The following is a 453,824-nucleotide window of genomic DNA, read 5'->3' as shown; positions in this document are numbered from 1 at the left end:
CGAGCAGCGGCTCGGTCTGGACATCCTCGGCCCGGGCCGTGCCGGACGGCAGCACGGCGGCGGCGAGCACCCCGGCCCCGGTGCCGGCGAGGACGGCGCGTCTGGACGGGAGGGGGGCGGGGGAGGTGCGTGAAGCGCTTGCGGACATGGGCAGGCTCCAGCGGAGTGGGGAGGAGTGGATCACTCCAGCATGTCTGATGCTGAGTCAGAAAAGGTGTTCGGGGGATCATGTGATGTCAAGCCATCCGGCATCCCGCATCCGGGCCCGAGGCCGGTCGCCCAGCCCGCACCGACGGGGCCTCGCGCCGCGCCCCGGGCCGTGAACGAGCGAAGTCCCGTGGCGGTGGGAGCCACGGGACTTCGCGTTCAGGGGGAGAGCCGGTCAGCGGGTGCCCACCGCCGCGCGGACCGCTCTGCGGGCCATGCCCGCGTCGTCGTGCAGGCGGCGGAGCAGCAGTCGCTGCTCCTCCCCGGAGGACAGGGCGCCGGCCGCCAGCGGCTGGGCCGGGGCGGTCGCCAGCATCGAGCGCTGCACCGCCGTCTCGGACATCCGGATCTCCCGGGTCAGTACCAGCATCAGGTTGATCAGGAAGGCGTCCCGGGCCACCGGGCCGGCCGACTGCGCCAGCCGGCTGATCTGGGCGCGGGCGGCGGGCGCGTCACCGAGCACCGCCCACAGGGTGGCGAGGTCGTAGCCGGGCAGGTACCAGCCCGCGTGCTCCCAGTCGAGCAGCACCGGACCGGCGGGGGACAGCAGCAGGTTCGACAGCAGCGCGTCGCCGTGGTTGAACTGGAGAGCCGCCCCGGCCAGCTTGACCCCGCGCAGCAGCTTCTGCAGGTCGCCGAGGTCCCGGTCGGTGAGCAGACCCAGCTCGTAGTCGCGGGCGATCCGCCGCGCGTAGTTCATCGGGGTTCCGAACAACTCGGCCGGCGGCCGCCACTGGTTGACCCGGCACACCGCGCCCAGCGCGGCCCGGAGGTCGACCCGCGGCGGCGGCTCCACCGGGTGCCGCTGCAGCGCCGCGACCCGGCCCGCCATCCGCTCCACCACCAGGGTGCAGTTCTCCGGGTCGGCGGCGATCAGCCGCGGCACCCGAACCGGTGGGCGGTGCCGGACGAACGCCCGGTACGCCGCTATTTCGTGCCGGTAGCGTTCACGCCACTCCGGGGAGTGGTCCAGTAAAACCTTCGCGACGGCGGTCATCCGTCCGGTCGTGCCCACCAGAAGGACCGAACGGCCGCTGCGCCGCAGCACCTGCACCGGCGCGAACTCCGGACAGATCCGGTGCACCGAGGCGAGCGCGGTGCGCAGTTGCGCCCCCTGCGGCCCGGAGAGGTCGATTCTTCCGCTGACGGGCTGCGATCCCGTACCCGGCATCCGCCGCGCCCGGACAGTGCCCTGCGCCGGGGCCGACGGGCGGCCGGGGGCGAGGTAGGGGCCGCCGCCGACGGGGAGCGTGCGGTGCGACCGGACCGGTGCGGACACGGAGGACGGTGCTGCGTACATGGTGATACGGATCCCTTCGTGCGCCGACGAGTTGCGTACGCCACCCCGCCGATCCCGTACTTCACCCTGGGGAGTTCCGCCGGTGACCGGGGCGGGGAGGCGCATTCCTACCTGACACCCGGCGCAAGGTGGCGAACCATCGGGCGTGCCCTGGCGAAGCCTGGCGAATAGTCGCTGGGCATCTGACGGGGGGCTACTGTCAACTCAGCCGAGAACCTGGGGGCTTGACGTGAGCAAAGGTCCAAACACCCGCTTGAACGACCTGTTCGGCCTGGCCGGCTGGTCGAAGGGCGAACTGGCGAGGATGGTGAACCGGCAGGCGGCGGCCATGGGCCACCCACAGCTGGCCACCGACACCTCCCGGGTGCGGCGCTGGATCGATATGGGGGAGAGCCCCCGCGAGCCGGTGCCCACGGTACTGGCAGCCCTGTTCACCGAGCGGCTCGGTCGTGTCGTGACCATCGAGGACCTCGGGTTCGTACGGCAGCGGCGCACCTCCAGACGGCAGCCGGACGGGGTTCGCGAGAACCCCGACGGCATGCCGTGGGCGCCCGAACGCACAGCCGCGGTCCTCACCGAATTCACGGGAATGGACCTCATGCTCAACCGTCGCGGTCTGATGGGCGCGGGTGCGGTGCTCACCGCCGGCTCCGCCCTCACCAACGCCATGTACGACTGGCTGCACACCGCCCCCGCCCCGTCGATGCGGGCCCCCGGGCGCTTCGGCGACTCCTTCCAGGCCGACCCAGCGGGATACGACCGCTACGAGGCCGCCCCGATCGGGTCCCAGGAGATCGAGGCGCTGGAGCGCTCCGTCGAGGTGTTCCGGGCCTGGGACGCCTCCAGGGGCGGCGGGCTGCAGCGCAAGGCCGTGGTCGGCCAGCTCAACGAGGTGGGCGGGATGCTCGCCTACCACCACCCCGACCACCTCCAGCGGCGGCTGTGGGGGGTGGCGGCCAACCTGGCGGTCCTCGCCGGCTGGATGTCGCACGACGTGGGACTGGAGCCCACGGCGCAGAAGTACTTCGTCATCGCCGCACACGCGGCCCGTGAGGGCGGCGACCGCCCGCGCGCGGGGGAGGCGCTCTCCCGCGCCGCCCGCCAGATGGTCCACCTCGGCAAGCCGCACGAGGCCCTGGACCTGATGAAGCTCGCCAAGTCCGGGTCCGGCGAGCAGACTCTCCCACGCACCCGTGCCATGCTGCACACCATCGAGGCCTGGGCGCAGGCCGCCATGGGCAAGGGCCAGGCGATGCGCCGGACCCTGGGCGAGGCCGAGGAGCTCTTCGTCTCCGACAAGGGCGATGTGCCGCCGCCGAGCTGGATGCAGCACTTCGACGAAGCGGACCTGCACGGCATGCAGGCGCTCGCCTACCGGACCCTCGCCGACCATGACGCCACGGCGGCTCCGGTCGCCGCGCGCCATGCCAAGGAGGCCCTGCGGCTACGGGGTGAGGGCTACCAGCGCTCGCAGATCTTCGACTACATCTCCATGGCTTCCGCCTGCTTCATCGCCGACGAGCCGGAACAGGCGGACCGCTACGCGCGCCTCGCCCTGGTCTCGATGAACGAGACCTCCTCGCACCGGACGTGGGACCGGTTGCGCGAGATGTACCGGCTCACCGCGCAGTACGCCGGTTACGCGCGCATCGAGGACCTGCGTCAGGAGATCAAGCTGGCGCTCCCCGACGCCCCGGCGCCAAGTGGCCGGCCGGCCACGGGCGTGTAGGCCCCGGCCGCCCCGCCCACGGGTTCCGCATGCCCGCCACGCCCCCCCGCGGCCGGTACCAGGACGAGACCGGCAGGTCGGGACCGGGTACGCCGACGACAGCAACAGGTACGCCGCAAGGCGCTGTGCCCACAGGTACGCAGACGCGAAGGGCCGCGCCCTCCGGCGCGGCCCCGAAGTCCCCACGATCGGCTCCGCGGCCGGCCGTGACCGGACCGGCTATCCGGCGACGCGGGCGACCAGCACGCAGGCGTCGTCCTCCCGCTCGTTCTCGGTGAACTCCTCGATCACGAGCCGCATACAGTCCTGCGCCGACCGCGCCGCACAGAGCCGCGGCGCGAGGGCCAGCAGCCGCTCGGTCCCGTCCGCCCGGCTGAACTCGATGCTGCGCGGTGTCAGGCCGTCGGTGTGCAGGACCAGCAGGTCGCCCACCTCCAGCCGCTCCTCGGCCTGTCCGTACGAGGCCCCTGAGGTCGCGCCCAGCAGCACGCCCTCCGGCGGGGTCAGGGCGCGGCCCGAACCACGGCGGAACAGCAGGGGGGCGGGGTGGCCTGCCTGGGCCCAGGACAGTACCCGGCGCGCGGGATCGTAGCGGCAGCAGACGGCCGAGCCGAGCGCGGGCTGGACGGAGGTCTCCAGGAGCTGGTTGAGCCATCCCATCAGCGGGCCCGGCGCGATCCCGGCCATGGCCATACCGCGCAGGGCGCCCAGCATCATCGCCATTCCGGAGGTGGCCGTCACACCGTGCCCGGTGAGGTCGCCGACCGTCAGCATCGATCCGCCGTCGGGGAGTTCGAGTGCGTCGTACCAGTCCCCGCCGATCAGCGCGCTGGTCGCGGAGGGCAGGTAGTGCGCGGCCACGTCCAGCGTGCCGGTGTCGCTGTGCGGGAACCGCAGGGAGCCGCGCCACGGGGGGAGCACGGCTTCCTGCAGCTCGACCGCCAGCCGGTGCTCGGTCTGCGCGATCTCCCGCTGGCGCTGCAGCGAGTCACGGGACTCGCGCACCGCCCGCTGGCTCCGGCGCAGTTCACTCACGTCCCGCAGTACGGCCCACATGGAGGCCGCGCAGCCGTCGGAGTCGAGTACCGGCTCGCCCCTCATGTGTAACGTCCGGACCCGGCCGTCGGCCCGGACGATGCGGAACTCGCCGTCGATGGGCCTGCCGTCCACGAGGCAGGCGGTGACCCACGCGGTGAGCAGCGGCTGGTCTTCCGAGAACAGGGTGGAGCCCAGTTCGTCGAGGGGGAGCGCACCCGACTCGGGGGACCGGCCGAAGATCTGGAACAGCTCGTCGGACCAGTGGACCTCGTCCGTCAGCAGGTTCCACTCGGCGCTGCCGACGCGGGTCTGGGCCTCAGGTGCCACTTCCGGCGCCGCCCGCGGGAACGCCACCGCCTCGGGGACCGGGGGCAGGCCCTCCTTGAGCTGACCGAGGTGCTCGCGGAGGTCATCGAGGTGGTGCACGGCGAGGTCGCACAGCGCGCGCTGCCAGCGGCCCTGGGCGTCGTCGTCGTCCACGACGGTTTCGCGGCGGACCGCGTCCACGTCTCCCCGCAGACGCCGGGTCTGAGAGATCAGTGCGTCCACCGACCCCGGCTCCGGCGGCTGCGCGGGACGGTCCGCGAAGAGGTGGGACGGCATGAGAACTCCGATACAGGCGCGGCACGGCCAAGTCTGAAGGAAGGACCGGTAACGACTGTTGCACAGGCGGCGACACTGTGTAAGGCGTTTGGCAACATCCGCTACGTTCTTGCTTCTGACATATGCCCGAGTCCTGTCGGGCCCTTCGCGACGTGCGAACGAATCCGGTCAGAGGGGGCTCGGCGGCTCGGTGCGCAAGTCGGCCGGTGGGGCGGGTGGTGCGTCCGCGGCAGGTGGCTGGAATTCGGCCACCCATCCCCTGTGGCTCGATCAAACGCCCGATGTGTGCGAGGTGTTCACGCGGACGTGTGCCCGCGGCAGTCGGTTCAGTGCGCGCCTCGCGATACCCCCGAACGGATGACACCTTCCGAGTGGGGCGACGGTCTCGAGGCTTCCCACCGGCCCGCCCGATCGCTACTCTACGTGCCGGTAATAAACCGGAGGCGGTCCGTACGGTCGTCAGCCACGCCCCGATGGAGACCAACTGCGCCGTCGCGGACGTGCGCGACGACCGCGCCGAGATCTGGTCCGGCCTCACGTCACCCGTCGTCGCCCGCCAGACCATCGCCGCCGACCTCGGACTGCCCTTGGACAAGGTGACGGTGCACGTCGTCCAAGCCGGCGGCTCCTTCGGTCGACGGCTCTTCTTCGACGCCGCCCTGGAGGCCGCCCGGGTCTCCAGGGCCTGCCGCCTCCCGGTCAGGCTGATGTGGACCCGGGTGGACGACACCCGCCATGGGCGGATGCGCCCCGCCACCCACCACAAGATCCGCGCCACGCACCTGCTGGGTGAGGTCCTCAGCTTCGAACACCGTGTTGCCGCGGCCGAGACCGACTTCCGGCACGGGCTAGGCGAGATCATCACCGCGACGGCGGCGCACCTGCCGCCCGGCATCGGCAACGCCACCCTCGCCCAGACCCTGTTCCTGACCACCGTGAAGTCCCCGTACCACTTCGGCCTCACCACCCAGGCGCTCACCGAGGTGCAGACCGGGATCCCCACCGCCTCGTGGCGCTCGGTGTACTCCGCCAACACGCGCGGGGCCGAGGAGATCATGGTCGACGAACTGGCCGCCGCCACCGGCAGGGACCCGTACCGCTTCCGGCGCACCTTCCTGCAGACCGACGCCCAGCGCGCCGTACTGGACAAGGTGGCGGCGGAGGGCCACTGGGGGCGGGCGATGGAGCCCGGCTGCGCGCAGGGCATCGCCTTCCACGAGGAGTACAAGTCCCGCACGGCCTGCCTCGTCGAGATCGACACCCGCGACCGGCGGCACGTGCGCGTCACCAGGGCCGTCATCGCCGTGGACGTGGGCCTTCCGGTCAACCCGCGCGGGTTGGAAGCCCAGATGGCGGGCGGCCTCACCGACGCGATCTCCACCACGCTGCGCGCCGGACTCCACATCGACAAGGGGCTCCCGATGGAGGGCAGTTACAGCCAATTCCACTGGGCGCAGCAACGCGACACCCCGCGGGACCTGCGCGTCTTCGTACTCCCCGCCACCGGCGCGGAGCCGGGCGGCGCGGGCGAGCTCGGCGTGCCCGCCGCGGTCGGCGCGATCGCCAACGCATGGGCCCGGGCCACCGGTTCGAAGCCGCGCAGCTTTCCCCTCGACTTCGACGTCGACTTCACCCCCTACCCCCGCTAGTGCTGTGACCGGAAGAGTTCACCGCCTCACGGCCCCCGGCACGGCGCCTCGCTGTGTCGTCGGACCGCGCGAGTACGCCGAGTACGAGCCGCGGCCCTCTCCGCCGTGCGATGCACCGCACCGGACGCCGCGAGCCGGCGCACCCTTCCGGCCACCGCACTGGCCGCAGAGCCAGGAGTACGCCATGCCGTCGCACACCTTCACCGTCAATGGGCGGAGCGTCACCGTGGAGGCGCCCGACGACCTGCCCTTGCTGTGGGTGCTCCGCGACCTACTGGGTGTACGCGGCCCCAAGTACGGCTGCGGGGTGGACGTCTGCAAGGCGTGCACCAGCCACCTCGACGGGGTGGACGTCCGCCCCTGCGTGGTGCCCGTGTCGGCGTGCGCGGCCGGGCGGTGACGACGATCGAGGGCCTCGCGAACGGGGAGGACCTCCATCCGGTGCAGGAGGCCTGGCTCGAACAGGACGTCGCCCAGTGCGGTTTCTGTCAGCCCGGTCAGATCATGGCCGCCGTCGCGCTGCTCAGGCGCACCAGCGAGCCCACGGACGAGGACATCGACGAGATCGCCAACATCTGCCGGTGCGGCACCTACTTCAGCATCCGGGAGGCCATCCGCAGCGCGGCAGCCAGGATGTGAGCGGCGGATCCCGGCGCCTCCCCCGTGGTGTTTCCTGTGGACCCCGGGACCCGTCCGCTCGTGGACCAACTTATGCGGGAGAGCGCCCGTACGCAGGCTTCGACCTGCCCAGTGAGCGGGCGAGACCGGTATCACAGCGCACAGTGTGCGACGGGTGGTTGAATGCGCCGGTGTCACGGTCCGACGACGTACTGAAAGTCCACCGGCTCGCCCACGGCGGAGGGTCGGCCGCGCTGCTGGAATGGCTCGCCACCCGCCTCGGCGGATGGACCGGGGTGGTGCACTCCGATCCCGCCGCCGAGCACGGCGCCTTCGCCTCGGAAGCAGCCCGGCGGGGGCAGCGGCCGCCCGAGGCCGCCGTCCGCGGCGCCGCCGAGATGAGCGCCCGCGGCGTACGGTCGGCCGTCCTGCACGGCGCCGGATCCGCCACCCTGCTGTTCGCGCTGGACGCCGGGCGCGTGCTGGCCGCCGTACTGCCCGCGTCGCACCCGCCCGACGCGCCCGCGCTGATGGCGGACGCGGCTGTGCCGCTGGCCCTCGTGCTGCGCGCCGAGGACGCGGAGCGGCGGGAGGAGCGCGCCGCCGTCGCCGAGGCGCGCGCCCGCGAAGCCGTGCTCCACCTGCTGATGAACGGCAGGCTCTCCACCGCCCACCAGATCGCCGAGGCGCTGCGGCCGCCGCTGCCCGACCCGATGCGGATGTACATCGCCGAGTGCCGGACCGGCCGGCGCGCCGAAGTGGCGAGGCTGTGCCAGGAGTTGACCGGAGGCCGGGCCTGGATCGTGCGCTGCCCGGTCTACGTGAGCCACCTCATCATCCTGGTGCCCGCCGACGCGGAGGCGGTGTCCGTCGACCACGACCCCCTCGCCGGGGCGCTGGCGGCGGTGGCCCCGGACTGCGCCATCGGGGTCAGCGGGGAAGTCGCCTTGAGCCAGGCGCCGACCGCCTACTCCCAGGCCTTCCACGCCCTGGCGGTCGCCCGCGGCCGCGGTGAACGGCACGCCCGCTTCGGCCCGGGCCCGGAGCTGGCGCTCGCGGCCCACGAGGCCGGGGCCGACTGGGCCGCAGCTCTGCTGGCGCCGCTGCACGCGTACGAGCCCCGGCGTCCGCAGGACCCCGGCGGGCAGGAACTGCGCGCCACCGCCCATGCCTGGCTCGACTTCGGCTCGCACGCCACCCGGCTGCTGAAGGTCCACCGCAACACCCTGTCTGCCAGGATCCGGCTGGTGGAGACGCTGCTCGGACTGGACCTCGCGCGCCTGGGCGACCAGGCGGCGCTCTCGCTGGCACTGCGGCTGACACCGGGAGCCGGGCCGGGCGGCGGCGCGCCGGCCCCGGTGGCCGCCTCCGGGCTCGACGCGGTCCTGCGCGATCCGCGGCTGACCGACTGGGCCCGTGCCCACCTGGGCAGGCTGACCGGACCGGAGGCCCCCGCGGGGGCCCGCGCGACCGTCCGCACCTGGCTGGCGCACGACGCCCGGCTCGTTCCGGCCGCGGCCGCGCTCGGGGTCTCCGTACCCGGCGCCCGCAAGCGGCTGGCACGCATCGAGGCCGTACTGGAGCGTTCGCTGCTGCAGTCCCCGAGCGTCCGGTACGACCTGTGGCTGGCCCACCGGGCCGAGGAGCTCGCCGAGTGACACAGCCCTGCAAAGGGATGTCCACCGGGGGAAATGGACGATCATGCCCGAATGAGGCGAATCCATGCGAAGCGTGTGCTGGTCGGTGAACCCCTCGACACCGCACGGCTCGGCGAGACCCTGCTTCCCAAACGGCTCGCCCTGCCGATCTTCTGCAGCGACCCCCTCTCCTCGGTGGCCTACGCCACCGAAGAGATCCTGCTGATCCTGGCCCTCGGCGGGGTCGCCCTGCTCCACCTCACCTGGTATGCGGCCGCCGCCATCGTCTTCCTGCTCGTCGTCGTCATCGCCTCCTACCGCCAGACCTGCCACGCCTACCCGGGCGGAGGCGGCGCGTACGTCGTCAGCTCCGAGAACCTCGGGCAGACCGCCGCGCTCACCGCGGCCAGCGCCCTCCTCGTCGACTACGTGATGACCGTCGCGGTCTCCGTCGTCTCCGGGGTCTCGGCCATCACCTCGGCGATCCCCGCCCTGACCGAGCACGACGTGATCCTGTCGGTCGCCTTCGTGGCGCTGCTCACCCTGATGAACCTGCGCGGCGTCCGGGAGTCGGGCCGCGTCTTCGCCGTTCCCACCTACGGCTTCGTGCTCGTCATCTACCTCATGTTCGCCGTCGCCGCCGTACGGCTCGGCACCGGTCAGACCATCCGCGCCGAGTCCGCGGACCTGCCGATCGTCGCGGAGGGCACCTACACCGGGCTCGCCCTCGTGCTCCTGGCGATGCGCGCCTTCGCCTCCGGCTGCACCGCGCTCACGGGCGTCGAGGCGATCAGCAACGGCGTCCCCGCCTTCCGCAAGCCCAAGGCGAGGAACGCGGCGACCACCCTTGCCGCGATGGGCTTCCTCTCGGTGACGATGTTCGCCGGCATCACCGCCCTCGCGATGGCCTACGAGGTGCACGTCGCGGCCGACCCCACCGAACTGGGCCTGCCCCCCGGGACCGCGACCTCCACCGCCCTCGCCCAGATCGGCCGGGCCACCTTCGGCAGCTGGCACTTCCTCTTCTACCTGCTCCAGGCCGTCACCGCCGGGGTGCTGATCCTCGCCGCGAACACCGCCTTCAACGGCTTCCCCACGCTCGCCTCGATCCTCGCCAGGGACCGCTACGCGCCCCGCCAGCTCTACAACCGCGGCGACCGGCTCGTCTACTCCAACGGCGTCGTGCTCCTCGCCCTCGCCGCCATCGCCCTCATCGTGGCCTTCGACGCGGAGCTGACCCGCCTCATCCAGCTCTACATCATCGGCGTGTTCGTCTCCTTCACCCTCTCCCAGTCGGGCATGGTCCGGCACTGGCGCAAGGCGCTCGCCTCGCCCGCCACCCCGCGCGAGGAGCGGGTCCACATCCACCGCAGGCTGGCCATCAACGCGGTGGGCGCCACCCTGACCGCCCTGGTCCTCGTCATCGTCCTCGTCACCAAGTTCACCCACGGGGCCTGGCTGGTCGTCATCGCCATGCCCCTGCTCTTCCTCGGCATGAAGGGAGTGCGCCGCCACTATGACCAGGTCGCCCGGCAGGTGGACGTCGCACCCGGCGGCACGCCGCGTCGGCCCGCCCGCCACCATGTGCTCGTCCTGGTAGCCGCCGTGCACGCGCCCACCCTCAAGGCCATCGGCTACGCGCAGGGGCTGCGCCCCGACACCCTGACCGCGGTGACCGTCGCCGCCGAGGAGGCGGAGGCGGCACGGCTGCGCGAGGCGTGGGAGGAGCACGATCCCGGGCTGCCGCTGAAGATCCTCCACTCGCCCTATCGCGAGGTGGTGGGCCCGATCCTGGCGCACGTCGAGGAACTGGCCGCCGACCCGGCCACGGACATCCTGTCCGTGGTCATCCCGGAGTACGTCGTGGGTCACTGGTGGGAGCAGCCCCTGCACAACCAGAACGCCCTGCGGCTCAAGGCGCGCCTGCTGTTCACGCCGGGCGTCGCCGTCATCGACGTGCCGTTCCTGCTGGAGTCGGCGAGGCAACGGAAGGCGGCGGGGGCCGCCGGGCGGGAAGGGTAGCGGGCGCAGGCCCCCGGGGGAGGCCGGAGAGGCCGGGGAGGCGGGGGAGGCCGGAGGCAAGGCGTCCGCTACCGTGGGCAAAGCACTGCACATGCAGTGATCCCGAGTGCCGGGAATCCGGCCGGAAGCCCGCTGGGGAGCCGGCGCCCACCGACCCAGGGAACCGCCCCATGCGCCAGAACCCGCAGCGCCGCACCGCGCTGCTCGACGCCGCCATCGAGGTACTGGCGCGCGAGGGCTCGCGCGGCCTGACGCTGCGCGCGGTGGACGCGGAGGCCGCGGTGCCCACCGGCACCGCCTCCAACTACTTCGCCAACCGGGCCCAGCTGCTCGTGCAGATCCTCCACCGCACCCGGGAACGACTGGTGCCGGACCAGGCGGACCTGACCGGCCCGCTCGACACGAAGGTGCTGCTCGGGCGGCTCCTGGAGCGCATGCGGCGCGAGCGCAGCGTCCACATCGCGATGCTGGAGCTGCGGCTCGAAGGCCTGCGGCGCCCGGAGCTCCAGGCCGAGCTGGCCGCCTTCCACGGCGCGGAGCTGGAGGCGAACATCGACTGGCACCTGGGGGCCGGCCTGCCCGGCGACCGGCAGGGCGTGGTCCTGCTCTACCTGGCGATGCTGGGGCTGATCGTGGACGACCTGACCGTTCCGGCCATGCTGGAGGCCCACCCGGTGGAGGGCCTCATCGAGACGATGGTCGAGCGGCTCCTCCCACAGCGGCCCGCGGACTGACTATCGTGCCGGTGGGGGAAGCATCAGCGTCGCGGCAGGACCGTGGGGAGCGCAGGATGACCGACATCGCCGAGAGCAGGACCTACGGGATCCAGTGGCTGGCGGACTGGGGTGAATGGTTCGCCGGCCTCACCTTCGCCCGGGGTATCGAGCCCGGCGAGCTGGCCGTGCGGCTCGGCGCGGTGGCGGGCGTCCGCCCCGGGCCGCTCGACGCGCCGGCCGCCTGGAACATGGTCGGCGAGACCGAGGACGGCGACGGCGTGGCGCGGGTCGGCAGCTGGGGCGGCTGGTCCTTCGCCGTCGAGCACGGACTGCCGGCCGGGGCGGAACGCCTCGCAGAGGTCTCCCGGGCCGGCGCCGAGGCCGTTCACCTCGACCCGCAGCCCGACCGTCCGCCGAAGCAGTTCGCGTACGCCCGGGACGGCGAGCTGGTGTGCTGCTTCGGGCTCGGCGAGGAGTGCTGGCGCGGCGGCCACCGGCCGGACTTCCTGCTCCCGGAGCTGGTCGGGGCGGGCATCCTGGGCCCCGACGGCGCCGACGCCGGAGCGGGTGATGAGCCGGACGGGGACCGCGAGCGGCGCTTCCTCGCCGTCCTGGAGCGCCGCTTCGGGCTGGCCCTGCCGCACCGCCTGATCGCGGACACCCCGCTCCCCGCGTACGTCACCCGCACCCGCTGACCGGCACCCGGGTCCGGTGATCTTATGCTCGGGTTTACGCGAGTCCGCTGGTTTTGCGGCCTGCGAAGGACTTTGATGGTTCCGCCAGGCGTCGTAACGGAGCAGGGGGACCATTCATGGGGACCGACCGCATCCACAAAGACAGCACACCCACCCTGATCGGTTCCGTGCAGCGGGCCCTGCGGCTCGTGGAGGCGATGCACGCGGAGGGCGGGGCGACCGCCAAACGGCTCGCGCGGGTCACCGGGATCCCCCTGCCGACCGTCTACCACCTTCTCCGCACCCTCAGCCACGAGGGCTACGTCGAGCGGGAGGGCGGCGCGTTCCGCCTCGCTGACGATCTTCCGCTGGCTTCGTGATCAATTTCCGACGCGTTCCGGCCAAGCTCTTACACGCTGAATGGCATGTTCCAGCGGAAAATGCCAGAACGCCCTTTCGCCCTGCCGAACTTGAGTAAGTTCCCTCCTGTCGCGCCGCACAACCGTGCACACCGCACGTCCGGCCGGGAGGGGAGCCCGCGTGCCCGGGATCGACGAATGCCTGCTCGAAGCCATGGCCCTGCCTGGTGCGCGGGGGGCCGCGCTGGTCGACTGGAGCAGCGGGCTGGCTCTCGGCACCATCGGGGAATCACCCGTGGGGGACCACGAGACCACCGCCGCCGAGACCGCCGAGCTGGCCCGTGCGGCCGCGGAGTACGAGTCCTTCGCCCGCGCCGAGGAGGGTCCGGCCCTCGGTGACGTGGTGGGCCCGCCCGGCCCGCCCGTCGAGGACCTGATCGTCACCACCCGCAGTGGCTACCACGTCCTGCGCTTCGTCGAGACGAGCTTCGACAGCAGCGTCTTCCTGCACGTCTGGCTCGACCGGGCCGAGGGCAACCTCGCCCTCGCCCGCCTCAAACTCAGGGCCCTGGCCGAAGGGCTGGTGCTCCGGTGACCACCCCGGCAACGGCCCCGAACGCCCTGGCGGCCGTGTCCCCCCTCCTCACCCGGCTCGCCGCGGAGCGGGCCACCGGTGCCCTGCTCCGCGACCGCGGCACCCTCTTCCTGGAGGACGGCCGAATAGTCCACGCGGAGAGCCCCGCCACCCCCGGTCTCGACGTCCTCCTCACCACCGGTGGCGGCCTCGCCCCCGAACGGTGGCGCGAGGCGGTGGACCGGGCCGGGGCCCGCCGCCAGGTCGCCCGCTTCCTCGTGGACAGCGGCGGGCTGGCCGGCGGGGAGCTCGAAATATGCCATCTCGCCGCCATCTTCGACGCCGCCTTCTTCGCCCTGTCCCCGGGGAGCGGCCCCTCTCGGTTCCGCCGAGGAGCCACCCACTGGATCGGCTCCGTCCGCTCCGTTCCGGCTGCCGCCGTCGAACGGGAGACCCGGCGCCGCCGTGAACTGCTCGACGCGGTCTGGCCGTACCCGCTGCTCGACACCGCCCCGGTGGTGCCGCGGGCGGCCGCGCCGGGTCAGACCGTCACCGCGCGGCAGCGGACCCTGCTGGAGCGGGCGGACGGTGTGCGCACCCCGGCCGACCTGGCCTGGGTACTGGGGCGGCCCGCCTTCCACACCCTGCTCGACGTACGCCGCCTCGCGGCCGCCGGACTGGTCGAAACGCCGCACAGCCCGGCCCCCCCGCCGGTCGACGTACCCCTGCCCGACTGGATGACCCAGGCCCAATCCCCGGACGTGGCGCTGCTCCGCCGGTTACGCGACGCACTGGAGGCAAGCCTGTGAGGCTCCCGCTGCGACCGGCCCTACGCGCCGACCGCTCCGAGCGTAGGCAGCCCGAAAGGAGAAAGGCCGACATGAGTACGGTGCCCCCCGAGGCGGAGGCCGAGATACTCGCCGAGCTCCGCAGGCTGCGGGCCCGCGTACCCCAGCTCACCGGTGCCCTCGCCGCGAGCTCCGACGGCTTCGTCCTCGCCCAGGACAGCGCCGCCGCCGAGGCCGAGGCCGTCGCGGCACTGACCGCCGCCGCCCTCGGCGTGGCCCAGCGGCTCAGTGACAGCACCGGTCAGGGAGCGTTCCGCGAGCTGCTCGTACGCGGCGCCGACGGGTACGTGGCCACCTACGCGGCGGGCGCGGCGGCCGTCCTGACCCTGACCGCCGAGCCGCGCGTCAACGTCGGGCGCCTCCATCTGGAGGCGCGGCGCTCCAGCGTGCGCATCGCCGAACTCATCGAACGCGTGCTCGCGCGCCGGGGCTCCGGCGCCGGGCCGGTCTGATCCGGGCACGGGCCCGACCGCACACGGGCCCCGCCGCGCGCGGGGCGACTACAGCACGTCACATCACATCGCAATCGGTTACAGCACAACGAGAAAGAGGTACCTCTCATGGTCAACGTGGAGACCGCGCTCAAGGAAGCCACCACCCTCATCGAGGGCGCGATCGGCGCGGCCCTGGTCGACTACGGCAGCGGCATGGCCCTCGGCACCATCGGCGGTGGCAAGGACCTCGACCTCTCGGTCGCCGCGGCCGGCAACACCGACGTAGTGCGTGCCAAGGTCCGCACGATGGAGCTCCTCGGCCTGAACGACGAGATCGAGGACATCCTCATCACGCTGGGGAGTCAGTACCACCTGATCCGGCTCATGAAGGGGCGGACGTCCGTGGGCTTCTTCCTCTACCTGGCGCTCGACAAGAAGCGGGCCAACCTCGCCATGGCACGCCATCAGCTGAAGAGGATCGAGGCCGAACTGGAGATCTGAACCGGCCGCCGACCGGGACGGACAGCGTTCCATCGCAGCGTCGAAGTGGCGGACGGCTGAATTCTTTGCCGTCCGCTCCGGCGATCAGTTCCCGATGCCCCATATGGGTGGAGTTTATAGCTCTGTTACAGAGTAAGATGCTGTGAGCTGATCATCGAACAAGCAAAAAAACGCTGGAGAAACCGCCACCCATGCCCCCGCGCCTGAGCATCGTCGTCCCCGTCTACAACGTCGAGCTCTACCTCGACGAGTGCCTGGAATCCATCGCCGCTCAGACCTTCGGCGACTTCGAGGCCATCCTGGTGGACGACGGCTCCACGGACACCAGTGCCGTCATAGCCAAGGCCTTCGCCGCGCGTGACAAGCGCTTCCGGGTTGTCATGCAGGAGAACGCCGGTCTCGGCGCGGCCCGCAACGCCGGCGCCCGCCACATCCACCCGGACAGCGAGTACCTGGCCTTCGTCGACAGCGACGACACCATGCCGGACTACGCCTACCAGCGGCTGATCGAAGCCCTCGACGAGACGGGCTCCGACTTCGCCGGAGGCAACGTCAAGCGCTTTCGCTCGGTCGGCATGAACCCGTCGTGGGGCCACCGGGCCGCCTTCGCCAGGACGCAGTTGCGGACGCATATCTCCAGGTTCCCGGCGCTGGTCACCGACCGCACCGCCTGGAACAAGGTCTACCGGCGCACCTTCTGGGACGAGCACGGCTTCCAGTACCCGGAGGGCATCCTCTACGAGGACGCCCCCGTCAGCATCCCCGCGCACTACTTCGCCTCCAGCGTCGACATCCTCAGCGACTTCGTCTACAACTGGCGCGTCCGCGAGACCGGAGAGCGCTCCATCACCCAGCGCTCCACCGACCCGGTCTCCCTCATCGACCGCGTGAAGTCCGTCCGCCTGGTCCGCGAGTCGCTCAAGGCGAAGCCGGGCGCCACGTACGAGCGCTATCTGCGCGACTACGACCACAACGTGCTGAGCGAGGAACTCCCGCTCATCTACAAGTACGTCGCCGAGGGCGGCCCCGACTTCCGCGCCGCGTTCGTCAAGGAGGTCGGCGGCCTCGTCCGTGAGATCGGCACCGGTCCCTGGTCCGACCTGACCGTCGCGGACCGTCTCAAGGCCTACCTCGCCGGCGAAGGCCGCGTCGAGGACTTCATCGCGCTCCTGAACCACCAGCGCGACTACAGCTACAGCGTGCCGGTCAAGGGCCTCGCCCGCCCGCAGGCCGACTACCCCTTCCTGCAGGGCCGCCCGCCGGTCCCCGCCAGGATCCTCACCCTGGGCACGCGCGAGCTCCGCGTCGTCAGCCGCTTGGAGCAGGCGGCGTGGTCCGACGGCAAGCTGCTGCTGCGCGGCTACGCCCTGCCCGGCCACCTCGGTGCGGAGAGCCGCCTCGGTTCGCGCAAGATGCTGGTCTTCCGCGAGCGCGGCAAGCGGCGCCGCTCCGTCGTCAGCACTCGTACGGTCGCCTCCCCGATGGCCACCGTGAAGTCGCCGCACCTCGCCCTCCGGCACGCCGACTGGGCCGGCTTCACCGCCGTCGTCGACCCCGCGATCTTCCAGTCGGGCGGCAAGTGGCACGACGGGACGTGGACCACATCCATCGCCGTCACCGGCGCCGGCGGCCTGCACCGTGCCCGCCTCCGCGGCGGTGAGCACGACACCGGCCAGAACCCGCCCCCGTTCTGGGTCGCCCCCGACGTCCGCATCGTCCCGGCCGTCTCCGGCGCCCTCACCATCCAGGTCGAGACGACCCGCGCCCGCGGGCTGGACGCCCGGCCCGCCGGTGACGACGCCGTCGAGATCATCGGCGAACTCTCCCCGGGGGTCGACGCCATCCGCCTCAAGGCCGTCCACGTCACCACCGGCACCAGCCTCGAATTCCCACTGGAGACGGGCGCCGCCACCGCCGGCCCGACCCCCTTCACCGCCCGGGTCGGGCTGGCCGACCTGGCCGCCGTACCGGACGCCGCGTGCGAGCCCGGCGGGTGGAGCCCCGAGCCGTGGAGCCTCTCCGTGGTCGGTGCCGACGGCGTCGAGCACCGCCTGGCCCACGACGAGCGCGGCGGCTTCAACGGCCTCGTCCTGCCCCTGCCCGGCCAGAGCGCGGGCCGCGCCCTGTTCGTCAAGCGCGGCAACACCGGCCACCTCACCCTCTCTGTGCAGCCCTCCCCGCCGCTCGTCGACGAGGTCCGGGCCGAGGACGGCACCCTGACCCTGCGGGGCCGTTTCGCGGCGCCCACCGACGAGCCCTACGAGCTTGTCCTGCACAACGCGCACGGCATGGAGTTCAGCTACCCCGTCACCCGGGACGGCGGCGCCTTCGAAGCCACCTTCCGGCCCGTGCTCCCCGAGCCCTTCGCCGGCCGCACCACGCTTCCCGAGGGCCGCTGGTGGCCCACGCTGCGCCCGGCCGCCGAGGGCGGCACCACCGCGGGCCTGCTCGGCGTGGACCGCGGTGCCCCGGTCCAGATGTGCCCCGGGCTCCTCTTCTCCGGTCCGCACCCCGTCACCGTCCAGGGCCGCCGGATGCGCATCGAGACCCGCTTCCACGACCGCATGGCGCTCGTCGCCGACCCGCTGCTGAGCCCGCACGACCGCTCCCGCCACGCGCAGCGCGTCGCCCGCTTCGAGACCTACCCGGCGCAGCGCGCCCTGCCGGTCAAGGACATCGTCGTCTACGACACCTTCCAGGGTTACGGCGCCGGCGACGCGCCGCGCGCCATCCACGAGGAACTGCTGCGCCGCGGCGAGAAGGTCGAGCACGTCTGGTTGGTCAAGGACGGCCGCGCCGAGGTCCCTGCGACCGCCCGCGCCGTGCAGTACGACAGCGTGGAGTCCTGGGAACTCATGGCCCGTGCCCGCTACGTCGTGACCAACGACAGCGTGCCGGCGCTGTTCCAGCGCCGCGCGGGCCAGGTGGTCGTGCAGACCTGGCACGGCACGCCGATCAAGCAGATCGGGCACGACTTCGTGCACGACTACTACACGAGCCCGGAAATCCTGGAGGGGCTCGCGCACGACAGCGCCCAGTGGTCGCTGCTGGCTTCGCCGAGCTCGTACGCGACGCCCGTGCTCAAGCGCGCCCTCGGCTACGACGGAGAGGTCATCGAGGTCGGCAGCCCGCGCACCGACGCGCTGGTGAAGCCGGACGCGCAGCGGATCGCCGAGGTCCGGCGCCGGCTCGGCCTGCCCGAGGGCAAGAAGGTCGTCCTCTACATGCCCACCTGGCGCGAGAACTGCGAGGGCTGGTCCGGCGGCTACAAGCTCGACCAGCGGATCGACCTGGAGCAGGCCCGCCGCGAGCTCGGCGAGGACCACGTCCTGCTGATCCGGGGCCACCACCACGTCACCGAGCAGGTCCGCGAGGGTGTTCGTGACGGTTTCGTCGTCGACGTGTCCCGCTGGCCCGACGCCACCGACCTGCTGCTGGTCGCCGACGTACTGATCTCGGACTACTCCTCCGCGATCTTCGACTTCGCGCTCACCGACCGGCCGATCCTGCTCTTCACATACGACCTGGAGCACTACCGCGGCACGCTGCGCGGCTTCAACTTCGACCTGGAGGAGAAGGCCCCCGGCCCGCTGCTGGCCGACTCGCCGAGCCTGATCGAGGCCGTGCGCAACGTGGACGCGATCGGAGCCGAGTACGCCTCGGCGCGGGCTGCGTTCCGCGAGGAGTTCTGCGACCTGGACAACGGCGACGCCGCCGAGCGGGTCGTCGACCGGATGCTCGCCATGGGCGCGGAGCCCGCGAAGTAGGCCGTACGGTCGCATTCCCGGCCGAAGGAGGACCGGCCCCGGACCCGCCGATGAATTTCGGGTTCGGGGCCGGTCTGTATGGGTGGAGCGCTACCACCCGTCCACCCACCGGCCTGGAGGCAGAGATGAGCGGCAACGGATTCACCACGTGTCTGTGGTTCGACGGCGACGCGGAAGCGGCCGCCGCGTACTACCTGTCGGTCTTCAAGGACGGCAGGCTCGGGCGGATCGCGCGCTACACCGAGGCGAACCCCGAGTCGGAGGGGTCGGTGATGACCGTCGAGTTCGAGATCAACGGGCAGCGGTTCGTAGCCCTCAACGGTGGGCCGCAGTTCCGCTTCACCGAGGCGATCTCCTTCCAGATCGACTGCGCCGACGAGTCCGAGGCCGACTACTACTACGATGCGCTGACCAGGGACGGTGGCCAGGAGTCCGCCTGCGGGTGGGTCAAGGACCGGTTCGGTGTGTCCTGGCAGGTCATCCCGCCGGGGGTCGTCGACCTGGTCAGCGACCCGGACCCGCGGCGGGCCGCCCGGGCCATGGCCGCGATGATGACGATGAAGAAGCTGGACGTGGCGCGGATGCGCCGGGCCGCCGACGCGGATCAGCCCCGCTAGCGCTGTGGCCGGCAAGCCCTCCTGGTCACAGTGTCAGGCCGTCTCTTCCGGATCTTGCCTGATCCGTAAGACCCGAATGCGACAGCCTAGGCGCCGCGCTCGGCGATTCGGTCCAGCAGTGCCGGCAGCGCGGTTCCGATCGGCTCGCGCACGACCTCGTCGGCGAGGGCGTCGTACGGGTCTCCTCCGCGTTCACGATGATCAGCCGGGCCCCGGCCTCCGCGGCCATTCCCACCAGCGAGGCGGCCGGCTGCACCTGCAGCGTCGACCCGACGGCGACGAAGATCTGGCACCCCTTCGCCACGGCCGTGGCCCGTCCCAGCACCACGGGGTCGAGCCGCTGGCCGAACATCACGGTGGCCGCCTTGAGGATCCCGCCGCACGCCAGGCAGGCGGGATCCGGTTCCCCGGCGGCCACCCGGGCCAGTGCCCGGTCCATTCCGGACCGCGCGTGACACGCCGTGCAGACCACCGACCGGGCGGTGCCGTGCAGCTCGAAAACCTTCCGTTCGGGCATCCCGGCGCGCTGGTGCAGCCCGTCGACGTTCTGGGTGAGGACCCGGACCGGGGTGCCGGCGCGCTCAAGCCCGGCCACCGCCCTGTGCGCTGCGTTCGGCCGCGCTCCGAGCGCTCCGATCTCGGCCCGCATCAGCCAGGACCGCCGCCGGATCTCCGGATCGGCCATGTAGTACTCGTACGTCACGAGCTTCTCGGCTTCGGGTTCACGGCGCCACAGGCCCTGTGGTCCCCGGTAGTCCGCGATTCCGGAGTCCGTGGACACCCCGGCCCCGGTGAACACGGCTACGAGTGGCTTCCTCATGCCTCGACCCTACGTACGGCCGCCACCCGCTCGCGAGGCCTTTTGCGGCGCGGGGCCGCAGGGGGCGGGCGTCTGCGGTGAATCCCGGCCCCCACAGGAGTGAGATCCGCGGCGAGTGCTTCCGGGGGACCGACCGGGCGGGTACAGACCGGACATGACGCTGACGTCCCACAGCCTTGGTGCCCTGCTGCTGCCCCTGCTGGCGCTGCCGTTCATGCCGCCCGACCCCGCGGTCGCCGCGCCCACCGTGCCCGCGGCCGTGGTGCCCGCACCCGTCGCGCCCCCGGTCGCCTCGCAAGGGCACACCGCGGATCGGATCGGCCGCTTCCTCACCCGCTTCTACCGGGAGCACGGCCCGTCCGAGCACGACCGCCTCCACCACGTCTCGCAGGTCCTGCGGGACAGGCAGCAGGCGAACGCGGAACGGGACGTCCTGCTCTGCGCGCAGGGCGAACCGCAGGACATCGGCATCGGTCCGGTCACCGTCGCCCCGGCGGCCGGGGTCGGCTGGGCCACCGTCACCACCCACTGGGGCTTGGACGGCACCGACACCTTCACCGCGTACGTACGACTCGACTCCCGGCCCATCCGGATCGACGACGTGATCTGCGCGGGCTGAGCGGTCCGTTCGGCGATCGGCCGCCGCCCCGCCAGCGCGGGCGCGCCTGCCCGCGACGGGCCCGGCGGACGGTGTCCGGTGCGCCGCCGACGAGGACGGCGGCCGATCGGGCACTCCTGCGCACATCATCCGTATCTGGTACAACACGGCTATGACGGGATTCGAGATCATCGGGGCGAGCGCCGCGGACATGGAGATGATCCGCCGCTGGGCCGAGGACGAAGGCTGGAACCCGGGGGACTCGGACCGCTTCGCCTTCGCCGTGGCCGACCCCGAGGGCTTCCTCGTCGGGCGGCTCGACGGGGAGCCGGTCGCCTGCATCTCCGCCGTCCGCTACGGAGCAGGCTTCGGTTTCATCGGTTTCTACATCGCCCGCCCGGCCTTCCGGGGCCGCGGCTACGGCATCCGGCTCTGGCGTGCCGGGATGGAGCGCCTCGACGGCCGGCTCATCGGCCTGGACGGGGTCGTCGAGCAGCAGGACAACTACCGCAGGTCCGGGTTCCGTTCGGCCTGGAACAACATCCGTGTCGAAGGCGTGCCCCAGGGCGGTGACGACGCGACCAGTGAGGAAGGGGGCGAGATCGTGGACGCCGCCACGCTCCCCTTCGGCCTCCTCGCCGCCTACGACCGGCGTTTCTTCCCCGCGCCGCGGGACGCCTTCCTGTCCGCGTGGACCGGGCTGCCCGGCCGGACCGCGCTGGCGGCCGTCCGCGACGGCCGGATCGAGGGCCTCGGGGTGATCCGCCCGTGCAGTGCCGCCCACCGGATCGGTCCCCTGTACGCGGCCACCCCGGCGGTGGCGGCGGCCCTGCTGCGGCGGCTCGCACGGCATGCACCGGGCGGGCTGGTCGCGGTGGACGCCCCGGACGCGAACCCGGAGGCGACCGCGCTCTTCAAGGGCCTCGGGCTGGTTCCGACCTTCGAGGCCGCCCGGATGTACACCGGTCCGGTCCCCGAGCTCGCCCTGGCCGAGCTGTTCGGTGTGACCAGCCTCGAACTCGGCTGAGGAGCCGCCGACTCGGGCGGTGTGCCGGGCGGCGGTCGCACGGCGCCGCCCGGCCGGTCGCCTCACGCGGGATCAGAAGCCGAAGAGGGCGCCCGTGGTGTTCCGCAGCCCGCAGGGGTTGGCGAAGGTGTACGTGTAGTGCAGCCGGCGGCCCTGCCACACCCCGTCGGCCGTCACGGTCATCGGGTCCCACTCCCTCGTGCAGACGGCGTCGGGGGCCGGCGCCGCGAGCGGGTCCAGCTGCGAGCCGACCGCACGCAGCTCACGGCATGCGGTCACCGGGTTCGGGTGGGTTCCGCCGGGCCGGGGCGCGCAGACGAGCGTCACCGCCCGCAGTACCGTGCCGGTGTCGGCGTCCGGGCCGGCCGTCACACTGAGCACCAGCGCGGACGGCGCGTACAGACTCTGCGCGCCGGCCGGCGCGGCGCCGGCCGTGCCGGGCCAGGCCACCGCGGTGAGCGCGGTGAGCGCCACGGCGGCGGAGCCGAGTCCGAGACCCCTTGCAATGGACCGCATTTCGAACACTCCCTTGGGTTGGTGTTTCGGATAGCGGACGCAGTCTTGCCGACGCGGGCCGCGAACGCCCGTTCGCACCTCCAATTTTCGTCACTGATCGTGTGCGAATGACAGCAGACCGCAGCCGTGTGGGAGGGGTGACCTGTGCGGGAGCGGGTCCGTGAATCGGCCGAACACCGACCGGGACATCTCCCCGAAACATGCGGCGGCCCGCCGTAACCGGCCCGCAACAGGGCGGGGAGGGCCGCGTCCGGGGGCTTTCTCCGCCCCGGACGCAGGGGCCTCGACTGCGGCTTCCCTTCGGCGCCGTCCGGAATGCCCGCTAGCCGGCCGCGCCGAGACGCGGGGCGTACAGGTCCAGCAGCCGGGTGCGGGTCTGCTGGAGCCGCATCGCGAGTACGCGGCCGACCCAGTGCCCGATCGCGGACCCGAAGGCCGGGTCGGCGTCCATCAGCATCCGTACGGCCGCCGCGTCGAACTCGTACGCGCGCACCGGCGTCATCGCCTCCGCACCCAGCTGCCAGACGTACGGCGGGAAGAGCCAGGACCAGCCGACCAACTCGCCGGGGCCGAGGTTCTCCACCTGCGCCGGCCGGCGGCCGGCCACCGGGACCTCCAGGGTCACTGTGCCGGAGCGCACGATCCAGAAGGACACCGCCCGGTGGCCCTCGTCGAAGATCCGCGCGTTCTCCGGGAAGTTGACCTCATGGGCCTGCGCCATCAGTCGTCCACGGTGCTCCGCGGACAGCACGGCGGCGATTCGGATGGGGGAAGGTGTGCTCACGACGGCCTCCGATCGGACCCCCCGCGACGCTCCTGCTGCTCCCAGTGTCGCCGAAGCGGGTCGAACGGGCCCTGGCCGTGGCGCTCCTTTCCCGCTGACGCGTGGGCCCCGGGTCGGGGCCGTGTCCGGCGGGGCAGGCGCCGGTCTAGTCCTCCGCGTTCGCCTCCATGCACGCCAGCTCCATCGCGTCCAGCACCGCCTCGTGGCTGCGCCCACTCAGCTCGGAGACGTTCTCGATCTGGGCCGTGGCCCAGGCCGCCAGCGTCATCACCAGGACCCGGAGCCCGTCGGTGCCGAACTCGGCCAGGACCGCGTCGGCCACGATCATGGCCTCCTCCGGGACCTGTTCCGGCGGCTCCAGGCCGGCGAGGCCGCGCAGCATGACGAGGGTGCGCCGGGAGATCTCGGGCGTCATCCCCGCCAGCCGCATGTCCTCTTCCTCGTTCATCCCGCCCCGCCCTCCGCTGCCGAGCCCCCGTTCCCTCAGGGCACGGTAGAGGGGCGCGGCCCCATGCGGGGCCGTTTCCGCAGGGTGGCCGTGGGTGAGCGGGCCAAGGCGGCCGGATCTGGTGGTTCCGGTCCGGGCCGCGACAGCGGTGGGGCTGCACCGAACGGGTTCGGGTGTGCGACTTCCCACGGTGGCGACCCGCCGGTAACTTGACCCGCGGCAACCGCCCGGCCGGGCGGCCGGACCCGGTAGGAGCGAGATGAAGAGCCTGTTACGCACCGCCCTGTGCGCCCTTCTGCTGGCGGCCGGCGCCGTGCCCGCCCAGGCCGCGCAGATCCCGGCGGCAGCCCCGGCGGCCGAGACCGTCACGGCCGCCGGTCCCGGTGACTCCTGGACCCCGCCGCTCTCCACGCGCGGCCGCTACATCGTCGACGCGCAGGGCAACCGGTTCCGCCTGCGCTCCGGCAACTGGGACGGTGCCCAGGGCTCCTGGAACGGCTCCGGCGACCGAAACGACCCCGCCACCCACCACAGCGGCCAGAACGCCAACGGGATCCCCCTCGGCCTGGACCGAGTACCCCTGCCCACCCTGCTCGCCGACTTCCGCGCCCTGGGTCTTAACAGCGTCCGGCTGCCCTTCTCCAACGAGATGCTGCACACCACCACCCCGGTCCCGGACGCGGCCGTGGCGGCCAACCCGGCCCTGCGCGGACGCACCCCGCTCCAGGTCTTCGACGCCGTGGTCGCCGCCCTCACCGAGGGTGGTTTCGCCGTCATCCTCAACAACCACACCGTCACCACCCGTTGGTGCTGTGGTCTCGATGGCAACGAACGCTGGAACAGCGGACGTTCCACGGCCCGATGGGCGGACGACTGGGTCTTCCTCGCCCGCCGCTACCGCGACAACCCGCGCGTGGTCGGAGCCGACCTCTACAACGAGGTCCGCCGGGACGTCTGGGACGACCCCAACTGGGGCCTCGGCGACAACCACGACTGGCACGCGGCGGCCCAGGAGGCCGCCGACCGCATCCTCACCGAGGCCAACCCGAACCTGCTGATCGTGGTCGAGGGCATCAACTGGTTCGGCCTGCCCGTGGACGGCTTCCCGCACGGCCGTCCCGCCCTCACCCCCGCGCGGACCCTGTCGCACACCCTGGTCGTTTCGAACAAGCTGGTCTACTCGGCCCACTTCTACGGCTACACCGGCCCCCGCCACAGCGGAGCCACCGGCATCGGCGAGACCAGCGACCTGCGCTACCAGGACATGACCGCCGCGCAGCTCGAACAAACCCTCTATGACCAGGCCTTCTTCGTGTCCGCGGAGACCGGCGCGCATTTCACCGCCCCCGTCTGGATCAGTGAGTTCGGTATCGGGGCCGACGAGACCGGTGCCGCCCCGCGCACCTGGTTCGACCGCCTCACCGGACACCTGGCCCGCACCGACGCCGACTTCGCGTACTGGCCCCTCGTCGGCTGGAGCACCGCCGCCCACGGCGCCCCCGGCGGGGACACCTGGGCGCTGCTCCGCTACGACGAGGCCGGCCATCGCCGCGGCGTCCTGGACGCGGGGGACTGGCGGACCTCCCGCTGGTCCGGGCTCCTCGCCGCCCCCGGCCGTACCGGGTCCGTCCCCGCCGCCACGGCCTGGCACCAGTTGACCATCGACCACCGCGACCACAACGCCTCGCTGCTCACCCTGGCCGGCGGCGACTGGGACTCGGGCGCCCGCAAGGCCGTCTGCCCCGACGGCTCCCTCCTCGCGGGTCTCGCCCACACCGGGGGACGCGGCCTGTGCACCGGCTCCGGCCTGCGCGCCGCGACCGGCGGGCACACCGTGGTCCGCGACGAGCGGTACGTCCCGGCGGGCGGCGACTGGGCCGGCGGATACACGAAGTTCCAGTGCCCGGCGGGGCAGTTCCTCATCGGCTACAGCGTGCGCGGAGAGCGGGTCTCGGCCGCGCTGTGCGCCCCGGCCCGCACCGCCCTGCCGACGGGCGGGCGTACGCTCTGGTTCGACCGCGGTGACAACCGTCCGGAGGATGGCCCCGGCGGCGACTACGCCCTCGGCCACTACAAGGGCCAGTGCCGGCCCACAGAGTACGCGGCGGGCATCGCCTTCACGACCCGGGTCGCCTCGCGTCCCTCCCCGGCCGCCCTGCTGTGCCGTCCCCTGCCCGGCCCCGAGGCGAACTGAGTCCGGGCCGCCCCACCGCCCACCGGCGCGGAAGCGGGGCGGCCTGCGGAGGCTCTCGGCCCGTTCGGGCGGCACGGGGCGAGCGGACGGGCGTCCGGGGCCGAGCGGCTCGGACGCTCGTGGAGGACCGCACGCCAGCCCCGGTTCTGGCGTGATCTCGTCGCCGAAATGCGCCAAGTGGGGTGAACCGAGCGCCGAACCGATCTAAAGTGCGCCCGTAAGCATCGTCGCGGACACCTGTTCGGCGGTTTTCGGCCATGCCTCGCCAGTGGCGCCTTCCGGCCGCACCGCACACTCAACTGGGGGGTTCATGCGCAGATCCCGTAGGCCGGCGCTCTCTCTCGCCCTGTCCCTGGCCCTGGCCGCCACCGGAGCCGGGCTGGGCCTCGCCGTCGCCCCGCAGGCGGCGGCCGTCACCCCGCCCGTCGCCTTCACCGCCGACGCGCTGTCCGCCTGGCAGCCCAACGGCGTCGTATGGGCCCTCGCCGAGGCAGGCGGACAGGTCTTCGCCGGCGGCACCTTCTCCACCGTGCGACCGCCCTCAGGCGGCTCTGGCAGCGAACGGGAGGCCGTGAACTTCGTTGCGCTGGACGCCGCGACGGGCACGCCGACCTCCTGCGAACTGTCCTTCACCCTGGCCTCCGGCACGGCGACGGTCCGGGCGCTCGCCCTGTCACCTGACAAGACGACCCTGTACGCCGGCGGGTACTTCGGCGCGGTGAACGGCACCGCCGTCTCCAGCATCGCCGCCATCGACGTGGCCAGCTGCACGGTGAAGACGGGTTTCCGCCCGGCGTTCGCAGCCACCGTCCGGGCCCTCGCCGTCACGGGCGACACCGTCTACGCGGGCGGTGACTTCCTCACCGTCTCGGGCCAGCCCCGCCGGCGCTTCGCCGCCGTGGGCGCCACCGACGGGTCCCTGAAGCCCTTCACCGCGGACGCCGACGAGCCCGGCCGCGCCGTCGAGGTCACCCCCGACGGTGAGAACGTGGTCCTCGGCGGTGACTTCTTCACCGTCAACGGCACGAACACGCACGCGCTGGCTGTCGTCGACGCGGCCAGCGGTGCGCTGACCAAGGCCTACCCCGGCTTCATCGAGACCAACTCCGTCGTCAAGGACATCGCGACGGACGCGACCGGCTTCTACACCGCCAACGAGGGCACCGGCGGCGGCGTCTTCGACGGCCGCATCGCACTCGACCTGCCCGGCTTCGGCCAGCGCTGGCGCGACACCTGCCTGGGTGCCACTCAAGCCGTCCTGCCGTACCAGAACGTCCTCTACAGCGCCTCGCACGCCCACGACTGCGCCAGTGTGGGGGAGTTCCCCGACGGCCGGCGCCACCACCTGCTCGCCCAGCCGACCACCGCCGTCGGCAAGCTGGGCTGGTCCCCCGACACCAACGACGGCATCGGCGAGGGCATCGGCCCGCGCGTGATGACGGTCGCTTCGAAGAACGGGGTGCAGTACCTGTGGGTGGGCGGTGAGTTCACCACCGTCAACGGCGCGCCGCAGCAGAGCCTGACGCGGTTCGCCTCCACTGGCGATACGGGCGCCCCCACCGTTCCCGTGGCGAGCGCGGCGAGCTTCGCGCCGGGCGAGGTACAGGTGCGCTGGCGCACCAGTCTCGATCTCGACGACAGCGCGCTGACCTACCGGATCTACCGCAACGGCGCGGCCACCCCGATCGCCACGGTCGCTGCCGACTCGCTCTTCTTCACACGGCCGCAGGCCTCCTGGACCGACACCACCGTTGCGGCGGGCCAGACGTACACCTACCGGGTGACGGCCACCGACGCGGCCGGCAACACCAGCGCCCTGTCCGCCACGGCGAGCGTGACCGTCCCCACCGGGCCCGAGAGCTACCCCAGCCGGATCCGTGCCGACGGGGCCCAGCTGTACTGGCGCTACGACGACGCGATCTTGCCCTACGTCGCGGACTCCTCGGCCGGAGGGAACCAGAACGGCGTGCACATGAACGCCCCCGCCCTGCGCCAGACGCCCGGAGCGGTCTCCGGTGCGAGCACGGCGATCGGCTTCAACGGCACGGACTCCCGGATCTACGCGGACAAGCGGCAGACGGTGGGCAGCGCCTACACCGTCGAGACCTGGTTCAAGACGAACACCACCCGCGGCGGCAAGCTCTTCGGTTTCGGGAGCAACCAGGACCGCGGCAGCTATCAGTACGACAAGCACGTCTACATGACCAACAGTGGCCGGCTGGTGTTCGGCGTCTACACCGGGGCCACCCGCACCATCACCACGAGCGGCGCGTACAACGACAACCAGTGGCACCACGTCGTGGCCACCCAGGGCCCCGGCGGCATGACCCTCTACGTGGACGGCGTCCAGCGCGGAACCCTGGCCGTCACCGCCCACGAGAACTACTCCGGCTACTGGCACGCCGGCGGCGACAGCCTCGGAGGCTGGCCCGACCGCCCGACCAGCGATCTGTGGGCGGGACAGCTCGACGAGAGCGCCGTCTACCCGACCGTCCTGAGCGCGGCGCAGGTACAGAACCACTACGCCCTGGCCACCGCCCCCGCCGACTCGGTGGTCCAGGTCACCGCCGCCGAGGACACCTACGCCAATGCGGGCGCCCCCGGGAGCAACTTCGGCGCCTCATCGTCGCTCGCGGTCCGTGGCACCTCCTTCTACGCGAGTTACCTGCGCTTCGACCTGCCGGCGGCGCCCGCCGGCACGGTACTGAAGTCGGCCGTGCTCAGCGTGAAGACGAGCACGATGAGCGGCGCCGGAACGACCGACACCGTCTCGGTCCTCCCGATCACCGGCACGTGGAGCGAGAGCGGCACGACGTACAACAACCGTCCCGCCCTGGGCGGCCCCGCCCTCGGCGCCTACCCGGGAGTCCCGGACGGCTCGGCGGTGCACACCACCGCGCTGACGACGGGCTCCGTCGCAGGGGCGCTCGGAGGCAGCCTCTCCCTGGCGCTCAGCAGCTCCGGCACGGACGCCCTGTGGCTGTGGTCCTCCGAAGCCCAGGCCAACGACGGTACGCCGCAGCTGACCCTCACCTTCGGCGCACCGTGACCCGAGGCCGACCGGGCGCCGGGGGCGCGGACCACTGCGGTCCGCGCCCCCGGGCGCGTCCGACGGGTGCTCAGTCCAACGTGTAGGTGAAGGCGTACTCGACGGAGCCGGCGCCGTGGCGGCAGGTGAAACCGCCCGAACCCGTCAGGCCCACGAGGTCCCCGGTTCCGGAGCCGGGGACCACCTCGAAACGGCAGACGGTGCCATCGGCGTCGAAGGTGCCGCGCTCCTCCAGCACGAACCGTCCCTCGCGGCCGTCGACACGGCCCGACAACAGCTCCATCCCGCTGTAGCTCCCGGTGCTCTCGCCGGTGTACGCGATCGTGTAGTCGCAGCTGGTGCCGGTTGCCTCGACGCCGCCGGTGAAGCTGTTGGTGACGCGGGCGTGAGCGAGCCGAGGCGCCCCCTCCGCCGCTCCGACGGCGGTCTCCTCCCAGTCGGCGAAGGTGAAGCGGCCGCGGGTCTCCACGGGTGTGGGCATGAGGTCCTCCCGGTGGCCGGACGGTCCCTCCGCCCGGCGCCCTGCCAGGCTGGCAGCCGTACCTGACACCTCCTGTCAGGTACGGCGAGAATGGGCGCCATGCGTGCCGACCGGCTCCTCTCCCTGCTCCTGCTGCTGCAGAACCGCGGCCGGATGACCGCCCCCGAGATCGCCCACGCGCTGGAGGTGTCCACGCGCACCGTTTACCGCGACATCGACGCGCTCGGCGCCGCGGGCGTGCCCGTGCTGGCCGACCGGGGTCCGGCGGGCGGCTACCGGTTGGCCGACGGCTACCGCACGCGCCTCACCGGCCTCACCGACGTCCAGGCGGGCTCGCTCTTCCTGGCGGGCGTCCCGGGGCCCGCCCAGGACCTCGGGCTCGGCGCGGATCTGGCCGCCGCCACGCTGAAGCTCCAGGCGGCGCTGCCCGCCCAGCTCGCCGGACGGGCCCGGCGGGTCCAGGACCGCTTCCACCTCGATGCGACGGCCTGGTTCCGGGATGCCGACCCCGTGCCGTACCTCGCGCGGATCGCCCAGGCCGTCTGGGACCAGCGGGTCCTGTACGCCCACTACCGTCGCTGGAGCGGTGAGGTGCGGCGCGCACTCCACCCGCTGGGCCTCGTCCTCAAGGGCGGCATCTGGTACCTGGTGGCCGGGACCGGGGCGGGGACCGGGACCGGGGCGGGCGCCGGGGGGAACGGGGTCGACAGCGTACGGACCTACCGCGTCGCCCGGTTCCTCGGGGTGGACACCGCCGAGGACGGCTTCGAACGCCCGGCCGGGTTCGACCTCGCCGCGTACTGGAAAGAGTCCACCGGCCGTCTCGACGCAGCCCTGCACCAGCAGACCGCGCGGCTGCGCCTCTCCCCGCGCGGCCGCCGCCTGCTGCCGATGCAGTTCGGAGCGGCGGGCACGCGGGCGCTCGCCGAGGCCGGCCCGCCTGACGCGGACGGCTGGATCCGGATCAGCCTCGCGGTCGAGTCCGAGGCCATCGCCGTCGGCGACCTCCTGCGCCTGGGTACGGAGGTCGAGGTGCTCGGCCCGCCCCAACTGCGCCGAGCCCTCGCCGAAACGGTGACCGCGCTCGCCGCCCGCTACGCGTGAGCGACGGCCCGGCCCGCTCCGGTCAGCGTGGTGGCTCCACTTCCAGAAACCGGCGCCGCCGGGCGCCCCGGTACAGCAGGCACACCCACCCCAGCTCCTCCAGCGCCGCCGCGCAGGCCGCCAGGCGCTCCCGCTCTTCCCCGGCCGCGCCTCCACCTACTGGACCGACCCAGGTCACCTCCAGCCGTCCCGCCCCCTCTGCGACGGCGACCCGGTAGCCCGTCCGCGTACGGCGCCCGTCCGCGTCCAGCGCCGACGGCGTGATCCCGGCCGCCTCCAGTGCGAGGGCCACCGCCCGCAGCGGCTGCCGTACCTCCCAGGGCGCGGGAACCTCCGCGCCCGCGGGGCCGTTGACCAGGCGGCGGATCTGCAACAGCCCCTCGTACGCCGTGCGCACCCCGGCCTCCCGGCGCCCCGGTGGCGCTGCCGCGCCGTCGCCTGTCGCCGGTTCGAAGCCCTGCCCCGGATCCGCCGCCACCCCGCCACCCTCCCGGCTGAGTACCTCACGCCCAACGGCCTGAGTATCCGCCCCGATTCCCCGGAGCGCCGCCGCTGGTCGAATGAGGCCATGAACGACGACGCCCCGCACAGCCCGACCGCCCGTCCGCGCATGCGGCAGGTGACCACCGCCGGGTCGGCCCTGGCCGGAGCTCTGGTCCCGCTCGTCGTCGGCGTCCTCTTCGCCAAGGCGATGGCCGCCGACCCGATGACCCCGGTCAATGCCCTGATCGCGGGCGGCGGACAGCGGGCCGCCCTGCCGAGGGGAGAGTGGAAGCGGCGCGGCCGCACCACCCTGCACCGGCTGCGCACCGCGCGCCGTGACACGGCCCGGCGCTGTGCCCGCGCCCGTGCACGCCGCCCCCGCGGCCGCGTGCACGGAGGCTGAGCTCAGCGGCCGTACTGCCGCAGGCACAGGTCGACCACCGACGGTGGTACGACACCGTCGGCGGCCGCGCACAGCTCGTCCAGGCGGGGCGGCGGCGCCGGCCGGCGGTGCGGGTGCGCGGTCGGGGCCCCGGGCAGCCGGTTGTGTCGCGGCGGGGCCGCCCGCTGCACCCGCGGCCGCTCGCCCGGCGAGGCAGGGGCGGGCGTCCGGTCCGGACCCGCAGCAGGCGCCCGGGCGGTGCCCGGGGCCGGACCGGTCCCGACGGCCGGGGGCAGTTCCCCCAGCGGCAGGGCCGGCGGCGCGGCCCGCTCGGGCCCGTCGGCCGAGGGCACGGACCCTCCTGCGCGGGGAGGGAGCCGCAGCCGGGTCGTGCGGGCCGACGCACACACAGCCGGCGCTCGCCAGGAGCGCGGCGAGGGAGAGGGGGCAGGGCACGGCGTAACTGCATCCGACCACCTTGCCGTACCGCCGGGTGCGGTCCGCCGTCCGCCTCACGCGTCCGGGTGACGGCGGGCGTCTGGCGACACCGGGCGAGGCAGGTGTGGGGGACCGGCACGGACGTACGGGGCGGGGAGGCGCGCCACCGGCCGCCCCCGGGAGCGGAAGACCCTCCGCACGCGGACCGCCGCGCGCGGCCGCAGCGACTCCCGCTCCGCGCGGATCGCCCCCGACAGAAGGGATGGATGTGCGTGTTTCGGGCGTGCGGCTTGACCCGGCCCGTGCCGGACGGCGAGAGTGCGCCCGATCAAGAACCACAGTTCGAGCCGCACCTCGGAGATACCCAGATGTCCATACCGGTTCGCTCCCCCCTCGCCCCGTCCGTGATCTGCGGTTCTCCCGCCCCCGCCGCCCGGCGGCGCAGGGCCTGACCGGCCGGGCGTGGACCGGCACCGCTCTGCCGCGCCGGCCTCCGCTCCCGCCGGGAGACAGCCATGTCCCAGGACCACGATGAGAACGGGCTCGTGCCCGACGACTCCCCGCTCGTACGCCCGTACGTCGCACACTCCGGACCTCCGGTGGGAGCGGAGGCTCCCTCCTGGCCGCAGAGCGGCCCGTTCGCCTTCCCGGGCCCGGCACACGGTCCGACAGGCGGGCCGGCAGACGGCATGGCTGCCGGGGGGCCGGCACCGCTGACCGGGCCCGTCGCGGACCCCGCGCCCGGGCACCGGGGGGCCCGGAGATCCGCGCGAGCGGGCCGCCGCAGCCGGATCCCGGCGGCCGTGGCCGGCGTGTGCGCGCTCGGCGCCGTCGGAGCCCTCGTGCTCCTGCTGACCGGTCCCGACACCCGGCCGACCCGCGCCGACCCGCCGGCCGACCTGTCCCTGCCGGCGCTCCCGGCCCGCAGCCCGGACGCCGGTACGCACGCCCCGGGGCCGGCGCCGTCCGTCCGGTCCGCCGGACCGTCGGCCTCCGCCACCGGTACGCCGGGCGCGACGGCGAGTCCGGGGGTGAAGTCGCAGACCGCATCGAGGACGTCGGCCCCGCGGCCGTCGAGCGCGTTCGTGACCCTGCGCATGGGGGACAGCGGGCCCGAGGTGCGGGCCCTCCAGGAGATGCTCTACGGGCAGGGGTTCACGTACGTCTCCGTGACCGGCGTCTACGACGGCCAGACCAAGCGCGGTGTCGGCCAGCTCCAGCGCGACCGGTCCATCAAGGGCGACCCCCAGGGCGTCTACGGGCCGAACACCCAGGCGGCCATGCAGTAGCGGAGGCGTCGTGGCCAAGGCGGTCAGCCCGGCCTATCCGACCGGCAAGGGCGGCACGGAGTACGAGTGACCAGGCTCCAGGGGTGTTCCTCCGGCCTTGCCCGACCGGTACGCATTCCGGCAGGGTGATCGGATGCCTGCTGCGGATGCCCTGACCCGGGCGCTCGAGACCCCGGGGGAGCCGCTCGTGCGGCCCCTGCCGCAGGCCGTGGCCGGGCTGCGAACTCCTGCGGGCGCACGGATTCCCCGCGCACCTGGCCCGCTTCGCAGCCACCCACGCCACCTGGCACGGGAGCTCCGTGAGCGTCGAGGAACTACTGGTCAGCACTGCCGACAAGGTGTGGAAGGGCAAGCGCGTCCAGGACCTGGAGGACCTCCTGACGGCCCGGCTCGCCGCTGCGACGGGCGTCGAGCGCTGGGCCGCGTACCTGGAGCTGGACGAGGTGCTCGGGCGGATCTCTGAGGGCGCGGACCGGCGGCTCGGGTTCCAGGCCGCCTTTCCCGTGCACCCCTGAGGCCTCCGGGGGCGCCCCCGAGCGGGCGGTGACGGCCGGCCGGCCGTGTCCGAGCAGCCGGGGCGGCGGGAGCGTGGTGGGATGGGCCGGAGCGGGGTCCACCAGCACACGGAGGTCGGGTACATGTCCGAGTCGGGCCGGAGCGGCCAGGAAACCATGCGGGCGATGGCATACGAGACGTACGGCGGGACGGAGGTGCTCTCCGAGACCAGGCTGCCGCTGCCCAAGGTCGGCCCCGGCGAGGTCCTCGTCCGGGTCAAGTGCGCCGCCGTCAACCCCGTCGACTGGAAGATCATGGCGGGCGGGCTCGACCCTCTCATGGACGTCGTCTACCCGGTCGTCCCCTGCTGGGACGTCTCCGGCACCGTGGAGAAGGTCGGCATCGACGTCCCCGAGTACGCCGAGGGCGACGAGGTCATCGCCTACGCCCGAAAGGACTACGTGCACGGCGGGACATGCGCCGAGTTCGTCACCGTGCCCGTACGCGCCCTCGCGCCCAAGCCGGCCTCGCTGAGCTGGGCCGAGGCGGCCGGACTTCCGCTCGCCGGACTCACCGCCTACCAGCTGCTCACCCGCCTCGGCACCGGCAGGGACGACACCGTCCTCATCCACGGCGCCGCCGGCGGCGTCGGCTCCCTGGGCGTGCAGATCGCCCGCGCGCTCGGCGCCCGCGTCATCGGCACGGCGTCCCCGCGCAACCACGACCGGGTGCGCGAACTCGGTGCCGAGCCCGTCGAATACGGCGACGGGCTCGCCGAACGCGTCCGCGCCCTCGTGCCCGACGGTCCCACCGTCGTCGCGGACTTCGTCGGCGGAGTGGGCGGCGTCACCCGGGAGGTCCTCCACGACGACGGCCGGCACGCGTCCATCGCCGACCCCAGCGTGCTCGGATCAGGCGGCGAATGGATCTGGGTCCGCCCCGTCGGCAGCGACCTGGCCGAACTGGGCCGGCTCGCCGACAGCGGACAGCTCAAGGTGCCGGTCGCCAAGACCTTCCCGCTGAACGAACTGGCGGCCGCCTTCGAACTCAGCCAGGGCGGCCACACCCCAGGAAAGATCATCATCGAGGTCTGACCCCGACCACCGGGGCCCGTGGTTCAGGCGACCAGGTCCGGTACCTCACCGCCCGCCGCCCAGGACACCTCCACCCCGCGCAGACCCGCCCGCCAGCGGTCGGCGACTTTGGCCAGCCGCGCGGAGTCCGGCGGAGCGGCGCCCAGGCCGATCGCGTACCGAGCGAGGCCCGGCCCGGACTCGAACGGGCGGGGCCAGGCGTGCACCCCGGTGACACCGGCTTCCTCCAGCGCACCGAGGAGCGCCCGCAGCCGCCCGCGCACCCGTCCCCGCACCTCCTCGAACTCCGCCTCGGCCGCCCGCACGGTCACCACCGCCCAGGCCGCGTGCCGGTGGTGCGGCGCGGGGGCGGCCGAGGCCAGGGCGTCCACCTCCAGCCCCGACTCCAGCAGTTCCCAGGCCCCGTACAACTCCTGCACCAGGAAGTCCCGCAGGCCTGGTGTCACCTGGGCGGTGCAACTGCGCACCGGTTCGGAAGGGGTGAGGACCGTGACCGGATCCGGCCCCGCGGCGGACACCCCCAACGCGACGGGCTCGCGCCAGTCCCAGGCGGCCCACCGCCCGAAGAACTCCCGCACCAGGTCGTCGGCCGGCAGGACCCCCGCCTCCCGGACCGTGCGCGCCGCGAGGACCGACCAGGCCAGCCCCGGCAGGCCCCCGAACGGCGCCGAGTCCAGACCCCTGGCCCGCGCCCACGCCTTCACCCGCCGCGCGAGCCCGGCGAACGCGGCATGCCCGGCGCCGACTGCCTCCCGTACGGCGTCCGCGTCGCTCACCGCGCTCAGCGCGACGGCGGCCGCCTCACCCAGCTCCCCGCGCCGCGCCACCGCCAGCGCCGGGTCGAGGCCGCCGGTGGGGACCACCGCCAGGTCCACGGACAGGGTCCCGACGCACAGGCGCAGGCCCGGCACCCGGGCGCCCGTCACCTCGCGCAGCCCACGGGCACGCGGCAGCGCGGCCGCCACCCGGTCACGCACCAGGGCAACGTCAACGGTCCCCGGCAGCGCCGCCACCAGGTCCAGATCTGCCCCCGGAAGCTCGCAGCCCATCCGGCGCGAGCCGGCCACGTGCACGCGCGCGCCGGGCAGCGCGGCGCCGATCCGCGCCACCACCGCATCGGCGTGGTCGGACCCGCCTTCGGGCCGGGGCCCGGGCAAGGGCTCCGAAGCGCGGCGGACCTCACCCGTCCCCAGCGTCACCACCGCCCGCACCCGCATCGGTCCGTCCCCGCGCCGCGAGAGCACGGCGAGCTCCCCGACCCGCGCGGACACCGCCCCGCCCAGCCTCGCCGCGAACTCCCGGGCCGCCCGCTGCGGGTCGCCGCTGCGCCCCAGCGTCAGGTGCGGGGTGTAGCCCCCGGGCCCGTCGGAGCGCCCGCGGCAGCCGGGAAAGCGGTCCTCCAGCGCTCGCCGGAGCTCCTGCCACGGCGCCTCACCACCAGCCGCCGGGTCCAGCCAGAGGGTGGCCTCCTCGCGGTGGCCGAAGCTGTGCACCCCCTCCAGCCGGACGTCGAACGGAGCGGTCCCCGCAGCGACGTCGGCCAGCAGCGGGACGGCCTCGCCGAAGGAGGACTCCGGTACGAAGCCGAAGAGCAGGTTCACGTGTGCGGGCCAGCGCCCCTGCGCCGGGTCGTGTGCGCGGCGCACCTCCCGCACCGCCTCCGGAAGGCGGGGCGGCAGCCACGCGACGGCCGTCCGCACCGTCGCCGGTACGTCGAGCCGCGCCGGTCCCGCGCCGGGCGACCCGAACTCCACCGTCGCCTCCACGCCGAAGTGGTCGGAGACGAACAGCCCGTCGGGGGCCGGGGTGGCGCCGCGCAGCGCCGCCCGCGTCACCCGGGCCGGGGTCGGGCCCAGCAGGATCCGGTCCAGCCGGGCGGCGCGCCCCGACAGGGAACCCACCGCGGCCAGCGGATTGACCGCCGGGTCGAAGGTCGGTGTGGCGTCCGCCGTCCCGTGCACCTCGCACCAGGCGTCCCGCATGCCGAGCGCGGGTGCGGGCCCCTCGACCCCGTGGCGGCCGTCGTTGAAGTCGCCCAGCAGGGCGACACCGGCTTCGACACCGCCCAGGCCCTCCGCGAGCCGGGCCAGTTCGGCCTCCCGCCGCCCGGCCCCGTTCTCGCTGTGGTCGCTGGTCAGGTGGGTCGCGGCCACCACCAGCGGTCCGGCAGCGGTATCCACCGCCACAGCGGTGACCGCCTTGTGCGGACGCAGGGCGTGCAGGCCCGCCTCGCGCACCGGCAGCCGGCTCAGCACCAGCAGTCCGTACGCGGCGACGTCCCGGCCGCCGGGATCCGTGCCCAGCGTGAACCCGGCCCGCACCCACGGAGCCGCCAGCAGCATGCCGAGCAACTCCGGCTCGACCTCCTGGAGGGCGATCACGTCGGCGTCCGCGGCGGCCAGGTCGTCCAGCAGGAGCGGTCTGCGCCGGGCCGTGGCGATGCGCGGCGCGTCGTAGCGGTCCCACAGGGTGTTCCAGGTCAGCAGGCGCACCGAGGCCGGCGCCGCCGCGGCGTCCACGGGAGCGGCCGGGGCGGGCCGCCACCCGCCGCCGCCCGCCGGATCCCACGCGTACGGGGTCCGCGCGGTGAAGAAGGGGGCCCGCAGCAGGCGCGGGTCACGGACCCGGCCCGCCCCGGTCGCATCGATCAGGTCCACACCGGTGGCCCGGTCCCACACCAGCTCGCCGTCGGCCTCGACGAACAGCACCCGGTGCCAGGGGATGTCCCCGCCGGGCACGAAGGAGGGCAGCGGGACCCGCTTGGGCGCCGCCCCGCGCTGGAGCACGCCGAACACGAACCGCGCCGGATCGAACCGCGGGTCCCAGCGGACCTGGTGGTAGAGCTGCTCACTGGTGCGCATCGCAACCCCCGCCCGCCGTGACCGCGCCGGGAGCGAGGCCCCCGGCCGTGTCCTCCACGTTGCCGCCCGCGCCGACGTACCACGTACGGTGCGCCCGGCCCGCGTACGGCGGGCTGAACCGGTGCAGCTGCGAGGCCAGCACCTGCGCCGGCACCGGGTGCGGGCGCACGCCGTTGCGGCGCTCCAGCTCCCCCTCCTCGACCAGCACCACGGCCTGGGTGACCAGCGCGCCGCGGCGGTGCGCGACCGCACCGACCGGCCCGCGCTGCTGCTCGGTGAGCGAGGTGGCGTCCCACACCACCGTCCCGCCGCGGGCCAGGGCGGCATCGAGCCGGCCCAGGCCCTCGCGCAGCACGTCCGCGTTGGCCCGCTGGTCCGCACGTGAGCCCCGGGCGGCGCGCAGGTCGTCGAGGCAGACGTACGCGTCCACGCCGGGCAGGCCGCGGCCGAAGGTGCTCTTCCCGCTGCCTGAGGGGCCGCACAGCTGCACCAGCCGGGGAAACGATCCGCCGCGCCACTGCCACGTCGCCGCCACGGCCTCCTCCACCGCCGTTCCGGAGATCCTGCCGTCCGCGAACGCGCGTCGGGCCTCCGCCCAGCAGCGGTCGGCCGCGGCCGCCTCCAGCCCGGCGAGCGGCTCACGCAGTGCCTCGCGCAGGCACTCCAGCGGATCCGGGCCGCCCAGCAGCTCCGCCTCCGCGGCCCACAGCGCGGACCATTCCACGCACTCGCGCGCGCCGGGTCCGTCGGCCAGTGCCCCGGCGAGTGCGTGCAGCACGCCGAGATCGGCCGCCGCGGCCAACCGTACGAGCCCGGCCCGCCGGTCGGCGTCGGGGAACGGCCTCTGGAGGCGGGGGTACAGCCCGAGCAGGTCGCCGACGCGCCGGGCGAGCGCCATTCCGGCCGGTCCGGCCGCGAGCCGCGCCGCGACCCGGGCACGCGGTTCGCGGCGCAGCACCGCGGCCAGCACCCCGGCCAGCCGGTCCTCGCCGGTCTTCCCCGACGCGTCGATCCGGGCGGTGGCCTCCGCCACCTCGGCCCCCGCCTCCGCACCGGGTCTCGCCCCGGTGCCCGCAGCCGCGGATCCGGGCGGGCCGACGGCGGCCGACAGGGCCGCGACATCCGGCTCGGCGCCGGAACGCACCGCCCACAACGGGGCCGCCCTCCCGAGCCCGTTGGGCACGACCTGCGCGTGCATCCAGTGCGTGTCGGTCTGCACATGACCGGCCCGCACCCACTTGGCCACGCACCGCCCGAAGTCCGCACGGTCGAAACCGGCGGCCGTGCGCACGACGTAGCCCTCCTGCCGGGCGGTGTCCAGCCTCAGCCTGCGCAGCGCGCGTTCATCGAAGGTGCCGCGCCACAGCACCCGCGGGGAGGGCACACCCAGGCCGTGCAGAAATCGCACGGTCCGGTCCCAGTCGAGACAGCGCTCCCCGTCCCACACCGAGAATCCGTAGAACCAGCTGTCCAGGTCCTCGTACGGGATCGAGTGCCGGGCGTAGAGGTTCTCCCCGCACACCCGCCATCCCGCCGGAATACCGGGGCCGATCCGCCCCTGGAGGCCCTTGACCCAGGCCCGTGAGGGGTGGTGGCCCGAGTCGAGCGAGCGGGCGTGCAGCCCGTCGGCGTACAGGGTGGTGTTCTCCCCGTCGAGCTTCTCGGTGACCACGACCTCCCGGCCGGTCAGCCCCGCGGACCCGACGGCCCGGACGTCGTCCGCCGCGGCCCCCGGCGACCAGGGAAGATGGGGCGTACGAGGATAGTGGGTGCGCATGATCCGCTCCGGCTCGACGACGTGGTGCGCCGTCACTTTAGGTATGCGCGAGCGGGTGGATCCAGCCAATTCAGCGGCAGAGCGCCACGATGGCCGGTGACACCGTGCCCCTGGCCGCCTCGCACAGTGCGGTCATGTCGTACGAACGCCCCGTGGCGGGACGGGACGTGGGCGGCACCGCCGGCTGCGGGCGGGCCTTCCCCCGGGCCGCTGGCTTCGCCGGTTTCACCGTTCTCACGGACCTGGGCGGCTTCGCCCTGCGCGGCGGGCGCACGGGCCGGTGCGGCGCGGACGCCCGCAGGGACGCGGCTCTGTCCGACTCCGACTCCGATTCCGGCTCAGGCGCTGGCGCCGGTTCCGTGCCCGTCACCGCCGGCAGCCGCCCCAACGGCAGGGCGGCAGCGGTGGGTTCACGCGGCAGGCCGCGACTCCCGGCGGCCGGCCGCGGAGTGTCCGGTGAGGTGACGGGCGCGGGACGCACCGTCACGCATCCGGAGGCCATGACGAGCGCGGCAAGGGTCAGGGGCAGGGCCCGGCGCAGCTGCATCCGACCACCCTGCCGTACCGGCGGCGCGCGGACCGCGCCGATCACACGGTCGGGTGACGGTGCTCCCAGGACCCGGAACCCTGCGGAGACCGCTCCTGCACCCCCGTCCCGTGCGCCCGGCGTGCACCGGGCACACACGCTCCGTGGCGCCCGGCCGCCACGCGGGGCGACCGGGGCGGCCGGCACGGGCATCCGGAGCGGAACCGGACGATCGAACATACGATGGGCGGGAACCGGCGCGGGCGGCTCACCGCCCAGCCGGACCGGGACGCCCCTGGGAGACGCATGACACAGGCCGCCGAACCTGCGCGGACCGTCATCCTGACCGTGGACGACGATCCCGGGGTCTCCCGTGCCGTGGCCCGCGACCTGAGGCGTCACTACGGCGCCGGCTACCGGATCGTGCGTGCCGAGTCCGGCGAGTCCGCGCTGGAGGCGCTGCACGAGCTGAAACTGCGCGGCGACCTGGTGGCGGTCATCCTCGCCGACTACCGCATGCCGCGGATGAACGGCATCGAGTTCCTGGAACAGGCCCTGAGCGTGTATCCGGGCGCACGGCGCGTGCTGCTGACCGCCTACGCCGACACCCACGCGGCGATCGACGCGATCAACGTCGTCGACCTCGACCACTACCTGCTCAAGCCCTGGGATCCGCCCGAGGAGAAGCTCTACCCGGTCGTCGACGACCTGCTCACCGCCTGGCGCGCCGGCGACCACCGCCCGGTCCCCGCCACCAAGGTCGTCGGCCACCGCTGGTCGGCCCGATCCTCGCAGGTGCGGGACTTCCTGGCCCGCAACCAGGTGCCGTACCGCTGGTACTCCTGTGACGAGCCGGAGGGACGGCGGCTGCTGGAGGCGGCGGGGGCCGACGGACAGCGGCTGCCCCTGGTCGTCACCCCCGAGTGCACGGTGCTCATCGAGCCCGAGGCGGCCGATCTGGCCGCCCACGTGGGGCTCGCGACGACACCGGCCGCGGACTTCTACGACCTCGTCGTGATCGGCGGCGGCCCGGCCGGCTTGGGCGCGGCGGTGTACGGGGCCTCCGAGGGGCTGCGGACCCTGTTGGTCGAGCGGTCGGCGACCGGCGGCCAGGCCGGGCAGAGCTCCCGCATCGAGAACTACCTCGGCTTCCCCGACGGCGTGTCCGGGGCCCAGCTCACCGAACGCGCCCGCCGCCAGGCCGGCAGGTTCGGCGCCGAGATCCTCACCGCCCGGGAGGTCACGGGACTTGAGGCCAACGGTCCCGCGCGCGTCGTCCGCTTCTCCGACGGCTCGTCCGTCGCCGCGCACAGCGTGATCCTCGCGACCGGCGTCTCCTACCGGCAGCTGCCGGCACCGGGCTGCGACGAACTCACCGGCCGCGGCGTGTACTACGGCTCGTCGCTGACCGAGGCCGCCTCCTGCCAAGGACACGACGTGTACATCGTGGGCGGCGCCAACTCGGCCGGCCAGGCGGCGATGTACCTGTCCCGGGGCGCGAAGTCGGTGACACTGCTGGTGCGCGGGGAGTCGCTGACGGCGTCGATGTCGTACTACCTGATCCAGCAGATCGAGGGGGCGCCGAACATCTCGGTACGCACCCGGACCGTCGTCGGGGCCGCGCACGGCGAGGACCACCTGGAGCGGCTGGCGCTGTACGACACCGCCACCGGTGCGACGGAACTCGTCGACGCCCAGTGGATGTTCGTCTTCATCGGCGCGGCCCCGCTGACCGACTGGCTGGACGGCACGGTGCTGCGCGATGACCGCGGGTTCATCCTGGCCGGCCCCGACCTCACCCCCGACGGTCGGCCGCCCGCGGAGTGGCCGCTGGACCGGCCGCCCTACCACCTGGAGACCAACATTCCCGGCGTGTTCGTCGCCGGCGACGCGCGGGCCCGGTCCGCGAAACGCGTCGCTTCCGCGGTCGGAGAGGGAGCCATGGCCGTGATGCTCGCCCACCGCTACCTGGAGCAGTCATGAGCGGGCCGGACACGCACTGCGACCCGCGGGAGATCGCCTCGCTGTTCCTGTTCGAGAAGCTGACCCCGCAGCAGCTCGGGCAGTTGTGCTCCGAGGGCCGGGTGGAGCGTTTCGCCGCCGGCCCCGTGTACACCGAGGGCGACCCCGCGACCTGCTTCTACGTGATGATCGAGGGCACCGTCGTCCTCTCCCGCCGGGTGGGTGCCGACGACGTCGAGGTGAGCCGGACCTCGCAGCGCGGCGTGTATGCCGGAGCCATGCAGGCCTACCTGGGCGAACGGGTGCCCCAGACGTACACCAACTCGATGCGGGTCACCGAGCCGACCCGGTTCTTCGTACTGCCCGCGCAGGCGTTCTCGGACTTCATGCGGAAGTGGTTCCCGATGGCCGCGCACCTGCTGGAGGGGCTCTTCTTCGGCGCGAGAAACACCCAGCGGGCCATCGGGCAGCGGGAGCGGCTGCTGGCTCTCGGATCGTTGTCCGCCGGTCTCACCCACGAGCTCAACAACCCGGCCGCGGCAGCCGTGCGGGCCACCGCGACCCTGCGCGAACGCGTCGGCAAGATGCGCCACAAGCTCGCCGTCATCGCACAGGGCCACTACTCCCGCGAGGCGATCGCCGATCTCATCGACGTCCAGGAACGCACGGTGGAACGCGTCGCGAAGGCGGTCGCGCTCAGCCCGCTGGAGGCCTCCGACCGGGAGGACGAGCTCGCCGACTGGCTCGACGGCCACGGCATCGCGGAGGGCTGGCGGATCGCACCGACCTTCGTCCAGGCCGGACTGGACGCGGCCTGGCTCGACCAGGTCGCGGCGGCCGTGGACGAGGACATCCTGCCGGGAGCCATCGGCTGGCTCAACTACTCGGTCGAGACCGAGTTGCTGATGGACGAGATCGACGACTCCACCGCCCGCATCTCCCACCTCGTCGACGCCGCCAAACAGTACGCGCAGCTCGACCGGGCCCCCACCCGGGTGGTCGACGTCCACGAACTCCTCGACAGCACCCTGCTGATGCTGTCCGGCAAGATCGGCCCCCGGGTGCGGGTGGTCAAGGACTACGACCGCTCCCTGCCGGAGGTGCCCGCCTACCCGGCCGAGCTCAACCAGGTGTGGACCAACCTCATCGACAACGCCGTCTTCGCCATCGCCGGCACCGGCCGGGACGGCACCCTGACGGTCCGCACGGCACGCGAGGGGGACCGGCTGCTGGTGGAGTTCCGGGACACCGGCACCGGTGTCCCGGCCGACATCCGCGGCCGCATCTTCGACCCCTTCTTCACCACCAAGCCGGTCGGCGAGGGCACCGGTCTCGGCCTGGACATCTCCTGGCGCATCGTGGTCATCAAGCACCACGGCAGCCTCCAGGTCGAGTCCGTGCCCGGCGACACCCGCTTCCAGGTGCTGCTGCCGCTGACCGCACCGGACCCGGACCCGGACAACGCGCCCGGAACCGAGACAGCCCAGGAGCCCGCATGACCGCAATCAAGGGGATCGACCCGACTGTCCCGCCGACCGGCGCCGGCTGCACCGACTGCGACGCGGTGGGCGGCTGGTGGTTCCACCTGCGTCGCTGCGCCCAGTGCGGGCACGTCGGCTGCTGCGACTCCTCGCCCGCCCGGCACGCCACCGCCCACTGGAAGTCCACCGGACACCCGCTGGTGCAGAGCTTCGAGCCGGGCGAGGAGTGGTTCTGGGACTACGACGGCGACGAGATGTACGCGTCCGGGCCCGCGCTGGCCCCGCCGGGTGAACGCCCCGCGGACCAGCCGGCCCCAGGCCCGGCCGGCCGGGTGCCGCCGGACTGGACGCGGCGACTGCACCGCTGACCCGCCCGGCGCCGACCGCTACGGGCGGCCGTGGCGGCGCAGGGCGGCGGGCGTGGTGCCGTACCAGCGCTGGACGGCCCGGCGCAGGGCCCGGGCGTCGGCGTAGCCGCTGCGGGCGGCGATCGCGTCGATACCCAGGTCGGTGGTGTGGAGCAGCTGTGAGACGTGCTCCCGGCGTACGGCCTCGGCCTCGGCGCTCCACGTGGTGCCGTGTTCGTCGAGGCGGCGCTGAAGGGTGCGCGGGCTGACGGCCATACGCCGCGCGACGGTGGACAGGGTCGGAGTGCCCTCGGCCTGGACGGAGGTGAGCGCGCTGCGGAAGAGGTCCAGCCAGTCGCGCAGCGGGACGGCGGTGGCGAGGGTGTGGTCGGCGTGCCGGCGGAGTACGGCGGACAGCCCGGGTTGGGCGTGCGGTGCCGGGGCGGTCAGGTCGCCGGTGCGCAGGGTGATTGAGCTGATCGGCGCCCCGAACTCGATGCTGCGGGTGCCGTAGAGCTCGATGAGCGGCTCGTGCCGGCGGGGCGGCTCGGCGGCCAGGGACACGCGGAGGGGAACCAGGCGCCGCTGCGCGGCCGCGCTCAGCCGGCGCAGGTACAGGCCGAGGGCGCAGGCGCGGACGGCGCAGGCCGCCTCGTGGGCCAGATCGGCCCGGTTGAGGTGGTTGAGGGTGACCCTGCCGGCGTCCTCGGTGATCGCGAGCGTGTCCGTGCCGGTGTCGACGACGGCGGCGAGGTAGCGCGCGGCGTCCCGGATGCCTTCGAGCGGAGTGGGCGCGGAGGTGATCAGGTAGTCCCACACCCCGAGCGTCCCGATGTCCGCCTGCTGGGCCAGCAGCAGGGCCACTTCGGGCCAGGGGGCGTGGACGGTCGCCAGTTCCGCGATGCGGATGCTCGTGACGGCCGGGGGCCGGTACCGGTCGTCGTGGAGGTGCTCGGGCGCCATGCCCAAAAGGTGGGCGTACCCGGTGGGGGGTATCCCGAGCGTCCGCGCAGCACTGACGTTCAGGCGGGCGAGAGCGGAGGACGTTGTCCCCTGGTGAGCATGCGAGACCACAGGGGGTGAGCATAGACCAGCCCGAAATGCCAGCTCATCGCCGCGTTTTGGGTCCCGATGTCCGTCATTCGGCGCGCCGGGTCCCCCCGTGGCGCGTTCGGTCCCCTTGCTGACGTCCGCTGCCATGGGCCGGGTATCCCTCCACGCCCTAGCTTTGTGATCGTTCTCGCGGCGCCCGGCACCCGGAGGCGCACGGAGATCCCGTCCGGTTGGAGTCCCCCCACGGGGGTGGGGGGCTCGGACCCACGGATACGAGGGAGCCGACGTGCCGGCCCCGGCCCGGATCGATCCGGTCACCGGCCACCTCTGGTACGGACCCGAACAGCTCGACGCGTCCCGGTCTAGGCGCGGCCGCCCACCCGCGTGGCCAGCCGCAGGGCGTGTTCCACCGGGCCGCGGCGCAGCGGGCTGTCGGCCCAGATCCGCTGCCAGGCCCACGACAGGACGAGCGCCGCCCCGCTGAAGGCGATCCACGCCGACCAGGATGCGGCACCGTGGGCCGGGCCGGCCAGCACCAGCGCGTGGGCGACGTACGCGCTCAGCGCCATCGCCCCCAGTACCGCCAGCGGCCGCAGCAGCCGGGCGCCGACCGCGTGCCGCGCGGCCAGGGCGCACAGGCCGATGAGGGCGCAGCCGACCCCCGCGTTGCCGAGGGTTTCCAACGGGGTCTGGCTGTAGGGGTCGGCCAGCAGCAGCCAGTGCCAGGACGTGCTCGGCACGGCGCCGAACTGGCCGCCCAGCACCTCCCGCACCGGGTCCGCGGCGGCCGACGCCTCCGGATGATGGACGGCGATCGCCTCCAGCAGCCGCTGCCGAGTGCCGAACACACGGGTGGCCAGCCAGGCCGACCCGTACCCGGCGACCGCGGCCGCCGTCCCCCACAGCGCCATCCGCCGGGCCATCACGCGCTGGCGCACGTCGCACAGCCGGGCGAGGGCCATTCCGGCCAGGACGTACGGGAAGTACGTGGCCAGGGGGTACGCCCCGGTCAGCAGCAGCTCGCACACGGCCGTGCCCAGTCCGGGCCAGCTGGTCAGATCCGCGGCCTCGGGGACCAGGCCGCGCCCGGAGGACCCGTACCCGAAGAGCGGGCCCAGCGCGAACGACAGCAGCGGCCCCGCCACGACCGACGCGCCCGCCACCGCGGTCAGCACCGGGGTGGAGAGCCGGGTGAACGGCTCGGCCGCCAGGAAGTACACGGCGAAGAAGGCGAGGATGACCAGGATCCCCGGCCACAAGGAGGCCAGGAGCAGGCCGAGCAGGGCCAGGACGGCGCAGCGGATCAGCAGGGGCCGCCACCGCGACGCCCAGCCCTCGGGGCGCCGCGCCGGGTCCGTGCCGCGCTGCGCGAGGACCAGGGAGAAGCCCGCGAGGAGGGTGAAGAGCGCAGGCGCCCGCCCGTCGGCCGCGACGAGGAGGTAGCCGGCGCCCTCGGGCCTCGGGCCGGGACCCACATGCACGGCGAACATGCCGAGGACGGCGATGCCGCGCACCGCGTCCACGCCGGCCAGCCGGCCGGAGCCGCCGTCCGGCCCGCGCCCCTCCGCCCCGTTCCCGGCACTGGCTCCGATGCCCGTCCCGGGCCCGGTCCCTGCCGCTGTCCCCGCCACTGCCGTTCCCGCTCCGCCCCGAAGTTGGTCGGACCGGCGGTGTTCATGCCGCCAGTCCGCTCCGGCACCGTACCAACGACGGCGTAACCCGTTCATAAGGACGTACGGGGCGGCGCCGCGGTCGCCCGGCTACGGCCCGGCGCCCGGCGTAACCCGCGGGCCGTGCCCGCTGTTGCACAGGCGACGGGTCCAACCAGGTGAACGGAGTCCCGATGCCGCAGCTGACCGACCACAGCGCGACCGACGAGCGTGAGTGCGCCGCGGGGACCTGGATGACCCCGGAGGACTACGGCGCCTCGCGCGCCGCGCTCTGGACCGCGGCCGTCGTCCTGGTGACCGACACCGACGGCCGGATCCTCGTACAGAGCGTGGACTACCGCTCCGACCGGCTGCTCCCCGGCGGGGCGGTCGACGCGGGTGAGGCGCCGTCCGCCGCGGCCGCCCGGGAGCTGCGCGAGGAGCTCGGCGTCGACGGCCGCTACCCGCGCGGCCTGGCCGTCGACTGGATCCCCGCCGACACCCCCGGCTTCCCGCCGGAGATGCGCTTCCCCGGCGAGGTCCTGCACATCTACGACGGCGGGACCTGGACACCGGAGCGGATCGAAGCCGTCCGCCTCCCGGCGCAGGAGATCACCGGCATCCACTTCGCCGAGCCCGCCGACCTGCCGGCCCTGATGGACCCCGGCGACGCCCGCCGCGCCCTGTCCGCCCTGCGCGCCCGCATCAACGGATGCGGCGCCGCGCTGCTGGAGGACGGCCGCCCCACCGCGCCGACCGCCCTCGACCGGCTCGGTGTGCTCAGCACCCGGCGGATCCCGCAGCACGGTGGCTGGCACCGCGGGCCGGTCCCCGCCGAACTGCCGGTACGGGACCTCTCCGCCTGGCTGTTCGCCCCCGACGGCAGGGTGCTGCTCCTGATCGCCCGGGGCACCGGCACGGCCCACCTCCCGCCCCCGAACACCCCGGCCGCCACGGGCTCGGCCCCGCTCGGCTACCGGTACGGCGAGGAGGGCGCCCATGCCCGCGTTGCGGCCCGCCTCACCGGCCTCCCGCCGGCCGCGGACCCGGCGTACGCCCGGCTGCTCGCCACTCCCGAACAGGTCCGCGAGCTCAGCGACTGGGGCCCGGCCGGTACGGACGAGCTCACCGCGGTCCACGAGGCCCGGGCCCGGCTGGGCCTCCCCGCCCCCGCCCGCACCCCGCTGGTGGAGGTCCCCGAGGAGGGCGTGCGCTGGTGACCCGGGGCGGGGCCGCCCGCCGTCGCCGTGACCGGGAAATCCGCCGTCCGCGGACCACGGTCCCGCAGCATGGGGCCATGAGCGACGACAGCGCGATCACCTACACCCTCTACGTCCAGGCCGATCCGTCCAGGGTCTGGCAGGCCCTCACCGACCCGGCCCTCACCCGCCGGTACTGGGGCCTGAGCTTCGAGACCGACTGGGCGGTGGGGTCGGCGATGGACTGGGTCGAGCGGGGGGCCCGCACCAGCGACCCCGGACAACTGGTCCTCGGCTGCGTCCCGGACCGCTTGCTGTCCTACACCTGGCACACCTTCAGTCCGCAGTGGGCGGCCGCCGTCGGGATCGGCGAGGAGCTGCGGTCGGAGCTGGCGAAGGAGCCCCGTACGAAGGTGACGTACGAGATCGAGCCGGTCGGCGACACCCTCGCCCGGCTGACGATCCGCCACGAGGGATTCGAGCCGGGCGGCACCCTGATGGGCATGTGCCGCCAGGCCTGGCCGATGCTCGCGTCGAGCCTCAAGACCCTGCTGGAGACCGGGGCGGCGCTCCCCGGCCCCGGCCCCGGCCCGGGGCAGGGGCAGGTCTGAGGCGCACCGCTCCTCCGCCCCTCCCGAACGCTGCTCGACGCCTCGGCCGAAAGGCTCCGCCCGCCGCCGGCGGCACGGTCCCGGTGCCGCGCTGGTCGGTGCCCCGCGTACCACCACCGCTCCGCCGCCCGGCGGCCCGCCGCGGGAACGCCGGGGAGCCGGCGCACAGGGCGGGATCCCGTCAACCGGTGCTCCGAGAGCGCCGGAAGGCACCCTGGCCACCGGCCGAGCGCGGTGATCGTGTGGAATGGATGCCATGCGGACAGGCAAGGAACAGCGGCGAGCCGACACCGGTACGCCGGCGGGCGTGCCCGCCATACCGGCGGGCACGGGCCCGGCCGGGACCGACACGGGTGCCGGCCCGACGGCGCGCGCCGGCCAGGGAGCCTCCCGATGAGCCTGCCCGGCCCCGACACGCCTCCCGAGCACTGGCGCTACGCCCGCCACCTGGAGTCCCTGGCGGCGGTGCCGTGCGGCGATGCCCAGGCCGAGGCCGAGGTGGTGAGCGCGGTACTGGGCGACCCCGACCGCGTGATGGCCGAGAGCGCGGTGGTCACCCACCTCGACCGCCGGGCCGCGGCCCTGCTCGCCGACGATAGGTACACCGTCTGGGCGCGGGCCATGTCCGGGGTTCTCGCCGGCCGGGTCTTCCCCGAGCGCAGGCTGCGGGAGTGGAGCCTGCTCACGGCGGTCACCCGTGGCGAGCCCTGGTCCGCGGCCGATCTGACCGGCGCCTCCGACTGGTGCCAGCGCACCGCGGTTCGGCTGCTCACCTGTCACGAGGCGTTGGAGCTGCTGGCCGCCGGGGCCCGCACCCGGCGGGTCCGCAATGCTGCCGCCGAGCGTCTTCGCCGGCGCACCGTCCCCTCGTCGCGGTGACCGTCGTGGCCCGGCGGCCCGGGCCCTGACGCCGAAGCCCTGACCGACCCGAGGCGTCCGGCACCACCCTGCGCCGGGCGCCGTCCGCTGCGGAACGCATCCGACCGCGCTGACCGAGCTGACCGCGCTGACCGGGCGCGTGCCCTCAGATGCCGCGGCGCACCCGGGCGGCACGGCGCGCCTCGGCCTGCTGACGGGCCTCCAACGTCTTGCGGGATTCCTTGCCCTTGCCGGGCCGACCCGGCCGCGTGCCGATGCCGCGGAATCCGAGCTCCGTACCCGACGGCCGGCCCTTGGCATCGGTCGGCGCCGAGCCGGCCAGCGGCTTTCCGGACGGGGCCTTCGCGCCGGTGATCCGGCTGAGCGCGGCCTCACCGGAGCGCACCTGCGTGATCGTCGGCCGGATCCGGGCGTCGGACAGCAGCCGCACCATGTCCCGGCGCTGGTTGGGGGTGACGAGGGTGACGACCCGGCCGGACTCCCCGGCCCTGGCGGTCCGGCCGCCGCGGTGCAGGTAGTCCTTGTGGTCGGCGGGCGGATCGACGTTGACGACGAGGTCGAGGTCGTCGATGTGGATGCCGCGCGCTGCGACGTTCGTCGCGACCAGTACGGTGACCGCTCCGGACTTGAACTGGGCCAGGGTGCGGGTGCGCTGCGGCTGCGACTTGCCGCTGTGCAGGCCCTCCGCCCGTACGCCCATCGCCCGCAGGTGCTTCACGAACTGGTCGACGCCGTGCTTGGTGTCGAGGAACATCAGCACCCGGTTGTCGCGGGCCGCGATCTCCGTCGCCGCCGAGATCTTGTCGGCGGCGTGGATGTGCAGGACGTGGTGGTCCATCGTCGTCACCGCGCCCGCCTGCGGGTCGACGGACGACGAGACCGGGTCCTTGAGGTAGCGGCGCACCAGCTGGTCGACATTGCGGTCCAGGGTCGCGGAGAAGAGCATCCGCTGGCCCGCGTGGTGCACCTGGTCCAGGATTTCCGTGACCTGCGGCATGAAGCCCATGTCGCACATCTGGTCGGCCTCGTCGAGCACGGTGATCCGCACCCGCTCCAGGTGCACGTCGCGCCGCCCGACCAGGTCGCTGAGCCGTCCGGGGGTGGCCACGACGACCTCCGCTCCGGCTCGCAGGGCGCTCACCTGCCGGCCGATCGACAGTCCGCCGACCACCGTGGCCATCCATCCGCAGCCGCAGGGCCGCCGCGTAGGGCTGGAGTGCCTCGGTCACCTGCTGGGCCAGCTCGCGCGTCGGTACGAGGACCAGCGCCAGCGGGCGCTTGGGATCGGCCTGCCGTCCCGCCGTGCGCGCCAGTAGGGCCAGGCCGAATGCCAGGGTCTTGCCGGAGCCGGTCCGCCCGCGCCCGAGGACGTCGCGCCCGGCGAGGGCGTTCGGGAGGGTCGCTGCCTGGATCGGGAACGGCTGGGTGACCGACAGGGAGGTCATGGTCTCCACCAGCTCCACGGGCAGGTCGAGCTCGGAGAACGACTCCACCGGCGGCAGCGCCGGCGACTTCGGCTCGGGCATCGCGAACTCGCCCTGTGGCCCGATGTTCCGGGGGGCCTTGGTACCGGTTCGGGAACCGGCCTTGGCGCCACCCTTCACACCGAAGCGGCCATGAGCTGACGGGTTCCTCATGCAGGACCTTTCGAGGCGGGGGGAGAAGAAGGAAAGGAGGTGGTCAACCGCCCATGGTACCAGCGGGGGGCCGGGCCGCTGGGGCGTCCGGCCGCCCCTCCGAGCCGCCCCGGCCGCGCGGGCGGGGCAGCTCGGGACCGGAGGGCCGTGACATCGCGGCCCGCGCGGGGTGCACCGGCGGTCCTGGCTGCCGGGGGTGGGGCGCCCGATCCCGTGCGGGGCGGGCCGGGTCCCCCGTATCGCGGACAAGGCGACCACACGTGCGAACGTGCGACGCGCCCCGGTTGGCCGCGTCCGGCGTGTGCCGCGGGGGGCGGTTGGGCAGGATTGAGGCGGCCGCGTGTGCGGCCCGCAGTGGACCGTTGTGAAGGATCAGCAAGATGGCAACAGGTGTCGTGAAGTGGTTCAACTCGGAGAAGGGGTTCGGCTTCATCCAGCAGGACGACGGCGGTCCTGACGTGTTCGTGCACTTCTCGGCGATCCAGACCCAGGGGTTCAAGTCGCTGGACGAGAACGCGCAGGTCGAATACACCGTCACGCAGGGTCCGAAGGGCCCCCAGGCGGAGAACGTGGTCCCCCTCTAGCCACCGCCACGAGCTGTGCCGTGAACGAGGCCCCGCCGGTCCGCCGGCGGGGCCTTCCGCGTCCTGGGCCCTATGGTCCGGCCGGTACCGCCCGGTGCAGGGCCAGGAGCAGCAGCCACAGGTGATCCGCCAGGGCGGCCGGATCCGCCGGGATCTCCTCGTGCAGCCAGTCCGCGAGGATCCCGGTGAAGGCCGCGGCGACCGCGGAGGCGACGAGCTCGGGCTGGGGTGCACCCACCGCGACGCGCTCGTCGCGGGCGCGAGCGCGCAGCTCCCGGTGCAGGCGGTCGCCGAGGGGGCCGCCGCCGCCCGGAAGGAGCAGCGTGCGGTAGAGCTGCGCCCGGCCGGCCGCTCCCGTCAGGAAATCGGCCAGCGCGGCCGGGGGCCGTGCCGGGGGGAGCGCGCCGGGGCCGGTCTGCCAGGCGTGTAGGGCGTCGACGGCCGCGTGGACGACGTCCGCGCACGCGTCGACGGCGAGCGCGGTGAGGTCCTCGTAGTGCAGGTAGAAGGTGGCCCGCCCGACGCCGGCCCCGCGGACCACCGCCGAGACGCTGACCTCCGACAGGGGCCGCCCGGCGCATGCGGCCAGCAGGCTGTCCCGCAGCCGGCCCTTCGTCCGGGCCGTCCGCGGATCCTCCGGACTCACGCGGCCAGCAGTGCGGCGCCGAGCGCGAGGGCGCCCGGTAGGGCCTGGACGAAGAGGATCCTGCGGTGGGCGGTCGCCGCCCCGAACACGCCGGCCACGATCACGCAGACGAGGAAGAACACCTGTGTGGCCAGCGAGTCGGTGACCAGCCCCCAGACCAGGCCGGCGGCGAGGAAGCCGTTGTAGAGGCCCTGGTTGGCGGCGAGCGGCGCGGTCAGTTGGGCGGTGTCCGCGTCGAAGCCGTGCAGTGACCGCCCCGGTGGACGCTGCCACAGGAACATCTCCAGGACCAGGAAGTACGCGTGCAGCGCGGCCACGAGGCCGATCAGGATCCAAGCGACCGTCTGCATGGCCGCCTCCAGTTCTGGGGGGGACGAGGTGGGCAACTTCCTGGACAACTGTACAGGAAGTCGTGGTGCTGTCAGGGGGAAACGCGACCGGGTGGGGTCCCCCGCCCGGCACGCCCCCTTCCGTGAGCCGTCCGGCCTCGGAGAGCCGGTTCGTACGGTCCGCCCGGATCCGGCACCCCACGCCGCGACCCGGCGGGCGTCCGTCGGCCTGTGCGCCACCCGGGTGGAGCACACGCCGGTCCCGGAACGGAGGAGCCGTCGCCCTCTGCTCCCGGAGCGTGTTGCGAAAGTCCCGCCCGCCCCGGGGCGCCCGGCACGCCCGCCCCAGCCGTGCCCTGCGGTGCACCGTCCCCGCCGAGAGCGGAGCGCGGCCGGCGGTCAGAGGTGGGCGTCGAGGAAGGCCCGGAACTCCTCCAGGTCCATCGGGCCCGGCCGGCTCGCCACCACCTCGCCGTTCGCGATGAGCACGGCCGTCGGCGCTCCCGTCACGCCGTAGCGCTTGGTCGGCCCCGGGCAGCGGGTGATGTCGGTGCGCACGGCGGTGAACCGCGTCCCGTACTCCCGAACCAGCCGGGCGACGACCGTGTCCATCGCACGGCAGGCCTCCACCGCCTTCGGCCAGGTGCCGCAGAAATAGGCGAGGACGGGCCCCGTCGTCATCGACAGGACGAAGTCGAACTCCTCGTCCTCCTGTGGCCGGTGCACCCCGTGTGCCATGCGTGTCGCTCCTCGCTCGTGCGCCCCTCCGCCGGGAGCGCGGCCCCCATCATCGCCGCCGGTCGGGCGGACGGCCGCCGGGCCGTTGTCAGTGCCTCCTGTGAAGCTGATCGACATGGACGACAGGATGCTCCGGCGCCGGGTCTACGGCGCCGACCACGAGGACCCCGACCCCGGCCCGCGCCCCGGCCGCGCCTACGGCGAGCTGGTCGGCGGGCCGCTCGACGGCCTCCTCCTGGACATCACGGGCTGGAGCGCGCCCCAGCTGGACGAAGAAGCCCGCCTCCCCACCGAGATAGGGCGGTACGGGGCGGGCGGGCGCGCCCACTACCGCCGCCGCGCAGGAGATCCGGGCCACTGGGACTGGACCGGCGACAGCCGCTGACCCGCCACCGGTCTGCGGCCGCCCCCGCCGCCCCGGACGCCGGGTGGCGGCCTCCCGGTGGCTGCCGCGGAAAATTCCTCGAAGGATCTTCCGAGAGCTGTCGATCCGGGCGCCTCCCGTTCGACGTAAGGGTGAGAGGCGGGGAAGGGCCCCGCCGCCACGACCGAGGAGCCACCATGCCGCGCTTCCTGACGATGATCCGCATCGACGAGAAGGACCTTCCCCCGGGCGAGTTCCCGCCCGAGTTCGAGCAGCGGATGGGCGCCCTGCTGGAGGAGATCACCAAGGCCGGGGTCCTGCTCGACACCGCCGGACTGCTGCCCACATCCGAGGGCACCCGCCTCAGCTGGTCCGGCGGGAAGATCAGCTACACGGACGGCCCGTTCACCGAGACCAAGGAGGTCGTCGGCGGCTACTCCCTCAGCCAGTGCAAGGACAAGGCCGAGGCGATCGAGTGGACCCGGCGCTTCCTGGAGATCCACCCGGCGGACTGGAACGTCAGTGCCGAGGTCCGGGAGATCCAGGAGATGTGATCCGGGAGGGGCGATCGCGCCCGCTCGTGCCGCATTTGCCCTGCCTCGTCACGGCTGCTCTGATGGGTGGCCGTGACGGCAGTGGATGCGGCCCGGGCGGTCGAAACGGTGTTCAGGATCGAGTCGGCGCGGATCATCGCCGGTGTCACTCGCATCGTGCGGGACGTCGGCATCGCCGAGGAGATCGCACAGGACGCCCTCGTCACCGCACTGGAGCAATGGCCGGAGTCGGGTGTCCCGGAGCGTCCGGGCGCCTGGCTCATGGCGACCGCCAAGCGCCGTGCGATCGACCTGGTCCGCCGCAAGGAGACCTACGCGCGCAAACTCGCCGAGGTCGGCCGCACCCTGCAGGACGAGCCGCCGCCCGCCGAACCGGCACCCGGCGACATCGACGACGACCTGCTGCGCCTGATCTTCACCGCCTGCCACCCCGTCCTCGCCACCGAGGCCCGCATCGCCCTCACCCTCCGCCTGGTCGGCGGACTGACGACCCAGGAGATCGCCCGCGCCTTCCTCGCCGCGGAGAGCACCGTCGCCCAGCGCATCGTGCGCGCCAAACGGACCCTGGCCAAGGCCGCCGTACCCTTCGAAGTCCCCTATGGCGCCGACCGCCAGGCACGACTCTCCTCGGTCCTGGAGGTCATCTACCTGGTTTTCAACGAGGGCTATGCGGCCACCTCCGGCGACGACCTCGTGCGGCCCGCCCTCTGCGAGGACGCCCTGCGCCTGGCCCGCGTCCTGACAGCCCTCATGCCCCAGGAGGGCGAGGCGCACGGCCTCGCCGCGCTGCTGGAGTTCCAGGCGTCCCGCATCTCCACCCGCACCGGCCCCGACGGCGAACCGGTGCTGCTCGCCGACCAGAACCGGGCCCGGTGGAACCGCCTGCTCATCGCCAGGGGCGCCCGGGCGATGGGCCGCGCCGGCAGCGGCCCGTACTCCCTCCAGGCCGCGATCGCCGGCTGCCACGCGGCGGCCGTCCGCTACGAGGACACCGACTGGGCCAGGATCGCCGTCCTCTACGGACGCCTGGTCCAGTTGACCCCGTCACCGGTCGTGGAACTCAACCGGGCCGTGGCGGTCTCGATGGCCGACGGACCGGCGGTCGCCCTGCCACTCGTCGACGCCCTGACCCGAGAACCGGCCCTGAACTCCTACCACTTGCTGCCGAGCGTCCGGGGCGACCTGCTGGAGCGCCTCGGACGGCCGGGGGAGGCGCGGGCCGAGTTCGAACGCGCGGCCTCGCTGACCCGCAACGAGCGGGAACGCGCCCTGCTCCTGCGGCGCGCCGCCCGCCTCTGATCCGCGTCCCGGGCGGGCCGGGCTCAGCCGCGGCGCGCGAAGGCGGCCACGTCCAGCGGGGTCTTCCGTACCGGCCGGCGCTGCGCGGTCAGGGCGACGGGCCGGCGGAAACCACCGGTGCGGGCGACCTCCTGGACCGTCAGGCGCAGCGCCTCCTGGAAGTCGCGCATGGTCCGCCGGGCCGCCGGGGTGTCGACGTAGATGGAGTTCATGTGCAGCCCGTCCGTGTCGCGCTGGAACCACGAGCACGCGCCGTTGGCCCGCGCCGACCACACATGGGTGGTCGGCCGCCAGTCGTCGTGCCGCTCGGCGCCAGGGCACTTGCGCATGTCGATGTACGAGAAGAAGTTCACCGGGTACGGCCAGGAGCGGGCGGCGAACTCCTCGGGCGCCAGCAGCTCCCACGCCCGCACGAACGGAACGTCGAGATGGGTCATCATCTCGCCGAAACCGGCCCGGACGGAGGCCATCACTTGGGTGAAGTCCCGGCCGGGCGAGGCATCGAACTCGATGGGAAGCGTGTTGACGAACCAGCCCACCGAGTTCGTCCAGGTGCTCCGGCCGCGCTCGCTGACCGGCATGAAGCCCCGGTAGACGCCCGGCCCGCCGGCTTCGCGCAGACACACGGCCACCGAGCCGAGAACGCCCATGAACGGCTTGCCGCCGACGGCCAGGCAGGTCTTCTCGAAGACCTCCGCCTCACCGGCGTCCAGCAGCATCGACGCCTCGTTGACGATGGGGTACATCCGGCCCCGCTCCACGCCGAGGTCGAGGGGAAAGCGCGGGAAGAACTCGCCTTCGGGCCCCATGAAGGACTTCCAGTAGTCCAGACGGCCGTCGCGGGCGTCGATGGACAGGTAGCGGCGGCGCTGCTCCTCGGCGAAGTCGAGATAGCTGGGCGCGGGCGGCAGTGCGACGGCCTCGCCCCGGCACAGACCCTCGTAGGCGGTGAGCACCTCGCGGGCGACGATGGGCATCGACATGCCGTCGCAGACGATGTGGTCGAAGGCCAGGTAGACGGTCGCCGAGTCCTCGCGGACCACCGCACCCATGATGAACAGAGGCCAGGACAGGGTGTCGATGCTCCGCTTGAACCGTTCCACGAGGAAGCCGCTCAGAGCCCCGGCGTCCTCGAAGGTGCCCACCGTGGTGGCGTCCAGGCTGAGCGTATCGGGGGCGTAGGGCTCGCAGGCCACCTCGCCGGCCAGCCGCCGGAACGCACAGCGCAGGACCTCGTGCCGCTGGACGAAGGAGAGCAGCGCCCGGGCCAGGGCCCGTTCGTCCAGCGGCCCGGTCACCTCGAAGGTGACCGCGACCCAGGACGCGACGGGGTCGTCGGCGGCCCGGCTCTCCTCGGCGACGGTGAAGTGCTTGTCCTGGTTGAAGGACGCCTTCCGGCTCGCCGGATCACCCGGACCGTCAGCCTCCGCCACGGTGGACCTGAGCTGCCACTCGACCACCCTGCCGGGTGCCACGTGGTGCGTCTCCAGAGGAAATTGCCGCATACCGTCATCCCTTCGCCCCCGAGTCAACCCCCAGGCCCCTAACGACCCCCGGCCCGGGGAGGTGACGGAATCACCCGTGCGGGGCGGGCGGCCGGGTGGCGGAGGCGGTCCGCCGGCGCAGTGCGGCCTCGAAGAGCGTTCCGCCCTCGATCCCCCCGCCCGACGGTCCGTCGGGACGCCGCCCGCGGCCCCGAACCTCCTCTATCAGGGCCCGGACGGCGAGCGCGCCCCGGCGCACAGCCGGGCCGGACACCTGCGAAGGGGCCGTCACGGCACCCGTCGCGCCATCACGGCCGGCGGCAGCGCGGGGTTGGCGGCCGCGGCCTCCACCACCGCCGGGTCCGGATCGTCGAGCAGTCCGACCACGACCGCTGCCGGGAGCGCCGGATGGGCGGCGGCGCGGACCCGCCACTTCCTGTCGGCCAGGCAGGGCAGCAGCGCGTCGGCCGTCGCGTTGGGGTGCGAGGCGATCTCCCGCAACGCCCCCCGTACCGGCGGATCGTGGCGGGCCAGCTCCGCCAGCAGGTCCGCGGGCGCATCCGGGTTGGCCGCGACCCGCGCGATGACCTGTGCGCCGTGCAGCGACACCATGGCCCGCAGCCGCTCCGGTGACAGCCCCGGATGCGGGGCCACGGCCTTGGCCACCGAGGCGTCCGGATCGGCGGCGAGCCGGTCGCGCAACTCCGGCGGCAGATCGTGCCGGTGCGCCACGAGCATCCGTACGCGCCCCTGTGTCGAACCGGCCGCCTCCGCGAGCTCCTCCGGGGTCGCGGCACAGATCCGTGGCAGCGGATGCGGACCCAGGCGGGTGGTGCCGGTCAGCTGGGCCAGCACGTCGAGCGGAACCCCGGGGTGTCGCGCCACTGATTGCCGTACGTCGTCGTAGGCGTCGGTGGCCAGCATCCGGCTCGCCTCCGCACCGGTACCCGGGTTCCGTGCGACCGCGGCCCGTACCCGGGGCACGGGGTCACCGGCGAGGTGGGCGTATGCCTCCGCCGAGAGGCCGGGATGCTCGGCGACGGCCCACCGCAGCAGCACCGAGGAATGCTCGGCGAAGGTCGCCACGGCCTCCGGGGGAGCAGCCGGATTGGACAGGACCCGTTGCCAGGTGCCATGGACGGTCGAGCCGTGCGTCCCGTCACATGTGGCGTCGGCCGGCAGCTCGCAGGCGGCGTCGGGGCAGTGGGGATCGTGCGTGAAGGGGATCTCCCTGCTGTCGCACACCGAGCAGGAGCGGGCGGGCGGCAGACCGTCTCCGGTGAGCAGCGCTGCCAGCGCGGCGGGTGACACGGCCTCGTTGGCGGCCACCGCCCGCCGGACCTCGGCGTGCGGGTGCCGCGCCAGGCGGTCCGCGACCGGTGTGGGCCTCGTCCACAGGGCGAGTTCGGCGGCCACTTCCGGGTCCGGGTCGCAGGCCAGTGCGTTTTCGACGTCCGCGGGCAGCCCGGGGCAGGCGGCGAGCCGCCCCCGCAGGGAGGGGTCGGGATCCACGGCGAACCGACGGGCCCACGCGGGGAGCCCGCAGCCCTCGTCGAGGAGGGCGAGGGCCGCGAGCGGCCAGACGGCCGGGTCGACGTCGGCGGCCTTCAGATGTCCCGCACGTGCCAGCAGCGCGGCTGTGTCCTCGTCGAGTGCGGCCAGGGACGCGACCTGTACGGGGCCGAGGTCGATGCGCTCGGACAGGCGCTGGACCAGCCAGTCGGCGAGATGCCCGGCGGAGCCCGACGGCACGGGCACCGCCACGGCAAGAGCGACCAGCCGGTCGACCAGCGGCGACGGCAGCGCGGGGTTGGCGGCGAGGCCGCACAGGAGGGGGTTCAGGGACGGGCTCCGGTCCGTGCGGCGGCGGTGGTGGTGTCGGTTGCCGCCGCCGCGAGGGCATCGGCCAGAGCTTCGGCGCCGGCGCTCGCCGGGCGCCGACGGGGCAGGACCAGGCCGATGTGCCGGGCGGGACGAGGGGGTTCGACGCGCACCGTGACCGCGTCCGCGGCGCCGGCCAGCGCGACCTGCGGGACGAGGCAGACCCCGACGCCCGCCGCGACCAGCGTCTGGGCGAAGAAGTAGTCGGTGGTGGACGCCCCCACGCGCAGCTCGAATCCGGCGAGTTCCGCGTAGCGGCGCAGGAATGCCTCCGTCTTGAGACAGCCCAGCACCCACCGGTCGCCGGACAGCTCACCGAGGTCCGCCGAGTCCCGCCCGGCCAGGCGGTGGCCGGGCGGCAGGACCAACCACAGCGGATCCTCCATCAGCGGCCGCCAGCCGAGGCCCGGACGCGTGCCCGGCTGCACCGGCGGCGGCCCGTCGAAGTGATAGGCCAGCGCGAGATCGGCCGCACCGCAGCGCACCATCGGCACGGCGTCCTCCGGCTCGCTCTCCAGTACCGTCAGCTCCACTTCCGGATGCGCCTGCACGAATCGGGAGAGCGCTGACGGCAGCAGGCGCCGGCCCCCGCTGCCGAAGGTGGCGACGGTCAGCCGCGGCCGATCCTGCGCCAGCCGGTCGATCGCCCGGCGCACCTGGTCCAGTTCGGCGGAGATCGTCTCCGCCGCCTCCACCAGCAGCCGCCCGGGCTCCGTCAGCGTGACACCGCGCGTGCTGCGCACCGCCACCGGGTGGCCAAGGGTGCGCTCCAGCGCCGCGACGTGCTGGGAGACGGCCGACGGGGTCAGCAGCAGGGCCCCGGCCGCCTTGTTGAAGCTGCCGTGCTCGGCCACCGCCCGCAGGACGCGCAACCGCTGCACATCGATCATCAGTTTTCCTTACGACCGGTTCAGTCGATGGTCGGTTCCGCTGGGGACGATACAACGCGAGAGTCGGAGCCATGAAGCAGATTCTTGTCATCGGCGGTAGCCGATACTTCGGAAAGTCACTGGTCACGCGCCTGCGCGACGAGGGCAACACGGTCACGGTCCTCAACCGGGGCTCCAGCGCCCCGCCCCCGGGAGTCTCCCGGCTCCTCGCCGACCGCGACGACGAGGACGCGCTGCGCGCGGCCCTGGCCCGGCGCGACTTCGACGTGGTCGTCGACCAGGTCTGCTACACGCCGTTCCAGGCCGCCGTCGCCCGCCGGGTGTTCGCCGGGAGGGCCGGGCGCTACGTGATGACCTCGACGATGGAGGTCTACGACCCGGCCACGCTCCCCACCGGCTCCGCGCCGCACACCGTGCCCGTCGCCGAGGACCACCTGGACCCCACACGCCCGCCGCACGCGCTGCCGGAGCGGTCGAGCCGCCCCATGCCGTCCGAAGCCCACGCCTACGCGGAGGGCAAACGGTCGGCCGAGGCCGTCTTCCTGCGCGAACCGCCCTTCCCGTACGTCAGCGTCCGGACCGCGCACGTTCTCGGCGGAGGCCGGGCGGAGTTCACCGGGCGCCTCGCCCACTATGTGCAGCGGATCGGCGCCGGCACCCCGGTGGACGTCCACGCGACCCCGTACGGCACCTCCTTCATCCACCACCTGGAGATGGCCGCCTTCCTCCACTGGACGGTGCGGCAGACCTTCACCGGGCCCGTCAACGCAGCCTCGCACGGCGCCCCGGACGTCCTCGGGCTCTGCGCGGCGGTCGCCGAACGACTCGGACGACGGCCCAGGTACCGGGTGGTCGCCGCCGGTGAGGAGGCCTCACCCTTCTCCTTCGACCGTGCCTACGCCATGGACAATGGTCGGGCCGCGGCCCTGGGGTTCGCCTTCGGCCGGGTCGCCGACTGGCTGCCCGGCGCGGTGGAGGAGACCGCACGCGCCACCGCCTGACGAGGCTGCTCGCCCGCCCGCGCTCCCTGCCCGGTCAGGACGCCGGCAGGCCGAGGACCTCCAGGATGCCCTCCGCGTACGCGGCCGTCCCGGAGCCCGCGGCGGCGGCCAGCTCTCGGCGGAAACCCTCCGCACCGGTGCGGATGAAGGCGGCGACCTGACCGTGCAGCCCCGCCTCGTGGGTGCCGCCGTCGTCCATGGTGCACAGCAGGGCCAGCAGGGCCCACAGCAGCGCCTCGCGGGTCGCCCGGCGGGGCGGATACGCCGACCACACCGCCATCAGTACGGCGCACACCGCCGGGGCGGGCGGCTTCAGACGCTGGGCGAAGAAGACGTGGCCCTCCAGCGCATGGAACGCGGCGGGGTGACCCTCGGCGGCGTCGCGCACGGCGTCCACCAGGTGGCCGGCGGACCGGCCGCAACCGCATTCGATGCCCTCCCAATCGTGCCGGGCGATCTCCGCCATCACGGAGTCCGGGACCATCGGGCTGCGCGGTAGCGCGTTCAGGCGCCGCAGCGCATGCGACTGCTTCTCACTCCCCCTCATGCGCCACAGTATGAGCCAGGCCGCATCGAGCGGCGAGAGGGGGTGGAACCGGATCACCCGACCGGCCGTCCCCAACCCCGTGTCGATGAAACGAAGGATTCTGATCCTGCTGTTCGCGCTGTTCACGACCCAGGCGGGCGCGCTGATCGACCCCGCCTACGCCTGTGGCTGCGGGGCGATGATCCCCGACGGCCGGTCCCGCATCGGGGTCGAGCGGGAGACCTCCGTCGTGCACTGGGACGGCCGGACGGAGCAGATCGTGATGCGCTTCACCGTCGGAGGGAACGCACAGCGGGCCGCATGGATCATGCCGGTGCCCGGACGCGCCACGGTGGAACTGGGCGATGGGGAGGTGTTCGACACGCTGCGCGATCTGACCCGGCCCGAGCACCGGACCCGGCGCTACTTCTGGCCGCGCGACGGCGACTGGCCTTTCGCACGCACGACGAGCGACGGCGCGGGAGCCCCGGCGCCGGGCGCCGCGCCGCCCGTGGGCGTGGTCGGCCGGGAACAGCTCGGCGACTTCGACGTGGCCCGGCTCACCGCCACCGACCCCGCCGCCCTGAAGAACTGGCTGGAGAACAACGGCTTCCAACTCCCCGACCGCCTCACCACCGAGGTCACGCCGTACGTCGACCAGCACTGGGAGTACGTGGCGATACGCCTCGCCCCGCGCGGCGGACCGGACCGGGTGCTCCGCGGCGACCTCGACCCGCTGAGGATCCGCTTCGACAGCGGCCGACCGGTCTACCCGATGCGTCTTTCCCGCATGGCCAAGACACCCCAGTCGCTCAGCCTGTACGTGCTGGCCGACCACCGCATGGAGCCCGTCGCCAGCATCGGAGGCGACGCACCCAAGGTGACCTTCGCGGGCACCGTCGAGCCGGAGGCCGGCCCGCTGACGGCCCTCACCGACGGAAAACCGATGTTCCTGACGGCGATCGAGCAGGAGTTCCCTGAGCCGGGCCGCATCGACGCCGACCACGAACTGCGCGCGACACCGAAGGACACCCCCTACCGCCGGGTCGTCCACCACGACGAACTGCTGACGGTGGGGAGCGGCATCCCGGTGTGGCTCCTGACGGTCGCCGCGGCGGCCGCGGCGCTCGCGGCCACGGTCCACGCACGGATCCGCGGCCGACGGCGTCGGCCCGCCGCCGCGCTCACCGACCGATAGCGCGGCGGGACGCCCCCCGGCCCGCCGCCGAACCGGGTGCCGCTTCCCGGCTGTACACGCCTCGGTGCATCGCCATCAGCGGGAGGCGTGCTCCGGGGGCGGGCGGTCCGGGGCCGGAGTCCGTCCGGCGGGCGTCCCGTCGCCAGGGGCGTGCAGTGGTGGGGCGGAGCCGCGGGCTGCTGCGCCCCACCGGTTCCGGGGGTGCTACGGGCGCAGGCCCGCGATGAGGGCGGAGGCTACGGCCCGGTCGGCCGGGCCGGTGTTCCAGTCGGAGTTCATCGGGCTGACGGCGATCCGGCCGGCGTTCACCGCCTCGACGTCGCCGCCCCGGGCCGCGGGCCGCAGGACCACCTTCACGGTTGTCTTCCAGGTGCCGTCCCCCGTGTCGGTGAAGTCCGGTTCCAGGACGGTCTGCGGATCCTGGAAGGTCGCGGACACACCGGTGGCCCTACCCGTGCCGTCCGTGCCGACCACCGGGTGGTTGACGTTCAGGCCGATGCCCTCGGGCAGCAGCGGACCGGACCGGGCGCGCGACCGCAGCCGGTCGATCAGCCCGACCGCGAAGTCGAGGGTCGGCCCCATCGCGTTGACCGTGGTGACCGGGTCGGGAACGGACAGGCCTCCCGTGCTCAGGGCAAGGGCGGGCACGCCGTGCTCCAGCGCGGCGATGGCGCCGCCGACGGTGCCCGAGTGGGTGGCGAGCCCGGCGACGTTCGGCCCGAAGTTGGTTCCGGAGACCACCAGGTCGGGCGCGTTCCCGGCGAACACCTCGGCCAGCCCGAAGGCGACGGAGTCGCCCGGAGTGCCGTCGACGGCCCAGACCTTCGGCTCGGGGTGCTTCACCGTGATCGCGGGCGCGTTGGTCACCTTCGTGCCGGTGCCGCTCTGGTTGGTGAGCGGGGCGACGATCGTGACGTCGTGTCCCGCGGCCGTGAGGCGCTCGAAGGCCCTGCGGATCCCCGGCGCGTCGTAGCCGTCGTCGTTGGTGAGCAGAATCCGCAACGGCCCGCCGGGAGCGGCGGGTGCCGGCGCGGTCTGCGGCACCGCAGCCGCGGGCGCCGTGCCGGCCACGGTCGGCGTGCACAGCAGCAGGGCGGCCAGCGGCAGGAGGTGCTTGCGTCTCACAGGGGCTCCTTCGAAAGGGGTGGGAGGCGGGGGAGCGGACGAGGGCGGGGCGGGAGGGGACCGGCGGGCGCGTGACCCTCGGCACGCGCCCGCGGGAGCAACTCGACCGGTTGTGACCCGTCACGACCGGTCGCGGCCGGTCGCGGCCGGCCCGGAGGAGTCCGGAGCCGTGCGGCGCGGTCCGGCACGGGGCAGGCGGTCAGCGCACGCTGCGGATCGGGAGGATCGCGAGCGCGCCGATCAGCGAGAGCGCCCCGCCGACCAGGAAGAGCGGCGTGTAGCCGCCCAGGGCGGTGACCACCGCCGAGGCGACGAAGGGGGCGATGATCTGCGGTCCCGCGTTCGCGACGTTCAGGACGCCCATGTCGCGGGCGGCGTCCTCGGCCCGGGGCAGGACCAGGGTCACGAGCGCGGTGTCCACGGCCATGAAACAGCCGAAGGCGAGGCCGTTCAGCGCGCTGAAGACGAGCATGCCGGTCCACGTCGGGCTGACCACGGGGACCACCATCACGAGGCCGGCGAGCGCGGCTGACACCCCGACGAACGCCTTGCGACGGTTCCAGCGGTCGGACAGCAGGCCGCCCAGCACGGTGGAGGCGGCCATCGAGACCATCGCCACGGGAGTGAGGACGGCCATCGCGGCAGGCGGGGTGAGGCCCTCGGGCAGCGCGATGTGATCGCTGAGGATGTAGAGCTGGTACCCGACGACCGAGAAGTAGCCGAGCACCATCAGGGCACGCCCGATGAAGGCCCACCGGAAGTCGTGGTGGGTCAAGGACGACAGGAACGCGGCCAGTTGGGCGCGCACGGGTACGGATGCGGGCTGCCGGCCGGCCGTCGTTCCGGTGCGCGGCGCGTCGCGGACGAAGCCGGCGAGCAGCAGCGCGGCCACGGCGACGATCGCACCGAAGACGAGGTAGCCGGTGCGCAGGTGCTCCGCGGTCCGGGAGGCGACGAGCACGCCGACCGTGCCGCCGATCGGCAGGCCCAGCCCGACCAGGGCGGACGCGGTGCCGCGCCGGGCCGCGGGGACCCGGTCGGGAACGATCGCGGTGACCGCGGCCTGGTAGGTGTTCATCGTGGCCTGGATCAGACACCAGCCGATGCCGACGAGCAGGGCGGTGGTCACGCTGCCGAGGAAGGCCAGGCCGGCGAGCGAGGCGAGGGCGCCGCCCAGGATCCAGGGGTTGCGGCGGCCGCTGCGGTCGGAGAGGGCTCCGGCGATCGGGTTGAAGGCGGTCGCGAAGACCGAGCTGATCCCGCCGATCACGCCGAGGACGGCGACCTTGTCATCGGGCGCGATCGCGGCGATCTGTGTGGGCAGCAGAACGGATCCCACGCCCATGTAGACGGCCATCAGCGCGGAGTTGGCGACGAGCAGCAGGAAGAGCAGACCGCGGTGGCGGGCGGGGCCCGGGGGCAGGGGGACGGGTGGATCGACGATGTCGTGCGGGGACATGACGACTCCTCGGGACGGAGCGGGGAGGTGGCGGAGGCGTGCGGGAGGGCGGCGCCGCGCGGTGCGGGCGGGAGGCCGGGCGGAGGGCGGAAGCGGTCGTCACCGGGGGTGGGGTGGGCGAACGCATTCCGGAAGGGCGACGCTGTTGTTACACGTGTCACCAAGTGCGTTGAAGACTGTGTAGCACCCATTTCCGGCCATCGCCAGGTCCTGGACCGGGTTGTTGTGCGGATCGTGACCGCCGCGGCGGCCTGCTGGGGGTGTGCTGCCATGACGTGTAACCACTGCGGTGCGGCCTCCGGGCAGGCGGGGTGCGTCGTAGGGCCTCTCGCTCGCTCGGGGTGCGGCAGGGGCGGCCCCGACCCGCCCTGCCTGAACGGGGCGCCGTCGGACCCGAAGAGATCTTGTGGAAGAGTGACGGGCGCCAAAAGTGCGCCATACCTTCGAGGGGCCACGCCCTCGGTGCGCGGCAGTCGCAGAGAGAAGAGGATCGGCCATGCCCCACTCCCCAGACCAGGACCGGCCGGAGGTTCAGCTCCCCGCGGGGCGGCTGCGCGGCACCGTGGAGGGCGGGGTCTGCGTCTTCCGCGCCGTGCCCTACGCCGCACCGCCGGCCGGCGAGCTGCGCTGGTGCCCCGCGCAGCCGCACCCGGGCTGGACCGGCACGCGCGATGCCGCCGTCGACGGTCCCAGCGCGCCCCAGATGTACACGGACGGCGGTGACCCGGTGCTCGGCGGGCACGGGTCGCCACCCTTCGACGAGGACTGCCTCACGCTCAACGTCTGGACGTCTGGACGCCCGCCGCGGACGACGCCTGCCGTCCGGTGCTCGTGTGGATCCACGGCGGCGGCTTCGTGTCCGGCTCGGGCTCCCTGCCCGGCTACTCCGGCGAGACCTTCGCCCGCGACGGAGATCTTGCCGTCGTGAGCATCAACTACCGCATCGGGCCACTGGGTTACCTCAACCCTGACGACGCCGACGAGAGTTCCAACCTCTGGCTCGGCGACCAAATCGCCGCCCTGCACTGGGTACACGCGCACATCGCCGCCTTCGGCGGGGACCCCGACCGCATCACGGTCGCCGGTCAGTCCGGCGGCGCGCTCTCCACCGCCGCCCTCGCCGGACATCCGCTCGCCCGAGGTCTGATCCGGCGGGTGATCCTGCAGAGCCCGCCCCTTGGACTCGACCTCCCCGACCCCGCCGCCTACCGCGAGCGCACCGCCGCCTACCTGGAACTGGCCGGCGCCGAGAGCGTGGCAGAACTGCGCGCACGGTTCTGGCCCGAGCTGATCGGAGCGGCCGCGGGACTCTTCGCCCGGACCGCGACGTGGGGATACTGGCCGACCCCCTTCCTGCCCGTGGTCGACGGGACGTCCCTGTCGGTCCATCCGGCCCTGGCCCTGCTCGACGCGGCCGCCGCGGACATCGACGTCATGATCGGCTGGACGCGCGAGGAGGCCAACTTCGGCCTCGCCCTCGACGAGGGCTATGCCGCCGCCACCCGTGCGCAGGTCACCGACCGGATCGCCGACACCTTCGGGGCGGAGGCCGCCCCCGACGTCTATGCGGAGTACGCGCGGGCCCGCCCCGGCGCCCGCCCCGTCGACGTCCTCATGGACCTGATCACGGACGAGCTCTTCCGGGTGCCCGCCATCCGCCTGGCCGAGGCCAGGGCCGCGTCGGGCCACCCGGTGTGGGCCTACCAATTCGACCTGCCCACGCCCGCCTGCGAGGGTCGGCTCGGAGCCGCACACTGCCTCGAACTCCCCTTCGTCTTCGACAACTTCGACCAGTGGGCGGGCGCGCCCTTCCTGGCCGGGCTGGATCCCGCCGTTCGCGACGGCCTCGCGTACGTGATGCACCGGGCCTGGATCGCCTTCGTCCGCACCGGCGACCCGAACCATCCGGACCTGCCGCGCTGGCAGCCGTACGGCACCCGGGCGCGCACCATGATGCGCTTCGACGCCGTCGTGACCGCCCTCGACGACCTGGCGGGTGCCTCGCGTCTCCTGCACGGGCCCGCCCGCACGTCTGCGCCAGCCCCCCGATCCCGTGGTGTGACTCGTGTAACCTGAAAGGGAAGGAGCACCAGGGAAACCGGAGCACGAGGAGCGTCGAGGGGCGTCATGGCCAAAGACACACGCGTCCCCGCACCGATCACCAGCGCCGACGTGGCCCGGCTCGCCGGGGTATCGCGCGCCACGGTCTCCTTCGTCCTCAACGACACCCAGGGTCACCGGGTCAGCGCGGGCACCCGGGCCCGAGTGCTCGACGCGGCCAAGCAGCTGGGCTACGTACCGCACGCCGCCGCCCGCTCCCTGCGCGCCGGACGCAGCAACCTCGTCCTGATGCCCGCGTCGATCTCGGCGGCCGGCCGGCTCGTCAGCGACTGGGTCGACGACCTGCACAGCGAACTCGACCGCCTCGGGTACACCGCCGTGCTCCACGCGGGTCGCTTCGGCGATCCCGTCGATGCCGCCCGGGCTTGGGCCGAACTGCGCCCGGCGGCCGTCGTCGCCCTGGACGGCGACCGGTTCACGGCCCCGGCGGCCGACCTGCTGACCCGGGCCGGCGTGCGCGCCCTGCTCGCCTTCGCGTCCCACCCCGTCGACGGCGTGCACACGATCGGCTTCGACCACGCCCGCATCGGCGCCACCGCGGCCGAGCACCTCATCGACCGCGGCCGGACCGCGATCGGCGTGGTCATGCCCCGCGAACGCGGCCTGGGCGCCATGGCCGAGCCGCGCCTCGCGGGCGCCGCGTCGGTGGCCGCCCGGCACCCGGCGACCGTCAGCCCCCTGGAGCTGTCCTACACCAGGGAGTCCGCCCGCGAGCTGGCCCGGCGCTGGCCCAGCCTCGGCCTGGACGCGGTCTTCGCCTACAACGACGAGTACGCCGCGCTGCTGCTCCACGCCTTCCGGGCGGAGGGCGTCCGGGTGCCGGACGAGGTCGCCGTCGTGGGATGCGACGACCTGGTGCTCTCCGCGCTTCAGCAGCCCCCGCTCACCACGGTCCGGCTGGACCTGCCCTCGCCGGCGCGGATCGCGGAGGCCGTGCACGAGCTGGTCGAGACGGGGGCGTCGGCGCCGGTACCCGCCGTGGAAGCCGTACTGGTCCACCGCCAGACCTCCTGAAGCGGCGAGGCGGCCGCGCACGTCCGGGCGCGGGGGTCGTGCGCCACGCGGGGCGCCACCGCGGTGACGCCCCGGCGCGGGCGTCCGCCGCGCCGCTGCCCGGCCGTGGGCGCGCGCCCGTGCGTCACCGGACCGCGCCCGTCCCGCCCGCCGCCGGGCAACGGTCCCCGCGGTGGGCGGGACGGGGTGTCAGGCGCCCGCGCCGAGGTGGCGGGCCAGGAAGGCGACGCTCGCCTCGACGATCGCCGCGATGTCCGGGGAGCCGAGGAAGATGTGGTCCGCGCCCTCCACCGGCTGGAGGGTGACGGCGCCTCCGGCGCCCTCCAGGGCGCGGGCGAGGGCCTCGCTCTGGCTGTACGGCACCAGGCCGTCCCGGGTCCCGTGCACCAGCAGGAAAGGCGGGGGAGGTGTCGAGGCCCGGGCGTAGGCCACCGGGCTTGCGGCCCGCGCCAGATCGGGCCGCTCGGCGGGGGAGGCCCCGAGCAGGGCCGTGTACGGGTCCGGGATCTCCACGCCGGACGGCATCGGCGGCATGGGATGGGCGGCCAGGGCGACCAGGTCGGAGACGCCGTACCAATCGACGACCGCGAGCACACCGGTGTCGCCTGCCCCGACCCCTTGGGTGCCCTCCAGCGCGACGACGTCGTCCGGACTTTCCGCGCGGGGTGCGCCGTCCGCAGGGCCGACGAGGCCGGCGAGCGCGGCCAGGTGACCGCCGGCCGATTCGCCCCAGACGCCGATGCGCTCCGGGTCGATGTCCAGGTCCCCGGCGAAGGCGCGGACGTAGCGGATCGCGGCCTTCACGTCGTGCAACTGGGCCGGGAAGGGTGCTTCGAGGCTGTGCCGGTAGTCGATGGAGACGAGCGCGAGCCCGGCCGCCAGCACCGTCCCGTGCAGCAGCGCCGCCGGTACGGTCGGCGGGGGGTATCGGCGGTCGCCGTCCAGCCAGCCCCCGCCGTGGATCCAGACCACGGCGGGGAACGGCCCTTCGCCGGCGGGCACCTGGACGTCGAGCAGCCGGGGGCGGAAGCCGGGGGTCGTCGCGTAGGTGATCCCGTCGAAGCGGCGCACGCCGTCCGTGCCCGTCACGGGCGTCACGGGGGGCCGGTACGGCGGGGGCGGCCAGGTCATGTCGGCGATGTCGAACGCGGTCGGAGGAGTGTGCGTCATTGCGGCCCTTCCAGATCGGCGGGGGTCCCGGCGGGGTGAGTGCAGGCTTCGCGCTGTTTGTCCGAAATGCTTGCGTGGGCAGCCGGGGGAGGCGTAGCGTGTTACACGTGTAATCAAAGACTCTAGCGACGCGTTTCCGCTGCTGACAAGCCGGGAGATGGTCCGGCATCCAGATCGATGACACGAGTCATCTCGGCGGCCGCGACGCCCACCCCCTCCGGGAGCACGTCATGCTCACCACCACCGGCGCGTCCGCCATGCCCGCGACCCCCGTGATCCGGCGCTTCGACCAATGGGTCGCGGATCCGGACGCCGCGAGTGTTTCGCAGGTCCGGGCCCGTGTGCGCGCCACGCTGAGCGCCTGGGCGGTTCCGCTCGACGTGACGGACGTCCTGCTGCTGGCTGTCAGCGAGCTCGTCGGCAACGTCGTCCGCCATGTGGGCGCGGGTCGGATGCGGGTCGGGGTCGCCTCGGGTGCCGGCTGGTTGCGCCTCGACGTCGCCGATCAGGGGGCCGGACCGCCGCGGCTGCCGGCTCCGCGGGTGGACGCCGACCCGACGTCGGAGGGTGGTCGTGGGCTGCTCATCGTGCAGCTGATGGCGGCCGAGCTGGGCGGTGAACTCTGCCTCGTGGTCGACGAGTTCGGCAAGACGGTCCGCCTGTGCGTCCCTGCTGCCCGAGCAGGGGGGTCGTGCGGCCGTCAGGCCTCGCCCGGCGGCCGCCCTGCGCACCGGAATATCGAGAGATGTTGATGGGCGTCAGATATTCGACATATCTTGCTCCCCGTCTCCCCGCTGCTCCCCGATCGAGGTGCCGCCCCATGGAGCTGTCCCCTTCTGCGCATGCCGACTCCTTCTGCCGAGACCGGCTCCCGCCCGTTGCCCTCTGGCCCGAACTCCACTTCGACCTCACGGAGTTGGATTACCCGGACCGCATCAACTGCGCCGGTCGACTGCTCGACGAAGCCGTCGAGCTGCACGGCCCCGACCGTCCCTGCCTGCTCACCCCCACCGAGCGCTGGACCTACGGCGAACTGCGCCACCGCGCCAACCAGGTCGCCCAGGTCCTCACCCACGACTTCGGCCTCCGGCCCGGCAACCGCGTCCTGCTGCGCGGCCCCAACAACCCCTGGCTCGTCGCCGCGTGGTTCGGCGTCCTGAAGGCCGGAGGGGTCGCCGTCACCACGATGCCGATGCTGCGCACCGGCGAGCTCGCCGAGCTCGCCGGTATCAGCCGGCCCTCGCTGGCCGTCTGCGACCACCGCTACACCGGGGAGCTCGAAGCCCTGGGCCGCTCGGGCGTACGGGAACCCGACGGCCCGCACGGACCCGCCGACCCGGCGGCCGGGCCCGCTCTCCCCGTGCTCGTCTACGGCGGGACCGGCCCGGCGGACCTGACCGCCCTCTGCGCGGCCAAGGACGGCCGGTTCGACACGGTGGCCACCGCCGCGGACGACGTCGCGCTGATCGCCTTCACGTCCGGCACCACCGGCCGGCCGAAGGCGACCCTGCACTTCCACCGCGACGTACTCGCCACCGCCGACACCTTCTCCCGGCACGTCCTGAGGCCGCGCCCGGACGACGTCTTCACCGGCACGCCGCCGAGCTCTCCGACGCCCGGGTCGACGTACTCGGCTACGCCTGCTTGGTCGCCATCATGAGCATGGGCCCGGGCTACCACCGGACCTCCGAACAGCGGTTGCACGCCCGGACGGCCGAGAACGGCGCCCCCGCCCCCGTCGTCACCAGTGCCGGGGCACTCGTCCACGGCCTGCACACCATCGTGCTCACCGGCCCGTACGCGAGGGCCCCGCTGCCCGGAGCGCGGCGGGAACCCGGTTACCGCATGGGAGGAGGCACCGTGTAGTTCGGGACCGAACGGTCCTTCGGGTCGAACGGAGTCGGCTTCCACGTCGGAAGCGGGGGCCGTTCGGGCGCCGGCGGCGGGTTCGTACCCCGGTGCGGGTCCTGCGGAACGGCCGCCGGGCCCGCCGGAGTCCGGGTCGGAGCCGGCCCGCCGGTGGCCGAGGGCGTCGGCTCCGCGGTGGGTGGGGAGGGCTCGCCGGCAGTCGGCTCAGGGGAGAGCTCCGACGGCGAGGGGGATGGGGCGGTTCCCGGAGCCCGGGAGACCGGCCCGTCGCCGTCCGGCCCGCTCGCGCCGCCGGAGCATCCGCCCAGCAGCAGGGCGCCGGCCAGCGCCACCGCCACGGCACCTGCACCCGCACCCGCACCCGTAGAACCCATACCCGTTGCCCCCTTCCCGCACGGCCCGTCCGCCGGGGTTGGGCGATCCTAGCCCAGGCAGGCGCGCGGGATCCTGCCGTGCGCCCCCGGCCCGTTCCGTAACGGACGGAAACGGCCCGGTTCGGGCCCCCTGGAGTGACACCGGCGACGGTTCCAGCGCTGTAGGGCATGGCCGCCCTCCGACGGCCGTGCCCCGTCCCGACCACCGACGCCCCGTCGCCCGAACCCCAGAGGCCACGACGCATGCACCCAGCCCCCGGCGCCCCCGACGAGGACACGATGGAGCTCTTCCTCGGCGACATGGGTGCGGCCCGCCCGGCGCAGGGGCCGCCGGACGCCCTCACCGCAGAGGCCCCCGCATGCGTGGCCAGTCCCGTGTTCGTGGACAGTTCGGGGCGCAGGCAGCGTCGCGTGCGCCGGTGGGGCTGCCTGCTGGTGATACCGGCCGCCGCTTACGTGGTCCTGCTCCTGAGCACCCTGATGGGAGGCCCCACCTTCCCGTCGCCGTTCCTCCCCTCCGCCCAGGCCCCGCACACCCCGGCGCCCGACGAGTCGGCCCCGGCCGGCACGGCAGCCCCGTCCCTCCGGGGGACGGCCCGCCCCGGCGCTCCGGCGACTCCGGCCACCTCGCGATCCAGCGCTCCCGCTCCGGTCGCCAGCCCCGCGGCCAGCAGGGCCGCACCCGTCACCGGACCGGGCCCGACGAAGGCCGCCAGCCGACCGGCGGACCCGGTCCAGCCGTCCTCCAGCGGCCGCGGCCGCTTCAGCACGCCGCCCGGCCAGGGCGGCGGCAAGCCCACCGGCCGGCCCTGAGCCCGCGGGCCGGCGCCGCCCACCCCGCCACGCACCGTCCGCCCCCCGCACTGCACCACCCGACGCAGCAGTCAGGAAGTTCCGCCCTCGTGTCGAAGAACCGCCGTCGCCGATCGCAAGGCCGGCACACCTCCGTACGCAACGTCCCCCTGCGCACCCACTGGCTGCTGCTCACCGTCCTGGTGCTCACCCTCTCGGCGGCGCTGCTCCTCAAGGGCTACACCACGCACCTGTTCGACGCCCGCCCGGACGGGGCTGCCCGGGGGCAGGCGGCCGGGACGTCCGTACCGGCGGCGGTGGGTGCAGGGGGGCCGGTGATCGAGGGGGCGGCCGCCCGAACCGCCACCCCGCCACCTCGCACGATCGCTCTGACCTTCGACGACGGCCCCGACCCCGTCTGGACGCCGCGGATCCTCGACGTGCTGCACCGCCATGACGTGCCCGCGACCTTCTTCACCGTCGGCACCCGCGTCGCCGAGAACCCGGACCTGGCCCGCCGGATCGTCGACGAGGGCCACCAGATCGGCCTGCACGGGTTCACCCACACCGACCTCGGCGCCGCCTCGGCCTGGCGCCGTTCCCTGGAGCTGCGCGAGACGCAACTCGTCATCGCCGGCGCCACCGGGGTCACCACGCCCCTGCTGCGGCCGCCGTACTCCTCCACCAACAAGGCGCTCGGTGACGCCGACTGGGAAGCCGTCGTCCAGGCCGGGACGGAGGGCTACCTGACCGTCCTGACGACCCTGGACAGCCAGGACTGGCGGCGCCCCGGCGTCGAACGGATCGTCGCGGGCGCCACCCCCTCGGACACGGCCGGACAGATCGTGCTGCTCCACGACGGCGGTGGGGACCGCACGCAGACGGTCGCCGCGCTCGAACAGCTGGTACCGCGACTCAAGGCGGCCGGCTGGAAGTTCGCCACTGTGGGCGACGCCGTCGCCCTCCCCGAGGCCGTGCAGAGCGCCGGCACCGCCGACCGGTGGCAGGGCCTGGCACTGATCACCGCGATCGGAACCAGCGACTGGATCCTCGACGCGCTGTCGTGGCTCCTGTGGGCGGCGGGCGCGCTCAGCCTGCTCCGCGCGGCCGCGGTGTTCGTCGCCGCGCGGTGGCACGGGCGGATGCGACGGCGGCCCTGGGGCGCTCCGGTCACCGAGCCGGTGAGCGTCATCGTCCCCGCCTACAACGAGAGCGCCGGCATCGAGGCGGCCGTCCGCTCCCTCCTCGCCTCCGACCACCCGGTCGAGGTCATCGTGGTCGACGACGGCTCCACCGACGGAACGGCCGACCTCGTCGAGGCGCTCCGGCTGCCCGGCGTACGCGTCATCCGGCAGCAGAACGCCGGCAAGCCGGCCGCCCTGAACACGGGCATTGCCGCAGCCTCCTGCAACCTGCTCGTCATGGTCGACGGCGACACCGTCTTCGAACCGGACGCCGTCCGCATGATCGTCCAGCCCTTCGCCCACCGCCGCGTGGGCGCGGTCTCCGGCAATGCCAAGGTGGTCAACCGGGGCGGTCTGCTGGGCCGCTGGCAGCACATCGAGTACGTCGTCGGCTTCAACCTCGACCGCCGCCTGTTCGACCTCGCCGAGTGCATGCCCACCGTCCCCGGTGCCGTCGGCGCGTTCCGCCGCGATGCCCTGCTGAGGGTCGGAGGCGTCAGCGAGGGAACCCTGGCCGAGGACACCGATCTGACCATGGCCCTGTGCCGGGACGGCTGGAGAGTGGTCTACGAGGAGCGCGCCAGGGCTTGGACGGAGGCCCCGGCCACGCTCGGCGCCCTGTGGAAGCAGCGCTACCGGTGGTGCTACGGCACCCTCCAGGCCATGTGGAAGCACCGCGGGGCCCTCGCTCAGCGCGGTCAGGCCGGCAAGCTCGGCCGACGGGGCCTGGTGTACCTCCTGATGTTCCAGGTCCTGCTGCCGCTGCTCGCGCCCGTCGTGGACGTCTTCGCCGTCTACGGCCTGGTCTTCCTCGACCCGCTCCGCATCCTCGGACTGTGGACGGCCTTCCTGCTGCTCCAGGTCCTGATGGGCCTGTACGCCTTCCGCCTGGACGGGGAGCGCCCCGGGCCGCTGTGGAGCCTGCCGCTCCAGCAGTTCGTCTACCGCCAGCTCATGTACCTCGTCGTGATCCAGTCGGTGTTCACCGCCGTCGCAGGCTCACGTCTGCGCTGGCAGCGGATGGAGCGCTACGGCAGTCTCCAGGTGCCGGCCGCCCCGGCCGAACCACACACCCGGCAGCCCCACGCCGATCCGGCCGCCGTGCCGTACGAGGGCCACGAGGGGTACGAGGGCCACGAGGGGTACGAGACGGACCCGGCCTGGGCTTCCCACCCGGCGGTACCGGGCCCGCAGAACCACATCTGGCCCTCGCAGGAGTACCGGGGTCCGTAGTCAGGGCGCGTCCTCCCCGGCTCGGGACAGGGCGAACACCCCGGCGCAGACCAGGGCCACGCCCAGCAGTTGGGGGAGCAGCCACCAGCCCGAGCGGAGGTGTTCCTCATACAGGACGACCCCGAGCGCGATGCTGATGCTCGCGTCGCCGAGGGTCAGGGCGGGCTGCGAGGCGATCAGCGGACCGCCCTGCATGGCGTGTTCGAGCAGCAGGAGGGCGCAGATCCCGCTCGCGCCGAAGGCGTAGGTCTCCCAGGAAGTGAAGAACGCGCCGATGCCCCGCTCGTCGAGGACGTGGACGGAGGACTTCATCAGGGCGGCCGTCAGGGCGTAGCAGACGGCGGTGGCCGCGCCGAGGCAGCCGGCCCGCGAGCGGCCGGGCGGCCGTCGCAGGCCGGCGACGGCGAGCAGGGTGACGACCACCGCGCAGGCCGGCAGCGCCACCGCCCACCGCTCGGCCGGCACATCGGTGCGGTTGCCCGTCGGAGAGGCGGCCACCAGCGCGACCCCGAGTCCCGCCACCACACCTGCCACGGCCAGCCACAGGGCCCCCGGCAGCCGCCGCCGGGTCAGCAGCGAGGCGATCAGCAGCGCGAGCGGCAGCTCCAACACGAACAACGGCTGTACGAGGGCGAGCGCGCCCGTGGCCAGCGCCGCGGCCTGACCTGCCCCGGCCGCGATCACGGCCAGGATGCCCACGACCCACACGGGCCGGCGCAGCAGGTCCAGGACCAGACCGAGGCGGAAGCCCTCGCTCTGTGGCACGGTGAGGGCGGCCCGATGCTGGAGCACGGTGGCCAGCGCGTTGCTGAAGGCCGCGAACAGCGCGAAGAAGACCGGCAGCACGACGCCCATGTCCCGATCCTCACCGGGGACGCCGCCGGTCCGTGCCGAAAAACACCGGGTCGCGGGCGCCGCGGCCCCCGCATTCGCCCGTCCGGACCTGCCGCCCGGCCCGAGTCAGCCGCGGCCGGCCACCGCCCGGCGCAGGGCCAGGGCCGCGAGGGCTTCCGGGGCTCCGGACTGGCCGCGGATCCCGGGGAACGCGTTGACGTCCACGATCAGGGGGGTACCGCCGCCGGTGTCGATGATGTCCACTCCGTAGACGTCCAGCGCGAACACCGCTCCGACCCGGCGTACCAGATCGGCCCAGCCGGCGGGCAGTTCCTCCGGGGCCAGCGGGCGGGTCGGGCCGCGTCCCCCGGGGGAGAGTTCGGACCGGCGCAGGGCGGAGAAGACCCGGTCGCCGATGGCCCACAGCTTGTGGTCCCAGCCGTTGTTGGGAGCGTACTCCTGCACCACGACCGGCTCCTGGGGCCAGTCCCGGGCCAACTCCCGCAGCCGCGCGGCGTCATCGGCGCGGGCGACGAGGTCGCCGCGCCGGCTGAGCAGGCTCTTGACCACCACGGGGGCGGACGGCCGCGCCTCGCGCGCCCACGTCCCCAGGGCGCCGACGGTACGGGTCCCGGCGAACGGCAGACCGGCGCGCAGGGCGAGCCCGGCCATCTCCCTCCGGTCCTGGCACAGCGCCGTGGCCGCCGCCGTGTTGACCACCGGCGCTCCCCGGCGCTCCAAGTACCGGGCGAGCCCCAGCGCGTGCGGGGTGCGTGACTTCAGCAGGTACACGTCGGCCAGGGGAAGCGGCACGTCCCCGAGGGTGACCGGATCGAGTGCCTCGACCTCGTGCTCGGCGGCGAGCAGCGCGGTGGTGTCCGCCAGCAGCGGATGTCCTGGCTCCGGGGTGATCAGGCCGATCTTCATACGGAGTCACCCGCCGGGGCGGGGATCTGCGCCGAGGCCTGGGCCGGGATCGACAGGGGGAGCGTGTGCGGCAGCGTCACGGGCGCTGCCGGCGCCGGACCTCCGGCCCGCGCCAGATCCAGTACGGCACGGGCCACCCGCGCCGCCGCGTCTGGCACCTGCCGGAAGCTCGGGAAGTCGTTGACGTCGACGACCACCGGGCCGTCGGGACCCAGCAGCACGTCCACCCCGTACAGGTCCAGTCCGTACGCGGCACCCACCTGCGCGGCGATCGCGGCCACCTCCGCCGACAGCGGCACGCGGCGCTCGCGCACCGACGGATCGGGGTGCAGCGGGGAACAGCGCTCGGTCGCGAACAGCTCCCCGCCGACCGCGTAGACCTTGATGTCCGTACCGGAGTTGGGTACGTACGGCTGGGCGATGAGCATGCCCTCGCCCGCGAGGACGGGCAGCAGCGTCTCCAGTGCCTCGGGCGAGGACACCAGGTGCACGGCCCGGCCGGAGCTGCCGTCGGCGGGCTTGACGACGAGCGGGTACTCGGCTGCCGGAATCTCCCCGAGCAATTCGGGGCGGGCGACGGCGTATGTGGGCGGCAGCGGGAGCCCGCGGCCGTGTCCGATGGCTGCGGCCAGCGCCTTGTCCCGTACGCCGCGGATGGACCGGGCGTCGTTGACGGTGGTCAGCCCGGCCGCGGCGGCGCTCTCCAACAGGGTCAACCCCGGGCCGCCCGACACCGTCTTGAGGACCCAGGCGTCGTGGGCGCCCGCGTCCACCACCTCGGTCATGCGCAGCAGCGAGCCGCCCGGCCGCACGACGTCCACGCGGTGCCCCCACGCGGTCAGCTGCCCGATCACCTCGTTCGGCATACCGTCGTGGCGGTAGTCCTCCTCCACCAGGAAGCAGAGCCTCATCGACCTTCCCCAAAATTCCCGGACGTCCGCCGAATCCGCCCGGCGAGTTGTGACGTCACAGGATGTCATGGACCGCAATGTGATGATCGGTCCGCCTGTGGGTTCCGCCCACCGGAGCGCTCGCGGCGGGCGTCCGACGTCCGGGAGCGGCACCTGCACAACGCCGCGACACGGCAGCCCCGTTCCCGCCGGCGGGGATCGGCCGCCTGCTCGGCGCTCGGGATCCGGGGACCGCCGCGCAGCCGGCCGACTCCGCTCTCCCGCTCGGGAACGAGCACCGGATCCGGGCCGGGCACCGACGCCGGAAAACCGCGTGAATCATCGGACAGGAGGCTGTTAGGTTCATCGCGTGCCGAAGCTGAATCAGATCATCGCAGTCGAAAAGGGCGTCAAGTCCAAGTCCCTCCAGGAGCTGACCCAGGCTCACCACGACGTGCAGAAGCCCGCCCTGCTGGCCGGCATCTCGCGGACGTACCAGCCCAAGGACGAGGAGGGTGAGCAACTGCCGCCCGAGTCCACCCGGGTGCAGGTCAAGGCGGAGGACGTGCTGCGCGCGACGGCCGGGACGCTGACGCGGCTCTTCGACGTGACGGCCACCAAGGACTGGGCGAACCGCACCGCGGCCGCCGACGTGGTCGTCGACGGCAACGTCCTGCTCGCCCAGGTTCCCGTGCCGTACCTGCTCTTCCTGGAGAAGCAGCTCACGGACCTGCACACCTTCGTGCGGAAGTTGCCGGTGTTGGACGCTTCGGAATCCTGGAACCTGGACCCGTCCACGGACGCCTGGAAGACGGACCCGGTGCGCACGATCCGCACCAGGAAGGTGCCGCGCAACCACGTCAAGGCCGAGGCCACCGAGAAGCACCCGGCCCAGGTCGAGGTGTACTACGAGGACGTGCCGGTCGGCTACTGGACGACCGTGAAGTTCTCCGGCGCGCTGCCCGCCCGGCGGGTCAACGAGCTCCTCGACCGGGTCGAGAAGCTCCAGCAGGCCGTCAAGTTCGCCCGTGAGGAGGCCAACGGCGCCGAGGTCACCGACCAGCGGGTCGGGGACGCGGTGTTCGGCTACCTCTTCAGGTAGCCGTCGAGAACCCCTCCCGCATGTCTGCGGGAGGTGCGCGAGAGCGCAAGCTGAAACTGATGTTGAAGCTGAAACAGGGGTGTCAGTTGGGGGTTCGAATCCCTCCCCCGGCATTGCGTGCCGGGGTGGCCCAAGCCGGTAGAGGCGGCCCCTTGAATCTCAGACTATCGCTCCAGTCTCAGTATTCGCCGCCGAACACCGGATCGACCGGGTGCGGACGACCATCGACGGATGGGGGTTCAAGTCCCTCCTGCGCCTCTTTCCATGGCGCGGTAGTTCAAAGGCAGAACACGTCGACCTCAGAATGATCCGCGACTCTTCAACGTGCCGGTGTGCGCAATTGGGTGGCAAAAAGGAGCCCGGGAGCTGGATATGCTCCCGGGCTCCGTCACGTCCGCGCCGAGGTCACCCGGTCAGAGGTCACACCGGGACGGACACGAAGGTCCGGCCGGCCTCGTTCTCGACCAGGACCGCCTTGACGTCGGCCCGGTCCACGGCCGCCGAACCGTCCAGTCCGGCGCCCTTGGCCTCGCCGTTCTCCTGGCTGCCCACGACCCAGCTGCCCGCGGTCGTGCGCTTGCCGTCCTTGGAGACCACGATCAGCCGGCAGCGCTCGCCCGCCGGCACTCCGGTGACCGCCGCCCGCAACCGCACCCACTGGGCGGCCGGCGTCATCTGTACGGTCATCCGCGCACCCGTGCCCGCATCGGTCGCGGAGTGCAGCGTGGTTCCCTTGGGTGGGGGAGAGGGGTCCGCCGAAGCGGTCGGCGATGGGGGCACCGGCAGCGCGACGGGGTCGGGATCGCCCCCGGCCAGTTGCGTACCAGCCCAGAACACGGCGGCCAGCGACGCCGCCACCGCCAGGCCCGTGAGCCCCGCACGACGGCGCGCCGCGCCCGCCCGCTCGCCCCGCATCTGCCGCAGGGTGCGCTGGAGCAGCAGGTCACCGCCCTGCGGCGGTCCGTCGAGGAACGCCTCCTCGGGCACCTCCCCCAGTGCCGCCTCCATCTCGCGCAACGCGGCCACCTCCTCCCGGCACTGCACGCATCCGCTCATGTGTTCCTCGACCCGGCGGACCTCCTCGGCGTCCAGGACGCCGAGCACGTACGGGCCGAGCAGTTCCTCCTCGTGCCGCTGCCGGTTCATGCCACCACCTCACGCAGTCCGGCCGGCTGCTGGGGCGGCCTGCCCGATCCTTTTCCGTCTCTTGTTCCGCCGTCCCGGAAGCCGTCGTCCCTGAAGACGTCGCGTAGGGCCTTGAGCGCGTAGTGCGAACGCGACTTGACCGTACCCGCCGGGATGCCGAGCGTGTCGGCGGCCTCCGCCACGCTCAGCTGCCGGTAGTACAACTCCTTCAGCACGTCGCGGTGTTCCGGGGACAGCCGGTCGAGAGCTCCCAGCACCGTCATGCTGTCCACCACCGAGTCGGCGTGGTCCGCCTCCACCGGGGGAGCCGCCGCGGAACCGGAGACCTCCGGGGGCCGGGCGGCCTTGGCCCGGTACCGGTCGGTGATGATGTTCCGGGCCACGGTGAGCAGCCAGCCGCGTACCGAGCCCTTCCCGTTGACGAGGACCTCGGAGTGCCGCCAGGCACGTATGAGGGTCTCCTGCACGACGTCCTCGGCGGCGGCCCGGTCTCCGGTCAGCCGGGTGGCGTACGCGAGCAGGGCGTGTCCGTGCTCCTCGTAGACCGACCTGATCAGCGCCTCATCGGTCGAGCCCCGCCGCGTGCGGGGCCACAGTGGTCCGGCCATCTCACCCTCTCCGTCTTCCTCGCTTGCGTGGTGCGGTCGGAACACGCCGGCGGCGCCGATACGGTTCATGTGACCTGTGTCACGCGAGGTTTCGGGCCGTCACGTCCGGCAGGCGCGGCCCTCGTTGAGGCACGCGACGACCGCGGCCATCTGCGGCTCGGTCATCGCGTTGACGAACATGGCGTGGTCGGTCCGCGGGCTGTGCCGTTGCTCGGGAAAGGAGTCGATGGCCATGGGCGCCCCCGGGGGGAGCGCGTAGGCGAGGGAGAGGCGGAGTTCGGGCACGGGGAAGGTGTCGGCGGGGCAGACTCCGTTGCCCCCGGGGAACAGCAGGTGCGAGCGGTGCCCGGGGCTCGCGGCGTCGAGGCCGTTCCAGCAGCTCGGGAAGACCAGGGTGCGGGTGACGCGTTCACCCTCGGGGCAGCGCGGGTAGCGGGTGGTGGAGCGTTCGGGGGAACCGGAGCATCCCCAGCGGGCCCGGACGTGGGCGTCGCCGCCGGAGGTGCGGGCGGCCGCGTCGCCCGTCATCGCGCGCAGGAAGGGCGGCATCGCCACGACCTTGCTCACCGGATTGCCCCGGAACTCGACCCGTACCGAGGCCTCCGGCACGATCTCACCGGTGTTCCCGTGTCCGGCGGACGTCTCGTGCGGGCGGGTGCCCGGCCGGTCCGGGCGGCGCAGGACGGGCCAGTAGTACGTCGACCGGTCGCCACCGGCGCAGCTCGTGGCGGCGGCGGCCAGCGTGCGGTCGGCCGACATCGCGTCCGCGGACAGGTTTCCCACGTAGGAGTGCGTGTGGTGGGCGCCGCCCCGCACGCCGGGCGAGACCACGAGGTTGTCCTCGTTGTAGTGCCCCTGCTCGTTGCGGCCGCAATCCACCAGCATGGACCCCGGCGAGCCGTCGCCGCGATCGGCGGGCGTGGCCGGAGCAACGGCGGGGGAGGGCGGGACCTGCCGTATGTCCACGTAGTCGGACGCCGCCGGGGCACCGGATTGCGCCCCGGTACGCGGACCGGCGGCGCGCGTGGCGCCGAGCACCGCGGCGGTCAGCCCACCGCCCAGGCTCAGGCAGATGACCAGAGCGAGCAGTCGGTGTCCATTCCCCATGGCGGTCACGGTTGCCGCTGCCGCCCCCGGCGTCAACCGGGCGACCGCATGGCGGTCGCCGAACCGCCGTTCACAGGGTCTGAGGTGGGGCGATGCACCGCACGGGACCGCAGGGCCGCCAGCCGACCCCGGCACCGCACCGACTGCGGGAGGCGGAGGCCGCCGTGGACGCCGTCGCGGTCCCGAAGGTCCCATGTCCGGCCGGTCGGCGACCGGACACAGTGGGCCCATGACACAGGCAGCGACACCCGCCGAGCTCCTGCACGCATTCGCCCGCACCCGCGCCCGGCTCGACGGCGGCGAGGTCACCTACTGGTGGACCGGCGACGTCCACTCCTGGGCGCCCGGGGAGCCCTACCGGCGACTCTTCGGCTTCGAAGGGCTCAACGTCTCCCGCCTCGTGGCGGACGAGGAGGACGGTGGCTACCGGCTGCTGTCCCGTGAGGCCGCGTTCTACCTGGACCCGGTGACCCGCGAGATCCTGGACACCTGGCAGGACAGGCCCGTCGTCCACGTCTGGAACGACCCGGCCAACCAGAAGTGGCGCCCCTTCCCGGTCCCCGTGACCGAGTTGGGCGACCAGATCTGCTTCAGCCTGGAGATCCCGCTCGCCTATCCTTCCCTGCTGCCCGTCGAGGAGTACCCGGACCACTCCGCCGACGACACCTACCGGGCGCTGGAGCTCTTCCAGTTCTTCGCACCCGCGACCGCCCTGACGGCCGGCGGGGTGAGCGTCCCGGCGACGATGTCCTGGACCCGCATGTCCCCGTGGCTGCCGTGGATGCGGCAGGGAGCACGCCCCGGCGGACTCACCTTCCACTGCCGCGGCCGCAAGCTCGACAGCTACGCGCAGGTGCCCGAACGCACCCGTGCGTACATCGCGGACCAGCACCCCGAGTTCGCCCACGCACCGGAGAGCTGGAGCGAGCCGAACGAGACGAGTTGGACGTACTTCCGCAGGCTCTGCCCGCCGGACCGCGCGCAGTCCTGAACGGCACCCCGGCCCCGCCGGTCCGGCCCCCGGCGGGCGATCTGCGACCCGCACCGCAAAACCCCTGACCACGCCCCCTGACGAGGGAAGCCGGGGGAGCCGCGGGGGGCGGACAAGGGTTTTCCCCGTATCCGGTTCATCCCCGCGTTGCCTACTGTCTGCCCACCGGCGATCTTCCCCGGGCAGGTGGCACACACTCCAACCCCACATGGCGTGTAGGCCTCCCACCGGGGGAAGCGGGCCGGGACCGCCGTTGCCCCTGCCTCGCCGTTGCGGCCGGGGTCAACGTGGCGTGCGGCGGAGGCCGGGGCGAGACCGACCAACTCGCTCCCGGCCCCGCAGCCGCCGGAACCTCCCACACTGCACCGAACCGGCCGGTCCGGCCTGCCCGGAAACGGCCCTCGAAAGGGATCACGTGCACGCAACGAGACGCAGGCTCATATCCGTGGTGGCCATGTCCGTCACCCTGCTCGCCGGCACCGCCACCGCCTCCGTGGCCGTGGCTTCCGAGACGCCCGCCGCGGCCCCCGCCGCCGCTCTCGCCCCGACCACGCCGGTCGAGAACCTGATCGTCGGCTACAAGCCGTCCGCCTCCGAGGCCAGCTCCAACAGCGCCGCCGCCGCAGACGCCGCCGCCAAGGGCAAGAAGGCCGGCAAGAAGGCGAAGTTCGACCGCCGCCTGGGCACCGGTGCCGCGCTGGTCAACCTCGGCGGGACGGTCGCGCCGACCGAGGCCGCCGACGTGATGGCCCAGTTCCGTGCCGACCCGGACGTCGCCTACGTCGAGCCGGACACCCGCGCCTACGCCACGGCCGTGACCCCGAACGACACCGAGTACGCCAAGCAGTGGGACCTCTTCGAGTCCACCGCGGGCATGAACGTCCCGGCCGCCTGGGACAAGACCACCGGCTCCGGCGTCACCGTCGCCGTGATCGACACCGGCTACGTCGCCCACTCGGACGTCGCGCCGAACATCGTCCCCGGCTACGACTTCATCAGCAGCGCCACCTACGCCCGCGACGGCGGCGGCCGCGACAGCAACCCCGCGGACGAGGGCGACTGGAACGCCACCGACGGCGAGTGCGGCGTCGGTTCCAGGGCGAGCAACTCGTCCTGGCACGGCACCCACGTCGCGGGCACCATCGCCGCGGCCACGAACAACTCCAAGGGCGTCGCGGGCATCGCGTACAACGCGAAGATCCAGCCCGTCCGCGTCCTCGGCAAGTGCGGCGGTTCCACCTCGGACATCGTCGACGCCATCACCTGGGCCTCCGGCGGCTCCGTCGCCGGTGTGCCGGCCAACGCCACTCCGGCCAAGGTCATCAACATGAGCCTCGGCGGCCCCGGCGCCTGCGGCACCAGCTACCAGAACGCCATCAACGCGGCCGTCGCCCGCGGCACGACCGTCGTCGTCGCCGCAGGCAACAGCAACGACGACGCGGCCGGCTACTCGCCCGCCAGCTGCAACAACGTGATCAACGTGGCGGCCAGCAACCGCGCCGGCGACCGCTCGTACTACTCCAACTACGGCTCGATCATCGACATCGCCGCCCCGGGCGGTGAGACCCGCCGCGCCACCGACACGCCCGGCACCGTCACCACCCCCGAGAACGCCATCCTCTCGACCCTGAACGCGGGCACCACCACCCCGGGCGCCGAGCTCTACAAGCCCTACCAGGGCACCAGCATGGCCGCCCCGCACATCGCGGGCCTCGCCGCGCTGATGAAGTCGGCGAACCCCGCGCTGACCCCGGCCCAGATCGAGACGGCGATCAAGAACAACGCCCGTCCGCTCGCCGGCACCTGCACCGGTGGCTGCGGCGCCGGTCTCGCCGACGCCGCCGCGACCGTCGCCGCCGTGACCTCGACGCCGACCGGCACGTACTTCGCGAACACCGCGGACTACGCCATCAGCGACTACACCACGGTGGAGAGCCCGATCACCGTCAGCGGCGTGACCGGCAACGCCCCGTCCGCCCTCAAGGTGGGTGTGAACATCGTCCACACCTACATCGGTGACCTCAAGGTCGACCTGATCGCCCCGGACGGCTCCGTCTACACGCTCCACAACCGCTCGGGCGGCAGCACCGACAACATCAACCAGGTCTACACCGTCAACGCCTCCTCCGAGGTCGCCAACGGCACCTGGAAGCTCCGGGTCAACGACAACGCCCGCGGCGACAGCGGCAAGATCGACTCCTGGAATCTCACCTTCTGAGACGACTGACGTCGACTCGGGGTCCGGGCCCAACTCCGCCTGACGGAGCGATAGTACGGACCAATAGAATCCCCGGGCCTGCCGATACTACGGGTATCGGCAGGTCCGCCGGGTTTTCGGTGCCACGTGACTGAATTCTGCGTCACAATGCGGCTCCAGCAGCCGCCCGACCTCGTATTCTCGCCTCTCACAGGAAGGCACAGGAGCCGGGGACCGGAAGGCTGGAGGCGGTGCGTGGCGGCGACGGGGCACGCTGACACAAGCGTCGGACACGGAGAACTGATCAAGGCGGTCGACCGCGCGCTGACGAACCACGGCCGGGCGCTTCTGACCGGACCCGCCGGCGCGGGCAAGACCGAGGTCCTGCGTGCCGTCGCGGCCGCCGCCGGAGCCCGGCGCGAGAGCGTCCTCGCCCTCGCGCCGGAGGCCGCGGACCGATGGATACCCGAGGCCTCCGCCGCGGCCCTCCTCGCCTCCGTCCCCGCGGCCGCCCTGGAGCAGCTCTCCGGCCCCCAGCGCACCGCCATCGCCCTCCTGCGCCGCGAGGCCGACGCGCCCGGTGCCGGACGCGACCACGTCGCCCTGCGCCTGGCCGTCGTCGAGGTGCTCCGCACCCTCGCCGCCCGCCAGCCCGTCCTCCTCGTCATCGACAACGCCCAGTGGCTCGACGCCGAGAGCACGGACCTCCTCCGCTTCGCCCTGCGCCTCACCCCGCCCCGCGTACGGGTCCTGGCCGCCGAACGGGTCCAGGGCGGAGCCCCCCTCGGCGCACCCCTCTGGGGCCCCGGCGTCCCCGCCGTGCGCGTGCCCCCGCTCGGCGCCGACGAGGTCGCCGAACTCCTCCTGCGCCACGGCCTGCCCGCCCGGCTCGCCGGACGCATCCACCAGGCCAGCGGCGGCAACCCGCGCCTGGCCCTGGCCCTCGGCCACTCCCTCGCCGAAGCCGCCGAGGCCCGCGACGGCAGCGCCCACCACGCCGACCCCCTGCCCGTCTCCGGACAGGCGCGCGAGGTCGCCCGCGGGCTCCTCGCCGGCGCCCCGGCCCGGGCCCGCCGCACCCTGCTGCTCGCCGCTCTCGCCTCCCGCCCGACCGTCTCCCTGCTACGACGGGCCGGCCGCCCCGACGCCGAGGCAGAGCTGGCCGAGGCGGAACGGGCCGCGCTGGTCAGGGTCGCGGAGGACGGCGCCGTCGAGTTCACCGCGGGAGCCCTGCCCACCGCGCTCGCCGCCGACGCGGGCTGGCCCGAACGTGCGGCCGGGCACGCCGCGCTGGCCGCCGCGGTCGACGACCCCGTCCAGGCCGTACGCCACCGGGCGCTGGCCACCGACACACCCGATCGGGGGCTCGCCGCCGAGATCACCGAGGCCGCCGCGGTCTGCCGCAGCCGCGGCCAGCGGGCCCTCGCCGCCGAACTGGGCCTGCTCGCGGCCGAACGCACGCCGTTCGGACTGCCCGGCGAGGAACTGGCCCGCCTCGTCACCGCCGCCGAGGACGCCGGCTGGGCCGGCCGCGCCGACCTCGCGAGGCGCGCCACCCGGGCCGTCCTGGCCCGCGACGCCTCGCCCGCCGACCGGGTACGCGCCCGGCTCGCCGTGATCGACGCCGCGGGCCAGGCCCTCGGCACGCTCGACGAGACCTTCGCGTACGCCATGGACGAAGCCGCCGGGGACCCCGCCCTGCAGGCCGCCGTCCAACTGCGGATCGCCTGGAAGCACAACCTCAGCGACGGCGACCCCGTCCGCTCCCGCGACGCCGCCGCCGCGGCCGGCGCCCTCGCCGCGCAGGGCGGCGACCAGACCGCCGAGGCCATGGCGCTGACCGTGCGGGCCCGCATGGGCCGCATCCTCGGGGACGCGGGAGCCGAGGAAATCCTCGACGAGGCCCTCGCCCTGCCCGCGCCCGAGGTGCCGCTCGGCATGCGCAACGCACCGCAGTACCTCGCCGTCCGGCACGCACTCTTCGACGACCGGCTCGCCGACGCCCGCCGCCAGCTGATGGTGCTGCTGCCGGCCGTCCGGCGGACCGGTTCGGCCGAGGACGTCTTCGAGGTGCTCCGCAGCCTCACCGAGGTGGAACTGCGCAGCGGCCGGTGCGAGGCCGCCTCGGCCCACGCCCGCAGGGCCCTGGAACTGACCATCGAGGCGGGCCTCTCGCCCGGCCCCGCCTGGTACGTCGCTGCGACGGCCGAGACCATGGGCGGCAGTTTCGCGCGCGCCGAGAGTTACGCGCGACGCGGCATCCAGGCCTCCCAGGAGGAACAGGACCAGGTCTTCCTCTCCCGCGGGCTGCACGCCCTCGGGCTGATCGAACTGGCCACGGGCGAAGCGGCGAAGGCCGTCGCCACCCTGCGCCGCGTCGCCGAACTGGAGGCCGCCCAGCAGGTGGTGGATCCCTCGATCCTGCGCTGGCACGGCGAACTCGCCGAGGCGCTGATCGCCGCGGACGCACCCGGCGAAGCCGCCGACCTGATCGGTCCCGTCCGCACGGTCGCCCTCGGGCTCGGCCGCACCGGCGTCGTCGCCGCCCTCGACCGGGCCCGCGCCCTCTGCCTGTCCGCGCAGGGCGAGGCGGACGCCGCCGTCCGGCTCCTGGAGGAGACGGCGCAGCGCTTCGACGGGCTCCGACTGCCGCTGGAGCGGGGCCGTACGTTGCTGGCCCTCGCCCGGGTGGAGCGCCGTCGCCGACGGCGGGCGCCGGCCCGGGCGGCGCTCCGGTCCGCGGCCGAGGTGTTCGAGCGGGCCGGGGCCGCGCCCTGGACTGCGCTTGCCCGGGAACCGGCTCCGGGCGACGCGGCGGGCTCTCCGGTCACCGCGGCCGCGACCCTGACCGAGGCCGAGAGCCGCCTGGCGCTCCTGGTCAGCCAGGGCGCGAGCAACCAGGAGGCCGCGGCGAAGCTGTTCCTCAGCGTCAAGACCGTCGAGTCCCGGCTGACCCGCATCTACCAGAAGCTGGATGTACGGTCACGGGCCCAGCTGGCCACCGCGCTGCGCACGCGGTGACCGCACGCACCCCGCGTCAGCAGCTCAGGTTGGCGCCCGGGGTGACGCCCAGCAGCTGGGTGAAGCTCTGGTACTTGGAGATCCGGCTCTGGACCTGGGCGGGGTTGCCGCCGTTGCACTCCAGGGCGCCGTTGATGGAGCGGATGGTCTCGCCGAAGCCCGCGCCGCCCACCATGGCGGCGTGAGCGGTCATCGTTCCCGGCCCGTTCTGCGTGTTCCAGTACCAGAGCGCCGTCTTCATGGCGACGGCCGGATCCTGCTCCACGAGGTAGGGGTTGGCCAGGAGGTTGATGCCGAGGGCGTCACCGGCTGCCTTGTAGTTGAAGTTCCAGCTGAGCTGGATGGGCCCTCGGCCGTAGTAGGCGGCCTGTCCGGCCGGACAGCCGTACGGCTGCGTCGCGTCGCAGTAGTGCGGGTAATTGGCGGTGTTCTGCTCCACGATGTGCACGAGGCCGCCGGTCTCGTGCGAAACGTTCGCGAGGAAGGCGGCGGCCTCGCGGCGTTTGACCGTGTCGTCGCCGGTCCTGGCGAAGCCGGGATAGGCGGACAGCGCCGCGACCAGGCCGTTGTAGGTGTAGAAGGGATTGCGGTTCGGGAACATCTGGTGGAACTGGGCCTCGGAGACGACGAATCCGGACGGGTCCGGGTCCGGGTCGGGGTCGGGGTCCTGGCCGCCCCCGCCGCAGGTGCCCTGGTCCGCCCACACGCCCCACTGGCCGGTGGTGCCGGGCGTCTCGCCCTGGGTCCACCACTTGGCCTGCCAGTTGCGACCGCCGTACGAGGCGCTCATGCCGTTGGTGTAGACGGCCGAGGAGGCCCACGGGGAGGCGCAGGGGGCCGCCGCGGCGGCGGGGGAGGACGGAAGGGCGATGGCGAGACCGGCCGTGACGGCCGCGGCGGCGACCAGGCTGAGGGCGCGGCGGCGAAGCGCACGAATCACGTAACTGCTCCTTCAGTGGGGGGACTTGCCGTGGGGGGCAACAGCGCCCACTGAAACGGAATGGTCTGAACCTGTCAAGGTCTAGACCAAAAGGAGCGCCGGTGTCACGCGTGTCGCGTGACACCGGCGCGGAAGACTCGATCAGCTGCCGGCGGAGAGGTTGCCGGACAGGACCGGGATGTTGCTGGCGATGTGCGAGAGGGACTCGTCGCCCTTGGCCTGGGTGGAGTTCTCCGCGCACTGCTGGTTCTGCGGGTTGGACAGGACGTTGACGTCCTGGACGCCGACGTTGGCGAGGACCGCGACCAGGGACTGGGCGTTGACCTTGGCCGGCAGGCCGACGCAGAGCTTGTTGAGGGAGCCCTGGATCGGGGCGAGCTGCGGGCTCTGGTTCCCGCGGGTCTCCGCGTTGCCGTAGATCTGCGCCGAGTCGTTGCCGTTCACGGTGCTGACGCCGTTGTCGTTGCCGATCGCCATCGCGGGCGAGGCGGCGGCGCCCGCGCCGAGCACGGCGGCGGTGGCGGCGGCGGTGGCCATGAACTTCTTGAGCATCTGGGGGATCCTTCGGTCGCGCTGTCGCATCGGATGGCTGCCCACGGCGGGGCGCGCTGATCAACTGCTGACGGCGCCCGGGGTTATGCCCCGTCACCCGAGTGGCCCAACGGACCGTCGGACCGGCCGGGCTCCGCCGTGGTGGCGGCGGGGCCCGGATCCCGGAGTGGGGAGGGTCAGCCGCTCTTGCGGCGGACCTTCTTGGTCTTGCCGCTCGCGGCGCTGCTGGAGCCCTGTACCTTGGCCCGGTTCTGGTGCGCCTGCTGGGAGTGGGCCTTCGCGGCGTTGCGCTCCAGGGCCTCCCGGAACCGGCGCTTGGCCGCTTCGGCCGGGGACTCGTCCTGCGGGATGCCTGCTTCGTCAGCCATTCGTCCTCCTGGAGTGATCAAGCGGCCCCAGTCTGTCAGTCGCCGTACCTGCTGACCAGCGAGTTCCTGGATGCCCCAAGGGTGCCTTGGGGAGGTTATAAGTTTGAGTTATGGGGGCATAAACCGGCACCGGGTGCCGGGTTAGGTTTACCTTCATTTAGGGTTCCCTTTGATCCGACGTGATCCACCCTGCCGTCGCTCGAAGGGAACCTCTGCCATGCCTCGCCCTCTGCGGGTAGCAATCGTCGGTGCCGGCCCGGCCGGCATCTATGCCGCCGACGCGCTGCTGAAGTCCGAGGCCGCCGTTGATCCCGGTGTGTCCATAGACCTCTTCGAGCGCATGCCCGCGCCCTTCGGCCTGATCCGCTACGGCGTCGCTCCCGACCACCCGCGGATCAAGGGCATCATCACGGCCCTGCACCAGGTGCTCGACAAGCCGCAGGTCCGCCTCTTCGGCAACGTCGACTACCCCGGCGACATCAGCCTCGACGAGCTGCGCTCCTTCTACGACGCCGTGATCTTCTCCACGGGCGCCACGGCCGACCGCGCGCTCTGCATCCCCGGTGTCGACCTCGACGGCTCCTACGGCGCGGCCGACTTCGTCTCCTGGTACGACGGCCACCCGGACGTGCCGCGGACCTGGCCGCTCGATGCCGAGAAGGTCGCCGTGCTCGGCGTCGGCAACGTCGCCCTGGACGTCGCGCGCATCCTCGCCAAGACCGCCGACGAACTGCTGCCCACCGAGATCCCGGCCAATGTCTACGACGGCCTCAAGGCCAACAAGGCCATGGAGGTGCACGTCTTCGGCCGCCGCGGCCCGGCTCAGGCCAAGTTCAGTCCGATGGAGCTGCGCGAGCTGGACCACTCGCCCCACATCGAGGTGATCGTCAACCCCGAGGACATCGACTACGACGAGGGCTCGATCGCCGAGCGGCGCGGGAACAAGCAGACCGACATGGTCGCCAAGACCCTGGAGAACTGGGCGATCCGCGACATCGGCGACCGGCCGCACAAGCTCTTCCTGCACTTCTTCGAGTCGCCCTCGGAGATCCTCGGCGAGGACGGCAGGGTCGTCGGTCTGCGGACCGAGCGCACCGAACTGGACGGCACCGGGAACGTCAGGGGAACCGGCCGGTTCACCGACTGGGACGTCCAGTCCGTCTACCGCGCGGTCGGCTACCTCTCGGACGAACTGCCCAAGCTTCCCTGGGACGTCGAGTCCGGCACCGTCCCGGACGAGGGCGGCCGTGTGATCGACGCCGGCGGCCACATGCAGTCGACATACGTGACCGGCTGGATCCGCCGCGGCCCGATCGGCCTGATCGGCCACACCAAGGGCGACGCCAACGAGACCGTCGCCAACCTGCTCGCCGACCACGCCGAGGGCCGCCTGGGCGCGCCGTCGTCCCCGGAGGCGGAAGCCGTCGAGTCCTTCCTTGCCGAGCGCGGCGTGCGCTACACCACGTGGGAGGGCTGGTACCGGCTGGACGCGGCGGAGAAGGCCCTCGGTGAGCCCCAGGGCCGTGCGCGCGTGAAGATCGTGGAACGCGAGGAGATGCTCGACGCGAGCGGCGCCTGATCGCTGCGGGCCGGGACCGGACGGGCCCGGCCCGTCCGTGCGAGCGGTGGCGGAGGGGAGGCCCGCCGCCGTCCCCCGTACGGGGGACGATTGCGCCGGAACGGAATTGTGGGCCGTGCAAGGGAGTTGGACACGAGCAGGACTCTGACCCCGCAGGCACTGGAGAGCTCATGAAGATCGGCATCATCGGCGCGGGCAACATCGGGGGCAACCTCACCCGCCGCCTCACCGCCCTCGGGCACGAGGTCGCGGTCGCCAACTCGCGGGGGCCCGAAACCCTCACCGCCCTCGCGCAGGAGACCGGCGCCACCCCCGTCACCGTGGCCGAGGCGGCGCAGGGTGCCGAGGTCGTCGTCGTCACCATCCCGTTCAAGAACGTGCCCGACCTGCCGGCAGGCGTCTTCGACGGCGCCGCTCCGGGCCTCGTGGTCATCGACACCGGCAACTACTACCCCCGGCAGCGCGACGGCCGGATCGCCGGCGTGGAGGACGAGGGACTGACCGAGAGCCGCTGGACCGAGCGGCAGCTCGGACGCCCCGTGATCAAGGCCTTCAACGGCACCTACGCCCAGGACCTCCTCGACCGGCACCGCCCGGCCGGTGCCGCGGACCGGATCGCGCTGCCCGTCGCGGGCGACGACGAGGCGGCGAAGAAGACCGTACGCGACCTCATCGAGGAGCTCGGCTTCGACACGGTCGACTCGGGCGGCCTCGACGACTCCTGGCGGCAGCAGCCCGACACCCCCGTCTACGGACTCCGGGAGGGCGTCGAAGGGGTCTCCCGGGCCCTCGCCGAGGCCTCCCCGGTACGCCCGGCGGCCTTCCGAGGCTGAGAGACGGCGGACCGCGGCCGGTAGGCGGCCGGCCGGTGGCAGCGGCCCTGTCCGGGCAACGGGACGGTGTCGGCCCCGCACCGGCTGCGGCAGAGCCCGTCCACGCTGACGCCTCTCGGAGGGCGGTCCGGCAGTGGGGGACACCGGCGGGCGGCGGGTCCGGAACGGGTCTGCGGGGGCTGCCCGGACCGCAGGGCGGCCGACCCGTGCGGGCCCCGTGGGCGGAAGTGGACCCGTAGGGGCTCAGGACGTCCGGCCCCGCTCCAGCACCCCGCGGACGAAGGCCGCCTGGCCCGCGTGCTGGAGGTCGTCGGCGAGCACGCTGACCAGGCGGACTCCAAGGGTGACCGGCGGGTCCCAGCGCTCGTCGACCACCCGGTCCAGGTCGGCGGCCGCGAGCCCCCGGACGAAGCCCAGGGTCTGCTCGTGCACCGCGTCGAAGTAGCCGAGCAGGAGCTCTCCCGCATCCACCCTCACGGCGCCCGCCTGCCGCGCGGAATGGGCGTAGCCGGTGGATTCGGTGGGCAGCCGCAGGGCGAACCGGTCCGCCCAGCCCCCGGCCTCCCACACCTGCTCCAGGCCTGCCGCGGCCGCGATGTGGTCGTCCTGGATCCGGGTCAGGTGCCAGACCAGCCAGGTGACGGAGTTCGCGGCCGGGTCGACGCGGGCGTTCAACAGGTCCGCGGGCGCGCCGTCCACGGCCTCGTACACGGCCTCCCGGATCCGGCCGAACCCGTCCGCGATGACGTCCGTAGCCTTCATGCACCCACCATGCAAGGCCCGGCGGCCCACCCGGTGCGAACGACACGCGGGGGCGGGGCGCCGGGCCGGCGGTCCCGGGTCAGCCGACGGCGTCGGCCTGTGCGGGCTCGGCGGTCCGGCCCGGTCCGGCCTCGGCCGGCCGCGCGGCAGCCGGCGCGGCGGGCCGGTGGCCAGCGCGCAGGCCGAACCGGCCGATCAGCCCGACCAGGGCGAAGGCCGCGGCGCCGATCCCGAAGGTCAGGGTGAACCCGGACTCGGCGGGCAGCGGGGGCACCCCCGCGGGCAGGTGCTCGATGGTGTTGGACGCGAGGATCGTGGTGACGACGGCACTGCCGATCGCGCTGCCCGTCGAGCGGGAGATCGAGTTGATGCCGTTGGCGATGCCGCTCTGGTGCGGCGGGACGCTGGACATGATCACAGCTGGCATGGCGGCGTACCCGAAGCTGACGGCCGCACCGACGACCAGACCGGAGCCGATCACCGAGAACGCGTGGCCGTGGTCGACGGCGAGCCAGCCGAAGCCGGCCGTGCCCAGCAGGGCGGCCATGCCCAGTGCCGTGCGCGGACCGCGATGGCGCACGATCCGGCCGCCGATGGGCGAGGCCAGCAGCGAGACGATCGCGCTGGGCAGCAGGAACTGCACGGAGGCGCGCAGGATCGACGCGTCGAAGCCGTAGCCGGTGAGCGCCTCGGGCATCTGCACGAGGTACGAGACGCCGAGGAAGCTCGCGAACATGCCGAAGCCGACGAGGAGGCCGGCCAGGTTGGCCATCAGGACCGGGCGGTGCGCGAACATCTTCATGTCGACCAGGGGCTCGCGGACCTTGAGCTCGGTCACCACCCACACGGCGGCCATCACGGCGGCGCCGGCGAAGCTGCCCAGCGTACGGCCGGAGGTCCAGCCCCACTCATGGCCCTGCGAGATCGCCAGCAGGAGCAGCAGCAGCGCCGTACCGAGGGTCAGGGCGCCGAGCACATCGGTGCGCCCCCCGGATCCGGTGCGGGTGCGGGGGACCAGCAGGACCACCGCGAGCAGGGCGAGCACCGCGAGGCCGGTCGCCATCCAGAAGGCGTTGCGGTAGTCCGCGTCGGGGCCGGAGGTGAGCAGGCCGGTGGCGACGAGCGCGAGGCCGCTGCCGAACGCGAGCGTGCCGCTGACCAGAGCCATCGCGCCGGGCAGCTTCTGCGGGCGGACCTCTTCGCGCAGCACCGAGAGCGCCAGCGGGAAGATCGCGGTGGCGGCGCCCTGCAGGACGCGGCCCAGGATCAGCAGCGGGAGCGAAGGGGCCAGCGCCGTGAGGACGGAGCCGGCGACCATCACGCCGAGGACGGCCACCAGGGTGGGCTTCTTTCCGTGCTGGTCTCCGAACCGGCCGAGGAGCGGTGTGAAGACCGCCGCGGACAGCAGGGTGGCGGTGGTCACCCAGCTCACGTCGGCGGTCGAGGAGCCGAGGTCGTCGCGGATGAGGCCGAGGATCGGGACCGGCAGGGTCTGCATCATCGACACGACCATCGCGGCGAGGCTCAGGGCGAAGACGACGGCCGTCTCGTGGCGCTGCCGGGAGGCTGCCGCGGCCGGGGAGGGGGTGCTCATGGCTGGGGGGACCTTCTTCGTGTTTCGGAGCTGAGGAGCTTCGGAACCCAGATGTTTGATGTCATCAAGTAACGCGATCGAAGGTAGAGCTCGATATTTCAGGTAGTCAAGTAAACAATTGATAATGTGAAGCAACCTGGGTAGGCTCCTCGCATGAGCGAGACCGCCACCCACACCCCGACGAAGGTCCAGCTGCTGGAGCTGCTCGCAGCCATCGGCACCGCCCAGTGGCGCGAGTTCGCCGCGGCCGCCGCCCAGTACGGCCTCACGCCCACCCAGGCGCGGGTCCTCGCCCAGCTGGACGGCCCGGTGCCCATGCGCGGCCTCGCCGCCCTGCTCGTCTGCGACGCGTCCAACGTGACCGGCATCGTGGACCGGCTGGAGGCCCGCGAGCTCGTGCGGAGGGAACCGTCCGCCGCCGACCGCCGCGTCAAGAACGTGGTGGCCACGGAAGCCGGCCGGGAGGTCATCCGCCGGGTGCGGGAGGAGATGCAGGCGGCCCACGGCGCGCTCGACACGCTCGACGACGCCGAGAGCGCGACGCTCTACGCCCTGCTGGCCCGGCTGAGGCCGTCGATGGAGAAGAGCTAATCTCGACCCCCGTGGACACTCTTCAGCGGATCAACGACGTGCCCGTGCTGATGTGCGCGGCCGAGGGCGAGACCATCGCGGGTGAAAGCGAAGCCCTGGACTGCATCGGCAACGCCTCCTACCTGGGCGCCGAGTGGGCCGTCATACCCGTCGAACGCCTCGACGAGACGTTCTTCCGGCTGAGCACCCGGGTCGCCGGTGGGATCATCCAGAAGTTCGTCCAGTACCGGGTGGGCCTCGTCGTCCTCGGCGACGTCTCCCGCCACACGGAGGCCAGCACGGCGCTGCGCGACTTCGTCCGCGAGTGCAACCGGGGCCGCCAGACGTGGTTCCTCGCTGACACCGACGAGCTGCGCGACCGGCTGACGGGCGCCGGGGCGTGAACGGCGACCACATCCGGATCCTGCGCGCGGCCGACCGCCCCGCCACGGTCTGGAAGAACGGCGGGGGAGTCACCCGGGAGATCGCCGTCTGGCCCGCGGACGCCGACATGGACTCGTTCCGGTGGCGGGCGAGTCTGGCCGAGGTGGCCGCCGACGGCCCCTTCTCGGCCTTCCCCGGCATCGACCGCACCCTGACCCTCGCCGAGGGCGCGGGCATGGACCTCGTGGTGGGAGGCGAGCGCCGGCTCGTCACCGAACGCTTCGCACCGCAGGACTTCGCCGGGGACGAGCCGACGGACTGCCGGCTCGTCGGCGGTCCGGTCGTGAACTTCAACGTGATGTACCGCCGCGGCACGACGACGGCGCGGACCGTCGTCGTCCGGGACAGCCTCGCCCTGGCGGCCGAACCGGGCGAGACCCTGCTGGTGGTCGTCCTGGACGGCTCGGCGGCGCTGGACACCCCGCAGGGCCCGGCCCGCACCCTGGGCCCGTACGACGCGCTCCTCGCCCGGGGCGGGTTCGCCGGACGCGTACGGACCGACGGCCGCGCCGCTGTGGTCCGCTTCCGCTAGGGCAGGGGCCGATCGATCGGGAGCCCGTCCAGCCCGTCCAGCCCGTCCAGCGCGTCCCGGCGGGCTGACGGCGGCACCGGCGAGGGCGGAGCGGCCGACGTCATCTCGCGGGCACGGTGGGGGCCGGGGGGTGAACCTCCAGGACGACCGCGGTGCCGGCCACGGTCCGGTCCTCGTACATCTGGATCTGCTGGCCGGTCTCGACGTGGGTCCAGTGGGCGGGGGTGAGGGGAACGAGGCGGACGGTGGCCCGGCCGCCCGGCTGCAGAAGGGGCATGTCCTCGACCCACAGTCCTGCGATGCTCACCGCGACACCTCCGGTCGGTGAGAGGTTCCCGATGTCCCACAGGGGCCGCAGGACACCGTGACCGGAGATCGGCGTCCTGCGTCGGGCCTCCGTGGTGGGACGAAGCGTCAGATCGGCCCGGACCATTCCGTTGCGGATCTCGGCACACCGCCAGTGGCACCAGGCCCGGCTCTGCTCGAAGCCGAGCTGCTCGGCCGCCTCGGCAAGCTGCTCCCAGAACGCCGAGGGCAGCGGCGGCCCGTCTCCGAGCTCCTCCAGCAGGCCCACGGCCGTCCGCCATTCGTCGTGGGCGAGATAGTCCCAGACGTCCAGCACGGTGAGGTCGTTCTCGGTGGCGAGCTCCTCCGGGACGAGGAGCGAAGCCGCTTCGAGTAGCTCGGTGACATGCATGCAGTCATGGTCCGCCATGCTGTCGGGCCGCGTCGCATCGTCCCGCTCCAGGTCCTGTGCGGCGTCGGGATGACGAGCCCTTCCCGTACACCGCGTCCTGGCGCGCATCGCCCCGCCGGACGGCAGGCGTGCGGTCCGGCGGGGCGGAGTACGTCAGCGGTGGCCCAGTACGTTGACCACCCGGCCGTTGGGGTCACGGACGAAGAACCGCCGCACCCCCCACTCCTCGTCCTGAAGAGGGTGGACGATCTCCGCGCCGCTCTCCCGCACGGCCGTGTAGGCGGCGTCCACGTCGTCCACCTCGATGCTCATGTCGGGAACAACGGGTGCGGTCTTGTCCCGGGACATGATGCTGATCTGCGCCGTCGGACTGGACGGGGACGCGAGCGTCATGATCCAGCCGTGGTTCATGACCTCCTCGAACCCGAGCAGGCCGTAGAACTCGCGGCTCTCCTGTGCAGCCTCCGACTGGACATTGGGTACGACACGTCGCGTGGCCATCGATGTCTCCAAGGTGGGAACGAGCCGGCGTTGGGGCTCCCCAGAGGTACTACGGCCCGCGGGCCGCCGCACGCGCTTTCGGCGCACGCTCCGAACAAGCCGCTGCCGGCCGGTCGCCGATCAGCGGGTGCCGAGCTTGATCCATTTCGCCGTGCTGGGGACGCCCTGCGCGTCGAGCAGGAAGAGCATGTAGGAGCCGGGCGGCGCGTCGGCGGCACCGGGTGGGGTGCGCAGCGCGATCCGGTGGCCCTGGATGTCGGTGATCCGCAGGTCGAGGTGGCGCTGGCTGGTGTTGACCGAGTGCGTTGCCGTCGTCGGGGCCAGCAGTACGGCGCGCCTGACGTCCTCGGCCGTCGAGCTGGACACCTGGAAGGCCGTGTCGTACCGGAGGTCGCCCGCCGGGACCCGGTCGAGCGCCGGCCGGGCGCCCCGGTGCAGGTAGGCGGGCTCGTAGAGCTCGATGCTGCCGTCCATCCCGTCCCCGACGTCGGGATCGTTGGCGATCTGCTGGAGTTCGTCGCCGGTGACCATCATCCGTCCGTCCGGCAGCACCAGGGCGTTGGAGTGGTAGCCGCGCGGCAGCCGTTGGGCCGGTCCCGTCCTCCACCGGCCGCTCGCGTCGCGCACCTCGATCTGTCGGTACTTCGGGTCGGCCTCCGGGTTGAACGGGCCGTGGCCGTAGTCCCTGGTGTCCAGGGCCCCGTTGACAGTGAGCAGCGTGCCGTCCGGCAGGATCAGGGTGTCGTCCTGGGTGCGGCCGAAGGCCCTGGGCTCCTCGGTCGTCCAGCGTCCCCCGGACAGCCGGTATGTGTGCGGGTCACGCGGGTCGCCGCCGAGGACGAGGACGGAGTCCGGTCCCCGGAAGCCCGCCGGCAGCGGCACGGCCGAGCCGTAGCCCCGGAAGTCGGCGGGCCGCCGAGGAAGCTCGCTGCGTACGTCCCCGACCGGGTCGAAGAGCCACTGCTGGTCGGCGTCGCGGCCGAGGCCGTAGATCATCCCGTCGCGCAGCGAGAACAGGTGCGGGTAGTCGTTGCGGAAGGGGGCGTCCGAGCGGAGCCGCTCGGCGGGGACGCCGGCGGGGATGTCGTACGGCCGCCAGGGCACGCGGTGTCCGAGCGCGGGGAAGCGTTCCACCACCGGGGTGGGGGTGCCCGTGCCGCGCTCGGACTGGCCGGACATGATGATCTGTCGGCCGTCCGCCCCGGTCACGACCGAGGGGTACCAGCGGCCGACGGCCAGGTCGCGGTTGCGGAACCACTTCTCGGTCCACGGGTCGAAGACGAAGGACAGCCGGGCGCCGCTGCCGCCCCTGCCGCCGAGGTTGCCGCCGAAGACCCCGACCATCCCGTTGGGTAGGTAGGAGTGCCCGGCACAGAAGAACGGCGCCGGGCGGGGGGAATGGGTGCCGTCGGGCATCAGCACCACCGGCGGCGGTACGTTCCGGAAGGCCCGGGGCCCGGTCCCCGCAGCGGGGTTCCAGAGCCAGGCGCGGCCCGCGTTGGCCGGGCCGACGGTGTTCGTCGGCCCGGTCTCCTTCGTGGGGTCGGACTCCACGCGTTCGAAGGAGAACAGCAGCACCTTCCCGGTGGGCAGCAGGGCCACGTGGACGCCGAAGTCGGGGGAGGGGAAGAACTGCGTGAAGCGGCCGAACCGGGCGGGGTCGAAGCCGGCGTTGACCCTGCGCTGGGACTCCTCCAGACCGGCCAGGCTCGCCGTGCGCCTCGCCTGCGGGTACCCCGTGGTGTCCTGGGCGGCCCGGCGCAGCCGGGCGTGGGCGCGGGCATGCTCCTCGCCCAGGACGCCGGCTTCGTCGCCGGTGTGGTGGACCGCGGCCCGGGCCGGCGCGGGCGGCCCGGCGGTGGGAAGGGCCAGGGCTGCGACGAGGGCCAGCGCCGACAGGACGGCGGACCGGGACGGGCGGGACATCGAACTCCTCACCGCAGGATGGCCCGGAGCGGAGGTCGGGGACGGCTCCGGAAGCCGCTGAGGGACTGAAGGAACCCGCCGATATTAGGGCATAAGTGGAGATATGCCATGGATGACCGGCCCGGCCGATGCTTCTTGAAGGTCTCTTGGGGCCGATTGCCGGGCTATTTGGGGCGATTTATCGTTTCTGCGGTGAATCGTTTCGGCCGTCAAGGTGAGACCGCGTGCCCACCGGCCGGCTCCGTCCGGCGCGGACCGCTATCCATGTCGGTGTGATCAAGTCGCTCCGTACCGGATTCACCGCAGCCGCCGTGACCGCAACGCTCGTCACGCTCAGTCCCGCCGCCGGGGCCTCCCCCTCGGCCCCCCTCGACCAAGTGGCCGTGGATGTCGCCACGGTCAACGGATCGGGCTGCCGTCCCGGCAGTGCCGCCGTCGCCGTGTCGCCCGACAACTCGGCCTTCACCGTCACCTACAGCGAGTACGTGGCCCAGGCGGGCGGCGGCGCCCCCGCCGTCGAGGGCCGCAAGAACTGTCTCCTGTCCCTCGTCGTGCACGTCCCGCAGGGCTACACCTACGCCATCGCGAAGGTGGACTACCGGGGCTTCGGCAGCCTCCAGCCGGGCGCGGTCGGCACGCAGAAGGCCAGCTACTACTTCCAGGGCATGAGCCAGACCGCTTACCGGACCCACCGGTTCGTCGGGGCGCTCGACGACAACTGGCAGGCCACCGACACCACCGGCATCGAAGCCCTGGCCTGGTCGCCCTGCGGCGAGCAGCGCAACTTCAACATCAACACCGAACTGCGTGCGGAGGTGGGCACGTCCGACCCGTCGAGGACCAGCTTCATGGCCCTCGACTCGACGGACGGCAGCATCAACAGCGTGTACCACTTCTCCTGGAAGCAGTGCCCCCAGCGCTGACCGGCAGAGCACGCTGCCGGCCCCGTCGGGGACCGGTTTGCGGCATCGCCTCGCGGACGGATCCGTCCATCGAGCGGCTGTGGCCCGTAGGGCGTGTCCGGCCGTTCATGTGACTACTTCGTGCCCGAGTCGTTCCTGTGGGCATGGGGCGGGGCGATCTCGCGGATGCCGAGTGGGAACGGCTTCGGCCGTTCCCACCGGTCGGCAGCGGGCCTTGTGGCACGGTAGACGCTCCGGTTCTGGCGTCGGGCGCCCGGCGCGTGCCGCTGTCCCCACCCGTGTTGCCGGCGTGCAGGAGAACCTGAAGAGGGTCGGGTGATGCACTCCTCGCCCCGCCCGAGTCGGTGGAGAGCTTCGGCCGTGGTCAACGCCGAGACCTGGTCGTAGAGGTGGGCCTTGTAGGCCCGGGCCTGGTAGCCGAGAGGGACGGCCTCGTCCCGCGTGCTGCCCAGGGGCGGGCGGAGTCGACGGATCGCTGGAACACCTCCAGGGGCGTGTTCGGCACAGCCATGGAGTCTGTGCAGCGGCCGGCACCTCACCGATGGAGCACCGAACAGACCATGGCTCGGCTCGTCGGCTGCCGCCGACTCCACCGCCGCCATGAGCGCAGGATCGAGCACGAAGCAGCGAAGGAGTCCCCGAAAGCGCCCCACAGCGCCTGACCGGCGGGGATCCGGGGCCTGCGTCGGGCGCGGGCTCCACGTCAGGCCGACGCGCGCTCCACCAGGATCGTTTCGGTGATCACCGGCCCCGGCGCGGTCCGGCCCTCGCGGCCGTCTCCCAGCCGCTCCATCAGCAGCCGGGCCATCGTCCGCCCCATGCCCTCGATGTCCTGACGCACCGTCGTCAGCGGAGGGTCGGCGCTCTCCGCCACCGGTTCGGCGTCGTCGAAGCCCACCACCGAGACCTCCCCGGGGACCACCCGGCCGCGCTCGCGCAGCACGCGCAGTGCCCCGGTCGCCATCAGGTCGTTGCCGGCGAACACCGCGTCGATCGAGGGGTCCCGGTCCAGCAGTTCGGCCATCGCGCGGGCTCCGCCCGCCGCGGTGAAGTCCCCCACGGCGACCAGCTCGGACCCCGCGGCCGGGAGTACGTCGCGATAGCCGCTCAGCCGGTCGGCCGCCGAGGTCTGGTCGAGCGGGCCGCAGATGTGCGCGATCCGTCGCCGTCCCCGCGCCAGCAAGTGGCGTACGGCGTCCCGGGCACCCCCGCGGTTGTCCGCGTCCACGTATGTCACCCGGCCGTCCTCCCCGGGCCCGGCGGTCCAGCCCGGACGCCCGCCGTAGACCATGGGCATGCCGATGCGGGCGGCGATGGAGGGCAGTGGGTCGTCGGTGTGCAGGGAGAAGGCGAGGGCTCCGTCGACATGGCCGCCGGCCAGGTACCGCTCGATGCGGTCGTAGTCGCAGTGGTCCTCCACCAGCAGCAGCACCAGCTGGGCGTCGTGCGCGGTCAACTCCTTGCTGATGCCGCGTATCTGACGGGAGAAGAAGGGGTCCCGAGAAGATCCTCGCCTCGGGTTCGGGAATGATCACCGCGACGGCGCCGGTGCGTCGGGTGACCAGTGTGCGGGCCGCGTGGTTCGGGATGTAACCCAACTCCTGGATCGCCGTCTGCACCCGTTCGGCCAGATGCGGGCGGACTCCGTCACCGCCGTTGACCACACGGGAGACCGTGGCCCTCGACACGCCCGCGAGCGCCGCGACGGCCTCCAGGGTGGGACGGCTGCCGGAACGCGGTTCGGGCACGTGATTTCCTCCATGATCAACAGGCGGTGGCCTCGCCGAACAGAAGGGTAACGGGTGATCAACGTCCGGGGTGAGCCCAGGAGGTGGACCGGAGCGGGGAGGGGTGTTCCGCCGGTACGGCCTCCCCGGCACGGACCGCTCCGGCAGGGTGCCGTCGGCCGGGGCCGCGGGCGACGACGCGCCCGTCGGCGGTGACCCGCGGGAAACCGCCCGGTCCCGCGCGACCCGGGCAGGGGCACGCACCCCGCGCGGGCCCCTACCGGGCCGCTACATGTGGGACTGCCCGTAGTAGTGGCCGAACCGGTCCATGAAATTCGGCTCACCGGCGTACTTGGCCTCGTCGAAGTCGGGCGCGTTCCTGATCTGCTCCTTGGTCAGGCTCAGGTAGACCTTCTCCTCGGCCGTGTCGATGCGCTCGACGACGCCGGCCGGCAGGAGGACGTGCTTGCCGAGGATCCAGACGCCCGTGTCGACGACGATGTGGGAGGAGCGGAAGTCGGCGGAGTGCTTGTCGACCTTTCCGATGTGGCCGTCGGTGGCCTCGACCTTGTAGCCGACGAGGTCGATGCCGCTGTGGTGGTCGGCAGCCTCGTGGTATCCCCAGATGTCCTTCTCGGTCACGACTCCCGCCTCTCTGCAACCGTACGCGTAGCCGGCCCCAGGCCCTGCCCGACCGGTGACTCCGGTGAGGAGCCGAGGACGCCGCCCCGGTGGACGGCAAGGAAGGTGGGGGCGCGGCCCGTGGGCGCCCCGTGGCTCCGGTGCACGGCGACCTCCTCAGGTGGAAGGTCGCCGGGGGCCGGCGGGCCGTTCGCCGTCCGGCCCCGTCCAGCGGGTGCCCGGGCCGGACCGGCCGGGCTCGACCGGCCGGTCGAGGCGGCTCGCCTCGTCCGTGTCCGCGGCCCGCGTGGTCCCGTCGTCCCCGCCCGCGTCCCCGGGCGCCTTCCCGGCCCGGGGTGCGGCGTGCGGTGCCCGGTGCCGGTCTTCGTCGCCGTGGTGCAGCGGTACTCCTCCTGCGCCGCCCTGGTCGTCCATGACAGCTCCTTCCATGTCCCCGGAGCCCCCTCACCCGGCGCGTTCCCGGCCGAGGTGACGGGAAACCCCTCTCCATCGCACGGCCCTCGTGTCGTCTCGTGTCATGCGGCCGCCGTTGCCGCCGCCAGGCTGTCGACCACGTCGGCCAGCCGTCCCCGCCGGGCACGGGCGGCCCGCTGACGGCTCGCACCACCGCCCTCCGCACGCAGCCGGTCGAGCAGGGTGTCCACCAGGAGCAGGTCGCCGGCCGCGGCGAGTCCGGGTTCGGCCCGCTCCCGCAGCCGATCGAGCATGTCCCACACCGGCACGTGCGCCCCGCCGACCGGGTCGAGGCCCCATCCGCCGTCCAGCCCGTGCAGGGCCGCGAGCCGGTGCGCCTCGCGCAGCCGCCCGCACTCCAGGAACGGCGCCGGCCTGCCCTCGTCGCGCTCCGGCAACAGCACCCCCGCGAGTCCTCGGACGAGCGCCGCCAGCAGGACGACGGTGTCGAGGCGGGCGTTCACGTCGGCGACGCGGATCTCCAGCGTCGGCACGTGCTCGGACGGGCGGGCGTACCAGTAGATCATCCGTCGGTCCAGCAGGGCCCCGCACCGCACCAGATCATGGGCGATGCGCTCGTAGGCGGCCTCGTCCAGGAAGGGAGCGGGCCCCACCGTGGGCCATCGGGCGTGTTCGACCGCCCGCCAGCTGGCGTGGCCGGTGTCCCGGCCGCGGTCGAAGGGGGAGTTCGCGCTCAGGGCCTGCAGGGCGGGCAGCCACGGCCTGAGCCGGTTGGCCAGGTCCAGGGCCTGCGCCCGGGAGGACACGCCGATGTGGACGTGGCAGCCGCACACCGGCTGGTCGTGGCCCGCCACGGCCGAGGCGAAGCGGACCGCCATGCGCCGGTAGCGCTCGTCCGGAGTAACGGTCAGCGGACGCTCGGGCGGGATCACTGGAGTGCCGGTGCCGACGAGCAGGCAGTCCTGTGCCCGCGCCGCCCGGACCAGCTCGGCCCGCAGCCACGCCAGCTCGGCCCGCAGCACCGCCGTGCTCGACGTCGGGCTCGTGCACGACTCGACCTGTGCGGTGAAGAACTCCGGCTGGACCAGCGGCCCGAGTCTGCCCGAGGCCGCCTCGATGACCCCGGCCGCGCGGCCCACCGGAGCCCTGCTGCGGCGCTCTACGAGCAGGAACTCCTCCTCCACGCCCATGGTCGGTACGGTGGCCGCGGCGGGGCCGCCGCTTCCCGGTCCGACCGGCGCGCGCGGGGACCGGCTCCCGTGACGAGGCGCCGACGTGAACACGGCCAGTGACATCGGGGGTCCTCTCGGTGAGGGTGGGGGCCTCCGGCCTCCGGTAGGAACCGGCATGGCCGAGGCGGTGGTGCCGTCCTTCCAGGCCCTCCTCCTGTGCTTCGCCCACCCGCCGGACCACCCCGCGCGCGGGGGCCGAGGCCGTGGCTAGAGCTCCGGAATGAAAGGGAGGTAGTCCACGTCCCGACCGGACGGGACGACCGCGTAACTGCTCTCGGGGAGTTCGTTCCACACACCCGGAAGGTCACCCAGCGGCTCGGACACCACGATGCGGGTCTCGTCCGACACCTCCCTGAGGTAGTCGATCTCCGGGTAGAGGTGCCGGACCGTGTCGGCCCTGCTGCTGTAGTAGAGCGAGCGCGACCTCCCCTGACTGGAATACCGGAACGCCCACACGCGCTCACCGTCGCTCACCGCCACCGTCATCTGGAGCGGTTCCGCCACGCCGTGCTCCTTGCCGAGGCGCTCCACGAGCCCCGCCATCCTCGCCACCGCGCCCGGGGGGTCCTGGTCGAGCCCGTAGGTGACCGCGAGGTAGAACATCACCTCGGAGTCCGTGGACCCCTCGATGCACGAGAACAGGGCCGGGTCGACGGCCATGCACAGATCGCGCTGGAGCCGGTGGAAGTCCCCGATCGCCCCGTTGTGCATCCACAGCCAGCGGCCGTGCCGGAACGGGTGGCAATTCGTCTGTTGGATCGCCGAGCCGGTCGAGGCCCGCACGTGCGCGAAGAACAGCGGCGAGCGGACGTGCGCGGCGAGCTCCTGGAGGTTGCGGTTGTTCCAGGCCGGGCCGATGTCGCGGAAGACCGCAGGCGTCCCGTTGCCGTCCGCGCTGTACCAGCCGAGCCCGAAGCCGTCGCCGTTGGTCGATTCCACACCCAGCCGGGAACGCAGGCTCTGGTTGATCAGCGAATGCTCGGGGCGGTAGAGCACGGTGTCGAGCAGCACGGGCGTACCCGAGTAGGCGAGCCACCGACACATGCGCACCATCCCTTTCGCGGCCTGCTCCGAGGGTAACTCCGCGGACGGCGCCCTTCCCGCGGGGCGCAGCCGCGCCCGAAGCGCGGCAGGCCCCCGGGCCGCGGCGGGCGGGCCGAGCCCGCACACCGGCTGCGCGCCGTGCCATCCTCGACGTATGACGCACGACGTCGGACCCCCCGGCGAAGGCACCTCACCCGAGGTGCTCGCGCTGGCCAAGGTGGTCGCCAGGCTGCGATCGGAGATCGCGGACCTGGAGGGCGTCTCCGCGTCCACGGCCGTCCTGGAGCGCGCCAAGGGCGTCCTGATGGCACAGGAGGGCATCTCCGCGGACGCGGCCTACGAGAGGCTGCTGGAGCGTGCGACCAGGCAGGGCAGCACCCTCATGGAGGAGTGCTGGCTTGTCCTGGGCCGGGTCGGCCCCGGCCGGCCGCCCGCCGTACCGGCCGGCCCGTCGGTGCCGGCCGCCCCGGACCGCGGTGCCCGGCCGGAGCAGGCCGTCGGCGCCGGGGGCCCCTGCGACGGTCCGCCGGACGCGGACGGGCTGCGCCCGCTGCTGGCCCGGATCGCGGAGTGCCTGGCCGAGGCACGGGACGAGGCAGACGTCGCGGAGCTGCTGCGCGCCGTGCTCGCCGAGGCGATCGGCGTGGACGCCGTGATGATCTACACGGTGACGGTAGCGGGCAGCCTGGACCTGACCGGGCACGCCGGCATCGACGAGGAACTGGCTTGCCAATGGGCCCACGTTCCGCCGCTGAGTGGCGTCGCCGCCCTCGAAGCCATCGCCGCCGGGCACTCCGTGTGGCTCGAGGACCCGGCGCAGGACGCGCGCCGCTACCTGCTGATCGGCAACCCGCCCGAGCGCTGGCCCTCGCGCGCCTGGGTCCCCGTACCGTCCGACGGAGCCGTCAGGGCGGCCGTGGGGTTCCTGCGCACCAGGCCCGGCGTCTTCGACGCAGGTACCCGCACGCTGCTGCGCCAGGCCGTGCGGCTGTGCGGTGCGCTGCTGCGAGCCTTCGGCGCGCCCGGCGGCGGCGCGGCCGAGGGCGCGGCGGCCCCCGACGCCGCGGAACAGGTGCAGCGCATCCTGGACGTGCTGTCCGGCCCCGCGGTCCTGCTCACTCCGCTGCGTTCGGCGGCGGGGGAGATCGAGGACTACCGCATCGACGCGGCGGCGCCGGAGTCGGTCGACGTGGCCGGGCGCCGGGGCAAGGAGCTCATCGGCCGCAAGGTCCTGGAGACGTATCCCACCGTGGCGGGCACCGCACTGTGGGAGGGCTACCAGGACACGCTCGCCACGGGGGCGGTGTACGAGGGGGAGCCCTTCCGGTACCACGACGTGGGGGCCGGATTCCCCCAGGAGTCGGTGTACTCCGTCCGGGCCGCCCGTCTCGGGGACCGCCTGGCGGTCTCCTGGATCCGGCACGACACCAGCGAGCGCGAGATCCGCAGACTGGCCGAACTGCAGCGCCTGGGCAACCTCGGCTGGGCGGCCTGGCACCTGACGACGGACCGCGTCGTCTGGTCCGACCAGGTCTACGCCATCTTCGACCGGGAGCCCGCCCTGGGGCCGATCGGCCTGGAGGAGCTGCCCCGCCACGTGCTGCCTGGGGACCGCGAGGGTCTCGCCGCGTCCGTCCGGCGGCTGCTGAGACTGGGCCACCCCGTGGACCGGCCCTTCCGGATCACCACCGGCGAGGGCGTACGGGACCTGCGGATCGTCGTGGAGGCGCAGACCGCCGCCAACGGCACCCCGGTCGAGGTCCACGGCTTCTTCCAGGACGTCACCGCCCAGCGGGACGCCGAACGCGCGCTGCGGGAGAGCGAGCGGGCCGCCCTGGTCCAGCGCGGGATGCTCCAGGCCGAGCGCGCGCTCGCAGCCCGGCTCCAGTCGACCCTGCTACCCATCCCCGAACAGTCCCTGGAACTCGCCGGCCTGTGCGTCGGAGTGGCCTGCACGCCGGCCGACAGCGGGGCCAACGTCGGTGGCGACTGGTACAGCGCCATCGAACTGCCCGACAGGAGCGCGCTCTTCGTCGTCGGGGACGTGGCCGGCCACGGCCTCGCGGCCGTCGGGACCATGGCTCAACTGAGGTTCACCGCCAAGGGCATGGCCATCACCGGATCGGCCCTCATCGACGTCCTGCGCCGGCTCAACAACCTGCTGCTCCACACCGACGCGGAACCATCCGCCACCGCGACGATGGTCATCGCCCGCTACCAGCCCGAGGACCGGCGCCTGACCTGGGCCCGAGCCGGGCACTTGCCGCCGCTGCTGCTCCGCGGCGGCCGGGCGGGCTTCCTGCCACAGCCCGACGGCTGCCTCCTGGGCGCCGCCCACGACTCCGTCTACGGACAGGCCGTCATCGACCTGCTGCCCGGCGACCGCCTGCTGCTCTACACCGACGGTCTCGTGGAGGAGCCGGGCGAGGACATCGACCTCGGACTGGACCGGCTCGCGCAGGACGCCCTCCGACTTCTGGGGAGCGGCACGGACGAGGAGCTCGCCCGCACGCTGGCGGGGCGGCGTCGGGCGAACCGCGACGACATCTGCGTCCTGGACATCCACCTCCCGGACGAGGCGTGACCCCGTCCGGGACGTGGCTGCCCGGCTGGTGCGAGGGCGGCTGTCGGTTCAGGTGTTGAGGAGCCGGTTGAAGAACGAGCGGTAGTGCTGCAACGCGACCCTCAGGTCCTCCGTCGCCACCTGCTCGCCGCGGTCCCACCGGCCCTCCAGGCCCTGCTTGCGCGTGGAGAAGCTGCCCGCCAGGGCCTGCATGAACGGCGCAGCGCGGCCGGTGCGCACCGGCCGCGCCCGCGAGCGGAAGCGGATCCCGCCGTCCCGTCAGTGGCCGAAGTCGAACCAGTTGACGTTCACGAAGTCGGCCGGCTGGCCGCTGGTGAAGGTCAGATAGACGTCGTGCGTGCCCGTGACCGCGGTGATGTTCGCCGGGATCGTGCGCCAGCTCTGCCAGCCGCCGGTGTCGGCGACGGAGAAGCTGCCCACCGGGGGCGAGGTCCGGCTGTCGAGCCGCACTTCGACGAGCCCGCTGACCCCGCCGGCGGCGCCGCCGGCGACCCTGCCGTGGAACTGCGTCGCCGGGGCGGAGCCGAAGTCCACGCCTCGGAAAAGGGCCCAGTCGCCGTTGCCGAGGGCCGCGAGGTTCTGGCCGCCGCCCGCGTCCGTGCAGGTCTCCTTGGCCACGCCCGACTGGTCGTCGTAGGACTCGGCCTGGATGGCGGCGTACGCGTCGCGGTTGCCGGACGGCGGGGTGGTCGGGGGAGTGGTGGGCGGAGTCGGGCCCCCCTCCGACCGCAGGACGGACACGTAGTCGACGACCATGGAGTGGCCCGGCTCGGTACCGGCGTCGGGTCCGCCCCCGAACGCGTCGGGGAAGCCGCCGCCCATCGCGACGTTCAGGATGATGAAGTAGCCGTGGTTCGTGGCGTCGGCCCAGGTCGCCGCATCGACCTGATCGGCGCGCACGGTGTGGAAGCCCAGTCCGTCGACGGAGAACCGCATCTGCTCGACCGCGGTCGAGCGGTCCCACTCGACGGCGTAGGTGTGGAAACCGGCCTGGCAGCCGGCCCCCGGGCAGGTGCGCTGGCCGCCGATCCCGGACGTCTCGCCGCAGGGGCCGCCAGGGCTCGTGCCGCAGTGCAGCGTCGCCCAGACGGTGTTGAGGCCCTGCACGTTCTCCATGATGTCGATCTCGCCGATGCCCGGCCAGTTCCACCAGTTCCCGCGGTACGGGGTGCCGAGCATCCAGAAGGCGGGCCAGTAGCCCTTGGCCGCCGGGCCGGTGACGTTGGGCATCTGGATGCGGGCCTCGGCGCGGAGCGTGCCGCCCGGCGGGGGCTGGAAGTCGCCCCGACGGGTCTCGACGCGGCCGGACGTCCACCGGCCCGCGGCATCCCGCCGGGGTGTGATGCGCAGGTGGCCCGCGCCGTCGAGCGACACGTTGGCGGGGTCGGCGGTCATCGTCTCGATCTCGCCGGTACCGAAGTTCGCGGGTCCGCCGGGGTAGCTGGTGCCGGTGGTGTACTGCCAGTCGGCGGTGTCCACCCCGGAGCCGGCGGGCCCGTCGAACTCCTCCAGGAACAGCTGGGTCCAGCCCGCGGGCGTGGGGGGAGCCGCGGCGTTCGCGGGCAGTACGGCTCCGGCCGCGGCGGTGGCGACCAGGGCGGTCGTGCCGATCGCGGCGAGGACGGCCCGCCGTAAGGCGGCTCGTTTCCTTCCTGATGTCTCGCGCATGGGTGCCCTCTCTGAAGCGCGCGCCGGGGCGCGGGTGCGGGGGGACGGGGAGCCCGGGTCCATCGTTCTGAGAGCGCTCTCAGAACGATGGCCACTGTGCTCTGCACCCCTGCGGCCGTCAAGAGCCGCGACAGCCGTCTCCCCGCCGGGTACGACCCGGCAGGGAGACGCAGGCGGGAGAACGACCCCTCAGCCGAAGTGGCCGAAGAGGTCGACGACGACGTGGGCGGAGCCCCAGCCGAGATTGGCGAGCTCGACCTTGCCGTCGGTGCCCACCGGTACCGTGACGAGGTTGGCGACGGTCCGTCCGGTCGTCCAGTTGAGGTTGGAGGAGTCGGGACGGGTGGTGCCGGAGGGCCAGACGGTCAGGTGTCCGTCGGACTCCGGGTCGGTGACGGTCACGTTCAGTACGACCGCCCTGGCCCGGCCGAGTTCACCGTTTCCGGAGAGGTCGAGCAGCGTGCTGCCACGGGCGGGCACGGAGCTGCCGGTCCGGGTGTCGAGCACCCGCTGGGGGGCGGCGGCATGGAAGCCGGCGCCGGCCTGGTCCTCGGAGTAGTAGCCGAAGACGTCGGCGATCAGGTGGGCGGTGCCCCAGCTCGCGTTGAACAGCTTCACCGTGCCGTCCGCGCCGACCGGGACCACGACGTGGTTGGGCACCGTCCGGCCCGCCGTCCAGTTGAGGTTGGAGGAGTCGGGCCGGGCGACGCCCGACGGCCACACCGTCAGGTGCCCGTCGTCCTGCGCGTCCGTCACCGTCACGTTGAGCACGACGGCCCTCACCCCGGACTGCGGCACCCCGTCACGGCCGGCCACCTGCAGCGACACCTCGCTGCGGGCGGCGACCGGGGCGGTGCCGGGCCGGCCCACGCCCGTACGGGAGTCCAACAGACGGGCCGGGCCCGCCGGGGTGAAGGTGCTGCCCGAGGTGTCCGCGGAGTAGTAGCCGAAGACGTCGGCGATCAGGTGCGCCGTGCCCCAGCCGGCGTTGTGCAGGGAGACCCTGCCGTCCGCGCCGAGCGGCACCACGACCTGGTTCGGCACCGTCCGTCCGGTCGTCCAGTTGAGGTTGGAGGAGTCGGGACGGGTGGTGCCGGAGGGCCAGACGGTCAGGTGTCCGTCGGACTCCGGGTCGGTGACGGTCACGTTCAGCACGACGGCGTCGGCCCCGGACTGCGGAACGCCCGCCCGGCCCGAGACCTGCAACGACACCTCGCCGCCGGCCGCCACCGGTGCCGTGCCGGGGCGGCCGACGCCCGCCCGGGTGTCCAGCAGCCGGGCCGGGGTCAGCGTGGTGAAGCGGTCACCGGCCTGCGCCGCGGCGATGCCGTTGTTGACGACGTGGATGCGCTGCCCGTCGGCGTCGGTCCACGCGATGTTCGGCCCGGTACGGTCCACCGCCCAGGACCGGTTCGGCCGCCGCTGGAGCTTCCACTCCTCGCCCTGGGCGAGCGTGCGGACCCGCACGGTGCTCTCACCGCCGGACGTCGTGATGCCGTCGTGGAAGTCGAGCAGCAGCAGCCGGCCGGCGGCCAGGTCCTGACGCACCAGATAGCCGTCGCCCAGCAGCGACTCCCGGCCCGAGATCCTGTTGGTCGCGTCGGTGCTCATCACCGGCAACGAAAGGGTCTGGCGGGTCGTGGTGTCGTACACGCCGCTGGTGCGCACCGTGCCCTGGCTGTCCTGGCAGGCCCAGCCGACGTAGCGTCCGACGGCCTCCAGCAGGGTGGCAGGGCAGGGTGTGGTGAAGGTGCCCCGGTCCGCCGAGCCCTGCATGTCCCTGGCGTAGACCGTCCTGTCGCCCTGCAGCGAGAGCCAGAGCGTGTCCCCCTGGATCGCGACGCCGGTCGCCTGCGTCGTGTACACCTGAGCGCGGGCGTCGAGATCACCGATCACGACCTTGTGGTTGGACGTCCAGTTGCCGTTCGCGGTCTGCGCGAGCGCCACGTAGCGGCCCGCGGCGTCGGCGGTCCGGAGGCCGTCGACGTCACCGGTGGGGATGGTGCCCGCCCAGTCGGGGTAGCCGATCCTGCGGAAGACGGCCGCCTTCCGCTGCACCGGCGCCTCCTCCAGGTACCGGCCGTCGCCGGTGGACCGCAGGCCGACGCAACCGGTTGCGTGGCTCGTGCACGTGTTGATGGAGTGCGTTCCGTCGAGGTTCTCGAAGGTCTTGACCGGGGTCGGGTCGTCGGAGATCCGGTAGCTGCGGAATGAACCGGTGGTGTCGCTCGGCTGGAAGCGCACGGTGTCCGACGCGGCGGTGAGCACCCCGCCGCCGATCGACAGGCCGAAGACGGTGGCCGGGGCCGGCGGGACGTCGGTGAGCTTCGCGGCCTGCGGCGTGCCGGTGCCGGTCGCGGTGATCCGCTGGACGGCCACCCGCGGCTGGGTGGCGTACGCGGGCGCCTTGGGGCTGCCGACCGCGATGAGCGAGCCGTCCGGCGCGGGCAGCAGTTGGGAGTCGGCGAGCTCCAGCACGTACTCGACCGCTCCGGACGTCGAGCCGACGGACGTGAAGCGCAGCGGACGGCCCCGATTGTCGCCCGGGGATGCCGAGACGGATTCGGTCACGACCAACCAGTCGCCGAGCAGCCTCAGTTCGCCCGAGAACAGGCCGAGATCGGTGGAACTCAGCACGTTCTGCGGCTGTGCCCGGTCCAGGACGTCCACCATGGTGCCGTCGCCGGTGCGCAGCACTCTGCCCCCGGCCAGCCTGAAGGTGTGCGAGGGCTCGGACCCGTCCCCGTCCGGAAGCGCGCTGGTCTGCCCCGTGACGACGTCGACGAGGGTGGATCGGTGCAGTTCGTCCAGGCGGTGACGCAGGATCAGCGAGTCCCGGTCGCCGTCCTGCACTGTGGTATCGAGGGTCGCGCCGGCCGGCAGCACCACCTTGGTGCGGATCGTGGAGCCGCCGTCCAGCCGGTTCAGGAACCAGCCGGTGACCGCGGAGCTGCTGCCCTCGAACGTCAGCACGGTGCGCCCGTACGTCCCCGCGTAGCTCTGCCCGGTGGGGATCGTGACGGTACCCGCTGCGACGGGCTTTCCGGTGGTCAGGTCGAACAGGTCGACCCGGGCGGGTGCCTGCGCCGCGGCCTCCGTGGGGACGGCGACGGTGTCGGAGGAGGTTCCGTAGCGGTGGTCAGGGGTTCCGCGGTATCCGCCGGCGGGCTGGCCCTGCTCCAGGTCTCCACTGACCGGGGCCGGCAGTCGCAGGCCGGTGTCGGTGGTGGCGCCGGTGTCGTAGCGAGTCCACAGCAGCTGGTCGCCGCCCTCGCGGGCGTGCAGGAGGCCGGTGTCGCCGGCCACGAAGAGCTGGTCCCGGGCGGGGAGGCCGCGCGGGGCAGCGGGCAGTACGAGTTCTGTGGGGCCTCCCGCGGCCGAGGCCCCGGCCGCCGGGGCGGCAGCCGCCCCGGCCGGTGCCGTGGCCAGTAGCGCGGCGGAGGTGACCAGGGCCAGCGCGGCAGCCCCGATCCCTCGGTGCGGGCGTGACGTTCGTCTTGCGGTGGGGTCCACAACCACCCTCTCCTGGGCGAACACGGAGGAAGGGGTCGTCAGGGAGCAGGCCTCGGGCAGCCGCTCTCGCGGGCCGGCCGGCCTGGCTCTTCGTGATCGGCCCCCTCCGATCGTGCGGGAGCATACCAACGGTGATCAATCGATCGCACAGGAGTTCAAGAGAAAGTCTCTACTCGTTCGCGTGTTCGATATCTGGCAAGATGGCTGGCATGCCGATGGAACGCGAAGTCCTCGAAGCCCGCGAAGGTCCTTCGCGGGTCCCTGGCGACCTGCTGAAGGCCATGGAGCTGGCCTACGGTCCGGGCGGATTCACCTGCTCGCCGCCGGTGCCGGAGGCGGAGAGCGCCGACTACGGGGCGTGCGCGTTCACCCTGGACGGTCTCTCGGTCCGATTCCGTGTCGCCCGGACGACCCCGGCGAAGGCCGGCCAGTTCGTCACGGTGTGGAAGAGGTCCGCGGGCGGGCCGATCCAGCCCTTCGATGCCGCGGATCCCGTCGACCTGTTCGTCATCAGCGCCCGTCAGGGCGAGGACTTCGGACAGTTCGTCTTCCCGCGGGAGGTGTTGCGCGAACGGAACGTCGTGTCGACGAACGGCTCCGGCGGGAAGAGGGCGTTCCGCGTCTATCCGCCATGGGCGGCCACCACGAGCCGGCAGGCCCGCAGTACGCAGGCCTGGCAGGTGGAACACTTCCTCCGGCTCTCCGGAGACGGCTCGGTCGACCTGTCCCGTGCGTACGCACTGTGTCACCCGGGGCAGGCTGGATCCTGGGACGTCCGAACGAAATGATCTTCGAGATGGTTGGATCGCTGCGGAAGCGACGATCCGGGATGCGGGGTCACTCGGCTGAAGCCGTGGCGTGTTGACGACGGGTCGTGGGCGGTGATCGAGCCGCTGCTGCCCAAGGTTGCAGGTCGGGAGCGGTATCCAGGACGCAAGCTGCATCCGGACCGGCTGGTGTTCCAGGGTGCTCTGTTCCTCCTGCACGCCGGGGTGAGTGGGGAGCGTCTCCCGCGGGAACTCGGTTTCGGGTCGGGCATGACCTGCCGGCCGAGCTCTGCAGCGTGAGCGCCCTGGACTTCTCCCGGGCACCAGGCGCTGTGGACGGCTCTCGCAACCGGGCGCGCACAGCCGTACGGCTGTGCCGCAGGCCCACATCCCGCCGGGGGCGCCCCGTTAGACTCCCCGAAGCGATCAGTGCGCACGACACTCGTCCAATCGGGGGAACTCATGCCGCAGGAACGTTTGAACCGCCGGAGTCTGCTGCGCGCGGGCGGCGGAATCGGGCTTGCGTCGCTCGGCCTTGGGTACGGAGCGGGAGTTGCCTCCGCGGCGGTGTCCGCGTCGCCGCGCTTCGATCTGACCAAGCCCTCGTATGACCTGTTCCGGCACAAGCCGCTGCACGACGACACCGTGCAGCAGAGCTTCGCCTTCGACAGCGTCAACAAGCGTCTGTTCGTGGCACAGCGGCGGAACGGCACCGACACCAAGGCCGGCGATCTGTGCATCGCCCAGCTGGACTTCGCCGGCAACCATGTTTCGTACATGCATCTCAGCGGCTTCGGCCACGGGGTGTCGTTCGGTGTGGAACCCCGCGGCAGCGAGAGCTGGCTGTGGACCGAGGTGGACGCGAACTCGAACGGCTACGGCACCCGGCTCGGCCGCTTCAAGTTCGTGAAGGGCGGTTCGCTGTCCCGCACATCGTCGGCGATCACCAAGTACAGCCCCGTGTCGGGGGCCGTGGAGTACACCTGCTCCATCGACCCGGTCTACGACAACATGGCCGTCCGTCACCACAAGGACGGCGCGAAGTACATAGCGGTCTACGCCATGTCGGATGCAAAGGCAGGAGACTTCAGCAGTCCCAAGGCCTACTTCAAGCAGCCGTCGATTCGGGGCACCGCGCAGGGCTATACGACTTACGGTCAGCACCTGTACTACCTGACAGGCAACGCGTACTCGTCGAGCAACCCGGTGCCGGGCAACGCCGAGCTCACGAGCGTGAACCTGAACACGGGTGCGATAACGCAGGGTCCGGTTCTGACGAAGGCGGGCGGCACGTTGGAGTTCCGTGAGCCGGAGGGACTGGCGATCTACCGCACGAACGCCGGACAGTCCCGCCTTTTCCTGGGCTTCGCGTCGGGCGCCGCTGGTGACCGGCGCTCGAATCTGTTCTACAAGAACGTCCTGGTATAGCCGCTGATCAGGCCTTGGCAGGCCGGTCCGCACCCGCGCATACGTTCTCGACCGGGAAGCGGCAGGGCCATAGGATCCCCCACGCGCTCGAACGCGTATCCAGGCAGGGGACCTGGATGCGGCAGACCAGTCATGCGGGGGGACCCATGAACACGCGTCTCACCGCGGCCCGCCCTGACCAAGGAGGACCCATGAAGCGCACGATGAATCTGACCGCCAAGGCCGTCACCGCCGGTGCGGCCGCCGTCGGGATGATGGTCGGTTTCAGCGGTCAGGCCGCTGCATCCACCAGCGTGGAGATGACTGCCTACTATGGCGGCAAGTTGGCCGGCAGCGGCTACTTCAACGCCGACCCGTCCGGCTCCGTCCCGGGTGACGCCATCCGGGCCTGTGATCTCTACGCCGACGGCGTGGGCATCGAGGTCCGTATGGACATCAACCCGAGCGGTGCCTGGCACACCGACCGCGTCGCCAGCACCCGCGGCCACAATTCGCCGTACTGCTCGCCCTGGAAGAGCGGCAACATAGCCGAGGAGACCACGGTGGCTCTCAAGATCTGTGCGGTGAAGGGGACCTGGGAGGACTGCTCCCCGGTGCACTACGCCAAGGCGTGAGCCCGCGGCGGCACTGTTCGCCGTGACATCACTGACACGGCCCCGGACCAGGCGTCCGGGGCCGTGTCGCCGTTCAGCGGCGCGTCCGCCGGGCTGCTCGGTCGTGCGCAGCCCGGTATGCGCAGTCATCTTCTGGCGCCGTGCCTCACGGCCGGTCCGGGACGCCCCTGCCCCATAGCCATTCCTGGACGCTCGGGGAGCTGTCCAGCGGTGACGTCCCTCGGCCGCCGCATTCGCCCGCACCCATGCCGGGTCCAACCGCTGGTCGAGGCTGAGCTCGCATGCCCGTTCCTCCAGCCCGACCGGCGAGTTCGTATCGAGGACCTTCGACTCCCGAGGAACCGGCTCATGCGAGTTCATCGCCCCAAGCTGCCCGACAGCAACCCAGCGCCTGCAACCGCCCCTTCGAAGACCATTTCGTTGGGAGTTCTTAATGCCTTGCCGCAGGGAGCAGGGCCGAGAGAGCATCCGGTGCATGGAAGCACCGGCCGAAAGCCTTCGTTCGGACCACGTCGTCCTGCGCCGCTGGCGGACGGGCGATCTCGACGCTCTCGAACAGGCGATCCGCGAGTCGCTCGACCACCTGGTGCCGTGGCTGCCTTGGGCCGCCGACCCCGGCAGGCGGCAGACTGCCGAATACCTCGCCAGGGCCAAGGAGCAGTGGGAGGCCGGGCAGGACTTCAGCTACGCGATCACCTCGGGCGCCGAAGTGATCGGAGGCTGCGCCCTCATGCGCCGCGTCGGAGCGGGCGGCCTCGAAATCGGCTACTGGCTCCACCCCGCGTGGACCGGACGGGGCCTGGTCACCGCGGCCGTCGCCGGTCTGGTCGGCGAGGGCTTCCGGCTGGAGGGCATCGACCGCATCGAGATCCACCACGACGCCGCGAACCAGGCCGGCGGGGCCGTTGCCCGGCGCTCGGGATTCACCGAGATCGGGCGCGGACCGGCGCCCGAAGAACCGCTCGCGCCCGGCGAATCGGGGATCGACGTCATCTGGCGGATGACGGCGGACCAGTGGCGGACGCGGACGGCCGAGGCCGTTGCCGCCCGCCGGTCCGGCTGACCGGCGAACCGGCGCACCGGTGTGCGGCGGGAGCCGGCCGGCGTCCGGCGCGGCTGCACCGACGACCGCTCCCGCTCCACGGCATCCGCGCCCGACCCGGCAGCCCGGGCGCGGGGCGGCAGTGTTCCGTCAGCAGGACCGGGACCCCGGCCGACTCGTCCGCCGCCGGATGCCGGCGGTGGACGGAACCCACCCGTTCGGCCCAGTCCGCCGGACTTCAGCGGCGGGGGCCCAGGACCTCCTCGGCGCCGGGCAGGTCGTGGACGCAGACGCCCCGCCCGGTCAGCGGCAACAGCCCCGCCAGCGGACACGACACCGGCATCTCGTGGTCGACCTCCCATTGCCCGACCTTGTTCCCACCCGTGTGATCCGTCGTGCAGACGGCGTACAGGTGGCCGGCGCACCCCCGGCAGAGCAGGGGCTGGTGGCCGCTCACGGCCGCCCCGCATGGTGCCGCGGACTCGCCGTGCCGCGCCCGGCGGGCGCTTGTACCGTCGGACGCGACAGGGGTCCTGGCGATCCGACCGGACCCCAGAGGCCGGTTCGCGCCTGCGGAAAACGTCCCGTCGGCGCGCCGAGCCACCCGTGTGCCGCCCGCGTCGACGCCGAGCCGGTCCGGCCCGCGCGATGCGACGGGGCGCACGCGCAGCCCCCGTGAGAGAGGCCGTGCCGATGCCGAACGATGCTCCGACAGCGAGCCTGCTGCGTGTGGAACGGGGCGTTGCCGCCCCGGAGGAACTGGCCGCGATCGCGGTCGTCGTCGCCTGCTACGCGAACCGGACCTCCCTCGACCGCGACCGTGGCCGTGACGGCGCGACGGGCGGCGCCGGGACGGGGGCCGGCAGCGGCTCCGGCCGCCGCCCCACCGCCCAGCCCGACGCCGGCTGCTGGGCAGGTTGCTGGACCTGCCGCTGAACCCCGTCCGCCGGCCGCGCGCACGGCCGGCGGACGAGGGGCACGAGTGGTCACGCCCGGCGCAGCACCGTCGAGAGGACCTCGCGCAAGACCGCCGCGGGGTCGGCCGCGGCCCCTTCCGAGCGCCAGGCCACGAAGCCGTCAGGGCGTACGAGTACGGTGCCGTCGGCGTCCAGTCGGTGGACCTCGGTCCAGGGGGCGCCGCCCTCCGGGACCAGGTCCGCCCCCGGACCCGAGCCGATCGCGTACGCCTCCAGCCGCACCCCCAGCTCCCCGGCCACCTGCTCGGCCGCCGCCCGCCACGGCGTACCCGTGGCGCTGAGCAGCACGAAGGAACGCTCGTACAGGTCCAGGGTGGAGATCCGCTCACCGGCCCTGGACAGCCACATGTGTGGGGCGCGGGTCCCGGTGTCGCCCATCGAACCCAGCGTCTCCGGGATGACGGGCCGCCCCGGGTCGCCGCCGACGAGCGCGCCCTGCGGGTAGCAGTACGCCATCGCGGTGGTCAGGACACCGCTGCCCGGCCCGCCGCCCATGGTGGGCGGAGGCGCGTACCCGGGGTGGCTGTGCTCGGCCGAACGGGCCGACGCCCGCTCGCTCGTGGCCCTGGCCACCGGAAGCCGCTCGGCCTGGTAGGTGTCGAGGAGTCCGATGCCCGCCGCCCCGCCGAGCACTGCGGCGATCTTCCACGCGAGGTTGTGCGCGTCCTGGATGCCCGTGTTGGAGCCGAAGGCCCCGGTGGGAGACATCTCGTGGGCGGCGTCCCCGGCCAGGAACACCCGGCCGGACGCATACCGCTCGGCCACCCGTTCGGCCGCGTGCCACGGCGCCTTGCCGCCGATCTCCACGTCCAGATCGGGAACGCCGACCGCCTCCCGGATCTGGTCCACGCACCGCTCGTCGGTGAAGTCCTCCAGCGTTTCGCCCTGGTCGGGGTGCCAGGGAGCGTGGAACACCCACTGGGTGTCGTTGTCCACGGGCAGCAGCGCCCCGTCGGCACCGGGGCGCATCAGGTAGCAGACGATGAAGCGCAGGTCGCCCAGTACCTTCACCAGCCGCTCCGAGCGGAAGGTGACGCTCACGTTGTGGAACAGCTCGCCGTTGCCCGTCTGCGGGATCCGCAGCTGCTCGCGGACGGGGCTGCGCGGTCCGTCCGCCGCGATCAGGAAGTCCGCGCGCACCGTGATGTGCTCGCCCGTGGCACGGTCCTTCACCACGGCGTTCACCCCGGTGGCGTCCTGGTCGAAGCTCATCAGCTCGTGGCCGAAGCGGATGTCGGCACCCTGTGCCCGGCTCTGCTCGGCCAGCACCGGCTCGATGTTGTTCTGGCTGCACAGGCACCACTGCGTCGGGCTGAAACGCGCCAGTGCGCCGGACGGGTCGATGGACTTGATCAGCCAGTTGTGGTTGGCCGTGTCGGTCAGTGACTGCGCTTGCAGAATGCCCTGAATGCCCTCCAGTACGGACGCCGCCCGGCGGATCGCGTGCTCCGCCCCCGCTGTGCGGTACAGCTCCATCGTGCGGGCGTTGATGCCACGGCCGCGCGGGTGCGGGGAGGTACCGGAGTGCTTCTCGACCAGCAGGTGCCTCACTCCGTGGCGGCTCAGAAAAAGCGAGGTGGACAGGCCCACGAGGGAGCCGCCCACGACGAGAACCGGTACGCGAACATCGGCGTTGTCTTCCATCAGCTGCGGGCTCCTGTTTTCTGTGTGGGGGAGTGGACTCTTTATGCCCCCGATCCTGGACGAGGCCCGGTTGATTCGCCGGTTGTCACCCGCTTGATGCGGACATGTAGCGGTACGCCCCTCTCCGGATGACGATGAGCGACAGCGGCTCCCCCGGGACGCGCCGGTTCGTCCTTCCCCCGGTGAGGAGGCCGCCGGCCCGGGCGGATGCCACCGGTGACGGACGAGGGGTCCGTACGCGATGGATCTCCACCCCCCTCAAGAAGGAGTGAGTAGATGACAACCACCCTGCCCGAGCGGGTGTCGCAGTCAGCCTTCGACGGCTCCATGCTCCGGGTCGTCCTTCTGATGGACCTCCACGAGGGGACCCAGCAGCGGTTCTTCGAGGCGTACGAAAAGCTCCGCGACGACATCGCCTCGGTTCCGGGACACATCAGCGACCAGCTGTGCCAGTCCTTCGAGAACCCCTCACAGTGGCTCATCACGAGCGAGTGGGAGAGCGCCCCGCAGTACCTCGCCTGGGTCAACAGCGACCACCACGCCGAACAGGTGCGGCCGCTCGGTGCCTGCGCCCGCTCGATGCGCCCGCTGAAGTTCACCGTCCTGCGCGAGACCGGCCGCGGCTACGAGCAGACGTCCCGCCCTTCCTCGGCGCGTCTGCAGTCCACGCCCCGCCTGGGCGCCGGGATCGTGCGCCACGCCCTCACCTTCACCGTCAAGCCGGGCAGCGAGAAGGACGTCGCGGCCATCCTCTCCAGCTACGCCTCTCCGGCGGCCCGCGTCGACGACCACACCCGGCTGTGCCGCACCTCGCTGTTCATGCACGGCAACCGGGGTGGTGCGGACGGTCGAGGTCCAGGGCGACCTGATGGCGGCCCTGCGGCACGTGTCGGAACAGCCCGAGGTCCGCGCCGTCGAGGAGGCCATCAACCCCTACCTCGAACAGGACCGCGACCTCGGCGACCCGGAATCGGCCCGCATGTTCTTCATGCGCGCCGCCGTTCCGGCCGTCCACCACATCGCCGCACCGGAGCCCGAGTCCGACGAGGTGCAGCGGCACGCGATCTACTACCCGGCGAAGCCCGGCTGCGGCCAGGCGCTCGCCCGGTTCCTGGCCGGGCAGGACGAGGCGGCAGCGCGCAGGTCCACGAGCCCCGTCCGGAGCAGCAGCATCTTCCAGCGCGACGACATCGTCGTCCGGCTGATCGACGTGCGCGGCCCGCTCGACGCCGACCCGGAGACCGTCCACGGCGTCGCGGGCCCCCGCAAGGCCGCGGTGCTCGCCCGCCTGACGGTCGCACCCGGCGGGCGGGGCCGTGCCGCGCACCACACCATGAACCTGATCACCGACCGCCGGGCACCCGCGCAGTCCTGATCCCCCGGGGCAGTCCGGCCCCACCCCCTTCCCCTCTTCCCCACCCTCTCCCCACCCCGATCTCCGTCGAGGCTCTCCCCACACGCCAGGAGGCAACCACCATGACCCAACAGCGCCCACGCATCGTGGACCTGAGCGAGACGCCGCCCAACCGCCGGCGCGGTGGCGACCTGAGGGCCGTACTCACCCCCACCTCGGTGGGTTCGACCAGCGGCTTCATGGGCCTGGCCATCATGGCCCCCGGGGAGTCGATCGCCGAGCACTACCACCCGTACTCCGAGGAGTTCGTGTACGTGGTCAGCGGCCGGCTGGAGGTCGACCTCGACGGGGAACCCCACCCGCTGCGCACCGACCAGGGGCTGCTCGTCCCGCTCAACACCCGTCACCGCTTCCGCAACGTCGGGGACATCGAGGCCCGCATGGTCTTCCACCTCGGCCCGCTCGCCCCGCGCCCCGAGCTGGGGCACGTGGACACCGAGCAGGCCCCGAATCCGGAGGGAACCGCGTGGGAGCAGCCGCCGGACCGCACGGGAGCGGTCTCGTGACCCGCCGGAGGGTGGCCGTCACCGGAGTGGGCGTGGTCGCCCCCGGTGGCATCGGAGTCCGCGACTTCTGGGACCTGCTGGCCGGCGGGCGCACGGCGACACGGGGCATCAGCCTCTTCGACCCGACCGGATTCCGCTCCCGGATAGCCGCCGAGGTCGACTTCGACCCTGCCGCGCACGGCCTCGACGACGAGGAGGCGGCCCGCGCGGACCGCTACATCCAGTTCGCCCTGGTCGCCGCCCGCGAGGCGGTGCGCGACGCCGGACTCGACCTCACCTCGGACGAGGCCTGGCGGACCGGTGTCTCCCTCGGCACCGCCGTCGGCGGCACCACCCGCCTGGAACACGACTACGTCGCCGTGAGCCAATCCGGCTCCTGGTGGGACGTCGACCACAAGCTGGCCGGCCGCCATCTGCACCGCGCGTTCACGCCGGCCACCCTCGCCTCCGCCGTCGCGGAGCAGACGGGAGCACGCGGCCCCGTCCAGACCGTCTCCACCGGCTGCACCTCGGGACTCGACGCCATCGGGTACGCCGTGCACGCCATCGCCGAGGGCCGGATGGACGTGTGCATCGCCGGAGCGTCGGACTCGCCGATATCTCCGATCACCGTGGCCTGCTTCGACGCCATCAAGGCGACGTCGCCGAACAACGACGACCCGGCTCACGCCTCCCGCCCGTTCGACGCCGACCGGGACGGCTTCGTCCTCGGCGAGGGCGGCGCGGTCCTGGTGCTCGAAGACCTGGAACGGGCCCGCGCCCGCGGTGCGACCGTCTACTGCGAGATCGGCGGCTACGCCACCTTCGGCAACGCCCACCACATGACGGGCCTGACCGCCGAGGGCCTGGAGATGGCGAGGGCCATCGAGACCGCCCTCGCCCAGGCCGGGATCGCCGCCGACGAGATCGACTACGTCAACGCGCACGGCTCCGGTACCAAGCAGAACGACCGTCACGAGACCGCGGCGGTCAAGAAGGTCCTGGGAGACCACGCCTACAGGACGCCGATGACCTCCATCAAATCCATGGTGGGGCACTCCCTCGGGGCCATCGGCGCCATCGAACTCGCGGCCTGCGTCCTCGCCATGGTGCACCAGGTGGTGCCGCCGACCGCCAACTACGAGACGCCCGACCCCGAATGCGACCTGGACTACGTGCCCAAGGTCGCCCGGGAACGGAACCTGCGCAGTGTGCTCTCCGTGGGCAGCGGCTTCGGCGGCTTCCAGTCCGCCGTGGTCATGACCCGGCCGAAGGAGGAGGTCTCGTGACCAGCCGTACGGTCATCACGGGCATCGGGGTCGTCGCGCCCAACGGCGTCGGCGCCGACGCCTTCTGGAAGGCGACCCAGTCCGGCGTCAGCGTCCTGGACCGCGTCACCCGGGCGGGCTGCGAGCACCTGCCGCTGCGCGTCGCGGGCGAGGTCCGGGGCTTCGACCCGGGATCCCTGGTCGAGGACAAGTTCCTCGTGCAGACCGACCGGTTCACCCACCACGCCCTCGCCGCTGCCGACCTCGCCCTGGAGGACGCCCGGCTCGGCCGCGCCGACTACGAGGACGACCCCTTCTCCTTCGGTGTCGTCACCGCGGCCGGCTCCGGCGGCGGTGAGTTCGGCCAGCGCGAACTGCAGCACCTCTGGGAGCAGGGGCCGCGCTTCGTCGGCCCGTACCAGTCGATCGCCTGGTTCTACGCCGCGAGCACCGGCCAGATCTCCATCCGCCGCGGACTGAAGGGGCCCTGCGGGGTCGTCTGCAGCGACGAGGCGGGCGGGCTCGACGCCTTCGCGCACGCCGACCGGGCGATCCGCCGGGGCAGTCGGGCCATGCTGGTCGGAGCGACGGAGGCGCCCCTCGCGCCGTACTCCATCGTCTGCCAGCTGGGGTACGAGGGGCTGAGCACGCGGGACGACCCGGAGCGCGCCTACCGGCCGTTCACCGACCAGGCCTGCGGCTACGTCCCCGCCGAGGGCGGCGCCATGTTCGTCGTCGAGGACGAGGACGAGGCCCGACGCCGCGGCGCCACCGTACGCGCCGTACTCGCCGGCCACGCCGCGACCTTCAGCGGCACCCTGCGCCGGGACGAGGCGGGCGAGGGGCTGGCGCACGCCGTCCGCGGCGCCCTCCGGGAAGCCGGCTGCGGCCCCGAGGACATCGACGTGGTCTTCGCCGATGCCCTGGGGACCCCGGAGGCCGACGCGGCCGAAGCGGCCGCGATCCTCCACGCGCTCGGCGACCACGGGCGGAAGGTGCCGGTCACGGCACCCAAGTCCGGTATCGGCAGGGCGTACTGTGCGGCTCCCTCCCTCGACACCGCCGCCGCGGTCCTGGCACTGGAGCACGGAGTCGTCCCACCGACCCCGAACGTCTACGACGTGTGCCACGACCTGGACCTGGTGACGGGCCGTGCCCGCACGGCCGAGCTGCGGACCGCGCTCGTGCTCAGCCGCGGCCGAATGGGATCCAACTCCGCGCTCGTCGTCCGCAAGGCATCCCCGGCGGGCCCCTAGTCCGCCAGTGCGCCGCAACCGAGTGTCCCCCACAGGAAGAGAGCACGCGATGTCCGACCGACTGACAGTGGAGGAGCTGGCGGCCCTGATGAAGACCGCCGGCATCACCGTCGATCCCACCGAGATGGCAAGCCGTCCGGACTCCTCGTTCGACGAGTACGGCCTCGATTCGCTGGGCCTGCTCGGCATCGTCGGTGAGCTGGAGAACCGGCGCGGACGGGCCCTGCCCACCGACGCCGACCGCTGCAAGACCCCCGGGGAATTCCTCGACCTCGTCAACCACAGCCTGATGACTGGAGCCTGACATGCCAGGACACACCGAGAACGAGATCACCGTCAACGCGCCCGTGGAGCTCGTGTGGGAGATGACCAACGATCTCCCCGGCTGGCCGCAGCTGTTCAGCGAGTACGCCTCGCTGGAGATCCTGGAGCAGAAGGGGGACACGACCACCTTCCGCCTGACCATGCACCCCGACGAGAACGGCACGGTGTGGAGCTGGGTCTCCGAGCGGACCGTCGACCGCAAGGGCCTCACGGTCCGCGCACGGCGGGTGGAGACGGGCCCCTTCGCCCACATGGACATCCACTGGCAGTACTTCGAGGTGCCCGGCGGCACCCGGATGAAGTGGACCCAGGACTTCGCGATGAAGCCCGACGCGCCCGTGGACGACGCCTGGATGACCGACAACATCAACCGCAACTCACCGATCCAGATGGCGCTCATCCGGGACAAGATCGAGCAGCGCGTACGCGACGGCCACGCCCCGGCCGCCAGCCGTCTCTGAAACGAAAGGCGAGCACGTCGGATGAACGACACGCACCGCGCTCTCATCGTCGCCCGTATGGCGCCGGGATCGGGCCCCGACATCGCCGGGCTCTTCGCGGACTCGGACGCGGGTGAACTGCCGCACCTGGTAGGGGTCACACGCCGGAGCCTCTTCCAGTTCGGCGACGTGTACATGCACTTCATCGAGGCGGACCGGCCGCCCGGACCGGCCATCGCCAAGGTCACGGACCACCCGGAGTTCCGGATGCTGAGCGAGCGCCTCACGGCCTACGTCAGCCCGCACGACCCGGAGACCTGGCGCAGCCCGAAGGACGCGATGGCCCACGAGTTCTACCGCTGGGAGAACCCCCGCGCGAAGTGACCCGGCGGCCCGGACGGGACCCGCACACCGGCGTGTGCGGGTCCCGCCGCGCGTGGGCCGCGCCGTCCGCCGGTGTGGCGGGGAGGTGCGAAGCGGGAGGGGAGGGGAGCGGGGGAGGGAGCGGCGGCCGGTCCGGCAGCCGAGCAGTCCATAAGCCGAGCAGCCGAGCAGCCGAGCTGGGAAGCAGAGAAGCAGAGAAGCAGGAGGCGGCATGAACCCGACAGACACCGACCATTTCCCGGTGGACCCCGGACGTCCGCACGACGGCGAGCACCCGCGTTCCTCGCTGCGCGTGCTGGTCCTGTCCGGGTCCTCCCGGACCGGCTCGGTCAACGTCCGGCTCGCCGCCCTCGTCGCGGCGATGGTGCGCGAGGCCGGGGCCGTGGCGGAACCCGCGACCCTGCGCGACTTCCCGATGCCGCTCTACGACGGTGACGCCGAGGCCGGCGAGGGGCTGCCGGAGGGCGCCCTGGCCCTGTGCCGGCGGATCGAGGCCGCGCAGGCACTGATCATCGCCTCTCCCGAGTACAACGCCTCCGTGCCGGGCGTCCTGAAGAACGCCGTCGACTGGGTCTCCCGATACCGTCCGCAGCCCTTCAAGGACCAGCAGACCCTGCTGGTCTCGGCGTCGCCCTCGATGGTGGGAGGCAACCGCGGGCTGTGGGCCCTGCGCATCCCCCTCGAACACCTCGGCGCCCGCGTCTACCCCGACATGTTCAGCCTGGCGGGCGCCCACCACGCCTTCACCGGGGACGGCACCCTCGACGACCCGGACCTCGGCGAGCGGCTCGGCGCCACGATCGGCTCCTTCCTCGACCTCGCCGAGGCGGACACCCGCTATCTGTGCCTCCAACGGCGCTGGTACGAGTTCCTCGGCGACCGCACCGACGCTCCGGTCACCTCGCGCGCCCAGGACTGATCATCACCGGTCCGGGGGGTGAGCTATGTTTGGCGCGAGTGACGTGAGAAGGAGGCCCTCCGGTGTCATCGGGGCAGCAGGCACGCGCACAAGCGGCTGCGATCACGCCGAGCGGCCAGTCGTCCGTGGAGGTCCGCCCTCCGGCCGACCGGCTCCTCGCGCTCTTCGACGGCCGCCGCCTGTCCCCGGGCCAGCGGCGCATCGCGCAGTACCTGATCGACCACCTCACCGAGGCGGCGTTCCTGTCGATCACCGAGCTCGCCGAACGGGTGGGCGTCAGCCAGCCCTCCGTCACCCGGTTCGCGTCCTCCCTCGGCTTCAGCGGCTACCCGGCTCTGCGCGACGTGCTCCAGCCGATCGCACTGAGCGCGGTGGCCGGCGCCCCGGACACCCGTGAGCAGATCCGCCGCAATGAGCTGCAGGCGGCCGTCGACGCGGAGATCGAGAACCTGGAGAACGTGCGCCGGCTGCTCGCGGACACCAACCAGGTGCTCGACATCGGCCGTGAGCTGGCCGCCTCGGTCCCCCTGACGATCCTCGGCCTGCGCATCTCGGTCTCCCTCGCGGAGTACTTCGCGTACGCCGCCCGGCGCATCCACCCCGACGTACGCCTCGTCACGCGCGGCGGCAGCGTGGCCTTCGACGCGCTGCTGCAGTCCAGGGCGGCCGGCGGGACCTGGGTCCTGGCGTTCGCCATGCCGCGGCACGCCAGGGAGACCCTCTCCGCCGTCCGGGCGGCCCGCAGTACGGGGCTGCGCGTGGTCCTGATCACGGATCCCACCCTCGGGCCCTTGGTGGACGAGGCCGACGTGGCCCTGACGGCGGCGACCGGTTCCCGCCTGGTGTTCGACTCCTATGCGGCGCCGGGGATGCTCTCGGCGGCCCTGCTGCAGGCGATGGCGGACGCGGATCCCGAGCGGACACAGGCCCGTCTGGAGGACTACGAGCAGGTGGCCGACCAGCACGGCTTCTTCCTGTAGGCGTTCTTCGGCCCCCACGCCGACTTCACCAGGCGATATTCACCCTTTGATGTGCATGAAATTTTTCATGCGCTTGCTTACTCGACGGTATATATGTTTACTGACGACGGCGCTCCTGATCCACCAGATGCCAAGGAGGACGACCCCACGTCCTCTCGAACGCACCGCGGTACGGCGAACCTCCTCCTCACGTCGTGACCGCGGGTCGAGTCCAGGCTTTCGGATCCCGCTGAGCGCCCATGGCGGCCTCGGTCAACCCCTGGGCCGAGGCCGCCCCTCAGACACGTCTCGATCAGAGCTTCGAAACCACTCGGAAGTGACGAGAATGCCCCAGACGGCCACGTTTACGCTCAGCCCGGACTGGCCCCTGCAGGTCAAGGCACCCGGTACGCACGACTGGGAGCGCACGGCCACGCGCTGGCTGCGGGACCTCCTCCCGGCCCGCTACGGCGGCTACCTGACGCTGACCCGTCACCACGCTCTCCTCGCCCGGCACGTCCAGCTCCAGCTGCAGCACGAGATGCGCGCGGTGCGGGCGGCCCTGCAGACGAGCCGCGCGGAGCTGCCCACGATGGGCATCGCCGAATCGGTCATCGAGAACTCGATCAGGATGTACGCCCTGGAGCTGGAGCAGCTCGGCCGGCTCGCCCGCGGTGCCCGGCTGGTCTCCGACGCGCTCCTGGTGGGCACCCCCGCCCAGCGCCGCCGCTGACCGGCGCCCCGCCCGGCGGCTCTCAGGCGGGCTGCCACGACCGCAGCCGGGCGGCGACGTCGAAGACGCTGACGCGCAGCATGCGGATGTCGGTGATGAGCTCGCGCCACTGCTCGTAGGAGGCCTCCACCGCCTCTCCGGAGGCCTCGATGTAGGCGACGGCGACGCCGTAGGCGAAGTACTCGTTCGAGGCGGGCAGTGGTCGCAGCAGTACCAGCGCGTCGAGCAGGGCGGCCGCGCGCCAGTAGGCGTCGGGGTCGTCCACCGCCAGGCTGGGCGTGTTGACCCGGTGCCGGGCAACGGCGGCGACCAGGGCGGAATGGTCGGCCACCGCCACGTCCTTGAACAGCGCCTCCTGCCGCTCCAGCAGCCAGCGGTGATCGATGTGCAGTTCCACGCATCCGAGTATCCCCGCCCCGGGCCCGGCCGTGGGGCTTTTCGCACCGGGCGGCGGACGCGCGTGGGGCCGCGGCGGTGGACGCGGGCCGGGCCACGCGCACGTCCGGGGCGGAGGGCCGCGAGATCCGTCCGCGCAGAAGTGTTCCGCCGCGGGACTTCGCCTCCTACGGTCTGTGCACACAGTTCCGGACCAGGAGGCAGCGTGAAGCGCGAGATCGACATCGACATCGACCAGCTGGTGGCGGCGATGCAGGCGGTCGACGAGGCGGGGCGCCTCTTCGAGGAGGCGCTCGCGGTGTACGAGTCGCGGGGCCTGAAGCGCACCAGCGACGACTTCAAGGTGGCGGGCGGCTCCGTCCAGACGCTCCAGGGCGCCGAGGAGATGGCGCTGGGCACCCGGAAGTTCCTCGCCGAACTCGCGCTGATCCTCGGCTACGCGACGGCCGGCGTCGAGGACCGGGTGCCGGCCCGGCCCGCGGGCGCCCGGGCCGGCTTCACCGGCATCAGCGGCGGCGGCGCCCGGATGGCGAGACCGCTGCTGGACCCGACGCTGCGCGGACTGCGCCTGCTGCTCGGCGTCGGCTTCTTCGAGCCCGCCTTCAAGGCGGAGATCGAAGCGGTCCTCCTGGCCGAGAAGGCGACCTACCCGGACCCGGCCGCCTTCCGCGTCCGCCCGTCGGACGCCGCCGCCTCCGTCGCCAGAAGGCGCTGACCGCCGGGATGCCGGACCGGGCCGTCCCGGCGAGGCTGGGGGTATGCATCATGCGCCCGTCGTCGTGCACCGGATCCTCCCGTCGGGCGGCCGGCAGGTCACCCTGCGGACCGCCGGACGGGAGGAGCCCCTCGGCCTGGCCCGCTCGGACGAGGACGTCATCGAGTTCCTGCGGCGGGCGGGCATGCCGGACCCCGACGACGTCGTCCTCGGCGGCACCGGGCCGGTGGAGTGGGAGTCGGACACTCCGCACGTCTACGAGGCCGACCCGCCGACGGCGGACCTCCCCTGAACCCGTCCCCCCGGACGGCCGCACTGGAGGGGCCCACCGGTCCGTGCACCGCCCCCGCCCGGCCCGCAGGCAGAGCCGGACCCCCAGCGCCGCCTGAGGGGCGGTCAGGAGTCGTCCGCCCGCAGGCACCGCGCGGATCGCGGCGCCTGCGGGTACGGGGTGGGGAGGGGCGGCCGTCGGCGCGAACGGCGCCGTCACCCGGGGGCCTCCGCCGCGAGGAAGCGGATATTCCGGCCCTGGCGCCGACGGGTTCGCGTACTGACGTACATTGTCCAACGGCCCGCTGGGCCGGACGGACAAAACAGGGCGAGTGTGGGCAGGAGTGGCCAGGGCATGGCGCGACGCGGACGTGACGGGGTGGACCGCGGAGTCGGCTCCGTCGAGCCCGCGGTCCCGGGCCCCGAGATAGCCGCGGCGGCCGGCGAGGGGCACCTCGCGCCGGGATGGCTGCGCCTGGGGCGGGACGGCCGGCTGACCGCCTACGCGAGCTGTGCCGGGGGCCTGGTCCGCTGGACCGAGTCGGCGCCCGGCTCGGACGTCTGGCGTGGACCCGAACTGTTCCCCGTGGAGGGGTGGGCCGGCCGGTTCACCCTCAGCCAGGACGCGGGCGGTTTCGTCTGGTTCGCCGGCACCCGCCATCGGGACGGGGCGCCGGACGGTCGTGAGCTGGTCGTCGCCGCCCAGTACCAGACAGGCCGTCCTCTCGGAGAATGGCGAGCGCTGGGCAACCCCTTCCCGAAGGCGGAGGAGGGGGAGGGGCCGCGAGCCCCGCAGGGCGACCCGGTCGTGCTGTCCGACGGCGCCGGCGCACTCCACGTGCTCGCCACCCGGTTCGGGACCGGCGTCCGGGGCAGGACCCGCCGCCCGGACGGCATATGGGGCAATTGGCAGGACTATCAGGGCAAATGGGTGCGCGGTCCGCTGGCGCCGCTCGTGACGGCCCAGGGGCGTGCCGAGTTCCTCGCGCCCTTCCGAGGGGGCGCCTCGTACTGGGGCCAGGGTGGGCCGGGTGCCGCCTTCACCTGGCTCGGCCGCATGGAGGCCGACGCGGTCGAGGGGACGTTCAGCTCCCACGAGACGAGCCCCGGCTGCGGTACCTACTTCTGGCGCCACCCCGCGGACGGGGGAGTCGTCGCCTACCGCCCCCGGACGCCCGCCGGGGCCCCGAGCGCGCTCATGCCGCTGGGTGGTGCCGGGGGCGTCGGCCCCGTCGGCGTCACCCGCGCCCGGATCAACGGCTACGACTGCACGATCCTGCTCCAGCGGGGAGCCGAGGGGTGTCCCGAAATCGCTGCATATCCTACGGAGGGTGAACACTACGGCGCGTGGTGGGCGCCGGTGGGGGAGCGGTGCGCGGGGCTGCCCGCCCTCGCCCGCGACGCGCGGGGCGCCGTCACGATCGCGATGATCGACACGGACGGCGGGCTGCGGATCGCCCGACAGGACCTGACGGACGCGGGCCTCTCCTTCGGGCCCTGGTGTCACGTGGGGTGACCTACCTCACCGTACGCACGGGTGTGATGGCGCCGGAGTGACCCTCCCCGTGCAGGCCGCCGCAACTCGTGGGTAGTTGACGCGTCCAGTACTGCTTCGGCATCGCCGTCCGTTCGCGTGCGTGAAGGTTTGGACGCCTTGAGAGCTTGTGAATAGTTGCTCGTCGTCGAACGGTTGGCCTACGCTGCGCACACCCTGTGAAGGTCGTATAAGTGTGCGGTCACCGCGAGTGCGGTCACAGGCTGTAGGGGGAATCGAGCGTGCGGGGAGCGGTGGTGACCAGATCCCGGGGCGGGTCTGGGGGCGCGCCGCAGCACCTCCCTGCGCGCCGCGAGAAGTGTGTCTATCGAGGAGTTTGCTGAGTGGCAGGTATGCCCCGCCTGAGCGTCGTCGTGCCCTTCCAGGACGTCGAGATCTACCTCCAGGAGTGCCTGGAATCGATAGCCAGGCAGACGTTCCGCGACCTTGAGGTGATCATGGTCGACGACGGCTCGACCGACTCCTCGACCGCGATCGCCGCCGACTTCGCCCGCCGCGACCCGCGCTTCCGGCTCCTGCGGCAGGAGTCGATGGGCCCCGGCCACGCCCGCAACGTCGGCATCCGTGCCGCACACCCGCAGGCGGAGTTCCTCGCGTTCGTCGACGGTGACGACGTCATACCCGAATACGCCTACGAGTTGCTCGTGCAGACCCTGGAGGCCTCGGGCTCCGACTTCGTCTCCGGCAACGTGCAGATGATGAACTCCACCAAGAGGTGGCAGTCCCCGCTGCACAAGGCGCCGATGCGGGCCAACAAGCGCGGCACGCACATCACCAGGCTGCCCGACCTCATCTACGACCGCACCGTCTGGAACAAGCTGTTCCGGCGGTCCTTCTGGGACTACCACTACATCGCCTTCCCCGAAGGCGTCATGTACGAGGACTCCTGGGTGAACATGTTCGCCCACTTCCGGGCCGCCAAGGTCGACATCCTCACCGACATCGTCTACTTCTGGCGCCGGCGCGAGGGCGGGGCCGCGCCCTCCATCACCCAGCGGCACACCGAGTTCAGCAACCTTCAGGACCGCGTCGCCGCGGTGCAGTCGGTCAGCCGCTTCCTCGCCGGGCACCGGGCGCGGTCCTACTCCGACCACAAGCGCAAGTACGACCTCGCCTGCCTGAAGTCCGACCTGATGCTGCACCTGAAGGTGCTCCCGGACGCCGACGAGGAGTACCGCGACGCCTTCATGCGGTGGGCGAACGACTTCCTCGACGAGGCCGACGACGACATCATCCAGGAGCTGCCCGCCGACGCCCGCGTCAAGTGGCTGCTCGTGCGCGAGGGCCGGCTCAAAGAACTGCTCGACGTGGTCGAGTTCGAGCGCAAGGGCGGGCCCATGCCCGTCCAGCGCCGCCTCCACCGCTACCTCAACTACCCCTACCTCGGGGACCGGTCGGTGGGCATCGACAAGAGCGCCTATCGGCTGGACAAGGAGCTCTCGCTGCACGGCTCGCTGAGCAGCGCAGAGTGGGACGACTCCGACCACCTGGTCCTGGAAGGGGCCGCCTACGTCCGCTTCATCAACGTGCACAAGCGGCACATGTCGATGAAGGCGATCGCGCTGCGCAACAAGAAGCAGGGCCGCGTGGTCGTGGCCAAGGCGAAGACCACCTACTACCCGCAGGCCACCGAGTACTCGAACCAGAGCCGCTACTGCTACGACTGGTCCGGATTCCAGGTCCGCTTCGACACCGGCCGTCTCAAGCGCAAGGGCGAGTGGGTCGAGGGCACCTGGGACGTGGCGGCCGGCGTCCTGAGCCGCGGCCTGTTCCGCTACAAGGGGATCGTCCGGGGCGGAGCCGGCAGCGCGGCCAACCCGCCCTACCGGTACGTGGAGAAGAACACCCGCGTGGTGCCCCTCTTCCTCCAGGGCAAGCTCAAACTCCGGGTCGAGCGGGTCCGCTGCCGCATCACCCAGCACCGGATGGCCGGCGACCACCTCGAACTGCGCGGTGTCTACCTGGGCCCCGTGCTTCCCGAGTGGGGCAAGTTCCGGGTGACCAGCATGGGAGGCGCCGGCCGCCACGACGCGTGGGTCCATTTCACGCAGGGCGGCGAGGGCTGGTACACCTTCGTCACCCGCATCCCGGCCAAGGCGCTCGTTCCCGGCCACCGCACGAACTCCTCCGACGGGGTTCCGGAGACCTGGAGCACCGGGGCCAACGGCTGGAAGACCACCCTCCACGTCGAGGGACGCAAGGCCCCCATCTACCCCGTCATGGCCGAGGAGGCCGAGGACGGCCACTACCGCGTGCCGGCCGGGCTGCAGACCGAGGGCGGGGACCGCGAGGTCTTCGTCCACCGCAACGGCTCCGGCTACGTGGTGTTGTTCGAGCGGGACACCCTGCCCCTGGCCAAGTCCGCGACCTGGCTCCAGGACGGCTCCCTCGAGGTCGTCGCCGGCTACGCCGCGCAGGACCGGCTCGACGCGTCCGAGTACGCCACGGCGCACGTCGTCGTACGCTCCCGCGCCCACGGCGCGGAGCGCGTCGTCCCCCTCACCTGGCACGGCAGCGACTTCAGCTTCGTCGTCACCCCCGCCGCGATGCGCACGCTGGCCGGCGACATCCCGCTCGCCGCGGGCCGTTGGGACTTCTTCCTGCGCCGCCAGGACCCCTCCGCCGTCCGGCCCGAGGACCGCTCCGACGACCTCGTGGTCAAGATGACCCAGGAGCTGATCCCCACCCTGCCCCGGGACATGAGCAGCAACGACCGCAGGTACGAACTCCAGTCGGAGGCCTACGACCGGCTCTCGCTCCTGGTCCATTCGGCGATGCCGGACGAGGCCCGCGGACCCTACCGGCAGAAGCTGATGCGCACCAAGACGTACCCGGACGCCCGGCGCAAGCCGGTGACCGCGGCCGTGCTCTTCGACGCCTTCAAGGGCACCCAGTACTCCGACAGCCCGCGCGCCCTGCACGAGGAGATGGTCCGCCGGGGCACCGACCTCGAACACCTGTGGGTGGTGCGCGACGACCAGGTTGCCGTCCCGCCCACCGCCCGTCCCGTGCGCATGTGGTCCCCGGACTGGTACGAGGCCATGGGCCGGGCGAAGTACATCGTCGCCAACAACCACCTGCCCGACTGGTTCGAGAAGCGCGAGGGCCAGGTCGTCGTACAGACCTGGCACGGCACTCCGCTCAAGCGGATCGGTCACGACATCGAGGCCGTGCACTTCGCGGACAAGCGGTACCTGGAGCGCGTGGAGAAGGAGGTGCAGAACTGGGACATGCTGGTGTCCCCGAACAGCTTCAGCACCCCGATCCTCCAGCGCGCCTTCCAGTTCCCGGGGGAGATGGTCGAGAGCGGCTACCCGCGCAACGACATCCTGCGCCGGGCCGACTCCGGACGGGCGGCGCAGGTCCGCCGCCGCATCGGCCTGCCCCCGGGCAAGAAGGTCGTCATGTACGCGCCGACCTGGCGCGACGACCAGTTCTACGCACCCGGCAAGTACAAGCTCGACTTCCGCATCGACCTCGACGACGCCAGGGCGCGGCTCGGCCACGACCACGTCCTGCTCGTCCGGCGCCACCCGAACGTGGTGGACCCGGTACCCGGTGCCGGCGACGGCTTCGTCTTCGACGTGTCCGACTACCCGGACATGGCGGACCTGTCGCTCATCGCCGACGTGATGATCACGGACTACTCGTCCCTGATGTTCGACTTCGTCAACACCGGGCGGCCGATCCTGTTCTTCACCTACGACCTGGACCACTACCGGGACACCCTGCGCGGCTTCTACTTCGACTTCGAGCAGTCCGCACCGGGCCCGCTGGTGTTCACCTCTCCCGAACTGATCGGCGCGATCCGCAACGTCGACCGCATCCAGCACGGCTACGCCGCCCGCTACCGCTGGTTCCAGCAGGAGTTCTGCGACCTCGACGACGGCTACGCCTCGGCCCGGCTGACCGACCGCGTCCTCATCGCGGGCGGGGACCTCGACCCGGCGCGGGCGCAGGCGCCGGCGGTCGGCAGGGCATCGGGCGGTGCGTCGGGCCACACGGTTTCTGCGGACCACCCCGCAGGCCAGCCAGGTCCCTGGAACGCTGGCACCCTCGGCCAGGTGCCGCGCCAGCCGGTGAGAAGAACGGATTCCGAGCATGTCTAAGGCAACCCAGAGCACACGCCGCGTCCTCAGCGGCGTGGACTCCGCCGGAGCGGTGCCCATCGAGTACAAGTTCTCGCACGCGCGCAACGGCAACCGCCATCTGGTCGTCGTCTTCGCGAACCGCTACGCGCCCGGCGAATGGGGGTGGGCGACCGGAAAGCTGGACCTCCTCCGGTCCAACATCCTGTGGATCCGCGACCTGTTCGACGGAGCGAACACCTACTACCTGTGCAAGCGGATGGACTTCTCCCTGGAGCAGTCCGTCGCCGGCGTCATCTCCCGCGTCATGAACGCTCTGGAGCTTTCGCCGGACCAGGTGACCATGTTCGGCAGCTCCAAGGGCGGCAGCGCCGCCCTCTTCTTCGGACTGAAGTACGGCTTCGGGAACATCGTCGCCAGCGTGCCCCAGTTCCAGATCGGCACCCGCGTGGCGGAGGGCAACCCCGACGCGGTGCGGGTGATGATGGGCGAAGCGACGGAGCAGAACATACGCGTCCTCGACTCGGTCCTCCCCGACCTCGTCCGCAGCGGTGCGAACCCGTCGGCCAACATCTACCTGATCACCTCGCCCCAGGACGAGCAGTACGCACGCCAGGTCGAGCCGTTCATCGGGCACTTCCAGGGCCGCGAGAACTTCAACTTCATCTACAACGACTCCTCCCTCATCACGGACCACGGGAAAGTCACCCTGCGCAACCTCCCCACCCTCATGGGACTGCTCAACCTCCTCGTCGAGGGCATGGCCCCCCGCCTGGGCATGGTCCGCAACGGCTACGAGCAGCCGGAGCGCGACAAGTCGGCCATCGAGGCCTTCCTCACGCAGACCTCCCTGGTGCAGTCCGGCGACTCCTTCCCCCGGCCGGTGGTCCGGACCCCGACGCCGGAGGAACGGGTCCCCGCCAACCAGGTCCGCTTCGTGGGAACGGCCGTGGGCGCGGCTCGGGTCAGCTTCTGGGAGGACGGCAAGCACAAGGGCTCCGCGCCCGTCGCCGCCGACGGTACCTGGGTCTGGGAACGCACCACCCCCTGGGCCAAGGGCCGGCACGTCATCAGGCTCTTCGCCGCGGACGTGAACAACTACCAGACCGAGCGCACGGAAGTCGCGTTCACCGCTGTGGAGCACGCCTTCGAGCCGCTGCCCGAGTACGCGGCGGCCCCGCCGCCGCCACCGCGCCCGGTCGAGCGCCTCGTGCTGACGGTGACCGCCCCGGCCGCCCACCAGCAGGTGCCCGCCACCGCCGTGGGATTCGCCGGCTATGCCCCCGGTGCCGTGCGCGTGGACTTCCACGAGGGCGGAGTGGGTCTGGGGACCTGCGAGGTGCGCTCCGACGGGAGCTGGGTGTGGGAGCCCGGCTGGGCCTGGAACGCGGGCGACCACTTCGTCGAGGCCATCGCCGTGGATGCCGTCGGCAACGCCTCCCCGTGGACGGCGGTCCCCTTCACCGCGACGACTGCCTACGGGACCCCGGCCCAGGGCGGTTACTTCAACGCGAGGCACTGACCTGCGGGGTGGCTGACGCCTCGGCCGTCCGGCGTACCCGGATCACCAGGGGCCGGTGGTCCGAGGCATCGGTGTCCACCACGTCGCAGCCGGTGCGGGGCAGCGCGGTGAACAGGTAGTCGAGCTTCGAATCGTCGGTGTGGGTGGGGCGGCCCTTCCGGGAGCCGCCCTTCTGATCGCACTCGCGGAACGTCGTGTACGCCTCCGACGGCCAGATCCAGGCGGACCTGTTCCCGTCGCCCACCGGAGGCGGAGAGTTGAAGTCCCCGCCGAACACCGTGCGGTCGTCCGTCGACGCGGCGGCGACCAGCGAGCTCAGCTGGTCGTCTCGCAGGTCCCAGTCCGGGTGCTCGGCGTCGCTCTTGCGCAGCGAGAGGTGGGCGTTGCACACCCGCAGGCCCTGGGCCGGGACGCGCGCGCACAGGATCCCCCGGTGCAGCCCCACCGTCGGCTGCTCGGTCGGGATCACCTCCACGTCCTGGAGCCGGGAGGCGGCCAGCAGCCCGAAGCCGGCCTGCCCCCGTCCCTGCCCGGTGCACTGGACGGCCGCGCGGGTACCCGCCGAGTCCACGTTGGCGTAGGGCTCGAAGGCGGTGTTCCATTCCGGCCCCAGTCGCGCCGCGGAGGACGACAGGTCCTCCGAGCACACCTCCTGGAGCAGCAGCACGCGCACGTCGGAGTCGCCGATCAGGTCGCGCAGCTGCTGGAACTTGTCCGTCGGGCTGCCCGTCCGCTCACAGCTCCACTGCTGCACCCCGCACATGTTCCAGGTCGCCACGGAGACCTCGTCCGGCTCCGCCGGGCCCAGGCCGGTGCCGGCGACGGGGGCGGACGTACACGCCGCCGCCGTCGACAGGGCGAGCGCCGTCGCCGCGCGGCCGAACCGGCGGCGGAGCGACCGCGGTCCGGTCTGCTTGTGCTTCTGCATTCCGACATCATTGGGTATCCCCCGGTCAGCCGCCGAACCGGCCCCCTCCGAGCCGTTCCGGAACGCGGCCCGAGCCGGTCACCGTCAGGTCTCCTCCGGCGGTGCGGGTGCGGTGCGGGGCGGCGCTGCGCCGCACCGCGCGTCAGCCCAGCGTCCAGGGCACGCGGCAGATGTGCGGAGCCGATCCCTGCGGGCACAGGGCGGTCGGCACGGCCTTGCGGACGGCCCGCCACGTCCGCAGGGAACACCGCAGGCGGACCTCCATGTCCACCGGCTGCCGTGTTCCGCTGCTCCGGCCGGGGTGCTCGATGCGCCACTGTTCCACCAGGAAGTCCAGCGAGTCGTCGTCCGCGTGCGCCACGCTCACGTCGAGGATCCGGGCCCGCCGGGAACCCGCGGCGTCCTCGACGAGCCCCTCGACCCAGGCCAGCCCCTGCTCGTCCGCGTACAGGCCCAGCCTCAGCAGCCGTCTCCTCATCCCACCGCTCCTTCGGGACGGCCGCCTCCGGCGCGGGCGCGGGCGGCGCCCGTCGCCCGGTCGGGCGCGTCGAGTCCGTGGAGCCTGAAGCGGAGGGTCGCCACCGGCGGGCCGGTGCGGCGGGATGGTCCTCCGACGGAGCGGAGCACGTCGCTGTCCATGCCCCCAGCTTGGGGCCTGCCCTCACAGGAGCCACAACCGCCCCCTCCACCCGGACTGGCCCGCGGCCCCTCGCCCACGGCATGATCGGCACGACACGGCCCGGGGTGGCGTGGTGACGAACGAGGGTGTGGGCATGAGCGACGAAGACCGGGTGCTGTACGGGTGCATGGGCCTGGGCGGGAGCTGGGATCCACAGCCGTACGGGTCCGGGGACATCGATGCCGCCGAGGCGGCCGTCGAGGCTGCCCTCGACAGCGGGATCACCGCCTTCGACCACGCCGATATCTACCGGCACGGCAAGTCCGAGGCCGTGTTCGGCGAGGTCCTCAAGAGGACGCCGGGTCTGCGCGACCGGATCACCCTCCAAACGAAGTGCGGGATCCGGCTCGGCGACGAGCACCGCCCGGGCATGTACGACCTGCGCGGGGAGTCCATCACGCGACGCGTGGAGGAGAGTCTCACCCGGCTGCGGACCGACGTGATCGACGTCCTGCTCCTGCACCGGCCCGACCCCCTCGCCGATGTGGACGCCATCGCCTCCGCACTGGCATCCCTGCACCGGCAGGGCCTCGTGCGGCGCTTCGGGGTGTCCAACATGGGCGCGGCGCAGATCGCCCACCTCCAGGCCCGGCTGGACCAGCCGCTCGTGGTCAACCAGCTGGAGATGAGCCTGCACAGCCGGGACTGGGTGGAGGCCGGGGTCCTGCTCAACACCCCCGCGTCCACAGCAGGCGGTTTCCCCTTCGGGACCCTGGAGCACTGCCGCGACCACGGCATCCGCCTGCAGGCCTGGGGCGCGCTGGCCCAGGGCCGCTTCACCGGCCGCCAGCAGACGCCCGCCGAGACGGCCACAGCAGAGCTGCTGGCCGAACTGGCCCGCCGCAAGGGCACGACGCCCGAGACGGTCCTGCTGTGGTGGCTGATCCGGCACCCGTCGCGGATCGCACCGGTCATCGGCAGTGCGCGCCCCGACCGGATCCGTGCCTGCCGCGACGCGGCCCTGAGCGAACCCGACCTCACGCACGAGGAGTGGTACGCGCTCTGGGTCACGGCCCGCGGCGTTCCTCTGCCCTGACCTGACGGCGCCGCCGTTCCGTCGCGGCCATGTCATGCAGTAATCATCCGTACTTGTGGGTACTGCGGCCGAACGGCGCCGGATTTGATAGTTCTGGACAGGTCCGGTGTGAGAAACCTGCGGGAAGGACTGGGCATGTTCGATCTGCTGCGCCCGGAGACCGTCGTGTGCCCCTTCTGCAAGGCCACCGCCGCCGACGGCGCGGCGCGCACGCTGCGGACGGGCTCGGGCTCCCTCTCGGTGACCTGGCACGCCCTGAACTGCCCGCACTACGCGGCCGACCGGATCCTCGCCGAGAAGGAGGGCTGAGGGTCCGCACCCGACCCCGGGGGCCACACCGCCAGGCCTGCCTCCGCACCGCTCGGCCCGGCCACCCGCCCCGGCCACCCGCCCCGGCCATCCGCCCCGGACGGGCGAATCCGGGCCGCGGCGCGTGGCATCGCCGGCCCCGCGTGGCACCCATGGACCATGCCGCCGGTGTCCCCGTTCCTGCGTACGGCCGCGGCGTACGCCTGGCGCCTGCTGGTCGTCGGTGCCGCCGTCTACGCGGTCTTCGCCCTGCTCGGCCGCTTCCACGAGATCGCCGTCGCGGTCTTCCTCGGCCTCGTCGTCACCGCACTGCTGTGGGTGCCCACGCGGCGCCTGACCCGCGCCCTGCCCCGGGCGATCGCCGTCGCCCTGACCCTCATGGGCAGCGCGCTGCTCCTGCTGGGCGTACTGACCCTGGTCGGCGAGGCGGTGGCGGGGGAGAGCACGACCCTGGCCCGGGAGTTCCGGGAGGGACTGGCCAGCATCGAGGAGTGGCTGCAGAGACCGCCCTTCCGGCTGAACCCCGAGGCGCTCTCCGACGTCCAGTCCCGGATCGGCGAGTACCTCTCCAGTCACCGCTCCACGGTGCTCAGCCAGGCGGTCAGCGGGGCCGGGCGGCTCGTGCACGTCCTGACCGTCCTCGCGCTCGCGGTCTTCTGCTCGTTCTTCTTCCTCCACGGCGGCGACCGGCAGTGGGCGTGGTTCTGCGCACAGCTGCCCGAGACGGCCCGGGAGCGTGTGGCGATCGCCGGGCGCGCCGGCTGGCGCACCTTCACCGGGTACACCCGCGGGATCGTGGTCGTCGCGGCGACGAACGCGGTCCTCGTCGGGCTCGCCCTGTACTTCCTCGGCGTCCCGCTGGCCGTCCCGCTGGCCCTGCTGGAGTTCTTCGCGGCCTTCGTCCCCCTCGTCGGGTCACCAGTCGCGCTGGCGGTCGCCGCGGTGGTCGCCCTGGCCTCGAAGGGGCCGCTCGTCGCGGGGATCGTCGTCGCGCTGATCGTGGTCATCGGCCAGATCGAGGGACACCTGCTCCATCCGCTGGTGATGAGCCGCGCGGTCCGCCTGCACCCGCTGGTCGTGGCGATCTCGGTGGTCGCGGGCGCGATCGCCGCAGGCGTGGTCGGCGCCGTGGTCGCGGTCCCGCTGGTCTCCGTCGTCTGGTCGGTCCACTCTGCCCTGCGCGAGGCCCGGGGCACGGCCGACGAGTGACCACGCCCGCGGCTTCCTGCACAATCGCCTGATGAGCGATGACGACCCCTACCTGTGGTTGGAAGACGTATCCGGCGAGGAAGCCCTCGCCTGGGTCCGGGAGCGCAACGCCGAGACCGTGGGCGCGCTGACCGGCGCCCCCGGCTTCAAGGTGCTCGAGCAGGAGATGCGCGAGGTGCTGGACGACGACGGCCGGATCCCGTACGTCGTCCGCCGAGGCCCTCACCTCTACAACTTCTGGCAGGACGCCGACCACGAACGCGGACTGTGGCGGCGCACCACACTGGAGGAGTACCGCACCGACTGCCCGGCCTGGGAGGTCCTCCTGGACCTGGACGCGCTGGCCGAGGCCGAGGGGGAGAAGTGGGCCTGGGCCGGCAGCAGGGTCCTCGCCCCCGAGCACCGGCACGCCCTGGTCCTGCTCTCCCGGGACGGCGCCGACGCCTGCGTCGTGCGCGAGTTCGACCTGGAGGCCCTGGAGTTCGTCACGGACGGGTTCACGGTTGCCGAGGCCAAGACCCGGATCGGGTGGATCGACCACGACCGGGTCTGGATCGGTACGGACTTCGGTGCCGGTTCGATGTCCGCCTCCGGCTACCCGCTCCAGGTGCGCCGGTGGCACCGCGGCACCCCCTTGGAGGACGCCGAGCTCGTCTACCAGGGCCGCCCCGGCGACCTCTCGGCCTCCGGCTGGCACGACGACACCCCGGGCTTCGGGCGGGACTTCGTGCACCGGCAGATCGACTTCTGGAACCAGGAGCTGTTCCTCCTGCCCGAGGATCCCTGCGCCGCGCCCGTGAAAATCGACGTCCCGGACGACGCGAGCGCCTCCGTCCACCGGGAATGGCTGACCGTCACCACCAGGACGCCCTGGCTCGGCCACCCCGCGGGCAGCCTGCTGGCCTTCGACCTCCAGGCCTTCCTGGCCGGTGCGCGGCAGGCCGAGGTGCTGTTCACCCCGGACGAGCGCACCGCGCTCGCCGGATACAGCTGGACCCGCAACCACCTCGTCCTCGCCACCCGGGTCGACGTCTCCTCCGGCCTGGAGCTGCTCACCCCCGGGCCCGGCGGCTGGAGCCGCGCACCACTGCCGGGTCTGCCGCCGCTGTCCACCGCCTCGGTCACCTGCACCGACCCGGACGTCGGCGACGAGTACTTCCACCTCGTCACCGGCTTCCTCCAGCCCTCCACCCTCTACCGGGGCACAGCGGGCGAACAGGACGCCAGCGAGCCCGTCAAGCAGAGCCCCGCGCTGTTCGACACCGCAGGGCTCAGCGTGCGCCAGTTCTTCGCGACCTCCGCGGACGGCACCCGGGTGCCGTACTTCGTCGTCGGCCCCGAGGAGCGGTCCGGCCCCGGCCCCACCCTGCTCTACGGGTACGGCGGCTTCGAGATCTCCATGGTCCCGTCGTACAGCGCGGTCACCGGCCGCGCCTGGCTCGCGCGCGGAGGTACCTACGCCGTCGCCGGCATCCGGGGCGGGCACGAGTACGGGCCGGCCTGGCACCGGGCGGCGCTCGGCGCCCACCGGGTCCGGGCCTACGAGGACTTCGCCGCCGTCGCCCGGGACCTCGTCGCCCGGGACGTCACGACCCCGGCCCAGCTCGGCATCGAGGGCGGCAGCAACGGCGGCCTCCTCATGGGCGCGATGCTCACCCGCGAACCGGAGCTGTTCGGCGCGGTCGTCGCGCACGTGCCACTGCTCGACATGCTCCGCTTCCACAAGCTGCTCGCCGGCGCCAGCTGGATCGCCGAGTACGGCGACCCCGACGACCCGGCGGACCGGCTTCACCTGGAGGGCATCTCCCCCTACCACCGGATCCGGACGGACGGTCCCGCCTACCCGCCGCTGCTCCTGCTCACCTCGACCCGCGACGACCGTGTCCACCCGGGGCACGCCCGCAAGATGGCCGCCCGGCTGCGCGAGGCCGGCCATCCGGTGCTCTTCCACGAACACATCGGCGGCGGCCACGCGGGCGCCACCGACCACCGGCAGTCGGCCTTCAACGAGGCCCTCGTCCACACCTTCCTGTGGGAGCGGCTGGCCCCGCCGAAGTGAACGCCCAGCCGGGCACGCGCACACCGCGTGCCCGGCGCGACCGCGGCGCCCGGTCCGCCCCGGCGGCGTCAGCCCCCGGGGCCGCTCTCCTCCACGTGGTCGAGCTGCTCGTCCAGGGCGAGGGCCGCCGCGATCAGCGACAGGTGGGTGAAGGCCTGCGGGAAGTTGCCCAGCTGCTCGCCGGAGGGTCCCATCTCCTCGGCGAACAGGCCGACGTGGTTGGCGTAGGTGAGCATCTTGTCGAAGGCGTACCGGGCCTCATGCGGTTTGCCGGCCCGGGCCAGCGCCTCCACGTAGACGAAGCTGCAGAGGTTGAAGGTGCCCTCCGATCCTCGCAGCCCGTCCGGGGAAGCCTCCGGGTTGTAGCGGTAGACCAGGCTGTCGCTGACCAGTTCGCGGTCCATGGCGGCGAGCGTGCTGAGCCAGAGCGGGTCGGTGGGGGAGAGGAAACCGACCCGAGGCATGAGCAGGAGGGAGGCGTCCAGCACGTCGGTGTCGTAGTGCTGGACGAACGCCTGCTTGTCCGCGTTCCAGCCGCGCTCGACGATCTGCGCGAAGACGGTGTCGCGCACCCGCCTCCACCGGTCGACGTCGGCGGGGCGGGCGAAGGTGGAGGCGAGGCGGATCCCCCGGTCGAAGGCGACCCACGTCATGAGACGGCTGAAGGTGAAGTTCTGGCGGCCGCCCCGGGTCTCCCAGATGCCCTCGTCGGGACGGTCCCAGTTCTCGGCGAGCCAGTCGAGGACGCCGGCGTACGCCGTCCAGCCCTGGATGCCACCCATGTCGCGGGTCTGGGCCAGGGCGTCGGAGGCCTCGCCGTAGATGTCGAGCTGGATCTGGTCGGCGGCCGCGTTGCCCGCGCGCACCGGCTTGGAGCCCTCGTAGCCGTCGAGGTGGTCCAATACCTCCTCGGTGAGGCGGGCCTCGCCGTCGACGCGGTACATGATCTGCAGGGGTTCGCCCGACGCGGTGCCGCCGGCGGCGAGCCGGTCGAGCAGCCAGCGGCGGAAGGCGGAGGCCTCCTCGACGAACCCGAGGTCGATCAGGGCCCTGACGGAGAGGGAGGCGTCACGGACCCAGGTGAACCGGTAGTCCCAGTTGCGCTCGCCGCCGACCTGTTCGGGCAGCCCCATGGTGAGCGCGGCGATCGGCGCGCCGGTGGGCGCGTAGGTGAGCATCTTCAGGGTGATCGCCGAACGGTGCACGATGTCGCGCCAGCGGCCGCGGTAGGTGCAGGAGCGCAGCCAGGTGTGCCAGAAGCCGCGGCAGGCCTGCAGTTCGGCGCTGATCCCCTCGGCCGACAGCGGAGGTGGCATGGGGCCGTCGTCAGCGTCGCTGGTCAGCACCACGGCCGCCGCCTGCCCGGCCTCCAGGGTGAAGCGGGAGACGAGGTCCTCGCCGTCGCGCCGCAGCACGATGGGGCCGGCGGCGGTGGCGACCTGGAGGTGCAGCTTGGTGCCCGGACCCCGGAAGACCACCGACGTCCGGTCGAGCTCCTCGAACGTGTGGGGGGCGCGGCCGTAGTCGAACCGCGGGCGGCATTCGAGGTCGAAGTCCAGACGGCCCCGCACCACCCGCACCACCCGGACCAGACGGTGGCGCTCGGTGCGCGCGGTGGTGTTCAACGGCACCATGAAGTCGGCGACCTCGCCGACCCCGCAGGGCCCCATGTACCGAGTCACCAGCACGGCCGTGTCCGCCTGGTAGAGCTGACGCACCACGGCTCCCGGCTCGTGGGCGAGATCGGCCGCGAGCCGGCAGTAGCCCCCGCGCTCGCTGTCGAGCAGGGACCCGAAGAGGCTGGGGGAGTCGAACCGGGGGGTGCACCACCAGTCGACCGTTCCCCGCGAGGACACCAGCGCGGCGGTCTGGAGGTCGCCGATCATTCCGTGATCGGCGATGGGCGGGTAAGCGTTCACACGTGCCTCCCTCGCTCGGACCGGGATCCGGCACATGCCGACCGGCGCCTTCCCGGCCCGTGTCCCGGTGCCGCGACAGCCTGGGACCGCCCCGTCCGCGGCGTCCGGGCTGCCGCCGTGCTCCGTCACCCCCAGCGTGCACCGCGGCCGTGACCGCCGCACTTCCGGCGCGGGCCGGGAAACACCGGGCGGACGCCGCCGGAACGCAGGATGGCGGGAGAACGGCCCCCAGGGGTTCCGCGCGGACATCCGATCGGGGGATTCGCGGCCCACGGCGGCGGCGGAAGCCGCTCGGATGCACCACGATCGGCGGGTGCACTTCCGAAGGGAGGACCCCATGAGCACCCCGTTCGCGTCCGCCGCCCCCTACTACGCCCGCTACCGGTCCCCGTACCCGAGGGAGATCCACACGCTGCTCGCGGACCGCTTCGCGCTCGACGGATCCCAGACCGTGCTGGACCTCGGCGCCGGCCCCGGCACGCTCGGCCTGCCCCTGGCCTCCCTGGCCGACCACGTGTACGCCGTCGATCCGGAGCCGGCGATGCTCGCCGAGGGGACCCGGCTCGCCGAGGAGCGAGGCCTGACGAACATCTCGTGGCTGCGCGGCGACGCCGCCCGCGTCACCCGGCTGTGCCTGCCCCGGATCGACCTGTGCGTCATCGGCAAGGCGTTCCACCGGATGGACCGCGGCCGGCTGCTGGCCGACCTGGACGACGTGCTCGCGCCCCGGGGCGGGCTCGGCGTCGTCGTCTCGCTGCGCCGGCCCGGTGATCGGGGACCGGCCTGGCTGGCCGCCGTCGAAGGGGTACGCGAGCGCTTCCTGGGCCCCGGCAGCCCCGGGCAGTCCGACCTCGACGACTGGGAAGACCTCGGCGACCTTCTCGCGAAGTCGCCGTTCTCCCGGGTCGAGACCCACCAGTGCGACCTGCTCGTCCGCCGCACGGTGGACGAGGTGATCGGCCTCCAGCTGTCCTTTCCCTCCTCCAGCCCGGCCGTGCTGGGCGACCGGATGGCCGCCTTCGAGGCGGAGCTGCGCCGGGCCCTGCTCGACCACGACCCCCGCGGCACGTACGCCCGGACCCTCCGCATCGGGGCCGCCGTGGCCACCAGGCCGCGGCGCTGAGCCCGCTCCGGCCCCCGGGGCGACCGATCCGGCTCAGCCGTCGAGCGCGGCGAGGAGTTCGCCTTCGCGGACGGCACTCAGCCCGGCTCGCCGGGTGCGGTCCAAGCCCTCGGAACGCTCCCACTCCAGGATGTCCGCGAGCATCTCCGCACGCGGCCGGTGCCGCAGCCCGGCCGCGTGCGCCGCGGCTCCGCTGCGGGCGCTGAAGCCCGCCCACTGCGGGTCCGGCAGCCACATGGCCAGCGACTCCGGCCCCATGAACGGAGCCACCCCCTGGTCCAGGAGCCACTGGGGGTCCGCCTCCACGACCTCCCCGGCGTGCCCGCCCACACGGCGCGACAGGGCGACCCACTCGTCGAACGGTACGACGGGCCCCACGGCGTCGAAGGTCCCGACCGTGCCCTTCTGCGCGAGGTCGAGCATCCAGCCCGCGAGATCGCGCACGTCCACCACCTGCGTCGGCAGCCCGGGGGAGCGCGGTACGAGCATCGGCCGATCCACCGCGCGGGCGGCTCGGGCCACCCAGTAGCCCGAGCGCCCCGTGTGGTCGCCGGGGCCGCCGATCAGGCCGGCCCGGGCGACCACCAGGCGGTCACCGACCGCCGCGCGCACCGCCGCCTCACAGGCGACCTTGGCCTCGCCGTACTCCTCCCGTCCCACGTACTGCTGCTCGGTGGGTGCCAGCAGCGCGGCCGACTCGTCGGCGCCGACCGTGCCGTGGTCGGCGTAGGCGCTGGCGGACGAGACGTACGTCCAGTGCCGGGTCCGCTCCGCCAGTGCCACGAGCGCGTCGCGAACGAACGCCGGCTGCCACGACACCTCCAGCACGGCGTCCCAGTCGCGGTCCAGGAGCCCGGCGTAGGCGTCCGGGGCCTTCCGATCAGCCGTCACCAGCCGCGCCCCGGGCGCGACGTCACCGCTCTCGCCGCGCGCCAGACACGTCACACCGTGTCCGCGCTCCACCGCCTGCCGCGTGATCTCACGGCCCAGCCACGCGGTCCCGCCCAATATCAGGAGATCCATCGGCCCACCCCAGCACACTGCCGACCCGACCGCGACCCCGGTTCGCGGTCGGCGAAGAGCGGGGCGCGGGCCCAGGGGTCACAGGTCGCGGCGCATGCAGACACGCGGCCACCGGTCCAGGCCGTGTGCCGCCTCACGCGCCCGGATCTCCCGCAGGCCGGGAGTCAGCGTGGCCTCGCCGAGGGGACGGAAGCCGCAGCGGACGTAGTACGGCGCGTTCCAGGGGACTTCGGCGAAGGTGGTGAGCGTCAGCGCCGGCACACCCCCGCCCACCGCGACCGCCGCGAGGCGCTCCAGCAGGGAGCGGCCGATGCCCCGGCGGGAGTGGTCCGGGTGCACGGACACCTGCTCGACGTGGAGGTTGCCGTCCACATGATCGGCGATCAGGTAGGCGACCGGGACGTCCGCCCCGTCCACCGCGACCCAGGCGAGGCCCGCCTCCCGGAAGGCGGCGAGCACGGCGAGCGGCGGCGGCTCGTCGTCCGCGATCTCGGGCATGCCGATGTCCCGGAAGCAGAGCCCCGCGGCCCTCTCGATGTCCTGGAGGGCGGTCAGTTCGTCCTGACGTACAGCGCGCACAGACATGGGGCCATTGTCCGTACGGAGCCGCGCGGGGGCACGCGGGTTTCCGCGGCCCCGTCCGGCCGTGTCCACCCCTTCGCGGACTGTGCTCCGTACGAGTTCACTTCGGGTGCCCGTTCGGCCCCAGGGCCGAGCGCGTGATCATCGGGTTGGCTCCTCATCGGTTTGATACGGCTATGCCACGAATGCGACGCACACGACCGACCACGACGTGGGGCGCGGTGGCTGCGGTGACGGGGGCCATGCTGGTCGTCGCCGCAGCGCCGGGACGGGGGCCCGATGCGGACACCGCGGACGCGACCTCGGCCGGCCCCCCGCGGGAAGCGGCGGTCACGCTGCTGGTGGGAAGGGTGCTGGAGGGGGCCCGCCAGGCCGGCGAAGGGCGGTGCGCGGCCCGGCTGTTCCGCACCCGGCTGTGCGACGGCTGGCAGGAGCAGCGGGTACGGGCCACGGCGCGCGGGGTGGGTTCCGTCCTGGAGGAGCCCGCCGTCGCCGGCGCCGCCTGGGCGCAGGCCCTGCCCACGGACTCCGGCGGGCCGCTGGAGATCGCCCTCACCGAACCGGGCCGCATCACGGACGTGACCGTCTCCGACGCGCACGGCCGCCACCTGTCCGGTGAACTCGGCCCGCACGGTGACCGCTGGCTGAACACCGAGTCGTTGCGCGCGGGGGAGGAGTACACCGTGCGGGTCGGCGCGCAGGACGCGGCCGGTCACCCGGTCGCGGTGACGATGGCCTTCCGGACCGCTCCGCCCGCGGACGGCGGCAGGCTGACCGTCGAGTTCGGGCCGCGCCCCGGCACGTACGGGGCCGGCGAGATCGTGACGGCCGCCCTCAGCCGCCCGGTACCCGCCGACGACCCGGTGGCGCGCGCCCGGCTGGAACAGGCGCTGGAGGTGACCTCGCAGCCGCACGTCGAGGGCGCCTGGCACTGGGTCGACGCCTCGACCCTGCACTTCCGGCCCCGCACCTACTGGCCCGCGCACGCGGTGGTCCGCGTCCGCAGCGGGCTGGACGGGGTCGAGGTCGGGGACGCCCACGGCGGCCCCTCCGAGGACCTGCGTTTCACCATCGGCGACCGGATCGAGGCCGTCACCGACTCCGCCACCCACCGGATGACCGTACGCCGCAACGGACGGGTCATCAGAACGATCCCGGTCACCACCGGAAAGGAGGGCTTCCGGACCCGCAGCGGCATCAAGGTCGTCCTGCGCAAGGAGTCCAAGGTCCGCATGCGCGGCGACACGGTCGGCATCGAGCGCGGCACCAAGGAGTTCTACGACCTGCCCGTCTCCTACGCGACCCGGGTGACGTGGAGCGGCGAGTACATCCACGCCGCGCCCTGGTCGGTCGAGGCGCAGGGCGAGGAGAACGTCAGCCACGGCTGCACGGGCATGAGCACCGAGAACGCCGCCTGGTTCTTCGAAGCGGTCCGCGAGGGGGACATCGTGGAGGTGGTCAACAGCGGGGGACCGCCGATGGCCCCCTTCGGCAACGGGTTCGGCGACTGGAACCTGGACTGGCGCGAGTGGCTCGCCGGCAGTGCGCTGGCCAACGTCGACGCCGCCGCGCCCCGTTCGCCGCTGGCCCCGTCCCGCCTGCACCCCACGACCTGAGCGCGGCCGCCCGGTGCCTGACCTGCCTGACCTACGATCACCACATGATCACAGGTGTGATGTTCGACTTCTCCGGCACGCTGCTGCGCATCGAGTCGACCGAGGACTGGCTCAGCGCGGGCCTGGCGGCCACCGGCGTCCGGCTGTCCGACGAGGAGTTCCGCGAGACGGCCGGAAGGCTCGCGGAGTACGGGGCCCTGCCGGGCGGCCGCGCGCCCCGGAAGGTCCCCGCCGACCTCGAAGCCCTGTGGCACGAAAGGGATGTGAGCGCCCGTCGGCACCGGGCGGCCTACCAAGGCCTGGCGCTGGCGGCCGGCCTCCCGGAGCCGGCGGCCGAGCTGGCCCGGGCGCTCTACGACCGCCACATGAGCCCGGCCGCCTGGCGGCCCTACCCGGATACCGCACCGACCCTGCGCGAACTGCGTCGCCGGGGCATCGCGGTGGCCGTCGTGAGCAACATCGGATGGGACCTGCGGCCGGTGTTCCGCGCACACGGCCTGGACGGACTGGTCGACGTCTACGTGCTCTCCTACGAGCTCGGCGTCCAGAAGCCCGACCCGCTGATCTTCCGGACGGCCTGTGACGGGCTCGGGCTGCCGCCGTCGAAGGTGTTGATGGTCGGCGACGACCGCACCGCGGACGGCGGCGCCGCCGCGCTCGGCTGCCCCGTGCACTTCGTCGAGCACCTGCCGGTCGAGCGGCGGCCGCACGGCCTGGCACCCCTCCTGGACCTGCTGGGGTAGCACTCCGGGCGCCGGCGGCGTTCCGACGGCAGGGCGGCGGCCCGACCGCGCAGGACGCCCGCGGAGCCGTCACCGCGCCGCCGCCTCCGGGGGCGGCCGGAGGCGGAGACGGGCGGCGAGTACGGCCACGTCGTCCTCGGCGTGCCGCGCGTCGAGGCCGGTGCAGACCCTGTCCACCACCTCCGGGGCCCCGCTGCCGGCGGGCATCCTCAGGGCCGCGAGCCGGGCCAGGGACGCGTCGATGTCCTCGCCGCGGCGCTCGACCAGCCCGTCCGTGTAGAGCAGGATCGTCTGGTCCGCGGTGAAGGGCAGGGCGACGGCCTCGTAGCCGCCGATGCCGGTGCCGAGCGGCGGGCCGACGGGCACGTCGAGGAGGGTCCCCGGGCCGTTCGCTGTGAAGGCCGCGGGCGGCAGGTGACCCGCGCTCGCGTACGCAGCCGTACGGCGGGCCGGATCGACCCGGACGAGGAGGCAGGTCGCGGGACGGCGGTCGTCCTCGGCGGCGGCCAGCGTGTCCAACTGGCGCAGCACGCGGTGCGGGGCGAGATCGGTGGAGGCCACGTCGCGCAGGGTGGAGCGGTAGGCGTTCATGTCGACGGCGGCCTCCAGGCCGTGGCCCATGACGTCCCCGATCACCAGTAGGGTGCGGCCGAAGTGGAGCCGTACGGTCTCGAACCAGTCGCCGCCGACGAGGGCGCGCGAGCCCATCGGCAGATAGCGGCTGGCGACTTCCAGGTTCGGGTGCGGCCGGCCGGGCTCGGCGACCAGGGCACGCTGGAGGTCGAGTGCGATCTCCTCGGTGGCCGCCAGCCGGCGGGCGTGCCCGACGTGCGCGCACGCCAGGCGTGCTGCGAAGCGCACGGTCGCCGCCTCGTCGGCGCCGAAGGCGGTGTCCGCGCGGGCCGCGAGCAGCCGTCCGTAGACCTCGCCCCGGCCGGCCAGGGGCACCGGGACGACGTGCGTGGAAGCGGGCGGACCGTGCGGAGGGTCGAGGAGGCCCGCCGTGTCGCCCGCGGCGGCGACCCGACCGCCCGGGCCGTTCCGGCCGCCGGTCAGCTCCACCGCCACGGCGTCGCACGGGCCGCTGACGAGGAACTCGGCGAGCTCCCGCCAGACCGCCACTTCGTCGGAGGACGTACCGATCCGGTCGACGGCCTCCTCCATGGCGCTCATCCGTGCCCGGGGGCCGTACGGGTCCGACGGGTCCGACGGGTCCGACGCCATGGTCCGGTGTCCTGCGCGGGTCAGCCGCCCGCCTCCAGCACGGACAGGACGTTCCCCGCCGGATCCCTGAACCAGGCGATCGGGGGGCCGCCTGCGGTGCGCGAGATGCCCTTCGGGTCCTGTCCGAAGCCGTCGTAGCGCTCGAAGGCCACACCGCGGGCGCCGAGGTCGTCGACGGCCCGGTCGATGTCGGGTACCGGGAAGTTCAGCACGGTGAAGGTGGCCGGGACGTGGTTCTCCTTGGGGTACACCAGCACCTCGGTGTCACCGCCGAGATGGAGGGACAGCATCCCGTTGTCCTCGGAGACCCGCAGGCCGAGGGTCGAGCCGTAGAACTCTCTGGCGGCGTCGATGCTGTCGACCGAAAAGCCGCTGAACGCCCTGCTGTCTCCCAGCATGGTCTTCCTCCGCCCGTCCCGACTCCGGCCGATGCGGCCCTGCCCGCCCTCATCGTCCCTCCGAAGCCGGGCAGCCGCACGGCCGGCGTCGGGGCCGCCGCCTCAGACCGGGGCGTCCCCGGGCTCGTCGCCGCCCATGTCGAGACGGAATGGCGGGTAGGCGTCCGTCATCAGGGAGGCGTAGGCGGTCACCCGGAGCACCCACCGGTTGAGGCCGATGAGCAGGTCGAACAGGTCGCGCGGGTACTTCTCCGTGAAGGCCAGGGTGACGACCGCGATCAGGGCGAGGAGTCCGATCAGACCGCCGGCCGACCAGCCGGAGTGCGCGGCGCCGGTGAACAGGCCGATGACGAGGTACTGCGGGATGGCCAGCAGCCACCACTTCACCAGGACCAGGCCGCGGGAGAGCCGCTCGGGGTAGACGATGTCCAGCCGGGCCGGGTAGTCGGGCTCGGGGCCCAGGCTGAAGGGCGGGTACCGGTCCGTGCCGAGGGCGCCGTAGGCGTAGTAGGAGACCCGCCAGGACCAGCGGAGCACTCCGAGGTTGAAGTCGAACAGGGCACGCGGATAGCGCTCGGTGAAGAGGATCGAGAAGAACGCGATCACGCTGACCACCAGGAACGCCAGCCACAGGAAGGCCAGCACGACGTAGTGGGGGATCGCCAGGAGCCACTTCACCAGCCACAGCCAGCGCGACAGCGGCGTGTCCAGCCTGGCCGACACCGTGACCGGCGGATAGCGGGTCTGCAGGGTCATGGCGCTCACCTCATCGCGTCGCCCGGTTCTCCTCCATCTTCCTTCCCGCCCGCGCGCACCGCACCGTGCGGCCGCCGGATGGCGGTGTGCGCCGGCGTACGCCCTAGGCCGCCGGGAGCGGCCCCGTGCGGCGGGGGCGGGCCCAGCCCGCCGCAAGCGCACGGCGCCCGGCCCGTGTTCTCCCTTGCGCCCCCATGTGCCCCTACGGCGGGTCCCGCCACCGCGCGTACGGTTCCGGGCCATGAGCGGATACGCGATGGAATCGGCCACCCCGGCGGAAATCGGCGCCCAGGCCCTGCCTCCCTCCGACCAGTGGTCCACGGCCCCCGTGGTCCCGGCACCGGTGTGCCGCTTCGAGAACTTCCTCGGCGCCGAACGCGCCGCCACCCTCCTGTCGTACGCGATCTCCCGCGAGGCCGACTTCCGTGCAGGGACGGTCCTCGACCCCCTCTCGGGCCAGGTCTCCCACAAGGGCCGCAGCTCACTCGTCCTGCCCGTCACGAGCTCCGTGTTCAGCGCGCACCTGGCGGACTGCCTGCCGCTCGTCCAGGAGGTCCTCGGCCACCGGGCGGCGCTCACACAGACCCGGACGGTCCTGACCGCGCACGGCGAAGGGGGCCACTACGGCATCCACACCGACGCCTCACGGGTCCGTGACGTCGCGACGGCCCTGTCCGCCGTGTACTACCTCCACCGCGCCCCGCGGGGATTCGGCGGCGGCCGGCTCCGGCTGTACGACACGGTGCTCGCGGACGGCGGCGCCCGGCCGGCGGATTCCTACCGCACCATCGAGCCCGAACACGACACGATCGTGTTCTTCCCGGCCGGCGCCTTCCACGAAGTCGTCCCCTCCACCTGCCCCAGTGGGCACTTCGCGGACCACCGCTTCACGCTCACGACGTGGATCAGCGGCACCGGGTCCGCGGCGACGGCGCCCGACGAACCCTTCCGGATCTGGCCGTGGCTGGCCCAGGCGGCCGAACGCACCCGCCCGCTCGCCGACGTCGAACACGATCACGACGGCGCCGACCCTGTCGCCCTGCCCGTCGCGGACCCCGCCACCCGTCTCACCCTTCCAGCGCCCCGCAGGACGCGTTAGGGCCTGTCCGACGCCCTCCGACTCGCCCGAAAGGTCTCGGGCGCGACAGCATGGAGGGAGAGCGGGCGCTCGGCGGGACGGCGTCGGGAGGAGGCGACACGCGCAGTGAGCAGACATCGCTTTGCGTTCTGCGGGGCGCAGCTCGCCGCCGTCTACGTGGCTGCCGACCAGGACCGGGAACTCCATCTGGCCGAGCTCACCGGCAACCGCGGGGTCCTCTACGGGCTGCCCGCGATCCTCGCCGTCGCAGGCCATTCACCGGCCGCCAACGCCTTCCGCACCGGGCGCCCGCTGTGGTTGACCCCCAAGGAACTCGCCGCGTTCATCGAGGAGGACCCCCACCACTTCCCCAGCCGGGTCCGGGACGGGGCGCCGAGCTCGCCGGCCCGGGTCTCGCTGGGCGCCCTGCCCCTGGGACACGGCGATCAGGAGCTCGGCTGCCTGATCGTCGCGGGCGACGTGGGGGAGGGCTTCAGCGCCGACGACCGCAGTCTGCTGGAGCTGTACGCCGACCAGGTGGCGGCCCGACTCGAATCGGTCGCCGCCCGCTTCGCCGGGCGCCGGGCCCCGCAGGCCCACCTGGTCCAGTCACTGGTCCCCGACCAGGGCGGCGCCTTCATCCTGGACCTGGCCACCGGCCGGATGGAGGCCCACGCGCACGTGCTGGAACTGCTCGGCCTGGCTCCCGAGCAGTTCGACGGACAAGTGGAGACCCTGCTCGCCTGCGCCGTGCCCGACGACATGCCCGCGCTGATGGCGATCGTCGAGCCCGACCGGCTGGCCACCACCGGTCAGCAGCTGGCGTTTCGCATCCGTCGGCCGGGCGGGGAGCTGCGCTGGCTGGGCCTGCGCTGCCGGGTGGAAGTGGACTCCGACGGCGCCCCGCGGCGCGTCCTGGGCGTGGTGGCCGACGCCTCCTATCTGCGGCCCAGCGCGGACGAGGTGTCCCTCGTACAGCGCCTGTCAGCCACCCTCGCGGGGGCCGCGACCATCCGGGAGGTCAGTCGGCTCGCGATCGCGGCCCTGCGCGAGCCGCTCGGCGCGTCCCGCGTCGCGGTGGGCGAACTGGAGCCCGAACACCTCATCGTCACCGCACTCGACCCCCCGGAACCCGATGCCTGGCCGGAATCCTGGCGCGCGGAATGGCGCTCGGAGTGGCCCGACGTGTCACTGGGCGACCTGCCCACCCTGCAGAGCGCGCTCCGCGCCGGTCACATGAGCCTGTGGCCGCCGGGCGCGGCCCTGGAGCCCGGGCTCCAGGGCGTCGGGCCCGGCGGTCTCGCGGTGCTGCCGCTGCCCGCCGAGGGCCGCATGGTCGGGGTGTGCCTGGTGGGCTGGGGCGAGGAGCACCGGTTCGCCCCCGAGGAGCGTTCGCTGCTGACCGCGACCGCCGGCCTGCTGGGCCAGGCCCTGGTGCGCGCCCACGCTCTGGACGCGGGCCACGAACTGGCCACGATGCTTCAGCGCAGCCTGCTGCCCCGTAAGCTCCCCGAGCTGCCGGGCGGGGTCGCCGTCGCCCGCTACCTGCCCGCGACCGCGGGACTGGAGGTCGGCGGGGACTGGTACGACGTCATCCCCCTCGGCGACGGCCACGTGGCCTTCGTCATCGGGGACGTCCAGGGCCACAGCGCCGGAGCCGCCACCATCATGGGCCAGATGCGCACGGCGGTCAGGGCCTACGCCGTGGAGGGGCACCCGCCCGACGTGGTGGTGGCGCGCGCCAACCGGCTGCTCGTCGGCATGGAGACCGACCTCTTCGCCACCTGCACGTACGTGGACCTCGACATGGAGGAGGGCATCGCCAGGGTCGTACGGGCCGGCCACCTGCCGCCGGTGCTGCGCCATCCCGACGGCGTGGCCGAGGAGTTGGCGGTGGAGGGCGGGCCGCCTCTGGGCGTGCTCGCGGAAGCCGCCTTCCCCATGACCGAGACGGGACTGCTCCCCGGAACCCTGCTCGTCCTGTTGACGGACGGCCTGGTGGAGTCCGCACGGCTGCCCCTGGAGGAGGGCATGCACCGGGTGTGCGAGGCGCTCACCGAGTCGGACCCGGTCGATGTCGGAGGGGTGGCCGACGACCTGGTCGCGGGCGTGGGCCGGCGTGACGACGACGTGGCGCTGCTGCTGCTGCGCTACGACGGTACGGGCGGCCGGCCCAGGCGGAGCCACTGGACGGTGTGGCGCCTGCCCAAGGCCGTCCTGCACGCGCGCCGCTTCACGGCGCGCACGCTGCGGTCCTGGGGAGTGGTGGAGGAGATCGACACGGCCCTGCTGATCGTGTCCGAGCTGGTGACCAACGCGATCGCGCACACCCAGGGCGAGGTGGGCATGGACCTGACCCTGTCCACCGACCGGCTGCGGATCGCCGTGAACGACGCGTCGCCGCGCAGCCCCGTCAAACCGGTGTCGGTGAGCTGGGAGTCGACCGGAGGCCGCGGCCTGCTCATCGTCGAGGCGACGGCGACGGCTTGGGGCTCGGTGCCGCTCAGCGGCGGCAAGCAGGTCTGGGCCGAGATCCCCTGGCACCCGCGGACCGCCTGATCCGGCACGGCCGGAGCTCCCCGCCCGCCCCCGGCGGCGGCCCGGACGCCGTGCGGCCGGACCGTCAGCCGGGCCCGGGGCGGCTGCCGGCCACCAGTTCGACCTCGAACCCGTCGGTGTTGACCAGGTACGCGGCATAGGTCCGCTCGCCGCCGGCGTACGGGTGGCGGTCGGGGTACATCAAACTCCAGCCGTGCCGCTTCCCCTCGACGACCAGGAGTTCCACCGACGCGTGGTCCTCCAGGTGGAACGCCAGGTGGTTCAGCCCGGGCCGGCAGCGGTCGTGGTGGTCGTCGGTGAGGGCCGGGGACCGCTCGAACACCAGATAGGTCGCGCCGAGCCGCCAGCTCCGTCCGTCGCCCCAGCTCTGGTACGGCGTGTAGCCCATGGCCTCCAGCAGCCAGCCGAAGGAGGCGACCGCCCGGTCGAGGTCGGGCACCCAGATCTCCACGTGGTGCAGCACTCCGGTGGTCCCGGCCGACGGTACGTCGGACATCGCCCGTCTCCCCCTCCTCGTGTTCCTCCTGCACCGCTGACGGCGCTCCCCATGATGACGGACGTCGGCGGTGCGGCCGTCCGGCGGCCGCTGTGGCAGCCGTCGCTGCCGCGGCTCTACGCCTGCGGCCGCGGGCGTCCCCGTACCGACGCGTCACCGCGGTCGACCGGGATGCCCAGGCGGTCCGCCAGAGTGGTGAGGGCCGTGCCCAGGGGGAGGGCGACACGGGTCACGGCGTGGTGGTCGCCGCGGGTCGGGTCCCGGTTGACGATCAGTACCGGCTTGCCCGCCTGGGCCGCCTGGCGGACGAACCGGAGGCCGGACATCACCGTGAGTGACGATCCCAGGACCAGCAGCGAGGTAGCGCTGTCGACCAGCTCGCGGCAGCGTTCGACGCGCCGAGGGGGAACCGTTTCTCCGAAGAACACCACGTCCGGTTTCAGGACGCCCCCGCACTGTGCGCACGGCACTACGGAGAAGTCCCCGACCTGGTCGTCCGTGAGGTCGGCGTCGCCGTCCGGGTTCAGCCGTGGGGCGACCGGCTCGAAGCCCGCGTTGGCCTCCTCCAGTCGTCGCGCCAGGTCGCGGCGCGAGCCGGAGGCGCCGCAGGCGAGGCACACGACCCGGCCCAGGCTGCCGTGGAGTTCCACCACGTCCTCGCTGCCGGCCGCCTGGTGCAGGCCGTCGACGTTCTGGGTGATCACTCCTGCGAGCAGCCCGTGCCGCCCGAACGCCGTCACGGCGCGATGTCCGGCGTTGGGGGCCGCGCGGCCGAAGGTCCGCCAGCCGAGGTGGCTGCGCGCCCAGTACCGGCGCCTCGCGCGCGCACTCGCGGTGAACTCCTGGTAGGTCATCGGGGTGTGCCTGCGCAGGCTCCCGCCCTCCCCCCGGTAGTCGGGGATGCCCGACTCGGTGGAGAGGCCCGCCCCGCTGAGCACCAGCACGCCGCCGGCCCGCAGCGCGTCGGCGACCGGCCCCGGATCCGCGGTCCCGGGCGGCAGGTCATCGGTGGGAGTCCAGCTCAGAGTGGGGCGCGTGCGCATGCGACCAGCGTACGGAAGCAGCCGGCTGGACACCGCCCCGCCCGCGTGCCGACCGAGGTGGCCGGAACTCGCCCGGCGAAGGTGAACAGAGGTCTACCTACTGGTAACTTGCGCGAGTTGATCAAGGCCAGGGGCGTGGTCGACCCACGCCACGGGCCCAGCCCCCCGGCCGGCCCCCCGGCCCCAGCCACCCCCCAGTCAAGGACCCACATTGGCACGCACCGTCCGGACGACGGCCATCGTCTCCACGTCGGCCCTCGCCCTCGGCCTCTCCCTCCTCGGAGCCGCCGCCCCCGTCCACGCCGCGGAGGCGCCCACACCGCACCTGGACTCGGTCGAGCAGACCCTGCGGCAGGTGTCACCGGGCCTGGAGGGCTCGGTCTGGGAGCGCACCTCCGGCAACCGGTTCGGCTCCTCGGCCCCCGGCGGCGCCGACTGGCTGCTCCAGACACCCGGTTGCTGGGGCGACGCCGCGTGCACCGACCGGCCCGGATCGCGCCGCCTCCTGGACAAGATGCGCCAGGACATCGCGGCCGCCCGGGAGACGGTGGACATATCGACGCTCGCGCCCTTCCCCAACGGCGGCTACCAGGACGCGATCGTCGCGGGTCTGCAGGAGTCCGCGCAGAAGGGCAACCGGCTCAAGGTGCGCGTGATGGTGGGCGCCGCACCCCTTTACCACTCCACCGTGATCCCCTCGTCCTATCGGGACGAACTGCTCGGGAGGCTCGGCCCGGCCGCCGCGGCCAACATCACCCTCAACGTGGCCTCGATGACCACGTCGAAGACCGCCTTCTCCTGGAACCACTCCAAGCTGATCGTGGTGGACGGTGGGTCGGTGATCACCGGCGGCATCAACAGCTGGAAGGACGACTACCTGGAGACCGCGCACCCGGTCGCCGACGTCGACCTCGCGCTGTCCGGGCCCGCCGCCGGCTCCGCGGGCCGCTACCTGGACTCCCTGTGGGACTGGACCTGCCGCAACAAGAGCAACTGGAGCGCGGTCTGGTTCGCGGCCTCACCCGGCGCGGACTGCATGCCCTCCCTGCCCCGGCCCGCCTCCCCGGCGGGCGGCGGGAACGTACCCGCGCTCGCCGTCGGCGGTCTCGGCGTCGGCATCCGCCAGAACGACCCCACCTCGCCGTTCCGTCCCGTACTGCCCACGGCCGGCGACACCAAGTGCGGGATCGGGGTGCCCGACAGGACCAACGCGGACCGGGACTATGACACCGTCAACCCGGAGGAGAGTGCCCTGCGCGCCCTCGTTTCCAGCGCGACCTCGCACATCGAGATCTCCCAGCAGGACATCCACGCCACCTGCCCGCCACTGCCGCGCTACGACGTGCGCCTCTACGACGCCCTCGCCGCCAAGCTCGTCGCCGGTGTGAAGGTCCGCATCGTGGTCAGTGACCCGGCGAACCGCGGCACCATCGGCAGTGGGGGCTACTCGCAGATCAAGTCCCTCTCCGAGGTGAGCGACGCGCTGCGCGGCCGGGTGGTGGCCTTGACCGGTGACGGTGGTCGTGCGCGGACGGCCATGTGCGAGAACCTCCAGCTGGCGACGTTCCGGGCGTCCGACCGACCGACGTGGGCGGACGGCAAGCCCTACGCCCAGCACCACAAGCTGGTCTCGGTGGACGGAGCGGCCTTCTACATCGGATCCAAGAACCTCTACCCGTCCTGGCTCCAGGACTTCGGCTACATCGTGGAGAGCCCGACCGCGGCCGGACAGCTCAGGAGCGACCTGCTGGACCCGCAGTGGCGCTACTCGCAGGCCACCGCGACGTACGACTACGCGCGCGGCCTCTGCCAGGCCTGACGCGCCGCAGGCAGGGCCGACGCGCCACCCCGCACGAAGCCGCCGGGGCACCTCGACAGAGGTGCCCCGGCGGCTTCGTGTGCTGGCGCCCGGCTACAGCGACGGAGGGCCCGAGTGGACCGAGGTGTCGGCGTGCCGGAGCTCGGCGAGCAGTTCGCTCTGGCCCACCAGGAGTTCGGTGAGGATGCGTCGTGCGGCTCTCAGGAGCTCTGCCACATCGCCGCCGGCCAAGGCGTAACTGACCGTGGATCCGTCACGTATGGACACCACGATGCCGGACCGGCGCAGTACCGCCAGCTGTTGCGAGAGGTTGGACGGTTCGATCTCGATTTCGTTCAGCAGCTCGCGCACGGGTACGGGGCCGTTCTGGAGGAGTTCGAGTACGCGGATGCGGACGGGGTGTCCGAGCATCCGGAAGAACTCCGCCTTGGCCTGGTACAGCGGGACCTGCATGTGGCAACGCTCCTACCCGGGTTCCGACCTATGGACGGGGACGGCGTCCGGTTCCGCCGGGCCCGCCCCCGTTGACCATGACCAGCCATTCTCCTGTACCCCGGCTTGGCCCTACCCGGCGCTGACTGAATTCGGATGTGCCGAGTTGAAGATTTCTTCAATTCGTGGGCGAAAAAAGATGCGGGGTACGGGCGGCTAGAGTTCCAGGTCCGCTTCGATGCGCTTGAGCTGGTGCCGGGCCATGGCGAGGTTCGACTTGCCCTTGTCCAGGACGATGTAGAGGAACAGGCCGTTGCCCCCGCGCCCCTTGAGCAGTCGGATGAGGTGGTACTGGCTGCCGAGGGTGATCAGTACGTCCTCGATGTCCTCCTTGATGCCCAGCATCTCCATGGTCCGGGCCTTCGCCCGGATCACGTCGGTGTTCCCCGCTGCCGCGACCGTCAGGTCGAGGTCCTTGCCGCCCCCCAGCATGCCGAGGGCCATGCCACTCGTGTAGTCGACCAGTGCCGCGCCGACGCTCCCCTCGATCGAGGTCATCGCCTCTTTCAGGGACGTCTCCACGTTCACCATTGCAGCCTCCTCGTTTTTTCACGGCCCTGGTCGGCTTCACGTCTCCGACCGGGTTGCAGGAGGGACGCTACGCGCCCGCGGCCAGGATCGTGGCGAACATCAGGTTTCTCGGCAGAATATGGAGCTCGATCCGCTAGTGTGCGGGCCCGTGATCGCCCGACTGCCGGAAAACGTAAGGGAGTCGGGGTCGTGTCGGCAGTCCCCGGCCGGGCCGGCGGGAGCCCCGGTAGAGCGCATCCGTGCAGCTCGGAGCCGGTCGGTGGGCCCACTGCGGCCTCCGGTGCGCCCAAGTCGCGTGCACGGCGAAGCGGTTGGCGGGATTGGCCGAGAGGTGCCGGTCGGCGGGCGGTGGGGCGGTCCGCGCTGCCCGCGGGCCGAAGTCGGCTTGCCCGAGAGGGGATCGGCGCCCGGACGGAGACGGGGGCGCCCACCTGCGGGGCGAGGCGGCGTAACGCGCTCCGCTATCACTCAACGTGTTTAGAGCCGTGGATTCTGGAAACGCTGAGTAGCCACAAGGTGTAAAGGTCAAGGCGAAAGGTGGGATTCATGTCCGTGAGCATTGCAATCATCCTCGTCGTGGTGGCGGCGTCCGTCGCCGCGATCGCACTCTTCCCGGCGGTTGCACCCGCGCCACCCGACCAGACCGCAGACCGGTCCGGTGGGGAGGACCCCCGCGGGAGCGAATCGGGCCGGCCCCCGGCCCGCCGACTGCGCAACATCCCACCGCAGCAGACCAGGGAACGACGGCGAAGCTTCGGCTGATTCGGTGCCCCACCCCACCCCGCCCCACGCGCGTCGTCCCGGGCAGGGCGCGGTGCCGTCGCAGGGGGGCGCGGGGTGGCCGGTGCCGGTGGTGGGCCCGCGGGGCGAGCGGCCCCACCACCGTTGCGTCGGCTACCCCGTGGGGCTCAGCAGAGGGGGCACCGGGCGGCCGTGGCCGGCGGGTCCGAGCGGAAGCCGTGCCGTCCCGGCCGCCGCGCGCAGGAGGCGCTCCACGGCCCGGGAGCGGTGGGTGAGCCTGAGGCGGCGTCCCTGTCGGGGCCACCCGTCCAGAGCCGCCAGGAAGCCGGAGTCGCAGAAGGTGACCTGTGAGCAGTCCAGGACCAGCCCGGTGTGACCGCGGTCGGCCGCCGCGGCCAGAAACGCCCGCAGCGGAGCGGCGCTGAAGTGGTCGATCTCGCCCGCGAGGTGGGCGACCAGGGTGGCGCCGAGGGTGGTGCAGGAGCGGATGAGTATGACGCCGGGCGCGGGGTCCGCGCCCGAATCGTGCACGGTGGGCGGGGCCCCGGTCGCGCGAGGGGCGGGCAGTATCGGGGCGGTGCTTGAGGTATTCACGTCCCCGTCAACGCCTCCCGCAGGGGGTCGGGAAACGACCGGCGGGTTCCTTTCACCCCATGTGATCAGCGGGGATCCCCGGTCGAGGGAAAGATTCCACCCGGACGGGGCATGGGGGCACCCGGGTGCGTCCGCGCGTGGGGCGGCCCGGCCGGCAGACGTCGGCGCCGGCTCCACGACGCGGGAGGCGCTCAGCGGCGCACGCGTGACAGCTGGTCGTTCATCTCGCTCAGGAAGCGCACCACCGTGTGCAGTTCGTCCGGGCTGAAGCGGGCGCGCGCCGCGTCGGTGGACCTGGCCAGCGGCCGGAAGTACTCGCGCGCTGCCGCGCGCCCGGCCGGTGCGTAGTGGATGTGGACCACGCGCCGGTCATCGGCCGCCCGGACCCTTCGGATGTGGCCGGCCTTCTCCAGCCGGTCCAGGCAGGCCGTCGTCGCGCCCGAGGTGAGGTTCATGTGGGCGCCCAGCCGTCCGGGGGTCATGGGGCCCGCCTCCTGGTCCCGCTCGGCGTCCAGCACGGCGATCAGAGCCTGTACGTCGGTCAGGTGCAGGCCCTGGGAGTGCGCGAACTCCTGGGCGATCCGGTTGAACTCGGCGTTCATGGCACGCAGCAGCACCGCGAAGGACTGCAGCCCGATCGGGTCGTCGGGCGGAAGGTCGTTCGGGGGTGTGCCGGCGCTGCGCATCTCCTCAGCATATGATGTCTCGATCGTTGAGATACTTTATGGTCGAGGGAGTGGGAGCTGTGTCCATGAGGAACCCGTCGTGGTGGTTGCGCCGGCTGGTGCCGGCGGTCCTGCTGGTGGCCTGGCTGGCGATCGGCGGCACCCTGGGCCCCTACGCCGGAAGGCTCGGCGAGGTCGCCACCAACGACCAGGCGGCCTTCCTGCCCCGGAGCGCGGAATCCACCAGGGTGCTGGAGGAGCGCCGGGCCTTCGAACGGTCCGAGTCGGTGCCCGCGATCATCGTCTGGCAGGAGTCGGACCGCGGCTCCGTCACCGACGCCCAGCAGGAGGGGGCCACCCGCGCCCTGGCCTCGCTGGCCGGCAAGGCGGGCGTCGTAGCGCCTCCCACCCCCGCCCTGCGCTCACAGGACGGCCAGGCCCTCCAGGCGGTCGTGCCGCTCTCCCCGGACCTCGGTGACGAGCTGCCCACCGTCCTGGACGAGGTGCGCGCGGCGGCGGCCTCCGTACCAGGTCTGAGCGCGCGGATCGCCGGCCCGGCGGCCACGCAGGCCGACCTCGCGGACGCCTTCTCCGGCATCGACGGCCTGCTGCTCGGCGTGGCGCTCGGCGCCGTGCTCCTGATCCTGCTGCTCGTCTACCGCAGCCTGCTGCTCCCGCTGGTGATCATCATCAGCGCGGTGTTCGCCCTCGGCCTGGCCTGCGCCGTCGTCTACGCCCTGGCCGACCGCGGCATCGTGCGGGTAGACGGCCAGGTGCAGGGGATCCTGTCCATCCTGGTCATCGGGGCGGCGACCGACTACGCGCTGCTGCTCGCCGCACGGTTCCGGGAGGAACTCGCCGCCCGGGGCGACCGTACGGCCGCGGCGCTGGCCGCAGTCCGTCGCTCGGCAGGTGCGATCACCGCCAGCGCCGCCACCGTGGCCCTGGGCCTGCTCGCCCTGCTGGCCAGCGACCTGACCAACAATCAGGCCCTGGGTCCGGTCGGCGCCATCGGTATCGTCTGCTCGGTCCTGGCCACCCTCACGTTCCTGCCCGCCGTACTGGTCCTGCTCGGCCGGGCCGCGTTCTGGCCCGCCACGCCCGAGGCCGGCGGAGCTCCGGCCGAGGGACACGGCGTGTGGCGCCGCATCGCGGCCGTCATCGACCGCGCGCCCCGCCGGGTCTGGGCATCGACGACCCTGCTCCTGCTCGTCCTGGCGGCCTTCGCTCCGGCCCTGTCCTCGGGCGGTGTCCCGCTGGACGAGATCTTCGTCAAGGACGCCCCTTCCGTCGCCGCCCAGAAGGCGCTCGGCCGACATTTCCCCGGCGGATCGGGCCAGCCGGCCGTGATCATCGCCGACGCCACCCATGCCGCCGATGTGCAGGCTGCCGTACGCGCGACCCCCGGCGTCGCCTCGGCGGCGGCCGTGACGGCCTCCGGACTGCCGGGCGAAGGCGAGCCCCTCGCCGTCGGCGGCCGGGTCCGCGTCGACGCCACCCTCGAGGCGGCCGCCGACAGCGACTCCGCGCAGCAGACGATCGCCGAACTGCGCACCCGGCTGGCCGCGTTGCCGGAGGCGGACGCCATCGTCGGGGGCTACACGGCCCAGCAGTACGACACCGGACAGACCGCGGCCCGCGACCGAACCGTCATCGTCCCGGTCGTCCTCGGCATCATCCTCCTCGTGCTCGTCCTGCTCCTGCGCTCCCTGCTGGTCCCGGTCCTGCTCGTCGCGACCGTGGCCCTGAACTTCCTGGCCACCCTGGGTGTGTCCGCACTCGTCTTCGAGCACCTGCTCGGGTTCAGCGGCACGGACGCCTCGGTACCCCTGTACGGCTTCGTCTTCCTCGTGGCACTCGGAGTCGACTACAACATCTTCCTGATGTCCCGTGTTCGGGAGGAGTCCCTCGTCCACGGCGTACGCCAAGGGGTGTTGCGCGGCCTGACGACGACGGGCGGCGTCATCACCTCGGCCGGCGTGGTGCTCGCCGCGACGTTCGCGGCGCTGATGGTGATTCCGCTGGCCTTCCTCGTCCAGATCGCCTTCATCGTCGCCTTCGGCGTCCTCCTGGACACCCTCGTCGTGCGGTCCCTGCTGGTGCCGGCCCTCGTGATCGACATCGGCCCGCGTAGCTGGTGGCCCGGCGTCCTGGCCCGCGAACCGCGCTCCGCGCCGCCCGGCACCGGGCAGCCGGGCGCCTCGTAGGGCGTCGCGCGGGACTGCCGGTCCGGTCTCGGCCGAGGTACCGCCGTCACCCTCGTGCCCCACCGCTCCGGCGGCTCAGCCGCGCCCCACCGTTCCGCCGATGCCGCCGATGCCGCCGATCCCGCCGATCCCGTCGATGACGTAACCTGCCGAACGGGCGCGCGATGTGCGCGGTGAGACGGCAGGCTGATGGCGGGGGCGATGGTACGTCGGGAGAACGTCGGTCTGCCGGGCGCCGCCGGACCGGCGGCGCGGGTACGGCCGGCCACCACCTGGGATTCCGCCCTGTCGGCCCGGGAGTTCGCGGCCATCGGCGACGTCGGGTTCGAGCCGGTCGGGCAGGTGCTCGGCACCGCCGTCTTCAACATCGGGTACACCGGTGTCTGGGGCTGCCCCGGTAGTTGGCCCGCGACCGACGACACCAACCGGGTGCCGTCGTCGAGATGGACCTCCTCCTTGTCGCAGCTGGCGCGGACGATGTACGCGGCACGCAGATCGGCCCTGGCCCGGGCGGTGGGTGAATGCGGCGCGCTCGGCGGCGACGGGATCGTCGGCGTGGAACTGCGGGTCGGTGAATTCCCTGCTGGCGGAACGGAGTTCACGGTGCGCGGCACGGCGGTCCGGGCCCGCTCGCGCATTCGGCCCCGTACCCCCTTCACGTCGCACCTGAACGGCCTGGACTTCGCCAGGCTCCTGCACGCCGGGTGGGTCCCGGTCGGACTCGCCTTCGGCCTGGCCCTCGCGACCCGGCACGACGACTGGCGCACCTCCTTCCGCATCCCCCTCACCGCCCGCAACCAAGAGGTCGGCGGCTACACCGCTCTGATCGGCCACGTCCGCCGGGAGGCACGCGAACAGCTGGTCGCGGACGCGCGGAAGTGCGGCGGCGACGGAGTGGTGGTCGACGACCTGGAGCTGCGGGTGGGGGAGAACGAGTGCCCCGGCTACGGATCGACGCGCGACCTCACCGCGCAGGCGCTCTTCGTCGGCACCTCCATCGCCCGGTTCGGCCGCTCCGAACGGCCCGCCGGCACCAGACCGCCACTGACCATCATGAGACTGGAGCGCGAGGGCTGACATGACCGAACGAACGGGGCCGGACGTACGCGGGGAGTCTGCGCCGGCGGTGGCGCAGGACGTGGCCGAGGACGCCATGCGCAGGCTCTCCGGGCCGGAGTCGGGGGAGAAGGGCTCGCTCTTCACCTCGGACCTGACGGTGAACGAGTTCCTGCTGGTGCGCGAGGCCGGCTTCCGCCCGCTCGGCCTGGTCCTCGGGACGTCCGTCCACCATGTAGGCCTCCAGCTCGGCCGGTGGTCGAAGAACCAGGAACTGACCAAGCTGTCACAGGCCATGTACCAGGCCCGCGAGCTGGCGATGAGTCGGATGGAGGCCGAGGCGAGTGCCGTGGGGGCGGACGGGATCGTCGGCGTGCGGCTGGACATCGAGTTCAAGGAGTTCGGCTCGGACATCGCCGAGTTCATCGCGGTCGGCACGGCCGTCAAGGCGGACGGAGCGGACCCGGGGCCGGGCGGGACGTGGCTCAACAACAAGGGCAGGCCCTTCACCTCGGATCTGTCAGGCCAGGAGTTCTGGACGCTGATCCGGGCCGGCTACGCGCCGCTGGACCTCGTGATGGGGTCGTGCGTCTACCACGTGGCACACCAGCGCTTCACCCAGGTGCTGGGCAACGCGGGCCGCAACGTCGAGATCGAACCCTTCACCCAGGCGCTCTACGACGCGCGCGAACTGGCCATGAGCCGCATGCGGGCGGAAGGCGAGGCCCTGGAGGCCGAAGGCATCGTGGCCGTGCAGCTGAAGCAGCACACCCACGGCTGGGGAGGCCACACCACCGAGTTCTTCGCCATCGGGACGGCCGTGCGCCCGCTGCGCGACGCGCACGTCATCGACCGTCCCACCGTGGTGGTGAGCCTCGATGCCTGAGGCGGACGTGGAACTGCTGGCTGCGGCGTTGCGACGGGACAGCGCCGACCTGGAGCTGTACGCGCGGGTACTGTCGGCCAACCTGTCGGACTCACTGCCGGCCGGCGCCGTGCGGGTCCGGCGCAGGCGTTCCCTGGCGGAGCGGGTGGCCGGGCGGGAGGGTTCCGTCGTGGAACTGGACGTCGTGCTCGGAGAACAGAGGCTCGGACTGCGGACGGACCACGGGCGCGTGACCGGGGAGGTCCTGCATGAGGTACGCGGCATCGTGCTCTCCCGGCGCCGGGTCGAACTGGACGAGTGGGTCGACCGTCTGGCCCGAGCCCTGACCGAGGCCGCGGTCTCGAACGCGCGCGCCCGCGAGGCCCTGGAGCGCTTCCTGGCCTGAGAGTTCCCGGTACCGCGATCCGCCCGGGCAGCCGGTTCCGGGCGCTCCCGTGGCCGGGGCGCCCCGCTTCCCGGGCGTGCGCATGCCCGGGCCGAGACCGCCGAAGGGCTCCGGCAGGGTCTGCTGCAGCCCGGTCGGCCTGCCACGGGCTCCCTCGTGGCGCTCCTCCCGGCCCGCGAGCCCACCGGGGACCGGCTCGGCTGCTGCGAGCCGCGGGAGGGCGATGCCGGCGCAGCCCCCCGGTGCCCGCTCCGGCACAGGACCGCCCGCTGGTGCGGGTTCGATCGGCCCCACCTCCTCCGGCGCGGCGTCCCGTGTGCGGCGAGACGGCCCGTGGTGACAACTGCCGCTGTCCCCAACGGTGTTCATAACGGACGGAATGATCTCCTCCGCGGTGGTGCAGCTGCGGAGGAGGGTTTTCGGTCAGGGTGTGGGGTGTTACTCAGGGTAGGGGTGGCCGCCTGTCGCCTCACCAGGCCCCCTTGCCCCCCTTGCCCCACCCGCCCCAGGCCATGTGCGCAAGCGACAGGAATTCACGTCGTCTTACCCCGGGTTGTGCGAAAAATTTCCAGATGCACGCCCGGGAGGCCGCAAAACAAGTCCGAAAGTGACAGGTTTGCTTTGACTCTTGACCGATGGATCCGTGAATGTCGTTCACATGTCCGACACATCCGGAGCCGCCACCGGTGGCCCCATGCGCCAGCGCGACTTCCGCCTGCTGCTCGCGGGAGCCGCCACGGGGCAGTTCGGCGCCCAGGTGACGCTGGTGGCGCTGCCCCTCGTGGCCGTCCTCGTACTCGATGCCCCCGCCTTCCAGGTCGGCCTCCTGACCGCCGCCGAGACCGCCGCCTTCCTACTCGTCGGGCTCCCCGCCGGTGCACTCACCGACCGCATGCGCAAACGCCCCCTGATGATCCGCGCGGACCTGGTGCGCGCGGTGGCCATGGCGAGCATCCCCGCCGCCGCGTTCGGCGGCGTCCTGACCATGGCCCAGCTGTACGCGGTCGCGCTCGTGACCGGAGTGGCGACCGTGTTCTTCGACGTCGCCCATCAGAGCTACCTGCCGCAGATCCTGCCCCGTGACCAACTCGTGGCCGGCAACGGCGCACTGGAGACGGTCCGTTCCACCGCCCACGTCACCGGACCCGGCATCGGTGGCGGACTCGTCCAGCTCGTCGGCGCGCAGTTCGCCGTCATCGTCGACGCCGTCGGCTACCTGCTCTCCGCACTGTTCCTCGCCCGTGTCCACACGACCGAAGAGGCGCCCCGACGCACCGCCGGGGGCTCCCTGCGCAAGGAGATCGGCGAGGGCGTCCGCTTCATATTCGGCCACCCACTGCTCCGGGTCATCGCCTTCACCACCGGCCTCGCCAACTTCTGCACGGCCGTCCTCATGGCGACGCAGACCGTGCACCTGGTCCGCGTCGTCGGCCTGGAGGCCGGCGGACTCGGCCTGGTGCTGTCCGCGTCGGCCGTGGGCGGCCTCCTGGGCGCCCTGTGCGCCGGACGCATCGCCGACCGGCTGGGGCAGGCCCGCGTCATCCTGCTGTCCCTCCTCGCGACCGGCCCGTTCGCACTGCTGTGGCCCCTGTCCGGGCACGGCACGGCCGGGGCGGCCCTGTTCGCCGCCGGATCGGCGGTCGTCTCCTTCGGCGCCGTCGTCTACAACGTCGCCCAGGTCAGCTTCCGCCAGGGCATGTGCCCGCCCCGCCTGCTCGGCCGGATGAACGCCACCCTGCGCTTCCTCATGTGGGGCACCCTCCCGCTCGGTGCGCTCCTCGGCGGAGCCCTCGCCCAGTCCTACGGCTCGCGCACCGCGCTCGCCTGCTGCGCCGTCGGCATCCTCGCCGTACCCGTGCCGCTGCTCCTCTCCCCGCTGCGACGGATGCGGGACCTGCCCGCCCCGCCGGACGCCGACGCCGCCGACGGCACCGCCCACGGGGCACCTTGCGGCACCGTCTCCGCCGGAGACGACGAACGCCCGGCCGTGACACCCGCCGGCTGACCACCGATCCACGGCGCAGGGGGAGCGCCGCCCAGCCGCCGCACCGTGCCACGCGAGCGCGGCCACGACGAAGAGGACCACGTGCCCAGCATCACCAGCCAGTACCTGGCCCGTTACCGGCGTCTCGCCGGCGACCGGTCCGACACCTTGCTCCCGGTCACCGGGGCACAGCGCCGCTTCGTGCTGGTGCGTTCGCTGGACCCGGCGGGACGACCCGACCTGGTACCGATGTTCTTCGCCTTCCCGTCGGGCATCGTCGATCCCGAACGCCTGAGGGCCGCCGCGCGCAGGCTCGCCGCCCGGCACACCGCCCTGCGCTCCCGGCCCTCCGTGGTCCGCGGCACCCCCGTCCTGAGCGTCGCCGCCGACCCGGACATCCGTCTGACCCGGCCGGGGCGTCTCGTAGCGGGGGAGTCGCCCGCCGCCGTGCTCCGCCGCGCGCTCGGCTCCTGGGACGTCCGAGGGCCCTCCCTGCGCCTCTTCCTCGTACCTGACGAGGAGCGCGAGGAGGACATCGTCGCCGTCGTCCTGGACCACGCCGTCTGCGACGGACGCTCGCTGGCGCGCATCGTCGGCGAACTCGGCGCCGCCTACACCGAGGAGGCCACCGGGCACCGCACCGCACCGCGGGAGACGGAAGCCGAACTCACCGCCTACCGCGACGCGGTCCTCGGCCAACTCGCGGCCGAGGAGAAGGCGGAGACGCCCCAAGCGGCCGCCTACTGGGCCGACCGGCTCCGCGCGCTGCGCACCCACGCCCCGGCACCCCGGCCGGACCGGGTCGCCGAGGGCGCGAAGCCCAGCGGCGCCGCGCAGGCCCGGCTGCCCGCGCACGACGGCGGGGTGTCCTTCCCCGGGCTGCTCGACGCCTGCCGCGCGGCCGCCCGCGAGCTGTACGGCACCGGCCGCATCGTCCCGCTGGGCTACCCGTGGGGCGGCCGCCCCACGGGAGCGGAGCCCGTCGTCGGCTGCTTCCTCAACACCCTCGCCTTCCCGGTCGACACCGGCACCGACACGGCTACCGGTCCCGGCCCCGGTCCGGAGGCGACCGCCGATGCCTGGTGGGACGACCTCGACCGGGCCGACGTCCCGTTCGACGCGGTCGTGACTGCCGTCCGGGCCGCCGGTTCGGCCTGGACCGGAAGCCTCGACGGCCTGCTCACGGTGGACGACGACACACGCCGCCCGCCGCTCGTGCTCGACGGCGTCGAGGGGCGGGAAGTCCACGTCGACGGCAGGCCGGTCCGCGGGCCCTTCGCCGTCTCGGTCACCCAGGGAGAGGAGATCCGCCTGCGGATGGTGTGGGACCGGGCGGTGATCGACGACGAGGGCGCGCACCGGGCGTTCGACGCGCTGACGCACGCGCTGCGCCCCTCGGACCACACCGTGCAGTGATCCTGCTGCCCGGGCGCCCCCGCCGCCGCCCGGACGTTCGGCCGCCCCGCCATCCGGGCCGACCGCCGCCCCGCTGGCGCCCCGCGCGCCCCCGGTACCCGACCGCCCCGCGCCCGCCCCCACTCCACCCCACCGCGCCCAGCCGCGCCGTACCGGCGCGGCCCCCCGGACCGCGGCCCCCGATACGCCCGCCGCCGCCCGCACCCCGAGCCCCCACGGCAATCCCCCCCCCACGCAGACAACGGCATCGTGCGACCCGCGATGCCGCCCGCACGACCACCGGACACGACCGTGACCGGCGCGAAGACCGACCCACAACCTCAGGGATCGCCCATGCTTCCCCTCTCCTCCTCGCAGGAGATCGTCTGGCTGCACGAGCAGATGCAGCCCGGCAGTCGCGCCTACAACTTCACCGCCTCACTCGACCTGTGGGGCACGCTCGACCCCGCGGCGCTGCACAAGGGGCTCGCCGCCACGTTGGCGCGCCACCCCGGCCTGCGCCTGGAACTCGTCGCCTCCGCAGGCTCCGTACCGGCACAGCGCGTCGCGCCGCAGTGTGCGCCGAGGCTGCGCACCAGCGACCTCAGCACGGAGGAGGACCCCGAGGCGGCCTTCGCCCGCCTCCTGCGCGCCGAGGCCGAGACCCCGCTGGACACCTTCGAGGCACCGCTGATCCGCTGGACCCTCGTACGGCTGTCCGAGCACCACCACCGGCTGGTCCACGTCGAGCACCACCTGATCCACGACGGGCACTCCTTCGCGATCCTGCTCGACGACGTCTTCCGGGTCTACCGCGCCCATGTGCTCGGCGAGCCCCTGGAGCTTCCGCCCGCCTCGTCGTACGAGGACCACGTCCGGGAGCGTGCCGAAGCCGGGTACGCCGGCGCATCGCTGGACTTCTGGCGGACCGAACTGCTCGACCAGCAGCACGACATGCCGCTGCCGGGCCTGACCCGCCCCGGCGCCCGCCGGCGGCACCACGGCGGACAGCTGCGCCAGACGATCGGTGCCGATCTCGCCGAACGCCTGCGCGAGCACGCCCGTTCCCGGGGACTGACCCCCTTCGCCACGCTCCTCGGACTGTTCGCCGAGCTCCTGCGGCGGCACAGCGGTCGCTCCCGGATGGTCATCGGCACCGCCGTCGGCAACCGTCCCCTCGGATACGAGGACGCCGTGGGCATGTTCGTCAACACCATCCCGCTGGCGATCGTCCTGGACGGCACCGCCCCCGCCCAGGACGTCATGGACGAGGTCACCGACACGCTCATCCGGGCCCTGCCGCACCAGGACGTTCCCGTCCAGGAACTGACCCGGGCCCTCGGCATGCACACCTCCGGCGCCGACAACCCGCTCTTCTCCGTCATGTTCAGCGCCCACGACGCACCCCTTCCCGAGATCGACGTACCCGGCCTCGACATCACCCTCTTCGAGGGCTTCAACACCGGCACCACCCGCTTCGACCTCGACGTGGTCCTGCTCCCGGACGACCGGCGCGGTGTCACCACCCGCCACGGCGCGCCCGGCATGACGCTGGTGTGGGACTACGACGCGGACCTGTTCGGCGAGGACGTCGCCCGTCTGGTCTCCGGCCGCTTCCTCGACCTGCTGCGCGCCTATCTCGACCGTCCCACGACGCCCCTGGCCGACCTGGCCCCGACCGTTGCCGAGCCGGCCGCCGAGGCCCCGACCGTCCCGGCCGACCGCGATCCGCTGGACCCCGCGGCCGCACACCACCCGTCCCTGCCCGCCCTGCTGTGCGGTGCCCGCCGCATCACCTACGGCGAACTCGACGCACGTGTCGGCTCGCTCGCCGAGCGGCTGAAGGACGCCGGTGTGACCCCCGGCCGGCCGGTGGCCGCCGTCCTGCCCAGGGGGACCGACGCGGTCGTCGCCCTGCTCGCCTGCCTGCGGACCGGCGCCGTCTACTGCCCGCTGTCCCCGTCCGACCCGTCGGCCCGGCTCGGCCTGCTGCTGGAGCGGCTCGACCCCGCGATCGTCCTCACCGGTGACGACGCCCCGGACCTGCCGGAAGGACTGCCGACCGCCCGGATCGACGCCCCCGTACTGCCACCCGCACACGGGACCGCCGAACTGCCCGGCACCGCATACGTCATCCACACCTCCGGCTCCACCGGGACGCCCAAGCCCGTCGCCGTCGGCCACGCGGCGCTGGTCCACCATCTGACCGCCACCGCCGACCGGTTCGGCCTCACCACTTCGGACCGGGTCCTGATGTTCGCCCAGCCGTCCTTCGACGTGTCCTTGGAGGAGGTCCTGCCCACCCTGTACGCCGGGGCGTGCCTGGTGCTGCCCGAGCAGGAGGTGCCCACCGGTACGGAACTCGCCGGACTCCTCGCGTCGGCCCGGGTGACCGTCGCGAACCTGCCCACCAGCTACTTCCTCGCCACCCGGGAGGACCTGCGCCCGGTCCTGCGCGACGGGAGCTGGACCCCCGGGCTCCTGGTCCTCGGTGGCGAACGCCTCCCGGCGCAGGCGCTGCGCGGGATCCTCGCCGACACCGACGCCACCGTGCTCAACGTGTACGGCGTCACGGAGGCGGCCATCAGCTCGACCGTCCACGAGATCTCCCGCGACGCCCTCGCCGAGGGGGTCGAGATCCCCCTGGGCACCGAGCTCCCGGGCGAGCGGATCCACGTCCTCGACGCCCACCACCGCCCTCTGCCGTCCGGCGCGGTCGGCGAACTCGCCGTCGCCGGGCCGGGCCTCGCCGAGGGCTACGCGGGCAACGCGGAGGCCACCGCCGCCCGGTTCGTCACCGTCGACGCACTCGACGGGCAGCGCGTCTACCTCACCGGTGACCTGGGCTACCGCGGTCTGGACGGTCTGCTGTACTTCCTCGGGCGGCGCGACAACCAGATCAAGCTGCGCGGTCACCGGATCGAACTGGAGGAGATCGAGGCGGCGGCCTCCGCGGTGCTCGGCGGCCGCTCCTGCGCCGTCGTGCTGGACCGGGAGACCCCCGGCGGCCCCCGGCTGGTCGGCTTCCTCGCCGACGGAGCCGGGGCCGGTGGGGCTGGCGGAGCCGACGGTGCCGCCTTCGACGAGAAGGCCCTGCACACCGAGCTGAGCCGCCGCCTTCCCGGCCCGCTGGTCCCGGCCCGCTGGGCGCGGCTGGAGAGCATGCCCACCCTCGCCGGAGGCAAGCCCGACCGTGCGGCCCTGTCCCGCCGCGCCGCCGCGCTCGAACCCGGCGGGACCGTGGCACCCGATTCCGACACCGGTAGCGGGTCCGGCAGCGAGTCCGACGCCCCGGCCGGCACCGGGCCCGAGCCGACGCCCGCCGCCTCGGGGGATCCGATGACGGCCCTGCTCATCGAAGGCTGGCGCAAGGTGCTCGGCCACAGCCGGTTCGACACCGGCTCCCACTTCTTCCACAGCGGGGGCCACTCCCTGCTGGCCGCCGAGCTGGCCGCCTGGTTGGAGCCCAGGCTGGGCACCCGCCCGCCGCTGAAGGTGCTCTTCCGTAATCCCGTGCTCGCCGACCAGGCCGCCGCCCTCGCCACCACCGCACTTTCCACGGAGTCGTGATGATCCAGTCCCCGACCGCAACAGCCCTTCCCACCACCCCCCACGACACCGGCCTCGACGCCTTCCCGGGCACCGGGCCGAGCATCGCCCAGGGGCCCGCCGCCGCACCGAGCAGCGTCCTCGCCCGCTTCGAGGAGTGGGCCCGGCGCGCCCCGCAGGCCCCGGCAGTGATCGACTCCACCCGGACCTGGACGTATCAGGACCTCGACGTCGCTGCCACGCGGGTCGCGGCAGCCCTGGGCGACCGCGTCCGGCCCGGCGACCTCGTCGGCGTCTGCCTCGACCGCTCCGCCGCCCTGGTGGTGACCGCCGTGGCCCTGGCCCGGATCGGTGCGGTCTACCTGCCGCTCGGTCCCCGCCCCGGCGAACGCCGTATCCGGGCCGTCACCGAGGACCTCGACGTCGCGTGCCTCGTCGGCGACCCCGGTGCCCTGCCCCCGGAGCACCGCGGCGGGGAGCACACCCCGCTGCCGCTGCCCGTCGACGGGGTCAACGCCCCCGCCACCCCGGTGGCGGCCTTCGCCGGCCCCACGGGCGGCACCCGGCGCGCCCCCGACGGCGCCCTGTACGCCGTACTCACCTCCGGTTCCACCGGCCGCCCCAAGGCAGTGGCCGTGGCCGAGTCCTCGCTCTCCGTCGCCCTGGACTGGTACCGGGCCGAGACCGGCCTCGCACCGGGCGACCGCCAGTCCCTGCTCATCGGTGTCGCCTTCGACCCGCACCTGATGGAACTGTGGGCCGCCCTGACCGCGGGAGCCGCCCTCGTCCCCGCCCCGGACGACACCCGCTGGGACTCGAACGTCCTCACCGACTGGTGGCGCGACACCGCCCTCACCCACACCGTGGCGGCCACCCCCACCGTCGAACCGCTGCTGGACCGGCCGTGGCCGCAAGGCCTGAAGCTGCGTCACCTCGTCGTCGGCGGAGACCGCATGCGCCGCCGCCCCGGCAGCGACGTCACCGCCACCGTCCACAATGCCTACGGCCCGGCGGAGGCCACCGTCCTCACCACCGCCCACACCATGCGCGGCACCGACCCGCAGGCCGGCGACCGGACCCCGCCCCCGATCGGCACCGCACTGCCCGGCGTCACCCTCGTCGTCACGGATGCCGAAGGCCGCCCCGTCGCCCGTGGCCAGGAAGGCGAACTGCGGGTCGGCGGCCACTGCCTGGCGCTCGGCTACCTCGATCCGGAACTCACCGCGGCCCGGTTCACCGCGCCCCCGAGCGATCCGGCGCTGTCCGAGGTCGACCGCGTCTACCGCACGGGCGACCGCGTACGGATGAACGCCGACGGCAGCCTGGACTTCCTCGGCCGCCTCGACGACCAGGTGAAGATCAGCGGAGTGCGGATCGAACCGGCCGAGGTGGAAGCCGCTTTCGAGCAGGACCCCCGCGTGCGCACCGCCGTCGTCACGGTGCTGCGCGACAGCTCCGGCCACGGCCGTCTCGTCGCCCATGTACGGCCCGCCGACGGCACCGGCCCGGCGCCCGGCGAGCTCCTCGACGCGGTCCGTTCCTGGCTCCCCGAGCAGGCCGTCCCCGCGGCCGTCCGGATCGTCGACGGCTTTCCGCTCGACGCCAACGGCAAGGTGGACCGCCCCGCCCTGGCGGCCCTGGCCGAGCTGGCCACCGGGGTCCCGGCCGACGCGGCGCCCGCTGCCGGGACCGCGCACGACCCGGCCGAGGCCACCGGCACCGCGACCGAGCTGCTCGTGCTGACCACCGCCCGTGAGCTCCTCGGCCGGCCCGGAGCCGGCCTCGGCCTCGGCGACAACTTCACCGATGCCGGCGGCACCTCCGTCATCGCCGCCCGACTGCTGGCCGCCGTCGAACGCGAGACCGGAGTGCGCCTGCGCGCCCCCGAACTGCTGCGCAGCACCGACCTGCGCGCCGTCGCCGCCCTCATCGACCGCCGCCGGACCCCGCACCCGGAAGGAAACTGACATGACGAAGCCCGCCATGACCCCGACCGCCGCGCAGTCCGCGACCACGCTGCCGGCCCTGGTCGCGCGGCACGCCGAGCTCACCCCCGACGCACTCGCCGTCGTGGACGGCGACACCACCCTCACCTACGGCCGCCTCCTCCAGGCCGGGCACGCCCTGGCCGCACGCCTGCGCGGACACGGAGTGACCCGCGGCGACCGAGTGGCTCTGCTGACGACGCGTTCGTACCGCACGGTCGTCGCCCAGCTCGGCCTCTGGCTCGCCGGAGCCGCGTGCGTACCCCTCGACCCGGCGCAGCCCCGGCCGCGCACGGAGGCGGTGATCGCCGACGCGGAGGTGACGCTCACCGTCGGCGACGCGAAGCTGCTGGACGCGGCCCCCTTCCCCGGCCCTGTCCTCGCCCTGCCCGAGGAGCCGCTGACGGGCAGCCGGGCGGCCGACGGCTGCGACCCGGACGGCGCGGCGTTCATCATGTTCACCTCCGGCTCGACCGGCCGCCCCAAGGGCGTCCTCGTGCCCCACCGGGCCATCGCCGAGCTGGTCACCGAGCCCGACTACGTCACCCTCACCGGCCGCGACCGCGTCCTGTTCCACTCGCCCATGACCTTCGACGCCTCGACGTTCGAAGTCTGGGTCGCGCTCGCCAACGGCGCCGCGGTCGTCGTCTGCACCGAGCAGAGGCCCTCCCTGGAGGACCTCGCCCGGCAGGTCGAACGCCACGGCGTGACGGTGGCCTTCTTCACCACGGCCCTCTTCCACCAACTCGCCGCGCGCCGCTCCCGCGTCTTCACCCAGCTCCGGTCGGTCGTCGTGGGCGGCGAGGCAATGGCCGCCGCACAGGCCCGCGACGTGCTCACCGCCTTCCCCTGGCTGGAGCTCGTCAACGGCTACGGGCCGACCGAGACGACCACCTTCGCGACCGCCCACCGGGTCACCGCGCAGGACTGCGACGCGCAGATACCGATCGGCAGGCCCGTCCACGGGGCCACGGCCCACGTCCTGGACCCCGCCGGACACCCGGTGGCCGACGGGGAGCGGGGCGAACTGTGGATCGGCGGGAGCAGGCTCGCGCACGGCTACACCGGCCTGCCCGAACTCACCGCCGAACGCTTCGTCGAGCACCCCGACGGCGGCGGCCGGCTCTACCGCACGGGAGACATCGCCTCCCGACGCCCCGACGGTGTCCTGCAGTTCCACGGCCGCAACGACGACCAGGTGAAGGTCCGCGGCTTCCGCATCGAACCCGCCGAGATCGAACACGCCCTGCGCGAGCAGCCGGACGTCGACGACGCCGCCGTCACCGTCGACGGCGGCGGCACCCCCGAGGCGCGCCTCGTCGCCTTCGTCGTCGCCGCGCCCGGCCCGGTGCCCGCCGGAGCCGCCCTGCGGGAGCGCCTCACCACCGTCCTGCCGGCCCACCTGGTGCCCGACGCCGTCGCCGTGCTGGAGCGGCTTCCCCTCACCCCAGCGGGCAAGATCGACCGGCGCGCCCTCATCGGGCGCGCCCCCTGCACCGCCGACAGCGCTGCCGGCGGAGAGCCGGCGGCCCGGATGACACCGCTGGAACAGGCCGTCGCCGAGGTGTGGGGGCAGGCACTGGGGATCGAGGTCACCCGCGCCGAGGACGAGTTCCTCCTGCTCGGCGGACACTCCCTGCTCGCCCTCGCCGTCACCGAGGACCTGCGCGAGGAACTCGGCGTGGAGATCCCCCTCGCCGACTTCTTCGCCGCACCGACCGTCGCCGCACAGGCCGCGCTGGTCGAACGCGCCCTCCTGGCCACCCACCGCGACCTCCACCCCGACACCCCGGAGCACAGCGATGCCCACTGACGCCGACCCCGCGGCCCGCGACCGGCAGCAACTCCAGCGGGAACTGCTGCGCCGGGCCCGCGCCGGAACGGCCCGGCGCACGACGGCCGACGCCGGAACCGTCGGGGGCACCGCCCCCGACAGGGTTGCCGGCGCCCCGGCCGCGGGCCGGCCCGGCCGGGCCCCGCAGGCCGAGGGCGCACCCCTGTCCCGTGCCCAGCGCCGCATGTGGCTGATGGAGCGGCTGGGCGGCGCGGGCGACTCCTACCACGTACCGTTCGCCACCCGCGTGCGCGGCCCGTTCGACGCCGCCGCGTTCGCGACCGCGCTCACCTCGCTGGTGGCCCGACACACCATCCTGCGCACCCGCTACACGGAGCACGGGGGCGAGCCCCGGCAGGAGGTGCTCCCGACACCGCACACGGTCCCCGTCCGCGTGGTCGACACCGACCCGGCGCAGGCTGCGGTGCTGCTGCGGCGCGAGGCGGCCCGGCCGTTCGACCTCGCGGCGGGCGACGCCGTACGGGCGCTGGTGCTGCGCCACGGCCCGCAGGACCACACCCTGCTGCTGACGTTCCACCACATCGCCATGGACGGCGCCTCGCTGGAGACCGTCGCCGCCGAACTCGCCGTCCTCTACGCGGCGGCCACCGACGGCACCGACACCCACACGCTCACGGCGGCGCCCCAGTACGCCGACCACGCGCGCCGCGAACACGACGGCCTGCCCGGCCTGGAGGCGGACCTGAGGCGCTGGGGCGACCTGTTGGCGGACGCCGCCCCACCGAGCCTTCCCGGGCCGACGCCGGACGCGGCCGGGCGCCCCGCAGCAGCGCGCAGCCTGCCCCTCGCGCCCACCGTGCCCGAGTCCCTGCGGGCGCTGGGCGCGCAGCGGCGGGCCACGCTCTTCGCGGTGTCCCTCACCGCGGCCTTCGCCGCGCTGCACCGGCTCACCGGCGACGACGACCTCGTCATCGGCGTGGCGGGCACCCACCGCAGCGGAACCGCCATGCGCGGCCTGGTCGGACTGTGCGTCAACACCCTGCCCGTGCGGGTGGAGGTCTCCGGCGACCTGTCCTTCGCCCAGCTGCTGCGACGCGTGAACCACGCGCTCCTCGAAGCCCAGCGCCACCGGCACATCCCCTTCGACCTGGTCCTGGAACGCCTCGGCGCCGGGGCGCGCGGCGCCGACGGGACCGCGCTGGTGCGCGTCACCTCCGACGTCCTCGGGGAGCCGACCGTGCTCCAGCTGCCGGGTACGTCCGCCGAGTACGTCGACATCCCCTCCGACGGCGCGAAGTTCACCCTGTCGTACGGCCTCGCCCTGGGCAGCGCCGACCGGCCCGAGGCGCTCGTCCAGTACGACGCGAACACCCTGGACGAGGGCACGGCGCAGGCGGCCGTACAGGACTACGCGGACCTGCTGCACGCGGTGGCCGCGGACCCGGAGCGGCCCCTCGGCTCGCTGCCCCCCGCCCGCCACGGCCGCGCCCCCGGAGCCGGGGTCGTGGACGCGGACGCGGACGGGCGGAACGCCGGTTCCGCCGCACCGCGGAAGCCGGCGACCGCCGGCCCGGACCACGGCACGCCACGGCCCGCCGGCGGGGAGGAAGATCCGGACCCGGGTGCCGGCGCCACTGCCCGGGACGGCTCGGCGCCGCAGGGCGACCCCCATCCGGCGGCGCAGGCCCTGCGCGCCCACCCGAAGGTCGCCGATGCCGCGGTGGTCCGGCTCCCCCACGGGCTGTCCGTGGCCTATGCCGTCCTCCACGACAGCACCGGCCCGTCCGGTCACGAACTCCTGGGTCTGCTGCGCCGGTCGCTCGCCCCCGAGACGGTACCCGCGGCGGTCACGCTGCTCGACGCGCTGCCGCGGACGGCCGGCGGCGCGCTCGATCCCGCACGGTTGCCCGGGGCGCCGGTGCCGAGCCTCCCGCCCGGCCCCCGGGCCGAAGCGGTCCTGGAGACCTTCACCGGCGTGCTCGGCGTCCGGCCGTCGCCGGACGACGACTTCTTCGGGCTCGGCGGCCACTCCCTCAAGGCGGTGCAGCTCGCCGAACGGCTGCGCACGGACCTCGGGCTGCCGCTCACGGGCCTCGACGTGCTCCAGGCCCGTACGCCCCGGGCACTGACCGCGCTCCTCGACGAACGGGCCGCGCAGCAGAATGCGGCGAAGGCTGCGAGCCGGCCGGCCCCGCGCTCCCGGGACGCCCGCCCCGGGACGGTGCTGGTCACCGGCGCGACGGGCGGGGTGGGTGCCTTCGTGGTACGTGAACTGGTGGCCCAGGGGCGTCCGGTGCTGGCATTGGCCCGGCCCGAGTCCGCCCACCTGATCGCCACCGAGGGCGTCGACGTCGTCGAGGGCGACCTCACCGACCTGGCCGGACTGCGCGACGCCGTCGCACAGGCGGACGCCGTCGTCCACGCTGCCTGCACCTTCACCCGGCACGACGTGGACCTGGCGGCGATGGAGGCGATGGTCGGCGCCTGGCGGCGCGGACCGTTCGTCTTCGTCAGCAGCGTCGACGCCTACGGGCACCCCGGCACGGACCGGGTCGCCGAGGAGGCACCGCCCCACGAGCCGGTCAGCCCGTACGGGAAGGCCAAGCTCGACTGCGAGGCCATGGTGCTGCGTGCCGCGGGCAGCGCGGGACGCGGGGGAGCGAGCGCGGTGCGGTCGCCGATCGTCTGGGGCGCGCACGACCGGCTGCGCGAGCAGCTGCGCTGGGGCGCCATCGGCTCCCTGTACCAGGCGGCCCGTCAGGGTCTGCCGATCGAACTCCCGCGTCCCGGAACCGGCGGACACGACTGGTACGGCGCCGCCTGGGTGCATGCGGCCGCCCTGGCCCGCGCGGTGGCCGAATGCCTGGACCGCCCCGTGCACGGGATCGCCAACGCGTGCAGCGGCCACGTCTCCTGGCGTGACCTCGCCCAGGATCTCGCGGAACTTTCGGGCACCCGGCCGGCCTTCGACGAGATCGGATCCGTCCCCCGCGATCTGGACCACCGCTGGCACTACGACAGCGCTCGCCTGGCCCGACCCCTGCGCCCCCGGGCCGGCGAGGACCGCCGGACGGTCCTCGCCGAGATGACCGCCCCCATGGCCGTGGGCGGCGCCTGACACACCTGCTGCCGTGCCCGGAGCCCGTACGCGGCTCCGGGCGCGGCGCCCGGCAGCGCGGCCCCGGCAGCCTGCGGACGGCACGGTCCTAGCGATTGCGTCCGTGCTGCCAGAGGACGTGGACGACCCGAAGCACCCCGAGGACTCCGCCCATCGACGCGCCGGCCAGTACGAGGAAGTCCTCGAACCCGCCCGGCAGGTCCCACACGGCGACCGGCCCGGCGATCGCCGCAAACACGACGGCGCCGAGGAAGCAGGCGCTCAGCAGCGCGTATCCGATCTCGACCGTCATCGCGTCCCGTTCGGCCTGGCCCCGTCGTCTCGTCGTCATGCTCGAAGGATCGCATGCGGTGGCCGGCGGGCGCCGCGGCAGGGGCGCACGAGGGGGCCGCGGGGGGCCGGACGGGCGGCGGCCGAGCCCCCGGGCGGTGTCGCATCCGTGTCCGGGCGATGAGCGGAACACAGTGAACGGGCGGCGCGGGCCGTATCGGAGCGACATGTGAGAGAGGTGGTCGTATGTCTTCAGCCCTGGAGGCGACGGACGCACTGGTCGTCGGGGCCGGAGTCGCCGGGCTGGCGTGCGCCCGGGATCTGGCCGCGGCCGGCGTGAGCGTACGGGTCGTGGAGGCGGGCGACGCGGTCGGCGGCCGGATGCGTTCCGACCGGATCGGTGGCTTCGTCGTCGACCGCGGGTTCCAGGTGTTCAACACCGCTTACCCCCAGGTGCGGCGCAGGTTCGACCTGAAGCGACTCCGGCTGCGGCCCTTCACACCGGGCTTCCTCGTCCACACCCCGGCCGGTCGGCTCCGCTTCAGCGATCCGACCCGCCGGCCGCGCGCGCTGCCCGGACTGCGCGCGGTCCGCACGGCCGGACCGCGCGACCTGACCGCCCTCGGCCTGCTGTCCGCCCGCGACATGCTGCTGCCCCCCGGCCGGATCAAACGGCGTCCGGACACCGCCACCCGCACCGCACTGGCCGACGCGGGGCTCTCCGAGGAATTCGTCGAGAGGTTCCTGCGCCCCTTCCTGGCGGGGGTCTTCCTGGAGGACGAACTGGAGACCTCCGCCCGGGTGTTCCACCTGGTGTGGCGGAGCATGCTGCGCGGGACCGTGTGCCTGCCGGCCGAGGGCATCGGGGCGGTCCCGCGGGCCCTCGCGACCGGCCTGCCGGAGGGCACCGTACGGCTGGAGACCCCGGCGGCCGGGCTGACGGAGGACGGCGTCCTGACCGCCGAGGGCGCGGAGGTCCCCGCCCGCGCCGTCGTGGTCGCCACCGGCCCGGGGACGGTTCCGGCACTGCTGCCCCAGGTCGCCCTGCCCGACTACCGGATCGTGACGACGTACTACCACGTCGCCGAGCGGTCGCCCCTCGGCGAACCCACGCTGCTCGTGGACACCCGCCGCCGCTTCCTGAACACCTGCGTCCTCAGCGAGGTCGTGCCCTCCTACGCCCCGCGGGGCCGCAGTCTCGTCGCCACTTCGGTGCTCGGCAGGGACGGCCAGGGCCGCGAGCGCGAGCTCCGGGCGGCGCTCGCGGAGGCGTACGGCACGGACACCGACGGCTGGGACCTCCTCACCGTCCGCACCGTCGAGGACGCGCTGCCCGCCATGGCACCGCCCCAGGCGCTGACCCGCACCACGCGGGTGGCGCCGGGCCGGTACGTGTGCGGCGACCACCGGGCCACCGGCTCCGTCCAGGGCGCGATGGCCTCCGGCGCGCGGGCCGCCCGCGAGGTCCTGCGCGACCTGCGGCGCTGAGGCGGACGGGGGATTCAGCCGGTGCAGGTGATCGAGAACGGCACCGGGCGGGAGAGGACCCGGGCGGGGCTCTGGAGTTCCACCGCCATCCCCGTGGTCAGGGTGCCCGTCTTCGCGTAGGCCGCCAGGCGTACGGTGTCGCGTCCGGTCGGGTTGGCCTCGCCGCCGACGGACATGGTGCGCCACTGGGGGTCCACCACCGAGCCGTCGCCGGACACCCAGCGGTAGGAGATCAGCGTGGGCTCGGACGCGCTGAACGTCGCGGTGAACGCCGGGGCCCGGCCCTCGGGAGTCGGGCAACTGCCGCTGTAGGTCGTGTTCGTGCCCGTCACCGACATCCGTACGCCGGCACCCGCCGCGGTGGCGGTGCCGGCGCCGCCACCGTCGCCGCGGGTGAGCACGTGGGCCAGACCGCCGGCGACCAGCAGGCAGGCGGCCGCGCCGGCGGCGAAGGCCGCCGTCCGGCGTCGGCGCGGCGGGCCGGAATCCGCACGGGGCCCGGCGGGCGGCTCGGGCGCGTCCTGCCGCCCGGCGGACACCTCCTCCGGTGCGCGGGAGACGGCGGTGGCCGTCGCCGAGGCCGTCCCTTCGACGGTCTGCGCGGGGGCCGGGACGACGCGGGAGGAGGCCGTGACGGCATCCGTCCCCTGCGCGATGTCCCGCAGGGCTGCGGCGACTTCGGCGGCGGGGGTTCGCTCCGACGGCTCCTTGCGGAGCAGTCCGGCGATGACCGGGGTGAGCGGGCCGGCCCGCGTCGGCGACGGCGGCTCCTGTTCCACCACGGCCCGCAGGGTGCCCAGCACGGTGTCCTGCCGGAACGGGGAGATCCCCTCCACGGTCGCGTACAGCATCACACCGAGGGACCACAGGTCGGACTCCGGGCCCGACGGACGGCCCAGTGCCCGTTCCGGCGGCAGGTATTCGGGGGATCCGACGACCTCGCCGGCCATGGTCAGGGCGGTGCTGCCCTCGACCGTCGCGATGCCGAAGTCGCCGAGTACCACCCGCCCGTCCTCGGAGAGCAGCACGTTCGCCGGCTTGACGTCCCGGTGCTCGACCCCGACGGCGTGCGCGGCGCGCAGCGCGCCCAACACCTCCGCGCCGATGCGTGCGGCGTGCCGCGGGGCGAGCGGTCCCCCGGCACACAGCAGATCCGCCACCGACGGCCCGCGGATCAGTTCCATCACGATCCACGGCCGGTCGTCCTCCATGACCACGTCGTGAACCGTCACCACGTTGCGGCCGCCTATCCGGGCGGCCGCCCACGCCTCCCGCTCCAACCGGCCGTACATCCGTGCGATGTCACCGGCCGGCAGGCCGGCCGGAACCCGCACCTCCTTGACGGCGACCTCCCGGTGCAGGGTCTCGTCGCGGGCCCGCCAGACGGTGCCCATGCCGCCTGCGCCGAGCCGGGACAGCAGCCGGTAGCGGTTCGCGATCAGCACGTCACCGCCCGCCGCGCTCGCTGTCGGGGCGGCAGTGGCGGCCGTGAGTGCGGGCCCCGCCGGGGTCTCGGATTCCTCGTTGTGCATGGGGTGGTTCTCCCTCGTATCGCCGGCCGACGCGAACATCACGTACGGGCGCGGCGCCGGGTTCAGCGGAGCTCGGAATCCGTCGGGTGCCGGGCCGGGGCGATAGGCCGAACGGCCGGGCACACGGTGGGGCGTGCGCGAGAGCGCGCGTGCTTCCGTACGCCCGGCGCGTACCACCGGAAGGGCGTGGAATCCGGCCTAGGGGCCCGGATTTGCCGGGGAGCGACAGCCGTACCGATAGTCACTTTATTCCCGCCTTCGGATGGCTTGGGTAGGTCGGTGGATCTACGCGTGCTTATGCTTCACCCGTTATGACGGAACGTAACGACCCTCACACATCCTGTAGATCGGCCGACGTGGTGGTCCTCGGAGCGGGCCCCGCCGGGCTCGTACTCGGAGTCCTGCTGCACGCCGCCGGGATCGACTGCCTCATCCTTGAACGCGCCTCCCGCGCCCGGGTGCAGACGCGGGCCCGCGCCGGGTTCCTCGCCCCGAACACCGTGCGGATCCTGGACCGCCACGGCCTCGCCGGCGGCCTGCACCGCGACGGCCGCCGCCACGGCGCATGCGAGTTCCGCACGCAGGACGGCCGGTTCCGCCTCGACTACGGAACTCTCGGCCAAGGCGGTCGGCACCACGTCTACCCGCAGCAGAACCTGGTCACGGACCTGCTGACCCACTACCTCGACATCGGTGGACGCATCCGCTTCCACACCGACGCGCTCGCCGTGCACGACGCCGACAGCGCCCGGCCGTCCGTCACGACCCGCGAGCCCGACGGCCGTTCCATCCGGTGGAACGCCCGGTACGTCGCCGGCTGCGACGGCCGGCACGGGGCCGCCCGCCGCTCACTGCGGCCGGGCACCGCCCGCTACCACCACCACGACCACGGCGTGACCTGGCTCGGCCTGCTCGCCGAGACGCCGCCGAGCCTCGACGCCGTCGGATACGCGGTCCACGGCCGGGGCTTCGCCGGACACATGGCCCGCACCGCGGACGTCACCCGCTACTACCTCCAGTGGCAGCGCGGCGCGCCCGCCGACGCCTGGCCCGAGCAGCGCCTCTGGGACGAGCTCGACCTCCGCATGCGCGCGGCGGACCACGGCCCGCTGCAACGGGGCCGACTCCTGGAACGCGGGGTCTTCGACCTGACCTGCGACGTCGTCGAACCGCTGCGGCACGGTTCGCTGCTGCTGGCGGGCGACGCGGCGAGCCTGCTCGCCCCGGCCGCCGCGAAGGGCGCCAACCTCGCCGTCCTGGAGGCCGAGATCTTGGCGGAAGCCCTCGCGGACGCCCTCCTGCGGGGGGACACCGCGGGACTCGACGCGTACTCGGACCGGTGCCTGGCGCACATCTGGCGGGCGCAGGAGTTCACCGGATGGATGACCCGCCTCCTGCACGCGCCACCCGAAGGGAGCCCGGGCGCCGGTGCCGGACCGCACTTCCAGGCGGGTCTCCAGCGCTCCCGGCTCAACTCGCTGCGCACGTCCCGCATCCACCAGGACTGGTTCGCCGAGAACTACGTCGGCGTGTGACCCGCCGCGGCGCACCTCCCCGGTCTCCCCTTCCGCGCCGCCTCCCGCGCCGCCTCCCGTGACGCTCAGCCCTCCGCCTGCTTCGCCCTGCCCTGCTCAGCCCCGTACCGGCCCGAGGACACCCCCACGATGACGACGACCCTGCCCGACAAAACGTTGCTTCCGGACGACGTCGCAGACCTGCGCGCGGCCGCCCGGTTCGTCCGCGAGCACGACAGCGCCGACCTGCTCCCGCTCCTCCTGCCCGGACTCGACGGGCCGGACCTCCGCGCGCTGGCCGGGCGCTGTCGGTTCGCCCACGCGGGGCTGCTGGTCTTTCCGCCTGACGTGGAAGGCCTGCGCGCCCAACTCGCCGCCTGCGAACTAGACATCGACACCCCGTCCCACCCGAGCGTGGTGGTCCGTGAACGGCTCGCCCGCCGCCACGGGCGCGACCCGGCGGAGCTCGACGTCCGGATCCTGCGCCCCCCGGTGTACGGCTCCGCCGGGCAACGGCGCGCGGTCGAGGTGTTCGCCCTGACCGTGCCTCCGCATTCCGGCCTGGAAGGGATCGCCGCCCACGAACGCGCGCGCCGGCACGAGGCGCACCTCGCCTTCGAGATCGATCACCCGGAACCAGTGGCGCTGCGGGGCCTGTGCGCGATCCTCGTCCGCCACGGCGCGAGGCCCGACGGCGGCGGCTACAACCCGCACGAGGACGGTACGGTCCTCTACTTCACCCTCCCCACCGAGGCGTCCTGCGCCTACGGGCGGCTGGAACTCTACGCCCGCGGTGACCACCGGGACACGCTCGCCCATCTGGACCGCCCGGACCGCTTCGGCCGTGCCCGCCCCGATGCCCGACCGCCTGCCGAAACGCTCCTCCACCTGCTCACCGGCGCGTGGACGACCCAGGCACTGGCCGCCTTCGCCCGTCTGGGCCTGCCCGACGCCCTGCAGACCCGTACCGCGTCCCGCCCCGAGGACCTCGCCCGGCGGATGGGCGCGCAGCCCCGAAGCCTCGCCGTGCTGCTGCGCCACCTGGCCATGATCGGCGCCGTCGCCGAGGAGCGGGAGGGATTCCGCCTCACGGAACTCGGCGCTCTGCTGCGGGCGGACGCGCCCGGCTCGATGCGGCCACTGGCCCTGATGTACGGCGGCCCGTTCTACCGCTCCTTCGGCGGCCTCGACCACGCGGTGCGCACCGGACAGCCGGCCTTCGACCAGATCTTCGGGGAGAACCACTTCGACCACTTCGCCCGCGACCCCGAACTCGCTTCGCTCTTCGATCAGTCCATGGCGGCGAGCGCACGGATGTTCCAGCCGCTCCCCACCCACCCGGTCATCACAGCCGCCGCCCAGTCCCCCGAGCCCGCGACCGTCGTCGACGTCGCAGGCGGCAACGGAGAGCTCCTCGGCCGGATCCTCTCCGCTCACCCGCGCCTGCGCGGCGTCCTGCTGGAACGGCGGCACGCCGTCGAGGCCGCCCGCCGCCGGCTCGACGCCGGAGGCTGCGGAGCGCGCTGCGACTACCAGGTGGGCGACTTCGCCGATGTGCCGCCCGGCGGCGACGTCTACGTCCTCTCCCGCGTGCTGCACGACTGGGACGACGACCGCTGCAGGGCCATCCTGCGGTACTGCGCCCGTGCGATGCCCACCCACGCCGACCTGCTCGTGGTGGAGCGCCTCCTGCCCGCCGACGGCTCGCCCTCCCTGGCTACCGCCTGGGACCTGCACATGCTGTGCAACGTCGGGGGGCGAGAACGCCGCGCCGACCACTACGCCCGCCTCCTGGCCGATGCCGGCCTCGAACTCGTCGGCCACAGCTCCCTGCCGCTGGACGCCCATGTGCTGCACGCCCGCAGGGCGGCCGTACCGGATCCCGTCACCCGGCGGGGCTGAGGCTGCGGCGCCGCGCGTACATCCGTCCCGTCTCCGCCTCGGTCCGCCGGCCCGGGACACGTCGGATCCACCTGGTGACCGACGCACCCCGGGGCCGCCGACCGGGCCCGGTCAGTCCAGGACGGCGGTGGCTTCGACCTCCACGAGGTGCTCGGGCACGTCCAGGGCCGCCACGCCCAGGAGCGTGGCCGGCGGGACCGGGGTGACCCCCAGCTTCGCGGCCGCCCGGGCGATCCCCTGCATCAGCCGGGGCATCTTGTCGGGGGTCCAGTCGACGACGTGGACCGTCAGCTTCGCCACGTCCGCGAAGGAACCGCCGACCGCGGCCAGGGCGATGCCGACGTTGAGGTAGCACTGCTCGACCTGTGCGGCGAGGTCGCCCGCGCCGACCGTTGCCCCGTCTTCGTCCCAGGACACCTGCCCTGCGACGAAGACGAGCTTCGACCCGGTCGCGACCGACACCTGCCGGTAGGCGCCGATCTCCGGCAGTCCGGTGGGGTTCATCAGGGTGATGGCCATGCCGTCCCTCTCTTTTGGCTCTCTTGTGGTTACTCAGGAACCGTAGGAGAGTGAACGCTGACGTGGAAGAACGCACTTTTCAGTGACGGGGGAACCTCATGGTGACCAAGCAGTTCAGCGGCTCGCCGGACGAAGCGGACCTGCGGCGCGCGGACTCCCTGGCGCGGCAGATCTTCTCGGACGTCGCCAACAAGTGGGCGCTCCTGATCATCGAGGCCCTGGGGGAGCGGACCCTGCGCTTCAGCGAACTGCGCGACGACGTCGAGGGCATCAGCCACAAGATGCTCACCCAGAACCTGCGCATGCTGGAGCGCAACGGTCTGATCGAGCGGACGGTGTACCCGGTGGTGCCGCCACGGGTGGAGTACGTGCTCACCGAACCGGGTCAGGCCCTGCGGGTGACGATCGACTCCCTGTGCGCGTGGACCCACCGCTACCTCGGCCATATCGAGGCGGCCCGCCACCGCACGGACGGGGCACAGGACGGCCGGTGATCGACTTCCCGGCCGGAGGACGCTCCGCGAAGATGAGGTGAGGGGATCCATCGGGAGGCTGAGGCGTGTGACCGCGGATTCAGAGGACGCACTCACCATCCGCGCCGTCGCCGAGCGGCTGATGAAGGCGCACCCGCAGGTCGACGCAGGCCTGGTGCAGAGCTCGGTACAGACCGCGTACGAGGAGCTCAAGTACGCGCGGGTGCGCACCTACCTGCCGGTACTGATGGAGCGCAGGGCGCGGGACCTGCTTCCTTCCGATGATTAGCGGCCACGGACGGCCGTGCGAGTGACAGGACGAACCCCATGACCATCGAAAGCGTGCAGATCACAGCGGCCACGGGGCACTGGTCGGCGGGCGCCCGGTCGCGGTGCCGGGGTGGCAGCTCCGGCCTCTCCCTCTGGTCCAGGGATTCGGTCCTGTCGATCGGGTCCGTCGGCTCGGTCCTGTCGATCGGATCGGTCGGCTCGGTGCTGTCCGTCGGCTCCGTGGGCTCCGCCCTCTCCGCGGCGTCCGCCGGATCCTCCCTCTCGCTGCTCTCGGCCGGGTCCTGGCTCAGCCTGGGCTCGGTACTGTCCGCGCGGTCCCGCTGGTCGGTGCTCGCCTGGCGCTCGCGCGGCGGTTTCCTGACCGCGGGGGCGGTCACCGCTGCCGCCCTGTACGCGCTGCACCGCCACGGCTGCGGAGACGCGTGAGGTACGACGGGCGGGCGGGCGGGACGGGGCTCGGGCACTGCCTGCGCCCGCCGGGGCACCCGGACGGGTGATGTCAGGGGGTGCGGATACCGTCGCAGGCGATGGGCAGGTGTCGGGGGCCGCGCAGCACCGCGTTGCGGCGGTATGGGGGCGGGTCCTCCAGCAGCCGGGGGTTGTCCAGGCGCCGGGCCAGCTCGCTCAGCGCCAGCTGGGCCTCCAGTCGGGCCAGCGGGGCGCCGAAGCAGCTGTGGATGCCGCTGCCGAGACCCAAGTGCTGGATGTCCTCGCGGTCGGGGTCGAAGCGGTCGGGGTTCTCGAATCGCTTCGGGTCGCGGTTGCCGGACGCCAGGACGAGGGAAACCGTGGCGCCTTTGGGAATGGTGACCCCCGCGACCTCGATGTCGGCGAGCGTACTGCGCCGCGGCAACATGTGCACGGGCGGTTCGTACCGCAGCAGCTCCTCCACGATCGGGACGGACAGGGCGGGGTCCTCGCGCAGCCGCTGCAGCACGTCCGGGTGACGCAGCAGGGTCAGCATCCCGTTCGTGATCAGGTTGACCGTGGTCTCGTGACCGGCGATCAGCAGCAGCGCCGCGGTACTGACGATCTCCAGCGTGCTCAGGGAACCGTCCGGTTCCTCGTCGATGGCCGCCAGCTGGGACAGCATGTCCTCGCCCGGGTGTGTGCGGCGCTCCTCGATCAGCCCGCCCAGGTACATGCCGAGTTCCAGCTGGGCGGCGGACGCCTCACTGCGGCGTTCGGCGGGGTCCGCGCCGGGTGCGGGGTCGAGGCTGGCGGCGATGGTGTCGGCCCAGACGTGGAAGCGCGACTCGTCCTCGTGCGGTATGCCGAGCAGCCGGCAGATCACCGTCACGGGGAACGGGTAGGAGAAGTCTTCGACCAGGTCGATCCGGTCTGGGTTCCCGGAGGCGGCGATGCTGTCGATGAGGCCGCCGACGATGCCGTCGAGCTCACCGCGCATGTCGTGGACCTTGTGCGGGGAGTGCGGGGGCCCGAAGGGACGGTTGGTGATGCGCCGCAGCCGGTCGTGGTCCGGGGGGTCGAGCTTGAGGAAGACCGGAGGCAGGGCCGCCTCGTCCCCTTCGTCCTGCGTCAGCGGATCGCTCGACGGCATGGTCAGGTTGTGGGGGTCGGAACTGATGCGTGGGTCGTGCAGCAGGCCGTGTATCTCGTGGTAGGTGCTCACGAGGTACGGCCCGTCCTCGTCGTGGAACACCGGTGTCTTGCGTAGTTCCTCGTACAGCGGGTAAGGGTCGGCGCGGTTGGAGTAGTCGACGATCTGCCGGAGCATGGCTCTGCCCATGGGATGTCCTCGTGCGGCTCGCGGGGTCGGGGCGTGGAACTGAGCGCGGGCTGGTGGCGCGCCCGGCGCGGCCTGGCGGAGTGGGCGGCTCCGGCCCTGAGTCGGCTTTCGCCGTCCGGTCCGCCCGCGTCCTGCTCGTCGGTCGACTCCGGGCCCGGTCCTACCCAGCATGCACAAAGGCCCCCGGTATCGCCTGCCGGGCGGGGGAGCCGCAGGTCATGCCCTCGTTCGGGCGGAGGGCGGCGCGGCCCCGGGCCCCGGGAGCGCGGCGGGGCAGCGCCGGGCGAACAGGGGCCGGGGCACGGGCTCAGAAGGCGTACACCGGGTTTCCGTTCAGGGTGGTGGACATGATGCACGTGTTGGAGAAGGTGTGCTCCCAGGCCACGCGCCTGCCGTGCAGCACACCGTCCGCGGTGACCGTGACCGGGTCGAAGTACAGGGGGCAGGCCCGCGAGGTGTTCGGATCCGCCAGCAGGCGGTTGAGCTCGCCACCGGTGGCGTTGAGGGCGTCGCACGCGGCCCTCGGGTCGGGGTGGGTGCCCTCGGCGGCGTAGGCGCAGCTGAGGGTGGCCGCGCGCACGGCCCCGTCCGTGTCCGCGGGCGTTCCAGAGGCATGGGCGATGGTGAAGACCATCGCGGACGGGCCGTGCCCGCCCGCGGGTTGGGCCTCGGCGAGCCCCGTGGTGCCTGCAACGCAGAGAAGGCTGAGTGCGGATGTGGCGATGATGCGGCGGCGCATGACAGATTTCCCCTTCGAATCCAGGTCGATGACGGTTCGGCACCTCTGGTCCGGTGCTCAACCGGGGACGAGCCTGGCAGGTTCGAAGGAGGGCCGCCAACGGGCGGTCGTTTTACGGACAGTTCGTTCGGATACCGGTGCCCTCTGCGGTGTTCGCGCAGCTGGCGGGGCACTTCCCGGGCCCGCCGCGCGGCTCAGGGGACGATGTGCGCCGCGCGCCCCGCAGCGCCCGGCCTGGTGGCGGCGGTGGGCGGTTCGCCGGATTGCCCCGCAGGGTGACGGGATGGATGCGCTCGGGCCGCGCCGGACGCCCCGGCGTCGCCGTGCCGGCGCGGCGTCCGGTGCTGCTCCACGAGCGCCACGACCCGGGGGCGTGGTCCTCGCCCGTCACCGGCCTCGGGGCGTGGGCCGCTGCCCGTCACCGGCCGCTCGGTGGGCCGTAGGGCTGGAGGAGCTGGTCGACGGGCGCGTAGTCGTCGGTGAGTGGTCGGGCGCCCCCGGTCCAGGAGGCGAGTTCGGCACCGCTGACGATCTTCCAGCCGCTCTGCCGGGCGTCCAGCGCCTTCTGGGCCGCGCCGAGGTCGACCGGTCGGTCGGACGCGAGGACGACCAGGTTGCCCCCTTTTGGGGCGGCGGTCGGGTCGAGGCCGATGTCCGAGGGCTCGCCGACGAGCGCGACGTGTGCGAAGGTCTCGCCGAGGGTGGCCACTTCGGCTCGGGCGAAGGCCAGAGCACCGTGGTCGATGAGGTTGGCGACGTAGAGGCCGTCCTCGCCGAGCACCCGCCGTACGTCGGCCATCGCTTCCAGCGTCGTGAGGTGCCACGGCACGCTCACGCCCCCGAAGGCGTCACCGACGACGAGGTCGCGACTGCCGGTGTCCAGTCGCCGCAGACCGATCCGGCCGTCCTCCACGCGTACGCCGATGTCCCGTCCCGGCCCCTTCCCGAGCCCGAGCCGGTCGCGGTCGATGCGCACGACCCCGCCGTCGATCTCGGACACGAGGCTGCGCGTCCCGGGCCGCGTGGCCGCGAGGTAGCGGGGGAAGGTGAGTCCTCCGCCGCCCAGGTGGTGGGCGGTCAGCGGCTCACCCGCGGGAAAGGCGGCATCGACCACCGACGCGATGGCGCGCACGTACGCGAACCGGAGGTGGGTCGGGTCGTCGACGTCCACGTAGGAGTGTCGTACGCCGTCCAACACGAGGGTGCGGCCGCTGCCCCGCTCGGGATCCGCGACGACCCGCGCACAGTGGTACCTGGTCTCCATGTCGCAGCCGCCGGGTGCGACGGCGGTGCCGAGGCCGCCTGCGAGGAGCGCGAGGATGAGGGCAGGGGCTCCGGTCCACCCGCGCGATCGCCACTCCACCAGCGCCGAAGCGGTCACCAGGAGTGTTCCGAGTCCGATCAGGATGGCGCTGACGGGCAGCCGCGCGATGAGGACGAAGCCGGTCAGGACCGTGCCGGCGATGGAGCCAGCGGTGCCCACGCCGGAGAGCCGGCCGACGACCGTTCCCGTCTCGGCGAGGCTGGTCAGGTGCAGCTTGGTCACGATCGGCGTGACCGCGGAGAGCAGCGCGCCCGGCACGAGGATGGTCAGGGACGCGATCAGCAGGAGCAGCGCCGGTGCCCACTCCGCGGTGGTGCGCAGCACCGCCGGGGTGAGCGCCACGGCGGCTCCCGACACTCCGAGCGAGGGGCCGATGAGCCGGCGCGGATCGACCTGGTCGGCGATGCGCCCGCCCAGCCAGGAGCCGGCGGCGATCGCGGTGAGGGCGATGCCGATCACCAGCGTGCTGGTTTCGAGGGTGAGGCCGAGGTAGGGAGCCAGCAGGCGCAGCGCGACGATCTCCACCACCAGGACCGACGCCGAGGCTCCGAACACCAGCGCGGCCGCTGTACGGGGACCCGGTCCGCAGGCGCGGGGCGTGCCCTCGGCGATGGGGGAGGAGGACGATCCGGTCACGGCCGACATCCTTGCACGCACCGCAGGGACCGTATGGAGAAAGCGCGCGCTCCGGCCTTCCCGTGGGGTGGCCGGCCGCACCGGCGGTGCCCGGGGCGAAGCGCCGCCACCCCTGCCGCCGTTCTGCCGGTTCCTGCGCTCCGACCACCCGGAACGTCCCGCAGAGCCCTCGGACGGGATGCGCCCGAGGCAGCCGCCGCGCCATCCTCGCCGGGCCCCGGGGGTGCGTCGCCGCGAGCCCGGCCAACTGCCACGATCGAGTGGTGCGGGTTCGCGGCGCGCCCGGCCGAAGCCGTGCGCAGGTGGCAGGGTGGAGACATGTGCGGCCGATACGTCTCCACCCGGGGCCCCGAGGACCTCTCCGGTCTCTTCCGGGCGAGGCCCCCGGACCCCGGGCAGGAGCTGGAACCCAGCTGGAACGTCGCCCCCACCGACGCCGTCTGGGCGGTGCTGGAGCGCGCGGACCGGGAGACGGGTGTGCTGGAGCGCAGGCTGCGGCCCCTGCGGTGGGGGTTGGTGCCGTCGTGGTCCAAGACCCCGTCCGGCGGCGCGAAGATGATCAACGCTCGGGTCGAGACGGTGCACGAGAGGCCCGCGTACCGGCGCGCCTTCGCCAAGCGCCGCTGCCTGCTCCCGGCGGACGGGTTCTACGAGTGGCGGGCCGTCCCCGCGGCGGCCGGCGTGAAGGCCCACAAGCAGCCGTACTTCATCCGGCCCGAGGACGGCGCCGTGATGGCGATGGCCGGGCTCTACGAGTTCTGGCGCGATCCCGGCGTCGCCGACGAGGACGATCCGGCGGCATGGTGGGCGACCTGCACGATCATCACCACCGAGGCGACCGACGGGGCCGGCCGCGTCCACCCCCGTATGCCGCTCTCGCTCGCCCCGGCCGACTACGAGGCCTGGCTCGACCCGTCCCACCAGGACGCGCAGGAACTGCATGCCCTGCTCGCCGCGCCCGGGGGCGGCCGACTGGACGTCCGGGCGGTGTCGACGGCGGTCAACAACGTGCGCAACAACGGGCCCGAGCTCCTCGACGACCCCGCGGACCCGGCGCCCGCGGCGTGGTGAGAAGGGCCCTGCGCCCGCCCTCGGACGGAGGTCAGGCCTTCGGCACGGTGTTCACGTAGTCGGTGCCCGCACTGTAGAAGCCGTCCACCGTCTTCTGGACGTCGGCCTGGGACACCGCCTCGTCGGCCTTGTAGTAGACCCAGTTGACCTTCAGGTCCCACGTGCGGGGACCGCCGGCGAAGGGCAGGTCGATGAACCAGTTGCTGAAGTGGATGTCCATCTTCTCGCGCGGGACGTACTTGCCGGAGCTGGTGAACAGCTCCTTGCCGTCCAGGGAGTAGGTGACCGATCCGTTGACCGCGGTGATCATGAGGATGTGCCAGCCCCCGACGCGCTGCTTGAGCGTGTGGCTGACCCGGTCCGGCGGATCGGCCTTGTACCAGCTGACGTTGTCGAGGCGGGGCCCCGTCGTACCCCAGCCGCCGTTCGGCAGGTACTCGAAGTCCAGTTCGCTGTAGTGCTCCGAGGAGTCCGAGGGGGAGATCGGGAAGAAGGTCTGGACGATGTGGTCGCCGTTGCGGCCGCTCGTGGGCTCGTCGCTGAAGTGGACCCGGGCGGCGAAAGTCCCCGTGAAGAGGTTCTTGCCGGTGCCCTGTATCTCGACCTGCCGGGTGCCCTGCGCGGTGCCGTCGGTGGAGGACTGCAGCCGCAGGACCCTGCCGCCCTGGGCGGTCTCGTCGGAGGGGAAACCGGCGCCGTCCTTGGCCCAGGTGCCCTTGATCCCCGGACCGCCGCCGCCGGTGCGGACCTCCCAGCCGTGGGCGGCGAGCGCCGGGTCGTCGGGGCCGCTGTAGTGGAAGCTGTCGAACAGGGTTCCCGGCGGGCCGGACGGGGTGGGCGAGGCGCTGGGGGCGGGCGCGGAGGCATCGTCGGCGGGGCCGCCGGAGCACGCGGCGAGTACGCACAGCAGGGCAGGCAGCGTGAGCGCGGTCCACACGCGGGAACGGCGGGTGCGGCGGGGCTGGCTCACACAGGGCTCCTTGGAAGGGTAGAGGCGGCACACGGCCCCGCCCCCTGCGGGGGATCGGCTGGTGATCCGGTGCGGGCGTCATCCTAGGCACGCGGTGACGGCCGCAGTGACCGCCGGGTCGGCTCCGGAACGGCTGGCGGAGCCCTGGCGCTCCCCGTTCCGGGGGAGCGACTCGGGCTGACCAGGCACTGGCCAAGGCTCGGGCGCGGGCTGGCCGAACCTACTAACCGGTATTACATATTCCGTTTCGATCTGATCACGACCCCCGGGTAGATCGTTTCAATCCGGACATCCAGCTCAAGTCGCCCTGGTTTGGTGCACTAGCGTTCGGCCTGCGATCCCCACGGTCTACGTACCCTGCACTGAAAGGCCTCGCAAGGTGCGCCCAGTCATCACGCCCGTCCACAACGGATCGCCACGCCAGGCAGAATCCGAAATGTCCGATTCTGCTTCCGGGGAACCCTCCCCCGCACCGGTGTTCGTCGACCAGTCCGGTCTGCGCGGCCGTCTGCTGCGGGGCTTCGGCTGGCCGGTCTCCGTGATCGGCGCCATTCTGGCGGTCGCGATGAGCAGCAGCCTGATCGGCATGCAGGCGGACGCCCCGGCGATGGGCATACCCGTGCGGCCGTCGCTGTCTCCGTCTCCGGTGCCGGCCCCGTCGTCCAGCACGACCGCGTCCCCCGGGGCGGCCGTGCCGTCCTCACCCCGCGCGGTCACGCGGTCCGCGACTCCCAGGGCGAAGACCTCCGCCGTCGCGACGGAGCCCGCGGCGACGCCCTCGAAGTCCGCGGCCGCCCCCTCGAAGTCCGCGGCCGCCCCGACGAAGCCGGCGGTCCCCGCGACGAAGCCCGCGGTTCCCACGCCGGGCGTGGCGAAGTCCTCGGGCCATCCGGCCGAGCAGCCCTGATCACGCTCACCCCCGACCACGCTCACCCCCGACCACGCTCACCTCCGAGCGCCCTCACCCCTGATCACTCTCACCACTGTCTCCAGGAGCGTCATTGTCCCGCCACCAGCGCCGCCGGCAGTCCCTGCTCAGGCCGCGCCGACTGGCCGCGCCGCCACTGCGCTTCTTCATGCCGCTGTCCCTCCTGGCGTGCCTGCTGGCCCTCCTGGTCCTGCGCGGCCTCGCCACGAACGAGGCGTTCCACGACTCCCGTATCGCCATCTCCGTCGACAAGACGACCGTGCCGGAGAACCTGCTCAAGGGCGGTCCGGTCATCGACGCGCGCGGTGCCAAGAACGAGCAGCCCGTCAGCTACCGCATCCCTGACCGCACCGCGGTGCTGAGCTTCGACGACGGTCCCTCCCCGGAGTGGACGCCGAAGATCCTGGAGGTGCTCGCGGCCCGCGACATCCGTGCGGACTTCTTCGTGACCGGGGCGATGACCACCCGCAACCCGGAGCTGATCCGGCAGATCGTCGCGGGCGGCCACGAACTCGGCGTGCACACCTTCACCCACCCCGACCTGGTGTACCAGTCCCGCGCCCGGATCAGCTGGGAGCTGGCGCAGACGCAGCTGGCGCTGGCCGGCGTCGCGGGCGTCCACAGCGCGCTGTTCCGCCCGCCGTACTCCTCCGACGCCACCGCGATGGACGACTGGAACTATCCGGTGATCAAGTACGTGGGTGCGCGCGGCTACCTCACCGCGTTCATCGACCGCGACACCGACGACTGGAAGCGCCCCGGCGTGGACGCGATCGTCAAGGCGGCCATGCCGGCCAAGCCCGGTGCGGGCGCACTGATCCTGTTGCACGACGCGGGTGGCGACCGCAGCCAGACCCTCACCGCGCTCGTGCAGATCATCGACAGGCTGCAGGCCCAGGGCTACCGCTTCACCACCATCTCCGAGGCGCTCGGCGCCTCCAGCGCGACCGTGCCGGTGGACGGATTCCAGCTGTGGGCGGGCAAGGGATTCATCTGGGCCACCCAGGCCGCCGTGCTCACCCTGCCGGTGCTCGTCGGGCTGCTGGCCGTCGTCGGCTTCCTCAACTTCGGGCGGTTCGCGCTGATGCTCGTCCTCGCGCCGATCCACGCCCGCCGCTCCCGACGCGGGGACGCGTGGGGACCGCCCGTCACCGAACCGGTCACCGTGCTGGTGCCCGCCTACAACGAGCGCGAGTGCATAGCCAACACCCTCCAGTCCCTGGCCGCCAGTGACCACCCGATCGAGGTGATCGTCGTCGACGACGGTTCCACGGACGGCACGGCGGACATCGTGGAGGAGATGGACCTGCCGTTCGTCCGGCTGATCCGCCAGGTCAACGGCGGCAAGTCCAGCGCGCTCAACACCGGTATCGCGGCGGCCTCGCACGACATCATCGTGATGATGGACGGCGACACCGTCTTCGAGCCGTCCACCGTGCGCGAGCTGGTCCAGCCCTTCGGGGACCCGGCGATCGGCGCCGTCGCGGGCAACGCCAAGGTCGGCAACCGCGAGAGCCTCATCGGCGCCTGGCAGCACATCGAGTACGTCCTCGGCCACAACCTGGACCGCCGGATGTACGACATGCTGGGCGTCATCCCGACCATTCCGGGCGCGGTCGGAGCCTTCCGCAAGGAGGCCCTGCGGCAGGTCGGCGGAATGAGCGACGACACCCTCGCCGAGGACACCGACATCACCATGGCAGTGCTCTGCGAAGGCTGGCGGATCGTCTACGCCGAGAACGCCCGTGCCTGGACCGAGGCGCCCGCAAGCCTCCAGCAGCTCTGGTCCCAGCGGTACCGCTGGAGCTACGGCAGCATGCAGGCGATGTGGAAGCACCGCCGCGCCGTGACCGCACGCGGTCCGGCCGGCCGCTTCGGTCGCGTCGGGTTGCCGCTCGTCGTGCTGTTCGGCGTGATCGCCCCGCTGCTGGCGCCACTGGTCGACCTGTTCCTGCTGTACGGCGTGCTGTTCGGCGACGCCCCGATCACCCTCACCAGCTGGGGCGGCTTCATCCTGCTCCAGGCGGTGCTGTCCTGGTACGCCTTCCGCCTCGACCGCGAGAAGCCCTGGCACCTGATCAGCCTGCCCATCCAGCAGCTGGTCTACCGGCAGCTGATGTACATCGTCCTGTTGCAGTCCGCGATCACCGCGATGACCGGTGGCCGACTGCGCTGGCAGAAGCTCCGGCGTACCGGCGAGGTCGCCGTGCCGGTGGAGGCCTGAACGTGACCGCATCCATCGACCTCGGACGTTTCCGGGACACCGTCCAGCTGAGGGTTCCCCCCGCTCTGCGCACCGAGGCGGAGCCGGAGCCGGACCCGCAGGCGTCGGAGCCGTCCGGGCGCACGGGCGGCCGTGACCGCTACTTCGACCTGCTTCGCGCGCTGGCACTGGCCCGCGTGGTGCTCTACCACAACTTCGGCTGGTTCTGGCTGCCGCTGGTCTTCCCGTCGATGGGCGTGATGTTCGCCCTGGCCGGACTGCTGATGGCCCGTTCGCTCAGCCGTCCCGCGCTCGGCGTGATCCGCGGCCGACTGCGCCGGCTGCTGCCGCCGATGTGGCTCTTCGGCGCGGTCCTGATCACCCTGCAGGTCTACGCCGGCTGGGGCCCGCACTCCGAGGGCCACCCCACCTGGTGGTGGTCCAAGATGGCGTTCTGGATCCTGCCGCTGAGCACCCCGCCGTACGCGGACGAGCTGTCCGGGTTCTCCTTCGTGGAGCACACCTGGGCGGCGCAGATCACCGTCCCGCTGTGGTACCTCCGGGCCTACCTCTGGTACGTCCTGCTCTCGCCGCTGCTGCTGCGGGGTCTGCGACGTTTCCCGGTGGCGACGCTGTCCGCGCCCCTGGCGATGGTGATCGTCATGAACGTGTTCCTCCTCGACCGGGACCTCGTCTACGGCCGGGTCTGGGAGAACGCCAACGACTTCGCCACCTTCGGCGCCTGCTGGATCCTCGGCATGGCCCACCAGGAGGGGCTGCTCAGGAAGATCCCGCAGTACGTGCTTCCGTCGGTGGCACCGCTGATCATGGTGGCCGGCTTCTGGTACCTGCAGACCCGGCCGGTCGACCCGACCGTGGCCACCGACATCGAGGCTTGGCCGATCGCCCAGGCGCTGTGGTCCTTCGGCTTCGTCGCGATCCTCCTCCACGTCAGTCCGTCCTGGGACCGATGGCCCCGGCCGCTGGAACGCTGGAACGGCCTGGTCGGCCTGCTCAACGCACGCGCCGTCAGCGTCTACCTCTGGCACCAGGTGGCCCTGGTGGCCGCCGTGCCGCTGATCGACCCGCTCTGGAGCGTCCCCTTCGTCTACGCGAACTTCCAGTGGCTGCTGGCCAGCCAGTGGTTCACGCTGCTGGTGGCCATCCCGCTGATGGGACTGCTGGTGCTGGCGTTCGGCTGGGTCGAGGACGTGGCCGCCAGACGCCGGCCGCGGCTCCTGCCGTACGACCGCCGCCAGCGGGGCAAGCGCCGGGCGGCCGACTGACGCGGGCGGACCTGCGTCCGGGGCCGGCCCCGCCCCGACCCCACGGCTCCGGACCCCGCTCGGCGCGGCCGGAGGGGGCGCCGCCCCCGGCCCGGCCGGCGGACGAGCGGCTACGACGTCCGGCAGGCGCCCCGCATCCGGCGCCTCCGCAGCAGCAGGCCCACGCCGGCTCCGGCCAGCGCGGTCACCGCCACACCCGCCGTGGTCCACCAGACGGCGTCCCCGCGGGCGCCGGACGAGGCCTGGGTCCCGGAGGGAGCCGGCGACGACGCGTCCGCGGAGGCCGATGCGGCGGCGTCGGGAGTCGGGGCCGAGACGGCCGGAGTCGCTCCGGTGGACGGAGCGGTGGACGGGGCGGTGGACGGAGCGGGGTCCACCACGGGCACACCGACTTCGAGCTCACCCTTGCCGAGAGCGGGGAAGCCCACCTCGATCGTGACCTTCCACGAACCGGGCGGCAGGGTCTCGGCCGTGGTCCAGCCGGCGGGCGCCGCCGCGGGGTCGCGGACCAGGCGCCAGGGGCCCATCGTGCGGGAACCGTCGACGCTCACCGCGTTCACGGTGGCGGCGACGGTCTCGTCGACGGCGTCCCCGTCGTTCTCCCACGTGATGTCGGCGGTGACGTGGCCGGCGCGCTCCCCGGTCACCAGCACCTTCAGGGTGTCGCCGTGGGCATGTGCGGCAGCGGGGATCAGGAACATGAGACCGAGTGCGGTCAGGGTGGCCGAGAGAACGATTCTTATGCGCATCGTCAGGTGCTCCGGTCGGGATGAGAGGAACCCGGCGGACGGCCGCACGGGGGCGGCCGTCCGCCGGGGGCGGGATCACGGCGTCACGGGGTGGCCCCGGAGCCCCGGCGCGGACGCGCCTGGGCCACCGGGCGTGGCGGGAGCGCTCAGCCGGACTTCTGGAGGGTCCAGGCCTGCGCCGCGCGGCCGTCCGCACGCTGGAGGTCGAGCAGCCAGTACCCGTAGTAGGGGCGGTTGCTGACGGTCAGTGCGAAACCGCCGCTCGGGTCCGTGACGGTCACCGCGCCGCCGCGGGACGTCAGCTTCCAGGCCTGCGCGCGACTGTTCCTGTCGCAGGGCTGCTGCGAGACCCACATGCCCTGCGCGACCGTGCTGCCCGGCTGGAGGCACTTGCCCGAGACCGCGGACCGGATGCGGATCTGGCCGCTGCCCGCGTCGTCGAAGTACCACTGCTGCTGGGCGTAGCCGTTGGCGCGGCCGCCGACGAGCACGGTGCCGTCGGCCGTGCGGCCGCCCCACACCTCCGCCGCCATGCCGGTGCTGCCGTTGCCGAGCGTGTAACGGCTGCCGGGGGTGGTCGTGCCGCCGCCGGCCCCGGTCGTACGGAAGGTCGCGGCCTTGCCGGGGCCGCTGTCGCGGCCGGAGCCGTCACGGGCCGACACGGTCACCGTGTACGAGGTGTTGGGCTGGAGGTTGTAGATGCGCAGCACCTGGGACTGGACCCAGGCCAGGTGCTTGCCGTTCAGCACGACCTGGTACCAGGCGGTTCCCTCGACCTTGGGCCAGCTCACCACGACGGAGTTGGACTGGATCTGGGCCGCGGTCGCGGTCGGTCCGCCCGTGGGCTTCTTGGTCGGGGTCGGGCTCGGCTTCTTCGTGGGCGTCGGGCTCGGGTTCGGGTTCGGGCCGGGGTCCGTGCCGCCGCCACCGCCGCCCTTGGTCTTCATCAGGAACTGGTTGTCGGCGATGTTCCAGTGCGTGGCCAGGTAGCTGCCGGGCTTGGGACTGGTGTGGAAGTAGTCGTCGTGGTTGCAGTCCAGGATGTTCTCGGACGCCTTGTTGGTGCAGATGTTGCGCATCTTCGGGTAGTACGGAGTGTCCGAGTAGCACATGACGTCGTACTCGTCGGTGCAGTGCGCGCCGCGGCTGGTGTTCGGGGCGCTGTTGTTGACGGCGCCCAGGTTGTGGCCGAGCTCGTGCGCGGCGGTGTGACCGCCCCAGCAGCCGGAGTCGGTGCGTCCGTAGGACGGGCCGAAGTTGCTCTGGTTCGACTGGCCGGGACGCTCGTCGCCGGCGAAGGTGCCGATGCCGCAGTAGACCTGGCTGTCGGCGAAGATCATGTACTTGCGGTCGCGGCGGTCCAGGCCCTTGGCGGCGAGCGCCCTGTTGGTCGCACTGAACTCGCCCAGGGCGTTGGCCGGGAGCTCGATGTTGAGCACGGTCGGCGTGCAGTCCGCAGCGGTGACGTAGCGGATGTGGCGTACGCCGCCGGTCTCCTTGGCGCTCGCCGAGTAGATGAGGTCGGCGTCGGCCGCCCACTTGCGGAACGAGGCTACGTACTCGGAGTAGCGGTCCTTGCCGGGGGCGTGGACGTACACGACCTGCACGCGGTTGCCGGTGCTGCCGTCGCCGTCGCACTGGACGGTCTGGCCCGCGGGGCCCGCCGCGACGGCCTGGCCGCCCTCGGTGGCCGCCGGCTGGGGCGCGGTCTCCTTGGTCGCCGCGGCGTCGGCGGCGGGCGCGTCCTGAGGACGCCCGCCGCCTTCCTTGGTGGCCGGGTCGTCGGTCGACGGCTTGGCCGGGTCGGCCGCCGGGGCGGTCTCCTTCACGGCCGGCGGGATGTCCTTGGTGATGTCGACGCCCTTGGGCGGCGCGTCGGGGCCATGGGTGCAGTGCCCGTCCCCGGTGCGGTAGACGCCGACGCAGCGGTCGCCCTTGGGTGCGGGCTGGAGGCCGTCGTAGACCATGCCGCGCGCGTTCTCGTTGGAGGGGGCCGCGGCGAGGGGTTCCGGCTCCTCGTCCCGGGCGGGCGCGGCGGCCGGAGCGGAGGCGGCGGCCTCGACGGTGTCGGCGGCCTGGGCGCCGTCGCCGAGCCCGGAGTAGGCGATGCCCGCGGCTATTACCGCTCCTGCTGCCACGGCGGCGGTGGCGAGTATCAACCGCCTGGGTTTGCGGCGGTGGTCGGCTGCACGTCTGCGACGGCCTGTCATGGGCACCTCAAATCGATGTCGGACTAGCGGGTTCGCGGAAGCCTGCCAGACGAATGCCGCGGAGAATTCGGACAAACGGGGGCGCGGTCCAGGAAATCATTCCGTTACCTGTCGGCATAATTTGACGAACACTCAACTAGCCTTTAAAGCAAGCCAGTTACGCGCGTTGCGCGGTAAAGGTCCAGTCCTTTGGGGCCGGGTTGTTATCAAATCGAGATATGATGCGGAAGCTTGTTGACGGGAATTCAGTCAGGAATTCATCTAATTGCTACCTCCTGAATTCTCTCCGTCACGACCGGTGAGGGGTCGTGCGCCGTTCCCGCCTGCCGACCCGTCGGCTTCCGTGCGGAGTCCGCCAGTTGGCGCGGAGGGGTGCGTGGTGACCGGGGTGGAGGAGGCCCGGCGGCCGCCGATGACGCTCGGTTGGAGGGCGTGACGGGCGCTCGGTGCGCCCCTGGGCGGTGGGGTGTCGAGCGCGATGACCCTGCCTCCCCGGATGGCGAACGCCCCGACCGGTGAGCCCCGGCGGTGGGAGCCGGGACGGCGGCGAGGGCGTCGTAATCCCCGCCGCGGAAGGCGCCGCTGGCCCCGGGAGACGCCGGGGAGGCGCCGGAGACCGCACGCGGGAGGGTCGGTGCCGGATCGGGGTGGGTACGGCGCCCGCATCCGGCGGGGGCTGCGGCCGCCCGGGGTCGTGCGCCCCGGCGGGGCGTCCCCGACCGCCCGGTTCGACGGCGCCGGGCGGCGGGCCGGGCGCGACCGGCCCGGGGGCGCGCAGAGAGCGGCGCGCGGTCGCTCCGTGCCTCGGTCTAGGACCGGGCCGCCGCCTTGCGCAGGTGGCGGTAGAGGCGGTCGCGGTCGTCGTAGAGCCCGCGGCTGTCCGTCGGCACCGGGACGCCGTTGACCGCCATGGTGGGGGTCCCCTCGGCAGGCGACGCGGCCATCGCCTCGTCCGCGGCCTCCACGAAGTCCCGGTGCTTGGTCTCCAGCACGGCCGCGTCGAACTCCGGGCCGCGCAGGCCCGGCACCTTGACGGCCAGGGTCAGCAGCCGGTCCCTGGTGAAACCGCCGGCCTTGCGCACCTTGGCCTGGTGGCGGTACAGCACCTCGTGGTATTTGGCGAACCTGTTGTGGTCCACGGCGGCGCGCAGTGCGTTCGCGGCGAACTTCGACCCCGGGCCGAGGAAGGACCCCAGGGTGAACTGCAGTTGCAGTGCGTCGTTGCGGGCGGCCTGCTTCAGGTACGGGCCGTTGCCTGCCAATTCGAAATCGGCGCAGGCCGGACAGCTCAGGTCCTCGTAGACCCGTACCGACAGGGGAGCGGACGGGTTGCCGATCACGATGGTGGTGCCGTCCGCGGCCAGCGACTCCCGGGCCGCGGGCAGGTTGGCCGTCGCCGACACGTCGAGCGGGTCCGTGGCCTGCGGCGCGCCGCCACGCCGTGCTCCGCAAGCGCCGACGGACGACGCCACGGCGATCGCCGCGGACGCGCCGAGGAATCCACGTCTGGTTCTGACCTGCATCAATACCTTCTCCCCCTGATCAACAGGAAGACCTTACGCGCTTCCGGCCCCGGCCACGCACCGGGTTTTCCACCCGACCGCCGGGCACAGTCCTCCAGGGGTCTCTCGATCCGTGGTGCCCCCCGCCCGGGCCGTCGGGGAAGGGGGCGCATACGGCGCGCGGGAGGCGCGTTCAGTAGAAGATCAATTCGAGCGTGCGCCCGCGGGTGATGTCCGCTCCTTCAAGATCGTCCGGTTGCTAGCGTCCGGGCCATGACTCACACCATCGAGTCCGGCGCCGCGCCGGACCGCTTCGCGCTGCCTTCCGCCCGCGAAGCGAGCGAATCGTTTCGTCCGGTCGTGCTGGACCCCGCACGCCCCGACGACGCCGCAACCCTCAGCGCGCTGAGCGCGTCCGCCCGCCTGCGCGAGGTCCACGACCGGATCGAGGAGCAGGTTGACGAACTCCTGCGCTGCCGGGACCCCCGGGATCCCTTCGGCGGCCGGTCACCGGCCGACGCGGTGGCCGACGTCCTGGGCGAGCGGCCCGCCGCGTACGGCCGCTGGATCTGGTACCCGTGGTCCGGACGCCTGGTGCACCTGCTGCCCGAGGCCGAGTTCCGCCTGGTCCGCACCGACCGCAACCGCGACAAGATCACCCGTGACCAGCAGCAGGACCTGCTCCGCCGCCGCGTGGGCGTCATCGGTCTGTCGGTGGGCAGCAGCGCCGCGGTGACCTGTGCGATGGAGGGCGTCGGCGGCGCCTTCAGGCTCGCCGACTTCGACCGCGTCGGCCTGTCCAACCTCAACCGACTCCAGGTCGGAGTGCACGAACTCGGTCTGGAGAAGAGCGTGCTGTGCGCCCGGCGCATGTACGAACTCGATCCCTACCTGGACATCGAGGTCCACCGCGGGGGCATCACCGAAGAGACCGTCGAGGACTTCGTCGGCGACGGTGACCGCGCCCTGGACCTGCTGGTCGAGGAGTGCGACACCCCCTGGGTCAAGGTCGCCGCCCGCGAACACGCCCGCCTGCGAAGGATTCCGGTCCTCATGGACACGAACGACCGGGGACTCCTCGACGTCGAGCGCTTCGACCTCGAAGGGGACCGCCCGCTCTTCCACGGCCGCATCGGTGCCACGACCGCCGCCGACGTACGCGACCTCGACCGGGAGGCGGCCATCGGCTTCCTCCGCACCGTCGTCGACGAGCAGCGCCTGAGCCCCGCCATGACCGACGCGCTCACCCGCGTCGGCCGTACCCTCTCCAGCTGGCCGCAGCTCGCCAGCGGCGTCATGCTCGGCGCGGCCCTGGTCACGGACACGGCCCGCCGCATCCTGCTCGGCGAGCCGCTGCCGTCCGGCCGCCACTGCATCGACCTCGACGTCCTCGTCCCCGCCGCGCACCCGCTGCCCGCACCGCACGGAGCCACCCGGTGAACCGAGTCCCCGAACTCCGCGGTGACCACCTCCGGCTGCGCGAACTGCACGCCGGCGACCACGAGGCATTCGCCCGGATCCTCACCCACCGCGTGCTCACCCGATATCTCGGCATCGACCGCATGGACCCGGGCCAGGCCCACGACGCCTTCGCCCAGAGCCTCGCCCAGCCGCACACCCATCCGCGCCGCAAGTACACCCTCGCCGTCTGTGCCCCGGAGGACGACGCCCTCGTCGGCACCATGGGACTGCTCGTCGAGGACTACGGCAGCAACGCGATGCTCACCAGCCTGGTCCTGCTTCCCGGCGCTTCCGTCCGCGGGCACGGCCACGAGGCGGGCCGCCTGCTGATGGCCTACGGCTTCGGGCATCTGCGTCTGCACCGCATCTGGGCCGGCCACCGCAGCGACCACCACTTCATGCCTCAGGTGATGCGCGCCGCAGGCCTGCAGCCCGAGGCCACCCTGCGCCAGCTCTTCCGCACCCAGGGCTGCTGGCACGACGTCACCACGTACGCCACGGTCGCCCCCGAGTGGAAGTCCCAGGCCACCCCCGGAGAACTGGCCATCCTCGACGGCGCGGACCGGCTCGACCGCGTCTGACCGCCCGGCCGACGGGGAGTCCGGCCGCGCAACCGGGGAGCACGGGGACGGCCGGGGCCGGCGCTCGCTACAGGCGGATCACGGCCTTCCCGCGTACCCGGCCCTCCCGCAGGTCGCGGATGGCGTCCGGAACACCGGCCAGTGGGTAACTGCGGTGCACGGCAGGCGAGACCGAGCCCGCCTCCAGGAGTTCCGTGAGGGCCTCCAGATCGCCGGCGCGCACCAGGGAGGTGAGCGGGCGGAGGCGGTGGGAGACGAAGGGAGACAGCAGCAGGGCCCCGAGGGACCGTTCGTTCCCGCCGAGCCAGCGCCCGCCGCCCTCCCCGCCGACGATGACGAGGGTTCCGCGCGGGGTGAGGGCGCCGCGCAGGCGGCCGATGGGGCGGTTGCCCGCGATGTCGAGGACGAGGTCGTAGCGGCGGCTGCCGTCGGTGGGATCCGCGACGGCGTAGTCGATGACCTCGTCCGCGCCCAGGGATCGGACGAAGTCGGCCTTGGCGGCGCTGCACACTCCGGTGACGCGTGCGCCGAAGGCCTTGGCCAGTTGCACGGCGAAGGAGCCGACGCCTCCCGAGGCCCCGAGGATCAGCACCGACTGTCCGGGCTCGACCCGGCCGGTCCTCCGCAGGGCCTGCAGGGCGCTGCACCCGGACACGGGCACGGCGGCGGCCTCCTCGAAGCCGAGGTTCCGCGGCTTCGGCGCCAGGGCTCCCTCCTTGGCGCACGCGTACTCGGCGAACGACCCCTCGCCGCTCCCGTACACCTCGTCGCCGGGCCGGAACCGCGTGACGCCCGGGCCGACGGCCTCCACCCGGCCCGACAGGTCCATGCCCCGCACGCGGCTCCGGGGCGCCCGCAGGCCCGTGGCGGCACGCACCGCGTACGGCATGCCCGCCATCAGGTGCCAGACGCCCTGGTCCACGGCGGCTGCGTGAACCCGTACGAGTACCCGGCCGCGGCCCGGTACGGGCCGCTCGGTCTCCTCGATGCGCAGGACCTCGGGCGGTCCGTACACGTCCTGCACCATGGCCTTCACGACGGGTCTCCCTCTGTCTCCGAATACTGGAACACCGCGTCGAGCGGTACCGCGAACACGCGGGCGATCTGGAACGCCTTCTCCAGGGAGGGCGAGTACCGGCCCTGTTCGATGGCGATGACGGTCTGCCGGGTCACGCCGATCCGGCGGGCCAGCTCGGCCTGGGTCATCTCGCCGTGGGCGAAGCGCAGGGCCCGGATCCTGTTGGTCACGAGCGTGGGCCTCACCACGTCTGGAACCCCGTCCGGTAGGCGGCGATCTTCGCCAAGGAGCCGAGCACAGCCGACAGCGCGAAGGCGAGGTAGAGGGTGTTGGCGATCCAGAACTGGTCCGCCTCGGCCATCGCCAGCACGAGCGCGGTCACGCCGCCGATCGCGACGAAGGACTGGCCGACGTGCTCACCGAAGCGGTGGATCTCCCGGTCGCGCTGGTCCTTGGCCCGGTCCTCCTCGGGGGTGAGGAGCGCGGCGGTGATGTGCAGCGCGACCGAGGCGACGACGGATGCGCCGACCGTCCACAGCAGGGCGGCCACGTACGGCGCTTCGGCGAGGGGCTCGCTGCCCGGCCGCCCGAGGACGGCCGCCAGGTAGGCCCCGTACGACGCGAGGGTGACCACGATCATGATCCACGCGCGTTTCTCCTCGATTGCCACGACCACTCCCCATGTAAAGAAAACCGGACATGACCAATGTCAAGCATCCGGCACATCGTGTCAAGAGTTCTTTACATCGCCGTGCGGGTGGTTGCCCCTGGGGCGGGCGGCGTCCGGAGCGGCCGCGCGGGCGGGGCAGCCGGAGCGCGAACGCCCCGTGGCATCGGCGGACCGATGTCACGGGGCGTTCGCGGAGCGGCTGTCCGGGCGGTGGCCGTCAGTGGCTGAGCGACCTGAGTGCCGCCGCGTCGTACGGCCTCAGTTCCTCGAAGCGGTTGCCGAGGACCTTCGCCGCCCAGTGCGGGTCCTGGAGCAGGGCGCGGCCGACGGCGACCAGGTCGAATTCGTCGCGTTCCATGCGGTCCAGGAGGTTGTCGAGGTCGCCGAGCGCGGCTCCCTCCCCGGCGAAGGAGCGCAGGAAGTCGCCGTCGAGACCGACCGATCCGACGGTGATGGCCGGTCGGCCGGTGAGCTTCTTGGTCCAGCCCGCGAGGTTGAGGTCCGACCCCTCGAACTCCGGGATCCAGTAGCGCCGGGTGGAGGCATGGAACGCGTCGACGCCGGCGGCCGCCAGCGGGGCCAGGATCGCCTCCAGCTCCTGCGGGGTCTGCGCGAGCCGGGCGTCGTAGGCGTCCTGCTTCCACTGCGAGTAGCGGAAGATCACCGGGAAGTCGGCGGGGACGCGCTGGCGCACCGCGGCCACGATCTCCGCGGCGAACTTCGTGCGGGCCACCGCGTCGCCGCCGTAGGCGTCGGTGCGGCGATTGGTGCGCTCCCACAGGAACTGGTCGAGCAGATAGCCGTGTGCGCCGTGCAGTTCGACGCCGTCGAAGCCGATCCGCGCGGCGTCCGCGGCGGCGTCGGCGAACGCGCCGATGACGTCGTCGAGGTCGGCGTGGGTCATGGCCCTGCCGGTTCCCTCGGTGCCGTCGACGCGGATGCCGGAGGGGCCGACGGCGGGCGCGTCGGGGTACGGGGCCTCGCCCTGCTTGCGCACCATGCCTATGTGCCACAGCTGGGGCACGATCGCGCCGCCGGCCTCGTGCACGGCCGCGGCGACCTCCGCCCATCCCGCCAGCTGGTCCTCGCCGTGGAACCTCGGAACCCGGTCGCTCTGCCCGGCGGACTCGTGGCCGACGTAGGTCCCCTCGGTGACGATCAGGCCCACGCCGGCGGCGGCCCGGCCGGCGTAGTACGCCCGTACGTCCTCACCGGGCACGCCGCCGGGGGAGAACATGCGCGTCATCGGCGCCATGGCGATGCGGTTGCGCACGGTCAGGCCGTTCAGCGTGACGGGGCGGGAGAGGATCTCGGCCGCGCGGGAGGCGGTGGACGTGGTGACGGTCATGCGGGTCCTCCGGGTTGGGGCTGTGGCTCGTCGGGGTGGGGCGGCGACGAGCCGTGCGAGAAGTGCATAGTACACAGGATGTGTATCATGCATATCGCCGCGGGTGGCGATAATGGAGCGCCGGAAAGGAGCAGGGAGGCGACGTGCTGGAGAAACTCGAACGGGAGCTGATGCTGCTCTCGCGCCACCAGGTGCTCGGCCGGCGTGACCGTGACCCCGAACGCCTGGAGCGCTCGGCCTACCTGCTGCTCAGCCGGATCGACACGCAAGGGCCCATGTCCATCGGACAGTTGGCGGAGGCCTTCGGGCTCGACACCTCCACCGTGAACCGCCAGACGGCCGCGCTGCTGCGCTGCGGACTGGCCGAGCGCGTCGCGGACCCGGACGGCGGCATGGCGCGCAAGCTGCGGATCACCGACGAAGGCGGGCGCCGGCTGGCGGGTGACCGTGAGGTCAACCGCTCCTGCCTGGCCCGCGTGGTCGCCGACTGGTCCCCCGAGGACGTGCGACGGCTCGCGGACGTCCTGGTCCGGCTCAATCGCAGCGCGGAGGCCCTCGAAGGACGGTACTGGCCGCGCACGGAGGGCGAAGCCGCCCGCGCCGGATGCCGCCCACCCGCCGCACCCTCCGACGACTGACACCGTGGTCGCCCGCCCGGGCCGCCGACGTGCCCTGCGGGTGAGTCGGTCCGCCCCGACCCGGTCCGGCGTCCGCCGGGTCAGCCATGGCGGCGGTGGAACCGCAGGGTGGTGAAGACCGCCACGCCGAGCGTGATGTGCATGAGGGACAGGGCCGCGACGGTGCCGCCGTCCGCGTCGGACGACAGCGGGCCGGCGACCGACAGCAGTGCCAGCCCACTGCCCGCGTACTGCGCGATCCGCAGGAAGACCGGCTTCCACAGGGCCAGCAGGAGCGCGACACCCACCCCGACGACCAGCGGCACAACGGACGATCCGATGACGCCGCCGACCGTGATCGGGTGTTCTTCGCCGCCGTCGACGACGACGAGCGAGGCACCGGCCAGCTCTGCGACGGCGAGGACGGCCAGATTGACCGCGGCAGCCCCGAGCGCGCCGCCGGCCAGCGTCTTCCACCAGCCGAAGCCGGAACGGCGGACCGGGTTCTGTACTGCGGCGCGTGACATGAGAGTTCCCCCAAGGTGAGAAGTGCCCGGCTGTGGTCCGGCCGCGGCGTACGAGAAAGCCTCCAACCTGAAGCACACATGAGGTCAAGGCCTCTCCGGACGGCGCCGGAGCGGCCGGCCTCCCGGCCGGGTACGGCCGACTACGCGGTGGGGAGGAGGTCGGCAACGAGGACGGCGAACTCCTCGGGGTCGAGGATGCGGATGCCGAGGTCTTCGGCCTTGGCGCGCTTGGAGCCGGCCTTCTCGCCCGCGACCAGAAGAGTGGTGCGCTTGGACACCGACGACGATGCTTTTCCGCCGGCCCGTTCGATCAGCTCGTTCATCTCGTTCCGTGACAGCGCCGCGAGGGGGCCGGCCATGGAGCCGGTGACCACGACGGCCTGCCCTGCCAGCGGGCCGCCCGCCGCCGGGTCCTCGCTGCCGCCTTCGTCGGCGGCAGGCTCCTGGGGCTCGGCGGCCTGGACGCCGACCTGCTGGGCCTGGAGCTTGTCGAGAAGCGGGGCGAGTGAGGCGAGTTCGGCCGCGATGACACGGGCCTTCTCGGTGCCGATCCCGTCGACCAGGGCCAGCGTCTCGGCGCCGGCCGCCCGCATCGCGGCCATCGAACCGAAGTGCGCCGCGATCCGGCGGGACATGGTGCGCCCGGTGCCACGGACGCCGAGGGCGCAGAACACACGGTTCAGTGCGGCCCCGCGGGCGGTCTCGATCGCGGCCAGGAGGTTGGCGGCGCTGGTCTCTCCCATCCGCTCCAAACCGAGGAGCTGCTCACGGGTCAGCGTGAAGAGATCGGCGATGTCCGTGACCAGACCGGCCTCCACCAGCTGGATCGCGCGAATGCCGCCGAGACCCTCGATGTCGAGCTGGTCACGGCCGGCAGCGTAGATCACCGAGGCCACGGCCTGACAGCTCCGGCCGCGCACGCACCGCCACCGCTGCTCGGAGGCGTCGATCGCGTCGCCGCAGCGGGGGCACACCCCGGGGAAGACGATCGGGCTCTCGCCGCCGGTGCGCCGGTCGGCCAGTGGCGCCTCGACCCGGGGGATCACATCGCCCGCCCGGTACACGTACACCTGGTCGCCGATCATGAGCCCGCGACGGGTGATGTCGGCCGGATTGTGGAGCGTGGCGTAGGTGACCGTCACCCCGTCGATGACCACGGGCTCCAGGACGGCGCGTGGGGCGATGATCCCGGTACGGCCGACGTTCCACTCCACCGACAGCAGGCGCGTCACCTTGTGCTCGGCTGCCAGCTTCCGGGCCACCGCCCACCTCGGGGCACGTGAACCGTTGCCGGCCCGGCGCTGGTCCTCGGCCGAGTCGGCCTTGACGACGACACCGTCGATTCCGAAGGGCAGTTCTGTGCGCAGCCCGGCGATCACGTCGATACGGTCCTGCACCTGCTCCACGGTCTCGCACCGCACCGGCGCCGTGACCGTGCCGGCGGCCGTGTTCGCACCGAGCAGGGCCAGCCGCTCCAGCAGGGCGACGTGACCGAGGCCGTCCAGGCCGTCCAGGCCGACGGCGCCGTAGCCGAAGAACGTCAGCTCGATCCGGTAGGGGCGGTCCTTGGCCCGCAGGGTGCCGGCCGCCCCGCTGCGCGGGTGTGCGAAGGGCGTGGCGGCGTGGGCGAGCCGGATCCGGTTGGCCTCCTCGAACTGCGCGGTCGTCAGCAGCACCTCGCCGCGCAACTCGACGTCGATCGGTTCGGTGAGGCGCGGCGGTAGACCCAGGACGGCCTCGGCGGCGTGGGTGATGTCCTCGCCCGCCAAGCCGTCGCCGCGGGTGAGGAGCTGCACGAGCCGGCCGCCCCGGTAGCGGGCGGCCACCGCGAGGCCGTCGAGCTTCGGTTCCACGCACCACCCGGCCACGGGGTGTCCCAGACGCCGTTCCAGCCCCGCGGCCCATTCGGCGAACTCCTCGGCGTCGAAGACGTTGTCGAGGGAGAGCATCGGCACGGAATGGGGCACGTCCCCTTGGACGGCCCCGCCCGCCACCTTCCCGGTCGGCGACTCGGCGAGCACCGCGTCCGGGTGTGCCTGCTCGTACGTGGCGATGGCACGCAGCAGCAGGTCGTACTCGTCATCGCCGAGCGGGGTGGTTCCGTCGCCGTAGTAGGCGGCCGACGCCGCCACGGCGGTGGTCACGGCCTCGGCGTAGGCGCCGGGCGAGAGCAGGGCACTGTTTTCGGTCATGAAGGTCATCATCCTGCCCACCACTGACAACGCCACGCTTCGGAACCGCCGTCACTGCGAACGGTGCGGAACGACGAGTGGGATGCTGCTGGACGGCGACCCGGGTCGACCGAGGCAGCCCGCGCGCGGGTGCACGGGGCGCCTTCCGTTCCGGCGGGCTCAGGCAGCGTTGACGGGCGGCCGGGGTGCGAAGAGTGCCTGCACGGTTTCGGCTGCCGTTTCGCGCAGCCAGGCGTGGGCGCGGTCGTCGTCGTAGCGCTGGTGCCACAGCAGGTGCAGGGGGACGTCGGGCAGCGGGAGCGGCGGCTGGAGTGTGACCAGGCCGAGTCGGTTGCGGGCGGTGCGGGTGACGGCGTCGGGGAGGGTGGTCACCAGGTCGGTGTCGAGGGCGAGTTGCAGGGCGAAGGCGGCGGTGGGTCCGGCGGCGGTGACGCGTCGTTCGAGGCCGCGTGCGCCCAGGGCGTCGTCGATCCGGTCGCGCAGGTGTCCGCGCCGCGAGACGGTGAGGTGCTCGGCGGCGGCGTAGCGTTCCGGGCTCAGCGTGCCCTCGGAGAGCGGGTGGCCCGGCCGGACGGCGATGACGAGCCGGTCCCTGCCCACGAGCCGGTGGCGGATGTCGGGGAGAGCCGGGGCGCCGGCACTTGATGCGAGGTCGACGTCGCCCCGGCGCAGCTCGGCGTCGTCCGTCCCGGGTTCGGCGGGCAGGCGCAACCGGACGCCGGGGGCGCGGCGGTGGACGGCGGTGATCAGGGCGGTGCCGCAGGCCGCGGTCAGTGCGTCGTGCCAGCGCACGGTGAACACCCGCTCCAGAGACGCCAGGTCGAGTTCCTGCTGCGCGGAGAGGAGCTGGTGGGCCTGCTGGACCAGGGCGTGGACCTGGGCGCGCATCTCCAGCGCCCGGGTGGTGGGCACCATGCTGCGGCCGGTGCGGACCAGGATCTGGTCACCGGTGGCCTTGCGGATGCGGCCCAGCGAGCGGCTCATCGCCGGTGGGGTGACGTGCAGGCGGGCCGCGGCCCCGGCGACGCTGCCCTCTTCCAGCAAGGCGTCCAGGGCCGTGAGCAGATTCAGATCCAATTGCATGGCAGTAACTCTACAAGTGACAAGCATGCACTTGTTGTTAACGATCGGGCGGCCTACTTTCGATGTGCGGGGAGCTGGACAGCCACCCCGCTCCACCCCTCCTCAACCGATCCCCAGGGAGCCCGCCATGAGCACAGCCATGCCCTTCGACGCCGGTACCACGTTCCTGCCCGAGGTGACGGCCGCGGTGAGGACCGCCGGCGCCGCGCTGCGCGACCGCCACACCCCGCACGCCCGGGGCGTGAGTCTGGACGAGGTCGTCGCCGAGATCCACGCCAACGACGACGCCGTACTGGAGGTACTGCGTGAACCGCTGCTGCGGGCCCGTCCGGGGTCGCAGTGGGCCGAGGACGAACTGGCCGGCGGCGCGCTCCCGCCGGGGGAGTGGTGGGTCGTCGACCCCGCCGAGGGCAACATCAACCACGTCCACGGCATGGACGACTGGGCCGTGACCGCCACCCTGGTCCGCGACAACCAGCCGGTACTCACCGTTGTCCACCTGCCGCTGACCGGTGCCACCTACACCGCGGTCGCCGGCCACGGAGCCCACCTCGACCACCGTCCTCTGAAGGTGTCCGCCAAGACCGACCTGGGCGCTGCGCTCACCGGCACCGGCCAGGCCCGGCCCGGCGAGGACGAGCGCACCTTCCGGCGGATCGGCGACTCCGTCACCGCCATGCTCACGAGCGGCCTGGTCGTGCGCGTGTCCGTTCCCGCCACGATGCAACTCATCCACGTCGCCGCTGGACGCGCGGACGCGTTCTGGCAGTTCTCCGACGTCCGCTCCGGCCTGGTCGCCGGTGCCCTGCTGGTCTCCGAGGCCGGAGGCACCGTCACCGACCTGGCGGGCGCCCCCTGGAACACCGCCAGCCGCGACTTCCTGGCCTCCGCGCCCGGCATCCACGCCGCCGCCCTCAAGACCCTCGCGCCCATCGCCTGACCTGCGGTGCCCGCACCGCCCCCGTCACCATCCCGAGACCGCAAGGAGCACCACCACATGACCCGCATCGGCATCCTGGGCGCCGGCCGCGTTGCCACCAACCTCGCTGCCGGGCTCTCCGCAGCCGGACACCACATCACCCTCGGCCACCGCGGCCGGCACGACACCGCAGCCCGCACCACCGGGCTCGCACCGGCGCCGCGGATCGCCTACGCCGACCACCGCACCACAGCCCGCACCACCGACATCGTGATCAACGCAACCCCCGGCGACAGTTCTCTGGACCGCCTCACCGGCCTGCGGGGCGAACTCACAGGCAAGATCCTCATCGACGTCTCCAACGCCACCCGCGACGCCGCGGACGGCCTGCCCGAAGACCTGTGCTATCCGGGTAGTAGCCTCGCCGAGAAGCTCCAGGCGGCACTCCCCGACACCCACGTGGTCAAGACCCTCAACACCATGCTCTTCACGGTCATGACCACCCCTCAAACCCTCGCCACCCCGCCGACCGCCTACCTCTCGGGCGACGACGACCACGCGAAGAAGGCCGTTGCCGACCTGCTCGGCGACCTCGGCTGGCACCCCGGTCAGATCGAGGACCTCGGCGGCATCGACACGGCCCGCGCCACGGAGGCCATGATCCTGATCGTGCCCCACATCCTGCGCCGGCACGGCCTCAAGCCCTTCGCCGTCTCCCTGGCCCGCTGACGGCCATGAAGACCGCGCCACCCCTCGGCGGCCCCCAACGTTGCCGACGGCCCAGCGGCGCGCCCTCGGCTCCTTGCCCTGCTGCGAGAAGCCGCCGGGGGCCGTGCAGCTGCGGAAGACCCCCACCTGCCGGCAGTCGACGCCGGCCGGACGACTGGCGCCGGCCGCCGTCCACGGCCCGACGGCCTCGACCCCGACGGTCCGGCCGCCGGCCCGTGGCAAGCCCGGTCTGAACCAGGTCGCAGCGGACGCCGTCGCGGCGTGCACGGGAGGCCGGGCGCTCGGTGTAGGCGGTGAGAAGGTGGCTGGCTGCCGGTATCCGGCGGAGCGTTATGCTCCGCTCCTGTGGAAGACATCAACGTACGACAGTCGCAGCAGGCCCGAGGAACGGGCGAGGTGGTCCTGCGGTTCAAGGGCAGGGTGGAGAAGAGCGAGCTCCGTGAGGGACTGAAGGTTGCAGGAACGTTCCGGCGACTGCGTTTGCTCGCTGCCGCAGGCGCGTTGGCCATCGCCTCTCTAGGGGTACGCGTCGATGCAGAGGGTGGCTCGGTGAACATCGGCCTCGTGGCCGCGGCCGTCGTCTACGCGACCGTGTTCGCCCTGCTGGCACCCCGGCGGATCGTCACTCATGCTTTCCGCGCCCAGCAGGCCCACGAGGGCGCGGACTGCGTGGTCGACGGCAACGGCATCGCGGCCGTTCTCGACGGCGTGGAGATCAAGCGCTTCGGTTGGCAGGAGATGACGCGGTATCACGAAACCGCGGGACTCTACGTGGTCGTGGGCAAGGTCCGCCTGAGGACCTGGGCGATCGTGCTGCCCAAGCGCCTGCTGACAGCACCCGACGCCGAACTCCTCGGAGCGGTACTCGACTCCCGGCTGTGCTCCCGCACCGGTGCTGCCGTCCCGCCTTCCGCCTGAGGCCGTCACCAGCACGGCGAGGGACCCGGCAGGGGTTCGCTGTCGTGCGGCGCTCCCTGCAATGACCCGTGCCGGAAGGGTACGCGCGGGACAGGCCCCGGCCCCTCGTCCCCGAACGCGGTCCGGCCCGGGGTGCCCCCTTCCGAGGGTGGCCGCGCACTGACGGTGGCCGCAGGCGCCCAGGAGGGGCTTGCGCTGTGCGGGGTCCTGGGTCCTGGATCCGCACGAGCGCACGATCCTGGCCGGTGTCGCTCAACGGGGTTCCGAGCCTCACTCGCGTGACCGGCACCCCGCAACCGGTGAGGGGTGGGCCAAGTGGACGCGCCCGGCCGGTGGCCGGGCGCGTCGTTTCACGTGGTTGAGCGGGCCGATGGGCTGTCTCAGTTGCCGATGCCGGCGGTGCCGATGCCCGAGTTGCCGATGCCGTGGCTGCCGATGCCCGTGTTCGCGATGCCCGCGTTGCCCAGACCCCAGTTGGCGATGCCCGCGTTGCCCACGCCGTGGTTGAAGATGCCCGCGTTGCCCACGCCGTCGTTGAAGGCGCCCGCGTTGCCCACGCCGTCGTTGAAGACGCCGGCGTTGCCCACGCCATGGTTGCCGATGCCCGAGCTGCCCACCCCGTCGGCGCTGGCTGCGCCGACGCCGACGGCGGCCATCACTGCCGCGCCACCCAGCACGGTCGCCACGCGGAGAAGAGTCGCACGCATCTTGATGTACCTCCTGTTTAGCGGACCTTTCCGGTCATATCCCTAACATGTGGTCAGGCTGTACGGGGGGATGTCCGCATCTGGCGTGCCGTCCGGAGACGGGCACCGACGGCACGTGCTCTTCCCGGGCGGCCGCCCGGGAACCGCTCCTGTCCGGCCGGCTGCGGCTTGCCACCCGAGTCCATGGCACCCGCAGGGACCCCGGCATACGCCAAGATCACCCATTTGCCCCTTCCGTCCGGCAGGGACGCGCAAGAACACGGCCCACCGCGCGCTCCGGTCGGGGTTGCCGACGGTCGGCAAGGATCCCGTCAGGCCCACGCCTGCGACCGGTTCCGTAGAAGCCGACGCGCTACCGTTCCCGGTGCTCCTGCTCCGCCGGACGCTACCGGCAGGCGAGGACCGACGCCCGTCGATCCGGCCGAGCATCATCCTGACCTGCGGCGATCGCTGCCGTCGGAGAACGGAGAGGCGCCGGACCAGGGGCATCGGTTACCGTGGACGCATGTCTACGCCCCGAGTTTCCTAGCTGAGGACCCGCTTCCACATCAGAAGTGTGTCCTTTTGCTTTCTCGGAGCGTCATCCCATGATTACCTTTCGTGATGTCGAGCTGCGCGCGGGCGCCCGCCTGCTGCTCTCCGACATCTCCTTCACCGTTTCCCCCGGCGACCGCATCGGCCTGGTCGGCCGCAACGGAGCGGGCAAGACCACCCTCATGAACGTCCTTGCCGGGCGCACCCGGCCGGCTGCGGGCACCGTCACGCACACCGGTCCGGTGGGCTTCCTCGCCCAGGACTCCCGTGCCACGGACCAGCAGGTCACCGTCACCGACCGGATCCTGTCCGCCCGCGGCCTGGACCGGGCGCGGCGCCAGCTGCGAACGGCCGCGACGGCGATGGCCGACGCCGCCTCGCCCGACGTGCTCGACCGGGCGATGAACGCGTACGCCCGCGCCGACGCCGCCTTCCAGGCCGGCGGCGGATACGCCGCCGAGGCCGAGGCCGCCCGGGTGGCCGCCGGCCTGGGGCTGCCCGGCAGGGTCCTGCACGATCCGCTGGGCTCCCTGTCCGGAGGCCAGCGCCGCCGAGTGGACCTCGCGCGTATCCTCTTCGCCGGCCCGCGCGGAGTCCTGCTGCTGGACGAGCCGACCAACCACCTGGACGCCGACTCGGTCGGCTGGCTGCGCACCTTCCTCCAGGCCCATACCGGCGGCCTGGTCGTGATCAGTCACGACACCTCGCTGTTGGCCGCCGTGACCAATCGGGTCTTCCATCTGGACGCCACCCGCACCACGATCGACATCCACAACACCGGCTGGGACACCTACCTCGCCCAAAGGGAGGCGGACGAACGGCGTCGCGCCCGCGAACGGGCGAGTATCGAACGCAAGGCCGCCACCCTGCACGCGCAGGCCGACAGGATGAAGGCCCGCTCGGCAACCGCCGCCATGGCCAAGAGCATGGCCCGGCGCGCCGACCGGATGCTGACAGAGCTCGAACCGGCACGGCGTACGGAAAGGATCGCCAAGATCGCCCTGCCCGAGCCGGCGCCGTGCGGGCGGACGCCGCTGGGTGCGGTCAGCCTGACCAAGTCCTACGGCGACCACCAGGTACTCAAGGGCGTCGACCTTGCCGTGGACCGGGGCAGCCGCCTGGTGGTACTCGGCCTCAACGGCGCGGGCAAGACCACCCTGCTGCGTCTGCTGGCCGGCACGGAACGGCCGGATGCCGGCCGGGTGGTGCACGGTCACGGACTGCGCCTGGGCTACTTCGCGCAGGAGCACGACACCCTCGATTTGGATCTGACGGTCCGACAGAACCTGTCCGCAGCCGCCCCGCACCTGGGTGACGGCGCGGCGCGGCACGTGCTGGGCGCGTTCCTGTTCTCCGGGGATGATGCCGACAAGTCGGCCGGGGTGCTCTCCGGCGGCGAGAAGACCCGCCTGGCACTGGCCGGGCTGGTGCACTCCGGGGCCAACGTGCTGCTGCTGGACGAGCCGACCAACAACCTCGATCCCGCCTCCCGGGGCGAAGTCCTGGCCGCGGTCGGCGGGTACCCGGGCGCGATCGTGATGGTCACGCACGACGAGGGCGCCATCGACGCCCTGCGCCCCGACCGGGTCCTGCTGCTGCCGGACGCGGACGAGGACCTGTGGAGCGAGGACTACCGCGGCCTGGTCACGCTCGCCTGAGTCGGCGCCTCATCCTCACCCGGCCGGGCGGAGGCCACGGGTCCCCGCCCGGCCGAAGTCCGGGGCTGCTTTCACCCGAACGGAGCCGAAGTGCGATGGTTGCCGCGATAGCAGGGAGGTCGTCACCGCCGCCTGCGGAGGGAGGTACGGCTGTCGATGAACGGCGCCTGTGCGGCGTGAGTGCCCCGAATACCTTCCTGACAGGATTGATCATCATGTGGTTGACGTGGGACTCAGGGACGTCGGCGCAAATGTGTCGTCAGGTGGTGCTGGAGGGGTTGGCCCACCGCCGCCATGTCGTGGACGACGGTCATCTCCCCGTCCTGGACGGTGTACCGGCGGCGCGTGGCGGTGACCTCCTTGGCCAGCGGCGTCAGCGAGACGTCCTTGGTCTCGATCTCGAACCCGCCACCGGACACCCGCCCCACGTACGTCTCGACGACACCGGTGGGGTGGGCGAGTACGACCTCCAGGGAGGCGTCGGGAGCCACCCGCCACCACCCCGCCTCGCGCCCCGCCGGCCGCACCGGGGCCCCGGCCTCGTCGATCAGCCACGCCCGGGCCTCGTAGCACAGGAAGGGGCGGCCGTCGTGGCTGAAGGTCACCTCCTGCTCGTAGCGGAAGTCCTTCTCCAGCGTCGGGTACGCGCCGCGGCCGCGGCCGTGCCAGCGGCCCAGGAGCGGCAGCACGGGCGCCAGTAGTGGATGCGGCTGCGGCCCCTCGCCCGGGACGTGGCTGTCGGGGTACGGATTCTCCTGTACCGACTCGGACTTGTTCACCCGGCGTGTCTCCTGTCTGCTCGTGGCCCCGCCGGAACCGAACCGACCGACCGAATCCGCAGCATAAGCGGTGCACCCCCGCGCTCACGGGACGCGGCCCTCGCCCGCCCGCCCCGAAACCGGGGGCGGGCGGGCGAGGGCGGCAGCGGCCCGCGGGTCACCGGGCCGACAGGCCTCCGGCGACCGAGGCGGGTACGGGCGCCAGACCGGCCGGCCGGGTGGTGAAGACGCCCCGGCCCTGGGTCCGGCCGCGGAGCCGGGACGCGTACCCGAACAGCTCGGCCAGCGGCACCGTCGCCGTGATCACCGCGGTGCCGCCCGCGGACGCCTGTCCCGAGACTCGGCCGCGGCGGGCCGCGAGGTCGCCCAGAACGCCCCCGACGCCATCGTCGGGGACGGTCACCGTGACCTCCACGACCGGCTCCAACAGCTCCATCGTGCTGAGCCGCAGCGCTTCGCGCAGCCCGAACCGGCCCGCCGCCCGGAACGCCATCTCCGAGGAGTCCTTGGAATGTGTCGCCCCGTCGGTGAGGGTGACGCGCAGCCCCGTCACCGGGTGACCGCCCAGCGGGCCCCCGGCCAGGGCCTCGCGGCAGCCGGCCTCCACGGCGCGCGCGTACTCCTGCGGCACCCGGCCGCCGACGACCGTCGAGCGGAACGCGAAGACCGGCTCCTCCAGCGGCTCGACGTCCAGCACGACGTGCGCGAACTGGCCCGCGCCACCGTCCTGTTTGACGTGCCGGTGGACCAGGCCGGTCACCCCGCGCACGACGGTCTCCCGGTAGGAGACTTGCGGCCGGCCCACCACGACCTCCACCCCGTGGCCGCGGCGGATCTTCTCCGCGGCCACCTCCAGGTGCAGTTCGCCCAGCCCCGACAGCACGGTCTGCCCGGTCTCCGGGTCGGAGCGCACGACCAGCGAGGGATCCTCCTCCGCGAGCCGCGCAAGCGCCGTCGCCAGCCGACCGGTGTCGGCGTTGCAGCGCGCCTCCACGGCCACCGACACCACCGGCTCGGCCACCGTGGGCGGTTCGAGCAGCAGGGGCGCCCCCGGCGCGCACAGGGTGGTGCCCGCCCGGGCGGATTTGAGCCCGATCACGGCGACGATGTCGCCGGCCACCGCTTCCTCCCTGTCCTCGTGCCGGTCGGCCTGGACCCGCAGGATCCGGCCCACCCGCTCCGTACGGCCCGTGGCCGCGTCCAGTACCGTCGCGCCCTTGCGCAGCGTGCCCGCGTAGACCCGCAGGTAGGTGAGCCGCCCCGGCGCCACGGTCGTCACCTTGAAGGCGAGGGCCGCGAACGGCTCCGCCGGGTCGGGCGCGCGCTCCTGCTCCGCGCCGCCGGCCGTACCGCGTACCGGCGGCATGTCGGAGGGCGCCGGCAGGTACGCCACCACCGCGTCGAGCAGCGCTTCGATCCCGCGGTCGCGGTACGCCGAGCCGCACAGCACCACGACACCGTCCCCGCGCAGCGTCAGCTCCCGCAGGGCCCGGGCCAGGGTCGAGTCGCTCAGCGCCGATGCGGCGCAGAACTCCTCGAAGGCCCCGGTGTGGAGCTCCGCGACCGTCTCCTCCAGCAGCCTGCGCCGCTGCCCGGCCTCCTCCCGCAGGGCTTCGGGGACCGCCCCCGGCGCGATGCCGGCGGAGCCGGACTGCGGGCACAGCGCACGCATCGTCACCAGGTCGACGACGCCGGCGAAGGCGCCCTCGCGGCCGATGGGCAGCTGTACCACCAGGGGTACGACGCCCAGGCGGCGGCGGATCGACGCCACGGCGGTGTCGAGGTCGGCGCCCGCCCGGTCCAGCTTGTTGACGAACGCGATCCGCGGCACACCGTGCCGGTCCGCCTGCCGCCACACGGCTTCGCTCTGCGGTTCGACCCCGGCGACGGCGTCGAACACGGCGACGGCGCCGTCGAGGACCCGCAGCGAGCGTTCCACCTCGTCGGAGAAGTCGACGTGTCCGGGCGTGTCGATCAGATTGATGTGGTGCCCGGCCCAGGTACAGCTCACGGCGGCGGCGAAGATGGTGATGCCGCGGTCGCGTTCCTGCGGGTCGTAGTCGGTGACGGTCGTCCCGTGGTGTACCTCGCCCCGCTTGTGGACGGCGCCGGCCGCGAACAGGATCCGTTCGGTGAGCGTGGTCTTGCCGGCGTCGACGTGGGCGAGGATGCCCAGGTTGCGCAGGGTGCCGAGGGAAGAGGCAGGGGAAGTGGAGGTGCGGGTGCGTCCGTTGGCGCGCATGGCCCGGGGCCTTTCGAATGAAGTGAGGAGATGAAGAGGGCGGCGCGATGTCCCTGACGACGGCCCCGTCACCCCGACCGGCATCGGCCGTCGACGGCCGCCACCCGTGGCCGGAGCAGGGCCGGGCGGGCAGGGCGGTGGCGTACGGAAGGCGGGGAGCGGGACGGACCTAGAGGTGCGTCACGGGTGTACGGTGACGGCCGCGCAGCCGGCACCGGGCGCCACGAGACACCGGGATCACGTCGTACCGGGACGGGGGAGCGTAGGCGGCGCTGCGGTACGTGCACATGGCGCTGCTCCCCTTCTCTTCTCTTCGGACGCGGTACGAGGCGCGCAGTGCCTCTGCGGCAGCGCGTACGGCGAGCTTAGAGAGCGGGCCGGGGCGGACGCACCGCATTTTCCGGGAACGGAACACGCCGTGAGCTGCGGCCCGGTGGGGAGGGAGGCCACTGCTCCCGGTGCGGGTGGCGCCATGTGCCGGCACCCGGCCGCGGCGTCCGTAGGCCCCGCACGGGACGAGGGACTGCGCACCGGCAGGACCTTGCGTCCCCGCCCCACGGGCGCTCCTCGGGCGGCGGAACGAGGGTCGTCCGGTGAGGTCGGCCGTGTCGCCGGCGGCAGGCTGGGCACAAGCGCCGTATGACCCTGCTCCTGCTGTTCCTGCTGCCCCTCGGCCTGGCTCTCGTCCTGCTGACGACCGACCGGCCGCCCAAGCACGGCCGACACCGTCACCTCCGCTGACCCTGGTCTCGGATCCCGATCTCCGATCCCTGATGCCTGATGCCGCCCTGCTCAGGACCGGGACGTCAGCGGCAGCCTGAGCACCAGCCGGGCGCCGCTCGCGCAGTCCTCGGCCGTCAGCGTTCCGCCGTGGTGCGTACTCAGGTCACGCGCGATGGCGAGGCCGAGACCGGCTCCGCCGTGGTCGCGGCTGCGTGAGTCGTCGAGCCGTGTGAACCGTTCGAAGACCCGCTCCCGGTCGGCGCCGGGAATCCCCGGCCCGTCGTCGACGACCTCCAGCACGGCACGTCGCGGTACCGCCCCGCCACCGGTGGTGCGCAGCGTGACGCGCACCTCCTGTACGGCGTACCGCTGCGCGTTGTCGACCAGGTTGGTGACGACCCGGCCGAGCCACAGGGCCCCCGCGGTGACCTCGACATCCGCCGCGAGGTCCACGTGCAGCGGCACCCGGTCGCCGAGCCGGGCCTCCAGCACCTCGCGTACCAGGGCGCCCAGGTCCACCGGCACGGCCGCCACGGGCTGGGCCGCGTCGATCCGAGCGAGCAGCAGCAGATCCGCCGCGAGGCGCTGGAGCCGGTCGATGTCCTCCAGCGCGCCACCGATCAGCTCGGGCCACAGCTCGGGGTCCCGGACGGCCAGCGCGACCTCCAGCTGGGTGCGCAGGACGGTGATGGGGCTGCGCAGTTCGTGGGATGCGTCGGCGATGAACTGCCGCTGGCGGGTGCCGGACGCCTCCAGCCGGTCGAGGGTGGCGTTCATGGTCTCGGCCAGCCGGGCGACCTCGTCGCGGGTGGCCGGAACCGGCACCCGGCGGTGCAGGTCCCGGTCGGAGATCTCGGCCACCTCGGCGCGGATCGCTTCCACCGGCCGGAGCGCGTGCCCGGTGACCCGCCAGGTCACGAGGACGACGGTGGCCAGGAGCAGCGGCATACCGATCACGAGTGCGGCGGTGGTCGTGTCGTCGGCGGCGTCCGCGTCGCGCAGCGAGGCACCGGCGTAGACGGTGGCCGGGCCGTCCGGTGTCTGCGTGACGACCTGTACGACCCGCTGCCGGTGCTCGCCGTCGACCGGACGGACCCGCCAGGTGTGCATCCGGGTTCCCGGCGTACCGGGCGGCGCCGGCGGGAACGGGGGCACCCCGATCAGGTTCGGGCTGGAGTAGAGGACCCGCCCGTCCGCGCTCACCACCTGTACGAACTCCACCGCCCGGCCCGGCGGGCGGGCCCGGCCGAGCTTCCCCGCGGCGGCGAGTTGTGCCACGGTCTCGGCCTGCCGCCGCGCGTCGGTCTCCGCGTTGCGCAGCAGGTTGGCCTCCAACAGGCCGAGCAGGGCGAACGAGGCGAGCGCCAGGGCCGCGGCCACGACCAGGCCCGCGCCCATGGTGGCCCGGGCCCGGACCGTGGTGGGCCACAGCCGGCGCAGGACGGGCCACCGGCCGAGGACGGCACTCCGGAGCGAGTGCAGCCCGTCGCCCAAGCGCCCGCGCAGCCCGTCGCGCACCCGCCCGAGCAGGGCCGACGGTACGGAGGGCTCAGCCACCGTCGGCTGCCAGCCGGTATCCGGCGCCCCGGACGGTCTCCAGGGCCGCTCGGCCGAACGGCGCGTCGACCTTCCGGCGGACGGCGCTGACGTGGACCTCCACGACGTTGGGGTCGCCGTCGAAGGCGGCGTCCCACACCTGCTCCAGGATGTCCCGCTTGGAGACCACCTCGCCGGACCGGCGGCCCAGGTACTCGAGGATGGCGAACTCCCTGGCGGTCAGCCGGACCTCGGTACCGCCGCGGGAGCACGTGTGGCGGGCCGGGTCGATCACGAGGTCGCCGAATCGCATCACCTGCGGGCGCCGGCCACCCGTACGCCGGCCGAGCGCGCGCAGCCGGGCGACCAGCACGAGATAGGAGAACGGTTTGGACAGGAAGTCGTCGGCGCCCGTGTCCAGGGCTTCCGCTTCGTCGTACTCGCCGTCCTTGGCGGTGAGCATCAGGATCCCCGACTCGTTGCCGGCGGCGCGGAGCTTCGCGCAGATCCGATAGCCGTTCAGCCCGGGAAGCATGATGTCGAGCACGATCAGGTCGTAGTCGTGCTCGGTGGCCATCCACAGGCCCTGGGGCCCGTCGTGGGCCACGTCCACCGAGAACCCCTCCGACTGCAGACCCCGCTGCAGGGCCAGGGCGAGCCGCCGTTCGTCCTCCACCACCAGTACGCGCATGCCGAACAGGATCGCAGGCCCTTCCGACGTCCGGCTGAAGAGGTCTTCAGGTGGCTTCAGCTGGGCTTCAGCATCGCCTCAGCATGCTCTGGGGCGAGCCGGGCAGCGCGTCCGGCTGTCCGGAGGAGTAGCCGTATGTCTGAATCCGTTCCGCCGCCCGAGCAGCTGCCCGAGACCGCGCCCGATACCGGCGCCCGCAAGCGCGCGTCGCTGTCCCGTCTGGTGCCCCGCAGCAGCCGAACCCGTTGGGTGGCGGCCGGCGCGGTCGTGGTGGTCGTGGGCGGCGGGGTCGCGGCGGTGGCCCTGGCCGAGCACCACCACGAGCGGGCCCAGCGGGGCCCGCACGCGTTCCGCTTCGAGCCCGGCCACGGGAACGGGCCCCAGCGGGGGCCGCACGGCGGAGGACACGACGAGGACCGCGCGCGGAAGGCTCGCGGTGGTGAGGGCGACGCCGGGGCGCGCGAGCGGTTCGGCCACCCCGGCGTTCCCGGCCACCCCGGCGTCCCCGGTCTCCCCGGCGGCCCCGGTCGGACCGAGCGGAGCGAGGCCTCCGGCAAGGGCGGCCGGGCGCCGGCGCCACTGCCCTCGCTGTCCATCGGCGACGCGGCCGGGAAGGCCGCTGCGGCGGTGCAGGACGGGAAGGTGGAGAGCCTGCGCGTCATCGCCCAGGACGGCGGCGGCAGCGCCTGGCGTGCTGTCGTCCTCGGCCCCGACGGCGTCCGGCACGCGGTCACGGTGTCCGGCACGGACGGCACCATCACCGGCAATACCACCCTCGGCGGATAGTCGGACCGTGCGCGCCTGCCGGGCTCGGGGCCGCTCCACCCGGGTCCCGACGCCCGATCACGCGACCGGTCCCCGGCGCGCCGTCAACGACGTGTTCACCGGCCCGCGGTCGCCGGCGTCGGCGCGGGCGCCGGGGGAGTGGGCCGGGGCGATCCCTGCAGGGCCAGTACGGTGAGCACGACCAGCGCGTCCGTCCAGCCCAGCGGAGCGACGGCGGACGGCAGGCCGGCCGCGTTCACCGTTTCGGGGAGCTCGCCGAGTGCGTTGCGCTTCGACAGCACCCAGTCGAGCACCCGGCCCGCTCTCGCCTGCTCACCCGTGCCGGCCCAGGCCAGGGCGAAGAAGGCGGTGCTGGCCGTCCAGGCGTACGATCCCCAGCTGAAATCTGGGTCGTTGCCGGGCGAGACACCGCCGTTCGGCAACAGCAGCGCCCGGTAGGTCGAGTCCAGCGCCTCCCCGAGGCCGGGCGGGGCGGTGTTGAACGGGGGTGCCATGAACGCCATCGCGCTGTCCCTGCCGTGCTCGCCGTCGACGGTCCGCTGGTACCCCAGCGGAGCGAAGGAGACGGCGATGGCTGCGGACAGCCGCCGCGACGCGGCCGCCCAGCGCTCCGCATCCCCGGCCGCACCCAGCCGTGCCGCCAGGTCCGCCGAGGCGTTCAGCCCGGCCAGGAGGGGAGCTGCGGTGCCGATGTTGGCGGTCGTCGTGTCCAGCTCCCAGTAGTCCGGGGACGCCGGCGGCAACCCGTCCGGGCCGAGGGAGCGGGCGGCGAAGTCGGCTGCCGCCCGCACCATCGGGTAGAGCTCGCGCAGCCGTTCGTCCCGTCCGGCGGCCGGTGCCGCCTGGTACCACTGCCAGGTCGCCCACGGCACCCAGCCGTTCCCGTCCAGCTGCCACGTGCGCGCGTCCGGCGGCCCGCTGCCGTCCAGCTTCGTCCGGGCCTCCCAGGTGCCGTCGGTCCGCTGGGTGCGCGCGTCGTAGGCCAGGATCCGGTACGCCTCCTCGTCGTGCCCGGTCGCCGCGAACGCGGCCGCGGCGAACGCTCCGTCCCGGGGCCACGAGTACTCCCACGGTGGGGACCATGCCGCGGCGAAGGCGCCATTGGGCTTCAGCAGGGCCCGCATCGACAGCAGGGCGCGCCCTGCGGCGGCCCGCTGCCGCGCGGTGGCTCCTGGCACCCGGCCTCTGGCCAGCCATGCGCGGCTCTCCTCGACCTGTGCCAGCGCGCCCGGGTCGTCCGCCTCGACGACGGCCGACTCCGTGGCCCCGGCGGGCAGGTACCGCCAGCGGCCGGAGGGCAGTCGCAGCACGTTGCTCCCCGCGACGTAGGAGGCTCCGACGGCGAAGGACGGCGACACCGCCTCGGTCACCGCACCGTTGGCCAGCAGCCCCGATGTACGGGCCGCGAGAGCGGAGGAGGGTACGTAGCACGGCTCGGTCTCCCCGCACCGCTCGCCGCCGCTGGGGTTGACGCGGAAGGCCGGCCGGGCGGTGTCGTCGGCGTGCCAGCCGCCCCAGTACGCCCGGTCGTAGTTCCAGCTGCTGAGCGAACCGGGCACCGCCCGCCGCGTGCCGTACCAGGCGACCGGCCCGCTCTCCGAGGTCGTGGCCTGGACGAAGAGGTGGTAGGTGCGGCCCGCAGTGATCCCGGTGTCCCCGAGCGGGAATTCCACCCAGCCGGCTCCGGGGCCGCCGAGGGCGGCGAGGTCCACGGTGGCCGAGGCGATCGCCGACGCCGGGTCCGAGCGCACGCGCCGCACCTGGGCGGTCACCGTCCCCGTCGCGGCACCGCTCCCCAGCCAGACGCTCACCCGGGACAGCCGGGTGCCGTCGACCGTGAACTCCTGTGCGGCCGCGTTGTTCGTCGCCTTCACGCTGAAGAGCGCGCTCTCGTGGCGCACCTGCCCGTCGTACGGCACCGCGGCCGCGGCCGCCGCGTCGGGAGCCGCGGCCGGAACCCCGGTCAGCGACAGGCAGAGCAGGGCGGGCAGTACGGTCCTCGCGAACGCCATCCGGATACGGCCCTTCCTCCTCGACGGGACGCGCGTGCGGGGGTGCCCGGCGCCGCATTCCGGACCCACCATGCAGGCAGCCGGCCCCGGGGAGGGGCGCGTCCGTGCGTGTTCCACCGGATCGGGGCACGGAGCCATCCGATCGGGGGCGTGCGCGGGGGGCCGGGGGCGCGCGGAACGGCGAATGCGCTTCGTGGCGGGGATTTCCACGGACCGGCTTGCACGATCGGGCTCGTTTTCCGATGGGGTGGTGATCGGGAGCGCCTGGCGCTCCGCGGCCGCTGGGGCGGGGGCAGGCGGCCGGCCACCCACACTCCACCGGGAAGGTCCGCTCAGACGTGAATGCCGCCGAGACGCTCGCCCTCGTGCTGTTGGCCACCACCGTGGTCGGCGTTGTCACGATCGATGTGCTGCGGGCGCGCACGCGCCCGCCGGGGCCCGGAGCGGGGAGAGCAACCGGAGGGCCGTCCGCCGGCCGACCGCCGAACGCCCCCGCGGCCCGCCGCCGTCGAATCCCCGCCACTGCGACGGACGGCGGCGCACAGCTGTGGGGGAGCGCATGAACGCAGGAGAATTCGATCCGTCGGGATACCGTGCGGTCTCCAGCGAACTCGCCGGCGTGCTGCCGGTGGAGTTCACGGCCTTCCACTCCCAGCAGCACCGTGCCTATCTGCGCTACGCCCACCTGCAGCTGGGGAACCCCAAGGACGCCGAGGAAGTCGTCGACGACGTGTTCACCTTCCTGCTGAAGGTATGGCGCCAGGCACTGAAGGAGGCGAGCCTGCACGGCTTCGCCTGGGCGGTGCTGCGCGAGCACGTCGAGCGGCGGCTGGCCGTCCTGGGACGGCAGGTGGCGATGGTCGAGACGGCCTGGTTCGCCGCACTGCGCCGCTCCTCGCGGGAACGGCTGGAACTGCTGGAGTCGAAACTCGGACTGTACGCGGCGATCGCGGGCCTGTCCGAGCGGCAGTACGACGTGGTGCTGCTCGCCTTCCTGCTGGGCAACGACTGCGACACGGTCGCCCGGATGATGGGGATCGCCCCGGCCACGGTCCGATCGCACATCCGCGGCGCACGCCGAACCCTGTCCCGCAAACTCGGGGTGGACTGGATCCCCGGAGAGGAGAAGGACCAGTGAGCGACAGGCCACGCCACCGAGACAAGCCGCCGTGCGGACTGGACGCGTCCCTGGCGGACGCGACGGTACTCGCGGAGGAGTACGCCGGATACGACGAGGGCGCCGCGCGGCGCCGCATCGCCCGCCGGATCGCCGCGGACCGCGCCCGCGCGGCGGCCGGAACCACCACCCTGGCCGGACCGGCCGCCGCCGCGGGCGGACCGGCCCCCCAGGCCGACACCGACGAGCTGGTCCTCGACGCGGCCTGCCACGTGCGGGCGGCCCGCGGTCTGGACGACCTCGCCTGGTGCCTCGTGGAGAGCCGGGACTTCGCCCAGCTCGCCCTGGCGGTCGACTCCTGGCCCCACGGCGCGAACTCGGCACTCCTCTTTGGCTGCTTGCTGCACCTCGCGGACCGGACGGAGGGCGCGCAGTTCTGGTTCCAGTACGCGGCGGGGGCGGGCTCGCAGACCGCGGCCCGCTGTCTCTACCTGCACCACCTGGCGCGCGCCGAGGTCGCGACCGCCCGGTTCTGGAAGCGCCAGGCCCACATCCTGGCGCCCGACGAACGCCTGCCGCCGCTGCCGCAGATCCCCCACGCGCTCGAAGAGGCCCTCGGGGCCTCCGTCATCTGGACGTCCCCGCCCATCACCACCCAGGACCTCACGTCCCTGACCGGCGGACCGGGCGGGGCCTGCCGGCCGCCGCTGCGGCTCCCGGCGCGCCTGCGGCAGGCCCTGACGGCGCGCCCCCGCAGGGAGCACCCCGACCTGGGGGAGGTCTTCACCCCGGGGCCGCAGGTCGCCGTGGCCGTCGCGCAGAACGCCCGGCTCAACCCCTTGCACCTCACGGAGCAGGCGAACGGGTGGGAAATCGAGGCGCTGAAGCAGCCGCAGCCGACCCGTGCGGCCGCGCCGTCCGCCGGGGGACGGACGGCCCCGGCACCACTGGAATCCGTCCACCGGGCACTGCGCGTCCTGGAAGTCGTCAACCGGCACTCGGGCGGCGTGAACCTGACCCAGATCGCCCGCGAGACGAAGCTGCCGCAGCTGGTCCTCGCCCGGGCGGTGGAGCAGCTCGTCCGCGCCGACCTGGCCACGCCGATCGGACCGGACGCCTATGTCGCCGGCCACATCCTCCTGCTGAGCGAGACGGACGGCGCTGAGGGCCGCCGGCACCTGCGAGAGACCCTGGCCTGGGTGCGGGACGCGGTCGGCGCCGCCGTCTACGTCGCCCGCTACACCGACGGCGAGGTCGCCATCACCCAGTACGCGGACGGTCCGGCCGCGCCCGCGGTGGAGGAGTGGGTCGACTTCCGCGCCGCCGCCCATGCCTCCGCGGTGGGCAAGGCGCTGCTGGCCGAACTGGACCACGACGGCCGGCGGGACCACCTGTCCCGCCACCGGCTCACGCCCTTCACCACCCACACGCTCACCGGTGAGCGGGCACTCTTCCGGCAACTCGACGACCGCCCGCCCAACACGCCCCTCCTCGACCTCCAGGAGTACGCCGTCGGCACGGTGTGCGCGGCGGTGCCGATCACCGCCGGCCCGACCCCGGAATGCGTGGCGCTGTCCCTTCCCGTCCCCGATCCGGGCCGGCTGAAGCAGTCCGCCCGGATCCTGCAGAGCGAGGCGGCGGCGGTCCTGCTCGCGCTGATCGTCGCCGGCAGCCCCCGCCCTGCGGCACGCCGGCCGCAGGACCCCGTCCTCTCCACCTCCGTCTGACCTCGGCCCAGCCCCTGCACCTGCTGGGAGCGCAGGACCCGCCGCGCGGCGCGACGCGGCGGCTCCTGCGCGAGGTCGCGGTCTCCGAGAGGGTGCCGCCCCGGCGACGGCGCGGGACCGGAGGTGGTCAGGGGGCGATCGGCAGCTGCCGCTTGTGCTCGGTGGCCCGGTAACGGTTGACGATGATGTCCAGGGCGGCCGCGTCGACGGGCTTGCCCTCCAGGACGTCGTCGATGTCGTCGTAGGTGACGCCGAGCGCCTCCTCGTCGGCCAGACCCGGATTCAGCGTCTCCAGATCCGCGGTCGGCGTCTTCCAGACCAGCGAGGACGGCGCGCCCAGCGCCTCGGCCACCGCCCGGACCCGGCGCTTGGTCAGACCTGTGAGCGGAACCACATCGGCCGCACCGTCGCCGAACTTCGTGAAGAAGCCCGAGACCGCCTCGGCGGCGTGGTCGGTGCCCACCACCAGGCCCGCGTGCGCGCCCGCGACCGCGTACTGGGCGATCATGCGCTGGCGGGCCTTGATGTTGCCGTGCACGAAGTCCTGGTGGTGCGCGTCGCGGAAGACCGTGCCACCGGCCAGTACCGCCTCCAGCGCCGCGTCGCTGGAGGGCTTCACGTCGACGGTCAGGACCCGGTCGGACCGGATGAACTCCAGGGCCAGCTGCGCGTCGGACTCGTCCGCCTGCACGCCGTACGGCAGACGCATCGCGAAGAACGTCGCCTCCCGCCCGGTGGCGCGGACCCGCTCGACCGCGAGCTGGCACAGCCTGCCCGTGGTCGTGGAGTCCACACCGCCGCTGATGCCCAGCACCAGCGAGCGCAGGCCCGTGGAGACCAGCCGGTCGGCGAGGAACGCCACGCGGCGCTCGATCTCCTGCCGGGCGTCGAAGGACGCGCTCACCCGGAGGTCCCGGGCGATCTCCTGCTGCAGCGATATGGACGCCTGGTCGGTCACGATTGCTCCTCGGTCGGGCCCGCGGACAGTTCGGTTCGCGCCGCGGTGCGGGTCGCGGGCGCGAAGGGGGCCGGAAGAACTCTAGAGGAGGGACCGCGGAGCCCCCGCTCACGGGCGTGGCAACCGAGGCCACGGAGCGGGCGGGGCAGTCGGACGGTGCCCGCCTCCCGGTCATCCCGCCGCGATGAGACCGGGCAGGTCGCGCATGTCGTGGAACACGGTCGTCCCCGGGCCTTCGAGCGCTCCGGCCGGGGTCATCCCGCCCGCGTAGCCCAGGGACCGCATCCCGGCGGCGCGGGCCGCCTCCACACCCGGCCGGCTGTCCTCGACCACCAGGCAGGCCGCCGGTTCGACGCCCATGCGCTGCGCCGCGTACAGGAACAGGTCCGGGGCCGGCTTGCCGCGGGCGACCCCCCCGAGGGCGACCTGGACGCGCGTCGCGATGCGCTCGGTGTCCACGAGCACGCCGTCGCAGTCGAATATGACGAGTTCAATCGGCTTGGTCATGCCCGCAGCATAGGGTCCGGCGAGCGGCGGACGTCGGCCGCGTGCATGAGGTGCCGGGGGCGGGGCAGGCGGAGTGCACGGGGAGAACGCACACCCCGCGCACGACGTACGAAGAAGGACGGACGGCAGGGGAGCGCCCCCGCCGTCCCCCGTCCAACGGAGGAGTTGTTTCCGCGTGACTGAACATGTGTGGAGTTACAAGTCGACCTCGGGCCACCTGGCCGGCACCGATCTGACCGGCTACAAGGTCGAGGCGACCGACGGCGGCATCGGCAAGGTGGACAAGCACTCCGACGAGGTCGGTGACGCCTACCTGGTCGTGGACACCGGTGTCTGGATCTTCGGCAAGGAGGTCCTGCTGCCCGCGAGCACCGTCGTCAGCATCGACCCCGACGAGCGGACGATCTACGTCGACCGCACCAGGGGCCAGATCAAGGACGCACCCGAGTTCCACCGGGACAAGCACCTCGGCGACCGGGACTACCAGCAAGAGCTGGGCTCCTACTACGCCGCCACCCGTTTCGGCCTCCCGCCGCTCTGACCGGCGCGAGTCCCGCCGCTTCGCGACCGTGGGCCCGAACTCGCCGAGTTCGGGCCCACGGTCGTGCCGCGTCCCGGCAGAGCGCAGGCTCCGTCAGTTCACATGCCGTACAGGCGCGTTGTCGCGCAGCTGCCGGGCAGCAGCACAACAGAGCTTTGCGCGAGAGCAATTCCGAGGAGAGGGCAGTTCCATGACGCTGGTACCGCACGCGAACGACACGTCCGTCCCGACCCCGGTGGAGCTCCGCCGGCACGTCGCACGCGCGACCGGCCGACTGCGGGACACCGCCGTGCACGTCGGGCGACTCGTCGAGGACAGGACGCCCGGTCCCGTGCTCGCCGCCGCGTGGCGGACGGCGACCCGCGTCCGGGACACGGCTGCCCGCTCCGGGCGGCTCACCGGGCACCCGCGGCGCGGCCCCGTGCGGGCGAAGGCCGGCCGGGCCGCGAGCCTGGCCCGGTCCCACCGCACCGCGCTGGCCACGGCCGCCGGCGTCCTGACCGTCGCCGTACTCGCGCGACGCTCCCGGCGGGCCCGGCGGGAGCAGTAGGGCGGCCGGAACGCCTACGGCCGGTCCGGCGGTCAGGCCGTGGGCCCGGCCGCCGGCTCCCGCGCCCGTTCGGCGTTGAACTGGGCGCCGGTGAGCAGGGCCAGGTTGGCGAACCAGAGCCAGATCACGAACACGACGATCCCGGCCAGCGACCCGTACAGGCGGCCGTAGGTGTCCAGTTGCGCGTAGAGCGTGAAGAGCCCCGAGGCGGCCAGCCAGAGCAGGGCCGCCAGCACACCGCCCGGCAGGCCCCGCCGGGTGCCCCGCATCTGGGCCGGTCCGGTCCGGAAGAGCACCAGCACCAGGAGCGTCACGACCACCAGCAGCACGGGCCAGCGCAGCAGCGGGACGAGGTCCGGGCCGGCTCCGCCGACGGCCCGTGCGGCCCAGCGGGCCGGCGGCCCGGACACGACCAGGCCCACCGCCCCCACGACGAGCAGCACCAGCAGCAGCCCGGCGTGGACGACGAGAATGTGTGCGGCACGCAGCGGACGCCGCATGTCCGGCACCCGGTGCATGGTGTGCAGGGCGCGGCGGAACACCGCCAGGTAACTGCACGCCGACCACAGCGCGCTCACCACCCCGCCGAGCAGCAGGGCCCACATCGAATGCCCCTCGGGGAGGCCGCCCAGCGCTTCGCGGAGCACCTGCGCCGACTGCGGTGGCGCGTACGCGGTCAGGTCGGTGATCAGCCGGTCGCGCCGCGCCCCGCCCAGCAGTCCGACGACGGACGCGGCGATGACGAGCGCGGGCAGCAGCGCGAGCAGGGCGTAGTAGGTGAGGGCGGCCGCGTGGTCGGCCAGGTTGTCCGTCCAGACGCGGACGGCCGTACGCCGCAACTGGGCGCGGGTGCGTGCCGCGAGGGCGGTGGCGGTGCCGGTGGCGGGAGGGCCGGAACGGCGTGACGCGGTTCCGGTGCTGGGGATGTCGCTCACTCCGTACGCGTGCCCGCCCGCACCGCCTCCATGCGCCCGCGGGGCGCATCCGCCGGACGGGGCCCGGCCGGGACCGCTGCGGGGGAGTGCGGGGGCGTACGGACGGCGGGGCCGGGTTTCCGGCGGATCCGGCCCCGGTCGGGCGGCCCTGAACACGGGGGCCGTCCCGCCTCGCCCGGCTCCGCGGCGCCGGGTGGAAGGGTTCACACCTCGCGCCACCGGGCCATCGCCCAGGAGAACGCCCCGAACAGCATCAGCCCGACGGCCACCACGACCAGCAGCCACGGTCCCACCGGAGTCCCGGCGAACGACCTCATGGTGTCGTCCGTTCCCTTCGCCTGTCCCGGGTCGTAGCGCAGGGCCGCGTACACGACGAAGCCGCCGGCCGCCGTGAACACGGCCCCGCGGGCCAGCCCGCCGGTCACCCCGAGGAAGCCGACCGCCTTGCGCGACCCCTCCCACGACCCCTCCATGGCGAGGTGCCTGCGGAAGCGGCGCCGCGCCGCCTGTACCGCGATGACCACGCCGGCGCCGGCGACGGCGAGTCCCGCGGCACCCACCAGCCACTGGCCGAGGGGCAGACCCAGCGCCTTCGCGGTGATGTCACGGGACTGCTCATCACCGGAACGCCCGCCGCCGCCCGCGGCGAACACGAGGACGGAGAAGGCCGTCACCGCGTAGAACACGCACCGGCCCGCCGAAGCGAGCCGTTTCGTCGGCTTGTCGCCGTCCGGACCGGACGCGCCGAACACGGCCTCCGACAGCCGCCACAGCATCATGCAGACGAGACCGATGCCGACGGCCCAGATCAGGACGGAGCCGAAGGGCTTGTCCGCGAGTTCCTGGAGGGCGCCATGCCGGTCGGCCTCCCGGCCGCCGTCCCCGCCGAAGGCGATGCGGACGGCCAGGATCCCGATCAGTACGTACAGCACTCCGCGCGTCACCAGGCCGCAGCGTGCCGCGACCTCCCGGAGGGTGCCGCCGCGCGACGCGGACCGGGCACCTCTGCTCGCCGCCTGGCTGGTCATGGTGATCAGACCTCGCCGCGCCAGGCGCCCGTCTCGATCCCGCGGGACTCGATGAACAGCTTGAAACGCTTCAGATCCCCGGTGACCTGACGCTTGACGAAGCCGAGCTTGTCGGCCGCGGCCTCGGCCACGCCGTCGGGCACCCAGTTCATGTGCAGCACGACCTTGGTGGTGGTCGCGTCGACCGGCTGGAAGGTGACGAGCCCGGCCTGGCGGGGCTCACCATCGACCGTCATCCACGCCACGCGCCGGTCTGGGAGCTGCTCGGTGATCTGCGCGTCGAACTCGCGCCGGACGCCACCCACGTTCGTCACCCAGTGGGTGAGCGTGTCACTGCGCTGGTCGACGCGCTCGACCCCCTCCATGAAGGCGGGAAAGTCCTCGAACTGCGTCCACTGGTTGTAGGCCGTGCGTACCGGCACGTTGACCTCGACATACTCCTCGACGTGCGACATGCGCATCCTTTCCGCGTCGTCGGCCGTCCCGCGCCCCCGAGGCGCGGGGGCCCGTCCGGACGTCTCGAAGGCGCGGCTACCCGGCCCCGGACCGGCCATGCGCCGGTACGGCGCGGGCACGGCCGAGGGTGCGGGCTCGCGCGGGCGCGCGACCCGGAGCCGGTCAGCCGTAGGCGATCACCACGTCGCGGAAGCCGAGGGAACCGAGCAGCCCCTCCAGCATCGACGTCGTGTTCTTCTCGGTCCGCTCGGCCAGGCCCGCCGTGCGGGCCGCCTCGTCGATGTGCTGTGCGGCGAGCTTCTGCACGGCCTGCTCACCGGCCGGGTTGTCGGAGAACAGGTCGCCGATCCGGTCCAGCAGGCCCCGCTGCTTCGACACCGCGTACGAGCGGTTCGGGTCGAGGGTCGCAGGGCCGAGTACGGCGTGCGGCAGCCGGATCGTGGCCGCGGTGCGGTCCTCGTTCACGGTGACGCTGCGCTCGTCCAGCCCGCCCATGTCGACGTAGCCGCTGACCGTGCCCGCGCCCACGTACAGGGTGCGGGTCCCGCGGATCGCGTCCGGCAGGAAGGGCGCGTCCTCCTCTAGGTCCACGACCACCTGGAAGTTGCCGACGGCGCCCTCGTAACGGTCCATGTCCTGGACCGATTTGAGCAGTGCCGGACCCGACCGGTCCCGGGTGTCGTGGCCGAAGAGGCCGCCGAACGCCGGAACCAGGCTGAAGCGCTCCACGAGCACGATCAGCATCACGACCACCGCCACGCCGACGACGATCCGCCCCCACACCGGGTGCCGCGTGCCGCCCGGCCGATCCGAAGAGGTTTCCATGTCCCGCGGATACCCCGCGGGCACGACTCCACTACGCGGGGACGCCGTCCACCCGCCCTAGTGGCCGGTGGGCCTGCCGGACACCAGCCGGGCGGCGTCGATCTCGGCCCAGACGGCCTTGCCGCCGGGGTGCGCGTCCGCACCCCATCGATCGGACAGCCGCTCCACTATGTGGAGGCCGTGACCGCCCGGTACGCCGCGCCGGGTCGAGGGATCGGGGTGGGGGAGCGTCGTCGAGCCGTCGCACACCTCGATGCGCAGCACCTTCCCGGCCGTGAGGACGAGCTCGTGACAGCCGTCGGCGTGCAGTGACGCGTTCGTCAGCAGCTCGGACACGAGAAGCAGGGTGTCCTCGGCGGTCTCGGTCCCGTACCAGCCCCAGTCGCGCAGGGCCTGTCGCGTGAAGTCACGCCCCTTGGCGACGGAGCCGCGGACGCCCGCCAGGGCGAGCCGGCGGCGCTGCCCCGCGGCGGGTAGGCCGACACTCACAGGATCACCCGTTTCCGGTCCGACGGTCTCCACCGAGCTCTCTCACCCCCGCGTTGACACTGGTCTCTGTCCCAGGCGTATGCCCGGCGCGGGCACGATCGATGTACGGTACCGGCCACGCGTCGCAGACGGCCTCCCGCTCCGCCCGGGCAGGCGCACGACATTGTAGGCGACCGCCGTCTCAGGGCGTGGCCAGGTGCAACCGCAGCGTGAAGCCGGACTCCGTCGCACGGACCTCGACCAGGTCGCAGAGCTGGTGGATCATCCACAGACCGCGGCCGCCGCGGGCCGAGGCCAGCGAGGGGCGGCGTCGTCCGGCCAGGGGGTCCGCCAGGTGTCCGTCGTCGCGGATCTCGGCGACGACCCCCGCCGCGGGCCCCGAGACGCTCCACAGGCGCAGCGTGCCCGTCCCGCCGCCGTGGCAGAGGGAATTCGCCGCGCCCTCACTGATCGCCATGACCAGGTCACCGCGGCGTGTCGCGGTCAGCGCGGTGCCTCGCGCCCACCTTTCGGCGTACGCGCGCACCGAGGCCAGCCCGCCGCGGGCGTAGGCGAGGAGGGCCACCGGGCCGTCGGGCTCGGGCAGCGGGCGGTCCAGGTCCGCCGTGACCCGGGCGGCGTCGGTGTAGGCCTCGCTCGGCAGCTCCCGGCCCTGCTCGATGAGCGTGGGGTGGGTGCGCCGGGCGCCGTCCACCACGGCGGGCTCCAGCCCGGCCACGTCGTACGGGCACAGGACCGTGGCGGGCCGGTCGGCGAAGGCTGTGTTGATGAGGGCCTCGTGCCGGGTGGCCTCCAGCACCTCGGCGGGGGAGCGGCCGGGCCAGACGGGTTCGCCGACGATCCGTGCCGCCCGCCCCGGGTCCCGGTCGGCGAACTCCTGGAGGGCGGCCAGGACGCGGCCCGGATTGCGGCCCAGCTCCGCCATGTCGGTCCAGGTGATGCCGGTGCTCCCGTCCGGGCCGAGGCTGTCGCGCAGGGCGTCCAGGCGACGTCCCGGAACGGCGACGAGCACCGGCTCGTCGGAGGCGAGGGCGGCGCGCACGAATCCGCTCACCCCCGTCACGTACTCGGTGAGGTTCCGGTAGAAGAGGGCGGGGTGGAGGAAGGGTCCGGGCCCGCCGGGCGCAGGAGCGGGGATCATGCTGCGGCCTCCGGCGCGGCGTACTCGTCCGGGAGCATCTCCACCACTTCGTGGTGCGGGTGCGGGTGCGGGTGCGGCAGGTCGTCGGGCAGCGGGCGCCGCTCCTGCCGGCCTGGGTCCACCGAGGCCCGTACACCTGCGGTGACCTCGGCGGGGGCGGGGAGGACCGCGGCGGACGGACCGAGGTGCACGAGGGGCCCGGGTGTCCCGGTCGCGACGCCGAGGACCCCGGGGACGGCTTGCCGGGCGCCGAGGCCGCAGGTGCCGCTCGGGCGCGCGTCGCGCCGGCCCCGCGTCGGCGGGGCGGTCGGCGGCGCGGTCGCGCCCGGGTCCGGGTCCGGCGTCATGGTGCGGGCCTAGGCCGTGAGCATGCCGGCGCGCAGCCGGGTCAGGGTCCGGGACAGCAGGCGGGAGACCTGCATCTGGGAGATGCCCAGTTCGGCGCCGATCTCGGCCTGGGTCTTGTCCTGGCCGAAGCGCATCTGCAGGATCCGGCGGTCGCGTTCGTCGAGCTGGTCCAGCAGGGGCGCAAGGGTGTGGAAGTCCTCGAAGAGCTCCATGGCGGGGTCGACCTCGCCGAGGCGCTCCGCCAGGGGCCGGGTCGTCCGGTTCGCGGTGGAGGGTGCGTCGTCGTCCGCGCCGGCGGCGTCGAGGGAGCCGCTCGTGTAGCCGTTGGCGGCCACCAGCCCGTCGATGACCTCCTCCTCGGACAGCTCCAGGTGCTGGGCGACCTCCTTGACCGTCGGCGCCCGGCCCAGGACGTCGGTCAGGGCCTCCTGTGCCTTGGCCAGTTCCGTGCGGAGCTCCTGCAGCCGTCGGGGGACGTGCACGGCCCAGGTCGTGTCGCGGAAGTACCGCTTGATCTCGCCGGTGATGTACGGCAGGGCGAGCGTGGAGAACTCGACCTCCCGGTCGAGGTCGTAGCGGTCGATGGCCTTGATGAGGCCGATGGTCCCCACCTGGATGATGTCGTCCATGTCGAGGCCGCCGCCGAGCACGCGGGCACGGAAGCGCCGTGCGGCGAACTGCACGAGCGAGAGGTTCATCTCGATCAGGGTGTTGCGGGTGTACTGGTACTCGCGCGTGCCCTCCTCGAGGGACTGCAGCCGACGGAAGAAGTGCCGCGACAGCTCACGTGCGTCGCTGGGCGTCACCTCACGGGCGTTGTCCACCCGGGTCGGCGTTCCGCGCCGTGTCAGGTCCTCGTCCCGCGCCGGTGTTCCCGGGTCCTCCCGGTCACGTACGGGGACGCGCGTGTCGGTTGCGCTAATGGGGCCTACAACGGTGGCCGAGCGAGACATGGTGGGCCGCTCCCTCCCGATTGACTGCGGCTGCCGTCGCGCTTCTGCCCCGGCATCGCGTGTTCACACACTCCGGTTCCAGAGGCTCTCCCGCGCGTCGCCGGCCTGCGGCCGCCGAGGTCCCGGCCGACCCGGGGGAGCGGTGCCGCCCTGGTGAGCAGGCATACTCCCTTGACGAGGACGTACCGAAGCAACACACGTACAGAAGCACACGTACAGAAGCTACAGACGTGCAGGCGGCGATCCGTGGAGGCGGACATGAGCGGATTCGGGGACGCGTACCAGCCAGGTGCGGTGGGGGAGGGCTATCCGGCGGGAGGCGGCTGGGTGGTGGCGGCCCACGGGGAGCTGGACCAGGACACGCTGAACCCGTTGGAAGGGGCCCTCACCGCGGCGGCCGGCCGCCACTCGCTGGTGGTTCTGGACGCCGGCTCCATCACTTTCGGAGACTCCTCCTTCTTGAACCTGCTCCTGCGCCTGCACCACCTCACCGGGCTGCGCATCGCCGCCCCCGGCGAGCAGTTGCGCCGGCTCTTCGCCGTGACCGGGGCCGACACGGTCCTCTCCCTGCACGCGAGCGTCGAGGACGCCCTGGCCGCGTGAGCCCGCGCCGCTGAGCTCCCGGCGTCCGGTTCAGCCGGCGCACGGCTCGGCCCGGTGCGGGTCCGGGCCGCCCGCGGGGCGGAAGCAGGCTGTGATCGCCTTGCCGCCGTGGCACGAGTGGACGTCCAGCGCGTCGGCGAGCGCGGTGACGATGCCCAGCCCGCGACCGGAGGTCGCCGTCGCGTCGGGCCCGGTGCGATCGGCGCGGGGCAGCCGCGGATCGGCGTCGGCGACGCTGACGTGGAGGCAGATGCCGTCCCAGGTCAGTACCAGGTGCGCGGTGCCGGCGGCGTGCAGGTGGGCGTTGGTGACCAGTTCGCTGACGCAGAGCAGTACGGAGTGCACGGTGTCGGCCGCCGCGGCGTTCCACGGCAGGGACGCCAGGTGCGCCGCCGTCCACTGCCGCGCCGCCCGGACGCCGTGCGACATCGGGAACGAACGTGCCCAGCCGACCGCCTTGACCGCCAATGTCCTCACTCCCTTCCGTCGTGGTGCCCCCTCCGTCACCGGTTCGTCTACCCGGAGCCCGCGGCGACATCCGGGGACTTCGGAGCACCGCGGGCGGAAGGTCAGTTCGGGCCGTCCCCCGGCCGGGACGCCGGGCCGGTCCGCTCCTCGGGATTCCGGAGGTACCGCCCTGCGGAGTGATCGAGCGTGCTCCGCCGCCCCTCCGGCGGCGTTAGCCTTCACCGGACCGGTGCCGCGGTGAGGACGGATCCCGGCGGAGCCGGGCGCTCCGGCATGCCCTGCCGTCGTTGGGCCTGTCCTGTCCGCGGATCGGCGCGGTTGTATCGAGAGTGAGGGTGACGAATGGCCGAGCGGGCGGGCGCGGATCCACGGGGTGGCGCTGCGGCGTTGCCGGGTGGCGGAATCGGAGAGTCGGAGCTGCGCCGGTTGCTGGCCGGGCTGACCGCTGTGCGGGACGGGGACTTCCGTACCCGGCTGCCCGACGGGGCGGACGGGCTGCTCGGGGAGATCGCGACCGTCTTCAACGGGATGGTCAACCAGCTGTCGCTGTTTACCTCCGAGGTCACGAGGGTCGCACGCGAGGTCGGCACCGAGGGCCGGCTCGGCGGTCAGGCGGACGTTCCCGGGGTCGGGGGAGCCTGGCTGGACCTCACGGATTCGGTCAACTTCATGGCCGGAAATCTCACCGCCCAGGTGCGCTCCATCGCCCAAGTGGCCACAGCCGTGGCCAAGGGCGACCTCTCCCAGAAGGCCACCGTCACTGCCCGCGGGGAGATCCTGGAGCTGAAGGAGACCATCAACACGATGGTCGATCAGCTGTCCGCGTTCGCCGGGGAGGTGACCCGGGTGGCCCGCGAGGTCGGCACCGAGGGCCGGCTCGGCGGCCAGGCGGACGTCCAGGGCGTCTCCGGAACGTGGAAGGACCTCACGGAATCGGTCAATGTCATGGCCGACAACCTGACGGCCCAGGTCCGATCGATCGCCGAGGTCACCACCGCCGTCGCCCAGGGCGACCTGACGCAGAAGATCAGGGTGGACGCGCGCGGGGAGATCCTGGAGCTGAAGGAGACCATCAACACGATGGTCGATCAGCTGTCCGCGTTCGCCGACGAGGTGACGCGCGTCGCCCGCGAGGTCGGCACCGAGGGCAACCTGGGAGGCCAGGCCACCGTCCAGGGGGTCTCCGGCACCTGGGAGGACCTCACCGACAACGTCAACGTCATGGCGTCCAACCTGACCGGACAGGTCCGGTCGATCGCCCAGGTCGCCACCGCCGTCGCCCGCGGCGACCTGTCGCAGAAGATCACCGTCGAGGCGAAGGGCGAAGTGGCCGCGCTCGCCGGTGTCATCAACACGATGGTCGACACGCTGTCCGCGTTCGCCGACGAGGTGACCCGGGTGGCCCGCGAGGTCGGCACCGAGGGCCGGCTCGGCGGCCAGGCCCGGGTCCCCAACGTGGCGGGCACCTGGAAGGACCTCACGGACAACGTGAACTCCATGGCCAACAACCTCACCGGCCAGGTCCGCAACATCGCCCTCGTCACCACCGCCGTCGCCAACGGCGACCTGTCCAAGAAGATCGACGTGGACGCCCGCGGCGAGATCCTGGAGCTGAAGACCACCATCAACACGATGGTCGATCAGCTGTCCGCGTTCGCCGCGGAAGTCACCCGGGTCGCCCGCGAGGTCGGCAGCGAGGGCCGGCTCGGAGGTCAGGCCGAGGTCGAAGGGGTCTCCGGCACCTGGAAGCGGCTGACCGAGAACGTCAACGAACTCGCCGGCAACCTCACCCGCCAGGTGCGGGCCATCGCCGAGGTCGCCAGCGCGGTCGCCGAGGGCGACCTGACCCGTTCGATCACCGTCGACGCCTCCGGTGAGGTCGCGGAACTCAAGGACAACATCAACTCGATGGTGGGATCCCTGCGCGAGAGCACGCGGGCCAACCAGGAGCAGGACTGGCTCAAGTCCAACCTGGCCCGCATCTCCGGCCTGATGCAGGGCCACCGGGATCTCGCCGCCGTCGCCGAACTCGTCATGGACGAACTGACGCCGCTGGTCGCCGCCCAGTACGGCGCCTTCTACCTCGCCGAGGACGCCCCCCGCGGAACCGTGCTCACCCTCGTCGGCTCCTACGGCCGCCCCGCGGGCAGCGCGGCGGGCACGAGGTTCGCCCTGGGCGAGTCCCTCGTCGGGCAGGCGGCCCGCAGCCACCGGATCATCGCCACCGACCGGGTCCCCGGCGACTACGTCATCTCCTCCGGGCTCGGCCACACGACTCCGGGCAGCCTGGTCATCCTTCCGATCGTCGTCGACGACCAGGTCCTCGGCGTGATCGAACTGGCCTCCTTCAGCGCCTTCACCCCCGTGCACCGGGACTTCCTCGCCCAGCTGATGGAGACCATCGGCACCAACGTCAACACGATCGTCGCCAACGCCCGCACCGACGAACTCCTCGGCGAGTCCCAACGGCTCACCGGCGAACTGCAGGCCCGCTCGGAGGAACTCCAGGTCCAGCAGGAGGAACTCCAGCGTTCCAACGCCGAACTGGAGGAGAAGGCCGCCCTCCTCGCCAGCCAGAACAGCGACATCGAGGCCAAGAACCTGGAGATCGAGCAGGCCCGGCAGGAACTGGAGGCCCGGGCGCAGCAGCTGTCGCTGGCCTCCACCTACAAGTCGGAGTTCCTGGCCAACATGAGCCACGAGCTGCGCACCCCGCTCAACAGCCTCCTCATCCTGGCCCAGTTGCTGGCGCAGAACCCCACCCGCAACCTCACCCCCAAGCAGGTCGAGTACGCGGGCATCATCCACTCGGCCGGCTCCGACCTGCTCCAGCTGATCAACGACATCCTCGACCTGTCGAAGGTCGAGGCAGGCAAGATGGACGTCAACCCCGAGCTGGTGCACCTGCCCCAGCTGCTGGAGTACGTCGACGCCACCTTCCGCCCGATGACCACGCAGAAGAGCCTGGACTTCACCGTCACCACCGCCCCCGACGCGCCCGGCGACCTGCTCACCGACGACGCGCGGCTGCGCCAGATCCTGCGCAACCTGCTCTCCAACGCCGTCAAGTTCACCGAACGCGGCGGCGTCGAGCTGCGCATCGAACCGGCGACGGCCCCGGAGATCCCCGCCGGGGTCTCCCGCCGCGCCCCCATGCTCGCCTTCCGGGTTCGGGACACCGGCATCGGCATTCCCGAACAGCAGCTGGAGTCCGTCTTCGGCGCCTTCCAGCAGGCCGACGGAACCACCAGCCGCAAGTACGGCGGCACCGGCCTCGGCCTCTCCATCAGCCGCGAGATCGCCCAGCTCCTCGGCGGAGCCGTCACCGCCGAGAGCACCCCCGGCCAGGGCAGCACCTTCACCCTTTACCTGCCCGTCAGCCGCGCCGACTACGAGGACGGCCCGCACGGCGAGCCGGCCGGGACGCGCTCGCCCGGGGGCGGCACCCAGGCGTCCGATCCGGGCGGCCGCAGGACCGCCGCGGCGCTTCCGGCGCAGCGCCGCCCCCGTCGTCTGCTGGTGATCGAGGAGCGGCCGGGTGGCCTGCTCTCCCTCGTCGCCGAGAGCGCCGACCGCGACCTCGTCCCCCGTCGGCACGCGGCCGGGGAGCGCGGCGGCATCCAGGTGGTGGGCGCCACCAGCTCGCGGGAGGCGGCCGCCGCGCTGGCGTCCGACGCGTTCCACTGCGTCGTGCTGGAACTGGACATGCCCGGGGGCGAGGCGCTGCGTTTCCTCGACGCGCTCAACGGCGACCCGGCCCTCTCCTCGCTCCCCGTCCTCGCCCATGACAACCCCCGGGGCCGGACCGGCCGGCAGGAGGCAGCGCTGCGCGAGCGGGCCGTCTCGCGCCGGGTGGAACTGCTGTCCAGCCTGGACGAGCTGCGCGAACGCATCGCCCTCCACCTGTCCGCCGAACAGCCTGGGGACGTAGTGCCCCACAGGCAGGCGGACGCGGGGCAGCAGGACGCCCACCTGCCCGACGCCGACCTGGCCGGACGCACCGTCCTCGTCGTCGACGACGACGCTCGCAACCTCTTCGCCCTCAGCGGGATCCTGGAGCTGCACGGCATCCGCGTGCTCCACGCCGAGGACGGCCGCAAGGGGATCGACGCCCTCATCGCCAACGCGGACGTCGCCCTGATCCTGATGGACGTGATGATGCCGGAACTGGACGGCTACGCGGCCACCGCCGAGATCCGGCGGATGCCGGCCTACGAGGCCCTGCCCATCATCGCGGTCACCGCCAAGGCGATGCCCGGGGACCGGGAGAAGAGCCTCGCAGCCGGCGCCAGCGACTACGTCACCAAGCCCGTCGACGCCGACGACCTCATCGCCCGCGTCCGCCACTGGCTGACGCGGTGACCGGGGACACGACACGGCAGGAAGCCGTCCAGCCGCCGTCGGCACCGGTCGCCGCCCGCACCGTCCCGCAGCAGTCCCCGACGCCGCTGGGGCGGCTCGTCGCCACCGTCGAACGGCTGCGCCGGGAGGTGCTGGAGGCGCAGGCCGCCGCGGACGGCCGGGCGCTGGTCGAACTGGCCAAGGGCATCCTCATCGGTCAGCTGAACTGCACCCCGGCCGCGGCGGCACGCCAGCTCGACCTACTGTGCCGGGAGAGCGGCACGTCGCGCCTCGAACTCGCCGCCGACATCGTCAACCAGGCGTCCCGCGACCACGTCAGCGAGATCGCGGCGGCGTTCGTCGACCGTGCCGGTACCGATGACGACCCTGTGGGGCACCCGACGGTCTCGGTCCGGCTGCGTACCGCGGAGAGCGGCATGCTGGCCGCGGCCTCCGACACCCAGGCCGTGGCCGATTCTCTCCTGACCCATGCCCTCGACCCGCTCGGAGCCGTCGCGGTGGCCGTCTGGACCGCCGTCCCCGACGGCTCGCTGGCCCTCGCCGGACACGCCGGGTTCCCGCCCGGGGAGGCCGCCCGCTGGCGCCACGTACCCCCGGGCGTCTCCACCGTCGCCGGTCTCGCACTGCGGGAGCGCCGACTGGTCACCCTGCCCCGCACCCGACGCACCGGCCTCCCCTCGATCGGCCACCTCCAGTGGCCCGACGGCGGACGGATGGCCGTACCGACCGGGACGGGGGGACGGATCCACGGTGTCCTGGAGATCTGCTGGCCCCAGCCCCTGGCCCCGCAGCCGCCGCAGATCGAGCGCCAGGTCGAGGCTCTCGCCGAGCTGTGCGCCCGCACCATGGACGCCGCGCCGCCCGGCGATCCGGCGGTCGGCGACGCGGTGCTCCCGGACGTAGCGGAACTCACCGACCTCGCCGAGGGTCTTCAGGACCCTGCCGTGGTGCTCACCCCGGTCCTCGACTCCGAGGGCCGCCTCACCGACTTCAGGATCCGGCACGTCGGCAGCCGGTTCGTCGATCCCGTGGGACGGCCGCGCGGCGACGTCAACGGGGCGCTGCTGCTGGAGGCCTACCCGATGGCCGCCGCCGAGAACGGGCTGTTCGACATCATCGAGCGCGTCCACGCGACGGGCGAGCCGTTCCGGGCCGAACGCATGAGCCTGACCGCGCTGGTCGACCAGATCCCGCTCACCTCGGTCGCGGACATCAGCGTCAGCCGCCACGGCGCCGCCGTCCTCCTCATCTGGCGGATCGAGGACGAGACGGCCCGACTGGCCAACCTCCTCCAGCACGCCCAGCGCCTGGGCCGCATCGGTGGTTTCGAGGAGAACCTCGCGACCGGGGAGACCACCTGGAACGCACAGCTCTACGCCTTGCACGGGCTCCCGGCCACCGCGGACCCCGTACGGCTGCGGGAACTTCCCGGCCACGCCCATCCGGACGACTCGGCCGCCCTCGGCCGTTTCCTGCGGGCGCTGCTGGGCCACCGCCGCCCCTCCTCGGTCAACTTCCGCCTCCAGCGGCCCGACGGAATCACCCGCCACATCCGGGTGGTGGCCGAGCCCGTCCTCGACGCGGACCGTCGGCTGCACGCCGTACGGGGCGCCTACCAGGACATCTCGGCCCAGCACTGGACCGAGGTGGCGCTGGCCGCGACCAGGGACCAGCTCGCCCACACCGAGGCCGAGTCCGCCGAACGCAACCGGCTGGCGCTCCAGCTCCAGCACGCCATCATGCCGCCCACGCCACCGGCCATCGAGGCCCCGGGGATGCGGGTCGCCGTCCGCTACCGGCCGGCCGAGACCGAGTCGCTCGTCGGCGGCGACTGGTACGACACCGTGGTCCTGCCCTCCGGCCTGATCATGCTGTCGGTGGGCGACGTCGCCGGGCACGGCATCGAGGCCGCCACCGGCATGGTCGTGCTGCGCAACGCCCTGCGCGGCCTGGCCGTGACCGGCGCGGGTCCGGGCCAGCTGCTGTCCTGGCTGAACACGGTCACCCACCACCTGGCCAAGCACGTGACCGCCACCGCCGTGTGCGGCCTCTACGACCCGGGCACACGGCTGCTGCGCTGGGCGCGCGCGGGCCACCTGCCGCCCGTACTCGTCCGCGGAGACCAGGCGGAGGCCTTCCCGCTGATCGAGGGCCTGCTCCTCGGCGCCCTGCCGGACGTCGCGTACGGCGAGCGGGAGGTCCGGCTGGAACCGGACGACACCCTGCTGATGTACACGGACGGGCTCGTGGAGCGCCGGGACTCCTCGGTTCAGGACTCGCTGGGCCACCTGGTGAACGCGGCCGCTGCCGGAGCGGGGGACCTGGACGCACGGTTGGACCGCCTCCTGGCCGGGAGCCGGTCGGACACGGACGACGACACTTGTGTGATCGGTATCCAGGTGGGTTGACCACGATGCCCTACCTGCCGGTAACTTGAGCGCGGCCCAGAAGCGCCGACGGAAGGAACGGGCACGTGCCGAACCACGACCTGACCGGCTTCACCGAAGGTTCGTTCACCCACGACGGCGCGACCCGCCGCGTACTGCGCGCGGGCACGGGCCCTGCCGTGATCGTCATGGCGGAGGTCCCGGGCATCACCCCCAAGGTCATCGCGTTCGCCGAACGGGTGGCCGCGGCGGGCTGCACCGCCGTGCTCCCGGTGCTCTTCGGCGAGCCCGGACGCGACCCGGACCCGCGCAGCGTCGGCTGGGCGAACAGCGGGCGCTACACGGCGTCGACCATGTGGCGGGTCTGCGTCAGCCGGGAGTTCACCCTGCTGGCCACGGGACGCAGCTCGCGGGTCGTGGGCTGGCTGCGGGCCCTGGCCGCCGCCGAACACGAGCGGTGCGGCGGTCCCGGTGTGGGCGCCGTCGGCATGTGTCTGACCGGAGGCTTCGCCCTGGCGATGGCCACGGACGAACGCCTGATCGCCCCGGTGCTCTCCCAGCCGTCGTTGCCCCTGCCCCTCACTCCGGGCCGCGCCGCCGCCATCGACATCAGTCCGGAGGACCTCGCCGTGGTCCGCGGACGCTGCGAGCGCGAAGGGCTGCAGGTCCTCGGACTGCGCTTCCGGGGCGACCGGCTGGTCCCGGGCGACCGGTTCGCCTACCTCCGGCGCGAACTGGGCGACGCCTTCGTCGCCGTCGAGCTGGACGACAGCGACGCGAACCCCGCGAGCCCCCTGCCGCCGCACTCCGTCCTGACGGAGCACCTCGTCGACGAACCGGGCCGGCCCACCCGGGAGGCCCTGAACGCCGTCCTCGACCTCTTCCGCACCCGTCTGCTGCTCCAGGAGCGGCCCACCGCCACCGGCTGACGGCGCGCGCACCGGCCGTGAGACCCCGTCCCGCGTTGCGGCCGGGGTGTCGCAGGCGGCGCGGATCCCCACCGGGAGGGGGCATCGGGCATCCGGTGGTCGTATGAACGGCCGCCGGGATCGCCGCCGGTCCGGTTCGCGGGGTGCGATTCCTGGGGCGCGATTCCTGGGGCGCGTTGTGCAGGCCGGGCGGCAGTCGAGTGGCAATCTGGGACAGAACACCACAAAACCCCGATCCCGTGTGCTGCTCGTCCCGTCCGCGCCGACGTCTCGCCGCCAGTGTGCCGTCGCGCGCCCGGAGCGGCCTCGTGCGCGCGTCACTTCCCCTGGTTCGTGCACGTCGGCGACCGGCGCGTGGTGGGTCTCGAAGGTCCTTCCGGGGGGCAGCGGATCCCGATCCCCGCTGCCGCACCGGGCTCTCGCCTCGCGACGAAGACGGAGTGCTCATGGCCACCAAGAAGAACCTCACAGCCAACCGGGAATCCCTCGTCCACAAGGTTCGCTACGCCGCGAGCCGCCCGCACCGCATCGCCCCGTACCTCAGGCGCGCCGCCCGCGACCGGTGGCTGGCCTTCAAGCACCCCGACCACGTGAGCTACTACCGGGCGGTGATGGCCTCGGACACGCGCCGCAGTCCCGAGGCCGCCGTCGGCAGCCAGACCCACGAACGCTGGCTCGCCCTCGGGAAGATGCAGTTCGACTACCTGCTCGGTCACGGACTGCGGCCCGGGTCCCGGATGCTCGACATCGGCTGCGGCAACCTGCGCGCCGGCTGGCGCTTCATCGAGTACCTCGACGCGGGGCACTACTACGGCATCGACATCTCGCCCGACATCCTCATCGCCGCCAAGCAGACGCTGACCGACCGGGGCCTGCAGGCCAAGGTCCCGCACCTGACGATCACCCGTAACCTGAGGCTGGACTTCCTGCCCGACGGCTATTTCGACGTCGTCCACGCCCACAGCGTCTTCTCGCACTCGCCGATCGAGGTGATCGGCGAGTGCCTGGCCCACGTGGGCCGCGTCCTCGCGCCCGGCGGCCACTTCGACTTCACCTTCGACCGCACCACCGGCACCGAGCACCACGTCCTGCGCGAGGACTTCTACTACCGGACGCAGACCCTCGTGGACCTCGCCGCCCGGCACGGACTTGCCGCCCGCTTCATGGAGGACTGGGAGGAGCTCGGCCACGGCCAGTCCAAGATCCGGGTGAGCGCCGCCGGCGCCGACGTGTGACGACCGGCGGCTCGCCGGGGCCGGCACGGCGGCGACGGGTACGGCGAACCGCGGAGCGGCATCGGTGCCCGCCCCCGGCGGGTGCGCGGCTTCAGGAGACGGCGTACCACTGGCTGGCCCAGCCGGTGTTGATGGTGGCCGTGGACTGCGCTCCGAGGTCCACGGTGGTGGGCAGCGACCTCTGTCCGGTCAGGATGCTGCTGTAGCGCAGGTGAGGCGGCGTCAGCCCGGCGTTGACGGAGATGCCGGCGCCCGTGGACTTCAGGGTGAGGGCGTTGGTGGCCCAGTTGCCGTTCAGCAGCAGCGCGATGAAGTACGTGCCGGGGGCGGCCGTGAAGGGCTTCGCGAGGGGCAGCGGCTTGGCGATGGCGTCGGTCATCAGCTGGGGCGAGATGTCGGCAGTGGATCCGACCAGCGTGCCCTTGGCGTCGTACACGCCGAGGTAGCAGTCGGCCAGCTGGGCGTTCGGGTCCAGGCCGGCCAGCCCCAGCCAGATGTTCGACCAGGTGACCTGCTCGCGCAGGACGATCCGCACCAGCGTGATCCGGCCGCCGACCCCCGCCGACGACTGGGCCGTGACATGGCCGGCGTCATTGGGGTCGCCGGTCCAGGCCAGCAGGTTCTGGTCCTGCGGCCGCGGCCCGTCGAACCCGGCGCCGCCGCCGTTCGGCGCGGCCGGGGCGGACGCCGTGGGACCGGCCTGGGCGGGCCTGCCCCCGTCGGAGGCGGTGCTGCAGCCGGCCAGGGCGAGTATCAGCCCGAGCGCGGTGACGAGGCCGGTGGTGGCGTTGGTGGTGCGGGTGCGCATGGTCCCCCCATGAGGTGCCGGTTGTGCCGACGGACATGATCACACGACCGTCGGCCCGGGCCGGAAGCCGAGGGTCCGGACGCCCGCCACACGAGCGCCGGGCCGGTCCCCCGGGTGCCCGGGGCCGGCCTCCCCGGCCCGGGCCGCACACCCCGCCCCGCCGCCTCCCCCGACCTCGCCGGGGCCCGGGGGCCGGGGGAGCCGCCGAACGGACCAAGGCGCAATCCCGTGCCGAAGCCGCGCGGTGCAAGCGCGCCTATCGTGGGAGGAACCTCACGACCAGGACGGAAGCACACGGACAGGTGGATCGTGAACGGATCCGGGATCGACTACCGGGCGGTGTTCCACGCGCTGCCGGGCGCGGCCGCGCTGCTGACCCCTGATCTGGTGTACCTGGACGTCAACGCCGCGTACCTGTCCGTGGCGGGCCGCACCCGCGAGCAGGTCATCGGCCGCCACATCTTCGACGCCTTCCCCGACAACCCCAACGACCCGGCCGCGACGGGCACCCGCAACATGCGCACCTCGCTGGAGCGGGTCGTGGCCACCGGGGAGCGCGACGCCATGGCCATCCAGCGCTACGACGTGGAGGACCCCGAACGGCCGGGGGTCTGGCAGGAGCGGTACTGGAGCCCGGTCAACGTCCCCGTCCTCGCCCCCGACGGCGCCGTGGCGCTCGTTCTGCACCGGGTGGAGGAGGTCACCGAGCTGATCCGGGCCCGAGGGGCCCGCAGCGGTGAGAGCGCGACGCAGGTGCTGGAGGCCGAGCTCTACAGCCGGGCGCGGGAGCTCCAGGAGCTCAACGAGCGGCTGCGCCGGGCCCACGCGCGGGAACGGGAGGTGGCACTCCACCTCCAGGAGTCGATGCTTCCCGAGCCGAGCCCCCTCGCCCACCACCAGGCGGCCGTCCGCTACCGCCCCGCCGCCGCGGCCCTGAACGTGTGCGGGGACTGGTACGACCTCGTCGACACCCCCGGCTGCACCATCGTCGCCGTCGGAGACGTGGTCGGCCACGGACTGGGCGCGGCCGGGGTCATGGGGCAGCTGCGCAGTGCCCTGTCCGCCGCCTCGCTCGTCGCCGAGGGCCCCGCCCAGGCTTTGGAGGTGCTCGGCCTCTATGCCCGCTCCGTCGCCGGAGCCGAGTCCACCACCGCCGTCTCGGTCTTCATCGACTGGAACAGCCGCACCCTGACGTACAGCAGCGCCGGCCACCTTCCGCCCGCGCTCTGCGGCCCCGACGGCACGGTCGTCTTCCTCGACGGGGCCACCGACCCGCCGCTCGGTGCCCGCCCCGAACACGCGCCGCGTCCCCAGGCCCGTACCGCCTACACCGAGGGCTCGGTCCTGGTCCTCTACACCGACGGGCTCGTCGAGCGCCGGCGCGAGGACATCGACACGGGCCTGGGCAGGCTCGCCGACGCACTGGCCCGCCACCGGGGCGCCGATCCCGCCGTGCTCGCGGACGCCCTCCTGGCCGATCTGGTGCCGCCCGTCGGCGTCACCGACGACACGGTCCTGGTCGTCCTGCGCCTGTAAGGACCGGTCGACACGCCCACCAGATTGCATGAACATGCGTGAGCCTGCATACTCTTCCTATGTCTAAGGTCCTCACCTCCCTTCCCGCCGGCGAGCGCGTCGGCATCGCCTTCTCCGGCGGACTCGACACCTCCGTCGCGGTCGCGTGGATGCGCGACAAGGGCGCCGTCCCGTGCACCTACACCGCCGACATCGGCCAGTACGACGAGCCCGACATCGCGTCGGTGCCCGCCCGCGCGTCGGCGTACGGCGCCGAGATCGCCCGCCTGGTCGACTGCCGCGCCGCGCTGGTCGAGGAGGGGCTGGCCGCGCTCACCTGCGGTGCCTTCCACATCCGCTCCGGCGGTCGGGCGTACTTCAACACCACGCCGCTCGGCCGTGCCGTCACCGGCACCCTGCTGGTGCGCGCGATGCTCGAGGACGACGTCCAGATCTGGGGCGACGGCTCGACCTTCAAGGGCAACGACATCGAGCGGTTCTACCGCTACGGCCTGCTGGCCAACCCGCACCTGCGCATTTACAAGCCCTGGCTGGACGCGGACTTCGTCGCCGAGCTCGGCGGCCGCAAGGAGATGTCGGAGTGGCTGCTCGCCCACGGCCTCCCCTACCGCGACAGCACCGAGAAGGCCTACTCCACGGACGCCAACATCTGGGGCGCCACCCACGAGGCCAAGACCCTGGAGCACCTCGACACGGGTGTCGAGACCGTCGAGCCGATCATGGGCGTGCGGTTCTGGGACCCCTCGGTGGAGATCGCCGCCGAGGACGTGACCATCGGCTTCGACCAGGGCCGCCCGGTGACGATCAACGGCAAGGAGTTCGCCTCCGCCGTCGACCTGGTGATGGAGGCCAACGCCATCGGCGGCCGACACGGCCTGGGCATGTCCGACCAGATCGAGAACCGGATCATCGAGGCCAAGAGCCGCGGCATCTACGAGGCCCCCGGCCTGGCGCTGCTGCACGCGGCGTACGAGCGCCTCGTCAACGCGATCCACAACGAGGACACCCTCGCGCAGTACCACAACGAAGGCCGGCGGCTGGGTCGCCTCATGTACGAGGGTCGCTGGCTGGACCCGCAGGCGCTGATGATCCGCGAGTCCCTCCAGCGCTGGGTCGGCGCCGCCGTCACCGGTGAGGTCACGCTGCGGCTCCGGCGCGGCGAGGACTACTCGATCATGGACACCACGGGTCCCGCCTTCAGCTACCACCCGGACAAGTTGTCCATGGAGCGCACCGAGGACTCGGCCTTCGGCCCGGTGGACCGGATCGGACAGCTCACCATGCGCAACCTCGACATCGCCGACTCGCGCGCCAAGCTGGAGCAGTACGCCGCCCTCGGCATCGTCGGCAACACGCACGAGACGCTCATCGGGGCCGCCCAGGCCGCCTCGACGGGCCTGATCGGCGCGATGCCGGAGGGCGGCGCCGAGGTCATCGCCTCCCGAGGCCGGGCCGAGGGCGACGATGAGCAGATGCTCGACCGTGCCGCGATGGAGTTCGGCACCGACTGATCCACGGCAGTCCCGGCCCGGCGGCGGGCGGCGCACACCTCGGACCCGGAAACCCGGGGAGGGGCGCGCCGCCCGCCGCTTGTCGTCGGGTCGGATGTCGGATGCCGGAATCCGGGTGCTCGATGCCCGACGCCGGCTCGGCCCGTCGGGGATCCGGGCCCCGCGCCGCACCGGGCGGCACTCCGACCCCGTGCGGCTGCCCGCCCGCCCCGGCTCTCAGCCGCCGGTGGGCCGGGCCTCTCCGGGGTCCGGCGCTCCGTCGGCCGACGGCCGCCGCGCGGGGGTGAAGATCCGGTCCAGGTGGTGGCGGAGCACCGCGACGGCCGATTCCGGCCGCCGCTGGCCCACGAGGATGCTGGTGCCCATCGTCGCCGCCATCGCGAGGAGGCTGATCGCCTCGGTGCGCGCGTCGGCGTCCGGATCGGCCAGACCGCCTTCCTGAGCCTGCCGGAGCAGCCCGGTCAGCGCGTCCTCGGCGGCGTCCGGCTTGTCGATGAACGGCTGGGCGGCGAGGGCGTCGTCCGTCACGGACAGGATCGAGTAGGAGCTGTAGAGGAGATGGAAGGTGCGGCTCTCCTCGTCCACGGGCAGGGAGGCCAGGAGGATCGCCTCGACGGTCGCGCGCACCCCGGGATCCGGGCTGACGGCGTCCAGTCGGGCCCCCACCCGCGCGGTGAAGCGGTCGGTGAGGTGCTGCAGCCCGTAGAAGAGCAGCTTCTCCTTGGTCTGGAAGTAGTACTGCACGAGCCGGAGTGACACGCCGGCCTCAGCTGCCACGTCCCTCATGCCGACGGCATGCAGTCCGCGCCGTCCGGCGACCCGGACGAGCGCCTCGGCGATCTGCGTCCGCCGTTCCTCGTGGTCCACGCGCTTCGGCATGTGTCGTCCCGTCTCCGCCCGTCGGTGGTGGTGAGGGCTCCGGCGGCGCCGGCCCTTTTCATGGTACCGCCGTACCATTTTCATGGTACGTTCGTATTACGAAGAACGGATCTTCCCGGAGGTGCCCCGTGCCCCAGACCGCGACCCGACCCCGCGTGCGCCGCGACATCGGCCACTATGTGAGCGACACCCTGCGGGACCGGTACTTCGCCGCCTGTGACGCCCTCTACGCGATGGGCGCGCCCGCCCGCTCCGAGACGGACGTGGAGACGAGCTTCGGCACGACCCACGTCTACCGCTACGGCCCCGCGGACCCGGCCGCCGAATCCCGCACGCCCGTGGTCCTGATACACGGTTCGGGCGGGTGTTCCGCCCAGTGGTACCCGAACACCCGAGCCCTGAGCGCCGACCGGCCCGTCTATGCCCTCGACACGCCCGGCGACCCCGGCCGCAGCGTCCATCGCGAGCCGATGTGGCAGCCCGAGCGCGCGGCCCAGTGGATGGAGGAGGCCCTTGACGCGCTCGGCCTGGACGAGGTCCACCTGGTCGGCTCCTCGTACGGGGGCTGGCTGGTCATCAACCAGGCCCACCTCCGGCCCGGACGCCTGGCCTCCGTCACCGCCCTCGACCCGGGCGGCCTGGAGAAGGTCGGGCTGCGCTTCTTCTTCTGGATCTTCGCCAGCCTCTTCGCCACCTTCGCTCCCAAGGCCTGGCGCCCCCGTCTCGCCAAGTGGCTGGAGCAGCCGGTGATCGTCGTACCCGAACTCCGTGCGTGGGTCCAGGCCGGCGTGCGGGCCTTCCGGATCCGCAGGCCCGCCCCGCTGCCTCTGTCGGACGCGGAACTGGGCTCCATCAGGACGCCGTTCTACCTGATCATGGGCAAGCGAAGCCTGCTCGTGCACCCGAAGCGGCAAGTGGAGCGCGTACCGCGCCTCGTACCCGGCGCCCGGGCCGAGATCCTCGCCGCCACCGGGCACGGGCCGCAGATCGACCACCCCGAGCTGGTCAACGCCAGGATGCTGGCCTTCATGGAGGACGTGGACTCCCGGGGCGCGTGAGGGCCGGGGCGAGGCCCTTCCGGTGCCGTCGCCCTCCTTGTGCGACGTGAGGGGCCGACGTGCGCGGGGTCAGCGTTCGCCGAGGTCCGAGGGGGCCTCCTGAACCAGCCAGCCGTTGCCGTCGGGATCCTCGAAGGAGAGGAAGGAGTTCCAGGTGCCACCCTTGCCGTCTGCCCAGCCCGCGTCGCCGAGATGGCGCACGGGGGAGACGGGCACCCCGCGCTCGGCCAGGGTCGCCCGGGCGGCCTCGATGTCGGTCACGCACATCTGCAGGCCATGCAGGGTGCCCGGGGTCATGACCTTCACGCCGGGCGGTGTGGGCATGCCCTGGAGCAGGGCGACGGAGCACCGTGAGCCGGGCGGCGTCAGCTGGATGACGCGCACTCCGGGGGCGACCTCGTCGTCAAGGTCGACCGCGAAGCCGACCTTCCCGGCGTAAAACTCCTTCGCACGGTCCATGTCGGTGACGGGGACGGGGACGACTTCGATGGTCCAGTTCACGGGGTCTCCTCGGAGACGTTGTCGGTTCGGTCGGCGCCTGTGGCGGGTCCACGGTCGCCGATGACGGTCCGGTCGCGCACGTCGAAACGCCCGTGAGGGGCTGACAGGATGGTCCGGTGAACCCTTGTTCGAGGAAGGTGGGAGGGGTGGCATGATCGGGGGGTGATCGCCGAACCCGCCCGCCCCGGAGCGAAGAAGTGCGTCCTGTTCGACGTCGACGGCACACTGATCGACGCCGTGGACAACCAGCGCCGCATGTGGGGTGAATGGGCGCGCCGCCACGGGCTGGATCCCGACGAGGTGCACCGGGTGGCACTGCGCACCAGGCCGGTGGAGACCTTCGCCGAGGTCGCTCCGGAGCGGGACCCCGAACAGTGCCTGGCGATGCTGCACGCTCTGGAGGACGAGGACGTCCGCTCGGGCACCTACGGCGCGTTCGAGGGTGCGGCCGGACTGTTGGAGGCGCTGCCGTCCGGGTCGTGGGCGCTCGTCACGTCGAACTACGAGCACCGGGTGCGCGGGCGCTTCGCCCGGACCGGCCTGCCCGTGCCGGAGGTCGTCGTCGATGCCGCCTCCGTGGCCGAGGGCAAGCCGTCGCCGGTGCCGTACCTGCTGGCCGCCGCGCGACTGGGAGCAGAGCCGCGGGACTGCCTGGTCATCGAGGACGCGCCGTCCGGAGTCCGCTCCGGGCTGCGCGCGGGGATGACGGTCTGGGGGGTCAACGCTCCCGAAGCGGTGGCCGGGGTGCACCGCCACTTCAGGAGTCTGGGCGAAGCGGCCGCGTCCGTCCTCGCGTTCGCACACGGCACCGGCCCGCACACGTGACAGGCGCCGGCCGCGGCGCGGTGAATGCGCCGCGGCCGGTGGTGTGGCTGGTGTGGGCAGGGCGGTCTCGCTCACGCCGTGGCGAGCACCCCCGTGGTTCGCCACGGCGTGTGCGACGCCGCCCTGGTGCGTCCGTGCGTCCGTGCGTCCGTGCGCGTGTCGTCAGTTGACGGCTGCGCCGTGCGAGTGCGGTGTGCCGGTGGGGTGGAAGCGGGCCATGCGGTCCGTGGGGACGATGGTGGGGAGCAGGAAGTTCCACAGATCGGTGACACGGTGGTGGAGGTCCTCGCGGCGGGTGCGGACGTGCGAGGTGACCTGGATGCCCGTGAACGCGGCGACGAGGAGGGCCGAGAGGGCGCCCACGTCCAGGGAGGGGTGGATGTCACCGTTCTGCTGGGCGGGTGTCAGGCAGGTGCGGCAGGTGTCGATCCAGGCGTCGTACGGCGTCGGGTCGGGGCTGGTGAAGGAGCCGAACTCGATGACCAGACGGATGCCGGCCCGGACCCGGACGTCGGTGCGCAGTCCGTGGGCCATCCGGTGGCTCAGGTCGATGATGGTCTGCAGTCCCGGGTTCTCGATCGCCGGCACGTTCTCCGCGACCCGGAACTGCTCGTCCATCAGCGTGCGGGCGAGGGCCTGCTTGGACGGGAAGTGGAAGTAGAGGGCACCCTTGGTGACTCCGGCGTGCCTGACCACGTCGCTGAGGCTGGTGCCCTCGAATCCGCAGTCGTCGAACGCGATGGCCGCGCCGTCGAGGATGGCCTGACGGGTGATTTCGGCCCGTTCCTGTCTGGCCCTCGCCACGTGGTGGTCCTCCCGGTCGCTGTCGGTGGGGTGTCCGCTGTGGTGTGCCGTCAATGTAATCGGGTGAACCGAAAGAAAACCAGTCGGCAAGTACGTTTGTGTGAGAAGCGAGAAAACGTTCAGTCTGTTGTGGTGCTCCTTGTGCTGCTCTCGTCGGGCGACCCTTGGGCCGTGAAGCGCGAACAGCGACTGTGGTCAGGCGAGTTGACCGGGTGGGACGAGGTGCCCGGGCCCCCCGGGAGGGTTCGCGGGTACGACGACGGGCCCACACCCCCCTCCGGCCCGGCGGCTTCGTCCCGTCCCGCCCCTCGGTCGCGTCCCTGCCGAGCCGTTCCGACGTCCGTACTCCGGTCATGGCGATCGCGGCCTACGTGGCAGCATGAACCCCGCCGCGCCGGTTCCGTCAGTCCGGGTCCGCCGCGTGCCGCACCACCGTCACAACGCTCACAACACGAGGGGGATGGGCTGTGCCTGCTCCACGGATGCGTACGACGCCGCTGCCCGGCATCGGCGTCCAGTACGACCTCACCACCCGCGAACACCGCAACCTGTCGGTCATCGCGCACCGGGACGGCACGCGCACGGTCAGCCTGTACCGTGCGGACGATCCGGACGCGTGTGCCGAGTCGCTGCACCTGACGGGACCGGAAACAGCCTCGCTGATCGACGCGCTGATGCCGGCGCACCACAGTCCGAACCTCCTGCACACCACCGACCTGGGCCTGGTCGCCGAGCGCGTCGAACTCTCCGCGCACTCGCACTGGAACGGCCGTGTGCTGGGCGAGACCCGTATGCGCACCGAGACCGGAGTGTCGGTCGTGGCGGTGCTGCGACGGGCCGAGGCCCGTCCCTCCCCGGCCCCGGACTTCCGCCTGGCCGGTGGAGACACGCTCATCCTGATCGGCACCCGCGAGGGCGTGGACGCCGCCGCGGCGATTCTCGGCAGGGAGTGATCGAGTGCATTCCGCCGTCTTCCTCATCGAATTCGGAGCGATCATCCTGGGACTGGGTCTGCTGGGCCGGGTCGCGGGCCGCCTGAAGTTCTCGCCCATACCCCTGTACCTGCTCGCCGGGCTGGCCTTCGGCACCGGCGGTCTCCTCCCGCTCGGCGCGAGCGAGGAGTTCGTCGCCATAGGCGCCGAGATCGGGGTCATCCTCCTGCTGCTGATGCTGGGTCTGGAGTACACCGCGAGCGACCTGGTCTCCAACCTCAAGACCCAGTACCCGGCGGGGATCGTCGACTTCACCCTCAACGCGCTGCCCGGTGCCGCCGCGGCCCTGCTGTTGGGCTGGGGGCCGGTTGCCGCCGTCGTCCTGGCCGGCGTCACCTGGATCTCGTCCTCCGGAGTCATCGCCAAGGTCATGGGAGACCTCGGCCGGCTCGGCAACCGCGAGACCCCGGTCATCCTCAGCATCCTGGTGCTCGAAGACCTGGCCATGGCCGTCTATCTGCCGATCATCACCGCCCTGCTCGCCGGAGTGAGCCTGGCGGCGGGCAGCCTCACCCTCGCCATAGCCCTCGGTGTCGCGGGCGCGGTCCTGTTCGTCGCCGTCCGCTACGGCCGGCTCATCTCGCGCTTCGTCTCCAGCGACGATCCGGAGAAGCTGCTGCTCGTGGTCCTCGGTCTGACCCTGCTGGTGGCGGGAATCGCCCAGCAGCTGCAGGTATCCGCCGCCGTCGGGGCGTTCCTGGTCGGCATCGCGCTGTCGGGCGAGGTCGCCGAGGGCACCCACACGCTGCTCAGCCCGCTGAGGGACCTGTTCGCGGCCGTGTTCTTCGTGTTCTTCGGCCTGCACACCGACCCGGCGAGCATCCCGCCGGTGCTGCTGCCCGCGCTCGCGCTGGCTGTCGTCACCGCCGGAACGAAGATCGCCACCGGTTACTGGGCGGCCAGGCGGGCCGGTATCGGAGTGAAGGGCCGTTGGCGGGCGGGCGGCACGCTCGTGGCCCGGGGCGAGTTCTCCATCGTTATCGCAGGACTCGCCGTCACCGCCGGCATCGAACCGGCGCTCGGGCCGCTCGCCACCGCCTACGTGTTCATCCTTGTCGTCATGGGGCCGCTCACCGCCCGGTACACCCAGCCCCTCGCGGCCCGGTTCGCCGCGCGCCGGCGTACGGCCGGTCGGTCCGCCGACACGGTGCCGGACACTGCCTCGGCCCTGCCGGAACCGGTGTCGCGGGACCGCTGAGACCGGGGGGCGCGCCGCCTCACGGCAGCCGTTCACGCTTCCGCCGGTTCGTGTCGGAGCGGATGACCGTCACCGCCGCCGCGATCAGCCCGGCCGCGAGGAGTAGTCCGTGAGGCAGGACGGCGCCGGCGACGGCCGAGGCGAGGGCGGCGGTCAGGGCGAGCGCCAGCACGGCCCCGTGTCGGCCGGACCGGTCCCTGGCAGGGCCGCGCCCGCAGCGCGGACGGCCGTGCCCGGTGGCAGACCGCGGCGTGCGGGTCCCGTCCTCGTGGTGCATGCGCCGCTCCTCTCGTGCCCGGGCGCGCCTCCGCGGGCCGGAGGGCGTCGCCCACGCTCAGTGCCGTGGTCCGCTCGACCCGCCGGGGTCGGGGGCGCTGCCGGCGCCGGAGGCCCGTCTCACGACCGGCCCGCGGGCGCCGCTCCGGGTGCCTCGGCGCAGCGTAGGCGGTCGCCGGTCACGGGGGCGCCGTCGGCGATGTTGCGGTCGTAGGTGACGGTCCTGACCAGCGCCGGCTCCGCTCCGACGGCGACGTCGAAGTGCGCGTCGTGTCCGGGCACCGCCTCCGTCCGGGAGCCGGGCAGCGCCGCCGCAAGGGTCGCCGCGTGCTCCTCCTGGCCCGGGGCGTACCGGATGACGGGCGGCCCCGCCGGGCGGACCGGGGGCGCGGACGCGGACGTGTCGGTGACGGCGAAACCATTGCGGCGCAGGGCCGCGGCCACGGTGGCGTCGTCCACCCGGACCGAGACGGCCGCGGGGTTCGTGGGCGCCGGGTTCTCGGCGACGGGCTGGATCCGGGTGTCGCCGGTGATCGGACGGTCCGCGCCCAGGGCCTCCCACAACGCGGCGGCCCGCGTCTCGTCCCACACGAGGGTGGACCCCACGCCGGGCACGCGGTGGTCGAAGAGCCGGATCGGGACGGTGGCGAACTCGGTCCGGTCCGCCCGCAGGCGGCCGAGCGCCCAGCCGATGCGGATCAGGTCTCCCGGGCCCGTACGGGTATCGGTGCGCACGGTCTTCAGCAGGGTGTGTACGGTCCGCGCCGTGCGTGCGGGGTCGGCCAGCGCGCCCTCCAGGGTGAGCCGGGCCAGCAGGTCGTTGACCAGGCGCTGCTGGCGCCGGACGCGGCCCAGGTCGCCCGGCCGGAGGTTGACGTGCCGAGCCCGGGCGTAGCGCAGGGCCTGGTTGCCGTCGGCGTGGTGGCGTCCGGCTCCGATGTCCAGGCCGGAGTTCTCGTCCTTGAGCGGCCTGTCGGTGCACACGGTGGCGCCGCCGAGGTTGTCCACGGTCCGCTCGAAGCCCGCGAAGCCGGTCTCCAGGTAGTGGTCGACGCGGAGTCCGGTGGCCTTCTCGACGGTGGCGACCGCGAGCGGGCCGCCGCCGAGGGCGAACGCGCCGTTGATCTTTCCCTTGCGCGGAGGCATGGCGGTGCCGGCGTACTCGACGTAGGAGTCGCGCGGGATGGAGACGACGCTCGCACGGTGCCGGTCCTCGGACAGGTGCACCAGCATCATGACGTCGGTGCAGTTGCACCCTTTGCCGCCCACGTGGAGCCGGTTCTTCTCGGCCCGGGAGAGCCCCGCGCGACTGTCGATGCCCACGATCAGGATGTTCGTGCCCCGGCCGCCGTCCGCCGCGGTGTGGGCCGATACGGCCTGCGGGCTCACGAGGGAGCCGCAGGAAAGGGCGGTCGCGCAAGCGAGAGCAACGGCGAGTCGACGCAATGCAAATCCCCCAAAAAAGGACGAAATCGTATCGATTAGCGACTTTAGGGGGCGCCGGGAGAGGAGCCGTCGCGCACACGCCGGAGTCACCCGCGCGGCGGTCCGGCGGTCCGGCGGTCGGGTGGGCCCGGGGCTCGGGGGCTACCCGCCGTTGGCGGAGAAGTGCTGGTAGTCCGGATTGGCCCAGCGGCCGCCCCACTGCCAACCCGCCTCGCGGAAAGCCGCGGAGACGGCGTCGTCCGGGTGGATCTGGCCCGCGCGGGCCGGTGACCGCTGCAGGTGGGGGCGTGCACGGGGCGGATGGACGGTCCCGTTGACGTCGACGTACGGATTCTCGGCGGGGTTGATGTCGACGGCGTCGCCCCAGGCGTGCCGTGACAGGCGCCGGGGGTCACCGGTGACGGGGCGGCAGTTGAAGCCCGACGTGTTGTCGTCGGCCATGGCCTGCTCGTCGTTGCGGTACTCGGCCATCACGCGCATCCGGCGGATCGGGAAGCGCGCCGCGAAGGCCCGCTCGAAGACGTGGAGGAGAGGGGTGACGGCGTTCTCGTGGGCGACCATCTCACCCGCGTGGACGCGGCCGTCGAAGCCCCAGTGGTTCATCCGGATCAGGCGGAGCCGCTCCGGCGGGACCGGGCAGCCTGCCCGGTGGGAAGCGCCCAGTTTCGCCTGCGGTACGGCGGTGACGCGCGAGGCGAATCGGGCGGGAGGGACGGGCGGTCCGGTGGGCAGGACCGGCGGGGCGGCCTGCGTGGAGCAGGCCAGTGCGGCCGCGCACAGGGCGGCCGTCAGGGCCGCGGCCGCTGTGGTGTGGCGCACGGGACAACGCTACGACGCGCGCCGCGGGCGGGCATGCCGGAACCGTCCCGGTGGGAGGTGGGACGTGGGAAGCAGGAGGGCGGCAGCACCCGGCCCTCGGCGGGCGGGTCGGGAGGCCGGCGCTCAGCAGCCGATCGGCCCCTCGCCCGTGCTCGCGCATCCGGCGTCGGCGCCCCGGGCGGCCGCCCCGCACAAGGAAGCCTCCACCTTGCCCAGCAGGCGGCCCAGCTCGGCGCGCTCGGCACCGTCCAGACCGTCCAGGGTCTGGCGCTCCAGCTCGCCCCACGCGCGGCTCACCTCGGCGAGGAGCTCGCAGCTCGCCTCCGTCGCCTCGACCAGGGAGGCGCGCCGGTCGGCCGGGTCGGGGCGGCGCCGTACATGGCCGGACTGTTCGAGGCGCTGGAGCATCTTGGTCACCGTGGACGGGTCGAGCCCGACCGCCTTGATCAGCTCCGACTGGCGCACGGCCCCGTTGTCCCACAAGTGCATCATCAGGAACTCCTGGCCCGGATGCAGTCCCAGGTCCCGCAGTAGGCGGCCCGCGGCGATCCGGTGGAGTCGAGCCACCCGGCTGATCGCGTGACTGACCGGGCCGTCCAGCACGGCGCCCGGCACTGCCGCGCACTGCGCGGGCGCGGGCGTTTCCGGGGCGGCTTCCGGGGTCATGGAACGTTCCTCCTGCGTCGTGTGCGTCGGGGTCCCGATGGTGGGGCGCCGCCCGGACCGTCCTCCGGTGCGTCGATCCTACCTGCCACACCGATTTTACCTTGGCCGGCCAATTAATAAGGTACGCTGCACCTCGAAGCCATTACTTGGCCGACCAATTATCCTTGTGAGGCGAAAATGACCAGCGCTTTCGACCCGGTCCGCATGGCCGGCAGCACCCTCTCCAACCGGATCGCCCTGGCCCCGATGACCCGCAGCCGCGCAGGCGAGGGCGGTGTGGCCACCCCGCTCGTCGCCGAGTACTACACCCAGCGCGCCTCCGCCGGCCTGATCATCAGCGAGGGCGTCCAGCCCTCCGTCGTCGGACAGGGCTACCCCTTCACTCCCGGCCTCCACAGCACCGAGCAGGTCGAGTCCTGGCGCGCGGTGACCGACTCCGTGCACGCGGCCGGCGGGCGGATCTTCGCCCAGCTGATGCACTCCGGCCGCATCGGCCACCCGTCGCTGCTGCCCGACGGACTCGTGCCCGTGGCCCCGTCCGCCGTCACCCCCGCCGGTCAGCTGTTCACGGGCGAGGGCATGAAGGACTTCGTCACCCCGCACGAGCTGACCGGCGAGGAGGTGCGGGCGACCATCGCCGACTACGCCGAAGCGGCCCGCAATGCCATCGAGGCGGGCTTCGACGGCGTGGAACTGCACGGGGCGAACGGCTACCTGATCCACCAGTTCCTGGCCCCCGGATCGAACCTCCGCACCGACGAGTGGGGTGGCCCGGCCGAGAACCGCATCCGCTTCGCGGTCGAGGTCGTCCAGGCCGTTGCCACCGCGATCGGCGCCGAGCGCACGGCCCTGCGCATCTCGCCGGGGAACCCGTACAACGACATGTCCGAGCCCGACCCGCGGCCCGTCTACGAGGCGCTGGTCAACGAGATCGACGGGCTGGGACTGGCCTACCTCCACGTGCTGGAGTTCGGCCCCGAGGCCCGGGAGACCACCCTCGCGCTGCGCAAGCAGTTCTCCGGCCTCCTCGTGCTGAACCCGGCAACGGAGGGCCCCACCGATCACCGGGCCCTCGCACTGATCGAGGACGGCACCGCCGACGTCGTCGCCTTCGGCGCCCTCTTCCTGGCCAACCCCGACCTGCCGGCCCGCCTGCGCACCGAGGGTCCGTACAACACCCCTGACACCGCCACCTTCTTCGGCGGCGACGCCCGCGGGTACACCGACTACCCGACCCTTCAGGGCGCCCCCGCACCGATCAGTCCCAGCACCTCGGCCGTGCTGCGCACGTCACCGAACGACCGGTAGACCGTGTGCAGGGCGGCGTTGTGGTCCTGATCGCGCCGGGCCGCGTTGGCGTCGGCGACCATCACCACGCGCAGGCCCGTCGTGGCCGCGTCCCGGGCCGAGGACTCGCAGCAGACGTTCGTGAGCGTGCCCGTGATCAGGACGGTGTCCACGCCGCGCTCCGCCAGCAGTTCCGGGAGCGGGCAACGGCCGGGAAAGAAGGCGCTGTAGGCGTTCTTCTCCACCACCGGATCCTGCGCCCGGACATCGAGGGAGGGCCACAGGCGCGAGCGCGGCGGGCCCTCCCCACCGGTGGCCGCGAACCGTTCGCCGGCCACCGGTCCGTAGAACTCGCCGCTCACACCCCCGAGCGGCGCTTCGTTCGCCGGCACGACCCAGGCCACCAGACCCCCGGCCGTACGCAGCGCCGCGGCGATCCGGTTGATGTGCGGCACGATCCCCCGGGCGTAAGGATTGGCTCCGGCGAAGAAGGGCACCATGTCGATCACGACGAGGGCGGTGCAGGCCGGATCGACGCTCTCGTACGCGTGCCTCCTGCCCCGTCGGGCTTCCTGCCGGGCGTACTCCCGGGGTTCGATCCGCCAGTCGTGGAGCGTGGAATCGGTCCGCATGGGTCTCCTGCCGCCTGCCCGCCTGTGACGGCGGGAGACTGCCCCGCCGCCACCACGGGCAAGCCCCTGCGCGCGTCGGCCGCAGTGCCGGCCTCCGCGGCGCCCCCCTTCGGAAGGCGGGTGCTCCGCGCCCAGGGCGCGCCCGCAGCGCCGGTGCCCGCTCAACCGCGCCGCTCGCGTACGGAGACGGTCACGTGGTCCACCCGCATCGGATGACCCGGCTGAGTGTCCGGCCCCACGTCCCCACCGTCGGCCTGCGGCAGCTTTCCGCCGACCGCCACGTTGAGGATCAGGAACAGCCCGTGGTCCACGGCCCGCTGCCACGTCGCGGAGTCCATCCGGTCGGCCGTCACCCGGTGGTACACCCGGCCGTCCCGATACCAGCGCACCTCCTGCGCCCCCGGGGCGAGGTCCACCTCCACGGCATACGAGTGAAACGCCGTCCGGCAGTCCGGGCACGGCTGGGGACCCGAGGTCAGGCCCACCGGCTCCTGGCACGGTCCGCCCTCCACGACTCCGCAGTGCAGGGAGCCGAAGACGGTGTCACGCCCGTTCACGGACTCCATGACGTCGATCTCCCCCACGCCCGGCCACCCGGTGTAGCCGTCACGCAGCGGTGCGCCCAGGGTCCAGAAGGCCGGCCAGTAGCCGGCCGCCCCGGGCCCGGTCACGTCCGGCAGGGCGATCGACGCCTCGATCCGCAGCACCCCGCCGGGCGGGGGAGCGAAGTCGGAGCGCCGTGTCTCGATGCGCCCCGACCTCCACGCGCCGCCCTCGCGGGTGGGGACGATTTCGAGCACGCCCTTCCCGTCGAGCCGGACGTTGTCGGTCGAGTCCGTCATGGTCTCCACCTCGCCGGTGCCCCACTGCGGCGCCGGGCAGCCGGGATAGCAGGTGCCCACGTCGTGGATCCAGTCGGCGGCCGACGGCGGGCTGCCCGCCGGTCCGTCGAAGTCGTCCCGCAGGAGCCGCGTCCAGCCGTCCGCGCCCTCTTCCGCGCCCGCCGCTCCGGCCGGGCCCGCCGCGGGCAGTGCCCCGGTCTCGGTGAGCAGCCGCTCCAGTCGGTTCGTCAGGACGACCGCCGCCGCATTGGTCAGGTGCGCGTCGTCCCGGTAGAGCAGGATCCGGTCGAGTACCGCCGGGCAGGTCGGGCCCTCACCCGGGCACAGCACCTCGTTGACGCCGACGCTCCGCACGCCCGGCAGCGCACCGGACGCGATCAGCCGCGCCAGGGGGTCGGGCCGCAGGGCGCCGGTACGCCCGAAGGCGCACGCGGCGGGGGAGTCGGGGTGGCCCGATACGCACGCCGGGACGTCCGTACCCGGGACGGGGGTGTCCTCGATGTAGACGATCGGCACGCCCAGGGCCCGCAGCGGTGCCAGGGTCCTGCTCCAGGCCTCGGCCAGGAGCTCTTCGTCCGCCGTGTACCGGTTGAGCGAGGAGACCACGACGAGGCGGGGCCTGCGCTGCTTCCCCAGCCGCTCCAGGGTGTCCGCCCGCCAGGTGTCGCACTCCCGGTAGACCCGGCCCAGTTGCGGGCTGTCCACCGTCAGGTCCGGCAGCGGGCAGCCCTGCTTGACGAATTCCTGTAGCGCCCAGCCCCGAGAGGCGGCCAGCGCCAGTACCGGCGAGAACCACTGCCCGGCGTGCGAGTCGCCGAGCAGGACGATCCGGTCGGGGCTGTCCACCGCGCCGAACAGGCAGTCCGGGCTGCGCGTCTCGGCCGGTGCGACCTCGCAGGGCCCGTCCGGGGGAAAGTCGGCCCGCGCCTGGACGGGGCTGGGCACCACCGGGCCGTCCACGAGCGGCGTCCCCGCGCTCCGGGCCAGCAGGGCGGGACCCGAGGCGGCGCCCGGAGGCAGGCCCTTCGGATCGACCGGGGCGGCGGGACCCAGCAGGTTCAGGGTCGTGGTGCCCATCACCAGCGCGAGCACGACCGGCAGCACGATGGCCGAGACACCCACCGACAGCCCCCGGCGGGGGAGTTCGGAGACGGTACGGCTGCGCCGCAGCGGCTGCTCGACCCACCGCATCGTGCCCAGGGCGGGCAAGACCGCCGCCAGTGTCAGTGCGGTCTTCGCGGGCCAGCCGAGCGGACCGGTCCGGGCCTCGGCGAGCACGAGCACCGGCCAGTGCCACAGGTACAGGGTGTAGGAGAGCCGCCCGAGGGCCCGGGGCGCCCGCCCGGCGAGGAGCCGTCCGACGTCACCGGCACCCGGAGCGTAGCGCTCGCCGCGTCCCGGCACCGCCGCGAGGATCACCGCCGCGGTGGCCAGGGACGGCACGAGCGCCGCCCAGCCCGGGTAGGGGGTGGCGGCGTCGTACGCCACGACGCACCACCCGATCGCCGCGGCTCCGGCCCAGCCGCACACCAGCCGCAGCGGCCGGGGCCCCCGCATCAGGTGCCAGGGCAGCAGGGCGAGCAGTGCGCCCACGCCGAACTGCCAGACGCGTGCGGGCGTGCCCAGGTAGGCGAGGGAGGCCGAGTGCCCCGTCCAGTACAGCGAGAGCACGAAGGACGCGAGGGTCAGCGGGGCGGCGATCAGGACTACCGCGGAGCGCACGGCGCGGCCCCGGCGGACTGCCCGGGCGGCGCCGAGCGCCAGTACGGCCAGCAGCGGGGCCCAGAACAGGTAGAACTGCTCCTCGACGGCGAGGGACCAGAAGTGCAGCAGCGGACTCTGGTCGTGTCCGGCGGCGAGATAGTCCGTCCGCTGCGCCGTGAAGCGCCAGTTGGCGACGGACAGTGCCGCCGCGACGACGTCGTACTCCACATCGGTGCGGCGCAGCGGTACGGTCAGCCAGGCCCCGGCCAGCGCCACCGCGGCCAGCACCACGGCGGCCGCGGGAAGGAGCCGTCGGGCGCGCCGGGAGAAGAAGTCCCCGAGCCGGATCCGGCCCGTGGTGACGGCCTCGCGGACCAGCAGACCGGTGATCAGGTAGCCGGATATGACGAAGAAGACGTCCACGCCCACGAAGCCGCCGGTCGCCCAGGGGATGTCGGCGTGGAAGGCGAGGACGGCGAGGACGGCGACGGCGCGCAGGCCCTCGATGTCGGGCCGGAAGGCGGACCGGTGGGGGCTGGGACCGGACTCGGCGCCGGGGCGGGAGCCCGTCGGCAGCGGGCCGGCCGGAGCGTCGGCGCGTCCCCGGTGCCGGCTACGGCCGGGGGAGAGGAGGAAGGACATGGTGACGGCGCCTTTCAGCTCAGCCAGGGAAGCATCGGGTCGACCCACCCCGACGCCAGCAGGCCGGTGAGCAGGAGGACCGCGGAGGCGGCGACGGTCTCGGGCCAGCGGCGGGGCAGCATCTGGGACGGGGAGCCCGGGCGGGCGCGGAACCCGGCGCGCAACCCGGCGTGGACCCGGGCGCCGACGAGGGCGCGCAGCGAAGTCCCGCTGGCCCGGGCGGGGTTGAGCTCGGCTGCGAGGTCTCGGATCAGCGGGGCGTTGATCTGGAGCTGCACCAGGAGGTAGAGGAGCAGCCCCCAGTTGGGCTCCCAGCCGTTGCGGGCCACCGCCCGTGCGAGCCCGGCGGTCGCCGCTCCGCACGAGAGCACGAGCCACGCCAGCGACACGGCCACCACCCGGCGGGCCATCCCGCCCCGGGAGGCCGCCCCCCGGGCGCCGGTGGGTACCCAGGCGGCGGTGCGGCCGCGCAGCGTGTGCAGGAACGCGGTCGCGGCGGCGACGCTCGTCAGGACGTTCGCCCGGATCACCTCGACCCGCCAGCGGGTCCGGCTGACCCGGGGCAGCAGCACGTGCCACAGCCACAGCGGGGCGAGCAGCGGCAGCACGTGCCAGGGCCGGATGTGGTCCGGGTACCAGAACAGCATCACCAGGGGCGGCAGGGGCGCCGCGAAGGTGTTCACGGCCGTCGTCAGGTAGCCGATGATCCCCTCGTAGAAGCACAGTCGCATGCGCCAGGGAGCCCGCATCCGGCGCAGTACGGGGGTGCCGAGCAGGTGGAGGTTGCCCATGGCCCACCGGTACTGCTGGTTGACGAAGGAGGTGACCCGGTCGGGCGAGGTGCCCTTGGCGACCAGCACCGGTACGTAGAGGGTGCGGAAACCCTTTTCGTGCAGGGCGAGTCCGGTGTACAGGTCCTCGCTGTGGTCGAGCCGGGCGAAGCCGCCGGCCAGGTCGATGGCGGAGCGCCGGTAGACGGCGTTGCTGCCGCAGCAGATGGCGGCGTCGCTGGCGTCCCGGGACGGCTGGATCCAGCGGAAGAACCACTCCTGGGCGGAGCCCGCGGCGCGCTGGATCCAGCTCATGGACCCGTCGGTGTCGAAGCACTGCGGGCTCTGGACGATACCGACGGCGGGGTCGGACAGGTACGGGACGAGATGGCGCAGGAAGTCCGGCCGGGGCGCGAAGTCCGCGTCGAGGATGGCGACGAACTCGGCGGTGCTCAAGGTGAGCGCGTGGTTGAGGTTCCCGGCCTTCTTCAGGTGCCCCCGGTCGGGCCGTACGACGTACTCGTAGCCGTACGAGGCGGCCAGCGCGGCCACTTCGGGACGGTCGGCGTCGTCCAGGACCCACACCGTCAGTGCGTCGGCGGGCCAGTCGACCCCCGCCACCGCGCGGTAGGCGTTGTCCAGGACGGGCAGCGGTTCCCCGCAGGTCGGCAGATACAGGTCGACGCCGGGCAGGACGGCCGGCCGCCAGGCGCGGACGAGCACCTCGTGGGACGGCCGGGTGAGCCGCCGCTGGCGCAGGCTGTTGACGCAGGAGAGCGTCAGTGCCGCGAGGTTGAGGGCGAGGACGGCGAGGAACGCCCAGAGGGCGGGCGTTCGCAGGGCGAAGGCGAACATGGTCGCTGCCGTGAACACGAAGGCGAGCGAGGTGGCGATCAGGACCCAGCGGCGCTGCGGCCCGAAGTACCAGTAGAGCTCCTCGTCGGACGGTGGTTGTGGAAGATGATGGACAGTCACAAAGCCCCCCACGGCTGTGCGCGTACCCGTTTGCGGTGACCCAGCCTAGTGTCAAAGGTATAGACCACTTGCCCGGATCCGGGATGGCGGGCGTAATGAGCCACGGGATTGGCGCGTCTCGAATGGTCCAGACCTCTTGATGATCATTTGACTGGTCGCTCTGGGCCGCTTCGGGAAGTCCCAGGTCACGAGGGGGTGAACAGTCCTGGAACTCCGGTTCGTCCGTGACGAGGAAACCTCACGGCGCGGTGTCACCGCGGTCGCGTTCCTGTCGGAGCAGCTCCGGTAGGTCGCTCAGCCGGTCGAGTCCCCGTACCGGTCCTGCGGTGCGGGCACCCCGGCTCAGCAGGGCCCGGTGCCGGTGGAGGAAGGACCAGTAACCGGCGGTGTAGGGGCAGGCGTCCTCGCCGCTGCGGGAGCCGGGCCGGTAGCGGCACGGCCCGCACAGGTCGCTCATCCGGTCGATGTAGGCGCCGCCCGACGTGTAGGGCTTCGTCGTCATCCGGCCCCCGTCCGCGTACTGCGACATGCCGACCACGTTCGCCAGCATGACCCAGTCGTAGCCGTCGACGAACGAGCGGTGGAACCAGTCGGTGAGCGCGGCCGGGTCCCAGCCCCGCTGGAGCGCGTATCCGCCCAGCACCATCAGCCGCGGAATGTGATGGGTCCACCCGGTGTCCCTGACTTGGCGCAGCACGGTCGACAGGCAGCGTGCGGTCACGGCGTCCGCGTCGAGCGAGAGCCACCACTCGGGCAGCGGGGCGGTGTGCCCCAGGACGTTGGACGAACGGTAGCCCTCGCCGAAGTGCCAGTAGAGGTGCCAGACGTACTCCCGCCACCCGGCGATCTGCCGGACGAAACCCTCGACGGAGTTCAGGGGCGCGGAGCCCGACCGCCAGGCGGCCTCGGCGCGCTCCACGCACTCCGCGGGATCCAGCAGGCCCAGGTTGAGGGAGGAGGACAGCAGGCTGTGGCTCAGCACCGGGTCGGCGGCCAGCATCACGTCCTCGTGGGCGCCGAAGCCGGCCAGCCGGTGGTCGATGAAACGCCGCAGCGCCGTCAGCGCCTCGCGCCGGTCGGCCGGGAAGAGCCGAGGCCCGTCCCTGCCGACGAACGAGACCTCGCCGGCCCGCTCCCACCGGTCGAGGTCCTCCCGGACACCGGCGTCGATGTCGTCCTCACGGGGCCGGTAGGGGGCGGGCGCACCGAGGGTCCGCGCTCCCCGCGGCGGCGGTTCCCGGTTGTCGTGGTCGAGGTTCCACCGCCCGCCGGCCGGCTCGCCCCCGTCCATGAGCAGGTCGTGCTCGCGGCGCACGTGGCGGTAGAAGTTCTCCAGTCGGAGCCCGCCGCCGGAGTGGCCGGCCGCCCACGCCTCGAAATCGTCCCGGCCCACCAGGAAGCCCCGTGCGGGCAGCACGGTCACGTGGCCCAGGGAGTGCACCAGGCCCGCGGCGGCCCGGGAGGTCGGGTGGTACACCGTCACGGGAGAGCGGCCGACGGCCTGGCGCAGGCCCTCTCGGTAGGTGTCGGCCTTGACGTAGACGACCCGGTCCCCCAACTCGGCGGCACGATGACGCATCGCCGAGAGCAGCAGGTGCGCCTTCGCCCGGTGGAACCGGCGCCGCCGGAACACCGCCTGCGATTCGATCATCAGCACGGGGGCGTCGCGAGGGATCCCGCCGTCCCCCGCGGCGGTGAAGGCGGGCCCCAGCTGATCGCCGAAGATCCAGTGTGCGCCGGTCATGTCGCCGCCTTTCCCCAGGTGGTTCGCGTCCTTCCTGCCCTTCCCCGACGACGGGCCCGTCGGACGCACCTTTCGGGTGGTGGGGCGCGGCGCATCCGTTCCTCCCGTTCCGCCCGAAGAGGGGGCGCAGGGGTGTCCGCGAGCAGCGGACGCGGTCCGGTCGCGGAGCGGAGGCTCGATGCAGGGAACCGAGCGGTGGGAGGTCGCGCCCGACGCGGGGCGTCCGCAGGGTCGGGCCTGTGCCCATCGCGACCTGCTGGACGACGTGCGCCCGGTCTCGGACGCACCGTCCGCCGGATGCCAGGGATGCCTGCCGCGCGGGCAGCCCTGGGTGAGACTGAGGCAGTGCGTGACCTGCGGGTACACAGGGTGCTGCGATAGCTCGGCGGGCCGCCACTCCTACGGGCACCACGAGGAGAGCGGGCACCCCGTGGCCGTGTCGCTCGCACCCGACGAGGAATGGGCCTGGTGCTTCACCGACGAGGTCTTCCTCATCCGGACCGGGCGGAACACGGCAGGCCCGCCGGCCGGCGGACCGCGGCACTGACGGGAGATCCTCATGGGAACGAACGGCGCGGACCGGGCCGGGACGGAATCGGTGTGGGACTACCCGCGTCCGCCCCGGATCGAGCCCGACACACGGCACGTGGTGGTGCGGCACGCCGGCGTCGCGCTGGCCGACTCCCGGCGCTGTCTCCGCGTCCTGGAGACCAGCCACCCGCCGGTGTTCTACATCCCGCGGGCCGATGTGCGCATGGACCTCCTCCGGGCCACGGAGCATCTGAGCGTGTGCGAGTGGAAGGGCGCCGCCACCTACTTCGGGCTCGGCCCCGAACTCGCCCGGGAGCCCGACCGGGAGCCCGGACGCGGGACCGTGCCCGACATCGCGTGGAGTTACGAAGCACCGCTCCCGCGGTACGCGCCGATCGCCGGCCACCTCGCCTTCCACGCCGACCGGGTCGAGGCGTGCACTGTGGACGGAGAGCGGGTCCGGGCCCAGCAGGGCGGCTTCTACGGCGGGTGGATCACGGACGAGATCAGGGGCCCCTTCAAGGGCGCGCCCGGGAGCTGGGGCTGGTGAAGGGTCCTGAGGTGATGCCATGACCGGTGAGTCTCCCCACTCTCCCCGAATGACGACCGGAGCCGTCGCGAGGCGTCTGGGAATCTCGCCCACCACGCTCAGGTCCTGGGACCGGCGCTACGGCATGGGGCCGGCGGTCCGCGACGGCGGCCGGCACCGGCGCTGGACCGTCGAGGACATCGCCGTCCTGGAGGACATGTGTCGGCTGACCACGTCGGGAGTGCCGCCGTCCGAGGCCGCCGGTCTGGCGCTGTCCCGGGCCGATCGGTCCCGCCCGGCCGCCGGTGAACCGGCGCCCCCCGCCGACGCGCGCCGCCGCCCGGGCCCGGGACCGGGCGGCGGGCTGCCCCTGGGCGGCATCCGGCAGGAGTTCCGGGGCCTGGCCCGGGCCGCGGTACGGCTGGACGGCCCGGCCATGGACGAGCTGCTGGCCGCGCTGGTGGACGGCCACGGACTCGTGACGGCCTGGGAGGAGGTCATCGCACCGACCCTGCACGCGGTGGGCCGCAAGTGGGAGGCCGCCGGCGACCGCTACATCGAGGTCGAGCACCTCTTGTCCTGGCACGTCTCCACCGCGTTGCGCCAGGTCGTCGGCAACGCCCCGCCGGGCCCCCGGGACGCGGCGCCGGTGCTGATGGCGTGCAGCCCCGGCGAGCAACACTCGCTGCCGCTCGAAGCGCTCGCCGCCGGCCTCGCCGAACGCGCGCTGCCGATGCGCATGCTGGGTGCCGCGGTTCCGGCCGGGGCGCTCATCGCGTCGGTGCGCCGGACGGGCCCCACGGCGGTGGTCCTGTGGTCGCAGTCCAGGGGCACCGGGGACCGCACCCTCGCTCGCCAGGTGGCCGGTACGACCTTCGGGGTCCGCGGCGCCCGCACCCGACCGCTGGTCGTGCTCGCCGGCCCCGGCTGGGGCAACCGGGCCCCCGGCCCCGGCATGATCCGCCCGACCGGTCTGCGCGAGGCGCTGGACGCCCTGTCCCGCCACTGCACGGCAGTGGCGGGCCCGCTCACCGCCTGACGCCGCTCACCGCCTGGCGGGTGTCGCCGAGGCGCGGGGTCTACTGCGGCATCAGTACGGTGTCGACGACGTGGACGGTGGCGTTGGACGTGGCCACGTCGCCGCAGACGATCGCGGCCGTGTCGTTGACCTCGTACGCGTCGCCGCTTCCGGCGGTGGTCAGCGTGCTGCCCTCCAGCGTCTCGAACGATCCGTCCGCCAGGTCGGGCTTGCCGACCGTGGTGCCCACCACGTGATAGGTGAGGATGTCGGTCAGGGCGGCCTTGTCGGCCAGCAGCTTGTCCAGTTCCGCCTTCGGGATCTTCGCGAAGGCCTCGTCGGTCGGCGCGAAGACGGTGATGCCCTCGGCCGTGTCGAGCGTGTCCACGAGGCCGGCCTGCTGCACGGCCGAGGACAGGGTGGACAGGGCGGGGTTGCCGGCGGCCGCCGCGGCGACCGGCTGACCGGCCATTGCGGCCGGGCTGCCCGGGCCCTCCTTCGGCAGGGAGGCGCAGCCGGGGCCGAAGGGGTCCCCGGCGCTCGCGGCCCAGGCCTGGGGGGCCGTGGCCGCGAGGGACAGCGGCAGGGCGACGGCCGCGGCGGCCGCGGCCACGCGGTGGCGTGTGTGTGAGAGTTTCATGACGTGCTCCTTGGCGTGCCGCGGGCTCACCAGCCGGCGGCACGGGCGATGAAGAAGAGGGCGATCAGGAAGGCCCCGACGACGATGAGGACCAGGAACGCCCCGGGGTGCTCCCAGATCCCGCCGTCGCGGCGCTCCTGGTGGGCCGAGGAGATGGATCCTTCGGCCGGGGGAGTCTCCCCGGGGGGTACGCGTGGTATGGACATGACTCCTGCTTTCGGTCGGTGTGCCGGGGGGGGGCCGGCCGGGCCGCGACGCCCGAGCCGGACAACGGCGGCGGTCGGCGGTTCGCGCGGCACCTACCCCCGGCCGGGCCGCGCGGGGACGGACGGGCCCGGCAGGCCGGGGCGGGGACCGTGTGCGGCCGCCGCCTCACGGGCGGCCCGGTCCGGGTGGCGGCGCTGCCAGTAGGGGTTGTCGTGCGGGAGGCCGCCGCTCACGCGCCCGTACATGCCGAACGTCATGATCAGCAGTCCCATCAGGAAGCTGAAGACGACGTTCGACATGCCGAAGTCCAGGACGTTCGCGGGCCGGTCGATTAGGAAGAGGTGGACGAAGCCGCTCAGCACGAACAGCACCCCGACCGTGATATTGACCGAGGAGGCCACGTTGCCCCCGACCACGGCGGCAGCGACCAACAGCAGCCCCACGACGACGGAGACCGTACTGAGCAGGCCGTTGGTGGACAGGCCCGCGACCTGGCGGCCCGCGGTGTCGAAGGCCGACAGGCTGCCCGCGAAGCCGAGGCAGCCGAATACGAGAAGGAGAAGCCCGCACAGGGCCGCCCCGAAACGGTAGAACCGGTTCAGCGGGTGGTCGACGGGCAGTTCGTCACGCAGTCGCACGGAACCCTCCTGGAGAATCACGGTGCACGGATCCCCGAGGCCCCCACCGTCACCCGCCCCGGCGGTCCGGGGCAACTCGCACTGTTTCTGCATCGAAATGCCCGCCCGCCGCCCGGGTGGGGGCAGGCGGGCGGGGAGGGGCCTATCCGCGGGCGTCGACCACCGCGAGGAGTTTGCCACTGGTCGGGCTGCGGTCCAGCGACGCGCCGTCGACTGCTTCGACGACCAGGTCGAGCAGCCGCTCCGCGACCGCGGAACGGAGCTCCGGGTAGCCGGCCAGGAAGACCTCCCGCAGCCGTTCCGGATCCGTCGCCGCGGCGCGTTCCACCCGCACCGTCAGCCGCTCGCGCACGTCGGTGACGTCGAGCCGGACCTGCAGTTCGCCGCGGTGGCCGCCGCTCTCCCCGGCCAGGTCCACGAAGCGGCGCTGGTTCAGGAAGTACGTCGCCACGCGCATCACGTCGCCGGTCCGGCCCCGCAGCTCGAAGCGGGGCGCGTGCCGGCCGCACGGACAGCGGCCGGGGACCTCCCTGCCGAGGTCGCCGATCGCGTACCGGCCCAGGTGCTGGCCGCGCCGGGCATGCGTGGTGAAGACCAGCCGGCCCGTTTGCCCGGGCGGCACCGGGCGGTCCTCGGCCAGGTCCAGGATCTCCATGCTGTGCAGGTCGGCGTGCAGGTGGTGGACGCCGCCGGTGCTCTCGGTGCACTGGTAGCCCAGCGGCCCGAGATCGGTGCTGCCGTAGGTGATCGAGCGGATCACCTCGATGCCGAAGGCGTCCCGCAGGGTCCGCCGCTGTTCCGGGGTGAAGTGCTCACCGCCGTAGAAGACCTTGCGCAGGCCGCCGTACGCCCGCAGCGCGTCCGCCTCGGCGTGCAGCAGCTGCCACAGGTAGGAGGGCATGCCGAACAGGGTGTCGGCTCCGTGGTCGATGAGCGCCTGCGCCGTCGCCCGGTGGTCGGGCCCGGCCGACAGGGGCAGTTGCACCCCGCCGAGCCGTTCCAGCACGGAGAAGAAGCTGATGAAGCTTCCGTACATGGCGCCGCAGTAGAAGAGGTTGGCGGTGCGGTCCGCGACCGGGTCGTAGCCGGCCGCCAGCAGGCCGCGCGCCGCCGCGTGCATCTGGGTGTCGTAGTCGTCGTAGCTGAAGATCGACAGTGCGGGTGCCCCGGTGCTGCCGCCGCTGCGGAAGTACAGCTCGGCATCGGCGCGTGCCACCTGCCGGCCCGGCTCCTGGAGGTCCTCCTTGCCCCGCAGCGGACCCGCAGGCCGCGGCAGGACGACGGGCCGGGCCAGGTCGTCCAGGCAGGCGGTGGTGGCGAAGAGGACCGGATCGGCCCGGACCGCGACGCGGCGGCTGTAGCGCTGGAGGGCGTACACGCCGTCGTGCGGCTCGCCCGCGTAGCTCTCCAGCATGGCGCCGACCGGGGTCACCCGGGTGACGCCCGCGGCCAGCGCGGTCCGGGAGAGCTCGGCGATATCGGTCCGGCTGCCGGCGAGGCCTGCCGTCTGCAGGTAGCGGCGCATCGGGCGCAGGGTCGCGACCATCCGCTTCCGCGGGAGCGGCTTGACCCATACGCTGCGGTGCAGCGGCGAGGCGGTGAGCGGGGACCGGGTGTCCGCCATGACCCGCCACGAGCCGTCCGGCGCGGCGAACACCCGTGTCAGGCCCAGGTGTTCCTCCAGCCGGGCCACCAGCTCGGTGGTGGTCAGCTCGGCCGCCTCCGCCGGGTCCGGCCCGCCCGCCGGCGACGCGCCGGACACCGGCGGCCGGGCGGCGAGCACGGTCGCGAACCGCTCCGCGAAGGCGAACACCTCACCCTCGTCCTCGGTGTCGAGGTAGACCACCTGGGGGCTGGAGCAGGCCTGCTGCTCATGCAGGGTGACGTCGTCCGCCAGAGCGCCCAGCGTCACCGCGTCCGACCAGGCGTCACTCGTCAGATAGGCGAAGGAGATCCGGTGCCCCCATTCCACCAGCCGGCAGCCGGACGGCACGTGGGCCGCCACACCTGCCACGGCGTCCTCTCCGCCCCACACGGCCACGGCGTCCGCGGGCGCGCACATCATGCGCAGCCACTCCTGCCGCGACGACGGGAACCGCAGCACGACGATCCGCGCGGCCAGCGCGCCACTGGGGTCCAGGGCCGCCAGCTCGGCCATCAGGTGCTGTGCGAGCAGGGTGTCGGCACTGCTGGTCTTGAGGATGTTGACGTTCCCGGCGAGCAGGCCCTCGACGATGCTCAGCGGTGCCACCGTCGCCGCGTTGCCGGGGGCGATGTGGGCGACCAGGCCGACGGGTGCCCACGCCTCGTAGACCGTCTCGCGCGGATCGGCCCGGTTCAGCCGGCCGGGAGCCGTGTCGCCCAGTTCCCGGCGCAGCTTGCGGGTCAGCTCACGCCGGCCGAGGAGGGAGCCGAGCTCGGCCAGGACCGTCGGGTCCTCGCCCTCCGGCAGGTGCCCGGCGAGCCGCCCGTGCACGGGATGGGCCGGGTCGCACAGCGCGGTGGCGAGGGCGTCGCAGGCGGCCAGGACGGTCTCGGTCTCCAGTTCCGTCGCCAGCGCGGCCTCGACGGCGGCCGGCAGGTCGGCCAGCCGGCGCCCGGCCTCCTCGTCGCCGACGAAGGAGCCCTGCCAATAGTGGTGGTGCATGCTCATGCTCACGCCATTCCCTTCATCAGTTCGGCCGCGGCGACGGCACAGCTGCGGTTTCGACTCACCCCGGCACGGCCGTGGACGGTGAACCAGGGCGTCCCCAGCCCGCACCCGCAGGCCTCGCCCGGCTGCAGGGAGGCGAGGTCGCCCATGACCACGCTCTGCGCCGGTACCGAGGTGATGTACGGCGACACGAGGTGCAGGTAGCCCCGCTCCCCGTAAGGCACCGGCTCCAGGTCCCGGGTGGAGCGGATCGTCACCCGGGACCAGACGGGGGCGTGCAACCGGTGGTGGTCGCACTCGATGTACGGGATGCAGTGCTCCACCGAGCCGAAGGTGTCCCGGATCCGCTCGCCCGGGATGCCGAGCTGTTCGGTGACGCGTGCGTACAGCTCGTCCTTCTCGACGCGCCGGTCGGCGTGGCCCTTCCAGCCGCCGCCGAGGACGACGAGCGAGCCCTCGGGCAGGCGCAGCGGCGCCAACCCCATGGCCCGCATCCGCTCCAGTGTGAAGAAGAGGAAGGCGGGGAAGCCGAGGATGCGGACCGGGGCGTCCTCGCGCTCGAAGCGGCGCAGTGCCGCGATGCAGCCGAAGGGGTCGAACTCGTGGTCGCCGCCGGTGTTGCGCAGCGCGTACGCGACACTGCGCGCCGGGGCGAAGTCGCACAGGTAGTTGTCGGTGAAGGCGGTGCCCAGGTTCAGCGAGGGGGCCGGCTCGTAGCTGTACAGGAGGTAGTTGACCTCCTGGTCCGGGGTGATCCAGCCGTTGCGCTCGAAGATCCTGGCGACCATGCGCTGCGCGGCGCGGATGGTCCAGCGGTCGAAGAACATCTGTGACTTCTGGCCGGTGGTGCCGGAGGAGGTCAGGTGCAGTTCGACCTCCTCGCGCGGGACGGAGAGTACCTCGTGCCGCTTGAAGAAGTTCGCGTGGACGAGCGGCGTACGGTACGGCTCGGCGGGGGGCGTGGCCTCGTACAGGGAGCGGAAGAACGGGGAGCGTTCGGTGTGCCAGGCGTTGGTCTCCGCCATGGCGGCGGCGAACAAGGAGTCCACCGCGGGCCCGTGGGCGTAGGGGTCGGTCAGGTCGCACAGCTGTTGGACGTGTGGCAGGAGGGCCGGGTCGGGGACGGCGACCGGCGCGAGATGGGGGTTCGTTCCGTTCATGGGGCAACCTCGGATGGTGTGGGCAGGTGCGCCGACGCCCAGGCCGACGCGTAGCAGTCCAGATAGGGCTGGAGGGGCGGTTCGACGGTGACGCCGCGGAAGTCGATCCGCTCGCTGGAGCGGGACACGACGGCGTAGTCGTGGAAGCCGTCACCGTCCGCGCGCATCGCGGGGTAGAGGGCTCCGGCGATGAAGCCCTGGGCCAGGAAGGCGGAGAGGGCTTCCGGGCGGGCCAGCGGAACGAGTGCCTCCACGTAGCCGGCGCCCACCCGGGCCAGCGCCCGGGTGACGGCTTCGAGGTGGGCGGCGGCGGCCGTGGGCTCGGGGTGGGCGGTCAGCAGGGAGCAGTACCCGCCCGTCCGGTTGAGGTAGGCGTAGACCTCGAACCGGCCGTCTTCGGGCGTGAGCAGCACGTTCGGGGTGTGCAGAGGGTAGAACCAGCCCTCCGCACCGGGGAACCGCTCGCGGAAGCGGCGGCGCACGAAGGCCGGGGCCTCGATCACCTCCAGCCGTTCGACGGCCCCTCGCGGTGCGTGCGCGGGGGGCGGGCCGGACACCGTGCGCACCTGCGGGTAGTCGATGCCGAGGGCGTCCCCGGCCGTGCGCAGCAGGGGCAGCAGCACGGCGGGCACCTCGGTGACGGGGATCCGGCGCTCCAGGACGCCGGGGGAGTGACGCGCGTAGAGCGCGAGGCTCTCGCGGCTGCTCAGATCCACGGCGTTGGGCAGGATGCCCAGCGGGCGGAATCCGTTGCGCGCGACGACCCGCTGTGGACCGGACCCGACCGTGCGGACGGTCGCGTACACCGAGTCCAACCGGCCCGTGTCCAGCATCTCGGCGCACAGCGCCCCGGTCAGGGCCGCGGCCAGGCCGGCCGATCGGTGCTCGGGGTGCACGGCGATGCCCTCCAGCCGGGCGATACGGCTACCGGCCTCGCCGCGGATGGCGGCGGACGCGGTCAGCGTCCCGGAGGCGGCGCAGCGGGCGACGAGCCACAGCGAGTGCGGATCCGCCATGAGGCGGGCCATCTCGGCCGGGTCGGTGCCGAGCGCCACGGGGTAGTGCGGGCCGTAGACGGCGTAGTAGAGCTGGCGCAGTTCGGCGATGTCCACGCCGGCAGCCGGGGTGATGACGGCGTTCACCGGGCGCCTCCGAGGGCCTGCGGCGCCTCCGGGCGCCCGGGTTCGGCCGTACGGGACCCCAGCAGGGCGAGCGCGCAGGCGGCGGGCAGCAGGCCGACACCCTGCACCAGGCACAGGGTCTGCGGGGAGAACCGGTCGCCCGCGGCGCCGAACACCAGGGACGCCACCGGCAGGGAGGCGCCCAAAACCGCCTGCATCACGGCGAAGAAACCGGGCTTGTCGGCGGTGGGCACCAGCCGCTGGAACAGGGACACGAACCGGACGCTGACGGCTCCGGCGCACCAGCCGGCCACGGCCAGGCAGCACGCGATGACGAGTCGGTGGGCGAACAGGCCGGGCAGCGCCAGCGCGAGGGCCATCAGGGTCACGCACCAGGCCCCGACGGTCGCGGGCCGTCCGGGCACGCGGGTGCCGGTGAAGGCGCCGACGAGGGCGCCGGCGCCCAGTGAGGCCTCCAGCAGGCCGACCGTGCCACCGCCGCCGTGCAGGACCGAGCGGGTGTAGAGGGGGATCACGACGAACACGGCGGCGGTGAACAGGTTCGCCGCGGTGAAGCAGACCAGGATCCGCCGCACGTAGGGGAGTTCGCCGAGGATCCGGCGCAGCGGGCGCCGCGCCGGCGGTGCGGCCGGTCCGCCGCCGGGAGGCGCCGGGTCGCGGAAGCGGGCGCTCGCGACGAGGACGGCTGCGGCGCCGTAGGCGGCCGCGCAGCCCGCGGCGAGTCCGGCCACACCGGCTCCGTCGACGGTCAGCGCGCCGAGCAGCGCCCCTCCGAGGCCGGCGAGGGACTGGGTGGACAGCTCGAAGCCGGTCGCGGTCTCGATGTCGGCGTCGTCGACGAGTTGGGGCACCGAGGTGGTCAGGCAGGGGTCGAAGAACGCCTGGCAGGTGGCGAGCGCGAGAGCGGCGGCGTACACGCCCGCGAGCGGCGGCCCGCCGCCCTGCGCCCACAGCGCGAGGCCGCCCGCGGTGGCCGCGGCCAGGCCGGCGGCGGTCCGCAGCACCGAACGGTGGGCGAACGTGGCCACGGTGCCGGCCACCACGGGCGCCAGCACCACGGCGGGCAGCGTGCAGAGGGCCATGAACAGGCCCGAGGCCAGACCGCGCGCGCCCTGTACCGCCTGGGCGACGATCCACCAGGCCACGCCGACCTGGAACATGCGCACGGCGGCCTGGGTGAGGACCTGCCCCAGCCACACGGCGGCGAAGGCGCCGTTGCGCAGGACCAGCGGGGTGCGCCTGCCGCCCGGCGGGGGCGCGGGCAAGGGGGTGGGTGGGGGAACGGGTGGGGCAGCGGGTACCGGTGTGTTCACGCCGTCGGCCTCTCGTCGAGGACCCGCACGAGCTTGCCGGAGCGCGGATTGACGGCGAGGTCGCGGTGGCGCGTCCACTCCACGGACAGCGGGTGCACGAACCCGGCGCGCACGCTGTCCGGGTACAGCGGCCGGGTGTCCTCCAGCTCCGCGACGACGGCCCGGGCGAGGGACTCCCTCCGGTCCGCGTCCGGTTCCTCGCCGGGGGCGGCCGCCAGGCGCAGGACGAGTCCGTCGCGGCCCTCCCAGCGGCGGACGACGAGCTGCATCCCGACGACCTGCCGGAAGGTGTCCGCCGCGGCCACGGCATCCTGCGCGTCCTGGGTATAGAGGGAAACGGGGCCGACCCGTACGCCCTCCTCGGCGCGGCCCAGGATCCGGAAGTGTCCGGGTCCGGTGCCGGTCCACTCGGCGCGGTCGCCGGCGGGGTAGCGGATGATCGGCATCAGGCGGCGGAACAGGCTCGTGACGACGACCCGTCCGGGCCGGCCCGGCTCGGTGACGGGCTCGTCCGTGGAGTCGTCGAGGATCTCGACGACGGAGTGCGGCGTGAAGGCCCGGTGCACCCGGGCGTCGGGGCCGGGTACGGGGCGGCCGAGCAGGCCCGCGTCCACGCTGGCGTAGCCGACGGAGCGGGCCTCGGCTCCGGGGAACGCCGTGGCCAGCAGGCGCCGCTGGTCCTCGAAGAGCGCCTCGCCACCAAAGAGGAGCAGCTCGACGGAGTCGAGCCGGACGCCCGACGTGACGACCTGCTCGGCGAGCCGGCACAGGGTGGTGGGCGTACCGGCGACCACCTGAGCCGCGAGATCGCGCAGCGTGGGGATCGTCGACTCGGGCGGGGCGCCGCCGCCGATCGGCAGGCGGACGTTGTCGACCGGCGCGTGGGCGAGCGAGTCGAGGACGAACAGGAAGCTGGCGTACAGCTCACCGGCGTAGAAGAGGTCGGCGACCCGGTGGCCCGGGCGCAGTCCGGTGTCCACGAGTCCCTGCCCGAAGGAGGTGACGAAGGTGCGCCACTCGTCCCGGGTGTAGACGGAGAACTTGGGGGATCCGGTGGTGCCGCCGGTCTTGTAGACCGTGGCCTCGCTGAGCGGGCCGGTCAGCACACGGCTGTCGTGCAGGGTATTGGCCGCCCAGAACGCCTGTTGGTCGACCACCGGAAGGTCGGTGAGGCGGTCGGCGTGCGGTGGCTGGGACGCGTAGAGGTCCCGGTAGAAGGGCGAGTTGTGACGGGCGAAACGTATGAGGTCCGAGAGTTGCTGGGCGGACATGGGCCTTTGCCTAGGTGACGGAAGTGGGACGGGAGCCACGGCGGGGCACGGCGAGTACAGGAACTCGCGTGCCGCATCTACCGGTATGAACGGGGGACCCCCCGGCGCCCCCGCCTCCTCGACGCACGCCCAAAGCTGACGTGCAGTCATGATGATGAAACATCAGTGCACAAGTCACCAAATTGAGCGAATAATCCCAGCCAATGTGGCAGCATTCAACAATTCTTGCGTCTATGGCGGTAGGGGTGTGATGTTCGGTGACTGCCGTGCCGGCGGGCCCGGCTCGCCCTGGGCGCCGACATGTCAGTGGGCTCTGGCAGCATCACGGCCATGACCGATATCGATGACCTTGTGGAACGTGTTGCCACCCGGGCCGCATCGGACAGCAAGGACCTTCCCGCCCCCGTCGACAATGCCCAGATCGCGGAAGCCGACAGGCAACTGGGCTTCACGCTGCATCCACTCCTTGCGCGCCTGTATCGCGAGGTTGCTGACGGGGGCTTCGGCCCTGACTACCGACTGCTGCCACTGCTTGGTCCGGGCTCCAGCGTCGTTGGTGAATACCTGACACGACGTGAGGCGTCGGTTGGAGTGGAGCACCCGGAGTGGCCCGAAGGCGTCGTACCGATCCTGACCTGGGGCTGTGGCATGTATGCAGGGGTTGACTGTCTCAGTGAGGACGGGCAGGTCCTGCTCTTCGAGCCGAACCCGTACAGCGGCGGATCGTGGGATGAGTGTTGGTTCCTCGACTCCGCCAGCCTCGGAGCGTGGCTGGAGGCATGGCTCGCGGGGAGGGGCTGGTTCGAGGAGGACGCCGTCGACGGGGGCGACGTGGTCGAGCCTCAGCCATGGGAACAGGCCGCGGGGCGGCTGTCGTCCGGCGCATAGCGAAGCGGCAACGCTTCGTCCCGTTGGTGCAGGCCCGTCGACCCGAGCGTGCTCACGGTCCCCCTTCGCGGAGGGCAGAACGGCCGCCGGCTCTATCAGGTCGTCCCGTGACACGGTGGTCAGCCACGTGCAAGGCGTGAAGCCTGGACGCGGGAACGCGAGCCGTAGCACGCCTTCGAACGGCACTCCTTCACCGGCGCCCACCGTCACTTCGATGCCCAGACCGTCAAGGTCGACGCCCGCCGGAGCGACGACCTGCATCACCCGGATCCCGGAGGCGTCGTCTCCCGACAGCAGCACGACCAACCTCCTCGTCGAACCAGACCCACCAGACTTCGCCATGTTGCACAAGCCTCCAGACACCGGACGGGAGACAGACGCTGCGCGACCCTGACGCGCTGTGGAGACGGGTGCGGCCACCCTTGATCACCGGTGTGTGAAGACTCACGATCACGCGGTGCCCGCAGGTCACAGCGGAACTGCCCTGTTCGCAGCAGGCGTTCGAGGGCCTGATGAGCCGGATGGCGGAACGGCCCACGCGGGTCGATCCGCCGCCGAGCAAGGGCGTCGGTACTCGGCCTGCCGTCGGACCTGCCGCGCAAGAACTGCTGGACCATTGCCGAGTGGGCCGGGGCAGGACCCCGGACGGCATGCAGCACCTGCTCGGGCGGGCGGAGTGGGACGCCGACCGGGTCCGCGACGACGCGCGGGCCTACGTGTGGAGCATCTGCACGACGACGGGGCGGTGTTGGTGGTCGGCGAGACCTGCGCCGTGATCCCCTGCAACACGAAGTGGAAGGGGGAAGGCCTGTGCATCGCCCCGCAGGGCTCGTCCGGCGCGTTCAGGCCGGTATCCGGCAGGGTACCGGCCTGGCGCGGGTCAGTTGGCGGACGGAGTCCAGTCTGCGGGTAGGCCGGACTGGCTGAGCACGGCGGCCAGACTGTAGTGGTCCTGGTCGGAAGCGATCCGGCGGTGGTTCCTGCCGAGGTCGAGGACGGTGGTCATCGGTACGGCGAACGGCTTGGGAGCACCCTTGAGATGGCCGGAGTAGACGGCCTGGACGGTCACACGGTGCCCGTCCAGGCGGGCGGTGCGGACGGTGACGTGGACGCCGTCGATGAGGGAGTCCGCGCGGGCCTTCCACCCGGAGATCTCCTTGCGGCCGCGGAAGGTGATGCCCACGGCTTCGTCGGTGTAGGTGCCGTCGGCGGTGAACAGGGCACCGAGGGCCCTGGGGTCGGTGCCGTTCCAGGCGTCGGCCCAGGCCGTGACGACCTTCGGCGTACACCGGCCGGTGTCCTGCGCGGCATGTGCGGTGGTCGAGGTGGCTGCGCACAGCGCGACGGCAGCGGTCAGCGTGCTGACGGCGCGGAACGGGCGGGATGCCATGAGGGGACTCCTTCGGGGTGCGGGTGCGGGTGCGGGGGCCGGTCGAACGCGTCGCTGCGCTGCCTCGCCCCGTGATGCAGCGTCGCTCCGAGCCGTGTCCGCTTTCCAGCCCCGGCGGCGCCGTCGGGTGCCCACCACTGTCCACCCGTGTCCGCGCCGCACGTGGCTTCGGAGGGCGGCCCGCCGGCCACCGCGCCGGGATGGCGGAGGCTTCCGGTGCGGTCACCGATCGACACCCTCCTCCCTCCTCCCCGCGTAGACGCTCGCGTATGCGGATGAGCGTTTCGGCTATGTCGCGTCTCGTGCGGCTCGTCTTGACTGAGGTCATGACGAAGACGACGAAGACGACGAAGCACGACACGCAGACCACCGGCCAGGCCATCACCCTCGTCATCGGGGGAACCGGCAAGACCGGCCGCAAGGTCGCCGAGAAGCTCACGGCCCAGGGGCGGCCCGTGCGGGTCGGTTCCCGCGGCGGGGAACCGGCTTTCGACTGGAACGAGCCGGCGACCTGGATTCCGGCGCTGGAAGGCGTCGATCGGGTGTACGTGACGTACTACCCCGACCTGGCCTTCCCCGGCGCCGTCGAGCAGGTGGGCGCCTTCGCCGAGGTGGCGGTCGCCGCAGGAGCACGCCGTCTCGTGCTGCTGTCCGGGCGGGGCGAGGAGGCCGCGCAGCGCAGCGAGGAGCGGCTGAAGGAGTCCGGGGCCGACTGGACCATTGTGCGGGCGAGTTGGTTCAACCAGAACTTCGACGAGAGCTTCTTCCTGGACCCGGTGCTGGCCGGCGTGATCGCCCTGCCGACCGCGGACGGGGCGGAGGCGTTCGTCGACACCGGGGACATCGCCGACGTGGTGGTGGCCGCACTGACCGACGCCCGCCACATCGGCCGGACGTACGAGCTGTCGGGTCCGCGGCTCATGAGCTTCGCGGATGTCGCCGCCGAACTGTCGAAGGCCACTGGCCGTGAGATCGTCTACGTTCCGGTCTCCGACGAGGCCTACCGGGCGGAGTTGCGCGAGCACGGCCTCCCGGAGGACTTCGCCGAGTTGTTCACCCTGATCCTGGACGGGCGCAACGCGCACCTGGTCCACGGGGTGGAAGAGGTCCTGGGCCGCAGGCCCAGGGACTTCGCGGACTTCGCCCGCGAGGCGGCGGCCACCGGCGTCTGGGACGTCCCCTCCGCCTGATGCGACCCGACCGGCCCGACCGCACGTCACCCCGGAGCGGTGGGGCGGAGAAGATGTGCACATGGACATGCTGACCGGCCTGCTCGCAGGCCCGCAGGCCCGGGGTGCCTTCCTCCTCAAATCCGTCCTGAACCCGCCGTGGGCCATGCGGATCGAGGACCGTGCCCCGCTCTCCGTGGCGACGATGGTGCGCGGGTCGGCGTGGATGCTGCCCGACGGGGGCGAGCCGGTGTTGATCGCCCCGGGCGACGTGGCGGTGGTGCGCGGGCCCGACCCGTACACGGTGGCCGACGCCCCGGACACTGCGGTGACGGTGACGGTGGGGCCGGACCAGCGGTGCAGCACGCCGGAGGGCGAGGACGTCACGGAGTCCATGGCACTGGGCGTACGGACATGGGGAGCGGCCCGCGAGGACGCTGGTTCGGCGGTGATGCTCAGCGGTACCTATCAGGCACCGAGTGAGATCGGCCGCCGGCTGCTGGACGCTCTGCCCACACTCCTGGTCAGGCCGGCGGGAGCGGCGGACACGACGCTGATCGACCTGCTCGCCTCCGAGATCTCCAGCGAGGCGCCGGGCCAGGAGGTGGTGCTGGACCGGCTGCTGGACCTGCTGCTGATCGGGGTCCTACGAGCGTGGCCCTCGGCCGCGGACTCGAGTGCGCCCGCCTGGTTCCGGGCCCAGAGCGATCCGGTGGTCGGCCCGGCCCTGCGGCTGCTGCACGACAGCCCGGCCCACGGGTGGACCGTGGAGGAACTGGCCGTGCGGGTGGGGGTGTCGCGGGCGTCGTTGGCACGCCGGTTCAAAGAGGTGATGGGGGAGCCGCCGGTCGGCTATCTGACGGGCTGGCGGCTCGCGTTGGCGGCAGACATGCTGCGGGAGCCGGAGGCCACGGTCGAGAAGGTGGCCCGCAGGGTCGGGTACGGCAGCGCCTTCGCCCTGTCCGCGGCCTTCAAACGGGTCCGGGGGACGAGCCCGCAGGCCTATCGCGCGCACGCCTCGGGGCCCGACGCCGGCCCGGCGCCGGGGTCAGGGGGCACGGTGGTCCTCAGCCGGCCGCAGGCGCGGCGGCCGGGTCCAGGGTGAGGACGCCGACGCGCTCCTCACCGATGAGCTCGCCGGTGGGGACGAAGCCAAGGCCGAGGTAGAAGGGTTCGGGGCTGCCGGAGCCGCCGTGCCAGCTGACGTGCGCCGTCCGGTGGGTGCCGCGGCGCCGGATCTCCTCGATGACGGCACGGACGGCGAAACGGCCGTAGCCCTTGCCCTGACGGCCGGCGTCGATGTTCAAACGCCAGATGCCGCTGCGCCGGTCGTCCGGGTCGACCGCCGGATTCCAGACGATGTCGTGGAAGGCCATCACGAAGCCTACGACGTCGTCGCCGTCGACGACGGCCCGCGGCCAGGCGGCGGCGGGGTGGACGTAGGCCTCGGCGAGCGACTTGACCACGGGGGAGACCAGGTGTGCCTGGTCGGGGCGCACGTGCACGGCGCACACCGCGTCGAAGTTGTCGGCAGTGACGGGTTCCAGTCGCAGGGTCCGCTGCGACGGGTCGATCATGGCGGGCATGGCCTCACCCTAGCGCCACCGCCGATTCCCCCATCCGGGGGAGACGGTCCCCCCGGCAGCGGGAGGCCCGGACCGGGACGAGCCGGAACCATGGAAAGCGTCGGACCAGCACCCGACACCCCACTCCCGCAGGAGGTCTGACCGTGCGCACGCTCGTCCCCGCCGGTGCGCCGCGTGCGGTGGTCCGCGGACCTCCCCGACAGCAGCCCGCGTCCCGCCGGCGTGGCCTCGGGCAACCCGTCGTCCGGCGTTACCCCGGAGGCCGCACGGCACTTGTTCCGGGTCACCGGCCGCCGTGGCTGACATGATCGGCGTACGACACAGGACACACCCGATCACGACGGGGAGGCGAGCGCCATGGGTCTCAAGAAGGCGGTCTACGAGCAGGAGCTGTTGCGGCTGCAGACGGAGCTGGCCAAGCTCCAGGAATGGGTGCGTACGGAGGGCGCCCGACTCGTCGTGATCTTCGAGGGGCGCGACGCCGCGGGCAAGGGAGGAACGATCAAGCGGGTCTCCGAGCACCTCAACCCGCGCGTGGCCCGCATCGCGGCCCTGCCCAAGCCCACGGAACGCGAGCGCGGCCAGTGGTACTTCCAGCGCTACGTGGAACACCTGCCGGCCGCCGGCGAGATCGTGCTCTTCGACCGCAGCTGGTACAACCGTGCCGGCGTGGAACACGTGATGGGCTTCTGTACCCCCGCGGAGCACCAGCGCTTCCTGCGCCAGTGCCCCGTCTTCGAACGCATGCTGGTGGAGGACGGGGTCCTGCTCCGCAAGTACTGGTTCTCCGTCAGCGACGCCGTCCAGGAGGAGCGCTTCCGCCGCCGCACGGAGGATCCGCTGCGCCGCTGGAAGCTCTCCCCGATGGACCTGGAGTCCCTCACCCGCTGGGAGGCGTACTCGCGGGCCAAGGACGAGATGCTCGTCCACACGGACACCGAGGACTGTCCCTGGTACGTGGTCGAAAGCGACGACAAGCGCAGCGCGAGACTCAACATGATCGCCCACCTGCTCTCCTCGGTCCCGTACGAGGACGTGGCCCTGCCGTCGCTCGCCCTCCCACCGCGGCCCCCGTCGACGGGGTACGTACGTCCGCCCAAGGATCTCCAGCGCCCCGTCCCCGACCACGCGGCCACCCTCACCCGCTAGCGAGCCCGTTCGGTTGCGATGAAAAGGCGGCCTGCACAGGGGCCTTGCGTCAGGTCGTCGAGGCGTGAAGGTGGAGGCTGCCGCCGAGGTGGCTCGCGGGCGCCTTGGACATCCTGTTCCGGTGAACGATCAGGCGGCGCGGCGCGGCGCGTCGCTCGTCAGGCCCGGGGATGTCGTAAGGGTCGGTCGGGCGCCGCGTGGCCCCCTCCCGCCGGACGTCGCCCGCGGGCCCGGCGCCGTCGAGCGGACGACGCCGGACCGGCCCCCCCTCAGACGCCGGGGATCTCTCGGGCCGCGAAGGCCGCGCGGACCTGCTGCGCGGCCGCGGCGCCGTACATCCGCTCAGCGGTCGCCACCGTCGTCCGCGCCGCGTCCGCGAAGCTGGTGTCGGGGGCGAACCCGAACTGGGCGTTCACGATGATCCGGTCGGCCGTCCGGGCCCCGAGCGCACCACGGATGTCGAACAGGGCCCGGGACCAGATCTCGCCGTCCGCGTGGACCTCGCCGACGCGGTCCGCGTAGACCTTCGAACCGTCGATCCTCCGCAGGCAGTGCGGGGCGGCGCTGTAGCTGGTCGCGTCCCAGTCGGCGACGCAGCCCACCTCGGTCCGGCGGGTCCATCCGTACCGCGCGACGGCGTGCTCCCCGACCGTGACGGCCAGGTAGTCGCCGAAGGCCTCGCCGATCGCGCCGGCCTCGGGCGAGGTGCCGAAGCCGGGCACCTGGGCCTCGTGCACCGCGTGTCCGTACTCGTGGACGATCACCTCGGCGTCCTCGGCGTCGTCGACCCCGCCCTTGCCGAAGCGGATCTCGTCCTTCTTGTCGGTGAAGAAGGAGTTGTCGGCGCCCCACTGGTTGATGCGAACGTGCTGCACCCGGTCGTTGGCGCCCCGCAGCTCGGTGCCGAAGCCCAGGGACTGGAGGTACTCCTGCGCCTCGTTGACCCAGAAGTAGGCCATGACCTGCTCGAAACGGTCGTCGTGGCGGCTGTACCCGGCGGCCTCGCCGGTTTTGGCCGAGGGACCGGTGTCCGAGCGCACGGAGGCCCAGCGGCCGTGCAGCCCGCCGTCGCCGTCCAGGTTGCGCAGCGCTGCCAGGGCGTACGCGGCGGCGGGGACGGCGGAATCGGCGTCCTTGCCGTCGGTGAGCGTCTGGTCGCCCGTGGACTGGACGGGGTTGACCATGAAGATCCGGCCCTGCGGCGCGGTGGAGCCGGCCGGCGGGGTCGAGGGCTGCGCGGCGGCTGGGCCGGCGAGCGAGAAGAGCGCCACGGTGGCGGTGGCCGCGGCGAGCATGCCGCGGGGTGTGCGGCGGGTCATGGACATCCTCCGGGGGTGGGAAGGCGTGGTGGGGAAGGTAACGGGTGGGGCGGCCGTGATCCTCGCCCATCACCACCCGGCTTGAACAGACCCTGACAAGATCCGATCGGTCCCCGCCTGCCCGGCCGCCCCCGGGCCGGCCGCCGCGAACGCCGCCGAAACGCCGCCCGAAGGCGCACCAGTCATATCTGACGCCCCAACAACTTGTCGTCCGTGCACGGCGATTACCGGACCGCATGTCGATTGTGGGCCGCGTCACGTACCGCCAGAGTGGCCCGCCTCACGTCGGGACACCCAGCACGAGCGGAAGAGGACGACATGTCCAACGGTTCCACCGGCACCCCCCGATCCACCCGGGCGGCCCGCCCCGCGGGCGAGGTCCAGCGCCTCAAGGCCAACTCCGTCGGCCTGGTCGGCGTCGTCTTCATGGCCGTCGCCACCGCCGCCCCCATCACCGCCATGACCGGCAACCTCCCCATCGCGGTCGGCTTCGGCAACGGAACCGGCGCCCCCGCGGGGTACCTCTTCGCCACCGCCGTCCTCACCGTGTTCGCGGTCGGCTACGTGGCCATGGCCAAGCGCATCACCGCCGCGGGCGCCTTCTACGGGTACATCTCCCACGGACTCGGCCGCATCGCCGGCATGGCGTCCGGCATGCTCGCCGTCCTCGCGTACGTCGTCTTCGAGGCCTCGATCGTCGGCGTCTTCTCCTACTTCGCCCGCACCACGGTCCACGACCAGCTCGGGATCGACCTCCCCTGGGTGCTGTACGCGGCCGGGATGCTCGCGGTCACCGCCGGTCTCGCCCACTTCGACATCACCCTGACCGCCAAGGCACTCGGCGTGATGCTGGTCGCCGAGATCGCGGTCCTGTTCGCCGTCGCCACCGCCGTACTGGTCGCCGGCGGCGGCCCCGACGGGATCCCCCTAGAGCCGGTCGACCCCCGGAACGCCTTCACCGGCACCTCCGCCGGCCTGGGCCTCTTCTTCGCCTTCTGGTCCTGGGTGGGCTTCGAGTCCACCGCCATGTACGGCGAGGAGTCCCGCAACCCCAAGCGGGTCATTCCCAAGGCGACGCTCATCTCCGTCGTCGGAGTCGGCCTCTTCTACATCTACGTCTCCTGGATGACCGTCGCAGGCAACGGCCTGACCGGATCCGTGGAACTGTCCACCTCCGCCAACCCCCTCGACCTCTTCCTCGCCCCCACCCGGCACTTCATCGGCGCATGGGCCGTGGACGCCTTCCAGTGGCTGCTGCTCACCGGCTCGTTCGCCTGCGGAATGGCCTTCCACCAGTGCGCCGCCCGCTACCTGTACGCCATCGGCCGCGAGCGCTTCCTGCACCCGGCGCTCGGCCGGACCCACGCGCGCCACGGCTCCCCGCACGTCGCCTCCCTCGTCCAGACCGTCATCGCCGTGACCCTGGTGGCAGGTTTCTGGCTCACCGGCCAGGACCCGTACCTGCACCTGTACACGCTGCTGGCGATCCTGGGCACCATGGCGATCCTAATCGTCCAGACCCTGTGTTCCTTCGCCGTCATCGGCTACTTCCGCCGCAACCACCCCGAGGACCGGCACTGGTTCAGGACCTTCACCGCGCCCCTGCTCGGCGGGATCGCGATGACCGTCGTCGTGGCCCTGCTCGTCGTCAACATGGAGACCGCGGCCGGAACCGCCGCCGATTCCGTCTTCTTCAAGCTGATCCCCTGGATCGTCGGCGCCGTCTTCTTCGGCGGACTGGGTCTCGGCCTGTGGCTCAAGGCCAAGGCGCCCGAGCGCTACGAGGTCATCGGCCGCATCGTTCTGGAGGACGCCGCGGAGCGTACCGACGACGACACCGCCCCCGGTACCGGCGGAACGGCCTCCGGCCCGTCCCCGCACCACGCGAACACCTGATCCGCCCAGGCGTGATCCACGCGCGCCCGGCCCGCAGTCGCCCACCTCGCGAAGGAGTCCCCGTCATGGCCCGTACGCCCCTCATGCACGCACTTCGACGGCTCACCGCCGAACACGCCGCCGCCCACCGGCTGCGCCTGCCCGTCGCTGACGTACGCGGCCTCGGCCGCCGGGACCTGATGCGGCGGGCGGCCGCCCTCGGCCTCGGCACCGCCGTGGCGTGCGCTGCCACCCCAGCCTGGGCTACCACCCCGGCTCGCGCCGCCACCCCCGCCCCCGACGGCAGAAGGCCCCGACCGGCACGCGTCGCAGTGGTCGGTGCGGGCATCGCCGGCCTGACCGCCGCCCTCACCCTCCAGGACGCGGGTATCCCGTGCACCGTCTACGAAGCCAACCCCGACCGCGTCGGCGGCCGGATGTGGACGCAGCGCGACCACTGGGCGTACGGGCAGACCTCCGAGGTGGGCGGCGAACTGATAGACACCAGCCACAAGAAGATGCTGGAGCTCTGCCGCCGCTTCGACCTCCCGACCGAGGACTTCCTCGGCGGCGGCCCCAACGGGGCTGAGGAGGTCCTGTGGTTCAACGGCTCCTACTACTCCCGCACCCAGGCCGACAAGGACTTCAAGGCCGTGTACCAGCAGCTGCGTCGCGACCTCCAGGACTCCGGCGAGGTGTCCTGGAACTCCACCACCCCCGTCGGCACGGCCCTGGACAACATGACCCTCTACGCGTGGATCGAGAGCCGGGTCCCCGGCGGGCACGACTCCCCGCTCGGCCGCTTCATCGACGTGGCCTACAACGTCGAGTACGGGGCCGACACCACCGAGCAGTCCGCCCTCGCCCTGGTCCTGCTGATGGGCTACCAGCCCAACCCCGGGAACTTCAACGTCTGGGGCCTGTCCAACGAGCGCTACCACATCGTCGGCGGCAACGACCAGCTGCCGAACGCCATCGCCGCGGCCCTGCCCGTCGGTTCGATCGTCATGGGCCGCCGGCTGGTCGCGGTGCGCGCCGGTGCCGACGGCACCCAGACCCTCACCTTCGACGACTCCGGCGCCACCCGTACGGTCGTGGCCGATCACACCGTCCTGTGCCTGCCGCTGCCGGTACTCCAGGGCGTCGACACCTCGGCGGCCGGTTTCGACCCCCTCATGAGAAACCTGCTGCGCGACGCCCGGATGGGTGTCTGCACCAAGCTCAACATGCAGTTCACCGCCCGCCCGTGGAGAGGCACCGGCCCCTGGCCCGGGGTGTCGGCGGGCGACTGCTTCACCGACTCGGAGGTCCAGCAGACCTGGGACACCACCAAGCTCCAGCCCGGCACCGGCGGCATCCTGCTCCAGTACGGCGGCGGGACCCTGGCGCGCGCCCTGACACCCGCCACACCCTTCGCCACCGAGTCCGACCCGTACGTGCGACGGCTCGCCGACCGCATGCTCACCGGGATCGACGCGTTCTTCCCGCAGACCAAGGCCGTGTGGACGGGGCGAGCGCAGCTCTCCGCCTGGCACCGCAACCCGTACTCGCTGGGCGCGTACTCGTACTGGCCGACTGGATACCTGCACCGGTACGCGAAGTACGAGGGCACCGCGCAGGGCAACGTCCACCTCTCCGGCGAGCACTGCAGCTACGACTTCCAGGGCTTCATGGAGGGCGGTGCCACCGAGGGCGAACGCGCGGCGCGAGAGGTGATCGCCGCGCTCACCTGAATCGGCGGACCGCGGGGGACGCCACCGCCCCCGAGGGGGGCGGTGGCGTGTGGACGGAGGGGTGTCGGGCCTGCGCGAAGAGCTGCCGATGCTGTCCTTCCGCATCGTCGTCCGGCAGCACGTCACCGAGCCGACCCCGGAGGAAGTCCAGCACGCCGTCCCGCTCCACCACCCCGTCAACGCTCACGCCGATCCGGCGATGGGGCTGCGGCCCGGGACGTCCGCTTCGCCGTCCGAAACGGTGGCTTGACTCGGTGGCGGCGGGACGAAAGCCTTGCCTGGAGTTACCGGTAGGTAGGGGGCGAAGGAGTGGGCATGGACAGGGACGACGCGGAGCTGATGTTCCAGGGAATCGAGCGACAGGCCGAGCTGGTGCGCCACGGCAAGGTCACCTCCCGGGCCCTCGTCGAGGCCGCCCTGCGCCGCATCGACCGGTTCGACCCCTCCCTCGGGGCCTTCCGCGTCGTACTCGCCGAGGAAGCCCTGGCCGAGGCCGACGCTCGGGACGCGCACACGCACACCGAAACGCAGGCCGCACCGGATCCGGCACGGGGTCCGCTGCACGGCGTGCCCGTCGCCATCAAGGACGAGTTCGACGTCGCCGGGCAGGTCACCACCTTCGGCGGTGCGGCCAACCACACCCCCGCCACCGCCGATGCGGAGGCCGTGCGCCGCCTGCGCGCCCGCCGGGGCCGTCGTCATCGGTAAGACGACCATGCCCGAATTCGGCCAGTGGCCCTTCACCGAGTCCGACACCCACGGAACCGCCCACAATCCCTGGGACACCACCCGCACGCCCGGCGGCTCCAGCGGCGGCCGCGGCCGTGGCGGCCGGAATGGTCGGCGCTGCGCTCGGCGGGGACGGCGGCGGGTCCCTCCGTATCCCGGCCGCCTGCTGTGGCCTGTTCGGCCTCAAGCCACAGCGTGGCCGCGTCTCCACCGCCCCGAACGCCCACCTCTGGTACGCCCTCGGCACGGTGGGACCGCTGACCCGTACCGTCCGCGACGCCGCCCTGCTCTACGACGTCCTCGCCGGCACCACCCCCGCCGACCGCTGGAGCGCCCGCCCCGTCACCACCGGCTGGCGGCGGGCCCTGGAGACCCCGCCCGGCCGACTGCGCATCGGCTACTGCGCAAGGCCCGCGGTACCGGGGGTGCGCCCGCACCCCGAGCACGTCGGAGCGCTGCTGGAGACCGTACGCGCACTGCGTGAAATCGGCCATGACGTACGGGAGGTGAACCCCCGCTATCCGGACGCGACGGTCCCGTTCGCGGCGCAGTTCTGCGGCGGGGTGCGTGCGGAGGCCGCCGCCGTCGAACGCCCCGAACTGCTTGAGCCGCGTACCCGGAGCACCCTCGCGCTCGCCCGGCTCGTCCCCGAATCCGCGGTGGAACGCGGGATACGGGCGGGAGAGCGGCTGGCGGCGCGTGCCGACCGGATGTTCATCTCCATGGACCTGCTCCTGACCCCGGTCGTCGCCGCCCGCCCTCGCCCGGTGGGCGCGCTGGAGGGTGCCGGGCTGCTGACGACGCTGGCACGCTCGCGCCCGATGGTCGCCTACACCGCGCTGTGGAACGTCACCGGACACCCGGCGGCCTCTGTGCCCGCGGGCCACGGCGCGGACGGCCTGCCGCTCGCCGTGCAGTTGGTGGGCCGCCGCGATGACGAGGTGTCCGTCCTGCGGGTGGCGGCGCAGTTGGAGGAGGCCCGGCCGTGGGCCGCCCGCCGTCCGCCGCTGATCGCATCCTGAGGGGCGCGCGGACGCCTCCGCATGGGTACGGGTACCCATGCGGAGGCGGTGTACGGGCCTGGTCCGGCCGGTGCTACTTCACCGAGCCCGCCATGACACCCTGGACGAAGTGCCGTTGGAAGGCGAAGAAGACGACCAGCGGGACCACCAGCGACAGGAACGCCCCCGGTGCGAGCACGCCGATGTTGCTGCCGAACTGCCGCATCTGGGACTGCAGCGCGACTGTGAGCGGCTGTGAGCCGGTGTCCGCGAAGAGCAGTGCCACGAGCATGTCGTTCCAGACCCAAAGGAACTGGAAGATGGCCAGGCTCGCGATGGCCGGACGCCCGAGCGGCAGCACCAGCCGGGAGAAGATCCGCCACTCGCTGCCGCCGTCCATCCGGGCGGCCTCCAGCATTTCGCGCGGGATCTCGGCGAAGTAGTTGCGCAGGAGGAAGATGGCGAACGGCAGTCCGTAGGCGACGTGGAAGAGGACGACACCCGAGACGGTCCCGAACAGGCCCACCGCACCGAAGAGTTTCGCCACGGGCAGCAGCCCGATCTGCACGGGTACCACCAGAAGCCCGACGACCACAAGGAAGATGCCGTCCCGGCCGGGGAACTCCAGCCAGGCGAAGGCGTATCCGGCGAGTGCCGCGATGACCACCACCAGGGCCGTGGTCGGCACGGAGATCAGCACGGTGTTCCAGAAGGCAGCCCCGATTCCGGAGTCCTTCAGCAGGGCACTGTAGTTGTCCAGGGACAGCTGGGAGGGATCGGCGAGTGCGGTCCACCAGCCGTCCGTGGCGTTGTCCTGCTCCGAGCGCAGCGACGACAGGAGCAGGCCCGCCAGCGGTGTGATCCATACGAGGGCGACCAGGACCAGGAGGCCCTGGACGGCGGAGCTGCCCAGGAGGCGCGAGACCCGGCCCCCGCGACGCCGTCCGGGCGTGGACGACGGGGACGCGGAGGACGCGCGGGGCGCGGGTGTGAGGGTGGACGGGGACGGGGACGGGGAAGCGGACGCGGCGGCGGTAGGCATCGCCGTCGTCCGCCGGGACGGGCCGTTCCGCTCGGCGGTGCTGTGGCCGCTCATGCTCCACTCCTTCGGAATCGCCGGACGTTGAAGACCATCGCCGGGACGACGAGCAGCAGGAGCACCATGCTGAGCGCGCTGCCGAGCCCCTGGTCGTTGCCGCCGCCGAAGGAGACCATCCACATGCGCGTGGCCAGCACGTTCGCCTCCTCCTGGACCGGTCCCGGCGCGATGATCCACACGAGGTCGAAGACCTTCATCACGTTGATCACGAGGGTCACGAACACCACGGTGAGCACCGGCGCGAGAAGCGGCACGGTGATCTTGCGGAAGATCTGGCCCTCGGTGGCGCCGTCCATGCGTGCCGCCTCCAGCGCGTCGCGCGGGATGGCGGCCAGGCCGGCGCCGATCAGGACCATCGAGAAGCCGGTCCAGACCCACAGGTAGGCGCCGATGATGGCGGGCGTGACCAGCGCCGGACCGAGCCAGCTCACACCCTGGTACGGGGCTTCGAAGTTGGCCGCGGGCAGCCGGACGGTGTAGGCGCCGTCGGCCAGCCCGGCGAACCGGAAGGAGCCGTCATCGGCCGTGGTGGCGGTCGCGGCCACCCGGCCGTCCCGTACGGCCTCGACGGTCATGCCGGGCAGACCCTTCTCACCCGGGTCGACCCTGCCCGGCGTCCCCGCACCACCGGGTGCGAAGTCGAGGTGGACGACGCCTGAGATCGTGTCGGGGCCGGGTGCGGCACCCGCCGGGGCGGCCGGATCGGACGCGGCCCCGGCACCGGCCGGTATCGCGTCGGGAGCGATCCCGATGAACCCGAGGCCGATCGAGTCCCCGGGCCGCAGGGTCGCCTCCGTGGTGTACGGGCCGCCCGCCGGGCCCGTCAGGCCGTAGCCCTCCCGGACCCGGGCGGTCGGATACGCGGCGGCGTCGTCGAAACCGTCGTGGACGGCCACGGCGGCGGCGTTGAGGACGCCCCGGTCCGGGTCCTGGTCGTAGGCCAGCCGGAAGATGATGCCCGCGGCGAGGAACGACACGGCCATCGGGAGGAAGAGCACCAGCTTGAAGGCCGTCGCCCAGCGCACCTTCTCGGTGAGCACGGCGAGCATCAGGCCGAGTCCGGTGAGCAGGGTGGGCGCGACGACGACCCAGACGGCGCTGTTGCGGATGGCCTTGAGGGTCGCCGGGTCCTGAACGATCGCCGCGTAGTTGGCGGCGCCGACGAACCGGTTGCCGTCGGCGTCGAAGAGGCTGCGGCCGAAGGAGAACAGGACGGGGTAGACGACCAGCGCGCCGAGCAGCAGCAGGGCCGGCAGGACGAAGACCACCGCGAGGCGGCGTCTCCTGCGCTGGGCCCGACGCCGCCCGTCGGCCGCGGGGCGGCGCCCGGTCGCCGGACGGGCGGTCACGGTGTCAGCCATGGCGTCGCCTCAGTTCCCGTAGGCCTTGGCGGCTTCGGCCTCGAGCTTCGTGGCGGTGCCCTGCGGGTCCGAGGGGTCGCGCAGGAAGTCCTGGAGGAGCTTCCACTCGCCCGCGCCCTTGGTACCGCCGAACGCGGCCGGGGCCTGGTCCGACATGTCGAAGCGGATCGAGTTGCCGGCCGCGATCAGGGAGTTGGCGGTGCTGCGCGTGGTGTCGTCGCCGTACGAGGCGAAGTCGACCTCGTTGTTCGGGGACAGGAATCCGCCCGCGCCCGCCCAGACCTCGGCGGCCTCGGAGCTCGCGAGGAACTCGACCAGCTTCATGCCCGCCTCGCCGTTCTTGCCGTCCTTCAGGACGACCGCCGCGTCACCGCCGCTGACCACCGGCGCCCGGCCGCCGTCGACCGAGGGGAAGGGGAAGAACTTGGCGTCCTGTCCGAGCTTCTTGCCGAACTGCCCCTTGGCCACGCCGCCCACGAAGTCGCCTTCGTAGACCATGCCGGCCTTGGGCTCCGGGCCGAAGACCTGCGCCACCGACGAGGGGAAGTCGGTGCCGAGCGCGGCCTGCGCGCCGCCGGCCACGAGCTGCTTGTCCTTGAACAGTTCCCCGAGCGTCGTCAGGGCCCGCACGACGCTCTCGTCGGTCCACTTCAGCTTGTGCTGGGCGAGCTGGTCGTACTTCTCCGGTCCGGCCTGGGAGAGGTAGATGTTCTCGAACCAGTCGGTGAGGGTCCAGCCGTCCTCGCCGGCTATGGCGAAGGCCGGGCGGCCCGAGTCCGCGAGGGTGCGGCCGACCTTGAGCATGTCGCTGTAGCTCTTGGGCTCGCCGACGCCGGCCTGGGCGAACGCCTCGGGGGAGTACCAGACGGTCGACTTGTGGGCGGCCTTGAAGTAGAGGCCGTAGTAGGTGCCGTCGACGGTGCCGTAGTTCTTCCACACCGGAGCGAGGGTGGACCCGGCGGTCTTGGCGGTCTGGTCGGACAGCGGCTGCAGCCAGCCCTCCTTCGCGAACTGCTGGAGCACCCCCACCTGGGGAACCATGACCACGTCGGGCGCGTTGCCGCCTTCGATCTTGCTTCCGACGAAGGTGGAGACGTTGTCCCCGGAGGGCACGAAGACCGTCTTGGCGCCGGTCTTCTGGGCGAAGGCGTCGAGCACCTTCTTGAAGCTGTCCTGCTCGGCGCCGGTCCAGACGCCGGCCACGGTCACGGTCTGGCCGCTGAGCTCGCCGCTGCCCGCGGGCCCGGCGGCGCCGCCGCAGGCGGTGGTTCCGAGGGCGAGGGCCAGGGCCGCGGTGGCGGTGGCGGCACTGCGGCGGGTCGTCTTGCCGGTTCGTCGCATGAGGGGTCCTTTCGGGGAGATCCGGGGTTGGGGAGCGGCTGCTCGGGAATTGCGGGGTGACAGGGGCTGCGGGGTGCGGGGCTGTGCGCCGAGGGGTACGGGCCGAGGCCTGGGAAGCGAGGGCCTACGGGCCGAGGGGGTGGGGCCGCGGGGCGGCCGGGCCGGGGACCGGGTACTCGCCCGCCCACCAGGCCGCGGTCGCCGCGGGGAGCACCCCGTCGGGGCAGGGGCCGCTGGCGAGCAGCGGAGTGCCGGGAACCGGCGCGGGCACCGGCTCCGTGCCGAAGTTGACCGCGCAGACCAGGCCGTCGCCGCGGGCGATGGCCAGTACCTGCGCGGGTGCGTCCAGCCACCGCAGGGTGCCCTCGCCGAGCTGCGGCAGGGTGCGTCGCAGCTGGAGTCCTTCGCGGTAGAGGTGCCAGAAGGAACGGGTGTCGGCGAGCGCGCGGTCGGTGGCGTGCTCGGCGAACCAGTCGGGCTGCGGCAGCCACGGCTTGACGCCGGCCGTCTCCTGGCTGAAGCCGAAGGGCGAGGCGTGCCCGGACCAGGGCAGGGGGACGCGGCAGCCGTCCCGTACGTGCTTGCGGCTGCCCGTGCGGCGGAAGATCGGATCGGTGAGGACCTCGTCGGGCAGGTCGAGGACTTCGGGGAGGCCGAGCTCCTCGCCCTGGTAGACGTACGCGGCGCCGGGCAGGGCGAGCATCAGGAGGGCCGCTGCGCGGGCGCGGGCCGCGCCCAGCCCGCTGCCCTCCACCCCGGGCTCGCCCGCGTAGCGGGTGACCGTGCGGACCTGGTCATGGTTGTTGAGGACCCAGGTGACGGTGGAGCCGGTGCCGGCGATGTCGCGCATCGCGTCGGTGATCGTCGTGCGGAAGGCCTCGGCGTCCCAGGGCGCGCTGAGCAGGTCGAAGAAGAAGGCCTGGTGCAGCTCGTCGGGGCGGACGTACTCGGCGTGCTCGCGTGCGGTGGGCACGGACACCTCGCCGACCAGCAGCCGCTCGTGGCCGTCCCGAGCGGTGTACTCCTCGCAGATCGCGCGCCACCGGCGCCACACGCCGTGCACCTCGGGCTGGTTCCAGGCCAGCTGGTTGACGGCGTCGCGGGCCCGCTCGTCCGCTCCGGGGTCGTCCGAGTCGGGCAGCTCGGGGTGCTTGAACAGCCCGGCGGCGACGTCGATGCGGAACCCGTCGACGCCTCGGTCCAGCCAGAAGCGCAGCACGCGCTCGAAGTCGTCGCCCACGACGGGGTCGCGCCAGTTCAGGTCGGGCTGCTCAGGCGTGAAGAGGTGCAGGTACCACTCGCCGGGAGTGCCGTCGGCCCCGGTGGTCCGGCTCCACGCCGGGCCGCCGAACATGGCGCGCCAGTTGTTGGGCGGCTCCTCGCCCTGCGGACCGCGGCCGGCGGCGAAGTGGAAGCGGGATCGTGCCTCGCTGCCGGGGGCCGCGGCGAGCGCTTCGCGGAACCACGGGTGCGCGCTGGAGCAGTGGTTGGGGACGATGTCGAGCAGCAGTCGGAGTCCGAGCCGGTGGGCGTCGGCGACCAGCCGGTCGAACTCGGCGAGATCGCCGTAGACCGGGTCGACGCCGCAGTAGTCGGCGACGTCGTAGCCGTGGTCGTGCTGCGGCGAAGGGTAGAAGGGGCTGAGCCAGATGCCGTCGACGCCGAGCTTCCTGAGGTAGGGAAGTCCGGCGCGGACGCCGGCGAGGTCGCCGACGCCGTCCCCGGTGCTGTCGAGGAAGCTGCGGACGTAGACCTGGTAGATCACCGCGTCGCGCCACCACGGGGCGGAAGGGGCGGCGCTGCGGGAGGGGTGACCGGTACCGGCCGGAAGGGTGCTGAGCATCTCGCGTCGACCTGTCTTTGAATGCGAGAGCGCCCTGGATCAGGTGCGCTGTTATGCATGCATGTTAAGTAGCGGCGACTGGAAGATGTCAACGATGTGTCCAGAAACGGGTCAAAGCTGGGGTGGTTTGTCCGTGAGTCGCCGCGTATGCGAAAGAGGGCTTCTACTTAACATGTAAGTAGAAGCCCTCAGAGAGATGCGGAAATGTGATCAGCCCGTGCGGGCAATGGCCGCGAGCTCGCGCGCCAGCCGCTCCACCGCCTCGTCAGGCGTCTGACGCAAGGCCAGGACGTCCTGCCCCACGGCCTGCACGGCGAGGCTCACCTGGTCATAGCGCGGGCTTTTGGGGCGCGGTGCCGCAGACAGCACGCTCTGCCGCAACGTCGGCAGATAGGGATACGCGCGCACCAGCGCGGGATCCTCGTACAGCGCGGCGCGCACCGGTGGCAGCGCCCCCTCGGTGAGGACCCGGCGCTGCACCCGTTCACTGGTGAGGTACGAGATCAGGTCGGCCGCCGACGCCGGATGGCGGGCGTGGGTGCTGACAGCCAGGTTGGAGCCGCCGAGCACGCTGGTGCCGGGCCCGTCCGCTCCCGGCAGCGGTACGGCACCGAACCTGCCCGCGACCTCCGACCCGGCCGCGCTCGCGTCCGCGTACACGTAGGGCCAGTTCCGCAGGAACAGCAGCCGTCCGTCCTGGAACGCCTTCCGGGACTCCTCCTCCTTGTAGCCGAGCGCCTCGCGGGAGATCCATCCCTCCCGCACCCCGTCCGCGAGGAACCGCAGTCCGGCGCGCGCCCCGTCCGAGTCCACGGCGACCCGGGCGCCTTCGTCGCGCAGGATCGCGCCGCCCGCCGAGTGCACGGCCTCGGTGACGTTGACGGTGAGTCCCTCGTACGGGAGGAACTGGCCCGCGTAGCCGTCCAGCCCGTGGAGCGGGGCGAGCGTGCGCGCCTGGCGGGCCAGTTCGGACCAGGTCCGCGGGGGCTTCTCGCCCGCCAGGTCCAGGATGTCCTTGCGGTAGTAGAGCAGGCCCGCGTTCGTGACGTACGGGACCGCGTACAGTCGTCCGTCGAAGGTCGCGGTGTCCACGACCGGCCGCAGGAAGGCATCCAGCGGGAACCGGTCCCGATCGAGCGGTGAGATCCATCCGGCGGCCGCGAACTCGGAGGTCCAGGCGACGTCGATGTTCAGCACGTCGAACCGGTCGCGGCCGGACCGCAGCTCGCTGATCATCTGGGCCCGGGTCTCGTCGGCCGAGTCGGGCAGCTCGACGAGCGTGACGCGTTCGCCGGGACGGCTCGCGTTCCAGTCGTCGAGGACGGGGCCGAGGTAGTCGGTCAGGTCGCCCGCCGTCACGAGCGTCAGGGGGCCTCGGGCATCGGAGGCGGCAGTACCCGCGCCGGGGCGTACGCCGAGACCGGCGTACCCGGCCAGCAGGACCGCTGCGACCAGGAGAGCTCTACCCGCGGCACGCATCCACCGCATAGATTCCTCCCAGAACACGATCCGGCTGCACTGCCGACCATCGTGGCCTATATATACCCGTTAGGCATGGGCGATACTAGACGTCCAGGCAGACAAGACGGACTCCGGCCACATCCGGCCGAGCACAAGTGAACGGTTGACTACGGAGCGGGAAGGAGGGGCCGAGTGCGGCTGGCGCTCCTTGCGCTCCTCACCCGTAGCCCTGCGCACGGTTACGAGCTCAAGCAGGACCTTGAGAAGCTCCTGGGCGCCGCGTACCCTCAGCCCAACGTCGGCCAGATCTACGTCACCCTCGGAAGGCTGGAGAAGAGCGGCCTGATCGAGGGCGAGGACGTCGAACAGTCGGGCCGCCCCAACAAACGCACGTACAAACTGACGGACGCCGGGCGCGAAGCCGTACTGGCGTGGTTCGAGGACACCGCCGAGGAACCCCGCGTCCGGGACGAGTTCTTCATGAAGCTGGCGCTCGCACCGCGCTCGGGCCTGGCCGATCCGATCGCCCTGATCAACAAGCAGCGGCGCCAGTACCTCAACACCATGCGGGACCTGTCGAAGCTGGCCGCGGCCGAGGACCGCGACAACAAGATCTCCCAACTGCTGATCGAGGGCGCCATGCTGCACCTGCAGGCCGACCTCGACTGGCTGGAACGCTGTCAGGAGGAGCTGGAATGAGCGACGACGCCACGGCCGCTCCGGCCGTGCCGCCCGCCGTCCGCCCCGAGGTGCCCCTCGTCCGCGCCGAAGGCCTGACCAAGACGCACCACGGCGAAGGCGCGCCGGTGCCCGCGGTACGCGGTGTGGACCTGTCCGTCCAACCCGGGGAGTTCGTCGCCGTCACCGGACCGTCCGGAGCAGGCAAGTCCACACTGCTGCACCTGATCGGCGGGCTCCAGCGGCCCGACGGCGGCCGGCTGTGGCTCGACGGGGAGCGGGTCGACGCATACCGCGAGGCCCGCTGGGCCGTGCTGCGGCGCCGCAGCATCGGCGTCGTCTTCCAGTTCTTCAACCTCGTCTCCAACCTCACCGTCGCCGACAACGTCGAACTGCCCGCCCTGCTCGCCGGCGCCTCCCCGAAGGCCGCCCGCGACTCCCGCGCCGAACTACTCGCCGAGCTCGGCCTCGAAGGCCGTGAGCGGTCCATGCCCGGAGAACTGTCCGGTGGCGAACAGCAGCGGGTCGCGCTCGCCCGCGCCCTGGTCAACCACCCCCGGCTGCTCCTTGCCGACGAACCGGCCGGCAGCCTCGACAGCAAGGGCACGCGTGAGGTGCTGCGGCTGCTCACCCGGTTCCACCAGCGCGGACAGACGATCATGATGGTCACGCACGACGCCCGGATGGCCAGCGCCGCCGACCGCGTCATCAGCTTCTTCGACGGCCGCATAGCCGACGACGCACCGCTCGGCGGCGGACGCCCCGGGCCGGCCGGCGGCGTCACCGGCGTCCTCGAACTGAAGGAGTGAGCGTGCGGGCCACCCTGCGCTGGGCGCAGGCCGACTTCCGCGCACACCGCGGCGAAGCCCTCTTCGTGGTCCTGGCCAGCGCCGGGGTCATCGCCTCGCTCCTGCTGGCCGGCGCGCTCTTCGGCTACGCCGCGAACCCCTGGCAGCGGGTCTTCAACCAGTCCCACGGTGCCCACATCTGGCTGCACACCCGCGCCGGTGCGGACACGGGGGCCCTGTCGGGTGTGGAGGGGGTCCAGGCACTGGCGGGGCCCTACCGCACGGCGGCGACGACCGTCGAGTCCCGCGGGGCCCGGGCCGGGGTGACGCTCCGCGCCGCCCCGGCGGAGCCGCCGCGAACCGGACGGCCGCTCGTCGGCGCCGGCAGCTGGCTCACCGCGCCGGACGCCGGCGGGGGCCCGGACGCCGGATCCGTTGTCCTGGAGACCTCGGTCGCCCGTGCGCTCTGGGCGGAGCCGGGCGACACCGTACGCGTCACCGGGCCGGACGGCGCCGCGCACCTGCTGCGGGTGAGCGGAACCGCCGACGTGGCCGAGCCCCGCTACCAGCCCGGCGGCGTGGCGGGCATCGGCTGGGTGCTCCCCGCCACGCTCGACGGGATCGCCCGTGCGGACACCGGGCAGAGCGTGGGGCTGCGCCTGGAGGACCCGGCCGACACGGACTTCATCGTCCAGCGAGCGGTCACCGTACTCGGCGCCGACCGGGTGGCCGAGGTCACCAAGTGGCAGCAGGCTCGCGCCGACGCGGGCGGCGACGACCGGCTCCTGGGCGCGATGTTCGCCGTATTCGGCCTCGGCGCCCTGCTCGCGGCCGCCCTGGCCGCGTCCGGCGCGATCGGCGCCCGTGTCCGGGGCCAGCTGCGGGACATCGCCGTGCTCAAGGCGATCGGCTTCACCCCCGGCCAGGTCGCCCGTGGCTTCCTCGTGCAGCACCTGGCCTTCGCGCTCCTCGGCGTGGCCCTCGGCACCACGGCGATCGCCCTGCTCGGCGCCCGCATACCGGGGCGGATCGGGGAGGCCGCCGCCGTGTGGCAGGACCTGCCCGGCCATACCGCTTTGATGATCGGCATACCCGTCGGCGCGGTGCTGCTGATCGCGGCCTCCACGGGGCTCTCGGCCTGGCGGGCCGGACGGGTGCCACCGGTGCCGGTCGCCCGGGCCGCACTCCCGTCCGCCGCCCCGATGACCGCGCTCGGCAAGCGGGCGCTCGGCGTGCGTGTCCCGCCCGCCCTGGTCCTGGGGTGGCGCGCGGCCTTCCCCCGGCGCGGACGGACGCTGGTGCCGGTCGCGCGGCTCGCGCTTCCGCTGGTGCTCATCACGGTCGCCCTGGTGGCTTGGTCGACCCTGGACCAGTTCCGCAGCCGGCCCGCGCAGATGGGGCTGGCCGCGGCACTGACCGTACGCGCCGAGCAGCCCGCCGGGCCGTCGGACGCGGAGCTGGAGGGCATCCTCGCGGCGGCCGAGGACGTCGAGGCCGTCCACCCGGCCGCCGAGATGGCGGCGCTCGTCCCCGGACAGACCGGAACCATCACCCTGCGCGGCCTCGGCACGGCGCTCCGGCCCTACCCCTCCGCGGTGGTCGAAGGGCGCGCGGTCGCCGGCCCCGACGAGGCGGTGGCCGGGCAGGGGCTGCTGGACCTCCTCGGCGTACGGGTCGGCGACTGGGTACGGATGACGGTCGGCGGACGGCCGCAGATCCTGCACCTCGTCGGCCGCACCATCGAGCCCGAATCCGGCGGCCGGGTGATCACCACGACCCTCGACGCGCTGCGCGAGCGCGACCCGCAGCTGCGGCCCGCCTACCACGCCCTGGAACTGCGCGAAGGCGCCGACCCCCGATCGGTGAGCAGCGCCCTCGCCGCTGCCGCCGGAGCGGCCCTCGACATCCGCGAGACGCCCAACCCGGCGGACCGTCTGGGACCGGCGCGCGGGGTGATCGGTGCCCTGATCGCCGTACTGGCCCTCATCGGGCTGATCGAACTGCTGACCCTGATCGGCACCGGTGTGCGCGACCGGGGCCGCGACCTGCTCGCGCTGAAGGCGATCGGGCTCACGCCCCGGCAGATCGGCGCGATGATCGTGACGGCCGCCGGCCTGACCGCGCTCGCGGCCGCACTGGTGGGCACGGCCGTGGGTGTCCTGTCCGGCACCTGGCTGGTGGACACCCAGGGAGCGTCGAGCGGCATCGGCGCGGGCATCGCCCAGCTGCCTCCGCTGCCGGTGCTGCTGACGGTGATCGCCGGATCGGTGGTGGGCGCGGTGTCGGCGGCCGCCCTGCCCGCGACCCGAACGGCCCGGCGCCGCTTGGCGGACTCGCTCAGTGAGACCCTCTGAGCGGCCAGACCCTCGACCGGCTGTAGTCCGTGGTCAGGGGCACGGACTACAGCCGGCCGCCGCTCATCCAGAGCCGGGACATCGCATCGGCCAGGGCCGGGTACCGGGCGGCCTCGCAGAGCATTTCCGAGAGCACGAGCATTCCGTAGGCGGTGCTCTGTGGATCGCAGTTCTGGTGCAGCCGGATCACGGCGAGGCTCAGGGCCCGGCGTCCGATCAGGATCCCGGCGCGCCGGACGGCGGCAGCCGATTCCAGGTCGGCGCGGGCCCCGCCGAACGGCAGGGTCTCCGTCCGGTGGAGGCCCTGCGGTACCGCCGAGTCGCGCACGTGGTGCACGTACGAATCCGGTGGGGTCTGTCCGTTCTCCACGAGCTTGCGGAATCCGGCGATGCGCAGGCTCGTATTGCGGGGGCGGAGTTCGATGAAGAGCTCGACGAACAGCCCCCGCAGTCCGAGGCGGAGCGGAAGGAACGGCATTTCGCCCTCCTTGCGCCCGGCGCCGCCGAAGAATCCCTGCCCGTCTTCCGCCTTCGCCCGGATGGTCGACGTCAGGGAGCGGTACTCGTGGGCCGAGGCCTGCGCGGGAGAGAACAGGATGGGCATCAGCATGGCCGGCCTGCCGGGGAAGAGGTCCGGGAACCGGACTGGGCGACAATGGTCCCGCCGCAATCGCTCGGGCCGGACTCAGACATACGCTCACCGCCTTCGCCGTCATTCCGACCACCGACGGGTTCCGCACCCTCATCGGGGGTCGGGTTCGGTCTGATGCGATCCTTTCTAGTCGTTCGTTGACGGACCAGGAGAATTGTTGGCTTCCCCTGCTAAGAAATCAGCGCGGGGAACTCGGGCGTCGAGTGCCGGATGTTGCTGAAGGTCTCTCACTCATGCCGGTGATAGGCCTTGTTGGCGATGCGCCAGCCTTCGTCGACGCGGACCAGAAGGAAGACGTCGGTGAACGTGGCCGCACCGTGGCGAAGCGTCATGGTCGCGGTAGCGACGGTGCCGTGGACGCCGACGGTGTCGATCCGACGGGACCGGGCCGCCTCGTCGGGAGCAGGCCGGCCGGGGAAGAGGGCGCAGTAGTCGTCCAGGCGCCACGAGACGAACGCGCCGTCCCGGATCCCCTCGACGTGGGCGGTGGGCAGGAACGCCTGCCGGAAGTGGGCCGGGTCGCCGGTGGCGTGTCCGCGGACGTAGGCGTGGAGCGGTGCGAGCACGGCGCCGGGCACGGCGGGGGAGTCGGCGGTAGCTTCGCCACCCAGGTGGGCAGGGTCCGTGTCATGAGCGTGCGGTGAGGTCATGCGCGCCACACTGGTGCACCGTGACGGCTTCGACAAGCGAAGATGTCGCAGGTCAGCCCTGCGCGATGCGCATACCGGCTGGCTCGCGGTACGAGCCCGCGCCCCCTCGCCCGGTCCGACGCGGAGCCCGCAGGAGTCGGCGGGGCGCACGGGCCGGGCTGCGGGCGTTGTGGTCGGAGGCCGGCCGGAGGACGTCTCGCGGCCGGCCTCAGCGCGCGAGGGTGTAGGCGGTCGGTTCGGACTTGTAGGGCGCGAAGCCGGCGTTGTCCTTGCAGCCGAGCCGCTCCCAGGTCTTCTCGTTGGTGACCGGGTCGGATCCGGTCAGCCGGTACTTGCACGCGCCCTTGATGAAGTTACCCCCGACGCCGCCGGGGAAGTCGATCTCCTTGTTCCACAGGTACGGTGACTGGTAGTTGTTCACCCGCGCGGTCGCGTTCACGTCGATGCCGCCGGGCGCGTAGATCTCGTACACCCAGCCGGTCTGCTCCGCACCGTAGGTGGCGAACCTCTTCGCCACCGATACGTCGCAGCTGGTGCTGAGGTGGGCGCTGAGCTGGCCGCCGCCCTTGACGATGTACTCCGCCAGCGGGGTGAGCCGGTCGCCCCGGGGCGTGAACCCGGTGCGGAAGATCTCCTCGACGGTCTCCCTGGTGTCGCCGCGCCACAGCGTGTTGACGTCATTGCGCCACTGCCAGCGCTCGTTGGACGCCTGGGCCGCGACGGAGCGGGCGATCTGCGGAATGGTGGTGGTGCGCCACCAGTCGACGGCGCGGTACTCGACCACCGGTCCACAAGGGGTGGTGGTCTCGTCCTCCGCCGCGGGCGCCGCCGAGGCGGACGGAGCGAGGGCGGCGGAGAACAGGAACGAGGCGGCGAGGACCGGGAGAGCGACCTTCAGCATGACGTGACGACCCATCAGGCGAACGGTGGGGTGAGCGACATCACCTGTATATAGAGGGCCGTGCGCCACCGGACATGGGCGGGCGGACGATCCACTCGCATGGGTGGATCAGTCATATCGGGATCGCGGCCACTGCCGCGAGCAGGGCGGACATGACGTTCACAGGAAGGGGTGGCCCTCCTGCGCGGTGGTGTCGATCCGTCGCCACGCGAACGGTGCGACGGATCGACACCCCGCTGTCCGGGTCTTGCGGGACGGGGTCAGTCGTTGCGGATGCTGAGCAGGTCGCCGGGTTGGCAGTCCAGTTCGCGGCAGACGGCGGTGAGGGTGGAGAAGCGGATCGCCTTCGCCCTGTCGTTCTTGAGGATGGAGAGGTTGGCCACTGTCACCCCGACCCTGGTCGCCAGTTCGGACAGGGTCATGCCGCGCTCGGCCAGTAGTCGGTCCAGGTGGACCTGGACCCGATGTTTCTCTTCCGGGGGCATCAGACCAAACCCTCCGTGTCGGCGCGCAGCTTCGTTCCTCGTCGGAAGACTTCTCCCAGCCCCAGGACGAGGAACGCCAGCAACACGTACTCGCCGGTGAAGGTGACCGAGAACGGAACCTGCTCGGCCATGGGGGTGTCACTCACCAGCACCTCCGTGGTGAGGGTCGCCAGGACCGGGGCGAGGAGGGCGTGCACCAGCACCGCGAGTCCTATGACGCTGAGGCGGCGCGCGTTCACCAGCACGAAGACGTCGCCGCCGCGCAGGGTCCGGGCCATCGTGAAGAGGAGGGCCAGGACGAGGAACAGGAGCGCGCTGTCGACGATTTCCGGCACGGCCAGCAGCAGGCGCTGACCCAGGTCCGGGTTGGCGAAGACGAGTTCCGCCTGGTGGGTGCCGGTGAGAGTCATGCCGTGTCCCGTCACCGCATCGGTCACGATTGCCGGCACTCGGGTCGCTGTCGCGGCCTCGACCTCGCGGGTGTCCATCGGATCCATCAGCCCCGCCACTCCGAGGGCCGGAAACAGCACGCCGAAGGTGCCGACCAACAGGGCAGCCAGGCCCAGAGCTGCCTCCAGCAGCCGGCTGTCGGTCTGGCTCCACCAGGACTTGGCGTCCATGAATTCCCCTCACCCGCTCTGCGCGTATCAGCGTATCGTTTATCAATAGCATCGATAAGCGATACGCAGCCTGTCAAGGAGGGGCGCCTGTACAGCGAGCCTGTGCAGTCCAGCGGTGACGCGATCTCATTCGGCCGACACCAACGTGGGACGGATGCCGGAAGGCGGGTAGGCGCCACCCATGAACACGGAAGCCCTGAGCCCCGCGAAGGTCGGCCTCGCGCTGAACGCAGCCTCCGGACGGTGGCTGACCACCCTGAACCGCATCGAACGGAGCACCTTGGCCGATCCGGCGATCCGCATCCTCCAGCGGGGGATCCGCTCGCTCCCGTTGGGCGGGACGAGGGACCTGCTGAAGGGCGCGCCGCTGGGGCACCCACTCCACCCCGTCCTCGTGCAGGTGCCCATCGGATGCTGGCTCTCCGCCGCGGTGCTGGACTCCGTCCCCGGCGAGCGGCGCGCAGCCACGACCCTGACGGCCGTCGGCCTCGCGGGCGTGGCGCCGGCCGCGATCGCCGGCTGGGCGGACTGGGCCGACCTGCCGCCCGAACAGGCCCGGACCGGCCTCGCCCACGCCGTCTCGAACGCGGCGGCCGTCAGCTGCTACGCGGTCTCCCTGGCGGCACGCCTGAGCGGACACCCCGCGAAGGGCAGGCTGTGGGGATGGGCCGGTCTGGCGACGGTGGGAGTCACCGGAGCCCTCGGCGGCCGCGTCGCCCACCGGAGGGCCGGCGGAGCCCGTCCCGCCGCCTAGGATCTGTCCGGGCCGGGCCCGTGGTCCCGATCAGCGGCCCCAGCGCAGCGCAGGGGTCTGCACGGGGGCATCCCACAGCCGGAGGATTTCCTCGTCGGCCCGGCACAGGGTCACCGAGCACCCCGCCATGTCCAGCGACGTCACGTAGTTGCCCACGAGGGCCCGCGCCACCGGCACGCCCCGGTCCGCCAGCACGCGCGCCACCTCGGCGTGGAACCCGTACAGCTCCAGCAGGGGCGTCGCACCCATCCCGTTCACCAGGGCCAGGACCGGCCCGTCGGCCGGGGCCACGGCGGCGGGGTCGTCCAGTACGGCGCCCACCGCGAACTCCGCGATCTCACGGGCGGACATCATCGGGCGGCGCTCCCGGCCGGGCTCGCCGTGGATCCCGATGCCGAGTTCGAGCTCGCCGTCCGGCAGGTCGAAGGTGGGACTGCCCTTCGCGGGCGTCGTGCAGGCGCTCAGGGCCACGCCGAAGCTGCGCGATGCCTTGCCGACGCGCTCGGCCACGGCGGCGACCCGGTCGAGCGGAGCGCCCTCCTCGGCGGCCGCTCCGGCGATCTTCTCGACGAAGAGCGTGGCTCCGGTGCCACGCCGGCCGGCGGTGTAGAGGCTGTCGGTGACGGCCACGTCGTCGTCGACCAGTACGCGCTGGATCCGGATGCCGTCCTCCTCGGCGAGTTCGGCGGCCATGTCGAAGTTCAGGACGTCCCCGGTGTAGTTCTTGACGATGAAGAGCACCCCTTGGCCGGAGTCCACGGCCTTGGCCGCCCGCAGCACCTGGTCGGGCACGGGGGACGTGAAAACCTCTCCCGGACAGGCGGCGGAGAGCATGCCGGGCCCGACGAAACCGGCGTGCAGGGGCTCGTGCCCGGAGCCGCCGCCGGACACCAGGCCGACCCGACCGCCCTCGCGCGCCCCCTTCCGAACGACGACCCGCGCTTCCGGGTCCACGTCCAGGTCCGGGTGGGCGGCGGCCAGCCCGCGCAACGCATCGGCTACCACGGTCTCAGGGCTGTTGATCAGCATTTTCATGTCTGTCTCCCGGTGTGCTGGCAGGTGGCTGTGCGTCCAGTGTCGGGCAGTGGGACCGCCGGACACCGGATATCGGCGCCCGGCGGTTCCTGGTGCCCGTGACGCGACCCTGCCCGCCACGGGGCGTCCCGGCGCGTCGAACGGCCCCCGGCCGCCTCGACGCTCCGCAGTCAGGAAGGGCGGTGCCACCGCTGTTGTTCACGCCTCCGGACCCTGATCACGTAGAGGTCGACCAGAGCCACGAGGGCGAGCAGGAAGCAGCACACGGCGAGAGCCGTGTAGAGGCCTCGCGGGGGGCTCGCGGTGCCCGTAGCCCCGGACCCGAGAAGCAGCATGAGGACGCCGATCAGTGCGAAGAACGGCGCGAAGAGCAGGGAGAGCAGGCGGCGGAGCCGCAGGTCGCTGCGGGCCCACCGGGGTTCGCTGCCGTCGTGCCGCCAGCGAGCGGCTGCCGCGCGCGCGTGCCGGTCGGCCGCCCGCCCACTGCGGTAGTGCTGGTGCCGGTGCTGGGATGCCATGACGATCGCCCTCCTGCTGACGAGGGTCCGGGTGCGCGGGACCCGACGGGCGGCGGGCCGGTGCCTCGTCCGTCCGCTCCCGGCGTGGGTCTCCTGCCCGGGGCGCGGCGGCTCACACCCGCCTGACCGGCGCGACGAGCCAGCGCGCCCGCCCCGGGGTTCACTCCGCGGCACCGGGCGGCCGCTGTCGGGGCTGCCGCGTGGTGGGCTCCCCGTCGGCGGCCGGGGCGCCGGGGACCTCGGACTCGGCCCCGGGAACGGGGGTCGTGGACTCCGCCGGTGCCGCCGCGGGTGTGACCCCCGCCTCTGGGTCCGATGGCCGGCCCGGTTCGGCTTCCGGCTCCGGCTCCGGCTCCGACTCCGGCCTTCCGTCCTCGTCGGAAGGGGACCGCACATGCACGATCACCGTGTTCGCCACGGCCACGAGCGGGACGGCCACGACCGCACCGCCGATGCCTGCGACCAGTCCGCCGGTGGCGACGGACAGGGCGACGGCCAGCGGATGGATCCGGACGGCCCGCCCGAGGATGAACGGCTGCAGGACGTGCCCCTCGATCTGCTGCACGAGGAGCACCACCAGCAGGGTCATCAAGGCGGTGAAGACGCCCTGGGTGACCAGCGCGACGATCACGGCGAGCGCGCCGGAGGCGATGGCGCCGATCAACGGTACGAACGAGGCCAGGAAGATCACCACGGCGATCGGGACGGCCAGGGGGACGCCGAGGAAGTAGATCCCGATCCCGATGAACACGGCGTCGATCAGGGCCACGATCAGTGTCCCGCGGATGTAGGCCGTGAGCGTCCGCCAGGCCGGTGGGCCCGCGCCGGCGACGCGGGGCCGCACGGCGACCGGCAGCAGCCTCAGCGCCCACTCCCACACCCGCCGCCCGTCGTAGAGCAGGAAGAGCGTGATGAACATCGCCAGAAGCATGCCGGTGATGACCTCGATGAGGACGGTCACTCCCTGGAGACCGGTCGAGGTGATCTCGCTGGTGCTGGTGCCGATGGCATCGCTCAGCCGCTCGGTGACATCGTTGATCTGCTGCTCGGTCACGTGGAACGGACTGTCGAGGAGCCACCGCTTCAGTTCCGCGATGCCCTCCTGAAGCCGATCGGACAGGCTGTCCAGGTTGTCGAGCACCTGCCATACGACAAACCAGCCGATCAGCCCGAGCGCGCAGAACCCGCAGAGCGCCGTGACGACGGTGGCGAGCCCCTGGGGGAGCCCCCGACCGCGCAGCCGGGCGACCGTCGGCTGGAGCAGCGCGGTGACCAGCAGCGCGGCGACGAAGGCCAGCGCGACCAGCCGGACGGAGCCGATCACCCGCATCACGACCCACACGGCGCCGGCGAGAACCAGGAACCGCCAGGCGACCTCGGCCGCGACCCGCATGCCCCAGGGCACCGCACGGGACGGGTCCGGAACCCGCTCCGGTGCCCGGGCCGGGCGTGAGCGCGCCGCCCGCGCCCGCTCGGCCGCCTCCTCGGCGTCGTGTCGGGCCAGCGCCTGCGCACGCCGCTCACCGACCGCGGTCGCGGCGCCCCTGGCACGGCCGAACACGTCGCGGATCCAGGTCATCCTCGGACCTCCCTCCGCCCCGTTTGACCGTCTGCCCCGGTTTCGGTCCGGTCAGACGACGGGACGGCAGGAGGTGTGGCCGGGGGCTTCCGCTCCTCGTCCGTCCGCGCCGGGTGGTCACCGGTGTCGGCGCGGGTGCCGGACCGCGGCGGCCCGCGAAACCGGCGCCCCAGCGGCCGCGCCCCGGGCATCACCCAGGGGACCGGCCCGTGGAGCGCAGATGCCAGCGGCGTTCGGCATAGGCCAGGTCGTCCCGCCACAGCCGGGCCGCCGCAGAACGCATCACCGGGCGAAGGACCGGGGCGGCCCAGCGGGCGAACAGGAAACCCGGCCGGTCGGAGGCCGCCACCACGGCCTCGGTCACCGCCGTGCGGGGACGGCCGAGCTCATCCGGCCCCAGAGGCGTCGCGTGCGTCTCCACCACCGAGCCCGCGCCTTCGCCCTCGGTGATGCGCATGACGACGGTACGTGGTTCCGGAGCGGTGAAGACCGCCCGCACCGGTACCACCAGCCGCCCGGCCACCTTGAAGGAGACGGCGACGGTGAAGCGGTCCTCGGCGTCGTCCCCGCCGGGCGAGCCGACGACCGTGAGATCCACGAACGAATACGGGTGGAACCAGGCCCCGTGCCATGGATCCAGGCGATTGGCCACGATGTCCTCGGGTTCGCACAGCCCCGTGCCCTCGTACACCGCGGTCACCCCCCGAGCCGGAGCAGGCCGGACCGGTACCACGGGGGCGTCGAGCGGTTCCTCCCCGCCGACCTCGTCGAGCCGCACCCACAGGAGGACGCCGTCGTCGAAGGCCGGCAACGGCTCCCAGCCCGCGAACGACGTGCCGTCGAGAGCGAGTCCGTGCCAATGACACACCAGCGTTCCGCACCGGACCGGGCTTTCCGCGAGGGGTGCCCCGAGGTGCGGACAGGCACCCGGGCCGGCGCGCAGCCGCCCGTCCGTACCGCGCCAGAGCACGACCTCCCGGTCGGCCACGGTGCGGGCCACGGGGCGGTCACCGCCGAGTGAGGAGGACGCCCCCACGACGAACCAGTTCCCCGACGGCCGGGCCTGCGCCCGCTTCAGCGCCTGCGCGATCAGGCTCGGCCTGGCGGCGCGCCAGGTCGGCTGCTGCTGCTCCCACGGCACGGGTCTGCGGCGCAGCGACAGCGGCAGACGGGCCCGCCATGCCGAAGGACCGGGCTTCATACGACCTCCTCGGATACCGGCCGGGCCGGTCCGGCCGGCGGCACCGGCGGCGCCTGCACCGGCGCTCCGCGCCGACGGCGGTGGCGCAGCCTGATCGCCGTCAGCCGGGCCAGTGCCCCCGCCGCGACCGCGGCGCGCTTGCGGCGCGGCACCACGGCACGGCGGTGCAGCACCGCATAGCCGTCCCGGGCGACGGCGTCCAGGATGCTCCCGTACAGGACGTACGCGGTGCGGATGCAGGGCCGGGACACCGGATCGAGCAGGGCGAGGCCGGGCTGCGCCTCCCGGTAGACGCCGCGGGTCAGTGCCCCGAACTCCCGCAGAGCGGCCAGGACACGGCGGTCCTGCCCGCCCGTGTCCCGGCACCGGTGCAGCAGCTCCCGGTCGACCCCGTGCGCGGCCAGTAGGTCGGCCGGGACGTACACGCGCCCACGGTCGAGGTCCTCGCCGACGTCCCGCAGGAAGTTCGTGAGCTGGAAGGCGACCCCGAGCGCTGCCGCGTACGGCTCGGCCTCCTCGCGCCGTACCACCGTGCCCAGCACCGGCAGCATCTGCAGGCCGATCACGGCCGCCGAGCCGTGCATGTAGCCGTACAGGTCCGCATAGGTGGGATAGCCGGTCACCACCAGATCGGACCGCATCGAGGTCATGAAGTCCTGGAAGAGGCGGTGATCGATGGCGTATCGGCGCGCCGTGTCGGCCAGCGCCGCGACCACCGGCTCGCCGCCGCCTCCTTGCCGCAGGCCCTCGTCCAGACACCGCTGGAGCGCCGCCAGCCGCGCACCGCGCAGACCGTCGTCCGCACCGCGATCCGTCGAGTCCACGATGTCGTCGGCCCACCGGGCGAACCCGTACAGCGCGTGCACGGCGGGCCTGCGCTCGACGGGGAGCAGGCGGGTGGCCAGGAAGTACGTCTTTCCCGTGCGCCGCGTTGAGCTCGCGGCAGCGCCGGTACGCCGCGCGCAGCACCGGGTCGGTGATGCCCGCGGCGTCGAGTTCGCGCCGCCCGGTCACCGCGCCGCCCCGCTGGCCCGGGCCGAAGTGCGCCGGGCACCGCCCGTGATCCTGGCCGCCGCCAGCTTCCCCGACACCAGGGCGGTGGGCACGCCCACGCCGGGGGTGGTACCGCAGCCGGCCAGGACGGCGTTCGATGTGCCCCGCACCAGGTTGCGGGGCCGGAACGGACCTGTCTGAAAGAAGGTGTGGGCGGCCGAGAAGGGGGTGCCCGCCGCATGCCCTTGATCCGCCCAGTCGGCCGGCGTGACCAGGCATTCGTCCTCGATGGCGGACGAGATACCGTCCAAGCCGCGCCGTTCCAGCTCGCGCAGCAGGTCGTCCCGGTAGCGGGGGCCCCAGTTCGCCCCAAGCAGCCCCTGAGGGGCCGATGTCGGTGTTCGGACAGGGGGCGAGGACGTAGTGCAGATGGCGACCCGGCGGGGCGAGCGCCGGGTCGGTGGCCGTGGGCCGGGTGATCAGGAGGGACGGATCGCCCATCAGCCTTCCCTGTCGGGTGAGTTCGTCGAAGGTGCTTTGCCAGGCGGCACCGAAGGAGATCGTGTGGTGGGCCAGCTGCGGCCACGTGCGGTCCGTTCCCGCGTGCAGAACGACGGCGGAGGGGGAGTGCCGCAGCCGCACCGGCCTGCGAGGCCGGCGGCCGAGGAGCCGGTAGGCGACGGGCAGGTCCGGCGTGAGGACGAGAGCGTTGCAGGGGATGCGGTCTTTCGCGGTGACGACGGCGGTGATCCGCTCCCCGGAGCGCTCTAGCGCGGTCACCGGCTCGCCGAACCTCAGCTCCGCGCCCGCGCAGGCCGCCGCGTCCGCCATGGCCTGAGGCAGGGCGTGCATGCCCCCGCGCGGGAAGTACACGCCGGCCACCGTGTCCATGTAGGCGATGACGGCGTAGGCGGCCAGCGCCCGGGCCGGCGGCACGCCGGCGTACAGGGCCTGGAAGGAGAACACCCGTTGCAGCCGCTCGTCCTTCAGGAAACGGGCGATGCGCCGGTCCAGCCGCCCGAAACCGCCGAGCGCCGCCAGCCGGGCGAGGTCACCGGTCAGCAGGTCCAGCGGTGAGTCGAAGTTCGCGTCGATGAACCGGCGCATCTGTACCCGGTAGAGCCGCTCCAGCCAGGCGCGCAGCCGCAGGTACCCCGCCGCCTCACCGGCTCCGGCGAACCGCTCGACCGCTGCCGCCATCGCCTCGCCCTCGGTGTGCACGTCCAGGGTGCTGCCGTCGGCGAACGACGCCCGATAGGCCGGGTGCAGCGGGATCAGCTCCACCCACCGCTCCAGTCTCTCGCCGACCGCGGCGAAGGCTTCTTCGGCGAGGCCTGGCATGGTCAGCACCGTCGGGCCGGTGTCGATCCGGTAGCCGCCGCGCAGCAGCCGTCCCGCCCGCCCGCCGGGCAGCTCCTCGCGCTCGACGACGGTCACCCGGCGCCCCGCGCCCAGCAGGTGCAGAGCAGCCGACAGGCCGGCCAGGCCGGCGCCGACGACCACCACGTGGTCCGTGCGGCCGCTCACGGTCCGGGTCATCGCCCGCCCTCCGCCGCGCCGGAGGCCGTGACGGCGGCGGACGTCGGACCCGAGGGGGCCGGCGGATCGTCCACCGAGCGGGAAGCCGCCTGGGCGGTCAACAGCCCGCGCAGCCGGCCCGCGGCGTCCGCGGTGAGCCCGGCGCCGTCGAAGTGACGCATGCCCTGGGCCGACAAGCGCTCGATCCTCGCCTCGACCGCCGCTCGGGCACCCGTCCGCACCAGCACCTCCCTTACCTCGTCGAGGCCGTCGTGCGAGAGGTCCTCCTTCCCGAGGGCGTGTTGCAGCACTTCCAGAGCCCGCCGGTCGGCCGCGGCCTCGGCGCGCGCGACCGCGAGCGCGGCCAGATAGGTCGGCTTTCCCGTGCGGATGTCGCCCCCGCAGCTCTTGCCGGTGTGCCGTGGATCGCCGAAGACGTCCTCGAGGTCATCGCGCAGCTGGAACGCCATGCCCACGCAGCGCCCGGCCGAGCACAGGGCCCGCCGGGTCCGGCCGTCCGCGCCCGCCACCGCCGCACCCAGCGCCAGAGGCCGTTCGACCGAATACAGGGCGCTCTTGAGGCGGGCCGCCCGCAGGGCCTGCGCCGGCGAGCGCGACCCGGTCAGCTGGCCTCGGAGGTCGAGGAACTGACCTGCCACCATCTCGGTGCGCATGTCGCTCCAGACCTCGCGCACGACGCTCGCCGTCCACGGATCGAGGGCCGCTTCCGCCATCACGTCGTCCGCCCACGCGAGGGCCAGATCACCGGCCAGGACCGCGACCGCCTCACCGAAGCGGGCGGCGCGGGCCGGTGCCGCGACACTGCCGCAGCCGTCCCGCACGTCGGCGTGGAGAGCCGGCCGGCCGCGCCGGAGCGCCGATCCGTCCATCACGTCGTCGTGCACCAGGGCACAGGTCTGGAGCAGTTCGAGCGCCGCGCCGATGCGCAGGGCGGCCGCGGCCGTCGGCCCGTCGTCCCCGCCGCAGGCGCGCATCGACCACCAGAGGAGCTGCGAGCGGGTGCGTTTGCCGCCCTCCCGGGTGAAGCGTGCGACGCGCGCGGCCAGTTCCCCGGCGAACTCGGCGTCCAGCACACCGGACCGGGTCAGCCGGTCGCCGAGCACCTGCTCCAGCGCGCTCCCGATCGCGGCGGGCACGTCCGCATCCACGGCCGCGGGGTCGACCGCCGAGGCGATCCCGTCCCGGGCAGGCGAGCCCTGCCCGGTGCCGACGCCCGCCGAGCCGGTCGGGCGGCGCCGCGCAGCGGACCCCGAGGGGGCCACGAGGCGGGGGACGGGCGGCGGTGCGGCCGCGGTCTGGTCCTTCGCCTGGGTGCGGCGCATCCCGGTTCCTCTCGTCGTGGTGTCGATCGCTCCGAGCGTGTGTCTTCGGTCTTTTCCCGTGATACGGATGCGCTCCGGAGCGGATACCCGAACGCGCGGGATTGCCGTCGTGCGGACGCACCTGATCAGGTGACCTCGGCACCAGAGCGCATCCGATCGCACCCTCCGACGGGAAGCCCTGCCCAGGAACGCCGAACCGGGGATGGAGGCAGCGCCGTGCTGAAGGCGGACGTGGCGGTCATCGGGGCGGGCGCCGCCGGCCTGTCCCTGGCCCACCGGTTGAACGGACACGGCGGCCCGGCCCCGTCCGTGGTCCTCATCGACCCCCCGCCCGGTCCGCTGCGGCCCGCCCCCCGCACCTGGTGCTTCTGGGAGTCCGGCCACGGCCGCTTCGACGCCGCGGTGCGATCACGATGGAGCCACCTGCGCGTGAGGCCGCCGGCCGGCCCTGCGATCGAAGCGGACATCACACCGCTGCGGTACAAGATGATCCGCTCCGACGACTTCGAGTCGCTGGTCGGGCAGGACCTCGCGCACAGCTCCAACGTCCGGCGCCTGGAGGCGACCGTCGACACCGTCGAGGAGGCCCCGTCCGGGCCCCGGGTCCTGATGACCCGCGCCGACGGCAGCGGGGATGCCCTGGAGGCCCGCTGGGTGTTCGACTCGCGTCCGCCGGGAAGCCTTCCGGCCGCCCGGACCACCATGCTGCAGCACTTCCGCGGCTGGTTCGTCCGGACCTCCCGGCCCGCCTTCGACCACACGACCGCCGAACTGATGGACTTCCGCACACCGCAGCCCGCCGAGGGGCTCTCCTTCGGCTACGTCCTGCCCACTGGGCCGCGGGAGGCGCTCGTCGAGTACACCGAGTTCTCCCCGTGCGTGCTCACGGGCAGCGGCTACGAGGCCGCGCTGCGGCACTACACCACGGACGTCCTGGCCCTCGGCGACCTGGAGATCCTGGCCACCGAGACCGGCCTCATCCCCATGACGGACGCCCCCGTACCCCAGCGGGTCGGCGCTTCGGTGTTCCGGATCGGCGCCGCCGGCGGCGCGACCCGCCCGTCCACGGGCTACACCTTCGCCGGACTCCAGCGCCAGACCCGGGCCGTCGCCGCCGCGCTGCGGCAGGGTCGCGACCCGGTGCCCCCGGCCGCCCACTCCTCGCGGGCCCGTGCCATGGACGCGGTCCTGCTGCGCGCCCTGGACACCGGCCGGGTCGACGGCCCCGACCTGTTCTGCCGGCTCTTCACCCGCGTCCCCCCGTCCCGGCTGCTCCGCTTCCTCGACGGCCGCACCAGCCTGCTCGAAGACCTGTCCGTGGGCCGCCACGCCCCCGTCGGCCCCATGTTGCGCACCGCCGCCGAATTGCCCCGCCTGCCCCGCCGCCCCTTCCCCTGACCCTCGACCGCGCCACCACCCGTCTCTGGAGAACGTATGACCCTGCTGCGCGACGAGGACCTCGCCGCCGCCTTCGACCACGCCTCCCGCACCTACGACGCACTGGTCGCGGCGAACCCCGGCTACCACGCGCACCTGCGGCGCTCGGTACGCCGCCTCGGTCTCACCGCGCCGGGGGCCGGGTTGAGGATCCTGGACCTCGGCTGCGGCACCGGGGCCTCGACGGCCGCGATCCGCGCCGTCCTGCCCGCCGCGGACGTCACCGCCGTCGACGCATCCGCCGGGATGCTGGCGAAAGCCGCCGCAAAACCGTGGGCGGGCGGTGTGCGCTTCGTTCACGCACCGGCCGAGCATCTGGCGGACGCGGGCGTCCAGGGACCGTTCGACGCCGTCTTCGCCGCGTACCTCTTCCGTAACGTCACCGACCCCGACGCCGTCCTCCACACCGTCAGCAGCGTGTTGCGGCCGGGCGGCAGGCTCGCCGCGCACGAATACAGCCTCAGCGGGCGCCGCACCGACCGCGTCGTGTGGACGGCGGTGTGCCGCGGCATCGTCCAACCCGCGGCCACCCTGCTGGGCGACGGCCCCCTCTACCGCCACTTGTGGCGCAGCGTCGTCCACTTCGACCCGGCCGACCGGTTCGCCACCCGCATCCGCGAAGCCGGTTTCGAAGCGGTCCGGGCCCTGCGCCTGCCGGGCTGGCAGACGGGCATCACCCACACCTTCGTCGCTGCGCGCCCGGCAGGCCCGCGATGACCGCGCCCACGCCGACCGCGGCGCGCCGTGGCAGGGACCGGCGGGCACGCGTCCTGCCCGCCGCACCAGGAGCCCGCCGCGCACAGGGCCGCCCCACGACAGCCGTGATCGGCGGCGGGATCGCCGGCCTCGCCGCCGCCACCGCACTCGCCGAACGGGGCGTGCAGGTGACGCTCTACGAGCGCGAGCCCTACCTGGGCGGCCGGGCGGGCGGATGGCCGACCCGCCTGCGCGACGGCAGCACCGTGACGATGAGCCGCGGCTTCCACGCCTTCTTCCGGCAGTACTACAACCTGCGGGGCCTGCTCCGCCGAACCGACCCCGGCCTGGCGGGCCTCACCGGACTCCCCGATTATCCGCTGCTGCACGCGGACGGTCTCTGCGACAGCTTCCGGCGCGTACCGCGCACCCCGCCGTGGAGCGCGCTGGGCTTCGTCGCACTCAGCCCCACCTTCCGCCTGCGGGACCTGCGCGCCATGAATCCGGCCCCGGCCCTGCCGCTGCTCGACGTCCGCGTGCCGGACGTGTACCACCGGCTCGACGGCACCAGCGCCCACGACTTCCTGGAGGCCATCGGCTTCCCCCAACGGGCCCGGCACCTGGCCTTCGAGGTGTTCTCCCGGAGCTTCTTCGCCGACCCGAAGGAGCTGTCCGCGGCCGAGATGGCCCTCATGTTCCACATCTACTTCCTCGGTTCCGCCGAAGGACTGCTGTTCGACGTGCCCCGCTCGCCCTACCCGGCCGCGCTGTGGGCCCCGCTGGCCGCCTACTTGGAACGGCACCGGGCCGAAGTACGCACCGCAAGCCCCGTCGACCATGTCCGGCCCACTCCGGCCGGCCTCTTCGAGGTGACCGGGAGCGCCGCCACGTCCCGGTACGACGCCGTGGTCCTCGCCCTGGACGCCGGCGGCCTGCGGTCGCTGGTGGCCCGTTCCGACCGGCTGGCCGACCGGCCGTGGCGGGAGCGCGTGGCGCGGTTGCGGTCCGCTCCGCCCTTCCTCGTCGTCCGGCTCTGGCTCGACCGTCCCGTCGCCCCCGACCGGCCGGGCTTCCTGGGCACCAGCGGCTTCGGCGGTCTCGACAACATCAGCGTGCTGAACCGCTGGGAGGACGAGGCCGCCCGCTGGGCGGCGCGCACCGGAGGATCCGTGGTGGAACTCCACGCCTACGCCGTCGACCCGAGCGTCCCCCGCCCCGTTCAGGAGCAGCGACTGCTGCGGCAGCTCCACCGCGTGTACCCGGAGACCCGCGCCGCCGAGGTCGTCGACGTCCGCAACGAGTGGCGTGCGGACTGCCCGTTGTTTCCGGTGGGCGGCTACGCCGACCGCCCCACCGTCCGCACCTGCGATCCCGGACTGGTCCTCGCCGGAGACGTCGTGCGTACCGATCTTCCGGTCGCGCTGATGGAACGGGCGGCCACGACCGGCTTCCAGGCCGCGAACGCCCTGCTCGAACGCTGGGGCCTCCACGGGCAGACCCTGTGGACGGTACCGGACCGCGGTCGCGCCCCCGTACTGCGGAAGGCGGCCGCATGGGCGGGGCGGCGAGCCACCTGATGCCGCCGAACACCGCGGGTCCCCCCGGCCCGGGAGCGTCCTGCGCTCCCGGCACGGTCACGGCTCCCGGCTGCGGTCCAGATCGGTGTACAGCACGTGGTGGTCCGAGTACCGGCTGGGGCGCACGTGGTGCGGGCCCGACACGACACCGCGCAGGAACACGTAGTCGAACTTGCTCTCCCAGTCGGTGGTCGCCGTGCAGTCGTCTGCGTCCCCGCCGGCATCGCCGGCTTGGGGACGGCAGCCGGGGTCCGCGTCCGGGGCCAGAGCCCACAAGGGGGCCAGTTCGGGCGCGTCCGGTACGGCGTTGAAGTCACCGAGGACGATCGCGCGGTCGTGCCGGGCCACCGCGGCGGCGAGCACCTCGACCTGGCCGGCCCGCACCTCGCCCTGCCGCCGCTCGGCGAGGTGGGTGTTGAAGATGCGGACGGGCCGGCCGCCCACCAGTGTGGTGACGGCCAGGTAGCCGCGGTCCTCGGAACCGCCGTCGGGGTACTCGACGCTCACCCGGTCGGTCATCGGCGCTGCCGAGAGGATCGCCTGGCCGTAGCCGCCCGGCCGCCACGGCAGCCCCCCGCAGCGGTTCCAGTTGCGCAGGACTGTTCCGTAGCGGACGTGGTAGGCCAGCCCGTAGACCTCCTCCAGGTATGCGCGGATCCGCTCGACGTCACGTACGCAGGCCTCTTGCAGGCCGATCACCTGCGGCGCGTACGTGGCGATCTCCGTCGCACGGCCGTAGTCGTTCCCGCTCCCGCACGGATTGCAGATGTTCCACGTGCCGACCCGGTCGGGCACGACCTCCTTGGCCGCGCCGGGCGGCAGCCGTCCGGCACGGGGGACGCCCCCGCCCGGCGTGGCCGGGCCGAGGAGCAGCAGCATGCAGACCGCGGCCGTCGCGCCCGCGGCCCCTCGCATGCCCCTGCCCGGCACGATCGCCTCCCCGGAGTGGATGCACAGGATCACACGGGCCCCGGGCCCGGTATCGGGGTGCTTCCCGGCCGGTCCGGCCGGCACCGTCGCGGCCGGCCAACGGACGGGCCTCGTCGACCGCTGGGATCCGACTACCCCCGACGGGGCGGAGCGGAAACTCCCCGGAGCGCACGAACCGGCCCGGGGCGCCGGGCACACCGCGCACCCTGCCGCCCGGAACCGCGGCGGACGGCGCCGCCCACGGCGGTGCGCGCCGTTCCACGATCGGGGGAATGGTCGTCCGCGGTGTTGACGCCCTGCTGCCCGGTGCGCGGGCCGTTCCGGTAGCCTGCCGACGTCACACGGCAGGTCCGGGCCGAGAGCCCGGTGGGATGGAGACGCGGCCATGGCCCTTCGATACGACTGCTCCACGGATTCGGCCCGGGCCGAGGGGCTGACCGCCGCCGCACTGGCGGTCCGGCGGGGCGACCTCGTGGTGCTCCCGACCGACACCGTCTACGGCATCGGTGCGGACGCCTTCAACCCCGACGCGGTGGACAGCCTGCTGGGAGCCAAGGGCCGCGACCGTGCGATGCCCTCGCCGGTCCTGGTCGCCTCCCCGGACGCCCTGCACGACCTCGTGGCCGATCTCCCGAAGCAGGGATGGGCGCTGGTGGAGGCCTTCTGGCCGGGCGGACTGACCCTGGTCACCCGCCACCTGCCCTCGCTGACCTGGGACCTCGGAGAGACGGGCGGTACGGTCGCCGTCCGGATGCCCTCGCACCCCGTTGCCCTCGCACTGCTCGCGGAGACCGGGCCGATGGCGGTTTCCAGCGCCAACCTGACCGGTCGCCCCTCCCCCCAGGACTGCGACGCCGCACAGGACATGCTGGGCGACTCCGTCTCCGTCTACCTCGACGGCGGTCCCACCGAGGCGGCCGTCGCCTCCTCGATCGTGGACCTCACCGGACCGGTTCCGGTCCTCAAGCGGGCCGGAGCCATCGGCGTCCACACCCTGCGCTCCGTCGTGCCCGACCTGCTGGAGGCGTGACCCTCGGTGGGTGGAGGCCCGGGCGGCGTCGTAGCCTGCGGTCATGAGTACATCGCTGTCACCGACTCCGTCCGAGGCCTTCGAGCTGCTGCTGGCCGGCAACCGGCGTTTCACCGCGGGTGCACCTGAGCACCCGAACCAGGACGCGGCACGCCGTACCGAGACCGCGCCCGCCCAACGTCCCTTCGCCGTCCTCTTCGGCTGTTCCGATTCCAGGCTGGCGGCCGAGATCATCTTCGACCGCGGGCTGGGCGACCTCTTCGTCGTCCGCACCGCGGGCCACGTCGCGGGAGCGGAGGTCCTGGGCAGCATCGAGTACGCCGTGAGCGTGCTGGACTGTCCGCTGGTCGTCGTGCTCGGCCACGACACCTGCGGTGCGGTCGCCGCCACCCGCGCCGCCGTGGCGGACGGGGTCAGCGCCACCGGATACGTGCGCGACGTCATCGAACGCGTGACCCCCAGCGTGCTGGCCGCCCGTGCCGCCGGGCTCACCGACGAGGACGACATCATCGCCGAGCACATACGACACACCGTCGACCTGCTCCTGGACCGCTCCCGGGTCCTCGCCGACCAGGTGGCGGCCGGGAGCGTGGCAGTGGTGGGCCTGTCCTACCGGCTGGCCGACGGCAGCGCCAGGGTCGTCACCACCCGCGGCATCCCGCACGAGGTGCCGGCCTGATCTCGCGGTGACGGACTCCTGCCGGTCACGGGCCGGCCGGGGCTCCACGGGCTGCGCCCGCCGGGGACAGGCCGGTGGTGACGTACGCAATGCCCGTCCGGCGCATACGTCACCATCCGTACCGGCCGTCACCCGGATGCCCGAACGCCACCGGCGGGGCTCGCACCGGTCCGGCGGGGCTCTGCGGCCCCGCCGGCGGGCCTGCTCAGCCGGCGGCGGGTTCGGACGCCTCGCCGACCAGCTCCTCCAGGACGTCCTCCATGGTGACGAAACCGACCACGGCGCCGTCGACGCCGGTGACGGCGGCGAGGTGCGTACCGGCGGCCCGCATGGCGGACATGGTGTCGTCAAGGGGGGTCGAGACCGGCACCTCCGTGACGGTGTGCAGGCTCGCTCGGGGGAAGGGGGCCGAGCGATCGGCCGCACCGAGGGCGTCCTTGATGTGCACGAAGCCCAGGATCCCGCCCCCGGAACCGGTGACGACCAGCCGGGAGAATCCGTGCTCCGCGGCGGTGCGCTCCAGCCCGCGCGGCGTGACGTCCTCGCCGACCGTGACGAAGTCGGATCGCGCGATCATGATCTCGCCGACCGTGCGGGTGCCGAGTTCGAGCGCGTCCTGGAGACGTTCGCTGTCCTCCGGGTCGAGCAGACCGGCGTCGCGGGAGTCCGCGACCAGCCGCGCGAGTTCGTCGTCGGTGAAGACGGCGGCGACCTCGTCCTTGGGTTCCACCTTCAGCAGGCGCAGCAGGGTGTTGGCGAAGGCGTTGATGCCGAAGATCAGCGGGCGCAGCGCCCGGGTGACGGCGACCAGGGGCGGTCCGAGGAGCAGCGCGGTGGGTGCCGGGGCGGCCAGCGCGATGTTCTTCGGGACCATCTCGCCGATCAGCATGTGGAGGTACGTGGCCAGGGTGAGCGCGATGACGAAGGCGATCGGGTGGACGAGCGCCTCGGGCACGCCGATCGAGGCGAACGGCGGTTCCAGCAGGTGCGCGATGGCCGGCTCGGCGACGGCGCCGAGGACCAGCGAGGAGACGGTGATGCCGAGCTGGGCGGTGGCCATCATCGCGGAGAGGTGCTCCAGCCCCCACAGCGTGGTCCTGGCCCGCCGGTCGCCCTTGAGCGCGGCCGGTTCGATCTGGCTGCGGCGTACCGAGATCAGCGCGAACTCGGCGCCGACGAAGAAGGCGTTCGTGATGAGGGTGAGTGCGCCGATCAGCAGCTGGACGGTGGTCATCGGGCATCCTCCTCGTGCGTGTGGGTGGCGGCGGGCATGGTGAGCGTCACCCGGTCCGCCCGGTGATGGTCGACGTCGAGCACGGTCAGCTGCCAGCCGTCGACGTCCACCGTGTCCCGTTCGACGGGGATGCGTTCGAGGCGCGTGGCGATCAGGCCGGCGAGTGTCTCGTAGGGACCCTCGGGCACGGTGAGGCCGATCTCGGCCAGCTCGTCGAGGCGCACACTGCCGTCGGCCTCCCACACCTTGCGGCCGTCCTCGTCCGGGGCCTCGATCAGGTCGGGGACCTCCATCGGGTCGTGCTCGTCGCGCACCTCGCCGACGACCTCCTCGACGATGTCCTCCACGGTGGCCACACCGGCGGTGCCGCCGTACTCGTCGATCACCACGGCCATCGTGCGGGCCCTGCGGAGGCGACCCAGCAGGGTGTCCACGGGCAGCGAGTGCGGAACCAGCAGCGGTTCGGTCATCAGGTCCACGATCGGGGTGAGGGGCCGTTTGTCCTCCTCCAGGGCCAGCACGTCCCGGACGTGGACGGTGCCGACGACCTCGTCCAGCGAGTCCCGGTAGACCGGGAACCGCGAGATGCCGGTGGCCAGGGTCAGATGGGCGGCGTCGAGCGCGGTGGCGTGGGCCTCCAGGGCCCGCACGTCCACGCGGGGCGTCATCACGTTCTCGGCGGTCAGCTCGCCCAGGTGCAGGGTCTTCACGAACAGTTCGGCGGAATCGGCCTCTATCGCGCCCTCGCGGGCGGAGTGCCGGGCGAGCGCGACCAGTTCCTCCGGGGTGCGGGCCGAGGCGAGCTCCTCGGCGGGCTCCAGCCCGAAGCGGCGCACCAGGCGGTTGGCGGTGTTGTTCAGGTGCCGGATCAGCGGGGCGAAGACGGCGGTGAAGGCACGCTGCGGACCGGCCACCACCTTCGCCACGGCCAGCGGGCGGGAGATCGCCCAGTTCTTGGGGACCAGCTCGCCGACGACCATCAGGACGACCGTGGACAGCGCCACGCCGAGCAGCGTCGCCGTGGTGGCGACGGCCCCGTCGGGCAGTCCGGCCGCGGTCAGCGGCCCGCGCAGCAGGGCGGAGACGGACGGCTCGGCGAGCATGCCGATGACGAGCGAGGTCACCGTGATGCCCAACTGGGCACCGGACAGCTGGAAGGTCAGCTTTTTGGCAGCCTTCAACGCGCTCTCGGCTCCCCGTTCACCGGCGGCGGCAGCGCGCTCCAGCTCACTGCGCTCGACGGTGGTCAGGGAGAACTCGGCGGCGACGAACACCGCGCAGGCCAGCGTCAGGGCGAGCGCGAGGAGCAGCAGCAGGATCTCGGTCACCGTGCCACCCCCGCTCCCGGATCGTGAACCCCACGGGTCTTCGGGCAGGACGTGGCACGGCAGGGACTGGGAGGTTCACCCATTGCGGGCTGCTGCTCCATTCGCTTCTCGGGCGGACCGCTTGGGTCCGGACGGCTGTTCGGTCACGGACAGTATCCGCGACTCCTTGGTAAAGAGCAAGCAAAGCCCATCCGCCCTGCCGGCGGCGCTTTCGCGTCGTTCTCGCCCGGTTCCCGCGGCGACGCTTCGCGATCCTCCGGTTACTCCTATGCTTCTACATGCGTGTAGATTCAACCATGACTGAAGGAGTGGACGCCACGATGGTGTTCAAGCGACTGCTCGGCTCGATGGGCGTCGGCGGTCCTGCCGTCGACACGGTCCTCGACCCGGTGAGCCCGGTACCCGGTGGCAGCCTGTCCGGCGAGGTCCGGCTCACCGGGGGCCGCGCGGACTGCGACGTCGAGTACATCACCCTCGAACTCGTCGCCCGTGTCGAGGCGGAGACCGAGCACGGCGAGCACGACGGCGTCGCCGTCTTCGAGCGCTTCACCGTCGGCGGCGGCTTCCGCCTCCACGAGGGCGAACAGCGCAACATTCCGTTCACCGTCGCCCTGCCCTGGGAGACCCCCGTCACCGAGCTGCACGGCCAGGCCCTCGGCATCGTCCTCGGGGTGCGCACCGAACTCGGCGTGTCCGGAGCCAGGGACAAGGGCGACCTCGACGCCTTCACCGTCCGTCCGCTCCCGGTCCAGGAGGCCGTGCTGGAGGCCCTGGGGCAGCTCGGCTTCGGCTTCAAGTCCGCCGACCTCGAGTACGGACACATCGGCGGCACCGGCCAGCAGCTGCCCTTCTACCAGGAGATCGAGCTGAGCCCCGCCCCGAGCTACGCCCACCGGGTGAACGAGATCGAGGTCACCTTCCTCGCCTCCGCGGCCGGCATGGACGTCGTCCTGGAGGCGGACAAGCGCGGCGGGTTCTCCGGCGGCCACGACGCCCTCGCCCGTCACACGGTCCGCCACGACCAGGTGGCCCACACGGACTGGAACGCCGAAGTCGACGGCTGGATCCGCGCCCTGGTCGAGGCGCACGGCGCGCACGCGCCCCACGCCTCCTACGGGCACGACCCCTACGGCCACGCGGGCCACAAGGACGATCACGGCCACGGAGGCCACCGGTCCGGCCCCGGCATGGGAACGGTCGTCGCCGCCGGTGCGGCCGGACTGGCGGTCGGCGTGGTGGGCGGCATGGTGGCGGCCGAAGTCATCGACGAGGTAGGCGACTTCTTCGAGGACGACGAGGACGAGGGCGACGACGAAGCCTGACCCCGCGGCGTACGCGGTGGAACAGACGGGCCTCACCGGCCCGTTCGTCACAACAGTGAAGGAGCGGATCATGCTCGACGGTCTGAAGGGTCTGGTCGGCAAGGCGACCGAACTGGCGACGGAGCACCGCGAGGTCCTGGCACAGGGCCTGGAGAAGGCGGCCGACGTCGTCGACGAGAAGACGGACGGCAAGTACGCCGACCACATCGACACCGGGGTGGACAAGGCCAAGGGCTTCCTCACCGGGCTGGGGGAGAAGGCGTAGTTCCGGCCCGGCCGGCCCGTGACCGCGGGCCGGCGCCGCGAGCCGCCGCTCAGGCGGAGAACGTGGCCGCGTGCAGGATGAAGTAGAGGGTGACGGCCGCGTTCGCGGAGGACAGCGCCGAGGCCGTCGCCCCGCCGGCCGCGGTCCACACCGCCAGGCCGGCCCGGGTGAAGGCGGGCGGCCAGGCTCCCCCGGCGGGGGCCGGGCCCAGCAGCGCGGCCACGCGGCGCGGTACCGGCCCGGCCATCGCGAAGTGCGCCGCCGCGACCGGCGGCCCGCCGGGGGAGACCAGGGCGGCCTTGCCGATGGCCCGAGCCACGGTCCGCCTGCTGCCGATCTGCGCAGCGGCCTCCTCGTCGGCCCACCGCTCGCAGGTGTAGGCCACGGCCGTCCGCAGCGGCAGCAGGAAGGGATTGGCGTGTGCCGCGAGCCGGACGGTGAGCAGGAACCGGTGGTGACGGCCGGACAGGTGGGCCCGCTCGTGTGCGAACAGGGCCCGTCGCTCACGGGAGGTGAGCGCCGCGAGCATGCCGGTGCTGACGACGACCCGGTCGAGTCCGCGGCCGGGCAGCGCGTACGCGTACGGAGCCTCGTCCGGCAGTACGGCCACCGGCCCCGGGCGGGCCGTGCGCAGTGCCTCCTCCGTGCGCCGCCGGACCCTGTGCTGCCGCCAGACCGCAGCGGAACAGGACGTCAGTACGGTCAGCAGCGCCGGGATGGCGATCCGCCCGGCGACCTCGTCGTACGGTACGGCCTCCCGGACCTCCGGGTCCGACCAACTGTCGGGCAGGGGATTGCCCGGCAGTTGCGCGGTGCCCACGACCATGACGAGGGCGAGGCACAGCGTGCTGCAGCAGGCCAGCACGGCCGCGACGGCCGTCAACAGCCCGGTCGCAGTGCGCGGGTGGAGATGTTGCTCCGCCAGACGGGCGATCGGCCAGGCGGTCAGCGGAAGGACGAGCGGCAGGAAGACGAAGACCCCCATGGCGTCAGTCTTCCTCCTCCTCGGCCGCCTGGGCCAGCAGGTTGCGGAGCAACTGCTCGTCCCCGGGCGGCAGGGCCGTGACGAAGCGGGTGAGCACCGCCTGCCGGTTCTCCTCGCCGTCCAGCACCTTGCGCATGCGCAGCGCGGCCAGACCGGCCCCGTCCGCGACCGGTGTCCACTGGAAGGACCTGCCCTCCCGCCGACGGGTCACGGCGCCCTTCGCGTGCAGCCGGGTGAGGATCGTGATCACGGTCGTATAGGCGAGCCCGCCGCCCAGGCGCTCCTGCACCCAGGGCACGGTCACCGGACCCGGTGCCTCGCCCAGGGCGGACAGGACGGCGATCTCCAGCTCGCCCTGACCGCGTCGGCGCGGGTGCTGCCCGGAGCCGCCCCTGCGCTCGCCCGTCATACCGCTGCCCTCCAGTCCGCCGGCCCCGCCGGTGCCGGATCGGTTCATCGTACTGACCGGTGGCACCGACTCCGGCGGACTCTCCCGTACGCGGCGGCTGCCTGCGTCCGGTCGGCTACGCCCGGATCTCCAGAACGTCGGAGACCGGACGGCGGGGCGTCCCCGGGCCTTGAGGGCCGTATCCCAGGCGCACGACCATCTGCACGTGCCCCATGGCGTCGAGCGGGTCACGGGCCGTCCATCGCAGTTCCGGCCAGTCCAGGGGCTGCGAGGTCATCGAGGTGGCCAGGCCGTCGGCGGTGGCCTGGAGGAGGACGCGCTCCAGGGCCTGGCCGGCCCGCAGCCAGTCGACCCGGGTGTCCGCCGGGGTGCCGAGCAGCGCGAGCTGGGGCCGCTTCTCGAACACGGCCCAGCCGCGGTCCGCCATGGGGTGGTCCCGGCCGAAGTCCCGCACGGGGGCGGCGCCCGCGGAGCTCCGCGGACCGAACGCGTCGGCGGGAACGCCGTCGCGGCGTGCACCGGACGCGGTGCGCGCGGGCGAGGCCCAGGCCGAGGTCTCCGCGCGGACGAGCGGGTCCATGTCCTCCCGGTGTTCCGCGTCCCGTACCAGGCCGAGCACGGTATCCAGGTGCCAGTCGCCCGCGACGGCGAGCCGGCAGCCCTCCAGCAGCGCGGCGCCCTTCAGCCCGTCCAGGAGGGCGTCCGGTACCGGTTCGTCACTGAACGGGAAGCGGCTGGTGTGCCGACGGCGGAGCGCGTCGTGCAGCACGGCCAGGTCGAGGTCCTCGTCGGACGGTGCGCCGAGGGCCGCGGTCGCCAACAGCCACGGCTGCGAGGCGTCGGGCAACAGGCGCACCCGTGCCCGGAGTCCGTGCCGGACCGCGGACACCCGGAGGTTGAACAGGGCCGCCGCGCAACCGAGGTGGAGAGCACGGTGGTCCGGATCGGTGCGGGGCATGGAGCGTTCCGCGTCGCCGTACAGCTCGATGACGCCGTCGGCACGGCGGAAGACGAACTTCCACGGCTGGGCGTTGTGCATGGACGGGGCGGTGACGGCGTCGCCGACGAGCCGGGCGACGGTGTCGGAGTCGAGGGTCGGGTGTGCTGCGGTCATGGGACTGTCCAGTGGGTGCGGTGCGTCCGGTGCGTCGCTGCGTTCTCGCGTGGGTGCCGCCCGGCCGTGCGCCGTGACGGCGAGCGACGGGGGGCGGCGGGTCGGGTCCGGCGCCTGGTCACCACATCACCGTACGGCCGGCGCGGCCCGTGCGGGCGGCGGAGGTGTCGTCGGTGCGGGCCGTGACGTGGGACGCGACGGCGACGACTCCGTCGAGCTGTTCCACCAGACGCACCAGCACGGGGAGCAGGCTCTGCCGCTCGACGCTGCCGTCCAGTGTCACGATGCCGTCCACGACGTGGACGGCGACGTCGCCGAGCGGCACGTCCAGTACCTCGGCGAGGACCTCGTCGGTGACCCGCCGGCGTATTTCGGAGTCCGGACGCACGAACAGGCGCAGCAGGTCCCTGCGGGTGACGATGCCGACCAGCCGTTCCTCCTCGTCCACCACGGGCAGCCGCTCGACGCCCCGGCGGGTCATCAGCCGGGCCGCGTCACCGGCCGTCACCTCGGCGCCGACGGTGACCGCAGGGGCGGACATGACGTCACCGGCCGTGGGCGGCTCCGCCACCTCGCCGGGTTCCTGCGGGGGGTGCGATGCCGGTGCCAGGTGGGCCAGGAGGTCGGTCTGCGACACGACGCCCACGACGCGGTCCTCGTCGTCGAGGACGGGCAGCCCGGAGACGCCGTACTGGGCGAGGAGCTTGGCGACGTCCTTGAAGGCGGTCTCCGGGGCCACCGAGACGACCTCGTCGGTCATCAGATCCGCCACCTTGATGTGCTTCATGACGTCCTCCTGCTCCGGCGTGTGACGCGAGGAACGTGCGTCCTGGTCGGGGTGTCCCCCCACCATCCGCCGGTTCCCGCCGGTGTTCGAGGGCCGAACGGCCCCCACCGGGGGCCGTAAGGGCCATCGGGACCCTGAGGTGCGGACCGCGCCCGAAGGACGGCACCGCCGCCTCCGGGCGCGGTCCGCACGGAGGAGGTCCTCTGCCACGGTCACAGGTAGCTGCCGCTTCCGTACGGCGCGTAGAGGTCGAGCAGGCGCACTCGGGCTGCCTGCAGCCGGTGGGCGAGCACCTGTCCGACCCAGTGACCGAGGGCCGCGCCGAACGCGCTGTCGGCTTCCATCAGCTCGCGGACGCGCACGGCGTCGAACTCGTGGGCGCGTACCGGTGTCATGGCCTCCGCGCCCAAACGCCAGGTGTACGGTGCGAACAGCCACGAGCAGCCGACCAGCTCACCGGCGCCGAGCCGCTCGATGACCGCCGCGCGTCGGCCCGGCACATGGACGTCGAGGGTCACCGTGCCCGACCGGACGATCCAGAACCGGTCGGCGCGACCGCCCTCGCGGAACAGATGCGCGCCCTCGTCGAAGTTGACCTCACCGGCCATCTCCATCAGGCGGTTGCGGCAGTCGGCCGGCAGCGCCGCGTTGAAGCGGATCGAAGAGGTGGAATCCATCGGAACGGCCTCCTGGTTCAGGTCATGCTCGACGCCCGACCGGCAGCTCAGTGCCTCGGCGCGGCCTCGCCGCCGTTCCCCTGGTCGTGGACGTGCGCGGCGATGACGGCTGCCTGTACCCGCCGTTCGACGCCCAGCTTTCCCAGCAGCCGCGAGATGTGGTTCTTGACGGTCTTCTCCGAGAGGTAGAGCCGCTTCGCGATCTGGCGGTTGGTGAGGCCGTCCCCGATCAGTTCGAGTACGGCCCGTTCCCGCTCGGAGAGCGCCGCCAGGCGGGTGTCCTCGGGTGTCCCGACCGGCTCCGGGGCACGGAGGGAGCGCATCAGGCGTGCGGTCGTCGCAGGGTCGAGCATGGACTGCCCGGTGGCGACCGTGCGCACCGCGGAGACCAGGTCGGTCCCCTTGATCTGCTTCAGCACGTACCCGGCGGCCCCTGCCATGATCGCGTCCAGCAGGGCGTCCTCGTCGTCGAACGACGTCAGCATCAGGCAGGCCAGGCCGGGCATCCGGGAACGCAGCTCCCGGCAGACCGCGATCCCGTCGCCGTCGGGCAGCCGGACGTCGAGGACGGCCACGTCCGGGCGGAGCGCCGGCCCCCTGGCCAGGGCCTGGCCGGCCGTCGCCGCCTCGCCCACGACGGTGATGTCGGCCTCGGCGTCGAGCAGGTCGCGCAGCCCCCGCCGCACCACCTCGTGGTCGTCGAGGAGGAACACCTTGATGGGAGCCTCCGCGGAGGCTCCCGGTACGTTGGACATGATCGCCGCCTGCTCCGGGTGACGCCGTAGGTGCTGGTGCGCTTCCACCGGAATTGTCTCAGGAGGGGGCCGGGCCCACCCGCCGGTAGATCCCCCCGACCGCCTCCGTCACGCAGGGCGACCGCCGGGGAGGTCGGGGATGCACGGGATGCCGGGGCGTGCCGGAGCGGTAGGGCGCCCGTTCAGCACGGCCAGGACCAGTCCGCCACCTCAGGCAGGTCCGTGCCGTGCGCGCGGATCCAGTCGTGGTGGCGGACGCGCTGGTCGGCCATGGCGCGGCGCAGCCCTCCGGCGCGCTCCGCGAGGCCGGGGACGCGGTCGATGACGTCCATGACCAACCGGTAGCGGTCCATGTCGTTGCGGACGACCATGTCGAAGGGGGTGGTCGTGGTCCCGGACTCCTTGTACCCGCGCACGTGCAGCCGGGCGTGGCCCGTCCGGCGGTAGGCCAGGCGGTGGATGAGCCACGGGTACCCGTGGTAGGCGAAGATCACCGGGCTGTCGGTCGTGAAGAGGGCGTCGTACTCGGCGTCCGTCATGCCGTGCGGGTGTTCCTCGTGGGGCATCAGACGGGCGATGTCGACGACGTTGACGACGCGCACGGCCAGCGAGGGGAGGTGCTCGCGGAGCAGGGCCGCGGCCGCCAGCACTTCCATGGTGGGCACGTCGCCCGCGCAGGCGAGGACGACGTCCGGATCGCCGGAGCCCTGGTCGGTGCCGGCCCAGTCCCAGACGCCGGCGCCGCGCGCCACGTGCTCACGGGCCGCGTCGATCGGGAGCCAGTCGAAGCAGGGCTGCTTGCCCGCGACGATCACGTTCACCCGGTCGCGGCTGCGCAGGGCGTGATCGGCCACGGCGAGCAGGGTGTTGGCGTCCGGCGGCAGGTAGACCCGCACGACCTCCGGGCTCTTGTTGAGGACGTGGTCGACGAAGCCGGGGTCCTGGTGCGAGAAGCCGTTGTTGTCCTGACGCCAGACGTGCGAGGTGAGCAGGTAGTTCAGGGAGGCGACGGGCTCGCGCCAGGACAGCTCGCGCGCGGTCTTCAGCCACTTGATGTGCTGGCCGGCCATGGACGCCACGATGTGCGCGAAGGCCTCGTACGTGGAGAACAGGCCGTGGCGGCCGGTCAGCAGGTAGCCCTCCAGCCAGCCCTGGCAGACGTGTTCGGAAAGGATCTCCATGACCCTGCCGTCGCGCGACAGGTTCCGGTCGGTGGCCTCCGTGATGCCCTGCCAGGCCTTGCCGGTGGCCTCGTACAGGCCGTCCAACCGGTTGGAAGCGGTCTCGTCCGGGCCGACGACCCTGAAGTCCCTCCGCCCCGCGGTGTCCCGCATGATCTGTGTCAGGAAGCTCCCCAGGACGCGGGTCGGCTCGTGCAGGCCGCGCCCCGGCTTGGGGACGGGGACGGCGTGCGCGTCCAGCGAGGGGAGCGGGAGCGGCCGCAGCAGGCGGCCCCCGTTCGCGCAAGGCGTCGCCCCGAGGCGGAGTCCGCCGTCCGGGACCCACGCCAGGACCTGCGCCGTCGGACGTCCGCGGGAGTCGAAGAGCTCCTCGGGTCGGTACGAGCGGAGCCAGGCCTCCAGCTGTCGCAGGTGCTCGGGATTCTCGCGGACCCCGGCCAGCGGGACCTGGTGGGCACGCCAGGTGCCCTCGACCGGCTCACCGTCCACGGTCGCCGGTCCGGTCCAGCCCTTGGGCGTGCGCAGCACGATCATCGGCCAGCGGGTGTACTCGCGGCCCGGATCGGCGCCCGCCGTCCTGGCCTCCCGCTGGATGGCCGCGATCCGGTCCAGGGCGTGGTCCATCGCGCGGGCCATGGCCTGGTGCACCAGGGCGGGCTCGCTGCCGGTCACGTACAGGGGTTCGTGCCCGTAACCGCGCAACAGCGCGTCGAGCTCGGCCTCGGGGATCCGTGACAGCACGGTCGGGTTGGCGATCTTGTAGCCGTTGAGGTGCAGGACGGGCAGGACCGCGCCGTCGTGGACCGGATCGAGGAACTTGTTCGAGTGCCAGGACGCGGCCAGTGGCCCGGTCTCCGCCTCGCCGTCGCCGATGACGCAGGCGACCAGCAGACCGGGGTGGTCGAACGCGGCCCCGTAGGCGTGGGAGAGGGCGTAGCCGAGTTCACCGCCCTCGTGGACGGACCCGGGCGTCTCCGGAGCCACATGGCTCGGCACCCCGCCGGGGAAGGAGAACTGCCGGAACAGCCGGGCCATGCCGTCGGCGTCCCGCGCCACGTCCGGGTAGACCTCGCTGTACGTCCCCTCCAGCCAGGAGTTGGCCAGGACGGCGGGTCCGCCGTGCCCGGGGCCCCAGACGCAGAGCGCCTGTAGGGACCGCTCCCTGATCACGCGGTTGAGGTGGGTGTACACCAGGTTCAGACCGGGCGAGGTGCCCCAGTGGCCGAGCAGCCGCGGCTTGATGTGCTCCGGCCGCAGCGGCTGGGCCAGCAGGGGATTGCCCATAAGGTAGATCTGGCCGGCGGCCAGGTAGTTCGCGGCGCGCCAGTGGGCGTCCAGCTCCGAGATCGATTGCGCGGTCAACGCGGTCATGTCCGCTCCTGCGTGCCGGGGTCCGGGGCGTTCGTCGACTGAGCCGATGCCGACAGCCTGCGCCCGTGCGCGGGCGGCCCGCAGGGGAGGACCGTCCCTCGGTGAGGGCCGGTCGGCCCTTCCGTGCGCCTGCCCGTCCCGGGCACGGTGAATGGCGCGGCGGCCGGTCCTTCCCCCGGCCGGCGCGACCCATCCCTGCGGGAGATACCGACGCCCCGCGCGTCAGTACGGAGGACAGACCTGTGAAGCGAACCCTCGTCGTCGGAGTGGACGGCTCGGCGGAGAGCAGGGCCGCTGCCGACTGGGCCGCGCGGGAAGCCGTGCTCCGCAATCTGCACGTGCACGTGGTCCACGCCTGGCTGTGGCAGCCGCTCGCCGTACCGGTCGTCCAGGACCGCGCGACCGAGGCCCGCCGGGCCCAGGAGATCCTGGAGGAGACCGAGGCCGAGCTCACCCGTCGCCATCCCGGGGTCGCGCTCACCGCGGAGGTGGTGCCGGACGTTCCGGTGCCGGCCCTGCTGCGCGCCGCCAAGGGGGCGGAGATGCTGGTGCTCGGCTCCCGTGGGTACGGCGCCGTGGCCGGCTTCCTGCTCGGCTCGTACGGGCAGCAGCTGATCGCCGCCGCCGAGTGCCCCGTCGTCTCCGTCCGGGCTGGGCGGGACGGGCCGGTCCCGGCGGCCGGCGGGGGAGAGGTGGTCGTCGGCCAGCAGGGCGGCGTGGAGGAGTCCGCCGAGGTGCTGCGCTTCGCCTTCGAGGAGGCCGCGGCCCGCAAGGTGCCGCTCCGGGCCGTCCGGGCCTGGAGCCTGCCCCCGATCTACGGCTACAGCCCCGGGTCGATGTGGATCGCCGACCAGCTGGGCGGCCTGGCGCCGTACGAGCAGGAAGCGCTGGAGCAGGCCCTGGAGCAGTGGCGGGCCCGGTACCCCGAGGTGCAGGTGGTCGAGCACGTCGAGCAGGGGAGCGCGGGCCACGCGCTGCTGTCCGCCGCTTCGGACGCAGGGCTGCTGGTCGTCGGCCGGCGGGTCCGCGAGTCGGCGCTCGGGGCGCGCATCGGTTCGGTGGCCCACGCCGTGCTGCACCACGCGGTCTGCCCCGTGGCCGTCGTCCCGCACCGCTGACGCTCCACGGCCGGCTTCCGCGCCCCTGCCACGACGCGACTCCTTCGGCCGGGTCCGTCGCGGACGCACGCCCACCGGCCTTCCGCAGCCCGGCCGGCCGGTCGGACAGGACCCGATCGGCCCGCACGGGAGGGCCGCTCCGGGGCGGGTACCGGCCGGCCCTTCGGACAGGGACCTTCGGCCCTGTCCGAAGGGCCTGCCGGGCCTTTTCCGGGGCCGGCCGCACGAGGTGCACTGAGGGCGCACGGCAATGGCGCGACTCGACGGAGCCGCACGCAGCGCGGAGGACGACATGAGGACCGCCCTGATCGACCTGAGGACCGTGGCACGCGACGATCGCGGCCTGAGAATAGCCCTGGCCGGGGAGCTCGACTTCTTCACCGTGGAGCACGTGGCGCCGCGCCTGCGCGAACTCGCCGGCTCCGGCCACCGCAACCTGATCCTGGACCTGCGCGGCCTCTCCTTCTGCGACAGTGCGGGCATCGCCTTCTTCACCCGACTGGAACGTCACTCCCGCGAGGCGGGAACCCGGCTCCTCCTGTGCGACGTGCCACCCCAGGTGATCAAGTCCATGCGGGTGCTCGCCGCCGACCGCGACCTGAACCTCGTCGTCTCGTGATCACGCAGCCGCCCCGGTCCGCGGACCCGCGACGGATGCGGGAGCTGGACAGGGCCGAGGCACTGGGACTCCTCGCCACGGTGTCGCTGGGACGCATCGTCTTCACCCGGCACGCGCTGCCCGCCGTTCGGCCGGTGAACCACCTCGTCGACGGCGAGGACATCGTCGTCCGCATTCACGGAGGCGGGGCGCTCGGCTCGCTGGCGGCACCGACCGAGGCCCCTGGGGTGGTCGTGGCCTACGAAGCGGACGTCATCGACCCCGACACCCACCTCGGCTGGAGCGTCGTCGTCACCGGCTACGCGCGCCCGGTGGCCGATACCGCCGACGCCGACCGGTACGCGGACCTGCTGCGCCCCTGGGTCGGAACGCCCATGACCGGTGCCCTGCGGATCCACCCGGACCTCGTCACCGGGTTCCGGCTGGAGGAGGCGGCACCGCACCCCGCGCCGGGGGCCTGAAGCCGACCCGTCCCCGCGCTCAGCTCCCGCCGGGCAGCGGTGCCCGCCACACCAGCCGGCTGCCGCCCTCCTGCGGGTTCTCCACGGTGAAGGACCCGCCGACGGCCCGGGCCCGTTCGTCGAGGTTGCGCAGACCGCTCCGGCGGCCCTGCGCCGGAATGCCGGTGCCGTTGTCCGTGACGGCCAGCACGACTTCGCCGCTCCCCGCCCTGAGGCTCACGCCGACCCGGGTGGCCCGCGCGTGGCGGGCGGCATTGCTGAGGAGTTCCCCCAGGACCGCCATGATGTGGTCGGCGATCTGGGCCGGTACGTCGGTGTCGAGCAGGCCCTCCATGCTCAGGCGCGGCGGATGGCCGAGCGGGGTGGCGGCTTCGCCGACGGCACGGGCCGCCCGCGCCCGCAGGCCCGGGCCGTTCTCACGGTCCTTGGTACGCAGTCCGAAGATCGTCGATCGGATGATCTTGATGGTTTCGTCCAGGTCGTCGACCGCCCGGCCGACCCGCTCGGCGGCTCCTTCGTGCTCGACGAGCCGGGCCGCGCTCTGCAAGGTCATCCCGGTGGCGAAGAGACGCTGGATGGCCAGGTCGTGCAGGTCGCGGGCGATCCGGTCACGCTCCTCCAGCAGCGCTATCTGCTCGGCGTCCCGGCGCCGCTCCGCCAGCTCCAGGGCGAGCGCCGCCTGACCAGCGAAGGCCACCAGCGGCTCCAGCTCGCCCTCGCCGAACGCCGGTTCGCCCGCCGCGCGCGCGAGCAGCAGCACGCCCCGGCTCTCCCCGCCCGCCGTGCTCAACGGGACGGCGACGGCCGGCCCCAGCCCCGCCCGCTGCCGGACCTGGGCCTCGGCCGGGTAGTGCGCGTCGTCCGCCCCCGTCATGGCCGTGACGGGTCGGCCCGCCCGGTACGCGGCTCCCGAGAGCGTCTCGGCGAAGGGGACGACGAGTCCCTGCCGTTCCGGTCCGTCCGCGCCGGCAGCGAACTCCACGACCAGGCCGTCCACTCCGGCCACCGGCATGGCGATGTCCGCCAGGCGCGCCGCGGTGATCTCCTGGGCCCGGCGGGCGATGAGTTCCAGCACCGTCGGGCGCGAACAGCCGGACAGCAGGCTCTCGGTGATCTCCGCGTTGGCCCTGAGCCATCGCTGCTGGCGCTGCGACCCCTCGTACAGTCGCGCGTTGTCGATCGCGACACCCGCCGCCACCGACAGGGTGGAGATCACGGCCTCGTCCTCGGTGTCGAAGTCCAACCCGCCCCGCTTGTCGGTGAGGTACAGGTTGCCGAACACCTCGTCGCGGACCCGGATCGGCACACCCAGGAACGTACGCATCGGCGGGTGATGGGCCGGGAAGCCGTACGACGAGTGGTGCGCGCCCAGGTTGGTGAGCCGCAGGGGCTCCGGATGGTGGATGACCTCCCCGAGCAGGCCGTGGCCGGCGGGCAGCGGCCCGATCCGTGCGATCTCCTCATCGGTGAGCCCGACAGTCAGGAACCGGGCGAGCGTGCGACCGTCGGGGCCGATCACGCCCAGCGCCCCGTACTCGGCGTCCACGAGCAGGGCGGCCGCCTCCACGATCCGCCGGAGCACCTGGGCGAGATCGAGCTCCCGGCCGACCGAGACCACGGCCTCGAGCAGGCTGTGCACCCGGTCGCGGGTGCCGCGAACGGCGTCGATGCGCGCCTGGAGTTCGTCCAGCAGCTCGTCCAGCCGCATCCGCGGTACCTGCGTCAACGGATTGCCCGTACCCACGTGTTTCTCCTCCGCCCAACGACCGGTCCTCGCCCGGGCAAGCGTATCGACCCGTCAGGGCCGGAAAGGACGATCCCGCAGGACATCGTCGCCCGTCGGCCTGAAACGGGTCAGGTTCCGACTCCGCATCCGGCTCCGGCGCCGGGGCGGGCCGCCGGGGCCCCCGCGCCGGGTACGGACGGGTCTGCGCCCTGGGCATCGGCGCGCGCCCGGTCGGAGTCGCTGCGCAGGACGCAGAACTCGTTGCCCTCGGGATCGGCGAGAACGGCCCAACCGGACCCGTCGGGGTTGCGGTGGTCGGAGACGAAGGTGGCGCCGAGACCGAGCAGCCGCTCCACCTCATCGTCACGCGTGGTTTCCGGGCGCAGGCACAGGTGGATCCGGTTCTTGACCGTCTTGTGTTCGGGCACTTGGTTGAAGTAGAGCACCGGCCCCTCCGCCAGCAGCACCATCGTTTCCCGGTCGCCCGGTTTGGCGTCCGGATGCATCGGGCAGCCCGTCGCAACGCTCCAGAACCGGGCCAACGCGTAGGCGTCCACACAGTCGACCGCCACGTTCTGCACTATCGAGACCATGCGCGAGATCCTTCCCGATCTTGACCCCGAGTACCAGCGGTGTGCGGGAACAACGAGAGGCCGCTGACCGTTTGTCTTGATGCGGGGCGCAGGAGGACGAAGCCCCCGGGCCCGGTGCGGTGCCCGCGTCGCCGCCGCCGGGAGGTCACACGGGGTCCTTCCCGCTCCCGCTCGTGAACGCCCTGGCCCGCCTTCCCCCCCGGCCGGCTGGGGCCGCCCCGATCGGCCATCCCCCCCGGCCGGTCGGGGCCCTCGTGCCCGCGCCGCCCGGCAGGGCGGAGCCCCACCCGTTGCGGGCAGCGGCGCCCGCCCGGACGGCGCCACCGCCGGATACGGGAACCGGCCAGGCCGGGCCCACGGGCCTACCTCGCCGGTGGCGGGGTAGGCGCCGCGCAGCAGGTGCCGTGTCCCACGGCGGCTACGACCTTCGGGAGGACCGATGACCCGACGAGTGCACGAGGTGATGACGCGCAACCCGGTGGCCGTGGAGCGCCTGACCTCACTGGCGGAAGCGGCGCGGGTGATGCGGGACGCGGGCATCGGGGACGTGCTGGTCGTCGACCAGGGCCGGCTCTGCGGCATCGTCACGGACCGCGATCTCGTCGTCCGCGGGATGGCGGAGGACCGTGACCCCGCGGAGACGACCGTGCACGCGGTCTGCAGCACCGAACCCCTGACCGTCGGGCCCGACGACCACGTCGACGAGGCCGTCGACCTCATGCGCCGGCACGCGCTGCGGCGCCTGCCCGTGCGCGACGCCGGGGGTGAGCTCGTCGGCATCGTCACCCTGGGCGACCTGGAGGTGGAGCGGGACCCCGGCTCGCCCCTCGCCTCCATCGCGGCTGCCGAGGAGGCGGCCCGCGACCGGTGACGGCCGCGACGGACTCCGCCCGCCCGGTGCCCATCGGATCGCAGGGACGTCGAACGGAGCCGAACGGAGCCCGACGGGCCGCGTGGCGGCCTCGCCTCCGGTCGTCCCGCGGCCGGCCGCGTCGTCCTCTACAGGGTCGAACACCGGGCGCGGCGGCTTCACATGGGTGCCCCGGGCCGGTTCCCGGCCCCGCCGACCGGAGGCGCAGCGTGCGTGCGCACTGCGACCCGTAGACCACATGGTGCGGAAAGTAACCGGCTGTGTCAGCGTGGTGGAGAGGAATCCTCGGAATCCTCCGTCCCCGTCAGAAGGAGTCTGCCGTCATGGGCGGAATGAAGGGCAAGCACCGGGAGCCGGGCAAGGGCCGCGAGGACAAGCAGCGCCCGCTGCCGCCCGGACTGGACCCGGTCCATCCCGAGCCCCGCCAACCGTCGCGTCGGCCGGGCCGTCAGGGCGCGCCCCGTGCGAAGGGCCCGCACGCAGACGGCTTCTGACCGGAGCGGCCGGGCGTCCGGGATTCGGGGCAACACCCCACGCACGCAGGGCCCGGCCGGAGCCGCAGTCGCCCCGGCCGGGCCCTGTCCCATCCGAGGCGGCTCCGCCCGAAGGGCGGCGGAACGAGGGAGGACCGACGTACCCGCAGCGGGGCGAGAGCGCCGCGCAGGACCTGCCGTCCTTCGCGCGGGACCGTCCCGTACTGCGGTCAGACAGAGGACTCGGGGCAGTTCGAAGCCGGCCTTCGGCCCGGCGGGAAGCGGGCATCCATGACGGAGCGCCTCCATAGATCGGGTCTGGTCGGCGAACTCTTCGCCGAATTCGCCGGCACCATGATCCTTATCCTCTTCGGTTGCGGTGTGGTGGCCCAAGTGGTCGCGGGCGGGGCCCTCACGGACCCCGCGGGCGGTCTCGGGAACCACGACAGCATCGCCTGGGCCTGGGGCCTCGGCGTGACCCTGGGCGTCTACGTCGCGGCCAGGTTGAGCGGTGCTCACATCAACCCCGCGGTGACGGTCGCACTGGCCGCGTTCAAGGGCTTCCCGTGGAAGAAGGTGGCCCCCTACGCAGTGGCCCAGGTGGCCGGAGCCTTCGTGGGGGCCCTGATCGTCCGCTGGAACTACAGCGAGGCGTTGGCCAAGGCCGACCCCGGTCACACCATCAAGACGCAGGGGGTCTTCTCCACGCTCCCGGCGAACGGCAACACGAACCTGCCGGTGACCGAGTGGGGTGCGCTGCGCGACCAGATCATCGGGACCGCCATCCTCCTCTTCCTGGTGCTGGCCATCACGGACATGCTCGGTACGCCCCCCGGCGCCAACCTCGCCCCGTTCATCGTCGGCCTGATCGTGGTGGCGATCGGCATGGCGTGGGGCACCAACGCCGGCTACGCGATCAACCCGGCCCGTGACTTCGGCCCCCGCCTGGCGAGCTTCCTCACCGGCTACGGCGGGGCATGGCGAGATCAGTACGGCCATCTCTACTTCTGGGTCCCGATCATCGGCCCCTTCATCGGGGGCGTGCTCGGAGCGGCTCTCTACAAGCTCCTCGTCGGCCGGTTCCTGCCGGACGCCGAACCCGAGCCCCCCGGACGGGTACCGGTCCCGGACGAGAGCTGAACCGCACAGAGCTGCCCGCACCCGGGACGGACGCGCATCGGCGCTCCGTCCCGGGCGCCGGCCCCATTCACGGCATTCCCCAGAGGAGGCGGCATCCCATGGCTGACTTCGTCGGCGCAGTGGACCAGGGCACCACCAGCACCCGATTCATGATCTTCGACCATGCCGGCAACGAGGTGGCCAGGCACCAACTGGAGCACAACCAGATCCTGCCGCGCTCGGGATGGGTCGAACACGACCCGGTGGAGATCTGGGAGCGCACCAACTCGGTGATCCAGAACGCCCTCCGGCACGGCAACCTCGACGCCTCCGACCTCGCGGCCGTGGGCATCACCAACCAGCGCGAGACCACCGTCGTCTGGGACCCCCGCACCGGGCGCCCGTACTACAACGCGATCGTCTGGCAGGACACCCGTACCGACTCCATCGCTGCGGCGCTGGAGCGCGGCGGCCAGGGCGAGGTCATCCGCCGCAAGGCGGGGCTGCCCCCGGCCACCTACTTCTCCGGCGGCAAGATCCAGTGGATCCTGGAGAACGTCGACGGCGTGCGGGAGGCCGCCGATAAGGGGCACGCCCTCTTCGGCAACACCGACTGCTGGGTGCTGTGGAACCTCACCGGAGGCCCCGACGGCGGCGTCCACGCCACCGATGTCACCAACGCCAGCCGCACCATGCTGATGGACCTGGAGACCCTCGACTGGGACGACGAACTGCTGGGGTTCTTCGGCATTCCCCGGTCCATGCTGCCCACGATCAACCCGTCGTCCCATCCCGAGGCGTACGGACGGACCCGCACGTCGCGGCCGTTGCGGGAGGCGATCCCCATCACGGGCGTGCTCGGTGACCAGCAGGCGGCCACCGTGGGCCAGGTCTGCTTCGCGCCCGGCGAGGCGAAGAACACCTACGGAACCGGCAACTTCCTGGTCCTCAACACCGGCACCGAGCTCGTCCGCTCGCGGCACGGCCTCCTCACCACCGTGGCCTACCAGTTCGGCGACAGCCCCGCGGTCTACGCCCTCGAAGGCTCCATCGCGGTCACCGGCTCCGCCGTGCAGTGGCTGCGCGACCAGCTGAAGATCATCACTGACGCTGCCGAGACCGAACGCCTGGCCCGTACGGTCGAGGACAGTGGGGGCATCTACTTCGTTCCGGCCTTCTCCGGACTGTTCGCCCCGTACTGGCGCTCCGACGCCCGCGGCGCCATCGTCGGCCTCGCCCGCTACCACGACAGCGGCCACTTGGCGCGGGCCACCCTGGAGGCCATCTGCTACCAGAGCCGCGACGTCGTGGAGGCCATGGAGCAGGACTCGGGTGTGCACCTCGACGTGCTCAAGGTAGACGGCGGCGTCACCGCCAACGACCTGTGCATGCAGACGCAGTCCGACGTCCTCGGCGTACCGGTCAGCCGCCCCGTCGTCGCCGAGACCACCGCGCTGGGCGCCGCCTACGCGGCCGGCCTCGCCACCGGCTTCTGGCGGGACACGGACGAACTGCGCACCCACTGGCAGGAGTCCAAGCGCTGGGAGCCCCAGTGGTCCGAGGAGCGGCGCGCCGAAGGGTACGAGGGCTGGAAGAGGGCAGTGGAACGCACGCTCGACTGGGCCAAGGTCGAGTAACCGCCCGTCCGCGCCCCCTGGCCGGCGGCACTCGCCACCTGGCGCAGACGGGATGACCGCCGGCCTCTCGCATTCTCCGCCGCGCCGAGGGCCTGCCTCCCCCTCTCGGAACCGGCCGTTCGGAGACGGGGAGGCAGGTCACAGACCTGGACCCTTATGGACTTCTTGCTCCGTATGTCACCCTGACCGTCAACCGGGTCACCCACCTGCCGCTCGGCCCGGGCGACGACCCCCACGGATGCACCCATGCCCCTGCCGTTCCCGTCCCGAGCCGTCCCCGCCGTACTGGCCGGTTCCGTGACCGCCCTGCTGGCGGCCTGCGGGCCCTCGGCCGCCGCCGGACCCGCGGCGGGGCCGCGGACGACGCAGGTGCCCACCACGGCCCCGGCCACCGGTCCGGCGTCCGCCGGGGCCGTCGAGCCCGCGGCCACGCCCGCGCGGGATCCGGTCGATGTCCGCACCCGGGAGTCGAACCTGTCCATACCCTCCGCGGGGGTCACCGGGCTCCGCGTGGTCCCGTACGAGGGCACCACCGACGACCGGCCCGGAACCCTCATCCAGGACCGCGGGATCGCAGCCAGCCCGTACGGGGAGCGGGGTGGGGTGGGACCCGGCCAGGTGGGGAACTTCCTGGTCACCGCGCACCGGCTGTCGGCCGGCGGCCCGCTGCGGGACCTGCCCGCCGTCGGCGTGGGCGACCCGGTCGTCGTGACCGCGGACGGGGCCGAGTACACCTACGAGATCATCGCCACCCGCAGGACGTCCTTCCGGTCGCAGCGCTCGCTCGACGAGCAGCGCGCGCCGGTCCCCGGGGCACCCGGCGCGGCCCCCACCCAGGCCATGATCACGATCTCGACCTGCGCCACACCGGAGGACCACGCCGAGGGCAACTTCTGGAGCGACGCCCAGGGCAACCCCGAGCACCGCATCGACAAGATCGGGGTGCTGCGCCGGACAGCGACCTCGACCTAGGGTTCGACACGGAAGTGGATCGTGTTCGTTTCCGATCATGTCTTGCGGGACGCGGGGTCTGACGAACGGGCGGCGTGTCCCCGGCTGGAGTCGCTGCCGCCGCGCGGCAGCAGGCCGGTTCGACCGGATGCGACGGGACGCGGGGTGCCGTCGCCGCCCTCGCCGGTCGCGATCTCGTACGGGTTGGTGGTGGCCCCGTGCCCATCCCGGTGCCGGCGGCGGCGAGGAGTGTGGTGATGCCCCGGTCGGCGGCCGAAGAGTGGCCGGGGGAGTGGGGCGTGCCTAGGTTCGTCGCATGGATACCGAGGGCGCGGCGACCGAGTCGCGGAAGACGACAGCGGTGGAGGACGTCGCGCATCACTTGGTGCGCTGTCTGCGGGCGGAGGGCGTCGAGTACGTCTTCGGGATCCCGGGGGAGGAGAACATCCGCTTCGTCGACGCGCTGAACGACTCCGGAATCCGCTACATCCTGGTGCGCCACGAACAGGCCGCCTCGTTCATGGCGGAGATCTACGGACGGCTGACCGGCCGGGCCGGCGTGTGTTCGGCGACCCTGGGGCCCGGCGCGATCAACCTGCTGCTCGGCACCGCGGACGCCACGACCAACAGCGCGCCGCTGGTGGCGCTGGCCGCCCAGGGTTCCCTGCGCCGCATCCACAAGGAGTCCCACCAGGTCATCGACCTTGTGTCGATGTTCGCTCCCGTCACCCTGTGGTCGGCCCGCATCGAGTGTCCGGACGCGGTGCCGGAAATGATGCGCAAGGCGTTCAAGACCGCTCAGAGCGAGCGTCCCGGTGCCGTGTTCCTGGCGGTGCCGGAGGACATCGAAGCGGACCGTCCCGTCGAGACCCTGGGCTCCTTGCAGATCGATACGGTGCGCGCCGATGCGCCGTCACCCTCCCAGATCGCACGAGCGGTCGAGGTTCTCAGCACGGCCCGGAATCCCATTGTCCTGGCCGGCCACGGCGCCGCGAGAGCCGGGGCCTCGGCCGCCCTGCTGCGGTTCGCCGAGCGGCTGAACATCCCGGTCGCGACCACCTTTCACGGCAAGGGCGTCTTCCCCGACGACCACCCCAACGCCCTCGGCGCGGTCGGCTTCATGCGCCATGACTACGGCAACTTCGGTTTCGACGCGGCCGATGTGCTGCTCTGCGTCGGCTACGAGGTCCAGGAGTTCGACCCTGCCAAGATCAACCCGAACGGCGACAAGCGCATCGTGCACCTGCACCGCTTCCCGGCCGAGGTGGACGCCCACTACCCGGTCGCCGTCGGCGTCGAGGGGGATCTCTCGCAGGCGCTGGACGCCCTCGCGGCAGCACTGCCCGACGGCCTCGCCTACGACGCGTCGAGCAGCACGAAGATTCGTTCGCTGCTCGACGAAGAACTTCGGTACGGACGCGACAACGAGGCCTTCCCCCTGGTGCCGCAGCGCGTGGTGGCGGACGTCCGCACGGCGCTGGACCGCCACGACATCGTGCTCGCCGACACCGGCGCCGGGAAGATGTGGATGTCCCGGCTCTACCCGACCTACGAACCGAACACCTGCCTGGTCTCCAACGGACTGTCCACCATGGGATTCGCGCTGCCGGGCGCCATCGCCGCCCAACTGGCCCGGCCGGACCGACGCGTCCTGGCCATGATGGGCGACGGCTCCTTCCTGATGAACTCCCAGGAACTGGAGACCGCCGTCCGCGAACGCGTCCCCCTGGTCGTCCTGGTCCTCGTGGACGAGGAGTACGGCCTGATCACCTGGAAGATGGAACTGGAGCTCGGCCGCCACAGCCACACCCGGTTCACCAATCCGGACCTGGTCGCCTACGCCGAGAGCTTCGGCGCACGCGGCTACCGGGTCGAGTCCGCAGACCAACTGCTGCCCACGCTGCGCCGCGCCCTGGACGACGACGGCGTTTCCGTGATCGCCTGCCCCGTCGACTACTCCGAGAACCTGCGCCTGACCGACCGGCTCGGCACCCTCAGCGGCCCGTTCTGAGATGCCGGGAAAGCAATCTCAGCGTCTTCCGAGCACATCGGGGGCCGGTTCGCGTTGCGAGCCCGGGCCCGGGCCCGGTCGCGGACGGCATCGGTGCGACGTCGGTTTAGGTCCCGAGCTGACGGATGTCGCGCGGGGGCACTCGGGCGGGCCGGACCGGGCGGCGTCCGACCGGGCGGGAGATTGATCTAGTAGGGAGTGGCGCGGCGGATGCGGGCTAGTACCAGGACCGTGTCGTCGGTCGGCTCGGCGGGCAGCAGGCTCGCGATGATCCGGTCGGCGGCCTCCTCCAGCGGCCCGTTGACCGTGCGCAGCTGCTCCCGCAGGGCGTCCAGACCGGCCCCGATGTCCTGGCCCCGCGCTTCGATGAGGCCGTCGGTGTAGAGGGCGAGCACCGCTCCCTCCGGCAGGTCGATCGCCGACGAACGGAAGGCGACGCCCCCCACCCCCAGCGGGATTCCCAGGCCCTCGCCGATGGTCTGGACGGTGCCGTCGGGGTGGCGCAGCAGTGGTGGCGGATGGCCCGCGTTCGCGATGCGGGCGCGGCCGGTGTGCGGGTCGTAGACCAGGTAGAGGCACGTGGCCAGCTGGATGCCGGAGTCCTGCGCGCACGCGTCGAGTTCGGCGAGCAGTGCCTCGGGTGTGCGGCTGTGGGCGGCCACCGCCTTGGCCGTGATGCGTAGTCGGCCCATCGACGCGGCGGCTGGAATCCCGTGCCCCATGACGTCCCCGACGACGAGCGCGACCTGGTCGCCGGGCAGGTTGATCACGTCGTACCAGTCGCCGCCGACCTCGGTGATCCTGCTGCCCGGGAGGTAGCGGTGGGCGACGCTCACGTGCGTGCCGGATGCCACGGCGCTGGGCAGCAGGGCGCGCTGGAGGGTCAGCGCGATGTCCTGGACCCGGCCGTACAGGCGGGCGTTGTCCAGGCACAGGGCGGCGCGCGAGGCCAGTTCGCCGGCGAGGGTCACGTCCTGTTCGGTGAAGGCCGGGCGGTCGACGGACCGGCCGAACATGGCGATGCCCTGGACCGTGCCCCGGGCGACGAGGGGGGCGAGGACGATGCCGCCCAGGCCGCTGTCGAGCAGCAGCCGGGCCCGGTCCCGGTGGGCGGCCGTGCGGGTCGCGAACGCCTCCTCGACCACGACCGACAGCGGGCGGCCGCTGCTCAGCATCTGGTGGATGCCCGATCCCGGCGGGTACGTCACCCGCTCCAGGCCGCCGACCAGCTCGGGGGCGGGCGGCGGCAGGACCGTGCCACCGGCGATCCGGCGAGTGGTCAGGGGCAGAGCCGGGTCGAACCGCTCGTCCTCGTACATCCACTCGACCATTTCCACGACGGCGCCGTCGCAGAAGTCGGGCATCACGGCGTCGACCAGTTCGCGGGCCGTGACCTCCAGATCCAGGGTGGTTCCGACCTGGGCCGACGCCCGGTCCAGGAGGTCGAGCCGCTGGCGGGCGGCTGTCGCTTCGAGCAGCGCCCTCTCCCGGTCGGTCACGTCGACGAGCAGTCCGCCCAGGCCGGTCCGGGTGTCCCCCGCCCCGCTCAGTGGGAAGAAGCTCACGGAACGGACCTGGTCCCGGTCGGGCCGGCCCGGCGTGCGCAGTCCCACGAGCGCACCCACCAGAGGGTCCCCTTTCTCGGCCACGGCCCGGAGGCTGCGTTCGTATTCGCCCCCGTCGGACGTGATCATGATGTCGGTCATGCGCCGCCCGAGGTGCTCGCCCACGGGAAGTCCGTCCATGTCGGCCAGCACCTGGTTGAGGTGGACGTACCGGAGCTCGTCGTCGAGCATGACCAGGCCGATCGGACAGGTCTCGAAGAGCGCGTCGAGGAAGACGAGGTTCGTCTTGACCCGGTCGAGCTCATCGCCCCTGCTGGCCAGACCCATGACGACCGAGTCGTCCCCGGTCCCGGTCACCGGGAACACCCGGAAGCCGCAGTCGAAGACGCCGCTGTCGCGGTGCCGGGCGGGCATCCGGACCCGCCAGTAGCCGAGGCTGCGGCCGCGCTCCACCAGCCGCGCGGCCCCGCCGGGGTGTCCCGGGACCGGGTCGGGGAAGAGGAGCGAGGCCGGCCGGGACAGCACCTCTTCGGCCGGGTATCCGAACAGGTGGCGTGCGCCGGGGCCCCAGTAGCGGACGCGCTCCTGGTCGTCCAGACCGAACACGGCCACCGACACGTGCTCCAGCAGCGACCCCGGCTCGGACCGGATCGGACCGGGGGCGTCGGCATGCTCACCCCCTGGCCGGTCCGATGGCATCGGAGGTCCCCCTTCGATCGAGGTCTCTCCTCATTGTGCCCGTCATCGGGGAGGCGGACCTCATGGTTCGTCCCGCCCCGGCGCCCGCGCCGTACCGACCGGTAATTCAAGCCAATTATTGCCATGCACCTGACAGGCTCCTGACACTTCGAGGTGGCTGTGGGACGCTCCCGGCACGCACTCCGCACCCCCCTGAGAGGCCCAGAGCCTCGCCCATCCCCACCAGCACGTGGCATGGAGGAGCGACCCATGAGGCACACCACGCCCATCTCCCGCACCACACGACTCGCCCGTGTCGTCGGAATCGCGGCACTCGTCCTCGCGGCGGGTTCGTCCGGTACCGGTACCGCCCTTGCCTACGGCTCCGCCGCCCCGGCGGCCGACCAGAAGGCCGACGGCGTGATGGTCGTCGCCGGCAACAGCTGTGGCTGGACGAACGCGAGCACCAGCGCCGCCGCCCCGAACGCCCTCACCGTCGACCGCACCACGATCAACGCGCCGGGCGGCAACCTCGCCTGCGGTGGCGGTATCGCCGCCACCCTCAACAACAACCCCGCCTTCACGTTCGACGACGCAGCCGGCACGGCCCGGACCGATCTGATCGACATCACCGGCAAGCAGAGCTTCATCTCCTGCCGGTACAAGGCCACGAACATCGTGTGGGACCGTGACGGCACCAGCCGGAAGTACGTCAACCGGGCCTTCACCGCGACCAAGGCCTCAGGCAGCTTCCTGTGCCCGGGCTCGGTGTCCACGCCGAGCGGGGATGCGTCCATGCTGTTCCACTGAGCCGGTCGCTCCACTGAGCCGGTCGTTCCGGTGAGTCGGCCGGGCTCCCTGGCCCACTGGGCGACATGCCCGCGCCCGGTCCGCCTCCGCGTCCCGCACTCGGGGGCGGACCCGTCCCCGGCGCTCCGGAAGGCGCCGGGGAGTTCGTCCACGACCAGAACCACCGGTACCAGGCGCGCGTGGCCCGGGCCGGCCGCCGGGACGGCCGGTTGCTCCACCGTCCTAAGGTGGCCCCATGGATCTTCAGGGCGAACTGCTAGAGCACCCCCACTCCGTCTATGCCCGGCTGCGTGACACCGCGCCGGTCTGCCGCATCACCGGCACCGACGGCACCCCGGCATGGCTGGTCACGCGGTACGACGACGTACGCGCAGCGCTCGCCGATCCCCGGATGTCCCTGGACAAGTCCCGTGCGGGAGAAGGCGGTTACCGGGGGCTGTCGCTGCCGCCGGCCCTGGACGCCAACCTGCTCAACATGGACCCGCCCGACCACACCCGCATCCGCAGACTGGTGAGCCGCGCCTTCACCCCGCGCCGCACCGAGCAACTCCGCACCCCCATCCGCGCGACTGCGGACCGCCTCCTCGACGTCCTCGGCGAGGCCGGGACCGCGGACCTGGTGGCCGCCTACGCCGCACCGCTGCCCATCGTCGTCATCTGCGACCTGCTGGGCGTCCCGGAGGACCGCCGCCTCGACTTCCGCACCTGGACGGACGCACTCATCGCCCCGGACCCCGAGCGGCCCCGGGCCGCCGGCGAAGCCGTGGTGGCGATGCTCGGCTTCTTCACCGAGCTCATGGCGCACAAGCGCAGCAGCCCCGGCGACGACCTCCTTTCCGACCTGATAGCCGTCCGGGACGGCAACGGCAACGGCGACGGCGACGGCGACGGCGACGGCGACCGGCTCAGCGAGGACGAGTTGATGTCGCTCGCCTTCCTCATCCTCTTCGCCGGGTACGAGAACACCGTCCAGCTCATCGGCAACGCGATCCACACGCTCCTGGAGCACCCCGAACAACTCGCGCGCCTCCGCGACGACCCGTCAGGCCTGCCGGCTGCCGTCGAGGAGATCGCCCGCTACGAGGGACCGGCACCCCTCGCCATCCGACGCTTCCCGACGGAAGACCTCACGATCGCGGGGGTCACCGTCCCGGCGGGGGAGACCGTCCTGCTCTCGCTCTCCGCGGCCAACCGCGACCCGGACCGCTTCCCGCGCCCCGACCTCCTCGACCTGGACCGCGACACCTCGGGTCACCTCGCGCTGGGTCACGGCATCCACTACTGCCTCGGCGCCCCCCTGGCCCGAGCCGAGACCGAGATCGCCCTGACCGCCCTCCTGGAGCGCTACCCCGTGCTCGAAGCCGCGGCTTCCGCTCCGCGCTGGCGGCCCTCCCTGCGCGCCCGCGGCCTGACGGAACTCCCGGTCCGCTATGACACGGAGCCCGCCCGGAGCTGAACCCTGCCGCATCAGAGCCGATGCGGTGGCCGGTGGTGACGCACGGTTGGCGCTGGGCCGTCCGGCGGGGTCCAGGCGTGTACGCGTGTCGCGCGGAGAGGGACGATGAGAGGGCTGGGAGGGTAGGGCGGCAGTCCGCGGCGGCCGGAAGGAGGGCTCGCAGATGGGAGCGATCGAGCCCTCGCACGGCGATCCCGACGGGGGGCGGCCCGCCGAGTCCGGACCGGGCGGCCTGCTCGATGTGCTACGCGTGGCCGCCGTGCTGCTGGATGCCGACGGCCGGATCGATCTCTGGAGCCCGCAGGCGGAGGAACTGTTCGGCTACACCGCCGACGAGGCGCTCGGGGAGTACGCGGGCCGCCTGCTGCTCCACGAGGAGCACCTTCCGGTCGTCCTGGACATGTTCGCCGAGGTCATGCGGGACGGGGTCAGCTGGGTCGGCGTCTTCCCCGTCCGGCACAAGGACGGCAGCACGCGCATGGTCGAATTCCGCAACATGCGGCTGCTGGACTCCCAGCAGGAGTACTACGCCCTGGGCCTGGCCGCCGACCAGGCGACGGTCCGGCAGGTCGAACGAGACCTGGCGCTGTCCGCCCGCCTCGTCGACCAGTCGCCGGTCGGGCTCGGCGTCCTCGACACCGACCTTCGCTACGTCTCGGTCAACCCGGCGGAGGAAGCCCTCAACGGGGTGCCCGCCGCGGAGCACATCGGCCGGCACGTCCACGAGGTGCTGCCGGCCGTGGACCCGTCCTTCGAGGCCGCGATGCGCGAGGTCCTGGCCACTGGTGTTCCCATCGTGGACCAGTACACCGTCGGCCGGACCCCGGCGGACCCGGACCACGACCACGCCTGGTCGATCTCGTTCTACCGGCTCGAAGCACCCAACGGGACCGTGCTGGGGGTGGCGACCGCCAGCGTGGACGTCACCGAGCGGCACCGGGCCGTCGAAGAACAACGCCACACCGCGCTCACTCTCCAGCGCAGCCTGCTGCCGCGCACCCCGCCGCGGCGGCCGGGCCTGGAAGTCGCCACCCGCTACCGTCCCGCCCAGGCCACCATGGAGATCGGCGGCGACTGGTTCGACGTGATCCCGCTGAGCGGCGACAAGACCGCCCTCGTCGTCGGCGACGTGATGGGCAGCGGAGTCGGGGCCGCGGCCAGCATGGGCCAGCTGCGCACCGCCACCCGGACACTGGCCGATCTCGACCTCGACCCCGCACAGGTCCTGCACCACCTCGACCACGTCACCGAGGGCCTGGAAACCATCGCGACCTGCGTCTACGCCGTCTACGATCCCTGCGCGGCGCAGTGCCACCTCGCCCTGGCCGGGCACCTGCCACCGGTCCTGCTGCGCCAGGACGGTACGCGTGAGCTCCTCGACCTGCCCACCGGTGCCCCGCTCGGCGGTGTGGGGGTCGCCTTCCGCACCGTGAGTGTCCCGGTCGGGGCGGGCGACCAGCTGGTCCTCTACACCGACGGCCTCGTCGAGACCCGCGACGACCCGATCGACAAGCGCCTGGACGTTCTCCTCGAAGCCCTCGACGACCCCGGCCGCCCGCTGGACGAGACCTGCGACCTGCTGCTGGACACCATGCGCCATCCGGGAGTCCACGACGATGTGGCCCTCCTGATCGCCCGGGCCAGTCCGGGCCCCGGACGCCCCGGCTAGGATCCCGCGGATCGGCGGCGCGCCGATGCCGCGGCCGTATCCCCGCCTGCCACCGCCCGCCGGTCGACTGGCTACGGGGTGGTGCGCGCGGGGAAGGTGAAGTGGTAGCCCTGCGCGGTGAGCCAGGGCAGGTACTGCCCCAGCGCGGCGACTGTTTCGCTGCGGTCGCCGCCCCCGTCGTGGAACAAGACGGTCGGCTGCTGCGGGAGATCGCTCTCGACCGCGGAGATGATCGCGGGCAGGCCCGGACGGCTCCAGTCCTTGGGGTCCACGCTCCAGCCCAGCGGCCGCATCCCGCTCGCCGCGGCGATCGCCCGGCTGTCGGGGGTGAACGCGCCGCCCGGTGCCCGGTAGTAGCCGACCGGGACCCCGGGAGCGGCCTTCTCGATCATGGCCTTGCCCTCGAGGATCTGCTGCTTCTGGTAGGCGACCGGCTTGTGGTCCATGGTTACGTCGTGGTCGACGGAGTGGTTACACAGGCGGTGCCCCTCGGCGGCGACCGAGCGCACAAGCTCCGGATACTTCTGAGCCTTGGTCCCGATCATGCAGAAGGTGGCCTTGACGTGGTTCTTCCGCAGGACCTCCAGGACCTGGGGGGTCCAGCGGGGGTCGGGGCCGTCGTCGATGGTGATCGCGACATCCCGTCCCGGGCCCTGGGCCAGCCGGGAGATCGCCAGAGGTATCCCCGAGGCGCTTCGGGCGGGCCCCGGCTTGCCGGCCGTCGACGCGGAACCGGCGGAATCCTTGGCGGCCGGCTTCTCGGGGGCGGAGGCGGGCTTCCCGGCAGAGCCGCGCGCGGCCTCCCTCGCGGGGCCGGCCGCGGGCTGGTCCGCCGAGCCGTCCGCGGCGGCGAGGGCCGGGGCGGCGGATACGGCCAGGATGCCGAGGACGGTCGCGGCGGCTGCGGATCCCGCCCGCCGGACGCGGCGGGCGGAACTGCTCGTGATGCCCATGGAGGCGCTCTTCCTTTGCGTTCGGCCCCCCGAAATCGCGTTGCGGATCCAGGCTAGGTCATCCATCCGGGAGCCCTTCTGGGCCGATCCGCCGCATCCACACCCGGTACGACGTGCCAGAACGGGACCTGCCGGACCCCGGGGCGGCCCGTCAGCTGTGAGGAGTCTCACCGGCCGGCGGGGCCCCGGCCGTGACGCGGCGGCGCCGGCCGCTCGCCGTGTGCAGCAGCAGCCAGCCGCCCGCCGCGCCGACCGCATACCAGAACAGATCCGGAGCGTTGAAGGTGGAACCGAGGACCATACGGGCGGCGGCACTCTCACGGGACAGCTCCGCCGGCACGGAACTGAGCTGGAGGAACTCGACGGCCCAGCTCACCGCCAGTGCCGTGCCGGCGGCCCGCAGGGGCGTCCACCGGGGCGCGACCAGCACGACGAGGGCCAGCAACAGGACGGTGTACAGCGCGTCCCCGCCGTACTTGGCCACGCTTCCGGCCGCGAAGGCCCGCAGCCCGAGCCCCGCGCCGACCGTCACCGCCGCGGATCCGGCCGCCGCCAGCCGGATCCGTACGAGTCGGGCGGGGGCGGAGGGGGCTGTACGGTCACCGGTTCCGGGCACGAGGGTCACCGGGCCATCCTGCCGGATCCGGGTGTCCGCCCCCGACCCGGGCGACGTGCCGATGCCGCACGCTCGCGGCGCGGGACGGACAGCCGGCCGTTGCCGCCTTCGGCGCGACCTGCCCGCACGGCGGACCGAAGGCGTCCGGCGGTGGGCGACGCGCCCCGGGGGACCGACGGGGGTCAGTCCAGCGGCTGCTCGACGGTGCTCGTGCCGCTGCCCTCCTGGGATTCCCAGGACCAGCTCTCCTGCATGCGCAGGCGGCCGTCGGGGAGTTCGGTCACGAGCGAGGTGCAGCGCCCGGACGCGGTCGTGCCGTCCGGGCGGAGTTGGACGTAGCGGAAGTCGACCGTGTCGCCCGCCCGGGTGCCGATCAGGTGCCCCTTGACCACGTCTCCGCCCTGGTAGTCGGCCCAGACGAGACCGTCGCGTTCGTGGTATTCGAACCGGGTCAGGCGCCCGACCTGGCCGGGCGCCTGGTCTGCCACGGGAACGAAGACGAGGCCGTCGAGCGAGCGTGTCATGCATGACTCCCGGAGGAAGATGGCCCGGGGCCGTCCCGGTCCACAGGAGGAAACGGGCCGCCGCGGGTGGTCGTGGTGGGGGCGAGGGACCGGAACGGGCCACCCGCGGAAGGTGGACGGCCCCGTGCCCCAGGACGCCGCGCCGCGACGAACGAACCGCACGAGTCGCCCCCGGGGAACGCGCGGTCCGCGACAGCGTACGCCCACGAGCCACGAGCCACGAGGGTGTCGCACCACCGGACCGCGGCCGCACCGGGGGCTGTTGAGGCGCCCGCGGATCCGGCCGGGATGACGCCCCGTCACCGGCTCGGGCGGCGTGTGGTCCATGGCTGCCGGAAGCCTGGTGGGCAGGCCGTGTCGCCGAGGGGTCGAGGAGGGAGTCGGGCCCGTCGGGGTGACGGGCCCGACCCCCTCCGCGGTCACTCGTGCGCATGCGCGCCGACCGGTGAGGTCAGGACCTGTGCATGCCCTTCTTGGCCCGGTCCGCGGCCTCTGAGGCCATCTCCTCCGCCTTGCCGGTCATCCGCTCGGCGCTGCCTTCGGCCTGCATGCGCCGGTCGTCGATCGCGTCGCCCGCGGTCTCCTTGAGCTTGCCCTTGATCTGCTTGGCCTTGCCCTTTGCCTTGCTCATGACGAAGTGCTCCTTGAGTGAGGGGGGAATGCACTGCCCACCATGCGGCCGCCCGGAGCGCCCCGCAACGCGCGGTGGACCGTCCGGCTCTCGCCCCGGGGGTGTGGTACGAAATTCCCGCCTGCCGCGCCGCGCCCGCCTTCTTCGCAACACGCTCTAGTCGGGCGGCTCGCCGACCGTCGCCCGTTCGCCAGGAGGCGGCTCGGCCGGGCCGGGACGGGGCTCGTCCGGCCGGGGCCCGCGTTGTGCGTGTGCAGGCTCCCGGGGAGTCGCGTCCGGTTTCCTGGCTGTCGGCCCGGGGCCTTCGGAGGGGGCTTCGGACGTCTTCCGGTCCATGCGGCTCATCTCGTGTCCTTCGTTCTCGACGGTGTTCGTGCGCCCTGTACGCGCTCCTGCGTCTGCCCCGCCGGACGCCTCCCAACCGGTCGCGCGGCATCGGGAACGGGCACGGGTAGGGACGACTTTCGCGGGCAGACGGCGTCTGAAGCGCCACGGCGGATCCAATCGTTCCGCCGCAACTCCAACGCGAGAATGAGGTACTCATGATTGCCGTCGGGCTCATCCTCCTGCTCATCGGATTCCTGACCGGGGTCTCCTTCCTGTGGACCCTCGGGGTCATCCTGCTCGTGGTGGGCGCGGCACTGTGGGTCCTGGGGTCGCTGGGACACGCGGTCGGCGGCCGACGCCACTACTGGTAGACCACGCCGTGGACGCGCCGAGGCCTGTCCCGTCGATCACGACGGGACAGGCCTCGGCGCGTCCACGGGGGCGGATCCCTGCCGGCCCGAAGGACAACCGGCGGTCCCTGACGATGCTGTGGACGAGGATCGGGATCGCCACCGCCATCGCGGCCACATGCGGCCACACCGGGGCGTCCGCGATACGCGCGCTTACCGTCATGCTCACATCAGTCATGTACCGCGCCTGCCCGCAAGATTCACTCACACCTCGCCCCAACCCCCTCGTAAAGAAGGCCGTTTGCTGTCAGGATCGGCCCTTCGTGTCCGGAACGCACCACCGTTGGGGAGAGGACGTACACCGCATGCCTGCCGGTCCGTCGCCGTTCGTGCCGCCCGCACAGCCCACGCAGCCCGCACCCCCGGCTCCGCCGACTCCCACGGGACCGCCCGCGAAGGGCACCCGGCCGGCCACCGCCGTGCTGACCGTCTCCGCCGTCCTGGTGGGCTTGATGGCAGGCCTGTTCTTCGCCTTCGACGTCTCCGTGATGCCCGGGCTCGCGGCCGGGGACGAGCAGACGTACGTCGTGGCGATGCGCGCCTTCAACAAGGCGATCGACGGCAACCCGCTCTTCGGAACCGTTTTCCTGCTGGCGCTGGTGGCCGCCGTGCTGTCGGCGGTCCTGGAGTTCCGCGGCGGGCGGCGGGCCGTGGCGCTCTGGGTGGGTGCGGCCGCCGCGGCCTACCTCGTCGTCCTGCTGATCACCTTCGCCGTGAACATCCCCCTCAACAACGAGCTCGCCGGCGCGGGCGACGTCGCCGGGATGAAGGACTTCGGGATCGTCGAGCGGTTCAGGACGACCTGGGTGACCACCAACATCATCCGCACACTTCTGTGCACCACCGCGCTGGCCGCACTCGCCCGTGCCCTGCTCCTCCACGGCCGCGCCACCCGGTGAACGCCCGTCGGCCCGGCCGGCCCCGAGCTCCTCCGTCAGTGGAGGACCAGGGCCCAGGCGAGGCAGCCGAGGGCGATCGTGCACAGCACGGACCGCCACGCGTTGGCGCGTACCCACGGTGATTCGAAGGCCCGCCGGACCGCCGCGGGGTCGCCGATGCCGTCGACCCGGCCGGCCTGTTCCAGGGCGTTGTTCAGCGGAATGTTGACCCTCGCCGTCACGGCCATTGCCGCGAGATACGCGCCGAGCGCGCCGGCCAGCGGCACCAGCGCGTCCCGCCCGCCACCGCCCACGGCGTGGAGGACCACTGCGGCCGCGACGAACACGAGCGCACCGACGTAGCCCAGCAAGAACCAGCCGTTGAGGATCGCCACGTTGACGCGCTGCATGCTCTCGATGAACGTGCGGTCGCCGGCGACCCGCAGACCCGGCATCACGGCCACGGAGAACCCGTAGAAGAGGCCGCTCATCCATCCGACGGTGATCGTCGCGGCGATCATCGTCGCCAGCCGTGCCGTCTCCACGTGAGGCTCCCCCGGATCGAGTATCGGGTCAGGAACTGGTCTTTGAACGGTCAGGTCACGCCGATCATAGGGTGCGGGGGACCGGTCCGGGGGCCGCGTAGGCTGACAGACCGGACCCTCGCTCCACCGCCCGCCCCCCACGTCACCGCCGAACGGAGTCACCTGCCATGCTGACCGCCCTCACCGGTGTCCACGGGGACCGTGCGGACGCCGTCACCGTCGCCGGCCGAACCGCCTCCTACGAGGAACTCCTGGGAGCCGCCCGGCAGGTGGCGGCGGATCTCACCGCATCGGGGGTCCCCGCCTTCGCGGTGACCGCCACGGCCTCCCTGGAAACGGTGGCCGCCGTGGTCGGTGCGCTGCTCGCCGGAGTACCGTGCGTCCCGCTGCCGCCCGACGCCGGTCCGGCCGAGCGCGGCCACATCCTGCGCGACTCCGGGGCCCGCCCCGTCGAGGTCGACTTCGCCCGCCGCTCGGACAGGACCCCCGTACCGGCCCGGGTGCACGCCCCGGAGGATCCCGCGCTGATCCTCTACACCTCGGGCACCACCGGAGCCCCCAAGGGCGTGGTCCTCAGCAGCGCGGCGATCACCGCCGACCTGGACGCGCTCGCCGAGGCCTGGCAGTGGAGCGCGGAGGACACCCTGGTCCACGGGCTCCCGCTGTTCCACGTCCACGGCCTCGTCCTCGGTGTCCTCGGAGCCCTGCGCACCGGCAGCCGCCTCGTGCACACCGGCCGGCCGACCCCGGAGGCGTACGCGGCCGCGGGCGGGAGCCTGTATTTCGGTGTGCCGACCGTGTGGTCCCGGGTGGCCCGTGAGCCCCGGGCCGCCGCCGCCCTGTCGGGGGCGCGGCTCCTGGTGTCGGGCAGTGCGGCGCTGCCCGCGCCGGTCTTCCGGGACATCGAGCGGGTGAGCGGACACCGCATCGTCGAGCGGTACGGGATGACCGAGACGCTGATCACCGTGAGCGGCCGGGCCGGCGGCTGCCTCCACCCGGGCACGGTCGGGACGCCGCTGCCGGGCGTCGCCACCCGCATCGCGGCCGAGGAGGGCGCGGAGATCGGCGAACTCCAGCTGACCGGCCCCACGCTGTTCTCCGGCTACCTGGGCCGGCCCGAGGCGACCGCCGCCGCGTACACCGAGGACGGCTGGTTCCGTACGGGTGACATCGCGGCTGTCGACGAGAAGGACGGCGTCCACCGGATCGTGGGCCGTGCCTCGACCGACATGATCAAGTCGGGCGGGTACCGGATCGGCGCGGGCGAGATCGAGAACGCGCTCCTGGACCATCCCCGGGTCCGTGAGGCGGCCGTGGTCGGGGTCCCCGACACGGACCTCGGACAGCGGATCGTCGCGTTCGTCGTCGCGGAGGGGGTGACGGGAGCCGAGCTCACCGACTTCGTCGCCGCCCACCTGTCCGTCCACAAACGCCCCCGCGAAGTCCGCTTCGTCGAGTCGGTCCCGCGCAACGCCATGGGCAAGCCGCAAAAGCGCCTCCTCCTGGGCGACACCACCACCGAGCACCGCGCCTGATCGCCGCCCGGCGCGAGGCAGCCCCGCCTCAACCGGATCGGCCTTCGTCCAGCTGTGCGTTGACCCGGGCGGCCTGGCGGGTCAGGTGGTCGCGCTCGGCGAGGTTCGGAGCCTTCAGCGCCGCCTCCGCGTACAAACGGGCCGCCGTCGCCGGGTCGCCGTCGCGTTCGTGGAGGTACGCCGCCACCGCAGTGTGGCGGGGCAGCGAAGTGTCCAGCGCCGCGAGGGCCGCCAGGCCGGCCCGCGGCCCGTCTGCCTCGCCCACGGCCACCGCACGGTTGAGGCGCACGACCGGGCTGTCGGTCAGGCGGACGAGCTCGTCGTACCAGCCGACGATCTGCGGCCAGTCCGTCTCCTCGGTGGCGGGCGCGTCCGCATGGAGCGCCGCGATGGCGGCCTGGGCCTGGAACTCGCCCAGCCGGTCGCGCGCCAGCGCCCCCTGCAACACCGCGACACCCTCGGAGATCATCTGCGTGTCCCACCGGTCCCGGTCCTGCTCGGCGAGCGGCACCAGGCTGCCGTCGGGCGCCGTCCGGGCCGCCCGCCGCGCGTGGTGGAGCAGCATGAGCGCGAGCAGTCCGGCCACCTCGGGATGGTCGACCCCGGCCGCGAGCTGCCGGGTGAGCCGGATGGCCTCGGCGGCGAGGTCGACGTCACCCGAGTACCCCTCGTTGAACACCAGGTACAGCACGCGCAGCACGGTGGCGACATCTCCGGGCCGGTCCAGCCGCACGCCGGACACGGTGCGCTTCGCACGGCTGATCCGCTGCGCCATCGTCGCCTCGGGCACCAGGTAGGCCCGGGCGATCTGGCGGGTGGTGAGCCCGCCGACGGCACGCAGGGTGAGCGCGACCGCGGACGACGGCGTCAGCGACGGGTGCGCGCACAGGAAGTACAGTCGGAGCGTGTCGTCCACGGCGGGCGCCGGCCCGGGCTCCGGCTCCCGGTCGACGAGGTCCTCCCGTCGGCGCCGGGAGGCGTCGGCCCGGTTCACGTCGAGGAACCGGCGCCATGCCACGGTGATCAGCCAGCCCCTGGCGTCCCGTGGCGGGTCGTCCGGCCAGACGCGGACCGCCTCGACCAGCGCGTCCTGCACGGCGTCCTCGGCCGCCGCGAAGTCGGCTCCGCGGCGGACGAGGACGGCGAGCACCCCGGGCGTGAGGCTCCGCAGAAGGACCTCGTCCATCCCGCTGTCACTCCGTGATGGTGGGCGGCGCGGACAGGAACGGGCGCACCTCGAGCCACTCGTGGATCGGCTTCCCGCCCGCCCCGGGAGCCGCCGACAGCTCTCCGGCCAGCTCCACGGCGCGCTCGTAGCCGTCGACGTCGATCACCATCCAGCCGGCGATCAGATCCTTGGTCTCGGCGAACGGCCCGTCGGTGACCGGCGGCCGGCCCTCGCCGTCGTACCGCACCCACGTCCCCTCGGGCGCCAGCGCCTGCCCGTCGACGAACTCGCCCGTCTTCTCGAGCCGCGCCGCGAAGTCGTGCATGTACTGCATGTGGTCAGAGATCTCCTGGGGCGTCCACTGGGCCATGGGGACGCCGTTGACCGCGGCGGGAGCGCCCCGGTAGTGCTTGAGCAGCAGGTACTTCGCCATGGTGCATCTCCTCGGTGCTGGTGCGACCCATTCTGGCCGCCTTCACACCGGGGACGGAGCAGGAAACCCCTTCTCGACATCAGGGCCCGGACTTTTTCGGCGGAACCCGCCGGACGGGGCGGGGCGACCGTCGCGCCGACGACAACCGGGCGCTCAGGCGACCACGCGCAGGCGCGTCACACCCGGGTCGAGCGCACCACGTACGTGGCCGTTCGGAGCGGCCGCGGTCCGCTGCAGGAACCGGACGGCCCCGGCGGTGATGACCTCGCCCGGCAGGACGTTGGGGATGCCCGGCGGGTACGCGGCCAGCGTGTCCGCGGAGATCCGGCCGACGGCCTCCTGCGCCGTCACGACGCGGGCGGGGCTCAGGAACGCCTCTCGGGCGGTGAGTCTGGTGGCGCCGGGCTCCGGCAGCCGCGGCATGCCGCCGTGGCCGGCCGGGCCGGTGAGCGGGGCGGGCAGGGAGTGCAGCGCCTCGACGAACCGGTCGGTGTCGGGGGCGGATCCCGCACCGATCACGGCCACGACCGCTGCGCCGGTCGCCACCTCGACCATGATCCGGTGGTCCCGGAAGAGCCGGCGCCGGGCCTCGTGGCCCGTGATGCCCCCGGCGCGGGTGTCGATCGCGATCCGCAGCGGATCTGCGCCGACGATGTCGCGGAAGGCGTGGAACCCGTCGCTCACCACGGTGAACCGGCCCAGCGCACGGACGGCTCCCCGGACCGCGTCCGCGGCCGTGACGGAGCCGTCCGTCGCGGCGCCGCCGGTGACCAGACTCCGCCGGGCGAGATCCAGCGACGCCGTCAGCAGGGCACTCGCGCTCGTGGACTGCACGAGCCGGAACGCCCGGTCCACGAGGGGTTCGAGCAGGTCCGCGAAGGGCCCCTCCGCCAGATGGAGCATGGCCGACTGCGTCAGACTCCCCGCCAGCTTGTGCGTACTGGAGGTTGCCAGGTCCGCGCCCAGGGAGAGAGCACGCGCGGGGAGTGCGGGATGGAAGCCGAAGTGCGATCCCCACGCCTCGTCGACGATCAGCGGGACGCCCGCGGCATGGGCGGTGTCCGCGATGGCCCGTACGTCGGCGACCGCCCCGAAGTAGCTCGGCGAGACGATGTACACGGCGGCCGCGTCCGGTGTCCGCTCCAGCGCCGCCGCCACGTCCGCGGCAGTCACACCGTGGGCGATGCCCTGCTCGGGGTCGACGGACGGCTGGACGAAGACGGCGTCCATGCCGGACAGCACCAGCCCGTCGATCACGCTGGAGTGCACGCTGCGCTGTACCACGAGCGTGCGCCCGAGGGCGGGGACGACCATCGAGGCGATCTGGTTGCCCTGCGAAGCACCGTTCGTCAGGAACCAGGTACGTCGCGCGCCCCAGGCTTCGGCAGCCAGCCCCAAGGCCCGGTCCAGCGGCGTGTCCGGGCCCAGGTCGATGCCGTCGAGCAGCGGCGGGGAAGTCCAGTTCCGTGATGGCCCGGCCGAGGAATCCGGCGAGGCCCGAGTCGGGGGCCGCGGCGTGCCCGGGAACGTTCAGCCGCAGTCCTGCCCGGCATGGCGCAGCAGGGCCTCGGCGTACGGGGCACTCAGCTGGCCGGCGGCGGCGCCGGCGCGGGAGGGCGGGGGTACTACGGGGACGGGTACGGGGGAGCAGGAGGCATGCCGACCGGTGGTTCTCGTGTTCACGCTGCGAGCGTGACAGTCCCCGGCCCATCGAAGAAGGATGGACTTTTCGTTACCCCTCCATAGGATGTCTATATGCTCGACGTCAGGCACCTCCAGGTGCTGCGCTCCATCGCGCAGGAGGGTTCGCTCGCCGCCGCAGGCCGCGCACTGCACTACAGCCAGCCCACGATCACCCACCACCTCTCCGCCCTCGAAGCCCATTTCGACGCCCGCCTCGTCCGGCGCGGCCCCCGCGGAGCCACCCTGACCGAGCTCGGCGAAGCCCTGTTGCCGCACGCCGAGGCCGTGCTCGAACGGCTGCGCCGGGCCGAGCTGGAAGTACGCGGCCTGGCCGAGCGCGGCATGCGCACACTGCACATCGGTACCTTCCCCACTGCAGGAGCCCTGCTGCTCGCCCCGGCAGTCAGGCGCCTCCACCGCCAGGGGGTGCACGTCTCGCTCACCGAGGGCGAACTCCCCCTCCTGCTGCGCGGGCTGAGGGCGCGCGAGCTGGATGCGGCCCTCGTGTTCTCGCAGCCCGGCGACCGCCTCGATCTCGACGAGGACTTCGAGGTGCACCCGTTGCTGGCCGACCCGCTCTTCCTGGTCCTGCCGGAGGACCACCCGTGCGCAGCGCTGGAGCGGGTACCCCTCGGCGAGCTGCGAGACACCATGTGGGTCGGCGCGGCCGACCCCCACGACCCCTGCGACCGGGTGCTCGCCTGGGCGTGCGCCCAGGAGGGATTCGAGCCCCTGCACGCGATGCGTACCGACGACTACGCGGTGGTCCAGGGCCTCGTCGCGGCCGGGACGGGCGTCGCCCTGGTCCCGCGGCTCGCCCTGGGACACCCCCGGCCCGACCTGGTGGTGCGGCCCCTGGCCCACCCCGAGCCGGCCCGTGAGATCAGCGTCGCCCTGCTGCGTTCCACCTCGGCCGCGGCCGCCCGGGAACTGATCGAGGCCCTGCGGGAACAGGCCACTTTGATCACGGAGCGCTGGGCCGCGGCCTGACACCGTCCCGCCGACGCCCTGACGGGCCCTGGAGCGGCCGGTCGGCGCCCAGGCCGTCCGCCACACTGCGGGCCGGACCGCCTCCTGTCGATCGCAAACCGCACAGCCGGTAAAGCGTCGACCCCTAAGGAGTGAATCGTGCCGGAACCCCGTGACCCTTGGCCGGAACCTTCCATACGTTGGCCGCTCTTCGCTCATCACCACCACTGGGGGGCCGGTGCGCAACCACCGACTCGTAATGACCGCTGCCTTCGTGGCGGCAGGTCTCGGCATCATCCCGGGCACCGCTCAGGCGGCTGATCCCGTACCCGTCGCGGCCGGCGTGGCCGACGCGATCGACAAGGCATCCACGTCCCAGGGTTTCCACAGCCCCGCGGGCCGCACGATCCGCACCACTCTGCCCGCCTCCACCGGTGCGAAAACCGGGGGGAGCACCTTGGCGAACGCCAGGACCGCCGCGCCGCAGACCGCCGCCGCTTCGACCGAGCAGGCCGCACTCGACGCGAGCGCCAACCCCGCCCTCGCGGTGGACGTCAGCGGCACCAGCTACACCGCGCACGGCATCGAACTCACCACCCTGATCACGAGCGCCGACGTCGCACTGGACGTCGTCATCGACTGGGGCGACGGCAAGACCGAGACGGCCACCGCCCAGGGCAACGCCGAACTGCACCACTCGCACACCTACGACAAGTCCGGCGAGTATCAGGTGAAAGTGACGGTGACCGACGGCGCCAACGCCGTCCAGGCCACCAACGGCGGGGCCTTCCTCACCCCCGGCTCCGACTTCACCCCGCACACCCCGACCCGGCTCCTCGACACCCGCGACGGCACAGGCGCGGCCGCGGGCAAGGTTCCCGGGCAGGGCACGGCCCGGGTGAAGATCGCCGGCAACGCCTCCATTCCGGCAGGCGTCACCGCGGTCGCCCTCAACGTCACGGTCACCGAGACCGTCGACAGCGGCTACGTGACCGCGTGGCCGGGAGCCGGTTACGACCGCCCGGACACCTCGAACCTGAACTACACGGCGGGCAGTTCCGTCCCGAACCTGGTGATCGTGCCGGTCGGCGACGACGGATACGTGGAGCTCTTCAACGGCGGCTGGAGCTCGGTGGACCTGATCGCCGACGTCACCGGCTATTTCACCCGGGCCTCGGACAGCGGCTACACCTCGATGACGCCGGCCCGCTTCGTGGACACCCGCGAGGGCATCGGCACGGCCAAGGGCATGCTCGCCGCCCGCAGTGCCTTCACGACCCGGATCGGCGGCCTGCAGGGCGTGCCCGAGAACATCACGGCCGTGGCACTGAACGTCACGGTGACCGAGCCCCAGGGGCCCGGCCACCTGACCGCCTTCTCCGGTACCGGCCAGGCCCCGACGGCGTCGAACGTGAACTTCGTGCCGGGCCAGACGGTGGCCAACGCCGTCATCGTGCCGGTGGCACCGGACGGGACGATCAAGGTCTTCAACGGTGCCTGGTCACCCACCCACGTGGTGGTCGACGTCGTCGGCTACTACAGCAAGGACAGCAAGGCCGCCTTCCTGCCCTTCACCCCGTTCCGGACCCTCGACACCCGGCAGCAGGCCTACGGCTGGCCCGGGGGCCGGTTCCGGGCCCGGGAGTACATCTCCCAGGGGTTCACCCCCGAGTCCGCGACCGCGGCGGGTGTCGAGGCCTACGTACTGAACGCCACGGTCACCGAGACCGCGGGCACCGGGTTCCTCTCGGTGGCGCCGAGCCCCTACGCGCTGCCGGAACCGGGGGAGCCTACCCCGTCGGCCGCGACTCGCCCCGGCTCCTCCACCCTCAACTGGACGGCAGGCGCGACCGTACCGAACCTGGTGCAGGCGAGCGACGGCGAACACGGCGTCATCGACTTCTGGAACCAGGGCCACGAGGACGCCGACCTGGTGATCGACGTCTTCGGCGTCTACCAGACCAAGTGACCCCTGGGGGCGGCACGCACGGGCGGACCGCCCCCTCTCGGCCCGCGCCGGTGCCGCGCGGGCACCGGCCACCCGCGCGGCACCGGCACGGGGGACGACGGCGCGCCTGCCGGACCTGCTAAGTTGACCGTTCTTTTCGTCGGCATGCCGAGCAGGGGGAGTAGGGACGGTGCGGCGCAAGCGGGTGCGATTCGTTGCGGCAGGGCTGGGGTTGGGCGCCCTGGTGGCGGGAGCCGCCGCCTGCGGGCCGTCGGATGCGCAGGCAGCCCGGGCCGGAGCGAGCGGGCAGGACACCGAACCGACAGTGTCCGCCCCGAGCCCGGGTGTGAAGGCCGCCGGTCAGGTCGGTGGTGACGGTTCGCCGTGCCGACTGCCGGTCTCCTTCGACCTGGCCCCGGGTTGGGAGCCGAAGGCCGTCACCCACGCCGGGGACGAGCAGTTCGCGTCACTGTTCGAGCAGGGCGGGACGACGCTCGCCTGCGAGATCAGTGCCAAAGCCAGCGGGAACATCGGATTCCTTCGGGTCTGGGTCGCCGATCAGCCCGTCACGGCCGGGGACGCCCGCGGAGTCCTCGAGGCGTTCATGACCGGGGAGCGGACGAGCGGAGGGTCCCCCGTCTACACCGATCTGAAGACGGGCGCGGGAGGCGGCGAACTGCCCATGGTGCAGGTCGCCTATGAGACGGCCGCCCTCGACGAGCCGAAGCAGGAGAGCGCGTTCGCTGTCGTCACCCCGGCGGGCGAGGGGGTCGTCGTCCACCTGGGCGGTCTGGACTCCACCGAGCACGAGCAGATGCTCCCGGCCTTCCGGCTGGCCCGGCAGTCCCTCAAGGCCGCCCCGCAGCCGACTCCCTGAGCCGACTGCCTGAGCCGACGCTCCGACCGGTACGGCCGAGCGGGAGCGGCCGACCGGGGGAGAGTTGCAGCGAACGTCGCATTCCGATGGTTCGGCACGCCGGAGGAACGTAGCGTCGTGATCATGGAATTACTGGCTGGATCCACCGCCGACCAAGTGCCGGCGAACGCGGCCGCCACCGATGACATGCTGGCCACCCAGCCGGTCGGCTACTGGTGCGGCCTGACCCGGACGGCCGTCACCCGGTACCTGCGTGACGCCAAGAAGGGCACCACCTCGGCCGGGGTTCAGCGCCAGTACTCCGGAACAGCCGGGCCGGACCGAGAACGGGTGGATCGGCGTCTTCGTCGCCTACGCCGCGGTATCCCGCTTGTCCAGCCACGTGAGAATGGCCTGGTTCGTTTCTTCCGGCCTTTCCTGCTGGATCCAGTGGCCGCAGTCGAGGCTGACCACTTCTGCGTGGGGTACGAACTCTGTCAGGTTTTCGGATCTTGCGACAGGGTCGCGGTCACCGTAGATCATGAGGGCGGGCTGGTGGATGATCGGGTCCACGGCCGCCAGGAGGCGCCAGTTTCGGTCGAGGTTCCGGTACCAGTTGATGCCGCCGGTGAACCCGGATGTCTCGAAGGCGGAGACGAGGACGGCCAGTTCGCCGTCGCTCATGATGGGCTCGCCGAGAGCTGTCCGCGCGTAGGCGAGATTGATCAGCGCCATACCCGGCTGAGGCTCCGGCGGCGGCTGGTTCTTCCGGTACAGGTTGCGGAGGAACTGGATGGTGTTGTCTTCGAATACGGCGTCGGCGACGCCCGGCCGCCGGTTGAAGTGGACGAAGTAGAAGTCGCCGCCGAGCATGGCTTCCATGGACTCGATCCACGGCTTTTCACCGCGCTCCTGGTAGGGCAGGCTCAGGTTGATCACCTTGTTGACACGGGTGGGGTGCAGCAGGGTCAGTCCCCAGACGACGAACGCACCCCAGTCATGGCCGACGAAGGTGGCGTCGTCGTATCCATAGTGGTCGAGGAGCGCGACGAGGTCACCCGACAGGTGTTCGATGTCGTAGTCCGTCACTTCGGCCGGGCGGGAGGAGTTGCCGTAGCCCCGCTGGTTGGGTGCGATGACGTGGTAGCCCGCTGCGGCGAGGGCGGGCATCTGGTGGCGCCAGGTGAAGGCGTGGTCCGGCCAGCCGTGGCACAGCACGATGGGCCTTCCCGCGTTCTCCTGGCCCGCTTCGAAGACTTCGAGTTCCACCCCGTTGACCGGAACGAGGGTGGGCTTGGGGAAATCGGTTGAGGTCATGTCGCCATCGTGCCGCCCTAAACCGGTCACCTCATGACCGGTTTATGTGGGAGTTTTGTGGCGTGCGAACCGACCGGCTGGTGGCCATCCTCCTCATGCTGCAACGGCGCGAGCAGGTGACAGCGGCAGAGGTCGCCCGAGAGCTGGAGGTCTCCGAGCGCACCGCCCGCCGCGACCTCGACGCCCTGGCCATGGCCGGGGTGCCCGTCTACTCCACGCAAGGCCGGGGCGGCGGCTGGCGCCTGGTGGGCGGCGCCCGCACCGATCTGTCGGGATTGACCGCGAGCGAGGCCCGCGCCCTGTTCCTGGTCGCCGGACCGGCCTCGGCTGCGACGCCGGCCGTGAAAGCCGCACTGCGCAAACTCGTCCAGGCCCTGCCGGAACCCTTCCGCGCCCAGGCCGAGGCAGCAGCGTCATCCTTGGTCATGGACCCGCAACGATGGGGATCGAACCGGATTGAGCTCCGAGCGCCTCGGTTCCTCGACGGACTCCAGGACGCGGTGATCCGCGGCGTCCAGGTACAGCTCGGCTACGTCGACGGCAAAGGTGCCGAAACGAAGCGAACCGTCCACCCGCTGGGCATCGTCGCCAAAGGCCCGGCCTGGTACCTCGTCTGCCACACCGAGACGGGTCGGCGGACCTTCCGGATCGACCGCGTGTCGTCCGTTGACCCGACCGACGACCCTGTGCACCGGCCCGAGGACTTCGACCTCGCCGCAAGCTGGCGCGAGATCGCCGACGAGATCGAACGCAAACGAACGCCCTTCGAAGTCCAGGCCGTCTGCGCACCCCACGGCATCGGCATACTCCGGATCGGGTTCGGCGACAGGCTCGAAATAGGAGGCACTACGACCGACGGACGTATCGACGTCGTGATCCGCGGCTACGACGAGTACACCATCGCCGGCGAACTCGCCGGGCTGGTCGAATGGCTCGAAGTGATCGGCCCTCCGGCCGTGCGAGACCAACTGGTCTCGATCGGCAACGCGCTCGTCGAACGATACGGCTGACGCCGGCATGGGGCGCTCAGCCCACGTGCTGAGCATTCTCGACGAGCATGATGCGATTCCGCCGGACGCCCGGTCACGACGTCGGCGGGTCCGTCGGCCGGGCTCGCTGAGGGTGGATCGTCTCGTGCCGCGCCAGCATCGCCACGAACTCGGCGATCTTCCGGGTGCGCGTGTCGGCCCGCTTGACGGCATTGACCCGGGTGATGAGGGAGAAGCGGTTGGCCTTGGTGAGCACCTCGAACATCGCCTGCGCCGCTGGGTCGGCGGCGATCGCGGCTCGCAGGTCCGGCGGCACCTCCGCTTCCGACGGCGGCGCGTAGGCGGCCGTCCACCGCCCGTCGGCCTTCGCTGCGTCCACCGCGGCGCGGCCGGCGGGCAGCATCAGGCCGGCCGCCTCCAATCGGGCCACGTTGGCGACGTTGCGTTGGGACCAGACGCTGCGGGGCCGGCGCGGGGTGAACCGCCTCCAAGAGCTCTCCTCATCGCGCTTGCGGGCCTGCCCGTCGATCCAGCCGAAGCACAGTGCCTCGTCGACGGCCTGCTGCCAGGTCAGCGTGGTGACGGAGCCGCCCTTCCTGGTCAGGGCGAGCCACACGCCGGGAGAGGCGGTGTGGTTGTCCATCAGCCACGCGCGCAGCGCCGCGCTGTCGGCCACGATCAGCTCGTCACGTTCGGTTCCGGTCACCATCACAGGCTAGTGAGCTGGTCGTGAGTGGAGCGCACCGGGCCGCTGGACGCGAAGGAACAGCAGCAGCCGGAGCGGATCCATGCCGCCCGCGACCACCACCAGGCCGCGAAGTGGATGCGCCGGCCCGTGCGCCGAAACCCAACCGGCCCGGCCACGGCAGGCCCCTCGACTCGAAGTGCCAGCCGCCCGCCTCCCACTGTGACGTGGGCGAAACGGGCGGCCAGAGAGCACCTCGAACGCGACCAGGCCAGACCATGAAGAACAAGCTGAGGCGGCCGGATCTCCGACCGGTGACGTGCCCGCCACGCCGACCGGTGAGACCGGTCAGGAATGGAGAAGCCACGGCTGCCCCGCGGCGCCTAGCGTGAGGGACATGGCAACCACCACGCACACCCCGGTCCCCACGTCCCCCGCGTCCCTGGCGTCCGTCACCCTCGAAGTGGCCGACCTCGCGGCGGCCCGCCGCTTCTACGCGGCCTTCGGCGTCGAGCAGTACGTAGGCCTGCGGGCGTCCGCCGCGCCGTCCACCGGATTCCGCGGCTTCACCCTGGGGCTCACCGTGTCCGGCCCCGCCACCGTCGACGGCTTCGTCAAGGCCGCAGTGGACGCGGGCGCCACGGTGCTGAAGCCCGCCACGAAGTCCCTCTGGGGCTACGGCGGCGTCGTGCAGGCCCCTGACGGGACGATCTGGAAGATCGCGACTTCGGCTAAGAAGGACACTGGCCCCGACACCCGCCGGATCGACGAGGTCGTCCTGCTGATCGGCGTCGAAGACGTCAAGGCCACCAGGCAGTTCTACGTCGGACACGGCCTGACCGTGGCCAAGAGCTTCGGCGGCAAGTACGCCGAGTTCGCCGCCGGCCGGTCCGGCCCGGTCAAGCTCGCGCTGTACAAGCGCCGCGCCCTGGCCAAGGACCTCGGGGTCCCGGCCGACGGCACGGGCTCCCACCGCGTCGTCCTCGGCGGTACCCCCGAGGCGTTCACCGACCCGGACGGTTTCGTCTGGGAGGTTCCGGACCCGTCCGCCCCCGCGCAGCCCTGACCGCCGGCCCCCCTGCCCGGTCAGGCCGCGCGCGGCACCACGCGCGCGTTGTCGACGTACAGGCACAGGGCGCCGTCCTCGGGGCACCGCAGACCGACCGAGATGCTCCGCAGCGTTCCCTCCGCGGTGAAGGCGAGCGCAACCGCGACCTGGAACACGTCGTGGCCGGCGGGGCACTGCGGCAGGTCCGCCGGTGCGTGGCCCGGGCCCGGCGAGGCGGTCGGCAGCGGTGCCGCCGTGGGTTCGAGCCGCCACGGGTAGGCGCTCGGATGCACGCCCCCGTCCGCAATGCCGAGCGGTATGCAGCAGCCCACGCAGAAGCATTCGCCCGCGGCGACCTCGAACTCGCGTTCCTCGCCACCGCACGGCACGCACCTGGCGAGCAGGGCCTCCACGCGCCCGCCCGGCTCCGTGCGGGCGGCACGGCGCACCAGGAGCAGTGCGTCCCCGGGCCCGGCGCAAGACTCACCCGCCGTTCCGTACATCCATGCGGTTCCATGATCCATAACGTGGATCCTCGCACGCCGGTTCCGCGCGGTGATCATGCGGAGGGTCGAAAACCAGCGGTGGAGGGGTGGCCGGAACTGCTTGGATGCGGCCATGACCACTGACCTTCCCGCCGAGTACGAGATATCCGCCGACACCTCGCGGATCGATGCCGCCCTGGTCCACCGATGGCTGTCGCAGGACGCGTACTGGGCACGCGACCGGTCCCGGGAGAAGCAGGACCGGGCCATCGCGGGCTCCCTGAACTTCGGCGTCTACGAGCGGGCTTCCGGCCGGCAGGTCGGCTATGCCCGCGTGGTGACCGACAAGGCCGACTTCGCGTGGCTGTGCGACGTGTACATCTCGCCCCAGGCGCGCGGCAAGGGGCTGGGCACCGCACTGGTCGGGGCGGTGCGCGAACACCTCGCCCCGTACGGCCTGCGCCGCGTCCTGCTGGCCACGGCGGACGCGCACGAGGTCTACGCCAGGAGCGGCTTCACCCCGTTGGACGTTCCCGAGCAGTGGATGGTGCTGAGCCGTCCGTGAGCCGCCGGGGCAACGGTGATCCGCCGCCTCGGCGCCACCGTCCGCCCGGGAACATCCGTCCACTTGGTCCTCCACCGCGGTGCCTTCCCCCATGTGATCGACGTCCGACGCCGCCCGGCGGGTTCGCCGCGGGTGGACGGGTGAGAGATCATGGCGTGGTGCGGTGCGGTTCGGCTCGGGTGTGAAGGAAAGACGGTCTGTGCGGGAGGCGAAGTTCGTCACGGTCGCGGAGCTGGTCGCGGCGGCGGCGCAGGGAGAGAGCGGCGCGCTGTGGCGGCTGGAGGTGGCCGACCGGCAGCTGGACGCGAACCTGGTGCGCCACCTGCCCGGAACCGGCGGGTCGGCGTATGTCGAGGACGAAGTCGACGTGATGCTGGTCGTCGTCGCGGGCGACGGCACCCTCACCCTGGACGGCACCACGTCCCGGCTGGTTCCCGGATTCCTGGGACTGCTGCCGAGGGGAGCGTCCCGGGCGCTGCTGGCCGGCTCCGAGGGGCTGCTCGTGCTCACCGTCCACCGCAGACGGCGCGGCATGAGCATCGGACGATCCACCCCCGGGGTCGCGCCCGAACCGTGCGCGCTGCACCTGGTCTGCGAGCGGTGCCACCGGCACGCCATCGAGGCGGACGCCCGCTACTGCAGTGGTTGCGGCACGGCGCTGCCGGACCGCCGCGAGGCCCGCTAGTGCGATGTTCGTCCATCCGGGCCGGGGGAGCACCCGCACCCGCAGATCTGACCCGCCCGCCGCGAAGTCGCGACCGCCTTCTCCGGCTGCGGTGCGACGTCGAAGCGCTCCCCCGCACGTGACCTGACCGGACATGACACGGCAGGGCAAGCCGTGCCGTCACACTGAGTGCCGCCGTCACGGGACTATGGTGACCCAGGGTCAGATGTTGTCGGGTTCCGTGCCACGCGCACGGAACGCCCTTCCGGAAAGGCTTGCGCCCGTGTCTGCTGCACTCTCCGATGATCTGAAGCGCATCATCGATGATTCCCCCATGTTCGCGACGGTGGCGACCATCCAGCCCGACGGCAGCCCGCAACTGTCCGTGACCTGGCTCATGCGCGACGGCGACGACCTGCTCATCTCCACGACCGAGGGGCGCAGGAAGGAGCAGAACCTGCGCCGTGACCCGCGTATCACCGTGATGATCAACCCGCCCGACGCGCCCTACACCTACGCCGAGGTGCGCGGCACCGCCGAGCTGACCACGCAAGGCGGTCAGGAGCTGATCAACGAGCTCTCGCGCAAGTACACCGGCAAGGACTACCGGGACTTCAACCCCGCCTCCGTCGACGACGCCACGCGCGTCGTGGTCCGGGTCGTCCCCCGCAAGGTCGTCGGCTCCATCTAGCCGGCAGGCTCCGCGGACGCCCCGGGCCGGGATGGCCCGGGACGGCACGCCCGCCTCGGCGACCCGGCGCCACGCCCTCAGGGCTTCCCTGGGCGAGCGCCGGCCGTTCACCACTAGTACGGCAGGTAGTAGCTGAGCACGTCGGCGGTGAGCGGCGGGAACAGCGCCTGGAACAGCTCCTCGTCCGCGGCGTAGACGTCGGGGCGGATCCGGCTCAGGCCTTCGATGCCGTGCGGTCCGAAGAGCAGGGCGGCCAGATGGTCGGGGGCGACCCCCGCGCCGCCCACCGCTCCAGGCGACTGCATTGCGCTGCCAGTGACGACCTCTCCGAGTCCGTCCTCGAGAACGGGAATCCGGTAGTGGGCGCCGAAGGTGGAGACGACGATGTCCCGGCCGGTGTGGTCGATCCCGGCGGTGGCCAGGCGCTGCCGAAACAGCGGGCGCAGCCGGTCGAGCAGCGCCGCGACATCGGGGACGCGGATGTAGTACTGCTCCGCGCTCCGGCGCGGTTCGGGTTCGATGAACTCCCGCCAGGCGCCGTCCGTCACGGTGCCTGCCCGATGGACGATCCGCACCGGGCCGCCGGGTGCCAGGGCGGCGACACCGCTCAGGAGGCTCCGTGCAGCGGACTCGTCGCGTGCCGCGGCCTCGGCCAGGAGGATCCCTTCGCCGGCGGACGTGGTGCGCCCGGTGGCGATGACCGCGCCGTCCTCCTCCAGGACCCGCAGGCTGCTCGACTCGTGGTCGAGGAGCCATCGCCAGCACGCCGCGGAGTGGGGCACGGCCACGTCGAAGCCGCGCTGGGCCGAGGCCTGCAGAGCGGCCATGGAGGCGATGTCGGAGGGCCGTGCGGCGCGCAGCGTGGCCCGGCCGTCGCCCGCTGGCACGGTGTTCACGCGGAGCGCCTGCGGTACGTCGATGGCGTACTCGTAGCCGAACCGCCGGTAGAAGTAGGGGATGCCGATCATCACCTGGACGAGGTGACCGCGGGCGGCGGAACGCTCGTGGGCCCAACGCATGAGCGACCTGACGAGCCCGCGCCCCTCGTACGCGCTATCGGTGGCGACCAGCTCCACCTGACCGGCGGGAAGACGGATCCCTCCGATGCGCACCTCCTCGTCCAGGAGCGTCGCGGTGGACACCACCCGGTCGCCGTCGACGACCACGGCACAGGCGGACCAGCCCGCGTCGGGATCGGTGACGACCAGCCGGTGGTCGACGGCGTCGTCCGGATCGCCGCGCTCGGACAGGAGCGCACCGATCCGGTCGAGATCCGCGGGCCGGGCCTCGCGCAGGACGAGGCCGTCGGCCAGCGGAACAGCTACGGAGGCATTTTTGATCATGGTCACGGTCAGACAGTGGCACCGCCGGCCCGTCCCGTCCAACGGGTTTCGCGCGGCCCGGCGGCGACCGGGGGTACGTGGACCGCAGGACGGCTTCTCAGACGGCCAGTTCCTGCGGGACCGCCGCGCCGGGCAGTTCCCGTCCGGACCTGTTCTTCACGAGTTCGACGTTCTCGACGAACAGCTGGAAGAGCAGCTGGCTCGCGCCGAGCTCCCGGCCGTTCTTGCCGTTGTTCCCCTGCGCGATTCCCAGGCTGTACGGTTCCTTGTCTTCGGCCTTCACCCCGATGTACCCGCCCAGGGTGCCCTCGTTCGCGTTCGCGTTCTGGTAGGCCCCGCCGCTTTCGTTCGCCTTGCGGATCAGGTCGTTCTTGTAACCGGGGCCGAGCGCCATATGGCGCTGGTCGAAGAGGAGTTCGTGGGCGCCAGGTTTCAGGGTGAACTTCAGCTGGACCGCGTAGGGTTCACCCTGGGTGTCGTAGTATCCGTCGGCCTGACCCTGGTCGCCGAGATGGGCCCCGATCGTCATCCCGGTGTAGCCCCTCTGCCGGAACTCCTTCGCCGTGCCCTCACCGCCGGCTATGTACGTCGTCATCTCGTTGCGCGCGCTTTCGTTACCCCAGTAGTCCAGGGCGCTCTTCGCCTCGTCGAAGCTCATGGAACGGTACAGCTCCATCCGCCCGGAGCCTTCCGGCATTGCGGCCAGAGCGTCCAGGAGCTTGGGGCCGACGGTGGCGATGACCTCATCGATCTTGCGCGGAGGCTTGCTGGCCTTGAACCCCTTCGCGCTCTTCTTGGATGCGGCGATCTGCGCGGACTTCGCCTTGGCGGCCGAGCTGCTGGATCCGCCCATTCCCGCCTTGCCCTCCCAGTACTCGACCGTCAACCGTTCCTGGGGGTCCTCGACGCGCTGCACCGCGGGGCGGGAACCGGCTGAGGCTGTCGGTGCCGCTTGGCGCTGGACGTCCGTGGCGGCCCGGTGGCCGGGTGTCATGACCCGGCTCGCGTTCGCCTCCGCCTCACGCTCGAACCGGTCCGACGGGTCGGAGACCTTCAGGCCCGCACCGTTGTCGGTTCCCGCGACCGGCCCCCGGCGCTGCTGGATGACGTGGGTGAGTTCGTGGGCGAGGGTGTGCTGGTCGCCGCCGCCGGCGCCGATGACGACATGGCTGCCCGAGGTGTAGGCACGGGCACCGACTTCGGCCGCCGAGGCCTTGGCGGCGCCGTTGTCATGGATGCGTACGTCGGAGAAGTCCGCGCCGAGCCGGGCCTCCATGTCGGCGCGGGTGGCATCGTCCAGGGGGCGTCCCGGAGCGCGCAGGACGTCGTGAACGGCGGACCGCTGCACGGCGTGCCGTTCGGGCTGCTGGTGTCCGCATCCGGCAGTGTGCCGGTGCTCCTCCTGGTCCCGGTCGGCGGCGGCCCGTCGGAGCATCTGCACGACTGCGGCGTTGCCCGCGCTCGCCTGCAGTCCCATCAGCCCCGCGGGCGCCGCGGGCGCCGGCTGAGGGGCCGCGGAACGGCGGGAGGACAGCAGCGATGGGTCGTCGGTCTTCCGTGCCGTTCGGGAGTGCCTGGGACTCACGCGATCGCCTTCTCATACGTCGGGGAAACCGCGTCGCGCGGTTGCCGGGCCACACCCCTCAAGGACGGCCACGCGTCGCGACCAGGGGTTCTGAAGCATTATCAGCTGATGTCCCGACGTGAAGCCATGGATCGCGGCCGGGTGCCGGCTCTCTGCCCGGACGTGCACCGGTCCGTGCAGCAGAGGTGCCCTTTCAGGCAGACCCGCCGGGCCCGGACCGGTCCGTACCTGCCGTGGCGCACGCCTCCCCGCTCTCCTGCGGACACGGCGGTGCGCCCGCCCACGAGCCGCCCCCGCCGCAGTCGGCGGAAGGCTCCATCGTGGTGCCCTACGCCATTCCCTTCATGGCGGGCCCGGGGGCCATCACCTCGGCGATCACCATTGCTTCGACAGGGGACGGCTGGTCGGGTCCGATCGCCGCCCTGATCGCCGTCGGCATCACCGTGGCCCTGGTTCCGGTGGGGCATCTGCTGCTGGCCGACCGGATGAACATGTCGGCCCAGTCCATGGCCATCATGACCCGGTCGGCGGCCTGTTCGTGGCCACCATCGGCATCCAGCTCATGCTCGGCGGGCTCACGACCTACTTCGGCATCGGCTGAGCCGTCACCCCTGCGGGCTGTCGCGGGGCGGCGGGGCATCCCCGCCTCCGATCGCCTCGACGCGCGCGGCCCGGCCGGGGAACGCCCGCCGCGGCCAGTGCGTCTGGTGAGGGTCGAAGTCGCTATGTAATGTCACATCGTATGACGCTCTTACGTCGCGCGGCATCGGCCGCCGCCCTCCTCCTCACCGTCCTCCCGGTCACGCTCGCCGCGCCCGCACCCGCTGCCGCCGCCGGCACGTCCGCCTGCCGCCCCCCGGCCTCCGGTCCGCTCGACGCCGAGCAGTCCCGGCTCGCGGACAGCCGTACCACGGCCCTCATCGAGCGAGCCGGCTTCGCTGACTTCGTACGGAGGTTCCCCGCTGCCCTGTGCACGGCCCGCGGTCGCGCCGAGTCCGAACGGCTCCTCGACTCCTGGGGCCAGGCCCTCTGGCAGGCCTCGGTACGGCGGGCCCAGGGGCAGCGTCCCGGAGGCGACCTCGCCCCCGGGGACGACCGGCCGCTGTACTGGGCGCGGCTCGCGATGACCGCGGCGCTCGCCCGCTGGCAGCCGGAGTTCACCGTCGACAAGGCGGCCCTGCGCGCCCGCTTCGAAGACGCCTCCCGGGGCCTCGTCGGCAACGCCTTCAGGACGGCACCCGGCGTACGGAGGATCTTCATCAGTGGATTCGACCCCTTCGGGCTCGATGCGGAGATCCGCCGCGCCAACCCGTCGGGATCGGCCGCCCTCCAGCTGAACGGACGGCGCGTCATTCTCGCCGACGGCACCCCGGCCGAGATCCGCGCCGTCGTCCTGCCCGTGCGGTACGCCGACTTCGACGCCGGCATGGTGGAGCGGGCCTTCACCCCGCAGCTGACCGAGGGCCCCGCCCAGGCCGACATCATCACCACCGTCAGCCAGGGCTACCCCGGCATCTTCACCCTGGAGGACTGGGCGGGACGCGCCAGGTCCGCCGACCCGTACCCGGACAACGCGCGGGCCCTCTCCGGCGGCACCCGGGAGCGTCCGGTGACGGCCCCCGGCCTCGGCCCGGGGCCCGAGTTCATCCGCACCACGCTGCCCGCCGAAGCGGTGACCGCGGCCGTGCAGACCCCCTACCCGGTCCTCCTCAACAGCGACGTGACCGAGATCCCCGCGGGCGGCACGGCCCCCGTCGACCGGACCGACGGCCCCACGCCCGGCTCACGCGCCGTCGCGGGCGGCGGGGGCGGCTACCTGTCCAACGAGGTCGCCTACCGCTCCAACCGGCTGCGCGCCGGACTCGCCCCGCACCTGCCCGGCGGCCACCTCCACACCCCCGTGCTCACCGGCCTGCCGACCGACCCCCGGCTGCTGACCAGCCCCGAGTTCGAACGCAACGAGAGCGCGATCACCGCGGAGGTCCGCGCGGTCCTCGAACAGGCGGCCGTGCGAGGGTAGTCGTGGCCCCGCCTGCGGTGCGTCACCCCGTCATGGGGCAGGATGGCAGCCCGTTCCGGATGCGTACACACGCCCGAAGACGGCCTACGCCACGACGAACTGACAGGTGACAAGGTGACGACACGCCTCCTACGACGTCCGGCGGTGTCCGCCGGCGCAACCCCCGGCCGGCGGCGCGCAGCCGGGGAGGCCCGTTGAACCGGGATCTCCTCCTGCACGACTGGCTGGCGGCGGGCATCGCCCTGGCGGCGGGCGCCGCGGCCGGACTGCTGCTGCGCGCCCTGCTGCGCTGGCTGGGGAGGCACGCCGAGCGCACCCGCTGGCGCGGCGACGACATCATCGTCGATGCGCTGCGCACCATCGCGCCGGGCGCCGCGGTGATCGCGGGCGCCGCCGTGGCCGCCACCACCCTGCCGCTCACCGCGCGCGTCTCGGGGTTCGTGAACCAGAGCCTGACCGCGCTGCTCATCCTCATCGCCACGCTCAGCACGGCGCGGGTCGTCGCGGGCCTGGTCCAGTCGGTGGCGGGGGCGCGTACCGGGGTGGCCGCCTCGGCGTCCATCTTCGTCAACATCACCCGCATCGTGGTCCTCGTGATGGGCCTCCTCGTCGCCCTGGAAACCCTCGGCGTGTCCATCGCACCCCTGGTCACCGCCCTCGGCGTGGGCGGTCTGGCGGTCGCCCTGGCGCTCCAGGACACCCTCGCCAACCTCTTCGCAGGCGTCCACATCCTCGCCTCGAAGACCGTCCAGCCGGGCGACTACATCCGGCTCACCAGCGGCGAGGAGGGCTATGTCGTCGACATCAACTGGCGCAACACCGTGGTGCGGAACCTGTCGAACAACCTGGTCATCATCCCCAACGGTCGCCTCGCGCGGACGAACATGACCAACTTCACCCAGCCGGAACAGCGATTCTCGATCCTGGTCCAGGTGGGCGTGGGCTACGAGAGCGACCTGGAGCACGTCGAGCGGGTGACCCTCGACGTCGTCGACGGCGTGATGGCCGACATCAACGGCGCGGTCCCCGACCACGAGGGTGCCGTCCGCTTCCACACGTTCGCGGACTCACGCATCAACTTCACCGTCATCCTGGGTGTCGGCGAGTTCAGCGACCAGTACCGGATCAAACACGAGTTCATCAAGCGCCTGCACCGGCGCTTCCGTGCCGAGGGCATCTCGATCCCGGCTCCGACGCACACCGTCGCCCTTCAGCACGACGGGCTCCCGGCGCCGATCCCGCACGCGGCCGTTCCCCACCAGCGCGCGTCCTCCCCGCCGACCCCCACGGAACTGACGGACGCGCGCACCTGACACCATGTCCGGGCCTCCGGGCCTCCGGGCCCGCCGCCCCCGCTCGCCCGCCGGGTGCGCGGGGGCTTCCCGACGGGGGCCGGGTGGTGGCCGCCGAATGTGGATTGCCAGGGAAGCGGCGGTTCGGCAGGGTACGTCGCATGGCATCCCTCTACCAGATCCGCGCCGACTTTGATGCCCGCACGATCGTGGTCTACCAGGCGTACGGTCCCGCCATCGCCGACGCGGCGCTGCGGGCGGGTCGCTTCGCCGCACCGTTCTCCTTCCACAGGATGACGTGGATCAAGCCGTCGTTCCTGTTGCCGATGCACCGCAGCAACTGGGCCGGCAAGCCCGGCCAGGAGCGCGTTCTCGGGGTGCGGATGACCCGGCAGGGCTGGGAGGAGGCCCTGTCCCGGGCCGTACTCACGACGGCGGAGCCAACGGCCCTGGCCCGGGCGGCGGTACACGTCCAGTGGGACCCGGAGCGCTCCTCCCGCGGAGCGGCACTCAACCACTACAGCATCCAGGTGGGCATCGGCCGCCACCTGATCCGTACGTTCAACGACGAATGGATCGTCGGCATCACCGACTGCACGCCCGCCGTCCGCAAAGCCGCGGCCCTGATCCGAAGCGGGCAGGCGGACAAGGCCCGGCGGCTGCTTCCCCCGGAGCGCGGCTACCCGCTGCCGCGGGCACTGGAGGGCATCTGTCCGAAGGGGTGACGGCAGCCCTGCCGCTGCCGACGGGGGCGGCAGGCCCCGGCCGGCATCGCCGCCCCTTTCTCGTCCCCTTGACGATATGAGGCGGCTCCTCTTATCGTCGCAGTGACGACATTGAGGGGGTTCTCCATGGCCGACATCACCCGGCGCTTCGGCTGGCGGCACCTGCGCTCCGCGCCCACCGCCCACATCCGCCACCACAGGCGCGGCCGGATCGTGCACGACGGACGGGGGCTCAGCTTCTGGTTCCGGGCTCTCTCGGCCGCGCTCTCCGAAGTGCCGGTCGACGACCGCGAGCTGGCCATGGCCTTCCACGCCCGCACGTCCGACTTCCAGGACGTCGCCGTGCAGGCCACCGTCACCTATCGGATCAGCGACCCGGCCGAAGCCGCGGAACGACTCGACTTCTCCCTCGACCCGGACACCGGGAGCTGGCGCGGGGCCCCCTTGGAGCAGATCGCCACGCTGCTCACCGAGACCGCGCAGCAGCACGCGCTGGACGTACTGGCCCGGACTTCGCTGGCCGTCGCCCTGGTGGACGGCGTCGCCTCGGTGCGGGCGAGCGTCACCGCGGGTCTCGCCGACGAGCCCAGGCTCCCCGCCACCGGCATCGATGTGGTGGCCGTCCGGGTCGTGGCGATCCGCCCCGAGGCCGAGGTGGAGCGCGCCCTGCGCACCCCGGCCCGCGAGCAGATCCAGCAGGAAGCGGACCGGGCCACCTACGAACGGCGGGCCGTAGCCGTCGAGCGGGAGCGCGCCATCGCCGAGAACGAGCTGGCCAGCCAGATCGAACTGGCCCGGCGCGAGGAGCAGCTGATCGACCAGCGCGGCACCAACACCCGCCGCGAGGCCGAGGAGAAGGCGGCTGCCGACGGCATCCGCACCGAGACCGAGGCGGCCCGCAAGGTCCGCCTGGCCCGCGCGGACGCCGAGGCGGAGCGCGAGACCGGCGCGGCCCGCGCCGAGGCCCAGGCCGCCTGGCTGCGGGTGCACGGCGAGGTCGACCAGGCCACGCTGCACGCCCTGGCGGCGACCAGGCTGGCGGAGAACCTGCCGCGGATCGACAGCATCACACTCTCGCCCGACGTCCTCACCGGGCTCCTCGGCAGGCTCGGGCGTCCGGAAGGAGGTTCGGGCGCGTGAGCCTGGCCCCGCGGGCGGTGATCGTGCACCGCAGGACCGAGTACGAGGAACTGCTCGCCCGGCACGGGACGCACGGGCAGGCCGCGTTCGCCCTCTCCAGCCGGGGCCGCACGATCGACGAGGTGCTCCGCCGCCACGACCGCGTACAACAGGCACTGCGGGAGGTGGCCGCCGCCGTGCCGCTCACCTGGCGCAGCTCCCGCGTGGAGCGGGCGGACCTGGACCGGTTCCTGTTCGCCCCGGAGGACGTGGTGGTCGTGGTCGGCCAGGACGGCCTCGTCGCCAACACCGCGAAGTACCTGCACGGACAGCCGGTGGTCGGCATCGACACCGAACCGGGACGCAACCCGGGGGTCCTGGTCCGCCACCGCAGCTCCGACGCACCCGCACTGCTGCGCGCGGCGTCCGCCGGGATCCCGGCGGACGAGCTGACCATGGTCGAGGCCGTCGCCGACGACACCCAGCGCCTCCTCGCCCTCAACGAGATCTACCTGGGCTCGCCGGGCCACCAGACGGCACGCTACCGCCTCGGCTCCGACGGCGACACGAGCCCGGGGGAGGCCCAGGCGTCCTCCGGGGTGCTGGTGGGCACCGGTACCGGTGCCACCGGCTGGCTGCGCTCACTCTGGCTGGAGCGCGGCAGCCGACTGCGCCTGCCCGCACCCTGCGACCCGCGGCTCCTGTGGTTCGTCCGGGAGGCATGGCCCTCTCCCGCCACCGGAACGACGAACGTCGCCGGTGAGCTGGTGCGGGGACAGGCACTGCGGCTGACCGTGGAGTCGGACCGGATCGTGGTGTTCGGCGACGGCATGGAGAGCGACGCCCTGGAGCTGACCTGGGGCCAGAGCGTCCGGCTGGGCATCGCGGAAACATCGCTGCGCCTGGTGACCTGAGCACCCCGCCGGCCGCAGCCAGGGCGCCGGGGCTCGGGGGCGCGACCGCCCCCGAGCCCCGGTCGACAGACCGGCCCGGCCCGGCCCGGGTCCCGGCCCGACGACCGGCGGCCACCGTGCGTCCGATGGCCCGACCCGAGCCGGCGGCAACCCGGTCCACCACCGACGGCGCCGGCCGGGAGGCACCCCCGCCGGACCGGACAGCCGTGCTGGCCCGCCGTGGCGGCGCCGCGCTACGGTACCGCCATGGGCCTGTTCACCCTTTCCTGGACGGCGTTGCGCACCGCGGTCGCCGAGATCCCGGACCCGGACTTCGTGCGGCCGTCGGGCTGCGCGGGCTGGCTCGTGCGGGACCTCGTGTGCCACTTGGTCATCGATGCCCAGGACGTCCTGATCACGCTCGCCACCCCCACCGCGGCGGAGCCCACCGTCGACGCGATGAGCTACTGGCGCGTCCAGGACCGGCCCCCGACCGGCGAGGACCCGCTCGACGCCCTCACCGTCCGGCTGGCCGCCGCGTACGAGGACCCGGGCCTGCTCCGTTTCCACCTCGACGACATCGGCTCCGCCGCCGGCCGTGCGGCCGAACTCGCGGACCCGCGGGCCCGTGTGGGAACCCGCGACGAGGTTCTCACCGTCGCCGACTACCTGGGCGCGTACGTCCTGGAGTGGACGCTGCACCATCTGGACCTGATCGCCCACCTCCCGGACGCCCCGACCCCGCCGCCCGGAGCGGGCCTGGCCCGCTCCCGCACCATGCTGGAGGAGATCGCCGGGACCGCGTTCCCCACGTCCTTCTCCGACCGGGACGCACTCCTGATCGGCACCGGCCGCAGCGAGCCCACCGGTGCACAACGGGCCGAACTGCGCGGTGCGGCGGTGCGTTTCCCGCTCGTGCTGGGCTGACCCGCCCCACCGGGGGCGGAGGATGCGGACCGGGCCCGCCACCGAGCCCGCCGCCCCGAGCGGGGCCGGCCCGCGGCGGCTTCGGCCGTCCTCAACTCCAGGACGGATGGCCCTCGGCAGCGTCGCCGGTCGTCAGCGCACGCTCGCCGGTCCCGTCCGCGCGCACGGCCCGGATCACAGGCTTCTCGTACGGGCCGCGGACGAAGGCCACCCAGGTGCCGTCGGCGGACCAGGCGGGGTCCATCTCATGGGCGCCGGTGGCCACCAGCTCACGATCGCCGCTGCCGTCGGCGCCCACGAGGCGGATGTCGCCCTGGGTGCCCGCGCCGTAGGTCCCGGCCGTGTAGGCGAAGGTGGCGCCGTCCGGTGACCACACCGGGTCGAGTGCCGGATGGGGCAGCCGGGTGACCTGCTGCGGGGCACGGTTCGGGTCGGCGGGGTCGACCAGGTGGATCTGCCAGTTTTCCGGTGCGGTCTGCAGGCAGACCGCGATGCTCCTGCCGTCCGGGGACCACGCCGGATCCTCGACCTGGCCCATGCCCGAGGTGAGCTGGCGGGCCGTGCCATCGGCGACATCGACCACGAACAACTGCTGTACGCCGTTCTTGGCGCGCAGCACGGCGAGCCGGCTGCCGTCCGGCGACCAGGACACCCGGCCGCCGGCGATGGAGGTGATCCGCCGCGCGTTCGAACCGTCGGCGTTGGCGGTCCAGACGGCCGTCCCCTCCGAGGTGCTGCGGGTGAAGGCGAACGACCTGCGGTCGGGGGACCACTGGGGCAGGACGTCGCAGGCGCCCGCGCCCCCGGCCACGAGTTGCACGGGTTTCTCCGCGGCGGCGTCCCGGCGGGCGATGACGCCGTGGCAGGTCCCGGGCCAGCCCGGGGCGGTGTCCTGCCGGATCAGCAGGGGATCGGCCGGGAACGGGGCGGGCACGGCGGCGGAACCGGTGGGCGCGGCCGCACGGGGCTTGGAACCGTCCTCGGCCGAGTCCTTCCAGGGCTGCCACACCAGCACGCCGACGGCCGCGAGTGACGTCACGAGCAACGCGGCCACCGCTGCGCGGCGACGCCCGTCCCGCCCCGGAACCGCCCGCGCGGGCGCGGCGGCGGGGGAGAGCCGCTCGGCGGGGCCGGTCACGGTGTGCCGCTGCTCGGTACGGGAGGACTCCCCGGCGGCGGGTCGGGCGGCATCCGGTGCCGGAAGGCCCCGCGCGGTGTCCGGCGGGTCCGCCGGCGGGTTGTCCTGTGCGGTCGCCGGCGGGTTGTCCGGCGTGGTGGGACGCACCGCCGGTTCCGGGGGCGGGAGCAGCTGCGTCGCCGCCTCGGGCAGCCAGGACCCGTCCTCCGGGTGGCGGACGGTCAGTGTGGCGAGGAAGGCCGCCGGGGTGGGTCGTGCGGCCGGGTCCTTGGCCAGGCAGGCGCCGATGGCCTCGCGGAGTTCACCGGGTACCGCGGTCAGGTCCGGATCCTCGTAGACCACCTTGTAGTGCCTGGCGGCGGACGGGCCGTCGCCGAAGGGCGTGCCGCCCGCGGCCTGGGTCAGCACCACCCCCAGCGCGAACATGTCGACGGCAGGGGTGACCGCTGCACCGCCGGTGAGCTGCTCGGGTGCCAGGAAGCCCGGCGTGCCGACCTGCAGGCCGGTCTGTGTCAGAGCCGTTCCGTCCAAGGCGCGCGCGATGCCGAAATCGATGACGCGCGGCCCGTCCTCCGCGACGATGATGTTGGCGGGCTTGAGATCGCGGTGGATGACCCCCGCTCGGTGGATCGCCTCCAGCGCCTCGGCCAGGCCGGCGGCCAGGACGGTGAGTGTGTCCAGGGGCAGCGATCCGACGCGCGCGAGTACGGCCTGCAGGGTGGGACCGGGTACGAAGGCGGTCACCAGCCAGGCCGGATCCCCGTCCGGATCGGCGTCGACCACCGGCGCGGTGTGGAAGCCGCCGACCCGCCGCGCCGCCGCGACCTCGTCGGCGAACCTGCGCCTGAATCCGGGCTCGGTGCTCAGCTCCGGACGCACGACCTTGACGGCGACCGCACGGCCGGACTGGGAGCGGCCCAGGTAGACCACACCCATGCCCCCCTGGCCGAGCCGCCCCACCAGCCGGTACCGGCCCTCGCCGAGCGAAGTGGGATCACCCGTTTCGAGCGGCTTCATAAGTCCCCCGTCTCACACCTTGCGCGATGAACAGCCCCTCCTTACCCGCCGTGTCGACCGCCAGTCAAGCGAGGTCCCGGCCGTCGGGCTCGGTTCCGTCCACCGGGGTGCCGCTGCCGGCCGCCGTCACGGAGCGGTTCCCCGGGCGGGGGCGTGCGCGGCGGCGGGCGCGGGCTCGCCGGGGCCGGATTCCCAGGGGGCGGGCGCCCGCCCTTCGGTCCAGGCGGCCAGGCCCTCCCCGTCCACCCGTACGATCCTGCAGACATCGGCGTACTCGACGGCGGGCGCGGTGAAGGAGCTGGTCGTCACGATGACCGCCACGTCGGCCTCGTGGACCGCGAAGCAGGTGCCGCCGAAGCGCTGCAGATCCTGCGAGCCGACCCGGTTGCCCTCGGCGTAGTGCTTGCACTGGAGCACCACCCGCCGCCCGTCCGCCGTCGTGGCCAGGACATCGGCTCCCAGGTCGCCCGCCCCGCCGACCACCTCGACCGTTACGCATCCGTCCCGCGCGCACAGGGCGGCCACCGTGTGCTCGAAGCCGTCGGCGTCGACCGCGGTGTGGTCGAGCGCGTCACCCCCGACGTCGGGCAGGTCCACCGGCGGCTCCGGGTGCGCCGCGGGCCCGGGGGTGCGGACCGGGCGCCGGACCGGAGAGAAGCCCCATTTCGCCAGGAGCACGCCGAGCAGCAGCAGCGCGAGGGCGGCGACCAGGGCCGGCGGGAGCCCGCCCCCGCCCGCCCCGGCGGCGGCCTTCAGGAAGGCCGCGACGCCGCCGATGCCGGTGCCCAGCAGCCCGAGCGCGAGCACCGCGTCGCGCCCCAGGGATCCGGCGCGCCCCGGGTGTCCGGCTCGCCGTACGGACGCGGGAGCGTCCTCTTCGCGTGTGGTCATCACCCTTCCCCTCCCGCCCGGCACGCCGTGCTGCCCGCCCCGACCGGTGTCGGGACGGGCAGCACGGCGGACGCCGAAGTCTGTTCGACGCCCGTATGGCCGGGAATCCGGATCCCAAACCGGTCGGGGAGTCCCCGGGGCAGGTTCAGCCCCGGCGCGGCGGGACGGCCATGACCGCTCCCTCGGCGACGGTGGGTGCGGTGGCAAAGGCCAGGTCGGCGCCGGTGATCTCCAGGAGCCGGGCCAGCCGGCGCGGCACGGTACCCGCCAGGACCACCGGCCGGTCCAGGACGGCGGGTTGCAGCATGATGCCGAGCGCGGCCGAGTCGACGAAGGTCACCGCGGTGACGTCCAGGACGAACCGGCTGACACCGGGCGCCGCGGGATCCAGCGCGGTGCGCAGGTCCGCTACGGTGTCGATGTCGAACTCACCCGCCATCACGACGATGCGCACGTCACCGTCGGACCGGGTCTCGACATGACCGCGCGCCTCGGCATCGTGCGTGTCCATGCTGCTCACGTCCTTCTCCTCCGTCAGCCGGTGCGGGGCAGTTTGACCACGGTGACGAAGAAGTCGTCGATCTGCTGGATGGCCCGGATGAACTGGTCGAGGTCCACCGGCTTCGTCACGTAGGCGTTAGCGTGCAGCTTGTAGCTGCGCAGGATGTCCTCCTCGGCGGCCGAGGTGGTGAGCACGACCACGGGGATGTGGTTCAGCTCGGGATCCGTCTTGATCCGTTCGAGGACCTGCCGGCCGTCGTACTTGGGCAGGTTCAGGTCGAGCAGGATCAGATCGGGGCGCGGGGCGTTCGCGTGCTCGCCGCGGCGGTAGAGGAAGTCCAGCGCCTCCAGGCCATCCCGCACCACGTGCAGCACGTTCCCTATTTTGTTGTCTTCGAAGGCTTCGCGGGTCATCAGCTCATCGCCGGCGTCGTCCTCGACCAGGAGGACTTCGGCGGGGGTGGCTTGGGGACGGTCTGCGGGAGTGCTCATCGGCTGGTTCCTTGTGTGGGCAGGGGGGTGGGCGGCGCCGTGTCTGCGCCGGGCCCGGCGGTCCGGGGCGTCTCCGCGCCGACGGCCGCGGGAGTGGTCGCGACGGCGGCGTCGGGGAGGGTGAAGACGATCCGGGTGCCGTCCACGTGGTCGGTGTCGATCCGGATCCGCCCGCCGGCGTGCTCGACGATCTTCTTGCACAGCGAGAGGCCGATTCCGGTTCCGCCGTAGGTTTCCCGACCGTGCAGCCGCTGGAAGATGACGAAGACCTTCTCGGCGAACTCGGCGGGTACTCCGATGCCGTTGTCGGTGACGGTGAAGGTGTGGAATCCCGCCTCCGCGGCGGGGTCGTCGACGACGGCGACCTCGACGCGCGGAGTTCGCTCGGGCGAGCGGAACTTGACGGCGTTGCCCACCAAGTTCTGCCACAGCATGGTCAGGAGGGTCGGGTCCCCCACCACAGCCGGGAGACGCTCGGGACGGATGATCTCCGCGCCGCTCTCCTCCACTGCGGCCGCCAGGTTGCGCAGAGCCCGGTCCAGAGGGCCGTCCAGCGCGACCGTCTCCCGCGCGTCCTGTACGCGGCCCACCCGGGAGAACGCCAGCAGGTCGTTGATCAGAACCTGCATCCGCTTGGCGCCGTCGACGGCGAAGCCGATGTACTGGGCGCCGCGCTCGTCGAGCCGGTCCCCGTAGCGCTTCTCCAGCAGTTGGCAGAAGGAGGCCACCTTGCGCAGCGGTTCCTGGAGGTCGTGCGAGGCCACGTACGCGAACTGTTCCAGCTCGGCGTTGGAGCGGCGCAGCTCCACTGCCTGGGCGTCGAGTTCGGCGGCCGTGCGGTCGAGCCGCTCCGCGTTGCGCCGCGAGGCGTTGAGCTCGGCGACGGTCCGGTGCCGCATGGCCTCCACCGCCCCGGCCAGGTCCCGCAGATCGGACGGGCCGCGCAGGGGGATCTCGTGGTCGAAGGCCCCGTCGGCCACGCGCTGGGAAGCGGTCCGCACCAGGGCGAGCGGCCGCAGCACCCCCACGTGGAGTAGGACGGCGAGGGCCGTTCCGGCCAGCAGGAACGCCACGGCGATCGCCATCAGGATGTGGTCGCGCTGCGAGCGCGCCTCTGCCAAGGTGGTGCGGGCGTCGGCCTGGATGCGGTCGAGGCGTGCCTGCTGCGCGGCGATGCGGCGGCGGACCTCGTCGAAGCGGTCCTTGCCCGCCTGGAGGGAGGGCGGTGCGGTGCCGTCCTCGACGGAGGCCATGGCCGGGGCCGCGAACTCCCCGCGCCAGGTCCGGGCCGCTGCCTCGACGGCCGCCAGGTCCTCGCGCACACCGGTGTCGCCGTCGAGGAGCGTGGACAGGTGGCGGACGGCTGTCGTTTCGTCGGCCAAGCCGCGTTCGTACGGCTCCAGGAGCGCGGGTTCGCCGGTCAGCAGGTAGCCGCGGACACCGGTCTCCTGGTCCAGGAGGGCCGATTCCAGCCGCAGGGCGTCCCGCTGGGCGGGCAGAATCCCGTCGACGAGCCGGTTCCCGGCCGTCGTGGTGTGCGACAGGAGGGCGGCGCCGAGCGCGCCCGTCCCGACGACCATGACGGCGAGTACGACCAGCACGCCGGTCAGCCAGCTCCGGAGGCTCGGTCCTCGGCGCCCCGGGGTGCGTCCTCGGGGTGCTTCGGGCGGCTGTGCGGGGGAGGTCACGTGGGGGAGTTCCATTCCAGGTGGAGGACGGCGACGTCGTCGGCCAGGCCACCCCAGTCCGCGGCGAGGCCCTGTGCCGCCTGGATGAGGGTGTCGACGAACGGTTCGGCGGCGAGGCCGGCGTGGCGGCGGGCGATCTCCAGGAGGCCCTCCTCGTCGAGGCGGTCGGGGCCGGGACCGACACGCCCCTCGATCAGCCCGTCGGTGAAGAGCATCACGGCGTGGCCGGCCTCCACGGGTACGTCGGTGACGGGCCAGCCGGCGCCCCAGCCGGGCACGATGCCCAGCGCGGGCCCTCCCGGAACGGTACGCAGCTCCACACCGGCCGCGGAGCGGACCAGGAAGCCCGGGTGTCCGGCGCGTTGCACGCGGACGGTGCCGGTGCCGACGGGGCGGGTGAGGGAGACCAGTGTGGCGAAGATCTCCGGGCCGGAGCGCTCCGCCAGCAGGATCCGTTCCAGAAGTCCCAGTAGTTCGGCGCCCCGGGCGCCCGCCATGACGAAGGACCGCCAGGCTACGCGCAGGCACACGCCGAGCGCCGCCTCGCTGGGGCCGTGGCCCGACACGTCGCCGACGACGGCGTGCGTGGCCCCGTCGGGGGTCTGGACGACGTCGTAGAAGTCCCCGCCCAGCAGCGTCTGGGCGCGCCCGGGATGGTAGCGGGCGCAGACACTGACGGCATCGGGCGCATTGTCCAGCAGTAACGGCGTGGGAAGCAGGCCGCGTTCGAGGCGTGCGTTCTCCTCGGCGCGGAGCCTGCTCGCCTGGAGGGCGACGGCCGCCAGTTCGGTGCGCTTGCGCTGGATCGCGTAGCGGATGGCGCGCATGAAGACGTCGGCTTCCAGACGTCCCTTGACGAGATAGTCCTGGGCTCCGGCCGCGACGGCGGTCAGGCCCGCCTGTTCCTCCGACAGGCCGGTCAGGACCACGACCGCGGCCTCGGCGGACACGGCAAGGACCTTTTCCAGCCCGTCCAGGCCCTGTGCGTCCGGCAGGTGCAGGTCGAGGAGGACGCACTCCGGCGCCTCGGCCTGCAGCAGCCGCAGTGCGTCGGCGAGGGACCGGGCCCGGCCGAGGCGGACCTCGATCCCGCTGTCCTCCACGAGCTCCTCGACGAGCACCGCATCGCCCTCGTCGTCCTCGATGAGCAGGACGTACGGAGGGATGCCGTTCCACAGCGCCAGCGAGTCGCCCGGCTGGCCGGAGGACGCGGGCCGGGGCCGGATCATCGCCTGCTGCGGTGCACGGGCGGCCGGGCGCTGGGCCCCGAGCCCGGAGATGCTCACCATGGCGTCGCGTCTGTCCCTTCTTGTCCGGACGGCGGACGCCCGACGGACGCCTGGCTCCGTCGGGTAAGCCTAGAGTGATCATTTGCCGGAAGACAATATTTTACGAACTCAATGATTCTGCCATGCCGACGGACGGGCCCGGCAAGCCCCCCGCGGCCGCCGGTCAGGCGCTGTCGGGGATCCGGGCCGGGGACGGCTGCCCGGCCGCCTCCCGGAACGCCGTCAGGCCCGCGGTCAGTGCGTCCACGGCCTCGGGTGCCATCCGGCCGAGCACCGCTGACAGCTCTCGTATCCGGATCTCGCGCCGCTCCTCCAGCAGCGCACGCCCCCACGGCGTGAGCCGCACCTCCACCTCGCGCCGGCTCGCCGGATGCGGTGAGCGGGTCAGTAGCCCCATGGCCTCCAGCCGGTCGCAGAGCCGGGTGACCGACGGCGGACGGGCACCGAGCACGTGGCCCAGGGTCCGCAGATTGACGCCCTCGGCCCCCTCGACGGCGAGCAGAGCCCGCAGCTGCGACGGTGACACGGCGGGTTTCACGCCGTCCTGGCCCCTGGCATGCAGCACGGCGAGGAGCTCCGCCGCGGCGGCGAGGACCGCGGCCGGGTCCTCGTACGCGTCGGAGCGGCCGGGACGGGCCATGCCACCACTGTGCCACCCGCCCGTCCGGGCGGCCCACCCCGCGCCGCGGTCCGCCCCACCGCGCGGTCCACCCCGCGCCGCACCCCGTCCTGCGCCGCGCCTACCGCTCGCCGCCGCCGGGCTGCGTACCCGGCCTGCCGTGCCAGTCCAGGCAGACGACCATCGCGTCGTCGGTCGCGTCCACACCGCCCCGGAAACCGGGCAGTTCCTCCAGCAGCGCGCGGGGCACCTGCGAGGGAGGCAGCAGCCGGGTGCTCGCGACCGCCCGGGCCAGGGCATGCAGCCCGTAGCGCTCGCCCGCCGGGGAAAGGACGTCGTAGACGCCGTCGCTCAGGAAGAACAGCCGGTCCCCGGGCAGGATCCGGAAGCGCTGGCAGGTGTAGACCGTGTCCTCGAACATCCCGAGCGGCAGCTGCGCCTCCAGCCCGAAGGGTTCCAGCGTGCCCCCGCGCAGCCGCCAGATCCGGGGCGACCCGGCGTCGATCACCTCGGCCTCGCCGGTGTCCAGGTCGAAGCGGAGCAGCAGCATCGCCAGGTGCAGCCGCCCCTGGTACTGGCCGTAGAGGGCCTGGTCCGCCAGCGCCGCCTGGTCGGCGAGGCCGAGTCCGGCCCGCCGGGCGTTGCGCAGGGCGCTGACGGCGAGACTGGTCAGCAGAGCGGCGTCGATGCCCTCACCCATGCCGTTGTTGACGGTCAGCGTCAGGTGGTCGGCGGAGGCCGACCAGTCGAAGCTGTCGCCGTGGATGGCGTACGCGGGCTCCAGCTGGGCCCCGAGGTCGTACTCGGGCCGCGAGCAGGAGCGCCCGGGCAGCAGCTGCCACTGCATCTCGGCGGCCAGGGTGAGCCGCCTCGCCCGGCGCGCCTGGAGGAAGAAGTCGGTGTCGCGGTCGGCGACGACGATCTCGTGGGCCAGCGCGTCCGCCACGTCCTGCAGCGGTCCGAGCAGTGCGCCGACCCGGACTCCGGCCGGGTAGCGGACGCTCAGGACCCCGATCCGGTCGCCGCGCACGCTCACCGGCAGGTGGACGGTGGCTCCGTCCGCCCCGGACACCACGTGCGGCTCCTGGGCGCCGAAGGCCCGGCCCTCGGCGCTGTTGTACGCCGACACGGAATCGACGGTGAAGGGGCGTGCCGTGACCGGCTGCAGCCGGGCGCAGGCGTAGTCCGCCATGAGCAGTTCCGCGCTGGCCGCCCCGTGGTCGCGGGTGAGGACGCCGCGGACTTCCTCGAAGAGTTCGTGCGGCGCCGCCTCGCGCAGCCGGCGTTCCACGTTCCCGCCACCCTCGCTGTGTTCGCCTTCGGTCACCGGCCCCGCACCTGTCTTCCTCGCAACTGCCAAGATGGGGGACGACGGAGCCGCCGGCCCGCCGGGGAAGGCTGCGCGTACGTCCGGTAGGGAGTGTCACATGAGTCAGCCGTCGATCGGCTCCCCGCGGCCCGCTGTGTCGGCGGTGGGGGAGATGAGCGAGCTGATCGAGCTGTTGGAGGTGGTCTGGGAGCGGGGCCGGGACACGGTCAGCGACCAGCCCGTCTCCTCCGCGCAGGCCCGGGTCCTGTTCCTCGTGGAGGGCAACGGCCAGCTGAACCTGCGTGAGCTCGGCAGGTTGCTGGAGGCCGCCCCGCCGTCCGTCACGCGGCTCTGCGACCGCCTCCAGGCCGTCGGCTTCCTCGAACGACATCCCGGCTGCGACGACCGACGTGAGGTGCTGCTCCAGCTGACGCCCGCGGGCCGGACGTACCTCGCACGGCTGCGCGCCCGCAGGCAGCAGGTGCTGGCCGAGGCCATGGCCGCGATGCCGCAGGCCTCCCGCGCCGCCCTGGCGGCGGGGCTCGCCGCCTTCTGCGCGGCGGTCGCGGAGCCGCTGCGGCTGCCGGCTCCGGAGTCGTTCACCGGCAGGACCGCCTGACCGGAGCCGGGCGCCGGCCCGCCGCGGCTGCCTTCTGCCGCCGCGGCCCCTACCGGAGCGGGTCAGCTCAGGCGGAGGGCCGTCGTGATGGTCTTTCCGTCGGGACGGGCGGTGCAGTCGACCTGTTCCGTCAGACGCTGGACGAGCGGCCAGCCGTACCCGCCGGGCTGCTCGACCGTGCCCGTACGGGCCGCGGGCAGGCGGGGGCTGGCGTCGCTGACGGACAGCCGCAGGACGTCGTCCGCGATGTCGGCCCGGAAGGCGGTGACGCCGGCACCGTGCCGGATCGCGTTGGTGACCAGTTCCGACGTGACGAGCAGAGCATCCGCGGCGGTGGCACTGCCGAGGTCCACCCCGGCGCGGAGCAGCAGTTGACGGACCTGCTCACGGGCCGCGGCCGCGGTGCCGGGCGGAGCGGCGGGCCGGTGACCGCCGGTGCCCTCACGCTGCTGCTGCGCGCCCCGGGAGGCTTCGGGCGACGGGGGTGGGATCATGCTCACCGCCCGCCCGTGGACGCACGGGCCGGATCGCGGCGGTCCGCTCGGGAGCGGGCGGGAACGCTCAGCATGCGGTCGCGGTCGTCGCGCCGCCGGCCGTGCCGAACGACGGTGCGGATCCGGGCGGCTCGAACAATCGCCGTACGGCGGTCCGCCGCAGGCCGCCCACCGCTGCTCGGGCGGCGGCACGGGCCAGGAGCGGGGGGTTGCCCTCGTCGGCTCCGCCGCGCAGGCCGACGACGGGCGCGTCGCGTTCCGTGGTCGTGGCGACAGCCGCTTCCTCTCCGGTCACCGGGCCATCCTCCTACATAGGGCGCGGGCCTGGCGACCGGGTGCCCGCAGGACGTGCGGACCGACATCGGAACACCCCTCAGGGATGAATCCTCGTTCCCACGTCCGGCCCGGGCGGGGTTGCACGGTGCACGGCCCATGGAGGATGGTTGCCGGAGGGCAACTATCGCGCCGATGCCGGTGCCGAAGTTGTTCCGAGGTCCGTCCGACGTGCTGAACGCGATGAAGAGGTGAGGGGTCCGCGCAGCGGACCTTCAAGGTTTGGTTCCTTCCACCGAGACGACGTCGAACCCGCCCACCGCGGGCCTGTCCTGGAGTCAGGCCCCCTACCCGGTGCTGGTGGCCGACGCCGGCGCCGTCGTGCTCCACGCCAACGAAGCCGCCGGACTGGTCTTCCCGGACGCCCGCCCGGGCGCGTCGATGGCGGACGCGGTCCCCGGATGGCTTGCGTCGGCGCACGCGCGCTGCACCACGCAGCTGCCCGCGCAGCGCCCGTCCGTCCGGGCCGGCACCCTCAAGGGCCCGGTGGGCGACCGCTCGTACGAGGCACACCCGACGCCCGGGGCCGACGGGACGGTCGTCTGGTGGCTCGTGGACGACACCGACCACCGCCTGGCCCGCGAAGCCCTGTGGACGGAACGGGAACGCACCGAGTTCCTGGTCCGCTCCTCCAACCTCCTGCTGTCGTCCCTCAACCTCGACCGGTGCATGGACGTCACGGCGCAGATGGCGGCCGACCACCTCGCGGACGCGGCCCTGGTGTTCGCCCCGCCGCACGGCTGCGAGCTGCCGATCGTGGCGTGCGTCCGCGGCGGCAGCCCCGTGGTGTCCCGAGTGGTCGTCGACCCCGAGGAGGTGCCGGGGCTCGCCGAGGCGCTCCAGGGCTTCCCGCCCGTCCCCTCCCGCTGGCTCGACCCGTCCGCCGCGCCGGCCTGGCTCGTGCCGGACGGCCTCGACACCGTGGGGTCGATCGTCATCACGCCGCTGCCCGGCCACGGCGTGCCCGCGGGTGCCCTGGTCCTGCTGCGGTCCGACGGCGCCGAAGCGTTCACCGAAGGAGAGGAGTTGTTCGCGCGCCTGTTCGCCGCCCGGGCCGGCGCCGCGATGTCCGCCGCCCGGCTCTACGCGGAACAGGCGTCGATCACCGACACGCTGATGCGCGAGCTCCTGCCGCCCTCGCTCCACCAGGTTTCCGGAGTGGAGTACGCCGGCGGCTACCGGCCCTCGAAGGACCACGAGCGGGTCGGCGGCGACTTCTACGACGTGCACCCCGCCGCCGAAGAGGGGGCCCCCTCCCTCGTCGTCCTCGGGGACGTGTGCGGCAAGGGCCTGGAGGCGGCGGTGATGACCGGCAAGATCCGCAACACCCTGCACGCCCTCCTGCCGATGGCCGACGACCACCACCGGATGCTCAGCCTGCTCAACACCTCGCTGCTGAACTCCGAGAACACCCGTTTCGCCACCATGGTCCTCGCCTCCGCGTCCCGGGACGGGAACACGGTGCGGCTGAGCCTGACGAGCGCCGGACACCCCGCCCCGCTGATCCTGCGTTCAGACGGCAGGGTGGAGGAGGCCCGTACGAAGGGCACGCTGGTGGGCGCGCTGCCCCGGATCACCACGCAGACGGCCCGCGTGACGCTGGCCCCCGGGGACACCTGCGTGTTGTACACCGACGGGATCAGCGAGGCACGGGGCGGGCCCATGGGCGGCGCGATGTTCGGGGAGGAGCGGCTGCGCCGCGCCCTGTCGGAGTGCGCGGCGATGCCGGCCGAGGCAGTGGTGGAGCACGTGCAGATGCTCACCGCCCGGTGGGTGGGGGCCGGCCGCCACGACGACATGGCCGTCGTGGTCATCTCGGCGCCGCGCACCAACCACCTCAGCGCCGTGGACGGGCACACCCGCGGGCGGTTCACCGCGTGAGCCCGCACGACCGCAGCGTGGCCCCCGCCGCGACTCCTGCCCCCGTACCCGCGCCCGCGCCCGCCCGTACACCCGCCCGGGCCGGGACTCCGGCTCCCGCGCCGGAGGAACTCCGCGCGCGGATCTGGGAGTCGGTGATGGCGTTCGACGAGGCCGCCACGGTCGGTACGCTGCTGCACGCACTGGACCGGGGCACGCCGGCGGAGGACATCCTGCTGGACGTCATCGCCGCCGTACAGGGCAAGGTCGGCCGGGAGTGGGCGGCGAACCGCATCACCGTCGCCCAGGAGCACGCCGCGACCGCCATCAACGACCGCGCCGTCGCCGCCGTCGCCCTGCACCCGGCCGCGCGCACGGAACCGACGCGCGGCCGGGTCACGGTGGCCTGCGTGGACGGCGAATGGCACGCCCTGCCCGCCCGGCTCCTGGCCGAGGTGCTGCGGATCAGGGGCTGGCACGTCGACTACCTCGGCGCGCAGGTCCCCGCCCCTCACCTCGTCGCGCACCTGCACCGCACCGGCCCCGAAGCCGTGGCCCTCTCCGGCTCCCTCGCGACCCGGCTGCCCGCCGCACACGCGACCATCACCGCCTGTCAGGCCGTCGGGACCCCCGTGATCGTGGGCGGCGCCGCCTTCGGCCCGGAAGGCCGTTATGCACGCCTGCTGGGCGCGGACGCCTGGGCCCCTGACGCACGGGCCGCCGCCGACGAGCTGGCCCGCGGCCCGCTGCCCCGGCCCCGGCCCGGCCACCATGCCGTCGACGACCTGCCGCACCTGGGCGACCAGGAGTACACGCTGGTCGCCCGGAGCCGCCCGCGGCTGGTCCGGGCCGTTTTCGACCAGCTGGAGCAGGCCTCCGCGTCCCTGGGCGGGTACACCGACGAGCAGCGCGAGCGTACCGCCGAGGACCTCTCCCACATCGTCGAGTTCCTGGCCGCCGCCCTCTACACCGGCGACGGGGAACTCTTCTGCGGCTTCCTGCTGTGGACCGCCGGTGTCCTGGACGCCCGCGGGGTGCCGGCCGCCTCGCTGTTGCCCGCCCTGCGCATCCTGGAGCGTGAACTGCAGGACTTCCCCCGCACCGTCGCCACCCTGCGGGCCGGAGCCTCCGGTCTGACCCGTACCCCTCTCACCGATGCCGGGACCGCCGAATGACGAGCCTGCCCCCCGCCCCGCTCGGCCTGACGTACTCGTCCTCGCACGAGGCCGTGCGCGTCGAGCTGAGCGGCGACCTCGACCACCTCCACGCGGACCGCCTGGTAGAAGCCGTCGACCGCCTCCTCGCTGCCCATCCCGGACTGCGGGACCTGCGGCTGGACTGCGCCGGGCTGTCGGCCGTCGACTCCAGCGGCCTGGCGGCGCTGCTGATGGTCCGTCGACGCACCGACCAGGCGGGCGCGGGGCTCCACATCGACGGCCGGACCGTACAGCTGAACCGCATCCTGGAGATCACCGGAACCCTGGAGCACCTCACGGCGCCCAGCGCGGGCGCGCAGGCACTGCGCCGCACCGGCGGCACCCGGCCTGGCGGCCCGGCCGAGCAGAACCCGCCGGCCGCACCGCCCGGCGGCCCGGAGCCGGGCGCCTGAGACCGCGTCAGCCGTGGCACCGGGTGCTCGCCGGTGGGCCTGTGCGGTAGGCCCCCGCACGCCCCGCCGCTGCCGCGGCCGACGCACACCGGGAGGGCAGCGCCGGGTCCGGGCCGGCCCGTAGGAGCAGCAGTTCGTGGTAGAGCGGTGCGGTGGCGGCGACCAGCAGGGCTCGGGCGTCGGCCGGGCCCGGCAGCTCCCCGCGCGCGGTGGCGCGGTCGACGACGACGCGGCAGCGCGCGTAGCGGTCGTCCCAGAAGCGTGCCAGGGCGCCGGCTGCCTCCGGCCGGATCGGCCGGCTGGACCCGCTCGCCCCCCGGCGGCGCCGTCACCGCGTACCCGCTGCCGGACCCTCAGTGCCGGCCGCACGCGGTGGCCGTGGCACCCGACGGCGCCTGCTGGTACACCGCCTGGGCCACCGGACGGATCGGCCGCGTCACCGCGGACGGCCGGGTCACCGAAACGGCCCTGTCCGGACCCGACTGCGAACCGCACGGCCTCGCCTTCGGACGCGACGGCACGCTGTACGTGGCCCAGGAGAGCGGCGACATCACCCGGTGGGACATCACGGCGGCGACGGGGGAGTGACCCGGACCGGGCTGCCCGGCGGCGGCGGTGTGCGCGAGCGCGGCGTGTGACCATCGCAGGATTCACTCGTTTGACGCCAGCGTGAGCACCTCTCAGAGATTCGGCCCGACCGGGGTCGAGCGCGCCGAGGCGGCCCTGGTCGAGCAGTACCCCCGACTGGTCCGGCTCGCCTACCTGACGCTCCCGGACTCGCTGGTCCGGCACACCCGCGTCCTGCTGGCCCACAAAGCCGTGCAGCGGGCGCTGCCCCGCTCCGGCACACCGGCGGGACCGGCCCCCGCAGAGGGCGGGCCCGACCGGCCCGACCCGCACCTCGCGCTGGTCCGCGCCCGCGTCCTGCGGGCCACCCTCACCCCCTCGGGACCCCCGGGCACCCTCCGGGGCCGGATCGCCCGGCCGCCCGTCCCGCCCTTCGTGTGGGGGCTGAGGCTGTGGCCGCCCGCGGGAGGGATCGACGAGGCCGCCCGGACACTCAGCGGTGTTCCGGCCCCGGTGCGTGCGGCGTTCGTCCTCCACCACCTGGACGACCTCCCGGAGCACGAGCTCGTACGCCTCCTCGGCCGGGCAGGGGCGGCCGATCCGGCCGGTGCCCTGCACGAAGCCCTCGCTCTGCCCGTCGGGAAGGAACTCCTCGAGGCGTTGCGTCGACCGGAGTTCGACGCCAGCGTGGTCAGCGCCCGCCCCACCGACCTGCTGCGCAGACGCCGCAGGGCACGGGCCTGCTGGGCCGGTCTCGCCACCCTGGCGCTGGCCCTCACCGCGCTCTGTGTCCACGGCTCGCGGCCGGCTCCCGGCGTGCGGCCGGCCGCCGGGCCCGCGGTCTCCACGGCGCTGGACCCCGCCCGGCTCCAGCGCGTTCCCGCCGAGGCCTGGGCCGACACCGCCCGCGTCGACTTCACCGCCTGGCCCGCCCGCGGCGGCCGGACCGGCGACCGCGACCTGCTGGCCCGTGCACTGGGCACCTGGGCCGCGCCGGGCAGGACGCCGGTCGCCGCGGCGCCCGGCACCACGGCCCAACCGCCCGCGCAGCCGCCCCAACTGCTGTACGCGGGCGAACTGGACGGCCGCGCGGTGGTGCTCATGCGCGACGGGGACCGCGTCGTGCGCTACGGCGAAAGCGCCACCGGGACAACGGGCGGCAGCCGCACGCTCGACGTCACCCGCACCGACGACGCCGGGGTCACCACGGCGGCCGCCCTCACCCTGTCCCGGACCCCCGACGGGACGTCGGCCCGCTACCTCCTCGCCCCCTGGATCGCGACGACCGCCACCCGCGACCTGCTCCGGGCGGGCGACACGGGACACCCGCTCGCCGTCGCCGCCGACGGGGTCACCGCCCCGGCCGCGGTACCTCCGGCCGGCGGATCCTGTACCTCCTGGCCCGTCCTCGAACTCACCTCCTCGACCCGCATCGTCGAGAAGCACTCCTTCGTCCTGACCGACCTCGGCGCGCTGTCCCCGGTACACCTGACCTACACCCCGCTCCCGGACGGTCCCGGCGCTGTCCCGGCCCGCCAGCCGCGGGAGGTCACCGCTCCCGAGGCCCGCACGGCCTGGGCGCGGCTGGCCTGTCGGCTCGGTGATCTGCGTGGCGGCGCCTACCGGGCCGTCAACGTCTGGGACTTCGCGGCCGCCGAACTGCCCGACGGCGCGGGCCGTGCGGTCTGGTCCTGCACCCGGGCCTCCGGCTGGGCCGGGCCCGGCGATGTCGCGGTCCGCCTGCGGCTGGCTTCCGGAACGCCCCGGGACGTGGCAAAGGCCCGGTCCACCGCCGCCTGCGGCAGGTTCGGCCAGCACCTCCTCGCGGGTTTGCGCTGGCGCTCCCCGGCCGGCCGCTGGTACCTGCTGGCCGCCGGAAGCCGCCAAGTCGCCGCGATCACGGCCACGGGAGCCGTGCGCGCCGCCACCTCCGACCGCACCCTCACCGCACCCTGGTCCGGACCCGACGGCCCGGTGTCCCTGGTCGCGACCCTCGCGGGCGGCGGCACGGTCACCGCCCTCGACGGAGCGGGGGGCGGCCGCGACTAGACCGGTGGCCGGGGCGCGGGCCGCCGGTCGCTCGCGGCCGGACCCGCTGCGCCCCTCGTAGAGCCCTGGCGTCCGTGAACGATGCGGCGGGGGCGACCACCATATGGTCGCCCCCGCCTGTTCATCGCGGCTCAGGAGTCGTGCGCCGCTGCCTGTGCTGCCTCAGAACTGCAGCGCCCAGGAGTCGATCTTTCCCGGTGTCGAGGTACGCGTTGTCGCTCACCCCGCAGCTTCCACACGCCGTTGGCGACCTCGGAGGAGGCGTTGACGGTGTAGTTCCTGATGATGTTGTCCGCGCTGCCGCCCGAACGGTTGTGCAGGTTGTACAGGGTGCCGTCCGGCGCGACCAGGTCCACCTTCAGGTCGCCGATGTAGGTGTGCTTGATGTCGACCGCGACGGTCAGCGCCGCCGGGGCGTTGCCGGTGACCCCGCTGACGGTGACGGGCGATTCGACGGTCGAGTTGTCGCTGATCGCGTAGTCGGCCGTGTTCTCGAAGCGCTTGCCCGGCGGGACGGTGCCACCCCCACCGACGTTGAGCAGCAGGTTCGGGGAGCCCGAACCGGGGCTGGACACCACGTTGGGAGTGGCGCCCGCCACGAGGGCGTCACGGACCTGCGCCGGGGTGCTCGAAGTGTTCTGCGACAGGTACAGGGCCGCGGCCCCCACCACGTGGGGCGTGGCCATGGAGGTGCCGGAGATGGTGTTGGTGGCGGAATCGCCGGTGCCCCACGCGGAGGTGATGGAGGAGCCCGGGGCGAAGAGGTCCAGCACGCTGCCGTAGTTGGAGTAACTCGCCCTGGCGTCGGAGCTGGTGGTGGCGCCGACGGTGATGGCCTCGGCGACGCGTGCCGGGGACTTGGTGGAGGCGTTGGTCGACTCGTTGCCCGCCGCGACACCGTAGGTGATGCCGGAGGCTATGGAGTTGCGGACGGCCGTGTCGAGTGCCGAGTCGGCGCCGCCGCCGAGCGACATGTTGGCGACGGCGGGCTTGACGGCGTTGCGGGTCACCCAGTCGATGCCCGCGACGACCTGGGCGGTCGTGCCGGAACCGTTGTTGTCGAGGACACGGACGCCGACGATCTTGGCCTTCTTGGCAACGCCGTAGGCCGATCCGCCGACGGTGCCGGCGACGTGCGTGCCGTGGCCGTGGCCGTCCTGGGCGGTGTTGTCGTTGTCGATGGCGTCGTAGCCGTAGGAGGCGCGACCGCCGAAGTCCTGGTGGGTGATGCGGACTCCGGTGTCGATGATGTACGCAGTGACGCCCTCGCCCGCCTTGTCGGGGTAGGTGTAGCTCCTGTCGAGAGGGAGGGACCGCTGGTCGATTCGGTCGAGGCCCCAGGACGGCGGGTTCGGCTGGGTCGTGTCCACGGTGAAGACCCGGTCCTGCACGACCGACTGGACGGCCGGGTCGGCGGCGAGTTTCCTGGCCTGCGCCTCGGAGACCTTGACGGAGTAGCCGTTGAGGGCCGCGCTGTAGGTCCGGTCGATCTTCGCGCCGTACCGCTTGGCCACGGCCCTGCCACTGTTGGCGGTGGAGCGGGCAGCGGAATCCTTCAGGGTCACGATGTAGCTGCCGGAGACGCTCCCGGCCGCCCCTGCGTTCTCGATGACACCCTGCGCGCCGCTGTCGGCGGCCGAGGCGGGCAGGGCGGCGGCCGCGCCGAGCGCGAGGGCCGCGACCGCGGTCGCGCTGACGCCGGCGAGCCTCCGGCGGGTGTGACGCATCACGGACATGTGGGGGGTCCTCCTCATGGGCGGTGCACTTCGGGGATGGAGCGCAGCCGCTGCCGACAGCCAGGCGACATGCACATGACAGAACGTCAACTCGGCTGCGCTGCAGCAAGGTTGACCCACCCGCCGCCTCACCCACAAGGGGCCGACGGGCGCGTAGCGTCCGTGCCATGCGCCGGCCATGAACGGGCAAAGACGCGCCGCACATGACGCGGGCACGGCCCGCGGTGCCGGCCCGGGGGTCCAAGGGTGCCGGATACCCGCCCGCGCTGCCGCTGCCGCCACGACAGCGTGGCCGACGGGCGGCCCGGTTTCACGCCGAAAGCCCTCAGGGTGGGAGCGCGGCCCGGCTGCGAACCCTCGCCGGTGGAGGCGCTGCCCGCAGCTGCCGCTGCCTGGGCCCCTCTTCGCGGCATCCGGCGGAGCGACGCGCTCCGCAGGTTCTGCGAACCCGACGGATTCCAGCCACACCGCGGCCCGGGGTGAGGGCTCCCATGGCATGCGGTCCGCCGAGGGCGCCGCGAGTCGAAGCCCTCTGGCGCCGGGCCGGAGTCCTGGCGGGGAAGCGCAGGTGGATCGGTCCGGAACGCCGTGCATCGTCGACCGGGCCACGCTGAAGCCGAGTTGTGAAGTTTTCGTGAGCGCGCCGATGCGGTACGGCCGTGGGGCGCGGCACCGCGGGGCGGTGCGGCCGGTCCGGGCGTCCCGCGAGGCGCTCACCGGGGTTCCGGTTCTTGTGATCCTCCTGACAAAAACGTCGGTGAGGAGGTGGAATCCACGAAACGAAACGCGCGCCCGGAGGGCGTCGCCGCCGCGCAGGAGAACGACTGCCGTGACGCCCGCTCCCGTTCTGACCGACATCCGAAGAACCGAAAGGCCGACCACAACTCGCTTACAAAAGGAACTGGTTGCGCCCTCATAACAGGTTTTGACGTATCAGGAGCCGCCTTACGAAGCCTGGTTGGCGCGATCGGAGCATCCGGTCCGATCGTGCTCACCGACTCCTCGCGGCGGTCCTGAACCTGCTTGCCTGCAGCCCGGCCAGCGTGCACACTTGCGCGAATTCCGCTCGGGCGCAGCGTCGCACCCTCATGACAGGTGCACCCGGCACTGATGCCCGGGTCTCCAGCAAGCCACACGGGAGCGAGTGTTGATTACACCGGGCACCGACCGCCGGCAGCATCTTCGAAGCCTCAGCGACGGGGAACTCTGCGCCCTGTTGCGCGGCCATACCGCGGAGCCCGACGTGGTGGTCAGCGACGTGATGGACGAGGTGTTCGCCCGTCACCATTCCACGGTGCTCGCCTACGCCCGCACGTGCTGCCGAGACCTCGCCACCGCCCAGGACCTCGCCGCCGAGGCCTTCGCCCGTACCTACCGGGCCGTCGCCTGGGGGGCCGGGCCCGAGTACGCCTGGCGGCCCTACCTGCTGGCCTGCGTGCGCCGTCTGGCGGCCACCTGGGCGCGGGAGGCATCCCGGACGAGACTGTCCGACGACTTCGAGGAATGGGCCGCCCAGCTCTCCGCGGGCCACGACACCGAGGACGCCGTCTTCACGGAGGAGGAAGGGTCGCTGATCCTGCGTGCCTACCAGTCGCTGCCGGAGCGCTGGCAGGCCGTTCTGTGGCACTCCGTCGTCGAGGGCGAGCCGGCGGCCGCGACCGCGGCACGCCTCGGGATATCGGCGGGCGGGGTGGGCTCACTGGTCGCGCGTGCACGGGAGGGCCTGAGAGAGGCGTACCTGCGCGCCCACCTGGACCAGAGCGCAAGCGACGAGTGTCGCCACTTCGGAGGGCAGATCGCCGCCAGGCTCCGCCGCCCCGGCACCCGCCTCACCCGGGACCTGGGCCGTCACCTCCAGGGGTGCGACGGGTGCGCACGGGCCCAGCGTGACCTGCGGGACGTCAACGGCCGCCTGGGTGTGCTGCTGCTGGGCGGAATCCTGCTGTGGAACCCTGCCTCCTTCCTGTCCGCTCTCGGCGGGAACGGCACACACCTCGCGGCAGCCACCCTGAACGGTACTCAGCTCGCCGGAGCCAAGGCCGGAGCCGTGAAGTGGGCCGCTGCGACGGCCCTGGCGGGAACGGCGGCCACCGTGGCGGTGCTGCTGCCGGCCGACTCCGGCAACAGCGGGGCCGGTCCGGACGCGGCTGCGGTCAGCACGCCCGGAGCCCTGAGGGTCCCGCTCCCCGAAGCCGTCCCGATCGAGGCCATCGGCTCGGCGGACTTCGCCCGGGCACCCGCCACGAAGCTCCCGTCCGCCTCCGCGTCCGCCACGCCGCCCTCGGCGTCGACCTCGGCGTCGCCCTCCCCGGATCGCACCGGTGCCGCTCTGGTCAACGTTGCCTCGGGGCTGTGCGTCGGCCTGGGCGGGCACGATTCCGGCGGCGCGGTGGTGCTGGAGAAGTGCACCGGGAAGGCGGACCAGGGGTGGCAGCGGCTGCCCGCCCACGGCAACAGCTACCAGCTTCGCAATGCGGACACCGGAACCTGTCTGGAGGGAAGCACCGCCGGCGGGAACCTCGCCGAAATCACCCTCCGCTCCTGCCGGACCGGCGCGGACCGGGCGACGCAACTCTGGCGGTTCGAGACGGACGCGCGGCACAGTGCGTACCGCGTCTGGTTCGTTCCGAAGGCCCCGCGCACCGACTACGCCGACCACCTGCTGGGCCCGCGCAACTGGCCGAAGGCCGACCCGCCGCGTCCGGGCTCGGAGTTGGTACACCTGCCCGACTACTACAACTCGGTCAACCTGCTCTTCGACCTGAGGTGACTTTGAGGGTGCGGCCGCCGTCGGAGCGCGGGCCGGGCGGGTGTGCATACTGCTGGACATGAGGTCTTCGCCCGTTGCCCGTATCCATTTGATGATCACGTTCGTGCTGGTGATGTGCGGGATGGCGGGCGGGGCCTGTTTCGGTTGGCTGCTGGGCGGGCGGGCCTTGGGCGTGCTGGCCGCGGTGGCGGCGGGGCTCGGGGCGGGGGTCGGTTCGTTCCTTTCGCGCCGCCACGTGACCTCCTTCCTCCGCTCCGACCCCGCCCCGGCCCCCGCCTCGGGGGCTGGTGTCGAGGGAGGGGACGGGTATGCGGAGGGCGTCGCGGAGGCGGTGTTGGTCAGCGTCGCGACGTATCAGGCGGCGGTGTTCCCCCTGACGACTTTCGGCGTCAGCGGGGAGGAACGCGACGCGCGGCGGGGCGTTGCCTACCGCGTCTGCGCGCATGAGGGTCTGTCACAGGCGGTGCGCGTGTCGGCGGCCGCCGCACTGGAGGCGGTGGACGAGGGGGCGGACGCCGGGCGCGCGCATGCCGCGATGAGGGCGCTGTCACTGGCCGTTCACGACCAGCGGGCCGCCCGCTGAGCAGGCGGTCCACCAGTCCACCAGCCCTGCACCATCCCTGCGCGGCGGCGAGCGAACCTGCAGAGGCCGAGGCCGGTAGCGGCCCCACCGCAAGGCACGGTTGGTGGTGACCATCTGGCCGACGGCCGTGTCGGAGCGCTGGTTCGCCTTGGCTTCCGGAAGCGGTGGCAGGGAGCCTACTTGGCTGCGACCCGGCCTACCGGGTCGCTTCCCGTCGTCAGTGCCGCGTAGGCGGTCTGCCAGGCATCGTCGCCGGGGTGGAGCAGGGTGCGGAGATACGCCGAAGTCAGCCGGGCAACGGCGGCGACGCGCTCGGGGCTCTCGTCGGTGGTCTCGGCGGCGTCGTATCCGGCGATCCCGCCGAGCCCGTGCTCCGCGTCGAACAGGGTGAGCAGGGTCTTGGGGCCGGGGGCCAGGGTGTAGGGGTCCGCGTGCCAGTCCGGTCCCATGTCCGTGAAGTGCCGGGGGTCGTCCTTGTCGCCGGTGACGACCAGCGCCGGTGTGCTCATCGTGGAGAAGTCGACCGCTCCGATCACCGGCCACTGCTGGGCCATGGGCCCGTTGAAGACCTCGCCGCCCCTGCCGGGAGGGGCGAGCAGCGCGCCCGCCTTGATCCGGGGCTCGTGAAGGTGTATCAAGCGGCCGGTGTCGGGGTCGGTGAGTCCGGCGCCCAGCAGGAGGGCGGCGGTGAAGCCGCCGAGCGAGTGGCCGGCGACGGCGACCTTGGTGGGGTCGATCCGTCCGGCGAGTTGCGGCACGGCGCTCTCGATGTGGTCGAGCCGGTCGAGGATGTGGCTCATGTCCTCGGCGCGGGAGCGCCAGAAGTCCGGTGCACCAGGGGCGTCGGCGACCAGGCGGGTCAGTGTGCTGGAAGTGAGGTGGGTGGGTTGGACGACGACGAATCCGTGTGCCGCCCAGAAGTTGACGATCGGTGCGTAGCCGTTGAGCGAGGAGAGGTTGTTCGAGGGGCCGTGGCCGTGGGAGAGGAGGATGACCGGAAGGTCCGTTCCGGTCGCGGGGGCGGAGACGCGCAGCTGAAGGTCTACGGGGCGTCCGGCCACGGACAGGACCACGGGGCTGAAGGACAGGACCGGAACGGTCCCCAGGGCGTCGGCGGTGCTGGCTGTACTCATGAGGTGGGCTCCCTTTCGGTGGCGCCTGCCGTCCACCGGACTCGTGCGGTCAGCAGGCGGAGAGGGCGGTCAGGGGCGTCCCGCTTCGGTTATCCTGAAACGGAGCGCTGCTCCATTTAGTATCCGGAGCGCTGCTCCGTTTTGTCAATCGGCTGTGAAGGAGATCGCAATGGCCGCCGAGGGCCCCGCAGGAGGTTCGCCGTCCAGAGGCAAGCGGGCCGACGCCCAGCGCAACCGGGAGACGGTGCTCACGGCCGCGGCCGAGGTGTTCGTCACCTCGGGCGTCGACGCACCGATCCGCCAGATCGCAGCCCGGGCGGGCGTGGGGATGGCCACCATCTACCGCCACTTCCCGACCCGGGCAGACCTCGTCACCGCGGTGTACCAGCACCAGATCGAGGCATGCGCCGAAGCTGGCCCGCACCTGCTGGCCGGCGCCGATTCCCCGCTCGACGCACTGCGTCAATGGGTCGACCTCTTCGTCGACTTCCTGGTCACGAAGCACGGCCTCGCCGACGCTCTGCAATCCGACAGTGAGCGGTTCGCCGCGTTGCACGCCTACTTCCTCGACCGCCTGCTGCCCGTCTGCGCCCAACTGCTCGACGCCGCGGTCGAGGCCGACGAGATCAGGCCCGGCACACAGCCCTACGAGCTGATGCGCGGCATCGGCAATCTCTGCATCGGACGCGACAACGATCCTCGCTACGAACCCCGACGCCTGATCGCGCTCCTCTTGCAGGGACTCCAGCGGCCCCGGGCGAGCTGATGCCGACGAGCGGCATCGCGTCCACGACCCCGCCACGCCGGCTGAACCGCCGCTTCTCGGCAGCCTGAGGCACCGGCCGGCGGCAGCTTCCCTGAGTCGGCGCTGTCGTCGCTGCTCGGTTCGGGCGTAGAACGTGGGGAGTGGTCGCGGAGCGCTGTCTCGCTGATTCCCGGCCCACCGGTCGTGACCAGGCGATGGGCCGCTGCCGCCGGGTCCGTTGCCCGGGGGCGGCGGTCTGAGCGCCGACGCCGGGGGCGGAGTCCCACAGGCCCTCAGTCGGGGAAGAGGCAGGGGCGCGAGGTTGTCCGGTGCCGTAGGGAACCGAGCGGCAGCCCGCCATGCGAGCGGGCCTGCCCCATGACGCCTGGGGGAGGGGGCGTCATGAGTGCGGGCCCCTGCGGAAGCCCCACCCAGGGCGGGACCTCCGACACGTAAGCGTGTGACCTACGACGCCCTCACCGTCACGGGAACACCTGTGTGCGAGGTGCCCGCCGGGACGGTCCGGAACCTGCTGAGGATCGCCCAGGAGGCCCTCGCGAACGCGGCCCGGCACGCTCCCGGGGGAGCCGTCGGGGTGGAGCTGGAGTTCGCCCCCGCATCGACCGTGCTGAGGATCCGCAACCGCCCCGCCACCCGCTGGCCGGCCCCGGAAACGGGCACCGGGATGGGACTGATCGGCATGCGCGAACGCGTCGCCCTGCTGGGGGGAACGCTCACAGCGGGCCCGGTCACCGAAGGCCCGCACCAGGGCGACTGGCAATTGGAGGCAGTGATCCCGCAATGACCGGAGGAACGACCGGACGGATGCTCGGACCCCTCGCGGAGCAGCGGCCGTTGCGGGTGGTCGTCGCCGACGACCAGGCCGCCGTCCGTGAGCCCCTCGCCGGGGTACTGGCCCTGGCCGAGGGCATCGAGGTCGCCGCGGCCGCGGCCAACGGCACCGAGGTGTTGGCGGCCGTCGCCGCCGGCCCGGTGGACGTGGTGCTGATGGATCTGAGGATGCCCGTCATGGACGGCATCGAGACGACTCGCCTGCTGGCCGACGAGTATCCGGAGGTCGCGGTGGTCGTCCTGACCACCTTCGCCGACGACGACTCGATCCTCGGCGCACTCGGCGCGGGAGCCCGCGGCTACCTGACCAAGAACGCCGGACGCCAGGACATCACCCGCGCGATCCGGGCCGCGGCTGCCGGCCAGTCCGTACTCGACCGCGAGGTCCAGGACCGGCTCCTGGCCACCGTCCGGACCACGGTGCCCCCGCCCGACCGGCCCCTCCCCGAGGACCTCACCCCTCGCGAACGCGAGGTGCTCGGGCTGATCGGCCAGGGCCTGTCCAACCGGGGCATCGCCGAGCAGCTCTTCATCACCGAGGCCACGGTCAAAACGCACATCAACAACCTGTTCGCCAAGGCCGGGATCCGCGACCGCGCGGACGCCGTACGTCGCGCCATTGCCTCCGGTCTGGCCTGACCACACGGGGGAAGCGCCGATGTCCGTCCGCCGCCCCGTACCCGACGTCCGGTCGGAAGCCGCAGAAGAGAGCCTGGAGTTCTACGGCCTGATCAGATGGGAGGAAGTCCTGAACCACGGCTGAATCTTCTCCGCGCCGCTCGCCCCTGGTCCGCTCCGACCGCGCAGATCAGCTTCACGGCCGACGACTTGGACGCGGTCCCGGGCGCCCAGTGTGGTGAGCAGCCGCGACACGTGCGACTTGGCGGTGGCCACGGTGATGAAGAGGTCCTCTGCGATCTCGGCGTACGACCGGACGCGTCCGACCAGGGTCAGCACTTCCCGTTCCCGTTCGGTGATGCCTTCGACCGGCTGCGGGGAGCGCTCCGGGACAGCCGCGGGACGTCCGACGAAGTCCGCGATGAGACGGCGCGTCACACCCGCGGAAATCGGTGCCTCGCCGACAGCGACCACGCGGACCGCCGCGAGGATGTAGTCCGGGGTGGAGCCGCTGCCGACGTTCGTGGGGCTCGTGCGTGGGACGGCGGGGGTGGGCCGCCAGTGTCCAGGAAGCCGCTGGTGAACCGGCGTCAGAGCGGTGGGTTGTCGGAGTTGTGTGGCAGGCTGCGCTCGTGGAAGAGCTCATAGGTACGCAGAGGCCGACGCACAGGATGCTCGACCCGGCCGGGGCCATGGCGGCGCTGGAACGCGCGGTCCCCGGGCTGGTGGCATTGCGCCGGCAGAAGCCGGCCGACTTCGACTGGCGGGCGATCGAGGCGGAAGTCGGAAGGGGTCTTCCGTCCGACTTCAAGTCGCTCTCCGAGTGGTATCCGGCCTTCGGCCTGGACGACTTCCTGAGCGTTCAGCTGCCTTCGCCCGGGGAGGATGCCCTCGGATCCGCGGAGGGCACACGATCGGGGAGGTGGCGCTGCGACTACCCCGCCGACCTGCGTCCTGCCGAGCTCATCTCGACGACCCTGGTCCCCTGGGGGGACCCGGCTGAGGGCGACGAATTCTTCTGGAGCGTGATGGGCGACGATCCTTCGCACGGGCTGGTCACCGTCTGCTCCCGCAACGGTCCCTGGTGGCACTACGAGGGCGGGGTGGTTCAGTTCCTGGCGGAGCTCTGTGGCGGGACGGTGGAGCCGTGGGCGCTCCCGCCGGTCCAGCCCAGGGTGACAGGCGGGGCCGTCGAGGGCGGCGACGGGCATCCGTTTGCTTGAACCGCACGGCGCGCCAGCCAGACGGGCTTGTAGGCCTGACAGGAGAACCGGCCGCACTGGCACGACGCCATCCGAACCGGCGGTACAGCATCCGATGAGGCCCGTGTCGCCGGCAGGGGTTCAGTGGGCCCAGGGGGGCGCCGAGGGCGGGTGAAGTGTTGCTCATGCCAGTCCTCGCTTCGTAACGGGCCGGGAGCGGCTTACGAGACGGTGAGGTCGGTGACCTCCGGCAGTTCGGTGAAAGGTTGTTGCGCGGCACGGGGGATCCCGAGCCGTGCTCGGGCCTGGTGGACGGCGGCGAGCTGGTCGGCCGCCGGGGGTCCCCAGTCGAAGAGCTCCAGAGCCTGCTCGGGTGTGGCCAGGACCCGGATGTGGGTGCGGCCGGTGGCCGGGTCGACTGGTGGCGGGCCGAGACGGGTGAGGGGTGCGGCATAGCGGAGGCGGGCGTACGGCTTGTCGGGGTCGGAGAGGTGGCCGAGGAACAGCGGTTCGTCGAATTCGGCTGCGGCTTCCTCGCCTGCCTCCCGGCGCAGTGTGACGAGCGGGTTGCCGCGGTCATGGGGTTCGGGGGTGCCGCCGGGCAGACAGGCCGCGCCGGTGTCCGGCTCCAGCAGGACCAAGGCACGGCCGTCCGGTGCGAGGAGCCAGCCCCAGGCCTGAACCACCGAGAGCTGGTCCGGGGCAGGGCAGGTGTGGAAGGGGAGGTGGTGCCGGGCGCGGGCGGTACGCAGGACGCCGGCCCGGTCCAGGACGGTGGGGGCGATCGGCAGGCCGTCCTCCAGGAACGCGGGTCCGGCGGAGTTGACGCGGGCGCGGAGAGCGGACAGGGCGCGGCACGCGTCCCCCGGAGCCATGAGAGTGGGCAAATCGGCGGGTTCGACGAACTCGACGGCGTCGATCTCGCCCGGGGCGGGCCGCATCGCGGCATCTGGCCCTCGTCCCGGATGCCGCCGTCGAAGACGTGCAGGAGCTCGCCGGGGAACTTCATGGCGGGCGGTGTGGTGCGGCCAGTGCGGGAGACCCAGTCGACGGCCAGTCCCCGGGTGACGGCCGCCGTGACACCGAGCTTTTCCTTCATCTCTCGGGCAGCGCCCTGGGCGGGGGACTCGCCCAGATCGACGGCGCCACCGGGCAGCAGACGGGTGTGGCGGTAGGCCACGCGCTGGAGCAGGACTTGCCCGCGCTGGTTGGTGATCAGCACGGAGGTTCCGGCCCACAGGGCGTGCGAGGCGCGCAGCGCCCCGTACGTCTCCGCCCGCATCGCAACACTGGGGCGTTCGTCGGGCGCGGATGTCATCGTCATCTCTCTCCGATCGGTGGTTGTTTGCCCGTGGGCGGTGAGAAATGCCCGTCACGCGCCACGATGTCAGACGGTCAGCCGGGCCGGGTCGCCCTTTGTGGGGCCGGAAGTGAGGCGCGTGAAGTGCTCGGCCTGGATGATCCGGTTGCGTTCGGCCTCGGGGAGACGGGCGAGGATGCCGGGGAGGGCACGCTCGCGGGCGACCTCGCCGCGGTGCGCCGAAATCGCCTCCCACTTCTGCGCGGCCCAGGGCGTGACGTCGACGCTGGCGGTCACGTACGCGTCCGGTACAGCGAGGACCGTCTTTCCCACCCCTTCGAGCAGCGGGCGGAGCAGGCCGATGCCGGACTCGGGGTGCGTGGCCGCGTACAGGGCGGTCACCTGCCAGGGCTTGCCGGTGTCGGGGTACGCATGCGGGAGGCCGGCCGCCTGGACGGCGAGGAGGGTGATCTGGTGTGTGCGTACGTGGTCCGGGTGGCCGGTGAGCTGGCCGAGGGCATCGTGGGTGACGACCACGTCGGGCCGGACCTCGCGGATGTGGGTGACGAGGCGGCCGACTGCTGCGTGGAGGGGCACGTCGACGAGCCGGGGTTGGCCGGGGGAGGCCTCGCGGTTGCGGGCGTCGTTGTAGCCGAGCAGGCGGGGAGCACCGGCGCCCAGGATGGCCAGGGCCTCTGCGAGTTCGAGCGCTCGCCGGCTGCCGGCGGCCCAGGTGGCGGTGACGACCGCCGTGCGGGCCCCGGCGGCGTGATGCTGGGCGAGGACGCCCCCGGCGAGGAGGGACTCGTCATCCGGGTGGGCGAAGACGGCAAGCAGGCTGGGTGGCAAGGGGCCTCCAGGTGCGGTCGTGGTGCGGGGACGCCCAGACGCAGGTGATCGAGTGGCGCGTGCAGGGGCTGCTCGGTGGTGAGGGCGCTGGTGTCGATGACGCGGCCGACCGAGTGCATCCGGCCGATGGTGGCCTGCTCGTCCTCGGATGTGCGCCGGCGGTGGTAGGCGCGCACGACTTCGTCGCGTTCGGCGTCCTTGGCAAACTCCCAACTGGCCGCGATCCGCTTCTGGAGCACCACCGGGTCGGTGTGCACGACGAGGTGCTGGAAGCCGCCGTCGGCCTGGCGTAGCGGGGTGAAGTCCTCCTCGGCGTAGGCGGGGTTGAGGACAGTCATCGCAGCTCCTGCCACAACGGTAGATCCTGGTAGTCCGCGGGGCACAGCAGGTGTCCGCTGAGCGTGCTGCGCAGCAGGTCCCTGACGGCCTCCGGGCCGGAGACCGTCGCGCCGGACAGAGCGTGGCACAGCCCGACGGCAAGGGTGGGTTACCACCGCCGAACGGTCCGTTCAACCAGGCGATCATGCGTCCCCGACGGCCGCGGTCATCGTGTCGGCGGACCGCGAAGGCACTGGAAGACACCCGTGGTGGCCCGGCCATCTGAACACCAGCCGGGAAGACGCCTTGTCCAGGTCCAGGTCGTCCCCGACCGACAGCAGATCATCGGGCGTGCCGGCCGGGTGAACGGTCAGGACGGGATGGGCGTGCTGGTCGTTGTCGTCGGCGCGGATGTGGCGGTTCCAGGTCCGGACCGTGGCCGCGAGCTGCTCGGCGAGCTCGGGTCCCTGCTCACCGAACGCGTGCACTACTCACTCCCACTCCTTGTCCTGCGGGCGGTCACCGTCCTTGCGTCTGGATGTGGATCAGGTAGGCGAGCGAGGCGCCGTCGAGGAACGTGGGTGCGTCCCGGTCCTTCGCGATGACGGTCACCCCCTCCTCCGGGTCCTGGTGGGCAAGCAGGCGGCAGAAGCCGGGCAGGGTGGTGGCCGCGTACAACTGCAGCGAGCCGAAGAAGACGGCGCCGCACTACCCGCGGTGCGACCAGGAGACCGCCCACTGCGCGGGCGATGGCGCGCGAGCACCGTCGGGCGGTGCTGGGGCCGGTGGCGCGGTCTGACGGGTCGGCAGGATCACGACTCCATATCCGATGCGAAAACGGCAAGGAAGAGTCCCTTTTGGGCGTTCGGCAGCCGATAGCGTACGCGCGTTCGATCATGTACACGTCCTCAAGGAATCCTCCATGGCCACGCCTCCCGCGCCGCAGTCCCCTGAACAGCCCGCCGCCCCCGTCGTACCGTCCGAGCCTGCAAAGAAGAAGAGCGGTCTGGGCAAGAAGATCCTCGGCGTCGCCGTGGCGATCGCGGTCGCACTGTTCTGGCGCCTGGGACTTCCCCACCTGACGGGCGAGGCCCCGGTGCACGCGGAGGCCGGCGACTGCGTCGTCGTCACCGGCCCGGACAACGACCCCAAGGTCGAGAGCAAGGCTTGCACCGAGAAGGTGGCCGACCTCTACAAGGTCGTCAAGGTCGTCGACAACACCTTTGACGTCGACAAATGCGAAGGCGTGGCCGAGGTCGCTCTTGCGCAGCAGCTCGAGACGGACAAGTTCGTCCTCTGCATGGAACCCGTCAAGAACTGACGCCCCTGCGGCGTCCGTCTCCGCGGTTCGTCAGGGTGCCGGCACAACCTCTCGGCGGCCGTCCGCGACACAGTGGCGATGATCTTCATGCACGAGGCGGTCGTCGTCGGGGGCCGGCCTGCGGGGCCGCAGCCACGGGCGAGACCAAGGCCAGAGCCCTCTCGAACATGGCCGCGCTGCCGCGCGAGACGGCCCCCCGGCCGGCATCCTGAAGCCGCGCTCCGCGCGCCGTGGCCTGCCGTCGGCGCAACCTGCCCACCGGTGTGCCGGCTCGCCCGTGCCTTGGCGACGGCCTACCCGCCTGGTGCAGGCCGTCGCCGTAGACCGATCTCAATGAACGCTGACCGGCCCGCTCGCAGGGTCCTGTCTCAGCGCGCGGTGACTGAGTACGCAGCGAGGGCGCGATTGCCGCGCGGCTTGGCGATCGCCCGGAGCACGTCGGCCTGACTCAGGACGAGCTGTCGCATCGGATCGGGCAGTGCGGCCAGTGGCCCATCGCTTCCCACCAGGTCCAGGCAGGCTGCGATCTCCCAGTCTCCGTCCTGCAGCCCGTCGGTATCGACCGGTTCGCTGCTGTCGGCCGTCCAGCCGGCCTCGGGCAGGAGGCGCAGCAGATGCTCACGGGAGAAAGGTGTGCGGACGTTGCCCTGGCCATGCGATCCCGCGGCCTCGACCTGCCCCTGGACCAGCACGGCGAGCAGGTGCGCCAACTGGTCGTCGGAGACAGGTGTCAGGTCCCACTCGGTGAACCACAGCCGCCGCGCCCACGGCCGTACCCGGGCCAGCGTGTCGCGCAGTTGCCCGAGCGAGCTGAAGTACCAGGAGCAATGTGCGAGCACCACATGGTCGAACGTACCTCTGGGGAAGTCGACTGACGGATCGAGGACGTCCGTGCCGAAGCGGACATCGATACGCGGCCCGAGAGGGCCCGCGGCGAGCCGGGCTGCCGATTCTCCGAGGGTGACCGGGGCCCCGTAGGAGGCCGCAGCCACGTCCACGGCCACCACACGCCCTCTCGGCCCCACTGCCTCCGCAAGGACGGCAGTCATGTCGCCCTGCCCGCAGCCCAGTTCGAGGACGGTAGAGCCGGGTGCGATGTGCCAGCCGGCCACGAGTGCGGCACGGTGGCGAGTCTGGGACAGCTGGGCGTCCGGGCTGTGATCGGCGGCGGCCATGCCGGCCGCGAGCGAGGGGGCCTTGGCGAGGAGATCGGAGTGATTCACAAAGTCCTTGCTGGTACTCGACGGGTCGGTGCGGGCCGAGCGTACGAGACGCACGGGCGGTGGCGCTTCCGATTTCCTGGACGTCACCGGCACGACGGCGGCCAACCCTGTGAACCTGCTCCTGAAGCAGCTCGCGACCAAGACCGGCAGGGCACAGCCCACCCCCCCCCTCCGCCTCGCCAGCACGGCCGCCGCAGACTTCTGCCACCCGGAGACAGGCGGTGCGCGGAAACCGCGGAGTTGCCCCGACCGTTGGACCGGCATGGAGCCGAACAGGCGAGCGGGGCACCAGGGGGCCGGACCCGGGCGGTCACCCCGGACGGCTGCGCGGTCGAGCTGTACACGCGACTGCCAGTCGGGGCCCGAGCCGGACATCATCGCAAGCGCCGTGTCGCCGGGCGCGCGCATCCTGGAACTGCGCTGTGGCGCAGGGTGCGTGATCCACCCGCTCCTGGAACGGGTCTCGCGGTGACGGCTGTCGACGAGTCCCAGGAGATGCTCGATCGCGTTCGAGGGGCACGCGCGATACACGGTGCGATCGAGGACCTCGACCTGGGCGAGTCCTTCGACGTGGTGACGCTTGCGTCGTTCCTCGTACACGCCGGAGACATCGAAGTGCGGCGCGCGCTGCTGCGCACCTGCTCTCCGGCGCCTCGCGGCGGACGGCTGTGCGCTGATCCAACGGGAGGGTGAGGACTGGCACACGAACTTGCCGCGCGAGCGTGTCGATCCCGGAGGTTTCACGGTACGGATCGTGTCGGCGGAGCCGACTGGCGACGGTGCGAACTCGGTGCACGCGAAGTATGAGTTTCCGGACGCCGTATGGACCCAGACGTTCGTGTCCCGGCCGCTGACCGAAGAGCAGTTCAAGGAGGCTCTCGCAGAGGTGGGCCTGAAGGGAGACAGATACCTCACGCAGGACGGGACATGGGCACTGACGAGCCTCGCGACGTATCCGCCGCGCCCGTGAAATTCCGGTGTCTTCGCTGCGTTGCCGCGTTCGCTGCTCTCCGAAGGCGAACGAGTCAGGGCCATCACCGCATGCGACAGCCCCTTCGGCGCCGTACCGAACACGGAATCCGTCGATTGAACGGACGTCTCGATCGGGGGATTGCGAGCACTGCCCGGCCTGAGAGCAGAGCCTGGCGGTATACGGGGAAATTCCAGGGGATCAGGCGGCCGCGCGCTGCTACGGTCGGGCGCTATGAGCTGGCTCCCCGCGAACTTCGTGCATCCCGTCCTGGTCCCGCTGCCGGGCAGTGGTCATCACCTGCGGCCGATCCGGGAGGCGGACACCCCGCTCGACTATCCGGCTGTGATGGGTTCGCGCGAGCGACTGTGGACCATCTACGGCCCGGCCTGGGGCTGGCCCGCGGCCACCATGACCTACGAGGCCGACCGGGCCGACCTGTTGCGGCACGAGCAGGAGATCGCCGCACACCAGTCTTTCAACTACGCACTGTTCGACGCGGCGGAGACGGCTCTGCTCGGCTGTGTCTACATTGACCCACCGGAGAGGATCGGCGCGGACGGCGAGATCTCCTGGTGGGTGGTGGACGAGCTGGTGGACAGCAAGGTCGAGCAGGCCCTCGACGAACTCGTGCCACAGTGGATCGCCGCAGACTGGCCGTTCGAGCAGCCCCGCTTCCTCGGCCGAGAGATCTCCTGGCCGGACTGGCTCGCCCTGCCGGAGCACCCCGACGCGTAAGTGGCTGCCGCCGTCCCGATCCTGTGGGGCGCTGGTCGAACGGGGATGCCGTTCAGGTGATCGCGGTGGGCTCCGGGCACGCAAGCAGGGGCCTTTTGGCAGGTGGGTACATGTCTACGCCAACGAGTGCTCCAGGAGACCCTGTTGCCGCAGCTCTACGTTGTCGTGGAGGGCGGGTCCGGTCCGCTCACCCCGTGGTGCGGCTGTCTCGCATACCGGTTCGGGGAGGCCGCCGCGTCCCACAGCCCATGACGCCGTGGGGATGTGCCCGCCACGTGGCCCCTCAGCGCTGCACGCGGCTCCGCCGAGCGTGACGGCCGGCCCGCCGTTCGCGGGTGGCGCTCCGCCGATCTGGCCGCTTGCCGCGTCATGATTCTGCTCGTTGCCCCACAGTACGGCCGATGAGTTCGCGGCTCGCGGCCAGTCCAAGCTCGCGACACCCCAAGAAAGGACCACCATCATGTCGGAGCTTCTCGTCGACTTCATCACCTCCCTCGACGGCCACGCATCGGGAGAAGGATGGCCTGGGTTCTGGGGCCTTGAGGGGCCGGAATACCTCGCATGGCTCGGTGAGCAGCCCGAGGCCACCTACCTGATGGGAGCGAACACCTACCGCCTGATGTCAGGCTTCGCCGCGGGCGAGGTCCCGAACGGCCAAGACGGGTTCAGGCCCGAAGAAGAGGCGTCCGTCGACGCGCTCACGCAAGCGTCCAAGGTGGTGTTCTCCTCCTCGCTCAAGGAGCCACTGACGTGGGCCAACTCCGCGCTCGTCCGCGACGACGCCGTCGAGGCGGTCCGCGCCATGAAGTCGAGCGGCTCGGGGCTCCTCAGCACCATCGGCAGCCTCAGCCTGTCCCGCTCCCTGCTACGAGCCGGACTCGTCGACCGCTTCCGGGTGGTGATGTTTCCGGTGATCACCGGGGCCACGGGCGAAGAACGCATTTATGACGGCTATCCGGACGTTGCCCTGGAGATGATCGAGCACCGCACCTTCGACGGCCGCATCCAGCTGGTCGAGTACAGGCCCCGGGTGCTCGAGCACCCGCCGCTCGGCGCTCCTGCGTGACCGGGCCGCGGCGGCCGGGGGAACGCAGCCGCGCCTACGGCCTCCGGAGGATGGACCAGCCGTTCTGACGAGATCGGGACACCTTCGGTTCCTCCGGTATGCGGCCGGTACAGGTGTTGCCCGTGACTGCGGTGTGGCGGATGCTGGCCCGAGCCTGGGAATCGGGGGGAATCCATGGCCGCGGTACGCGGGAGCGGAGTGCTCGACGCCTCGCAGGTACGGATCAGGGGCGCTGACGGCGAGGTCGTGGGCGCCGGATTCCTCGTCGCTCCGGACCTGGTGTGCACCTGCGCCCACGTCATCGGCCAAGCCCGCGGGCCGGCCCACGTGGGCGACCCTGCCACAGGGCCCGTGGTCCTTGACTTCCCGCTGGTCGAGGGCCGGCCCGCGGCCCGGGCGGGCGTGGTGTCCTGGCGCCACGCCGGCCAGGACGTCGCGCTCCTGCGGCTGGACGCACCCGTGGCGGGGACACGCCCGGCACCGCTCGTCGACGGCACCTCGGTCTGGGGCCACACGTTCCGCGCGCTGGGCTACCCGTACGGAGCCGACCAGGGCATCTGGGCATCCGGGGTGCTACGGGCCGGGCAGGGCTCCGGCTGGGTGCAGATGGAGGTCCGTGGGAGCGGTCCGACCATCGTGGGCGGGTTCAGCGGATCGCCCGTCTGGGACGACACCCAGGACGGCGTGGTCGGCATGACGGTTGCCGCACACCAGGGCGACCGCACCGCCTACCTGTTGCCCTCCGCCGACCTGGTCGACGGGCGGACGCTGCGCCCGCGCTGCCCGTTCCAGGGGCTGGCACCCTTCGCCGAAGACGGGGCGGAGTTCTTCCACGGACGCGACGACGACACCCGGCGGGTCTTCCGGGCGGTGTCGCGACGGCCGGTCACCCTGGTCGTCGGCCCCTCGGGATGCGGTAAGTCTTCGCTGGTCAGAGCCGGAGTGTTGCCGAAGGCGCGAGGTGCGGGGATGGACGTCTCCGCAGTGCGCGCGGTACCCGGCGTACCGGCCGCCGCGGTGCTGGCCAGGGCCCTGACCGACCTGCTCGATCCCGCACCCGATGAGGTGGAACGGCTCGCCCGGACGGAGAAACTGGCCCGGCTGTTGGAGGCGGGCCGTGACGTACCGGCCGAGCTACGGTCCCGGCTGCTGGCCCGGCCCGGCGCCGCGCCCGCCGGGCACCTGCTCGCGGATGACCCTGGTGCAGTTCGCGCTCACCAATCTGCCACCCGAACTCGTCCCGGTCGCACGGGAACTGGCGACGGGCAAGCTCGTCGTCCTCTCCCCGGCCCCGGACGGCTCCGGTGAGATCGTCGACCTCGCGCACGAAGCCCTCACCCGACCGTGGCTGCAACTGAACAGGTGGCTCACTGACACCCGCGAGTTCCGCACCTGGCAGGAGCAGTTGCGCACCGATCTGCGGCGCTGGGAGGCCCATGGGCGTGAGGCCGCCCGGCTGCTCGGCGGCACCGAGCTGGCGGAGGCACAGCGGCGCCTCGCCGACCATCCGGACGACACCACTGCCGAGGAGACCGACTACGTCCGGCTGAGCACCCGGGCCGCCCGGCGCGGCGCCCGGATTCGACGCGCCGCCGTGGCCACGCTCGCCGCCCTGACCTGCCTCGCGGCGATCTTCGCCCTCCTCGCCTGGCAGGGGCTGCGGCGCACCGAGGACCAACTGCGCGTCCAGGCGGCCGGCCTGCTCGCCCTGGCGGCTGACGACATGCCGGGCCGCGAACCGGCCACCGCGCTGCAACTCGCGCTCGCCGCCAGGAGCACCAAACGGACCACCAAGACCGCCGAGGCACTGCTGCGGCAGTACGTACGCCAGCCGGACCTCCTGCACTCCTACCCCTCCGTCTGGGAGGGGAACGTCAGCGGCATGGACGCCACCCCCGACGGCCGGACCCTGGTGGTTGCCGCCCGGCCCCTCGGGGGCGGCGACCGGTATGTGTTCACCCTGGTCACCGGCGTGCTCGACGGCCGGATCCGGACCCGGAGGCTGGGCGGAGAAGTGCAGGCACGGTACGAGAGCGCCATCAGTCCCGACGGCCGCCTGTTCGCCGTGTCCTCGCCCGATGCGATACGGCTGTGGCGCCTCGACAGCCCGGACCACCCCGAGACGCTCCCGCTCCCCGTCCGTGAGCTGCCTGATGGCGCGGGCAGTTCTGTCGACTTCAGCTCGGACGGAACCCGCCTGCTGCGCACCCTCACCGACCACACGATGGAGTGCTACAACGGGACCCGGCCTTGCGTGGCCGCGTTCGCCGACGCGTGGGAGGTGCCCTCCGGCCGGCGCCTGACCGTCGCCGCCGACCTGCTGCCCCGGACCCGTGTGGGGGAGGTCGCCTTCACCGGCGACGCCGATACCGTGGTCATGGGCATCTCCGACCCCAAGGCCCCGCAGCAGCTGACGGTCAAGGACCTCGCCAGCGGCCGGACGCTCTACACCGCGGGACCCTCCCCCGACGCAGCGATGGCCAGCTCGATCCGGGCGTCGGAGGGACGGTGGGGGTCGCCGAACGGGTCCTCGCCCAGCACGTGGAGGCGGCGGTTCCATGAGCCTCTTCAGCGGCTACCCCAGAGGGGCCGTGACTCTGTGCGGGCGACCGGTCTCTGATCTGCAGTAGTGCTCAGCTCTTGCGGATCCGCCCATCACCTGATCGGTGGCCGTTCTGAAGAGGCTCAATGGCTGGGTGCAGAGGGTGGTTGTTCGGCGAACGAGGTGCGGTAGGCGCGTGGGCTGGTCGCCAGACGGGATGTGAAGTGCTGGCGCATGGTGACTTCGCTGCCGAAACCGGATCGGCGGGCGACCTCGGGCATGGGCAGGTCGGTGCGCTCCAGGAGTTTCTGGGCCGTTGCGATGCGCTGGTCGACAAGCCAGCGCAGCGGGGTGGTTCCGGTGGCTGCGGCGAAGTGTCGGGCGAAGGAGCGGGGGGACATCCTGGCGCGGGCGGCAAGCGCGGCAACGGTGAGTGGCTCGTCGAGATGGGCCAGGGCAAAGGCGCGTACCTCGGCCAGTGCGTCTGCGGCGCGGTCGGTGTGCGGTGTCGGATGTTCGATGAATTGGGCCTGGGTGCCGGTCCGGAAGGGCGCGGTGACCATGGAGCGGGCGACTGTCGCAGCTGCCTCTGCGCCGTGCGTGGCGCGCACCAGATGCAGGCACAGGTCGATGCCGGCAGCGGTGCCGGCGGCGGTCCACAGATTGCCGTCCTCGACGAACAGGGCGTTCCGCTCGACCCGCACCTGTGGGTGTCGGGTCTTCAGTAGGTCGGTCAGTGCCCAGTGGGTTAGCGCCCGGCGGCCGTCCAGCAGTCCCGCCTGGGCGAGCGTGAACGCGCCGCCGCACAGAGCGGCGATGGTGGTGCCTCGGGCGTGGGCGTTGCGTAGGGCTGCGAGGACGGGCTCGGGTGCTGGGGTGATGTGGTCGTCCAAGCCCGGTACGAGGATCAGCTCGGCGCGGGGGAGCCAGGCGAGGGTGCGATCCGGCGTGAGGGTGAGCCCGCCGCGCATCGGTACAGGTTCGGGGCCCGCGGCTACGCGGCGCAGCTCGAACGCGGGGCCCCCGCGGTCGGTGCGGTCCGTACCCCACACCTCGGTGATCACCGAGACATCGAAGGCCCGGATGCCGGGGAAGGCGATCAGGGCGATGCGGTGTGCCGGTGCGGGTCGGATCATCCTGGCAGTAAATCATCGATCGCTGTCTTTTCTCCTCCTGTGGAAGGGCGCACCAGGGCGGCAGGATCGTGGACATGGAGATCACACAGAACGCGGCGCTGGTAGTGGTGGACGTGCAGAAGGGCTTCGACGAGTCGGAATTCTGGGGCCCCCGCAACAACCCGGCCGCCGACCAGAACATCGCCTCGTTGATCGCGGCCTGGCAGGACACGGACCGGCCGGTCGTCTTCGTACGGCACGACTCGAACAAGCCCGGCTCGCCGCTGCGGACCGGGTACGAGGGAAACGAATTCAAGGACTACGTCGAGGAGCGGCGCGGCAAGGGCGGCGGGCCGGAGCTACTCGTCACCAAGTCCGTGAACTCGGCGTTCTACGGCACCCCCAACCTTGACGACTGGTTCAAGGAGGCCGGCATTACCCAGGTCGTACTGACCGGTATCCAGACCAACATGTGCGTAGAGACCACCGCCCGCATGGGCGGCAATCTCGGCTACGACGTGCTGGTCGCCCTCGACGCCACCCACACCTTCGACCTGACTGGCCCGAACGGCTGGCATTCGACGGCCGACGAACTGGTCCGAGCGAGTGCCGTCTCGCTGCACGGCGGGGGCTTTGCCCGGGTGGTGACGACCGGCGAGCTGGTGGCCGCCGTCCGCCCCTGACACCCCAGACCAGGGGCGCGGGCCACCTCCGACGCCCACCCGCGCCAACTCGACCGCTCGCAGGCCAGGTCAAAGACTCGATCACAGTCACATTGCTGTGGTCGGGTAGCCGGATCACGTTGCCGTGACCCGGCCCCCTCAGAACCGGACGTGCGAGCTTTCCCCGCATCTCGATCGCATCGGTGACCAGCGAGGTGCACATGTGATCGGCGATCGACCAGCCCACCACCTTCCTCGAGCAGATGTCGATCACTGTGGCGAGGTAGAGCCAGCTTGCGCCGACGGCTATGTAGGTGATGTCGCCGCACCACCTGGTGTTCAGGGCGTCCGCGGTGAAGTCGCGCATCACCAGGTCCGGCACGGGCGGCGCGGCCTTGTCCGCGATCGTCGTCCGCTTCTTCTTCCGCAGGTGCCGGCCGACGATGTGGTTGACCCGCATCAGCCGGGTCACGCGCTTGCGGTTGATCCGCCGTCCCCTCGCCCGCAGCTCGGCATGGACTCGCGGGGCGCCATAGGCGCCATCATGCTCGGCGTGGATGGTTCGGATCTCGGCCACGGTCCGCTTCTCCTCGGCCTGGCGCTCTGCGCGGGCCTGCCCTGTGGCCAGATGGCGGTAGTAGCCGGCGCGGGGACACCCTGAGCACCCGGCAGATCCGCTTGACGCCAAGGTCGGCGCGGTTGTCGGGGATGAAGTCCCAGCGGCGAGGGCTCACTTCACCTCCCGTGCGAGATAGGCGGCTGCCCGGCGCAGGATCTCGCGCTCGGGGTGCCACTCCTTCTCGGCCTTCAGCAGCCGGGCGTTCTCCGCCCGAAGCCGGGCCAGCTCGTCCGCCTCGCCGCCCGTGTCATAGCGTCCGGGCACGGCCTGGGCCTCGTCCTTGCGCACCCACGTCCGCAGCGACTCCGCGGTGATGCCGAGATCCGCGGCCACCGCCGCGTAGGTCCTCGTCCCGGCCGCGGCACGGTAGAGCGCGACCGCGTCCTTCCTGAACTCCTCCGGATACGGAGACCTGCGTCCCGCCTGGACATCCCTCCCTGGACCATCAAGATCCATTGTCAGGGTGTCCACTCCAAAGGACCAGCCTCAGTCTGGTCCTACTCTGAAGGCGAGCACGCAGACACTCCCGTCCGCAGTGTCGCCTCCTTCACTGACTGGCTCCGCGTGACTGCCGAACGCGAGATTCCGGTCTGGAAGCACCACGCCGCGACGGTCCGTGAGGAGACCAACGCCGACGTCAGCGCTACGTGGCACTGGTAGCCAGTCCTCGCATCAGGTGCCCCTCACCCCCTTGTTTGCGGCCCGGAATGTCCAAGCTGGGGGGACGATGCTCCGGCTCGATGTGTGCTGAGGGTCAGCCTGTCGCGCCGGGCAGGGCCGTGAAGGTCGCGCTGGCTGACCGCGAGGACACCGCTCCTTCCACTGCGAGTTCTCCGTCGATGGAGATCGTGCACTGGAGCCAGCCGTCGGGATGCTCGGGGTTGGACGTGACGATCGTGAGCATGGGCATCGCGCCGATGCCTGACATCACGACGTCCTGCTTCCATGGCGCGACGCCTGCCTTGACCTCCTTCTGCTCTCCTTTCAGAGGGTCGCCGACGGCGTAGGTCACCTCGAAGTAGCCGGTGCCGGTCACCTCGTAGGTGACCTTGGTTCCGCGCTTGCGCCGGAAGGGGAGGAACTTGCTGTGCATGTGCGGCCTCTGAAGAGCGGACAAGGTGAAGTCTCGGTGATCCTCGCACGTGCTGTCGGGACGGCCCGAGCAGGTACCGGGCCACGGACGCGGCTTCTGCGCCCGCCGCCGCACCGGCTCCGGCCTCAGTCCGACGCTGGCTCTGTTCACGTTGTAGAGCAGCGTTTCGACAGCAGTTCGGGAGGCACCCGCCCGCGCCCGACGTTCACGAGAACGAACGGGGCTCTGTCTCACATTCGGTGGTAACGGAACGTCGCGGTCTTCACTTTCGGTACGGTCTTGCTGGTGAGAAGCGTTGACCTGGACATTTATCCGGTGGGGCGGCTGGATGCCGGGAGCGGTCAGTCCCGTGGACTGTGCACCGTGGAGGCCGGACGGATACCCGCCCCAGACGCGTCCGAGCTCGTTGACCTGCAGAGTGTTGCGATCTCCGCCAGCACAGCCATGACGTAGCGCAGACCAACCACCGAATGTGAGCCAGAGCCGAACGATTTACAGTCCCATGGCCACCCGCGGCATCCGCACCCGCCACACCGCCGACGGTCAGGTTGAGGTCACCGTCGCCGCCGGCCACCGGTTCACCAAACTCGTCGCCCACACCGTCGCCGAAGGCCTGTCCGGCATCGAGTACCTCGGCGGGATCCCCGGCACCGCCGGGGCGGCACCGGTCCAGAACGCCGGAGCGTACGGGCAGGAGATCGGCGACCGGCTCACCGCCGTCACCGCCCACGACTGGACCACCGGCCGAACCACCCGGATCCCCACCGCCGAGTGCGGATTCGGCTACCGCACCAGCCGGTTCAAGCAGCAGCCCGGCCGGTGGACGATCCTCTCCCTCACCCTCCACCTGACCCCCTCCACCGGGGCGGCCCCCGTCATCTACCAGCACTTCGCCACAGCACTCCGGGCCCCGCCGGGCAGCAAGCCCCCGCTTGCCGAAGCGGCGGCCGCCGTACTGCACGACCGCGCCGAGCGAGGGCTGCTCCTGCTTTCTCAACCCCACCGTCACCGACGACCGGGCCCGCTTCCTGCGCAGCCAGGGTGCCCCCGTCCACCGCACGCCCCTGGGCGCCTGGCGGGCCAGCGCGGGCTGGCTGCTGGAGGCCTGCGGCTACCGGCCCGGCACCACCATCACCCGCGGGGTCTCCTGCTCCACCCACCGCACGCTGACGCTCACCGCCCAGCCCGGCGCCACCGCGCACAGCTTCCACAGCGCACTGGCGACGATGGCCGGCCACGTACGCATGGCCACGGGCGTACGGCTACAGGCCGAGCCCGCTGCGGTGTGACCGCCACTCACTCGGCTACGAGATCGAGGCACTTCGCGGCGTGCAGTTCCTCCAGTGGCACCTTGTGACGCTTGGCCCCCCAGACGTACGCATGGACGGCCACGTCGGCATGACGCACGACAGAAGCAAGGTTGTTCAGCACACCGACGACCCGCTCCACCCCGAGATGGACCCGTCCCCCGACATGGGCGTCGTGGAGGAAGTCGGCGGCGTCCTCGGCATCAGCGTCCCGGAACTTCTCCACGGCCTCGTCGTCGCGTAGCTCACCGTTCTGGTGGGTCAGGAGGTGCCGTAGGTCCCTGGCCCACTCGACGTCGGGTGTTGCGACGGCGCTTCCGAGAACCGTGTGCGCGGTGACCAGGGTCTTCCAGCCCGGGGAGGTGAACCCCTTCGGAGTCTTCAGGCGCAAGATATGAGTGCCCGTCTTGCCGTCGAGGGTGACGCTCCAGCCCTCGATGACCTCTTGGGCTGCCTTTTCGAGGTAGACCTCGAATGCCGTCACGCCGTTCTTCAAGACCGAGGCCTCCACCATCCACTGGTGGGAGAACGGCCAAAGGCCTCCTACGGCGTCGTGGAACATGTCGACGTGCTCGTCGCCGTAGTGGATCTCTGGGTCGAACACCTCGCTCAGCGTGTCCTCGGCCTGCTTCCACTGACGCTCGTAGGCCTCCGCTGACCACTGGGCCGTCAGCTTCAGAAACGCTCGGTTCTCCGCATCGGTCTTGCGCCAGTTGTCAAAGGCCCGACTCACCGTTCCATGAGCTTCGTCCCAGGTCATGGAACGAGCGTAGGAGCAACGGACCGACCGACGTACCGAGTTTCGGCACCGAGGTCGACGGGGCCCCGCAGGCGCGCATGGGTACGTGGCATCACCCGAGGGGGATGACTCCGCCTTGGACCAGGGGGGAGCACTCAGGGCATTCCTCAGGGTGTCCAGCAGCGCGGCACAGCGAGTCGGTGCGGGCGTTCTCGACGCCCTCCGTGCTCCACCACAGAACCTGCGCGATCTGTTCGACGTCCACGGGACTGTAGCCGTAAGGAAGCGCGGCCGCGATCGAGTCGGACAGCGCAGCATGCGCGTTCTGCTACGCCTGGAGGGCCTGCATCATGGTGGCGTGGTCCGTACGGATCCGCTGCATTGCGGTTGCGGTAATCACGCGATCAGCCTGCCAGCCCGGAGCGGGGCGCCCGTGGAACGGCGAGCATGAACATGGGCCTCGCAATGGTGATCATCGCTAGGTGCTGCGGCACAGCTGCGTGATCGCCGGGTTCGTGACTCCCTGGGAGGCCCGGCAGAGGTCTGCCATGTCCACCCGGCCCGGAGCCGGGGCGGGCGCGGGCCGGTAGCGCGGCGGGGCCGGCGGGCGGGCGGTGTGGACGCTGCGGGTCTTCGGCCTCGGCTTCGGTGCGGAGGCGCCGGTGCGGGGCCGCGTGGACTTCGCGGGCGTACGCCGCGTCGCTTGCGTCTGCGCCGCGGAAGATCGTCGCTTCTCCGTCTTCGGCGCCGTGTGCTGCTCCTCCCGCGGGCGAGGGGTCGGCTGCACCCGGTCCGGGGTGGAGGCGTTCTCAGTCGGGGCGGCCGGGGTCGGCAGCGTGGTCAGCGGCAAGGAGCCTTCGGCAGGCCGAGACCGGTCGGGCGGGGCGGACGCGGCCGACGCCGGGGCTGTGCCCGTGCTCGCGGCGGGTGGCTTGTCGTCGGCCGGAATCACGGAGACGCACCCGGACGTCGTCAGCAGGGCGACAAGCAGCAGGGGCAGGGTCCGACGGTGCATCCGACCACTCTGGCGCAGACGGCATCCGGCCCCTCACAGGCACGCCCGTGTCCTCGCAGTTGGTGGGGAGGGGTGGGCCGGATCGCCGGGACCAGCCAGCCACGCCGGAGCGATCGTCGCGCTCGTCACGGTGCGCAGGGCGCCGTGAGGGCTGCTGCTGCGACGCACCCGGGCAGCGCTCTCCGGGATGGGATCCAGCCCTGATCTGTCTTCCGCCCACCAGGGCCACCGCCGCGCGAGGGGAGTGGCCCTCAGCTCCTCGGGGATCGGAGCCAGCCGCGTCTACACCTCAGAAGGCCGTTCCTCTGACGAGGACGTTGTCGAGCTTCAGCTCTTTGAGGACGGCGGGCTGCGGCTGCTCATGACCCGCCTCTCCGATGCCGCCTCCAAGCCGTACAGGTCGCCGGGTGAGGACGAGCAGGTCATCTTCACCCGGCACATGCTGGACCTGATCCGTCTGATCTCCGATGACGTGGGCTATCACGGCAACTGGGCCGTGTCCGTCGGAGCCAACCGGCTCCGCGGCCGCCGCCGGTACCAAGGGCGGTCGGGTTTTCTCAGCAACCACATGTACAGCGCCGACACAAGCCGTTCCCGATGCAGAATGGCGGTCCGCTGCTCGGCTCGTTGAATCGGCTGTGCCGACAGAGAGGCCCACTGCCGGGCCCCGCTGCTGACGTACGCGACCCCAAGCCCTTCGGCGAGCCCGAGGCGAGCGGGGTGGGGGAGCGGTTCAAAAGCCGCTTCCCCCCTTCTCCACCCACTGCGCCCGGGAGGCCAAGCCGCGCCGGAACGCCGCCTCCGCCTTGTGCCCGGGCTTCTTCGAGCCCTGAGGGCGCCGGCAGGCGCCGAAGCGAGCTCCGTATGGGCGGCGGCCGTCACCGGGTGGGCCGCGCCCCGCACGCCCAGTGCCTCCAGGCGGTCGCGTTGCTGTGGCGGAGCAGCATGTCGGCCATCACGTGGCCGCTTCTGGGCTCCCGGGTAGAATCCGGCCGGTCGAACCGCAGCGAGTCAGAGAGGAGTGAAAGATGAGTTTGTCCGGATTCCCGCGGCGGCGAGGTTCTACAGCAGATGCCAGCGGTCGGCGACCTCCGTCGCGTCGGGGGCGGCTTCCTTCCCAATAGCGCTCCCCGCCAGCTGCCGGAGCGGTTCCAGGTAGTCCCGCCGCTCTCCGACGACCGGACAGCGAGGGTGAAGCGGTCGTTGCGTTCGGACCCGGGCCGGGTGGGCGAGGAGAACAGCAGCGGACCGCCGGGCAGCTGCAGCAGCGAGTCGGAGACCGGCGGCGCATCCAGATCGCGCACCGTGGTGAAGCCGAAGGTTGCGAGGCATACAGCCGTCCCGCCTACCACAAGGTGGGGACGAAACCCCGGCGAACTGGATAGACAACAAGCTCAGCGCCAGGTGTTGGTGTCCACGATCTCGCCGGTCTCCAAGTCGATACGGCCCTGGAAGTCACCTGCGTTGCGCGTGACCATGATCACGAGCGGCCGACCGTCCTGGGGGAAGGCGGTGTAGAAGCCGTGCACGTCATTCGGATCCCTCAGCAGGTCGTGCGGCGGGTGCAGCCGGAACCGCTCCGAGCCGTCGGCCCGGTAGACCACCGCGTTGTCCGACGGGGTGAATGGTGCGCTGTTGATTGCTTCCACCACCAGCACCAGCGTCTCGTCGTACTCCCGCCACGCCATGACGTCCTGTGGCGGAAGCTCGTACGACTTCTCGACGTTCCCGGCGGGGCCGCTCCACCGGATTGTGGTGTCGCCTTGGGCCCAGGTGACCACGACGCCGGGATTTTCTTCTGTCACTTGGGGATCTCCGTGGGTGGGCCGACTGGGATCAGTCGGGCTCGGTCGCCGAATTCCATGATCTCTATTTGAGTCCCGCCGCCGGGCAGATGGCCAAGCTTCGGGTCCATCTGGGGTCCGATGATGCTCTCCTGGACGAGGATTGGGTCACCGTCCGAAATGCGGTAGCGCTGCAGGAGCGAGACGTCATCCTTCCAGTCGGTGCGGACGGCCAGCTGATCTCGAACATACTGCTGGTTGGGGACGCCGTCGAAAGTACCGAACCCGCCCGGTCGGGTCTGGCCCTGCGAGATCACCATGTTGAACTCCTCCCCGGGCTTGGCGAAGCGCGCGAGGATCGGCGACCCCTCCAGGTGCGGGGGTTCACGCCTGGCCGGGGGAAGGGCCTTCTGCTCCTCGCCCTTCTCCGGGCAGGGGCTGAGGCCCAGCGGGTCCGCCCACACGAGCGGGTTGATGACGTAGGCGACCGGGTTCGGGGACGGCGCGAGCCCCAGCGGGTCGCCCGCCAGATAACGGGCCGTCTCGGGGTCGTAAGTGCGGAAGTAATTGTGGTGGAGGCCGGTCTCGGGGTCGTGATATTGGCCCGGGAAGCGCAGCGGGGTGTAGGCGGAGGCGTCCCGGTTCCAGCTCGTCGTGCCCCATACCGTGGAGCGGGTGCGCCAGGCGACCTCTCCCTGCTCGTCGATCAGCTCGGTGGGCGTGCCGACCAGATCGGTGACGATGGCGAAGAACCGGCTGTCGCTCTCCTCCTGCGCGGCCTGCGACGACCGGCGTATGGACTCCACCTGGGTGAGCGGGTGCAGGCCGGAGTGCGTCCAGCTGAGCGTGACCTCGTGCGGGCTGCCCGCCGAGCGCGCCGTCTGCTCGATGAGGGTCGGCCCGTCCCACGTGAAGACGGTCTCCTCCGCGACCTCGTCGACCCTGTCCGGCTGCGCCGACGCTTTACGTGAAGCGTCGATCGACGTGAGTCTCTGCTTCGCGGCACGGCGGCCCAGCGCGTCGTAGCGGTAGCGCCAACGCGTCCCGTCCGGGGTGGTTACCTCGGTGAGCCGGTCGTCCGCGTCCCACGTATAGCGCCAGGTGTCCGGCTTGCGGGAGAGCCGGGTCTTCTGCCGCAGGGTCACGCGGCCCTGGGCGTCGTGCTCGTAGCGGACACGGCCCGCTCGGGTGATCCGCGTCCTGGTGTAGGTGCGTTCGCCGGTGGCCTCGGCGCCCAGCTGCTCCGGCCAGGAGGCCGAGGTCTGGTTGCCCGCTTCGTCGTAGGCGTAGCGCTCCGACCAGGAGGCGGCGTCCACGACGGTGATGCGGGAGGCCGAGTCCAGGGTGAAGGTTCGCGGCCCCGTCGCCTCGTCGTCGATGGCCAGCAGATTGCCGTCGGCACGGTAGCTGTAGCCGCGGCGCAGCAGGGTCCGCTGGTTCGAGCCGGTGATGTGCCGGGTGGTGAGCCGGCCCACCGCGTCGAAGGTCTGGTGCAGCGTCGTGCTGTCGCCGATGCGCCGGGTCAGTTCACGGCCGACTGCGTCACGCTCGAAGGTCAGGGTCCGGCCCGAGGCGGTGATCTCGGTGCAGTGGCCGCCCTCGTCGTAGGTCCAGCGGGTCTGCGCCCCGGTGGGGGTGGTCAGGCCGGCCGGTCGGCTTAGCTCGTCGTACGTGTAGCGGACTGTACGGCCGTCGAGTTGCTCCTCGACGAGTCGGCCGTGCCGGTCGCGGATGCGGAGCAGCCTGGTGCCGTCGGAGGAGACGGCTGTTGCCGGCAGGTCGAAGACGTCGAACTCGAAGGTCGCCGTTCCGGTGGGGGAGGTCTTAGCGTCAGGCCGTCGAAGTCGGTCTCCGAGGTCAGCCGTCCTGCCGCGTCGTACACGTACTCCCAGGTCAGGCCCTGGGGGTTGCGTACGCCCGTGAGCCGCAGCAACGCGTCGTAGGTGTACTCGTGGCGTACGCCGTCGGGACCGGTCCGGGCGGCGAGGAGGTCGAAGTGGGTGTACTCGAAGCGGGTCACACCGCCGGCCGGGTCGGTGAAGGCGGTGCAGTTGCCCTCGCCGTCGTACGTCCACACCGACTCGGCGCCGTCCGCGTTCACCCGGCGGGCGGGACGGCCCTCCGGGGTCCACTCCACGGTCGTCACCCCGCCGAGCGGGTCGGTCACGCGCACCGGGCGCCCGAAGGCGTCGCGTTCGAACCGCGAGGTGGCGCCGAGGGGGTCCGTGATCGTGACCGGCAGACCGGCCGCGTCGGTGGTGAAGCGGGTGACGGCGCCCAGCGGGTTGGTCACCGTGACGACGTGGCCGCGTTCGTCGTAGGCGAAGGTGGTGACGGCGCCTGTCGAGGTGGTGAGCGAGGTGCGGTTTCCGCGCTCGTCGAAGGTCTGGCGGATGATCGTGCCGTCGGCGTTGGCCACCCGTACCGGCAGGCCCAGTTCGTCGTACTCGGTGCCCGCGGTGCGGCCGTCGGGACGGATCGAGCGGGTGATCCGACCCGCCTCGTCGTACTCCTGGAGCGAAGCGGCGCCCAGGGCGTCGGTACGGCTGATCACGCGCCCGGCGCTGTCGTACTGGTAGCGGGTGACAGCGCCGAGCGGGTCGATCTCGGCGACGACCCGGCAGCCCTCGTCGATCACGTAACGGCGCGTGTGCCCGTCGGCGGTCGCGACCGCGGTGACACGGTGGCCGGTCGCCGGGTCGCGCTCGTCGTACGAGAGCGTGAGGGCGAGGTGTCCCTCGGTGCCGCCTTCCGCGACGCAGCGGTCCTGGTCGTCGTAGGCGTAGTCGTAGCGACTGCCGTTGGTGTCGGTCCAGGACGTGATCCGGCCACGCTCGTCATAGGCCAGCCGCAGGGGCAGGCCGGAGGAGTTGACGACCTCCGTCAGGTTTCCGTCGGTGTAGCCGTACGCGAGGACGCGCGGGCCACCGACGAGGTGGAGGGCGGTAATGCGGCCCTCGGCAGTGACGAAGCGCAGGTGGTAGCCGCCGGAGTGGGCTATCCCCAGCGGGGTGCCCGCGTGGTCGTACTCGAAGGTGATGAGGTTGCCGTTGCGGTCCTCCAGCTGGGCGATCGCCGCGAGACCGTCCCCCTCACCGTCCCAGCCCGCCGCCGGCGAGAACCGCCGTATTCGGCCCGTCGCCGGGTCGGTCAGCGTCCAGTCGCCGTCCGGTGTGCGTTCCAGCGGATGGCGCGGCCCGGTTGCCGGGAGCACGGGCAGGCCGGGCGCCGGATGCGGGTAAGCGACGAGAAGCCCGTCATCGCTGACCAGCACCACGCCCTCGGCATCGATCTCCAGGTGCTGGTCGATGGTGGAGGCCCAGGACGGGCCGAACCAGCGGCCGGCCGTGTACCCGGATTCCGCACGGCGCGTGAAGACCAGTGGAAGCGTGCCAGGCAGGACCAGGTCGGTCTGCGGCAGGTACATCTGCCCGGTAGCCAGGTCCACCGGGTCGGTGCAGCCATTGATCTTGTCACAGTCCGGGGTCTTGTGCACATTCGGACCGTCGCTGTCCAGCCCTTGGCGCCCGGGACCCTTCGGTACGTCGTTGGCGGTCTTGGCGGCCGTAGCCGCCCTCTTCGACGGGCCGAGGCCCTTGGTGCCGGCGAGCTCCGGCAGGAGTTTGCCGATGCCTTCGGCGGGGTCCTTCATGAAGTCGTCGAGCATCTGCTTGCCCGCGCCCATGGGGTCATTGACCGCCACGACCAGGCCCGCGACCGTCGAGTTGAGGTTGGTCCGGTACTCCGCCGGGTGGGTCAAGTTGTACGGGTCGAACGGGGTGACCGCGCGGACGAAGTTGACCAAGCCCGCCGTGCCCTTGAGGACGCCGCCCGCCAGGTGGGTCTCCGCGAGCTCCAGGTAGTCCATGCCGTCACCGAACTGCTCCGAGTACGAGGGCTTGGGCGGGGCCGCGTCGCGGGCCGCGCGGACCGCCGTACTGGCCGTCTCCGCGACATCGTTGCGCTGCGTGCGCGCGGTCTTGAGCTTGTCCTCGGCCGCCTTGAACAGCGGGCCGGCAGGGTCGGTGAAATCGTCCGACGGCCGCGGCGGCAGCGTGTCCTTCCCGGCCCTCACCGCCGTCTTGTAGTCGATGATCGACTTGTTGTAGGCGGTGCGCGCGTCCTGCGAGACCTTCTGGGCGTGCTTGTACTCCGCCAGGGCCTCCCTGGCCTGGCGCTGCGCCCACTCGACGGTCTCCGCGAAGCGGCCCATCGCGTCGGCGGCCTTACCGAAGGCCTCGGCCGCCTTGAACCAGCGCGGCGGCTCCTTAGCCAACGCCTCCCGGAACGCGTCCGCCGACGCTCCCTTCAGCCCGTCGCCTTCCAGGCCCTTCAGGCCGTTTCCGACTAGGGTGAAGGAGGACTTGAAGTCGTTCAGGTGCGAGACCTGCGCGCGGATCTTGGAGACGCTGCCGTAAACCAGTTTGTTCGGGTCCTCGGTCTGCCCGAGCTCCAGCTCCGCAACGTCCGCACCGAGCTGGTTGGCGGCCGAGCGGCTCTTGTCACGGACCCAGTCGCCCGCCTCGTCGAGACCGACCTCTTCCGCCACGCCAGCGAGCTTGTCGCCGCCCGACTCGATCACATCGCCGAGGTCCTCGGCCAGATCCTCGGCCCCGTCCTCCCACGAGTCCGGTACGAAATCCCGCCAGCCCATCAGTTACCGCCCCGCTGCGGGCGCCTTCGGCGTAGGCACCGGCCCGGTCGCGGCAGATCACTTCGACCTCGGGGTGGTCGCGCAGCCAGGTGGCCAGCGGCTCGGCGTCCCGGCCCGGCAGCACATCGACCGGGCGCCGTTCTTCCAGGTCCACCAGGATCGTGGCGTAGGAGTCGTTCTTGCGCAGCGCGAAGTCGTCGACCCCAAGGACGCGCACGCTGGCCTGCGGCAACTCCGGCAACGCACGGAGAAGTTCAAGGAGTTTGTACTTGGCGACGCGGATGCTCAGCGCGGCCGCGAGCCGCGCACCCGGCCGAGCCGCCAGACATGCCGCGATCGAAGTGAGCAGTGTGCTCAGCACCGGCGTGTACCGGGCATGCGGGCTGGTCAACCCCTCGACCTGCTCGACGAACGTCACCGCCGGACACTGCGGATTGAGGCACTTGAACCGGCGCACCACGAGTTCGACCACCGTCGAGGCTCCACCCAGGGGCGCGTCAGCGAGCCGGCGCGCGTACCGGCCGTGCACACGCCACGACACCACCCCGCACCTTGGGCACCTTGCCGTCGGCCCTGCGGAGTGCGCGCAGAACGTGACCGTACCGGCCGCACGCTCGATCGACTCGACAACCACACCGGCTAAATGCGGTAGCAACCGTCCCAAACCCCCTGAACCGCACACCCGGTAGATGCCCAGTTCAGACTGGGTACGTCACAAGATCCCCGACAGAGCCGGTAATGTGCAGAGCTGTTAGGGCCTGTCCCCGGCACGGGGCCGGAGAAGCTGCGAACGTGCGCGGATGTTAGCTTCGCTTCCCGTGATGGAGCACCAGGACGACACCAGGGCGGCCTACGACGGGGTCGTCGAGCTGTATGCGTCGCTGTTCGCTAATCGGTTGGAGACGCAGCCGTTCTCGCGGAACATGATCGGCACCTTTGCCGAGATGGTGCGCGGGACGGGGAACCCGCGGGCAGCGGACGTCGGGTGCGGCCCGGGACATCTGACGGCCATGCTGCACGACCTGGGGCTGGACGCCTTCGGGCTCGACCTCTCTCCGGGCATGGTCGACCACGCCCGGCGGGCGCATCCTGCGCTGCGGTTCGACGAGGCGCGGATGGAGGACCTGCCGGTCGAGGACGGCGCGCTCGGCGGCGTGCTGGCCCACTACTCGATGATCCATACCCCGCCTGAAGAATTGCCTGCGCTGCTCGCCGAGCAGGTGCGTGTCCTTGCGCCGGGCGGCCTGCTGCTGGTCTCGTTCTTTGCGACCGACGGACCGGAGCCGGTCCGCTTCGACCACAAGGTAACGCCCGCCTATAGCTGGCCGGCGGACCGGTTCGCCGAGTTGCTGGCCGAGGCCGGGCTCACCACGTTCGCCCGGCTGCTCCACGACCCGGCCTCCGACCGGGGTTTCCTCGACGCCCACTTGCTGGCCCGCCGCCACTAGAGCGTGCCGCGTAGTCTTTGGGCGGCAGCGCTTAAGCGACTTCGGTCTCTCGCTCGATGGCCTTGAGGCGGTTCTTCAGGCGGTAGCTGGGGCCGTTGATGGAGATCACTTCGCAGTGGTGCAGGAGGCGGTCGAGGATGGCGGTGGCCAGGACCTTGTCGCCGAACACCTGTCCCCATTCACTGAAGGTCTTGTTTGAGGTCAGGATGATCGAGCCCTTCTCGTAGCGCTTCGAGATCACCTGGAAGACCAAGTTCGCCTCGGCTCGTTCCAGCGGCTGGTATCCGACTTCATCGACGACGAGGACGCTGGGCCGCAGGTAGGTGCCGAGCTTACTGGTCAGCCGGCCGGCGGCCTCGGCGGCTTTGAGGTGGCGGACCATGTCGTCGAGGCTGGTGAAGTAGATCGAGTAGCCGGCCCGGCAGGCCGCGACCGCTAGGGCGACAGCGATATGCGTCTTGCCCACCCCGGGCGGCCCCAGCAGGGCGGCGTTCGCCTTGGCCTCGACGAACGACAGGGTGGCGAGGTCTTTGACCTTGCGCGGGTCGAGGTCGGGCTGGAAGGAGAAGTCGTACTCGTCCAGAGTCTTGTGGTGGGGCAGCCGGGACAGCCGCAGGCCCTGGCGGAAGCGGCGGTCGTCGCGGACGGCAAGTTCCTCAGACAGCACCAGATCGAGGAAGTCGAGATAGCCCATCTTGCCCTCGTCAGCCCGCCGGATGTACTCGCTGATGGTCTCGGTCAGGTGGGGCAGGCCGAGCTTGTCGGCCGTGTTGCGGATGCGGGTGGAGACCAGCTCGCTCAAGACATTTCCCTCGTGCTCGGGTGGGTGGTGAAGGGACGGGTGCCGGTCAGTTCGTCATAGACCGACAGTGGACGGCGGCCGACCTCGATGCGGGTGGCGGCAGCCCGGTTCAGCAGGGCCTGCAACAGTCCGGCCTCCTCGCCCAGAGGACGTTCGCGCCGGGGCTGGGGGACGTCGCCGGTGGTGGTGCGGCGGCCCTTGCCGGTGGGCAGGCCGTCCCAGTGGGTCTCCTCGACGACCCGGACGCCGCGGCCGACCGCCCGAGGGTGCATGGCCAGCAGCGTCTCGCCGCTGGCGTCCGCGGCGGTCGAGTGCACCATGATCTTTGACTTCGTGGCCCGGATCTCGACCAGCTGGCGGGGGCGGACTCGGCGGGCGGGCACCGAGTAGAGGTTGCCGCCGAAGGCGACCAGGCAGTCCTTGCCGACCGGCCGCAGATGCCGTTCGACCACCAGATAGGGGGTGGGCGGCAGCGGCTTGAGAGCCGCGTGGTCACGGGCCGCCCGTTCGCCGATGACCTCCCGGTGCGTCTTGTGGATCTGGGCCCGCCGCTGCGGCACCCAGGCGGCGAAGGCCGCGTCCTTCTCCTCGACGGAGGAGAAGGCCCGGCCGGACAGGACGTGGTCGCGGACGATGAGGACCTGGCATTCGACGCGGCCTTTCCCGGTGGGCCGGTAGGCGTCGGCCGACTGCCGCGACGTCGCCGAGCGGGTCTCGCAGTACAACGCCCGGAACACGCCGCCGACCCGGAGCCCGCGATAGGTGCGCCGACTGGCGCCGCCGCCGGCCGCTCAGGCGGCTGGGGAGGGAGCGTGTTTCTGGGGTTGTCCCGCCGGGCGGGCCCGGCCCCGCCGCTGTTACCGGAGGAGGTGGGTGGCTGGGCCCGTGTTCCGGGAGCTGGGGAGGGTGCTGTACGGCTCCCTGGTGGGCGTCGGTCCGGCCGTGGACGAGGCAAACCGGGGTCGCGCTGAGGGCGCAGACGGACGGGCTCAGGTGTGGATGCGGTCGTTGGTGCGTTGTGGTGGTCGGCGCTCTCGGCGGAGCTTCTGCCGGGTCCACGGCCCCGCGTGACTGGACTGCTGCCCAAACCATCATGCCGCCAGCCCCTCCGTGTGGAAGGGGTCGTTGAGCTTCACCGTAATGTCGACGTCGCTGTCACCGCGGACGTTGGTGTTGTTGGGATACGAGCCCTTCGACGCCACGGTGATGTCGAGCTCCTCGAACGGCTCGTGTCGGAGCACCGCCTGTTTCACCATGCGCTCGGCGCGTTCCAGCCGGAGCTGTTCGGAAGCATCCGGTGGCTCTTCCACTTGTTGATCAAAGCGATCCGCTGTTCATACGTCAGCTGTCCTGCCATGAAGGCATCCAGGCTCCGGCGCGCCTGCGCCGGCTGACAGCGTATGAGCGGGCACTGACAGCGACTCACCGGTGGAATGCAACCCGTGTGGACCCTGCAGGGCCAGCACGTCGTAGTGCCGATGGAGGATGCGTGCCGTCCACGGGGCCGCGTCTGACCCCCGGCGTAGGGTCTGTCAGTCGAACGTGTAACGAGGGTGGTCCGGGTTACTGGCGTGCTGCGGAGAGGCGGCCGTCGAAGGTGATGCCGAAGGCGTTCAGCGCGGTCTTCCGGCGCATGGTTCAGCGGGCCTGACCACGGCCGGTGGGGTCGAGCGACATGATCGCCGTGTAGACGCGTTTCAGGGCGGCGGTCTCGTTCGGGAAGTATCCGCGGGCCTTGACCGCGCGCCGGATCCTGGCGTTTCGATCGCGTTGGTGGTGCAGACGATGCGGCGGATCTCGGTGTCGAAGCGGAGAGCACATCATGAGAAGCTCCTCGCGGCGGTGTCTGCGCCCCGCCTGGTGCAGGACCGGTCTCTCCGCACCTCTCGCTGGAGCGCCTGGAGTACCTCACCGACGCGGTCGGGCTGCGATCGGCGCTCTGCCCGGCGCCGAAGCTGCCGCCGTCTTGGCACCGGCACTCCGGGAGGAGGCCTGATCTTCCACGCCGGTGGCGCTCGACGCCGGAGTCGAGCATGACTGCCGCCTGGTCCTCAACGGCCTTCTCCCGGTTCCCGCCGTGAGCGGGTGGTGTTGACCCGCAGGGCAGTGATGTCGCCGATGAGGTCTACGGCAGCGGCGGAGGGGCCGGGCTGGCTCAGCCGATCGGCGATCGCCAGCGCCTTCCCGGCGAGGGCTGCCGCCTCTGTCAGGACACCCCGGTCGCGTTGGACGACTGCGAGGTCCAGGCAGGTCAGCGCCACGTATGGCCAGGCGCCGAGGGCCTGGTTGCGGACCAGTGCCTCGCGTAGCAGCTTCTCGGCCTTCTCCGGGCTGCCGGCGGCCAGGGCCAGACGGCCGAGTTCACGACTGACCGTACCGGAGAAGTAGGCTGTGGGCGTGCCGAGCGCTCCCGGGTACCGCCGGAACAGCACGAGCTGGTCATACACCAGCTGCGCAGCTTCAGCATCGCCGACCAGTTCAATGAGGTCGACTAGGTGCAGCAGCACCGCTGGCCACGTCGGGTTCGTCATCGGGATCGGTAGCACCGGGCGCAGTTGGGAGTACATCCCCCGCGCCTCGTTCAGTCGCCCTGCAAGGAACAGCGCCCGCGCCCGCGCGGACAGGATGAGCGGGCTTCTCGGAGCGCGGTCGAGGTCACGCCACATCTCCCTGGGTAGTTCTGCGGGGTCCCCGCGAATCAGGGCCAGTTGCAGGCACAGCACGTAGTTCATCCTGATCGCCGTCTTGTCTCCGCTGGCCTCGGCGATCTTGGCGGCGTCCGCATTGCAGCGGCGGGCGGTGGCGAACTGTCCTTTCAGCGCAGCGCGTGCGGCGCTGACGCGCAGCAGATGCCAGCGGGCGAGCGGGAGCGGAGAACGGTCCGCGATCGCCTCGATGCCGCCAATCGCGTCGTCCACCAGTTCCAGGAGACCCATCATGTAGCCAGCCTGGATACGCCACTCGTGGCCGAGCACCGCGGCGAGCGGGTCGCCGAGCTGCTCGGCGCGGGACACGGACTGCTCACCCAGGCGCAAGCGTCCGGCTGTGTCGTCCGGATGGGCCAAGGTCATCTCCATGGCCCGGGCCGCGTCGAGTTCGGCACGCAAGTCACCGGTGGCCCTGGCCAGACCGAGGGCGGCTCGGGCATGCCTGGCCGCCGTGTCGGGCGAGCCGAGATCGGCCGAAGCAGTGGCGAGCTGCGCGAGCAGCCGAGCCCGTACGGCGCTCGGCATGTCCTCGACGGCCAGCGCCGCCTCGCACAGTTGGCTGATCGCCTGGGAGGCCTGCGGGAATGTGACGCCCTGGAGTACCAAGGCGACCTCGGCGAGCAGGGCAGGCTGGTTGGTCGCGTTCGCCGAGTCGGCCGCTTCGGTGCAGTGGCGCAGGCTGGCGTCGTAGAGCCCGGCAAGGAACTCGGCGCGGGCCAGCTCGATGAGCGCCGGTGCGCGCTGCGGGTCCGTCGGGACGAGTACGGCGGCGGCGTCCGACAGGTGCCGGGCGGCATCGGCGTAGGCGTGCCGTTCACAGGCCTGATCCGCGGCGATCCGGGACCAGTGCGCGGCGGCGGCACGGTGGCCGGGCTCCTTACCGGCCCGTCGCCAGTGCGCGGCGATGCGTGCCGCCTCGGTGGGGTCCCCGGTCCTTTCCAGTGCCTGAGCGGCGGCTCTGTGCAAGGCACGGGCGACGGCTGGGGCGGTTCGGCCGAGCATCTCGTCGCGTACCAGATCGTGAGTGAAGCGGTAGATGCGTCCAGCGTCGGTGGTTTCCACCACGGTCAGGACACCGGCGTGCCAGGCCGCCTCCAGTGCTCGGGCGATGACGGTCTCGCCCAACTTCGGCAGCACCGCGGAGAGCTGAGCCGTGTCCGGCCGTTCGCCGAGCACGGCTGCGGCGTCCATGACTTCCCGCTGCTCAGCGGTGAGCCCGGTCAGCAGCCCGCTGACGATGGTATGGAGGTCGCCCGCGTGCGTGCGCAGTGCTGAAACGAGCAGCGGCAGCCCACCGGTACGCCGGTACGCTTCCGCCGCGTCCGTCTCGCCGACGCACTGGGCGACCTCCTCCCGGGTGAACGGGACCAGACGGAGTGTGGCAGCGTAGCGGCCCAGGTTCGCCAGCGCCCCAGCGGCTTCCTCGGGCCCGGGTTGCCGGAAGGTGCCGAGCACGAACAGTCCGCACTCGGCCGCCTTTTCGGCCACCTGCCACAGCAGGTCAAGGCTGGCGGTGTCGGCCCAGTGCAGATCCTCCAGCACGATGAGCAGGGAGCGTCTGGAGGCTGCCATGGCCAGCGACTCGCATAACCGGGCCAGCTCCTGAAACCTCGCTGCCCGCGCATTGACCGGCTCTGTCACAGGCCACAGCTGCCGTCCGGCCGCGGACGCGGCTCCCGGCGGTGGCCCCGTACGCTGCGCCGGTACCGCAGGGGTGACCCCCGCAAGGCGCAGCGCTTGTTGCCAGGGCCATAGCGGTGGCGCTACCGCATCCCGGGGGCAATGGCCCCGTGCGACGGTGAAGCTTGCGGAATCGGCGTGGCGGCGCAGCACCTCGGCCGCAAGGGTGCTCTTGCCGACGCCTGCCGGGCCCGCAAGCAGCACGACGGATCCGCTGCCGCGCGCCGCGCCTTCGATCCGCTCTCTCAGAAACCCGAGTTCACTTGCGCGCCCGACGAAGTCTTCCCACCCCGGTAGCATCCTGCAGCCGCGTAGGACGAGGTCCTGCCTGCCACGGTCCAGTGGAGGCAGGGATGCCCCCGACGCTCTGCTCGGACCGCCGCTGTCGGCATGCATCTCACCGGGCAGCTTCTGACTGACGTCCATCCGGTCGGCAACCCCGGCTGGACCGAGGGTTCGCCACGATTGCGGATGGGCACTGGCCAGACGGTCTGGCCGGGTTCCCGCCGACACTGGGCCGGGCGCCACCTGCTCGGCCCGCTGATCCTGCCCGGGTGACTTCTGGGCCCGTGGCCCGGAGTCGGGCGGGGAAGTGCGGGCGGAACGCAGCCACCGCCGCCACTGCTCTTCGTCCAGAAGTCCTGCGCTGACCCCATCGGCAGGGATCTGCCGGCCGCGGCGGTGCTCGAGCAGCACCCGGACCAGAATCAGGAACGCTGCCTCCGACTCGGGCAGGTGCCGTCCCTGCTTCCAGTCGCTGACCCGGCGTCCCGAAATCGGCCGGCCCCGCCCGGCGGGCCGGCGCCGGTTGGCTTCGGCCACAGCACTCTTGATCGGAAGATCGGCCGTTTGTGCGAGCAGCTCGCTCAGTCGGTCGGCGAACACCCGTCGTGGTGTCGGATCCGCCTCTGCCATGCCCAGCCCCCAGCAGACCGCAGTATCCGGACCGGACCGGACCGGAAAAAGCCATTGCAGGGCTTCATCAGCAGCGATGCCCCGGCCGTGACGGAACCGGCACCGATCTTCCACGCACCGGATGCATCAATCGGTGCGCACAGGCCGCCCGGTCTGCCCTGTGCCGTCCTTGCGCTTGACAGGGACGGCCATGCGCAGCGCGGAGCAGCCGCGCGAAGGAGATTTCGCCACCACAGCGAAACCAGTATGGGGGAGGAGAACCGTCATGCGCGCTCGATCGCATCGATGTCTTGTGACCTCCTTGGCCGTCGTGCTCCCGACTCTGTCCGGCCCGCCTGTGCCTGGCGATCGGGCTGCCCGCACAAGAAGGGGACACCCCGCTCCGCGGCGTCGTACCGGACGAAACCCGCGCTGCCTCTGCCTGCCCCGTGACCCGCAGCGTGCCGGCTGCCGGCAACCCCGACTGCCATACGGACCGACATCCATTGAGGAGGAATTGACATGAAACATCCACAGGTGATCAGGCGCAGGGCTGTCGCCCTCGCGGCGATCCTCGTTGGCCTAGCAGTCATCACCACGGGCTGTGCCAAGATCGCATCCCAGGGAGTCAAGGTCGCCGTACGGGCGGTGGCCCGGGGCGTTCCGACCGCCGCGCCGTTCTTCGAGGCGGCCCTCAACCTGGGGACAGATGCCCCGGTCGGCAAGACCCTAGCCCTTGAGGGCGGAGCGAAGAAGGGCAACCAGCCCGGCCTGTACGGAGGATCGCGGAACAGCAAGAGCTGCGACAAGAACAAACTCGTCCGCTTCCTGAAGAATCCGGGGAACCGCCAGAAAGCAGTCCAGTGGGCCAAGACGCTGGACATTGACGTTGACCGGATCGAAGCATTCGTGGAGAAGCTCACGCCTGTGGTGCTGCGCAACGACACCCTCGTGAAGAACCACGACTACGAGGAGGGCGAGGCGGTCGGCTTCGACGCCCTGCTGGAGGCGGGCATCGCCGTCCTGGTCGACACCTACGGCAAGCCGGTCGTGCAGTGCAGCTGCGGCAACCCGCTCCGTACTTTCGAGCACGACGTCGACAGCGCCGACGTGACGTTCGACGGAAACGGTAGGGGCAACGGAAAGAAGTGGAAGGCGTACGATCCCAGGAAGGTCGTCAAGGTCGAACCCGTGGCGGAGAAGCAGCCGGTCACGACGTACGAACTGGTCGACATCGAGGAGAAGGACGCGGGCCTCAAACGGCGTGTCGGGACGGACGGTGCGCAGGACGAAGCACTGCCGGAGGACCCCAGCGATGGGAAGGACCCCAGCACCCGGATGCCTGAAATTCGCGTTCCCGCAGTGAAGGGCAGGTCGGCCCAGGAGGCGACGCAGATCCTCGAGGACCAGGGGCTGCGGGTACAGACGAACGACGGAGCGTCCGGCAATGCCGCCCCCGGTACGGTCCTCGGCCAGGACCCGGCCGCGGACGAGCAAGTTGCCCCGGGCACCACCGTGACGCTCACCCTGGCACCGGGCCCGAGCCCGTCCGGGACGGTATCGTCCTCCCCACCTCCTCTGTCCTCCTCGCCGACCAATGGCCCGGGTACAACCCTCGTGACCGCGCTCGCGAATGCAGCGGTCCGCAAGTCCCCCTCGTCCACCAGCCCCAAGGTGAGCTCCGTGGCAGTGGGAGGCCGGTACCCGGCAGCCTGCTACCGCTACGGTGAAACCACCGACGGTCACGGCTCCACGGGCGGCATATGGGTGCAACTCCGGCTGAAGTCAGGGGGCCTCGGCTGGGTCACAGGCACCGCGTTGCAAGAAGCCCCGACCGCCGCGGGACTCAGACAGTGCTGAGCAGGGCCTGGCGCAGCGGTGCATGATCCGTTCCGGTTCCCCGCAACCTCAGCCGGCACCGCGCACTGTGCGTGCGCGGTGCTGTGACCGTCAGGTGCTCGCCGCCGCGCCGTCGCCGGCCGGCCGCAGTCCGAGCAGCCAGCCGACGCAGCCAGTCCCGCCAATCGGTAGCAGCATCAGCACCCCGGACCCAGGCAGATCGGCGGCCGAGGAGACAACGGTGCCGACGTCAGTAGGTGTTGTCGTACCGAACCTGAGACCGGTGTTTTCGCTGGTCAGGCATAGGTTCGGTGCTCTCGTGGGAGGGGTGGCTTGTCGTGTCGTCGTGCCTGGGGAGGCCGGATGTCTTCGGTCGTGGGGTTGCTCGAGCAGCGTGAGCTGGGTGCTCGCCGTCGTGTGGACGAGCTGCGGGAGGAGGCCGACCGCGTCGAGGCCGAGTTGGCCGTGGCCGAGCGGGTATGGAAGGAGTGGGTGATCGCCCGCTCGCGGGTCGGCGAGGTGCTGGGTCCGGTGGACGAAACCGCAGATCACGCACGGACCGAACCGGCGAGGCCGGCGCAGGGGCAGGCGGCGGAGGCATCGTCGGCGTCGATGGCAGCGAAGCCGAAGGCGCAGGTGCCGATGTGGCGCGAGGGGCTGGACGCGTCCGTGCCGTCGATGGACTACCAGCGCATCCTGCAGGCCCTCGCGGACCGGCATCGCCTTCATCAAGGGCCGCTGACCTGCCAGGAGATGGCGGTCTTGTTCGGCCTGGACGCGGTGCCGTCAAAGATGGAGGCGCTGCGGTCGAAGGCGAGGCGTCTGGTGGCGGGGCTGGCCGAGCGGCAGCCGGGCCGGTTCACCCTCGCGCGGAACGTGAGCGGGTAAGGCGACGGGTCATGATCATGCTCATCGACCACATGATCATTGCCTCGGCGCTGGTCGTGGATCGTTCGAAGTCGCGCACCAGGCGGCGGCTTCGCATCAGGTGGGCGAAGAGCCGCTCGACGATTCACCGCTTGGGCAGCACCACGAAGCCGCGCGTGTCGTCGCTGCGTTTGACGATCGCCAGGACCAGGGGGCGAACGCGGTCAGGCAGTGCTCGACGAGGCTGCCGGTGTAGCAGCCGTCGGCCCAGACGAGTTCCAGCTGGTGGTGGGTGCCGGCCACCTCAGCGAGCAGTGCCTTCGCGGCGGCGCGATCTCCGATGTCCGCTGCGGTGACCAGGACGAGCAGTAGGCCGAGGGGTCGACCACGATGTGCCGCTTGCTGGCATTATCTTGAGCTTGCTCGATGGGGAAGGCCCGGACCTGGGCCGATGCGATGTGGACAGTGTCCTCGACGCCGCGAAACGAGAGGCCGTTCCAGGGCCGGAGATTGTCTCGTTCGGTATGTCGTCCGTCGTGTCGGTCAGCTGGGTGACGTCTCGACGGTCACTGCTACTGAGCGGTGCCGAAGTTGGGCTGCTATGAGCTCCATCTCGACGAGAGTGCCCACCAACCCGGTCGTTCTCAGCTCCTCTGCCATCGCTCGTGCTTGTGCCAGAGACAGCTCGTGTACTTCTCGCAGAACGCGGAGGACGGTCACTCGGCTCGCTTCGGGTTCGATCAGCCGGAGTCGGGCAGGCCCGTGTTCCGTCAAGAGCGCCTGGCGGATCTCCTCGGGAGTCGCGCCGCCGCTGTCCTGCTCGCACCAGGCGACGGGGCAGCTCTGGCAGGCCCCCTCCGTTCCCCACCACAGCCTTCCTCGGTCGATGAACTGGCCGGTGTCGCGTATCAGCACGCCGCCGCAGGCTGCGCATAGCGTCGTGATCTTCACGCCCTGGGTGATCACCGTGCTCCTCGTCATCGAACCTGCCCGGATGCTGCCGTATCTGCTCACCATCGTCGACCACATTTCCTCGCCGGCGTCTTGGCCGTGGAGGCAGGTGTTGTCACGGGACAAATCATCGAGCTCTGGGTCCGATCGCTCTGGGAACTGGTGGGTCCGTCGTGACGTGCACGCTTCGGACGTCGGCAGTGCGGCGTTCGCCGAGTGCGAGGGCGAGAGCTTCCCGAAGCTGCCGGTTTTCTGCTTCCAGCTGCCGGTTGCGCGTGGTGGCGGCCTCCAGGCGCCGAAGCAGGGAGAGGTCGGAGGCCCGTTGGCGGTCAGGAACTGGCCGGGTCGCGGGGGCGCGGTGCCGGGCTCGCAGGCGTTCGATCTCGGCCCTGAGGTCCGGCTGGTTGTAGAGCCAGGACCGGGAGACGCCCGCTTCGCGGGCGACGGTCTCGAAGGTGATGGCGGTGCCGGTGGCGTCCATTCGCCGCAGGACGATGACCGCACGTCGTCGGGTTGCCGCGGCACGCCGGTGGGCCGCGGCGACGATGAGGTAGGAGTTGTCAGTCGGCATCGGTGGTCTCCTCGCGCTCTGAGAGGACGTTAAGTCCGTTTCTGGTAGCAGCCTCGTCCGGGCTGGGTGAGGAAGCCTTGGCGGGTGAGGCGTCCGAGGCGGCTGCGGGTGATGTTGACGGATGCCTCGTCGGTGGGCATGTCGAGGAGTTCGTGCAGCTCACGGGCTCGGAAGACCTGGTCGGGGTGCTGGTTGAAGGCGTTCACGATGGCCTGGTAGGCGGTGTTCGTCTCGGGTGGGCCTGGGTCACCTCCAGCGGGTGCAAGTTCGGCGATGACCTTGGCGGTGGTGGCCAGGTCCGCGAGTCGCGCTTCGGCCTCGGCCAGGGCGGCGGTCAAGTGCTGGATCTGGTCGCGTAGTTCAGCGGCCCGGGCGGTGGTCTCGTCGTGCTGGGCCTGGAGGCCGGCCAGGAGCTCGGCGACGTTCACGCGGCCAGCCCGAGGGTGTCGCGCCAGGCCGGAGACGGTGTGGTGAGGCGGCGGGCCATGTTCGCGATCGAGGCCCAGTAGACGCGTGAGGCGGAGTTGTCGGGCCGGTGGTCGTACTCACGGGCGAGGCGGCGGTGCAGCATCAACGTGCCGTTGACCTGCTCCACGATCCACCGCTTGGGCTGCGGAATGAAGCCTTTGCCCTGGTCAGCGGGGTTTCGGCGGACGATCTCGACGTCGATGTCCAGCAGTGCGCCGTGGATGAGGACCTCGTCCTTGAAGCCCTGGTCCACCAGGGCTTTCTCCAGGCGGTTGCCGCACCGCTCGGCGGCCTGGTCGAGCAGGGCGGTGCCGGCGGCGTTGTCATGGGCGGAGGCGTCCAGCACGACAACGCCGATGACCAGCCCCAGGACGTCGACGGGCCAGTCCCCGCTTGCGGCCCGACATCCTCTTGTGCGCGTCCAGCCCCGTCGTGGTCTTCGGGACACCCGCCGCGGCGCGGACGGACTGGGTGTCGATGATCACGAGGGACGGGTCCTCTAATCGGCGGGCTCTCTCCCTCACCTGGCAGCGCAGGAGTTCCTGGATGCGCTGGTCGAGGCCGTCCTGGCGCCACAGCGTGAAGTAGTAGAACACCGCCGACCAGGCCGGCAGGTCATGCGGCAGGTAGCGCCACTGGCAGCCCGTCCGGTTCTGGTAGAAGATCGCGTTCACGACTTCCCGCAGGTCGCAGGACCCGGGATCACCGGTCGCCGACCGTGCCACCCGGTCCTGCTTCCAGGCCGCGATCATCGGCTGGATCAACGCCCACTGCTCGTCCGATAAGTCGCTGGGGTACGGCTTTCTCTCCATGGCCCGCATCTCAGCATGGACATGTCTAGCAGGTGTCCGGCATGGCGATCAGTACCACGATCGAGCGATCACGAACCGAGGAAGAACGGACTTAACGTCCTCTCAGCCCCCAGGACCACAACTCCCAGTCCCAGCCCCAGTCCCAGCCCCAGTCCCAGCCCGAGCCGCAGCCGCAGGCGCAGGCGCAGCGGGTGGTGGCCGCCGCACAGGCGCCTGCGCTGCCGCCCCGCCCCGGGAAGTGTCCGCCCCCGCCCCGCCAGACGTCCGCCCCGGGAAACCTCCACACCGCCCCCGACTGCCGGGGGCCTGCGTGTCTGCTCTCCTACCGCTGCAGCGGCGGGGCCGCCATCTCGCCGGCTTCGAGCGCCACCAGCGACAGCAGCACGATCGATGCCGTCCACGCCAGTGGTGCCACCGACGCCGGCCGGCCCTCCTTGTCCACCTTTTCCGGCAGCTCTCCCAGCGCGTTCCGTTTCGACAGCACCCACTCCAGCACCGGCCCCGCCTTCGCCGGCCGGCCCTCCGCGGCCCACGCCAGTGCGAAGAACGCCGTACTGGGCGTCCACGCCACGGGCCCCCACGGAGCCCCCGGGTCATCACCCGGGGTCAGCCCCCCGTTGGGCAGCAGCAGCGCCCGATAGGTCGCATCCAGCGCCGCCGGCACACCCGCGGCCGCCGTATTGAACGGCGGCGCCATGAACGCCACCGCACTGTCACGCCCGTGCCGCCCGTCGACGGTCCGCTGATAGCCCAGCGGCAGGAACCGCTTCGCGATCCCCGCCGACAGTCGCCGCGCCGCCCGCGCCCACCGCACCGCATCCTGCGGCCGGCCCGCCTCCCGCGCCAGGTCCGCCGACGCGTTCAGCCCGGCCAGCAACGGAGCCGCCGTACCGATGTTCGCCGTGGCCGTCATCAACTCCCAGTAGTCCGCGGACGCCGGAGGCAGCCCGTCCGCCCCCAGCGAACCCGCCGCACGGTCGGCCGCCCTGACGATCATCGGATACAGGGCCATCAGCCGCTCCCGACGCCCCTGCGCCGGCGCCGCCCGATACCACTGCCACGCCGCCCACGGCACCCAGCCGTTGGCATCGAGCTGCCACCGCCGGCCGTCCGGCGGACCCGAACCGTCCAGCTTCGTACGCGCCTCCCAGCTGCCGTCCGCACGCTGGGTGGCGGCACTGTGCCGCAGGATCCGGAAGGCCTCCGCGTCATGCCCGGTGTGCGCGAACGCGGCACACGCGAAACTCGAATCCCGCGGCCACGCATACATCCAGCCCGGACTCCACCCCGCCGCCATCGCCCCGTTCGGCCGCAACAGCGCCCGCATCGCCAACAGCGCCCGCCCGGCCGCCGCCCGCTCGGCCGCGGACCTGCCCGGAATCCGCCCGGAGGCCAGCCAGGCCCGGCTCTGCCCGATCTGCCGCAACGCCCGCCCGTCCCCGGCCGCGACCACCACCGACGCCGACCGCCCCGCCGGCAGATACAACCACCGCCCCGACGCCAGCCGCAGCACATTGCTGCCCTCCACATACCGGGCACCGGCGGCCCGCGCGGCCGAAACCCCCTCGGCGGCAGCCACATTGGACAGCACACCCACGGTGGGAGCCGTGAACCGCGACAGCGGCGCATGACCCCCCGCACCACACACCGGGAAAGCCGTACCCGCGAGCGCCGCCGCGACCACCGCCCAGCAGCCAAGGACACCGGGCACCGCCACTCCCTCCGCCACACCCACGCCCCGCACACCACGCCCCCGCACACCGGGCGCACCAGCCCGCCCCTGCGGCCCATCCTCGAAGACCACCACCCGCCCCGCCACCACAACCCCGCCGCCCGGGTGAGTAGCCCGCACCCCCACCCGCCCCGCCCGGATGCCGCACACGGCAAACCGTGCACATCATGGGTGTTCGCGGGCCGTGTGATCACCACAGCCGGCGGGGCGCACCGGCCGCCCCTCCCGAGGGGCCCCACTGCGAAGGGGAGACCCATGAGTACCGTGGCGGCCGAGGACGAGGAAGAACACCTGCCCCCCTCCTCCCGCACCGGCCCAAGAACCCACTCCCACCCCCACCCGCTCCGACGCGTCGCCCTGCCCGCCGCCGCGACCCTCCTCGCCGCCGCCGGAGCCCTCGTCGCTGTCGGATGCTTCCTCGGCCTCTACACCCGCCCCGCCTCCGACGACTGGTGCGCCGCCTGGAAAACCCGCGACCTGGGCATCCTCGGTATCACCGCCGACTTCTACACCACCCAGAACGGCCGCATCACCAACGCCTTCCTCAGCGGCCTCCTCTACAGCGGCGGACCGGCCGGCACCAAAATCCTCCCCACCCTCATCACCGTCCTGCTCACCGCCGCCCTGGTCCTCCTCGGCCGCCGCCTCCTGCACGCCCTCGGCCGCACCCCACCCCTGCTGCTCCTGACCGCCTGCGCCCTGACCCTCCAGGCCCTCCTCTACTACGCGGGCACCCGCAGCTACCAGGTCCTGCTGTGGGCACCCGCCACCATCTCCCACACCCTGCCCGGCGTCATCGGCCTGTGGGCCCTCCTGCTGGCCCTGGCCACCATCAACCACCCCCGCCGCGCCGTCCGCACCGCCGGCCTCACCGGCGCCCTCCTCATCGGCTTCGCCCTCGGCACCCTCAGCGAACCCTTCGCCCTCGTCAGCGGCCTGACCGCCACCCTGACCGCCCTGCTGTGCCTGCCCCGCCTACGCCTGACCACCACCTGGCGCCCCGTCACCTGGTGCCTGCTGTGGTGCACCGGCCTCCTGTGCGGCCTCACCGTCCTCTACACCTCCCCCGGCGCCCGCTGGCGCCGCGCCCAACAGCCCGAGAAAGAACCACTGCTCTCCGCGAGCGGACTACGGGCCACCTACGAGGACTGGCTGCGCATGTGGGACACCGTCACCAGCCAGTGGGCCTACCTCGCCGCCGCGGCCGCCGGCCTCCTCCTGGGCCTGGCCGCCGCCACCCTCCGCACCCCCCGACCCCGCCCCTCACCCCCGTCCTCATCCCCGCCCTCATCCCCGCCCCTGATCCCGCCGCCGCCCGGGCGGGCGACACGGGCCGCCCTGCTCCTGCTCCCCCTGCCCGTGGTCATCCTGGGATCGTTCGCCGTCGCGGTCGGCCTGCGCAGCGGATACGGGCCCACCGGCTGGACGTACGCCCGCACCTGGACGAGCTACCTGCTACCCATGGAACTGGCCCTGTGCGGCTACGGAGTCCTGCTCGGCGCCTGGGCCGGCCCCCGCCTGGCCGCCCGCCGCCACCCCACCAGCCCCGGCACCCCGGCAGCCGCCGTCACCGCCGCGCTCTGCCTCACCCTGGCCCCCCTGGCCTCCCTCGTCCCCGCCCTCCAGCAACTCACCACCACCACGGTGGCCCGCTCCATCGCCTGGGATGCCCAGAACGCCCGCATCCGCACCGCCGCGGCACAAGGCGCCACGGACATCGGCTACCGCCCGCTGCCCATCGCCAGCCTCGCCGAACCCTTCTTCACCACCACCTACAGCCGGGATTGGGTCGCCGCCTGCGTCTCCCGCTGGTACGGCATCGACCGCATCCACCGCCGCTGACCCCCCCCCCCCCCACACACACCAGCCCCCGCCCGGCCCGCTCGACGCACACCGACCGGGCCCGGAGGGCAGACCACCCCCACCGCGGACTCCTCCCACCGTCCGGCCCACACAGCCCCTCCAAGACACCGCCAGCGCCCCCTGCCCCTGCCGCAGCCACGCACCACGAGCGGGTCCGGCCGCAGGCCCGCCCGCCCGGGACCGGCCCGCCCCTCGCCGCGAGACCCGCCCCGGTGGCCGGGTCAGGCCTCGCGGTCCATCACCCGGCGGGCCGCCTCGGCCTCCGCCGCCGGCGGCGACAACTCGTCGAGGGTGTCGAGCTCGTCGTCCGAACCCAGCTCCTCCTCCCACGCGGCCGCCAGCCGCTCCTGCTCCTCGCGCGGCCTGCCCGCCACGGCCTCCCGCCGGAGCGGCTCCAAAGCCGCCAGAAAACGCCCGACCGCGTCCGCCGTCATGCCGTACTCCTACACATCGTGGGACAGGGGAGAACGCGCCGCCCGCCGGGCCGCGCCCGGCCCAGCATCGCCAACCGGCCCCCCGCCACCAGCCCGACACGGCACGCCGCCACCCGAATGCACCCGCACCCACCCACCTGCGCACGACTGCGGGGTGTCACGGCCCGCCCGGCCGTGACACCCCGCCCCCGGGCGGCCGGCGGTCACCGTCCCCGTCGGGGCGACCACCGACCGGGATCAGCCGCGGTGCTGGTGCCCGCGACGGCCCCAGGACTCGGTGTCGACGACACCGCCGCGGTGGTCGCGCAGAGTGGCGGTGTCGCGGTCGTCCCAGATCTGGCGGGTGCGGCCCTGATAGAGGTCGTGGCGGCTGTCGCGGCCCCGTCCGGTGTGGACCTTGACGGCGGAGCGGCCCTCCAGACGGAAGTCGGGGAAGCGGTAGCGGTTGCCCTGCTGGTCGGTGAGGGTGTAGCCGCGGAGGTTGACGCCGCTCCGGCCGGTGTTCCTGATCTCGACCCATTCACGGTTCAGGGCGCGGTTGGAACGGTCGCCCCGAACCGGGCTGTCGTGGCTGACGTCGCCGATGACGAGGGCGGAGTGACGGCCGTGGTGGTCGCGGCGGTGGTCGTCCGCCGCGGCGGGCACGGCGGCGGCTCCGGCAAGGGTGCCGGCCGCCAGGACAACGGCGAGGATACGGCGGATGGCGGGGGAAGCGGACATGGAGGAAGAACCCCTTCGACGTCGACGAACGGCCCCGACCGGCACCAGCACACACGGACACGAATACGCATACGGGTGCTGCCTGGTCTGGCCTGAAACAAATCCCGGCGCTGGCCGAGGAGTCACACTCTGGCCCCCGGCGCCCCCCGGACACCGCCCGCCCGACCCCCGTTTCCCAATCCGGATATGTCCGTAACCCTCCCTTGTATCGGGCAACCGTCAAGCCCCGATTGACGCCCTGAACACGACAGTTCGCCACCCGCCGTGACACGCCTGCGCAGCAGCCCCCCACCGCCCAAGCCCCGGCACCCGCCACGACCCACACCCCTACGCCGAACGGGTGCACGGCCCTGTAACAGCCACCCCCGCCACTCCTTCGCACACGCCTACGGAAACGGTCCCGGCGTACGAGAAAACACCCCGCCACCCCCGCCCCGCCGACACGCCCTACGGCGCCGTCGCCCCCAGTACTTCCTGACCAACTCATACGAACCGACCCGGTCACGCAGGTCGTAGACAGGCGTGGTCAGCATCAACTCGTCCGCCCCGGTCTCACCCGCCAGGTGCGCGAGCCGCTCCACCACCACCCCCGGCGCCCCGACCGCCTGCTGCGCACGGAAACCGTCCAGCGCCTGCCGCTCCTGCTCGGTGAACGGATGGACCGCCGCCTGCGCCGGCGTGGGGAACGGCACCTCGCTCAGCCCCTTCAACAGCCCGGCCTTGACGACGTTCATCGGACCCGCCCGCCACACCGCCTCCTCCTGCGTCGGCGCACACACCGTCTCCACACACAGCAGCACCCGGGGCCGCTCGCACCAGCGCGACGGGGTGAACGCCGCCCGGTAACCCTCCACGGCCGCAAGGGTGTTGTCCGGGCGAATGTGATGCGCGATCGCCACCGGCAGACCGAGCGCCGCGGCGAGAGCGGCCCCCGCGACACTGGAAGCCAGCAGCCACGGCTCCGGCAGCGGCCCGAGCGCGACCTCCTCCACCAGGAACGACAAGATCGCAGCCACGTCGTCGCGGTACTCCGCGTCCGACGCCGGCCCCGCCCCACGGCGAAGCGCCCGCGCGACACCCTCGTCGAACGTGCCCGGACCACGCCCGACACCCAGATCGATACGGTCCTCATGCAAGGCGGCCAGCGTCCCAAACTGTTCCGCCAGCATGATCGGCGCGTGGTTGGGGGCCAGCACCCCGCCCGAACCGAGACGGATCACCGAGGTCGAGGCAGCCGCGTGCGCCGTCAGCACGACCGGCGGGAACGCGCCGATCGCGGGGGAGTGGTGATGCTCCGCGTACCACAGACGGCGATAACCCAGCCGCTCCACCTCCTGAGCGAAAGCCGCGGTGTCCCGCAGGGTGTCCACGGCGCGGGTGCCCGTCTGCACCATCGCGACTTCCAACGCTGAAAGAGGTATGTCGAGCATCCCGTCAGCATAGGGATCACCCTCCCCGACAACGCCCCCGATGATCGTTTTCGCGCCACCCCGGACGGCCACACCCGTCGGCCGGATCCCCCAAGCTCTCCGAATAACCCGCATACGAGAAAACGTCAAGCCCCGAATTATCGGAACATGACCGCCGCCACAGTGAATGGGCTTACTGGTTACGCGGCCCCACCGGAAAGCCAGAAAGTCGCAAAGCCGGAGAGGCCGTGGACGCGATGGAAACAACCCACATCGCGGAGGCCGCGAAATGACGGGCCCTTTCAGGGCCCAATTCCGATCAGGAGAAAAACCATGAACCGTAAGTTCGAGACGTCCCAGCCCCGCCGCAAGCGCCGAGGTTTCCGCCTCGCGACCGCCGTGGCGGCCGCCGCCATCGCCGGCGGGATCCTCATCCCCTCGACCTCCGCGATGGCGGCCCCCACCACATCGGTGGAAAGCGTCGTCAGCCACAGCAAGCACGACCACAAGAAGCACGACGGCAACCACCACGGCAAGAAGAAGAAGCGCAACAAGGGCGGCAACACCCAGGGCGGTACGCAGGGTGGCGGCAATGGGAACACCCAGGGCGGTACGCAGGGTGGCGGCAATGGGAACACCCAGGGCGGTACGCAGGGTGGCGGCAATGGGAACACCCAGGGCGGTACGCAGGGTGGCGGTAACGGGAACACCCAGGGCGGTACGCAGGGTGGCGGCAATGGGAACACCCAGGGCGGTACGCAGGGTGGCGGCAATGGGAACACCCAGGGCGGTACGCAGGGTGGCGGCAATGGGAACACCCAGGGCGGTACGCAGGGTGGCGGTAACGGGAACACCCAGGGCGGTACGCAGGGTGGCGGTAACGGGAACACCCAGGGCGGTACGCAGGGTGGCGGCAATGGGAACACCCAGGGCGGTACGCAGGGTGGCGGCAATGGGAACACCCAGGGCGGTACGCAGGGTGGCGGTAACGGGAACACCCAGGGCGGTACGCAGGGTGGCGGTAACGGGAACACCCAGGGCGGTACGCAGGGTGGCGGTAACGGGAACACCCAGGGCGGTACGCAGGGTGGCGGTAACGGGAACACCCAGGGCGGTACGCAGGGTGGCGGTAACGGGAACACCCAGGGCGGTACGCAGGGTGGCGGTAACGGGAACACCCAGGGCGGTACGCAGGGTGGCGGTAACGGGAACACCCAGGGCGGTACGCAGGGTGGCGGCAATGGGAACACCCAGGGCGGTACGCAGGGTGGCGGCAATGGGAACACCCAGGGCGGTACGCAGGGCTGACCAAGCCAGCCGAAAGACGCACCACCTCGCAGAGGCTCTCTCTGCGAGGTGGTGCCGTCCCCTTCAGCCGTTGCCCGCCCCGACCCACGTCGGGGCGGGCAACGGCTGAACCCGTACCAGGCCCCGAAACCCAGCCCGACGGGCGAGGAAGCACCGCCGAGCGCGGCCCGGTCCACCCCGCAGCTGCCCCCAGGCACACCATGGGCTACCAGCCCCCACCGCCAGGCGCCACACGACCACCCACCCTCATACGAGATTGTCAAGCCCCGAATCTCCGTCGCTTTCTCCCCGCGCCCGAAAACGGCAATCTGGAGACAGATAAACCGATCGGCCAGTAAACGGAACTGAGGCACCTGGCAAGCCGAATCCCCGGCTCGCAGAAAAACTCGGAATCCGGGTCGACCATTCAAAGGAGATTTAAATGTCGAGGAAGAAGCGCGTCGCCAACATTGCCGGTCTGTCCTGTGTCACCGCGATACTCGCCGGAACGGCGGGAGTGACATTCGCTTCCCAGGCTTCCGCACTTTCGACCGCAGCCCCGGCGGCGGCGGTGTGCAGCCTGAAGAACGGCGAGATCCGCGGCAAGGGCTTCGCCCTCAAGCAGACCTACGACGTCAAGCGCAACGGGAAGACCATCGCCCGCGCCGCCACCGGACCGAAGGGCGACATCCGGGTCGAAATCACCGGCAGCGGTCCGGTCTCCGTAGGCACGGTCCGATGCACCCCGACCGGATCCGCCTCCACGAAGGCCGACATCGCAGTGGCAACAGCACGAGGCACAGCCGCGGCCCAGCAGGCAGCGCGAGGCGGAGCCTCCAAGGAGCAGGCAGCCGCCATCGGTCGAAAGGCAGCGGCTTCGGAAGCGAAGAAGCTCGGGCTGGCGCCCTCCGTGGTGAACCAGGTGACCAACAACGTAACGAACATCGTCAACAACACGATCATCGGCGGTTCGAACAACACCATTGGTGGCACCCAGATCGGTAATGGCAACACCCAGGGTGGTACGCAGGGCGCCGGTAATGGCAACACTCAGGGTGGAACCCAGGGTGGCGGCAATGGCAACACTCAGGGCGGTACGCAGGGTGGCGGCAATGGCAACACTCAGGGCGGTACGCAGGGTGGCGGCAATGGCAACACTCAGGGTGGTACGCAGGGTGGTGGCACCGGGAACACTCAGGGTGGAACCCAGGGTGGTGGCACCGGCAACACCCAGGGCGGTACGCAGGGTGGCGGCACCGGCAACACTCAGGGCGGTACGCAGGGTGGCGGCACCGGCAACACCCAGGGTGGAACCCAGGGTGGCGGCACCGGCAACACTCAGGGCGGTACGCAGGGTGGTGGCACCGGCAACACCCAGGGTGGAACCCAGGGTGGCGGCACCGGCAACACCCAGGGCGGTACGCAGGGTGGTGGCACCGGCAACACCCAGGGTGGTACGCAGGGTGGCGGTAACGGCAACACCCAGGGCGGAACCCAGGGCTGACCAGCAGAC

Annotated in this window: 397 protein-coding genes and 25 pseudogenes (1 of these 422 running past the window's edge); 212 read left to right on the top strand and 210 right to left on the bottom strand. The window is 72.6% G+C overall.

What is annotated here, in order from left to right; genetic code table 11:
• Together kstD and R4Z63_RS02105 are read right to left on the bottom strand one after the other, a co-directional pair.
• Positions 1-148, bottom strand: partial view of a 3-oxosteroid 1-dehydrogenase gene (gene kstD, locus R4Z63_RS02110; protein WP_384444717.1) — the beginning only. 1,646 nt of this gene lie to the left of the window's left edge; 148 of the gene's 1,794 nt are visible here — the first part of the coding sequence; its start codon is at positions 146-148; the stop codon falls past the left edge of the window.
• A gap of 234 nt (positions 149-382) precedes the next feature.
• Positions 383-1,507 (bottom strand): aminoglycoside phosphotransferase family protein, encoded by a 1,125-nt coding sequence (locus R4Z63_RS02105; RefSeq protein ID WP_037921986.1) that lies wholly within the window; start codon positions 1,505-1,507, stop codon positions 383-385.
• Positions 1,508-1,736: 229 nt separating this feature from the next.
• Between R4Z63_RS02105 and R4Z63_RS02100 the strand changes: the two genes are divergently transcribed.
• A complete protein-coding gene (locus R4Z63_RS02100; RefSeq protein WP_037921988.1) occupies positions 1,737-3,236 on the top strand; it encodes a DNA-binding protein NsdB in 1,500 nt (499 codons plus the stop codon).
• A gap of 219 nt (positions 3,237-3,455) precedes the next feature.
• On the opposite strand, the gene R4Z63_RS02095 is transcribed toward R4Z63_RS02100, so the two are convergent.
• Positions 3,456-4,877, bottom strand: a complete 1,422-nt coding sequence (locus R4Z63_RS02095; RefSeq protein ID WP_384444714.1) for a PP2C family protein-serine/threonine phosphatase — start codon at positions 4,875-4,877, stop codon at positions 3,456-3,458.
• 122 nt (positions 4,878-4,999) lie between these two features.
• Here R4Z63_RS02095 and R4Z63_RS02090 point away from each other — a divergent pair, with 122 nt between their 5' ends.
• From R4Z63_RS02090 to R4Z63_RS02030, 13 genes and pseudogenes are all read left to right on the top strand, one after another.
• The gene (locus tag R4Z63_RS02090) at positions 5,000-6,526 is read left to right on the top strand and encodes a molybdopterin cofactor-binding domain-containing protein (RefSeq protein WP_384444712.1); all 1,527 of its coding nucleotides are present in this window, start codon (positions 5,000-5,002) and stop codon (positions 6,524-6,526) included.
• Between the two features lie 184 nt (positions 6,527-6,710).
• Positions 6,711-7,165: pseudogene (locus R4Z63_RS02085) on the top strand ((2Fe-2S)-binding protein).
• Between the two features lie 170 nt (positions 7,166-7,335).
• Complete coding sequence (locus R4Z63_RS02080) at positions 7,336-8,802, top strand: helix-turn-helix domain-containing protein (RefSeq protein WP_384444710.1); 1,467 nt, start codon at positions 7,336-7,338, stop codon at positions 8,800-8,802.
• Between the two features lie 51 nt (positions 8,803-8,853).
• Positions 8,854-10,803, top strand: coding sequence for an APC family permease (locus R4Z63_RS02075; protein WP_384444708.1), 1,950 nt, complete (start codon positions 8,854-8,856; stop codon positions 10,801-10,803).
• 170 nt (positions 10,804-10,973) lie between these two features.
• The gene (locus tag R4Z63_RS02070) at positions 10,974-11,537 is read left to right on the top strand and encodes a TetR/AcrR family transcriptional regulator (RefSeq protein ID WP_384444706.1); all 564 of its coding nucleotides are present in this window, start codon (positions 10,974-10,976) and stop codon (positions 11,535-11,537) included.
• A 56-nt stretch (positions 11,538-11,593) separates the two neighbouring features.
• A complete protein-coding gene (locus R4Z63_RS02065; RefSeq protein ID WP_384444704.1) occupies positions 11,594-12,214 on the top strand; it encodes a DUF6461 domain-containing protein in 621 nt (206 codons plus the stop codon).
• Positions 12,215-12,330: 116 nt separating this feature from the next.
• Positions 12,331-12,573, top strand: a complete 243-nt coding sequence (locus R4Z63_RS02060) for a helix-turn-helix domain-containing protein (protein ID WP_037922002.1) — start codon at positions 12,331-12,333, stop codon at positions 12,571-12,573.
• A gap of 160 nt (positions 12,574-12,733) precedes the next feature.
• Entirely contained in the window at positions 12,734-13,147 is a 414-nt protein-coding gene (locus R4Z63_RS02055; RefSeq protein WP_037922004.1) for a hypothetical protein, read from the top strand.
• Positions 13,144-13,935, top strand: coding sequence for a transcriptional regulator (locus tag R4Z63_RS02050; RefSeq protein ID WP_172671332.1), 792 nt, complete (start codon positions 13,144-13,146; stop codon positions 13,933-13,935). Before R4Z63_RS02055 ends, R4Z63_RS02050 begins: the two co-directional genes overlap by 4 nt.
• A 71-nt stretch (positions 13,936-14,006) precedes the next feature.
• On the top strand, positions 14,007-14,426 hold the full coding sequence (locus R4Z63_RS02045) for a roadblock/LC7 domain-containing protein (protein WP_037922006.1): 420 nt from the start codon (positions 14,007-14,009) through the stop codon (positions 14,424-14,426).
• Between the two features lie 108 nt (positions 14,427-14,534).
• Complete coding sequence (locus R4Z63_RS02040; protein ID WP_037922008.1) at positions 14,535-14,909, top strand: hypothetical protein; 375 nt, start codon at positions 14,535-14,537, stop codon at positions 14,907-14,909.
• A 191-nt stretch (positions 14,910-15,100) separates the two neighbouring features.
• Positions 15,101-18,676 (top strand): bifunctional glycosyltransferase/CDP-glycerol:glycerophosphate glycerophosphotransferase, encoded by a 3,576-nt coding sequence (locus R4Z63_RS02035; protein ID WP_384444700.1) that lies wholly within the window; start codon positions 15,101-15,103, stop codon positions 18,674-18,676.
• A gap of 125 nt (positions 18,677-18,801) precedes the next feature.
• Entirely contained in the window at positions 18,802-19,293 is a 492-nt protein-coding gene (locus tag R4Z63_RS02030) for a VOC family protein (RefSeq protein WP_384444698.1), read from the top strand.
• Positions 19,294-19,379: 86 nt separating this feature from the next.
• On the opposite strand, the pseudogene R4Z63_RS02025 reads toward R4Z63_RS02030, so the two are convergent.
• Positions 19,380-20,113 (bottom strand): annotated as a pseudogene (locus tag R4Z63_RS02025) (SIR2 family NAD-dependent protein deacylase).
• A 154-nt stretch (positions 20,114-20,267) separates the two neighbouring features.
• On the opposite strand from R4Z63_RS02025, the gene R4Z63_RS02020 reads away from it, so the two are divergent.
• The gene (locus tag R4Z63_RS02020; protein WP_384444696.1) at positions 20,268-20,732 is read left to right on the top strand and encodes a hypothetical protein; all 465 of its coding nucleotides are present in this window, start codon (positions 20,268-20,270) and stop codon (positions 20,730-20,732) included.
• Positions 20,733-20,883: 151 nt separating this feature from the next.
• Positions 20,884-21,738 (top strand): GNAT family N-acetyltransferase, encoded by an 855-nt coding sequence (locus tag R4Z63_RS02015; protein WP_384444694.1) that lies wholly within the window; start codon positions 20,884-20,886, stop codon positions 21,736-21,738.
• 72 nt (positions 21,739-21,810) lie between these two features.
• Here the strand turns inward: R4Z63_RS02015 and R4Z63_RS02010 are convergent, their stop codons facing one another.
• The 3 genes from R4Z63_RS02010 to R4Z63_RS02000 all read right to left on the bottom strand — a co-directional run bounded on the left by R4Z63_RS02010 (position 21,811) and on the right by R4Z63_RS02000 (position 23,486).
• A complete protein-coding gene (locus R4Z63_RS02010; RefSeq protein ID WP_384444692.1) occupies positions 21,811-22,254 on the bottom strand; it encodes a subtilase-type protease inhibitor in 444 nt (147 codons plus the stop codon).
• A 322-nt stretch (positions 22,255-22,576) separates the two neighbouring features.
• On the bottom strand, positions 22,577-23,038 hold the full coding sequence (locus R4Z63_RS02005) for a Crp/Fnr family transcriptional regulator (RefSeq protein WP_037922024.1): 462 nt from the start codon (positions 23,036-23,038) through the stop codon (positions 22,577-22,579).
• Between the two features lie 145 nt (positions 23,039-23,183).
• On the bottom strand, positions 23,184-23,486 hold the full coding sequence (locus R4Z63_RS02000; RefSeq protein ID WP_037922027.1) for a hypothetical protein: 303 nt from the start codon (positions 23,484-23,486) through the stop codon (positions 23,184-23,186).
• Positions 23,487-23,745: 259 nt separating this feature from the next.
• Here R4Z63_RS02000 and R4Z63_RS01995 point away from each other — a divergent pair, with 259 nt between their 5' ends.
• A complete protein-coding gene (locus R4Z63_RS01995; RefSeq protein WP_384444689.1) occupies positions 23,746-25,680 on the top strand; it encodes a glycoside hydrolase family 5 protein in 1,935 nt (644 codons plus the stop codon).
• A 310-nt stretch (positions 25,681-25,990) separates the two neighbouring features.
• On the top strand, positions 25,991-28,729 hold the full coding sequence (locus R4Z63_RS01990; RefSeq protein ID WP_384444687.1) for a DNRLRE domain-containing protein: 2,739 nt from the start codon (positions 25,991-25,993) through the stop codon (positions 28,727-28,729).
• Positions 28,730-28,799: 70 nt separating this feature from the next.
• Here the strand turns inward: R4Z63_RS01990 and R4Z63_RS01985 are convergent, their stop codons facing one another.
• Complete coding sequence (locus R4Z63_RS01985; protein ID WP_037922032.1) at positions 28,800-29,210, bottom strand: DUF3224 domain-containing protein; 411 nt, start codon at positions 29,208-29,210, stop codon at positions 28,800-28,802.
• A gap of 99 nt (positions 29,211-29,309) precedes the next feature.
• On the opposite strand from R4Z63_RS01985, the gene R4Z63_RS01980 reads away from it, so the two are divergent.
• Complete coding sequence (locus R4Z63_RS01980) at positions 29,310-30,314, top strand: helix-turn-helix transcriptional regulator (protein ID WP_384444684.1); 1,005 nt, start codon at positions 29,310-29,312, stop codon at positions 30,312-30,314.
• Between the two features lie 22 nt (positions 30,315-30,336).
• Here R4Z63_RS01980 and R4Z63_RS01975 read toward each other — a convergent pair whose 3' ends face one another.
• Positions 30,337-30,792 carry a hypothetical protein gene (locus R4Z63_RS01975; RefSeq protein WP_384444682.1) on the bottom strand — a complete coding sequence of 152 codons (456 nt, stop codon included), beginning with the start codon at positions 30,790-30,792 and terminating at the stop codon, positions 30,337-30,339.
• Positions 30,793-30,882: 90 nt separating this feature from the next.
• Between R4Z63_RS01975 and R4Z63_RS01970 the strand changes: the two genes are divergently transcribed.
• On the top strand, positions 30,883-31,200 hold the full coding sequence (locus R4Z63_RS01970; protein WP_037922039.1) for a hypothetical protein: 318 nt from the start codon (positions 30,883-30,885) through the stop codon (positions 31,198-31,200).
• A gap of 2 nt (positions 31,201-31,202) precedes the next feature.
• Here R4Z63_RS01970 and R4Z63_RS01965 read toward each other — a convergent pair whose 3' ends face one another.
• On the bottom strand, positions 31,203-31,532 hold the full coding sequence (locus R4Z63_RS01965) for a hypothetical protein (protein ID WP_037922040.1): 330 nt from the start codon (positions 31,530-31,532) through the stop codon (positions 31,203-31,205).
• 600 nt (positions 31,533-32,132) lie between these two features.
• Between R4Z63_RS01965 and R4Z63_RS01960 the strand changes: the two genes are divergently transcribed.
• From R4Z63_RS01960 to R4Z63_RS01950, 3 genes are all read left to right on the top strand, one after another.
• Positions 32,133-32,906 (top strand): peptidoglycan-binding protein, encoded by a 774-nt coding sequence (locus R4Z63_RS01960; protein ID WP_384444680.1) that lies wholly within the window; start codon positions 32,133-32,135, stop codon positions 32,904-32,906.
• 299 nt (positions 32,907-33,205) lie between these two features.
• Positions 33,206-33,421 (top strand): hypothetical protein, encoded by a 216-nt coding sequence (locus tag R4Z63_RS01955; protein ID WP_384444678.1) that lies wholly within the window; start codon positions 33,206-33,208, stop codon positions 33,419-33,421.
• A 156-nt stretch (positions 33,422-33,577) separates the two neighbouring features.
• Entirely contained in the window at positions 33,578-34,495 is a 918-nt protein-coding gene (locus R4Z63_RS01950; protein ID WP_078556574.1) for an NADP-dependent oxidoreductase, read from the top strand.
• A 23-nt stretch (positions 34,496-34,518) separates the two neighbouring features.
• Here the strand turns inward: R4Z63_RS01950 and R4Z63_RS01945 are convergent, their stop codons facing one another.
• Together R4Z63_RS01945 and R4Z63_RS01940 are read right to left on the bottom strand one after the other, a co-directional pair.
• Positions 34,519-37,356: a poly(A) polymerase gene (locus R4Z63_RS01945; protein WP_384444676.1), complete on the bottom strand. Its 2,838-nt coding sequence runs from the start codon at positions 37,354-37,356 to the stop codon at positions 34,519-34,521.
• A complete protein-coding gene (locus tag R4Z63_RS01940) occupies positions 37,343-39,133 on the bottom strand; it encodes an RNA ligase family protein (protein WP_384445010.1) in 1,791 nt (596 codons plus the stop codon). The genes R4Z63_RS01945 and R4Z63_RS01940 overlap by 14 nt, the downstream gene beginning before the upstream one ends.
• An 832-nt stretch (positions 39,134-39,965) precedes the next feature.
• On the opposite strand from R4Z63_RS01940, the gene R4Z63_RS01935 reads away from it, so the two are divergent.
• Genes R4Z63_RS01935 through R4Z63_RS01925 form a run of 3 tightly spaced genes read left to right on the top strand, consistent with a single transcriptional unit; the run spans position 39,966 to position 43,470 of the window.
• A complete protein-coding gene (locus R4Z63_RS01935) occupies positions 39,966-41,642 on the top strand; it encodes an NAD(P)/FAD-dependent oxidoreductase (protein ID WP_037922886.1) in 1,677 nt (558 codons plus the stop codon).
• Positions 41,639-43,120: an ATP-binding protein gene (locus R4Z63_RS01930; protein ID WP_384444674.1), complete on the top strand. Its 1,482-nt coding sequence runs from the start codon at positions 41,639-41,641 to the stop codon at positions 43,118-43,120. The genes R4Z63_RS01935 and R4Z63_RS01930 overlap by 4 nt, the downstream gene beginning before the upstream one ends.
• A complete protein-coding gene (locus R4Z63_RS01925) occupies positions 43,117-43,470 on the top strand; it encodes a UBP-type zinc finger domain-containing protein (protein ID WP_037922050.1) in 354 nt (117 codons plus the stop codon). The genes R4Z63_RS01930 and R4Z63_RS01925 overlap by 4 nt, the downstream gene beginning before the upstream one ends.
• An 18-nt stretch (positions 43,471-43,488) precedes the next feature.
• Here R4Z63_RS01925 and R4Z63_RS01920 read toward each other — a convergent pair whose 3' ends face one another.
• Positions 43,489-44,412 carry a helix-turn-helix domain-containing protein gene (locus tag R4Z63_RS01920; protein ID WP_384444672.1) on the bottom strand — a complete coding sequence of 308 codons (924 nt, stop codon included), beginning with the start codon at positions 44,410-44,412 and terminating at the stop codon, positions 43,489-43,491.
• Positions 44,413-44,864: 452 nt separating this feature from the next.
• The gene (locus tag R4Z63_RS01915; RefSeq protein WP_491522510.1) at positions 44,865-46,133 is read right to left on the bottom strand and encodes a DUF418 domain-containing protein; all 1,269 of its coding nucleotides are present in this window, start codon (positions 46,131-46,133) and stop codon (positions 44,865-44,867) included.
• Positions 46,134-46,345: 212 nt separating this feature from the next.
• Between R4Z63_RS01915 and R4Z63_RS01910 the strand changes: the two genes are divergently transcribed.
• From R4Z63_RS01910 to R4Z63_RS01900, 3 genes are all read left to right on the top strand, one after another.
• Complete coding sequence (locus tag R4Z63_RS01910) at positions 46,346-47,371, top strand: NUDIX domain-containing protein (protein WP_384444668.1); 1,026 nt, start codon at positions 46,346-46,348, stop codon at positions 47,369-47,371.
• A 77-nt stretch (positions 47,372-47,448) separates the two neighbouring features.
• Positions 47,449-47,961, top strand: coding sequence for an SRPBCC domain-containing protein (locus tag R4Z63_RS01905; RefSeq protein ID WP_384444666.1), 513 nt, complete (start codon positions 47,449-47,451; stop codon positions 47,959-47,961).
• Positions 47,962-48,354: 393 nt separating this feature from the next.
• On the top strand, positions 48,355-48,840 hold the full coding sequence (locus R4Z63_RS01900) for a hypothetical protein (protein ID WP_384444664.1): 486 nt from the start codon (positions 48,355-48,357) through the stop codon (positions 48,838-48,840).
• Between the two features lie 145 nt (positions 48,841-48,985).
• Here R4Z63_RS01900 and R4Z63_RS01895 read toward each other — a convergent pair.
• Positions 48,986-50,366 (bottom strand): annotated as a pseudogene (locus tag R4Z63_RS01895) (DEAD/DEAH box helicase).
• 491 nt (positions 50,367-50,857) lie between these two features.
• On the opposite strand from R4Z63_RS01895, the gene R4Z63_RS01890 reads away from it, so the two are divergent.
• Positions 50,858-51,061: a cold-shock protein gene (locus R4Z63_RS01890; protein WP_037922057.1), complete on the top strand. Its 204-nt coding sequence runs from the start codon at positions 50,858-50,860 to the stop codon at positions 51,059-51,061.
• Positions 51,062-51,131: 70 nt separating this feature from the next.
• Here the strand turns inward: R4Z63_RS01890 and R4Z63_RS01885 are convergent, their stop codons facing one another.
• From R4Z63_RS01885 to R4Z63_RS01875, 3 genes are all read right to left on the bottom strand, one after another.
• Positions 51,132-51,707 (bottom strand): TetR/AcrR family transcriptional regulator, encoded by a 576-nt coding sequence (locus R4Z63_RS01885; protein ID WP_037922072.1) that lies wholly within the window; start codon positions 51,705-51,707, stop codon positions 51,132-51,134.
• Positions 51,704-52,057 (bottom strand): DUF1304 domain-containing protein, encoded by a 354-nt coding sequence (locus R4Z63_RS01880; RefSeq protein ID WP_384444659.1) that lies wholly within the window; start codon positions 52,055-52,057, stop codon positions 51,704-51,706. The genes R4Z63_RS01885 and R4Z63_RS01880 overlap by 4 nt, the downstream gene beginning before the upstream one ends.
• Positions 52,058-52,435: 378 nt before the next feature.
• Entirely contained in the window at positions 52,436-52,774 is a 339-nt protein-coding gene (locus R4Z63_RS01875) for a thioredoxin family protein (RefSeq protein ID WP_037922082.1), read from the bottom strand.
• A gap of 115 nt (positions 52,775-52,889) precedes the next feature.
• Here R4Z63_RS01875 and R4Z63_RS01870 point away from each other — a divergent pair, with 115 nt between their 5' ends.
• From R4Z63_RS01870 to R4Z63_RS01860, 3 genes are all read left to right on the top strand, one after another.
• Entirely contained in the window at positions 52,890-53,159 is a 270-nt protein-coding gene (locus R4Z63_RS01870; protein ID WP_037922898.1) for a hypothetical protein, read from the top strand.
• 176 nt (positions 53,160-53,335) lie between these two features.
• Positions 53,336-53,692, top strand: a complete 357-nt coding sequence (locus R4Z63_RS01865) for a YciI family protein (RefSeq protein ID WP_037922085.1) — start codon at positions 53,336-53,338, stop codon at positions 53,690-53,692.
• A gap of 81 nt (positions 53,693-53,773) precedes the next feature.
• Entirely contained in the window at positions 53,774-54,991 is a 1,218-nt protein-coding gene (locus R4Z63_RS01860; RefSeq protein ID WP_384445008.1) for an RNA polymerase sigma factor, read from the top strand.
• 23 nt (positions 54,992-55,014) lie between these two features.
• Here R4Z63_RS01860 and R4Z63_RS01855 read toward each other — a convergent pair whose 3' ends face one another.
• The 3 genes from R4Z63_RS01855 to R4Z63_RS01845 all read right to left on the bottom strand — a co-directional run bounded on the left by R4Z63_RS01855 (position 55,015) and on the right by R4Z63_RS01845 (position 59,246).
• A complete protein-coding gene (locus R4Z63_RS01855; RefSeq protein WP_384444656.1) occupies positions 55,015-56,496 on the bottom strand; it encodes a condensation domain-containing protein in 1,482 nt (493 codons plus the stop codon).
• A 267-nt stretch (positions 56,497-56,763) separates the two neighbouring features.
• Positions 56,764-58,239, bottom strand: a complete 1,476-nt coding sequence (locus R4Z63_RS01850; protein ID WP_384444654.1) for a hypothetical protein — start codon at positions 58,237-58,239, stop codon at positions 56,764-56,766.
• A 74-nt stretch (positions 58,240-58,313) separates the two neighbouring features.
• A complete protein-coding gene (locus tag R4Z63_RS01845; RefSeq protein WP_384444652.1) occupies positions 58,314-59,246 on the bottom strand; it encodes a LysR family transcriptional regulator in 933 nt (310 codons plus the stop codon).
• A gap of 71 nt (positions 59,247-59,317) precedes the next feature.
• On the opposite strand from R4Z63_RS01845, the gene R4Z63_RS01840 reads away from it, so the two are divergent.
• On the top strand, positions 59,318-60,247 hold the full coding sequence (locus R4Z63_RS01840) for an NAD-dependent epimerase/dehydratase family protein (RefSeq protein ID WP_384444650.1): 930 nt from the start codon (positions 59,318-59,320) through the stop codon (positions 60,245-60,247).
• A 34-nt stretch (positions 60,248-60,281) separates the two neighbouring features.
• On the opposite strand, the gene R4Z63_RS01835 is transcribed toward R4Z63_RS01840, so the two are convergent.
• On the bottom strand, positions 60,282-60,794 hold the full coding sequence (locus R4Z63_RS01835) for a hypothetical protein (RefSeq protein WP_384444648.1): 513 nt from the start codon (positions 60,792-60,794) through the stop codon (positions 60,282-60,284).
• 85 nt (positions 60,795-60,879) lie between these two features.
• Between R4Z63_RS01835 and R4Z63_RS01830 the strand changes: the two genes are divergently transcribed.
• A complete protein-coding gene (locus tag R4Z63_RS01830) occupies positions 60,880-61,971 on the top strand; it encodes a DUF2330 domain-containing protein (RefSeq protein WP_384444646.1) in 1,092 nt (363 codons plus the stop codon).
• Positions 61,972-62,175: 204 nt separating this feature from the next.
• Here the strand turns inward: R4Z63_RS01830 and surE are convergent, their stop codons facing one another.
• A complete protein-coding gene (gene surE, locus R4Z63_RS01825; RefSeq protein ID WP_384444644.1) occupies positions 62,176-63,096 on the bottom strand; it encodes a 5'/3'-nucleotidase SurE in 921 nt (306 codons plus the stop codon).
• A gap of 199 nt (positions 63,097-63,295) precedes the next feature.
• Positions 63,296-64,555: an MFS transporter gene (locus R4Z63_RS01820; protein WP_384444642.1), complete on the bottom strand. Its 1,260-nt coding sequence runs from the start codon at positions 64,553-64,555 to the stop codon at positions 63,296-63,298.
• Between the two features lie 765 nt (positions 64,556-65,320).
• Between R4Z63_RS01820 and R4Z63_RS01815 the strand changes: the two genes are divergently transcribed.
• Together R4Z63_RS01815 and R4Z63_RS01810 are read left to right on the top strand one after the other, a co-directional pair.
• Complete coding sequence (locus R4Z63_RS01815) at positions 65,321-66,631, top strand: carboxylesterase/lipase family protein (RefSeq protein ID WP_384445006.1); 1,311 nt, start codon at positions 65,321-65,323, stop codon at positions 66,629-66,631.
• 51 nt (positions 66,632-66,682) lie between these two features.
• Positions 66,683-67,690: a LacI family DNA-binding transcriptional regulator gene (locus R4Z63_RS01810; protein ID WP_384444640.1), complete on the top strand. Its 1,008-nt coding sequence runs from the start codon at positions 66,683-66,685 to the stop codon at positions 67,688-67,690.
• Positions 67,691-67,879: 189 nt separating this feature from the next.
• On the opposite strand, the gene R4Z63_RS01805 is transcribed toward R4Z63_RS01810, so the two are convergent.
• Positions 67,880-68,860, bottom strand: a complete 981-nt coding sequence (locus tag R4Z63_RS01805; RefSeq protein WP_384444638.1) for an alpha/beta hydrolase fold domain-containing protein — start codon at positions 68,858-68,860, stop codon at positions 67,880-67,882.
• A gap of 230 nt (positions 68,861-69,090) precedes the next feature.
• Between R4Z63_RS01805 and R4Z63_RS01800 the strand changes: the two genes are divergently transcribed.
• From R4Z63_RS01800 to R4Z63_RS01780, 5 genes are all read left to right on the top strand, one after another.
• The gene (locus tag R4Z63_RS01800; RefSeq protein WP_384444637.1) at positions 69,091-69,612 is read left to right on the top strand and encodes an ATP-binding protein; all 522 of its coding nucleotides are present in this window, start codon (positions 69,091-69,093) and stop codon (positions 69,610-69,612) included.
• Between the two features lie 68 nt (positions 69,613-69,680).
• Positions 69,681-70,520: an AMP-binding protein gene (locus tag R4Z63_RS01795; protein ID WP_384444635.1), complete on the top strand. Its 840-nt coding sequence runs from the start codon at positions 69,681-69,683 to the stop codon at positions 70,518-70,520.
• Entirely contained in the window at positions 70,517-70,726 is a 210-nt protein-coding gene (locus R4Z63_RS01790) for a hypothetical protein (protein ID WP_384444633.1), read from the top strand. Before R4Z63_RS01795 ends, R4Z63_RS01790 begins: the two co-directional genes overlap by 4 nt.
• A 620-nt stretch (positions 70,727-71,346) precedes the next feature.
• The gene (locus R4Z63_RS01785) at positions 71,347-71,916 is read left to right on the top strand and encodes a hypothetical protein (protein WP_384444631.1); all 570 of its coding nucleotides are present in this window, start codon (positions 71,347-71,349) and stop codon (positions 71,914-71,916) included.
• Positions 71,917-72,005: 89 nt separating this feature from the next.
• Positions 72,006-74,312, top strand: a complete 2,307-nt coding sequence (locus tag R4Z63_RS01780; protein WP_384444629.1) for a bifunctional polysaccharide deacetylase/glycosyltransferase family 2 protein — start codon at positions 72,006-72,008, stop codon at positions 74,310-74,312.
• Here the strand turns inward: R4Z63_RS01780 and R4Z63_RS01775 are convergent, their stop codons facing one another.
• The 3 genes from R4Z63_RS01775 to R4Z63_RS01765 form a co-directional block, all read right to left on the bottom strand.
• Positions 74,313-75,167: a DMT family transporter gene (locus tag R4Z63_RS01775; protein WP_384444628.1), complete on the bottom strand. Its 855-nt coding sequence runs from the start codon at positions 75,165-75,167 to the stop codon at positions 74,313-74,315. It abuts the gene before it with no gap.
• A 105-nt stretch (positions 75,168-75,272) separates the two neighbouring features.
• On the bottom strand, positions 75,273-76,073 hold the full coding sequence (locus R4Z63_RS01770) for an ATP-grasp domain-containing protein (RefSeq protein ID WP_384444626.1): 801 nt from the start codon (positions 76,071-76,073) through the stop codon (positions 75,273-75,275).
• Positions 76,070-76,984 (bottom strand): ATP-grasp domain-containing protein, encoded by a 915-nt coding sequence (locus R4Z63_RS01765; protein ID WP_384444624.1) that lies wholly within the window; start codon positions 76,982-76,984, stop codon positions 76,070-76,072. The genes R4Z63_RS01770 and R4Z63_RS01765 overlap by 4 nt, the downstream gene beginning before the upstream one ends.
• A 349-nt stretch (positions 76,985-77,333) precedes the next feature.
• Between R4Z63_RS01765 and R4Z63_RS01760 the strand changes: the two genes are divergently transcribed.
• Positions 77,334-78,065 (top strand): DUF7873 family protein, encoded by a 732-nt coding sequence (locus tag R4Z63_RS01760; protein WP_037922119.1) that lies wholly within the window; start codon positions 77,334-77,336, stop codon positions 78,063-78,065.
• Between the two features lie 420 nt (positions 78,066-78,485).
• Here the strand turns inward: R4Z63_RS01760 and R4Z63_RS01755 are convergent, their stop codons facing one another.
• The 3 genes from R4Z63_RS01755 to R4Z63_RS01745 all read right to left on the bottom strand — a co-directional run bounded on the left by R4Z63_RS01755 (position 78,486) and on the right by R4Z63_RS01745 (position 80,926).
• Positions 78,486-79,211 carry an anti-sigma factor gene (locus R4Z63_RS01755; protein ID WP_384444623.1) on the bottom strand — a complete coding sequence of 242 codons (726 nt, stop codon included), beginning with the start codon at positions 79,209-79,211 and terminating at the stop codon, positions 78,486-78,488.
• Entirely contained in the window at positions 79,208-79,819 is a 612-nt protein-coding gene (locus tag R4Z63_RS01750) for a sigma-70 family RNA polymerase sigma factor (protein ID WP_384444621.1), read from the bottom strand. The genes R4Z63_RS01755 and R4Z63_RS01750 overlap by 4 nt, the downstream gene beginning before the upstream one ends.
• Positions 79,820-79,918: 99 nt before the next feature.
• Positions 79,919-80,926, bottom strand: a complete 1,008-nt coding sequence (locus R4Z63_RS01745) for a DUF1996 domain-containing protein (RefSeq protein WP_384444619.1) — start codon at positions 80,924-80,926, stop codon at positions 79,919-79,921.
• 229 nt (positions 80,927-81,155) lie between these two features.
• Between R4Z63_RS01745 and R4Z63_RS01740 the strand changes: the two genes are divergently transcribed.
• The 3 genes from R4Z63_RS01740 (at position 81,156) to R4Z63_RS01730 (ending at position 87,135) form a co-directional block, all read left to right on the top strand.
• The gene (locus tag R4Z63_RS01740; protein WP_384444617.1) at positions 81,156-81,917 is read left to right on the top strand and encodes a DUF1838 family protein; all 762 of its coding nucleotides are present in this window, start codon (positions 81,156-81,158) and stop codon (positions 81,915-81,917) included.
• Between the two features lie 454 nt (positions 81,918-82,371).
• A complete protein-coding gene (locus R4Z63_RS01735; RefSeq protein WP_078556490.1) occupies positions 82,372-84,135 on the top strand; it encodes a S8 family peptidase in 1,764 nt (587 codons plus the stop codon).
• A 234-nt stretch (positions 84,136-84,369) separates the two neighbouring features.
• Entirely contained in the window at positions 84,370-87,135 is a 2,766-nt protein-coding gene (locus R4Z63_RS01730; protein ID WP_037922130.1) for a helix-turn-helix transcriptional regulator, read from the top strand.
• Positions 87,136-87,151: 16 nt separating this feature from the next.
• On the opposite strand, the gene R4Z63_RS01725 is transcribed toward R4Z63_RS01730, so the two are convergent.
• The 3 genes from R4Z63_RS01725 to R4Z63_RS01715 all read right to left on the bottom strand — a co-directional run bounded on the left by R4Z63_RS01725 (position 87,152) and on the right by R4Z63_RS01715 (position 88,995).
• Complete coding sequence (locus R4Z63_RS01725) at positions 87,152-88,075, bottom strand: glycoside hydrolase family 19 protein (RefSeq protein WP_384450649.1); 924 nt, start codon at positions 88,073-88,075, stop codon at positions 87,152-87,154.
• Between the two features lie 141 nt (positions 88,076-88,216).
• A complete protein-coding gene (locus R4Z63_RS01720; protein ID WP_037922132.1) occupies positions 88,217-88,627 on the bottom strand; it encodes a rodlin in 411 nt (136 codons plus the stop codon).
• A 176-nt stretch (positions 88,628-88,803) separates the two neighbouring features.
• Complete coding sequence (locus R4Z63_RS01715) at positions 88,804-88,995, bottom strand: DUF5302 domain-containing protein (protein WP_037922134.1); 192 nt, start codon at positions 88,993-88,995, stop codon at positions 88,804-88,806.
• Positions 88,996-89,212: 217 nt separating this feature from the next.
• Between R4Z63_RS01715 and R4Z63_RS01710 the strand changes: the two genes are divergently transcribed.
• Positions 89,213-90,574, top strand: a complete 1,362-nt coding sequence (locus R4Z63_RS01710; RefSeq protein WP_384450644.1) for an FAD-dependent oxidoreductase — start codon at positions 89,213-89,215, stop codon at positions 90,572-90,574.
• Positions 90,575-90,744: 170 nt separating this feature from the next.
• The gene (locus R4Z63_RS01705; protein WP_037922138.1) at positions 90,745-91,407 is read left to right on the top strand and encodes an NADPH-dependent F420 reductase; all 663 of its coding nucleotides are present in this window, start codon (positions 90,745-90,747) and stop codon (positions 91,405-91,407) included.
• A 243-nt stretch (positions 91,408-91,650) separates the two neighbouring features.
• Here R4Z63_RS01705 and R4Z63_RS01700 read toward each other — a convergent pair whose 3' ends face one another.
• Both R4Z63_RS01700 and R4Z63_RS01695 read right to left on the bottom strand, forming a co-directional pair.
• Positions 91,651-92,169 carry a mycothiol transferase gene (locus R4Z63_RS01700; RefSeq protein ID WP_384450640.1) on the bottom strand — a complete coding sequence of 173 codons (519 nt, stop codon included), beginning with the start codon at positions 92,167-92,169 and terminating at the stop codon, positions 91,651-91,653.
• 79 nt (positions 92,170-92,248) lie between these two features.
• Positions 92,249-93,763 (bottom strand): MFS transporter, encoded by a 1,515-nt coding sequence (locus R4Z63_RS01695; RefSeq protein WP_384450637.1) that lies wholly within the window; start codon positions 93,761-93,763, stop codon positions 92,249-92,251.
• A 153-nt stretch (positions 93,764-93,916) separates the two neighbouring features.
• On the opposite strand from R4Z63_RS01695, the gene R4Z63_RS01690 reads away from it, so the two are divergent.
• From R4Z63_RS01690 to R4Z63_RS01680, 3 genes are read left to right on the top strand one after another with little or no spacing between them, the layout of a single operon-like run.
• Entirely contained in the window at positions 93,917-94,354 is a 438-nt protein-coding gene (locus R4Z63_RS01690) for a MarR family winged helix-turn-helix transcriptional regulator (RefSeq protein WP_037922144.1), read from the top strand.
• A gap of 11 nt (positions 94,355-94,365) precedes the next feature.
• Positions 94,366-94,737, top strand: coding sequence for a DUF4180 domain-containing protein (locus R4Z63_RS01685; protein WP_384450633.1), 372 nt, complete (start codon positions 94,366-94,368; stop codon positions 94,735-94,737).
• A complete protein-coding gene (locus R4Z63_RS01680; RefSeq protein ID WP_037922149.1) occupies positions 94,734-95,309 on the top strand; it encodes a HutD/Ves family protein in 576 nt (191 codons plus the stop codon). The genes R4Z63_RS01685 and R4Z63_RS01680 overlap by 4 nt, the downstream gene beginning before the upstream one ends.
• 100 nt (positions 95,310-95,409) lie before the next feature.
• Here R4Z63_RS01680 and R4Z63_RS01675 read toward each other — a convergent pair whose 3' ends face one another.
• From R4Z63_RS01675 to R4Z63_RS01665, 3 genes are all read right to left on the bottom strand, one after another.
• On the bottom strand, positions 95,410-96,006 hold the full coding sequence (locus R4Z63_RS01675) for a hypothetical protein (protein WP_384450629.1): 597 nt from the start codon (positions 96,004-96,006) through the stop codon (positions 95,410-95,412).
• A gap of 153 nt (positions 96,007-96,159) precedes the next feature.
• Positions 96,160-96,507, bottom strand: coding sequence for a VOC family protein (locus tag R4Z63_RS01670; protein WP_037922151.1), 348 nt, complete (start codon positions 96,505-96,507; stop codon positions 96,160-96,162).
• Between the two features lie 120 nt (positions 96,508-96,627).
• Positions 96,628-98,433 carry a galactose oxidase early set domain-containing protein gene (locus tag R4Z63_RS01665; protein ID WP_384450625.1) on the bottom strand — a complete coding sequence of 602 codons (1,806 nt, stop codon included), beginning with the start codon at positions 98,431-98,433 and terminating at the stop codon, positions 96,628-96,630.
• Positions 98,434-98,705: 272 nt separating this feature from the next.
• Between R4Z63_RS01665 and R4Z63_RS01660 the strand changes: the two genes are divergently transcribed.
• Complete coding sequence (locus R4Z63_RS01660) at positions 98,706-99,356, top strand: DUF4360 domain-containing protein (RefSeq protein WP_037922155.1); 651 nt, start codon at positions 98,706-98,708, stop codon at positions 99,354-99,356.
• A 703-nt stretch (positions 99,357-100,059) separates the two neighbouring features.
• Here R4Z63_RS01660 and R4Z63_RS01655 read toward each other — a convergent pair.
• From R4Z63_RS01655 to R4Z63_RS01635, 5 genes and pseudogenes are all read right to left on the bottom strand, one after another.
• Positions 100,060-101,104 (bottom strand): annotated as a pseudogene (locus tag R4Z63_RS01655) (LacI family DNA-binding transcriptional regulator).
• Between the two features lie 267 nt (positions 101,105-101,371).
• Positions 101,372-101,725 carry a PRC-barrel domain containing protein gene (locus R4Z63_RS01650; RefSeq protein ID WP_384450621.1) on the bottom strand — a complete coding sequence of 118 codons (354 nt, stop codon included), beginning with the start codon at positions 101,723-101,725 and terminating at the stop codon, positions 101,372-101,374.
• A gap of 156 nt (positions 101,726-101,881) precedes the next feature.
• Positions 101,882-102,139, bottom strand: a complete 258-nt coding sequence (locus R4Z63_RS01645) for a hypothetical protein (RefSeq protein WP_037922187.1) — start codon at positions 102,137-102,139, stop codon at positions 101,882-101,884.
• Positions 102,140-102,240: 101 nt separating this feature from the next.
• Positions 102,241-103,329, bottom strand: a complete 1,089-nt coding sequence (locus R4Z63_RS01640) for a carboxylate-amine ligase (RefSeq protein ID WP_384450617.1) — start codon at positions 103,327-103,329, stop codon at positions 102,241-102,243.
• A gap of 249 nt (positions 103,330-103,578) precedes the next feature.
• Positions 103,579-104,415, bottom strand: a complete 837-nt coding sequence (locus R4Z63_RS01635; protein WP_037922931.1) for a class II glutamine amidotransferase — start codon at positions 104,413-104,415, stop codon at positions 103,579-103,581.
• A gap of 154 nt (positions 104,416-104,569) precedes the next feature.
• Between R4Z63_RS01635 and R4Z63_RS01630 the strand changes: the two genes are divergently transcribed.
• Positions 104,570-106,999: a SpoIIE family protein phosphatase gene (locus tag R4Z63_RS01630; RefSeq protein WP_384450614.1), complete on the top strand. Its 2,430-nt coding sequence runs from the start codon at positions 104,570-104,572 to the stop codon at positions 106,997-106,999.
• 48 nt (positions 107,000-107,047) lie between these two features.
• On the opposite strand, the gene R4Z63_RS01625 is transcribed toward R4Z63_RS01630, so the two are convergent.
• From R4Z63_RS01625 to R4Z63_RS01615, 3 genes are all read right to left on the bottom strand, one after another.
• Positions 107,048-107,218: a hypothetical protein gene (locus R4Z63_RS01625; protein ID WP_157840247.1), complete on the bottom strand. Its 171-nt coding sequence runs from the start codon at positions 107,216-107,218 to the stop codon at positions 107,048-107,050.
• Positions 107,219-107,257: 39 nt separating this feature from the next.
• On the bottom strand, positions 107,258-108,667 hold the full coding sequence (locus R4Z63_RS01620) for a glycoside hydrolase family 16 protein (RefSeq protein WP_037922215.1): 1,410 nt from the start codon (positions 108,665-108,667) through the stop codon (positions 107,258-107,260).
• 189 nt (positions 108,668-108,856) lie between these two features.
• The gene (locus tag R4Z63_RS01615; RefSeq protein WP_384450611.1) at positions 108,857-112,180 is read right to left on the bottom strand and encodes a hypothetical protein; all 3,324 of its coding nucleotides are present in this window, start codon (positions 112,178-112,180) and stop codon (positions 108,857-108,859) included.
• A gap of 209 nt (positions 112,181-112,389) precedes the next feature.
• Here R4Z63_RS01615 and R4Z63_RS01610 point away from each other — a divergent pair, with 209 nt between their 5' ends.
• The 5 genes and pseudogenes from R4Z63_RS01610 to R4Z63_RS01590 all read left to right on the top strand — a co-directional run bounded on the left by R4Z63_RS01610 (position 112,390) and on the right by R4Z63_RS01590 (position 116,052).
• Positions 112,390-112,968 carry a MepB family protein gene (locus R4Z63_RS01610; protein ID WP_384450608.1) on the top strand — a complete coding sequence of 193 codons (579 nt, stop codon included), beginning with the start codon at positions 112,390-112,392 and terminating at the stop codon, positions 112,966-112,968.
• A 12-nt stretch (positions 112,969-112,980) separates the two neighbouring features.
• A pseudogene (locus R4Z63_RS01605) lies at positions 112,981-113,226 on the top strand (transposase); the annotation flags it as partial.
• A 150-nt stretch (positions 113,227-113,376) separates the two neighbouring features.
• Positions 113,377-114,375, top strand: coding sequence for a phage baseplate protein (locus R4Z63_RS01600; RefSeq protein WP_384682671.1), 999 nt, complete (start codon positions 113,377-113,379; stop codon positions 114,373-114,375).
• A gap of 191 nt (positions 114,376-114,566) precedes the next feature.
• A complete protein-coding gene (locus tag R4Z63_RS01595) occupies positions 114,567-114,989 on the top strand; it encodes a hypothetical protein (RefSeq protein ID WP_037922223.1) in 423 nt (140 codons plus the stop codon).
• Between the two features lie 475 nt (positions 114,990-115,464).
• Positions 115,465-116,052: a GNAT family N-acetyltransferase gene (locus tag R4Z63_RS01590; RefSeq protein ID WP_384450600.1), complete on the top strand. Its 588-nt coding sequence runs from the start codon at positions 115,465-115,467 to the stop codon at positions 116,050-116,052.
• Between the two features lie 217 nt (positions 116,053-116,269).
• Here R4Z63_RS01590 and R4Z63_RS01585 read toward each other — a convergent pair whose 3' ends face one another.
• Positions 116,270-116,488 carry a hypothetical protein gene (locus R4Z63_RS01585; protein WP_030848328.1) on the bottom strand — a complete coding sequence of 73 codons (219 nt, stop codon included), beginning with the start codon at positions 116,486-116,488 and terminating at the stop codon, positions 116,270-116,272.
• Positions 116,489-116,760: 272 nt separating this feature from the next.
• Between R4Z63_RS01585 and R4Z63_RS01580 the strand changes: the two genes are divergently transcribed.
• Positions 116,761-116,967, top strand: coding sequence for an acyl-CoA carboxylase subunit epsilon (locus tag R4Z63_RS01580; RefSeq protein ID WP_491522509.1), 207 nt, complete (start codon positions 116,761-116,763; stop codon positions 116,965-116,967).
• A gap of 50 nt (positions 116,968-117,017) precedes the next feature.
• Here the strand turns inward: R4Z63_RS01580 and R4Z63_RS01575 are convergent, their stop codons facing one another.
• On the bottom strand, positions 117,018-118,652 hold the full coding sequence (locus R4Z63_RS01575; RefSeq protein WP_037922227.1) for an FAD-dependent oxidoreductase: 1,635 nt from the start codon (positions 118,650-118,652) through the stop codon (positions 117,018-117,020).
• A gap of 276 nt (positions 118,653-118,928) precedes the next feature.
• Here R4Z63_RS01575 and R4Z63_RS01570 point away from each other — a divergent pair.
• The 10 genes and pseudogenes from R4Z63_RS01570 (at position 118,929) to R4Z63_RS01525 (ending at position 126,834) form a co-directional block, all read left to right on the top strand.
• Positions 118,929-120,027, top strand: a pseudogene (locus R4Z63_RS01570) (SchA/CurD-like domain-containing protein).
• 101 nt (positions 120,028-120,128) lie between these two features.
• Positions 120,129-120,572 carry a cupin domain-containing protein gene (locus R4Z63_RS01565; RefSeq protein ID WP_384450592.1) on the top strand — a complete coding sequence of 148 codons (444 nt, stop codon included), beginning with the start codon at positions 120,129-120,131 and terminating at the stop codon, positions 120,570-120,572.
• A complete protein-coding gene (locus R4Z63_RS01560) occupies positions 120,569-121,840 on the top strand; it encodes a beta-ketoacyl-[acyl-carrier-protein] synthase family protein (protein WP_037922230.1) in 1,272 nt (423 codons plus the stop codon). Before R4Z63_RS01565 ends, R4Z63_RS01560 begins: the two co-directional genes overlap by 4 nt.
• The gene (locus R4Z63_RS01555; RefSeq protein WP_037922231.1) at positions 121,837-123,075 is read left to right on the top strand and encodes a beta-ketoacyl synthase N-terminal-like domain-containing protein; all 1,239 of its coding nucleotides are present in this window, start codon (positions 121,837-121,839) and stop codon (positions 123,073-123,075) included. Before R4Z63_RS01560 ends, R4Z63_RS01555 begins: the two co-directional genes overlap by 4 nt.
• 49 nt (positions 123,076-123,124) lie before the next feature.
• Entirely contained in the window at positions 123,125-123,379 is a 255-nt protein-coding gene (locus R4Z63_RS01550) for an acyl carrier protein (protein ID WP_037922233.1), read from the top strand.
• 1 nt (position 123,380) lies between these two features.
• On the top strand, positions 123,381-123,860 hold the full coding sequence (locus R4Z63_RS01545; protein WP_037922235.1) for an SRPBCC family protein: 480 nt from the start codon (positions 123,381-123,383) through the stop codon (positions 123,858-123,860).
• Between the two features lie 21 nt (positions 123,861-123,881).
• Positions 123,882-124,223, top strand: a complete 342-nt coding sequence (locus R4Z63_RS01540) for a TcmI family type II polyketide cyclase (protein ID WP_037922236.1) — start codon at positions 123,882-123,884, stop codon at positions 124,221-124,223.
• 211 nt (positions 124,224-124,434) lie between these two features.
• Positions 124,435-125,142 (top strand): NADPH-dependent FMN reductase, encoded by a 708-nt coding sequence (locus tag R4Z63_RS01535; RefSeq protein WP_384450587.1) that lies wholly within the window; start codon positions 124,435-124,437, stop codon positions 125,140-125,142.
• A 62-nt stretch (positions 125,143-125,204) separates the two neighbouring features.
• On the top strand, positions 125,205-126,122 hold the full coding sequence (locus R4Z63_RS01530) for a MurR/RpiR family transcriptional regulator (RefSeq protein WP_037922238.1): 918 nt from the start codon (positions 125,205-125,207) through the stop codon (positions 126,120-126,122).
• A gap of 325 nt (positions 126,123-126,447) precedes the next feature.
• Positions 126,448-126,834, top strand: coding sequence for a hypothetical protein (locus tag R4Z63_RS01525; protein WP_030848295.1), 387 nt, complete (start codon positions 126,448-126,450; stop codon positions 126,832-126,834).
• A 22-nt stretch (positions 126,835-126,856) separates the two neighbouring features.
• On the opposite strand, the gene R4Z63_RS01520 is transcribed toward R4Z63_RS01525, so the two are convergent.
• Positions 126,857-127,231 carry a hypothetical protein gene (locus tag R4Z63_RS01520; RefSeq protein WP_037922243.1) on the bottom strand — a complete coding sequence of 125 codons (375 nt, stop codon included), beginning with the start codon at positions 127,229-127,231 and terminating at the stop codon, positions 126,857-126,859.
• A 204-nt stretch (positions 127,232-127,435) separates the two neighbouring features.
• Here R4Z63_RS01520 and R4Z63_RS01515 point away from each other — a divergent pair, with 204 nt between their 5' ends.
• The 5 genes from R4Z63_RS01515 to R4Z63_RS01495 all read left to right on the top strand — a co-directional run bounded on the left by R4Z63_RS01515 (position 127,436) and on the right by R4Z63_RS01495 (position 135,380).
• Positions 127,436-127,945 carry a hypothetical protein gene (locus tag R4Z63_RS01515; RefSeq protein ID WP_384450582.1) on the top strand — a complete coding sequence of 170 codons (510 nt, stop codon included), beginning with the start codon at positions 127,436-127,438 and terminating at the stop codon, positions 127,943-127,945.
• A gap of 43 nt (positions 127,946-127,988) precedes the next feature.
• A complete protein-coding gene (locus R4Z63_RS01510; RefSeq protein WP_384450579.1) occupies positions 127,989-128,237 on the top strand; it encodes a hypothetical protein in 249 nt (82 codons plus the stop codon).
• A gap of 333 nt (positions 128,238-128,570) precedes the next feature.
• A complete protein-coding gene (locus tag R4Z63_RS01505) occupies positions 128,571-129,731 on the top strand; it encodes a hypothetical protein (protein ID WP_157840249.1) in 1,161 nt (386 codons plus the stop codon).
• A 371-nt stretch (positions 129,732-130,102) separates the two neighbouring features.
• Positions 130,103-133,879, top strand: coding sequence for a bifunctional glycosyltransferase/CDP-glycerol:glycerophosphate glycerophosphotransferase (locus R4Z63_RS01500; RefSeq protein ID WP_384450652.1), 3,777 nt, complete (start codon positions 130,103-130,105; stop codon positions 133,877-133,879).
• On the top strand, positions 133,872-135,380 hold the full coding sequence (locus tag R4Z63_RS01495; RefSeq protein ID WP_384450576.1) for an Ig-like domain-containing protein: 1,509 nt from the start codon (positions 133,872-133,874) through the stop codon (positions 135,378-135,380). Before R4Z63_RS01500 ends, R4Z63_RS01495 begins: the two co-directional genes overlap by 8 nt.
• Here R4Z63_RS01495 and R4Z63_RS01490 read toward each other — a convergent pair.
• From R4Z63_RS01490 to R4Z63_RS01480, 3 genes are all read right to left on the bottom strand, one after another.
• Positions 135,364-136,308, bottom strand: coding sequence for an endonuclease/exonuclease/phosphatase family protein (locus R4Z63_RS01490; protein ID WP_384450573.1), 945 nt, complete (start codon positions 136,306-136,308; stop codon positions 135,364-135,366). The two genes, R4Z63_RS01495 and R4Z63_RS01490, sit on opposite strands and share 17 nt — an antisense overlap.
• 142 nt (positions 136,309-136,450) lie before the next feature.
• A complete protein-coding gene (locus R4Z63_RS01485) occupies positions 136,451-136,786 on the bottom strand; it encodes a hypothetical protein (protein WP_037922254.1) in 336 nt (111 codons plus the stop codon).
• Positions 136,783-136,947 carry a hypothetical protein gene (locus R4Z63_RS01480; protein ID WP_157840250.1) on the bottom strand — a complete coding sequence of 55 codons (165 nt, stop codon included), beginning with the start codon at positions 136,945-136,947 and terminating at the stop codon, positions 136,783-136,785. Before R4Z63_RS01480 ends, R4Z63_RS01485 begins: the two co-directional genes overlap by 4 nt.
• A 134-nt stretch (positions 136,948-137,081) precedes the next feature.
• Between R4Z63_RS01480 and R4Z63_RS01475 the strand changes: the two genes are divergently transcribed.
• The 4 genes from R4Z63_RS01475 (at position 137,082) to R4Z63_RS01460 (ending at position 141,600) form a co-directional block, all read left to right on the top strand.
• Positions 137,082-138,023: an aldo/keto reductase gene (locus R4Z63_RS01475; RefSeq protein ID WP_384450569.1), complete on the top strand. Its 942-nt coding sequence runs from the start codon at positions 137,082-137,084 to the stop codon at positions 138,021-138,023.
• Positions 138,024-138,158: 135 nt separating this feature from the next.
• Positions 138,159-138,332: a hypothetical protein gene (locus R4Z63_RS01470; RefSeq protein ID WP_157840251.1), complete on the top strand. Its 174-nt coding sequence runs from the start codon at positions 138,159-138,161 to the stop codon at positions 138,330-138,332.
• Between the two features lie 159 nt (positions 138,333-138,491).
• Positions 138,492-139,541, top strand: coding sequence for an AI-2E family transporter (locus R4Z63_RS01465; RefSeq protein WP_384450566.1), 1,050 nt, complete (start codon positions 138,492-138,494; stop codon positions 139,539-139,541).
• Positions 139,542-139,572: 31 nt separating this feature from the next.
• The gene (locus tag R4Z63_RS01460) at positions 139,573-141,600 is read left to right on the top strand and encodes a prolyl oligopeptidase family serine peptidase (protein ID WP_384450563.1); all 2,028 of its coding nucleotides are present in this window, start codon (positions 139,573-139,575) and stop codon (positions 141,598-141,600) included.
• A 68-nt stretch (positions 141,601-141,668) separates the two neighbouring features.
• On the opposite strand, the gene R4Z63_RS01455 is transcribed toward R4Z63_RS01460, so the two are convergent.
• Complete coding sequence (locus R4Z63_RS01455; RefSeq protein WP_384450560.1) at positions 141,669-143,519, bottom strand: glycoside hydrolase family 15 protein; 1,851 nt, start codon at positions 143,517-143,519, stop codon at positions 141,669-141,671.
• 337 nt (positions 143,520-143,856) lie between these two features.
• Here R4Z63_RS01455 and R4Z63_RS01450 point away from each other — a divergent pair, with 337 nt between their 5' ends.
• Positions 143,857-144,642 carry a class I SAM-dependent methyltransferase gene (locus R4Z63_RS01450; RefSeq protein ID WP_384450557.1) on the top strand — a complete coding sequence of 262 codons (786 nt, stop codon included), beginning with the start codon at positions 143,857-143,859 and terminating at the stop codon, positions 144,640-144,642.
• Between the two features lie 33 nt (positions 144,643-144,675).
• Here the strand turns inward: R4Z63_RS01450 and R4Z63_RS01445 are convergent, their stop codons facing one another.
• On the bottom strand, positions 144,676-145,665 hold the full coding sequence (locus tag R4Z63_RS01445; RefSeq protein ID WP_037922270.1) for an NAD-dependent epimerase/dehydratase family protein: 990 nt from the start codon (positions 145,663-145,665) through the stop codon (positions 144,676-144,678).
• Positions 145,666-145,743: 78 nt separating this feature from the next.
• Positions 145,744-146,250, bottom strand: a complete 507-nt coding sequence (locus tag R4Z63_RS01440) for a GNAT family N-acetyltransferase (RefSeq protein WP_384450553.1) — start codon at positions 146,248-146,250, stop codon at positions 145,744-145,746.
• Between the two features lie 182 nt (positions 146,251-146,432).
• Here R4Z63_RS01440 and R4Z63_RS01435 point away from each other — a divergent pair, with 182 nt between their 5' ends.
• Both R4Z63_RS01435 and R4Z63_RS01430 read left to right on the top strand, forming a co-directional pair.
• The gene (locus R4Z63_RS01435) at positions 146,433-147,863 is read left to right on the top strand and encodes a L,D-transpeptidase (protein ID WP_384450551.1); all 1,431 of its coding nucleotides are present in this window, start codon (positions 146,433-146,435) and stop codon (positions 147,861-147,863) included.
• Between the two features lie 44 nt (positions 147,864-147,907).
• The gene (locus tag R4Z63_RS01430) at positions 147,908-148,606 is read left to right on the top strand and encodes an HAD family hydrolase (protein ID WP_384450548.1); all 699 of its coding nucleotides are present in this window, start codon (positions 147,908-147,910) and stop codon (positions 148,604-148,606) included.
• Between the two features lie 69 nt (positions 148,607-148,675).
• Here the strand turns inward: R4Z63_RS01430 and R4Z63_RS01425 are convergent, their stop codons facing one another.
• The 3 genes from R4Z63_RS01425 to R4Z63_RS01415 all read right to left on the bottom strand — a co-directional run bounded on the left by R4Z63_RS01425 (position 148,676) and on the right by R4Z63_RS01415 (position 150,984).
• The gene (locus tag R4Z63_RS01425; RefSeq protein ID WP_384450545.1) at positions 148,676-149,830 is read right to left on the bottom strand and encodes a PP2C family protein-serine/threonine phosphatase; all 1,155 of its coding nucleotides are present in this window, start codon (positions 149,828-149,830) and stop codon (positions 148,676-148,678) included.
• Between the two features lie 20 nt (positions 149,831-149,850).
• Entirely contained in the window at positions 149,851-150,228 is a 378-nt protein-coding gene (locus R4Z63_RS01420) for a VOC family protein (RefSeq protein ID WP_384450542.1), read from the bottom strand.
• Positions 150,229-150,330: 102 nt separating this feature from the next.
• Complete coding sequence (locus R4Z63_RS01415; RefSeq protein ID WP_384450539.1) at positions 150,331-150,984, bottom strand: DUF4389 domain-containing protein; 654 nt, start codon at positions 150,982-150,984, stop codon at positions 150,331-150,333.
• Between the two features lie 241 nt (positions 150,985-151,225).
• Here R4Z63_RS01415 and R4Z63_RS01410 point away from each other — a divergent pair, with 241 nt between their 5' ends.
• A complete protein-coding gene (locus tag R4Z63_RS01410) occupies positions 151,226-152,083 on the top strand; it encodes a 2OG-Fe(II) oxygenase (protein WP_078556509.1) in 858 nt (285 codons plus the stop codon).
• Positions 152,084-152,188: 105 nt separating this feature from the next.
• Complete coding sequence (locus R4Z63_RS01405) at positions 152,189-154,621, top strand: SpoIIE family protein phosphatase (RefSeq protein ID WP_384450535.1); 2,433 nt, start codon at positions 152,189-152,191, stop codon at positions 154,619-154,621.
• Positions 154,622-154,685: 64 nt separating this feature from the next.
• Here R4Z63_RS01405 and R4Z63_RS01400 read toward each other — a convergent pair whose 3' ends face one another.
• Together R4Z63_RS01400 and R4Z63_RS01395 are read right to left on the bottom strand one after the other, a co-directional pair.
• Complete coding sequence (locus R4Z63_RS01400; RefSeq protein WP_384450532.1) at positions 154,686-155,117, bottom strand: VOC family protein; 432 nt, start codon at positions 155,115-155,117, stop codon at positions 154,686-154,688.
• A 116-nt stretch (positions 155,118-155,233) separates the two neighbouring features.
• Positions 155,234-156,160, bottom strand: a complete 927-nt coding sequence (locus tag R4Z63_RS01395; RefSeq protein ID WP_384450529.1) for an NAD-dependent protein deacetylase — start codon at positions 156,158-156,160, stop codon at positions 155,234-155,236.
• 211 nt (positions 156,161-156,371) lie between these two features.
• Here R4Z63_RS01395 and R4Z63_RS01390 point away from each other — a divergent pair, with 211 nt between their 5' ends.
• Complete coding sequence (locus R4Z63_RS01390) at positions 156,372-157,979, top strand: phospholipase D-like domain-containing protein (RefSeq protein WP_384450526.1); 1,608 nt, start codon at positions 156,372-156,374, stop codon at positions 157,977-157,979.
• Between the two features lie 93 nt (positions 157,980-158,072).
• Here the strand turns inward: R4Z63_RS01390 and R4Z63_RS01385 are convergent, their stop codons facing one another.
• Both R4Z63_RS01385 and R4Z63_RS01380 read right to left on the bottom strand, forming a co-directional pair.
• The gene (locus R4Z63_RS01385) at positions 158,073-158,432 is read right to left on the bottom strand and encodes an ArsR/SmtB family transcription factor (protein ID WP_037922290.1); all 360 of its coding nucleotides are present in this window, start codon (positions 158,430-158,432) and stop codon (positions 158,073-158,075) included.
• Positions 158,433-158,627: 195 nt separating this feature from the next.
• Positions 158,628-159,002 (bottom strand): hypothetical protein, encoded by a 375-nt coding sequence (locus tag R4Z63_RS01380; RefSeq protein WP_037922294.1) that lies wholly within the window; start codon positions 159,000-159,002, stop codon positions 158,628-158,630.
• Between the two features lie 552 nt (positions 159,003-159,554).
• Here R4Z63_RS01380 and R4Z63_RS01375 point away from each other — a divergent pair.
• A complete protein-coding gene (locus R4Z63_RS01375) occupies positions 159,555-159,764 on the top strand; it encodes a hypothetical protein (protein ID WP_157840252.1) in 210 nt (69 codons plus the stop codon).
• Positions 159,765-159,896: 132 nt separating this feature from the next.
• Here the strand turns inward: R4Z63_RS01375 and R4Z63_RS01370 are convergent, their stop codons facing one another.
• Both R4Z63_RS01370 and R4Z63_RS01365 read right to left on the bottom strand, forming a co-directional pair.
• On the bottom strand, positions 159,897-160,337 hold the full coding sequence (locus tag R4Z63_RS01370) for an STAS domain-containing protein (RefSeq protein ID WP_384448828.1): 441 nt from the start codon (positions 160,335-160,337) through the stop codon (positions 159,897-159,899).
• A 191-nt stretch (positions 160,338-160,528) separates the two neighbouring features.
• Entirely contained in the window at positions 160,529-161,023 is a 495-nt protein-coding gene (locus R4Z63_RS01365) for a MarR family winged helix-turn-helix transcriptional regulator (RefSeq protein WP_037922300.1), read from the bottom strand.
• Between the two features lie 65 nt (positions 161,024-161,088).
• Here R4Z63_RS01365 and R4Z63_RS01360 point away from each other — a divergent pair, with 65 nt between their 5' ends.
• The 10 genes from R4Z63_RS01360 (at position 161,089) to R4Z63_RS01315 (ending at position 179,362) form a co-directional block, all read left to right on the top strand.
• Complete coding sequence (locus R4Z63_RS01360) at positions 161,089-163,209, top strand: MMPL family transporter (protein WP_491522508.1); 2,121 nt, start codon at positions 161,089-161,091, stop codon at positions 163,207-163,209.
• Positions 163,210-163,410: 201 nt separating this feature from the next.
• The gene (locus R4Z63_RS01355; RefSeq protein WP_384448834.1) at positions 163,411-164,286 is read left to right on the top strand and encodes a heavy metal-binding domain-containing protein; all 876 of its coding nucleotides are present in this window, start codon (positions 163,411-163,413) and stop codon (positions 164,284-164,286) included.
• A gap of 1 nt (position 164,287) precedes the next feature.
• The gene (locus R4Z63_RS01350) at positions 164,288-165,151 is read left to right on the top strand and encodes a heavy metal-binding domain-containing protein (RefSeq protein ID WP_037922302.1); all 864 of its coding nucleotides are present in this window, start codon (positions 164,288-164,290) and stop codon (positions 165,149-165,151) included.
• Positions 165,144-165,536 carry a hypothetical protein gene (locus R4Z63_RS01345; RefSeq protein WP_037922304.1) on the top strand — a complete coding sequence of 131 codons (393 nt, stop codon included), beginning with the start codon at positions 165,144-165,146 and terminating at the stop codon, positions 165,534-165,536. Before R4Z63_RS01350 ends, R4Z63_RS01345 begins: the two co-directional genes overlap by 8 nt.
• A gap of 658 nt (positions 165,537-166,194) precedes the next feature.
• Positions 166,195-167,541 carry an MFS transporter gene (locus R4Z63_RS01340; protein ID WP_384448838.1) on the top strand — a complete coding sequence of 449 codons (1,347 nt, stop codon included), beginning with the start codon at positions 166,195-166,197 and terminating at the stop codon, positions 167,539-167,541.
• 81 nt (positions 167,542-167,622) lie between these two features.
• On the top strand, positions 167,623-168,936 hold the full coding sequence (locus tag R4Z63_RS01335; RefSeq protein ID WP_384448841.1) for a condensation domain-containing protein: 1,314 nt from the start codon (positions 167,623-167,625) through the stop codon (positions 168,934-168,936).
• A 333-nt stretch (positions 168,937-169,269) separates the two neighbouring features.
• A complete protein-coding gene (locus tag R4Z63_RS01330) occupies positions 169,270-172,485 on the top strand; it encodes a non-ribosomal peptide synthetase (RefSeq protein ID WP_384448844.1) in 3,216 nt (1,071 codons plus the stop codon).
• Complete coding sequence (locus tag R4Z63_RS01325) at positions 172,485-174,431, top strand: non-ribosomal peptide synthetase (protein ID WP_384448847.1); 1,947 nt, start codon at positions 172,485-172,487, stop codon at positions 174,429-174,431. The genes R4Z63_RS01330 and R4Z63_RS01325 overlap by 1 nt, the downstream gene beginning before the upstream one ends.
• A 1-nt stretch (position 174,432) precedes the next feature.
• On the top strand, positions 174,433-176,262 hold the full coding sequence (locus R4Z63_RS01320) for an amino acid adenylation domain-containing protein (protein ID WP_384448850.1): 1,830 nt from the start codon (positions 174,433-174,435) through the stop codon (positions 176,260-176,262).
• Positions 176,252-179,362: a condensation domain-containing protein gene (locus R4Z63_RS01315; protein WP_384448853.1), complete on the top strand. Its 3,111-nt coding sequence runs from the start codon at positions 176,252-176,254 to the stop codon at positions 179,360-179,362. The genes R4Z63_RS01320 and R4Z63_RS01315 overlap by 11 nt, the downstream gene beginning before the upstream one ends.
• A gap of 88 nt (positions 179,363-179,450) precedes the next feature.
• On the opposite strand, the gene R4Z63_RS01310 is transcribed toward R4Z63_RS01315, so the two are convergent.
• Positions 179,451-179,693: a DUF6332 family protein gene (locus R4Z63_RS01310; RefSeq protein WP_384448856.1), complete on the bottom strand. Its 243-nt coding sequence runs from the start codon at positions 179,691-179,693 to the stop codon at positions 179,451-179,453.
• 185 nt (positions 179,694-179,878) lie between these two features.
• Here R4Z63_RS01310 and R4Z63_RS01305 point away from each other — a divergent pair, with 185 nt between their 5' ends.
• Entirely contained in the window at positions 179,879-181,120 is a 1,242-nt protein-coding gene (locus R4Z63_RS01305) for an NAD(P)/FAD-dependent oxidoreductase (RefSeq protein WP_384448859.1), read from the top strand.
• A 14-nt stretch (positions 181,121-181,134) separates the two neighbouring features.
• Here R4Z63_RS01305 and R4Z63_RS01300 read toward each other — a convergent pair whose 3' ends face one another.
• Positions 181,135-182,652 carry a serine/threonine-protein kinase gene (locus R4Z63_RS01300; RefSeq protein WP_384448862.1) on the bottom strand — a complete coding sequence of 506 codons (1,518 nt, stop codon included), beginning with the start codon at positions 182,650-182,652 and terminating at the stop codon, positions 181,135-181,137.
• Between the two features lie 356 nt (positions 182,653-183,008).
• Between R4Z63_RS01300 and R4Z63_RS01295 the strand changes: the two genes are divergently transcribed.
• Positions 183,009-184,187, top strand: a complete 1,179-nt coding sequence (locus tag R4Z63_RS01295; protein WP_384448865.1) for a 4-hydroxybenzoate 3-monooxygenase — start codon at positions 183,009-183,011, stop codon at positions 184,185-184,187.
• A gap of 129 nt (positions 184,188-184,316) precedes the next feature.
• Positions 184,317-186,068 carry a methyltransferase gene (locus tag R4Z63_RS01290; protein WP_384448868.1) on the top strand — a complete coding sequence of 584 codons (1,752 nt, stop codon included), beginning with the start codon at positions 184,317-184,319 and terminating at the stop codon, positions 186,066-186,068.
• 111 nt (positions 186,069-186,179) lie between these two features.
• Here R4Z63_RS01290 and R4Z63_RS01285 read toward each other — a convergent pair whose 3' ends face one another.
• Positions 186,180-186,587: a RidA family protein gene (locus R4Z63_RS01285; protein ID WP_037922319.1), complete on the bottom strand. Its 408-nt coding sequence runs from the start codon at positions 186,585-186,587 to the stop codon at positions 186,180-186,182.
• A 98-nt stretch (positions 186,588-186,685) separates the two neighbouring features.
• Here R4Z63_RS01285 and R4Z63_RS01280 point away from each other — a divergent pair, with 98 nt between their 5' ends.
• The 3 genes from R4Z63_RS01280 to R4Z63_RS01270 all read left to right on the top strand — a co-directional run bounded on the left by R4Z63_RS01280 (position 186,686) and on the right by R4Z63_RS01270 (position 187,777).
• Positions 186,686-187,081 (top strand): winged helix-turn-helix transcriptional regulator, encoded by a 396-nt coding sequence (locus R4Z63_RS01280; RefSeq protein ID WP_384448871.1) that lies wholly within the window; start codon positions 186,686-186,688, stop codon positions 187,079-187,081.
• A gap of 67 nt (positions 187,082-187,148) precedes the next feature.
• Positions 187,149-187,349 (top strand): three-helix bundle dimerization domain-containing protein, encoded by a 201-nt coding sequence (locus R4Z63_RS01275; RefSeq protein ID WP_384448874.1) that lies wholly within the window; start codon positions 187,149-187,151, stop codon positions 187,347-187,349.
• 38 nt (positions 187,350-187,387) lie between these two features.
• The gene (locus R4Z63_RS01270; protein WP_384448877.1) at positions 187,388-187,777 is read left to right on the top strand and encodes a hypothetical protein; all 390 of its coding nucleotides are present in this window, start codon (positions 187,388-187,390) and stop codon (positions 187,775-187,777) included.
• A 73-nt stretch (positions 187,778-187,850) separates the two neighbouring features.
• Here the strand turns inward: R4Z63_RS01270 and R4Z63_RS01265 are convergent, their stop codons facing one another.
• The 3 genes from R4Z63_RS01265 to R4Z63_RS01255 all read right to left on the bottom strand — a co-directional run bounded on the left by R4Z63_RS01265 (position 187,851) and on the right by R4Z63_RS01255 (position 191,800).
• Entirely contained in the window at positions 187,851-189,101 is a 1,251-nt protein-coding gene (locus tag R4Z63_RS01265) for a cytochrome P450 (RefSeq protein WP_384448880.1), read from the bottom strand.
• A gap of 307 nt (positions 189,102-189,408) precedes the next feature.
• A complete protein-coding gene (locus R4Z63_RS01260; RefSeq protein ID WP_384448884.1) occupies positions 189,409-189,840 on the bottom strand; it encodes a subtilase-type protease inhibitor in 432 nt (143 codons plus the stop codon).
• Between the two features lie 418 nt (positions 189,841-190,258).
• Positions 190,259-191,800 carry a fused MFS/spermidine synthase gene (locus R4Z63_RS01255; RefSeq protein ID WP_384448888.1) on the bottom strand — a complete coding sequence of 514 codons (1,542 nt, stop codon included), beginning with the start codon at positions 191,798-191,800 and terminating at the stop codon, positions 190,259-190,261.
• 318 nt (positions 191,801-192,118) lie between these two features.
• Here R4Z63_RS01255 and R4Z63_RS01250 point away from each other — a divergent pair, with 318 nt between their 5' ends.
• Complete coding sequence (locus R4Z63_RS01250) at positions 192,119-192,871, top strand: SOS response-associated peptidase (protein ID WP_384448891.1); 753 nt, start codon at positions 192,119-192,121, stop codon at positions 192,869-192,871.
• Positions 192,872-192,902: 31 nt separating this feature from the next.
• On the opposite strand, the gene R4Z63_RS01245 is transcribed toward R4Z63_RS01250, so the two are convergent.
• Positions 192,903-193,841 carry a glycoside hydrolase family 16 protein gene (locus tag R4Z63_RS01245; RefSeq protein WP_052030682.1) on the bottom strand — a complete coding sequence of 313 codons (939 nt, stop codon included), beginning with the start codon at positions 193,839-193,841 and terminating at the stop codon, positions 192,903-192,905.
• A 436-nt stretch (positions 193,842-194,277) separates the two neighbouring features.
• On the opposite strand from R4Z63_RS01245, the gene R4Z63_RS01240 reads away from it, so the two are divergent.
• From R4Z63_RS01240 to R4Z63_RS01230, 3 genes are all read left to right on the top strand, one after another.
• Positions 194,278-194,748, top strand: coding sequence for a hypothetical protein (locus R4Z63_RS01240; RefSeq protein ID WP_384448894.1), 471 nt, complete (start codon positions 194,278-194,280; stop codon positions 194,746-194,748).
• Between the two features lie 157 nt (positions 194,749-194,905).
• Positions 194,906-196,993 carry a bifunctional polysaccharide deacetylase/glycosyltransferase family 2 protein gene (locus R4Z63_RS01235; RefSeq protein ID WP_384449003.1) on the top strand — a complete coding sequence of 696 codons (2,088 nt, stop codon included), beginning with the start codon at positions 194,906-194,908 and terminating at the stop codon, positions 196,991-196,993.
• Positions 196,994-196,995: 2 nt separating this feature from the next.
• Positions 196,996-198,258, top strand: a complete 1,263-nt coding sequence (locus R4Z63_RS01230; RefSeq protein ID WP_236647652.1) for an acyltransferase family protein — start codon at positions 196,996-196,998, stop codon at positions 198,256-198,258.
• A gap of 110 nt (positions 198,259-198,368) precedes the next feature.
• On the opposite strand, the gene R4Z63_RS01225 is transcribed toward R4Z63_RS01230, so the two are convergent.
• The 3 genes from R4Z63_RS01225 to R4Z63_RS01215 form a co-directional block, all read right to left on the bottom strand.
• Positions 198,369-199,007 (bottom strand): hypothetical protein, encoded by a 639-nt coding sequence (locus R4Z63_RS01225; protein ID WP_384448897.1) that lies wholly within the window; start codon positions 199,005-199,007, stop codon positions 198,369-198,371.
• A gap of 146 nt (positions 199,008-199,153) precedes the next feature.
• The gene (locus tag R4Z63_RS01220; RefSeq protein ID WP_304949940.1) at positions 199,154-201,145 is read right to left on the bottom strand and encodes an RICIN domain-containing protein; all 1,992 of its coding nucleotides are present in this window, start codon (positions 201,143-201,145) and stop codon (positions 199,154-199,156) included.
• A gap of 881 nt (positions 201,146-202,026) precedes the next feature.
• Positions 202,027-202,740 (bottom strand): DsbA family protein, encoded by a 714-nt coding sequence (locus R4Z63_RS01215; protein ID WP_037922337.1) that lies wholly within the window; start codon positions 202,738-202,740, stop codon positions 202,027-202,029.
• A gap of 252 nt (positions 202,741-202,992) precedes the next feature.
• Between R4Z63_RS01215 and R4Z63_RS01210 the strand changes: the two genes are divergently transcribed.
• Entirely contained in the window at positions 202,993-204,159 is a 1,167-nt protein-coding gene (locus R4Z63_RS01210) for a ThiF family adenylyltransferase (RefSeq protein ID WP_384448902.1), read from the top strand.
• Entirely contained in the window at positions 204,156-204,761 is a 606-nt protein-coding gene (locus tag R4Z63_RS01205; RefSeq protein WP_384448905.1) for a GNAT family N-acetyltransferase, read from the top strand. The genes R4Z63_RS01210 and R4Z63_RS01205 overlap by 4 nt, the downstream gene beginning before the upstream one ends.
• 67 nt (positions 204,762-204,828) lie before the next feature.
• Here the strand turns inward: R4Z63_RS01205 and R4Z63_RS01200 are convergent, their stop codons facing one another.
• From R4Z63_RS01200 to R4Z63_RS01185, 4 genes are all read right to left on the bottom strand, one after another.
• On the bottom strand, positions 204,829-205,797 hold the full coding sequence (locus R4Z63_RS01200; RefSeq protein ID WP_384448908.1) for an NAD(P)-dependent alcohol dehydrogenase: 969 nt from the start codon (positions 205,795-205,797) through the stop codon (positions 204,829-204,831).
• Positions 205,794-206,009 carry a helix-turn-helix transcriptional regulator gene (locus R4Z63_RS01195; protein WP_225884534.1) on the bottom strand — a complete coding sequence of 72 codons (216 nt, stop codon included), beginning with the start codon at positions 206,007-206,009 and terminating at the stop codon, positions 205,794-205,796. The genes R4Z63_RS01200 and R4Z63_RS01195 overlap by 4 nt, the downstream gene beginning before the upstream one ends.
• 11 nt (positions 206,010-206,020) lie before the next feature.
• A complete protein-coding gene (locus R4Z63_RS01190; protein ID WP_037922346.1) occupies positions 206,021-206,449 on the bottom strand; it encodes a hypothetical protein in 429 nt (142 codons plus the stop codon).
• Positions 206,450-206,666: 217 nt separating this feature from the next.
• Complete coding sequence (locus R4Z63_RS01185; RefSeq protein WP_384448912.1) at positions 206,667-207,797, bottom strand: NADH:flavin oxidoreductase; 1,131 nt, start codon at positions 207,795-207,797, stop codon at positions 206,667-206,669.
• Between the two features lie 170 nt (positions 207,798-207,967).
• Between R4Z63_RS01185 and R4Z63_RS01180 the strand changes: the two genes are divergently transcribed.
• Positions 207,968-208,435: a MarR family winged helix-turn-helix transcriptional regulator gene (locus R4Z63_RS01180; RefSeq protein WP_078556590.1), complete on the top strand. Its 468-nt coding sequence runs from the start codon at positions 207,968-207,970 to the stop codon at positions 208,433-208,435.
• Positions 208,436-208,515: 80 nt separating this feature from the next.
• Here the strand turns inward: R4Z63_RS01180 and R4Z63_RS01175 are convergent, their stop codons facing one another.
• From R4Z63_RS01175 to R4Z63_RS01165, 3 genes are all read right to left on the bottom strand, one after another.
• Positions 208,516-208,941 carry a DUF6069 family protein gene (locus R4Z63_RS01175; protein ID WP_384448915.1) on the bottom strand — a complete coding sequence of 142 codons (426 nt, stop codon included), beginning with the start codon at positions 208,939-208,941 and terminating at the stop codon, positions 208,516-208,518.
• Positions 208,942-209,081: 140 nt separating this feature from the next.
• Positions 209,082-211,133 carry an NAD-dependent DNA ligase LigA gene (gene ligA, locus R4Z63_RS01170; protein ID WP_384448918.1) on the bottom strand — a complete coding sequence of 684 codons (2,052 nt, stop codon included), beginning with the start codon at positions 211,131-211,133 and terminating at the stop codon, positions 209,082-209,084.
• Between the two features lie 159 nt (positions 211,134-211,292).
• Positions 211,293-212,216 (bottom strand): LysR family transcriptional regulator, encoded by a 924-nt coding sequence (locus R4Z63_RS01165; RefSeq protein ID WP_384448921.1) that lies wholly within the window; start codon positions 212,214-212,216, stop codon positions 211,293-211,295.
• Between the two features lie 127 nt (positions 212,217-212,343).
• Between R4Z63_RS01165 and R4Z63_RS01160 the strand changes: the two genes are divergently transcribed.
• From R4Z63_RS01160 to R4Z63_RS01150, 3 genes are all read left to right on the top strand, one after another.
• Positions 212,344-213,156, top strand: coding sequence for an inositol monophosphatase family protein (locus tag R4Z63_RS01160; RefSeq protein WP_384448924.1), 813 nt, complete (start codon positions 212,344-212,346; stop codon positions 213,154-213,156).
• 57 nt (positions 213,157-213,213) lie between these two features.
• On the top strand, positions 213,214-213,864 hold the full coding sequence (locus tag R4Z63_RS01155) for an NADPH-dependent F420 reductase (protein ID WP_384448927.1): 651 nt from the start codon (positions 213,214-213,216) through the stop codon (positions 213,862-213,864).
• 345 nt (positions 213,865-214,209) lie between these two features.
• Positions 214,210-214,782: a hypothetical protein gene (locus R4Z63_RS01150; protein WP_384448930.1), complete on the top strand. Its 573-nt coding sequence runs from the start codon at positions 214,210-214,212 to the stop codon at positions 214,780-214,782.
• Positions 214,783-215,162: 380 nt separating this feature from the next.
• Here the strand turns inward: R4Z63_RS01150 and R4Z63_RS01145 are convergent, their stop codons facing one another.
• On the bottom strand, positions 215,163-215,489 hold the full coding sequence (locus R4Z63_RS01145) for a hypothetical protein (RefSeq protein ID WP_384448933.1): 327 nt from the start codon (positions 215,487-215,489) through the stop codon (positions 215,163-215,165).
• A 587-nt stretch (positions 215,490-216,076) separates the two neighbouring features.
• Between R4Z63_RS01145 and R4Z63_RS01140 the strand changes: the two genes are divergently transcribed.
• Positions 216,077-217,681 carry an ABC-F family ATP-binding cassette domain-containing protein gene (locus R4Z63_RS01140; RefSeq protein ID WP_384448936.1) on the top strand — a complete coding sequence of 535 codons (1,605 nt, stop codon included), beginning with the start codon at positions 216,077-216,079 and terminating at the stop codon, positions 217,679-217,681.
• 233 nt (positions 217,682-217,914) lie between these two features.
• Here R4Z63_RS01140 and R4Z63_RS01135 read toward each other — a convergent pair whose 3' ends face one another.
• The 4 genes from R4Z63_RS01135 to R4Z63_RS01120 all read right to left on the bottom strand — a co-directional run bounded on the left by R4Z63_RS01135 (position 217,915) and on the right by R4Z63_RS01120 (position 223,652).
• Complete coding sequence (locus R4Z63_RS01135; RefSeq protein ID WP_384448939.1) at positions 217,915-218,460, bottom strand: heme-binding beta-barrel domain-containing protein; 546 nt, start codon at positions 218,458-218,460, stop codon at positions 217,915-217,917.
• A gap of 157 nt (positions 218,461-218,617) precedes the next feature.
• Positions 218,618-220,702: an elongation factor G gene (fusA, locus tag R4Z63_RS01130; protein WP_384448942.1), complete on the bottom strand. Its 2,085-nt coding sequence runs from the start codon at positions 220,700-220,702 to the stop codon at positions 218,618-218,620.
• 792 nt (positions 220,703-221,494) lie between these two features.
• Positions 221,495-222,865, bottom strand: coding sequence for a sensor histidine kinase (locus R4Z63_RS01125; protein ID WP_491522628.1), 1,371 nt, complete (start codon positions 222,863-222,865; stop codon positions 221,495-221,497).
• Between the two features lie 109 nt (positions 222,866-222,974).
• Positions 222,975-223,652 (bottom strand): response regulator transcription factor, encoded by a 678-nt coding sequence (locus R4Z63_RS01120; RefSeq protein WP_037922375.1) that lies wholly within the window; start codon positions 223,650-223,652, stop codon positions 222,975-222,977.
• Between the two features lie 135 nt (positions 223,653-223,787).
• On the opposite strand from R4Z63_RS01120, the gene R4Z63_RS01115 reads away from it, so the two are divergent.
• On the top strand, positions 223,788-224,438 hold the full coding sequence (locus R4Z63_RS01115) for a hypothetical protein (protein WP_384448946.1): 651 nt from the start codon (positions 223,788-223,790) through the stop codon (positions 224,436-224,438).
• Positions 224,439-224,533: 95 nt separating this feature from the next.
• Here R4Z63_RS01115 and R4Z63_RS01110 read toward each other — a convergent pair whose 3' ends face one another.
• Positions 224,534-226,450: a glycoside hydrolase family 15 protein gene (locus R4Z63_RS01110; protein WP_384448949.1), complete on the bottom strand. Its 1,917-nt coding sequence runs from the start codon at positions 226,448-226,450 to the stop codon at positions 224,534-224,536.
• A 559-nt stretch (positions 226,451-227,009) separates the two neighbouring features.
• Between R4Z63_RS01110 and R4Z63_RS01105 the strand changes: the two genes are divergently transcribed.
• A complete protein-coding gene (locus tag R4Z63_RS01105) occupies positions 227,010-227,588 on the top strand; it encodes an RNA polymerase sigma factor (RefSeq protein WP_236647655.1) in 579 nt (192 codons plus the stop codon).
• A gap of 860 nt (positions 227,589-228,448) precedes the next feature.
• On the top strand, positions 228,449-229,294 hold the full coding sequence (locus tag R4Z63_RS01100) for an IclR family transcriptional regulator domain-containing protein (RefSeq protein WP_384449010.1): 846 nt from the start codon (positions 228,449-228,451) through the stop codon (positions 229,292-229,294).
• Between the two features lie 127 nt (positions 229,295-229,421).
• On the opposite strand, the gene nadE is transcribed toward R4Z63_RS01100, so the two are convergent.
• Positions 229,422-230,252 (bottom strand): NAD(+) synthase, encoded by an 831-nt coding sequence (gene nadE, locus R4Z63_RS01095; RefSeq protein WP_384448952.1) that lies wholly within the window; start codon positions 230,250-230,252, stop codon positions 229,422-229,424.
• A 171-nt stretch (positions 230,253-230,423) separates the two neighbouring features.
• Positions 230,424-230,663, bottom strand: a pseudogene (locus R4Z63_RS01090) (HAD family hydrolase); the annotation flags it as partial.
• Between the two features lie 271 nt (positions 230,664-230,934).
• On the opposite strand from R4Z63_RS01090, the gene R4Z63_RS01085 reads away from it, so the two are divergent.
• Together R4Z63_RS01085 and R4Z63_RS01080 are read left to right on the top strand one after the other, a co-directional pair.
• The gene (locus tag R4Z63_RS01085; protein WP_037922384.1) at positions 230,935-231,300 is read left to right on the top strand and encodes a PRC-barrel domain-containing protein; all 366 of its coding nucleotides are present in this window, start codon (positions 230,935-230,937) and stop codon (positions 231,298-231,300) included.
• Positions 231,301-231,490: 190 nt separating this feature from the next.
• Positions 231,491-231,850 (top strand): hypothetical protein, encoded by a 360-nt coding sequence (locus tag R4Z63_RS01080; RefSeq protein WP_384448955.1) that lies wholly within the window; start codon positions 231,491-231,493, stop codon positions 231,848-231,850.
• Between the two features lie 32 nt (positions 231,851-231,882).
• Here the strand turns inward: R4Z63_RS01080 and R4Z63_RS01075 are convergent, their stop codons facing one another.
• The 8 genes from R4Z63_RS01075 to R4Z63_RS01040 form a co-directional block, all read right to left on the bottom strand.
• Positions 231,883-232,785 (bottom strand): YihY/virulence factor BrkB family protein, encoded by a 903-nt coding sequence (locus R4Z63_RS01075; protein ID WP_384448958.1) that lies wholly within the window; start codon positions 232,783-232,785, stop codon positions 231,883-231,885.
• A gap of 203 nt (positions 232,786-232,988) precedes the next feature.
• The gene (locus R4Z63_RS01070) at positions 232,989-233,813 is read right to left on the bottom strand and encodes a DUF1206 domain-containing protein (protein ID WP_037922386.1); all 825 of its coding nucleotides are present in this window, start codon (positions 233,811-233,813) and stop codon (positions 232,989-232,991) included.
• 5 nt (positions 233,814-233,818) lie between these two features.
• Positions 233,819-234,268 carry an SRPBCC family protein gene (locus tag R4Z63_RS01065; RefSeq protein WP_037922388.1) on the bottom strand — a complete coding sequence of 150 codons (450 nt, stop codon included), beginning with the start codon at positions 234,266-234,268 and terminating at the stop codon, positions 233,819-233,821.
• A 163-nt stretch (positions 234,269-234,431) separates the two neighbouring features.
• Positions 234,432-235,094, bottom strand: a complete 663-nt coding sequence (locus tag R4Z63_RS01060; RefSeq protein WP_384448963.1) for a DUF4230 domain-containing protein — start codon at positions 235,092-235,094, stop codon at positions 234,432-234,434.
• 57 nt (positions 235,095-235,151) lie between these two features.
• Positions 235,152-235,583, bottom strand: coding sequence for an ATP-binding protein (locus R4Z63_RS01055; RefSeq protein WP_384448966.1), 432 nt, complete (start codon positions 235,581-235,583; stop codon positions 235,152-235,154).
• Between the two features lie 181 nt (positions 235,584-235,764).
• Positions 235,765-236,724, bottom strand: coding sequence for an anti-sigma factor RsbA family regulatory protein (locus R4Z63_RS01050; protein ID WP_384448969.1), 960 nt, complete (start codon positions 236,722-236,724; stop codon positions 235,765-235,767).
• A complete protein-coding gene (locus tag R4Z63_RS01045; RefSeq protein ID WP_384448972.1) occupies positions 236,721-237,071 on the bottom strand; it encodes a hypothetical protein in 351 nt (116 codons plus the stop codon). Before R4Z63_RS01045 ends, R4Z63_RS01050 begins: the two co-directional genes overlap by 4 nt.
• Before the next feature lie 9 nt (positions 237,072-237,080).
• Positions 237,081-238,025: a SigB/SigF/SigG family RNA polymerase sigma factor gene (locus R4Z63_RS01040; RefSeq protein ID WP_384448975.1), complete on the bottom strand. Its 945-nt coding sequence runs from the start codon at positions 238,023-238,025 to the stop codon at positions 237,081-237,083.
• A 258-nt stretch (positions 238,026-238,283) separates the two neighbouring features.
• Here R4Z63_RS01040 and R4Z63_RS01035 point away from each other — a divergent pair, with 258 nt between their 5' ends.
• Positions 238,284-238,628: an STAS domain-containing protein gene (locus R4Z63_RS01035; RefSeq protein WP_037922399.1), complete on the top strand. Its 345-nt coding sequence runs from the start codon at positions 238,284-238,286 to the stop codon at positions 238,626-238,628.
• A 30-nt stretch (positions 238,629-238,658) separates the two neighbouring features.
• Here the strand turns inward: R4Z63_RS01035 and R4Z63_RS01030 are convergent, their stop codons facing one another.
• On the bottom strand, positions 238,659-239,096 hold the full coding sequence (locus R4Z63_RS01030) for an ATP-binding protein (RefSeq protein WP_037922400.1): 438 nt from the start codon (positions 239,094-239,096) through the stop codon (positions 238,659-238,661).
• A 342-nt stretch (positions 239,097-239,438) separates the two neighbouring features.
• Between R4Z63_RS01030 and R4Z63_RS01025 the strand changes: the two genes are divergently transcribed.
• From R4Z63_RS01025 to R4Z63_RS01010, 4 genes are all read left to right on the top strand, one after another.
• Positions 239,439-243,458 (top strand): HAMP domain-containing protein, encoded by a 4,020-nt coding sequence (locus R4Z63_RS01025; RefSeq protein ID WP_384448980.1) that lies wholly within the window; start codon positions 239,439-239,441, stop codon positions 243,456-243,458.
• A complete protein-coding gene (locus R4Z63_RS01020; RefSeq protein ID WP_384448983.1) occupies positions 243,455-245,866 on the top strand; it encodes a SpoIIE family protein phosphatase in 2,412 nt (803 codons plus the stop codon). Before R4Z63_RS01025 ends, R4Z63_RS01020 begins: the two co-directional genes overlap by 4 nt.
• 65 nt (positions 245,867-245,931) lie before the next feature.
• Positions 245,932-246,774 carry a dienelactone hydrolase family protein gene (locus R4Z63_RS01015; RefSeq protein WP_384448986.1) on the top strand — a complete coding sequence of 281 codons (843 nt, stop codon included), beginning with the start codon at positions 245,932-245,934 and terminating at the stop codon, positions 246,772-246,774.
• Between the two features lie 446 nt (positions 246,775-247,220).
• Positions 247,221-248,009 (top strand): class I SAM-dependent methyltransferase, encoded by a 789-nt coding sequence (locus R4Z63_RS01010; protein ID WP_384448989.1) that lies wholly within the window; start codon positions 247,221-247,223, stop codon positions 248,007-248,009.
• A 91-nt stretch (positions 248,010-248,100) separates the two neighbouring features.
• Here R4Z63_RS01010 and R4Z63_RS01005 read toward each other — a convergent pair whose 3' ends face one another.
• Positions 248,101-248,817: a hypothetical protein gene (locus tag R4Z63_RS01005; RefSeq protein WP_037922415.1), complete on the bottom strand. Its 717-nt coding sequence runs from the start codon at positions 248,815-248,817 to the stop codon at positions 248,101-248,103.
• A 306-nt stretch (positions 248,818-249,123) separates the two neighbouring features.
• On the opposite strand from R4Z63_RS01005, the gene R4Z63_RS01000 reads away from it, so the two are divergent.
• Both R4Z63_RS01000 and argG read left to right on the top strand, forming a co-directional pair.
• Positions 249,124-250,353, top strand: a complete 1,230-nt coding sequence (locus tag R4Z63_RS01000) for a PP2C family protein-serine/threonine phosphatase (protein ID WP_384449013.1) — start codon at positions 249,124-249,126, stop codon at positions 250,351-250,353.
• Positions 250,354-250,412: 59 nt separating this feature from the next.
• Complete coding sequence (gene argG / locus R4Z63_RS00995) at positions 250,413-251,864, top strand: argininosuccinate synthase (RefSeq protein ID WP_037922417.1); 1,452 nt, start codon at positions 250,413-250,415, stop codon at positions 251,862-251,864.
• Between the two features lie 216 nt (positions 251,865-252,080).
• Here the strand turns inward: argG and R4Z63_RS00990 are convergent, their stop codons facing one another.
• On the bottom strand, positions 252,081-252,743 hold the full coding sequence (locus tag R4Z63_RS00990; RefSeq protein WP_384448993.1) for a TetR/AcrR family transcriptional regulator: 663 nt from the start codon (positions 252,741-252,743) through the stop codon (positions 252,081-252,083).
• A gap of 128 nt (positions 252,744-252,871) precedes the next feature.
• Here R4Z63_RS00990 and R4Z63_RS00985 point away from each other — a divergent pair, with 128 nt between their 5' ends.
• Complete coding sequence (locus R4Z63_RS00985; protein WP_384448996.1) at positions 252,872-253,801, top strand: alpha/beta fold hydrolase; 930 nt, start codon at positions 252,872-252,874, stop codon at positions 253,799-253,801.
• 69 nt (positions 253,802-253,870) lie between these two features.
• Here the strand turns inward: R4Z63_RS00985 and R4Z63_RS00980 are convergent, their stop codons facing one another.
• Positions 253,871-254,302, bottom strand: coding sequence for a VOC family protein (locus R4Z63_RS00980; protein WP_037922425.1), 432 nt, complete (start codon positions 254,300-254,302; stop codon positions 253,871-253,873).
• Between the two features lie 162 nt (positions 254,303-254,464).
• Between R4Z63_RS00980 and R4Z63_RS00975 the strand changes: the two genes are divergently transcribed.
• Positions 254,465-255,127 carry an HAD family hydrolase gene (locus R4Z63_RS00975; protein WP_384449000.1) on the top strand — a complete coding sequence of 221 codons (663 nt, stop codon included), beginning with the start codon at positions 254,465-254,467 and terminating at the stop codon, positions 255,125-255,127.
• 162 nt (positions 255,128-255,289) lie between these two features.
• Here the strand turns inward: R4Z63_RS00975 and R4Z63_RS00970 are convergent, their stop codons facing one another.
• The gene (locus tag R4Z63_RS00970) at positions 255,290-255,931 is read right to left on the bottom strand and encodes a ScbR family autoregulator-binding transcription factor (RefSeq protein WP_384455780.1); all 642 of its coding nucleotides are present in this window, start codon (positions 255,929-255,931) and stop codon (positions 255,290-255,292) included.
• A gap of 467 nt (positions 255,932-256,398) precedes the next feature.
• Here R4Z63_RS00970 and R4Z63_RS00965 point away from each other — a divergent pair, with 467 nt between their 5' ends.
• Together R4Z63_RS00965 and R4Z63_RS00960 are read left to right on the top strand one after the other, a co-directional pair.
• Complete coding sequence (locus R4Z63_RS00965) at positions 256,399-256,884, top strand: cation:proton antiporter regulatory subunit (RefSeq protein ID WP_199838191.1); 486 nt, start codon at positions 256,399-256,401, stop codon at positions 256,882-256,884.
• A gap of 4 nt (positions 256,885-256,888) precedes the next feature.
• Positions 256,889-258,121 (top strand): cation:proton antiporter, encoded by a 1,233-nt coding sequence (locus R4Z63_RS00960; protein ID WP_037922435.1) that lies wholly within the window; start codon positions 256,889-256,891, stop codon positions 258,119-258,121.
• A 19-nt stretch (positions 258,122-258,140) separates the two neighbouring features.
• Here R4Z63_RS00960 and R4Z63_RS00955 read toward each other — a convergent pair whose 3' ends face one another.
• From R4Z63_RS00955 to R4Z63_RS00940, 4 genes are all read right to left on the bottom strand, one after another.
• Entirely contained in the window at positions 258,141-258,398 is a 258-nt protein-coding gene (locus tag R4Z63_RS00955) for a hypothetical protein (RefSeq protein WP_384455775.1), read from the bottom strand.
• A 119-nt stretch (positions 258,399-258,517) separates the two neighbouring features.
• Complete coding sequence (locus R4Z63_RS00950) at positions 258,518-259,786, bottom strand: LCP family protein (protein ID WP_384827209.1); 1,269 nt, start codon at positions 259,784-259,786, stop codon at positions 258,518-258,520.
• Positions 259,787-259,984: 198 nt separating this feature from the next.
• Positions 259,985-260,662 (bottom strand): M15 family metallopeptidase, encoded by a 678-nt coding sequence (locus tag R4Z63_RS00945; protein ID WP_063890592.1) that lies wholly within the window; start codon positions 260,660-260,662, stop codon positions 259,985-259,987.
• A gap of 123 nt (positions 260,663-260,785) precedes the next feature.
• A complete protein-coding gene (locus R4Z63_RS00940) occupies positions 260,786-261,328 on the bottom strand; it encodes a MarR family winged helix-turn-helix transcriptional regulator (protein WP_384455769.1) in 543 nt (180 codons plus the stop codon).
• Positions 261,329-261,505: 177 nt separating this feature from the next.
• Between R4Z63_RS00940 and R4Z63_RS00935 the strand changes: the two genes are divergently transcribed.
• Positions 261,506-262,636, top strand: a complete 1,131-nt coding sequence (locus tag R4Z63_RS00935) for an alkene reductase (protein WP_052030703.1) — start codon at positions 261,506-261,508, stop codon at positions 262,634-262,636.
• On the opposite strand, the gene R4Z63_RS00930 is transcribed toward R4Z63_RS00935, so the two are convergent.
• From R4Z63_RS00930 to R4Z63_RS00915, 4 genes are all read right to left on the bottom strand, one after another.
• Positions 262,567-263,247, bottom strand: a complete 681-nt coding sequence (locus tag R4Z63_RS00930) for a cysteine hydrolase family protein (RefSeq protein ID WP_037922441.1) — start codon at positions 263,245-263,247, stop codon at positions 262,567-262,569. The genes R4Z63_RS00935 and R4Z63_RS00930 overlap by 70 nt on opposite strands.
• 161 nt (positions 263,248-263,408) lie before the next feature.
• On the bottom strand, positions 263,409-266,435 hold the full coding sequence (locus R4Z63_RS00925; RefSeq protein ID WP_384455764.1) for an acyltransferase family protein: 3,027 nt from the start codon (positions 266,433-266,435) through the stop codon (positions 263,409-263,411).
• 14 nt (positions 266,436-266,449) lie between these two features.
• Positions 266,450-268,180, bottom strand: coding sequence for a glycosyltransferase family 2 protein (locus tag R4Z63_RS00920; protein WP_384455761.1), 1,731 nt, complete (start codon positions 268,178-268,180; stop codon positions 266,450-266,452).
• Between the two features lie 238 nt (positions 268,181-268,418).
• On the bottom strand, positions 268,419-269,924 hold the full coding sequence (locus R4Z63_RS00915; protein ID WP_384455758.1) for a cryptochrome/photolyase family protein: 1,506 nt from the start codon (positions 269,922-269,924) through the stop codon (positions 268,419-268,421).
• On the opposite strand from R4Z63_RS00915, the gene R4Z63_RS00910 reads away from it, so the two are divergent.
• The 3 genes from R4Z63_RS00910 to R4Z63_RS00900 are packed head-to-tail and all read left to right on the top strand — an operon-like array spanning position 269,923 to position 272,023.
• On the top strand, positions 269,923-270,471 hold the full coding sequence (locus R4Z63_RS00910; RefSeq protein WP_384455755.1) for a UBP-type zinc finger domain-containing protein: 549 nt from the start codon (positions 269,923-269,925) through the stop codon (positions 270,469-270,471). The two genes, R4Z63_RS00915 and R4Z63_RS00910, sit on opposite strands and share 2 nt — an antisense overlap.
• 12 nt (positions 270,472-270,483) lie before the next feature.
• Positions 270,484-271,005, top strand: coding sequence for a DUF427 domain-containing protein (locus tag R4Z63_RS00905; protein WP_384455752.1), 522 nt, complete (start codon positions 270,484-270,486; stop codon positions 271,003-271,005).
• Positions 271,006-271,054: 49 nt separating this feature from the next.
• The gene (locus R4Z63_RS00900; protein WP_384455749.1) at positions 271,055-272,023 is read left to right on the top strand and encodes a MerR family transcriptional regulator; all 969 of its coding nucleotides are present in this window, start codon (positions 271,055-271,057) and stop codon (positions 272,021-272,023) included.
• Between the two features lie 40 nt (positions 272,024-272,063).
• Here the strand turns inward: R4Z63_RS00900 and R4Z63_RS00895 are convergent, their stop codons facing one another.
• The 8 genes from R4Z63_RS00895 to R4Z63_RS00860 all read right to left on the bottom strand — a co-directional run bounded on the left by R4Z63_RS00895 (position 272,064) and on the right by R4Z63_RS00860 (position 281,026).
• Positions 272,064-272,642 carry a fasciclin domain-containing protein gene (locus tag R4Z63_RS00895; protein WP_384455746.1) on the bottom strand — a complete coding sequence of 193 codons (579 nt, stop codon included), beginning with the start codon at positions 272,640-272,642 and terminating at the stop codon, positions 272,064-272,066.
• 26 nt (positions 272,643-272,668) lie between these two features.
• Entirely contained in the window at positions 272,669-272,941 is a 273-nt protein-coding gene (locus R4Z63_RS00890; protein WP_491522507.1) for a DUF6480 family protein, read from the bottom strand.
• Complete coding sequence (locus R4Z63_RS00885; protein WP_052030705.1) at positions 272,942-273,487, bottom strand: DUF4383 domain-containing protein; 546 nt, start codon at positions 273,485-273,487, stop codon at positions 272,942-272,944.
• A 142-nt stretch (positions 273,488-273,629) separates the two neighbouring features.
• Positions 273,630-276,140 carry an acyl-CoA reductase gene (locus R4Z63_RS00880; protein ID WP_384453400.1) on the bottom strand — a complete coding sequence of 837 codons (2,511 nt, stop codon included), beginning with the start codon at positions 276,138-276,140 and terminating at the stop codon, positions 273,630-273,632.
• A 2-nt stretch (positions 276,141-276,142) separates the two neighbouring features.
• Entirely contained in the window at positions 276,143-277,300 is a 1,158-nt protein-coding gene (locus R4Z63_RS00875) for a LuxE/PaaK family acyltransferase (RefSeq protein WP_037922455.1), read from the bottom strand.
• The gene (locus R4Z63_RS00870; RefSeq protein WP_384453316.1) at positions 277,297-278,442 is read right to left on the bottom strand and encodes a GNAT family N-acetyltransferase; all 1,146 of its coding nucleotides are present in this window, start codon (positions 278,440-278,442) and stop codon (positions 277,297-277,299) included. Before R4Z63_RS00870 ends, R4Z63_RS00875 begins: the two co-directional genes overlap by 4 nt.
• A complete protein-coding gene (locus R4Z63_RS00865) occupies positions 278,439-279,707 on the bottom strand; it encodes an MFS transporter (protein ID WP_384453319.1) in 1,269 nt (422 codons plus the stop codon). The genes R4Z63_RS00870 and R4Z63_RS00865 overlap by 4 nt, the downstream gene beginning before the upstream one ends.
• Before the next feature lie 44 nt (positions 279,708-279,751).
• Positions 279,752-281,026 carry a phenylacetate--CoA ligase family protein gene (locus tag R4Z63_RS00860; protein WP_384453322.1) on the bottom strand — a complete coding sequence of 425 codons (1,275 nt, stop codon included), beginning with the start codon at positions 281,024-281,026 and terminating at the stop codon, positions 279,752-279,754.
• Positions 281,027-281,356: 330 nt separating this feature from the next.
• Between R4Z63_RS00860 and R4Z63_RS00855 the strand changes: the two genes are divergently transcribed.
• Complete coding sequence (locus R4Z63_RS00855; protein ID WP_236647662.1) at positions 281,357-281,914, top strand: SMI1/KNR4 family protein; 558 nt, start codon at positions 281,357-281,359, stop codon at positions 281,912-281,914.
• Positions 281,915-281,977: 63 nt separating this feature from the next.
• Here R4Z63_RS00855 and R4Z63_RS00850 read toward each other — a convergent pair.
• Positions 281,978-282,263 (bottom strand): annotated as a pseudogene (locus tag R4Z63_RS00850) (type II toxin-antitoxin system PemK/MazF family toxin); the annotation flags it as partial.
• A gap of 163 nt (positions 282,264-282,426) precedes the next feature.
• On the opposite strand from R4Z63_RS00850, the pseudogene R4Z63_RS00845 reads away from it, so the two are divergent.
• Positions 282,427-282,680 (top strand): annotated as a pseudogene (locus R4Z63_RS00845) (IS701 family transposase); the annotation flags it as partial.
• Positions 282,681-282,794: 114 nt separating this feature from the next.
• On the opposite strand, the gene R4Z63_RS00840 reads toward R4Z63_RS00845, so the two are convergent.
• Positions 282,795-283,304: a nuclear transport factor 2 family protein gene (locus tag R4Z63_RS00840; protein ID WP_384453328.1), complete on the bottom strand. Its 510-nt coding sequence runs from the start codon at positions 283,302-283,304 to the stop codon at positions 282,795-282,797.
• 326 nt (positions 283,305-283,630) lie between these two features.
• Here R4Z63_RS00840 and R4Z63_RS00835 point away from each other — a divergent pair, with 326 nt between their 5' ends.
• Positions 283,631-284,494, top strand: a complete 864-nt coding sequence (locus R4Z63_RS00835) for an NAD(P)H-binding protein (RefSeq protein ID WP_384453331.1) — start codon at positions 283,631-283,633, stop codon at positions 284,492-284,494.
• 61 nt (positions 284,495-284,555) lie between these two features.
• Entirely contained in the window at positions 284,556-285,578 is a 1,023-nt protein-coding gene (locus R4Z63_RS00830) for an AraC family transcriptional regulator (protein WP_037922465.1), read from the top strand.
• On the opposite strand, the gene R4Z63_RS00825 is transcribed toward R4Z63_RS00830, so the two are convergent.
• Positions 285,541-286,050, bottom strand: coding sequence for a GNAT family N-acetyltransferase (locus R4Z63_RS00825; RefSeq protein WP_384453403.1), 510 nt, complete (start codon positions 286,048-286,050; stop codon positions 285,541-285,543). The two genes, R4Z63_RS00830 and R4Z63_RS00825, sit on opposite strands and share 38 nt — an antisense overlap.
• 366 nt (positions 286,051-286,416) lie before the next feature.
• Here R4Z63_RS00825 and ppk2 point away from each other — a divergent pair, with 366 nt between their 5' ends.
• A complete protein-coding gene (gene ppk2, locus R4Z63_RS00820; RefSeq protein ID WP_037922467.1) occupies positions 286,417-287,208 on the top strand; it encodes a polyphosphate kinase 2 in 792 nt (263 codons plus the stop codon).
• Positions 287,209-287,477: 269 nt separating this feature from the next.
• On the opposite strand, the gene R4Z63_RS00815 is transcribed toward ppk2, so the two are convergent.
• Entirely contained in the window at positions 287,478-288,527 is a 1,050-nt protein-coding gene (locus tag R4Z63_RS00815) for a M4 family metallopeptidase (protein WP_384453335.1), read from the bottom strand.
• Positions 288,528-288,845: 318 nt separating this feature from the next.
• Here R4Z63_RS00815 and R4Z63_RS00810 point away from each other — a divergent pair, with 318 nt between their 5' ends.
• The 5 genes and pseudogenes from R4Z63_RS00810 (at position 288,846) to R4Z63_RS00790 (ending at position 293,886) form a co-directional block, all read left to right on the top strand.
• Positions 288,846-290,423 carry an APC family permease gene (locus R4Z63_RS00810; RefSeq protein WP_384453338.1) on the top strand — a complete coding sequence of 526 codons (1,578 nt, stop codon included), beginning with the start codon at positions 288,846-288,848 and terminating at the stop codon, positions 290,421-290,423.
• A gap of 65 nt (positions 290,424-290,488) precedes the next feature.
• Complete coding sequence (locus R4Z63_RS00805) at positions 290,489-292,135, top strand: FAD-dependent oxidoreductase (protein ID WP_384453340.1); 1,647 nt, start codon at positions 290,489-290,491, stop codon at positions 292,133-292,135.
• Positions 292,136-292,184: 49 nt separating this feature from the next.
• The gene (locus tag R4Z63_RS00800) at positions 292,185-292,385 is read left to right on the top strand and encodes a hypothetical protein (RefSeq protein ID WP_384453343.1); all 201 of its coding nucleotides are present in this window, start codon (positions 292,185-292,187) and stop codon (positions 292,383-292,385) included.
• A 65-nt stretch (positions 292,386-292,450) separates the two neighbouring features.
• Positions 292,451-292,843 (top strand): amidase family protein, encoded by a 393-nt coding sequence (locus R4Z63_RS00795; protein WP_491522506.1) that lies wholly within the window; start codon positions 292,451-292,453, stop codon positions 292,841-292,843.
• Positions 292,791-293,886, top strand: a pseudogene (locus tag R4Z63_RS00790) (amidase family protein). Before R4Z63_RS00795 ends, R4Z63_RS00790 begins: the two are co-directional and overlap by 53 nt.
• A 73-nt stretch (positions 293,887-293,959) precedes the next feature.
• On the opposite strand, the gene R4Z63_RS00785 reads toward R4Z63_RS00790, so the two are convergent.
• From R4Z63_RS00785 to R4Z63_RS00765, 5 genes are all read right to left on the bottom strand, one after another.
• On the bottom strand, positions 293,960-294,907 hold the full coding sequence (locus tag R4Z63_RS00785) for a carbohydrate ABC transporter permease (protein ID WP_384453407.1): 948 nt from the start codon (positions 294,905-294,907) through the stop codon (positions 293,960-293,962).
• Positions 294,908-294,957: 50 nt separating this feature from the next.
• Positions 294,958-296,325: an ABC transporter permease gene (locus R4Z63_RS00780; RefSeq protein WP_037922481.1), complete on the bottom strand. Its 1,368-nt coding sequence runs from the start codon at positions 296,323-296,325 to the stop codon at positions 294,958-294,960.
• 9 nt (positions 296,326-296,334) lie between these two features.
• The gene (locus tag R4Z63_RS00775; protein ID WP_052030710.1) at positions 296,335-297,666 is read right to left on the bottom strand and encodes an ABC transporter substrate-binding protein; all 1,332 of its coding nucleotides are present in this window, start codon (positions 297,664-297,666) and stop codon (positions 296,335-296,337) included.
• A 124-nt stretch (positions 297,667-297,790) separates the two neighbouring features.
• The gene (locus R4Z63_RS00770; RefSeq protein ID WP_384453350.1) at positions 297,791-299,509 is read right to left on the bottom strand and encodes a glycoside hydrolase family 13 protein; all 1,719 of its coding nucleotides are present in this window, start codon (positions 299,507-299,509) and stop codon (positions 297,791-297,793) included.
• Between the two features lie 210 nt (positions 299,510-299,719).
• Positions 299,720-300,997, bottom strand: coding sequence for an ABC transporter substrate-binding protein (locus tag R4Z63_RS00765; protein ID WP_384453353.1), 1,278 nt, complete (start codon positions 300,995-300,997; stop codon positions 299,720-299,722).
• Positions 300,998-301,162: 165 nt separating this feature from the next.
• Here R4Z63_RS00765 and R4Z63_RS00760 point away from each other — a divergent pair, with 165 nt between their 5' ends.
• The 3 genes from R4Z63_RS00760 to R4Z63_RS00750 are packed head-to-tail and all read left to right on the top strand — an operon-like array spanning position 301,163 to position 304,790.
• A complete protein-coding gene (locus tag R4Z63_RS00760; protein WP_037922486.1) occupies positions 301,163-301,669 on the top strand; it encodes a PadR family transcriptional regulator in 507 nt (168 codons plus the stop codon).
• A complete protein-coding gene (locus R4Z63_RS00755; protein WP_052030712.1) occupies positions 301,666-302,457 on the top strand; it encodes an ABC transporter ATP-binding protein in 792 nt (263 codons plus the stop codon). Before R4Z63_RS00760 ends, R4Z63_RS00755 begins: the two co-directional genes overlap by 4 nt.
• A gap of 2 nt (positions 302,458-302,459) precedes the next feature.
• Positions 302,460-304,790: an ABC transporter permease gene (locus R4Z63_RS00750; RefSeq protein ID WP_384453358.1), complete on the top strand. Its 2,331-nt coding sequence runs from the start codon at positions 302,460-302,462 to the stop codon at positions 304,788-304,790.
• Positions 304,791-304,836: 46 nt separating this feature from the next.
• On the opposite strand, the gene R4Z63_RS00745 is transcribed toward R4Z63_RS00750, so the two are convergent.
• The 5 genes and pseudogenes from R4Z63_RS00745 to R4Z63_RS00725 form a co-directional block, all read right to left on the bottom strand.
• Complete coding sequence (locus R4Z63_RS00745) at positions 304,837-305,400, bottom strand: ribosome-inactivating family protein (RefSeq protein ID WP_384453361.1); 564 nt, start codon at positions 305,398-305,400, stop codon at positions 304,837-304,839.
• 269 nt (positions 305,401-305,669) lie between these two features.
• Positions 305,670-306,029, bottom strand: a pseudogene (locus R4Z63_RS00740) (nuclear transport factor 2 family protein); the annotation flags it as partial.
• Between the two features lie 271 nt (positions 306,030-306,300).
• A complete protein-coding gene (locus tag R4Z63_RS00735) occupies positions 306,301-307,008 on the bottom strand; it encodes a scabin-related ADP-ribosyltransferase (RefSeq protein WP_384453364.1) in 708 nt (235 codons plus the stop codon).
• 245 nt (positions 307,009-307,253) lie between these two features.
• Positions 307,254-307,478 carry a helix-turn-helix domain-containing protein gene (locus R4Z63_RS00730; protein ID WP_037922498.1) on the bottom strand — a complete coding sequence of 75 codons (225 nt, stop codon included), beginning with the start codon at positions 307,476-307,478 and terminating at the stop codon, positions 307,254-307,256.
• Entirely contained in the window at positions 307,478-308,098 is a 621-nt protein-coding gene (locus R4Z63_RS00725; protein ID WP_384453367.1) for a DUF2975 domain-containing protein, read from the bottom strand. Before R4Z63_RS00725 ends, R4Z63_RS00730 begins: the two co-directional genes overlap by 1 nt.
• 181 nt (positions 308,099-308,279) lie before the next feature.
• On the opposite strand from R4Z63_RS00725, the gene R4Z63_RS00720 reads away from it, so the two are divergent.
• The gene (locus tag R4Z63_RS00720; RefSeq protein ID WP_384453370.1) at positions 308,280-308,852 is read left to right on the top strand and encodes a DUF2231 domain-containing protein; all 573 of its coding nucleotides are present in this window, start codon (positions 308,280-308,282) and stop codon (positions 308,850-308,852) included.
• Between the two features lie 30 nt (positions 308,853-308,882).
• Here the strand turns inward: R4Z63_RS00720 and dhaK are convergent, their stop codons facing one another.
• The 8 genes and pseudogenes from dhaK to R4Z63_RS00680 form a co-directional block, all read right to left on the bottom strand.
• The gene (gene dhaK / locus R4Z63_RS00715; RefSeq protein ID WP_384453373.1) at positions 308,883-309,887 is read right to left on the bottom strand and encodes a dihydroxyacetone kinase subunit DhaK; all 1,005 of its coding nucleotides are present in this window, start codon (positions 309,885-309,887) and stop codon (positions 308,883-308,885) included.
• 170 nt (positions 309,888-310,057) lie between these two features.
• The gene (locus R4Z63_RS00710) at positions 310,058-310,405 is read right to left on the bottom strand and encodes a hypothetical protein (RefSeq protein WP_384453376.1); all 348 of its coding nucleotides are present in this window, start codon (positions 310,403-310,405) and stop codon (positions 310,058-310,060) included.
• Positions 310,406-310,565: 160 nt separating this feature from the next.
• Positions 310,566-311,984 carry an AI-2E family transporter gene (locus R4Z63_RS00705; RefSeq protein ID WP_384453379.1) on the bottom strand — a complete coding sequence of 473 codons (1,419 nt, stop codon included), beginning with the start codon at positions 311,982-311,984 and terminating at the stop codon, positions 310,566-310,568.
• 190 nt (positions 311,985-312,174) lie between these two features.
• Entirely contained in the window at positions 312,175-313,185 is a 1,011-nt protein-coding gene (locus R4Z63_RS00700) for a Rieske (2Fe-2S) protein (RefSeq protein ID WP_384453382.1), read from the bottom strand.
• A pseudogene (locus tag R4Z63_RS00695) lies at positions 313,182-314,199 on the bottom strand (phytoene/squalene synthase family protein). The gene R4Z63_RS00700 and the pseudogene R4Z63_RS00695 overlap by 4 nt, the downstream one beginning before the upstream one ends.
• Positions 314,196-314,555, bottom strand: coding sequence for an FAD-dependent oxidoreductase (locus R4Z63_RS00690; RefSeq protein ID WP_491522627.1), 360 nt, complete (start codon positions 314,553-314,555; stop codon positions 314,196-314,198). Before R4Z63_RS00690 ends, R4Z63_RS00695 begins: the two are co-directional and overlap by 4 nt.
• 37 nt (positions 314,556-314,592) lie before the next feature.
• Positions 314,593-315,717: pseudogene (crtI, locus tag R4Z63_RS00685) on the bottom strand (phytoene desaturase family protein); the annotation flags it as partial.
• A complete protein-coding gene (locus R4Z63_RS00680; RefSeq protein ID WP_384453390.1) occupies positions 315,714-317,039 on the bottom strand; it encodes a polyprenyl synthetase family protein in 1,326 nt (441 codons plus the stop codon). The gene R4Z63_RS00680 and the pseudogene crtI, both read right to left, overlap by 4 nt.
• A gap of 216 nt (positions 317,040-317,255) precedes the next feature.
• Between R4Z63_RS00680 and R4Z63_RS00675 the strand changes: the two genes are divergently transcribed.
• Genes R4Z63_RS00675 through R4Z63_RS00665 form a run of 3 tightly spaced genes read left to right on the top strand, consistent with a single transcriptional unit; the run spans position 317,256 to position 320,749 of the window.
• A complete protein-coding gene (locus tag R4Z63_RS00675; protein WP_384453393.1) occupies positions 317,256-318,437 on the top strand; it encodes a lycopene cyclase family protein in 1,182 nt (393 codons plus the stop codon).
• Between the two features lie 36 nt (positions 318,438-318,473).
• Entirely contained in the window at positions 318,474-319,193 is a 720-nt protein-coding gene (locus tag R4Z63_RS00670) for a class I SAM-dependent methyltransferase (protein WP_037922526.1), read from the top strand.
• Positions 319,190-320,749: an FAD-dependent oxidoreductase gene (locus R4Z63_RS00665; protein ID WP_384453397.1), complete on the top strand. Its 1,560-nt coding sequence runs from the start codon at positions 319,190-319,192 to the stop codon at positions 320,747-320,749. The genes R4Z63_RS00670 and R4Z63_RS00665 overlap by 4 nt, the downstream gene beginning before the upstream one ends.
• Before the next feature lie 57 nt (positions 320,750-320,806).
• On the opposite strand, the gene R4Z63_RS00660 is transcribed toward R4Z63_RS00665, so the two are convergent.
• Positions 320,807-321,664, bottom strand: a complete 858-nt coding sequence (locus tag R4Z63_RS00660; protein ID WP_384682689.1) for an endonuclease/exonuclease/phosphatase family protein — start codon at positions 321,662-321,664, stop codon at positions 320,807-320,809.
• 400 nt (positions 321,665-322,064) lie between these two features.
• Here R4Z63_RS00660 and R4Z63_RS00655 point away from each other — a divergent pair, with 400 nt between their 5' ends.
• Both R4Z63_RS00655 and R4Z63_RS00650 read left to right on the top strand, forming a co-directional pair.
• Positions 322,065-322,709, top strand: coding sequence for an L-threonylcarbamoyladenylate synthase (locus tag R4Z63_RS00655; protein ID WP_384453894.1), 645 nt, complete (start codon positions 322,065-322,067; stop codon positions 322,707-322,709).
• Between the two features lie 43 nt (positions 322,710-322,752).
• Complete coding sequence (locus tag R4Z63_RS00650) at positions 322,753-323,388, top strand: carbonic anhydrase (protein WP_384453897.1); 636 nt, start codon at positions 322,753-322,755, stop codon at positions 323,386-323,388.
• Positions 323,389-323,593: 205 nt separating this feature from the next.
• On the opposite strand, the gene R4Z63_RS00645 is transcribed toward R4Z63_RS00650, so the two are convergent.
• Together R4Z63_RS00645 and R4Z63_RS00640 are read right to left on the bottom strand one after the other, a co-directional pair.
• Positions 323,594-324,622 carry a hemolysin family protein gene (locus R4Z63_RS00645; protein WP_384453900.1) on the bottom strand — a complete coding sequence of 343 codons (1,029 nt, stop codon included), beginning with the start codon at positions 324,620-324,622 and terminating at the stop codon, positions 323,594-323,596.
• The gene (locus R4Z63_RS00640) at positions 324,619-325,950 is read right to left on the bottom strand and encodes a hemolysin family protein (RefSeq protein WP_037922541.1); all 1,332 of its coding nucleotides are present in this window, start codon (positions 325,948-325,950) and stop codon (positions 324,619-324,621) included. The genes R4Z63_RS00645 and R4Z63_RS00640 overlap by 4 nt, the downstream gene beginning before the upstream one ends.
• 320 nt (positions 325,951-326,270) lie before the next feature.
• On the opposite strand from R4Z63_RS00640, the gene R4Z63_RS00635 reads away from it, so the two are divergent.
• Together R4Z63_RS00635 and R4Z63_RS00630 are read left to right on the top strand one after the other, a co-directional pair.
• Positions 326,271-327,272: a sporulation protein gene (locus tag R4Z63_RS00635; RefSeq protein WP_384453972.1), complete on the top strand. Its 1,002-nt coding sequence runs from the start codon at positions 326,271-326,273 to the stop codon at positions 327,270-327,272.
• Between the two features lie 70 nt (positions 327,273-327,342).
• Positions 327,343-327,537 carry an antitoxin gene (locus R4Z63_RS00630; protein ID WP_384453903.1) on the top strand — a complete coding sequence of 65 codons (195 nt, stop codon included), beginning with the start codon at positions 327,343-327,345 and terminating at the stop codon, positions 327,535-327,537.
• Positions 327,538-327,586: 49 nt separating this feature from the next.
• On the opposite strand, the gene R4Z63_RS00625 is transcribed toward R4Z63_RS00630, so the two are convergent.
• The 7 genes from R4Z63_RS00625 to R4Z63_RS00595 form a co-directional block, all read right to left on the bottom strand.
• Complete coding sequence (locus tag R4Z63_RS00625; protein ID WP_384453907.1) at positions 327,587-328,522, bottom strand: M56 family metallopeptidase; 936 nt, start codon at positions 328,520-328,522, stop codon at positions 327,587-327,589.
• 4 nt (positions 328,523-328,526) lie between these two features.
• Positions 328,527-328,931 carry a BlaI/MecI/CopY family transcriptional regulator gene (locus R4Z63_RS00620; protein WP_384453975.1) on the bottom strand — a complete coding sequence of 135 codons (405 nt, stop codon included), beginning with the start codon at positions 328,929-328,931 and terminating at the stop codon, positions 328,527-328,529.
• 115 nt (positions 328,932-329,046) lie between these two features.
• A complete protein-coding gene (locus tag R4Z63_RS00615) occupies positions 329,047-330,045 on the bottom strand; it encodes an Acg family FMN-binding oxidoreductase (RefSeq protein ID WP_384453910.1) in 999 nt (332 codons plus the stop codon).
• A 118-nt stretch (positions 330,046-330,163) separates the two neighbouring features.
• Positions 330,164-330,832: a CBS domain-containing protein gene (locus R4Z63_RS00610; RefSeq protein WP_384453913.1), complete on the bottom strand. Its 669-nt coding sequence runs from the start codon at positions 330,830-330,832 to the stop codon at positions 330,164-330,166.
• Between the two features lie 212 nt (positions 330,833-331,044).
• Positions 331,045-331,509: a cyclic nucleotide-binding domain-containing protein gene (locus R4Z63_RS00605; RefSeq protein WP_384453916.1), complete on the bottom strand. Its 465-nt coding sequence runs from the start codon at positions 331,507-331,509 to the stop codon at positions 331,045-331,047.
• Between the two features lie 47 nt (positions 331,510-331,556).
• Positions 331,557-332,264, bottom strand: coding sequence for a response regulator (locus tag R4Z63_RS00600; RefSeq protein ID WP_384453919.1), 708 nt, complete (start codon positions 332,262-332,264; stop codon positions 331,557-331,559).
• Between the two features lie 182 nt (positions 332,265-332,446).
• Positions 332,447-334,864 carry a phosphoketolase family protein gene (locus R4Z63_RS00595; protein ID WP_269084559.1) on the bottom strand — a complete coding sequence of 806 codons (2,418 nt, stop codon included), beginning with the start codon at positions 334,862-334,864 and terminating at the stop codon, positions 332,447-332,449.
• Between the two features lie 194 nt (positions 334,865-335,058).
• On the opposite strand from R4Z63_RS00595, the gene R4Z63_RS00590 reads away from it, so the two are divergent.
• The 3 genes from R4Z63_RS00590 (at position 335,059) to R4Z63_RS00580 (ending at position 337,014) form a co-directional block, all read left to right on the top strand.
• Positions 335,059-335,934, top strand: a complete 876-nt coding sequence (locus R4Z63_RS00590) for a universal stress protein (RefSeq protein WP_384453922.1) — start codon at positions 335,059-335,061, stop codon at positions 335,932-335,934.
• Positions 335,935-336,184: 250 nt separating this feature from the next.
• Positions 336,185-336,553: an STAS domain-containing protein gene (locus R4Z63_RS00585; protein WP_384453925.1), complete on the top strand. Its 369-nt coding sequence runs from the start codon at positions 336,185-336,187 to the stop codon at positions 336,551-336,553.
• 35 nt (positions 336,554-336,588) lie between these two features.
• On the top strand, positions 336,589-337,014 hold the full coding sequence (locus tag R4Z63_RS00580) for a pyridoxamine 5'-phosphate oxidase family protein (protein ID WP_384453928.1): 426 nt from the start codon (positions 336,589-336,591) through the stop codon (positions 337,012-337,014).
• Positions 337,015-337,033: 19 nt separating this feature from the next.
• Here R4Z63_RS00580 and R4Z63_RS00575 read toward each other — a convergent pair whose 3' ends face one another.
• On the bottom strand, positions 337,034-338,758 hold the full coding sequence (locus R4Z63_RS00575) for a sensor histidine kinase (RefSeq protein WP_384453930.1): 1,725 nt from the start codon (positions 338,756-338,758) through the stop codon (positions 337,034-337,036).
• Positions 338,759-338,964: 206 nt separating this feature from the next.
• A pseudogene (locus R4Z63_RS00570) lies at positions 338,965-339,333 on the bottom strand (VOC family protein); the annotation flags it as partial.
• Positions 339,334-339,772: 439 nt separating this feature from the next.
• Between R4Z63_RS00570 and R4Z63_RS00565 the strand changes: the two are divergent.
• The 6 genes from R4Z63_RS00565 to R4Z63_RS00540 all read left to right on the top strand — a co-directional run bounded on the left by R4Z63_RS00565 (position 339,773) and on the right by R4Z63_RS00540 (position 346,395).
• Positions 339,773-340,204: a CBS domain-containing protein gene (locus tag R4Z63_RS00565; protein ID WP_384453933.1), complete on the top strand. Its 432-nt coding sequence runs from the start codon at positions 339,773-339,775 to the stop codon at positions 340,202-340,204.
• Positions 340,205-340,527: 323 nt separating this feature from the next.
• Complete coding sequence (locus tag R4Z63_RS00560; RefSeq protein ID WP_384453935.1) at positions 340,528-340,698, top strand: hypothetical protein; 171 nt, start codon at positions 340,528-340,530, stop codon at positions 340,696-340,698.
• Between the two features lie 270 nt (positions 340,699-340,968).
• Positions 340,969-341,817 carry an MIP/aquaporin family protein gene (locus R4Z63_RS00555; protein WP_037922576.1) on the top strand — a complete coding sequence of 283 codons (849 nt, stop codon included), beginning with the start codon at positions 340,969-340,971 and terminating at the stop codon, positions 341,815-341,817.
• A 98-nt stretch (positions 341,818-341,915) separates the two neighbouring features.
• Positions 341,916-343,433, top strand: a complete 1,518-nt coding sequence (glpK, locus tag R4Z63_RS00550; protein ID WP_384453939.1) for a glycerol kinase GlpK — start codon at positions 341,916-341,918, stop codon at positions 343,431-343,433.
• Positions 343,434-343,679: 246 nt separating this feature from the next.
• Positions 343,680-344,405 (top strand): class E sortase, encoded by a 726-nt coding sequence (locus tag R4Z63_RS00545; RefSeq protein ID WP_384453942.1) that lies wholly within the window; start codon positions 343,680-343,682, stop codon positions 344,403-344,405.
• A 295-nt stretch (positions 344,406-344,700) separates the two neighbouring features.
• Positions 344,701-346,395: an acetolactate synthase large subunit gene (locus tag R4Z63_RS00540; protein WP_384453946.1), complete on the top strand. Its 1,695-nt coding sequence runs from the start codon at positions 344,701-344,703 to the stop codon at positions 346,393-346,395.
• Between the two features lie 188 nt (positions 346,396-346,583).
• On the opposite strand, the gene R4Z63_RS00535 is transcribed toward R4Z63_RS00540, so the two are convergent.
• Positions 346,584-348,659 (bottom strand): SpoIIE family protein phosphatase, encoded by a 2,076-nt coding sequence (locus R4Z63_RS00535; protein ID WP_384453949.1) that lies wholly within the window; start codon positions 348,657-348,659, stop codon positions 346,584-346,586.
• Between the two features lie 249 nt (positions 348,660-348,908).
• On the opposite strand from R4Z63_RS00535, the gene R4Z63_RS00530 reads away from it, so the two are divergent.
• From R4Z63_RS00530 to R4Z63_RS00520, 3 genes are all read left to right on the top strand, one after another.
• Entirely contained in the window at positions 348,909-349,448 is a 540-nt protein-coding gene (locus R4Z63_RS00530; protein WP_384453953.1) for a hypothetical protein, read from the top strand.
• Between the two features lie 235 nt (positions 349,449-349,683).
• Positions 349,684-350,904 (top strand): cytochrome P450 family protein, encoded by a 1,221-nt coding sequence (locus tag R4Z63_RS00525; protein WP_384453956.1) that lies wholly within the window; start codon positions 349,684-349,686, stop codon positions 350,902-350,904.
• A gap of 163 nt (positions 350,905-351,067) precedes the next feature.
• On the top strand, positions 351,068-352,573 hold the full coding sequence (locus R4Z63_RS00520) for a SpoIIE family protein phosphatase (RefSeq protein WP_384453959.1): 1,506 nt from the start codon (positions 351,068-351,070) through the stop codon (positions 352,571-352,573).
• Positions 352,574-352,644: 71 nt separating this feature from the next.
• Here R4Z63_RS00520 and R4Z63_RS00515 read toward each other — a convergent pair whose 3' ends face one another.
• The 4 genes from R4Z63_RS00515 to R4Z63_RS00500 all read right to left on the bottom strand — a co-directional run bounded on the left by R4Z63_RS00515 (position 352,645) and on the right by R4Z63_RS00500 (position 355,297).
• Complete coding sequence (locus R4Z63_RS00515) at positions 352,645-353,526, bottom strand: polysaccharide deacetylase family protein (protein WP_384453962.1); 882 nt, start codon at positions 353,524-353,526, stop codon at positions 352,645-352,647.
• Between the two features lie 151 nt (positions 353,527-353,677).
• Positions 353,678-354,142: a ribosomal maturation YjgA family protein gene (locus R4Z63_RS00510; RefSeq protein ID WP_384453978.1), complete on the bottom strand. Its 465-nt coding sequence runs from the start codon at positions 354,140-354,142 to the stop codon at positions 353,678-353,680.
• A 182-nt stretch (positions 354,143-354,324) separates the two neighbouring features.
• The gene (locus R4Z63_RS00505) at positions 354,325-354,666 is read right to left on the bottom strand and encodes an avidin-fold protein (protein WP_037922594.1); all 342 of its coding nucleotides are present in this window, start codon (positions 354,664-354,666) and stop codon (positions 354,325-354,327) included.
• A 451-nt stretch (positions 354,667-355,117) separates the two neighbouring features.
• Positions 355,118-355,297, bottom strand: a complete 180-nt coding sequence (locus tag R4Z63_RS00500) for a CsbD family protein (RefSeq protein WP_384453966.1) — start codon at positions 355,295-355,297, stop codon at positions 355,118-355,120.
• A gap of 542 nt (positions 355,298-355,839) precedes the next feature.
• Between R4Z63_RS00500 and R4Z63_RS00495 the strand changes: the two genes are divergently transcribed.
• Entirely contained in the window at positions 355,840-355,995 is a 156-nt protein-coding gene (locus R4Z63_RS00495) for a DUF6131 family protein (protein ID WP_172671337.1), read from the top strand.
• Positions 355,996-356,339: 344 nt separating this feature from the next.
• Positions 356,340-356,933 (top strand): anthrone oxygenase family protein, encoded by a 594-nt coding sequence (locus R4Z63_RS00490; RefSeq protein ID WP_384454870.1) that lies wholly within the window; start codon positions 356,340-356,342, stop codon positions 356,931-356,933.
• Between the two features lie 35 nt (positions 356,934-356,968).
• Here the strand turns inward: R4Z63_RS00490 and R4Z63_RS00485 are convergent, their stop codons facing one another.
• The gene (locus R4Z63_RS00485) at positions 356,969-357,457 is read right to left on the bottom strand and encodes an anthrone oxygenase family protein (protein ID WP_384454867.1); all 489 of its coding nucleotides are present in this window, start codon (positions 357,455-357,457) and stop codon (positions 356,969-356,971) included.
• 167 nt (positions 357,458-357,624) lie between these two features.
• Here R4Z63_RS00485 and R4Z63_RS00480 point away from each other — a divergent pair, with 167 nt between their 5' ends.
• Complete coding sequence (locus R4Z63_RS00480) at positions 357,625-358,992, top strand: acyl-CoA synthetase (RefSeq protein ID WP_384454864.1); 1,368 nt, start codon at positions 357,625-357,627, stop codon at positions 358,990-358,992.
• 28 nt (positions 358,993-359,020) lie between these two features.
• On the opposite strand, the gene R4Z63_RS00475 is transcribed toward R4Z63_RS00480, so the two are convergent.
• The 4 genes from R4Z63_RS00475 to R4Z63_RS00460 all read right to left on the bottom strand — a co-directional run bounded on the left by R4Z63_RS00475 (position 359,021) and on the right by R4Z63_RS00460 (position 362,276).
• Entirely contained in the window at positions 359,021-360,178 is a 1,158-nt protein-coding gene (locus R4Z63_RS00475) for an RNA polymerase sigma factor (RefSeq protein WP_037922603.1), read from the bottom strand.
• A gap of 7 nt (positions 360,179-360,185) precedes the next feature.
• The gene (locus R4Z63_RS00470) at positions 360,186-360,593 is read right to left on the bottom strand and encodes a YciI family protein (protein ID WP_037922605.1); all 408 of its coding nucleotides are present in this window, start codon (positions 360,591-360,593) and stop codon (positions 360,186-360,188) included.
• Between the two features lie 153 nt (positions 360,594-360,746).
• Entirely contained in the window at positions 360,747-361,991 is a 1,245-nt protein-coding gene (locus R4Z63_RS00465; RefSeq protein ID WP_491522505.1) for an aminotransferase class I/II-fold pyridoxal phosphate-dependent enzyme, read from the bottom strand.
• Between the two features lie 132 nt (positions 361,992-362,123).
• Complete coding sequence (locus R4Z63_RS00460; RefSeq protein WP_491522504.1) at positions 362,124-362,276, bottom strand: hypothetical protein; 153 nt, start codon at positions 362,274-362,276, stop codon at positions 362,124-362,126.
• 72 nt (positions 362,277-362,348) lie between these two features.
• On the opposite strand from R4Z63_RS00460, the gene R4Z63_RS00455 reads away from it, so the two are divergent.
• The 3 genes from R4Z63_RS00455 to R4Z63_RS00445 all read left to right on the top strand — a co-directional run bounded on the left by R4Z63_RS00455 (position 362,349) and on the right by R4Z63_RS00445 (position 366,070).
• Positions 362,349-363,266, top strand: coding sequence for a LysR family transcriptional regulator (locus R4Z63_RS00455; protein WP_384454858.1), 918 nt, complete (start codon positions 362,349-362,351; stop codon positions 363,264-363,266).
• Positions 363,267-363,504: 238 nt separating this feature from the next.
• On the top strand, positions 363,505-365,214 hold the full coding sequence (locus tag R4Z63_RS00450) for a PKD domain-containing protein (RefSeq protein ID WP_384454856.1): 1,710 nt from the start codon (positions 363,505-363,507) through the stop codon (positions 365,212-365,214).
• Between the two features lie 169 nt (positions 365,215-365,383).
• Positions 365,384-366,070, top strand: a complete 687-nt coding sequence (locus tag R4Z63_RS00445) for a lipoprotein (RefSeq protein WP_384454853.1) — start codon at positions 365,384-365,386, stop codon at positions 366,068-366,070.
• A gap of 351 nt (positions 366,071-366,421) precedes the next feature.
• On the opposite strand, the gene R4Z63_RS00440 is transcribed toward R4Z63_RS00445, so the two are convergent.
• The gene (locus R4Z63_RS00440; RefSeq protein WP_384454850.1) at positions 366,422-367,366 is read right to left on the bottom strand and encodes an alpha/beta fold hydrolase; all 945 of its coding nucleotides are present in this window, start codon (positions 367,364-367,366) and stop codon (positions 366,422-366,424) included.
• A gap of 62 nt (positions 367,367-367,428) precedes the next feature.
• On the opposite strand from R4Z63_RS00440, the gene R4Z63_RS00435 reads away from it, so the two are divergent.
• Positions 367,429-368,376, top strand: coding sequence for a helix-turn-helix transcriptional regulator (locus R4Z63_RS00435; protein WP_037922616.1), 948 nt, complete (start codon positions 367,429-367,431; stop codon positions 368,374-368,376).
• Positions 368,377-368,449: 73 nt separating this feature from the next.
• On the opposite strand, the gene R4Z63_RS00430 is transcribed toward R4Z63_RS00435, so the two are convergent.
• Positions 368,450-369,064, bottom strand: a complete 615-nt coding sequence (locus R4Z63_RS00430) for a YdeI/OmpD-associated family protein (RefSeq protein WP_384454847.1) — start codon at positions 369,062-369,064, stop codon at positions 368,450-368,452.
• 373 nt (positions 369,065-369,437) lie between these two features.
• Between R4Z63_RS00430 and R4Z63_RS00425 the strand changes: the two genes are divergently transcribed.
• Positions 369,438-370,106 carry a glyoxalase gene (locus R4Z63_RS00425; RefSeq protein WP_384454844.1) on the top strand — a complete coding sequence of 223 codons (669 nt, stop codon included), beginning with the start codon at positions 369,438-369,440 and terminating at the stop codon, positions 370,104-370,106.
• A 20-nt stretch (positions 370,107-370,126) separates the two neighbouring features.
• On the opposite strand, the gene R4Z63_RS00420 is transcribed toward R4Z63_RS00425, so the two are convergent.
• The gene (locus R4Z63_RS00420; RefSeq protein WP_384454841.1) at positions 370,127-370,612 is read right to left on the bottom strand and encodes a hypothetical protein; all 486 of its coding nucleotides are present in this window, start codon (positions 370,610-370,612) and stop codon (positions 370,127-370,129) included.
• Between the two features lie 94 nt (positions 370,613-370,706).
• On the opposite strand from R4Z63_RS00420, the gene R4Z63_RS00415 reads away from it, so the two are divergent.
• The 3 genes from R4Z63_RS00415 to R4Z63_RS00405 all read left to right on the top strand — a co-directional run bounded on the left by R4Z63_RS00415 (position 370,707) and on the right by R4Z63_RS00405 (position 372,493).
• Complete coding sequence (locus R4Z63_RS00415) at positions 370,707-371,138, top strand: GNAT family N-acetyltransferase (protein WP_037922631.1); 432 nt, start codon at positions 370,707-370,709, stop codon at positions 371,136-371,138.
• Positions 371,139-371,337: 199 nt separating this feature from the next.
• The gene (locus R4Z63_RS00410) at positions 371,338-371,823 is read left to right on the top strand and encodes a hypothetical protein (RefSeq protein WP_384454838.1); all 486 of its coding nucleotides are present in this window, start codon (positions 371,338-371,340) and stop codon (positions 371,821-371,823) included.
• Positions 371,824-372,085: 262 nt separating this feature from the next.
• Positions 372,086-372,493, top strand: coding sequence for a PPOX class F420-dependent oxidoreductase (locus R4Z63_RS00405; RefSeq protein WP_037922636.1), 408 nt, complete (start codon positions 372,086-372,088; stop codon positions 372,491-372,493).
• 113 nt (positions 372,494-372,606) lie between these two features.
• Here the strand turns inward: R4Z63_RS00405 and R4Z63_RS00400 are convergent, their stop codons facing one another.
• Together R4Z63_RS00400 and R4Z63_RS00395 are read right to left on the bottom strand one after the other, a co-directional pair.
• The gene (locus R4Z63_RS00400) at positions 372,607-373,836 is read right to left on the bottom strand and encodes a GNAT family N-acetyltransferase (RefSeq protein WP_384454878.1); all 1,230 of its coding nucleotides are present in this window, start codon (positions 373,834-373,836) and stop codon (positions 372,607-372,609) included.
• A 97-nt stretch (positions 373,837-373,933) separates the two neighbouring features.
• Positions 373,934-375,313: an eCIS core domain-containing protein gene (locus tag R4Z63_RS00395; RefSeq protein WP_384454875.1), complete on the bottom strand. Its 1,380-nt coding sequence runs from the start codon at positions 375,311-375,313 to the stop codon at positions 373,934-373,936.
• Positions 375,314-375,741: 428 nt separating this feature from the next.
• On the opposite strand from R4Z63_RS00395, the gene R4Z63_RS00390 reads away from it, so the two are divergent.
• The 7 genes from R4Z63_RS00390 (at position 375,742) to R4Z63_RS00360 (ending at position 382,397) form a co-directional block, all read left to right on the top strand.
• A complete protein-coding gene (locus R4Z63_RS00390; RefSeq protein ID WP_384454834.1) occupies positions 375,742-376,152 on the top strand; it encodes a hypothetical protein in 411 nt (136 codons plus the stop codon).
• A gap of 11 nt (positions 376,153-376,163) precedes the next feature.
• Positions 376,164-377,441: a PA0049 C-terminal domain-containing protein gene (locus R4Z63_RS00385; protein WP_384454831.1), complete on the top strand. Its 1,278-nt coding sequence runs from the start codon at positions 376,164-376,166 to the stop codon at positions 377,439-377,441.
• A 194-nt stretch (positions 377,442-377,635) separates the two neighbouring features.
• Entirely contained in the window at positions 377,636-378,754 is a 1,119-nt protein-coding gene (locus R4Z63_RS00380; RefSeq protein WP_384454828.1) for a mechanosensitive ion channel family protein, read from the top strand.
• A gap of 140 nt (positions 378,755-378,894) precedes the next feature.
• Positions 378,895-379,458: a DUF4291 domain-containing protein gene (locus R4Z63_RS00375; protein ID WP_384454825.1), complete on the top strand. Its 564-nt coding sequence runs from the start codon at positions 378,895-378,897 to the stop codon at positions 379,456-379,458.
• Between the two features lie 126 nt (positions 379,459-379,584).
• On the top strand, positions 379,585-380,598 hold the full coding sequence (locus tag R4Z63_RS00370; protein WP_384454822.1) for an SPFH domain-containing protein: 1,014 nt from the start codon (positions 379,585-379,587) through the stop codon (positions 380,596-380,598).
• Complete coding sequence (locus R4Z63_RS00365; RefSeq protein ID WP_384454819.1) at positions 380,595-381,491, top strand: hypothetical protein; 897 nt, start codon at positions 380,595-380,597, stop codon at positions 381,489-381,491. Before R4Z63_RS00370 ends, R4Z63_RS00365 begins: the two co-directional genes overlap by 4 nt.
• 246 nt (positions 381,492-381,737) lie before the next feature.
• Positions 381,738-382,397, top strand: coding sequence for a maleylpyruvate isomerase N-terminal domain-containing protein (locus tag R4Z63_RS00360; RefSeq protein WP_384454817.1), 660 nt, complete (start codon positions 381,738-381,740; stop codon positions 382,395-382,397).
• 91 nt (positions 382,398-382,488) lie between these two features.
• Here R4Z63_RS00360 and R4Z63_RS00355 read toward each other — a convergent pair whose 3' ends face one another.
• The 8 genes from R4Z63_RS00355 to R4Z63_RS00320 all read right to left on the bottom strand — a co-directional run bounded on the left by R4Z63_RS00355 (position 382,489) and on the right by R4Z63_RS00320 (position 391,359).
• Positions 382,489-384,552, bottom strand: a complete 2,064-nt coding sequence (locus tag R4Z63_RS00355) for a protein kinase domain-containing protein (RefSeq protein WP_384454814.1) — start codon at positions 384,550-384,552, stop codon at positions 382,489-382,491.
• Between the two features lie 126 nt (positions 384,553-384,678).
• Complete coding sequence (locus R4Z63_RS00350) at positions 384,679-385,443, bottom strand: restriction endonuclease (RefSeq protein WP_078556551.1); 765 nt, start codon at positions 385,441-385,443, stop codon at positions 384,679-384,681.
• Positions 385,444-385,588: 145 nt separating this feature from the next.
• Positions 385,589-385,954, bottom strand: a complete 366-nt coding sequence (locus R4Z63_RS00345; protein WP_052030731.1) for an STAS domain-containing protein — start codon at positions 385,952-385,954, stop codon at positions 385,589-385,591.
• A gap of 23 nt (positions 385,955-385,977) precedes the next feature.
• Positions 385,978-386,436 (bottom strand): response regulator, encoded by a 459-nt coding sequence (locus R4Z63_RS00340; RefSeq protein ID WP_037922654.1) that lies wholly within the window; start codon positions 386,434-386,436, stop codon positions 385,978-385,980.
• Entirely contained in the window at positions 386,433-388,016 is a 1,584-nt protein-coding gene (locus tag R4Z63_RS00335; protein WP_491522626.1) for a sensor histidine kinase, read from the bottom strand. The genes R4Z63_RS00340 and R4Z63_RS00335 overlap by 4 nt, the downstream gene beginning before the upstream one ends.
• A gap of 104 nt (positions 388,017-388,120) precedes the next feature.
• The gene (locus tag R4Z63_RS00330) at positions 388,121-389,353 is read right to left on the bottom strand and encodes a PP2C family protein-serine/threonine phosphatase (protein WP_384452332.1); all 1,233 of its coding nucleotides are present in this window, start codon (positions 389,351-389,353) and stop codon (positions 388,121-388,123) included.
• Between the two features lie 223 nt (positions 389,354-389,576).
• On the bottom strand, positions 389,577-390,053 hold the full coding sequence (locus R4Z63_RS00325) for a MarR family winged helix-turn-helix transcriptional regulator (RefSeq protein WP_491522503.1): 477 nt from the start codon (positions 390,051-390,053) through the stop codon (positions 389,577-389,579).
• A gap of 100 nt (positions 390,054-390,153) precedes the next feature.
• Entirely contained in the window at positions 390,154-391,359 is a 1,206-nt protein-coding gene (locus R4Z63_RS00320) for a PP2C family protein-serine/threonine phosphatase (protein WP_384452215.1), read from the bottom strand.
• 100 nt (positions 391,360-391,459) lie between these two features.
• On the opposite strand from R4Z63_RS00320, the gene R4Z63_RS00315 reads away from it, so the two are divergent.
• Positions 391,460-391,960 carry a MarR family winged helix-turn-helix transcriptional regulator gene (locus R4Z63_RS00315; protein ID WP_384452218.1) on the top strand — a complete coding sequence of 167 codons (501 nt, stop codon included), beginning with the start codon at positions 391,460-391,462 and terminating at the stop codon, positions 391,958-391,960.
• A 62-nt stretch (positions 391,961-392,022) separates the two neighbouring features.
• Here the strand turns inward: R4Z63_RS00315 and R4Z63_RS00310 are convergent, their stop codons facing one another.
• Both R4Z63_RS00310 and R4Z63_RS00305 read right to left on the bottom strand, forming a co-directional pair.
• Complete coding sequence (locus tag R4Z63_RS00310) at positions 392,023-392,454, bottom strand: ATP-binding protein (RefSeq protein ID WP_384452221.1); 432 nt, start codon at positions 392,452-392,454, stop codon at positions 392,023-392,025.
• 67 nt (positions 392,455-392,521) lie between these two features.
• Positions 392,522-392,749 carry a hypothetical protein gene (locus tag R4Z63_RS00305; protein WP_384452223.1) on the bottom strand — a complete coding sequence of 76 codons (228 nt, stop codon included), beginning with the start codon at positions 392,747-392,749 and terminating at the stop codon, positions 392,522-392,524.
• Positions 392,750-393,168: 419 nt separating this feature from the next.
• Here R4Z63_RS00305 and R4Z63_RS00300 point away from each other — a divergent pair, with 419 nt between their 5' ends.
• The 3 genes from R4Z63_RS00300 to R4Z63_RS00290 all read left to right on the top strand — a co-directional run bounded on the left by R4Z63_RS00300 (position 393,169) and on the right by R4Z63_RS00290 (position 396,256).
• A complete protein-coding gene (locus R4Z63_RS00300) occupies positions 393,169-394,668 on the top strand; it encodes a PP2C family protein-serine/threonine phosphatase (RefSeq protein ID WP_384452336.1) in 1,500 nt (499 codons plus the stop codon).
• 137 nt (positions 394,669-394,805) lie between these two features.
• Entirely contained in the window at positions 394,806-395,822 is a 1,017-nt protein-coding gene (locus R4Z63_RS00295) for a cobalamin B12-binding domain-containing protein (RefSeq protein WP_106967601.1), read from the top strand.
• On the top strand, positions 395,819-396,256 hold the full coding sequence (locus R4Z63_RS00290; RefSeq protein ID WP_384452226.1) for an STAS domain-containing protein: 438 nt from the start codon (positions 395,819-395,821) through the stop codon (positions 396,254-396,256). The genes R4Z63_RS00295 and R4Z63_RS00290 overlap by 4 nt, the downstream gene beginning before the upstream one ends.
• 7 nt (positions 396,257-396,263) lie before the next feature.
• Here the strand turns inward: R4Z63_RS00290 and R4Z63_RS00285 are convergent, their stop codons facing one another.
• The gene (locus tag R4Z63_RS00285) at positions 396,264-396,548 is read right to left on the bottom strand and encodes a TetR-like C-terminal domain-containing protein (RefSeq protein ID WP_384452340.1); all 285 of its coding nucleotides are present in this window, start codon (positions 396,546-396,548) and stop codon (positions 396,264-396,266) included.
• Here R4Z63_RS00285 and R4Z63_RS00280 point away from each other — a divergent pair.
• Together R4Z63_RS00280 and R4Z63_RS00275 are read left to right on the top strand one after the other, a co-directional pair.
• Positions 396,518-396,844 carry a virginiamycin B lyase family protein gene (locus R4Z63_RS00280; protein WP_491522502.1) on the top strand — a complete coding sequence of 109 codons (327 nt, stop codon included), beginning with the start codon at positions 396,518-396,520 and terminating at the stop codon, positions 396,842-396,844. The two genes, R4Z63_RS00285 and R4Z63_RS00280, sit on opposite strands and share 31 nt — an antisense overlap.
• Before the next feature lie 81 nt (positions 396,845-396,925).
• Positions 396,926-398,872 (top strand): hypothetical protein, encoded by a 1,947-nt coding sequence (locus R4Z63_RS00275; protein ID WP_384452232.1) that lies wholly within the window; start codon positions 396,926-396,928, stop codon positions 398,870-398,872.
• A gap of 162 nt (positions 398,873-399,034) precedes the next feature.
• Here R4Z63_RS00275 and R4Z63_RS00270 read toward each other — a convergent pair.
• Positions 399,035-400,608: pseudogene (locus R4Z63_RS00270) on the bottom strand (S8 family peptidase).
• 1,243 nt (positions 400,609-401,851) lie between these two features.
• Between R4Z63_RS00270 and R4Z63_RS00265 the strand changes: the two are divergent.
• Complete coding sequence (locus R4Z63_RS00265; protein ID WP_491522501.1) at positions 401,852-403,378, top strand: sigma-70 family RNA polymerase sigma factor; 1,527 nt, start codon at positions 401,852-401,854, stop codon at positions 403,376-403,378.
• A gap of 58 nt (positions 403,379-403,436) precedes the next feature.
• Positions 403,437-403,961, top strand: coding sequence for a hypothetical protein (locus R4Z63_RS00260; protein WP_384452241.1), 525 nt, complete (start codon positions 403,437-403,439; stop codon positions 403,959-403,961).
• Between the two features lie 176 nt (positions 403,962-404,137).
• Here the strand turns inward: R4Z63_RS00260 and R4Z63_RS00255 are convergent, their stop codons facing one another.
• Entirely contained in the window at positions 404,138-405,094 is a 957-nt protein-coding gene (locus tag R4Z63_RS00255) for an alpha/beta hydrolase family protein (protein ID WP_384452244.1), read from the bottom strand.
• Between the two features lie 169 nt (positions 405,095-405,263).
• Here R4Z63_RS00255 and R4Z63_RS00250 point away from each other — a divergent pair, with 169 nt between their 5' ends.
• The 3 genes and pseudogenes from R4Z63_RS00250 (at position 405,264) to R4Z63_RS00240 (ending at position 407,330) form a co-directional block, all read left to right on the top strand.
• Positions 405,264-405,860: a TetR/AcrR family transcriptional regulator gene (locus R4Z63_RS00250; protein ID WP_384452247.1), complete on the top strand. Its 597-nt coding sequence runs from the start codon at positions 405,264-405,266 to the stop codon at positions 405,858-405,860.
• A gap of 448 nt (positions 405,861-406,308) precedes the next feature.
• A pseudogene (locus R4Z63_RS00245) lies at positions 406,309-406,644 on the top strand (sensor histidine kinase); the annotation flags it as partial.
• Positions 406,645-406,664: 20 nt separating this feature from the next.
• Positions 406,665-407,330 (top strand): response regulator transcription factor, encoded by a 666-nt coding sequence (locus tag R4Z63_RS00240; protein ID WP_384452250.1) that lies wholly within the window; start codon positions 406,665-406,667, stop codon positions 407,328-407,330.
• Between the two features lie 183 nt (positions 407,331-407,513).
• Here R4Z63_RS00240 and R4Z63_RS00235 read toward each other — a convergent pair.
• A pseudogene (locus tag R4Z63_RS00235) lies at positions 407,514-407,807 on the bottom strand (response regulator transcription factor); the annotation flags it as partial.
• A gap of 134 nt (positions 407,808-407,941) precedes the next feature.
• On the opposite strand from R4Z63_RS00235, the gene R4Z63_RS00230 reads away from it, so the two are divergent.
• On the top strand, positions 407,942-408,532 hold the full coding sequence (locus R4Z63_RS00230; protein WP_384452253.1) for a hypothetical protein: 591 nt from the start codon (positions 407,942-407,944) through the stop codon (positions 408,530-408,532).
• A 200-nt stretch (positions 408,533-408,732) separates the two neighbouring features.
• Here R4Z63_RS00230 and R4Z63_RS00225 read toward each other — a convergent pair whose 3' ends face one another.
• The 3 genes and pseudogenes from R4Z63_RS00225 to R4Z63_RS00215 all read right to left on the bottom strand — a co-directional run bounded on the left by R4Z63_RS00225 (position 408,733) and on the right by R4Z63_RS00215 (position 410,660).
• On the bottom strand, positions 408,733-409,452 hold the full coding sequence (locus R4Z63_RS00225; RefSeq protein WP_384452256.1) for a hypothetical protein: 720 nt from the start codon (positions 409,450-409,452) through the stop codon (positions 408,733-408,735).
• Between the two features lie 59 nt (positions 409,453-409,511).
• Positions 409,512-409,793: pseudogene (locus tag R4Z63_RS00220) on the bottom strand (NUDIX domain-containing protein); the annotation flags it as partial.
• A 105-nt stretch (positions 409,794-409,898) separates the two neighbouring features.
• The gene (locus tag R4Z63_RS00215; protein WP_384452259.1) at positions 409,899-410,660 is read right to left on the bottom strand and encodes a PIG-L deacetylase family protein; all 762 of its coding nucleotides are present in this window, start codon (positions 410,658-410,660) and stop codon (positions 409,899-409,901) included.
• Between the two features lie 44 nt (positions 410,661-410,704).
• Between R4Z63_RS00215 and R4Z63_RS00210 the strand changes: the two genes are divergently transcribed.
• Positions 410,705-410,953, top strand: coding sequence for a hypothetical protein (locus tag R4Z63_RS00210; protein ID WP_384452261.1), 249 nt, complete (start codon positions 410,705-410,707; stop codon positions 410,951-410,953).
• A gap of 228 nt (positions 410,954-411,181) precedes the next feature.
• On the opposite strand, the gene R4Z63_RS00205 is transcribed toward R4Z63_RS00210, so the two are convergent.
• Both R4Z63_RS00205 and R4Z63_RS00200 read right to left on the bottom strand, forming a co-directional pair.
• Positions 411,182-411,466 carry a hypothetical protein gene (locus tag R4Z63_RS00205; protein WP_384452263.1) on the bottom strand — a complete coding sequence of 95 codons (285 nt, stop codon included), beginning with the start codon at positions 411,464-411,466 and terminating at the stop codon, positions 411,182-411,184.
• Between the two features lie 31 nt (positions 411,467-411,497).
• Positions 411,498-411,656 carry a hypothetical protein gene (locus R4Z63_RS00200; protein WP_384452266.1) on the bottom strand — a complete coding sequence of 53 codons (159 nt, stop codon included), beginning with the start codon at positions 411,654-411,656 and terminating at the stop codon, positions 411,498-411,500.
• A gap of 244 nt (positions 411,657-411,900) precedes the next feature.
• Between R4Z63_RS00200 and R4Z63_RS00195 the strand changes: the two genes are divergently transcribed.
• A complete protein-coding gene (locus R4Z63_RS00195) occupies positions 411,901-412,299 on the top strand; it encodes an LppU/SCO3897 family protein (protein WP_037922685.1) in 399 nt (132 codons plus the stop codon).
• Between the two features lie 368 nt (positions 412,300-412,667).
• Here R4Z63_RS00195 and R4Z63_RS00190 read toward each other — a convergent pair whose 3' ends face one another.
• Entirely contained in the window at positions 412,668-413,522 is an 855-nt protein-coding gene (locus R4Z63_RS00190; RefSeq protein WP_384452270.1) for a class I SAM-dependent methyltransferase, read from the bottom strand.
• Between the two features lie 262 nt (positions 413,523-413,784).
• Here R4Z63_RS00190 and R4Z63_RS00185 point away from each other — a divergent pair.
• The 5 genes and pseudogenes from R4Z63_RS00185 to R4Z63_RS00165 all read left to right on the top strand — a co-directional run bounded on the left by R4Z63_RS00185 (position 413,785) and on the right by R4Z63_RS00165 (position 418,916).
• Positions 413,785-414,492, top strand: a pseudogene (locus R4Z63_RS00185) (class I SAM-dependent methyltransferase).
• Between the two features lie 234 nt (positions 414,493-414,726).
• Positions 414,727-415,230, top strand: a complete 504-nt coding sequence (locus R4Z63_RS00180) for a GNAT family N-acetyltransferase (RefSeq protein ID WP_037922691.1) — start codon at positions 414,727-414,729, stop codon at positions 415,228-415,230.
• 460 nt (positions 415,231-415,690) lie between these two features.
• Positions 415,691-416,296, top strand: coding sequence for a dihydrofolate reductase family protein (locus tag R4Z63_RS00175; RefSeq protein ID WP_037922693.1), 606 nt, complete (start codon positions 415,691-415,693; stop codon positions 416,294-416,296).
• Positions 416,297-416,470: 174 nt separating this feature from the next.
• On the top strand, positions 416,471-417,604 hold the full coding sequence (locus tag R4Z63_RS00170) for a serine protease (protein ID WP_384452275.1): 1,134 nt from the start codon (positions 416,471-416,473) through the stop codon (positions 417,602-417,604).
• Positions 417,489-418,916, top strand: coding sequence for a WD40 repeat domain-containing protein (locus R4Z63_RS00165; protein WP_384452278.1), 1,428 nt, complete (start codon positions 417,489-417,491; stop codon positions 418,914-418,916). The genes R4Z63_RS00170 and R4Z63_RS00165 overlap by 116 nt, the downstream gene beginning before the upstream one ends.
• Before the next feature lie 65 nt (positions 418,917-418,981).
• On the opposite strand, the gene R4Z63_RS00160 is transcribed toward R4Z63_RS00165, so the two are convergent.
• Complete coding sequence (locus tag R4Z63_RS00160) at positions 418,982-419,974, bottom strand: GlxA family transcriptional regulator (RefSeq protein ID WP_384452281.1); 993 nt, start codon at positions 419,972-419,974, stop codon at positions 418,982-418,984.
• Positions 419,975-420,048: 74 nt separating this feature from the next.
• On the opposite strand from R4Z63_RS00160, the gene R4Z63_RS00155 reads away from it, so the two are divergent.
• On the top strand, positions 420,049-420,636 hold the full coding sequence (locus R4Z63_RS00155; RefSeq protein WP_384452284.1) for a cysteine hydrolase family protein: 588 nt from the start codon (positions 420,049-420,051) through the stop codon (positions 420,634-420,636).
• A gap of 166 nt (positions 420,637-420,802) precedes the next feature.
• On the opposite strand, the pseudogene R4Z63_RS00150 reads toward R4Z63_RS00155, so the two are convergent.
• Positions 420,803-421,690 (bottom strand): annotated as a pseudogene (locus R4Z63_RS00150) (IS3 family transposase); the annotation flags it as partial.
• A gap of 298 nt (positions 421,691-421,988) precedes the next feature.
• Positions 421,989-422,327 carry a hypothetical protein gene (locus tag R4Z63_RS00145; RefSeq protein WP_384452287.1) on the bottom strand — a complete coding sequence of 113 codons (339 nt, stop codon included), beginning with the start codon at positions 422,325-422,327 and terminating at the stop codon, positions 421,989-421,991.
• A 502-nt stretch (positions 422,328-422,829) separates the two neighbouring features.
• On the opposite strand from R4Z63_RS00145, the pseudogene R4Z63_RS00140 reads away from it, so the two are divergent.
• Positions 422,830-423,072, top strand: a pseudogene (locus tag R4Z63_RS00140) (FAD-binding protein); the annotation flags it as partial.
• Positions 423,073-423,259: 187 nt separating this feature from the next.
• Positions 423,260-423,616, top strand: a complete 357-nt coding sequence (locus tag R4Z63_RS00135) for a hypothetical protein (protein ID WP_384452290.1) — start codon at positions 423,260-423,262, stop codon at positions 423,614-423,616.
• A gap of 7 nt (positions 423,617-423,623) precedes the next feature.
• Here R4Z63_RS00135 and R4Z63_RS00130 read toward each other — a convergent pair whose 3' ends face one another.
• Both R4Z63_RS00130 and R4Z63_RS00125 read right to left on the bottom strand, forming a co-directional pair.
• A complete protein-coding gene (locus R4Z63_RS00130) occupies positions 423,624-424,394 on the bottom strand; it encodes a hypothetical protein (protein WP_384452293.1) in 771 nt (256 codons plus the stop codon).
• A gap of 457 nt (positions 424,395-424,851) precedes the next feature.
• Positions 424,852-425,388 carry a hypothetical protein gene (locus tag R4Z63_RS00125; protein ID WP_384452296.1) on the bottom strand — a complete coding sequence of 179 codons (537 nt, stop codon included), beginning with the start codon at positions 425,386-425,388 and terminating at the stop codon, positions 424,852-424,854.
• Between the two features lie 244 nt (positions 425,389-425,632).
• Between R4Z63_RS00125 and R4Z63_RS00120 the strand changes: the two genes are divergently transcribed.
• Positions 425,633-426,019, top strand: a complete 387-nt coding sequence (locus R4Z63_RS00120; protein ID WP_384452299.1) for a hypothetical protein — start codon at positions 425,633-425,635, stop codon at positions 426,017-426,019.
• A gap of 763 nt (positions 426,020-426,782) precedes the next feature.
• Here R4Z63_RS00120 and R4Z63_RS00115 read toward each other — a convergent pair.
• The 4 genes and pseudogenes from R4Z63_RS00115 to R4Z63_RS00100 all read right to left on the bottom strand — a co-directional run bounded on the left by R4Z63_RS00115 (position 426,783) and on the right by R4Z63_RS00100 (position 432,460).
• Positions 426,783-427,193 carry a hypothetical protein gene (locus R4Z63_RS00115; protein ID WP_384452302.1) on the bottom strand — a complete coding sequence of 137 codons (411 nt, stop codon included), beginning with the start codon at positions 427,191-427,193 and terminating at the stop codon, positions 426,783-426,785.
• 395 nt (positions 427,194-427,588) lie between these two features.
• Positions 427,589-430,878: pseudogene (locus tag R4Z63_RS00110) on the bottom strand (DUF6531 domain-containing protein); the annotation flags it as partial.
• 249 nt (positions 430,879-431,127) lie between these two features.
• Positions 431,128-431,754, bottom strand: a pseudogene (locus tag R4Z63_RS00105) (putative T7SS-secreted protein); the annotation flags it as partial.
• Entirely contained in the window at positions 431,675-432,460 is a 786-nt protein-coding gene (locus R4Z63_RS00100; protein WP_384827205.1) for a transposase family protein, read from the bottom strand. The pseudogene R4Z63_RS00105 and the gene R4Z63_RS00100, both read right to left, overlap by 80 nt.
• A gap of 184 nt (positions 432,461-432,644) precedes the next feature.
• On the opposite strand from R4Z63_RS00100, the gene R4Z63_RS00095 reads away from it, so the two are divergent.
• Positions 432,645-433,274 (top strand): class I SAM-dependent methyltransferase, encoded by a 630-nt coding sequence (locus tag R4Z63_RS00095; RefSeq protein ID WP_384452308.1) that lies wholly within the window; start codon positions 432,645-432,647, stop codon positions 433,272-433,274.
• 31 nt (positions 433,275-433,305) lie between these two features.
• Here R4Z63_RS00095 and istB read toward each other — a convergent pair whose 3' ends face one another.
• From istB to R4Z63_RS00070, 5 genes and pseudogenes are all read right to left on the bottom strand, one after another.
• A complete protein-coding gene (istB, locus tag R4Z63_RS00090) occupies positions 433,306-434,076 on the bottom strand; it encodes an IS21-like element helper ATPase IstB (RefSeq protein ID WP_384452311.1) in 771 nt (256 codons plus the stop codon).
• Complete coding sequence (locus tag R4Z63_RS00085; RefSeq protein ID WP_491522500.1) at positions 434,073-434,813, bottom strand: Mu transposase domain-containing protein; 741 nt, start codon at positions 434,811-434,813, stop codon at positions 434,073-434,075. The genes istB and R4Z63_RS00085 overlap by 4 nt, the downstream gene beginning before the upstream one ends.
• Before the next feature lie 354 nt (positions 434,814-435,167).
• The gene (locus tag R4Z63_RS00080) at positions 435,168-435,386 is read right to left on the bottom strand and encodes a nucleotidyltransferase family protein (RefSeq protein WP_384452314.1); all 219 of its coding nucleotides are present in this window, start codon (positions 435,384-435,386) and stop codon (positions 435,168-435,170) included.
• Between the two features lie 253 nt (positions 435,387-435,639).
• A pseudogene (locus R4Z63_RS00075) lies at positions 435,640-435,890 on the bottom strand (transposase); the annotation flags it as partial.
• Positions 435,891-436,127: 237 nt separating this feature from the next.
• Positions 436,128-439,379 carry an ATP-binding protein gene (locus tag R4Z63_RS00070; RefSeq protein WP_384452317.1) on the bottom strand — a complete coding sequence of 1,084 codons (3,252 nt, stop codon included), beginning with the start codon at positions 439,377-439,379 and terminating at the stop codon, positions 436,128-436,130.
• Between the two features lie 501 nt (positions 439,380-439,880).
• On the opposite strand from R4Z63_RS00070, the gene R4Z63_RS00065 reads away from it, so the two are divergent.
• Positions 439,881-441,218, top strand: coding sequence for a DUF6777 domain-containing protein (locus R4Z63_RS00065; protein ID WP_078557196.1), 1,338 nt, complete (start codon positions 439,881-439,883; stop codon positions 441,216-441,218).
• A 342-nt stretch (positions 441,219-441,560) separates the two neighbouring features.
• Positions 441,561-442,085, top strand: a complete 525-nt coding sequence (locus R4Z63_RS00060; protein WP_384452321.1) for a hypothetical protein — start codon at positions 441,561-441,563, stop codon at positions 442,083-442,085.
• 522 nt (positions 442,086-442,607) lie between these two features.
• Here the strand turns inward: R4Z63_RS00060 and R4Z63_RS00055 are convergent.
• From R4Z63_RS00055 to R4Z63_RS00035, 5 genes and pseudogenes are all read right to left on the bottom strand, one after another.
• A complete protein-coding gene (locus R4Z63_RS00055; protein ID WP_384452324.1) occupies positions 442,608-443,081 on the bottom strand; it encodes a hypothetical protein in 474 nt (157 codons plus the stop codon).
• A 61-nt stretch (positions 443,082-443,142) separates the two neighbouring features.
• Positions 443,143-443,586 carry a DUF6262 family protein gene (locus R4Z63_RS00050; RefSeq protein WP_384452328.1) on the bottom strand — a complete coding sequence of 148 codons (444 nt, stop codon included), beginning with the start codon at positions 443,584-443,586 and terminating at the stop codon, positions 443,143-443,145.
• Positions 443,587-443,615: 29 nt separating this feature from the next.
• Positions 443,616-444,014, bottom strand: coding sequence for a hypothetical protein (locus tag R4Z63_RS00045; RefSeq protein WP_384456663.1), 399 nt, complete (start codon positions 444,012-444,014; stop codon positions 443,616-443,618).
• Positions 444,011-444,866 (bottom strand): annotated as a pseudogene (locus R4Z63_RS00040) (IS5 family transposase). The gene R4Z63_RS00045 and the pseudogene R4Z63_RS00040 overlap by 4 nt, the downstream one beginning before the upstream one ends.
• A gap of 322 nt (positions 444,867-445,188) precedes the next feature.
• Positions 445,189-446,673, bottom strand: coding sequence for a glycoside hydrolase family 15 protein (locus R4Z63_RS00035; RefSeq protein ID WP_491522499.1), 1,485 nt, complete (start codon positions 446,671-446,673; stop codon positions 445,189-445,191).
• A gap of 180 nt (positions 446,674-446,853) precedes the next feature.
• Between R4Z63_RS00035 and R4Z63_RS00030 the strand changes: the two genes are divergently transcribed.
• Positions 446,854-448,440 (top strand): DUF6056 family protein, encoded by a 1,587-nt coding sequence (locus R4Z63_RS00030; RefSeq protein WP_384454623.1) that lies wholly within the window; start codon positions 446,854-446,856, stop codon positions 448,438-448,440.
• Positions 448,441-448,682: 242 nt separating this feature from the next.
• Here R4Z63_RS00030 and R4Z63_RS00025 read toward each other — a convergent pair whose 3' ends face one another.
• The 3 genes from R4Z63_RS00025 to R4Z63_RS00015 all read right to left on the bottom strand — a co-directional run bounded on the left by R4Z63_RS00025 (position 448,683) and on the right by R4Z63_RS00015 (position 451,045).
• Positions 448,683-448,895, bottom strand: a complete 213-nt coding sequence (locus R4Z63_RS00025) for a hypothetical protein (RefSeq protein WP_037930439.1) — start codon at positions 448,893-448,895, stop codon at positions 448,683-448,685.
• A 237-nt stretch (positions 448,896-449,132) separates the two neighbouring features.
• On the bottom strand, positions 449,133-449,615 hold the full coding sequence (locus tag R4Z63_RS00020; RefSeq protein ID WP_384454626.1) for a lamin tail domain-containing protein: 483 nt from the start codon (positions 449,613-449,615) through the stop codon (positions 449,133-449,135).
• Between the two features lie 386 nt (positions 449,616-450,001).
• Positions 450,002-451,045, bottom strand: a complete 1,044-nt coding sequence (locus tag R4Z63_RS00015; RefSeq protein WP_491522498.1) for an MsnO8 family LLM class oxidoreductase — start codon at positions 451,043-451,045, stop codon at positions 450,002-450,004.
• A gap of 312 nt (positions 451,046-451,357) precedes the next feature.
• Here R4Z63_RS00015 and R4Z63_RS00010 point away from each other — a divergent pair, with 312 nt between their 5' ends.
• Positions 451,358-452,332: a hypothetical protein gene (locus R4Z63_RS00010; protein ID WP_491522497.1), complete on the top strand. Its 975-nt coding sequence runs from the start codon at positions 451,358-451,360 to the stop codon at positions 452,330-452,332.
• A 421-nt stretch (positions 452,333-452,753) separates the two neighbouring features.
• Positions 452,754-453,815: a hypothetical protein gene (locus tag R4Z63_RS00005; protein ID WP_384454635.1), complete on the top strand. Its 1,062-nt coding sequence runs from the start codon at positions 452,754-452,756 to the stop codon at positions 453,813-453,815.
• Positions 453,816-453,824 lie beyond the last annotated feature (9 nt).

The organism is Streptomyces sp. PL-29 (assembly GCF_058344425.1).
The sequence above is the reverse complement of the archived record's forward strand: the minus strand, read 5'-3'. Positions and strand labels throughout refer to the sequence as shown.

Bases quoted from the DNA above. Each gene is read 5' to 3' on its own strand.
- R4Z63_RS02105 (WP_037921986.1), bottom strand. From the start codon at position 1,507: ATGTACGCAGCACCGTCCTCCGTGTCCGCACCGGTCCGGTCGCACCGC.
- R4Z63_RS02095 (WP_384444714.1), bottom strand. From the start codon at position 4,877: ATGCCGTCCCACCTCTTCGCGGACCGTCCCGCGCAGCCGCCGGAGCCG.
- R4Z63_RS02090 (WP_384444712.1), top strand. From the start codon at position 5,000: ATGCCCGAGTCCTGTCGGGCCCTTCGCGACGTGCGAACGAATCCGGTC.
- R4Z63_RS02075 (WP_384444708.1), top strand. From the start codon at position 8,854: ATGAGGCGAATCCATGCGAAGCGTGTGCTGGTCGGTGAACCCCTCGAC.
- R4Z63_RS02070 (WP_384444706.1), top strand. From the start codon at position 10,974: ATGCGCCAGAACCCGCAGCGCCGCACCGCGCTGCTCGACGCCGCCATC.
- R4Z63_RS02065 (WP_384444704.1), top strand. From the start codon at position 11,594: ATGACCGACATCGCCGAGAGCAGGACCTACGGGATCCAGTGGCTGGCG.
- R4Z63_RS02060 (WP_037922002.1), top strand. From the start codon at position 12,331: ATGGGGACCGACCGCATCCACAAAGACAGCACACCCACCCTGATCGGT.
- R4Z63_RS02045 (WP_037922006.1), top strand. From the start codon at position 14,007: ATGAGTACGGTGCCCCCCGAGGCGGAGGCCGAGATACTCGCCGAGCTC.
- R4Z63_RS02040 (WP_037922008.1), top strand. From the start codon at position 14,535: ATGGTCAACGTGGAGACCGCGCTCAAGGAAGCCACCACCCTCATCGAG.
- R4Z63_RS02035 (WP_384444700.1), top strand. From the start codon at position 15,101: ATGCCCCCGCGCCTGAGCATCGTCGTCCCCGTCTACAACGTCGAGCTC.
- R4Z63_RS02030 (WP_384444698.1), top strand. From the start codon at position 18,802: ATGAGCGGCAACGGATTCACCACGTGTCTGTGGTTCGACGGCGACGCG.
- R4Z63_RS02020 (WP_384444696.1), top strand. From the start codon at position 20,268: ATGACGCTGACGTCCCACAGCCTTGGTGCCCTGCTGCTGCCCCTGCTG.
- R4Z63_RS02015 (WP_384444694.1), top strand. From the start codon at position 20,884: ATGACGGGATTCGAGATCATCGGGGCGAGCGCCGCGGACATGGAGATG.
- R4Z63_RS02010 (WP_384444692.1), bottom strand. From the start codon at position 22,254: ATGCGGTCCATTGCAAGGGGTCTCGGACTCGGCTCCGCCGCCGTGGCG.
- R4Z63_RS02000 (WP_037922027.1), bottom strand. From the start codon at position 23,486: ATGAACGAGGAAGAGGACATGCGGCTGGCGGGGATGACGCCCGAGATC.
- R4Z63_RS01995 (WP_384444689.1), top strand. From the start codon at position 23,746: ATGAAGAGCCTGTTACGCACCGCCCTGTGCGCCCTTCTGCTGGCGGCC.
- R4Z63_RS01990 (WP_384444687.1), top strand. From the start codon at position 25,991: ATGCGCAGATCCCGTAGGCCGGCGCTCTCTCTCGCCCTGTCCCTGGCC.
- R4Z63_RS01985 (WP_037922032.1), bottom strand. From the start codon at position 29,210: ATGCCCACACCCGTGGAGACCCGCGGCCGCTTCACCTTCGCCGACTGG.
- R4Z63_RS01980 (WP_384444684.1), top strand. From the start codon at position 29,310: ATGCGTGCCGACCGGCTCCTCTCCCTGCTCCTGCTGCTGCAGAACCGC.
- R4Z63_RS01970 (WP_037922039.1), top strand. From the start codon at position 30,883: ATGAACGACGACGCCCCGCACAGCCCGACCGCCCGTCCGCGCATGCGG.
- R4Z63_RS01960 (WP_384444680.1), top strand. From the start codon at position 32,133: ATGTCCCAGGACCACGATGAGAACGGGCTCGTGCCCGACGACTCCCCG.
- R4Z63_RS01950 (WP_078556574.1), top strand. From the start codon at position 33,578: ATGCGGGCGATGGCATACGAGACGTACGGCGGGACGGAGGTGCTCTCC.
- R4Z63_RS01945 (WP_384444676.1), bottom strand. From the start codon at position 37,356: ATGCGCACCAGTGAGCAGCTCTACCACCAGGTCCGCTGGGACCCGCGG.
- R4Z63_RS01940 (WP_384445010.1), bottom strand. From the start codon at position 39,133: ATGCGCACCCACTATCCTCGTACGCCCCATCTTCCCTGGTCGCCGGGG.
- R4Z63_RS01935 (WP_037922886.1), top strand. From the start codon at position 39,966: ATGACACAGGCCGCCGAACCTGCGCGGACCGTCATCCTGACCGTGGAC.
- R4Z63_RS01930 (WP_384444674.1), top strand. From the start codon at position 41,639: ATGAGCGGGCCGGACACGCACTGCGACCCGCGGGAGATCGCCTCGCTG.
- R4Z63_RS01925 (WP_037922050.1), top strand. From the start codon at position 43,117: ATGACCGCAATCAAGGGGATCGACCCGACTGTCCCGCCGACCGGCGCC.
- R4Z63_RS01920 (WP_384444672.1), bottom strand. From the start codon at position 44,412: ATGGCGCCCGAGCACCTCCACGACGACCGGTACCGGCCCCCGGCCGTC.
- R4Z63_RS01910 (WP_384444668.1), top strand. From the start codon at position 46,346: ATGCCGCAGCTGACCGACCACAGCGCGACCGACGAGCGTGAGTGCGCC.
- R4Z63_RS01905 (WP_384444666.1), top strand. From the start codon at position 47,449: ATGAGCGACGACAGCGCGATCACCTACACCCTCTACGTCCAGGCCGAT.
- R4Z63_RS01900 (WP_384444664.1), top strand. From the start codon at position 48,355: ATGAGCCTGCCCGGCCCCGACACGCCTCCCGAGCACTGGCGCTACGCC.
- R4Z63_RS01890 (WP_037922057.1), top strand. From the start codon at position 50,858: ATGGCAACAGGTGTCGTGAAGTGGTTCAACTCGGAGAAGGGGTTCGGC.
- R4Z63_RS01880 (WP_384444659.1), bottom strand. From the start codon at position 52,057: ATGCAGACGGTCGCTTGGATCCTGATCGGCCTCGTGGCCGCGCTGCAC.
- R4Z63_RS01875 (WP_037922082.1), bottom strand. From the start codon at position 52,774: ATGGCACACGGGGTGCACCGGCCACAGGAGGACGAGGAGTTCGACTTC.
- R4Z63_RS01870 (WP_037922898.1), top strand. From the start codon at position 52,890: ATGGACGACAGGATGCTCCGGCGCCGGGTCTACGGCGCCGACCACGAG.
- R4Z63_RS01865 (WP_037922085.1), top strand. From the start codon at position 53,336: ATGCCGCGCTTCCTGACGATGATCCGCATCGACGAGAAGGACCTTCCC.
- R4Z63_RS01855 (WP_384444656.1), bottom strand. From the start codon at position 56,496: ATGCGGCAATTTCCTCTGGAGACGCACCACGTGGCACCCGGCAGGGTG.
- R4Z63_RS01845 (WP_384444652.1), bottom strand. From the start codon at position 59,246: ATGATCGATGTGCAGCGGTTGCGCGTCCTGCGGGCGGTGGCCGAGCAC.
- R4Z63_RS01840 (WP_384444650.1), top strand. From the start codon at position 59,318: ATGAAGCAGATTCTTGTCATCGGCGGTAGCCGATACTTCGGAAAGTCA.
- R4Z63_RS01835 (WP_384444648.1), bottom strand. From the start codon at position 60,794: ATGAGGGGGAGTGAGAAGCAGTCGCATGCGCTGCGGCGCCTGAACGCG.
- R4Z63_RS01830 (WP_384444646.1), top strand. From the start codon at position 60,880: ATGAAACGAAGGATTCTGATCCTGCTGTTCGCGCTGTTCACGACCCAG.
- R4Z63_RS01820 (WP_384444642.1), bottom strand. From the start codon at position 64,555: ATGTCCCCGCACGACATCGTCGATCCACCCGTCCCCCTGCCCCCGGGC.
- R4Z63_RS01810 (WP_384444640.1), top strand. From the start codon at position 66,683: ATGGCCAAAGACACACGCGTCCCCGCACCGATCACCAGCGCCGACGTG.
- R4Z63_RS01805 (WP_384444638.1), bottom strand. From the start codon at position 68,860: ATGACGCACACTCCTCCGACCGCGTTCGACATCGCCGACATGACCTGG.
- R4Z63_RS01800 (WP_384444637.1), top strand. From the start codon at position 69,091: ATGCTCACCACCACCGGCGCGTCCGCCATGCCCGCGACCCCCGTGATC.
- R4Z63_RS01795 (WP_384444635.1), top strand. From the start codon at position 69,681: ATGGAGCTGTCCCCTTCTGCGCATGCCGACTCCTTCTGCCGAGACCGG.
- R4Z63_RS01790 (WP_384444633.1), top strand. From the start codon at position 70,517: ATGAGCATGGGCCCGGGCTACCACCGGACCTCCGAACAGCGGTTGCAC.
- R4Z63_RS01785 (WP_384444631.1), top strand. From the start codon at position 71,347: ATGCACCCAGCCCCCGGCGCCCCCGACGAGGACACGATGGAGCTCTTC.
- R4Z63_RS01775 (WP_384444628.1), bottom strand. From the start codon at position 75,167: ATGGGCGTCGTGCTGCCGGTCTTCTTCGCGCTGTTCGCGGCCTTCAGC.
- R4Z63_RS01770 (WP_384444626.1), bottom strand. From the start codon at position 76,073: ATGAAGATCGGCCTGATCACCCCGGAGCCAGGACATCCGCTGCTGGCG.
- R4Z63_RS01765 (WP_384444624.1), bottom strand. From the start codon at position 76,984: ATGAGGCTCTGCTTCCTGGTGGAGGAGGACTACCGCCACGACGGTATG.
- R4Z63_RS01755 (WP_384444623.1), bottom strand. From the start codon at position 79,211: ATGAACCGGCAGCGGCACGAGGAGGAACTGCTCGGCCCGTACGTGCTC.
- R4Z63_RS01750 (WP_384444621.1), bottom strand. From the start codon at position 79,819: ATGGCCGGACCACTGTGGCCCCGCACGCGGCGGGGCTCGACCGATGAG.
- R4Z63_RS01745 (WP_384444619.1), bottom strand. From the start codon at position 80,926: ATGGGGAATGGACACCGACTGCTCGCTCTGGTCATCTGCCTGAGCCTG.
- R4Z63_RS01740 (WP_384444617.1), top strand. From the start codon at position 81,156: ATGACACAGGCAGCGACACCCGCCGAGCTCCTGCACGCATTCGCCCGC.
- R4Z63_RS01735 (WP_078556490.1), top strand. From the start codon at position 82,372: ATGTCCGTCACCCTGCTCGCCGGCACCGCCACCGCCTCCGTGGCCGTG.
- R4Z63_RS01720 (WP_037922132.1), bottom strand. From the start codon at position 88,627: ATGCTCAAGAAGTTCATGGCCACCGCCGCCGCCACCGCCGCCGTGCTC.
- R4Z63_RS01715 (WP_037922134.1), bottom strand. From the start codon at position 88,995: ATGGCTGACGAAGCAGGCATCCCGCAGGACGAGTCCCCGGCCGAAGCG.
- R4Z63_RS01710 (WP_384450644.1), top strand. From the start codon at position 89,213: ATGCCTCGCCCTCTGCGGGTAGCAATCGTCGGTGCCGGCCCGGCCGGC.
- R4Z63_RS01705 (WP_037922138.1), top strand. From the start codon at position 90,745: ATGAAGATCGGCATCATCGGCGCGGGCAACATCGGGGGCAACCTCACC.
- R4Z63_RS01700 (WP_384450640.1), bottom strand. From the start codon at position 92,169: ATGAAGGCTACGGACGTCATCGCGGACGGGTTCGGCCGGATCCGGGAG.
- R4Z63_RS01695 (WP_384450637.1), bottom strand. From the start codon at position 93,763: ATGAGCACCCCCTCCCCGGCCGCGGCAGCCTCCCGGCAGCGCCACGAG.
- R4Z63_RS01690 (WP_037922144.1), top strand. From the start codon at position 93,917: ATGAGCGAGACCGCCACCCACACCCCGACGAAGGTCCAGCTGCTGGAG.
- R4Z63_RS01675 (WP_384450629.1), bottom strand. From the start codon at position 96,006: ATGCATGTCACCGAGCTACTCGAAGCGGCTTCGCTCCTCGTCCCGGAG.
- R4Z63_RS01670 (WP_037922151.1), bottom strand. From the start codon at position 96,507: ATGGCCACGCGACGTGTCGTACCCAATGTCCAGTCGGAGGCTGCACAG.
- R4Z63_RS01665 (WP_384450625.1), bottom strand. From the start codon at position 98,433: ATGTCCCGCCCGTCCCGGTCCGCCGTCCTGTCGGCGCTGGCCCTCGTC.
- R4Z63_RS01645 (WP_037922187.1), bottom strand. From the start codon at position 102,139: ATGGACGACCAGGGCGGCGCAGGAGGAGTACCGCTGCACCACGGCGAC.
- R4Z63_RS01640 (WP_384450617.1), bottom strand. From the start codon at position 103,329: ATGGGCGTGGAGGAGGAGTTCCTGCTCGTAGAGCGCCGCAGCAGGGCT.
- R4Z63_RS01635 (WP_037922931.1), bottom strand. From the start codon at position 104,415: ATGTGTCGGTGGCTCGCCTACTCGGGTACGCCCGTGCTGCTCGACACC.
- R4Z63_RS01630 (WP_384450614.1), top strand. From the start codon at position 104,570: ATGACGCACGACGTCGGACCCCCCGGCGAAGGCACCTCACCCGAGGTG.
- R4Z63_RS01620 (WP_037922215.1), bottom strand. From the start codon at position 108,667: ATGCGCGAGACATCAGGAAGGAAACGAGCCGCCTTACGGCGGGCCGTC.
- R4Z63_RS01610 (WP_384450608.1), top strand. From the start codon at position 112,390: ATGCCGATGGAACGCGAAGTCCTCGAAGCCCGCGAAGGTCCTTCGCGG.
- R4Z63_RS01595 (WP_037922223.1), top strand. From the start codon at position 114,567: ATGAAGCGCACGATGAATCTGACCGCCAAGGCCGTCACCGCCGGTGCG.
- R4Z63_RS01590 (WP_384450600.1), top strand. From the start codon at position 115,465: ATGGAAGCACCGGCCGAAAGCCTTCGTTCGGACCACGTCGTCCTGCGC.
- R4Z63_RS01575 (WP_037922227.1), bottom strand. From the start codon at position 118,652: ATGGAAGACAACGCCGATGTTCGCGTACCGGTTCTCGTCGTGGGCGGC.
- R4Z63_RS01565 (WP_384450592.1), top strand. From the start codon at position 120,129: ATGACCCAACAGCGCCCACGCATCGTGGACCTGAGCGAGACGCCGCCC.
- R4Z63_RS01550 (WP_037922233.1), top strand. From the start codon at position 123,125: ATGTCCGACCGACTGACAGTGGAGGAGCTGGCGGCCCTGATGAAGACC.
- R4Z63_RS01545 (WP_037922235.1), top strand. From the start codon at position 123,381: ATGCCAGGACACACCGAGAACGAGATCACCGTCAACGCGCCCGTGGAG.
- R4Z63_RS01540 (WP_037922236.1), top strand. From the start codon at position 123,882: ATGAACGACACGCACCGCGCTCTCATCGTCGCCCGTATGGCGCCGGGA.
- R4Z63_RS01535 (WP_384450587.1), top strand. From the start codon at position 124,435: ATGAACCCGACAGACACCGACCATTTCCCGGTGGACCCCGGACGTCCG.
- R4Z63_RS01525 (WP_030848295.1), top strand. From the start codon at position 126,448: ATGCCCCAGACGGCCACGTTTACGCTCAGCCCGGACTGGCCCCTGCAG.
- R4Z63_RS01510 (WP_384450579.1), top strand. From the start codon at position 127,989: ATGCATCATGCGCCCGTCGTCGTGCACCGGATCCTCCCGTCGGGCGGC.
- R4Z63_RS01505 (WP_157840249.1), top strand. From the start codon at position 128,571: ATGGCGCGACGCGGACGTGACGGGGTGGACCGCGGAGTCGGCTCCGTC.
- R4Z63_RS01500 (WP_384450652.1), top strand. From the start codon at position 130,103: ATGCCCCGCCTGAGCGTCGTCGTGCCCTTCCAGGACGTCGAGATCTAC.
- R4Z63_RS01495 (WP_384450576.1), top strand. From the start codon at position 133,872: ATGTCTAAGGCAACCCAGAGCACACGCCGCGTCCTCAGCGGCGTGGAC.
- R4Z63_RS01490 (WP_384450573.1), bottom strand. From the start codon at position 136,308: ATGCAGAAGCACAAGCAGACCGGACCGCGGTCGCTCCGCCGCCGGTTC.
- R4Z63_RS01485 (WP_037922254.1), bottom strand. From the start codon at position 136,786: ATGAGGAGACGGCTGCTGAGGCTGGGCCTGTACGCGGACGAGCAGGGG.
- R4Z63_RS01480 (WP_157840250.1), bottom strand. From the start codon at position 136,947: ATGGACAGCGACGTGCTCCGCTCCGTCGGAGGACCATCCCGCCGCACC.
- R4Z63_RS01475 (WP_384450569.1), top strand. From the start codon at position 137,082: ATGAGCGACGAAGACCGGGTGCTGTACGGGTGCATGGGCCTGGGCGGG.
- R4Z63_RS01470 (WP_157840251.1), top strand. From the start codon at position 138,159: ATGTTCGATCTGCTGCGCCCGGAGACCGTCGTGTGCCCCTTCTGCAAG.
- R4Z63_RS01465 (WP_384450566.1), top strand. From the start codon at position 138,492: ATGCCGCCGGTGTCCCCGTTCCTGCGTACGGCCGCGGCGTACGCCTGG.
- R4Z63_RS01460 (WP_384450563.1), top strand. From the start codon at position 139,573: ATGAGCGATGACGACCCCTACCTGTGGTTGGAAGACGTATCCGGCGAG.
- R4Z63_RS01450 (WP_384450557.1), top strand. From the start codon at position 143,857: ATGAGCACCCCGTTCGCGTCCGCCGCCCCCTACTACGCCCGCTACCGG.
- R4Z63_RS01445 (WP_037922270.1), bottom strand. From the start codon at position 145,665: ATGGATCTCCTGATATTGGGCGGGACCGCGTGGCTGGGCCGTGAGATC.
- R4Z63_RS01440 (WP_384450553.1), bottom strand. From the start codon at position 146,250: ATGTCTGTGCGCGCTGTACGTCAGGACGAACTGACCGCCCTCCAGGAC.
- R4Z63_RS01435 (WP_384450551.1), top strand. From the start codon at position 146,433: ATGCGACGCACACGACCGACCACGACGTGGGGCGCGGTGGCTGCGGTG.
- R4Z63_RS01430 (WP_384450548.1), top strand. From the start codon at position 147,908: ATGATCACAGGTGTGATGTTCGACTTCTCCGGCACGCTGCTGCGCATC.
- R4Z63_RS01425 (WP_384450545.1), bottom strand. From the start codon at position 149,830: ATGGCGTCGGACCCGTCGGACCCGTCGGACCCGTACGGCCCCCGGGCA.
- R4Z63_RS01420 (WP_384450542.1), bottom strand. From the start codon at position 150,228: ATGCTGGGAGACAGCAGGGCGTTCAGCGGCTTTTCGGTCGACAGCATC.
- R4Z63_RS01415 (WP_384450539.1), bottom strand. From the start codon at position 150,984: ATGACCCTGCAGACCCGCTATCCGCCGGTCACGGTGTCGGCCAGGCTG.
- R4Z63_RS01410 (WP_078556509.1), top strand. From the start codon at position 151,226: ATGAGCGGATACGCGATGGAATCGGCCACCCCGGCGGAAATCGGCGCC.
- R4Z63_RS01400 (WP_384450532.1), bottom strand. From the start codon at position 155,117: ATGTCCGACGTACCGTCGGCCGGGACCACCGGAGTGCTGCACCACGTG.
- R4Z63_RS01395 (WP_384450529.1), bottom strand. From the start codon at position 156,160: ATGCGCACGCGCCCCACTCTGAGCTGGACTCCCACCGATGACCTGCCG.
- R4Z63_RS01385 (WP_037922290.1), bottom strand. From the start codon at position 158,432: ATGCAGGTCCCGCTGTACCAGGCCAAGGCGGAGTTCTTCCGGATGCTC.
- R4Z63_RS01380 (WP_037922294.1), bottom strand. From the start codon at position 159,002: ATGGTGAACGTGGAGACGTCCCTGAAAGAGGCGATGACCTCGATCGAG.
- R4Z63_RS01365 (WP_037922300.1), bottom strand. From the start codon at position 161,023: ATGCGCAGCGCCGGCACACCCCCGAACGACCTTCCGCCCGACGACCCG.
- R4Z63_RS01360 (WP_491522508.1), top strand. From the start codon at position 161,089: ATGAGGAACCCGTCGTGGTGGTTGCGCCGGCTGGTGCCGGCGGTCCTG.
- R4Z63_RS01355 (WP_384448834.1), top strand. From the start codon at position 163,411: ATGGTACGTCGGGAGAACGTCGGTCTGCCGGGCGCCGCCGGACCGGCG.
- R4Z63_RS01350 (WP_037922302.1), top strand. From the start codon at position 164,288: ATGACCGAACGAACGGGGCCGGACGTACGCGGGGAGTCTGCGCCGGCG.
- R4Z63_RS01345 (WP_037922304.1), top strand. From the start codon at position 165,144: ATGCCTGAGGCGGACGTGGAACTGCTGGCTGCGGCGTTGCGACGGGAC.
- R4Z63_RS01340 (WP_384448838.1), top strand. From the start codon at position 166,195: ATGTCCGACACATCCGGAGCCGCCACCGGTGGCCCCATGCGCCAGCGC.
- R4Z63_RS01330 (WP_384448844.1), top strand. From the start codon at position 169,270: ATGCTTCCCCTCTCCTCCTCGCAGGAGATCGTCTGGCTGCACGAGCAG.
- R4Z63_RS01325 (WP_384448847.1), top strand. From the start codon at position 172,485: ATGATCCAGTCCCCGACCGCAACAGCCCTTCCCACCACCCCCCACGAC.
- R4Z63_RS01320 (WP_384448850.1), top strand. From the start codon at position 174,433: ATGACGAAGCCCGCCATGACCCCGACCGCCGCGCAGTCCGCGACCACG.
- R4Z63_RS01315 (WP_384448853.1), top strand. From the start codon at position 176,252: ATGCCCACTGACGCCGACCCCGCGGCCCGCGACCGGCAGCAACTCCAG.
- R4Z63_RS01310 (WP_384448856.1), bottom strand. From the start codon at position 179,693: ATGACGACGAGACGACGGGGCCAGGCCGAACGGGACGCGATGACGGTC.
- R4Z63_RS01305 (WP_384448859.1), top strand. From the start codon at position 179,879: ATGTCTTCAGCCCTGGAGGCGACGGACGCACTGGTCGTCGGGGCCGGA.
- R4Z63_RS01300 (WP_384448862.1), bottom strand. From the start codon at position 182,652: ATGCACAACGAGGAATCCGAGACCCCGGCGGGGCCCGCACTCACGGCC.
- R4Z63_RS01290 (WP_384448868.1), top strand. From the start codon at position 184,317: ATGACGACGACCCTGCCCGACAAAACGTTGCTTCCGGACGACGTCGCA.
- R4Z63_RS01285 (WP_037922319.1), bottom strand. From the start codon at position 186,587: ATGGCCATCACCCTGATGAACCCCACCGGACTGCCGGAGATCGGCGCC.
- R4Z63_RS01280 (WP_384448871.1), top strand. From the start codon at position 186,686: ATGGTGACCAAGCAGTTCAGCGGCTCGCCGGACGAAGCGGACCTGCGG.
- R4Z63_RS01270 (WP_384448877.1), top strand. From the start codon at position 187,388: ATGACCATCGAAAGCGTGCAGATCACAGCGGCCACGGGGCACTGGTCG.
- R4Z63_RS01265 (WP_384448880.1), bottom strand. From the start codon at position 189,101: ATGGGCAGAGCCATGCTCCGGCAGATCGTCGACTACTCCAACCGCGCC.
- R4Z63_RS01260 (WP_384448884.1), bottom strand. From the start codon at position 189,840: ATGCGCCGCCGCATCATCGCCACATCCGCACTCAGCCTTCTCTGCGTT.
- R4Z63_RS01250 (WP_384448891.1), top strand. From the start codon at position 192,119: ATGTGCGGCCGATACGTCTCCACCCGGGGCCCCGAGGACCTCTCCGGT.
- R4Z63_RS01240 (WP_384448894.1), top strand. From the start codon at position 194,278: ATGTCCGATTCTGCTTCCGGGGAACCCTCCCCCGCACCGGTGTTCGTC.
- R4Z63_RS01225 (WP_384448897.1), bottom strand. From the start codon at position 199,007: ATGCGCATAAGAATCGTTCTCTCGGCCACCCTGACCGCACTCGGTCTC.
- R4Z63_RS01215 (WP_037922337.1), bottom strand. From the start codon at position 202,740: ATGCAGGTCAGAACCAGACGTGGATTCCTCGGCGCGTCCGCGGCGATC.
- R4Z63_RS01210 (WP_384448902.1), top strand. From the start codon at position 202,993: ATGACTCACACCATCGAGTCCGGCGCCGCGCCGGACCGCTTCGCGCTG.
- R4Z63_RS01185 (WP_384448912.1), bottom strand. From the start codon at position 207,797: ATGACCGTCACCACGTCCACCGCCTCCCGCGCGGCCGAGATCCTCTCC.
- R4Z63_RS01180 (WP_078556590.1), top strand. From the start codon at position 207,968: ATGCTGCTCTCGCGCCACCAGGTGCTCGGCCGGCGTGACCGTGACCCC.
- R4Z63_RS01175 (WP_384448915.1), bottom strand. From the start codon at position 208,941: ATGTCACGCGCCGCAGTACAGAACCCGGTCCGCCGTTCCGGCTTCGGC.
- ligA (WP_384448918.1), bottom strand. From the start codon at position 211,133: ATGACCGAAAACAGTGCCCTGCTCTCGCCCGGCGCCTACGCCGAGGCC.
- R4Z63_RS01165 (WP_384448921.1), bottom strand. From the start codon at position 212,216: ATGCAATTGGATCTGAATCTGCTCACGGCCCTGGACGCCTTGCTGGAA.
- R4Z63_RS01160 (WP_384448924.1), top strand. From the start codon at position 212,344: ATGAGCACAGCCATGCCCTTCGACGCCGGTACCACGTTCCTGCCCGAG.
- R4Z63_RS01155 (WP_384448927.1), top strand. From the start codon at position 213,214: ATGACCCGCATCGGCATCCTGGGCGCCGGCCGCGTTGCCACCAACCTC.
- R4Z63_RS01145 (WP_384448933.1), bottom strand. From the start codon at position 215,489: ATGCGTGCGACTCTTCTCCGCGTGGCGACCGTGCTGGGTGGCGCGGCA.
- R4Z63_RS01140 (WP_384448936.1), top strand. From the start codon at position 216,077: ATGATTACCTTTCGTGATGTCGAGCTGCGCGCGGGCGCCCGCCTGCTG.
- fusA (WP_384448942.1), bottom strand. From the start codon at position 220,702: ATGCGCGCCAACGGACGCACCCGCACCTCCACTTCCCCTGCCTCTTCC.
- R4Z63_RS01120 (WP_037922375.1), bottom strand. From the start codon at position 223,652: ATGCGCGTACTGGTGGTGGAGGACGAACGGCGGCTCGCCCTGGCCCTG.
- R4Z63_RS01115 (WP_384448946.1), top strand. From the start codon at position 223,788: ATGTCTGAATCCGTTCCGCCGCCCGAGCAGCTGCCCGAGACCGCGCCC.
- R4Z63_RS01110 (WP_384448949.1), bottom strand. From the start codon at position 226,450: ATGGCGTTCGCGAGGACCGTACTGCCCGCCCTGCTCTGCCTGTCGCTG.
- R4Z63_RS01105 (WP_236647655.1), top strand. From the start codon at position 227,010: ATGAACGCAGGAGAATTCGATCCGTCGGGATACCGTGCGGTCTCCAGC.
- R4Z63_RS01080 (WP_384448955.1), top strand. From the start codon at position 231,491: ATGACGCTGGTACCGCACGCGAACGACACGTCCGTCCCGACCCCGGTG.
- R4Z63_RS01070 (WP_037922386.1), bottom strand. From the start codon at position 233,813: ATGACCAGCCAGGCGGCGAGCAGAGGTGCCCGGTCCGCGTCGCGCGGC.
- R4Z63_RS01065 (WP_037922388.1), bottom strand. From the start codon at position 234,268: ATGTCGCACGTCGAGGAGTATGTCGAGGTCAACGTGCCGGTACGCACG.
- R4Z63_RS01060 (WP_384448963.1), bottom strand. From the start codon at position 235,094: ATGGAAACCTCTTCGGATCGGCCGGGCGGCACGCGGCACCCGGTGTGG.
- R4Z63_RS01050 (WP_384448969.1), bottom strand. From the start codon at position 236,724: ATGATCCCCGCTCCTGCGCCCGGCGGGCCCGGACCCTTCCTCCACCCC.
- R4Z63_RS01045 (WP_384448972.1), bottom strand. From the start codon at position 237,071: ATGACGCCGGACCCGGACCCGGGCGCGACCGCGCCGCCGACCGCCCCG.
- R4Z63_RS01040 (WP_384448975.1), bottom strand. From the start codon at position 238,025: ATGTCTCGCTCGGCCACCGTTGTAGGCCCCATTAGCGCAACCGACACG.
- R4Z63_RS01035 (WP_037922399.1), top strand. From the start codon at position 238,284: ATGAGCGGATTCGGGGACGCGTACCAGCCAGGTGCGGTGGGGGAGGGC.
- R4Z63_RS01025 (WP_384448980.1), top strand. From the start codon at position 239,439: ATGGCCGAGCGGGCGGGCGCGGATCCACGGGGTGGCGCTGCGGCGTTG.
- R4Z63_RS01010 (WP_384448989.1), top strand. From the start codon at position 247,221: ATGGCCACCAAGAAGAACCTCACAGCCAACCGGGAATCCCTCGTCCAC.
- R4Z63_RS01005 (WP_037922415.1), bottom strand. From the start codon at position 248,817: ATGCGCACCCGCACCACCAACGCCACCACCGGCCTCGTCACCGCGCTC.
- argG (WP_037922417.1), top strand. From the start codon at position 250,413: ATGTCTAAGGTCCTCACCTCCCTTCCCGCCGGCGAGCGCGTCGGCATC.
- R4Z63_RS00990 (WP_384448993.1), bottom strand. From the start codon at position 252,743: ATGCCGAAGCGCGTGGACCACGAGGAACGGCGGACGCAGATCGCCGAG.
- R4Z63_RS00955 (WP_384455775.1), bottom strand. From the start codon at position 258,398: ATGCACCACGAGGACGGGACCCGCACGCCGCGGTCTGCCACCGGGCAC.
- R4Z63_RS00940 (WP_384455769.1), bottom strand. From the start codon at position 261,328: ATGACCCCGGAAGCCGCCCCGGAAACGCCCGCGCCCGCGCAGTGCGCG.
- R4Z63_RS00935 (WP_052030703.1), top strand. From the start codon at position 261,506: ATGACCAGCGCTTTCGACCCGGTCCGCATGGCCGGCAGCACCCTCTCC.
- R4Z63_RS00930 (WP_037922441.1), bottom strand. From the start codon at position 263,247: ATGCGGACCGATTCCACGCTCCACGACTGGCGGATCGAACCCCGGGAG.
- R4Z63_RS00925 (WP_384455764.1), bottom strand. From the start codon at position 266,435: ATGTCCTTCCTCCTCTCCCCCGGCCGTAGCCGGCACCGGGGACGCGCC.
- R4Z63_RS00910 (WP_384455755.1), top strand. From the start codon at position 269,923: ATGTCGCCGCCTTTCCCCAGGTGGTTCGCGTCCTTCCTGCCCTTCCCC.
- R4Z63_RS00915 (WP_384455758.1), bottom strand. From the start codon at position 269,924: ATGACCGGCGCACACTGGATCTTCGGCGATCAGCTGGGGCCCGCCTTC.
- R4Z63_RS00905 (WP_384455752.1), top strand. From the start codon at position 270,484: ATGGGAACGAACGGCGCGGACCGGGCCGGGACGGAATCGGTGTGGGAC.
- R4Z63_RS00900 (WP_384455749.1), top strand. From the start codon at position 271,055: ATGACGACCGGAGCCGTCGCGAGGCGTCTGGGAATCTCGCCCACCACG.
- R4Z63_RS00895 (WP_384455746.1), bottom strand. From the start codon at position 272,642: ATGAAACTCTCACACACACGCCACCGCGTGGCCGCGGCCGCCGCGGCC.
- R4Z63_RS00880 (WP_384453400.1), bottom strand. From the start codon at position 276,140: ATGAGCATGCACCACCACTATTGGCAGGGCTCCTTCGTCGGCGACGAG.
- R4Z63_RS00875 (WP_037922455.1), bottom strand. From the start codon at position 277,300: ATGAACGGAACGAACCCCCATCTCGCGCCGGTCGCCGTCCCCGACCCG.
- R4Z63_RS00860 (WP_384453322.1), bottom strand. From the start codon at position 281,026: ATGTCCGCCCAGCAACTCTCGGACCTCATACGTTTCGCCCGTCACAAC.
- R4Z63_RS00855 (WP_236647662.1), top strand. From the start codon at position 281,357: ATGACCGATATCGATGACCTTGTGGAACGTGTTGCCACCCGGGCCGCA.
- R4Z63_RS00840 (WP_384453328.1), bottom strand. From the start codon at position 283,304: ATGGCATCCCGCCCGTTCCGCGCCGTCAGCACGCTGACCGCTGCCGTC.
- R4Z63_RS00835 (WP_384453331.1), top strand. From the start codon at position 283,631: ATGACGAAGACGACGAAGACGACGAAGCACGACACGCAGACCACCGGC.
- R4Z63_RS00830 (WP_037922465.1), top strand. From the start codon at position 284,556: ATGGACATGCTGACCGGCCTGCTCGCAGGCCCGCAGGCCCGGGGTGCC.
- R4Z63_RS00825 (WP_384453403.1), bottom strand. From the start codon at position 286,050: ATGATCGACCCGTCGCAGCGGACCCTGCGACTGGAACCCGTCACTGCC.
- ppk2 (WP_037922467.1), top strand. From the start codon at position 286,417: ATGGGTCTCAAGAAGGCGGTCTACGAGCAGGAGCTGTTGCGGCTGCAG.
- R4Z63_RS00815 (WP_384453335.1), bottom strand. From the start codon at position 288,527: ATGACCCGCCGCACACCCCGCGGCATGCTCGCCGCGGCCACCGCCACC.
- R4Z63_RS00810 (WP_384453338.1), top strand. From the start codon at position 288,846: ATGTCCAACGGTTCCACCGGCACCCCCCGATCCACCCGGGCGGCCCGC.
- R4Z63_RS00805 (WP_384453340.1), top strand. From the start codon at position 290,489: ATGGCCCGTACGCCCCTCATGCACGCACTTCGACGGCTCACCGCCGAA.
- R4Z63_RS00795 (WP_491522506.1), top strand. From the start codon at position 292,451: ATGGACAGGGACGACGCGGAGCTGATGTTCCAGGGAATCGAGCGACAG.
- R4Z63_RS00785 (WP_384453407.1), bottom strand. From the start codon at position 294,907: ATGCCTACCGCCGCCGCGTCCGCTTCCCCGTCCCCGTCCCCGTCCACC.
- R4Z63_RS00780 (WP_037922481.1), bottom strand. From the start codon at position 296,325: ATGGCTGACACCGTGACCGCCCGTCCGGCGACCGGGCGCCGCCCCGCG.
- R4Z63_RS00775 (WP_052030710.1), bottom strand. From the start codon at position 297,666: ATGCGACGAACCGGCAAGACGACCCGCCGCAGTGCCGCCACCGCCACC.
- R4Z63_RS00770 (WP_384453350.1), bottom strand. From the start codon at position 299,509: ATGCTCAGCACCCTTCCGGCCGGTACCGGTCACCCCTCCCGCAGCGCC.
- R4Z63_RS00765 (WP_384453353.1), bottom strand. From the start codon at position 300,997: ATGCGGTGGATGCGTGCCGCGGGTAGAGCTCTCCTGGTCGCAGCGGTC.
- R4Z63_RS00755 (WP_052030712.1), top strand. From the start codon at position 301,666: ATGAGCGACGACGCCACGGCCGCTCCGGCCGTGCCGCCCGCCGTCCGC.
- R4Z63_RS00745 (WP_384453361.1), bottom strand. From the start codon at position 305,400: ATGCTGATGCCCATCCTGTTCTCTCCCGCGCAGGCCTCGGCCCACGAG.
- R4Z63_RS00735 (WP_384453364.1), bottom strand. From the start codon at position 307,008: ATGGGTCGTCACGTCATGCTGAAGGTCGCTCTCCCGGTCCTCGCCGCC.
- R4Z63_RS00730 (WP_037922498.1), bottom strand. From the start codon at position 307,478: ATGCCCCCGGAAGAGAAACATCGGGTCCAGGTCCACCTGGACCGACTA.
- R4Z63_RS00725 (WP_384453367.1), bottom strand. From the start codon at position 308,098: ATGGACGCCAAGTCCTGGTGGAGCCAGACCGACAGCCGGCTGCTGGAG.
- R4Z63_RS00720 (WP_384453370.1), top strand. From the start codon at position 308,280: ATGAACACGGAAGCCCTGAGCCCCGCGAAGGTCGGCCTCGCGCTGAAC.
- dhaK (WP_384453373.1), bottom strand. From the start codon at position 309,887: ATGAAAATGCTGATCAACAGCCCTGAGACCGTGGTAGCCGATGCGTTG.
- R4Z63_RS00710 (WP_384453376.1), bottom strand. From the start codon at position 310,405: ATGGCATCCCAGCACCGGCACCAGCACTACCGCAGTGGGCGGGCGGCC.
- R4Z63_RS00705 (WP_384453379.1), bottom strand. From the start codon at position 311,984: ATGACCTGGATCCGCGACGTGTTCGGCCGTGCCAGGGGCGCCGCGACC.
- R4Z63_RS00700 (WP_384453382.1), bottom strand. From the start codon at position 313,185: ATGAAGCCCGGTCCTTCGGCATGGCGGGCCCGTCTGCCGCTGTCGCTG.
- R4Z63_RS00680 (WP_384453390.1), bottom strand. From the start codon at position 317,039: ATGCGCCGCACCCAGGCGAAGGACCAGACCGCGGCCGCACCGCCGCCC.
- R4Z63_RS00670 (WP_037922526.1), top strand. From the start codon at position 318,474: ATGACCCTGCTGCGCGACGAGGACCTCGCCGCCGCCTTCGACCACGCC.
- R4Z63_RS00665 (WP_384453397.1), top strand. From the start codon at position 319,190: ATGACCGCGCCCACGCCGACCGCGGCGCGCCGTGGCAGGGACCGGCGG.
- R4Z63_RS00660 (WP_384682689.1), bottom strand. From the start codon at position 321,664: ATGCGAGGGGCCGCGGGCGCGACGGCCGCGGTCTGCATGCTGCTGCTC.
- R4Z63_RS00655 (WP_384453894.1), top strand. From the start codon at position 322,065: ATGGCCCTTCGATACGACTGCTCCACGGATTCGGCCCGGGCCGAGGGG.
- R4Z63_RS00650 (WP_384453897.1), top strand. From the start codon at position 322,753: ATGAGTACATCGCTGTCACCGACTCCGTCCGAGGCCTTCGAGCTGCTG.
- R4Z63_RS00645 (WP_384453900.1), bottom strand. From the start codon at position 324,622: ATGACCACCGTCCAGCTGCTGATCGGCGCACTCACCCTCATCACGAAC.
- R4Z63_RS00635 (WP_384453972.1), top strand. From the start codon at position 326,271: ATGGTGTTCAAGCGACTGCTCGGCTCGATGGGCGTCGGCGGTCCTGCC.
- R4Z63_RS00630 (WP_384453903.1), top strand. From the start codon at position 327,343: ATGCTCGACGGTCTGAAGGGTCTGGTCGGCAAGGCGACCGAACTGGCG.
- R4Z63_RS00625 (WP_384453907.1), bottom strand. From the start codon at position 328,522: ATGGGGGTCTTCGTCTTCCTGCCGCTCGTCCTTCCGCTGACCGCCTGG.
- R4Z63_RS00620 (WP_384453975.1), bottom strand. From the start codon at position 328,931: ATGACGGGCGAGCGCAGGGGCGGCTCCGGGCAGCACCCGCGCCGACGC.
- R4Z63_RS00615 (WP_384453910.1), bottom strand. From the start codon at position 330,045: ATGACCGCAGCACACCCGACCCTCGACTCCGACACCGTCGCCCGGCTC.
- R4Z63_RS00610 (WP_384453913.1), bottom strand. From the start codon at position 330,832: ATGAAGCACATCAAGGTGGCGGATCTGATGACCGACGAGGTCGTCTCG.
- R4Z63_RS00605 (WP_384453916.1), bottom strand. From the start codon at position 331,509: ATGGATTCCACCTCTTCGATCCGCTTCAACGCGGCGCTGCCGGCCGAC.
- R4Z63_RS00600 (WP_384453919.1), bottom strand. From the start codon at position 332,264: ATGTCCAACGTACCGGGAGCCTCCGCGGAGGCTCCCATCAAGGTGTTC.
- R4Z63_RS00585 (WP_384453925.1), top strand. From the start codon at position 336,185: ATGGCGCGACTCGACGGAGCCGCACGCAGCGCGGAGGACGACATGAGG.
- R4Z63_RS00580 (WP_384453928.1), top strand. From the start codon at position 336,589: ATGCGGGAGCTGGACAGGGCCGAGGCACTGGGACTCCTCGCCACGGTG.
- R4Z63_RS00565 (WP_384453933.1), top strand. From the start codon at position 339,773: ATGACCCGACGAGTGCACGAGGTGATGACGCGCAACCCGGTGGCCGTG.
- R4Z63_RS00560 (WP_384453935.1), top strand. From the start codon at position 340,528: ATGGGCGGAATGAAGGGCAAGCACCGGGAGCCGGGCAAGGGCCGCGAG.
- R4Z63_RS00555 (WP_037922576.1), top strand. From the start codon at position 340,969: ATGACGGAGCGCCTCCATAGATCGGGTCTGGTCGGCGAACTCTTCGCC.
- glpK (WP_384453939.1), top strand. From the start codon at position 341,916: ATGGCTGACTTCGTCGGCGCAGTGGACCAGGGCACCACCAGCACCCGA.
- R4Z63_RS00545 (WP_384453942.1), top strand. From the start codon at position 343,680: ATGCCCCTGCCGTTCCCGTCCCGAGCCGTCCCCGCCGTACTGGCCGGT.
- R4Z63_RS00540 (WP_384453946.1), top strand. From the start codon at position 344,701: ATGGATACCGAGGGCGCGGCGACCGAGTCGCGGAAGACGACAGCGGTG.
- R4Z63_RS00535 (WP_384453949.1), bottom strand. From the start codon at position 348,659: ATGCCATCGGACCGGCCAGGGGGTGAGCATGCCGACGCCCCCGGTCCG.
- R4Z63_RS00530 (WP_384453953.1), top strand. From the start codon at position 348,909: ATGAGGCACACCACGCCCATCTCCCGCACCACACGACTCGCCCGTGTC.
- R4Z63_RS00525 (WP_384453956.1), top strand. From the start codon at position 349,684: ATGGATCTTCAGGGCGAACTGCTAGAGCACCCCCACTCCGTCTATGCC.
- R4Z63_RS00520 (WP_384453959.1), top strand. From the start codon at position 351,068: ATGGGAGCGATCGAGCCCTCGCACGGCGATCCCGACGGGGGGCGGCCC.
- R4Z63_RS00515 (WP_384453962.1), bottom strand. From the start codon at position 353,526: ATGGGCATCACGAGCAGTTCCGCCCGCCGCGTCCGGCGGGCGGGATCC.
- R4Z63_RS00505 (WP_037922594.1), bottom strand. From the start codon at position 354,666: ATGACACGCTCGCTCGACGGCCTCGTCTTCGTTCCCGTGGCAGACCAG.
- R4Z63_RS00500 (WP_384453966.1), bottom strand. From the start codon at position 355,297: ATGAGCAAGGCAAAGGGCAAGGCCAAGCAGATCAAGGGCAAGCTCAAG.
- R4Z63_RS00495 (WP_172671337.1), top strand. From the start codon at position 355,840: ATGATTGCCGTCGGGCTCATCCTCCTGCTCATCGGATTCCTGACCGGG.
- R4Z63_RS00490 (WP_384454870.1), top strand. From the start codon at position 356,340: ATGCCTGCCGGTCCGTCGCCGTTCGTGCCGCCCGCACAGCCCACGCAG.
- R4Z63_RS00480 (WP_384454864.1), top strand. From the start codon at position 357,625: ATGCTGACCGCCCTCACCGGTGTCCACGGGGACCGTGCGGACGCCGTC.
- R4Z63_RS00475 (WP_037922603.1), bottom strand. From the start codon at position 360,178: ATGGACGAGGTCCTTCTGCGGAGCCTCACGCCCGGGGTGCTCGCCGTC.
- R4Z63_RS00470 (WP_037922605.1), bottom strand. From the start codon at position 360,593: ATGGCGAAGTACCTGCTGCTCAAGCACTACCGGGGCGCTCCCGCCGCG.
- R4Z63_RS00455 (WP_384454858.1), top strand. From the start codon at position 362,349: ATGCTCGACGTCAGGCACCTCCAGGTGCTGCGCTCCATCGCGCAGGAG.
- R4Z63_RS00450 (WP_384454856.1), top strand. From the start codon at position 363,505: ATGACCGCTGCCTTCGTGGCGGCAGGTCTCGGCATCATCCCGGGCACC.
- R4Z63_RS00440 (WP_384454850.1), bottom strand. From the start codon at position 367,366: ATGACCTCAACCGATTTCCCCAAGCCCACCCTCGTTCCGGTCAACGGG.
- R4Z63_RS00430 (WP_384454847.1), bottom strand. From the start codon at position 369,064: ATGGTGACCGGAACCGAACGTGACGAGCTGATCGTGGCCGACAGCGCG.
- R4Z63_RS00425 (WP_384454844.1), top strand. From the start codon at position 369,438: ATGGCAACCACCACGCACACCCCGGTCCCCACGTCCCCCGCGTCCCTG.
- R4Z63_RS00420 (WP_384454841.1), bottom strand. From the start codon at position 370,612: ATGGATCATGGAACCGCATGGATGTACGGAACGGCGGGTGAGTCTTGC.
- R4Z63_RS00415 (WP_037922631.1), top strand. From the start codon at position 370,707: ATGACCACTGACCTTCCCGCCGAGTACGAGATATCCGCCGACACCTCG.
- R4Z63_RS00400 (WP_384454878.1), bottom strand. From the start codon at position 373,836: ATGATCAAAAATGCCTCCGTAGCTGTTCCGCTGGCCGACGGCCTCGTC.
- R4Z63_RS00395 (WP_384454875.1), bottom strand. From the start codon at position 375,313: ATGGGACTGCAGGCGAGCGCGGGCAACGCCGCAGTCGTGCAGATGCTC.
- R4Z63_RS00385 (WP_384454831.1), top strand. From the start codon at position 376,164: ATGACGCTCTTACGTCGCGCGGCATCGGCCGCCGCCCTCCTCCTCACC.
- R4Z63_RS00375 (WP_384454825.1), top strand. From the start codon at position 378,895: ATGGCATCCCTCTACCAGATCCGCGCCGACTTTGATGCCCGCACGATC.
- R4Z63_RS00370 (WP_384454822.1), top strand. From the start codon at position 379,585: ATGGCCGACATCACCCGGCGCTTCGGCTGGCGGCACCTGCGCTCCGCG.
- R4Z63_RS00360 (WP_384454817.1), top strand. From the start codon at position 381,738: ATGGGCCTGTTCACCCTTTCCTGGACGGCGTTGCGCACCGCGGTCGCC.
- R4Z63_RS00355 (WP_384454814.1), bottom strand. From the start codon at position 384,552: ATGAAGCCGCTCGAAACGGGTGATCCCACTTCGCTCGGCGAGGGCCGG.
- R4Z63_RS00350 (WP_078556551.1), bottom strand. From the start codon at position 385,443: ATGACCACACGCGAAGAGGACGCTCCCGCGTCCGTACGGCGAGCCGGA.
- R4Z63_RS00345 (WP_052030731.1), bottom strand. From the start codon at position 385,954: ATGGACACGCACGATGCCGAGGCGCGCGGTCATGTCGAGACCCGGTCC.
- R4Z63_RS00340 (WP_037922654.1), bottom strand. From the start codon at position 386,436: ATGAGCACTCCCGCAGACCGTCCCCAAGCCACCCCCGCCGAAGTCCTC.
- R4Z63_RS00335 (WP_491522626.1), bottom strand. From the start codon at position 388,016: ATGGTCGTCGGGACGGGCGCGCTCGGCGCCGCCCTCCTGTCGCACACC.
- R4Z63_RS00330 (WP_384452332.1), bottom strand. From the start codon at position 389,353: ATGATCCGGCCCCGGCCCGCGTCCTCCGGCCAGCCGGGCGACTCGCTG.
- R4Z63_RS00325 (WP_491522503.1), bottom strand. From the start codon at position 390,053: ATGGCCCGTCCCGGCCGCTCCGACGCGTACGAGGACCCGGCCGCGGTC.
- R4Z63_RS00315 (WP_384452218.1), top strand. From the start codon at position 391,460: ATGAGTCAGCCGTCGATCGGCTCCCCGCGGCCCGCTGTGTCGGCGGTG.
- R4Z63_RS00310 (WP_384452221.1), bottom strand. From the start codon at position 392,454: ATGATCCCACCCCCGTCGCCCGAAGCCTCCCGGGGCGCGCAGCAGCAG.
- R4Z63_RS00300 (WP_384452336.1), top strand. From the start codon at position 393,169: ATGGCGGACGCGGTCCCCGGATGGCTTGCGTCGGCGCACGCGCGCTGC.
- R4Z63_RS00295 (WP_106967601.1), top strand. From the start codon at position 394,806: ATGGCGTTCGACGAGGCCGCCACGGTCGGTACGCTGCTGCACGCACTG.
- R4Z63_RS00290 (WP_384452226.1), top strand. From the start codon at position 395,819: ATGACGAGCCTGCCCCCCGCCCCGCTCGGCCTGACGTACTCGTCCTCG.
- R4Z63_RS00260 (WP_384452241.1), top strand. From the start codon at position 403,437: ATGAGGTCTTCGCCCGTTGCCCGTATCCATTTGATGATCACGTTCGTG.
- R4Z63_RS00255 (WP_384452244.1), bottom strand. From the start codon at position 405,094: ATGAGTACAGCCAGCACCGCCGACGCCCTGGGGACCGTTCCGGTCCTG.
- R4Z63_RS00250 (WP_384452247.1), top strand. From the start codon at position 405,264: ATGGCCGCCGAGGGCCCCGCAGGAGGTTCGCCGTCCAGAGGCAAGCGG.
- R4Z63_RS00240 (WP_384452250.1), top strand. From the start codon at position 406,665: ATGCTCGGACCCCTCGCGGAGCAGCGGCCGTTGCGGGTGGTCGTCGCC.
- R4Z63_RS00225 (WP_384452256.1), bottom strand. From the start codon at position 409,452: ATGCGGCCCGCCCCGGGCGAGATCGACGCCGTCGAGTTCGTCGAACCC.
- R4Z63_RS00195 (WP_037922685.1), top strand. From the start codon at position 411,901: ATGGCCACGCCTCCCGCGCCGCAGTCCCCTGAACAGCCCGCCGCCCCC.
- R4Z63_RS00180 (WP_037922691.1), top strand. From the start codon at position 414,727: ATGAGCTGGCTCCCCGCGAACTTCGTGCATCCCGTCCTGGTCCCGCTG.
- R4Z63_RS00175 (WP_037922693.1), top strand. From the start codon at position 415,691: ATGTCGGAGCTTCTCGTCGACTTCATCACCTCCCTCGACGGCCACGCA.
- R4Z63_RS00170 (WP_384452275.1), top strand. From the start codon at position 416,471: ATGGCCGCGGTACGCGGGAGCGGAGTGCTCGACGCCTCGCAGGTACGG.
- R4Z63_RS00165 (WP_384452278.1), top strand. From the start codon at position 417,489: ATGACCCTGGTGCAGTTCGCGCTCACCAATCTGCCACCCGAACTCGTC.
- R4Z63_RS00160 (WP_384452281.1), bottom strand. From the start codon at position 419,974: ATGATCCGACCCGCACCGGCACACCGCATCGCCCTGATCGCCTTCCCC.
- R4Z63_RS00155 (WP_384452284.1), top strand. From the start codon at position 420,049: ATGGAGATCACACAGAACGCGGCGCTGGTAGTGGTGGACGTGCAGAAG.
- R4Z63_RS00145 (WP_384452287.1), bottom strand. From the start codon at position 422,327: ATGCACAGCAAGTTCCTCCCCTTCCGGCGCAAGCGCGGAACCAAGGTC.
- R4Z63_RS00130 (WP_384452293.1), bottom strand. From the start codon at position 424,394: ATGACCTGGGACGAAGCTCATGGAACGGTGAGTCGGGCCTTTGACAAC.
- R4Z63_RS00125 (WP_384452296.1), bottom strand. From the start codon at position 425,388: ATGCACCGTCGGACCCTGCCCCTGCTGCTTGTCGCCCTGCTGACGACG.
- R4Z63_RS00070 (WP_384452317.1), bottom strand. From the start codon at position 439,379: ATGGCAGAGGCGGATCCGACACCACGACGGGTGTTCGCCGACCGACTG.
- R4Z63_RS00065 (WP_078557196.1), top strand. From the start codon at position 439,881: ATGAAACATCCACAGGTGATCAGGCGCAGGGCTGTCGCCCTCGCGGCG.
- R4Z63_RS00060 (WP_384452321.1), top strand. From the start codon at position 441,561: ATGTCTTCGGTCGTGGGGTTGCTCGAGCAGCGTGAGCTGGGTGCTCGC.
- R4Z63_RS00055 (WP_384452324.1), bottom strand. From the start codon at position 443,081: ATGGTGAGCAGATACGGCAGCATCCGGGCAGGTTCGATGACGAGGAGC.
- R4Z63_RS00050 (WP_384452328.1), bottom strand. From the start codon at position 443,586: ATGCCGACTGACAACTCCTACCTCATCGTCGCCGCGGCCCACCGGCGT.
- R4Z63_RS00030 (WP_384454623.1), top strand. From the start codon at position 446,854: ATGAGTACCGTGGCGGCCGAGGACGAGGAAGAACACCTGCCCCCCTCC.
- R4Z63_RS00025 (WP_037930439.1), bottom strand. From the start codon at position 448,895: ATGACGGCGGACGCGGTCGGGCGTTTTCTGGCGGCTTTGGAGCCGCTC.
- R4Z63_RS00020 (WP_384454626.1), bottom strand. From the start codon at position 449,615: ATGTCCGCTTCCCCCGCCATCCGCCGTATCCTCGCCGTTGTCCTGGCG.
- R4Z63_RS00015 (WP_491522498.1), bottom strand. From the start codon at position 451,045: ATGCTCGACATACCTCTTTCAGCGTTGGAAGTCGCGATGGTGCAGACG.
- R4Z63_RS00010 (WP_491522497.1), top strand. From the start codon at position 451,358: ATGAACCGTAAGTTCGAGACGTCCCAGCCCCGCCGCAAGCGCCGAGGT.
- R4Z63_RS00005 (WP_384454635.1), top strand. From the start codon at position 452,754: ATGTCGAGGAAGAAGCGCGTCGCCAACATTGCCGGTCTGTCCTGTGTC.